Here is a 326,076-nt window from a genome sequence, read left to right as displayed (position 1 = left end):
CGAGGAGCGATAGTACTGGTTATTTGTCTTTTGTTAGCAGGGATTGCAACCCAAAAGCCGTGGTTCGTGTCTCCACGAACCTAATTTACTTCCCTTTCGGTCCTTGATTACATGTAACCGAGGTGAAGGAATATATTTTCTTTACTTTGTGGATTAAAAATCCACATTACGATAGGTCAGGATTACAAATCCAGACCAACGAGAACCTAATTTACTTTGCCTTCGGTCCTTGAAGACATGTAACAGATGCGAAGGAATATATTTTCTTTTACTTTGTGGATTAAAAATCCACATTACGATAGGTCAGGATTACAAATCCAGACCAACGCGATAAAACAAAAAAGCCATCTTCTTTTTACGAAAATGGCTTTACCGGGATGTTAATTGTATTCTACTTTTTGGTTACTTTAAATTCGGTTCTTCTGTTTTTAGCCCTTCCTTCGGGATTATCTTTTTTCTTGCGTTTAACGATGATTTCGTTTGGTGCAATCGGCATCGATTCTCCGTAACCTTTAGAGGTCATTCTGGCCGCAGCAATACCCTTGCTCTCTAAATAATCGGTACAAGATTTTGCCCTTCTGTTTGATAAGTCTAGATTGTATTCGTCTGTACCAATGTTATCGGTATGTGAACCCAACTCAATTTCCATTTCAGGGTTATCTTCCATAATCGGGATCAGGAAGTCTAACACTTTTTTAGAAGGTTCAGTTAATTCGGCGCTGTTAAATTCATAATAAACATTATCCAACGCCATCGGGATACCAATTTTAAAAGGACTTAAACAGTAATCTTTATAAATCAGCGTATCTGCTTTTGCCAGTTCTTCGTAAACATAATTTTTAGTAATGGCAAAATAGTTGTCTTTTGCGAAAAGCAATTTAATCGGTCTTTTCGAATCTACTTTGAACCTATAAATACCATCGGCGCCTGTTGTTACCTTTTTAGTTCCTTCGGCATTGCTTAGGCTTACATCTGCACCGGCTAACGGTAATTTGGTTTTACAATCGGTTAAAAGACCAGCAATTGAAAGGTATTCTTTTTTTACTTCGAAGATTTCTAAACAGCATGATGATTCGCGATCGGAACTAATGTATCCTTGCGTCCCTTTATCATCGGTTGCAGTGAAGTAAATATCATCTTTTGAAGAGTTGAAAGGATAACCCAGGTTTTTCGGGGCGGTCCAATCTACCAGGTCGCCTTCTGATTCAAAGAAATCCAAACCACCAAAGCCTGTTCTTCCATCGGTGCTGAACAATAATTTTTTGGTTAAAGTATTATAATAAGGTGCACGTTCGTCATCTTCAGTATTAATGGTTGGACCAAAGTTTACCGCCTGGCCCAATGAGCCATCCTCACGAATGGCACAGTACCAAAGATCGAATTTACCATAACCGCCACTTCTATCGGATGAGAAAAGAAGAAACTTACCATCGCTGGTAATAAAGGGCTGTGATGAATTAAAATCTTTACTGTTTACCTGTAAACCTACCGGTTGCGCGTCAGACCATTTATCGCCAGTTTTTTTCGAACTGTAAATGGCATATTTTTCTTTATCTCTCCAGGCAGTAAAATACAGTGTATTACCATCAGGTGTAAAAGCAGGAGCTGCAATTTCAGTACCTTTTCCGAAATTGATATCCAGTTTTTTAACAGGAATATCGGTTGAGTTTAAACCGTCTTTTGCTGAATAAAGGTTGTTGATAAATGGATTAGCTTTGGTTGATACCTGAACTTCGCCCCCGGCTTCTGTTTTAACCATATCTCTTTTGGTACCTACAGCAACCGGACGTGATGAAGTAAAATACAATACATTATTGATTTTTACGGCAGCATAGTTAGAACCTAAGCCATTTACATTAGTTGGCACCTTTTTTACCTGCACCATACGTGGGAAACGCATTTCTTCGATGGCAAATTTACAGGCTTCGATTTCTTTTTGCGCTTCTTTGGCTAAAGGATCGTCGCCATTTTTTTGAATAAACTGCTGGAAAGCATCAATAGCGGCATTAAATTTTTTATTGGCCCTTAAACTTTCGGCATAATAAAACAACGCTTTTCTAAAACGGGTATTGGTAAAAGTAATGGCTATGGCATAATATTTTTCGGCCTCGTTAAACTCCCTGTACAGTCTGCTAGATTCGGCAAGGTTATAAATCGACCCCTCATAATCTTCTATCACTTTATTTTCGGAAGCTGATTTTCTTTCCTGACCATAAGGTAAAATGGCCTGGCTACTATCGCCAGTAATTTTCAGGGCTTTTTTATAAAAAGTTGATGCAGCATAATAATCCTTATTTTCGAAATAAGTATCGGCAACCTTTTTATAATTTATCACATACTGAGCGTTAGCAAAACCGCCAAGTGCCACTAATAAAATGAGTAATATTTTTTTCATCGTTATAAATTATTAATCGTTCTGCTATCGTTTTTAATGGAATTAATGAACTTGCAAGCTTGGTTTGTTTTTCAAAAGGTGATGAATAATTATAAACGCGGGCAAAAGAAGTTTGGACCAATAATTCCGTTGCGGCCGATTAATGATACCGAAAGCTCTAAACCACCATTGCTGTTTGATGCACGGTTGAAAGTAGAGGTATTGACATCATAACTGAGTCCGAAAACCATATTTTTTAACTGTAAGCCAACAAAGGCAATTGCAGCATCTTTATTACGGTAGTTACCACCAAATAAAATATTTGCTGATGGGTTAACGTTAAGCTGTGCATAGGCACCTAGTGAAACTTCGTTTGTATTACCCTGATACATAAACAATGCATTGGGTACAATATCCAACAATTCTGAAGCCTTGATTCTTGCCCCGCCATGTGCGGTAAAACGAACCGGAATACGGGAATTTGAGCCAGAGAAACGATCCATAGGACGGGTTAAATGTGCTGCACTTGCACCTAAGAAAACGTTTACGCTTTTATTCGGATTACCGTCAAAAAACATGATACCTGCATTTACATCCGGAACCAGTGATGATTGCGAAGAAAGGGTTTCGCCACTCATCATGCCACCATCATAACCCGAAATCGGGTTAAACTGGTTACCAAACCTGGCCTGCGAGAAATCGAAACTGCGGTTAATCACTCCGGCCTGTAAGCCAAAACTCACCATTTGCAAACCTTCTGCGCCAAATCTTAAACGATAGGAACCGGATACCAGGGCCGACAGGTAGTTAAAATCTAACTCTCCTGCCCTTTGGTTTAAAATGGTGGCACCAAATGCAAAGTTCTTTTTCGGAGCGAGATCGAAAGATGCGCCGCCGGTTAAGAAAGAACTGTTAAGTGCGCTCCATTGTTGCTTAAAATTTACAGTAGCACGGTAATCGCCATCTATCACCCCCGTTAATGCCGGGTTAAGGTATAACGGGTTTGCATAGTATTGTGAAAAATGCGGATCAGTTTGTGCAAAGGATTTTGCTGTACACAGCAGTAATCCCAGCACCGCAACATATATTTTTAGAACCGATAGTATTTTCATGGTCTTTGATTTTATCTGTTTATTATTAATCCTCTTCTTATCTAATCAACGTTACTGTACCTTTTCTCAATGATGTTGTTCCATTACTGAATGTAATCTCAACCATGTACACATAAACTCCGATCGGTTGATTTACCCCTTTAAAGGTTCCATCCCATCCATTCGCTACGTTATCCGATTGGAATATCAATTGGCCCCATTGCGTGTATACACTCATTTTAGCGCTTGATATGGTATTGCCATAAATTAGGAATATATCGTTTTTACCGTCGTTATTTGGTGTAAATGCATTCGGTATGTAAACCTGATCTCCAAAAGGATTGGTTGCTTTACCTGTTGCTGAACCATTTGCACTGGTTTGGCAGTCGAGCTGACCTTTAGCCCTAACCGTAATGCTTACATTTTGATCTGGTTTTAAACCTGCAATTAAGTAAGTTGTTCCGGTTGGTCCGCTTGTTGGGTTAATCCATGTTAAACCGTTATCTAATGAAACTTCGTAAGCCGTAGCACCTGTAACCGCAGCCCATGCAAACGTTACACTGTTTGGTGTAGTGTTTTGTACCACTACCACAGGTTTATCTAATATCGGAAGTACAGTTACTGTAACAGCTGTTCTGCCTGGACTTGCACAACCGCCTACGGCTACTGCTTCTACGTAATAGATTGTTGTAGCGCTTATGTTTGGTGTGGTAAAGGTGATACCTTCTGCCAATACCGGACCATTAGAGCTTGCTGCATACCACCTGTATACTAAGCCTGTTACCGGGTTATTTACGGTTAATATGGTTGAGCTACCTGCGCAAAGTGTACCATTTGCAGCTGTTACCGAGGCTGGAGCAACTGGTACTGGTAAGGCAATTACATTTACTGGTGTTCTTGAAGTTGAAATACAACTTCCGTTTGCACCTTCTACAAAGTAGGTAGTATTTGCATTAACAGCCGGTGTTGTAAAGCTTACGCCTGTTCCGGCCAATGTTCCACCCACTGCTGCAGTGTACCAGTTATAAGTTACGCCTGTTTGAGGGTTTGTAGCCGTTAACACCGCAGGGCTTCCTGTACATACGCTCACTGATGACGAGGCTACAGTTGGTACGGTTGGCTTAGCATTTACGGTAACGGTTACTTTAACACGGCCTCCGTTGTTGTTACAACCACCTGTACCAATGGCTAAAACATAGTAATCAGTAGTGGCAGCCAGGGCTGTAACATTATAGGTTGCACCAGTGAACAATAAGTTGCCACCAACTGCTGCATTGTACCATTCGTATGTTACGCCAGGCTGTGCGTTGGTTACCGTTAAGGTCGCACCATCGCCCGCACAGATACCTCCGTTTGGAGCAGATACTATCGGGTTGTTTGGTAATGCATTAACGGTGATGGCTACTACCCTTGCTGTTGCGGCAGAACTTTCGCATTTATTATCGCCTTTTACGGTTACGTAATAAGTAGTATTTGCAGTTAGTACCGGAGTTGTAAATACCGGACCAGTAAATACTACTGTGTTTAAACTAGCATCGCTGTACCAGGTAAATATTGGGTTGGTTACGGTTGTGCTTGTTGCGGCCAGTGTTGCTGCAGCATTTGCACAAATTGATGTTGAACCGTTTACAGTAATATCTGTAGCAATGGCAACCGGGTTAACTTTAATGGTTACGGCTACTGCGTTTGTTGCCGTGTTTTCACATTTATTGGTTCCTTTAACCGTTACATAATATGTTTTTGTAGCAGTTAATACCGGTGTGGTAAATATAGGGCCGGTAAAGGCTACACTGGTTAATGAAGCATCGTTGTACCAGGTAAATACCGGGTTGGTTACAGTTGTTGAGCTGGCATTGATTACTGCTGTACCCGATCCACATACCAGTGCTGGTGTTGATAAGGTAATATCGGCAGCTGTTGCACCTGCATTTACATTTACGGTAACTACTTTCGCATTTGCAGCAGAACTTTCACATCTGTTATCACCTTTTACAGTCAGGTAATATTTAGTGGTTACAGTTAATGCCGGTGTGTTAAAAGTTGCACCTGTAAATACCGGCGTTGTTAAGGCGGCATCACTGTACCAGGTAAATACTGGGTTGGTTACAGTTGTAGTGCTGGCTACCAAACTGGCTGATGAGCCTGCGCAGATTGTTGCATCGGCAGCAGTAACATCAGTTGACGAAGCAACCGGGTTAACTACAATATTTACAGATTTAGCTGTGGCAGCGCTGTTTTCGCACTTGTTATCACCTTTTACCGTTACATAATAAGTGGTATTGGCTGTTAATGTTGGTGTGGTAAATACTGCACCTACAAAAGCCACATCGGTTAATGTTGCGTTGGTGTACCAGGTAAATACCGGGTTGGTTACGGTTGTGCTACTGGCCGTTAATACCGCTGCAGATCCGCCGCATACATTTGTTGATCCGTTTACTACAATATCACTGGCAATTGCTACCGGATTAACCTTAATGGTAACACTTGCTGCGTTTACAGCAGCGTTTTCACATTTGTTAGATCCTTTAACGGTTACGTAATAGGTTGTAGTGGTGGTTAATACCGGTGTGGTAAATATTGGGCCGGTAAAGGCTACACTGGTTAATGATGCATCGTTGTACCAGGTAAATACCGGATTGCTTACGGTTGTTGAGCTGGCATTGATTACTGCCGTACCCGATCCACATACCAATGCTGGTGCTGATAAGGTAATATCGGCAGCAACTGCAGCCTGATTTACATTAACCGTTACCACTTTAGCAGTGATGCCTGAGTTTTCACATTTGTTATCACCTTTAACGGTAACATAGTATTTGGTTGTTGCAGTTAATACCGGGGTAACGAATGATGTACCCACATAAGCTACCGAAGTTAAAGCGGCATCGTTGTACCAGGTAAATGTTGGGTTGGTTACAGTTGTAGTGCTAGCTACCAAAGTAGTACCCGATCCTGAGCAGATGGTAACATCAGCAGCAGTAATATCAGCAGCGGTAGCAACCGGGTTAACGGTGATGGTAATTACCCTTGCCGTACCAGGCGCATTTTCACATTTATTATCACCTTTTACCGTTACATAATAAGTAGTGGTGGTATTCAGTACCGGTGTGGTAAATGTTGCACCGATGAAACTTACATTGGTTAAAGCAGCATCACTGTACCAGGTAAATACCGGATTGGTCACAGTTGGCGATGTTGCAGTTAATACTGCCGACGAGCCTGCACAAGCAGTTGTGCCTCCGTTTACAATAATATCGGTAGTGGTAGCTAAAGGATTAACGGTTACAGTTACTGATTTAGCATCAGCCGCAGCATTTTCGCATTTGTTGGCACCTTTAACACTTACATAATAAGTAGTAGTGGCAGTTAAGCCGGTTACGGTAAAGGTTGGACCAGTAAACACTACGCTGGTTAATGAGGCATCGCTATACCAGGTAAATACTGGTTGAGTTACCGTTGTACTCGAAGCCATTAACATTACGGTGGAACCAGAACAGATGCGGGCATTGCTTACTGCAATATCTGCGGCTGTTGCAAAGTCTTTAACCGTTACTGTAATTACCTTGGCGTTTGCTGGTGTATTCTCACATTTATTATCACCTCTTACTGTTACATAATAAGTAGTAGTTGCATTAAGTACCGGCGTGTTAAAGCTGGCACCTACATAGGCTACTGTAGTTAAAGCCGCATCGCTGTACCAGGTAAATACCGGATTAATTACTGTTGTGGTAGAGGCAGATAATGCAGCAGCAGATCCTTTACAGATCGATGTAATGCCATTAATGGCAATATCAGCATCAGTAGCAGCAGGATTAACCGTAATGGTAATCGATTTTGCTGTAGCTGCTGTGTTTTCACATTTGTTATCGCCTTTAACCGTTACATAATAAGTGGTTGTAGCATTAAGTGCTGGCGTAACGAAGCTAGCCCCGGTAAATGCTACCGTAGTTAAGGCAGCATCGCTATACCAGGTAAATATAGGGTTGGTTACTGTTGTGCTGCTGGCGGTTAAGGTTACCGTAGAACCACCACAAATGGTGCTTGTTCCAGCCAGGTTAATATCAGTCGGACCAGCAACAGGATTTACCGTAATGGTAACCTCTTTTGCATTGCCTGGTGTATTGGCACATTTATTTGTTCCGCCAACAGTAACATAATATTTGGTTGTTGCGGTAATGGCCGGTGTAGTAAATACAGCACCCACAAAAGCAACTTGTGTTAGAGCGGCATCGCTGTACCAGGTAAATACCGGATTGTTTACCGTTGTACTCGCTGCAGTAAGTACTGCTGTACCAGAAGCACATAACGAAGTTGTTCCGGTTACAGTTAAATCGGTAGGTAATGCCGACGGGTTAACTGTGATTGAAATCTTGGTACGGGTTGAGCTTGAACAAGCTGCCCCACTCACAGCTTCTACATAATAATCGTAGGTTCCTGCTGCAAGGCTTGTAGGCGTATTAAAGCTACTGTTGTTGGTTACCAACATATTTCCGCCAACTGCTGCATCGTACCAGTTATAAGTAACACCTGCAACTGCCTGCACACTTAAAGTAGCAGATGTACCGATACAGGTGGTAGCCGGATTGGTAGTTGATGGAATAGGCGCTACTGCCGGAGGTAAAACTGTTACCACCACTTTAGTTCCTAAGGTTTCGCAACCATTTGCTGTTGCAGTTACCGAATAAGTATAAGTACCGGCAGCTAAAGTTGGATCTGTTGTGAAAGTTGCTCCATCTTTTCCGGCCTGATAAGTGTTGCCCAAGTACCATTTGTACACTACACCAGCCTGTGGATTCTGTACACTCAATGTTGCAGATGAACCTTGACAGGCACTCGCTGTAGCAGCAGTAACTGTTGGAGCTGTGATTACCCTTTGTGCATAATCTAAATTAACAGAAGTTAAGGCACCCAGTAAACCAGAGTTTAACCTCAATTCCACACCATCAAATTTGCTTGTTGGTACGAAAGTTAATATGGCTGATGTTCCGCCTGATAATAGTTTTAAACTGATTAATGGATTAGATATAGAAACCGCATCGTTATTGCTGGTGGTACCCTGGAACGTGGTTACCGTTAAGTTTGTTAATACGCCTACTGAAAGTAATGCTCCTGGAGTGGTAATTTTCACTCTTAAGGTGTCGCCTACATTTGATAAGCCTGTAAAACCAACCTGGTGATAAACAGATGCCCCCAGTAAGCCTACCGGAATAACCAGACTAGATCCTGTATTGATGTCGTTATCAACCGCAAATGTTGGGTTGTAAACGCCAGCCAGTAAAGCAACGCCAGTTACGCCACTTGCCACTGTTGTGGTAGCCGCACCGCAAGGTGTTACTACAGGGTTACCGTTAGGTACTACTGTAACCGTTACTGTTGCCCTGCTGGTTGCAGTACAACCACCCGGAACAGTTGCTTCTACATAATAAGTAGTAGTATTGCTTAATTGTGGTGTGATATAAGTTTCGCCTGTAAATACCGGAACTGTTCCATTTGCAGTAGTATACCAGTTAATGGTTGCACCTGCTGTACTTGATGTTGCTTTTAATACTGCAACAGAACCTTCGCTGATGGTGATTGATGGAGGGGTAATTACCGGAACATCAATGGTTCCTAAAACAATTTTACCTTCAGTTCTGGTTGATGAAGTACCACAGCTGTTTACAGCGGCTACAAAATAACTTCTGTCGGCAGTAATTAATGGTGTGGTAAAGTTATCACCGGTAAATAATACTACAGTTGAAGTTGCAGTATCGTACCAGTTATAAGTAGTACCTGCAACCGGATTTTTAACCTGGAAAGTAACTGATGTATTAGGGCAGGTATTTACTGATGCCGAAAGCAGATCAGGTGTTACCGGTGCCGGGTTTGTAGTTACGTTTACCAGTGTTTTGTAGCTCACACAACCAGTTGCAGAAACTGCTGCAACATAGAATTTAGTATCCCCTGTTAAAACAGGAGTGGTAAATATGATACCGTCTTTACCGCTTAAGTAAGTACCAGTAGCATCGTACCATCTGTAGGTTAAACCTGCTGATGGGTTACTCACCTGCAACTGAGCAGTTGAACCCACACAAGCCGTAACATTTGCCGACGTTACCGTTGGCGCAACCAGAATGCGTTGTGCGTAATTTAAGTTAATCGAAGTTAGCGCACCTAATACACCAGAGTTTAACCTTACTTCTACCCCATCAAATACGTTGGTAGGAACAAAAGTGATTAAGGCCTGGGTATTGCCGCTTAACAACTGAACATTTAATAAATTATTGTTTAACAATTGCGAATCGCCATTGCTGTTGGTTCCAACATAAGTGGTAATTGCGGTATTGCCTAATAATGAAAGTGACAATAATTTCCCTGGAGATGATACCAATACACGTACGGTATCGCCAACTTTAGAAAGTGATCCAAAACCCACTCTTTGATAAACCGATGCACCAAGTGCTCCAACAGGCATCACCAGTGAAGATGCGGTTTGGGTATCGTTATCGATTGCCAGTGCCGGGTTAAACACACCAGATAAAAGGGCTACGCCTGTAACGCCATTAACCTGGGTGGTTGCTGCATCACATGGAACCGGATTTGGAGATCCGTTACCATCAACAGTAATGGTTACCTGCACACGGCTTGCCGATGTACAACCATTGGTAGAAACCGATTCTACATAATAAGTTGTGGTAGCCAATAATGGAGGGGTAACATAAGTAGCGCCAACATAAACCGGTGTAGTTGCTGTATTAGAAGTATACCAGTTAAAAGTATTGGTTGGATCAGCAGAGGTTGCTGTTAAAATGGCTGTTTGACCGGCGCTCACAGTAGATGAACTTGCAGTTACTACAGGTAATACCGGACGAGGATTTACGGATACCGCAGCCGCAGCACGTGCAGCACTTGTACAGTTTCCTTGCGATGCTTCTACATAATAAGTAGTTGCAGCCGTTAATGCAGGAGTTTGGAATACCGCTCCTGTGAATACCAGGTTTCCTGCTATTGCAGCATCGTACCATTTATAAGTTACTGCCGCATCTGGGTTAGCAACCGATAAAGTTGCCGATGACCCTTCGCAAACATTGGCAATGGTTGCCAATACCGGAGTTGCTAACGCTGGTGTAACCGTTACCGTTACAGGTACCCTGGTTACATTTGCACAGGTTCCTTTGCTTACCTGTATATAATAAGTTGTTGTAGCCGTTAAAGCTGGTGTGGTAAACGTTTCACCCGTACCTAATTGTGTACCGCCAGTTGCGGCATCGTACCAGGCTAATGTTGTACCACCATTTGCTGTTGCAGTTAAAGTTGCAGTACTTCCGGCACAGATGGTTTGTGCACCCGCAGTTACCGTTGGGTTAGGATAAATTACCGTTGCACCATAAACATCTAAACTGGTTAAAGCAGTAACCAATGCCCCGAAGCTAACCTGTACCCTATCGTAAGCGCCACCTGCTAATATGGTTGCAGCAAAACGGTTACCTGATAACAACTGGAGATTTAATAATCCACCGCTTAATTGTACTGTTTTTATAACTGTAGTACCATTTAATACGGTAACAGTTACATTGTTTAATAAACCAACATCGGCCAAACCTGTTGGTAAGGCTAAATCTAAACGCAGGCTATCTGTAGCGGTTCCAACACTAGGGAAAATTAATTGTTGGTAACCCGATCCTCCTACACCTACTGCAAGTGATATTCTGGTAAAGTTAGAAGGATCAGCATCAGTAGAATTTCCTGCGCCGGTGATACCGCACAATAAACAAATTCCGTTTATACCAGAGTTTTGTGAGCTTGCTGCATTACATGCAGTACCACCACCATTTGTTAATACAGTTACAGTTACCGGAACGCGGTTTGCACTTTTACAACCATTGGCATTTGTGGTTTCTACATAATAAGTAGTCGTTACATTAAGTGCAGGAGTAGTAAATGAAGTACCCGAACCTACCTGTGTACCACCTGTAGCAGCATCGTACCATTGAATGGTATTACCAGCATCAGCTGTAGCCAGTAAAGTAGTAGACTGGCCAGCATTAATTACCTGGCTATTGGTGGTTACCGTTGCTGGTGTTGCCGGTGGGTTAACCGAAACATTAACGGCAGTTCTTGAGCTTACCGCCGTTCCAGATACTGCCTCTACATAATATACAGTTGGGGCAGTAACTGCAGGCGTTACAAAAACACCTGTGTTATTAGTGGCTAATGGTGTACTTCCTGTAGCTGCATACCAGTTATAGGTTACGCCTGCAAGAAGATTGCTTACGCTTAATGTAGCGGGGCTGCCAGCACAAACAGTAGCCGCAGCAACTACCGGAGCATTAACCGTAACAGCTAAGTTATAAGCGGTTGTTGCTTTATTTCCATTTGCATCTGTTGCAGTTAAAGAAATGGTAAAGGTTCCACCTAAAGTTGGTGTTCCGGTGATTTCTCTTGTTGCCGTATTAAAATTTAATCCAGGAGGCAGGCCTGTTGCTAAATAAGTATATGGAGCAGTTCCACCGGTTACTGCAGGTAAAGTTTGTGTTGGATAGCCTGTACCTACAATACCGTTTGGTAAAGTTGCACCTGGTAGCGATAATACACCAATTACCTTAAGTGCATAAGTGTTACTTGCTGTTCTGCCTTCACTATCTGTTGCGGTAACACCGATCGAATAATTTCCTGCCTGTGTTGGCGTACCCGAAACTTCTCTTGTTGCTGGGTTAAAAGTTAATCCTGCCGGAAGGTTGGTTGCCACATAAGTGTATGGGCCCACACCACCAGTTGCCGATGGCAAGGTTTGAGTAGCATATACCGTTCCTTCGGTTCCATCAGGCAAAGTTGCCGCTGGTAACAATAAAGGATTTACAATTGTAATGGTATAATTATTAGTTACTGTTTTTCCATCAGCATCGGTAACAGTTACCGGTACGGTGAAAGTTCCTGCTTGTGTTGGCGTTCCCGAAATTGTTCTTGTAGCCGGGTCGAAGGTTAATCCCGGAGGAAGACCAGTTGCGGCATAAGTATAAGGTGTTGATCCGCCTGTTGCAGAAGGAATGGTTTGAGGAGTATAAACTGTTCCGGTGGTTCCGTTAGCTAAAGTTGCTGGTGGTAAAACCAAAGGATCGGTTACTTTAAGTGTATAGTTAGCCGTAATGGTATTACCGTTCGCATCTGTTACCGTAACAGGTATAGTATAGGTTCCAATTTGTGTTGGTGTACCTGTAATTTCTCTTGTTGCAGGGTTAAAGGTTAATCCCGGAGGAACACCTGTAGCCGAATAAGTATAAGGACCAGTTCCGCCTGTGGCAGCAGGAATACCGTTTGTGGTATAAGCTGTACCAGTTACCCCATTAGGTAATGCTCCGGGAGCCAAAACCAATGCTGGTGTTACCGTTAATGTAATGGTTGCAGTTTTGCTACAGCCTTTGCTATCGGTTACTACCACATCAAATGTTGGGTTGCCCGTTGCAGTTGGTGTTCCGCTTACTAAACCACTTGTTGATAAAGTTAAACCAGCAGGCAAAGTGCTGCCCGCAGCCAAAGCATAAGTATAACCCGGTGTACCACCAGTAGCTACTGAGATTTGTTTGCTGTAAGGAGAAGCAATTGTGGCATTGGTTAATATCGAATTTGCAAATACAATTGCCGGATTAACGGTAATGGTTACCGGAACCCTTGTGGTATTAGAACAGGTCCCTTTGCTTACCTGAACATAATAAGTAGTGGTAGCGGTTAAAGCTGGAGTAGTAAAGTTTGCTCCTGTTCCTACCTGTGTTCCGCCAGTTGGTGCATCAAACCAGGCTAAGGTTGTACCGCCGTTTGCAGTTGCACTTAATGTTGCGGTACTGCCAGAGCACATAGATTGTGCGCCGGCTATAAAAGTTGGATTAGGATAAACCACTGTAGCGCCATAAATATCTAAGCTGGTTAAAGCCGAAACCAAAGCACCAAAGCTCACCTGCACCCTATCGTAAGCACCACCTGCTAAAACAGTTGCTGCAAAACGGTTGCCCGATAAAAGTTGAAGATTTAATAAACCGCCATTTAACTGTACAGTTCTTACAACTGTAGTGCCATTTAATATGGTAACGGTTACATTATTTAAAAGACCAACATCAGCTAAACCGGTTGGTAAAGATAAATCTAAACGAATACTATCAGTAGCTACGCCAACTGATGGAAAAATTAATTGTTGATAACCAGTTGCCGCAACACCCACAGCAAGAGAAATCCTGGTGAAGTTGTTCGCATCAGCATCGGTTGAGTTACCTGCACCATTTACAGCACATAATAAACAAATACCGTTAATACCAGTATTCTGACTGTTGGCTGCATTACAAGCAGTTGCACCACCACCGTTAATTACGGTTACTGTTACCGGAACACGGCTTGCACTTTTACAGCCGTTGGTACTGGTGGTTTCTATATAATAAGTTTTAGTTGCGGTTAAAGCTGGCGTAGTAAACGAAGTTCCAGAACCAACCTGCGTACCTGCCGTTGGCGCATCAAACCAGGCAATGGTATTGCCTGCATCAGCAGTTGCAGTTAAAGTAGTGGTTTGTCCGGAGTTGATTACCTGATTATTGGTGGTTACTGTAGCTAAAGTTGCCGGTGGATTTACCGAAACCGTAACCGAAGTCCTCGAGCTGATCGCTGTTCCAGAAACAGCTTCAACATAAAATACAGTTGCTGTTGTAACCGCTGGAGTTACAAAAGTACCGTTGTTACCAGTTACCAATGGTGTACTTCCGGTAGAAGCGTACCAGTTATAAGTAACACCGGCCTGAAGGTTGCTTACCGTTAAAGTAGCCGTGCTTCCGGTACATACCGTTGCAGAAGCCACAACCGGAGCATTTACTGTTACAGCCAATGCGTAAGTAGTAGTGGCTTTGTTATTATTTGCATCCGTAGCCGTTACAGAAATAGTATAGTTACCACCTTGTGTGGGTGTACCTGTAATTTCTCTTGTAGTTGGGTTAAACAATAATCCTGGAGGAAGACCGGTTGCCGCGTAAGTATACGGACTGGTTCCACCTGTTACCGCAGGTAAAGTTTGTGGTAAATAAGATGTACCAACAATTCCATTAGGCAATGTTCTGGTTGGTAAGGTTAACGTTCCATTTACCTTAACAGCATAGTTGTTATTTGCTGTTTTGCCATTAGCATCAGTTACAGTTACCCCAATGGTATAATTACCAGCCTGTGTTGGCGTACCGGTAATTTCTCTTGTTGCAGGATTAAATGATAACCCAGCCGGAACACCAGTAGCTACATAAGTGTATGGACCAACACCACCTGTTGCAGCTGGTAAGGTCTGTGTAGCATAAACCGTTCCTTCGGTTCCATCTGGCAAAGTTGCCGCTGGTAATACCAATGGATTGTTTACCGTAATGCTATAATTGGTGGTTACCGTTTTTCCATCAGCATCGGTTACCGTAACCGGCACGGTATAAGTTCCGGCAGTTGTTGGTGTACCTGTAATGGCTTTGGTAGCCGGATTAAAAGTTAAACCCGGAGGAAGACCAGTTGCCGAATAAGTATAAGGCGTGGTACCACCCGTTGCAGTTGGTAAAATCTGTGTGGTGTAAACTGTTCCTGTTGTACCATCAGCTAAAGTTGCGGCCGGTAACAATAAAGGATCAGTAATTTTTACCGTATAATTTGAGGTAATGGTATTACCATTTGCATCAACAACAGTAACCGGAATGGTATATATTCCAGGTTGGGTTGGCGTTCCGGTAATTTCTCTTGTAGTTGGATTAAAGGTTAGGCCCGGAGGAACACCTGTGGCGGTATAGGTATATGGTCCGCTGCCACCAGTGGCAGCCGGTATAGTTTGCGTAGGATAAACTGTTCCTGTTATACCATTTGGCAATGCGCCCGGTGTTAACACCAAAGCAGCAGTAACCGTTAAATTATAGGTTGCGGTTGCTTTACAGCCTTTCGTATCAGTTGCTACAACAGAAAAAGTATAAGCATTCGCAACTGTTGGTGTTCCTGTAATTGCACCCGCTGATGATAAAGTTAAGCCAGCTGGCAATGTACTGCCCGCAGCTAATGCATAAGTATAACCTGCTGTTCCACCTGTAGCTACATCCAGTTGTTTAGAATACGCAAAACCCGGCGTAGCATTGGTTAAGGTTGATCCGTTAAAAATAATTTGAGGGTTAACGGTAATAACCACCGGTACCCTTGTCGATTCGGTTGTACAACCTATCCTTCTGGCCGCAACATAGTAAGTTTTGTTCGCAGTTAATGCTGGTGTGGTAAATGCACCATTGTAAGCAACCGTTTGTAATGTAGTTCCTCCTTCTACAACATCATACCAGATTAATTGGTTGGCACTTGAAGTAGTTGCCGTTAAAGGTACTGCGGTATTATAACAGGTAGCAATGGCATTACTTGCCGGTGCTGTAAAAGTTGGCCTAGGTGCCGAACGGGTTGCACCATACACATTAAGTGTTTGGGTTAGGTTTAAGGTTAAAACTGATCCTAAAGTAACTTTAATCCTGTCGTATACCACATTTGCTCCCGGAGAAAACGGGATGGTTACCGGCTGACCACTGTTTAATAAGCCCAGTAAATCAAGGTTCAGGGTAGTTGGCACCGACCCGGTGTAAACCGGAGTGCCCCCGTTATAAGCAGTGATCGAAATATTTTGTAAAACGCCGGCAGTTAATAATGCTGCTGTAGTGCTAAACCTGAGGTTAATATCATCCCCAGGATTTGATGGGGTTGCAAAATAAAAATTTTGGCTAATGGATGAGCCCACGCCAAGTATACCTAAACTAAGGCTCGAAAAATTATTCGGATCAGCATCAATTGCCCTTTCACTATTGGTTACCCCCGAACTGCCCAGCTGTAAGGCATCGAGTGTTATTCCTGTTCCTTCATAACCTGTGCTAAATGCCTGGGCGCAAGGATCAGTGCCCGAAGTGTAAAAAGCATAATAAACCTTAGTATTATTGTTAACACCCAGCAGAAGGGCTCTTGTTACATCTTTAATATATACCCTATCATAAGCTTGCGTTGGCGTTATTGCTACATAAAAATAACCGTTTTCATCTTTTACTAAACGCAGGTTTTCTGATGAAAAAGCTGCAGTACTACTCCCGCTTAATACAGGAGTTGATGAAGCACCACTTCTGGCGCCAATCTCGAATGAATGGTTTCCAAGAATTACCGTACCCCCCACATTGGCCAGTAATCCACCTAAACTACCTCCTAATAGCCTGTTGAGGATATCTCCGTCAAAATCTATTCTGATGTACGATGTAACCCCCGCAGCAACCGGAGCAGGATATGATAATTCCAGCTCTCCATTAAATGACAATGCACCCAAAGCAATCCCGCCATACGAATTAACCGTGGCGAAGTTGTTGTTGTTTAACGTTGCATTCGTTGCATTGTCTACATGACTCTGGATTGTTACGTTGTTTGCAAAAACTTTTGTTTGCGCATACGATTTCGAGTAGAAGAGCGTTAATAGAATGATGATTGCAATACTGGCATTGCGGATTATCCCTATTCGGGACGAAAAAGTACGAGTTTTCATCATGTCAGGCGTTATTTAGAAGACTTACTATGTGGTAATGCTGCTGTAGGTAAATGTTTTTTCAGGGGCATTATATAATTATGACAAATCTATATCTAGAATAGCAACCTATCTTATCCATTGCTATTCATTTTTAAACTATCCCTTTCATTCATTTTATTCATACAGAGCATTCTTGCTGAATAGATTTCCTCAATTGTGAAATTATGATGACATTAGCGCTAGTCATCCCATCAGTCAATTCATGAACGCTAACGATCTCCTTATCGAACTCAGGAAGTTTGTCCTTATAAAATCTGGTTTGAGAAACATTGACCCAGCCCATTGTAAGATCATTTCCGAGTATGTATTTCAAGAAACCAAGAACTATGTAAGTGAAACTACCATAAAGCGCTTCTTCGGCTTCGCAAATACTTTACATAAATTTTCATTGTTTACCCTGAACAGCCTTTCGCAATATATTGGGTACAATGATTGGGATGCGTTCTGTAAAGACAAAGAAAACCAGACCACTTCTGTTCAGAGTATATGGCAGGATTTAAAACTAAAGGCACACGCCATTACCGAAGTATCGTTAATTGCTAAGAAAAACAATTCTGGCGTTCCATTTAACGCTACCGCAAACAGAAGTTTTTTTTACCCTGATTTTGATTACTTTTTAAAAAACAACTACCAGTTTACTACCGTAAGCGCACAGCCGGGCCAGGGCAAATCTATTTTGCTGGCACATATGGTGGAATATTTTTTCTTTTCAGAAAATGCCATTTATAAAAATGATATCGTTTTAATGGTAAACTCTACCAGCATTAATTCGATTGTGCAAAACGGGGCCACCTTAAAAGATTGGTTTTTAAAAGAATTTAAGTTCGGCAGCTTAAGCGAACTCATTGGCTTTTTTAAGAAAAATCCCGAAAAACGTGAAGGCCGCTTCATTATCATTGTTGATGGTATTGACGAATTGCTGGCCAGAAGCAACTATTTTAAAACATTTATAGATTTTTTATACAGCATAGAAGAAAATAATTTTGTTAAGCTTGTTTTCGGACTGCGCACCAATAGCTGGATTAATTTACAACCTGCCATTTATGGATCTGCATCTTTAACCAAGGCCTGGTACACCGGGCTGTTTTACGATGAAGATACCCTAAGTAATGTGCCTCCGCTAAATGCGGATGAAGTGCTCTATACCCTCAGCCATATTGAAAACAAAATCATCAACCGGTCTGACGTAAGTCCTCCCCTGCTGATCCAGTTTAAAACACCATTTTGGTTACAGGTTTATTTCAAGCTCAAAGATGAGAACCACCATCTTGAGCTGAGTAACCCCTTGTTATGTTACGAATTAATTAGCTATTTCTTAGAAAAACGTGTATTTCTTGCTAAAAAAAGCACCGAAAAAATATTCCTGCTCAAAAAAATAAGCGATTGTATTTCAGAAGGGAACAAAAAACTCAGGGTATCAAAAGAAAAGATACTAAGTTATATCAACTGTTATCCTGATGCTTACGAAGAACTTTTACATGCCGGGATTATCATTGAAGAAAAAAGGCTGAGTACCACTATCCCCACTGAAATTGTCCGCTTTTTGAGCGATGATATTTATACCTATTTCCTTTTTATCCAGATTACAGATAAATTTGAATATAAACCCGGAAAATCTTTTTTCGAGTTCATTTTAAACAGCTTTCCGGCGCAAAACTCACGCAGAGATCATATTTTAAACTGGGCCATCAGGTTTTGCATCAACAGAAATGAAATAGCGGCCTTAAAAAATATCTTTAAGCTCCCTTTTACCAACAGGGAAAAAAATACAGCCTTCGATTTTATCTGTTATGTAGCAAAATTCGAACTTGGAAAGCCAAATTCCAATTTTAACAAGTTAAGTATCGATGTCGATTTTGTAGATATCATGGCTTCTGGCCGAACCATGAGTACCTTGTACAAAGAAACGATCAAAACCATTTCGGAAAATGTACTTAATGAGGATATTCAGATTATGCTGCATGTAATAGAGTGTAATGTAAACCTGATTGATGTAGATAAGGTATCGCTGGCCAATACCATGCAGCTCCTGAAACGGAATTACAAAAGATTAAATGAACTTTTTCCCATTAACCCTTACGATTTAATCCTATATTTCTACAATAACCTCGTTAACAAACCCAATGAGAGTAAAACCCTTGAAGATAAAATCATTAAACTTTGCCAGGAAATAGATAGAAGCACCCCACGGAAAAATGAGGAAATTACCGCTGCAGAAATATTATGCTACCGCCTGGTATTAATTACCTTGTTTTCGCAAAAAAGCTATGCAGAATGCCACCGTTTTATCATGGCCATCCTAAGTAAATATCCAAATATTTTTTACATCAGGTACTCCGTTTTCTCTCCTTTCTTACTGCTGCATTTAGGTCAAACCTATATTAAGCTCAACTATTATAAAAAGGCACAGCGGATTATGCAGTTTGTAGATAAAATCATCAGCAGCGATTATACCTACCATACCAATTTTATTCTGGCTGGCTTCAGCATTTTTAAAGCGAACTTTTATAATGCCACCAATAATTATGAACAGGCACTGGTAGAGGCCAATGCCGGATTGGAGATTACAAAGCAAAGTGATTTTAAAATGTACGAAATTTCGCTTTTGCTCAGTAAAATCGACACTTTAAAACACACAGAAGAATCTGAAGAGGTATCGAACGTAATTAAAGAACTTCTTAATTTCTTAACGGTACATAAACTTTCAATGCCCGATTATTCGAACTTAAGCGGCAGTGAATTTGAACATACCTTTAAGATTTTAAAATCTTACCGCCGTCACCAAAACCTATAAAAGAAGTTTTGTTCTTCAAAAACTACAAGTTTCTCATTTTCTAATGTTAAACACTTTTTTGGTCTGGAGCGCAAAGCCTGTACAAAGCAATAAAATTCTTCCCGTTTTTCGCTTTTACGCTTCACTTCCCCGTGCCGCGTTGCTGCAGGGTAAACGCTTCAACCGGGGCTATGTGGCAAAACCAGCTTTTCATTTTTGAGGGTGCGAGGTGCACAAACCCTTGTTCATAAACCCCACAGCAGCGAAAATACTTTTTGTTGCAGCAACCCTGAATATGCTGTCATGCTGAGGGTACGAAGCATCTGTAAAATATTAAACAGATACTTCGTACCTCAGCATTACAGTTGCACAAAAAGATTGAAGCGAATGGCGGGGCTGCAAAATGCCAAGAACTGCTGCACCTTCATTTACTGATCATAAAAATATGATTATTAATAAGTTCCTCTTTGATTTCGGCTGGAAAGACACCCTATTTAATCAAATTATAAAGTTCATCCAGTTTTGGAGAAAGAACAATCTCAATTCTTCTGTTTTTACTTCTGCCATCGGCATTTGCATTGGTTCCCAAAGGCTGAAATTCGCCCTTACCGGTGGCCGTCATCCTTACACTTTCCACTTTCTCATTCTCGGTTAAATAACGCACTACCGATGTTGCCCTCAATACACTTAAATCCCAGTTATCTTTTATCTGTCCTAAATTATTTATCTTCTGGTTATCCGTATGCCCTTCAACCGCAATATTAATTTCGGGTTGTTGTTTCAATACATTGGCCAGTTGTGTTAAAGCCTGTTTACCTTTTTCATCGATAATAATACTTCCAGAAGGGAATAAAAGTTTATCAGTTAAAGAAACATACACTTTACCATTTTTAATTTCAACGGTTAAACCGCTTTTGGTAAAGCCCAATAAAGCCTGCTGTAATTTTTCTTTTAATGCATTGGTGGCTTCATCACGTTTACGAAGCACTTCTTCTACCTCTTTTAAACGTTTTTCACGGGCAGCTAAATCGCCGGATAATTTAGTGATTTCGGTTGAGGAGTTGTTTTTAAGTTTTTTGTAGTTCGCATCAACGGTATTGTAACTGTTTTGCAGGTCGCGCAACTCTTCAGCCATTAAAGTGGTATCCTTTTTCAGTTTCGACACCTCCTTTTCAAGGTTTTCAATTTTAATTAAACCTTCGTTAAAAGCGGTATAAAGCGAATCTTTGGTTCCGAGTAATGCTTTATATTTTTTAGGGGATAACACCACACAGGACGTTAATGAAGAGAAAAAAAGGAGAACGGCAAAGGCAAGAAAGGTATTTTTCATTTTTTTAGTTTCAAGGGTTTGGTATCAAGATTTGAGTATATAGTAGCAAGTATTTAGTATCAAGTATATAGTAGCAAGTATATAGTAGCAAGTATCAAGAGCTTTTACGTTTGACCGTTAATTGCTAACTGAAAACTGTTTATTGTTCTATTGCGTTTCGTAAAAATGCAACTAAAGGTTGTACTGTTTTAAAAGAACTTATCAACTTATTAACGAGGTTTGCTTTTAAAAATTCTTCATCACTGATTTTTGTAGTGGCCTCGAAGCTTTTCAGTTTTAAAAATTCGATGTTTGGATCGGCAGGGTCATAACCTTTGGGGGCATTTTTAAGGGCATTATCTACCCCTAGTTTAAAATTTTTCTTAAAATCCTTTTCATTGATAATTTCTTTAAAATCGCTAATGTTATAATCAATTTCCTGCCTGATGAGTTTTAAATGCTGTGCCTCCGGCATCCAGTAACCACCCGCCAGAAAACCTTTGCCTGGCTGGATGTGCAGGTAATACCCCGGTTCGTTGCCACCTTTACTTTTGGCCGAAAACCAGATACCAAAATTGTTTTTATAAGGATCTTTATTTTTGCTGAAACGCACATCGCGGTAAATGCGTAAAAGGCTCTTTTTAGGATCAGCCTCTGCCGAAAGTAAAGGATCTACTTTGGCCAGTTCGGGAATTAGTTTTGCAACAAGTGCCAGTACATCTGCTTTTGCCTCTTCGTAAACCTCTTTATTGGCGGCAAACCATTCGCGGTTATTGTTTTCGGCAACATCTTTTATAAAATTTAAGGTTTCTTTTTTAAGCATATCTTGAGGTTCGTTCGTTCACGGGTCATTTGTTTATTGGTAATTTCAAACTGCCAATTGTTAACGCTAAATTGGTTTACTGGTCATTGGTTAATCGTACCAGCAACCGCTCACTCCTAACGTTAAACTTATTAATGGTTTACAGGCAATTGGAGCTTTTCTAGGGGCAAATTTGCAAAACGCTTAGTGCCAAAGCAACCGTCTATTTATCGTAATACGGCTTGTATTTAATATTCGGCGATAAAACGTGAAGCAATATAATTCTCGAATACCGGTAATTAAAGGGATACAGGATAAAACAGCCTGCAAAAATAACGATGAGATAATGCCAGAAAGTAGCATCCGTTAATGGGCCAAAAAGTAAATAAGTAATGAAACTGGCAAAAAGCATCTCAATTACATTCATGGCATAACTTACGTACATGGCCGCATAAAAGTAACCTGGTTCTATTTCGATGCGCTGTGCGCAATGACCGCAGATTTCTTTAGTATGCTGAATATTCCAGCCGTACATGCTGCCGGTAAAAATAGATCCTCTACGGCAATGCGGGCATTTACAATGAACAATGGCATAAAGCTTTGAAGTTTGCCCCTCCATGCTCTTAATTTAAATTAAAAGGTTCTTTTTTCATGTTGAGGTGAATGTTCTTTTTACGGTATTTTTTATACCATACCACCCCCACAATTATGGCCATTAAATAAGGAACAGACAATAAGTACAAAACGCCTGTATTTAAACCCGCAGACACTGTATTGCCATTTTTAATGCCCTGCTCGGCATTTATGCTACACATTGCGCATTGTGCATTAACATTAGGGCTTACCGCAAAGGTAAATACCAGCAAAAACAGGATAAAAATTGCTTTCTTTTTCATGAGTTACAAATATACAGAATAAACGGATGAAGGGATTTAAAAATTATGTCATAAAAAAACCTCACTTTTTAGGGTGAGGTTTTTAAGCTTTTTATTTTTTACTGAGCAATTGCTTTCTTCTTTATGAATTACAAATATAAGCATAAACGCTTGGAGGGACTTAAAAATTATGCCACAAAAAACCCTTACTTTTTAGGGTAAGGGCATTGGAGCATCAATTATTTAATTAAGTTTTTAAATAAATTTTACATCAAACTCACTTTTACACCAAAGGTATTGAAAACAATAATTCCATCGGCATTTGGTGCTTCTTCATATAGAATTGTCGCCACATTAGCTTTTAAGTAAAAAAATCGCCGTAAACAAAATCAACATACGGAATAATTCCAGCTGGTAATGTTCCAGTGTAACTAAGAAGTTTATTTCTCCTCAGCAAGGAGCTTCCGGATATTGTTTATGGTCGACACTACCTGGAGGTAATGTTGCTTCTTTGCGTGTCTGTTCATCAAAGCATTTCTCATACACATCATTATCTCCATAAAATGAGCTATTGTGATCTGCAAATCTTATTGTACATCCGATGGTACCGCCAACATCAAAATTTGAGATAGTTAGACTGTTTGCTTTGGGGATTTCAACTTCTTTCTTTTTGATGATTAAGCTTTGTTGAAAATCTGATGCCTCTTTTTTACAAGATATGACACTTAAAGCCATTAAAGTTGAGAGTGTTAGTGTTTTAAAAATTTCATTTTTTGAGCTATAGAATATATAATGTAGTCAAAAATAAGAACTACCAAAAACCGGTAGTTCTTATAAGAGTGATTAATTGATTTATTTTATCTAGGTCTCCAGCTAATCCAAGCTTGTGCATCAGATTTACGTACCATATCGTAACGTGTTCCATCAGGAGAGGTAGAAATAAGGTACCAATCTTGAGAACTACCTGCTGTTGCTCCACCGTACAGAAGCGCTCTTGCAGCTGTCATTGAAACAGCCAATGGTGCAGTTCCTGTAAACGTTCCTGCGCTCGAAACCAGCGTAAACCGGGCAATACCACTAACAACAGTAACAGGTGTTACTGAAAAAGCATAAGGGGCAACTAATCCGGTCGTAAAAGCGATTAAACCATCATTGGCACCACCAAATACTGAAGCTCCCGCATACCATAAGTTAGTATAACCAGGAACACTTCTGAAATTACAAAAATCATCAACGCCATTGGCATGAAAAGCTTTATCAGAAACCCAGCAATCATTAAAGTTTAAAGCCTTTTGATTGTACCATTTTTGTGCGGCAGTTGCGTCGAATTTTAAAGGAGCTATAGCCTCATTTAATGAGAAGGCAGTACCATTTATTGTTCCAGCAAAAACCCTGTTTGTAGCATCAAAGCTTGTATCCTTAATTTGGCTTATAGTTGCTGTACCTATAGTAATTGGATTAAGAAATACCATTGTTGTTCCATCTACATAAAAAGCGCCAGTTACCACAACGGCTGCACCATTAACATAATAGGTAAAAATTAACTGTTTATTGGTTGGATCAACTTTAACTTCACATTCAACCCCACCAATGGTAGTTCTTTTAAAATAAGTTCTAAGTTGTGCTAATTTTGACAATACATCATTTGTACCTTTTGGAAATGCATCGTATTCTGCAGCTGTTTTAGCCTTTACCAAAAATAACTTACTTCCTAATCTATTTCCTATTAGCTTGATGGTATCACCTGAAGTTTTATCAAAATAAAATTCAAAATCAGATTTGTAACCATTACCTGCCTGGCCTCCTGCTACTGATGGATCCGGATCGGCTAACAAGTGGATGTAAGAATAGGTATCAAAAAGTAATGTTGGTGCCTGTTGTAATCTTAACCGATAACCACTCTCAGCACTTGTTGATGCTGCTGCTGTAGTGAAATCCGATATCATATTAACTCTGTCATTGGCACCAAATTTCATCGAGAACAAGTACACGCCTCCTCCTGATGGAAAAAGTAATGCTTTCCATCCATTGGTATTACCTGTTAAAGCATCCTTATAAGAGGTAAGCGCAGCTTCGGTTCTTTCTTCTGGCCTTTCTCCTGGCCCTGGATCTATGCCTTTCTTACAACTGTTAAATAGCGCAACAGAAAGCAGGGCATATAATATATATTTTTTCATGTTTATATTTTTAAGTATGAAAATTAATTCAGCGTTCCAATAATGAATGATGTTGGATCAGTTGATTTATAGAATGCACCAAAAGCACCTGGCAAACCTTTAGTTCCAGGAACGAAATTAGGGGCATAATCTATATTGAATTTATTATTAGCCACATAACCAGCAAGTCCGGCAAGTGATGTTTTAATAATGCCATAATTACTATAATTTGCTGAAGTTGGTTGCACACTATTTAATGTTAGTGTTGCTGTTCCATTTGCATCAAATGATATCGTATAGTCTGCATCGCCACTAAATGTATTTGTACCTTGTGTAAAAGTATATCTGATGGTAACCAGGTTATTGGCACCGAACAACATCGAATAGGTAGTTAAACCAAAACCCTGAGCAGTCATTGCTGTTTTAGCTGTATTCCAAAGTGCTAAAAACTCAGGAGATTGTGGGGTTTGTGTAGAAGGACTAGCTGTAAGAGTAGTATAAGTTTTACCAGTGCCTATTGCAGTATACAATGGTGGTGCGTTACGATCTGTAGCAGCAGTAACTTCAGCCTGAAGCGCATAGAAATCAATATTAAATGCTTTCTTGAAATAATCTACCACAAATGCTTCTTTTTTGCGAAGCTTTGTTTGAGAATCAGCTGTTAGCGCATTAACTGTTGCATCGTATTTTGCTTTACCATATTGTAACATAATAGAGGTCATTTCGGCAAAATCTTCTAATGGATTAGAACGTGAATATTGCGTAATGAAGCCTAAAGTCCTGGCTACAGCCTGACTTGGAATGTTCCAGTTTGCGGTATAATCTGCTTTGGTTACCAGATCGAAGTTTACGTCATAAGCCACTTTCTGATTCAAAATGTGTGTAAATTCATGTTCAATTACATGGATCATTTCTGAAGTAGCGGCCGTATTGCTTTTAGAGAAATTATTGATCACATACAAAACAATTTTCTTTCCTCCTTCGGCAGTACCCAAAGTAATGGTACCGTCACCATTATAAGATGGACTTCCTACCAGGTAAAACTGTTTAGGTGTATATATCTTCATAAAATTCGGACCACCTACTTTCTCGTAAGGCTTTATCCAGATATCCCTAACCGTTTCCATCGCCGGGATTACCTGGCTTTCTTTCGGAGGGGTTATATCTTTGTCTAAATCAGCTTCAAAAGGATCGAAGCGATATTTCACTTCAATGTTATAAGGATTAAGATAATTGGTAGTCAACCAGTTATCGATATCTGATTTTACGGTATTATTTCTGTCAATTGCATCTAAATTTGCATTAAGTGTTTTATCCTTATTGCAAGATGACACGGTCACAGATACAACCAGTGCCAACAAACTTATTTTAAATATCTTTTTCATATTTCTATATTTAATAATACTACCTAGGATTTTGGTCTATACCTGATAATTTAACCTCAGAAGGAAGTTGAAATAAACGGCGTGGATCAGTTGGTGCAAGTGTTACAAAAGTATCAGAATTGTCTACTGCCTTAATATTGTGTCTCACAGTTAAACCTAACCTTACAATATCCAACCAACGTAAACCTTCTTGTGCAAATTCTTGCTTTTTAAAATCCAAAACCGTTTTTACCAATCCTTCTTTAGGATCGTTCGTGTTATAGAAAGATGCAACTTTTGCTAATGTTACACCATTTGTTGTTGAGTTATAACTTTGTACCCTTGTGCTTACAAAGGTATTCAGATCGGCCAATGCTAAAGTATTCTGTCCTAAATTTGCATAGGCTTCTGCCCTGTTTAATAGAACCTCATCAGTAGTAAACTGGATCATCATGGTGTAAGGGAAACCGATTGTTGCATTAGGACTTGTACGGATAAACAATTCTAAATATTTATAGAATGTATAGTTAGGTACGCCATAATTTAATACTTTTTGAGAAGTAAAACTTGTTCCAGTAACATTTGGCTGATACGAGGCTGCGTTTAAGGTTAAACCCATTCCGTAGCGGTAAAATGCCTGATTACGTGCCCAGCTAGATGCTGCTTCAGTAATTAATAAATTTGAAGGTTCAGCAGCCTGGGTAAATGCAATACGGAACTCGTTTGCTGATGCAGCATAATAACGCGTATTCCATGGCCTGATGATCGTTGCAAAACTACCGCTCGGCCCTACCGCTGTAGCATAGGTTACCACTTTTGCATAGTCTCTTTTGAATAGATAGAATCGGGCAGCGAAAGCATTTGCAGCGGCCTGGTTAAAATGATATTTCGGAACTTTGTATGCATTATCTTTTAATAATGGCATACCTTCTAAAAGATCTTTCTCTATTGCGGCATAGGTTGAGGCCACTGTTCCACGGGTATACTGACCAAAAACTATTTTTTCTGGTACAGTAACATACGGAATGCCAGGAGAATCATTGGATGTTGTTGGATCATATGCTTTTGCGAAAAAGGTTACCAGCATAAAATGTGCATAGGCACGGGCAACCAATGCCTCACCCTTGTAGGCTAGATATGCTGTTTGATCTGGCATGCTATTTATGGCTTCAAGGGCTGCATTAGCAGCGGCTATAGCGGTATAACTCGCATTCCAAAAGTTGGTTGGCGTTCCGGTATCTCTACCGTTTACATCCCTCCACAAATAAGCATCCTGATTTTCAACTGCAATATCACCAACGTTAACACCTTTATCTTCAGAGTTATCGGAAGCAGCTTCTGCAAAAGTAACATAATCTGCCTGTGCATAAGCTGTAGCTAAAAGCTCACCAACCTTTTCAGGAGTGTTTAATTTGGTACGTTGATCGGGAGCAGTTTCTAAATATTTCTTACAACCACTAAAAGAAGTAATTGCAAGAATTAATAATACTGAACTATATATTTTTTTCATCATGTTATAAATTAAAATCCAACTTTTAGTGATAAAGTAAACTGACGTGGGATTGGCAAGGCCACACCACCTGTTCCAAAGAACTCTGGATCTTGCCCGTTTAGCGCTTTATCTGAGTAAATTAATACCACATTATTTGCAATAAGACTTAACGAAGCTGTTCTGAAACCAAACTTGCTGATCAATGCCGGTTTAACATTATAACTTAACGAAACTTGTTTCAACCTCACAAAGCCGCCATCTGCAACCCTCGCCGATGAGTAATTGTAATTGTTATAAGGATATCCATCCAGTTGTGCAACCTGTCTTTTATCAAGAATTGAAGGCACATTGGTAATTAACTCATCACCAGGCATTTCCCATCTATTAAGGAAAACTGAAGACATTGCGTCTAAATCATTGTAACTCGATTTGAAAACAGGATTTAACCTCACTTTATTACCCGCACTAAAAGTTACCAATGCACTGAAAGTAAAATCTTTGTATCTAAATGAGTTGTAAAAACCACCTGTTAAGGTTGGATCAATAGGGCCTTCGTATTTTAAGTATTTGGTTACATCGCTCTGCAAGTAAACATTTGTTCCAACCGTACCATCTTCTTTAATAAATTGAGGCACACCATTTGCATGGCTCAAACCTTGAAAATCGATAGAGAACAAACCTCTTTGCGGGTAACCCAATTGTGCACCACCATCAGAATTAACCAAATCAAATATTAAAGGTTGATTTTGTAAATTGGTAATTTTCGAAGTGTTGTGTCCAAAGTTTAACTGGGTATTCCATCCCCAATCTTCTTTTTTGAAGATTGTAGCACCAATTGTTGCTTCAATACCTCTCGATTTCATATCAGCATAGTTGGCAACTTTAACCGGTTCGCCACCAATACCTGATGTTCTGATTGCACCGATCAGATCGTAACTTCTTCTATCGTAAGCATCAACCGTTAAGGTTAAGCGATCGTTGAAAAAACCTAAATCCAGACCTAAGTTTAACTCGTTCATTTTTTCAAATGTCAACTGAGAATTTTCTAAGCCGGAAATAAACAAGGCTGTTTCTTTTTCAGATAAATATGGTCTGCGTGTACCTTGTGCTAAAAGAACTAAACTAGAGTTTGTAGCGGGACCTAAACTTGCAACCAAACCATAAGTTGCACGTAAAGTAGCACGGTTTAATACTTTTTTAATGCTTTCTTTCTGCATAAAGTTTTCAGTATCGATGTTCCATGCACCTGATACGTTCCAGGTAGGTAACCATCTTGCTGTACGTGATTCTCCTAAAAGGTTAGAACCATCATAACGGCCCGTAGCATTGATACTATATTTACCTTTATAAGAATAAGCTGCTCTTAACGAATAGTTTAAATAGCGCTCATAATTATATTTCATACTGTAATAGTTGAAGTTAGACTCCACATTCTGCTTTACAATATTAGGGTCAATAAAGGGCACACCACCCTGATCGTATTGATAGCCATAACCATCAAAAGTTTTATGCTGACGGTTAATGTACCTTAACTCCTGAGTAGCAAAAATATTTACCAGGTGATCTTCATTAAAGGTTTTATTATACTCTAATGAGTTACGGAAATAATAATTGGTAATATTATCATCAACAGTATTGTAAAAACCACCAAAAGGTAAAACTGAAACGGGTAAAGCATTCGGATTATCAGGGTTTCTGTAAAGGAAACGGTTATTGCTAAGAATGGTTGGATTTTGTTCTGCCACACCTGCACGATAAGCTTTTGCCTGATTTGAATTTTCAGTGATTTTATGTTCCTGATTTGTTTTAGCAAAACGGTAGGCACCATCAAATGAATATTGCAAATCTTTAATTATTTTATATTTAATACCAACCTGACCTTTAAAATCGATTTGGGTAAGGCCTAGTGTGTTATTTTTTAACTCATCGATAATATTGAACGGAGCATAATCTTTAGTAAAATATTCCAGATTGCCGTTTGCATCGTAAGGGGTTAAAACACGACTGGTATTGATCGCATAACTAAATGGGTTAATATCGAAATCCCTGTCATACGTTCCAAAAACCGGATTACTGTTTCTGCCCAATGTACCTGGCGCAACCTGATCGCGGACTGAACCCTGCGTTAATAATTCGAATGTTAATTTTTCACTTAACTTAAACGTTCCTCTTAAGTTACCGGTAAAACGCTTAACACCATCACCGATCGTCCAACCGTTATCATTTAAGAAACTTGTTGAAGCGTAAAATTTAGATTTATCTGTTCCTGATGTTACACTTAGAGAGTGCTCCTGTAGTAATGAGTTTTTAAACAAAACATCGAACCAATCTGTATTGGCATTGGCATAACGCTGCAAAAAAGCCTTTTGACTAGGAAAATCATTTCTTAAAGCATAGGTATTTGTCGCCGCATCGTAACTATACATCTGGTTGTACATTTTGGTAAATACACCACCATTTGCACTATTTGCAGTAACTCCCTGGTTTAACCAGCCTTTACTCTGCATTTCCAGATAAACATTCATCTGGTCGGCAGAATTTAAGATGTCGTAATTGCTGTAAGAAGGTTTTAAATAGCTAGAGAAGTTACCTGTGTACGAAACCAAAGGTTTTCCTTCTGTATTTCTACCTTTTTTGGTAGTTACAACAACCACACCATTCATTGCCCTTGCACCATATTGTGCAGTAGCAGCAGCATCTTTCAAAATATTAAAACTCTCAATATCATCAGCGTTTAATCCTGCTACTGACGAACCGATCAGTGTATTGGCATCACCAGATGAAAGTTGTTCGTTAGAAATATTTACAACATCCTCCAAAATTACACCATCAACAACCCAAAGCGGTTTATTATCACCCGAGATTGAAGTTGCACCACGTACACGGATTTTCGGAGCGGCTCCAAACGTTCCGGAAACGTTTTGCACGGAAACACCGGCTACCCTACCTTCAAGCATCCTGCTGATATCGGTAATACCATCACGTTTTACATCTGATGCTTTTAAAGCAGTTGCAGCACCTGTAAAAAGTTTTTTATTCAGATCCTGATAACCTGTTGAAATTACGTTCACCTCTTTAAGTTGAGCAGCATCTTCTTCTAAAGTTACATTGACTACAGCACGTGAACCAATTTCTACTTCAAGCGTTTTGTATCCAATATAACTAAAAACCAACGTTGCATTTTCTTTAACAGAAATCGCATAATCACCTGCAGCACTCGTTGATACAGCATTTGCAGCACCTTTTTCTCTTACACTTACGCCTGGTAATACGGCTCCGTTTTTATCCCTTACTTTTCCACTTACTTTTACGGCAACAAAATATCCGATTACTTTATCAATAATCGATTTTTCTTTAGGTATAATTAAAATGGTTTTGTCTTCAATGGTATAGCTTAAATCATTTCCTGAAATAATTTTTGCCATTACCTCTTCGATAGTAGCATTGCTAAAGTTGGCGTTAAAAGTAGTTGTACTTTTAATTTTGTTGGTAGATAATAGTACATCATAACCAGATTGCAGCCTGATTTCTCTGAACATTTTCTCTAATGTTACATTTTTTTCCTTTAATGTAACCAGCTGGCCAAATGAAGCTGCACTTACCTGCATTAAAGAGGCAAGTAATATGACCGTAACTAACTTCATAATTAATAGCAATTTAGGTATGTAGCGTCGATGCGTACATAAAATTCTAATATAAATTTTGTACATTTAATAGTCTGTTTTTGTGCGGAACGCAATTAAGTTTGGACGCCAAAAAGCGTTTCGCGATTATCCAAGAAATAAATTGATTTTTAATCGATTCCGGCATACGGAATAGCTAAACAGATATGAAAGGGGTGTTGCAAGCACTCCTTTTTTATTCATTCAGCATTGAATCGTCAGGAGTGTTGTCGAAGTTTATTCATGATTTTTGTTAGGTTAAGGGTTGATTAATTAGTTATTTTTAGAGATAAAGGTTAGTTACTCCTTCATCTGTTCTCGTTTATTCTTTGTAGACAATCAATTTATTGCCTTTAATATCAAATCTTACTTCTCCAGTTTGTTCAAACTTTCTAAGTACTTTCGATATTTTTTCAAAACGGCTTACCGTACCATAATACATTACATCTTTTGCATCCTGATCGGCATATTCTATTTCTACGTTATACCAACGGGCAACTTTACGTAGAATACTTTCCTGCCTTTCATTGTTAAACATGAAATAGCCGTTTTTCCACGCTATTGCCTCATCTACATCAACTCCTTTTACATCAATACCAGAAACTGATAAGATAGATTGCTCTCCGGGTTTTAATATTTCGCTCTGGTCGGTATTTTTCTGCGAAACACGTACACTACCTTCAAGCAGGGTTGTTTTTGTTACAATTTCGTCGTTATAGCTGTTAATATTAAAGTGCGTTCCCAGTACTTCTACTGATTGTTTATCGGTTTCAACAATAAACGGATGTGCTTTATCTTTAGCCACTTCAAAATAAGCCTCGCCATCAAGTTTTACCACACGTTGTTTAGCTGTACCTATGTTTAAGGAGTATTGGATAGAAGATGCCGCATTGAGCCAAACGGTTGATCCATCAGGCAGGCGGATTTGCCATTCGCCTCCGTTAGGAGTAGATATAGTATTTAACCGTGTATCCTCAATATTTTCTGATTCGGCAATGTTATACACCAGTTGACCATCAGCTGTTTTGGTGATTGAAAATCCGGCTTCCTTTGCAATATCACCGTTGGTGGCATCAGAAAGTGAAATCTTTTTGCCGTTTGCCAGGGTTAGAATAGCTTTGTTTTTACCAGGAGCAACATCAGTGGCAAAAACGTGCTCTTTCTTTTTATTTAAAGAAATGTAAGCCGTAAATGAGAACACTATAAATACAACTGCAGCTGCGGCCCATTTTATGGTATTCATCAAAATTTTACGGGGTGAGCGTGCAGGTTTATCTACATTAAGAATTTTATTTAGAACCGGATTCCATTTTACATCAACAATCTCAACAGCATATTCTTCCTCTGCGACAATCATTTTCACGATTTCGTCAGTAAGGATCGAATTGCTGTCCTCAGCCATAGCTAAGAGTTCTTCTCTTTCTGCCGGGCTTAATGTTTTAGCTGTAAATTGTTGTAATAGATAAAGTATACGTTCTTCCATATAAAGATTCTGATACTAAGAAGCCGCAAAAGAAATTTAGGACTATCGGGATTTTACTTTTTTTTATTTTATTTTAAAAAAGAAGCAAACAATAGGAAAAACAAATATAATTCCATGCTGATTTAAATGCAATCTTATCGATTTAAGCGATATTACAAGGGCATTTTTAACTGTATTTGGAGATATATTGAGTATTTCAGCGATTTCCGGGATGCTTTTACCATCACGCCTGCTTAGTTGATAAATGTTTTTGCGCTGTTCGGGCAACTTTTCTACTGCCACAGCTATAATCTTGGTAATTTCGTTTAAATTAATTTCTTCTGAAGTGCTATTGTGGCTATTTGGCTGCTTGTTGGTAAAAGCATCGATCACTTTATCTTCTTTAAGCTTTTTCCGGAGGTAACTCAAGCATTCATTAGACACATATTTATAAAGATATGCCTTCACATTCTCTACTTCTGCTAATTTATCCCGGTTAAGCCAAACCCTTAAAAAAGCATCCTGAATAATTTCTTCGGCAGCATCATCAGATTTGGTAAACTTTGTAGCGAAAATCTGGAGTACAGGAAGATACTTGAAGAACAAGACAGAAAAAGCCTGTTCATCTCCTTCAACAATTTTTTTCACAAGTATTTTTTCACCCTCAGAATCTTTAAAGCGCATATTGTAAAATAAATCCTTCCAACTCCCTAACCGAGTGTTTAAATTTGGTTTGTTTACATAGCGTAAATAAAAGAATAAGTAAAACGCAATGTTTATCTAGATTAGGGAGATTATATTTATAAATATACAATTTGATTTGATAGCTGCATGGAATAAAATAAAAAAACCTCGCTTTTTAAAGCGAGGTTTTTAAAAATACAAAACTGTTTTTAGGTCAAAAACATGGGCCTAAGGCGTTGTTGTTAATCTAGGAATCATTTTAAACGTATTGTTACTGTTTGCATAATAACCTAACGGATATTGGGTAGTTGCAGCAAAAAAAGTTAATTTGTTTACTTTAACACCTTCTATGGTATATTCTTTATAAAATTCGATACCTGTATCTGTTGTGATATAAGAAACGGTTAGGCTTGGTGTTGTGGCTAAAGTAAAACTGCGATTTGGCCTCGATGTTCCATTTACCGTTGCAAGCGTAGGCACCCCTTGTAGTGTTTTACCGTTAACTTCAATAGCAAAGCCTCTGTAAGTATTAAATTTTGTATTGGCCGTTTTGTAATTGGCAATAATCGTTGCAAGCTGATCGGATGCAACAGCTCTCATCTTCATTACATTGCCGTATTTTCTACCTTTCAACACCACAGAATCCTGGCTGGAGCTAAGCACTAAAAATTCAAATTCTCCTTTCATACCGCTATCTGAAGCACCAATACCTAAACTGGTACTGTTACCAGTGTAATATCCGGGTAACGAAAAATAATGAATAACGGAATTATAGGTATCAAACGTCAATATAGGACCAGAACCTGCATAAACCTTAAACGTGCTGCTTTGCGTGGTGGTAGCATAATCAGCCTGTAAAGTTACATCAACCGATGTGGTAAAATTAGGAAAGAGGTTAAATCCTCCATACTCTACATTTGCTCCAGGATAAAAGCTGAATATCCAGGTTTTTTTTCCATTTAAAGCACTGTATGCGTCGTTAATACTGGCATTTAACCTTGCCGCAGGACTATCTTCAAATATCCGGTCTTTCTTTTTATCACAACCTGTAAATAAAAGAATAGCTAATACCGTTATAAATAAATATTGTGTTTTCATAATTCTTCTAGTTAAGGTAAAGTTGTTTGATCGAATGTAGATAGGCCGGCAACTTTAGCCTGAATATTTGCACGTAATGCATCCATGTCGATACCAAATTCATTTTTCATGTAGGTTTTAACAACCTCCATTTTGGTATTAATAATGGCTATGCCTGCAGGCGTACTTCCTGCCGAATTTAAATATGCAGTATATTCACTTGCGGATAAAGTAACGTAAAATGAATACAGCTCAGCGAAATCTTCTGTTGATTCTTTTGAAGCATATGGAGAAATAAAACCAGCGGCAATTGCAGCACCATCTGTCACATAGGTTGTGTTCCATACATCGCCCACATAACCAACTCCCGAAATGGTGTTAAAACTTGTAGGGAATGGCTTAGTTTGATTTAAAATGTGCTGAAACTCATGATGAATAACATGAAAATAATACTTGTTTAAATAGCTGATGCTGGTTGAATTTCCAGCCAGGTTATTTAAATTATATAGGTTGATTTTTTTACCTCCCTCGGCAGTGCCCAGTACGATCGTACCGTTACTTTTAACAGATGAAGTACCTATATAAGTTAAAATTTTCGGAAAATAAGCTCTCATAAAAGCTTTACTCCCGGTAATATCATCATATGGCTTTAAACCGAAGTTTAACAACAATTTTGTCATCCTGACCGAACCATCGTAAGTTGCAGGAACTAAATTGTAAGTCAGATCGGATTCCCTGTCGACATATTTATAAATGATATCGATATTGTATGGAACCGTATAATTATTATAGATATAGCTATCCAAAGCATTTTTTGGAAGTGTTGAATCTACAAAAACACTTTCTTCGCTTAGTTTTTCTTTTTTGCATGAGGTATAAATCAGACTAATAAGAACTAAGCATATCAGGTTATATTTTATTTTCATATTATCTTGGATTAGGGGTTAAACCTGCTGCAATTACATCTTGTGGCAATTGAATCGCCCTTCTTGGGTCTCTAATAATCAAAGTATTTGTTGAAACACTATTTACCACCGCGCCTGTTGTACTTCTTCTGGTAATTTCAATACCGTATCTTTTCACATCAAACCACCTTAAACCTGTACTGTAAGTTTCTATCCTTCTCATATATAAAATGGCATGGAGCATATTTTCCTGTGTTCCGGCTTCAATTGCAAATTCGGGATTTAACTTTTTCTTAGGCGTAGGAGCTGTTGGCGTAAAATAGGCGAAAGAATTTGCCCAGTTATTAATGCTTGTTTCGGTTAAAGTTGGTAAGCTAGCAGTTGTGTAAGTAAAACTGCCCCAGTATTGCATATCAGCTAATGCAGCCGTATAGTTCTTTAACTGGATATTTGCTTCAGCACGGGTAAGCAAAGCTTCTTCGAACGTAAAAGGCGTAAATACTCCGTGAGCATAACCCGTACGGGCAACCGGATCGGTATATTCGAACTGGTAACTTAAGTGTGCAAAAAGTACCTTGTTATTGCTTGATGAATATGAAAATGCTTTAAGCCTGTAACCAGTGGTACTAAAAGTTCCGAACGGACCTTTTGATGCAATGGTTTCGTTATTGGAAATCGCCAAACCGGGTACAAACCTTGATAAGGTGCTATAACCACCAAAAAGAGTTCCCATGGTAGAAAAAGAAGGCGTAATTAAAAAATTGGCTTTAATTCCACTTCCGTTATACTCACGCGCCATATCAGAAAATGATGCGGCATAGGATGCAATTTTAGCATAATCTCTAACATAACTGGTTGGCGAATTGGCAAATGATGCAGAAGCATAAGTTACTGCTTTTGCCCACTGGCCCATATATAAATAAACTCTTGCAGCAAACGCATTGGCTGCCGATTTGTTAAAATGGAATTTTGCAGCATTTGCATTTGCATATGATGCATCATTAATTAATGGTAAACCAGCTTCTAAATCCTCCACAATATAATCATATACTTCTTTTACCGTGTTTCTGGTATATTTCGGGTTTAAAGTATTTTCTGACTTGGTCATATAAGTTATACCCAGATCTGTGGCAGAATTGGCAGGCGAGTAATGTTGAGCAAATACATTTACCAGGATAAAGTGTCCATAAGCTCTTGCTACCAAAGCCTCGCCTCTGGCCGCATTTAGTGAGCTTGGATTACCTAGCTCTTCGATGGCCGTAAGCGCCTGGTTTGCACTTGCAATTGAACTGTAACAAGCTCCCCAGATTCTTTCAATTCCATCATTACTGGTTTCAGTAATATCTTGCCATCCATACATTTGCTCAGTTAATCTTGAGCTCGTAAAGCTAGGCCCGTAATCATCAACATTATCTGACGCTAGTTCTGTAGTTACTACATAAGCGTTAGTAGGATAGGCTGAAACCAATAACCGTGATATTTTATCAGTAGTATTTAATTCGGCCCTGTTATCTGGCAATTCATCTAAATATTTCTTACACGAAGAAAAATTAAATAATATAACTGCACTAAGTGCGATATATATAAATCTCTTTTTCATATTAATAAATTTAAAGTCCTAATTTTAAGGTTAGCGTATATTGTTTTGCTAAAGGCAATGCTACACCACCTGAATTTACAAACTCGGGATCTTGCCCATTTAACTTCTTATCTGCATAAATTAGCCACAGGTTAGAAACGTTAAACCTCAAACTTGCTGAAGCCACTTTTACACGGGCCAAAAATGCCTTAGGTAGCTGATAAGTAAGTGAAATATCTTTTAATCTCACAAAATCTCCTTTAGCTACTGTAGCAGAAGAATAGTTATATGCATTATATGCATAGCCATATTGGCTATTGCTGCGGATAAATCTGGTATCTAAAATTACCGGGATGTTGGTTGCATGCTCTTCACCTGGAACAGTCCATGCATCATAAAATTCCCTTGTTGTAGCATCTAAATCTGAATAATCTGTTTTATATACCGGGTTTAAACGTACTACATTACCGAAAGAGTAAGTAATATATGGTGTTAAGCTAAATCCTTTATAAGTAAAAACATTACCAAAACCACCCAAATCAGTTGGGTCGGTTGGTCCTTCATATTTTAAGAAGTCAAGGTTTGTTCTGTTTTGGAAATATACGCCTGTTACGGTTGTAGTTTGATCTGCATTTGTAAATACAGGTAAACCATCAGCCTGCAAACCAACAAAAGGAATAGAAAATAATGACCTTACAGGATAGCCTTTAATAGCAAAACCATTACCGGTGATCAGATCGATAACCCGTTGTCTGTTCTCCAGATTGGTAACTTTGGTGGTTGCATGGGTATAGTTAAAAGTAGATGTCCACGAGAAATTTGGCGTTTTTATAACTGTACCAGAAAGTGCGATTTCTAAACCACCCGATTTCATATTGGCAACGTTACCATATTTACTGATCTGTCCACCTAAACCCTGTGTATTTATTGGGCCGATAAGGTCAAACTGTTTTCTTCTATAAAAGTTAACCTCACCATTTAACCTGTTTTTGAACAAGCCAAAGTTCATTCCTAAGTTTAATTCATACTGCTTTTCGTAAGTTAAAGCAGAGTTTTCTAAATCACTGATCTGTAAACCAGTTTCATTATCCGTTGTACTTGGTCTCCATGGGTTATAACTTTGTATTACGACTAATGAATTGGTTACATTCGATGGTCCGCGGTCTGCCATTAAACTGTAAGAAGTTCTAAAACTTAAAGTAGATATTGGTGTATTCAGATCTTTAAAGAAATTTTCTTCACTTGCATTCCATAAGCCCCCTACAGACCATGTAGGCATCCATCTTGCTGATGTACTCTTACCTAATCTGTTCGACCCTTCGTACCTGCCAGTTACTTCGATACTATATTTTTCATCATAAGCATAAGCTGCCTTTCCAAAAAAAGCAATTTCTTTCCCTCTGGTATTACCGACTGAATAGTATTGACTATTTTCTTCCTGACCTCTTTTAAAAACGCGATAATCAACAAATGGAATTTCACCTAAACCATACTGTAATCCCCAACCTCTATACCAGTTGTTGTTTCTTTGGATAGAATTTACTGAAGCGCTTGCTTCTACATCGAGTACGTGTTTTTCGGCAAATTTATTGTGATACTTGGCATTGGCACGCAAATCGTTTACCAGCGCTTTGTAATCCGTTCTGTTGTAAATACCCCCTGAAGGCAAAATTGATATTGGCACTGCATAAAGAACAGCTGGATCTTTATATAAATATGGGTTATTATCACGTATAACCGTTGTTCCCATTGATCGGTAAGCCATTGCCTGATTAGACTCATCTTTAACGTAATGCTGTTGTGAGGTTTGCTGATACCTTACGCTACCAAAAGCACTTAGCTCTACATTTTTAATTGCTTTCCAGTTTAACTGCCCCTGAAACTTAAGCTCGGCAACATTGATATCCATGTAGTTGTTTTCCAACTCTTTTAAGATATTAAATGGCGCATAGTTTCTGGTGTAGGTTTCGTTAGGATCAAGCGTCCGCGAACTATTTAAAGCATAGGCGAAAGGATTGATATCAAAGTCTCTTTTAACTAAAGCAGTTACCACGTTGGTAGATTGACCAAGTGTACCAGGCGCTTTTTGAATCCTGTAATTACCTGTTGTTAAAATGTTGATCTTAAGTTTATCAGATATGTTATAAGTTGCATTTAAATTGGCGGTATATCTTTTTACCTGCGATTGTTTAGACCAGCCTGGATCGGTAAGCGCACTTACCGAAGCGTAATACTGAGATTTATCCGTACCAGAAGTAATACTTAACGAATGGTTCTGCATAATATCAGTGCTGAACAATTGATCAAACCAGTTCGTATTTCTGTATTCTGCCTCCCTTAAATAAGCATTACGTGCTTCTTCGGTATTTAACAACTGACCCGAGTTTATCAACTGGTACATTTTACCATAAACCCCGCTCGAAGAAGCGTTTGAAACATCCGACAGGTTTAACGCCCCTCTTTGGAAGAGCTGTTGGTACACACCCATTTGCTCCTGTGAGTTCATGATGTTAAACGTGTTGTAAGAAGGAATTGCTCTTGAAGTAAGTTCAGCCACATAATTAAGTGAACTGTAGCCTGCACGTCCTCTTTTAGTGGTAATTACAATTACCCCGGCCTTAGCCCTCGCACCATAAATAGAGGTTGCTGAACCATCTTTTAACACCTGAAATGATTCAATATCGTTAGCATTTATTCCACCTACAGCAGAACTGATTAAGGTAAGTGCGTCGCCACTTGAAAGATCATCCGCAGAAACATCAGCCACATCTTCTAAAATAGCACCATCTACTACCCATAAAGGTTTCGAACTGCCATAAATAGAAGTTGCACCACGTACCCTGATTTTAGGGGCTGTTCCAAAGGTTCCGGTGGTATTTTGTACACTCACACCGGCTACCCTACCCTCAAGCATTCTACTTGGATCGGGCAAACCGCCAATTTCAGCATCTTTAACAGAGATCTTAGTGGTTGCACCCGTAAAGGTTTTTCTATCCACTGTACCCCCAATACCGGTAACAACAACATCTTTTAATTGTCCGGCATCATCCTCAATTAGTACATCTATCGTTGTTCTGCCGTTAACTGCAACTTCTACTGTTTTGTAGCCAACAGATGAAAAAACAAGTATTGCTCCGTCTTTTACCCTGATCTGATATTCGCCAGATGAATTCGTTGAAACAGCATTTGCTAAACCTTTTTCACGAACACTTACGCCAGGCATAGTAGAGTTATCTTTTTTATCCCTAACATGGCCTTTAACAGTTATCTCTTTCGCTTTAGATACCGATGGCTGAATTTTAAGAATAACCTGACTACCTACCCTGGTATAGCCAATGTTTTTTTGCTTTAATTGATCAAGTGATTCTTGTAATGAGCTTAGTTTAGATGGCACGTCTAAAATCATCATTTTACTAATTTCAGATGCATCGTACACAAAACTTAGCTTGTAAGCTTGCTCTATCTTTTTCAGATAGTTTTCTAATCTTTCGGGTTGCAATTTGGCTTGCTGAGCATCAGCTTTGGCCAAAACACTCCAAAAAATCGCACAGATAAGCGTGACCATTCGGCCCCAACTTAGCACAGCATTTCTTTTGTAGAAATTTCTCTCCATAGTTTGGTTGTTTGATATTAAGTTAATTGGTTTATTTTAAGGTGTTTTAAGGACTAGTTGGGGTCCCTCTTTTCGAATTTTTATATCATAGGTTTCTTGTAAAACCTTTAAAATGTCTTTTAAGCCTTCATTCTTAAAAGTTGCATTAAACTTCTTGTTGATGCGTTTACCTGGATCGAAGGTGATTTCTACACCGTAGCAACCCGAAAGCTGTTTACAAACTTCTTCCAATGGCGTATCTACAAATATTAACTCTTTTGTGATCCACGAATCTGAATTTTGAGATAGCCTTGCTACAAATTGTTTTTGGCTAATGTTATAAGATAACCCTTGCCCGGCAGATAGAATGGATGAAACGGCATCTTTATATGGCAAAAATAGTACACGGCCGGTTTTCACATCAAGATCGATTTTTGATTTTGAAAAGATCAGGTTAAAAGAGGTACCAAGAACGCTTACCCTCGACTCGCCCATATTTACACGAAATGCATGTTTTGGATCTTTCGAAATCAAGAAAAAAGCTCTTCCTTTATCTAAGCTAACATCCCTGGTTTTCTCCACGAATTTACTAGGGTATTTGATCACACTGTTCTCAGCTAAAATGATTTTAGACCCATCAACCAACGAAATTGTATCTGTTTGTCCAACACCGGTTTTAACCGTAACCAATTCAGCCCTTGTTTTAGTATTAAAAAAGATTAATCCGGCACCTGCTATAAAAATACCTGCAGCAACTCCACTCAACCATTTGGTAAGGCTTGATGAACGCGATGATACAGCTTTTAAAGAAAACTTGAAATTCTTTTCTGCATCTTTAACTTTAAGCAGATCAAGCCTGGATGATTTAGATGAAAGTTGCCAAATTCTCTCCACTTCTTTAAAATGAAGTTCATTTTCTGGAGACTCTGCTCTGTAAGAAGTTATTTCAGCATGAAGTGATTCATCCTGAGGATTGTTTAAATACCGAACAATTAAGTTCAGGTATTCGGGATAGTTACGCATTAGTTAGTTTGGTTTGTTAGTAGGTAGACAAATAAAAAACCAAAAACCCCTAGTGTTCCGTCAAAAAAATTAAAATAATTTAAAATAAAATTAAAATCAGCTTTAAAATGTTAATAAAGGAAGATATTTACCAAAAGTAAATAGCCCTTACCTTTCCTATTTAGATTTTCATCGTTCATAAACCGCTCTCTAAGAATTTTGAGTGCATTACCGATGTGATTTTCAACTGTTCTTTCAGAAATACCTAATTGAGATGCTATTTCTTTATATTTCAACTGCTCAAAGCGGCTTAACTTAAACACTTTTCTACATTGAACAGGTAATCGTTCTATTTCTGAATGGAGCAAAACAATCATTTCATTTTCATCGTCCAGATCCCTGACATATTCATCAGAAAATCCGGCTACTAATTTTAAATGATGTTGCTCTATATTTTTCTGACGGTTTACATAATTAATAGAGGCATTAATTACCGACTTGTACAGGTAAGACTTTATAGATTTTACTTCAGAAATATGATAGGGGTTTTCCCAAATTTTAAGAAAAATATCCTGTACAATTTCCTCTGTGACAAAAACATCTTTAACATATTTATCACTAGCCAACAGGAGTTTCTGAAAATATGAGCTATAAAATTGAGTAAAAACCGATGTTCGATTCTTTTCAATTATTTCAATCAAATGTTGCCCCGATTCTATATCTAAAACATCCATCAAAAAATCTGATTAAAGAGTTTTGACTTCAATATTACAAATTAATGGGCGGAAATGTGGGGTAAATAGAGATTTTTAACAAAAAAACAGTGACAGAATACCCTAATACTGGTAATAAGGCGAAATCATCAGGTAAACCACTACACCGGTTATGGCCACATAAAGCCATAATGGGAAGGTAATCCTCGCAATTTTTCTATGGCGATCGAAACGCTCAGCCAAAGCCCTTACATAAGTAACCAATACTAAAGGGATAATTGCAATTGAGAGTAATATGTGGGTTAAAAGAATAAAAAAGTACACATATCTTATTGTACCATCACCACCAAATTTGGTAGATGGGGTAGTCATGTGGTAAGCAATGTACAGCACCAAAAATAACACGGAGCAACCAATGGCTGTTTTCATTAAATTTTGGTGAAGGTTAACTTTTCCGTTTTTAATTGCCCAAACAGCCACTACCAACAATACCGCGGTTATGCCATTAATGGTAGCATATATTGGTGGCAAAAAAGGAAGGGTTGGTGTATTAATCCCAAGGTCTTTTAATTTAACCACAAATAAAAATGCTACTGCTACAGGAATAAAAATGGATAGGATAATGATCCATTTGCTATATTTTTTCTCAATCGGGCTATTTTCCATGAGTATTTTTATCTCTTTTATATTATTATTTTCTTGTATCCACTTCGAGCTCCCAACTAAACTACCGACCGTCCTTAACGTTTCTCAGGTACTCTGCAATAAGCACTTTTATCTCATCTTCCAGTTTAGCATTTGCTTCGGCATTATCTGCATCATAAATACCACGGATACGGTGAAGGTTATCGATAAGCAGGATTTTATTGCTAAAAATAAAACTTGGCTTCTCTTTGCTATCATCTTCGATTACATCGAGCAATAAACCTTGCTTAATGAGTGGATAGGTTTGAGTAGTATCTCCGGCAAGGAAATCCCATTTGCCTTCTTTTGCCTTAAAACCATCTGCAAATTCTTTTATTTTACTTTTATCTGCAGGATCTACAGATACACTTAAAAATTTAACCAATGGCTTTTGTTCGTAACCATCAGATAACTGTTTGATGTACTTATTGGTATGTTGGCCAGTAGCTTCAGCATAAAAAAGGTTAAGAACAACGATTTTGTTTTCTAATGATTTCCAGCTCACGGTATCGTTATGCTGATTAATTAACTTAAAATCAGGCACCAGGTGATAAATGGTATCAGGAATTTTCTTGCCTTTTACACTGTGGAATGTTGATGCAACAATCTTTTGGCCGAAAATCGGTAAACTCTTATACCGGTTTTTTGCGAAGTGGGGCAATAAGTAAAAAAATAAAAATCCCGGTATAGCTAAGATGCTTACCAGGATTAATACCTTTTTTATGGGGTTACTTTTCATTAATGATTCATCATGTGGAGGTTCAAGAAACCACCTTCTATTAACATTAATACAATAAAGTAACCAATGAAAATAAATGAAACTGTTAATGCAAGCTGTAATCCTAATTTCTCATATTTTAAGTGCATAAAGTAAGCAACAATATAAAAAGCCTTTACAAGGGTTAAAGCAATATAAATATAGTTACCTACGTGCTGGGGAATATGATGGCCAGGGATTGCCCAAAGTGCGATGATAAACTCAATTGCAGTAATTAAAGTTAAAATACCGGCTACTTTCCAGATTTTAGCTTTATCCAATCCTGCATGTTCGCCATGCTCGTGTCCTTCTGTTGTATGTGAGTGATCTGACATATTAAATATTTTATATAATTGAAATTAAACCAAATAGAAGAATGTAAATACAAACACCCATACTAAATCTACAAAGTGCCAGTATAAACCAACTTTTTCTACCATTAAATAATGTCCTCTTTTTTCAAAGGTTCCGTTAATCGTCATGATTAAAATAATCACATTAATCATTACACCACTAAATACGTGGAAACCGTGGAAACCTGTAATGGTAAAGAATAAGTTTGCAAATTGTTGTGCAGCAACTAAAGAAACTGGTCCATCAAATAAATGTTTTAATTCTTCGGCAGATGGAATTGTACCCCACCAGAAACCTTCATGGTGTAAATGGCTCCACTCTAATGCCTGACAGCCTAAGAACATAAATCCTAAAACAATTGTAGGAATTAACCATGCAATTACTTCTTTTTTAGAACGACGGTGTCCGGCCTCTACTGCCATAACCATCGTTACGGAGCTTAAGATCAGGATAAAAGTCATGATACCTACGAAAACCAACGGTGCACCAGTATCTTTAATACCCGGGATAGATTGGAAAACCAAATCGGGATCTGGCCATGTCAATTTAGAAAAACGCTGAGCGCCGTAGTAGATCAATAAAGATGAAAAGGTAAAAGCATCTGACAAAAGGAAAAACCACATCATGATTTTACCATATTCTACCGACCACGGAGAACGACCACCATTCCATGGTCCGGTTTTAACTTGATCTAATTGTGATACTGCATTCATTTGGAAATAGTATAATAGTTTGTTAACAAATTTAACGGTTCAAAAGTAAAAAAACATACAGATATATCCATAATATATCTATAAAATGCCAAAAAATAGAAGCAATTTCCATTCTGTACTGGCTTTTAGCGGCAGGAATATTTCTATAACTACCGGCTAATGCATTAATAATAAGGCCAACACCTGCAATAATGTGCAATAAGTGCATGCCTGATACCACATAAATGAAAGAAATGGCTGCATTATTACCTACTAGGGTTGCACCAGTTCTTACCATGCTTCCCCAGGCATTAAACTGCATTATGCCAAAGGCAATGGCTAATATTACGGTAACCCAAAGCAGGTTGCGTTGTAAACTGAAATTAAGTTTGCGTAGCGCCCTACCCGCTAAAAACAAAGTAATACTGCTTGCTATAATCACTAAGCTGGAGTAAATAAACGCATCAGGCAATACTAAACCATGCCCTTTACCTTTAGATGCGGCAAACACCAGGTAATAACTGGTAAAGCCTCCAAACATAATGGTAGATGATACTACAAATAGCCAAACAATAAACTTTCTGGGTTTTGGATCAAAAGTATCCTGGATTTTTTCCATTGTGATAACCATAAGTTATTTTGCTATAAAATTTAATAATAAGCCCAGCTGTACGGCCGGGATGTAAAAAAACGAACAGAACATCACTTTTTTTGCATCAGTCAGTTCTCTGTTCATTAAAAGTTTAAAAGCCAGCCAGCTAAATATCAATCCGGCTATTAAAGATAAACCTGCAATGTAATAACCGCCAAAACCGTAAATGGTTGGCAATAAACTTACCGGGATTAAAATTAATGTACTTAAAAAAGTAAGCAACGCAGATGTTTTATCTCTCTTTTTGGTTGGTAATAACCTGAAACCAGCTTTTTTATAATCATCATCCAACACCCAGGCGATAGCCCAAAAGTGAGGAAACTGCCATACAAACTGGATTAAAAATAAAATAACAGCAATATTATAATCAATTGATTGAAACATTTCTGCTTTTAAACTGCCAAAAGCAGCTAAATAACCAATAAGTGGTGGCAAAGCCCCGGGAATAGCACCTACAAAAACAGCAATCGGTGATTTTCTTTTCAAAGGTGTATAAGCAAATGCATATAACAAGATCGAAAATACAGATAACAAACCTGTTTCGAGGTTTAACTTACCCAATAACCAGGTCCCCAAAAATGCCATAAACACGCCTAAAATTAATCCCTGTCCGGTAGTCATTCTACCAGCGGGCATCGGGCGGTCTTTAGTTCTCGACATTAACTTATCAAGATCTTTCTCAATAATCTCATTAAAACAATTTGCAGCAGCTGTAACCAAAAATCCACCGGCAATTAAGATCAACCAGTTCCCCCAATTAATAGAATGGACAATGTCAGTTTCACCTAACGCTATCATTTTCTTTACCCAAGCAGGATCATTACTTCTCCCAACCTGCATTTTCTGCCCGATTAAAAAAGAGATCGATGCCGAAAACACTACCGTAAACGATAGCCTGAATTTGATGAGTTTAGAAAAATCTGAAAGATATTGTTTCAATTTCCTTAAATATTATTGTCTATAGGTACTTGTCCGGTAAACCAGCAGGTACAGATAAAACTGTAAACTAAATAACAGCGTGGAGAACAGAATATGTAATGCCTGCGCTGCAGGTGGAAAAGCAATATAAGCTAATGCAAAACCACTTAATAACTGAATCAGGAGCGTAATTAATATAAACCTTGCGGTTAACAATGGGGCCGCTTTACCACTAAAACGATCAATAACCATTTTATAAACTATGGCATTGGTTATCACCACTAAAATGGCCAGATCGCGGTGATAAGAAAATACCTCTCCTACTTTCGAAATCCACGTAGCTTTACTGCCGTAATTGAGCGATTTTGCAATTACATCTACCGCTTCTCTCACATCCGTACCTAAAACAATCTGGATAATGCTAATTACCAATGTAAAGAACAAAAACCCTTTTAGCCACAATATCCGGTACATAATTACCGAAGGTGCTTTATTGAGCTGTTTTGCGTAGTTATAGGTATAAATGGATATGGCCAAAATAACCAGTGCCAAAAGCATGTGTACCGTTACTACCCATTGAGCTAAATTGGTTGATACCACGATGGATCCTAACCAACCCTGATAACCTACAACTAAAAGATTTAGGATACTTAATACAATTATCCGTTTAGCCGTTTTACGATAGGTAAAAGAGTAAACAACCGTTAAAAACAAGAATATCCCTGCGGCTACACCAGCCAACCGGTTTAAGTATTCTGTCCATGTTTTTGCAGGATTAAATTCTTCTGGCATCGTAATGCTTTTATCATGCCTGATACTATCTGCGAGGGCTACTCTACCCATGCTTTCTAAATATTTGGCAAACTTTTCATTCTTTTTCAACCTTCCTGCTACGTACTTTTCTTTGTAATTGGCAGGAAGCTGAGATACATCGGTTGGTGGAATATAACGGTCGAAACATTTAGGCCAATCCGGACAGCCCATGCCCGATCCGGTACTGCGCACAATACCGCCGGCAAGTATAACCAATAGTGTAACTATGATGGTTATCAGATTAATGCTAATGAAACGTTGTTCTGATCTACTGACCATATATCTATTAAGATGAAAAGGGTATCCGGATAAGCAGAAACTTAATCAGATACCCCTTTTAAAATTTTATTTTAAGCTTAAACTAGCCTTTGTTTGCCTCAACAGGATTAGCCAATTCCCAATCTTGCTGAATTTTTTCTGCTTCTGCATTTCCTTCAAAATCGTGAGGCAAATTAGAGCTCATGGTTTGAGAGAAAGGAACAGTTTGAGGGATAAAGTCTGCATCATGTCCTGGCTTGCTATAATCGTAAGGCCATCTGTAAACCGTTGGGATTTCTCCTGGCCAGTTACCGTGTAAATGTTCAACCGGTGCAGTCCATTCTAATGTATTAGATTCCCAAGGGTTTTGAGGAGATACTTTTCCTTTAAAAATTGAATAGAAGAAGTTAAACAAGAACGCTACCTGAGCAAGTGCCGCCATAATAGCTGCCCATGTTACAAATACGTTAACCGTTAACCATTTCTTCATAAATTCGAATTCAGTAAATGCATAGTAACGACGAGGTACACCATCTAAACCTAAGAAGTGAAGCGGGAAGAATACCAGGTAAGCTGCAATGAAAGTTAACCAGAAGTGTAAATATCCCAGTTTAGCATTCATCATTCTACCGAACATTTTAGGGAACCAGTGATAAACACCTGCAAGCATACCGAAGATTGCTGCAGATCCCATTACCAGGTGGAAGTGGGCCACAACAAAATAAGTATCGTGTAAGTTAATATCTAACGATGCGTTACCTAAGAAGATACCGGTTAAACCACCTGAGATAAAGAATGAAACCAAACCGATAGCAAATAACATTGCCGGGGTAAAACGGATGTTACCACGCCATAATGTAGCTAAGTAGTTAAAGGTTTTTACTGCTGATGGTACTGCAATGATTAATGTTGTAATCATAAATACACCACCTAATAATGGGTTCATACCCGTTACAAACATGTGGTGACCCCAAACGATGAATGATAGTACGGTAATACCGATCAATGAATAAACCATCGCGTGGTAACCGAAGATCGGTTTACGTGAGTTTACAGAGATTACCTCAGATGAGATACCCAATGCTGGCATAATTACGATATATACCTCAGGGTGACCTAAGAACCAGAATAAGTGTTGCCATAAAATTGGAGAACCACCTTCGTTCGGTAAAATATCAGTACCCATTACGATATCTGATAAGTAGAAACTTGTTCCGAAACTACGATCGAATACCATTAATACCACACCTGCTACAAGAACAGGGAATGACAAGATACCTAAAATAGCAGTCAAAAAGAAAGCCCAGATGGTTAATGGCATTTTCCAAAGGTCCATACCTTTAGTACGCATGTTTAAAATTGTACTTACGTAATTAATACCACCCATTAAAGATGAAGCTACGAAAAGTACCATACTGATTAACCATAAAGTCATCCCCATACCTGAACCTGGCATAGCCTTGGCTACTACGGATAGCGGCGGATAAACCGTCCAACCACCGGATGCCGGTCCTGTTTGGATAAAGAATGATGACATCATGATCACACAGGCCATAAAGAAGAACCAGTATGAAAGCATGTTCAGGAATGGCGAAGCCATATCCCTGGCACCAATTTGAAGTGGGATTAATAAGTTACTAAAAGTACCACTTAAACCAGCGGTTAGTACAAAGAATACCATGATGGTACCGTGAATGGTAACCAGAGCAAGATAAAAATCGGGTTTGATACGGCCACCTTCTGCCCATTTACCTAAAAATGTTTCTAAGAATGGGAAGTTTTTATCTGGCCATGCCAATTGAATACGGAATAAAATTGATAAGCCCATTGCAATTACCGCCATAATAATACCGGTAATCAAAAATTGCTTAGCAATCATTTTATGATCCATACTAAAGATGTACTTTGAAATCAAAGTCTCTTTATGATGCCCATGATCAGCGTGATCGTGATTGTGTTCGTCGTGTAATGCTATTGTTGACATAATTCGTTCGCTCCTGCTTAATATTATTTATTTAAAGCCATTTGGTTAGTTTTAACAGCTACTGAATCTGTAGCTGTCGAATCTGCTGCTGCTTTTGCAGGCGCAGGTGCCACTGGCAAATTAAATTGTTTTCTTAAATCATCGTTTAAGTATGTTTTCTGCTCAGCTATCCAAGTTTTGTACTCAGCCTCAGAAACTACACGTACCACTTTTTGCATGTTGTAGTGACCAGATCCACAGATTTTAGCACAATAGAAAAGGTACTTAAAGTTAGGATCGTTGGTTTCCTGCTGCATTTCGGCAGTAGTTTTTGTAGGTGTAAACTCGAAGTAAACCCTCATACCCGGTACAGTGTTTAACTGTACCCTGAAATGCGGCATATAAAAACTGTGAATTACATCTTTACTTGTTAAGATCAGCTTTACTGGTTTTCCAACAGGAATTACCATTTCATCCGCCATCTCATCATCACGAGAATTAAGATCTTTAAAATCGATACCCAATGGGTTGGTAGCAGTAGTTAACTTGTAATTTTTATTACCTACAACACCATCAGCTCCAGGATAACGGATAGACCATTTAAACTGCTCTGAGGTAACCTCAATTTGCAAAGGTTTATTTTTAGGATCTTCAACTTTGAAGAAAATAGATCTCCAGGTTAAGAAACCCATCAATACCAATACGGTTAATACCAATGCAGGAACGATAGTCCAGATTTTTTCGATTGTATTGTTGTGTGGATAGTAGTAAGCTTTTCTTTTAGCTGAGTATTTGTAGATATAAGAAAATCCGAACAACAGGATGTGAGTAACCACAAATACAATTGTGGTGATGATTAATGTTAAATTAAACATTTCATCAATTTTCTTTCCGTGTTCTGATGCTGCATCCGGTAACAACATAGCGCCATGCACTGTGTATTCCCAATATACACCATATAAACCTATCACTAAAAACAGTGCAAATAAACTTGCATGGATCCTGTTCCAGTTGATGCCCACAGATTTGCCTTGTGCTTCGCGGCTTAATTCGTATACCCTTATTGCTTTACCAATAATTGCAATGAATAAGCATACGGCAAGGAAAACCAGAATATAAAATATTACCGATTTATAAACCTCGCCCATATCAACTTTCGGTGCCGCGGCAGCACCTGCTGCATCTTGCGCAAATACGCTAGTGTTTGCAAAAGCAGTAATCAATACTGCTAAAGCTGCGGTCGTTTTATTCGTTATAAACTTTCTTAAACTCATTTTCTTAAAAGTAGTACGCTGTACTGCTAATTATAATAATAATTAAATATTTGCTCTATCCTATCACCATTATAGCTGATGATGCAAACTTTCTTGTAATAATGGGTGATTTTTGGCAATTAAAGGCTTTTTGCTTAAGGCTGTTAAAACCGTAAAGGTAAACAATCCTACAAAACCTAATGCAGTACCAATTTCAATAATTCCAAAACCATTATGTCCATCTTCTACCGCACCTGGCATAATCATCTGGTAATAATCTACCCAGTGACCTAACAATACCACGATAGCAACAAATAATAATTTGGCATCTGTTCTTTTGTTGTCTCTATCCATTAACAATAATACCGGCGCTAAGAAGTTCATTGCCAGGTTTAAGAAAAACCAGAATTTGTAATATTCAAAGCGTTTGTAGAAGTATATGGTTTCTTCAGGCATGTTTGCATAGTAGATCAATAAGAATTGAGCAAACCATACGTAAGTCCAGAAGATAGAGAAACCAAAGATAAACTGACCTAAGTTGTGCAGGTGGCTATTGTTAACCCACTGCATGTAACCTGCTCTTCTTAACAAGATAATGATAATCGCGATAGTAGCTAAACTGCTTACCCACATGGCTGCGAAGTTATACCAACCAAACATGGTTGAGAACCAGTGTGCTTCTAACGACATGATGGTATCAAAAGCAAATACTGGCGTAGTAAAACCATAAATTACCAAAAAGATACAAGCGTTTTTAAAGCTTTTTCTGTATGAATTTAAACCACCTGCTAAATCTTCATTATAAGAATATTTAACAAACATGATCGAAAATATACTGTAGATACCTAAGAACAATACCTGACGACCTAAGAAAAACGGTACATTTAAAAATACTGATTTACCAGCAATTAATGAATCGTAGTTAGGGCTGTTCGGATCAGTTAATCCATCAGCATGCCAGTGGTGATATAGGTTGTGTGAGTACAAACCAGCCGCAACAACTACAAAAAGTATTGCAGCTGCTATAGGCAATGTTTTTGCCATAGCTTGTGGTACACGTAAAATTGAAGCAGACCAACCTGCTTGAGCTACATATTGAACAGCCAGGAAAAATGTACCCGACATACAAACGCATGCAAAGTAATATGCCATAAGCAACAGGTTAGCAAAAGTGCGCTCTTGATGGCCACTAAAAAAACCATAAGCGATAGCAGCAGCGCCCAAAAGGACACCAACTATGCTTAATGTTTTTACTTTTCCTGTAAACTCAAACTGTTCACTAAAATTAATATTGTGAGTTCCCATTTATATTCTGCTTTACTTATTGTTGTTTTTGTAATTCCTGAACATACATCACCACTTTCCAACGATCAATTGGCGTGATTTGTGAAGCATGCGAACCCATATTATTTACACCGTATGTAATGGTGTGATAGATTTTACCGGCAGTAAGTGCTTTCATATCTCCGCCTCTTGATGAACTTCCTGAGAAGTACGAAGGCACACCATTAAATTTCTCAATTTTAACCAGGTGTCCTTGTCCATCGCCTTTTTCTCCGTGGCAAGGGCTACAGAAAACTTTGAACAAATGTTGCCCCTGGGCTAAATTAATAGTATCAACTGGTAAAGGGTTAACCATGCTTACCCCTGCTGCTTCGTATCCTTCTTTTGTGTTAGGAAACTCATCATACTCGGTAAAACCTACCGGTTTAGTATGTGCAGGTGGCAACTGTGCAGTTTTACCATCTTTAAAATTCTTGTTTGGCTGATCTGGATTGTAAGCAATCGGATCATACATGTTTCTGGCATATTCTAAGCCAGTACTGCGTTTATCTTTACAAGCAGAAAAGGTAGCTGCAAAAGCGATAGCTAAAAACGCCGTGTAAACAAATTTATTCTTATTCATAGCTAATGTACTTCCTTTCATTATACTTTACTTCTAAAGCACCTGCATCTTTTAATAATCCATCAATTACAGTGTGCGCTGCGTTGTCTTTTGCATCAATTGCAATTACAAAGCGGTCATCAGTAGCCCTTAAATCCATCACACGTGGTGCTCTTCCCGGAAATAAGTGTGTAGATGCATAATAAGTTAACACCATACCGAAAGCACAGAACAATACTGTAAGTTCGAACATTATCGGAATAAAATCCGGTAATGCAAATGATGGTTTACCACCTATGTTTACTCTCCAATCGATTACTGCGCAGAAATAAATCAAAGCGAATGCACAGCAAGTACCGGTAATACCAAAGCAAAAAGCTGCGATATCGATTCTAGATCTTTTAATTCCTAATTTGGCTTCTATTCCGTGTATAGGCATTGGAGTATATACATCAAAAATGCTGATGTTATTTTCCTGAAGTTTTTCGATGCCATGCATCATTTCATCAGGATCGCCAAAGCTGCCTAAAATATATTTGATATCACTCATTGTTATATTTTTGCGTAATCTTCTTGTTTAACACTATCAAATTTTTCTAAAGACTCTATGTATTCAGCTACATATTCTTTATTCTCATGTCCTTCTTTAATCTGTTTCATTTTAGCTTGCTCACTTGCAGATTTTAATAATAATTTAACCTCTGCGATAGCGATTGATGGCAATACCCTTAAGAACAATAAGAATAAAGTAAAGAACAGACCGATTGAACCTACGAATACACTGATATCAACCCAGGTTGGATAAAACATTGCCCAACTTGAAGGAATATAATCGCGGTGTAATGAAGTAACAATAATTACGAAACGCTCAAACCACATACCGATGTTTACTACGATAGACAGGATCCAGGTAGCACGGATGCTTAAACGGATTTTTTTGAACCATAATAACTGTGGAGAGATTACGTTACAAGTCATCATCATCCAGTATGCCCACCAGTACGGACCGGTTGAACGGTTAACGAATGCATATGATTCGTATTCAGAACCTGAATACCAGGCGATAAAAAACTCTGTTAAATAAGCTACACCTACAATTGATCCGGTTAAGATGATGATCTTATTCATCGACTCGATGTGGAACATGGTGATGTAGTTTTCTAAACCCAATACTTTACGTGCAACCAAAAGTAAGGTTAATACCATCGCAAAGCCTGAGAAAATCGCACCTGCCACAAAGTATGGAGGGAAGATGGTAGTGTGCCATCCCGGGATTACCGATGTTGCAAAGTCCATTGATACAATGGTGTGTACCGAAAGTACAAGTGGTGTAGAGATACCTGCTAAGATTAACGACACCGCTTCGAAACGTTGCCAAGTTTTAACACTTCCACTCCATCCAAAAGAGAAGATAGAATAGATTTTTCTACGTGTACCCACTGCACGGTCGCGGATGGTAGCGATATCGGGTAATAAACCTGTGTACCAGAATAATAATGATACAGAGAAGTAAGTCGAGATCGCAAACATATCCCATACCAATGGTGAGTTAAAGTTTACCCAAATTGATCCGAACTGGTTTGGCAAAGGTAATACCCAATAAGCTAACCATGGACGGCCCATGTGTGATACTACGTAAGTTGCGGCACAGATTACGGCGAAAATCGTCATCGCCTCTGCCGAACGGTTAATGGAGTTACGCCAGTTCTGACGGAAGAGTAATAGTACTGCCGAAATTAATGTTCCGGCGTGACCAATACCTACCCACCATACGAAACCGGTGATATCCCAAGCCCAACCTACTGTTTTATTTAAACCCCAAGCTCCGATACCGTTCCAAAAGGTGTAACTTACTGCTACCACCCAAAGTAAAGCACCTAATGAAGCAAAGGTGAAACCAATCCACCAAGCCTTGTTTGGCTTGTTCTCTACCGGGCCCAAAATATCATCCGTAATTTTTGCATACGTGATGTTATCGCCGGTAATTAATGGTTCTCTAAGTATTGATTCGTTATGTCCTGACATAATTTGTATTTTCTTTATGCTAAAGCTTACGCTTGTACTTTTGTATCTGTATTTCTAATTTTAGTCATATATCCGATACCTGGTTTCACATTGATTTCTTCCAATACGTAGTAGATACGCTCAGAACGCAATGCTTTTGAAACTTCTGAATTAGGATCGTTTGAATCACCAAATATGATTGCATTTGCTGAACAAGCTTCTTGACAAGCCATTTTAATATCGCCATCTTTTAATGGACGTTTCTCCATTTTAGCCTGCAATTTGCCACCTTGTATACGTTGAATACACATTGAGCATTTCTCCATAACACCACGTGAACGTGTAGTTACATCAGGGTTTAAAACTAATTGGGTAAACTCGTTATTTAAATAGTTATCGAAACGAGAATCGTTCCAGTAATTGAACCAGTTGAAACGACGTACTTTGTACGGACAGTTGTTTGCACAGTAACGTGTACCTACGCAACGGTTGTAAGCCATGTGGTTTAAACCATCACTTGAGTGTACTGTAGCCAATACCGGACAAACTGTTTCGCAAGGTGCGTGATCACAGTGTTGGCATAACATTGGTTGGTGAACAACAGAAACATGATCCAAATCTTCTAACTTGGCAATTTCTTTTTCTTTGGTTACATCACCTGTTGGTGTTTCGTAGCTATAGTAACGGTCGATACGGATCCAGTGCATTTCACGACGACGGCGAACCTCATCACGGCCTACAACAGGAATGTTATTTTCTACGTTACAGGCAACAATACAAGAACCACAACCTGTACAAGCATTCAAATCGATTGCCATAACCCAGTTGTTACCTGGTTTTTCATATTGATCCCAAAGATCGTAATCTTTATGCTCGCCTTTTTCGTTACCTGCTCCAGGATTTTTTAAGAATGCCGCAAAAGTAGCTTCTTTAATCACTGCACGGCCTTCGAAAGAGTGGTGAGTTTGTGTTTGTGCAAGCTCATAGTAACCGCCTGTTGGGGTAATGGTTACGTTTGTAGCATATTGCATGGTTCCGTTTACGAAAGAAACAAAAGGGAAAGCATTTTTACCAACATCGTTACCTGCTTTACCAACTTTGGTACGGCCGTAACCTAATGCGATAGAGGCAGTTCCTTGTGCCTGTCCTGGTTGGATTAACACCGGAAGATCTACTGAATATCCGTTGCTGCCTTTAACAGACACAACATCAAACTCTTTAACTTTTAATTTCTCTGCAGTTTTAGGTGCAAGGGCAACAAAGTTATCCCAGGTTACTTTCGATACCGGATCAGGTAACTCCTGTAAGAATGCGTTATTGGCATTTTTACCATCACGCATTGGTACGTTTTCGTAAACCTGTAACTCTACCTGATCGCCACCTTTAAAAGCTTTGCTGCTATTGGCTATTGAAGTTGCAACAGCACCTAACGATAAGGTAAAGCTATATGCACCTGCAGGTTTTGCTGTAGTAGTAACTACACCTTTTTCTAAAACTTCATCCCACTTCAATCCAGCAGCTGGTAATACTTTAGCTTCCCAGTTACTGCGTACAAACTGATAGTAATCTTTAACCGGAGCATCGGCCCAGGTTAATAAACTCTCTTCTGCCTGACGGCTATTGAAAACAGGATTAATGGTTGGCTGTACGATAGAATAATATCCTTCGTAAGCATTGGCATCACCCCATGATTCTAAATAGTTATGGTTAATGGCAATGGCATCACAAAGCGTTGCTGTTTCATCAGCACGATCAGAGAATGAAATTTTCGCAGGTACTTTAGCCAATGCATCTGTAAATGCTTTTGCATTTGCAGCATCGTAAACAGGGTTACTGTTTAAGAATAAAACAGCACCAACTTCGCCACGGCTCATTTCGGCAACTAAACCATTAAATTCGGCATCGTTACCTGCATATAAGTGGCAGGCATTATCTAAATCGATAGTAGTACCATAACTTCCGATAGCGGCGTTAATGGCATTTACTAAGATTTGAGTAGAAACATCATTCGAACCGCAAACTACAAGGCCTTTACCTTTATTTTGCAATAATTCTTTTGCTGCCAGTTTAATTACTTTATCAGCAGTGGTGTTGTTACCCAACGTTCCGCCTGGTAAAGCAGCACCGGTAATGGCATTATATAAAGCAATTAACGAAGGACCTTCTTCTGATAATTTAACCGGAACACGGGTATCTGCATTGGTACCAGTTAAGCTCATTCCACTTTCGAACTGAATGTGGCGGCTCATTTTTTTATTTTCTAACGATTTGTAGTTACGGTTAGCAGTATATTGAGCAGTAAATTCTTCACCACTGATCCACGTACCCAAGAAATCGGCACTGAAACTTACAATTAAATCAGCCTTATCGAAGTTATATTTTGGTAAAACTGCTTTACCGAAACTATTTTGATTGGCCTGGATAATACCGGTGTAAGAAACAGCGTCGTACTGAACCAATTTAGCAGCAGGATATTTAGTCACAAACTGTGCAATTACTGCATTGGTTGACGGGCTATTTACTGTTGATGATACAATACGAATTTTCTTTCCGCCAGCCTGTGCTTTTGCCAACTCGCCTTTTACAAAGCTGTCGATTTTTGCCCAGGTAGTTTCTTCAACTTGTCCGCCTTTTACTGTTACAGGTGCTTTTAGTTTAGATACATCGTATAAATCTAATACAGAAGCCTGCGCTCTTGCATCGGTACCGCAGTTAAACTGACCCGCATTTGGATTTGGTTCAATTTTAATCGGGCGGCCTTCTCTGGTTTTAACCAAAATACTCTGGCCATTAAAGCTAGAAGTATAGAAGTTAGGAATACCCGGAGTTACTTCTTCAGGTTTTACCAGATAAGGAATTGATTTTTTTAACGGTGTACTTTGGCAGGCAGCTAAGGTAACGGCACCTAAACCAAAACCTAACGCCTTTAAAAAGTCGCGGCGTGGGGTAACGGTACTTAACCCTGCTTCATTTAAAACATCTTCTATTGGAAGTGGCTCGGCGAATTCGTTTTTGTTATTTTTAACAAAATCGGGTGTATTGTTATACTCCTCTAAGCCTTTCCAGTATTTTTTATTGCTTTCCATTTAAGCTATATTACTGTTTATCGAACGTTCTTACTAAACTCTAATCTATTAATAGTGGCATTTACCACACTCTAAACCACCCAATAATGCTGGTGTGATTTTCTCGCCTTTTTTAATTTTCTCGTGCGCTTCGATAACCTTAGCGTAGAAAGCATTGTTTTTCTGACCAGAAATATCTGTTTCTTTATGGCAGTTAATACACCATTTCATGGTTAACGGAGAATATTGATAAATTTCTTCCATGGTATTAACCGGACCGTGACAAGCGAAACACACAGGCTCGTTTGGCTGTAATCCTTTTGCTTTACGAATGGCATCTTCTGCAACAACTACGTGCTGAGAGTGGTTGAAGTAAGCAAAATCAGGTAGGTTGTGTACACGTACCCACTCCATTGGTTTTGATTTACTTTCGTCGTATTTCTGCGTTTCAGGATCGTAACCTAAAGCACTATAGATTTTTTTGATCTCCGGAGAAATCTCACCATCATATTTATCTCTTGCCTGAACAGCTTTGTGGCAGTTCATACAAACATTTAATGAAGGAATAGTGGCGTTTTTAGATTTAAATGCCCCGTTGTGGCAATACTGACAATCGATCTGATTGATACCAGCATGCAACTCGTGCGAGAATTTAATCGGCTGTACGGGTTGGTAACCGGTATGAACACCAGTATTCCACATGCCCATCCAACCCCAAGAACCTAAAGCAATGATTAAACACAAGATAAAGAACATCACAAATTTCTTGTTTTTGAACATCTTGCGCACACCAACTTTTAATGGCACTTCTTCTTCAATTTCGATACCTTGTTTCTGCAGGATCAAACGCTCTAACAATTTAGACGCACGACCTAAGATTACCAAAATAACAACAGCTAATACAACGATAGCAACGATACCCGCAATTGATAAACCTGAAGTGGTATCATCTTTTGGAGCAGCAGCTCCACCTTCTGCAGGAGTTGCTTTCGGCTCACCTTCTTTAATGTATGCTAAGATATCTTTTACTTTCGCCTCATCTAACTCAGGGAAGGTAGTCATTGCTACTTTACCGTTATCGTTAAATAATTTAACAGCAGCAGGGTCTCCGGCAGCAATCATTGCGGCGTTGTTTGGAATCCATTTTAACAGGAACGCTTCAGGGTGACGATCGCTTACTCCTTCTAATGCCGGACCAATTACTTTGTGATCTAACGCATGGCACGAAGAACATTTTGCTTTGAAAAGCGTTCTTCCTTCTTTAGCATCCTGCGCATTTACGGTAGAAACCGCTATTACGGAAATTGCTGAAAATACGAATAACGACTTCCAAACGCTTTTTAAAATCATCGAGATATCTCTCATAATGAACACTTTATACTTATTTAATTTACTTTTTGTTGTGAAATTGATGATTGAGCCCAGATAGCCCCATCAAACTTTGAACAAAAGTATAACTTATTAATAAATCCCATGACATAATAGTGACTGGAAATACAATTTATAATCATTCTAAACAAATGTCGTTTCAAGCCATTCAAGGCATAAAAATGCCCATTTTTGATATAAAATCTCAAATGGGCATACCAGAAACCAATTTGGTTTATTAAAATGTTACGTTTATTGTTTTAATATCCAGGCAAACATTAACGGTGCTACAATTGTAGCATCACTTTCTACGATAAATTTTGGTGTATTAATATCCAGTTTACCCCAGGTAATTTTTTCGTTCGGCACCGCACCCGAATATGAGCCATAAGAAGTGGTCGAATCCGAGATCTGGCAGAAGTAACTCCAGAACGGAATATTCTCCATTTCCATATCCTGATATAACATCGGTACTACGCAGATCGGGAAATCGCCGGCAATACCGCCACCAATCTGGAAGAAACCGATTCCTTTACCACCACTGTTTGCAATATACCAATCGGCTAACCAGCCCATATATTCAATGCCACCTTTTACAGTAGTTGCAGTAAGTTCTTTTTTCATTACATAAGAAGCGAAAATGTTACCCATAGTAGAATCTTCCCATCCCGGAACTACAATTGGCAAATTCTTTTCAGCCGCAGCAAGCATCCATGAATTTTTTGGATCAATTTCATAGTACTGCTCCAAATCGCCGCTTAAAAGCATTTTGTACATAAACTCATGCGGGAAATAACGTTCACCGGCAGCTTCAGCGTCCATCCATATTTTTTGGATGTGTTTTTGCAAACGGCGGAAAGCTTCTTCCTCTGGGATACAGGTATCGGTAACGCGGTTATAATGGTTTTCTAAAAGGTCCCACTCATCCTGCGGACTTAAATCGCGGTAATTAGGAACGCGTTTATAATGTGAGTGTGCAACCAGGTTCATAATATCTTCTTCCAGGTTGGCACCAGTACAAGAAATAATGGCCACTTTATCCTGGCGGATCATCTCTGCAAGCGAAATACCCAACTCTGCAGTACTCATTGCACCGGCAAGTGTGATCATCATTTTACCACCCTCATCTAAATGCGTTTCGTATCCTTTAGCCGCATCCATCATTGCCGCAGCATTAAAATGGAGGTAATTACGCTCCATAAACTGAGATATTGGTCCTCTTGTATTGCTCATTTCGTTTTGTATTGTTTGCCGCAAAAATAGGTATTTAGGCCGAAAGGTGAAAACATTAAAAGCGTTTAGCGCTTTGAGCATGGCGTTAATTTAGTCCAAAGTCGATTAAATCATAAAGTGAATTTCCCCTGTGATCGTCATCCTGAGCGGAGTCGAAGGATCTTTTATTTGAAAAGCAGTTGTAGTAACCCCTATTAATGTTAGTCCGGCTTTGCGGTATAAGTCCGCGGTTCGTGCCTCACCTGTGGGCTTCCCCTTCAATCCGGTTTAGGTGGCTTGTGTCTTACAATAATTAAAGTTTGTCCCGACCCATAGCTATAAAACACAATCAATATGGCTTCTTGCAACCCCAAATAGCACAGCTGGCCAGGCCACCTAAACCCGACCGTAGCGGGATGCTCCTAATTCTTTATTGGAGCAGAAGCGGGGGTGGGACTGTACAAACACAAATGATACTATACCTGCTTTCCAAAAACTCATACTGTTCGCAGTTATTTAATGGCTATTGAACAAATGAACCACCGAGTTTGGAGCCAGTTAACCAATTTAAACAATTAACCGATTTCACTCGGGATTGTCATCTTGAGCGGAGTCGAAGGATCTTTTATTTGAAAAGCAGTGGTAGTAGCTTTTATTAAAGATAGTCCTGCTTTGCGGTATAAGTCCGCGGTTCGTACCTCACCTGCGGGCTTTCCCCGTCAATCCGGTTTAGATGGCTTGTGTCTTACAATAATTAAAGTTTGTCCCTGCCCATAGCTATAAAACACAATCAATATGGCTTCTTGCAACCCCAAATAGCACAGCTGGCCAGGCCACCTAAACCCGACCGTAGCGGGATGCTCCTAATTCTTTATTGGAGCAGAAGCGGGGGCGGGACTGTATAAACCTAAATGCTGCTGTACCTGATTTCCAAAAACTTATACTGTGACAGTTTGCAATTGGCAGGCACTAATGAACGAATGACTCTTGAACTAATGAACATCCGAGTTGGGAGTTTGGCATCTAGAGCCAGTTAACCAATTTAAACAATTAACCAACTTTACATTTTGCAGTTGGCAGGCACCAATCAACGAATGACTAATGTACTAATGAACCATTGACCAATGAACTATAACTAAATTTCCTTTTCTTTGCGGTAATGAAAAAATATTGTCTAATTATTTTACTTGCGCTCATTTCAGGAAGTTCGTTTGCACAGATGAAATTGATCAGGAAGATGCTCTCCAACGAAAAAGATACTACCCGTAAAGCCAGCTTTTTACCGTTGCCTGCTTTTGGTTACAGTCAGGAAACCGGTTTTGAATTTGGTGTCGGTGCCATTTATTCATTTTACATCGACCGGAAAGATACGCTGAACCGCAGTTCTAATTTCGCATTGAATACCACTTACTCTACCAAAAAAACGGCTAATTTTATGCTTAAGGGCGATATGTGGACAAAAGGGAACAAATACCATTTTATTGGTGATATCCGTTTCAAGAACCAGCCATTTAATTTTTATGGTATCGGAAACAATGCTAAAAAGGCAGATGAAGATAAATTAGACCAAAGGGTGTTTAAAACACTTTTCGATGCCGAAATGAATACTTTGCCCAAAGCTTATACCGGTATTTCGCTTGGTTTTGAGAATTACCATTTTATCGACAAAGTAGCTGGAGGCATTTACAGCACTAATCCACTAATTTTAGATAAAGATGGTGGTTCAGTAGCCTGGATCGGCGCATCGCAAAGTTACGATACCCGGAACAGCAACAATTACCCTACAAAAGGTTTTTTTGGCCGCGCAACCTACCAATATGCCCCTGATTTTTTTGGCGGGGAAAGTTTTAATGGCTCACAGATTAAGCTAGACCTCCGAGGTTTTTTTAGTCTGGCACCAAAAGTGGTATTAGGGGTGCAGGGCATTTTTTACACCATCCAGAGTAACAGCACACCATTTTACCTTTTGCAACAATTGGGCAACGACCAGATGATGCGTGGTTATTACAGTGGCCGCTACCGCGATGAAAACCTGATGGCCGCACAGGCTGAACTCCGTTACCGTTTTATGAACCGTTTTGGCATCGTAGCTTTCGCAGGTACCGGTAAAGTATTTGCAAATGGCCAGTTTAACGGGGATGGGCTAAAACCAAACTTCGGTGTTGGCGGCCGCTACTTTTTCGACCCGGCCAAAGGTTTAAGTGTTCGATTAGATTATGGAATGGGCGAAAAACTGCCAAATGAAAAACGCCAGGCAGGATTTTACATCAGTTTGGCAGAAGCGTTTTAACGGACGGATGATGTAAGAGGGATGATGGGTTTGATGCACTCATTTTGTCATCCTGAGCGTAGTCGAAGGATCTTTTTTATGGAAAATGTAAAATGGGTGATGGAATGAAAAATCTACTCAACTGCGAGTGGTCGTCATTTCGTCCGCAGTGGAGAAATCTGCAGCACAAATCTCTCCATACCAACACATTTTATCCCATAGCTACCGGATCTAGATGACTTTTCTATTGGCTTTGTCATCCTGAGCCTGCCGAAGGATCCTTAACCACAGATATTAAAACGCCCAGTGTATTTATAAAATATAACACTACTCACTCAATAACAACTAAAGTTATACCCCTTATTGTGGCTTTATATCCAGATAGGTGCCCTTGACGTTCAGCATCGATTCTTCCATGCAACATTACAGTTCTATTGAACATATTTTTGAAACTTTCTTCTTTGCCAAAAAGATTAGTCTTATTTACAGAGGATATCAGAGGACATTTTAGTATGAAAGCATCAAATTCAACCCATAACGCATTTTCGGAATTGCTATAAAATCCTTTTCCATACAGCGCAGATTCTTCAAATCCCGATCGATATTTGCCCCTAAGCTCTACATATTTACCATCATAGTCACCTATATTGACCAAAAGATTATCCATTTCTACCTTTTGATATATTTTATCTTTCTCACATATACTACTGTAAATCTCAGGTTTTGATGAGCAAGACATTAATATCATTACCAAAACGTAAAATAAATTCTTACAACGATTCATATTGATAAACAGCTAAGGAAATACCAGTGGAAACACCAAAGAAACTTTCTTGTTATTTTCATGAAAATCTCAAGATAAATGGCCTAGATCAGAATTAGACAATGGACATTTTTCCCAAATATAATCCGGATGTTTATCCCGATCCACATCAAACCAATAATAAAGTTTAAAATCACTAACCTTGGCATTTACCTCCACTAATGCATTGATCATTTCCATATTAACAAGATCGGTAATTTGATAAATACGGCCATCGTCATTCTTCAACCACTTTTCGTAAAGATTTAAATATTTATTTTTCCATTCAGGGATATTTATTTCATTCGATAAGTATTGCAAAGCTAAGTGATCTGAGGCAACTTCTGTTTCTGTTGAAAGCTTCCAGATCAAACCTTCCCTTGCCCCTGTTACCATTACCTTAAAATACTCCATATAGTTTTAATCTTTTATCTCATGCTAAGTTTATAAAAAAACCATCACCTTTTATATAAAATTTTAGAAAGAGAAAATGTTTCATCAATCAACATTCCCACCAGATTTGCCATCCCGAGCAAAGTTGAAGGATCTTTAGCCACAGATCCGCCCAAATAATTTTATGCCACGGATGCACGGAATCAACCTCCGCTGCCGTCTTCCATCACCCATTTTCCATCTTCCATCCCTAATTATTCCTCCTCCGCTCCTCCTCATTCCCCAACTTTCGCTCCTGTTGTTTAATTTTTTCATTGCCAAAATTATACCGGAAGGTAATCCGCAATTGCCTGCTATCGTAGTAGTTATTGTATTGTTGCCTGATATTGTTTATCAAACTCCTGTAACGGTATTGGTTAGTTTTTAAAACATCGCTGGCAGTAATTGCTAATTGTATTTTTTTATTAAGCAACAAAGTTTTAATCCCCAAATCAAGATTATATTGACTTTTATTCTGGTTTAATCCATCAACCGAGGGGAATTGATACCAGAAACTGGCTTCCCCTAACATGGTTTTCGAAGGGTTAAAAACAAACCGGTTTAAAGTAGAAAAATAAGTGCCAAATCCTTTAAGATTACTTTGGGTTTGCGCAATGCTTGAATGGGATACGGTATAATAAACATCAGCCTGATTGATACTCTCCCACCATTTCAAAACATTTAGCGTAATGGCATTACTGAACTGATAATGGTATCCTGTAATAAAGTTAACCGGCTTAGCCGCCTGGATATTGGTATTTGCATCAATAAAATTAACATCATTAAAGCCGTTTGTGGTATGGCTAAAAGATAATGTAGTGGTGAAGAGATTATTTAAGTTATGCGAGATCTCGACATTATCGTGGTATGATGGCTGTAAAAATGGGTTTCCTTCGGTATAAGCATATTGGTTACTGTACCAGCGGAAAGGGTTTAATTTGCGGTAAGCGGGCCGGTTAATCCTTCGGCCATAATTTATTGAAAAAGTATTTTTATCATTTGCCCGGTAAACTACATATAGGGTTGGGAAAAGGCGGAAATATTCACTTTTGTTCTGCTCATTAACCGATGTTCCATCAATTTGCGTGTATTCGCCCCTTAATCCCAACTGGAAATCCCATTTTTTAATGGTTTTGTTAAAATTAACATACAAAGCCTGAGTATTTTCCTTGTAATTGAACAGGTTGCTCTGTCTTGGGTCTATTTCATAAGTATTAATGCGTGATTTATAAAACGCAAGATCGCTTTGGTTGGTGATAAAGCTCAGTTTTGTACCAACAGCTAATTTGAAGGTTTTATAGGGCAGATCTACATCAGCTTTTAAAGTATACAAGTTAATATTTTGTTTACTGGATGATAAGTATTCAGCGAAGGAACTTGGAATAACATTTCCATTCTGAAAATAGCTGGTGTTGTTAAAAAACCTGTTTTTATCATCGCCATACCTAAACCAATCGCCATTAATGGTAAGTTGCTTTCCAGTCGGATCTAAAGTTTGTTTTAGATAAATATTCGCAGAATAATAATGAGATTGGATTTTTGCATTTGCATCCGAATTTAATGTCGAATCCAAACCTTTGTTTTGATTATAAACTTTCGTTTTAATGTTTTCTTCTGAATGGAAATTCGTCAATCCACCGCTATATGACAGGCCCAACAAGGTATTTTCAGCAGCCTGATAATCAACCCCTATCTGCCCGCTGGGCACCGTCCTGAAGTTCCTATCCTTATTTACAATGTTCCAGGTTTGTGTGGGGTAGAAAACATCACTCTGTTCAAAAGGAACAAGAGATCCCTTCCTGATGTTGAAATTTGATGAAAGCGTAATTTTATTTTTCCGGTAACTTAAATTGCCACCTGCAGTTACGGTAAAATAAGTTGCTTTGGTTAAAGCTGCATTTACCGAACCTTTAAAACCTTCTGAAGTCACTTTTTTAAGTACGATGTTAATCAGTCCATTATTTCCCTGCGCATCATATTGGGCAGGTGGGTTTGTAATCACTTCAACTTTGGCAATATTTTCTGAAGAAATGGATTTTAAATAATTCGAAAGTTCATCTGCTGATAAAGGCACCACTTTATCATTAATCATCACATTAACACTCCCTTTGCCTACCAATGAAACCTGATCATTCAAAACGCGAACACCAGGTACTTTTGAAAGGAGTTCCAAGGCATCAGTACCCATTGCTGAAACGCTATTTTCTACATTAAAAACCGTACGATCGATCTTTTTTTCGATGAATGCTTTTTTAGCTCTTACCTGAACATCGGCGAGGTTATTTTGATCTCCTTGAAGCTGGATATTAATTACCGTATCTATTGTTAGTGTAAATGGTAGGTTTAGGGCTTTAAAGTTGAACGGAGAACAGTTAACTGAATATTTGCCCGCTTGTAATTTAAAATGGTAAGCCCCTAAACTATCGGTTTGGGTATAAAAAACTTTATTTTGAGGCCCGGAAATTTTAACCGTAATAAAAGATAAAACTTTAGACCTTTCACCGGTTACCTTACCCGAAAGATTAAACTGCGCTTTCGAAGATAAAACAGAAAAAAAAGGAATCAGGAAAAAAAGGAATCTAAACATTAGCGATTTAACTCGGATCCGTATAGTTTAGCCTTTTTTGTATTCAGATCAAAAGATAAGCTATCTGCCTTAACTTTATTATCACCCGATAACATTGTTGCATCGTTCACGAATACGGTATTACTCTTTTTATTGTAAACAATTTTAGATCCCGATAGCTTAAACTCATTATAGAACAACCTTGCATTTCCAAATAAAGAGATGATAGATCTATCTTTGCTCATTTTAACCGAATCTTTGGCAACATAATCTACTTTATCATTCAGCCTTGCTAAAAAATCCTTCTCGCGCTCCACATCACTCACATTAGCTTCAAATTTACCTTCAATATTTTCTGCACTGTAACTTCGCTTGGTCAGATCAAAAGTGAATAAAGTTGATTTTACTATAGCTTTCCCATCTAAACTTTTAAGGATGCCATTCTTGGCAATTATTTTATTATTACCCTGATCAAATTCTATATGCCCAGCCTCTAACCTATAATTTAGAAGTTCCATCACAGCATTTTCCATGTAAGAGATTTTATTTTTCACATCGCCATTTATTTTAGAGTATGAAATGACTTTTACCGTTCCGCTTTTAACAGTTTTTAAAGTATCTATCACTGCCTTTTCCTGATCTAGATCATACTTTACATCAAATTTTTTAGCTTTTAAAGCATATTTATTTTGGCGGGAATGTAGCTCCATCAATTGATTTGAAAAATATGTTTTTGAGGACACCAATTTCTCGCCAACAAATGTTACACTCACTTCATCGCCAATATTTATTTCTTTATTTATAAAGTTTTCATGGGAAACATCAAACTGGATGGTATAATTGTTATCGTTTAAAGTAATTCTTTTGATATATTTAGCATCTTTATCTATTGAAACTATTTTCGAGTAAGTAAATCTTAACCCATTTAGTCCATATAAAAACGGCAGCTTTTTTGCAGACCACTTATATAACATTTGATTATTAATGGTTGAGATTTCATTTACCATTAACCGCAGTTGATGATATGGTGCCGGACATGAAAATCCATTCACAATAATATTTAAACTATCTCCAATTTTTACCGATGAGAGTTTTCCTAAATTTGTATTGGCTTCAAACGAATAAACTTTTTTGCTATAGTTAAAATCAGCTAAAACACCAAGTTCAGAATTTCGGAAGCCAAGAAATTTAACCTTAATATGTTTCCCTAAAATTGCATCTCCTTTTCTAACATTTACAGCATATATATTCCTAAAAGCCTTTGCCACATTAATACTATCATCCAATAACGATCCACCCTTAAGCATCAAATTTGCTTTATCTCTTAACATAATCCTTTTGTTGGCATAAACCACCTGCACGGCAAATAACCAAAACAGGCCTAAAGCAACAGGCAATATCAATAAATACATTAATTTTTTCATGTTTTTAGATTTTGAGTGGAACAACATTTTAATACGGGCTTTCACAGGACTTTTAACAAAATTGTGGATCAGCGGCATGTCGCTTTTACTAATCGCCAGTTTTAACAAAAGGTTGGCATAGGCCTGGTTGCCAAAGTTGGTTGAGGTAATTTCATCAGCCTCATATTCGTGCACCTGCTCCAAAGCTTTATCGTACAGGTAAACAATAGGGTTAAACCATAAAATGGATTTAAAAAGCATCAGCATCATTTTATCGATGGAGTGGTATTGCCTGGCATGTACCTGCTCGTGTTTGAGCAGTACGATTAAATCGGCATCGCTTAAAGCCCTTTCATCAATAAAAACATAGTTAAAAAAAGAACAATTGGTAAAACCCTCATTTTTAGTAATCAGCTTTAATCCATCACTGTTTTTGGTGTACTTAACTGTATATTTTAACAACCTGAACAATCGCCACAGGCAGGCTAACAATAAAAATGAAGCTGTAACGCCATAAACACCATACATGAGCGTCATCCAGTCAATTTTAGTGCTTACCTCTGGCTGGTACTCAACCACAATGGGCTGCATAAACTTAACCGGCTGTTGAGCTGCTGGTTTTATTTCAGGCAAACCGGTCAGTATTTCTCCCTCTACTACCACAATTTCTCGTTTAACTTCAAACTGCAAAGCCGGAATAATAAAACTCAGCAATAGTGTAACCAACAGGTAAAAACGGTTGATTTTAAAGAAGGTTAGTTTTCTTAAAACCAGCAGGTAAAAGCCAAAAAAGAATACCGTACAGGCGGTAACCTTAAGCAGATAGGTTAATGCTTCCATAATTGCAATTAGTTAACAGCCGCGTTTTGAAAATTGTACAAAGCCATCTAAAATCAGGTTACTGATCCGTCGGATATTTTTTTCCTGATTAATGAAATCAAGTGTTTTCGCATCCGAAATATTTCCCATTTCAATTAAAATGGCTGGCACTTTCGATTCTCTCAACAAGAGAAGACTTGCATCTTTTAAGGAATCTTTTACGGCTAAGCCATTTTGCTGTTTCAGTTTGTTTAAAATACCGGCGCCCAGATCTTCCGCAACAACTATATTAGGATTGAGTTTCGAAACATAAACTTCTATACCATTAAAAGGTGCAACTGTATTTGCAAGCACTGCATTATGGTGAATGGAAATAAAAGCTGTGGCTTCCTGTTTAGGCAATCGATTTCGAAGGGTAATAAACTGATCGGAATTTCGGGTCAGGATTACCTTTATGCCTCTCTTAGCTGCCTCCTCTTTCAGGATAGTTACCGCCCTTAGGTTCAGGTCTTTTTCTTTTTGTCCATCAAGGGCAGCTACTGTTCCATCTTTTCCGCCATGGCCGGCATCAATAATCAATACGGGTTCTACTTCTTTAAAGGCTGAACTTGTATTAGGATTAACTTTTATACCGCTGTTTAAATAACTCATCGTATAAACGTTTGGCTTTTTAAGAACATCGGTCGAAGCTTGATTTACATTTTTCTCTACAATAACTTCTTCCCGGTTTACAAAAGCCATGCACGAGATCAATAAAACAGGGATTATGAGCACATACACCAGTTTTTGATGCTTTACATTTGGTTCTTTATACATCATCATAATCCTGTTTTTTAATGGAAGTTTACTAAAACTATTGATTGCAAAATTTTCAGCAGGCATGGCCAGGTTTAAAAGCAATGAGGCGTACGCTTTTTTATCAGCAAATTGAGCTGTTTCGCGATCGGCCAAAAACTCGTGGTTGTGGTTAATTGCGTTTCGCCAGAAATAAATGACGGGGTTGAACCAAAGTATTGCGGTAATGAGGTTGACCAGAAGTTTATCAACAGCATGAAGTTGTTTTACATGGACAGATTCGTGTTTAATTACCAGCTTTTTTTCATCAAATGGCAAGGAAGCATCCACAATAATCTGGTTAAAAAAAGAACAGTTTTTGATACCAGATTTCTTGTCGACCAAAATAACAGGCCCATCTTGCCCAATACCATGTTTACGCAACTGCATCCGGATACGGACCATCATTAGAAACATCCTAAAAACGAGTGCGGCTAAAATTAAACAGTAAGCATAAATAAGCAACTGATCCCATTTTAGGGTATTGTTAATAGCCTGCGCTCCCTCTACACCGTCCTGTTCTGCAAAACCATCATTGCTGTAAGTTATTTTTGCAGGAATTTGCTGATTGACTACTGCAACTTCGTGGCGGTTTTCGATAGTGATGGCGGGAATGGTAAAACTTACCATCAGCATCAATAATAAATAGGCCCGATTGAGGTTAAAAAACGTGAGTTTGGCAAGCAAAAGCTGGTAAACGGCAAAAAACAACAGCGTACAGGCCGAAACCTTTAACAAATACATTAAAATCATGACTTAGAATCTTGGTTAATGATTTTTTTAATTTCTTCTATATCTTTTTCGCTCAGTTTTTCTTCTTTTACCATGAAGGATAAAAGACTGCTTGGAGAGTTGTCAAAATAACCTGAGAATAGTTTTGAAAAAGTGGTTTTGGCGTATTCATCTTTACTAATGGCCGGAAAGTATTCGTATGTTTTGCCATAAGCTTTATAATTAACATAACCTTTCTTCTCCAAAAGCCTAACAATTGATGAAATGGTATTATACGGAGGTTTAGGTTCATCGTCCAGTTCATCGATAATATCTTTTACAAATGCCTTTTGCAGTTTCCATAAAACCTGCATAATGCGTTCTTCTGCTTTGGTTAATTCTTCCATACTCAAATCTATAACTTAATTTTCAGTTTTACAACTAAAAACAAAGTTACATTACTGAAAAATCAGTTTAAAATATTAAACAATTGACTATCAATATAATAAAATGATTATACCTTAATTTAAAGAGCCTTCGTTAAGCTATCAATGACAGATTTAAAAATCGTCCGTCATTCCCGCGCAGGCGGTAATCTTAATGCAATTGCAAACCCTACCAAGGCATTACGATTGCCAGTCGAGCTGGCAATGACGGTCTTGCGCAGCTTATCCTGTATCTAAAAAATATCGCTGTCACTAATATTGATTTTTATACCATAAATTATCCCTCAGGATGAGCTACAGATTTCTCTCCCGTACATTCGGGATTGCACTATGGCTGAAAGGACGACCTCTCTGGTTTTGGAAATGAATGTGCAGTAGTGCTTGGCAATTGAAGTCCTGCCATTCGCTTTATCCCGATTTTACATCGGGATGCTCGCTACTGTCAGGTTTATCATGAAAGGTCTGCTCCCAGCGAGGTACCAGGATCATTTGAGTGTTTGTTGTAACGCTTTGCATCACGCCTATCGAATAATATGTTTTAAAGATCCCTCAGTTCAGTATGACAAAAACACGCCTGAGTAGATCTCTCCGCTTCGTTGGACACTGGTCGAGATGACGAACGCTTATAAAATAGATCTAATTGCTTAAACCTGCTATGGCGTTGATGGTTAAGGCCACGATTACGGTATTAAAAACGAACGCAATTAGACTGTGTAAAAGGGAAAGTCTCCTGATTTTCCGATCCGAAATTTCTACATCAGAAACCTGAAAAGTCATGCCGAGCACAAAAGAGAAATAGGCAAAATCTATAAAATCGGGTTCATCATCACCTGGAAACTCCAAGCCTGAGCCTTTTTTATCTGTATTCCCATCCTGATCGTCGCCATAATAAAGATGTGCATAACGCATGCTAAAGGTAGTATGGACTAAAAACCAGGATAAAAACATACCTGCAATGGCCACAATCAAATCGAGTGGTTCGATATCTTTATTGATCAGCAACAAAACTACCGCAAGCAAACCAGCAAAGGTAGAAACCACCACAATGGCAAAAATCTCGCCGCGGGTTTCATCCTGCATCCTTGCTTTTAGATGGGTTTCGGCGGCAGAAGTATGAAAAAACATATACCAATGCAAACTGATCAGGATTAAACAAAATACATCCCAGCCAAACATGATATGCGCCAATACACTCATTTTGATAAAAAGTGAACCCAGGTAAACAGCAATCCCCGAAAATAGACTGATCAGCAAAATAAATAATGCCGATCTTTTTTGAATTCCCTCTAATTTCGGTTCAACTTTCATGTGTTTAAAACTTAAGTTTAAAATGTTCTTTTACCTGGCCTTTTTTAAAATAAACCAATCCAATCCAGAATAAATCTACCGTAACCGTAACCTCAGGGTGATTTTTAATTTCTTCCCAGGCTTCTTTCATTCCCTGGCTCCAATAAATATCGTCAAAAATAAGCAACGAATTTTCATTAACTTTTGGCAGGCACCATTTAAAATAATTCAGCGTAGCATCTTTCCGGTGGTTACCGTCGATATAAACGAAATCCAAGCTGGGCTGTTTGGCAATAATATCTGGTAAAATCAGGTCGAAATTGCCTACATGAAGTTCGATATTATCAAGATCTAAATCCCCGAAATTCTTTCTGGCTACTTCGGCAGTTTGCGGACAGCCTTCTATGGTAATAATTTCGGTTTCAGGATCAGTTTTTGCAAGATAGGCTGTGGTAATCCCTAAACAAGTGCCCAGTTCTATCGCACTTTTAGGGTTATTATTTTTTGCCAAACGGTAAATCAACTGGGCCAGTCGCGGACTTTTCAATGCATTTTTAGCAATCTGGCTTACCTTTTTTGTACGGTTTTTATTCAGGTGAGAACCTGCACCAAGGTCTGTAACGGTGATTATCGAATCGTCATTAAAAAGTTTTTTTCGTTGCTCTTCGATGTTTTTGTATTCAGATTTGTCTGTAAAATCGTAAATTACCTCATCAGCTAGCTTGTACACAAATGGCGAATGCGTTCCATGTCGGCTTTTTGCTGTTAAACGGTGTTTAAGGTAATCTGTAATAAATTGAAATAACATAATATTGCAAAAGTAATTAAACGCCGCAAACGTATGTATGTTTTATGGAAAATAACGCAGAGATAAGTGCTTTAGTAAAATTGTTGGATGATCCGGATGAGGAAGTGTTCCAGCATGTAGAGAAAAAACTGCTGGAATACGGCGGAGAGGTTGTTCATTTTTTAGAAAATGCCTGGGAACAATCATTTGATGGACTGTTGCAGGAACGTATTGAAAATATTGTTCACCAAATCCAGTTTAAAACCGTAAAAGAAGATTTAAACCTATGGTATTTAAGTGGTGCTTTTGATTTATTGCAGGGTGCATTAATTATTAACCGCTATCAATACCCCGATTTGGATGAACAGAAGGTAATTAACCAGATCGAAGAAATCAAACGCGATATCTGGCTTGGTTTGCAATACGAAATGAGTTCGGTAGAAAAAGTGAAACTGATTAACCATGTGCTTTATCAGCAATATGGCTTTGGAGGGAACACTAAAAACCATCACGATCCGCAAAATTCTTATTTAAACCAGGTACTGGAAAGTAAAAAGGGTAACCAGATTTCGCTGGCCATTATTTATTCTACGCTTGCCCAAAAGCTGGATCTCCCTGTATATGGCATTAACTTGCCGCAGCACTTTATTTTAGGTTATATAGACGATAGTAAACAGGAAGGAAATGAATACGGTGTGCTTTTTTACATCAACGCCTTTAACCGTGGCAATATTTTCGGCAAGCATGATGTAGACCAGTTTCTGCGCCAGCTCAATTTAGAATCCCTGCCTGAATATTACAGGCCATGCAGCAATACTGATATTATCCGCAGGGTAATCAGAAACCTGATTTCGGCGTATGAAAATGCCGGAGCTACTGATAAAGTGGCAGAATTAAACGAATTACAGGATATTATTGCCGAAAAACAGCCTTAAACGTACCCGATGCATAAAAGAAAGTTTATCTACCTTACCGTATTGTTTCGCATTACGGCTGTTATTTTGTTATTGCTTCCGGCTATCCGGTTAAAGGCTCAAAAAATAGTTAAACCTAGCGTAATCGCATATTACACCGGGCAAAATTCGGTGATCGATAGCTTTCCCATTGAAAAATTAAGCCATTTAATTTACAGTTTCGGGCACTTAAAGGGAGATAGTTTGAATATCAGATCGGCAAAAGATTCTGCTTTGATTACCAAAATGGTAGCTTTAAAAAAGCGAAACCCCGATTTAAAGGTAATGATTGCCTTGGGAGGCTGGAGTGGCTGTGCACCCTGTTCGGAAGTTTTCAGCAGGGCCAACGGAAGAAAAACTTTCGCTAAAACCACTAAAGAAATCCTTAACTTTTTCCAGGCCGACGGTATAGATATGGATTGGGAATATCCGGCAGTAATGGGCTATCCCGGACATCGGTATACAGAGGATGATAAACACAATTTCACCTTACTGATAAAAGAACTGCGAAAAAAACTGGGTAAAAAGGCCGAAATCAGCTTTGCGGCCGGTGGTACAAAAAATTGTATCGACTCTTGCTTTGAATGGGATAAAGTAATGCCTTTGGTAAACAGGGTTAATTTAATGAGTTACGATCTGGTTAGCGGTTATGCCGTTAAAAGTGGGCATCATTCGCCTTTATATGCTAATTCGGAACAAGATTTATCGGGTGATTACGGTGTAAAAGCTTTAATAAAGCTGGGTGTGCCTGCACAAAAAATAGCCTTGGGCGCTGCCTTTTATGCACGCATTTTTGCGAACACCACCGATGCCAACCAAGGCTTATATCAACCAACCAAATTCATTAGCGGGGTTTCTTTTAAAAATTTTAAAAAGCAGTTTTCAACCGATAATGGCTATAGCTATTATTGGGATGAAACTGCCCAGGCACCCTATTATTATAACCCGCAAACAAAATACCTTGCCACTTTTGACGATCCAAAATCCATTTCGTTAAAAACCAAATATGTAATTAACCAGAAACTAAACGGCATCATGTTCTGGGAACTGACGGATGATGCTTATACGGATGGATTGCTGGATGTAATTGACAAAACAATAAAAGGAATGTAAAACATTTCCTTTTACGCTATAAAAAAGAGCCTGATCAAACGTGTGGTCAGGCTCTTTTTTTATGTTTTAGACGATTATTTACAGGTATAACCTAATGTATATTTTGAGCTATAGGTTTGCGTTTCGACAGGTCCACCTGATGGATAAAATGTAGATATATCTAAAAAATTAAGTGATGTTGCATTGCCTTTTGCATCGTATTGCGAGGTAAAAGTGATCACGTCACCGCTAAACGGCTTACCATCCTGATCAACCGTATTTGATACACTTTTAATTAAAACATTTTTAGATTGTTTGCCGAAATATCCTCCCGGAAAATAATCAACATGATAGGAAAGCGGGTCGGAGATTTCGTAAGTATTTACCGCAAAATCATTAGAATAGGAATAAATAGTGGTTTCGGTATAATGCAGATCGCTACTAACAGATACCGCTTTTACCAGATTCCCATTTGCATAGGTTAAATTATCAGTAGTACTTAAATCGTTATTTAAATAATTCTTTACCTGAACCAGATAACCATCACTGTTATACGTATATTTTCGGGTATAATCATAAGAAACTCCTCCAACGGTAATTATACCATCACTTCCACTTGATACTGCCCTCCCATTTTCTAAAATGATTTCGGCCATATTACCAATTTCATCAACGGCGGTAATTTTATTGGCGGTATAAGTATATGTGTTGGTTTCGGCACCAGTAGTTGCTTTCGAAATCCTACCTTGCGCATCATAAGAAAAATTTATGGTATAACTATAACTGCCTAAAAGATCAAGGTCGGCTTTTAAACTCGTGAGTTTACAACCATTGCCTTTAGCAAGAAGCTGTTCGTTATAATTAATTTCTTTTTTACAACCGGCTATTGCTATGACGGCTACAAAAGCGACCATAACAAACTTAATTGTTTTTTGCATTGAGATGTTTGGTTAAGAGGTTAAAATATCAGCAAAGATATTAAAATTTCTCTTTTTTCAACCAGTCAGCCAGCAAGTTAAACCAATCTACATCTGATGTTTTATTAATTAAGCCAAAACCATGACCACCTTTTTCATAAAGATAGATGTCGGTATCTACGCCATGCTTTTTTAATGCTTCATGCATTAAAATACTGTTTTCGTAAGGTACGGTTTGATCATCCTTAGCGTGTACCAGAAAAGTTAGCGGTGTTTTTTTGGTTACATTTTTATTGGCCGAAAAATAATGTTTCAAACTATCAGGAGGGTTTGGCCCTAATAAATTTTTCATTGTACCGGTATGTACCGACTGTTCAAAGCTGATTACAGGATAAATTAGCGCTCCAAAATTTGGTTTTAAATCTATTTTTTCGGGATCAGTAATTTTCAGGTCGTTATAATGTGTGATCAGGGTTGAGGCGAAATGCCCCCCTGCAGAGAAACCCAAAATCCCGATTTTATTGGTTTTGACGTGATATTTTTTAGCGTTTTTTCTAATCAGGTAAATGGCTTGTTGTGCATCCTGTAAGGGGCCATAGGTTTTATCTACCATAATTGCATCGCTTGGTAAGCGGTATTTCAATACAAAAGCGGTAATACCAATGGCATTAAACCTTTTGGCAACATCGGTTCCTTCGTGACTAAAAGCCAGGCCACTATAACCTCCACCCGGACAAATGATTACAGCTGTTCCTGTAGCAATATTTTTTGGTGCTTCGAAAACCGTAAATGTAGGTACCGATACTTTGGTAACGCTTAATGTACCATTTGAGCGTACTTCGGTATTTTCTACATAATCTGCAGGTGTAGTTTTAGCGCCAGGAATTTCGCCTGAGTACAAGGGTACAATTTCCTGGGCATTCGAATAGTTAATTGCCATAAACAATAACAAGATAAGGATGGATGATTTTGCCATTTATTTTAGATTAAAATTCCATTAAATATGCTTTTAAAAAATCGTTAATATCTCCATTTAAAACCGCATCTGGGTTCGAAGTTTGATAATTGGTACGGTGATCTTTCACCCGCCTGTCATCAAGTACATAACTCCTGATTTGCGAACCCCATTCTATTTTCTTCTTTGATCCTTCTATCAATGCCGTTGCCTCGCTGCGTTTGCGTTCTTCAATTTCGAATAACTGCGATTTCAGTAACCGGATGGCATTCTCTTTATTCTGCAACTGCGATCTCGACTCCTGGTTTTTGATAATAATGCCCGATGGTTTGTGGTATAAACGAACAGCAGTTTCTACCTTGTTTACATTCTGCCCACCGGCACCACCGGCCCTAAAAGTTTCGAACTCTATATCTGCCGGATTAATATCAATCTCTATGGTATCATCAACCAATGGATATACATACACTGACGCAAAAGAAGTATGCCTGCGGGCGTTCGAATCGAATGGAGAAATCCGCACTAAACGGTGTACACCATTTTCTCCTTTAAGATAACCGTAAGAAAAATCACCGTCAAATTGAAGTGTTACCGATTTTATACCTGCAACCTCCCCTTCCTGGCTATCCTGTTCGGTAATTTTATAGCCGTTTTTCTCACCCCACATCATATACATGCGCATCAGCATATAGGCCCAATCGCAGCTTTCCGTTCCACCGGCACCAGCAGTAATCTGTAATACAGCCGAAAGCTGGTCCTCTTTGCTCCGCAGCATATTTTTAAGTTCCAGTTCTTCTACAGCGGTTTTACCGATTTCGAACTGGTCTTTCAATTCTGCTTCAGAGGCATCGCCAGATTGGAAAAACTCAAACATTACGGCAGTATCTTCAACTGCGTTATTGGTCTGGTTAAAGCCATCAGTCCATTTTTTCTTTGAACTAATTTCTGAAAGAATTTTTTCTGCTTTTTTTGGATCGTCCCAGAAATCGGGCGCCATTGTTAATTTTTCTTCTTCGCGAATGGCGTAAAGTAGCTCATCAACGTCAAAGATACCTCCTCAGCGACGTTACTCTGTCCCTTAAATCCTGAATTTGTTCTTTGGTCATGCAACAAATATATAAAATCGCTTTGAGCATAGCGCATAGCGGCAAGCGTTTTTACTTTAAAACTGACCAGTTGCAGCTGATCAATCGGTTTTATTAAAGAAGAAAACCGGTTTTGCTTTAAGCATCACGACAAATGAAACAATGACAAATGAACTAATGAACCGTTCTATTTTTTCATCGACATATAATCTAAGGTAAGATTAGAAAGCAATTTAACGCCCAATACAAAACCGCTTTCATCAAGATAAAAATCTGGTGTGTGGTGCGATGGCGCTTTTAATGGATCTTTTCCCTTCGGCATTCCACCTAAAAACACAAATAAACCGGGTACTTTTTCCTGAAAGAAAGAGAAATCTTCTGCTCCTGTAACTGGTGGTTTTAATTTCACATGATCGGTACCTGCTGTTAACTGCATGCTTGGCAGCATCTTTTCTGTTAAGGCCACATTATTAAAGGTAACGGGATAATGGTTACTATACGGAATTTTAACTTCGGCCGTAGCGCCACCAGCTTCAGCAGTTTTGGTTACAATGGTTTTAATGCGCTCGATAAACATGGCTTCGTCTTCTTTACTGAAATTACGCACGGTACCTAACATTTCTACCTTTTCAGGGATAATGTTTGAGCGTACCCCACCTTTAATAGCACCAATGGTAACTACACCAGGGTTTTCGGTCACATTTAAATTCCTACTTACTATGGATTGCAGGCTATTGATAATCTGTGCCGAAACCACAACCGGATCGATGCTGCTCCATGGGTAAGCGCCATGTGCCTGCCTGCCAGTAACCGTGATTTTCATATCGTTTACCGCAGCCATGGTTCCGCCCGGGCGGTAAGTTACCTCACCAACTTCGGTTTGGGAATTGATATGTAAACCGAAAATTACGTCAACTTTAGGATTCTCAAGCACTCCTTCTTTAATCATTAAAGCCGCACCGCCTTCATCTCCGGCCGGTACACCTTCTTCTGCGGGTTGGAATATAAATTTCACCGTTCCCTGGATATCCTTTTGCATGGAAGCCAATACCTCTGCAACGCCCATTAAAATGGCCACATGGCTATCGTGTCCGCAGGCATGCATTACGCCAACTTCCTGTCCATTGTACTGCGTTTTTACTTTTGAGGCAAATGGAACATCTACCCTTTCAGTAACAGGTAAGCCATCCATATCGGCACGTAACGCCACCACCGGACCAGGTTTACCGCCTTTTAAAATTCCTACTACGCCTGTTTTGGCTACACCTGTGGTTACTTTTATGCCTAACGATTGGAGGTGTTTTGCAATGATACCGGCTGTTCTTACTTCCGTATTACCCAGTTCGGGGTGTTCATGAAAATCGCGTCTCCAGGTGATTACTTTTTGTTCGATGGCATCGGCTTTTTTAGAAATCAATGGTCTTAAATCTGATTTTTGGGCAAAAGCATTTAATCCCAGCAGGGAAAAACCAATCAGGAATATTTTCTTCATAAAATAATGGTTTAGTTTAGGTGTTCTAAGCTAAACAATTTTAAGGAGAGATGGAATTAGCTTATAGCGAGCGAACTTTTAGGTCTTCGACTCCGCTCAGCCTGAGAAATATGTAAAACTAAATCAACTTAAATTTGTGCCTCTTTTCTGCACAATCTGCGGGAAACAAGATGCAGTTGTTCCCGCAGATTTAAAAGGATAAATAATGCTGATTTAAATAGATTTGGATTAAAGCTATCCATTACGGCTTAATCTGCATTTTATTTTTACGGGAAAGGTTTTACCCAAACATCCCTTTCAACTTATCCATAATACCGCCTTCATTGGTTTGTCCCGGCTGTTGTGCCTGTCCGCCACCATTAAACATGCCGATTACATCGCTTACATCAAACTTACCATCATTACCACCCAGGCTGCCCAAAACATCTTTAAGGTTAAAAGAGCTGTCGTTCGGATCGTTTGTTTTTTGAGTAAATTTTGCAATCAAGCCTGGAATAATACTCGCTGCTAAAGATTTGGCCGTGTTGGCATTAATACCCAGGCCACTTAATTTATCCATAAAACTTCCTGAGGCTTGCGCTGCAACCTGAGAGCCTTCTACCTGGTTTCCGTTAAAAACATCAGTTAAGGCGCCAATATTACCAGATGATAACTGATCTTTCAGGCTATCGAAAATAGATCCTGATGCAGCCTGAATAACTGCTTCATTGTGTTCGTTTGGAATTTCGGCATTGTTTACAACACTTTCCTGCACGTTTTCACGCACCATTTCATTTAAATTTTCTAACATAAGTGTAGAATTAAAAGATTAAAATAATTAATGAACTAACAGGGATGTTGTTTTAAAGGTAGTATGTTTAATCGACATTAAAAATTCTTAACGATTTTGAACATTAAAAAGACCGTTTTAAATTTTTGCTTTATTACTTTTACAAAAAAACAAAGATTATGTTACCTAAAGTAAATTTCACAGAAACTGAGGCCTACAAATATTTAGCCGATCATTTTATAGATATTAATCAAAAAAGCATTAAAGATCTTTTTGCTGAAGATGCAGATCGTTTCAATAAGTTTTCTGTTTTTTTTGAAGATATCTTATTAGATTACAGTAAAAACCGAATCAGTGACGAAACTTTGGCTTTGCTGATCCAGCTGGCACGCGAGTGTAAATTGGATGAGGCCATAAAATCGATGTACAATGGTGATAGGATCAACGAAACGGAAGACCGTTCGGTACTTCATATTGCATTACGTAATTTAAGTAATTCGCCAATTTTGGTTGATGGTAAAGATGTGATGCCCGAAGTTAATGCAGTGTTGGCTAAAATGGAAAAATTTAGCAACAGCATCATCAGCGGCGAATGGAAAGGTTATACCGGTAAAACTATTACAGACATTGTAAACATTGGTATCGGTGGTTCTGATTTAGGACCGGTTATGGTTACTGAAGCATTAAAACATTATAAAAATCATTTAAATATCCACTTTGTTTCTAACATTGATGGTACACACATTGCTGAAACTTTAGCGGATTTAAATGCCGAAACCACTTTGTTTTTAGTGGCTTCGAAAACCTTTACCACACAGGAAACCATGACGAATGCACACTCTGCACGTACCTGGTTTTTAGAAAAAGGCGGTAAAGAAGATGATATTGCCAAACACTTTGCAGCACTATCTACCAATGCAAAAGATGTTTCTGCCTTTGGCATCGATACCGAAAACATGTTCGAATTTTGGGATTGGGTAGGTGGCCGTTATTCATTATGGAGCGCCATTGGTTTATCCATCTCGTTAAGTATTGGTTTCGATAACTTTAAACAATTACTGGCCGGTGCACATGCAACCGATAACCACTTTAAAACCGCTGAGTTTGAAAGCAATTTACCTGTAATTTTAGGTTTGTTAGGCGTTTGGTACATCAACTTTTATAATGCAGAAACACAAGTTATTTTACCATACGATCAATACATGCACCGTTTTGCTGCCTATTTCCAACAAGGAGACATGGAAAGTAACGGTAAACATGTAGACAGGAACGGGAATGAAGTTGATTACGAAACCGGACCAATTATCTGGGGCGAGCCGGGCACAAATGGACAGCATGCCTTTTATCAGTTGATCCACCAGGGAACAAGAATTATTCCTGCAGATTTTATTGCGCCTGCACAAAGCTTAAATCCGTTGGGCGATCACCATCCAATTTTACTATCTAACTTCTTCGCGCAAACCGAAGCTTTAATGAATGGTAAAACCGAAGAGGAAGTTACCGCCGAATTAAAAAAAGAAGGTAAAACGGATGCAGAAATTAAAAAAATCGCACCATTTAAAGTATTTGAAGGTAACCGCCCTACAAACTCTATTTTATTAAAAAAAGTAACCCCTTATACTTTAGGCAGTTTAGTAGCCATGTACGAGCATAAAATATTTGTTCAGGGTGTAATCTGGAACATTTTCAGCTTCGACCAATGGGGTGTAGAACTGGGCAAACAACTGGCCAAAAAGATTCTTCCGGAATTGTCGGGAAGCGAGAAAGTTTCAAGTCATGACAGCTCAACAAATGGCTTAATCAACCAATATAAAGCCTGGAGATAACTATTTTGAGAATATTCTTTAAAAAAGCGGATTTTATATCCGCTTTTTTTGTTTAAATCCATATTTTAGGCCATCCTTATTTTTGTTTCACAATCGTGATTACACCAAATTAACTTATTAAAAGATTGATGGGTGGCCTACGCCTCCGTTTATTCTAACCATTAAAACAACTACTAATGAAAAAAAGATTTTTTTCTGCTTTGGCAATTTCGTGCCTGTGCTTAACTGCTTTTGCGCAGAAGGTGCAGTTTACAGAATTCGACCTCGACAATGGCCTGCACGTAATTTTACATCAGGATAAAACTGCTCCTGTGGTTGCCGTTTCGGTAATGTACCATGTTGGCTCAAAAGACGAAGAAACCCAACGTACCGGTTTCGCACACTTTTTTGAACATTTACTGTTCGAGGGCTCGGACAATATTAAACGTGGCGAATTTATGAAACTGGTAAGCAGTAATGGCGGCCAGAACAATGCCAATACCTCACAAGACCGCACTTTTTATTACGAAGTATTCCCTTCAAACCAATTAGAACTGGGCTTATGGCTGGAAAGCGAAAGGATGTTGCATCCGGTAATAAACGAAGTTGGGGTAAAAACCCAGAATGAAGTAGTAAAAGAAGAAAAACGTTTACGTATCGATAATGCACCTTACGGAAAATTTACTGAAAAAATCTTTTCGCATTTATTTGATGGCCACCCCTACCGCTGGCAGCCGATCGGTTCGATGGAACATTTAGATGCGGCAAAGCTAGGCGAGTTTATTGCTTTCTTTAAAAAGTATTATGTGCCTAACAATGCTGTTTTAACCATTGCCGGCGATTTAGACGTTGATAAAACCAAAGCCCTGGTAAAATCTTACTTTGCAGAAGTACCTAAAGGCGAACCAATTGTACGTAAGGAGTATAAATTACCCGAGATTACCAAAGAAATTATTGATACCGCTTATGATGCCAACATTCAGATACCGGCAATTTTTGCAGCTTACCGTGTACCTGGTATGAAAACCAGAGAAAGTAAGGTTTTAGGCATGATCAGTTCTATCCTATCGGAAGGTGGAAGCTCGAGATTAAGTACTAAAATGGTTGACCAGAAAAAAACGGCATTACAGGTTGCAGCTTTTAACTATTCATTAGAAGATTATGGTGCTTACATTACCCTTGCCTTACCCAATAAAAACACGCCACTTAACGATCTGTTAAAAGATATTGATGAAGAAGTTTTGCGTCTTCAAACCGATTTGATCAGTGAAGCCGACTATAAAAAATTGCAGAACAAGTTTGAAAACAATTATGTAAGCGCAAACAGTAAAATGCTTGGCGTTGCAGAAAACCTGGCTGATGGTTATACTTTCCACGATAAGGATACAAACGACATTAATAAGGAGTTAGAGGTAATCAGAACCATTACCCGCGAAGAGATCAGGGATGTTGCAAAAAAATACCTGAACAAAAACCAAAGAGTTGTATTGTATTACTTACCTAAAAAATAAGCTGACCGCTTTTTCATTTTAATTATTAAAAACATGAAGAAATTATTCATTATAGCTGCAGTTTCCTTATTGGCTCAAGGTATTTCAGCACAAACCATAGATCGTAGCCATAAACCAAAACCAGGTCCGGCGCCGGTTATTACCATAGGCGATCCCGTTATTTACAAATTGGCTAATGGCATTACCGTTTTGGTGGTAGAAAATCATAAACTGCCCAAAGTTTCGGCAAGTTATAGTATCGATGCAGGTCCGATTACCGAAGGTGCCAAAGCAGGCGTGGTAGGTTTATTGGGCGGTATGCTTAACGAAGGTACTACCACTAAAACAAAAGCTCAGTTTGATGAAGCTGTTGATCAGCTGGGTGCCGATGTAAATGCAGGTGCAAGTGGCGGTTCAGTATCAGCCTTAACCCGTTACTTTCCACAGGCATTTAATTTAATGGCCGAAAGTATCCGTAAACCGGCTTTTCCGGCAGAATCTTTTGAGAAACTAAAATCGCAAACCCTTACCGGTTTAAAATCGAGCGAAAAAAGTGCAAAAGCCATTTCGGCCCGTGTAGTAAATGCCCTGGCTTATGGCAAGAACCATCCGATGGGAGAATTTGAAACCGAAGCTTCCCTTAACGCCATTACTCTGGCCGATGTTAAAACTGCCTATCAAAAATATGTTACCCCATCAAGAGGTTATTTAACTTTTGTAGGTGATATTAAACCAGAAGCAGCAAAAGCTTTGGCTGAAAAAGCCTTTGGCGATTGGAAAGGAAGTGCTTTAACCTTACCAGTATTGACGAAAGTTGCCAATCCGGCTAAAACAGAGGTCGACGTTATCAATGTAAGCAATGCGGTTCAATCAGAAATTACCGTGGTTAACCTCATTGATCTGCCGATGAGCAGTCCTGATTATTTTCCAATTTTATTGGCTAACCAGATTTTAGGTGGCGGTTCTGAATCGAGGTTATTCAATAATTTACGCGAAAAACATGGTTTTACCTATGGCGCTTACTCTAGCACCGGTTCTGGCCGTTTCCAGTCTAAATTTTCGGCCAATGCGGCGGTAAGAAATGATAAAGTTGATAGCGCAGTGGTAGAATTTCTTAACGAAATTAATACCATCCGTACAGCAAAAGTTACGGCAGATGAACTACAGAATGCCAAAAACCTGTTTAACGGATCTTTTGCGCTAGGTTTAGAAAATCCTGCACGTACCGCAGCCTTTGCCAGTAATATCCTGATCAACGGTTTACCCAAACATTTTTACCGCACCTATTTACAAAAAGTAAATGCAGTAACCACTGACGATATTTTAAGAGTAGCCAAAAAATATTACAACCATGATAATACCCGTATCGTTATTGTAGGTAAAGGTGAAGCTTTTGTACCTGGCTTAGCTAAAGCCGGATTTAAAACACAGATTTTTGATAATTACGCCAATCCGGTAAAAAGAGAAAATTAATCTTAAATTAAATAAAGCTTTAGAGACTCTAAGGCTTTATTCATTTTTTTTATTAAAAGAAAAAGTATCTTAGCTATTTATAATTATCCCTATTAATCATCCCATATTTATTTAAAACCGTTAAATTGCCTACGTGAAATGGCAATAATTTGTTTATAATAATTAAAATGATGAAAAACAATGAAAACTTTAAAACTCTTAGTAGGGAGGAATTAAAACAAGTAAAAGGTGGAATCCATCTTACTTATGATCAGGTACAATTTCTTTATTGTATTTCAGAAGCCGCAAAAATTGAAAATGTTGATGCACGAGCAATTATGATGAGCATCTGCGCTCAGCCCCATTAATTAGATATTAAATTTATTTCAAGCCGTTCCGATGTAAAAATCGGAACGGCTTTTTTTTATGTTTTTTTCTTTCAGAGGCAACCTATCCTTAAAAGCTTACGTATCGACTAAGATTTTGACAAAAACATCATTCAAAAAATTAATGATTTGATAAAAAGCGTAATGATTTTTAAATAAACTAAACATAAATCTAAAAAACTTCAAACGTGACAGCAAAAAATCAGGTTTTAGCCATTTTATTTACCGCATTCCTCATCATGCTTTACATATCTGTAAAAGCAGCAGATAATTCGACTCAAAACTTAACCAAAGCAACCCATAAGCAAACAAATTAATCAAATACCTATCCAATTCATTAAAAATTACTTATGAACAAACAGATTTCCATTTTATTCTTAGCCACATTTGTCATTTTACTTTTTGCCTGCTCTAAAAGACAGGCAGAAGAATTAAAACCTGAGGCTCCAACTGGCCCAACAGGTCCGGCAGCTGTAACCACAGCCAATGTAACCTATACCAATTTTGCTGGCGCACTTTTCCAAACCAAATGTGCCAACTGCCATGGCCCAAATGGCGCACTCAAATCAATCTGGCTATTTAACGGTTTGGCTTCCATTAAAAATGATTCGCGAATAGCCAATAGTGTATTGGTTACTAAAACCATGCCTAAAGGTGGCACTTTAACAGTAAGCGAAAGAGAACTATTGCAAGCATGGTTTGATAAAGGCATGCCAGAATAACCCATCGAAATTAACGCCGGTTTTATTAAGAATTTAAATACTTACAGATGCAAAAATTATTTTTCACATTAACAGCCCTGTTTTTATGCACAGGCATAAAGGCGCAGATATGGGTAAGCAAAAGCGTTAATTCTTCGTTTTTTTCTACAACTCCTATAGAGGATATTGATGCACAGAGCAAAACTGGTGCATCGGCCATTAATACCAAAACCAACGATATTATTTTTAAGATCAACAATACTTCTTTTCAGTTTAAGAAAAAACTGATGCAGGAGCATTTTAATGAAAATTATATGGAGAGTGATAAATTTCCCACCTCTGATTTTAAAGGAAAAATTGTAGAACAGATCGATTTTTCGAAACCCGGCACCTACCCCATCACGGTTAAGGGAAACCTGCAGATCCATGGTATAACGAAAGAATATACGGCAAAAGGATCATTGGTAATTACCGCTGATGAGGCGAAAGCTACTTCTGCCTTTAATGTAAAACTGGCCGATCATGATATCAAAATTCCTACAATCGTTTTTAAACAGATTGCAGAAACCGTACAGGTAAAAATGACCGCTATTTATCAACCCAAAAAATAAAATTTCATGAAATATCATCTAAAATCTCTTTTCTACCTGTCTGTTATTTTATTGCCGTCCTTAGCTTTTGCACAGGATTCGCTCGAAAATGCATTGCAGATGCCCACTGAAAAGAAAAATGTTCAGGCTACTTTTAAGGCAACTAAACTGATTAATATCCAAACCAACGAAACCATTTACAAAAACGAAATGGATTTTAGGGTAGATCACCGTTTTGGGGATATTGCGGGTAATGCAGGTGGTACAAAAAACTTTTTCGGACTGGATCAATCAACAGATATCCGCATTGGTTTTGAATATGGAATCAGCGACAGGCTTTCGGTAGGTTTATCAAGGGCAAAAGGAGCTGGTGTAGTAACGCAACTGTACGAAGGAAACTTAAAATACCGCTTACTGGAACAAACTGCTGATGATAAAATACCAGTTGCGGTAACTGTATTCGGCAGTACTACGCTTTCGGCAGCAAAAGCCTCAACCGATCCGACGGCAGCAAATGCATTCGGCGAATTTCAGGACCGTTTAACTTATGTGGTGCAAGCGGTAATTGCCCGTAAATTTAACTCAAATTTCTCGATGCTGGTCATGCCATCATACGTACACCGTAATTTTACTGTTTTTGGCGATCAGAACGATATGCTTGCCCTATCAGTAGGCGGTCGTATCAAAATTACCAAACGCATGGCTTTTGTGGCCGATTATACCATTCCTTTCAGGGATAAAAATAAAGAAGCCTATCTGGAAAGCACCTTGGGAACGCAATATTATAAAACGCTTGGTGCCGGACTGGAATTTGAAACGGGGGGGCATATTTTTCACCTGAACTTTACCAACGCTACCGCGATACAGGAATCGCAGTTTATTACCGATACGAATACCTCATGGCTTAAAGGCCAGTATCGCTGGGGTTTTAGTATAGCGCGGAGATTTTCTTTTGATAAGAAAAAAGCAAAATAGATCAAATTCAACCAAAATAAACCAGCAAACAATTATGGAACGTAACGAATTTATCAAGTCTTTAGGTATGGGGGTAGCCCTTGTATGTACGGGAGCCTGTTTTTCGGCCTGTGGCAAAAAAGGTGATTCACCAGAGCCGGGCAAACCAAATGGTGGCGGCAGTGTACCATCGGGTACCACCGCAAGTGTAGATCTGGGTACACAGTTATTAACGGTAGGTTCATCTATTGTGGTAAGCAGTATTTTATTTATCCGTACGGCTGCCGGAAATACGACTACATCGTTTGCAGCTACACAAGCCATCTGCCCACACCAGGGTGGTGCGTTAAGTTTTATACAGGCCAGTAACTACATTCAATGTGGTTTGCATAGCTCGAGATATAACACTTCCGGAAGCATTTTAGCGCAACCGAATGACGGTGGTACCACTAGCGCACTAAAGGTTTATCCGCTTACGGTTTCAGGAAATACGCTGACCGCAACGGCTTAATTTTTGTTTTATTAAGGGTAAAGCAGTATCGTAATGGTACTGCTTTTTTGTTTTTTTGTTATTTGGTACTCCGCCGAACTATAGTTTATACTCAAGACTTCGGAAGTACCCCCAATACACAGGCGATTAGAGACTTCGGGAGTTATTTCACTAAATTGATTACATTTATATAACCAAATCATCCCGTGATCAATAAAGCGCTCTTCATATTTCTTTTATGCATTTCCCTGTTTAATAATGTACAGGGCCAATTGCCCGTAAAGTTAAATGAGTTTAGCACCAACGAAGGTTTACCCAGCAACCATGTTTACGATATTGTTGAAGATCATAAGGGCTTTTTATGGATCGCAACGGATAATGGTGTTTCGAGGTTTGATGGCAAATATTTCCAAAATTTTTCGGTAAAAAACGGATTGCCCTCTAATGATGTGTTACAAATACAATGCGATGATGACGGCACCATCTGGGCAAACAGTTATGTACAGCATCCGGCTTATTTTGACGACGTTAAAGGATGTTTTATCACTATTAAAAATCACAAATACCTCAATATTCTTTCCAAAACATTATTTGTACTCCAAAAATTAAAAGGTAGAGGGGTTAAATTTTATAACCGAAATGGATCTGTTACCTTTCAAAACAAAAAAATAACAGCTTATACCTATAAACCTGTTATAGAAAACAAATTATTGACAAAAAATAATGAGGTAAATTCTTTTTGTGTAAACAGCATCAATAAGCATATTTCTTATAACAAGACTTATCTTTTAATCAAAAATAAAATAATTGATAGTATCCTGATACGGTCGTTATTGCCCTTTAGCAGTAACTTTTTTAATTATACCGAATTTTTTCAATTTACCATAGGAAATAAGGTTTACAAGGTGTCTGATATCGGGTTACATCCACTTACCTTTAAATTAGATTCGCTTATTTTACCTGAAAAAACTTTTTGGTACAAACTCTCCGGCGATCACCTGATTATTACCAGCTCTAAAGGCAATGTTTATTTTTACGATAAAAACAGCCTTAAACTCAGTAACAAATTAACTGATAAGGCTAATGCAAACTGTGCCTATATAGATAAATTCAAAAACATATGGATTGGCACTTTAGATAAGGGCCTGGCCTATTACAGTACCAATGAAATCAAAAAGATAAGCACACCGGAAGATTACATCAAACCCAATTTTTTAAGCCTTTCCATAAACGACAAGAACGAATTATTTTCGGGGAATTATTACGGACAGGTTTTAAAAATCAAAAATGGCCGGAAGCAAAAGTTCGAAATCATTGGCAATAATTACCCGGCCTGGATAAGAAAGATTATTAATGTTAAAAACAAAACGGTACTGATCAGCGATATGGGCTACAGCATCAATTTTAGAAAAAGTAAAATTGCGCTCACCTATAAAAACATGTCGGCCTCGTTAAAAACAGCTATATTATTAAACGATAGTACCATTATACTGGGCACAATATCGGGATTGCTGGAATTAAACCTAAAAACCTTAAAAACACGCTCGTTAAACAGCGAATATAACCGGGCTTTAAGTTTAGTTAAAACTGACAACAATACGGTTTACAACCTGGGTTCGAAAGGATTGTACAAATACCGTCTCAATACCAATACTTCTCTATTTATTCCCCTAAACCTGCCTAATTTTAATGAGAAATTATCGGTTTTAGCCCTCGCCAGCGACAATACCTTGTGGGCTAGTTCGCCAAATGGCAGCCTGGTTATTATTAAGAACGACAAAGTGCTCTCAGTGATAAAAGATGAGGCAAATTTACCCGAAAACATTACCTGCATGCTGGCAAACGGGAATAAGATCTGGATTGGCAGTAAAAAAGGGATTTCCATTTTAACTTATCATATTAACCGCAATCAGATTCGTTATAAAATTTCGAACATCTCTAAAACCGACGGTTTATCTTCGAATACGGTGAATGACCTGATTACAAAAAACGATATGGTTTACGCGGCAACAGAAAATGGTATTTCGATTATTCCTGCAGCTTATCAAAATCCAAAATTCGAAATTTCACCCGAACTTACAGAGGTAAAGATCAATCAGCAACGTAAACCGATTGCTAAAAACTATAATTTAGAAAGTAATGAGAACAATATCACCTTGCAATTTGCGGGTATAGAACTCAGCGGGCATTTTAAAGCCATACAATATGCTGTTAACAATCAAAAAAACTGGAATAACCTGGATGGGAATATGCTTAACATACAGTTAAATAGTGGCAGTCATAACATATTTATCAGGGCAGTTGATGTAAATAACCAGATCAGCAAACAAACCCTGAAACTAAGTTTCTTTATCAAAACACCGTTTTACCGTGCATTATGGTTCTGGACAACCATTGCCATTATGATAACGGCTGCAACCTTTTGGTGGTTTAACCAAATGAGGTTACAGCGGCAGAAAACCATTTTTGAGCAAAAATTGGCTTTAGAGCTGCAGCGGAAGAAAATAACAGCCGATTTGCACGATGATATTGGAGCAACCTTAAGCAGTTTACAGTTAAATAGTGCAATAGCCAATCAGTTGATCAACAGCGATACGAAACAAGCAAAAAAAATCCTCCACAAAATTGAAGATCAATCCAAAAACCTGGCCGATAAAATTGGTGATATCATCTGGAGTATGAAACCGGGCAAAGATGAATTTATGACGATCGGTAGCCGCATAAAAAATTTCGCCAACGATATTTTGGGAGCTACAAACATCAATTATAAAATATTAGTTGATACAGGTATTAATAAAGCCATACAGGATATTACCACGCGTAAAAACCTGGTGCTGATTACCAAAGAAGCAGTGAACAACATTGCAAAATACAGCTGTGCCACTGAAGTGCTGATCAGTTTAAAAATGATAAACAAACAGATTCACCTTAAAATCGAGGATAATGGGAACGGCTTCAATATCTGTGAGGATAAAGGGAATGGCCTGGCCAATATGCGTAAAAGAACAGAAGAGCTTAATGGTAGTTTTACCATCCATTCGGAGTTAAAAAACGGAACATCTATTCTAATCAGTATTCCCCTTGTCCCTTAATTTAGGGGTAATCTATGTCAATTATCCTTTTAGCTTTGTAATATGGCCATCCGCATTTTTATTTACGACGACAGCAGCGATAGGAGAGACAGCCTAAAAGCCTTATTAAGCCTAAACGAAGACCTTAAATTTGTAGGCGAAGCACCTAATTGCAAAAGTGTAATACGCGATATCGAAAGTTTTTACCCTGATGTAGTGCTTATGGACATTAATATGCCTGAGGTGGATGGGCTGGAAGGATTAAAACTCATCAAGAATAATTTTCCACAGGTAAAGGTATTGATGCAAACGGCTTACGATGATAGTGAAAAGATATTTACGAGTATTAAAAATGGGGCGAGTGGCTATATATTAAAAAACGATAAGCCGCAGCGCATTTTACAGGCCATTGAAGAGGTATTTGAAGGTGGCGCAGCCATGAATCCGGCCATTGCACAAAAGGTATTAGACTACTTTAAACCCATTAAAAAAGAATCGCCATTGAGCCCGAAAGAAAATGAGGTTTTATCGCTGTTGGCAGAAGGTTTAAGCTACAAAATGGTTGCCGATAAACTTGGCGTAAGTTATACCACCATAAATACTCATACTAAACGTATTTACGAAAAGCTCCACATTTCATCATTGGGCGAAGCCATTGCCTATTTTTATAAAAACATTAAAGAATAACATTCCTTTAAATGGCTTTGCTTTCCCCTCCCTACATTTAGGGATTTATAAGTTCTCTTAAATCTCCAATTTCATAATGACTTAACGTAAATCATTATGAAAAAAACATTTACTATACTTTCATTCATTACCGGAATAACGCTCAATTTAATGGCGCAGATACCAGGTAATCCCATTGGCGGCATTATAGTTAAAGGAGGGAAGAACCCCGGTGGGAGTTCTATCATATCCCTGAGCGGTGGTATAACCAACCCGAGCTCGCCAACCAAACAACATGCAAAAATCAATAACGGATATGCATTTGGTGCAAGCATTTATGTTCCGTTGTTTGCCAAAGGCGGAAATGATAACCTTGCAGGTAAAACAGAACATTTTTTCTCTGTTGGGCCCAACGCCGGCGGCGAATATTTTGGCAGTAACAAGGATTATGATATTAGCGGTTTCACACCTTACAATATTACGGGGCAGAGCAGTAGCCCGAGCCTGGCTACCAAAGGATCTGGAAGTCCGAAAGTACAGGGCTTTAAGGCCGAACTGGGTGTGCAGTCTAATTTTTCTTTTGGGCGGGTTACCATTTCTCCTATTTTAAATGCGGCTTACCTCAACCTTAAACAACAGGCTTTTGCCATTACACAAAGTAATTCAGTTAACGGCCAAAACCGCGATTTTAACCTTTATACCCAAACAGAAACCAAAACCAGCGGCTTTGCCTTTGTTCCAAAATTGCGTTTGGCTTATTTCCCTGGTAAACTGGGCGTTTTTGTTGATGGAAATTACACCATTGGGCCAAGCCTGAAAAATGAAACCACAACTTTTACGCCACAGGGTGTCGCCGATGCAAAAGGCTTTTACAGCATTGATCAGATGTTAACAGGCAGTAATATCGCCACTGTAAAAAGCACAAAGTATAATAGCCTGGGTTTTAATTTCGGGTTAAACCTAGCATTAGGAAAAAGTATTAACGAGAAGGGAGTTAAAAGAACAACAACAGTCCCTCAAACCAAAAGCATTACCGAAAAGGCAATAAAAACCCCTGAAAATAGAAATGAAACAGTAAAGAACCCCAATAAAAACTGTAATGAATATACAGCTCCGGAGATTTTGATTCCATCTGATGCAGCGCATATTCAAATTGATAATGGACGCCTGGTGATCAGGTACAAAAAAAGCAACGCCCTTTTTTTGAATTATAAAATATTGGTATGGAGGGAAAATGAAGGGCGGAAAGAACTCATTCATGAAAAAATATACCCGAATAATTTTAATGGTACAATTGAAGGGCTAAAATTAGCCAAAGGAAAAACTGAAAATCTAACCATTCAGTTGCAGGCAATTGCCACAGAAAATACAGATTACCCAAATATAAAAGGCGATAAAGCAGCTTATCAGAAAGCAAATTGCACTACATTTCGAAATAATGGTTTTAGCAATACGATAAATATCAGCTCAAACAGTAATGCATGTTCTCCCGAATATAGCTTTAACATTACCAAGGCAGAATGCATTGAAAAGGGAAAAATTAAAGTAACAGGAAATTATACCATTACCTTACCAACGGCGACAACCGGAACACTAAATTTAAGCGCATTTACAGCTGAGGTTAATGGTAACCCCGTTGCAATATCTAATGCAACTTCTAACATAAACCCTATTCCTACTGGTAACATTCCATCTGGCATAGTACAAAATTTCAGCTTTGAAATAGATGGAGATGCGGTTTGTGATCAACAACTTAATATTTATTATACAGTAGGCTCTACCATACAATGTGGACCAGGAACGGCACCAATTTCCAATAACATTTTATGTGTAGCAAGTTATTTAAAACTCCCTTGCTGTATCTGCAATTATTGCGATAAGCCCGAAAACATGAGTATTAAAGATATTTCACATTCTGCAGGTGTTGCAGCTGGAAATAACCTGAATATACTGCAACAAATATCGGTTGGGCCAAAAAACATTAGTGCAATAACAGCAGAACTAGTATCGATAAAAGAATTTGAGGTAGATGAAGCATGTAAAGAATGTAGAAAAAAGGCTGATGGAACAATCAACGAAAATGAAGTGTATCATTTTATAAATTCAAATACGGCGCAATGGGCAACAGGATCTCCTATGCCGGCAAGCTCGGGCAATAGCAACAATTCCTTTCCTGCTAAAATACTGGAATGGCAAACCAATTCGAAAGGTACAATTGATTTTAACCTCACCCTCGCTTTACCTGGCACATCTTCTTTATCATGTTGTGAACGCCACGGGCAGATTTGCATCCGTTATTCTTTTACCGATATAGAATGCAAAACCTGCAATATTTTGGTTTGCTACACTTATTAACCTCTTGAACTTTAAAAAAATGAAAAATATTTTATATATCATTTGCTTTAGTCTATTAAGTATAGCTGCAGCAAAAGCACAGGTACCTGTTGCCAATATGAGCATCAACTGCCCGGCTACACCAAATGTTCCAGGTACGCAATTTATTGTTAACGCGAATTATAGTTACTCTAATGTTGCCATTGGCAATATCGTTGTTGTTGTAAAATACAATGATGCTGTTGTTCAATACAATGGCGGCAATAGTTCTATCGTGCCGGTAATATCCGGCCCTACTGGCGGGATAAAAACCTTAACTTACACTTTCCCTGTAAGCAATGTCAATAATTCTACAGGTGCCATCCCAATGTTTTTTCTATTCAGGTGCCCCAGTATTTGTTTTGGAACAGCTGTTTCGGCAAATTTTACAGGTGATATAAGCACTTCAACCTTATCCAATATTCCGGCAACACCCTGTACCATGACCAGCACCATCGCGAATAACTGGTCGGCTGTACATGGGTATCCATTATACGATTGTACCAATAACCGTGTAACCTTCAGGATAGATCTTTATGGAAGCACCTGCTTTCAAATCAATAACCCCAAATTATTAATCAACTCATCAATACCCGGGTCGGTACTTAGTTCTACATCCGGAACAGTTTCAGGAAATACGATTCAATTATCAACCCTTTATGCCGGCGTTTATTATCAGATTTATTACACCATTCAGCTTCCTTGCACCACTACTGCCCCAAGCATTTTAACCAGTACGGCCCAGCTTACCGGCGATAATTGTAATAATCCGGTTAGCAATATTGTTCCAATTGCGAATGCCGTATTTAATGTGCCAGCCAATTCAATTACCTCTGCCAGCATGAACCAATCCACCTCATCTACCCAAAACAGTGTGAGTGTTTGTAATTCGGGCGGTGCAACTCCTGTAAGCATCAATTTAACAACTGTTCTGCCTTTGGTAAAGATTAATACGATAACACTCACAGGCGGAGCTTCTGCTACCATGTCGCTTTACGATTGTGCTAACAATTTAATTACAACCACTTCTACTTTCCCCATCACTGCTCCGCCACTGCTGTCGAAAGTTGTTTACACGATAACCAATATACCAACAGGACAATGTGCTTATGTCAATTTTGTTTATGATAAAACAAATTCCTGCTCCGGTCCGCAAACAGCAGCCTGTACCGGGAAATTTAAAACCACCGGCGATTACGCCAGTTATGTTGCCAGTGGGGCCTGCAATTGTAGCACCACTCCTGCCCAGCTTTTTAGCACCGTTGAAACACAATACTGTATAAAACCCGAAATTCAATGCAACAACTCATCCAGGTATAATCAATCTACCGATACCTGTTATAAAAAGAATGATTTTATAAACATTTTCTATGATTTTCAAAACAACGGAACGGCCGACCTGCTAAATGGCACATTAACCTATAATATCCCGGCAAGTGTAACTTATGCCGGAAATTTAACCGTAAATGGTAATCCCACAACCGGGAGTGTTTCGGGTAATGTATTAACCATACCTTTGCCAACCATTCCTTTTACAGGAGCTCCTACACAACATGTTCAATTTCAGTTACAGGTAAACCCAACTGCAGTTTATGGTTCTTACAGTACGCTCATAGCCATTCAGGGTTCCAATTTACCAAGCCAGGCTGTTGGCAATAACTGGAACTGTCCATCAGTTTTTAACATCTGTATTAATCCAAATGCCGATATCGATAAATTGGTAAAAGGCAGTCAGGATGCCTCTTTCTCCACAAGTGGCAGTGGCATGGCAGGTACAACGGCAACCTATCAGATTACCGTAAATAACAAAGGAAATGCACCTATTACCGCCATAGAAGTTTTGGACAGAACGCCTCAAGCCGGTGATAAAATGATCACCACCTGTACGCCGAGGGGAAGTTTGTTTTCGATGAACCCGGTTGCAAACCCGTTAATCCCAATAAGTTTAAATCCATTATCAACATTTAGCTCTTCACCATCGGGAGGGAACAATTTACCTTCCAGCTGGACAGGAGTTTTAATTCCGGCACTCGCCTGTAATACCGCTGCTACATTTGCACCCGGTACAGGAAACACGATAAAGGTTAATTTGCCCAATCCTATCTTGCCTTTCTCGAGTTATACGTTCGAATTAAAGGTATTGGTTGACCCAAATGCAAAAGCCGGCGATATGGCCTGCAATTCGGTAGCGTTAAAATGTTATACCCAATACTCGGATGGATCTACGAGGCCAATGGACATTGTAGAATCGGGTTTAGCTTGTTTAACAGTGGCGCCACCACCATGCAATAACTGTGATGGTTTACTGGCCAGTTCTACACTTGTTGCCAATCCGGGAATAATATCTCCTGCCGGGAGCCCTTTCGTGATAAAAACAGGAACCATAACCATAACCACATTAAAACCGGTACAGGAAATACACGTAAGTTTAGCTGATTTAAAATATAGCTGGGATAAGGATGGTTGCATAAACTGTAAAGGACCAGCCATTACAAGAGGATGTTTATTCCCCATGTCTACTACCCAAAATATAGGTCCGGGCGGCGCAAATGGTTATTTAGTTTGGGATGATTTTACCGGTTTCTCTATCCCATCAGCAACAGCGATAACAGAATGCCCTGAAGAACTGGTATGGAAACTCGGTGTAATGCTGCAGCCAGGCACTTACACCATTCCTATCCAGCTAACTTTACCAAAACCTACAATCGAAGATTGCTGTACGTTGCATATCGATAAATTTGATGTTAAGGTTAGCCTTAAAGATGCCGATTGTAAGGTATGCGAATCTATCGTAAAACCAAGTACCGACGATTGTTGTACCGGGAGCAAATGGATAAACAAACAGATGAGCTGGGATTTATCAGCACATACTGGCGAAATGTCTAAATCTTCGCAAGCCAAACCAGATAAAAAACAGTTAGATGAAATTTTCGAACACAACAAACTGGTTCAATCAGGCATTATTGCAGATAACCCACTGCCCTGGTACCAGGTAACACCTGTTGAGTGCAACAGGGAATATACAATTATGCAGGGTACAACCAGAACTTTTTCTGGAAGTTATGCCTGCAATACATCATTAGAAAACTGCACCTCAAGTATTTTAATTAGCATAAAAACCCTGAGCGGTAATTTAATAACTGTTGTAAATCAACCAAGTGCAGTAACGAAAACATTTAACCTTCCAGGTGTTTACGAAGTTACCTATACGGCATTATGTGGCGGAAAAAAATGTAATGAGTGTAAATTCAGGCTTGTTGTAACCAAAAATTGTTGCCCTGCCATAAAAGTTGGCCCATCAACAATTACGACCAAGAATTTCAAAGGAACATCCTTACCTCCGCAAACAATGAGTTTCCTTCCGGTTCAAACTTATTCCAGTTTTGGCAATGTAATCGTTAATCCTAATTACAGCTGCCAGGAAGGCTGTATAGCAACTTACACCTGGACCAGGCAACATAAAAATGCAAGCGGACAATTTGTAAATGTACCAAATGGAGGTGGTTCTGGTGTTGCGCCCTTATCAATTCCAGTTCCATCAAGTGGTACAGATAGAATAGTTATCGCTGTAAAATGCGGCGACCAGGTTTGTAACAGCTCAATAGAAATCTTCAATTTAGAAAACGGATTAATACAAAGTACAGGACCAATAGTTAAACCAAAAAAATAGAAGATAAATATTTTAAGGGCAGGATGTGATCTTAAACACTCACATTTTGCCCTTTTACATCAAAGGCATCACGTAAGCCTATAGCCAACACATTAAAAGCATAAACCGTAAGCATAATGGCTAAACCAGGCAAAACAGCCAGGTAGGCAGCATCCATAATGATGTAACCATAATGCTCCTTAATCATACTTCCCCAGCTTGGCATGGGTGGTTGGGCACCAAAGCCCAAAAAGCTTAATCCGGTCTCCAGCAATATGGCCGAAGCAAAATTTGATGAAGCGACAACCAAAATAGGGCCGGCAATGTTTGGCAGTATATGTTTAATGATGGTACGGCTGGTGCTAAAACCCAAAGCCCTTGCAGCCTCTACAAATTCTACTTCCTTGAGTGCCATTACCTGTCCGCGCACTAACCTCGCTACATCAACCCAGGTTGATAAACCAACGGCAATAAATATTTGCCAAAAGCCTTTACCTAAAGCAAAAGAGATGGCTATAACCAGTAAAAGTGAAGGCAATGACCAAACTACGTTCATAAACCAACTGATGGCGGCATCTATCTTTCCTCCAAAGTAACCTGCAATGGCTCCTAAACTCACTCCGATAAATAAGGAAATGAGCACCGCCATTAAACCTACCGATAACGAAACGCGGATACCGAGAATCAAGCGGCTTAATAAATCGCGACCGTAAATATCCGTGCCTAAAACATAAGTTTGCTTGTAGATGTTATTTTTCTCGAAAAGTGCTTCCGTAGTGCCAATTTTTGAAGGCAGAAGGCAATTAGGGCATAAATCTTTTAACTCATACTTCGTTTCCTTCGCTTTTTCATCCTCCCCTATGTATTCCTGCACAAAAACAGCTTTACCATTTATTTTATACGAAGTAATCGGGATACTTTTAAAAGTTGGTGTTTGCCCGTTCAACATCCTTTTGAAAAAATTAACTTTTTCTACTTTGGGATTGCGACCTATGATTAAAAACGTAAATGTACTTCCGGGTTTCTTTTTGTTTAACTGGAGTGTTTGTACGTTTGCATTGGGAGAATGATCGGGCATAATTAAATAACCCAAAATACCCATCACCATCAAAAGTAAAATGAAGATCAATCCACCGAATGCCAGTTTGTTCCGCTTAAACTTTAACCATACTTTTTTTGATGGGCTATTATCCATTATCTAACCATTCTGCCTTTCCAATTGTATTTCCCACTGTTTCCGGCGATGCCGATATACACCATATAAATTACATGCAGCACATTTAAAACAGGGATTAAAATGAGTAAACTGCGCCTTTTGGCAAAGCCGGTTACATCCCATAAAAATAAGGTTTCTAAAATCATTTTAACCAACAACTGGTAAAATGTAAGGCTTAAAAAACCCGGAATAAACAATCCGGTAACAAAGTTTGACAATATGCTGAGATTGAAAATCCAGATGAGCACCCCCAGAACAATAATGGCTTTATTTTTATAACGGGTACTTTTCGAAGCCCAGCGTTTACGCTGTTGAATAAAAGCACCTACGGTTTCTTTCGCATGGGTATATACAATGGCATCCCTGTCTTTTAAGAAACCGATTTTATCAGGATATTTCGCCGCAATTTTATGCAGTAACAATTCATCATCGCCCGATGCCAGGTCGTCAATTCCCTGAAAACCGCCAACCTCATAAAAAGTGTTTTTTTCGTACGCTAAATTGGCCCCATTACAGGTTGATGGCTGCTTGTTTCCAATGGTTGATGCCCCCAAACCAATCAGGTATAGGAACTCCAGAGATTGTAAACGTTCAAAAAAACTTTTCTCCTGAAAATAAGCTACCGGCGAAGAAATCATTTTATAATTTTTCTCCTCATATAAATTTACAACAGTAGCCAGCCAATTTGGTCCCATTCTACAATCCGCATCAGTGGTGATAATCAAATCTCCAGAACAGGTTCCGATAGCGGTTTGTATCGCCTTTTTCTTATAAGAGTTTAATGCCCTATCCTCATTTAATTTAATCAGCTTTACGTTTCGATCTGCATAGCTTAACACAATTTCTGCTGTTTTATCAGTAGAGTGATCATCTATTATAATAATCTCCGTTAAAACCTTAGGGTATTGCTGTGCAATCAGGTCATCAAGCGTTTTATTGATATTCGCTTCCTCATCCCTTGCGGCAACTATAATAGAAACTCTGGTATGTGGATCTGATTTTTGAGGGGAAAAATAAATCAACCTATGCCATCCCCTGATAAAAAAAAGGACCAAAAAACCATAGATTAAGGTTAAAGCAACTGATAATAGACTAATTAGATTTAGAATTTCCAAAAAAATTGAGTTTAAAAACGAAATAAGTGCCTAAGATAGCAGGAATTATGATATTTATGAGCCAAATACTGGCAGTACATGCAATAACGGCCACATGTTGATCGGTTACATGTTTAAATAGCTCAACAGCCGTAACACTCCGAATGCCCACATCGAAAAGATCCAATGAAGGTAATGCCGATTGTACTAAAAAGAGTAAACAGGTCATCATCACAATATCTGCATAATGCAATCCGGGCACCAGCCATACAAACAGAATAAAATATTGCGAACTGAATACCAGGTAACGGGCAAAGCAGTAGGTAATGATTTTAAAAAGTTCTCTTTTTCTGTACCGCGCTAAAATGCTGTAAAATTTCTTGTATTTTCTGGTGAATTTAAAGGATAACAAAATCCCGTTCAGCCACCGGATATTAAAGTAAAAGATTAAAAAAAACAGGCAAAAAATTACCGCAAAAAATACCACGGCAATAAACAATACCCGATCAATCGGGATAAAGCGGTATACAAAAAAACAGGCCGCTATGGCTCCAAAAACATTGGTTAGCACCAACTGACCAATACTGCCCACGCTCATGGCTACTATACCTATTATTCTTCGTTTAGGCGAAAGAAAAAATACCCTGCCCCCGTACTCACCTAACCTGTTTGGGGTAAAAATAGCGAGTGTTAAACCACAGAAAACAGATTCGATGGCCCTGTAAAAACTGATGGGTTCGATGTGGCTCATCAGGTATTTCCATTTTCCGGCCTCTAAGAACCAATTTACCAGCATCAGTATCATCACGGTACCGATTACGGCAATGATTTCTGCCTGCGGGATGTCGTTTAAAAGCGTACTAAAATCGCGGAGGTTTTTATTGGCAATGAGTTTATGGTAAATAAACCAAAAAGCAAATATTACAATTGCAGCTTTAATTAAAAGTGATAATATTTTTTTGTGCCTGCCTGTCAAGTTTATCTTTTTAGTTTGCAAATATGCTTAATATTGCTGTAATGTTGAACGAAAAAAAGGAACGGGTAATTATGGGCATCGATCCCGGCACTGCGGTGATGGGTTATGGCGTAATTTTAGAGAAGGGAAATAAAACGGAACTGATTAGTTTAGGGGTGGTAAAAATGACCCATTTAGATGATCCTTTTCTTAAGCTTCAGCGGATATTCGAAAAAACGGTGGTACTGATCGATCAATATAAACCTGATGTACTGGCAATCGAAGCACCATTTTACGGTAAAAACATTCAGGTGTTATTAAAACTTGGCCGTGCACAGGGCATTGCTATTGCAGCTGCGCTCTCCAGAAATATCTCTGTAACCGAGTATTCTCCCCGTAAGATCAAACAATCCATTACAGGCAGCGGTAATGCTACTAAAGAGCAAGTGGCAGCCATGCTGCAACGTTTGTTAAACTTTAAAGAAACTCCGGAATTCTTAGATGCTACCGATGGTTTAGCCGTTGCAGTTTGCCACTCTTTCCAAAAAATTACTTCAGGAGGTAAATCTAAAACCTATTCGGGCTGGGAATCTTTTGTAAGCGATAATAAAACAAAGGTGAACGGTATAGCGGTTAAACCGAAGAAATAATTGAGGTCAACTAATATATTATCAATTTATCTCCAGTCTACTGAGGTTCCTACTTATCCTAACAGATGACTTTTTAATTTCGTCAATGTTGCTGTAAACTATTGAATCCTGACCTTTAATTACTTTTATCTTATTAAAAAGAACGGTTTCATCTTTATCACCCCAACCATCATCGATACTAAGAAACGAATACGGCAAAAGCGAATAACGTTGTACGAGGTTTACAGTATCGGTAGAAATTAATTCTTTGCGTAGCTTACTACCTGCGCCTGCATAACTATCTGTTAGAAAAACTTTAAAATCATGCTCCGACCACCACTCTTTATAATTCTCCTTATCAAAATATAACTCTACAATAAGATTTCGATCTGTTTTATTAGATATTTCAAACTCAGGTCGGCCAGGGTCGTAAACGCACGAGGATATCATCAAAATGAAGATTACAAGAATATAAAAGCATATTTTAATATCTTTTTTATGAGGAGACTTACCCAACGCAATAGTTGATGAGTCATTAACAATTGAATAAGGTTGCATTTAGTAATTAATCTATTCCATTTAAAATGGTTCGTGCGAACACGAACCATGGAGCGCGTTGGTGAGCCACCAAAATATTATTTAGCAGATAAAATCAAAAAAGGATGTCACCCTGAGCACGTCTAAGAACAGTCCCTTTTTGATCTATCGCAGGTAGAGGTCTTCGACTACGCTCAGACTGACAAACCAATAAATATCCTGCTATTGCCTTGCACGATCGATCATGTTTCTTGTGGCTTCTTCAGTAGCTAGCCTGTGCTTTCTGATAAAATGTTTTATCACAAAAAACACCACAATACCAACCAATACTAACATCCACAAATTGGAAACAGCAATAATGATTTCTTTAAAAATCGTCCAGCCGTTTACAATACCCAGCCACAACCTGTTTATAAATGGCGGACGGTAATCGTATAGGTTATCATTGCCAACAACCATCGTTTTAACCGTATTATCCTGATAAAAATTAAGCGTAATGGTGCTGAATTTTACACGGCTATCGATTTGCATATTTTCGATTCGTTTATCCACATAATCGTCTTTGATGTAAAGCGAAGATTCTACATTTGCACTTTTTTTAGAAGCTACTTTATTAATTTTTTCGATGGCATCAACCCGGTTCTGCGCTTTTAATTTATTGGCCAGATAAGCAATACTCTGATCGTCCATCTTCATCGATTGGTTATCGACAAAAACGGCCATTTTTGCGATGGTGTTTGTAAAATCGTCTAGTTTATCTGATGGTACCTTTGCCACCAGATAACCCTGGGTACGGTACGAAGTAATTTCTTTTAACGAATCCGTAGATTGTTTAACCTTATCAGTTTCCAGGATGGTACTTTCGATAGAGAACTCTGCAACTGTACCCCCTTCGGCTTTAATGGTTTTACTGAGCTGTTCTTTAGTGTTTTGAACATCTTTAACCCTAAACCGCATATCTGCAGTTTTGATGATTTTATCCGCTAAGGTACTGTCTGAGATTTCTTTTTTTAAGGCTTCCGCATCAACAGCATCAGCGCTTGCGTATTTTTTGTTTTCATTTTGGCAGCCAAAAATGGTTAAAACTATGGCTATAGCAATAATATTCCTTTTCATGATTGTGTGGTTCTAAATAAATAATCATTTTAAATATTTGCTTCAAATGGCCATCAGAAGTGCAGCGTTTTGGTTAGCTTATAACGCTGTATTTACCCTTAATACGGAAATTTTATTTAGGTAACCCAAAGTTGGTTTTTGGGCTATTAGGGATTAAACCTCACAGGTTTTCGAAATCTGCGAGCTTTGGAAAAAGCTTAAGCCGAAAACTGTAAATTGCCAGCTTCGAACTTATTTGGGCGTTACCTCAATCCCGATGAAAAATCGGGAAAAGGTCGGGCTTTGCAGGGCTGCGCTTCTGAACCCTTACAATCCCTAACGCAAAACCCATAGTTTTAATCAAAGCTCTTAGGTTTTAAAACCCTGTGAGGTTTGATTGGGTTCTTTTATCTCCCAGGAGCAACCGGCTTTGTTAAATAAACCTGATAGAACGGAAAGCCCGGAGCCCGATTTTTCATCGGGAGAGGACTTGAAGGGATAGCAGGGCTATTTTCTGCCATTAAAACAGAACCGCTCATTTTCAAAAAATTATTATAAACCTATCAGGTTTTAAAAACCTGATAGGTTTGGGCAGTAAACAAAAAAGCCGTCCCAATTCTCATCGTGACGGCTTTATATCTTAATAGCAAATTGCTTATGCGTCTAATATTTTGAAAACACCTTTAATAGCGATAATTGCACCGATAAATAAGATAATCCATGAAACTAACGACATTTGCCAAGAATCGTGAGCGAAACGCAAGTAAGTACCCACCATGCAAACCACTACACCAAAAATTATCATTTTATAAATTCCTGGCTGGTTAGCCGCTTTCATACTTTCTGTATTGTGCTTTAATTCGTTGTTCTCCATAACATTTATTTTTATGCTGCTGCAAAAGTAATACTTATTGCTGAATAATTATAAAACTTAATAACTTTTTAATCGTTCTAAACGCTGTTTCGCTTTATCCTGATCATTAAGCTTTTCACCCTTATACAAAGGCTTTTCCCAATCGCCATACATTGGGTTTGGTAACACGATATATTTTGTGCCAAACAACTGTTGGTTACTGTTTACCTGCTCAAAAGTATTCTTTTGTTCCCGATAGAAGATATTGCTAAAATCACTTAAATTATCACCACATAATAAAAGGATATCATGTGTTTCTGTTATTTTTTGCCGGCGTGGCTCTTTATCAGACGTTCCTTTTGAAACAATAAAATGCGCATCATCCGCGTAAGGGAAACCAAAATGTTGCAGGTTTTTTAATGTAGCTGCATAATCTTTTTCATCGCGGTTGCTTACATAAAAAGTTTCGATGTTTTTCGATGCCGCAAACTTTAAAAATGCCAGAGCACCAGGAACAGTATCAGCCTGGGCCAAACTTGTCCACGCGGTCCAATCTGCAGGGATATAGCTTGCTCCTTTTTTAATTTCGTGACCTTGAAAAGCAGCGTTATCTAAAACCGTTTCATCAATATCAACAATTACGCAGTTTGGCTTCTTGCTGGTATCCGCCCATAGCGCTTCTTTTAGCGATAAACGCGCAAAGTTATAGGCCTGGAAACATAAGGCCCTGTATTCGCCCGAAGTTTGCTGCCAAAGCACTGCATTGGTATAATCTCTTGCCGGATTTTGAGCCTTTACAAAAAATGGGGCAAGCAATAGGATAATTAAAATGTATTTTTTCATGATTTGATATTACGCCACAAAGATATTAAAAGCCGATAATTTACCTGAGGCTAAATATTCGAATGTAAAAAAAACAGGCAAAATACATTTACGTAATAGAACCTCTACAAATTTTCAAGGATAATTAGAATAAATTACACCAATTAAAACTTTAGTTATGAAAAATAACTATTTTTGGGCACACACAAATAAAATTATTGCACTATGAAATCTAAAAGCTTATTAGGGATAATTATTGCCCTATTTTTCCTTGCGGCCTGCAAGAAGAACGATCCTGTTACTGAACCACCCATCATTATCCCGCCAGTAGAAAAAGTTGATCCGTTAGAATTATTAAAAGATTCTGCTTCTTATACACTGGATGGACAAAAAATTATTTTAACAACAACTGCCAGTAGAGGCATATTAAATGGAAAGGCGAATAAAAAACTAGACTCTGTTGTTAAAAACGTGGAGTATATTTCTGATGATCAGAATACAGTTATGTTTGGCCGCTTTTATGCTTTAAGAAATGATAACAGAAACGGCATCACAATCACTTTTTTAAAGAAATACAATAAGAGCTTAACAAAACCCAACCCATCAGCCATACTATTTGAGCCAGTAGATAAACTCGATCTGTTTTCCATTGGTGAACGCAAATTTGCGATGGATTTTACCAGAAACAATTCTCAGAACGGTATTGCATTGGAGTTAGGTGGAAATGATTATGGATTACAAACATACGGTTACAGTAGCCTGGTTTATCACCCACTTCTTAATCCAGAATTGCAAAACCAGTCTAAATTTGAAATAATAAGCTTACAAAAGCTAAAATCAGGAAAATATCTACTTGAAGCTAAGTTTAATGCATCTGTATATCATGGAGATGGCACTAACATTAAAAAGATTGATAACGGTTATTTAAGGTTGAGAATAGATACAGATAATCCCTATTTTTAATTTGATAAAGCCCGCTCCTTAACCAGAGCGGGCTTTTTTTATGTTGAAAATTAAGTATTCAAAAAACTTCCCCTATCACTTTTTGATAGTAACAAAGTTTCCGCATCAGGGTAAGCCTGTGTAAAGGTAAGCGGGATTTTATTTTTACCCCTTTCGCTCCATTTAAACTCTACAGCCAGAAAATTGTCTTTTGTTTTTTCTATATAATCGATTTCCTGCTGTTGGGTGGTACGCCAGAAAAAACATTCGGCTTCTATCTGGTTCTGGTGCAAAAACTTCATACGCTCTGCAATCATATAGTTTTCGAACAGTGCGCCAACATCGTTTCTATTGGCCAAAGGACTAAAATTCCTCGTAATGGCATTTACAATACCCGTATCATAGAAATAAATCTTTTTATTCTTTTTGATCTCGTTACCTACATTACCGGAAAATGCAGGTAAGCTAAAAACCACGAAAGATTTTTCGAGCAAACTGATGTACTTATCAACGGTTTTCTGGTCGGCTTTTACCAACTGGGCCAGTTCCGAAAAGTTAACTTCGCTCCCAACCTGTAAAGCCAGGGCTTTCACAATTTTTTCGAACAGCAGCGGCTTTTTAACATCTTCTAAGGTAAAAAGATCCTTATACAGGTAACTATCGGCAAGCAATTTTAAATGTTCTTCTGCGTTTTGTGGGTCGTTGATAATTTCGGGATAAGATCCATAAATTAAACGCTGCTCCAGCGATCTTTCTTCAGTAATAAAATCCGTATCGTTAACCAATTCGGCATATGAAAAAGGCAAAAGCATCATTTCGTATTTCCGACCGGTTAAGGGCTCGTTTATTTTGCCGGATAACCCAAATGCTGATGAGCCAGTCGCAATTACCTGAATACCTTTAAATCGATCTACAATAATTTTAATCAGTAAACCCACATCATTGATGCGTTGGGCTTCATCAATAAAAAGTACCTCATAATCGCCAAGCAATTGCCCAATATGAGTGGCATTCGGTTTGGCTAAACTTTCTCTTACATCAGCATCATCTCCATTGAGGTATAATGTTTTCTTATTCACTTTTGCCAATAGCTGCTCTACAAAAGTGGTTTTACCGGTTTGCCTTGGTCCAAAGATGATAAAGGCATTCCCTTTAAAAAGCCTTGCAAAAGCATAATCCAACTGTTTCCGAACGATCATAACAAATATTAACTATACAAAAGTATAATAATTATGGATTACAATCCATAAAAAACATAATAATTATGGATTACGAAATTGCAAGGCCGTAAAAAAGCCCGTTTCAATTAAGAAACAGGCTTTATATTTTTTTGACTGAGGACTAAAGACTTCCGACTTTAGACTAAAAACTATCCGTTCAATGCTGCTGCACCACTTACAATCTCAGTTAACTCAGTTGTAATGGCTGCCTGACGTGCCTGGTTGTACGAGAGTTTTAAGGCTTTCAATAACTCACCTGCATTTTCAGTTGCTTTATCCATCGATGTCATACGTGCACCGTGCTCAGAAGCATGAGAATCTAACACTGCTTTGTATAACTGGATTTTAATTGATTTAGGAATTAACTGTTCTACAATTTCTTCCTGAGAAGGTTCTAAGATATAATCAACGTTAGTTGTTTTCTTATCCGTTTTCAGATCAGCTGCTGTTTCTTCTGCTTTAGGTAAAGGCAACAATTGCTCAGTGGTAATAAGCTGTACTGCCGCATTTTTAAAACGGTTGTAAACCACCTCTACTTTATCAAAGTCTCCTTTAATAAAGCCAGCCATAATGGCATCGGTAATTTTAGTTACGTTTTCGAAAGTTAAAGCAGCGTAAACTTCGTTATTATTACCAATTACGTTATAGTTACGTTTTTCGTAAAAATCCTGTGTTTTTTTACCGATAGAAATAATGCTCACGTTACCGTTTTTCAACTGTTCGCTATATTTCTCAGCAATTAAATTGTTGGCCGCTTTAATTACGTTCATGTTAAAAGCACCAGCCAAACCACGGTTTGAAGATACGGTAACAATTAAAACCTTATTGGGCTCACGCTCCTGAATAAAAGGTGATGATGACCCCTCTAAACTTGCAGATAGATTACCTAAAATTTCTTTCAGTTTAGTTGCGTAAGGACGTAAAGCGATAATGGCATTGGTAGCACGTTTCAACTTTGCTGCCGAAACCATTTTCATAGCTTTGGTAATCTGCTGCGTTGATTGTACCGATGCAATCCGGTTTCTTACTTCTTTTAAATTAGCCATATTTTAAGTATCGAGTATTAAGTATCAAGTATCAAGATTGGGTTGTTCACCTATCTTGATACTTGATACCCGCTACTTGTATCTAATTAATATTTACTTGAAATCTCTTTTGCTACAGTATCTAAAACACCGGTAATGGTATCATCAAATTTACCAGCTTTTAAGGCCGCTAAAGTTTCTGGATGACGCATTTCCAATTGAGTTAAATATTCAGTTTCGAATTCTTTTACTTTATCTACCGGTACGCTACGCATTAAATTTTTAGTACCTGCATAAACAATAGCTACCTGTTTTTCAACTGTAAAAGGTGTAAACTGAGCTTGTTTTAACATTTGTACGTTACGTGCACCTTTATCTAAAACCGATTTGGTTGCAGCATCTAAATCAGAACCGAATTTAGAGAAAGCCTCTAACTCGCGGTATTGAGCCTGATCTAACTTTAAAGTACCTGCTACTTTTTTCATCGATTTAATCTGTGCATTACCACCCACACGTGATACCGAGATACCTACGTTAATTGCCGGACGGATACCAGAGTTGAACAAGTTCGACTCTAAGAAGATCTGACCATCAGTAATCGAAATTACGTTGGTTGGGATATATGCAGAAACGTCACCTGCTTGTGTTTCGATAATTGGAAGTGCAGTTAATGATCCACCACCTTTAACGATATGTTTAATCGACTCAGGTAAATCGTTCATTGCTTTAGCGATATCATCGTTAGCGTTGATTTTTGCAGCTCTTTCTAACAAACGACTGTGTAAGTAGAAAACGTCACCTGGATAAGCTTCACGGCCCGGTGGACGACGAAGTAATAAAGATACCTCACGGTATGCAACTGCTTGTTTAGATAAATCATCATAAACAATTAAAGCTGGTCTACCTGTATCACGGAAAAACTCACCAATTGCAGCACCTGCAAAAGGAGCATAAAACTGCATTGGAGCAGGATCTGCAGCCGAAGCAGCAACAACAACTGTATATGGTAAAGCGCCATTTTCCTCTAGTGTACGTACAATGTTGGCTACAGTAGAATTTTTCTGACCGATAGCTACATAAATACAGAACACAGGCTGGCCTGCTTCATAAAATTCTTTTTGGTTGATAATGGTATCAATACAAACGGCAGTTTTACCAATCTGACGATCGCCAATAACCAACTCACGTTGACCACGACCGATTGGAATCATTGCATCGATTGCTTTAATACCAGTTTGTAAAGGCTCGTTTACCGGCTGACGGTAAATTACACCTGGTGCTTTACGCTCTAAAGGCATTTCATAGGTTTCGCCTAAGATCGGACCTTTACCATCTAAAGGCTCACCTAAAGTGTTCACTACGCGGCCAAGCATACCTTCACCAACTTTAATAGAGGCAATTTTTTTGGTACGTTTAATGGTATCACCTTCTTTGATCTCGTCTGAAGCACCCAAAAGTACCACACCAACGTTATCTTCTTCAAGGTTTAATACGATACCTTGCAGGCCGTTTGCAAATTCAACTAACTCTCCCGATTGAACTTTAGTTAAACCGTAAACACGGGCAATACCGTCGCCCACTTGCAACACGGTACCAACTTCTTCCAGTTCGGTTTCTGATTTGAAGCCCGCCAATTGCTGTCTGATAATTGCCGATACTTCGTCTGGTCTTACCTCTACCATAATTTTACTTTATATCTTTTTATAAATGTTTAGTGCTTAACGCATGGCGCTTGGCGTTTTCCGTGCCATACGCTTATCGCAATACTCTTTGTGTTTGGCGGTTTGCGTTTGGCGTTCTATTGCCAACACTTACGCTTCACTATATTTTTTTTGGCATTTTGCGAATTAACGCCAAACACCCTACGCAAAACGCTATCCGCTATTGCGCAAATTCTTTTTTAAGTTTACTTAAACCATTGGCAATACTTGCATCAAATTGCTTATCACCAACTTTTAATATAAAACCACCAATCAGTTTCTCATTAATTTTTTCGTTAACAATAACTTGGTTGGCGTGTAGTTCTCTTTTTACAATGGCAACAATCTGCTCTTTAGCTGCAGGGCTTAAGGCACTTGCAGTAGTTACATCAGCAGTAACAATACCTTTAATCAGGTTATATTGTTGTATAAACTGTTTTGCTGTGGCAAATAATATAGCCGAACGTCCTTTGCTTACTACGATCTTGAAAAAAGTAATGGTTAATTTACCTACTTTATCCGCGAAGATCCCGTTTAAAATACCAGTTTTCTTATCTAAAGGTACAATCGGGTTTTTTAATATTGCTTCTAATTCAGGGGTTTCATCAACCACTTTCTCAAACAAAACCATATCATTATAAGAATCTTCCAGCGCATTGTTTTCAACGGCTAAGTCTATTAATGATTTGGCATATCTGCCTGCAACTTTAATTTCTGACATATTTTTAGGGTTGGCGCTCAGCGTTTGGCGTTTGGCACGCTTACCGCTTTACGCAATACGCTTAGTTTAATTCAACGTCTTTTAACAAGTTAGCTACTAAAGCTTCCTGTTTGGTTTTATCATCTAACTGAGTACGTAAAACACGTTCTGCAATTTCTAACGATAAAGAAGAAACCTGATCTTTAACTTCTGCTAAAGCTGCTTTCTTTTGGTTTTCGATCTCGATTTTAGCTTTGTCAATCAATTTAGCACCTTCAACCTGAGCTTGTTTTTTAGCTTCGTTTAAGATACCATCTTTCAAGGTTTTAGCTTCCTTTAAAATCTCATCACGTTCAGCACGCGCCTGTTGCATCAAATCCTGATTCTGGCTGGTTAAACGGGCCATTTCCTGCTTCGCTAATTCAGCTTTATTAAGGGCCTCATCAATGCTTTGCTCACGTTCGTGAATAGCACCTAAAATAGGTTTCCATGCAAATTTTCTAAGTAAGATCAATAAGCAGATGAATGCTAACGAGGTCCAAAAAACCAATCCTATGCTTGGGGTTACTAATTCCATTTTTATCTAATTTTTAAAAACAATCTTCTTTAATAAGGCTGGGTAAATAACCAATCGTTAAATACCCAACCTAATTTTTTCAGTGATTATTAACCGTTTAAGCCTAATAATGCAACTACTACACCGAATAAAGCAGCACCCTCGATAAGGGCAGCAGCGATAATCATTGCAGTCTGAATTTTTGATGCAGCTTCTGGTTGACGAGCAATACCTTCCATTGCTTTACCACCTACTTGACCGATACCGATACCTGCACCGATTACTGCTAAACCGGCACCAATTGCCGCGATTGAACCTACCATAACTAATTTAATTTATATTAATTTGTAAAAAATAGTTTTCTGTTAATGATGCTCTTCTACTGCCATACCAATAAACAAGGCAGTAAGTAATGTAAAAATAAAGGCCTGTAAAAACGCTACCAGTAATTCTAACACATCCATAAACAATACGAATGCAACTGAAACCGGAGCAATAGCCAATGTTTCGAAAATAAATATTAAGGAAATTAAACTTAATACGATAATGTGACCAGCAGTAATGTTTGCAAACAAACGCACCATTAAAGCGAATGGCTTAGAGATGATACCGATTACCTCAACTACCACCATTAAAGGCCATAACCAAAATGGAACATCAGGTAAAAAGATGTGTTTCCAATAGTATTTGTTACCATTAATGTTCACAATAATCATGGTACCCAAAGCCATTACAAAAGTTAAAGCAATATTACCGGTTACGTTTGCCCCCCCTGGGAAAATTGGCACCAAACCTAATAAGTTGTTAAATAAGATGAAGAAAAACGTAGTCAATAAATATGGCATAAACTTCGCGTATTTATGACCGATGTTTGGTTTAGCAATATCATCTCTTACAAAAATAATGATCGGCTCAAAGAATGACTGTAAGCCTTTAGGTGCTTTACCAACACGTTTTTTATAACCTCTTGCCACAACAGCGAATACAATTACGATTACAAAAATAGCGACAAACATTGCTGCTATATTTTTAGTAATGGATAAATCAATTACGGTATCAGATGCATTTTCATCGATCTGGCCATCAGCACCAACTACTTTAATGTTTTTGTTAAACATATCTTTAGTCATGCTTTGTTTTAAACCTGTAACCAAACGGTATTTATTGTATTTACCTTGATAATCTTCTTCACCGTGATGAAAATGAGCTGAAGAAAATACTTCTAAACCATTAGCAGTATATAAAATTACAGGAAGAGGTAATGAAGTATGTCCCCAAAGATGCCACACATGCGAATCTGCAATGTGTTCCATGATTACCTTGGTAGGCTCGAATTTTTCTTCACCATGTTTAGCATCAGCTCCGTGCTCACCAGAAACTGCGTGAGCAGATTCGGTTATAACACTATCAACAGGTACAACAGCGCTATCAACTTGGGCGAAAGTATCAATTTTGATAGATAAAAACGCGATTAAAAGCGTAAAAACAATAGTTAGCCTTTTAACTTTAGACACAAAAACTCGGTTACAATCCATTTATTGGCAGTTTTTTACTTTAAATTTTGGTGGCGCAAGTTACGTAACAAACAGTAAATTTCAAAGGCTGTAAACAATAAATATAAAGAAAAAAAATTAAGCAGAAATACAAGCCCAATTCCCTTCGCTTTTATACTGTAAATCAGCACAAAACCCATACAAAAAATCATCTTCACTGCAATTGATCCCATAATAGCCATAATACCCACTTCAGGATCACGTTTTACACCGATATCAACAAGCATATAGGCCACATAAGTGATACCTGCCAAAAAGCCGAACATCACCCAAAAATTATTCACAAAAAGTTGTTTATCGGGAAATAATAAAGGTAAAACAGCAACAATGCCTATTAATAAGCCTACAAAAATGAAATAGATACTGGTAAATTTGGCTAGAGTCAATGGAATAATTTCTTAGCAGGTAAAAACTTTTGCAAAGATAAGGTTTTTAGTATCAAGTAACTAATGAAGATTGCTTAATTGTTACTGCTAGATTGTTAGGCGCTTTCGGCCAGCAATAAAACCATCAAACCATTTAATAATGCTTTATAAGGTAAGGAAATGGAACGGCCAGCAATATAGCCAATAAGCAATTTAACAATTCTAAAACTACCCTTTCGTAACTTGTCTAATAGCCTGATATAACGCAATTCCAACCCCTGCTAAAGCAAAAGCTGCTGTAATTAAATTGGTTTTGCTATTCCTGTGTTCATCAATCTTATAACCAATAAAAGTAAGCAGGCCAATGGTGGCGATCATCTGGAAACCAATAGCCGAATATTTAGCTGCTGCATTTACCTTTTTCTTTGTATCTTCTTCTTTTGGATTTTCCATTTTTTATGCAATAATTAAATTAACTTTGGGATAATTAAAATTTGTTGCCAGATAAAATATTTTTCTATATATATTGTTTACTGTATATCAACTTAAAGAGATTTAACATCATTGAAAAAAAACGCAAACAAAAACTTAAATCCCTTCATCCTACTTTTTAGCGCGCTCCTCATTTACGGCTGCGTTGCAAATAAAGATACCGCAATCGACCGCAGGTTTCAAAACTTAACGGCAAGGTATAACTATATCTATAACTCTAATGTTTTACTCACCGAGTACAACGAAAGTTTATTACAAAGTTATGCAGATAATTACGAAAAAACCCTGCCCGTTTACCTCGATCCGGAGCCGCAGATAAACCTGGTGCTTACACCAGGCGTTGCCAACAAACAGCTTGACGATGTAATTACCAAAGGACAAACCATCATCAACGATAAAAGTTTCAGTAACTATATCGATGATGCCTACATGCTTTTGGGCAAGGCAAATTATTTAAAAGGAAATTATTTTATTGCGTCAGAATATTTCGATTATACCGCAAAAACCTATAATAGCGAGTTAAAAACGTTCATTATGGCGATGAACTGGAAAGCCCGTAGCCAGATGCAACTGAATAACATGGTGCTGGCCGATAAAATCATCGATACAATGTTGCGTGCTTCTGATCAACTGAAAAAAGATCTGGCCGAGCCTTTGGCTACTGCTGCTCAAATGCGCATTTATCAGAAACGAAATAAAGAAGCCATTTTATTTTTAGCATCAGCCATTGCATTACCAGCCGAAAAACAACTGCGTATCCGCTGGCGCTTTATCCTGGCGCAGTTGCAGGAAAAAGAAAAAAACATTCAGGATGCTTATGCCAATTTCACCAAGGTTGAAAAAAGTAACGCACCATTCGAAATGTATTTCCACGCCAATTTAAACCGGATTAAACTGAAAGCGTTATTGAGCGGGGTAAAACTGAATAAGGAAGACCAGTTACTGGCTTTGTTAAGGGATGATAAAAACATCGATTATACCGATCAGATTTATTACCAGGTTGGAGAACTTTTTTCTTCGGAAGGAAATTTCGTAAAAGCCGAAGAGAATTATAAAAAATCAGTCGCAAAGAGTACACGGAACCAAACCCAAAAAGCACTGTCGTATTTAAGGATTGCCGATTTAAACTTTAAAGAGTTTAACAACTACATCAAAGCTAAACTGTATTACGATAGCACGGTAATGATTTTACCAAAAAACTTCCCTGATTACGACAACATTGTTAAAAAAGCTGATAACCTAAAATATTTAACAGACAGGTATACCATTATTGCCAAAGAAGATACAGCTCAGGCAATTGCTAAACTCCCTGCTGACCAACGTGAGGCAAAGGTGAAGGCTTATTTAACTCCAAAAGTAGAAGTGGTTAATACAGGAGCTGTAGTTAACAATCAGTTTTTAAACGATCCCGATTTTCCAAACCGTACCTTAAATTCTTCGAATAATACTGCCGGTAATACTTTTTATTTTAATAACAATGCCGCTATAAGTAATGGTTTTGGCGACTTTAAAAAACGCTGGGGCAACAGGCAGCTGGAAGATAACTGGCGCCAGAGTGTTCGGTCATCGGCACAGGAAACCAGAGAAGTTTTGGCAGGTGGAAACTTAGCCACCGGAATTACACCTGCTAACGGGGCAACCAATCAGGCTGCTACCGACCAGACTTCCTTGGAAAAACAGTTTTCAGATGCTTTGCCTACTACACCAGCGTTATTGGCCACATCTGATCAGAAAATCATCGATGCCTATTTCGAAATTGCCAGTTTTTACCAACAGGAATTAAATGATAAGCCTGAAGCCAATAAAATTTACCTGGAATTAATTAAAAGATATCCGGACAATAACCACCTGGTGGCCATTTATTACAGCTTGTATTTAAACTATAAAGGTGTAGACGAAGTAAAATCAGATCAGTACAAACAATTGGTGCTTACCAAATTCCCTGAATCTAATTTTGCGAAGAATATTTTAGATCCTTCTTATTCGGCCAAACAAACACAGATGGAAAACATTGCCATCAACAATTACAATGTGGCTTTTGATGCATACGCGAAAAAAGATTATCCTGGTGTGGTAAAACAGGCAGACGATAATATTTCTGCTTTCCCGAATAACGATTTTGCCCCTCAGTATGCTTATTTAAAAGCAATTGCGGTTGGGCGTACGGCCAAATTAGATGCTTTACTGACCGAATTTAACCTGATTACCACTCTTTATCCAAACGATAAAATTATTACCCCATTGGTTCGCGATCATTTAAAATACATTGAGGCTAATCTTGATGAATTTAAACAAAGACCTGTTGCCCTGATTGATTTTGATTCGAACGAACCACGTTTTGTAAGTCAGGCTACGCCAATTGCCGTACCAGCAAAACCTTTGGTAACAGAAAACCCGGTGGCAAAAACAACAGAAGCTGCTCCTGTAGCTAAACCTCCTGTTGAAGTTAAACCTGTTGATCCGACAAAACCTGCCAGTATTTTTAGTGCAGCAAAATCAGAAGAATATTATTATGTAATCGATGTGGCTGATGCAACTTTAACTTTAAGTTCATCGCGTTTTGGCATCGGTCAGTTTAACAGGGGAAATTACCCGGATAACGATTTGGAACATAAATTGGTAGAGTTAGATAACGATCAGCTGATTTACATTACCAGTTTTATCGATTTAGAAGATGTTAAAATCTACGAATCGAGCATTACAGGCCAGTTAAAGAACATTATGAAAGTTCCTGCCAATCTGTACAAAGGTTTTATCATCAGCAAAGAAAACTTTCAAAAACTTACAGACCGGTCGCGTATTAACGAATACCTGGAGTTTTTAAAAGACAATTACAAATAGAATAGAAGGTATTAAGACGTAAGTCTGAAAATTGATTCTATAAAAATTAATAAATTTGCATTCAAAATCGCTACTCTGGTGATTTTGGAAAATAACAACACAAAATGAATAAGTCCCTTTCTGCACAAGAAACAAAAAGATATAGTTTAATCATCTGGAAAATATTAATCGGGGGAATAGCCCTGTTTGCTATTTTCATTTCGATGATTGGTTTGGGCTTATTCGGGGCACTGCCTTCTTTCAGGGATATTGAACACCCGAAAAGCAACCAGGCATCAGAAATTATTGCTGAAGATGGTCGTCCGTTAGGTACCTATTTTGTTCAGAACAGGTCTAATGTTACCTATAAAGATATTTCTGAAAATGTAATCAACGGCTTAATTGCCACAGAAGATACCCGCTTTAAGGAACACTCTGGTATCGATTTTAAACGTACTTTCTCTATTATCGGGTATAATTTAATCGGCAAAAAACAAGGCGCAAGTACCATTACCCAGCAATTGGCCAAAAACCTTTTTCCACGAGAATCGAACCTGAATTTTTTCTCACTGGTGCTCACCAAGTTTAAAGAATGGATTGTTGCTGTTAAACTGGAGCGCAATTACACCAAGGAAGAAATTATCACCATGTATTTAAATACGGTTGATTTTGGCAACCAGGCTTATGGGATTAAATCAGCTGCAAGGGTATATTTCAATACTACCCCCGATAAACTGACTCTAACACAGGCTGCAACTTTGGTTGGGATGCAAAAAGGGATTACCATGTATTCGCCAACACGCCATCCGGAACGTTCGAGAGACCGTAGGAATACTGTAATGGCTTTAATGGTTAAATCTGAACTTTTAACGCAACAGCAATTTGACGAAGAAAAAGATAAACCTTTAAACCTGCATTTCAACGCGGCAACGGTTAATGATGGCATTGCACCATATTTCCGTTCGGTACTGAAGAATGATATCAAAACCATTTTCCAGGAGCAGTCGATTACAAAACCTGATGGCACACCTTACGACTTAGACCGTGATGGTTTGAAGATTTATACCACATTGAATTATGATATGCAGGTATATGCCGAAGAAGCACAAAAAGAATATATGAAAGTGCTGCAGGCGCAGTTTATCGCCAGCTGGAAAGGTAGAAACCCCTTTAAAGATAAAACTTTACAGATAGAACAGGGCATTAAAAGGTCTGACCGTTATAAATCGTTAAAACTCGAAGGTAAATCCGACGATGAGATAAAAGATGATTTCAATACCAAAACAGAAATGACCATTTTTACCTGGAAAGGTAATATTGATACGGTAATGAAACCAATTGATTCTGTACGTTATTACAAAATGCTGTTGCGTAATGCGATGATGACAATGGATCCAACCAACGGACATGTAAAGGCATGGGTTGGCGGAATTAATTACGAGCATTTTAAATATGATCAGGTAAAAATGGGAACCCGTCAGGTAGGTTCAACAGCTAAGCCATTTACTTATGCCGTTGCCATCGAAAATGGTTATTCTCCTTGTTACACTGTACCCAATGTACCTGTAACGATTGAAGGTTATGGCGACCCTTGGACGCCAAGAAACTCGGGCAAACCACTACCAGGCAGCATTACTTTACAAAAAGCCCTGGCTTACTCTCAAAACTTTGTTACGGCTTATTTAATGAAACAGGTTGGTCCTGTTGCCGTATCAACACTGGCTACCAAAATGGGTATTCCGAATGTACCGGCATTTCCATCGATCTGCTTAGGAACGTTTGATTCATCAGTTTTTAATATGGTGGGTGCTTATGGTGCTTTTGCCAATAAAGGCACTTATACCAAACCTATTTATTTGTTAAGGATTGAAGATAAAAACGGGGTGGTATTGTTTTCTCAAAAGGAAATACCAAAACCGATTATGAGTGAAGAAGTAGCTTATGTAATGACAAGGATGCTTAAAGGTGTGGTAACCAACGGAACCGGATCGAGACTGAATTATAAATATAAAGTTAACGCACCAATCGGGGCGAAAACAGGTACAACGCAAAATAACTCCGATGGTTGGTTTATGGCCATTACGCCGCAACTGGTAACCGGTATCTGGACGGGTTGTGAAGACAGGGCTTTCCACTTTATCAGTACGAGCCAGGGTGAAGGTGCCAATACCGCCCTTCCCATTTTTGCAGGTTTTATTAAAAGGGTTTATGCTAATCCGGCTTTAAAAATCAGTCATGCTGATTTCGAAGCACCAAAATCGGGGGTTTCCATCACATTTGATTGTAACCAGTACCAGCAACAGGAAGAAGGTACAAGTGAACTTGACGAGAAATTGGGTTTTTAATCATCAGCTTCTGCGTGAAGGATAGCAGTGGAAATCCTTTTGTTGCCAGTTGAGTGCAGCCGAAACCCAACAAAAGATTGTAACGGATAGCCTGACCCTTTGCGTAGCTTAGGGGCACGCCCAAATCATAAATACAGTAAATCGGATCATTTAATCAAAATTTTCCCTCTCGAATCCTATTTTTGTAAATAATGAGCAGTTTCGACCATAAAACAGCATTAACCGCAATTCCACATAAACCTGGCGTATACCAATATTGGGATGCCGACGGAAAGCTAATGTACATTGGTAAAGCGAAAGACCTGCGCAACCGTGTAGGATCATATTTTAATAGCGATAGAAACCAGTTTAATGGCAAAACGAGGGTATTGGTATCCAAGATCCGCAAAATTACCTTTACCATTGTTGATACAGAGATTGATGCCTGGCTGCTGGAAAACAGCCTGATTAAAAAACATCAGCCAAAATTCAACATCAACTTAAAAGACGATAAAACCTATCCATGGATTATCGTAAAAAATGAAAATTTTCCGCGCATTTACTGGACGCGTAAAGTAATAAAAGATGGTTCTACTTATTTCGGTCCATACGGATCAATAGGTATGATGCATACCATTTTGGATCTGATTAAAGAAACCTATCCTTTACGTACCTGTAGTTTGCCCTTAACGGAGAAAAATATAGATGAAGGCAAATTTAAAGTCTGCCTCGAATACCAGATCGGCAACTGTAAAGGTCCTTGCCAGAATTACCAGACGGAAACCGATTATGATAAAAATATCGGCGAAATCAAAGAAATCCTGAATGGTAAAATCGGGAATGTCATTCGCGATGTAAAAGGGATCATTAAATCGGCTTCTGAAGATTTAAATTTCGAACTGGCCCATCAATACTCCCGTAGATTGCAGGTTTTGGAGAAATACCAAAGCAAATCGACCGTAGTAAACAGTGCCATAACCAATGTTGATGTGGTGAGCATTGCCTCTGATGAACGTTATGCTTTTATAAATTACCTCAAAGTGATGAACGGAACGATTATCCAGACACAGACCATTGAGGTTAAAAAGCAGCTGGATGAGAGCGATGATGAGATTTTAACACTGGCGATGCTGGAGTTCAGAACAAAGTTTAACAGTACCTCAAAAGAAATTATTGTTCCTTTCGAGCCTTCATTAGAAGATGAAAGTTTAAAATTTACCGTTCCAAAACTGGGCGAAAAGAAAAAACTATTAGAACTTTCGCAAAAGAATGTGCTGTTCTTTAAAAAAGAAAAACTGAACCAATACGAAAAGTTAAACCCGGATTTACGCACCGACCGGATTTTAACTACGATGCAGAAAGACCTGCGTTTAACGCAACTCCCAAAACATATCGAATGTTTTGATAACTCTAACTTTCAGGGGAAATACCCGGTTTCGGCTATTGTGGTATTTAAAGATGCTAAACCCTCTAAAAAAGACTACCGTCATTTTAATGTGAAAACGGTTGAAGGTCCAAACGATTTTGCCACGATGGAAGAAGCTGTTTTCCGTCGTTACAGGCGAATGTTGGATGAAAACCAGACTTTGCCTCAGCTCATCATTATTGATGGTGGTAAAGGCCAGCTATCGTCGGCTATGAAGAGTTTAAAGTTATTGGGGATAGAAAACAGGGTTACGGTAATTGGTATTGCCAAACGCCTGGAAGAACTTTTCTACCCAGGTGATTCTTATCCTTTATACTTAGATAAAAAATCGGAAACGCTAAAAGTAATACAACAATTGCGAGATGAGGCCCACCGGTTTGGGATCACCTTTCACCGCAAAAAACGCGATCAGGGTACGCTTAAAACTGAACTCGAACAGATTGAGGGTATTGGTAAAACTACAGCCGATAAGTTGCTTACGCACTTCAAATCGGTTAAAAAGATTAAGGAAGCCACGGAAAAGGAACTCTCGGAAGTGTTGAACAAAAAACAGGTAGTAACATTGTTAGCGCATTTCAAAGAAGCATAAATTACAAATGTAAACAATAACAGACGTTCGGGTAAAATTGTTAACACTTTATTAATCTTGATTTGGCATAACTTAAATACTTTTTCTATAATTTAGGGCTGTTAATACTCGTAAAACCATCCCTATTTACATGAATAATAACATCCTGGCCTCCATTACCAAACTTTTATTGGGCGTATTGTATTTTACTGAATCAGAAAGCCCGTTTAAAGCGGCTGATTGGGGCAAAATAACTCCTGCTGAATTATTGCAGAAAATTGCAAGTCAGTATCAATCCACTCCTTCGCATTTAAAGCAGGTAGATGATGTCGTTTTTTTCGATCACCTTATTTCAAAAGTTGATGCAACTGATGCACCAATGGTCGAAAATGCCCGTAAAATAGCCGAAATTCACCACTTTATAAAACAAAACCTATCCAACATTACTGTAGTAAGAATGGAGGGTGCCAGCAGAATCCCAGTGCTCATTTCGGGTTATCTACCTGATGGTACATGCCTCGTTATCGAGACCTTCGCTGTAGAAACCTAAGAAATTATCCCATCCATTAAATAATCCCAAACCAAAACATGAAAGCATTAAAAAAATTAAGCTTACTGGCCGTTTTATGCCTTGGCCTGGCTGCCTGTAAAAAAGAAAATCAAACGCAACCTGAGGCAAGCCAGTTTGAACAAAAATTAAACACTAAAGCTGCTACCGCTACCGCTCAGGCAGTAGTTGCAGGTTTCCCTGAAACTTTCGAATCCGGAACCAAAACAAGTTATACTACCGCATCTGTTACTTTAAGCAGTGGAAGCTGGAGCCTTAATGATGCCTTAATCGGAAATCTTGCCGCAGATGCAAAAAACGGGAGTCAATCAGCACGTATCCGTAACACAGGAATACTGAGCATGAATTTTGATGTAAGCGGAGCTGATGTAGTCACCATTGCACATGCCAAATATGGTACCGATGCCAATAGTACCTGGCAGCTTTGGTACTCTACCAATGGCGGCTCAAGCTGGCAACAATCAGGTAGCACCATTTCCAGTAGTGCAACAACCTTAGCAACCGCTACTTTTAATACCTCAATTTCTGGAAATGTACGTTTTCAGATCCGTAAAATCAGTGGTGGTACTGCCCGTATTAATATCGATGATTTCAGTATTTCTACCGGAGGCGGTACTACCACGCCACCTACCACAACGCCAGGCGATAACAGCCATCTTTTATTAGGCAACCCAAGCAACGCCGTTGCAAGTACGTCTTTCCCGGAAAATTACCTGATGGAACGCACGTATTATACCAGTTCTTATAGCAAAAGCAGGGCAACGCCTAACTGGGTAAGCTGGCACATCGGATCGTCTGATTTAGGTTCTACACCTCGTCAGGATGATTTCAGGGCTGATAATACTTTGCCAGCTGGCTGGTACCAGGTATCAAGCAGCAGTTATTCAGGTTCAGGATTTGATCGTGGTCACAATTGCCCATCAGCAGACAGGACAGCTTCGGTTGCATTAAACTCTTCTACCTTTTTAATGAGTAACATGATGGCACAGGCACCAAACAATAACCAGGGACCATGGGCAGATCTGGAAAACTATACGCGTTCTTTGGTAACAGCAGGAAATGAAGTTTATGTCATCTGTGGTTCTTATGGATCAGGTGGTACAGGGAGCAACGGAGGCACCACATTTAGCATTGATAATGGCCGTGTTAACGTACCTTCTAATACTTGGAAAGTGATTGTGGTATTGCCAAATGGAAATAATGATTTAAGCAGGATAACATCTTCTACCAGGGTGATTACGGTAAACATGCCGAATACAAACGGATTAAACACCAATTGGAAAACATACCGTACAACTGTAAATTCAATAGAATCTGCAACGGGGTACGACCTTTTATCAAACGTATCAACATCAATCCAAAATGTATTAGAGGCTGCTACTGATAATCAGTAGTTAGGATTTAGTTTTAATGTTAAAGCGGTAATCCCTAGATTTGGGTTACCGCTTTTTTGTATTAGGTTATTAAAGATCCTTCGTTACATCAGGATGACAACTCCAATAAAAGTGTCGTCATCTCGATTCTGCATCGACAAACATTAAATCGGATCGTCATCCCCGTGCAAACGGGGATCTTAATACGATCGCTACTAACGTCCCGCATTAGGATTGCTTTCTCGTAAAATTGGACAGGCTTTACCCACGCCATAATGAATTCTGCTCCCCCCCTCGAACGCTTTAAGATTCCCAATCGGGTTGGGAATGACGAATCGCGGGATATGTAGGTAGCAAACACACAGCACGCAGTGAAGAATCCTTTACACTTCATTAAAAGACCCTTCGTAACCTCAGGATGACAGCTTTAACAAAGCACCGTCATCTCGACCGAAAGGCAGCGAAACGAAAAGATTTATCTCTAGATAGATTTCTCGACTTCGCTCGAAATGACGGTGAAGAGAAAGGAATTCTCCACAAACAAAAAAGCTCCGATTTTCATCGGAGCTTTTTAAAAGATTAATATTCCCAAAGACCTTGTTCGTAATCGAGAACTGATTTTTTGATCCGCTCTGATTCGTACAATCTTTCTTTAGGATTTGAAATAATATCCCTGATTTTGTTATCACCCGGATTAGATTCTTTAACAATATAACTGCTAAATAAACGGCGGATAAAGAAATCGTCAAAACTCAATGATGATGCATCATTATTGGTATTGATTAAACGCTTTTTGGTCAAAATTTCTCTTGCTTCAGGATAATATACCCAAAATACCGGTTGCCATTGTTTAGAGGTCTCATTATATTTTAATGGGGCAATCCCTATAATACGCGGTTCGAAAATAGAACGTTTGGTATCAAAAATCCAATCTTCTTTAATCCTGAATTTCAGGAATAAATCCGCATTAAAATCATTAACAACAGTGGTAACTGTTCCCGTTTTATTATTCGAAACCTCCGCTGTTCCTAGTGCCGATTTAGCTGCAGAATCTGCCGACATCGGGTTAAGGAAAGCATCATCTTCGTTTAGCGCACTATCAATTGGCGAATAAGCCGTTAATTCGTCTTTTTTAATTGCAGTAATCAATACATCCATCAATCTCGACTTTGGCGACCTTAATGGTGAGTTTACTGTATCACGTAAATCAATTTCTCTCCAGATTCGTTTTGCATAAAAAACATCCTCTTCCCTTACATCTGCTAAAGGAACCATTTCAGTACTGTCGATGTCCTTGCGGGCATAGAAACCATCTTTAGGTGGTACCTTTAGTTTCTTTTTAGCTGTTTTAACAGGAGCTTTTACCGTATCAACTGCTGGAGCAGCTACTACAGGTGCAGCTTTCTTCGGTGCTAACTTTGTACGCTTTTTTTGTGCAAAAGCAAACGTGGTTAACAAAACTAAAATAGCAATACTTAAAATCCTTTTCATCTTTTTTTTATTTTACACTAAACGCCAATGAAGGTAAAATTCTTTGACGGCCATCAGGACCTACAGAAACTATATCTTCAAAAAACACCCTTGTACCAGGTGTAATAGAGTTAATGGCACCTTTAACCGCACCTGCAAAACTTCCACCGCTACCAGCAATGGTAACTGCATCAGAACGAGGTTTGATAATGGTTAATTTATAACGTTGTATCTTAAATTTAACATCGAATGGAAAATCATCCAGATCTGCTTCAATTTCTGATTCACTTTTTAACTGTACCGAAGCCACATCACCTCCAGCGCGGCCACCAACCTTTGCTACCGGAGCTGGAATGGCTTTAACCCTGAATTTTTGTGAGCCTAAACTAACTGTTTTACCAGCGTTAGTTGCAGAAACATTAATTGATACTTCTGAACCCACCATGCTACCCGGAACATTTACGTTATAGTTTCCGTTACTGCCCGACATTGAACCTCCTGAAATAGAAGCATGAACGCTCTCTAACGGGAAACCTGCTGCCGATACTGTAAATGGATTGGCAATACCTGCATAAATTACATTCAACTTTGTTGAAGCAACTGATGCTGATGGCTTAGCAACCTGATAAGTTTGTGGCTGGGTTTTGTATTCTTTCACCTGCCCGTCAGTTTGGCGCACACGCACAGTACCCACCCAGGTAAACTGACCAACACTACCCGTACCACCACTGTATGTTCCTTTACCATCTTTAATGGATAGTTTGTTTCCGTTAACGGTAATATCAGGAGTTGATCTTGAATCGCTTGCTGTTAAAAATACTTCAGCAGTATATGGTTGTCCTTGAATCACGTAAGAAGTAGGTGCTACTGCAACTGCTGCAAACTGATCGAGGTTAACCTGTGCTTTATCCATATTTCCGAACAATTTTTTTACTACTTCTGCTTCAGCATTTTTAGTATCTGTTTGCAGTTTAGTTAAAATCGTCATAGCAGCCGTTAATGGTGTTCCCTCACCGAAGTAAGTTTCCTGCCAGTTGCCTTTTCTTTTTATAGCAGGATCTTTGGCTTCAAGAGAGAATGAAACATTCGCCCTATCGGCAGGATCTAATAAAGAGATTAATTTTTCGCGTGTTGCGTTAATCTTTGCCTTTAATTCATCTGCTTTCTTTTGATTAATCATGATATTTTGGGCAATATCCTGATTAGATCTGTTTACCAGGTCGCCAGTTTCCGGATCAATTCCGTCACCAGCCTGGGTAAATTCCTTTTTAATGCTTTCAATGTAATTATTTAAGTCATCAGCGGCCTTCTGTGCCTGTTTTGCCTTATCGTAAATTGGCTGTGCACGGGCTGGCTCTTCTTTCAACTTCGAATTTTCGAAGGCAGAAAATAACTGATTAATACTTGTATTTACATTGTTTTTAGAGGTATCCAAACTATCGTTGATATTTTTGAATGCATCTAAAATGGTATCTGATACGTTTAAGGCGAGCATAGCCAACAATACCAAATACATGATATTGATCATCCGCTGCCTTGTTGTTTCTTTTCCGCCTGCCATGTTTGATGTAGCTTTTCCTTTAAAAATTAAAAACTAAACAAATTATACACGTGGGCCATTCATAGCCGATAGCATATTGCCATAAATTGCATTAAGCGATGATAGGTTTTTAGCCAGTTTGTTCACCTCTTCTTTAAACTGTTTCGAATCTTCCATCGATTCGTTAAAGTTCTGCATGGTTAAAGACAAGTTTGAATAGAATTTATTCATCGATTTTAAATGTGCACTCGAATCCTGCAATTCTAATTCATAAACCGCGTTTAAAGCTGATAAATTTTTAGCTAAATTGTTCACCTGATCGTGGTAAGCCTGAGAATCTACATTGCTTTCGCCCATTGCTTTTAAATTAGCTGTTGCTTTTTCAAAAGATGCACTTAAGTTATCAAAACCAGCAGATGCCGTTTTAATTTTACCGGTAAATTCGTTAGTTGCGGTAGAAGCATCTGCAACATTAGAAATTGTTGCTACTTTATCACCAAATGTACGTAAACCTGTACCTAAACTTTCGATTAATTCAGGACCGATTTTAGCATCTGATAACATTTTGTCTAAAGCTGCTGTGTTAGAAGAAGCTGCTGCGGCTACTGGTCTTGCCGATGCTGTTGGCAATTCTCCTTTAAAATCTTCTTTTAATTCAGGGTAAACTCTTTCCCATGCTGGTTCTGGTTCTGGTGGGAAAAATCCGGTTAAGAAGAATAAAAATGCTTCCACTCCAAGACCAAGCCCGATCATGTAGTTACCTACAATTCCACCAATGTGTAGAATTTTAAATAACGCTCCGATAATTACAATACTTGCTCCCCATGAAATCGCTACGTGTAACCAGCCTGGTTGTTTCTTTGCTGCCATAAAATTTTGATGTTTTTCTTTAGTTTTTAGTTTGATTGGTTTAATGTCTTAAATCAGTACCTGGATAAGATGAAACGCATCTGAAACCAATGTATGATCTTTGTGTATCCTGGTATTCGTAAGTTGCTACCGCGTTCTGTAAAAAGTAACCGGTATCTTTCCATGAACCACCTTTTACAACCTTACGTTTTTTGTATTTGCTATCATTAGCACCTGCATCGTAAGTAAAGTTAGGGTTTAAATCATGTAACAATGGGCTGGCGCCTTTGTTGTATGCGGTTAATGTCCATTCAGAAACATTTCCTGCCATATTGTATAAACCATAATCGTTAGGAAAATAAGACCTTACGCCAACAGTATAAATACCACCATCGCTTGAATAATCACCGCGGCCTGGTTTAAAATTCGCCTGTAAACAGCCTTTCGTATTTCTGATGTAAGGACCACCCCATGGATATTTTGTCTTGGTATTACCACCACGTGCAGCATATTCAAATTCTGTTTCAGCTGGTAATCTGTAATCTGATCTCGATCCTACAGGTAATTTTCTAGCTGTAGCCACACCATCATATAACCTTGTTCTCCAGTGGGAGAATGCTTTAGCCTGCTCCCAGCTCACCCCAACAACAGGATAATCATCATAAGAAGGGTGATTATAATAACCACGAACCATCGGGTCGTTTTGTGAGTAAGAATAATCCGTTTTCCAAACCATGGTATCAGGGTAAATGGCAACGGTATAACGGTCGATATAATCCTGGCGTTTGCTGTTTGGATCTTTGTGGCCAATGGCCGCTTTCTCCATATTTAATTCCGCGTAAGAATATTCAAATTTACGAACATCAAGTTCTTTTTTGCCCGGAAGTGCATCAAGGCCAGAATAGTACATCCCATCTAACTGACTCACCTGAGCAGCGGCTGCCCCCCTACCCTTGTTCCGCCAGATATTTGCACCATTTGGACCCACTTTTTTCCAGTCAATATATTTCTCTCCACCAACAGCTGCCGCAGCATTACCCCTTGGCGTGATCATAAATTGCTGAGGATTACCCATCATGACAATAGCAATCGAATCGCGCACCCAATTGGTAAACTGACGGTATTCGGCGTTAGAAATCTCAGTCTGGTCCATGAAGAATGCACTGATGGTAGTCATTCTACCCGGCAAATTCTGAGAAAAAGTAATATCCTCATCAGCACCTCCAAGTACGGTATGCCCCGGTGGAACATATACCATTCCCAATGGAATTCGATCGTTTTTAAATTTTCGGTTATAAGCACCAACCAGCTCACCCTGACCACCGTGGCCACAGCTAGCTAGCATTACAGTTATACCTACAATAGCTAGAAGGTAAATTTTCTTCATATTTTTTTATGGTGTGCAAAGCACGCTTAGGAGCAATTTTATCAAAAATCACTGAAATTATCAACAAAAACAAATATTTTACGTTAAATCATTACTACAAAGCGATTAAAGTTAGTTTAATGATTTTTATAGCTTTTATTATTTGTAATAAAAAATGCGCAACTCTCTTTATAACAGCAAAGTTACGCATTTATTGTATTGACGTAAAATAAATTATTGAATGTATTATTTATTAGATATTTTGATATAATTTTCAATGGCCATTGTCATTGACGGCACACCCGGGGTTGGTGCTGCAATATCAACTATAAGATCCATATCGGCACATGCTTTACTGGTATTTACACCAAAAGCTGCAATGCGCGTATTGTTTTGCTTAAAATCAGGGAAATTTTTAAACAGAGATTGGATACTTGATGGACTAAAGAAAGCAATTACATCATAAAAAACTTCGGCCAGATCAGATAAATCGCTTACTACAGTTCTAAACAGAACTGCCGGAGTAAAATCATACCCGCTTTTTTCCAAAAATTTCATGGTATCTTCTGTAGCCACATCAGAGCAAGGATATAAAAATTTCTCACTGGCATGTTTTTTCAGCACTTCTGCCAAATCTGCTGCAGTTTGCTTTCCGAAGAAGATTTTACGCTTTCTGTACTGGATATACTTTTGAAGATACAAAGCGATTGTTTCAGAAAGACAGAAATATTTCAATTCTGCCGGCACATCATAACGCATTTCTTCACAAATTCTGAAAAAATGATCTGCTGCATTACGACTGGTAAAAATTACTGCCGTAAAATCGACCAGGTTAATTTTATCCTTTCTAAAGTCTCTTGCCGGCACCCCTTCTACATGAATAAAAGACCTGAAATCAACTTTTAAGTTGAGTTTTTTGGCCAAATCGTAATAAGGAGATTTTTCGGTTTCAGGTTTTGGTAAAGTAACCAAAATACTTTTTACTTTGCGGATTCTAGAGTCGTTCTTTTCTTGCATTTTCCTTTTTCCTGCTACAGCCCTATCGTTTTAATTAGTATGAGGATAGGACATATTTCGAGGGCGCAAAAGTACAAAATTAAATGCATTCTAGAAAACTTATTATTAGAAAGTATAGTTATACCCGCCCTCAATAACTGAAAAGCAAATATGATGCCTAACAACAAGAACGCCAATACGATATAAACAGCTCCATATTTAAGTGGCGATAAGGCAAAAGCCACAACCAGAGGAATAAATAACAATGATGCGTTGAAGTAGCTGAGGTATAATATGGAGATATATTCGCCAACCGGTTTTTGAACATTAAACAGGTAACCGAGAAAGCGAAGGAGGACTAATTTGAGTGCATAAAAAACAATAATGGTAATCGATATGCTAAAGAAAAATTTAAATCCATCTTTAGCCTGGTACATATCGTTCCACTGTGCCACCAGGAAAAAAAACATCCCGAAAACAAAGCCAAACTGCACAAATAACAATAAAAATGGCCACGAGCTAAAAAGATTGTCTTCTTTATTGATGTTATTTAATATCCTGTTGCTAAAAAACGATTGAACAATGGCAGAAAGCTGTTTGGAAAAAGCATTTTTTAAAACAGCAAAAATAACGAGCATACCAAAAATGAAACCCAGTAAACCAACATTTCCTTTGGGGATTTTTGTACCCAGTTGATAAGGATTTGCTTTTTTCTTTAAATGATGGTATTTCTTATGCCATGCCCATAAATCCAGCTTGGTAAAAAGATATTCCTTTTCAATCGTATCTAAAAGCGCACTCTTATTGATCAAACTATCCGGCAGCACCCAGGTATGATGAACCAGCGAATCGGTAGAAAATTTCTGCCGGGCCAATGTTGCCGAATCCGGACGATACCTCCGGTACCGGTATTGATTTACCACAACGCTATCTGTTTGAACAGGAACCTGCTGAGCTGCCACAAAATCTGCAGACCATAAAAATGCAAACAAAATGAAAATGAATTTCGGCATGCTGTAAATCAAAACTTAAGGATGCAAAAGTAGTCGAATAATCATTGTTTACCTAAATAAAATAAATGGATTGAAGAATATATTAATCTGATTATGACCTTGCAAACCAGAGAATTTCTTCATAATCGCCTTTGTCGGCCAATTTCAGTGCGTCAAGGTAGCTTTTCCTGTTGTCGCTTTCTTTTGAAAGGCTTGCAGCGCCCCATGTAAATACCGGCCTATCAAATAATTTTTCAATAATAATATCGGCCAGCAACCTGCTATGCCTGCCATTTCCATTAGAAAAACAATGGATGCTCACTATGCGATGCTTAAAGCGAATGGCTATCTCATCAGCAGAAAAAGTATTATTTGCAATCCAGAACCTAGCATCTTCTAATAAATTCTTTAATTCAATAGCTACTTGCCATCTATCAACCCCAATGTTTTTATTCGTATTCCTAAATTTTCCTGCCCATGCCCAAACATCTTTATACATGCGCTTATGTACGTCTTTAATAAAAGCTTCCGTAAATAGTTTTTCAGCTTTAAATTTTCTCCCTAATGTCCACAGTATTGCTTCTTCGATATTTTGCTGTTCAAATTCATCGAGTTCATCTCTTGTTGCAATAGAAGAAATGAGCAGATCTTCTTTTTCTTCTTCGTCTAAAGGAGTCTGCCCATCAATGTAAATTAAATCTAATCCCATAAAATTTTAGGCACTTCGTTTTTAATTTCCTTAGTTCTTTCTTTTATAGCCTTTTCAATCCTTTCTTTAGAATTTTCCTGATCTTCTAATTTCATGGTATTTGATGTACGAAGCACAATTCTTGTGGCAAGTTCATTTGCCTTTTTCTCGATCATGGCATCCAATGAACCATCTTTGGGCACAAAACCATAAACCAGTTCCATATCTAAAACCCTCCCCAATTCACGAAGGGATTTTATGGTAATCGAGCCATCAACTTCCCTTTTTTCGATATCCAAAACCCCCTGTCTACTAATCGAAAGTTTATTGGCCAATTGTTGCATAGACATGCCAAGTGTGTTACGGATTGCTTTAATCCACCCACTCGCCGGAATTGCAATATGGCTTAATACGGCAAAACTTAAAAGTTTCCCGTTTAACTGTTGTAACATTAAAGATTTCTTCCCCATAATAATATAAAGATAAAGCTATTACTTGACAAAAACAACATAAAAGTAAAGCTATTACTTGACAAAAACAACTTAAAAGTAAAGCTATTACTTTACTTTTATAAAAAATGTCTAAATAATATAAACCAATTGCCAAACATTTATGACAGTAAAGAAAATTTAACTTCAGTATCTTTGCAAAATGTCCGGTATTTATATCCATATTCCTTTCTGTAAAAAGGCCTGTCACTATTGCGATTTCCATTTTAGCACGTCCTTAAAATATGCTGAAGAAATGGTTGATGCCATTTGTAAAGAAATCAAAATGAAAAAAGACCGCATTACAGGGCAGGTTGGAAGCGTTTATTTTGGTGGCGGAACCCCTTCAATTTTATCGCAGGCAGCTTTACAAAAAATTTTCGATACCATTACCCATACTTTTTCAGTTGATGCAAATGCAGAAATCACCATCGAAACCAATCCTGATGATTTAACTGCTCAAAAATTAAAAGAACTTAAACAACTGCCGGTTAACCGCTTTAGTGTGGGCATCCAGTCTTTTTATGATGAAGACCTCATCTGGATGAATAGGGCACATCAGGCCAGGGAAGCTGAAGACTGTATCAGGAGAAGTCAGGATGCCGGTTTTGAAAACCTAACACTTGATTTGATTTATGAGTATCCTTTACTCACCGATCAAAAATGGCTAAATAATATCCAAAAGGCGGTTGAACTCGAAGTTCCTCATATTTCGGCCTATGCTTTAACCGTTGAGCCGAGAACAGCTTTGGCTCATGCCATTAAAAACAAAAAGCAAAGTCCGGTAAGCGATAACCAAAGTGCTGCTCAATTTGTAATTTTAATGGAAAAACTGGTTGAAGCAGGTTTTGAGCATTATGAAATTTCGAATTTTGCCAAACCCAATCATTATGCAGTGCACAATACCAATTATTGGAAAGGCATAAATTATATTGGCATTGGCCCATCGGCACATGGCTTTGATGGACAGAACCGGTATATGAATCCAGCAAATAATGCGCTATACATGGAGACTTTAGGGCACAACAAACTCCCTGAGTTGGTTGAAGAATTGAGTTTGAACGATCGGTTTAACGAATATGTAATGACTTCGCTCAGAACCATGTGGGGAACGAACCTGCAAAAAATAAATACAGATTTCGGGAAAGAATTTTTAGAAGAAACCAAATACAACCTTAAAAATTTTGAGGATAAAGATTGGCTGGTTATTGATGGAGATAAAATCAGGTTAAGCCAAAATGGAAAATTATTTGCCGATCATATTGCTTCAGAATTGTTTATTGTAGCAGATGAATGAATGAGTGAGTTTTGAATGAGAGAATGCTTTTTAGCACAAGTCTATCATTCTGTCAATCAATCATTCCTTCATTCAATAATTATATATTTATGTCAAAAATTGTGTGGATTACAGGCGCTTCTTCAGGTATTGGCGAGGCCCTGGTATACGAGTATTTTAAAGCAGGTGATAAACTGATCATTTCAGGCAGAAACCGTGATGAACTGTTCCGCGTAAAAGGAAATTGCCAAAATTCGTTTAATGTACATGTTTTACCATTCGATTTAAGCGAAACCGAAACACTGGAAAATAAAGCCGCTGATGCCATCCGTATTTTCGGAAAAATAGATTTACTGATCAATAGCGGTGGCGTGAGTCAGCGGAGTTTAGCCCTCGAAACCAACCTGCAAACAGAACAGCAGATTATGGACACTAATTTTTGGGGAACAGTAGTATTGAGCAAAGCAGTTTTACCATTGATGATAGCCAATGGCGGCGGACAGATTGCCATAATCAGCAGTTTGGTTGGTAAATTCGGTACTAAATTCCGCTCAACTTATGCAGCCTCAAAACATGCATTACATGGTTATTTTGATTCCCTCCGATCAGAAGTTTATGATAAAAACATCGATATTACAATTATCTGCCCGGGCTTTATTAAAACAAATGTAACCTATAACGCCCTCACTGCAGATGGAAAACCGTTAAACATCATGGGCGATGCGCATGCAGATGCAATGACACCGGCCGAATGCGCCAAACAGATCGTACAAGCCATCCGCAATAAAAAAGAAGAGGTTTACATCGGTGGTAAAGAAACAAAAGCGGTATTATTGAAACGTTTTTTTCCTAAGATTTTTTCTAAAAAAGTGCGGACTTCAAAGGTGAACTAGGGAGGCGTTTTGCGGTTGGTGGTAAGTGAGACTAGCTAGATTTCTAAAGGATACGACTTAAGGAAGAACTCAACTTACCTAAACACGATCTGCCCGATTTAAATAGAACGGAGATAATGTACTCTAGCCTAGCTCATTGGAAAGATGTGATCTATGTAATAATCTCTTTGTAGCGCGTTGAAAAAATAGCATCAATGGTAGAGGCTAGATTTTGTAAAATACATTGGAGGTTTAATAACAGTGCGTAGAATCGTCATTGCCAGCTCGACTGGCAATCGGAATGCCTTAACAGAGATTGCAGGTTGCATTAAGATTCCCTGCGCGAGAATGACGACCAATTTTTTAAATCTGTAAATGGTAAAGTAGTCGAAGAACAGCCAGAAGATTTAGCAAAATTCTGACTACCCTAACCTAAAAACTACTACAGCATCTTTCCTAAACTAAAAAACACAAAATTAAATAACTCATAACCAGATAATTAAATAATATTTTTTATTTCTAAAAACCAAGTATCTGTAAGCCGTCGTAAATGGAATCAAATAACAGAAACTTAAAAATTAGAAATAATGAAAAATTTAATCCTATCAGTTTTTGCCGTAATTACAATGGCATTTACAACACAAGTTTACGCTCAAAAAAATCCAATGGTTGGTGGCGCAGCGATGTATGCAACTAAAGACATTGTAGATAATGCAGTAAATTCAAAAGACCACACCACACTGGTTGCCGCAGTAAAAGCAGCAGGTTTAGTAGAAACGTTAAAAGGCGCTGGTCCTTTCACAGTTTTCGCTCCAACAAACGCAGCGTTTGACAAACTTCCTGCCGGAACGGTTGACAATTTGGTTAAACCAGAAAATAAAGCAACCCTTACTAAAATTTTAACTTACCATGTTGTTGCAGGTAAAATGGATAGCAAAGCAATTGCAAAAGCAATTAAAGCAGGCGGTGGTAAAGCTGAGTTAACAACAGTAGAAGGTGGTAAACTTTGGGCCTGGATGGAAGGTAAAAAATTAGTTTTAAAAGACGAAAAAGGTGGAATGAGCACTGTAACAATTGCAGATGTTAATCAGAAAAATGGTGTGATCCATGTGGTTGATACCGTTTTAATGCCTAAATAATATATCGTATATCCTTATGATCAACCTAAACGTTCTGGCTTTCGCTGGGACGTTTTTGTTTTTTAAACACCACCCATCTGACTTTTTTTGATGAATTGTCAGTTTTTTTTCAAGTTTTTTCATTTCTGATACTTCCTGTTTTTTAACTATTTAATTTTGCTGCATTAATAGTTTATTAACATGAAATTCAATTTATCTCCGATAGATGTAGTTGAAGACATATCTAAATCAGATTTCGAGCTGAACTACCTTAAACCCCGCAAACCTTTGGTAATAAAAAACATGGCCAAACAGTGGCCGGCTTATCAAAAGTGGACAATTGACTATATGAAGGATGTTGTTGGCGATAAAACTGTTCCGCTTTACGACAGCTCGAAAGCTGATCCTTCTAAACCCATAAATGCTGCGGCTGCCGAGATGAAATTTGGCAATTATATTGATCTGATTAAGGAAACACCAACGGATTTGCGAATCTTTTTATTCGATCCGATAAAATTCGCACCTCATTTATTGGAAGATTATATTGCTCCGAAAGATTTAATGGGCGGCTTTTTAGACAGTTATCCGAATATGTTTTTTGGCGGCAAGGGTTCGGTTACCTTTTTACACTACGATATTGACCTGGCACACATTTTCCATACCCATTTTAACGGGCGCAAACATGTAATCCTTTTCGATTATAAATGGAAAGAACGTTTGTACCAGATTCCTTACGCCACTTATGCATTGGAAGATTATGATGTAGAGAATCCCGATTTTGATAAATTCCCAGCCTTAAGAGGCGTGCGGGGAGTGGAAGCCTATTTGGAACATGGCGATACCTTATTTATGCCCACCGGTTACTGGCACTGGATGAAATACCTCGATGGATCTTTCTCCATTAGTTTAAGGGCATGGGATAAAAGCTGGGCGGTAAAAGCAAAAAGCTTGTATAACTTAACTTTACAGCGTAAATTTGACGACTTTATGAAAGCAAACTACCGTGAAAAATATATGCACTGGAAAGAAAAACTCGCTATAAAAAGGGCAGGTAAAGCATTAGAAAAAAATTTGCCGAAATAAGCGAAAAGAATAAAGCGAAAGATTAAACAGGATGATGAGATTTGGAATCCAATCTCAAAACTCCAAACACCAAACTCAAATATGCATCCTAACATTATAAAAATACAAGAAAGCATCACGCCACTTAGGCAGCAGATTATTAACCATAAAGTTTACTCTGCAATTAGTGAATTAGAAGATCTTCGGGTTTTTATGGAACACCATATTTTCGCGGTTTGGGATTTTATGTCGTTGCTTAAAGCTTTGCAGATTAACCTTACCTGTACCAGCTTGCCATGGTTCCCTGTTGGCGACCCGGTTACGAGGCAGTTAATTAACGAAATTGTTGCTGGTGAAGAATCGGATGTGGATGCTGGTGGCGCCATTAAAAGCCATTTCGAACTCTATTTAGATGCTATGGACCAATGTGGTGCAAATACTAAGCCCATTAATGATTTCCTTAATGCTTTAAAAAATGGTAAAAGTTTTAACGAAGCTTTTGAAATTGCTCATGTACCTAACGCAGCTAAAGATTTTGTAAATGCGACTTTTGAAACCATTAACAGTGGCAAAACACATTTACAGGCAGCCAGTTTTACCTTTGGCAGAGAGGATTTGATCCCGAATATGTTTTACAGCATGGTAAACGATTTAAACAGTACACAAGCGGATCAGGTATCGATCTTTAAATATTATTTAGAACGCCATATTGAAGTGGATGGCGATCACCATAGCCATTTGGCGCTCTCGATGACAGAGAAACTCTGCGAAAAAGAGGAAGGATTTTGGATTGAAGCAGAACAAACCACCAAAGTGGCTTTACAGAAACGTATCGACTTGTGGGATGCTGCTTACGCCGAAATTGTTAAAAATAAAGTTGAAGCGTAATTACTAAATTGTTAAGTATTTGCTAATTTAGATTACGTGATTTTAGTCACATTTACCTGTTAACTTCAATTTTGTAAAATAAAATTTACACATTTGTTGTTCGGCACAAATAACCGATTTAAGCGCATGAGTTTCATTTTAAAACCTGTTGATATTGTTGAAAATATCACTCCTGAAGATTTTAAGAAAAATTATTTGAAAACTAAACGTCCGTTAGTAATCAGGGGCCTTACCAAAGATTGGCCTGCGAGAGAAAAATGGACGACTGAATATTTAAAAGAAATTGGCGGTGAATTAGAAGTTCCCCTTTACGATAACTCTAAAGCAGATCCATCAAAGCCGATTAATGCAGCTGCGGCGCACATGAAATTTGGCGATTACCTTGACCTGATCAAACGTGAGCCAACTGAACTGAGGATTTTCTTTTTTAACCTGTTTAAAAAAGTGCCAAGTTTAATCAATGATGTAAAAATCCCTAAAGATTTAATGGGTGGTTTTATCGAAAGCATGCCTGCTATGTTTTTTGGCGGCTCTAACTCGGTAACCTTTTTACATTATGACATCGATTTGCCACATATTTTCCATACCCATTTTGGCGGCAGAAAGCATATCGTACTTTTCGATAACAAATGGAAAGACAGGTTATATTGTTTACCAAATGCAACTTATGCTTTGGAAGATTATGATGTTGCCAACCCTGACTTTGAAAAATTCCCTGCGCTAAACGGTGTAGAAGGTTACGAAGTTTTCTTAGAGCATGGCGATACTTTATTTATGCCAACTGGCATGTGGCACTGGATGAAATACCTGGATGGCTCGTTCTCATTAAGCTTAAGGGCATGGGATCAATCGATTACCCGTAAAGTGGCCAGTGTTTGGAGTTTATTTACCCATGGCGCGATTGATAGTTTGATTAAAATGACTTTTAAAGAAAAATATGCGAACTGGAGAGAGAAAAAAGCAGTTAAAATTGCTGAAAAGGCTTTAGCCAAAGGCAGACCATAAAAATTATTGAAAATTAAAATACAACGGGGCATCGGTAACGATAGCCCCGTTTTTTGTTATAATTGCAAATAAAGTTTAGTTCACATCAAAAAATGAGATTATAAATGGATACCAACATACTTACCGAAAAACAAAAAATGCTAGCCGGCAAAGCCTATCAGGCTGGAGGTGAAGAACTATCAAAAGAAAGGTTAAAAGCCCGGGAAATTGTTTTCGAATTTAATAACCTCGCTCCAAAATTCATTAAACAACGTAAAGAATTGTTAAAAAGGCTTTTTGGAAAAACGGAAAGGATGTTTTATGTAGAACCACCTTTTAGATGCGATTATGGTTACAACATCGAAATCGGTGATAACTTTTATGCAAACTTTAACCTGGTTATTTTAGACTGTGCAAAGGTGAGTATTGGAAATAGTGTTTTTATAGCCCCAAACGTAGCCATTTACACCGCAGGCCATCCCATCCATGCACATTTAAGAGATCAGGAATACGAGTGGGCACAGGAAGTTACCATTGGCAATAGCGTGTGGATCGGAGGAAACGTAGTGATCAACCCAGGCGTAAAAATTGGATCGAATGTCGTTATCGGATCAGGAAGTATCGTAACCAGGGATATTCCGGATAACGTTTTTGCAGCAGGAAACCCGTGTAGGGTAATCCGCCAGTTAACCGACGCAGATAAAGATTATTATTATAAGGATTTTAAATTGGGGGAGTAATTTTTCATAAAATTCGTCATTGCGAGGAGAAACGATGAAGCAATCTTACAAGCTTACAAATCAATTTATCGTTTTAAGATTGCTTCCTCGGCTGAAGGAGCCTCATCGCAATGACGACTCCTGAATGTTCCTCATTTCTGAATTAACTGCTATGATCAGCAATCACCTTCCACTCTCCTTTTATTTTTTTAATCAAAAGTGTAAAATAGCCCTTAAGTTCGTCTTTTTCGCGCTTTACATTCCAACTGCCCAGCACAAAAGCGAGATCTGGCTTTAAAAAATCTACTTTTTTTATTCCAAAAACTAAAAAACCCATTGCTGATTTGTCCGGATATCCTTTTTTGTAATTATCCAGTGTTTTCTGCCAACCGTAGGTTGGTCCACTTTTTCCTACAAAAAGTAAACTATCTGATTTGATATAACCTTGCATATAAGCTTCAATATCACCTTTATTCCAATCACTACGCTGTTTTTCGAGCAGATTGAGTATCGCTTGTTTATCTTTTGCATTTTGGGCATAAACACTAAAAGAAACAAAAAACAGAACGATAAAGAGTATTTTTTTCATGATGATTACAATTTTGGTAAAAATTAAAGATATGAAACAAATTATTTCGTTCAACCGGTAAAAATTGTTTATTTACATTTTTATTAATCTACCATGCAAAATAAAGTAATTACAATTGGTGAAATACTTTGGGATGTTTTCCTGGAGGGAAAGAAAGCCGGCGGCTCGAGTATGAACGTTGCGCTTAATTTACATAAACAAAGTATAGAGAGCAATTTTATCAGCGCCGTCGGCGATGATGAAAATGGGAAAGAGTTATTGAACTTTTTAGCCAACAATCATTTTGCTACGGATTTGATTCAGGTTAATACCGAATTACCGACAAGTACAGTTGTGGTGCAGCTCGATGAAAACCACCAGGCTACCTACACCATTAAACAGCCTGTAGCATGGGATGACATTAAAATAACGCAAGAAAATATAACGGCAATAAAACAAGCAGATGCATTGGTATATTGCAGCTTAACCTGCCGCGCACCGCAATCTAAAAAAACGATCCTCGAACTTTTAGATCATGCGAAAACCAAAATATTCGACATTAACCTCCGCGCTCCTTTTTACGAAAAAGCATTAATTGGCGAGCTTTTGACAAAAGCCGATATCTTAAAAATAAACGAGGACGAAATTATTTGGGTAAAGGAATCGTTTGGTTTAACGGGCAATACTGATGAACAACTATTAAAACAACTTTCCAGCCAGTTTAATATCGAAATGATCTGCCTAACACTTGGCGATAAGGGTGCCTGTGTTTTAAAAGATGGAAAATTGTTTAAACATGCGGGTTACAAAGTTCAGGTAGCAGATACCGTTGGCGCCGGCGATGCCTTTTTAGCCACATTTATTGCTTGTTACCTGCAAGGCTACCCCATGGAAACAATTTTAGATAATGCCTGTAAAGTTGGTGCTTTTGTGGCTTCGCAGTCTGGTGCAAATCCAGAGTATAATAAAAAGATTTATCATATGGCGTTGGGCTAGCTTTATTTTTCAGCCACGGAAACACAGATTGACACGGAATTTTTTATTTTTAGAGACCTTATTTTTTAAACCGGTGGGTTTGCGTTAGGGATGGTAAGGGTTCAGTGCCAATATTTTATTGGTACCGGAGCGCAGCTCAGCCCTGAGCCCGACCCCTTTCCCGATTTTTCATCGGGATTGGAGAACGCCCAGATCAATTGACAGTTTTCAGTTGGCAATTTGCAGTTCAATCCGCTTTGGTCTTTCAGCTTTTACTTTTCTGCTTGCTCCTCCAAATATGACACCGCGCTTAAATTAATGCAAAGCGAAACTTTTATCTTCGATAAATCGTTAATACAAGCACATGAGAGGTTTTCGTTTTTCTGATTACAAGCCGGGCGATGCGCCAAAGGGTGGGTTCGATGAGTTGCTGAAATTATTTAGCGAATTGCTAAATTATACAGCAGGAGATGCGGCAGAGGCTTTAAGCTGGCTGAACGAACTCGACAAACAATATAAACTAACCAATAATGATTATGGTATCGGTAATTTTATCGATGACCTGAAAGACAAAGGTTATCTTACTGAAGACAATCAATCTGGAGAATTTAAAATTACTGCGAAAACGGAGCAGACCATCCGGAAATCTGCACTGGATGAAATTTTCGGGAAACTGAAAAAATCTGGTCGGGGCAACCATAACAGCAATCAATCGGGCATTGGTGAAGAAAAAAATGCAGACAGGCGAGAATATAGCTTCGGCGATAGCCTGGATCAGATTGACATGACTGCTTCGATCCAAAATGCCCAGATTAACCATGGCATTGGTGATTTTACCCTTACCGATCGCGATTTGGAGGTAGAAGAAAAGGATTTTAAAACCTTAACTTCTACGGTGTTGATGATCGACATTTCGCACTCGATGATTTTATATGGTGAAGATCGCATTACGCCAGCAAAAAAAGTGGCGATGGCTTTGGCAGAGTTGATTAAAACGAAATATCCTAAAGATACTTTGGATATTGTTGTTTTTGGAAACGATGCCTGGCCGATCAGTGTGAAAGACCTACCCTATTTACAGGTTGGCCCTTACCATACCAATACCTACGCGGGTTTAGAACTCGCGGCAGATTTGCTCCGTAGAAGGAAAACGCATAATAAGCAGATTTTTATGATTACGGATGGAAAGCCTACCTGCCTAAAAGAAAATGGCAAATATTATAAAAACAGTATGGGTTTGGATAGAAAGGTAATTAACAAAACCTTAAACATGGCAGCACAATGTAAGCGGTTAAAAATTCCGATTACCACCTTTATGATTGCGAAAGATCCATATCTACAGCAATTCGTTCGTCAGTTTACCGAAATTAATGGCGGAAGAGCATTTTATAGCTCGTTAAACGGTTTGGGCGAATACATTTTTGAAGATTATATTAAAAATAGACGTAAGACAGTTAAATAAGGTAGAAGGTAAAAAGGTGAAAGGTTTAAGGTAAACCTAAAGCCCAAAAAAAACCTATCTAACAAGTCTCGAAAAAAATTTAAACAAGGGAAGAATTAGCGATTGAAGTTGCATGCAGCAACCTTAAACCCTAAACCTTATACCTTAAACCCATTTTAAAAAGATGCAAAACACCACATTAGGCGAATTAAAAACCACAGGATATAAATCGAGATCTGTAAAAGAAGAGCTCAGGGAAAATCTGATTAAAGTTCTCCGCGATAAAAAAACCGAATTTGAGGGCATTATCGGCTATGATGAAACGGTAATTCCAGAATTACAGACTGCAATTTTATCACGCCATAACATTTTACTTTTAGGTTTACGCGGGCAGGCAAAAACACGTATTGCCCGGTTGATGGTAAATTTATTGGATGAATATGTGCCTTATGTTGCCGGCAGTGAAATTTTCGATGATCCGTTAAACCCAATTTCGTGGTACGCTAAAAATGAAATTGCCACCAAAGGAGATGATACCGAAATTGCCTGGTTACACCGCAGCGAAAGGTACACTGAAAAACTGGCTACCCCTGATGTTACCGTTGCCGATTTAATTGGCGATGTTGACCCGATTAAAGCCGCCACCTTAAAGTTAACCTATAATGATGAACGTGTAATCCACTTTGGGTTAATTCCACGTGCACACCGCAGTATATTCGTAATTAACGAGCTTCCCGATTTACAGGCACGAATCCAGGTGGCTTTGTTTAACATGCTGCAGGAAAAAGATATCCAGATCCGCGGTTTTAAATTGCGTTTACCCTTGGATATTCAGTTTGTTTTTACGGCAAACCCCGAAGATTACACCAACCGTGGTAGCATTGTTACACCATTGAAAGATAGGATCGAAAGTCAGATTTTGACCCACTATCCTAAAACCATTGAAATTTCACGCAAAATCACTTTCCAGGAGGCAAAACTTACTGCAGAACAAAAAGCCAGTATTGAAGCTGATGGTTTGCTAAAAGATCTGATTGAGCAGATTGCTTTTGAAGCCCGTAAAAGTGAATATATTGACCAAAAATCGGGTGTTTCGGCCAGGTTAACCATCTCTGCATATGAAAATTTAATCAGCACTGCCGAAAGAAGGATGCTGATTGCGGGCGAGAAAAATACATTTGTGCGTTTATCGGATCTTGCCGGGATTATTCCTGCTATAACGGGTAAAATAGAACTCGTTTACGAAGGTGAACTGGAAGGACCAGCACATGTTGCCACTACGCTGATCGGTAAAGCCGTTAAAACTTTATTTGCACGTTATTTTCCTGATCCTGAAAAAGCCAAAAAAAGTAAAACGGCCAATCCTTATACTGAAGTAACCGAATGGTTTACCGAAGGCAATAATGTTGATGTAACAGATACTTTAACCAACTCGCAATATAAAAAAGCACTAATGCTGGTACCAGGTTTATATGATCTGGTTAAGAAATTCCACCCAAAACTGAGCGAAAACCAAACCTTGCTTCTAATGGAATTTGTATTACATGGTTTAGCGGAATACTCACAATTGAGCAAAAACTTTTTAAATGGTGGCTTTGGCTTTTCTGATATGTTTGGCAGCTTATTTAATGCCGAATTTGACGAGGAAGAAGATGAAGACGATTTCAGATAATTATTAATTATACAATTTTACTAGCTTTGACTACATTTTATCTACAGGATAGCATGTAGTCAAAGCTTTTTAATTTCAACCATCCTTCTAAAAATGGGAAGATTACCTTTTATTATTGCCGCCTGCATTTTTATTATTGCATTTGATATTTACTGCTATAAAGCCATTGTTTCTGTTTTTAAAAAATGGAAACCGGGTACAAAAAAAGCATTCGGCATCGCTTATTGGACTTATAGCGCATTACTAATTATCGGCGTTTTTTGTGGCATTTACCTCAATCTTTTTCTTACACTAAGGGCTATTATTTTAGTGGCTTTCTTTTTAACAGTAGCTTGTAAACTGGCCATGTTACCGTTTTTGGTGCTGGATGATTTACGCAGGCTGTTTATCAAAATCTTTAGAAAAAATAAAAAGACTGAAGTTCCGACAACACAAGATACGGTAACTGCAGCAGAACCTATTTCACGTTCGGAGTTTTTGGTTAAAGCCGGGTTGGTTGCCGCAGCCGTTCCGCTAACATCGTTAAGCTGGGGCATTATTTCTGGCGCCTACGATTACCAGGTACGAAGGGTAAATTTAATCCTCCCGAACCTTCCAAAAGCTTTTGACGGCATTAAGATGGGACAGATTTCGGACATCCACTCGGGCAGTTTTTACAATAAAACAGCTGTAAAAGGTGGTGTAGAAATGTTGTTAGGCGAAAAGCCGGATTTTATCTTTTTCACTGGCGATTTAGTAAATAACCTCACCAACGAAGTAAGAGATTATCAGGATATATTTTCGAAAGTAAAAGCGCCTCTGGGTGTTTATTCATCTCTTGGAAACCATGATTATGGCGATTATTATTTTGGAAAAGAATCTTCTCCTGCCAAAGTAAAAAACCTGAAAGATATGGTTGATGTACATAAAGTAATGGGTTACGACCTATTGATGAACGAAAACCGCAGGTTAAAAGTTGATGGAGAGGAAATCGGGATATTAGGGATTGAAAACTGGGGAATGGGCCGTTTTCCGAAATATGGAAAAATGGAACTGGCTGTTCAAAACACAGATGATTTACCGGTAAAACTTTTGTTGAGTCACGATCCTTCTCACTGGCGTGGTGAGGTTTTACAGAAATATCCGCAAATAGATGCTATGTTTAGCGGACATACGCACGGAATGCAATTTGGTGTACGCTTAAAAGAATACCAATGGAGCCCTGTGCAATACATTTACAAGGAATGGGCTGGTTTGTACCAGGAGCAAAAACAACAACTTTACGTCAATGTTGGCTATGGCTTTTTAGGCTATCCGGGCAGGGTTGGGATTTTACCGGAGATTACGATTTTTACCTTAAAGAGAGCTTAGTAAATAAAACACGTCATTTCGACTGAAGTGCAACGAAATGGAGAAATCTATCAAAGAGATTTAAATAAATCACCATAGATTTCTCCACTACGGTCGAAATGACGACTATTATCTTATCCCGCATTAAAGCGATAACCAACTCCCCTAACGGTTTGTAACAACTGGGGGTTATCAGGATTCAATTCTATTTTTTTACGCAAACGAACAATGTGCATATCAAGTGTACGGGTGTTTACATCGGAATTATAACCCCAAACCACCAACATCAATTCATCTCGGTTAATTACTTTACCCGGGTTGCGCAGGAAATAAAGCAGGATACGGTTTTCCAATATGGTTAACTCGATTTTCTTTCCATCCCGGAATAGCGTGTGGATGTTCGGATGGTGCTCCATATTCCCAAAACGGTGAATCTCGGCCGAATCTTTATTCACGATGAATTTAACTTTGCTCTCTAACATAGCCACCAAAACATCCATATTAAATGGCTTGGTAATATAATCAGATGCACCAAAGTTATAGGCGTCGATTTTATCTACATCCTGTGCTTTCGCGGTCATCATAATCACCAGATTTTCGAAACCCTGTTTACGCACATTTTCACAAACTTCGGCGCCCTGTTTACCTGGCATCATCCAATCCAATAAAACAATATCGGGCTGATCGGCCAAAATCATTCTCTCACCCGCTTCACCATCATTTGCTTCAAGCACGGTATAACCCTCAGCTTTTAAACGGTGGGCAACAAGAAAGCGAAGATTTTCATCATCTTCTACGATTAATATTTTTACTTCTTTAGACATTTATGTGTGTTTTAATTCAGTTGTAAGGTTGAAAGGTTTTAAAGTTTTAAGGCTCAACCTTTCAACATTTAACATTTCTACTTTTTGAAATTTAACTATTATATGGCAGTACAATTTTAAACTCTGTACCACTTCCTACTTTACTTTTTACGGTAATTTCTCCTTCCATAAAGTTAACCAGTTCTTTGCAGAATGCCAAACCAAGTCCAACACTACCCATTTGGTTATACTCATTCTGTATCCGGAAAAACTTCTTAAATATATTGTTTAATTCTGATGATGCGATACCAATACCTTTATCGGCAAAACGAAACACCAGCACCCCTTTAATCAGTTTTGCACTGATATGCAGTTTTTTCTGATCGGGTTTTGAATATTTGTACGCATTTTCTGCCAGGTTATCGAACAAACTCCCCAATAACACCGGATCGGTAATAAAGGTTTTAAAACCAGTTACTTCATAAGTAATTTTAAAATCAGGGTGTTTTAAAGTGTGCGATTCGATGGTACTTTCAACAAAATCAACAATATTTACCTCTTCCTGGTTCAGCTTAATTGCTTTATTTTCGATTTGTGTAAAAGCCAGTAGTTTGTTCATTAAACCATTTAACTTATCGGCTTCTTCATCTAATATTTTTCCATAAAGCTGTTGTTCTTTCGGACTAAGTGAAGTGGCACTTTTAATGTTATTTCCGGCTATTTTAATTACACTTACAGGTGTTTTAAACTCATGTGTAAGGTTATTTACAAAATCGTACTGGAGTTTAAACATTTTACTATTGATGTTCAGGTTACGGTAAATTAAAAAAGCAACCAGCAATAAAACGCCGTACACCAGTAAGAGTACCAATGCAATTGGCATAAAATAAATAAAAATCTCCTTTTTGATATAGGATTTAGAAGAGATGAAATAGAGTTTAAAATCAGAAAAGGCACCCGGAAGTGCTATTTCTGTAGTAATATTCTCATCAGAAGTATCTATCGGATCGTAAGTAAGGGGTTCAATCCTGATGGTTTGGTACAGTAAGGGGCGCGTATTAACGATCTTTATTTTATTGGCATCGAGCTTAAAAACCAGGATATCCTGGGGGTAAACCGGGGCAGGATTAAGTTTACGCCTGATCATGTCCTTGTAAGTCCTTAAATCTTCACGGCGGGGTATATTAAGGTAGGTAATTTTATTTTCGTTCGAGTTAACGATAGAAAAATTGGTAAACAATTCTTCTTGTGTAGGTACCGATGCGGTGTCCAGATCTTCCACAAAAGTAGCCAGTTTGATCGCTATGGCATTAAAATCGCTCCCTACATTAAAAGACCGGGTATCGTCTTCTGAATATAGTTTTATCGAATCGGGCTTTACCCCTTTACCAAACTGGTAAATGGATTTCGGACCGATGCCCAGGTGGTTTGCGTTGATCCCATCCTTAACCGGAACATTTTTCACTTCCGTATCGTAAAAAGTAACCTTAGAAATAAAAGGATACTTTAACATCACGGTATCTACAAACTTAGCTGCGGTAGAGGAATCCAAAAAGCCGTTGTAATAAGAAATCTCAGGCATTTTGTTCTGAAAAAAATCGTTATAAGGCTTAATACTCTGTTCCAGCACATTTACCTTTTCGGAAACAAAATCATTCTCTATCGATTTTTTACTGTAGTTAAACGCAAGGAAAAGCGAGAGGATAAAAAGGATTGAAATGAGTACAATGAAGGTTACACCAAGGGAGGAATTTTTGCGGTAACTGCTTTTTTTATCTAAGGCCATACCTATTTCCTACCTAAATTATCTTGCAAAAACTCTTCCAATGCTTTATATAAGGCTGTTCTACTTTGCTGGCGTACTACCGGATTTGGCCCTTCTTCCTTTTCGATATAGGTAACCTGAACATTTCGTTTTTTAAGCTCTTTAATAAACTGCACACCTTCAGCCACATTAACACTAGGATCTTTAGGGTTCTGAGCAATAAAAATAGGCGCCTTAAAACGGTCTGCATGGAATACAGGCGAGGCAAAACGCATATAATCGGTTTCAGTTATGGGATTGCCTAAAATTTCGTAATACATCTGCAATTTTGCCTTTAAAAACGGCGGAAAGGTTTTCAGGTAACTAAACAGGTTAATTACACCAGAATTAGATCCACCACATTTATAAAGATCGGGATTTTTGTACAAACAATTTAAAGCAATATAACCGCCAAAACCGTTACCATAAATGGCAATTTTTTTGGGATTGGCAATTTTTTTCTCAATTAACCATTTTACACCATCATTCACATCTTCCTGTATTTTATCGCTCCACTGTTTAAAACCTGCAGCATAAAAGGATTTCCCATAACCTGTAGAACCCCGGTAATTTACCTGTAAAACAGCATAACCCCGGTTGGCCAAAAATTGCACTTCTGCATTGTAACCCCAACTGTTTCTCGATTTTGGCCCATTATGCGGCAACACCACTACAGGTAAATTAATAGCCTTTTTATTTTTAGGAAGGGTTAAATACCCGTTAATGGTCAAACTATCGCGACTTTTAAAACTGATCGGTTTCATGGCATTCATGTCTTCCGGTTTAATGGAAGGACTCACATCAGTCAGTTTTTTAAGCCTGTTGTCAATTGTCGTATATAAATAATAAGACCCAGGATTTTTATCGGTAAAAGTCCGTATCACAAATACTTTATCCGTTTTGTCCTTATCCATAATTACCCACTCCGTACCTGGCAAAAGTTTATCTATCCTGGAGTAAGCCACTTTCGTACTGTCATCAAGATAATATTTTTCTCTTTTCCAGGTTTCGCAAGTAGCAAAAAGCATTTTTTTTCTAAAACGCGAATAGGTTGCATCAACAACATTTAAGGTATCGTTTGCAAAAAGAACCTGTTTTTCTTTCCCGCTTTTCAAATCGAGTGCCACCAGCGCATTTTTATCGCGGTTAACGCTTGAAATGGCATAAAGTACATTGGGCTGGTCTTCCGAAAAAGCAATAGGCTGTAAAGTAGTTTCAAAATTATTGGTGATTACCGGTGCAAAAGCCTGGTTTTCGCTTTCACGATACATTAAGGTTTCATTTACCCCATCGCTGGCCACAGCAATTTTAAGTACGCCCTTGCTGTCAGTCATCCATTTGGTAATATTACCCGGATTTTTTGCCGCGATTTCCATTTTTCCATCGCGTACGTTTAAACGATACACATCAAAAACGGTCGAATCACGTTTATTAGAAGCTACAATAATGTATTTATCATCAATCAGCTGGTCTTCTATCACCCTCAGCCTGTTTTTCTCATTTGAACTTAACTGTACCTGCTTGCTTCCATCTTTATTGATGACAAAAATGTCAGATCTTCGTTCTTTAGATCCATCCTCGGTATAATAAATCAGTTCATTATTACTCGTCCAGAAATGAAAACTAATATTTTTTCCATCTAAATGGGTAAGCTGCACGCTGTTTCCAGTGGCCAGGTCTTCAACAAAAAGATCGAGTTTTTTATCCTGAAGTTTTAAGTACGACAGGCTTTTGCCATCTGGCGAAATACGGTAATAGGCTTTATCCTGCGTTTTAAAAAAATCGTCCACAGCAATAGTATCGCTGTTTGAACCTTTACAAGCCCACACCAACACCACCAATAACAATAGAAAAAATCTCTTCAGCATAAATAAATCCTTCACCGGATGACAAAAATAAATAACATAACAACTTTAAGCGATTTACACCAACAATGTTACTTATGCAAATAATAATAAGTTGTGGTTCAATTTAGTATTTATAAAATTTACACAAAATAAAATACAGGTAACATTTAAAATACGTTTTATATCCTGAAGTGCTTTAGCTAAAGATGTATTAAAATGTTACATTTAAAACTTATAATTTAGGGTTTATGAACCGCTTGCTTTTCATCATATTCTTATTGTTAACACTTGGGGCGGATGCGCAGATTTTTCGCCCTAACCAGCAGGTTGCTCCTGACGAAAGCTCTTTGGCCATTCAATACTACCAGGATGGAGATTACGAAAAGGCGGTTGTGTTGCTCGAAAAACTTTACGCTATCCCTAATAATGAAGCCTATTTCGATCTTTATTTTAATGCATTAATAAAACTGAAACATTACGATGTAGCGGAAAAAATAGTAAAAAGGGAAATTAAAAAAAGTCCGCAAAGTGAAATTTACCCCATAGCATTAGGTAAACTTTACCAGGAAAAAGGCGATACACAGGCGGCAAATAAGATTTTTAATGAAATAATTGCCAGGTTGCCAAAAGAAGAATTTAAAATCAGGAATTTAGCCAATAGCTTTTACCGGTTTGAAAATTATGATTATGCAGTTCAAACCTTTAAGCAAGGGCGAAAACTGTTGGGTAACGATCAGGCATTTGCTTTTGAGTTGCTCAATATTTACCGTTATAAAAAGGATAAACCCATGCTGATGCAGGAATACCTGGATGCCTTGGCCACCATGCCGCAACTTTTGCCACAGGCCGAAGCGGTGCTTTCTTCTATTTTTGAAGATAAAAATGACTATCAGACTTTTCAGGCAGCTATTTTAAAGAAGATTCAGAAAGAACCTGATGCCGAAATTTATATTCAGCTACTTACCTGGAATTACATTCAGCAACAGGAATTTGACATGGCCCTGCGCCAGCTAATTGCTTTTGATAAACGCACCAAAGCCGATGGTGGCACTTTATTTAATGCCATTTACACTTTTGCAGATAATGGTGCCTACGAAACAGCCATTAAAGCTTACGATTACCTGTTAACCAAGGGAAAAGATAACCAGTATTACCTGCCATCGAAAATCGAGATGCTTAATACCAAATATAATCTGCGTACCAACGGAAAATATACGGTTGCCGATCTTGATCTGCTGGCAAAAGACTACGAGGCGTTATTAGCAGAAAATGGCAAAAACAGGAACACCCTTTTCGCGATTAAAAAACTGGCCAACCTGGAAGCTTATTACTTAAATCAGCCAGGCAAGGCAGAAAAAGAACTGGAAGAAGCGATTAAGATGCCGGGCATTAACGAGTTAGAACTAGGTCAGCTGAAACTGGATTTAGGCGATATTTACATTTTAACCAACCAGCCATGGGAAGCATTTTTGGTTTACGAACAGGTGAGCAAGCAGTTTGAAGGACAATCTGTGGGTAACGAAGCTCGTTTCCGCAGTGCCAAACTTTCTTTTTATCAGGGTAATTTTGAATACAGCAATGGGCAATGTTTGGTTTTAAAAGCAGCCACCTCACAACTGATTGCCAACGATGCTTTAAACCTGAGTTTGCTGATTAGTGATAACATCCAGACGCCCGCCGATAGCAATGCCTTAAAAATGTATGCGGATGCGGAAATGCTTTTATTTAGAAACTTGCCCGAAAAGGCCGTAAAAAAAATGGACAGCATTTCGATTGCCTATCCACAGAATAGCCTGGCAGATGCGATTATGATGAGCAAAGCCCGGATTTTCATTAAAGCGAACGATTTTCAAAAAGCAGCTGATATCCTGAAAAAAGTAACCGAAGAATTTAAGGATGGAATCTGGACGGACGATGCCCTTTTTACTTTAGGTGATCTTTATGAAAAGAAACTGAACGACATTGCGCAAGCAAAAATCTACTTCCAGAAACTGATTACGGATTATCCTGGCAGTATGTTCAGCGCCAAGGCCAGAAAAAGGTTCAGGAATTTAAGGGGAGACGGGGTTTAGTTGGTTCAATGGTTAATTAGTCATTAGTTCATTGGGATGATTAAGCGGCTAATTGTTTAAATTGGTTAACTGATCCAGTTCCAAATTTAGTATTTTCATCATTTCGACGGAAATGTAACGGAATGGAAAGATCTGTATAGATAACTCCTTTCAACTTTACTTAGCAAGTTTACAAATCTGCTAGTTTAACTTGTCCTAAACATATTTAAAGAATTGATATGCAAATGAAAGTATCAATCCTAAAATACCTATGATCAAAATCCTTTCGCCATGCGCCCGATCTGCCGGAGCGTAACTAAATATACGTTCTCCGTTGGGCAATGTTCTTTTATGCGTGCATAAATAAGCTCCGATGATGGTGGCTATTAATCCGCCAAAAACGGCCAAAATATAGCCTGCTATAATCAGCACCTTTGGACTTTCTTCTGGTTCAGCTAAGACCTCTAATCTTTTTTCTTTGAGTATTTGAATCTGATTAACGTTTACCTCTACACCTCGTTCTTTTAATATTTTCTTTGCCAGTAAAAAATCCAAACTGCTCCATTCATCCTGTTTTTCAATAATTTCTTTCAATTCTTCACTACTGAAATCAAAAATGTAATAACCGGGATCGATATCTGCCAAATCTTGCTCCGCCAGCTGCTGCAACAGCATGTTGGCCCGTTCAAAATCTGCAGGTTTTAACTTTATTCTGAAATCTTTGTTGATTTCATTATTGGCAAACGAAACATCAAAATTTTCAGAAACATCCTCCAATCCACACTCAATCCCATTTTCCCTGAATGTTTCGGCCAGTGCTAAAGCTGCCGCTCGATCATTAAATCTTTGGAAGGTTACAAAATCAGCGGTCATAATTATCCGGATAAAGCGTTAGGATGAAGATACTAATTAAAATTTTCCCAATCCCAAACCACTACATTCCATTCTACATTGCTACTATCCGTGTAGGTATAAATCACTTCAAAACCGATACGCTTGTGTGCATTCATAGATCGTAAGTTAATACTGGCAATTTCAGTGATTGCCAAATCATATTTACCTTTGAAGTAATCTTTATAGGCATTGTAGCACTGATCAAATAAACCTTTGCCCCGATAATCGTGCCCAACGCAAACCTGCCCAACCACAATATAATCATAATCAGAAACGGGTTTTCCCTGATATAGAATATGATCAAAGCTTTCGTACATTTCAACAAGCCTTGGAATATCATTTTTTGATTGTTCGGTCATTCCCAGCACATAAGCTGCAACGATATCTCCGTCTTTTGCAATAATATTAGGCTCATATCGATGCATCTTTTCCAGATCATCGAGCGAATGCGAAACGGTTACAAAGCCTTGTTCTTTAATTTCTTGGGGTGTTAAATCCTGTTTAAGGTTTTGTTTTTGAAGATCAAGAATCCCCTCAAGTTCTTTTATTGTAGATGATGTGGTGATGGTAATCATTTTTATATTGTAGATAACTTATAATTCCAATGCAATAATAGTTAAGGTTAACAATAAAATGAAACAAATGCTGGCTAAAATCAGTATTCTGGCACCATGCTGCCTGTCCATTAAAGAATAAGAAAACACTTTTTCACCGGTAACCAGTGTTTTCCGTTTTTTCATTAAATCCCATCCAATCACAAGGCCTAAAACACCGCCAAAAATTGCAGTAAGGTAGCCCGTGTAAATATAATTGCGTATTGAGTTATCTATTTTTTGAGAGGCGTTATTTCGTATCATGCTAAAAACAATAGGATTTGGCGAAATTAACCGTTTTACACTACTTTAAAGAATAAAATCGATTAACGGTGATTTTTTAACGATGATATATTATTTACCTTTGTAATATGTTTTTATATAATGTTACGCTCATCCTCGAAGATGCAGCAGCTGAAGAATGGTTACAGTGGATGCAGGATGTTCATATCCCTCAAGTAATGGCAACAGGTATGTTTGTTTCTAACCGTTTATTAAAGGTTATAGATTCGCCAAACGAAGGGGTAACTTATTGTGCACAATATGTAGCAGAAACAATCGATCTATACAATAGATACCAGGAAGAATTTGCACCAGCACTACAGGCAGAATTAAACGAAAGGTATAAAAATCGTTTTGTAGCCTATAGAAGTTTGATGGAGTTCGTACCTCCAGCCTCCTAAAGGCGGCTTAAATTCACGAAAAGCCCAAAGTCCCCTTCAGGAGATTTAGGGGTTAAGCTTCTCATTATTCTTATGCCGGTCGGCATCACGGATGCTCTTTTTCTCCAGGTTCTTTTCTAAAGCTTCGGTTAGGTCTATACCGGTTTGATTGGCCAGGCAGATCAGCACAAACATTACATCAGCCATTTCATCGGCAAGGTTTACCTCTTCGTCGCTCTTTTTAAACGATTGTTCGCCATACTTACGGGCCATAATCCGCGCTACTTCGCCCACTTCTTCCATTAAAATGGCAGTATTGGTTAATTCGTTAAAATAGCGGATGCCTGTGGTATTAATCCACCTGTCTACTGTTTCCTGTGCTTCTTTAATGGTCATTTTTTCCTTCTTCTATTTCTGATTTTATGATGCTGCTCACTTCGGTTTTGGCATCTTCGAGCAAAAACACACCTGCTCCTTTTTCCCTTGCATAAGGTGTTTTTATTTCTCCAATTTTGGTAATCCTGCTAAAATACGGCTGCTCCCGCTTACGTTGCGGATCTTCATCGTGCCATCCGGTGATCATAATTAAATCTTTTATTGGTTTATCCATTTTAAACCAATACAGGTAATCGGCATTGTACGATACGGCATTTATATTTTTGTATTTCGAATAATAATTGATCGCACCAGCCTGACCGTAATTATCGGCACGGATCAGCAGCGTTGATTTATCTTTAACCTTTCCGTAAGCAGAATCAACAAGTCCGGCCAACTCTTTCCACCCCCGCATATCGGCATAATCTTGTGGCAATGCATGATTTTCGCCATCTTCCCAACGCAATGCCCCTACCCGTTCAAATCGCTTATGATGGGCAACAATTTCATCAGGGTTATAAACCGGCATTAAAAGTGGCAGCAGGTAAATAAATGAGCCAATATTAAAAACAAACAACAATCCCAGTAGTATATGTTTCTTTGCTAAAACCCGGCTTAAATAAACCGCTCCAAAAGCAAGTAAAACCGGGTACAAACCTAAGGCATAATAATCTTTGGCTTTAAAATAACTAAATACAATCAGGGTAATCAGGTAAGTAAGGATAATCCAGCTGTGTTTGCGAAAATCTTTATAAAAAATCAAACTCCCTATTCCTGCCAGGAGGATAAAAATTGAGCTGATAAAAAAGAGAAACTGTCCGATAAAAAAATCGATGCGCTTTACATGTACCAATTGTGTGGCCTGCAAAATTTTCATGTGGGTAAGCACTGGAAAATGATGGTTAATTTGCCAGATTACATTGGGCGAAATGATTAAAAGAGCCAGCAAAACAGCGAGATAAAGGTGTTTATTGGCGAATACCTTTCGATTTGAGGTAATGATAATGGCTGGCAGTAAACCGATCACCAGAAAAAGGATATTATACTTATTTAAAAAACCCAAAGCCACAAAAATGGCAAAAGCATAAAGGTATCTGGCTTCATTTTTATCGAAATATTTTAACAGATAATAGAATATGGCTGTCCACGCTAAAACATCGAAAGAATTGGGTTGGTAAAGCGTATTTAGCCGAAGCAACGAAGAACATAAACAGGCCACTGCAACCAAACATTTGGCCACCAGGTTTCCTTTTAAAAAGTCGACAATTTTCCAACAGTAAAAAATAGTAACCGCTCCCATTAAGGCAGGAACCAGTTTTACCATAAAAACTCTATTGCCAAAAGCTTTAATTAACCATGAAAACAATGAAGTTAAAGGCGGAACAGAGGTAAAACCCGCAGCCAAATGGTTGGCCTGATCTAAATGCAGAAATTCATCGCGTTGCAATTCGTAGACCGAATTCACCAATACAAAAGATAAAATTAATTTTAAAATTAGAAAAAGTACAAGTAAACTACACTCCGTTAACCGATTCGGATTTTTATCCTTCATATTAGCTTAAGTTCAAAATTTTTCGAAATAGGTTAATTGTAATTTTTGATAGCTCAACTTATCATTTGTTACGTTGTAACAAATTAATTATTCCTTATTTTTGGTATCAATCAGTATCGTAACCGGCCCATCGTTTAGTAGTGTAATTTTCATATCAGCGCCAAAAATTCCTGTTTTCACTTTTTTACCCAACAAAGCCGATAACTTTTCGATCATTTTTTCATAAAGAGGAATGGCCACATCTGGTCGTGCTGCCCTTGTAAAACCAGGCCGGTTTCCTTTTTTGGTAGAAGCAAATAAGGTAAACTGGCTGATCAGTAAAATATCTCCGCCTACATCGGCGAGTGCTTTGTTCATCATCCCGTTCTCGTCACCAAAAACCCTCATCCCGATAATTTTCTGTGCCAGCCAATTCAGATCTTCTAAAGTATCGGCATCTTCAATACCCAATAACACCAAAAATCCATTTTCTATTGCCCCTGTTATTTCGCCATCCACCGTGCAACCTGCCTGTGTAACTCTTTGTAAAACTGCCCGCATTTTATACTACTTTTGCTCAATAAAATTGATATGCGCAAGATAAGTATTTTAGTGATTTCTGTATTTCTCTTCTTTGGCTGTAAGCAAAAATCAATCGTGCAGCCCACTTTTTATTATTGGAAAACAGATTACCAGAATAAAAAGGCAGAAACCACTTATCTCGATCAGTTTAAATCCAAATCATTGTATGTAAGGATTATGGATGTAGATTTTAATCCCGATCTGCAATTGCCTGTGCCTGTTTCGCCGATTAAATTTTCGGATCCCATCCCTAAACAGACTGATATTATTCCTGTTGTGTTTATTGTGAATGAGGTGTTGAATAAGATCGATACCATGCAAACAGCCGTGATGGCCGATCGAATCGCCAAATTTGTGAAAGCAAAGGTAAAACAATCTGGAAAGCAGGATTATCACGAACTTCAGATTGACTGTGATTGGACTAAAGGAACCAGAAACAAATATTTTAAATTTCTCGAACAATTAAAGGCCAATCCACTTTTAAAGGACAAAACCATTTCGGTAACCTTACGTCTGCATCAGGTTAAAAATATTGTTTCAAATGGTGTTCCACCAGTAGAAAAAGCAATTTTGATGTGTTACAATATGGGCAATCTGCGTAAATATGGAGATCAAAACTCCATATTGGATCAACGCGAAATGAACCTTTACCTAAAAGATTATCTGGAGCAATATCCATTGCCGCTTGATGTGGCCCTGCCGGTTTTTGAGTGGGCGGTGGTATTTAGAAATGGCCAGTATGCCGGCATCTCTAAACGGATTAGTAAGTCTCAAATCAATGATCAAAAACTTTTTAAACAAAGGGGAAATTCTATTTTATACGATCTTTTGATTGATTATCCAGCTGCAGGACTGAAGCAGGGCGATGTGGTAAGGTGGGAACAAATTTCTCCTGAAGATTTACTTGCTACCTCTAAATTTTTATCCCGATATTTAGCACCCAGAGACCGGAATCTCGTTTTCTACCATTTAGACACCGACCTATTAAAACATTTTACCCATGAAGACCTTCAAAAAGTTATCGCTAATTTTTAGTGTATTCCTGATTACTTTTTTCGGCGAAATTGCCGTAAATCTAGCCTGTGGCGGCGAGATCGATCCTTACGACTATTATATTTCCTACTTCCACAACAATATCGAAGGAGACGAATATTCGCCCTTTGCCTACAACCAGATGGTTTACCTGAACAGCGAAACTGATGTAGAAAGCGAACCCGATATCAACAGCCGCGAATGGGCAAAATTCCTCAATGTAAAAAAAGAGGATGTACTAAAAGTAATGTACAAAACCGATAGTGCTACCGATGTAAAACTGGATAATTTTGATGGCAATGTTTCACAATTACCTGATAGTTTGCAAAAAAACAGCTTTATACAGGCCCTGGGCAAACGCAAAGAATCACTAAAATACTATCAGTTTGCGAAAAGCTGTGAACCTTTGGCCAATGTAGATTTTAGTCTTTGGGACCCTAAACCACGCGATACGACCGCTATGGAATCAAAAGCAAAAGAAGGTTTAAAATTAACGGAGAACGAAAAAGATGATTTTCTTAAGCTGCGTTATGCTTACCAGGCTGAGCGGATGTTTCATTTTGCTGGCTACCATGCAGAGAGTAAATCAACTTACGAGAAGTACATTAAAACCAGCAAGGTAAACAGTGCAGCTAAAGGTTGGGCACTGGCGTTATATGCCGGATCGACCCGCAGGTTAGGAAATCCTGAAGAATCTGCCTTTTTATTTTCAAAGGTTTTTGCAAGCAATCCTGAACGCAGGGTGCAGGCTTATAAAAACTATTATTACAATAGTGCGCCTGTTAACGGAGCACTAAAATATGCCAAAACGAATAACGAGAAAGCCAATATTTGGGCGATTAACGGGTTTGGAGGTAATGATTCGGGTATAGAAAGTTTAAATAAAGTTTATCAGTATGAGCCAAAAAGCCAACTTAACGGCACATTACTGGTACGCGAAGTGAATAAATTGGAGCAAAGTTTAATTGAGGCAAACGAAATTTCCAAAGTTGGTTATAATTATTATTTCTCGGATAACAATAGTTCTAAATATAAAGACAGTTTAAAAGTCATCAATCTAAAACAGCTGAACGAAATCAGGAATTTTGCGGTAAAACTGGCTACTGAAAAGAAATATCCACAGCCAGAATTAGGAACTTTAACCGCTGCCTATTTATCATGGATGGAAAATAAAGATTTCCTCGCTACTAATTATCTTGCCATTTTAAAGCCTGATAAATTACCAGAAAGATTACGCGATCAATACCGCATTACCGATTTATTGATCAAAGCCAAAAACATTAAAAAAGGCAATCCTTTTAACGAAAATGATTTACTGCCTACATTAAAATGGCTGGATGAAAAACGTTTTGCCGAAAACAAAAGCCAGCCAAACGAACAATATTACGATAATGACCAGGCAGACAAACGTTTCAGCAGAACAACAAGAAATTTTTATCAGCAGATATTGGCACCAGCCTATTTAAATATGGGCGATACGGCTAAAGCAGCTTTGGCGATGGTTAAAGGTGATCTGACATACAAAACCCTGAAAGAAAATTCACTTTTCCAGAATATGAGCTACCAGAGTATTGCTTTTTGGCAGAAAAATTTAAGCCCGAAAAGTATGCAGGGTTTAGCCGTTTATAAAACAAAAGCAGCAGGGAACGATGTTACGGGTTTATTGGCTTCGGCTTTAAATCAACTCAAAAACGACGATTTTTATGAGCTTTATGGTACAACCTATTTACGCACACACCAGTACGATAAAGCAGTTCAGATGTTTGCAAAAGTTTCTCCAGGCTATAAATATTTCAACCCCCAAAACTGGTATGAAGATGAAGCCAATTCAAAACTATATGCCAATCCTTTTATCGAAACCATTAATGATTACCCTAAAAAGTATGTAACAGCCAAAGCATCTATTACCAAAAAAACTTTTGCAGCAGAAATGCTCCGTTTGCAGAAATTAACAGTTAGCGATAAAAAAAATGCAGCACTTTATTATTATAAAATGGCCAATGCCGTGTATCAAACCGGTTATTTTGGCAACAGCTGGTTTCTGATTAGTTATGATTGGTCATCTTACGACAATACCAACCCGGCAAAATATGTTTACGATGGGGATTACAAAAAAGCACAGACTGCAAAAGCCTGGTATTTAAAAGCGAGGGCCTTAAGTACCAATGTCGATTTTAAGGCAAAATGTACTTTTATGCTGGCTAAATGTTTGCAGAAGCAGATCATTATGAATGCCAATCCATTATCATTTTATTATTATGATAAAAAAGATGTGAAATGGAGAAATTTTATCAAGGCCAATTATAATAACCCTTATCTTAAAGAATTGAGGTTTAGCTACGCCAAAACACCTTTTTATGCTGTTGCATCAGGAGAGTGTAGTTACCTGGGAGATTTTATCAGACCAAAAACGCAATAGACCGCTCTTCGACTACGCTACCATTGACAGGCTCCAGTAAAGCGGTTGTCATTGCGAGGTACGAAGCAATCCTAAAGCGCAAGCTACTAGCGATCGTTGTAAGATTGCTTCGTCGGCTGAAAAAGCCTTCTCGCAATGACGATACTTTGAGTCGACTTGCCCCATTATCTCCTGTCATTCATATTGATTTTTATAAAATAAATTACCCCCTCAGGTTGACACCAAAAGAAATGCCTTTGAATACACTTCAAAGGCTTTTCTTTTATCTTAACTTGTCTGGCAATTTTCCCTAAACCCTAAACTAAGGCTACCACCTAATTAACGCACTGGCCCAGGTAAAACCCGATCCAAATGCGGCAAGGCAAACTAAATCTCCATCTTTAATTTTACCTGCTTCCCAGGCTTCGCATAAAGCAATCGGAACAGAAGCAGCTGTGGTATTGCCATATTTTTGGATGTTATTAAAAACCTGATCATCCCTCAAACCCAGCAATTGCTGTACGTACTGACTGATGCGCAGATTTGCCTGATGTGGCACCAACATATCAATATCTTTTTCTGTGAGGTTATTTGCGGCCAAAGCTTCTTTAATTACCTCAGGGAATTTCACCACCGCTTTTTTGAATACCGATGGACCATCCATATAAGGTAAAGCAGCACCACTTTCCAAAATCTCCTGCGTCATAAACAGTCCGCCCAATTCCTGTTCAGGGTAGGCCGGTTTATCCTTGAGCCATTTATTGGCATGAGAACCTGGATAATACATGGCTAATATTTCGGCATCGGCGCCATCGCTATGTAAATGTGTGCTTAAAATTCCTTTTCCGGGTTTATCTGTCGGTTGTAACACCACTGCACCGGCACCATCACCAAAAATTACCGATACATTGCGGCTTCGGGTTTCAAAATCCATTGCAAAAGAGTGTTTTTCGCTACCCACCACCAATACGTTGTTATACATGCCCGTTTTTACAAACTGATCAGCTACAGAAAGTGCATAAACAAATCCCGAACACTGATTCCGTATATCCAACGCGCCGATTTCGCCCATGCCCATTTCTCGTTGCAACAATACCCCACAACCTGGAAAATAATAATCTGGACTTAAGGTAGCGAAAACGATAAAATCGACATCTTTAGCAGTAATCCCTGCCCTTTCAATCGCAATTTTGGCTGCCTCAATACCCATTGTAGTAGTGGTTTCTTCATTACGATCGGCAAAACGACGTTCTTTAATCCCCGTACGCTCCTGGATCCAGGCATCGTTGGTATCCATAAAACGGCTCAAATCATCGTTGGTGTATACATTTTTCGGAACGTAATAACCTATTCCTGCAATTTTAGACTGGTGCATGCTCGTATATTATTTGGTTAACAAAGTTAGTTAATTTAAAAAGATATGAGAGGTGTGATTTGAGACTCGAGATTTCATCGCAACGTCCTAAAATCTAATATCTCAGATCTAATATCTCAAATCTTCTAAATTATTGTTTATTTTTGCACCATGTCTACAGAAACCAAAGAAGAGACCTTTACGCTCGAAGAAATTTTAACTTCAATAAAAACTGTACATCGCCTTATTTTGTGGAATGATGATATCAATACTTTCGATCATGTAATTTATTGCATGATGAAATACCTGGATTATAACGAATCGCAGGCTGAAAAAATTGCATGGAAAGTACATAACGACGGAAAATGCCCTGTTTTAGAAGGATCTTTTACCGAAATGGAAGTTTACCGTAAAATTTTACAGCAAGAAGGTTTAACTGTTTCTGTTGATTAAGAAATTATTTTGCTCGAGAATTATACTCGCAATATCGTTATTTCGAGCGAAGTGCAACGCAGTCGGGAAATCTATCTAAACAGATCTCTCCATTTCGCTTCGCTACAGTCGGGATGACGATTGTTCTATATAATTAACTCCTCAATCCTTTCAAAAGCTCATTTAACCCAGCCTGTGTGGTCTGCGTTTTATCTTTCGCATACCAGCCATGAAGTTTTTCTGCTAAAATTGACATTTCAGTGCTTTCTTTTCTCCACTCCTTTAAAAGATCCTGTAAAATTTGTGGTCTCGGTCCCCAGGTACCTAAAACCTGGTCTGCTGATTCATTTAATACAATTAAAACCGGAATAGCCCTTCCGCCATTAGTTAAATGCGAATCAATTAAGGGAAGATTTTTATCACGTAAAACAAATTTCAAATCTATTTTACCCAATGATGCCGTAGCAATTTTATTGAACACCGGAACAATTTGTGCGGCATCGCCACACCAACCTTCGGTAATTACTAAAAACTTATAATTTTCTTTAAGATGATCAATGGTAGAAATCAACTCCTCATTTAAGCTAACCGTCTTATCTACACGGCTCATCCTTTGCACGTTCATTTTAGTATAGTGCAAATCGTAAGTTACATCACCAGTAGCCTTTCCTTCTAACAGAAGTTGATCAACCAATGCACGATAGGTTTGGTAATCCATTCCCTGTTCGCTAAAAATTTCGCTATAATTAACCATGATGTTTAAAATTATGCTGCAAAGAAAAGGAGAAATTAGATGAAAATGATCATGATTTTGCAAGAATCGCCTCGCGGATGATTGCACAGATTTTGGGATTACGCAGCTATTTTTTCAACACTGTCATGCTGAGTCACAAAGCATCTGCATCCAATGAAACAGATTCTTCATTACATTACCAATGACAACAAGAATATGGGCTTAACCAACCATTAACTTACTCACATGCTGTGTTAAAGCCACAAAATCGGCAACTGTTAACTGCTCGGCACGTTTTTCGAAATAGATATGATCGTCCATTTTATCCTTTGGCATTACCGCAGAAACAGCATTACGCAAAGTTTTTCTCCGCTGATTAAAACCGGCCTTCACTACACGCCAGAATAATTTTTCATCGCAATCTAAAGTCTCTACTTCGTTTCTGGTTAAACGGATTACTGCCGAATGCACTTTTGGTGGTGGATTAAACGTTCCCGGTTTAACAGTAAACAAGTATTCAATTTTATAATAAGCCTGAAGAAATACGCTTAAAATACCATATTCCTTACTTCCGGCAGGCGAAGCACAACGTTGGGCAACTTCTTTCTGGAACATGCCCACCATTTCTACAACTTTATTCCGGTTATCTAAAATCTTAAACAAGATCTGAGAAGATATATTGTAAGGAAAATTGCCAATAATGGCGAACTGATCAGGAAAAATAGCGTCAAAATCGAGTTTTAAAAAATCTCCGTTAATCAGGCGGTCGCCAAGCTGAGGATATTTCTCATTCAAAAAATGGAAAGATTCGGTATCGATATCGATTAGATAAGTTTCTAAATCTGTCCGCTGCAACAAAAAATCAGACAGGATGCCCATCCCCGGACCAACCTCTAAAACCTGATGGTATTTATCGGTACTCACCAAGGCCTCAACAATGCGGTTGGCAATGCCTTTGTCAGTTAAAAAATGCTGACCTAAATGTTTTTTTGCTTTTACTAAACTCATCTTTACGTTTATTTTGCCACTGAGGCACAGAAAAAATACTATTGAAAGATAGGATAACCCTATTTCTTTTCCGTGTAAACCGTGTTTCCGTGGCTACTCTATTTGATACAAAATAACTAATTTTTATCCGGTAAGCACCTGTTTAAACGAAAATCAGTAATTTGCGCTAAAATTTTCCAGTAATTATGAGCGATAAACTTAAAATTGGCATCAGTATAGGCGACGTAAACGGCATAGGTTTAGAGGTAATCATTAAAACATTATCCAATCCTGCTATTTTAAATTATTGCACGCCGGTTGTTTATGGCCATACCAAGGTTTCATCTTTTCATAGAAAGGCAAATAACCTGGGCGATTTCAGTTTTAATGTGATTAATCATGCCAATCAGGCGCAGCCAAAAAAAGCTAACATGATTAATTGCTGGGAAGAAGATGTAAAAATCGAGTTGGGGCAGGTTACTGCAACAGGTGGCAAGTATGCACTTTTATCATTAGAGCGCGCCACTGCCGACCTGGTAAATGGCGATATTGATGCACTGGTTACCGCTCCAATTAACAAACACAACATCCAATCTGATACTTTTGCTTTTCCAGGCCATACCGAATATCTACAGGAAAAAAGCGGAAGCAAAGATGTGCTGATGTTCCTGATTAGCGAAAATTTACGTGTAGGGGTAGTTACCGGCCATATTCCGGTAAAAGATGTTCCTGCAGCGATTACAAAAGATAAAATCATCAGTAAATTAAAGCTGATTAACGAAAGTCTGAAAAAAGATTTCTGGATCGAAAAACCAAAAATTGCTGTTTTAGGCCTAAATCCACACGCCAGCGACAATGGTTTATTGGGCACCGAAGAAGCTGAAATTATTACACCAGCCATTCAGGAAGCCTACGATAAAGGCATTGTTTGTTTCGGTCCGTACCCTGCTGATGGCTTTTTCGGTAACGGCAGCTACAAACAGTTTGATGCAGTTTTGGCCATGTATCACGATCAGGGGTTAATTCCTTTTAAAACACTGGCTTTCCACAATGGCGTAAACTATACGGCTGGTTTAAACTTTGTACGCACCTCTCCCGATCATGGGACTGGTTACGATATTGCAGGTAAAGACCTTGCAGATTCTACTTCTTTTACTGAGGCTTTATTTTCGGCCATCCACATTGTGAAAAACCGTAGAGAGCAGGAAGAAATGCTGGGCAATCAGTTACGTACAGGCGGTAAAGTTGTAGAAACACAGTTTGATATTAAAGATGATGCTTCTTAAGGTAGAAGGCTGAGGGTAGAGAGGTGTAAGGTTTTTAAAGCAAAAAGACGAAAGACCAAAGCAAGTAAACGTTGGGTTATAGCAAACTAAACCCCTGACTTCGGACATCCGACCCCTGACTTTTCTGGTGCTCAATATTTTTTAAACTTCTGTCATGCTGAGGCACGAAGCATCTGTTTTATAGGTTGCAGATGCTTCGTACCTCAGCATGACAGCATATTCAAAGTTGCTGCAAACAAAAAAGTATTTCCACTACTATCAGGTTTATTTTAGTTAAAATTGTGCATCAAATTCAAAATGAGCAGCACTAAAAAAACCAATTATATTCTCCCTACAATTGTTGTTGCACAGTTTCTCTGTACATCGTTGTGGTTTGCTGGCAATGCGGTATTACCAGATATTGTTAAAAGTTTCCCAACTGAAACAAATCTATTGGCCAATCTCACCAGTATGGTGCAGTTCGGCTTTATTAGCGGAACATTGGTATTCGCCTTTTTTGCCATTTCAGATATTTTTTCACCCTCAAAAGTGTTCTTTATCTGTGGAATTGCTGCAGCATTGTTTAATCTGGGCGTATGCCTCGAATTATCTGATGTACATTTATTATTGCTTTTCCGTTTTTTAACCGGTTTTATGCTGGCCGGAATTTACCCGGTCGGGATGAAAATTGCTTCCGATTATTATAAAGATGGATTGGGCAAATCATTAGGCTTTTTAGTTGGCGCTTTGGTTTTTGGCACCGCATTTCCCCATTTATTAAAAACATTTACAGCAAACTTCCCCTGGCAATATGTAATTTTTGCTACTTCGTCATTATCGGTAACCGGTGCACTAGCAATTTTATTTTTGGTACCTAATGGCCCGTTTAGAACAGCCGGACAGAAATTCAACGTCCGTTCCTGCTTTGATGGCTTTAAAAATCCAGGCTTCCGGTCAGCAGCTTTCGGTTATTTCGGCCACATGTGGGAACTCTATACTTTCTGGGCTTTTTTACCTGGTATGTTGTTATTTTTTAACAGCAAACATCCTTTTTCTAACTTAAACATCCCCTTATTTTCATTTTTGGTTATTGCATCAGGTGGAGTATCCTGTATGATTGGCGGTTTGCTCTCACAAAAATTTGGTGCAAAAAGAATAGCAACCATCGCACTGGCAATTTCTGGCTTATGCTGCCTGCTCTCACCTATTTTTCTTTATAATGGTTCAGTTTATCCTTTTTTGATCTTTTTATTTTGCTGGGGTTTATCTGGAACTGCAGATTCGCCATTATTTTCTTCATTAATTGCTAAAAATGCACCTGAAAGTTTAAGGGGAACATCATTAACATTGGTAAATTGCATCGGTTTTGCCATCACCATTATCAGTATTCAGGCAGTCAACCTTTTATCAAAACAGCTTAATGTTCAATATCTTTATATGGTACTGGCCATTGGCCCGGTATTGGGATTATGGGCTTTGCTGTGGAAAAAATCACATTAGGCCCGATTTCCTAAATCTCTTATATTGCAGAAAATTGAGCCAAAAACCTAATTATGGGACTTGACATTCACCTCATCACAGATAACTCGGAGGAATTATTCTCCCTTCAAAACCTTAACAATCATTCTGATTATTTTAATCAACATAGCCTAAGCAGAACTTTCTGCAACCTCATGTCGAGGAAAAATGTTATTAATGCAGAAACCGAACTCGACCAGATAAGCCAGCTCACCAATACCAACATTTCGGTTTTATACGATATGGAAGATTATTGGGATGAGGAATATACAGACTACAGGTTATTTGCTGCCGAAACAGAAAAAGAGAAACAAACGGTTTTTGAACAAATGGCCACAAGTAAAGAAAAACTTGAAGGAAACATAGGTATTGTACTCGAAACAATAGAAACCCTGATTAAAAAGCTTTCTCATTTTGGAAACCTGAACGGTAAGTTAAATAGCCATGGCCGCGATACCTTGGGTTACGATTACTATTTTACCGACTTTGACATTGATAAAGGCGAAGGCTATATCGGCAATAATTTTGGGCAGGACCTTCGAAATTTCAGGAAATTTTTAGAATATGCGAAAGCCAACGGTGCAAGTACCGTATGGTTTAATTATGGATAAACAAAATTGAATATGGAAAATAAACTATCACCCATTATCAAACCAGCCGAATTAACCTGGTTAAACCAAGACGATGAAATCGTAATGATCGATGCAAGTGCTGGTTCAAAAACCAGATACGACGAACAACATTTGGCGGGTGCCCTTTTTGCTGATGTGAATGACGATTTGGCGCATATTGAAGACTTCGCAATTGGCGGCCGTCATCCTTTACCTACAGCAGAACAATTTGCCTTGGTATTGCAAAAACTCGGAATCACCAGGCACAGCCATGTGATTGTGTACGATGATAAAAACGGCGGTAACGCAGCTGCGAGGCTCTGGTGGATGCTAAAAGCCATTGGTCATGAAAAAGTACAGGTTATTGACGGGGGCTTCCAGGCGGCTGTAAAAGCAGGTTTCCCAACCACCGATAAAGTGGAGGTTCCAAAATCCGTTGAAAAATACGAAACCACTGCCTGGAACTTACCGTTATCCGATATCAACGAAGTAGAAAAAGTAGCTAAAACCGATGATTATATCGTAATCGATGTGCGTGATGCCAACCGTTTTGCGGGCCTCACCGAACCTATCGATTTAATTGCAGGGCACATCCCTGGTGCGGCAAATATTCCCTATACCGAAAATTTAGATGCTACAGGTGCTTTCCTGGCTCCCGAAATATTGAAAGAAAAATATGCTGAAGCTTTGGCTCATGTTAAACCCGAGAATGTAATTGTACATTGTGGCTCGGGCATTACGGCCTGCCATACCCTTTTAGCTATGGATTATGCAGGTTTACCAATACCCAAACTTTATGTAGGCTCATGGAGCGAATGGAGCAGAAATAACAAGGAGATGGTGCTGGCCGATTAACTTTCTTACAGACCTTGCAGGTTTTTAAAATCTGCAAGGTCTTACAGTATTTCGATTAACATTCTGAAAACCTGTTTGATTAACGCCAACAATTTTTAAAAAACATTTTTAATCTAATTTTTTTATCCCTACATTTGCAGGCTAAAATTTTACAGTACTTTGAACCCACTAAAACAATTTTCATTACCGTTTACCGGATTAAAATTGGGATCTCATCAGTTTGATTATGAGCTAGATGATGCCTTTTTTAATGCGTTTGAGTACTCGTTAATTAAAAGTGGAAATTTAAAGGTAGACCTGGAACTTGAGAAACAAGAGACTATGTTGCTTTTAAAATTCAAAGTTATTGGTACAGTTAATTTAGATTGCGATAAATGTTTATCTGAGTTTTCTTTACCTGTAAACCTTTATGAAAGGCAAATTGTAAAGTTTGCTGAAGATGAGTTAGAAAGCGATGATGAAGAAATTATCTCGCTAAGCCGTAAAGATACCGAAATTGATATATCGGGCCCTTTATACGAAATGATTAACGTAGCGGTACCTTATATCAAAAACTGCGAGCAGGCAGGTAAAGATTGCGATCAGGAAATGATTGATCGCTTAAATCAGTTATCTATCCAAAAGCAGGCAGAAGAAAATGAACAAACAAGCGACCCACGTTGGGAAGCCCTTAATAAGTTAAAAAAATAATTAGATTATACAGCAATGGCACATCCAAAACGGAAGATCTCGAAACAGAGAAAAAATAAAAGAAGAACGCACTATAAAGCTGTTACTCCTTCTTTAGCAACATGCTCGGCAACAGGTGCTATCCACGTACCTCACCGTGCTTATAACGTTGATGGTAACTTATACTACAACGGTAAACTGGTTATCGAAAATACTCAGATAGGGTAATTTTCTTAAAAAATTGTTTGTGTTTTCAGCGGCTTTAGTCATACCTTAGTCCACTGAAAAATTCAGGATTACACCTGACTTAACACAAACAGATTTTTTCTATGAAAATAGGCCTCGACATAATGGGCGGAGACTATGCTCCCAAAGCAATTGTTTTGGGAGCAATAGCTGCTCATCAATCGCTTAACGCTGGAGAGCATTTAGTTCTTATTGGCGATACCGAACAGATTAAACCCATCCTCGCAGAAGAAGGTTTTAATCCAGATCATTTTGAATACGTTCATACTGATGAAGTAATTGGTATGGGCGAACATCCCACCAAAGCAATCGTTCAGAAACCGAATTCGAGCATAGCAGTTGGTTTTAACCTTTTAAAAGAAGGTAAACTCGACTCTTTTGCAAGTGCAGGTAATTCTGGAGCCATGTTGGTTGGCGCTGTTTTTAGCGTTAAAACCATTCCGGGCATTATCCGCCCATGTTTATGTACAATTCTTCCAAAAATTAAAGGCGGCACAGGCTTACTTTTAGATGTAGGTGCAAATGCCGACTGTAAACCTGATATTTTACTACAATTTGGCGTTTTAGGCAGTTTATATGCAGAAAATCTTTTGCAGATCAACGATCCTAAAGTAGCCTTAATGAACATTGGTGAAGAAGATGAGAAAGGAAACATGCTTAGCATGGCCACTTTCCCATTAATGAAAGATACCAATTTATTCAATTTTGTTGGTAATGTTGAAGGAAGGGATTTGTTTAATGATAAAGCGGATGTAATTGTTTGCGATGGCTTTACCGGAAACGTAATGCTTAAATTAGCAGAATCGTTTTATGTGCTTACCATCAAAAAAGGACTTAAAGATGAGTTCTTCGATCGTTTTAATTACGAACAGTACGGTGGAAGTCCGGTTTTAGGCGTTAACGCTCCAGTTGTTATCGGACATGGAATTTCCAGTCCCTTAGCTGTTAAAAATATGGTTCTACAATCCAGGGAAATGATTACCACCGGATTGGTAGAAAAAATTAGAATGGCATTTAAATAATTTATTAAAATTCTTAAAATGAGTAAAATTCACGCTGCTATTACAGCAGTAAATGGTTATGTTCCCGACTATGTGCTTACAAACGCAGAGTTAGAAACCATGGTTGATACTTCGGATGAATGGATTACCAGCAGAACGGGAATAAAAGAACGTAGAATTTTAAAAGGAGAAGGTTTAGGTACTTCCGATATGGCGGTTCATGCCGTAAATGGTTTACTTAAAAAGAGAGGTATTGATGCAAGTGAAATTGAACTGATTATCTTTTGCACCACTACTCCTGATTTTACTTTCCCTGCTACAGCAAACGTTTTAGCAGATAAAATCGGCGCTAAAAATGCCTGGGGTTACGATTTGCAGGCCGCTTGTTCTGGCTTTATTTTCGGACTTGCTACAGGGGCATCATTTATCGAATCAGGAAGGCATAAAAAAGTTTTGGTAGTTGGAGGTGATAAAATGTCGTCAATCATTAACTACGAAGACCGTACAACCTGTATCATTTTTGGTGATGGATGTGGCTGTGCTTTATTAGAGCCAAACGAAGAGGGTTTTGGCATTCAGGATTCTATCTTAAGAACAGATGGCGCCGGAAGAGATTTTCTGGGCATGAAAGCCGGTGGTTCTGTTAAACCTGCTACACACGAAAGCATTGATGCAAGAGAGCATTTTGCGCACCAGGAAGGGCCAACGGTATTCAAATTCGCCGTAACCAATATGGCTGATGTTGCTGCCGAAATTATGGAACGCAACAGCCTAACCGCTGATGATGTTGCATGGTTAGTACCTCACCAGGCCAATAAACGCATTATCGATGCTACTGCAAACCGCATGGGCGTTACCACCGATAAAGTAATGATTAATATCGAACGTTACGGAAATACAACCAACGGAACCATTCCATTATGTTTATGGGAGTGGGAAGGCAGGCTGAAAAAAGGCGATAACATCGTTTTAGCTGCATTCGGTGGTGGTTTTACCTGGGGTTCGATTTACCTTAAATGGGCTTACGATACCAAGTAATTGAGTTTGGAGTTTGGAGTTAATCGGCTGCCTGATAAAGTATCAAGCCATTAACTATCAACTATTAAACCATCAACCTTAAATGGTTGCAAAGAAAAATAAAACAAAAAAAGTATAACTTAGTTAATTCAATAAACACTATTTTTTACATAACTAGCCTAAAAAATGGATATCAAACAAATACAGGAACTGATTAAATTTGTTTCTCGTTCTGGAGTAAATGAAGTTGCTATTGAGCAAGAAAACTTCAAAATCACGATCAAAACAAACCAAGCACCAACAGTTGTGCATGCTACCGTACCACAAGCTCCGCTTGTACAGGCTGCTGCACCAGTTGCTACAGCTCCTACTGCTCCGGTTGCAGCAACACCTGCTGTACCTGCAGCAGAAGACACTTCAAAATACCTAACCGTTAAATCACCAATGATTGGTACTTTCTACCGCTCAGCCAGTCCGGATAAACCAATGTTTGTAAACGTTGGCGACGAGATTAGTGCAGGTAAAGTAGTTTGTATTATTGAGGCAATGAAACTTTTCAACGAAATCGAAAGCGAAATTTCTGGCCGTATCGTTAAAATCCTGGTTGATAATGCATCACCGGTAGAATACGACCAACCGTTATTTTTAGTAGAACCTATTTAGAAGCTTATTTCACAGATTCTTACGCCTCGGCCTCTGTTTTCACGAACCGAAAGACCGTAAAATTGTGATGATCTTCAGTATTGTATTTAACAAACTGAAAAAATATAAATGGTTCGTGGCGACACGAACCATGGCATTTAATTTAAAATTTGATTTATCGGTTATATTACGTTCAATGAGCAGTGTAATCGTATCATCGGTATAATCATCAATTAAAAAATTATGTTTAAAAAAATACTAATTGCCAACAGGGGAGAAATCGCTTTGCGTATTATCCGTACCTGTAAGGAAATGGGCATCAAAACGGTTGCTGTTTACTCTACCGCAGATCGCGAGAGTTTACACGTACGTTTTGCTGATGAGGCTGTTTGTATTGGCCCCCCACCTAGTAAAGATTCTTATTTAAATATCCCGAATATTATTTCGGCAGCAGAATTAACCAATGCCGACGCCATACACCCAGGTTATGGTTTCTTGTCGGAAAATGCAAAATTTTCTAACATCTGCCGCGAATATAACATCAAATTTATTGGTGCTACTCCTGAGCAGATTAACGGCATGGGCGATAAAGCTTCTGCAAAAGAAACCATGAAAATTGCAGGTGTACCAACTATCCCAGGATCAGAAGGTTTACTTAATAGCGTTAAAGAAGGTATTGCAATTGCGAATGAAATGGGTTACCCGGTTATCCTAAAAGCAACTGCCGGCGGTGGTGGCCGCGGGATGCGTGTGGTTTGGAAAGATGAAGATTTCGAAAATGCATGGGACAGCGCCCGTCAGGAATCTGGCGCAGCATTCGGTAACGATGGTTTATATTTAGAAAAATATATCGAAGATCCACGCCACATCGAAATCCAGATTATCGGAGATCAATTTGGTAAAGCCTGCCATTTATCAGAGCGCGATTGCTCTATTCAACGCCGTCACCAGAAACTGGTAGAAGAATCTCCTTCTCCATTTATGACTGATGAACTCCGCGTAAGAATGGGTGAAGCCGCCATTAAAGGTGCAATGGCCGTAAATTATGAAGGTGCAGGAACAATCGAATTTTTGGTTGATAAACACCGTAACTTCTACTTTATGGAAATGAATACCCGTATTCAGGTAGAACATCCGGTTACCGAAGAGGTGATCAACTTCGATTTAATTAAAGAACAGATTAAAGTAGCTGCAGGAATCCCGATTTCGGGTAAAAATTATACGCCAGAAATGCATGCCATCGAGTGTCGTATCAATGCAGAAGATCCGGCAAATAACTTCCGTCCATCACCAGGAAGAATTACCAATTTCCACTCTCCGGGTGGACACGGTGTTCGGGTGGATACACACGTTTATGCAGGATATTCAATTCCTTCTAACTACGATTCAATGATCGCTAAACTGATCTGCGTAGCGCAAACCCGCGAAGAGGCCATTTGCACCATGGAGCGTGCATTGAGCGAATTCGTAATCGAAGGGATTAAAACAACTATCCCTTTCCATTTACAATTGATGAAAGATCCTAACTTCAGGGCAGGAAATTTCACCACGAAATTTATGGAAACGTTCGAATTTATTGAATAATATAAATTACTATAAATTTTTAAATCCCATTTTGGTAAAACAGAATGGGATTTTTCTTTATTAAAAATTTTAAATTTATTTCAGTAAATTTGAATTATGGAAACATTAATTGTACATCCGGAAAATAAGGCCCAATTAAACGCAGTAAAGCAGGTATTAAAAGCCATGAAGATTTCTTTTGAAAAAAAGGAGAAGCCTTATAACCCAGAATTTGTAGAAAAAATTTTACAAGGGGATAAGGACTTCATAGAAGGGAACTTCACAAAAGTTGATTTAGATAACTTATGGAAATAGTTTTTCTTCCAAAAGCTAACGACGATTTAGATTTTTGGAAGAAATCAGGAAATAGTATTGTACAAAAGAAAATTCATAGTCTTCTAGTTGCTATAAATAATTCTCCATTTGAAGGCATTGGAAAACCAGAGCCGCTAAAATACAATCTAGCAGGTAAGTGGTCTAGGAGAATAAATTCAGAACATAGAATTATTTACGCAGTCTCAGAAACTGAACAAATTATTAAAATCTATTAGTTAAGAGGACATTACAATTAACTTTAAGTTTGAATTTGTCAATATATTAAACCATTTCTCAGAATAATATAAACTATTTCTATATTTAACACGTAAATACCATTCTATTCAAATAGAATGGTATTTTTGTTTTCAACATGAGCGACACTAAAAAAAATCTACTTACAAAAGCTATCGGGCAAAAGAGCACCACATTAGAGGCAGAAATGTCTTTTTTCGATCACCTGGATGTTCTCCGTAAACATTTAATCAGAGCCGTAATTGCCGTTGCCGTATTTACGGGTATCGCTTTTTACTTCAATGAAGAGATCCTGGATAAAATAATCTTTGGTCCGAAAAAGCCAGACTTCTGGACCTACCGTATGATGTGTAAACTGGTAGAACATTTTCCATCACTGGGTAAAGACATGTGTATCACCAAAATCAACGGTGAAATTATCAATACTGAAATGGCCGGACAGTTTAACCTACAGTTAAACGTTTGTGTAATGTGTGGTATTGTAGTTGGCTTTCCTTATCTTCTTTGGGAAATCTGGCGTTTTGTTAAGCCTGCATTACATGAAAAGGAACGTAAATCGGCTAGTGGGTTTGTATTTTTCGCTTCGGTCCTTTTTATTATTGGTATCCTTTTCGGGTACTTTGTTGTATGTCCGTTATCGGTTAACTTTTTAACAGGTTATACTGTAAGTGCTGAAATTAAAAATACTTTTACGGTTGATTCATACCTTTCATCAGTTGCTACCCTAACTTTAGGCACAGGTATTATTTTCGAGCTTCCGGTAATCATTTTTATCCTGTCAAAACTGGGATTAATGACACCAAAGTTGATGAGATCAAGCAGAAGGTACGCAGCTGTTATTATCCTGATTATTGCTGCGATCGTTACACCAACACCTGATATTATGACGATGTTGATCGTTGCTACGCCATTATTCTTGCTTTATGAGCTGAGTATTTTTGTTTCGGCCTACATTGAAAAGAAGAAGAAAAAAGCAGAAGCGGCTTTCTATGCTAACTAACAAAAACATTACGAACGGATTTCATAATTCTCTATAAATTTGACAATGTCTGATACAAAAATTAAAATTGCTATTGGAGCGGATCACGCCGGGTTTGAATACAAAGAAATACTAAAAGATTTTTTACAGGATTATGAAGTAAAAGATTTTGGCACCTATTCAGAAAGTTCTGTTGATTATCCAGACTTTGCCCATCCGGTTGCCGCAGCGGTAGAAAATGGAGAATTTACCTATGGCATTTTACTTTGCGGATCGGCAAACGGCGTAGCCATCACCGCCAACAAACACCAGCACATTAGGGCTGGTTTATGCTGGGAGAATGAGGTTGCTTCTTTGGTACGCAAGCATAATAATGCAAATGTTTTATGTATCCCCGCACGATTTGTTTCAGAAGAATTGGCTAAACAAATTACGACAACTTTTTTAACTACTGAATTTGAGGGCGGCCGTCATCAAAACAGGGTTGAAAAAATTTCGTGCTAACAAAAAACTCAACTAACTATTATCATAATGAACAAAAAATTTTTAACCCTTGGTTTGGCATCCATCGTATCAGCGAGTTGCTTTAGCCAAATCAAACCGCTTAAGCCTAATTCTGATGCAATAAAATTCAGTAAGGCCATTAATCCTGAAAATGCTTACAAACATCTTTCGGTTTTAGCATCTGATGAATATGAAGGCCGCGAAACAGGTACAAAAGGTGCCTGGATGGCTGCCGATTATATCCGCGATTACTTCAAATCATTAGGTTTAAAAGCGCCTGTAAATGGCAGCTATTTCCAAAAAATAGATCTGGTTAACGTTACCCTAAAAGAAAGCCAGTTAACCGTAAACGGTCAGCCTAAAGAATACCAAAAAGATTACCTGGTATCACCAAGCTTAGTAAGCGATAAAGGTTTTACTTTCTCTACAAACGAAATTGTATTTATTGGTTATGGCATAAAAAGAGATAGCTACAACGATTTTGCAGGTACCGATATCAAAGGGAAAGTGGTCATGATGTTCAATGGTGGCGATCCAACCTTAAAACCAGGTACAAGGATTGATAGAGCAGCTTACCGTGCAACTTTAGAGGCAAGGGCAAAATATTTTGCAGAAAACAATGTTAAAGCCATTATCCTGATCGATCCTGCTGTTGATAGAATAACTGAAAACACCAAACAAACGCTAAAAAAAGGGCGTGTAATGGTTAAAACCAACGCTGCTATCGAAGCTCAAAAGCAAAACGAAACCCCGCGTATTTCTATATCGGTAGCTTTGGCAAATGAATTATTCAAAGCATCAAATATAACGGTTGCAGATCTTCAGAAAAAAATAACAGACAGTCAGGCTCCTGCTTCACAGGTGTTAAATACGCCTTTTTCGGCAAGTGCAGCAAAAACAGAAACTGCAGTTAGGTGCGAAAATGTTTTGGGTTATTTAGAAGGTTCTGATCCTGTTCTTAAAAAAGAGGTATTGATCTTAACTGGTCACTACGACCATATTGGTTTGGAAACCGATCCGAATGCAAAAGATAAAGTAAACAATGGTGCCGATGATGATGGATCGGGTACTACAGGCGTTTTATTGATGGCTAAAGCATTTACAGATGCTAAGAAAGCTGGAAAAGGTTCTAAACGCAGTATCCTTTTTATGACTGTTGTTGGTGAAGAAAAAGGCTTATGGGGTTCTGAGTGGTACTCTGAACATCCTGTTTTTCCGGTTGAAAACACCATTGCTGATTTAAATACAGATATGATTGGCCGTACAGGCGAAGAATATTTAGGTAAACCAGATTCGGCAAACTACATCTATTCGGTAGGATCGAACATGTTAAGCAGCGATTTGGGTAAATTAAGTGAGCAGGTTAATGCCACTTATACTAAAATGAAACTGGATTATAAATACGACGATCCAAAAGATCCTGAGCAAATTTATTACCGTTCAGACCATTATAACTTCGCTAAATTAGGCATTCCTATCATTTTCTATTATGATGGAATGTTGCAACAGGATTACCACAAACCTGGCGACGAAGTAAGCAAAATCAACTTCCCGCTCTTGTCAAAAAGGGCAAAACTAACCTACTTTACCGCATGGGAGCTGGCCAACAGACCTAAACGCCCTGCAGTAGATATGGATGGAAAAGGAAATCCAAAGAAATAATCATTCAAAATATAGAGTCCCGGTTTTACATCGGGACTTTTTTATGCTTAACCATTTATACTTCACATTTCAAGATTAAAATGTTATTTTTGATTAAATCGAGTTATGGATCAGTTGCATATTTTAGAAAAAATTAAAATGATCCTTGTTGCCTATCAGCAAGAGGTAGAAGATTTTATTGATTTTATTTTACAAAAGAAAGTAGATAAAAAGGATAAAGAAAAAACCAATAGGAAACTTGGTTTACTTAAAGGGAAGATGAAAATGACTGGTGATTTTAATGCACCATTGGATGATTTCAAAGATTACATGTAGTGAAAAAATATTTGCTTGATACCCATGTTTTACTTTGGATGCAAGATGATAATGTTGCATTATCTAAACCCGCAAGAAAAATCTTAGAAGATTCAACTACTCAACTCTACCTAAGCATAGTTAGCTTATGAGAGATTACGATAAAACAATCTCTAGGCAAATTGCAATTAGAATATTCACTGGACGAATTAATAGATTCATGTAATGCCAGTAATATCAATATCCTTCCAATTGATTTTGGAACATTAAAAATACTTAAGACCCTCCCTTTTATTCACCGTGATCCATTTGATAGAATTATTGTCGCTACAAGTTTAGAGTTAGGTTTAGATCTAATTTCAAGTGATGAGGTTGCAAAAAAATACATAACTGCCGTAGTCTGGTAGAATCGATTTTAAATGTTAACTGTTTCTTTCTGTAACTTTTCTAAAAATAAACTCAATACGGTTTCCTATCTTTGAATTTATAACGAAGTACTTGAAAACTAAAATCAGTTAATACTCGTTACCCTATTACAAAATAACTATTGATGAATATTGCTGAGGAATTTTTAGAGAAATCTGACGAGAAAGCTTTCGATTTACCACATCGTAAAACCATTAATTATAATATTGGGAAATACAATGTTGCTGTTGAACGCGGTTTATCAAAATTCGAAAATTTAGAGGCATCCAAAAAAAAGGCACACGTGATTAAATGGCGTGTGATGGAAAACCTCGATAAATTCTTACCAGAATTCGAATCTAATTTTCAGCGCCGTGGCGGCAAAGTGATCTGGGCGAATGATGCTGAGGAAGCCCAACAGGAAATCCTTAATATCATCAAAAGGAATAACGGAAAAACGGTTATCAAATCAAAATCGATGACCACCGAAGAAATCCACCTGAACGATTTCCTGGAAAAAAACAATATCGAATCGTTGGAAAGTGATTTAGGCGAATACATTGTTCAATTGCTTGGTCAGGCACCATATCATATTGTTACCCCAGCCATGCACTTAAGTGCTACCGATATTGCACAGTTATTTCATGATAAATTTGGCACTCCTATAGATGCCACTCCCCCTCAACTCGTACAAAAAGCAAGAGAATTACTTCGAGATAAATACCTAACGGCTGACATAGGCATCAGTGGTGGAAATTTTTTAATTGCCGATACGGGAAGCATTGCCCTCACCGAAAACGAAGGGAATGCACGCTTAAGCACCACTTTCCCTAAAATCCATATCGCTATTGTCGGTATCGAGAAAGTAATTCCTTCTATGGCCGATCTGGATCTGTTCTGGCCTTTACTGGCTTCACACGGAACCGGGCAAAATTTAACCGTTTACAATACCATTTTAAGCGGTCCACGCCAGCCTAATGAAACGGATGGCCCGGAAGAAATGTATGTAATCCTGCTGGATAATGGCCGTACCAATTTGCTGGCACAAAAAGACCAGAGACAGGCTTTATATTGTATCCGTTGTGGTGCATGTTTAAATGCCTGCCCTGTTTATAAAAATATTGGCGGCCATACTTATAACACCACCTATAGCGGTCCTATAGGATCGGTAATTACCCCACATTTTAAAGGCATGGAAGAGTTTAAACACTTAAGTTATGCTTCCAGTCTTTGCGGCAAATGCTCAGAGGTGTGCCCGGTTAAAATTGATATCCATAAAATGTTACTGCTTAACCGCAGAGATGCCGCTGCAGGACATGAAAACGGCAAAAAAGAGGACATCGGCTGGAACATGTTCAACAAAATGATACAAAAACGAAAATGGATGGATTTCTTTGGTGGAAAGTTTAAAAACTTTATGCTCAAAAGCTTCTTCAAAAAGAGCTGGGGCAAATACCGCGAGATGCCAAAAGTTGCCGATAAATCTTTTGCAAAACAGTGGGAGGAGTTGAAAAAGAGTAAGGAGTCTTAAATAGATTTCAAGCTGAAATCTAATTTTAATCAACCTTTATTTTTGTATATTTGAGTATGGTACGAACAATAATAACACCCGATAAAGAAAATATCTCTATAGATGTTCCTAAGGCTTATATTGGGAAACAAATTGAGGTTTTGGTTTATGCTGTCGACGAACTTAAAGAGATGGAGAAACCTAAAAAAAAACATTCTGACTTCCGCGGTTCACTAAACCTTACCGACCAACAATATGAAGAATTCCAGCAATATATTATAGATAGCAGGAACGAATGGGAACGGGACATTTAGCTGATACAAACTCAGTAATTGAGTATCTTGAGAATAAACTACCTGAAAAAGCACTTCTGTTTATGGATAATCTTGAAATGCATTTATCTGTTATTTCAAGGATGGAACTTTTAGGCTGGTCCAAGATGACAGAACGGCAACTCCATGAATTAAATGGCTTTATTTCAGCTTCGCATGTTTATAATTTATCAGAACAGATTATTCAAAACACCATCAAAATAAGAAAATCGCATAAAATCAAACTTCCTGATGCTATAATTGCAGCAACAGCAATCACTAATAACCTTACCTTAATCACAAGAAATACTTCAGATTTTAAAAAAATTGTTAATCTTGAAATCCTAAATCCATGGGATATTTCTTAAAGTCTTAATCAAAAGCTCAATATGCATTTCAATCGAAGAGATAAAGGCGACCAATTCTTACTGAATTTATATAAAAGATTGCTTTACCCCCGGATGGTTGAAGACAAAATGCTAAAACTTTTACGGCAGGGCCGGATTGGTAAATGGTTTTCAGGCGTTGGTCAGGAAGCCATTGCAGTGGGCAGCACCTTAGCCATGCAAAGCGATGAATACATTTTGCCGATGCACCGCAATTTGGGTGTTTTTACCTCACGCGATATTCCATTAAAAAAATTAATGGCTCAATGGCAGGGTAAAATAACCGGTTTTACCAAGGGCCGCGACCGCTCCTTCCATTTTGGCACACAAGATTATAAAATTATTGGGATGATTTCCCACCTTGGCCCACAAATGGCCTTGGCTGATGGTATAGCATTGGCTGATGTTCTGGCCAATAAGCCGCATGCTACCTTGGTTTATACCGGCGAAGGGGCCACCAGCGAAGGCGATTTCCACGAAGCTGTAAATGTTGCCGCCGTTTGGAATCTCCCTGTTATTTTTCTGATCGAAAATAACGGATATGGGCTTTCTACCCCAAAATCAGAACAGTTCAGGTGCAAAAACCTGGTTGATAAAGCCATTGGTTATGGTATAGAAGGCATCCAGATCGACGGAAATAATATCTTAGAAGTTTATGATACCATCAACCAGCTGGCCATGGAAATCAGAAAAGATCCCAGACCGGTATTGGTAGAATGCCTTACTTTCAGGATGCGGGGCCATGAGGAAGCATCAGGGACTAAATATGTTCCGCAGGAATTATTTGATGAATGGGAAAAGAAAGACCCCTTAAGTAACTATGAAACCTATTTAATTGAGCAGGGTATTTTAACTTCCGATACCGTTATCGATATCAAAATCCAGATCAAAAGAGATATTGAGTTAGAAGTTGAGGAAGCTTTTAATGAGCCTGAACCAGTGGCAAATGTTACACAGGAAGAAACGGATATGTATTATCCATATCAGCAAGAAGTTATTCAACCCAATCAATCTTCAACGGAAAAAAGATACCTGGATGCGATAACCGATGGGTTGGACCTGGCCATGCAGAAATATCCTAATCTGGTTTTAATGGGGCAGGACATTGCTGACTATGGTGGCGCCTTTAAAATTACTGATGGCTTTACCGCAAAATATGGCAAAGGCAGGGTTCGCAACACCCCTATTTGCGAATCGGCCATTGTAGGTGCAGGTTTGGGTCTATCCATAAACGGTTATAAAGCTGTGGTAGAAATGCAATTTGCAGATTTTGTAACTGTTGGATTTAACCAAATTGTGAATAACCTGGCCAAAACGCACTACCGTTGGGGCGAAAAGGCCGACGTGGTGGTACGCATGCCTACAGGTGCCGGAACAGGTGCAGGTCCATTCCACTCACAAAGTAACGAAGCGTGGTTTACCAAAACACCAGGTTTAAAAATCGTTTATCCTGCTTTTCCTGAAGATGCAAAAGGTTTGCTATTGGCAGCTATTGAAGATCCAAATCCCGTACTTTATTTTGAACATAAATACCTGTACAGAAGTTTAACCGCTCCTGTTCCGGACGGTTATTACACTACGGAGATTGGCAAAGCCGTTACGCTTGCAGAAGGAAGTGCTTTTGCAATCATTACTTATGGCTTAGGTGTGCATTGGGCTTTGGATTACCAGAAACAACATCCCGAAAGTGGGGCTACAATAATCGATCTGCGCACACTTCAACCCTGGGATAAAGAAACTGTTAGTGAAGTGGTTAAAGCAACCGGAAGGGTTTTAATTTTGCACGAAGATACCTTAACCAATGGTTTTGGTGCCGAAATCTCAGCATGGATCGGAGAACATTGTTTTCAGTATCTGGATGCTCCGGTAATGCGTTGCGCCAGTTTAGATACCGCTATACCAATGAGCAAAGTATTAGAAGAAGATTTTTTAGCTAAAGCAAGATTAGCAGAAACGATTGATAAATTATTGAAATATTAAATAGTTTTGCCACGGAGACACAGAAATCACGGAGAACATTAATTATTAATTCCGTGCCAATCCGTGTTTCCGTAGCTAATTTATATAAACAGCATGAGCAATTTTAAAGTCGAAGGAAATATCATCGACATCACAAAACGAAATATTTTCTTTGGCGAAGTAGCGGTAGAGGAAGGCAGGATAAAATCAGTCACCAAAATTGCCGATCAGCAAGATGGTGCTCATTTTATTTCTCCGGGTTTTATCGATAGTCATGTACATATAGAAAGCAGCATGCTCATTCCGAGTGAATTTGCACGTCTGGCAGTTGTACATGGCACTGTTTCTACCATTAGCGATCCACATGAGATTGCCAATGTTTGTGGCATGGAAGGGGTAGAATTCATGATCGAAAACGGCAATACGGTTCCTTTTAAATTCAACTTTGGTGCGCCGAGCTGTGTGCCTGCTACCATTTTCGAAACCGCCGGTGCCGAATTGAATCATGATGATGTAAAAGCACTTTTAGAACGGCCTGAGATAAAATATTTGAGCGAAATGATGAATTTCCCCGGGGTACTTTATAAAGATGAAGAGGTTTTAAAAAAAATTGCTGCTGCGCACGAGTTGGGCAAACCTGTTGATGGCCATGCACCCGGATTACGTGGTGATGCTGTTCAACAATATATCGATGCGGGAATTTCTACCGATCACGAATGTTTTACTGCGGAAGAGGCGCTGGATAAATTACAACGCGGCATGAAAATCCTGATCCGTGAAGGAAGCGCAGCAAAAAATTTCGACGCACTCATCGATCTGCTAAATGATTGGCCTGAAATGATGATGTTCTGCAGTGACGATAAACATCCCGATAGTTTGGTCGAAAACCATATTAACCAGCTTTGTGCAAGGGCGGTAGAAAAGGGAATCAATATTTTCAATATCCTGCAGGCAGCCTGTATCAATCCTATCCTCCATTATAAATTGGATGTTGGCTCATTACAGATAAACGATAATGCAGATTTCATTGTAATCGAAGATCTAAAAAATTTCAAGGTTAAACAAACCTATATTGACGGATTATTGCTTGCCGAAAATGGCAAAACCGTGGGCGATTGGGTAAAACATGTGGAAGATCAGGAATCAGTAAACCATTTCAACTGCAGTTTAAAAAAGGAAGAAGATTTTATTTATCCATTCACCGGACAGGAAGAAATCCCGGTTATTGAAGCCTTAGATGGACAACTGATCACGAACAGGTTATCAGCTAAACCAAAGGTTTTAAACAATAACATCATCAGCGATCTGGAAAATGATGTATTAAAAATGGTGGTGATAAACCGTTATCATGATGCACCTGTGGCAATATCCTTCGTAAAAAACTTTGGCTTAAAACAGGGCGCTATTGCATCAAGTGTTGCACACGATAGTCATAATATTATTGCGGTTGGTGCCGACGATAAAAGCATCTGCGAAGCCGTAAATTTAGTGATCAAGGAAACCGGAGGTGTAGTGGCCCTGGGAAATGGGAAAGAAGAAGTTTTGGCCTTGCCGGTTGCCGGCTTAATGAGCAATCATAATGGTTACGAGGTTGCAGCAAGTTATACCTCAATTGATCAGTTTGCAAAAGATCTGGGCTCAACCTTACTTGCCCCTTTCATGACGCTTTCTTTTATGGCATTATTGGTAATTCCGCATTTAAAGCTAAGCGATAAAGGTTTATTTGACGGAGATGAGTTTAAGTTTGTTTAAATCGCGCCTATAATAGACTTAAATAAAAAGGCTCGTCATTGCGAGGAGGAACGACGAAGCAATCTTAAAGCGCATGCTGGTAGCGATCGTTGTAAGATTGCTTCGTCGGCTGAAAAAGCCTTCTCGCAATGACGACTTCTGGCATTTTATCTGTGGGTTGAGGCTCCCCTGTTATTCATATTGACTTTTATGCAATAAATTATTCCTCGAAATGACGACTTTTCGTTATTCCTCTACAAAGACCTCCGCCAAAGGATTGAACAGGTATAAACGCTTATCATCCAGACACACACAACGGTACCGCTTCCTAATCCGTTCGCCTTTGGTAAAACGCCGGCCATCTTTAATTTTAAAGGTGCTGTTAATCGGCAGTTGTTCCAGGTGCAGGGTTTCTGTTTTATTGCTATCGTATTTTTTTAAGGCCCGCGATAAATGCAGGTCAGAACAGCTGGATGCCGCCGGATTGGACATATAATGATCAATTGCTATATGAATATCAGCAGGAAAAATATTCAATTCAAAAAAAGGAACCATCATCCGCTGAAAATTCTTCTTCCACTCTGAGCCATGTGGTTTTACCTTATTCTTAAAATCGTTCCAGGTAAGGAGGTGCGCAAACTCGTGTACGGTAGTAACCAGAAAAGCGTAATGGTTGAGGTTAAAATTTACCGAAATGCGGTGGCCTTTGCCTTGATAAGGATGGCGGTAATCGCCCAGTTTTGTAGAACGGGTTTTGGCAATTTTAAATTCACACTGAAAATAATCTATCCATTTTGCAATTAGCGGCGCCGCTGGTTCGGGCATGTACTGCGCTAAAACTTTAACCTTTTCCACGAATGCTAAGATAACAATTTGCTAAATCATTTCAACCATATGAGACATATAAGAACATTTAAGATCGCAGATACTATATTAATGTAAGAATCTGAACAGGTCATTTACATATGTTTTTTGTCCACTCTCATAAATATTCAAACAGTTGAAATTGATTATCAAGCCCATTGGCACCTCTAAAAGCTTCATATAAGTTAAAATTTGTGCCTCATGAATAGGTAATACTTTCTCAACCGCTTTTAGTTCCACAACTATACAATTTTCAACAAACAAATCACACCATAATTCTGTCTCAACTAAAGTTTCTTTATAGTAAACTGGCACTAACATCTCAGATTTGTAATTTATTCCACGAAGAGTCATTTCATGTTTCAAACATTTATGATAAACACTTTCCAACAAACCTGGCCCAAGCGCTTTATGAACTTCAATTGCTGCTCCATTAATTTTATAAATTAACGTTTTTAGATATTCTTTATTCGCCATGTCTTATATGGTTATCATAAATCTATTCTTCCGATGGAAACAACGATGCCAAAACCAATTTAATCTCACCAAAAGAATAATCCTTCCCTAAAAATTCCCTTATAGTAGCCATTGATTTTGTTTTCTGGCTTTCTACCGCATCTGCAATATTTCTGATTTTGTTGGCTTTTACCAGTTTGGTCACATCCAGTTGTTGTGTAGAAACATAATATGCTAAATGCCCTTCAATCGTTCCTGCAGAAAAACCCCGTTCTTTTGCAATTTCATCTATGGTTTTGCCCTGCTCATAAAGCTCGAAGCTTACCAGTTTGGTATCTATTTTGGGTTCTTTTTTCTTTTTCTCGGATGCTGATTTTACCTTAAGTGTTTCTCCTTTTAACTGAATTGCCTGCTGGAGTTGTTTACTCCGTTCAACTGTATTTAATAAGGCATCGGTATCTGCTTTGCTAAATTCTTTACCCTCAATCAACGCCTTTAACAGTGCTTTGCTTTTGTGCATTTTTTTCAGTTGTTCATACACCAGAATTTCGAGTTCGAGTAGTTCGGTAACATAAGTTTTAATCTGCTTTTCTTCTTTAATCACTTCAATTTGCGCCAGAAAACGGTCGGAAATTTCTTTAACCAGCGGATTAAAATATTTTAAAGCCGCCTCTACCCTTTTCGATACGTTAAATAAAGTATGCTCAGTTTGCTGTGCAAACAGATTTTTCAATTGATTAACAAACGTATCGGCAGTAGCCGTTATTTTCTGAAAATCCGTGTAAACAGTATCTGTCCAATCTTCATGCCTTTGTTTGGCAGATTTTTCACTTTTATCAAATGTCTGGCGGTGTTCTTTTAAATAATACCTAATCAGGTTCAGATCAAAAGCTGCAAGCAGGTAACTGCGAATAAAAGCATAACTCTCTAAACTGATCTGCTTGTTTAATACCTCTGATGGCTGTTTCGTTTTTGAAAAATAATGTACGTTCTGATCTTGTTGCAAACCACTTTCGCGCAGATGAGAAGTTAAAACAAGCCCTTTTAAGGAACGTAACCGGGATAAAGCCACATAAGCCTGACCAGGCGCAAAAGCATCGCCAACATCAATAATAGCTTTATCAAAGGTTAAACCCTGACTTTTATGTACCGTAATGGCCCAGGCCAGTTTAATGGGATATTGGATAAAAGAACCAGCAACATTTTCTTTAATCTCATTAGTTGCTTCGTCTAATTTATATTTTACATTTTCCCAGGTATAGGGAGAAATCTGGATCACTACCTTATCTTCTGGCAATTCAATTTCAACTACATCTTTTTCAATATGATGCACCACGCCGATTTTACCATTGTAATATCGTTTTTCTGAAGTCATGTCATTTTTAATGAACATTACCTGTGCCCCCACTTTTAATTCGAGGCTCTTATCATTCGGATAGGCATATTCGTTAAAATCACCCTGAACCTTTGCCTCAAAAAAGTAAGATTTATTTTTCAACTGGGCTAACCTTTCGCGGTTAATACTATCCGCTTTATTGTTATGGGTGGTTAAAGTGATGTAATTTTCATCTGCCGAAGGTTTAAAATCCTGCTTAAAATGTTGCCTTAACAAGGCGGTATCTTCGGCGGTGATTTTATTATTCCGCAGGTTATTCAGTAAATCAATAAAAACAGCATCATCCTGGCGGTAAATTTTATCCAGTTCGATGTAAACCGGTGGATTATCCTGCAGGGCAAGCGCATCAAAAAAATAAATACTCTTGTAAAACTTGGCCATAATGCGCCACTCATCATTTTTTACTACGGGGGGTAGCTGGTGCAAATCGCCGATAAACAATAACTGAACCCCACCGAATGGAAGGTTTCTGTTTCTTCGTACATAACGCAGGGCAAAATCGATGGCATCGAGCATATCGGCCCGTAACATACTCACCTCATCAATAACCAATAACTCCAGTTCCTGCAACATGCGGCGTTTATTGCCCTGCATGTTTAAGTGTTTTACTAAAGTTTTGGGCGTATTAAAATTGAAATTGATGTTTTCGTTGATTAAAGTCCCGGCAGCATCAGGAAAAAAAGCACCAAAGGGCATCTGGAAAAGCGAATGAATGGTTACCCCAGCTGCATTAATGGCAGCAATACCTGTTGGAGCTACAATTAAAGCTTTTTTATGCGTAAGCTGAATGAGTTTCCGTAAAAAAGTTGTTTTACCTGTTCCGGCTTTTCCGGTTAAGAAAACGTGTTTTGAGGTGTAATTAACGAATTTAGCCGCAATTTCTGCAGGCATAGAAGTTTCTTCTAGAGTGGGCATCGGCAGTAAAATTTTAGTTAGCAATAAACGGAGGGACAAATAAAGCTAAACATTTTAGCACAAAATTAAACAATGATTGATGAGAAATTTTAATTTTTGATCGATAATTTTATTTAAGACGAGTGGTTGAGCCAATTTTTATTAGATTTCTGATTAAGATCATTATTATTTGCAGCGAATTAATGCCTCGAAGGGAATTAGTGCACAAGCAACCTAAACCTGACAGAAACGGCAGCTCCCGATTTTTCTATCGGGACTACAGTGTATGGCAGGGCTGCAATAACAAAAGAACCATTGCCACTGCTTTTCAAAAACAATAAACACGCAACCCATTTTCAATTAAACAATTAACCTATTCAAACTTTAACCAAAATCCTTATCTTTGCGGCCTGATGAAACAACAATATTCAAATCTTATCGCTGTTAAATTCCTTTAACAAGGTTTCATCTCTTTTTACACCCAAAATTTTATTATGCTTAACCCTGAAATAGAAAAACGTAAAACCTTTGCCATTATTAGTCACCCCGATGCGGGCAAAACCACGCTGACAGAAAAATTTCTGCTTTTTGGTGGTGCTATAAACACTGCTGGTGCGGTAAAAAGGAACAAAGCCAATCAAAGTAATACCTCCGATTTTATGGAGATTGAGAAGCAGCGTGGTATCTCGGTGGCAACTTCGGTAATGGGTTTCGAATACAGCGGCAAGCGCATCAACATCCTGGATACACCGGGTCACAAGGATTTCGCAGAAGATACTTACCGTACTTTATCGGCCGTGGATAGTGTTATTTTGGTAGTCGATTGTGTAAAAGGTGTAGAGGAACAAACTGAAAAACTGATGTCGGTTTGCCGTATGCGTAACACCCCTGTAATTATCTTCATCAACAAAATGGACCGTGAAGGTAAAGAGGCTTACGATTTATTGGATGAGATTGAAGAGAAACTGAATATTAGTCTTTGTCCGCTTTCCTGGCCAATTGGTCAGGGTCATACCTTTAAAGGTGTTTACAGTATCTATAATAAACATTTAAATTTATTCAATTCGGATAAAACCAAAGTAACCGATTCGGTTGTGGCGGCCAATGATTTAAATGATCCATCTTTATTAAATTACCTCAAAGAAAACGAAATCAATGCCTTAAAAGACGACGTTGAACTGGTTAATGGCATCTATGGTAACATTGATAAGGATTTATATACTGAAGGTTTGGTTGCACCCGTATTTTTTGGGAGTGCGATTAACAACTTCGGAATCAAGGAGCTTTTAGATACGTTTATCGATATCGCTCCAAGCCCTCGTCACCGCGAAGCCGAAGAACGTGACGTACTGGTGGAAGAGAAAAATTTTAGCGGATTTGTATTCAAGATCCACGCCAATTTAGATCCGAAACACCGCGACAGGATTGCCTTTTTACGTATTTGCTCTGGTAAATTTGAACGCAATAAATTCTATTACCACACCCGTCAGGATAAAAAATTAAAGTTCTCCAATCCGATGGATTTCATGGCGAATGAAAAAAGCATTGTAGAAGAAGCATGGCCAGGTGATGTGGTAGGCTTATACGATAGTGGTAACTTTAAAATTGGCGATACCTTAACCGAAGGTGAAAAATTGCAGTTTAAAGGAATCCCGAGTTTCTCTCCTTCTATTTTTAAAGAGGTAGAAAATATGGACCCAATGCGTACCAAACAGCTGGAAAAAGGCATTGAGCAGTTAACGGATGAAGGTGTGGCACAGTTATTTGTGATGCAGCCCGGAAACAGAAAAGTAATCGGTGCAGTTGGTGAGCTTCAGTTCGAGGTAATTAATTTCAGGTTAGAGCACGAATATGGCGCAAAATGCCGTTTCCGTACCTTGAGTTATACCCGATCGAGCTGGGTAACTTCTACCGATAAAAAGAAACTGGATGAATTTGTAAAACGTAAGCAGCAGCATATCGGTTTTGATAAAGAAGCCAATCCTGTTTATTTGGCCGATAGTGAATACATGATTAATTTAACCAAACAGGATTATCCAGATATCGAATTTCATAAAACAAGCGAGTTTAAAAGTTAAGCCCTAAAGAGGCCTTTGTAAATGAGATTTAAACCTCTCAGATCTAAAAGATCTGAGAGGTTTTTTTATATCCTTCATCATAAATTAAAACTAAAAAAATAGTTTTTGGCATAAAAGTTGTAACTATGCAGATAGTCAAACACACTATCTATACACCCTGATGAAAAACATTCTAAACCATGCGCTGGTTATTTTCCCGCTATTATTTACAGTTTCTTGTAAAAAAGATGAGGCTATTGTTCTCCCAACCGAAAAACCTACTGATAAGCCTACTGAAAATGATAAAACAACTTCGGTAACCTGGAATTTCGACTCCTTTATTGTTGATGATCAGAAAGTAAATCAAATCTTTCCTGGAGCAATTTTCAATATCAAACAAAATGGCAATGATCTTGAATTGATTTCCCTGAAAAATGAATATACCCCATTGCCCATTACAGCATCAACTTCTATCGTTGGTACCACAAACAAAGCCTTTAACGATATACCTTCTACCGATAAGATTTCTACTTATACCAAAAACTTAACAGTCAAAAACACTGTTGAACAACAGGCCTATTCAGAAGATGAATTTAAGGATTACAATGTTGTAAAATACTTCCTTTCAAACAATGATGATGTAAAATCAATTTTTGAAAAAAGCGGAACCACAACATCAACACGGATCTCCAAAAAACACGCTTTATATTTTTTCAACAATAATGGAAAATTTTCGCTTGACATGAATCTTCCACGTAAAACAGAATTATTATCTGTGGCTGATGCAACGAAAATGAATGCAACAAATAACGCCTATTACATCAACAGTGTTGTATATGGCAATAACTCTTTAATTTTAGCAGAAGCTGACGCGGATTTTGCAACATTGAAAGTTGCTCTAAAAACGGTGCTTTTAAAACAAGAGTTAACGTTAGCACAAATACAGACTTTAAACACCGCCAAGGTTACTTTTTATGCCAGGAGCGGAAACGAAAAATCGTTTATTAAAATGGCTAACAATTTAAACGAGATTAAAGCTGTCGCACAAGAGTTTGAAACATTTAATAACGCAGTTATTGCCTACCCTATATCGTACTCCATGCGCTCAGTAAAAGATTTTACCCTGTTTCATCATCAAATAACAGTTAATATTATTAAATAACTGATAATGGCCAAACTTATGAACCCAGGATGTTAATTTCAATATTATCTTTTGTTTCATATTGTTCGTAAGTTTGAGCCAACCTCTTTTTAATTTTCGAGATCAGCAATCTTGGAGAAAGCACTTTAACACATTCTCCAAAACCTAAAATCTCGCGTTCCAGTTCATAATTCAATACCACATCGATCCTAAAAGTTGTTGTTTTTTCGTTCTTACTTAATGCCACCTGCGATTGATGCATCGGTTTGGTCACAACATAAGGCGCATGTTCGTTTGTAAATTCGAGAATCACTTTTTGAGCACGATCTTTCTCATTTTTGGTTACACCGATTAGATCTTCGTAATACCGGTCGAAATCTACCCCTTGATAACTTACAAACTCTTCATTAGGTAGTTCCTGAAATTCGATAATCCGATCTAAAGCTAAATTTAAAATCCCAGGTCGTTTTTTTGCCTTGCAGATTAAAAACCAACGGTTTCTGTATTCTTTTAATAAATATGGATAATAAATTCCCTGCTGAGATTGTTGTGCCTTGAAAGATTTATATTCGATTAATAGCGATCGTTTATTTAACACCGCCTGGTATAAAGGTGGGATACACTCCAAACCTTTAACCAGTTTATTACTTTCCAGCTGGATATTATTACCACTCTGCTTGGTCGATTTATAGAGGTTATTTTCCAAACGGGCAATCATATCGCTCATTTCGTCGAAATAATTAAAGGCATTAAACTGTTTCAGTACGCCAACAATTTCTTTCATTTTATCTACATCGGCATTATTGATCGGTGCCTTGGTAATACTAAAGCCTGGATCCTCATAAGCATAAAAACGTTTGTCTTTTACCACAATCGGTGCATTATAACCCAATTTATCACTCCGCATCAGTTGAATATCAGCCTGAATAGTACGTTTGCTTACACCTGTAGTAATTCCCTCCAATTCGTAAAGCGTTGCAGATACCTTTTCGATAAGATCTTCTAAAGTCCATTTACGGAAACGGTTTTTCAAACAATCATCGATGGTTTTATACCTGATGAGCGCTAATTTATTTACAGCCATTTTAAAGGTGGTTTTAGGTTTTTGCCAAAAATCTGGTGATTTCGCTGACCTAAATATAAGGATTGTTTTATATCTACGCAGTCTAACTGCGCACTTGAGTAAATAAAGAAACAATAAGCAGATAAAATAAATTTTATTAACCTGATTATCAAATATTTAAACAATAAGCAATAAAATATTTTTCACTACGCAAATCAGTCGCGCAGTGGTGGTAGCATCTTTGTAATGTCGCCAGTCGATAAAGTTCTTTGAAAAATATTAAGACTAACAATCTGATTTACAAAGACAGTTTACTGTCTTAAATAATACGTGCGCTCAGCTAAGCTGTTCTGGTTTTTCTGGTTCAGTAAGAAGCCCCTGTTCCCGGTAGGTGGAACAGGGTAACGTTAATGCAGATCAGATTAATATAAAGAAATTCCGATGAATAATCGGGATGGCAATACTAAATAAAACTTATCCAATGTTGTGGGTTTCGGAATAGCCCCAAAGTATTCGGGCACATTGCGTAGAATATACTGATAACGATTATGATAGATTGTCTAAACACGTTGTGTGTCGTGGGTTCGAATCCCACTTCCGAGCAATCGGAATAATTCAGGGGTAGAATAACAACCACCAAAATGCAGGTTCGAATCCTGCTTCCAACTCAAAACTGGAATCGCATAAGGGTAATGCAATGGATTAGGGTTCCATCTAGAAAGAAGGGCAACTTTTCAAACCGCCCACAAAAACCAGCGTTGCGCAACTGCATTTGGCTTAAAGATTTTTCGGAATCCAAAAGCAAATCTGTGTTTGCTCAGCAAGAATCAGTGCAGCAGGAAAAGATTTAAAAATCAAATGGGTTATCGAAAAGGTAAAATACTCCAAGGATTATAAAACCGGTAAGAAAATCCCATCTCATTTTTAAACAAAGCCTGATAAACTTTTACTTCCGCAGAAAACAGGTAAATGTTCTTACGCAACGCTTTTAAAAGATTAAATAACAATATAAATAAATCTTAACATCAAAAAAACATGAAAAGAGTAACGATTAACAGCAATTATGTTGGATTGGTGTTTAAAAAAGGAAAATTAAAAAACGTTTTAACTGCAGGAAATTACTGGTTAGGCTTCGGCGAAAGCATCACTTTGTACGATATGGCAAAAGAGTACTATTACACGGTTGCCGAATTGGACATCTTGCTTGAAAATACAGATTTTTCAGACCTGATTCACTTGGTAAGTGTTGCCGATAATGAATTGGCTTTAGTTTATCAAAACAAAAACTTCAAATCCATTTTAACCGCCGGCAGACATGCCATCTGGAAAGGTTTGTCTACATATAACTTTGTTAAAGTTGATATCAGTAATATCAATATTGACGAAACAATTGATAAAAACTTATTGGAGAAAGCGCCATTATTGAATTACATCAGGGCTTATAAAGTAGAATCGTTCGAAAAAGCCTTGCTATTTATCGATGGTAAATTTGAAAACGTATTGGACGCAGGAAACTATGTTTACTGGAAAAACAGCACTACTATTCAAGTTTTAAAAACCGATATGAGACAATTGAATATGGAGATTATCGGACAGGAGATCTTAACTAAAGATAAAGCGCAATTGAGGGTAAACTTCAGCATCCAGTACAAAGTTGATGACATCATCAAAGCATTATTGGAGAACAAAGAATTTGAAAAGCAATTGTACATCACCATGCAATTGGCATTAAGAGAAAGTATTGGCTTAATGACTTTTGACGAATTGATGGAAAGTAAAGAAAAAGTTGCTGAAATGGTAATGGCCATCACCCTGGATAAGGTTGAAAACCTGGGCGTAAAATTAACGAACTGTGGTGTTAAAGACATCGTTTTACCTGGTGATGTTAAGGAAATTATGAACCAGGTTTTAGTTGCCGAAAAACGAGCACAGGCCAATATCATTACCCGAAGAGAAGAAACAGCCTCGACCAGAAGTTTGCTGAACACCGCAAAATTGATGGAAGATAACAGCATGTTATATAAGTTGAAAGAGATGGAATACTTAGAGAAAATCGCGGAGAAAATCAACAACATCAGCTTATCGGGCAGCGGACAAATTGTTGATCAATTGAAACAGATCTTCGTAAAATAAATTAAATTTATAAACTCCCCGGTTACGTGCATGTTGCCAGCCGGGGATTAATAAAAAATAAAATGAAAACCACCATCATAAATAAACTTGCAGAAATAGAAAAAGCAAATGATATCAAAATATTATTTGCCTGCGAATCAGGAAGCCGTGGATGGGAATTTCCGTCACCGGATAGCGATTTCGATGTGCGTTTTATCTATGTGCGTCCACTTAATTATTACCTTTCCGTTTCGGAGAAAGACGATCATTTGGGTTTTCCAATCAATGACGAGTTAGATATATACGGTTGGGATATAAAAAAGGTACTTAAATTAATTCGTAAATCGAATACTACTCCTTTCGAATGGCTACAATCGCCTATTGTTTATAGAGAACAGGCTCATTTCAGGGATGAATTATGGACATTATGCCAATCTTATTTCTACAGGAAAACGAATGCGAACCATTACCTGGGAATAGCACATGGTGCATTGGAAACCGTAACAAATGGCAACGAAATCAAAATCAAAAAGCTTTTTTATGTACTTCGTTCGTTACTTTCAGCAAAATGGTGCTTAGAAAAAAATACAATCGCACCAATGACCATCGGTCCGCTTTTAACCCTAATGCCAATGCAGCTTCAAACATTGGTAAAGGATTTAATCACATTAAAATTAAGTTCTGCCGAAGGTTTTATAATCAATATAAACACAGAATTGCGTGGATACATTGATAAAGAATTTAAAAGCTGTACTGAAGAGGCTAAAAATCTGCAAAAAGAAAGTTTCGGTACAGAAATGCTCGATGCCTTTTTTAGAAATACAATAAACCGTTATGACGATTAAAGATTTAAAGGATCAGAACCTGCTCTTATTTGAATGTTTAAGTGGTAGCAAGGCTTACGGGCTGGATACGCCGCAATCAGACACTGATATTAAAGGGATATATTATATGCCAAAAAAAATGTTTTTTGGACTGAAGTATATTCCACAAATCAGCAATGAAAGTAACGATGAAGTATATTATGAAATTGGCCGTTTTGTTGAATTACTGATCAAGAATAACCCCAACATTGTAGAAATTTTAGCAACACCTGAGGATTCTATCCTGTACAAGCATCCCATAATGAATAAGCTAAATATCGACATGATTTTGTCGAAACTATGCAAAGATACTTTTGGTGGATATGCCTTAACCCAGATCAGAAAAGCAAAAGGTTTAAATAAGAAAATTTTAAACCCAATGCCAAAGAGAAGGAAAACGATACTTGATTTTTGTTTCATTACGGTTAATTATTCATCGGTAAAAGCTAAAAGCTGGCTCACAAAAAATGGCATTTCGCAGGTAGATTGTGGATTGGCAAAAATCCCGAACACTAAAAATCTCTATGCATTATTTTATGATAAAGAAAAGAAATTTAACCTTAAAGGGATCGCCAATAAAGAAAATGCTAACGAAGTTTCCCTATCTGCTATACCTGCCGGGGAAAAAGAAATTGCCTATTTGTTTTTCAATCAGGATAGTTACTCATCCTACTGCAAAGAGCATAACGAATACTGGGAATGGGTAGAAAAAAGAAATGAAGTACGATATACGGTAAACAAAAGCCATGGTAAAGATCATGATGCAAAAAACATGATGCACACCATTAGGCTTTTGCAAGTGGCACTTGAAATTGTACGAGATGGAAAACTTAATGTAAAACGACAGAACAGAGATGAGCTGTTAGCTATAAAAGAAGGTGAATTTGAATACGATGAAATATTAAAAATGGCAGAAGAACTGATGATACAAATAGAAAAAGAAACGGTAAAAAGCAAGCTTCAGGAAAAACCTGATGCAGCGCTAATTGAATCTTTACTTGTAGAAATGAGAGCAGAACTTTATGCCGACAAAAAATAAAACAATGAACAACAACATAACAGGTAATAACCTGATCGAAATAGGTTATTCCGAAGGAAAAATAGTAGGCCTGGCTTTAGATATCTTGAAAGAAAATTTCACAGATATCGAAGAAAAAGAATTATTAGCCTTATTTAAAAAAGTAATAGAATATCCGGAAAGTTTTTTGGATGACGAAGTACTGAGCGTGCTGGCAACTACTCTGATTGAGAAAGCCAAGCCAAAACAAGATGAAACCATTGAATTGATTAACAATGCGAAAGAATATTCCATTTTTGGTGCTGATTATATTGAAGAAGGGGCCAGAAACCAAATGGATATTGCCATGAAATTACCGGTTTCGGTAGCTGGGGCATTAATGCCTGATGCGCACCAAGGTTATGGCTTGCCAATTGGAGGTGTTTTGGCTACCCGAAATGCCATTATTCCTTATGGGGTAGGTGTTGATATCGGTTGCCGAATGGCCTTGAGTATTTTCGATATTCCTGAAAAACATTATTTCGGAAAAGATGCAATGTATAAACGCGAGTTAATTGCTTTTACCAAATTTGGCGCAGGTCAAAACTTTAAAGGTAATGAAAGAGCCGATCACGAAGTTTTAGAAGACGAAGCCTTTAACTCCACGCCCTTTCTTAAAAACTTACATGGAAAGGCGTGGGCACAATTGGGTACTTCGGGTGGCGGTAACCACTTTGTAGAATGGGGAATTATCGATTTTGCTGAACGCGATGAGATTTTGAGTATCGATAAAGGACGTTATGTGGCCTTGTTAACACATTCCGGTTCGCGTGGCTTTGGAGCTACTGTAGCAGATTATTATACCAAACTGGCCAAAGAGATTTGTAAACTCCCTAAAGAGGCGGCAAATCTTGCTTATTTAGACTTAAATTCTGAGGAAGGACAAGCATATTGGATCGCGATGAATTTAGCCGGCGATTACGCTTCGGCTTGCCATGAAGTGATTCATAAAAGGTTAACCAAAGCCATTGGCGCTAAAGTTTTGGCCAAAGTAGAAAATCACCATAATTTTGCCTGGAAAGAAATGTTCGAAGGTGAAGAAGTAATCGTGCACCGAAAAGGCGCCACACCAGCGGGTAAAGGTGTAATGGGTATTATCCCGGGAAGTATGACGGCTCCAGGGTTTTTAGTGAGGGGTAAAGGTGAGGCAAGTGCCATCAATTCAGCATCGCATGGTGCAGGTAGACAAATGAGCCGTTCGAAAGCTTTTCAATCGATTACTAAATCGGATATGAAAGCCATTTTAAAAGACCATAATGTAACTTTAATTGGTGCAGGTTTAGATGAAGCGCCAATGGCCTATAAAGACATTAACAAAGTAATGGCCGCACAAACAGAACTGGTTGACGTAGTGGCTAAATTTGAACCAAAAATGGTGAGAATGGCTGATGATGGAAGCAGGGAGGATTAGTTTGAAGTCTTGAGTCAGAAATAGAATCCTATAGAAAAATCGTCATCTCGACTGAAGCGCAGCGAAATGGAGAGATCTATAATAGATTTCTCGACTGCGCTGCACTCCGCTCGAAATGACGATCAAATCCAGAAAAAACCCTCTTCAAAATTAATTGAAGAGGGTTTCTTATATATTTATAATTTTATTTCAGTTTACTCAATGCTGTTTTAATCCTTGGCAACATATCTTTAATATCCTGCAAAGTACAAGCCCCAACCGAAGCCCTGAACCAAGGCATGCTATCTTCGTTTCCGAAAGCAGAGAAAGGTACCAGCGCAGCCCCAGCTTCTTTAATCAGGTAGAAATTTACATCTGCACTGTCTTTTAAAACCTGACCATCTTCAGTCGTTTTTCCGATATAGTCGATTTTAATGGTTAAATAAATGGCCCCCATTGGCTCTACGGCATCAACATTAAAACCTTCTGCTTTTAATTCGTTAAAACCATTGTAAAGCGCATTCAAACTATCCTGGATTTGACCTTTAAAGCTGGTTAAGAAAGTATCAACCTGTGTTTTATCGTTAAAATAATTAGACATGGCAACTTGCTCGGCTTTTGGTGCCCAGGCACCCATGTGGCCAACCAAAGCTTTCATCCTGTTGATAATATCTTCAGGCCCGAAACCCCAGCCTACACGCACGCCTGTTGCAGCTAAACATTTAGAACTACCATCAACAAAAACGGTAAATGGTCTCATCTCAGGTCTTAGAGAAACCGGATTTACGTGTTCTTTACCAAAAGTTAAAAGCGAATAAATCTGATCGTACATCATGTACAATGGTTTTTCATCTGCACCACGAGAAGCATTTTCTTCTAAAACGGCATCACAGATTTCAGCCAGTGAATCGGCATCGAACATCGTTCCGGTTGGATTTAATGGCGAACATAAGGCCAATAAAGTTGCCCCTTTTAAATGAGGCTTCAATTGTGCAGCTGTTGGCATAAAATTATGCGCAGCATCTGTTTCTACAGCAATGGTTTTAGCTGAGGTTAAGTGAGAATAGTGGTTATTGTTCCATGATGGAGCAGGGAAAACCACAGTATCACCCGGATCGATCAAAGCCAGGTAAGTAGCATAAATCAACGGACGTGAGCCACCAGAAACCAAAATACTATTGGTGTTGTATTCTAACCCGAACCTATCTTTCAATAATTCTGAAACGGTTTCGCGCAATGGCAAAACACCATCTGCAGGCGGGTAATTGGTTTGATTGGCATTGTACGCATCCACAATCCCTGCTTTTAATTCAGTTGGGATCGGGTAAATATTTGCATCAAAATCACCTATGGTTAAGTTGGCGATTGAAGCACCTTTGCGCTTCATTTCGTTAACCTCGTTACCGATTTTTATAATTTCTGAGCCAATTAATGAACTGGCCAATACTGAAACTTTCATATTATGCTATTAAATCTTCTATTGCTTTATTCACTTTTCCGAAGCCAAACTGCGACAGCACATTTTGCATTGCTTCACTAATCTGTTCATTGCAAAGGTTGCCAATGCTTCCTTCGTGTGTATGATGTATCTGGCCAGATGGGGCAAAAGTACCATTTTCTATCTGTTCGCCAACAATTTTATAAGCCTCTCTAAACGGAACACCTTGTAAAGCCAGATCGTTTACTACTTCAACGCTAAACAGGTAATCATATTTTTTATCCTTCAAAATATCATCCTTAATGGTGATGTTCTGGAACATAAAAGTGGCAATTTCCAAACATTCGTTTAAAGAAGTGATTGCCGGGAATAGATTCTCTTTTAACAATTGTAAATCGCGGTGATAACCTGATGGCAAATTGGTAATCATCATGGCAATTTCGTTCGGCAAAGCCTGGATTTTATTACAACGTGAACGGATCAATTCGAAAACATCCGGATTTTTCTTATGCGGCATAATGCTCGAACCGGTGGTAAGCTCTGGCGGAAAACTGATAAAACCAAAATTCTGGTTAATGAATAAACAAATATCCATTGCCATTTTGGCCAAAGTTGCCGCCACAGCGCTCATGGCCTGAGCCAAAATCCTTTCGGTTTTACCACGGCCCATCTGGGCATAAACCACATTATAGTTTAAACTTTCAAAGCCCAATAATTCGGTTGTTAAAGTCCGGTTTAAAGGAAATGATGAACCATAACCCGCAGCAGAACCCAGTGGATTTTTATTGGTAATTTTCCATGCGGCAAGCATCAGTTCCATATCATCGGCAAGGCTTTCGGCATAAGCACCAAACCATAAACCAAATGATGATGGCATGGCAATTTGCAAATGTGTATAACCTGGAACCAATTTATCTTTATGCGTATTGCTTAATTCAATTAACTGGTTAAACAGGGTCGAAGTTTGGTGAACCATATCCTCGATACAGGCCCTAAAAAATAGTTTTAAATCGACTAAAACCTGGTCGTTACGCGACCTACCGCTATGTATTTTTTTACCAGCCTCGCCAATGCGCTGGGTAAGTAACCACTCTACCTGCGAGTGTACATCCTCTACGGTATCTTCGATAATGAAATCCCCGGCTTCAATTTCAGTATAAATATTTTTAAGTTCCTGCTGAACCGTTTTTAATTCGTCAGCGGTTAGCAGGTTAATGGTTTCTAGCATATGGGTATGTGCCAGAGAGCCCAAAACATCAAATTTTGCCATTTGGAGATCCAGTTCGCGGTCTTTACCTACCGTAAAACTTTCTACAAACTGATTAACATCTATATTTTTTTGCCAGATTTTCATTATAGTCTTTATTTTTTAACGGCAATGAAGCTTGCTACGCAGGTTTCATATTTTATCTTCGTCATTGCGAGGCACGAAGCAATCCTCTTTTTATCAACTTTAATATGTCATTTGCGAATTTCCTCTGCATTGAGATTGCTTTGTGCCTCGCAATGACGGAATTATTGTATAACAGGTTTCAACATATTTACATATCCTTCAACACCTTCGGCTACTTCACGAACGTACAAAAACTCATCAGCCATGTGCGAGCGGCCAGAAAAACCTGGTCCACATTTTACAGACGGAATATCCAACAAAGCCTGATCTGAGGTTGTTGGCGAGCCATAAGTAGTTTTTCCCAATGCCACACCGGCCTGAACTACAGGGTGGTTTTTATCGATTGATGAAGGTTTTAAACGGATAGAACGCGGGGTCACATCGCAATCAACATTTGCGCGGATAATTTCCAGAACCTCTTCGTTGGTGTAGGCATCAGTTACGCGTACATCAACCGTAAATGTACAATTTGCAGGGACAACGTTGTGCTGAGAACCTGCATTGATAATGGTTACCGTCATTTTTAACGGGCCAAAAACATCTGATACTTTAGGAAACTGATAATTTCTGAACCATTCGATATCTTTTAAAGCTTTGTAAATGGCATTTTCTCCTTCTTCTCGGGCGGCATGACCAGCTTTGCCGTGAGATACACAATCCAATACCAACAAACCACGTTCGGCAATGGCCAAATTCATTTCTGTAGGTTCGCCTACAATTCCGAATTCTAGTTCGCCTAAATCAGGCAGAACGAGTTCTAAGCCATTATTACCCGAAATTTCTTCTTCAGCAGTTGCAGCCAGGCAGATATTATATTTTAAGTTTTCCTGCTCGTAATAATACAAGAATGTACCAATTAGCGAAACCAAGCAACCACCGGCATCATTACTGCCTAAACCAAATAATTTGTCGCCTTCAATTGCGGCATCGTAAGGATCGCGGGTATAACCAGAATTTGGCTTCACCGTATCATGATGCGAGTTTAAAAGCAATGTAGGTTTATTTGCATCAAAATGTTTGTTGTAAGCCCAAATGTTGTTCATTTTACGCTGGGTCTTAATCCCTCTCTCTTCCAAAAACTGCGCAATTAAATTCGCCGTCCGGTCTTCTTCTTTACTGAAAGACTGGATACGGATTAACTGTCGCAATAAATCCAGACTTTCTTTTTGTATATTTTCTAGTAACATAGTATCAAGTAGTTGATAACGAGTATCAAGTAGTTAGTATCAAGTAGCAAGATAAGTTTTATCTCTAACCTGTTACCTTTAATTTTCGGTTAGGCACATCATCCATCTTACCTTAACCATTTTGTATCCATTTAACCTTCTTTAGTATACAGATTCCCAGCTTTTAAGGCCGAAAGTTTAATCCCTTTTATCAATGATGAGCTAAAACCGTTGTGCTCCATTTCGTTTAAACCGGCAATGGTACAACCTTTCGGCGAAGTTACCTTATCTATTTCTGATTCCGGGTGTGTACCATGTATTAAAAGTAAATCGGCTGCTCCTTTTGCCGTCTGTACTGCCATTTTTAAAGCTTCATCAGCATGAAAACCAATTTCTACGCCACCCTGCGATGCGGCCCTGATTGCCCTTAAGAAAAACGCAATACCACAAGCACAAAGCGCTGTTGCAGAAGTCATTAAATCTTCATTTATTTTCACTACAGAACCAACCGTTTCGAACATTTTGGTCACATCGGCAATATTTTCGGCAGAAGCATTATCACTGGCCATACAAGTCATCGATTGTCCGATGGCAATTGCCGTATTTGGCATTACGCGGATAACTTCAACATCATCACCCAATTTTTCTCTAACCGCAGCACAGCTTACACCAGAAATTACCGAAATAACCAAATGTTTAGCTGGAACAATCGATGTTTGAATTTCATCCAAAACGGTATTTAATTGCTGGGGTAAAACCGCCAAAATCACCACATCAGCCTCAACTACAGCTTGTTTATTATTATTACTGACCTTAAAACCTGCCTCGGCATACGCTTTTAAATGATCGGTATTTCTACGGGTAAGGGTAATGTCGGCAGCTTGGGCAAAGTCGGCTTTCACCAAACCTTTTGCTAAAGATAAACCGATATTTCCGCTACCGATTATGGCTATTTTTTTCATGATTACTATTTTTCCTGCGGGTTGATTACACAGATGATTTAATTACACATATTTTTATTGAAAAGCAATTTCAGTAATCCTATTGATGTTCAGTCCTGCTATCCGTTACAAGTCCCGATGAAAAATCGGGCGCTTTTCACTACGATCAGGTTTAGCTTGCAAAAGCAGTAGTTGATCGGTCTATTTTCCAAACCAGTGCAAAATTCTTTGTGTGCTTCGTGTCTTGATGGTTAAATTGTTTGTACGATGAGTTGATGCAACTTGCTATACCCTCCGCCTTCAACCTTTCTACCCTCCTCCTTTACTTCAGCATTTTGGTTCCGAAAGTTCCTTCTGCAAGTTCATTCAGTTCATCAGCTTTGCCAATATATACTGCTGAAACGCCTTTTTTAATGGCTTCGAAAGCATTGTGGAGTTTAGGGATCATTCCACCCTGTACCGTTCCATCTGCTTTTAAACCTTCAAATTCACCTGCTTTAATTTCTTTTACAACAGATGCGTCATCGTTTACATCTTTTAATACGCCTTTTTTCTCAAAGCAATATACCAAACGTGTTTCATATAAAGATGACATGGCCACAGCAACTGAAGAAGCAATGGTATCGGCGTTGGTATTTAAAAGTTGCGAATTTCCATCGTGTGTAATGGCGCATAGTACCGGAACCAGGCCAGCTTTCAATAAACTATCTAAAGTAGCTGATGATACCGAGTTTTCATCCAGATCGCCAACAAAGCCGTAATCAATTACCGCTCCAGCCATCGGACCAGCCTCCGGGCCATATGTTTTGGTACTTACCGGTCGCTTTTTTGCTTTGATCACATTTCCGTCTGCACCACTTAAACCAATGGCGTTACTACCTTTGGCCTGTAATTGGGCAACCATATTTTTATTGATTAGTCCGGCATAAACCATGGTAACAATCCGCAGTGTTTCGATATCGGTTATGCGCCGGCCTTCAACCAATTTCGCCTCAATACCTAACGATTCGCCTAATTCGGTTGCAATTTTACCGCCACCGTGTACCAGAATTTTATCTCCGGGCAATGCTGTAAAATCCAATAAAAACTGATGCAGGTTTTCGGAATTATCGATTACGTTTCCACCGATTTTTATGATAGTGAGTTGTTTCATATTGCTAGCATGTCCGTCATTGCGAGGCACGAAGCAATCTTACAACTATGGGTGGGCATTTTCTACCGCATTAAGATTGCTTCGTGCCTCGCAATGACGAGTTTATTTTTTTATTTCAATTCTTCCAGTATCGCTTTAATCACCGCTTGTGCAGCCCATAAACGGTTTCCGGCTTCATGGATTACCAATGAGTTTGGTCCGTCCAAAATTTCCGATGATAATTCTAAATCACGGCGTACCGGCAAACAGTGCATCACTTTAGCATCATTGGTAAACTTCAATTTTTCATTATTCATCATCCATCCATCTGGATAAGTCAATACCTTTCCGTACTCTTTGTAACTGCTCCAGTTTTTCACATACACATAATCCGCGCCGGCCAAAGCTTCTTCTAAATGATATTGAATATCGGCATTTGGCGTAAAATCTTCCGAAAGTTCATAACCCTCGGGCTGAGCAATCGTAAAATCGATCATTCCTTCGGCCTGTGCTTTACACATCCACTCTGCAAAAGAATTGGGTACCGCTTGCGGCAATGCCTTTACATGGGGTGCCCAGGCTAAAACCACTTTTGGTTTGCGCCCGTCGGGTTTCTTTGTCCAGGTTTCGTGGATGGTAATGATATCGGCAAAACTTTGCAATGGATGGCGTGTCGCACTTTCTAAACTCACCACAGGAACAGCACAGTATTTTACAAATTTATTGAAGAAATCTTCGCTGTAATCCTCTTCACGGTTATTCAGTTTCGGAAAAGAACGTAGGCCTAAAATATCGCAATACTGGCCCATTACGGCAGCTGCTTCACGGATATGTTCAACCGTTGAGCCGTTCATCACCACGCCATCCTGCGTTTCTAAAGCCCAGCCTTCTTTATCCATATTCATCACCATTACATTCATACCTAAATTTAAGGCCGCTTTTTGCGTACTTAACCGGGTACGTAAACTCGGATTCATAAAAACCAAACCTAAGGTTTTGTTCTTGCCTAAATCCTGGTGTGCATAAGGATTTGCTTTTAACGCAAGTGCATCATTTACAAATTGTTTGATGCTTGGAACATCGTGTACGGAAGTGAAAAGTTTCATACTTAAGGTATAAGGTTTGAGGTGTAGGGTTTAAGGTTTTTTCCCTCCACTTGCTCTTAAAAATTTCAAAAAAGAAATTAGCATTGCCCTAACTTCATTAATTGCTTGGTTAACTTCTAAATATTCTTTTTCGCTTATGTATTCCAATTCTGAGGCACATAAGCAACAATAATCTATTTCATTGGTTGAGCCTAACGCAGTATCTAAAAAATGGGCGAAGTCCTTATCAGTAAATCTCCCACATCCTTCAACAATATTTAAAGGAATAGATAATGCTGCTCTGGTGAGTTGAGACGTTAATTCAAACCTTTCTTCTTTTGGAAATTTAACAGCAATATCCTTCTTAATAAGCATATTTAATTCATGTGCCTTTTTCCAAACATCAAGCTTTTTATAGTCTCTCATCACCCTAAACCTTATGCCCTACACCTTTTACCGCTTTTTCAAAAGCAGCTAAAAACTCATCAGCGTGTGCTTTTGTTAAATTTAAGGCTGGCAACAAACGGATTACGTTAGGTTTAGCCTCACCGGTAAAAATATGGTGTGTAAACAATAACTCTTTTTTAACATGAGCCAGTTCTGCTGGTAATTCGATGCCGATCATTAATCCACGACCACGAACTTCTACCACCTGCTCAATTTTTTTCAGTTCTTCAATCAGGTAGTTACCCACCTCTTCGGCGTTTTTCATCAGGTTGTCTTTTTCCATCACCTCTAAAACTGCTAAAGCAGCAGCGCAGGCCAAATGGTTACCGCCAAAAGTGGTTCCCAACTCGCCATGCCAAGGTTTAAATTTAGGTGCAATGGAAATTCCTGCTACCGGGAATCCGTTCCCCATTCCTTTTGCCATGGTATACACATCGGCTTCAACACCAGCATAATCGTGCGAGTAAAACGAACCTGTACGTCCGTAGCCACACTGTACGCTATCAGCGATATAAACTGCATTATATTCATCACAAAGTGAACGGATTTTTTGCAGAAAACTTTTAGAAGCCTCTTTAATACCACCAACACCCTGAATACCTTCGATAATTACGGCTGAAATATCATTGCCCTGCGCTTTAAAAGTTTCTTCTAAAGCAACTTCATTATTAAAAGGCAAAAAGATTACATTTTCGGTCTGGTTAACCGGTGCCACAATTTTGGGATTATCGGTTACAGCTACTGCTAATGAGGTACGTCCGTGGAAAGCACCGGTAAAGGCTATTACTTTCTTTCTTCCATTATAAAATGAAGCCAGTTTTAAAGCATTTTCGTTTGCTTCGGCTCCAGAATTACATAAAAACAGTTGAAAATCTTTTTTACCGGATACCTCGCCCAATTTTTCAGCCAACTGAACCTGTAAAGGAATTTTAACCGAGTTAGAGTAAAACCCAACTTTATTTAGCTGGTTGGTTAAGCGGTTTACATAATGCGGATGGGTATGACCAATAGAAATTACGGCATGACCACCATATAAATCTAAATATTGTTGATCGTTAGCATCCCAAACATTGCTGCCTGCTGCTTTGGTAATTTCTATATCGTTAAGTGGGTAAACGTCGAATAGTTGCATATTTTTGTGGTATAAGGTTTGAGGTGTAAGGTTTAAGGTTTTCCCCGTCCACTTCTCAAAAATTTAAAAAAAGAAATTAGCATCGCTCTAACTTCGTTAAGTTATTGGTTCACTTTTAAATAATCATCTTCACATATATACTTTAATTCAGAAGCACATAAGCAACAATAATCTATCTCGTTGGCAGAACCTAAAGCATTATCAAGAAAATGTGCAAAATCTTTATCTGTAAATCTTCCACATCCTTCAACAATATTCAAAGGAATGGATAAGGAAGCCCGGGTAAGTTGCGAGGTTAACTCAAATCGTTCTTCTTTTGGAAATTGAGTAGCAATGTTCTTTTTGATGAACATATTCAACTCATGTGCCTTTTTCCAAACGTCAAGTTTTTTGTAATCTCTCATGTTTTACCTTACGCCTTAAACCTTACGCCCTTTACCTTAATTAGAAATTTGCTGCCTTTAACCTAAGCCCCGCTGTTTCTTCCAAGCCAAACATTAAGTTCATGTTCTGAACCGCTTGTCCACTGGCGCCTTTTAGCAGGTTATCGATAATGCTGATGATAAATAATTTACCGCCATGTTTTTCTATATGAACCAGCGCTTTATTGGTATTTACCACCTGTTTTAAATCGATGTTTTTCTGACTAACATGTGTAAAAGGATGTGCACTATAATATTCTTCGTAAAGGTTTTGCGCCTCTTCCAAAGTTAAATCACTTTCCAGGTACATTGCTGCTAAAATACCCCGGGTAAATGCACCGCGCTGTGGAATAAAATTTAAAATTTCAGAAAGAGAGGGTTGTAATTGCAACAAACTCTCACTAATCTCATTCAGATGCTGGTGCTCAAAGGCCTTATAAATAGAAAGGTTATTATTTCTCCAGCTGAAGTGCGAAGTGGTTGATAAACTCTGTCCAGCACCGGTTGAACCGGTAGTTGCATTGATGTGAACTTCTTTTTTGATCAAACCTTTTGCTGCCAGGGGTAATAAACCCAGTTGAATGCAGGTTGCAAAACAACCCGGGTTGGCAATGTTTTTAGCCGTTTTAATCTTATCGCGGTTCAATTCGGGCAATCCGTAAACAAATTCTCGTTTTTCGAATGTCGATTTTTCATGCAGCCTGAAATCCTGAGATAAATCGATGATTTTAATATTTTCGTTGACCGGATTGGCGGCTAAAAACTTTTTGGCATCGCCATGACCGATACATAGAAAAAGTACATCAATATCCTGTGGAATATCGCTTACAAATTTTAAATCGGTATCGCCAATCAAATCAGTATGTACATCAGAAATCAGGTTTCCGGCGTTACTGGTACTATTTACAAAAGCAATTTCAACATTTGGGTGGTTAACGAGGATACGTAACATTTCGCCTCCTGTGTAACCTGCCCCACCGATTATTCCTGCTTTAATTTTATTCATCTCTATGAGTTTAGTGCTATTTTATAAAGAAAAAATTCTTCGTCAGTTCCCTGCTTTACAAAACCGATACTTTCGTACAAATGCTGCGCAGTAAAATTGTCGATAGCGGTTTCTAATTGTACAAATGTAGATCCATTGGTTTTAGCAAAATCCATGGCGGTTTTTATCAATTTTTCGCCTATGCCCTGCTTGCGGTAATCTTCAGCAACATATAAATCGTTCAGAATCCAGTTTTTACTTAGCCTTACTGAAGAATATTTAGGGTATAACTGTGTAAAACCTACGGGTTGCTGACTATCATCATCAATGGCCGCAAAAATGACAGATTCGTTGTGCTGTAAACGTTCATTGATAAAAGCACTGGCCATCCCGATATCCGAAAACTGGTTATAAAATATACGATACTGGTTAAACAGGCCAACCGCCAGGTGGGCTTCTGTTAATCTTATTTGTTTAATCGTTATATTATTCACAATCGGTTCTATCGTTCTGGGTTGATGGATAGGAGAAAAGTATAAACTCTAAATCCCCAATGCCATTGTTCATAATTTTATGTTTATCACCAGCTTTAATCTGTAAACCTTTGCTGGCATCAACTGTAAATGTTTCACCTTCAATTAAAAATGTGGCCTGACCTTTCAGTATAAAGAAAAATTGTTCTGCATAAGCATGAAAATGTAATTTCTCAGCAGTTTGGGCAGGCATTAATTCTTGTTTAATCGCTGCATCAGGCTTGCCTACAAAATTCCATCCATCACAGTTATCGCCCCATTTATAATGGCTTAAACAATTATCTTTTGAAAGGATTTCGCTCATTTTAAGTATCAAGTATTTAGTATCGAGTATCGAGAGAGGACAAAAACTTCCATTTCACCTCTTCCATCATACATTTTACATAAAACTAGGCTTCCTCACCATTCACCTTGTGCCAGATCATTACCTGGTTACCGAATATTTTAGAGAAACCTTTAACATCTTCTCCGCTCCAGGCATTGTTCATTTCGCCGTAGCTACCAAATTTATTGCTCATTAAATCGTGGTTTGATTCAATTCCGATAATCTGGAAACGGTATGGCAACAATTCTACAAATACTTTACCGCTCACAAATTTTTGGGTATCGGCTAAAAATGCTTCGATATTCCGCATAATCGGATCGTGGAACTGACCTTCGTGCAACCAGTTACCATAGAAAGATGATAATTGTTCTTTCCAGCTGAGCTGCCATTTGGTTAAGGTATGTTTTTCTAAAGTATGGTGTGCTTTAATGATGATAATTGGAGCAGCAGCTTCGAAACCTACACGGCCTTTAATGCCAATGATGGTATCGCCAACATGGATATCTCTACCAATACCATAAGGTTGTGCAATGGCCTGTAATTTCTGGATTGCCCTTACCGGATCTAGTTTTTCGCCATCAATGGCAACCAACTCTCCTTTTTCGAAAGTTAATGCTATTTTACGTGCTGCTGTTTCAGTAACTTGTGTTGGCCATGCACTTTCAGGCAAGGTTTCGTGAGAAGTTAAAGTCTCTTTTCCACCTACCGAAGTTCCCCATAAGCCCTTATTGATGGAATATCTTGCTTTTTCGGCGCTATATTCAACACCATGCTGTGCCAAATATTCTATCTCTGCTTCGCGTGATAATTTTAAATCCCTGATGGGGGTGATGATCTCTACTCCCGGGATCAGGATGTTAAAAATCATATCGAAACGCACCTGATCGTTACCTGCACCGGTACTACCATGCGCTACATAATCAGCACCGATTTTTTTAACATAATTGGCAATAGCCGTTGCCTGACTAACGCGTTCTGCACTAACCGATAATGGATAGGTTGCATTTTTTAATACGTTACCAAAAACCAGGTATTTAATACAACCTTCGTAATAACTTTTCGTTTCATCTACCACAGCATGCGATTTTACGCCCAAAGCATAAGCTCTTTTCTCAATTTCCTGCAACTCTTCGTCAGAGAAACCACCGGTATTTACAATTACCGAGTGAACTTCCAATCCGCGATCCTGTGCCAGGTAAATACAACAAAATGAGGTATCTAAGCCTCCGCTAAATGCTAAAACAACTTTTTTCATGCTATTTAAATAAAAGGGTAAATAAAAATAAAAGGGCTTTTAAGCCAGATTTTGGCTTTGGTTTAACAACTAAACGCTGTTTAATGCGCATAAAACGCTCGTATAGTTTGGGTTTTTTCTGCAATTCTTCGGCAAACTTCTTCGCTGCATCGTGTTTTTGCGTAGCCGGATCGTATAACATGGCAGTGCACATGCAGTTTTTACGTTCCTTCATTTTCAAAATTTCGAAGTTTACACAGCTTTGGCAGCCTTTCCAGAATTCTTCATCCTGGGTAAGTTCTGAGTAGGTAACCGGTTCGTAGCCGAGATCAGAATTGATTTTCATAACGGCCAAACCAGTGGTTAAACCAAAAATCTTGGCTTTTGGATACAATGTTCTCGAAAGTTCGAAAACCTTTTCCTTAATGGCGTGTGCCAAACCTGCTTTCCTAAATTTGGGAGAAACAATTAAGCCTGAATTGGCCACAAACTGTCCATGGCTCCAGGTTTCGATATAGCAGAAACCAGCCCATGTGCCATCCTTATGAAAAGCAATTACCGCTTTACCTTCGATCATCTTGCCTGCAACATATTCTGGCGAACGTTTGGCTATACCAGTACCACGTGCTTTAGCAGATTCGGCCATCTCGGTTACAATTTCTTCTGCAAATACACGATGTTCAGGAAGTGCAACCTGCACTATAAATTCGTTAATATCCATTCGTTTTCTAACGAAAAATTATAAGTATTCTTGTTAATTGGGTTTTTAGAGAGGATCAATTCCTCGTTACGTTTAGTTTGAGTACTAAATACGTGGAGTGAAATTTTGCCGGCTTGTGGGGTAATAAAACACGGGTTGGAAATGATTAATAAACAAACCTTTCCCTAACACCAATTGTGCAGTGGAAACAGAAAGTTTATGTAAAAATTGTTTAATCATTTCTTGCGTATTAAAACGGCTTTAACTCTATTGAGGTGCAAAGGTTTAAATAAAAATCGAGTTACACAATAATATCTCGTTTTTTTTATGTTAAGCTTTCATTTTTTTAAACTAATCTGACTTAACTGTACATTAGGGCAGACTTTATTACTTTCATAAATTTTCACTCTTTTATCAATTTTCGATCATTATCTTTAGCTGTGTTAATATTGTTAAAATAAAACGCCAAATTTTAACATCTGCTTAACAACATTTAACATCCTAAATATTGTTTTAAATACAATATTTGCATAATTGTAGCGAATGCTACAGGGCAATCGTTTTATCATTGTTTCTTAAATATTAATCAAATTTTAAAAATATGAAGAGTTCTACTCCATTTTATTTCAAAGCACTTACTTTACTTGTTCTGATTGCTTTTACAACCTTTACTTCCTGCAAAAAAACAGAAACTGTAGATCCTACCATAGCTTATATCCGGGTGGTTAATACTTCTCCGTCTTTAGCTACTTATAATGCTTACTTTAATAGTACCAGGGTTAACTCAGCGGCTTTACCTTTTGGTGGTTCTGCTTCTTATACTTCTTATACTGCCGGATCTTACAGTTTAAAATTTACCACGGCAAGCGGTACAGAGAGTTTATTAACCAAAACAGTTGCAATAAGTGCCAGTACCTATTATTCTACCTACCTGATTAATAAACCTGCTGCATTGGATATTTACACCATTGCAGATGATCTTTCGGTTCCGGCAACAGATAAAGCGTATATCCGTTTCATTAACTTATCGCCGGATGCAGCTGCATTTGATCTGGCAAAAACCAGCGCAACTACCTCTTTATTTACCGGTAAAACTTTTAAAAATGCTAGCGGTTTTATCACGGTAGATGCAGGAACTTACTCACTTGATGCAAAAGAAACTTTATCAGGCAACGTTAAAGCAACAACAGGCAGCACTACTTTCACCGCTGGTTTTCACTATGATGTGATATTAGGTGGTTTGGTGACACCTGCAAACGATACTGAACGTGCTTTAAGCTTACAAGTTACAACCATTAAATAAAAAAACACCTGATTAATAACCGCGAATGTAATCAATAAAATTTCAGCGGAAATACAGATTTTTCATCGATAAATAAAAAAATCGCCCCAATGGAGGCGATTTTTTTATTTACATCAGAATTTTAACATTTTATTATTTAGAATAATTCAAAATAATTTGGATAATAACAATTTCTCCCGTTATTTTGCAGCTCTTTAGAATTAATCCAAATAAAATTTATCATGTTTAAAATCAAACTTCTCAGTATAACATTTCTTTTAACTTTCCTCAGCTTACTCTCCTTTGCCCAACAGTTTTCGACCATTAGTGGCAACGTTACTACATCAGATGGGAAACCAGCGGCTTATATCTCAGTAGGCTTAAAAGGAAAAGGCTTAGGAAACGTAACCAACGATAAAGGTTTTTTTGAAATCCAGCGTGTTAAACCTGGTTCCTATATTTTAAGGGTTTCGGCTGTTGGTGTACAATCAGTAGAAAAACCAGTGGTGATTACAGCAGGCGAAAACAAAACGGTTGATTTTGTGATTAATCAAAATTCAAATCAGCTTAGCGAAGTAAATATTAACCATGGTGTAAATAAGTATATCGCTAAAAAGAGCGAATACGTTTCGAAAATGCCTCTGAATAATTTAGAAAATCCGCAGGTTTATAGCACCATTACTAAAGAAACAATGGCCGATCAACTGGTATTTTCGGTTGATGATGCAACTCGAAATGCAACAGGCATACAAAAAATGTGGGAATCGACTTCACGTGGTGGAGATGGAGGTGCATACTATGCATCAAGGGGATTTATTGTACAGGCAAAACTTAGAAATGGTATCGTGGGTAACATTACAGGCCGTAATGAAGCTGCCAACCTGGAAAGTGTAGAATTTATCAAAGGCCCTTCTGCAACCTTATTTGGCAGTACCTTAACCTCTTATGGAGGTTTAATTAACCGCATTACCAAAAAACCTTTTGAAGGAACCGGAGGTGCGGTAAGCTTTTCAACCGGAACTTATGATTTTAACAGGGTAAGTACCGATTTCAACTTCCCGGTTGATAAAGACAATCATATTTATGCCCGTGTTAATGCTTCTTACAACTATAAAGGCTCTTTTCAGGAAAATGTATTTGACAAAGGCTTTTTTGTTGCGCCAAGCATATCTTACAAAGTGAATGATAAGCTGGATTTCGTTTTTGATGCAGAAATTGCCAATGGTAAAAACACATTAAAACCTTTTGTTTTCTTCTATTTCCCGATAAAAGACCTTGGTTTTAATAGAGCAGACCAATCGGGAATACCTTACGACAAATCGTTTACAGGTGATGCGATGAAGCAGAAATATAACAGTACAAATTTCTTTGGTCAGGCTAATTATAAATTTAACGACAACTGGTCATCGCATACCAGCTTTTCATCAAGCTATAGCTTTTCTAATGGTCGCGGCACTTATTTGTTCCTGGTTCCTAACAACTATCCTCCACTGGGAAATCCTACCGCTGCACCTGGTGCTGATTTAATATCAAGAGCAGATCAATCAACAGACAACAGCAAAGTATTCACCTACGAAGTACAACAAAATTTTAACGGCGCTTTTAACCTTGGATCTATTAAAAACAGGATGGTTTTAGGATTGGATTATTTACGCCAGAATTCTGATCAATTGTTTTATTCTATCGATACTTTTGATTTAACCAATAAAAATGGAACGGGTGCTAACTACAACGACTTCACCGAAACAAATTTAGCCGCATTTTATGCAAAAAATCCGTATTTCAAATACCTGTCGAGGTATAAATCAAATACTTATAGCGCCTATGCTTCTGATGTAATTAATTTGACTGACAGATTAATTGCCCTTGCTGCTTTAAGGATAGATCGTTTCGATTACAAAGGAAGTACTGACCGTTCAGGATCTGCACCGGTTGGAGCTTATAAACAAACCGCTTTTTCTCCAAAATTCGGGCTGGTATTTCAAGCAATTAAAGATCAACTGTCATTATTTACCAACTACCAAAATGGTTTTAACAATATTTATGGTATAGATTATAAAGGTGATACTTTTAAACCAGAACAGGCTAACCAGATAGAGGGTGGTATTAAAGGTAATCTGTTTGATGGTAAATTAACCGGATCGGTATCTTACTACTACATTAAAGTTAAAGATATTGTGAGGGGTTATAACCAAGACCCATCGAACCCAAATGCACAGATCCAGGATGGTAACAAAATCAGTAAGGGTATTGAAGCAGAAATTGTTGCCAACCCTGTTAACGGTTTAAACATTATTGCAGGTTTTGCTTATAATGATAATTATTTGCAAAATGCATCTCCGGATGTAGAAGGAAGAAGAGATGCTTATTCAGCTGCGCCTTATTCGGCAAATTTATGGATCAGCTATAAATTCGTTGAAGGTTCATTAAAAGGTTTTGGCTTAGGTGCCGGTGGTAATTATGCCAGTGATAACAGGATTGTGAATAACCTGATTATTACACCAACATCTACCACTGAAAATGTGTTTATACTTCCTGCTTATAAAATTTTCAATGCATCGGTATTCTACGATCACCCAAGATTCAGGATCGGAGCAAAAGTAGACAACTTTACCAACCAAAAATACTGGACAGGTTACAGCACCATGAATCCTCAGGATTTGAGAACTGTTACCGGAAGTGTAACTTATAAATTTTAATAAATCAGCCGGCAGCAATTGGGTCAGATCGTTTGCTGCCGGTTTTAAAAACCGAAAACATGAAAACTAAAATCTCTTTATTAGTATTTTTTCTTGCCTTTAGCATTTCCAATGTATTTGCTCATGCTTTATGGATAGAAACCTCAGCCACTGGAAAAAAGGGGCAGCCTCAGGAAGTAAAAGTTTTCTTTGGTGAATACGAAAGCAGCGAGCCTGATACGGCAGCTAAATGGTTCAGCAATTTAAAAGACTTTAAATTGGTTTTAACTGCGCCAAATGGTACTACAAAAACTTTAACTGCTTCGCCGGATGTACTTTTTTATAAAGCCAGTTTTACGCCAGATCAGGATGGAACTTATAAACTTTCTATTGTACATGAGGTAGCTGCGGTTTACGAAAAAGCGAAAATCGAGTATTATGCCTTTGCCGATGTTGCTGTGGGTACGTTAAAAATTAATACCGCTTTCCCTGCAGATGCTGCTTTAACCATCAGACCGGATAAACATGCTTTAAAAGTTGGCGAAACGGCTGTTCACGAAGTTATTTACAACAAAACACCGTTTGCAAAACAAAAATTAACCCTTGTTGGTCCAGATAAAAAAGGGCGACCAACAGAAACCGATGAACAGGGTAAATTTACTTTTAAACCAGCTACAGCCGGAAATTACTTTCTTGAAGCTTTTACAGAAGATAAAACCCCGGGGAAATTAAACGGAAAAGACTACGATAAAATCTGGCATTTGGTAACTTACACTACAGAAGTTAAATAAACAGGTTACCTCAATAATTTTTAACCAATTGACGGCTAAAACCGTTAATTGGTTCTTTTATTAAATAAAGCTTAATGGCGCTAACAAAACCTATTCAGAAAAAAACAAAGAAATCGAGGATAAGAAAAATCAGCGATTGGCTGCACCTGTGGTTGGGTATAACATCGGGTTTGGTGGTTTTTCATTTAGGTGTAACAGGTTGCATTTTCGCTTTCCAGAAAGAAATTACTGAATTTATTCATAGAAAAGAGTTTTTTGTTGAAGTACCGGCAAATAAGCAGACTATTCCTTTAAGTGTATTAAAAGCAACTGCAGAAAAAGCGTTAGGCGGAAAGAAAAAAATCTCTTTCCTTTCGAGTTATGCCCAAGCCGGCAGGGCCTGGGAATTTGGCACTTATAAACCTGGCGACCCGAAAGCATTCTGGTATTTCGATTCGATTGATTATTACGACGTCGTACTTATTAACCCATACACCGGCAAAGTTACTTTGGTTACCGATTACAAATACGAGTTCTTCGGAATCATTAAAATGCTGCATTGGAGTTTTCTTATCAACCACCCCATCGGGCAGCAGATTATCGGCTGGAGTACCATCATTTTTGTTTTCCTTTTAATTTCCGGAATGGTAATGTGGTGGCCTAAAAACCTCAAAAAATCAAACCTCGACAAGAGTTTCAAAATCAAGTGGAAAGCTAAATTTAAACGGATTAATTACGATATGCACAATGTTTTGGGCTTTTATGTGATGATTATTTGCCTGATGCTGGCTTTAACCGGATTGGTTTGGGCCTTTCAATGGTTCCAGGCAACGGTTTATGTAGTGGCATCGGGCAGTACCACGCCTCCAAAAGAAGTAACCGCCCAATCAGATTCAACCAAAACGATAAAAGCAATTCCTTTTGATGTGGCCTTCGAAACCGCAAAAAAGACTTTTAAAAACGCAGATCGCATCGGCATGTCGCCGGCTGAGGGTGGTTCAGCAACCATTTATGCAACGGGTTATAAAGGAGAAGAAACTTTTTGGAATTTCGATGTTTTGCTGTTCGATCAGTACACGGGTAAATTGCTGGCCCGTAAAAACCAAAGCGATAAAAATGCTGGTGAAGCACTCATTGGCATGAATTACGATATCCACGTTGGTGCCATTTTGGGGCTACCAGGAAAAATTATGGCATTTTTTGCAAGCCTTATTGCAGCAAGCCTGCCCATAACCGGATTTATTATCTGGTGGGGCAAAAAGAAAAAGAAGAAAAATCCCGCAGTTGCGGAAAACTAAACACACCCTAATTAATCATAAAAATGAAGTTTTTAAACCTGATTTTAGTGTTAACCGGTTTGATCGCCCTTAATGCTAATGCACAAAAAGTAGATTCACCAGAAGAAAAATTAGAAAAAGACAGAAAAGCCATTAAATCTTTAGCTGGTTTTTACGAAGTGAATTTTAACTACGGAGAAGTAACCGCTCCTGATCCAAATTACAAATTCAGCAAACCTTACGAAAGCCATGGCAACGAATGGGCCGAAATTATTGTTGACGAACCTAAAAGAATCGTGATTCAGCACATGCTGGCCATTAACGATACAACGGTAATTAAACACTGGCGCCAGGACTGGACTTATGAGGATACCGACATTATGCTTTATACTGAAGGTAATGCATGGAAAAAAGGCAATTTAACCCCTGCTGATGTTAAAGGCAAATGGACGCAAAAAGTTTATCAGGTAGATGATAGTCCACGTTACCAGGGTTACGGAACCTGGAGCCATGTTGGCGGTCATGATGCATGGCAGAGCGAAACTGATTCTCCACTGCCAAGAAGAGAATCTACTGTGCGTAAAGATTACAACGTATTAAACCGTGGCAGCAGAATTACGATTACCAAAGATGGTTGGATGTTTGAGCAGGATAATAAAAAAATTGTACGCTCGGCTAACGGCGATAAATTATTAGCAGTTGAAAAAGGTTATGAGGAATTTACCAAAATAGACCCTAAAACTTTTGTTAATGCGCAAAAATGGTGGGCCAGTCAAAAATCTTACTGGGCAGATGTACGTGGAGTTTGGGCAGATGTTATAGGATCTCAAAATACTTTTAAGGTACAAACCATGGCGAATGGTAAATTGCTTTACGAAACACTTTTTAGTTTAGGAGATCAGTCTATTAAAGAAAAATGGACTGCAGCACAGAACAAAGAGAAAATTAAAACTGCTTTACAGCCATATTTGGTAAAGTAAAAAAAAGCTCACTGATATTAAAAGGTTGATGATTAATGGCAATGCTGTTAACATCAACCTTTTTTTATGGCGGCAATGTTGGTCGGGATTTGCAATCCCGACTTATTGAACTGTGGATTTGTAATCCACTAAAAGGAAAAATCCCGACCAACAGTAACTTTATTTTTCTAAATTCAGGCATGAAAAAACTTTGGGCTATTATTTTTTTGTTTTTGGCTATCAACACTTTTGCGCAGGATTCTACCTATACCCGTAATGTGGTAAATACCCTTACATCAAAAGCTTTTTGGGGCAGAGGTTACACCAAAGATGGTATGAAAAAAGCTGCCGGTTATATTGCTGATGCTTATCAGAAAATTGGCTTGTTGCCCATGGGAACAAATTACAAACAGGATTTTAGCTTTCCGGTGAATACTTTCCCCGGGAAAATGATGGTAGCCATTAACGGGCAGAAACTTATTCCGGGAAAAGATTTTATTGTAAACAATGAAAGCCCCGGTATTAAACAAAAAGCAATTTTAACACAGATAGATAGCCTTAACTATCAGGCAAACCCTTCATTAAATGTTTTATTAAAGGATAAACTCACCTGGTCTGTAGCGACCGAAGTTGGAGAAAAAACAATCATTCAGGTTAACAAAAAATATTTTACGGCCATGCCAAAAGAAATTAACGTTGATATCGAAAACAAATTCATCTCTGATTTCGAAGCGGCCAATGTCTGTGGTTTTGTCAAAGGAACCAAATTTCCCGATTCATTGTTAATCATTACTGCACACTACGATCATTTGGGCGGAATGGGTGCCGATACCTATTTCCCTGGGGCGAATGATAATGCCGCAGGTGTGGCTACTTTATTAAGTCTGGCGAAATATTATGCGGCCAATCCGCAGCCCTATTCTATCGGTTTTATCTGCTTTGCCGGCGAAGAAGCCGGTTTGCTAGGGTCGAGGTATTTTGTAGAAAATCCGCTGGTTTCATTAAGCAAAATTAAGTTCCTCCTTAACCTCGATCTGGTTGGAACAGGCGAAACCGGAATGACGGTGGTAAATGCTTCTGTTTACTCAAAAGCATTTGCACAACTCAATGCCATTAATAATGAGCACCACTATATTTCGAAAATCAACTCGAGGGGAAAAGCTGCTAACAGCGACCACTATTTCTTTACCGAAAAAGGCGTTCCAGCGTTTTTTATTTATACCCAGGGCGGTCCTTCGGCTTATCATGATGTATTCGACAAACCTGAAACCCTACCGCTAACCAAATACAATAGTCTCTTTAAATTAATCATTGGCTTTAACCAAAAGCTGATGGAGTAATCCATCTTCAGGATAAAAGCCTCAAAACGTTATGCCAACACTTAGGTTTACCCCTTCAACCGTTAATCGCCATTTTTTCCCATTGGGATAATATAATCAGCCTTTGGGATAATTAAATATAGCAGGCAGTTGTGTATGCTCATCTTTGAATCAACAAAAACGAAACAACGATGAAAACCATACAAAAAATTAGCCTTGCATTCTTATTATTAATCGCGGTAGCGCTTAAATTGAATGCCCAAAACCAGATCGAAATTGTAATTGTCGGTTCGGGTCATGATAATAGTAAATCAACACAAAATTTCCAGTCCATAATCGATAAACTGAAAAATTTTAAACCGGATATGGTTTTTGGGGAATATTTGCCTGAAAGCGATTACGCCAGACTCGAAGAAAGCAATTGGGCAGTAAAAGTGTTTAAAAAAGGTCATGCTTATATTGAAGCGCTAAATCCAACAACTCCAAAAAATATAGTTGCTCAGATTAAAAAAGAGCAGAAAGCACTTTCATCTTTTGCTTATTACCATAAAACCCGAATGGATTTAGCGGTTAACTACGCAAAAAACCGGGATAGGGGCAATGCGGAATATCAGATTTTTATACTCGAAAATTATATGAAAGAGAAATTTGGCAAAGAGGAACAGGCGCAGTATGCAAAAATGTTCGGCAATATAGATTCTTTAAAAAAAGTAGGCTTATACCGATCAGGAAGCGAATACAGCAAAATTTATTTCCCGCTTATTTATCAATTGGGCCAGGATCAGATTTACAAAATGGATTGCCAAACCTATGATAAACCATGGAGCGAAGCCTGGGCTAAAACAGATTCGTTGTATAAAATCATGATTAATAAAGCCAAAGCAGATAGTACCTCGGCCGAAGCAGCTACCCTTAAAGCCATAGAAAGCTATTGGAGCTATAGCGAAGAAGAATCGAAGGTTTTTAATGCTGATCAGTACGCCGGTATGAATACCGTAAAATATGGTGTATTGGATGAAGCCTGGAATTTTTATGGTGGCAGTCACTTTTATGGTTACGCGGGCTTCCCTACTGAACAAGTAAAGGCCATGATTGCCCAATGGACTTTAAGAAACGAGGGAATGTGCAAAAACATCATTGATCAGGCGAAAGCAAAAAATGCGAAAAGAATTGTGGTAGGTGTTGGCGCATCGCACCGCAAATGGATGGAAGAAATTTTGGCTAAAAATCCGGAAGTAAAAATTATTAATTATAACGACTTACATTAAATTAATTATACGCTCAATTGGCCTCCTTGCAATGCAATGGGGCTTTTTTGGTTTTAAGCTCATCATCCAGTGATCTGTGTCTCCACAAACGACCGCGAAAAATACTCCACTAATGGTCTGTGAGGATAAAGACCACAGATTTGAATGAAATGTTCTTTTATTGAAAAATCTCTGCAAGCAACTCATACGATCTCACCCGATCATCAAAATGCTCCGTAATGGTTACAGCCATCAGCTCATCTACATCATAATCTGCGGCTAATTGAGTAAGGCGTTCTTTAATTACAGCGGGTGTACCGTAAATCATTCGCTGCTTATTGGCGTTAATTCTCTCCTGTTCTGCAGCATTGTAACTTACATCTTTAATATCTTCCCAACCAACAGCGGGTAATCCCTTACCTTTCTCCAGTTGTAAAAAACGGTAACTCATTAAAGCTTCCTGCTGTTTTACTTTTTCTTCATCTTCTGAACAGAAAACATGAAGCGCAACATTTTCAACCGGTCTGGCCAGATCAACTGAAGGCTTAAAATGCTCCCGGTAATATTGAACGGCCTGTGCACCACCAACTGGATTAATGAAATGTGCAAAAGAAAACCCCATTCCAAAATGCGCCGAAAATAAAGCGCTTTGCCCGCTGCTGCTCAATAACCATTGCTGTGGAACGGTTTCCGAAATGGGAATAGCTTTTATTTTTGCCTGGATGCCTCCGTCAGAAGTATCATGCAGGTAATGTTGTAGTTCGCGTAACTGTTCTACAAAATCCTGTTCGCTCCAGTTATTTGATGGATTGAGCATCGAAGCTGTAATGCGATCGGTGCCGGGTGCCCGGCCCATTCCCAGATCGATCCGATTCGGGTGCATCACCTCCAGTAACCGAAAGCTCTCAGCCACTTTTAACGAACTGTGGTTGGGCAACATAATGCCGCCTGAGCCTATCCTTAAGGTTTTAGTATGATTGGCCAGATGAGCAATTAAAATTTCTGGAGTAGAACCAGCCAAACTGGTGGTATTGTGGTGTTCGGAAACCCAAAAACGGTGGTAACCTAATCTTTCAGCTGCCTGTGCAAGTATAGTGGTTTCTTCAATGGCCTTGCGGGCATTAACCCCTTTACGCACCGGCGATTGATCTAAAACACTGAGTTTAATTTTTGTATTGCTCATATTCTTATCTAACAAATTTATGAGCTTGTTGATTTAAATCGTGGTTATGAAAAGCTTTATGACTTTTAAATTATTGCGATAAAGTCAATTTTACCAAATACTGATCTTCCCCATCATCAAAAATCAGTTCAGTGCCCCAACCTGTTTCTTCAGCTGTACGCTTAATAGTTTCCCCGTCTATATAAATCCAGTTGAACCAATTGCCCTTTTCTCCTTTGTATTCGTATTGGTAAAATACTTCGCCGTAATAATGGTTCTCGGGCTTTGGCAGATCTTCATATAAATAAGCGATATCCGAAGAATCGAAAATCACCTGTCCGTTGGGATTAATGAGGTCTTTTAATTTAATTAGGAAATCCTTAAATCCCGGTAAAGTTCCCGTTAAGCCAATACCGTTCATGAGCATGATAATGGTATCGAATTTTTCCTGATAGGTAAAAACATCGTGTACAAATGCTTTTTTTACACCACGGTCTTTCATAATATTTACCGCAGCTTCCGAGATATCAATGGCAGTAACATCAATGTTAAAAGCTTGCAAAAGTAAGGCATGACTACCTACACCGGCACCAATATCCAATACTTTTCCACTGCACATATGCAATGCCTGAAGTTCCAATACTGGCATATCTTCATCATCACGGAAGAAAAATTCTAAAGGCATTTCTTCTGGTTCTCCATAAGAATTATGCAGCCAAAGCGTGTCTGCCTCACCCGTTCTGTAAATATCTGTTAGCGCTTTACCAAAAACATCCATACGTACAAAGATAAGGAAAATTGAAGGGAAGATGGAAAAGTGCAATGTATGATGCAAAGGCAACGATAGCTAGTTAGCCGGGATTTGCAATTCCGCCTGTAGAATTAAGGTTTTATTCGGAGCTTCGTCATTGCCAGCTTGATTGGGGATCGTAATGCCTTGGTAAGGTTTATAAGTTGCATTAAGATTCCCGCCTGCGCGGGAATGATGGCCAATTTTCTAAATCTGTCAATGATAGAGCTTAGCATTTTTTAAATACATTGGAGCTTTAATGACAGTGGGTAGAATCGTCATTGCCAGCCCGACTGGCAATCGTAATGCTTTGCTAGTGCTTGCAGGTTGCATTAAGATTCCCGCCTGCGCCTATCGTGTAGACACAATTAATTATAAAGATTCTTTTCCCGCTCTATGCCGCGGCGGCAAGGTACTTTGGGGCGCCAAAGTACCCAAAGCGCTTTGTCAATCCGGCAATGTGGCTTCTCACCATCCCACGCTCATCAAAAAAACATCGGCACTTTGTTTTGCTCGTTTCTGCTCAATGAAAGTTTGAATGATATTTTTACAAAACCACTGCGTTTCAGGTTTGGTAGTGCAAGTTGTCCTATTGTGCAACTGTTTTTTTGATCCTTCCGCCACTTGGGATTGACGGAGTTCTTCGGTTAGGGCCGTGTTATTTCAAAGCAAGCTAGCATAACGCCACAAAAATTTAAAAAAGATGTATCCACACGATAGGCCTGCGCGGGAATGATGGCCAATTTTTTACGAAACATCTGCAACAGATGAAACAGATGTTTCGTACCTCAGCGTGACAAATTAATCTATTTCAAACATCTGGTGATATTCAGGTATCGCGACATGTTTAAACCCATTATCTTTCAGTCTTGTGGCGAAATGTTGTTGTACTTCATATTCACCATGTACCAAAAACAACTGTTTCACTTTTGCCGGATCCTGACAAGATAAAAAGTGTAATAAATCTTCATAATCGCCATGCGCACTCATCGATTTTATCGACTGTACTTCGGCTTTTACCTCGTATTCATCGCGGAAAATTTCCACTACTTTTTGTCCGGCGATTAACCTGCCACCCAGAGAATTTGGCTCGCAATAACCCACCATTAAAATCGTGTTTTTCTCGCTGCTAATATTATTACGGATATGGTGTTTTACACGACCTGCCTCAGCCATTCCCGATGCCGAAATAATCACGCATGGTCTTGGGTCTGCATTTAAAGCTTTTGATTCTTCTACACTTTCAACAAAACGTAATCCCTTAAAACCAAACACATCATGATCGATTTTTAAAGTTTCTTTAACGCCGTTATTATACACTTCGGGGTGATTTCTAAGAATTTCGGTTGCTTTTGAAGATAGCGGACTATCTACGTAATAAGGTACATCGGGTAATTTACCTTTCAACTCCAATCCATTTAAAGCATAAAGCAACTCTTGCGTACGGCCAACAGCAAAAGCCGGAATAATGACCTTCCCTTTTTTTATTTTGCAGGTATTGTTAATGATCTCCAAAAGCATATTTTCGATCGGATCGAGGTCTTTATGCAGTGAATCGCCATAAGTAGACTCCATTAAAATATAATCAGCCTGCTCAAATTGTTGCGGACTTTTTAACAGCAAATCTCCATAGCGGCCAACATCTCCCGAAAAAGTAATTCTTGTTGGCTTGCCGTCCTCTGTAATCGTAAGGTGAACGGCAGCGCTTCCCAAAATATGACCCGCATCGGTAAATTTCAAACGGATCCCCGGCTCAATTTCAAAATCTTCCTCATATTCCACAATCTTCATCTGACCAACGGTTTTGGTTACGTCTTCTTCTGTATAAAGTGGTTCTTCCATTTCTTCACCATGGCGGAGGTGGCGATTGGCATATTCAGCATCCTGTGTCTGTATTTTTGCAGAATCCATCATTAAAATCCGCGCAAGGTCCATCGTGGCTGATGTACAAAAAATCTTTCCTTCAAAACCTTCTGCAACCAGTTTGGGCAATAAGCCGCAATGATCAATATGTGCGTGTGATAAAACGAGATAAGTTACTTTTTTGGCATCGAAACCAAAATAGTCGTTTAATTTATCAGTTACGCGGCCCATCCCCTGGAATAAGCCACAATCTAATAATATCTGGGTACCGTTTTTTAAGGTAATCAGGTGTTTGCTACCTGTAACTGTACGGGCGGCACCATGAAAAGCAATGTTCATTGAGATGGTGGTTAGAAAATATATAGAATAAAAATGCCGGATATTTCCGGCACTTCCAATTCTTTAAGCATTTATTTCTGCTACTTTGTCTTTAACCTTATCTGCAACGCTTGTGGCTTTCTCGGCCAGGCCTGCTAATTTATCTTTTGATGCATCTAAAAGATCAGCAAAAAAATCTGATACTTTACCTTTTAAATCGTTGGTAGAATCTGATGATAATGCCAATGCGATGGTTGCTCCTAATGCTGCTCCGGCTAATACGCCTACTATAATTTTTGTCTCTTTTTTCATGATCTTAGTGATTTACTTAATAAACATATTTAATCCACAGGTGTTTTACTTTTTTCCATCTTACAAAAACCAATCCACAATGAAGCATATCTTTTTTATAGACTTAGATAATACCATTTATTTTACAAAGCCGAACGAAGAACAGTTAATGGGAGCACTTTACCGCTTTTTAGGAAGCCTGGATTTAGGAATCAGCGATGAAAATTTTCAGCTTGCCAAACAGGATATGTTAAGGACACCTTTTATAAAAGTGGCAAAAAAATATGGTTTTAAAGAAGAAGTTATGCCCGAAATACTTTCTTATCTGGAAAATCGCGAAGTGAGCAACCCCTTAAAACCAAGCGACGATTACCATTATATTAAAAGCCTAAAGGGACGGAAATTTATTGTAACAGCAGGTTTTCAAAAACAACAGCTTTCGAAAGTTAAAATGCTGGGCATTGCTGATGATTTTGAGGAGGTAAGCGTTGTAGATGTTTCCGTTAACAACAAGAAAGATGTTTTTATATCATTAATTGATCAACACAACCTTAATATGGAAGATATTTTAATTATTGGTGATGATGCAGAATCAGAAATTAAATACGGGCTGGAACTAGGCATCTGCACTTTTTTACTCGATCCAGAAAACCTGCACCCTAGCGCCGAAAGCACTTTTAGGGGAAATGATTTGAGTAATTTGCATGAGGCAGCAGGACAATCTTAGTTAACTCTTTTAGCCTTTTAATTTATTGTATAAAAATCAATATAAATGACAGGAATTTTAAGGAATCAATGGGCTACGAGGAATTGTCATCCGATAGCTATAGAATGCGAGAAGGCTTTTTCAGCCAACGAAGCAATCTTACAACAATCGCTGTTAACATGTACTTTACGATTCCCGCCTGCGCCTATTGTGTGGACACATCTTTTAGGCACTATATAAGGCACTATGCTAGCTTGCTTTGAAATAACACAGCGCTTACCGAAGCACGCCTGTCAATCCCCAGGGCCACGAAAATCAAAAAAACAGGCTTACAGCAGTACAAATGGCACTATCAAACCTAAAACGCAGTGGTTTTGTGTTCATGTTTGCAAAAACTTTTCACCCAGCCCTAACAAACAAAACAATTGCCACTGTTTTTTTGATGTGTATGGGGATTGTGTAAAAGGCCCCTTGCTGGATTGACAAAGCATTTTTGCATACTTTTGATGCCTTGCGGCATAGGAGCAAATAAAACTAATCTAATATTTGTGTCCACACGATAGGGCATAGAGCGGGAATGACGATCGCACTTAAAACTTAACTGTTAAAAGGCGACTTAGGTGGTCAACAAAAATGAGATGGTTAAAGCATGTAAAATCAGTTACTTTTACGAACTTTGCTTTTCTGCTACATCAATATGGATTATTTAAGTTATAAGCTCAAATTAATTTATTCCCGTTATCTCATCATTGCGCTAGGCTCAATTATAGGTTTTTCATTATTTGATATATGTTTCTTTCAAACACAGATCATACCAATTGAAGAGTCTTTTTATGAGTTTCTAATCCCCATGCTCCTACCTATACCCTCATTGATTTTTTGGTTGAGGCCGCGGCTGAAACTTTTAAGGCTGGAAAGGAAAAATGGAAAAAATTTATTTGAATTTTACCTCATCATAGCATGGTTTGCCTTAATATGTCCTTCTATTTTTGCTCAAAAGTATGTAACCAATGCAGTAGGTCAACTTACCAGATTAAAAACAATTGATAGTATAGACCAAAAGTACCTCACCAAATTTTATAAAGTAGAGAAGCTGTATCTTGATAAGGCACATAGTGCTGTACAGATAGAGGCAAAAGCGAGTGGCAAACACAACGAAAAATTAAACTTTACAGTTTACGCGGCCATTCCAATCTACAACGCACCAACACTAACAGGCGAATCTTCATCAAATAAGGTCACTCCAAATTATTTAAGGCCCAAAGCCTGGCTCGGCTGGCTAATGACAAGGCAAATAAACAATAAACTATCAAAGGAAACAAAAGATGATATGTACAGGACGTTTCTTAAGGATTCTTACCTGAGTTTTGTACGAGAAAAGATTTATGGTTTTGATTATCTACAGAAAAAAGGCAACAGTCAGGATTATAAAAATTTCAAAAAGGGTATTGACCGTGTTTTCCCCAATTCAACCAGCAACCCTATATTATTAATGCCAAAATATACTCCGTATGAAAAAAGAGGTAGCCATCAATTATTCCTAATACTTCTATCATTTTTTATAGGCTCAACAATATGGTTAATCATGTTAATCCCTCCGAAATTTAAAAAAGAGAAACTCCTAATGCCAGTAAGCGCTATTTAAATAAAAGGCATAAAAAAGTCCCGATTTTCATCGGGACTTTTCAATCTATCCTCTGCCACCTCTTGATGGTCTTCCGCTTTCACCACCACCTCTTTGTTGTGGCGGTGCTTCTGATCTTCTTTGTTCTTGTCTTTGTTGCTGCTGCTGTTGTTGTTGCTGAGCTCTCTGTTGCTGAGCTTGCGCATCACGCTGAGCCCTTTCCTGCTGTTGTGCCTGAGCTTGTTGAGCACGTTGTTGTTGCGCCTGCTCATTACGCTGTTGTTGAGCCTGAGCATCACGCTGGGCCCTTTCCTGCTGTTGTGCCTGAGCTTGTTGAGCACGTTGTTGTTGCGCCTGCTCATTACGCTGTTGCTGAGCCTGAGCATCACGCTGGGCCCTTTCCTGTTGCTGGCCTTGTGCTTGTTGTGCACGTTGTTGTTGCGCCTGCTCATTACGCTGTTGCTGAGCCTGAGCATCACGCTGGGTCCTTTCCTGTTGCTGGCCTTGTGCTTGTTGTGCACGTTGTTGTTGCGCCTGCTCATTACGCTGTTGCTGAGCCTGAGCATCACGCTGGGCCCTTTCCTGTTGCTGGCCTTGTGCTTGTTGTGCACGTTGTTGCTGCATTTGCTCGTTACGTTGTGCCCTTTGTTGCTCCATTTGAGCTGTACGTTGTTGATCATCCTGACCACGTTGTGGCGCCTGAATATCACGTTGTGTACGCTGTTGATCCTGGCTCATACGGTCTTGCTGACCGCGTTGTCTCAGTTGTTCCAAACGTTGCTGATCCTGGGTACGGTTTGCATTCTCCTGCCCGTTTCTGTTATCAATGCCATTGGTACCACCACGGCTAACACGTCCGTTTGCATCCCTGTTATAAGCCTCACCCCTGTTATTTGGCTGATTGTTATTATTATCCCTGCCTGCACTACCATTATTTCTATCAGGCTGTGTAGAAGTACGGTTATCTCTTGATCCGAAACGGTTATCGTTATTGTTGGGCGTACCACTTCTTTGATCACGATTGGTATATCCTTCATTCCTACCACCTCTGCTAATGCCTGCGTTACCTTGCTCAAATCTTTTTGGCGCAGCACTACGGTTATCTACATTACGTTCAGGTCTTGGTCTATAAATAGAAACCTCTCTACCACCAACCCTGCTTGCACCAGGTCTAGAACCTTGTGAATACCTGTAAACAGTTACATCTCTATTGGTTGCACGTCTGATATCTTCAATCCTTGGACCACCATAATAATTTCTTCTGTTATACACATAAGTATTATTGATAATGGTGGTGTTGCGGATATATACATTGTTACGTCCGTAATCATACCTTGGGAAAGTGTTAATATAAATATTACGCTGTGGAATAAAGTTCCAGCAAAATTCCGGTACTACATAACGACGGCCAAAGCTTAAATTAATACTAATACCTGGCGCCATTGGTGCCCATCCGTAATAACCGTCACCACTTCTCCAGTCTACCCATGCCGGTCCCCAATTGGTATCAGGTAACCAGATCCATTGCCTGTAACTGTTAATTACCCAACGGCCGTAGTGGAAAGGTGCCCAGCCCCAATCGTAGTTGGAAACCCAGGTATTACCATATTCGGTCATGGCCCAACGTCCGTTTGTATAATATGGCCGAAAATCGCTTTGCTCTACATCAGGGCGCCAAACATAACCATATTGCGGATCCTGTATCCAGGTACCATAAGGAGAAAGTTCATCGTAAAAAGTCTGTAAAGAGACGTTACCAGTGTTGTAACCATCATCCTGGTAATCGCTTTGGTAGTCTTGTGCCCTGACAAGGGTTGTGGTTCCGGCAAGGAGCGCAAACAGCCCCAGCACAATTGCCGTAGATTTCAGTGTTTTCATTTGTGTGTTTTATTTTAATAACCTAATGTGTGTGTATCAATTAGAGAACCAAAAATATGGAAGGTTTAATATGCAAGCATAGTTTTTACATTTTCCTTCAAATATTGCCTTGAAAGGCATATTTAACTAATATTTAACGTTTTAAGTACATTTTAATTGTGCAGAAAATAAGTCAGTTAGAAATAAAATTTGCTACACCTTTGCTTATAAAAGAGATTATATTGCAGACAACACAAAGTTTAGAACTTAAATTCTATTTATTGTGAGTATTTTTGCGGCATGCAAAAAGGCACTTTATACCTTATTCCCGTACCATTGGCTGAAGAGGTAGCACACAAAACGTTTACCCCTTACCTGGTTGATACCATTAACCAGATTGATACCTACATTGTAGAAAACAGTAAAACAGCCCGTCGGTTTTTAAAAGAGGCTGGATTAAAAACTGCTCAGAAAGATTTGATTGTACATGATTATGGCAAACATAACCGTACCGATTTAGGTCAGTTTTTTGTTGAACTTGCTGCGGGAAAAGATGTTGGTTTAATGAGCGAAGCCGGTTGCCCGGGCATTGCAGATCCGGGTGCTGATATTGTGGCCGAGGCACATAAACGCGGCATTAAAGTAGTGCCTCTGGTGGGGCCAAGTTCGATATTATTGGCTTTAATGGCATCAGGGTTTAACGGGCAGAGTTTTGCTTTTTGGGGATATTTGCCCATTGATAAGGAGCAACGTACCAAAAGGATTAAAGATCTTGATTTATCGGCCAGCCGTTATAAACAGACACAGATTTTTATCGAGACCCCTTTCCGTAATAACCAGCTTTTCGAAGAGGTTTTAAAAAGTTGTAAACCCAATACCCAGGTTTGCGTAGCAAGCAACCTTACCGCCGAAAATGAATTTATAAAAACTCAAAGCGTTTATAACTGGCGCAAAGAAGAAATAGACCTGCATAAACAACCTACTATATTTTTGTTGTATTAGTTGGCTCATTAGTTTACTGGTTAATAGTTCATTGATAAATGGATGATAGTTTATGGCTCCTAGTCAAATCGTCATCCGATAGCTATCGGATGAGAGAAGGCTTTTTCAGCCGACAAAGCAATCTTATTACAAAGCGTTACAGCAAGCGAATTAAGATTGCTTTGTTTTTCTATTATCGGAACGACGATTAATCGAATTAGACCTAACTAAAAAAAATCAAAACATATCCAAAGCCCGTTGGTTGTTACTATAGCGCTCCGCAATATTATTCACTAAATTTTACAGTTATGAAAAATACGGGCACACCAAAAAACAATCCTACGGTTCAGGGCAGTTCAATTGCAGATCGGGCAAATCATGATGTTAAAACGGATAAAAAAATCCAGGGCATTACCAATGGCGGCGGCCAACGGTCTGATCAAACTTCGAATAAGGACAATCAGCGAAAGTATGATAATAAGAAATAACAAAAAAGGAGATAATCTTACAGGTTTATCTCCTTTTTTTTAATCATAATGGCTACTCCGACGACCTTCCGGGATAATTGCCTGAGATAGCAATTATATATATTGCACCTGCAACCGATGGAAGTTTAGGCAAAGCAAAATTCGAAATTCCATCTCCGCCATAAGTTGTCTGCAGTATAGAAAACAACATCGTATTTTTACCAATGGATAGCAGTGAGCCATCACATTTCGCAAATCCTGCCGGTGCATAGTCACCAGCAAAAAGGGTTATTGCCCCCAACATAAAATTCATAGTGTGTTTATTTAGTTATTCAATACTACTAAAAAAAACAAAATGATTTTTATTTCGCCATTACATTATAGAAATTATAATCCGTCATAGGCGCTCCGGTTATCCCCAGCTGATGACAAATGGTAATAATCTGACCACGGTGATAGGTACTATGGTTAAAAACATGCAGTACATATTCAAAATTCTGAAAGTCGGAAGTAAACCAAGGACTTTGGATCTCTGTTTTTTCGTTAAACCTATCTTCACCTATTGCGGTAATGTAAACTGCTAAATTTTCTGATTGTTTCAATAGGGAATCAAAAATATCAGTTAAACTTCCATGTTCTCTAAATTCAAATTCTGTTTTGGTCAGGATGGAATACCAATATTCCTGCGTTTGTAAGATATGGGAGAGGGTTAATTTTACACTTTTAAAACTTGATAATACTTCTTGCTCCAATAATTGTTCAGGATGTTTTTTTAACCAATTTATCAAGGTTAAATTTGCCCAGAAATTATAGTTTGCATAATTTTTCATTAAATAAACAAGAGATGTTTCTTCTATTGTTTCTGCGAATAATTGTTCCTGTACCATGTCTTTTTGTTTTAGTTAAACAAAGAAAATACAGCGTAGTGACAACCCTATGGCAGTGTAAAAATTTGTCTGAAAATATTTTTTTATCTGCTTTAGGTCAGGTTTGTTTACCGTAAAAAACTACAACAACTCCAGTTTAACTAAACCGCCGTCCTTTAAAACAGATACTTTGTGTAAATTTTTAAATACAAACATATTTTTAAACAATTACAACACGTACTAATTAAGTTTTCGTGTAAAATTCCATAAACCGCAAAAATTCATGTAACACGTTCTGTTACATTTGTTTCATCAGCTATAAGGATTAACTAACCTAAACCTCATGAAAAAAAATCTAAAAAGAATCGCCATCGTTGCGATGGTTGCAGTTTCATTCGCAGCCTGTAAAAAAACCCAGGAATCAGCAACAACCGAACCACAGGAAACTGTAAAAAATGCCGACAAGGTTTTACAGTACATTAAAGACCTTGGTTTCCCTGAATCAAGCATTGTTGATAATGGCACCATGTTTATTGTGGAAGAAGACATTACTTTCCCCAAAAACATGGAAATACCAGTAAATAAAGCGTTTGGCACAGAACAATATTATACTGGCAGTATAGTAAACAGCACTAATAAACTAAATATCCGGGTTTTTGTAGATCCATCTATGACCTCTATGGGGAGTGAAATTAATAATGCTATCGCACAATGGAATGCGGTACCGAATTCTACACTTCGCTTTAATATCGTAACTACTGCTCCCTACGATATATTAATTAAAAATGAAGCATTACAGAGTCCAAATGGTGTAGTGTGTGGTGCTGGCGAATTTCCTGCAAATGGAAAAGCCGGTGCCGTAATTAGAATCAATAGAGATGCAATAGCAGGCAATTCGTTTGCGCAACGTGCGAGAACGATATGTCATGAGCTTGGTCATAATATATCATTCAGGCATACCAACTGGTCTGCCATAGGCGAATCGAATGCCACAAATGTTCCTGGTGTAACCGGAACAGATTCCCGATCACTTATGAATGGCGGTCAATGCAATTCGGGTGCAACCGTATTGTCGCAAAAAGATAAAGATGCTACAGCAGTATTATATTAACCCATAATAATCAATTAACCTAAACCAAATCCTTAACCAGCTGAAGAAAGCTCGGGTGCCAATACGGTACCTGAGCTTATTCTTTAGCTAAAGTGATGATGTCTTTTCCTTCTAAAATTCGCCTTTCATCGTTATGGCTTAAGGTATTGATCATGGCCTGCCCCAGCTCAGCCATGGTACAAAATCCGCTGGGGTAAATGGCCCTGCCTATCGGAAATAACCAGTTGATGTATTTATAGAATTGATGTGCATATTTCTGTCCTGTTAAAGGTTTTATAAAACCCGGACGGAAGTTAAAAACCTGTTCGAAAGGTAATTTCATCAAATCATTTTCGGTTTTCCCTTTCACCTGCGCCCATTTTAAACGGCCATTCTCATTGGTTCCGCCACCAGAAACATAACAAAAAGTCATGTCGGTATTCAGTTTACTTAACGTTTCTGCAACATGCATGGTTAACGTATAAGTCATTTTATAATAGGTTTCCTGATCAACACCTACAGAAGTGATGCCCAGGCAAAAGAAACAAGCATTATACCCTGTTAACTGACTTTCTATCTTAGAAAAATCGAAAAAATCGGAGTGGATAACCTCTTTTAGCTTCGGGTGAGTATAACCACTAGTTTTGCGGTTAATAACTAAAACGCTCTTAATTTCGGGACTATTCAGGCATTGCATTAATACACCTTCGCCAACCATGCCTGTAGTACCAGTAATGATAACATTATTTTGATCTCTGGTTTTTCCCACAAAAATTATTGTTTACAAATTAAACTGCTAAAAGAAAGCATTGTTTAGTACAATATACAAAAAGAGCAACCGGTTAAAGTTGCTCTTTTAAAATTTATCTTGCTGTAGGGGCTTTCATCTGGTAATCTTTTGGTGGTTCGGCACCTAAAAGATTCTGAACAAAGTAATCCCAGCGGCGGCGCATCATATAAGGTGAATAAGCACCATAACCATGGGCACTGTTTGGAAAAATAACCAGATCGAAAGATTTATTCGCTTTCTCTAACGCTTCTACTACCAATAGGGTATTGTAGGGAGGAACATTATCATCCATCAGGCCGTGGACTAACATCAGTTTACCTTTTAGGTTTTTGGCATAGTTCTGATTGGCCTGAGCTTCATAATCAGCATTTTCTACCAAACCATTGTAGCGTTCGCCCCAATCGTCCTCATAATTTCTATTATCATGGTTTCCTGATTCTGAAATACCTACTTTAAAGAAATCGGGGTAGCGGAACATGGCCGCAGCAGTAGCAAAGCCTCCACCTGAGTGCCCCCAGATCCCTACTTTTGTAGTATCAATAGGATATTTTGCCGAAAGCTGTCTGATGGCTGCAATCTGATCGGGCAAAGTATTCTCCGCCATGTTGCCGTAGCTCATATCATGAAAACTTTTAGAACGATCAGGGTTACTGGTTCCTTCTATAACTACTACAATAAAACCCAATTCAGCCAGGGCCTGGTTATCGCCGCGTGAAGCTGCAAATGCCCAGCTGCCTACGCTCCCACCCTGCGGACCTGGATAAATATAATCGATAACAGGATATTTCTGGCTGGCATCCATTTTTGTTGGCGTGAAAACCAAACCGTAAATATCGGTTTTACCATCTTTGGCTTTTAGCGAAACCGGAGTTGGTGCTTTCCAACCTGTAGCGGTTAAACGAGAAACATCGGTTTTTTCTAAAGTATTGATCAATTTTCCGTCAATGCTTCTTAATACAGTAACTGCGGGTACATCTGGCTGTGAATAACTATCTACAAAATAGTTGAAAGAAGGAGAGAATACGACCTGATGATTACCAGCTTCAGGGGTTAAAAGGGTTAAATTTTTCCCGTCGAAACCAATTTTATAAAGATAGCTGAAATAAGGATTACCTTTTTCGCGGCCATTGGCAAAGAAATAAAGTGTACGTGTTTTTTCGTCTACTTTAACCAAACGCGAAACTACAAAATCGCCTTTGGTGATCTGATTTTTAACTTTTCCATTGGTTGCATCGTATAAATATAAATGTCCCCAGTTATCCCTTTCCGAGTACCAGATAATTTCTTTCGATGCCGGAAGATAACGCCAGTTAATCGCACCTTGACCAGATTCAAACTGTGTTTTTACGGTTTCTTCGAAAACTTCCCTTACGGCACCTGTTGTGGCATTTGCAATACGGAATTTTTCGTTTTTATGATCGCGTGAGGTAGAAAGAAAAGCGACTTCAGAACCATCGGCTTTCCAGTCAATATCATCAAAAGTACCACTGCTCGAAATATCATCACTCAAAGTTGCACGGTGTGGATCGGCAGGAATATTAAGCGAAATTACTTTTGGATTATCTACATCGATAACCACCCTTCTGATGGTAGCGATCTGTTTATCGCCCGGCAAAGGGTATTTCCAGGCTTTTAATACCGGTGCGCCCACATTAGTGGTTACCAAATACATCTCTTTTGAGTTCCTTTGATCTTGCTGAAAGGTTGCTATTTTTTTCGAATCGGGAGACCAGCGTAAAATTGGGGCATCACTATGTTTCCAGCCTGCGTTATCAGTGGCATAACCATAATCTTTAACGCCATCAGTAGTAAGCTGCGTTAATTTTCCGGAGGCCACATCTTTAACGAAAAGGTTATAATCTTTAATTAAAATGGCTTTTTTCCCGTCGGGAGATGAAACCTCGTTACGGCCACCCATACGTCGGGCAGGCATTTCGCCACCACTTTTATAATCAGTAGTAGGCGTTTTGGTTTTCTTTGCAGGATCTACCAGGAAAGTTTGTTCGGTACCATTGGTTTTAGTGCTGTACCAAAATTTATCGCCTTCCAGCCAGTTTGGCTGTACATTGGCATGGTCGATATACTTTGCGGTGTTGTAGCTCATAAAACTCTCCGCTCTTTCGTAATCGCTCACGGTTAAAGCTTTTTGTTGAGCATTTGCTGTAATGGCCAAAGTACAAGCCGTTACGGTAAGCCAATATTTATTCATCATGTTAGTTAATCTTGCGATAAAAATAATACTGTTTTGGCAAATGATTGGTATTAATCGTGATACAAATTTGAGCAAATAGCCCGGAGAGAAGAGCAAAGGCTACGCAGCACTTCCATTTTACATTTCCCATATCACATCTTCCATTTTTTTCTATCTTTACCTCACACAACAGATATGAACAGAAAGAGCTGTCTTCCTCCACCAAAACCTTAATAAATAACATGGGTACGCTATAAACAAACTATCGGTTTTGCTACCGGCATTTGGGCGTTAACCTGAAACATTTTATTTATTAATTTTTAATTCTTGCCCTTTTCAGGACGAGACAGATCATTCTTTATGAAAAAATCATATTTGGTATTACACTTTGCGGTAATACTTGCAGGCTTTACCGGTATATTTGGTAAGCTCATATCCCTCAATGAAGGTCTTTTAGTTTGGTACCGGGTATTCTTTTCGGCTATTATTTTATTACTCCTTTTGAAACTGTTTAAGATTTCCACGAATATTAAGCTAAAAGAAAAGTTTGATATTGCTAAAATCGGGATGTTAATTACCGTGCACTGGGTGTTTTTTTATGCCAGCATTAAATATTCGAATATTTCGGTAGGTGTGGTGTGTTATTGCTTAACCAGCTTTTTCACTGCGGTTTTTGCACCATTGATTAACAGACAAAAGTTTAACCTATCCGAAATTTTATTGAGCCTGCTTACTTTGTTCGGCATTGCATTGATATTCCATTTCGATTCGTCTTATCAGCTAGGCATTGGTTTAGGGGTAATATCATCAGCATTTGCGGCCCTTTATACCATTTACAATGAAAGACTGGTTAAGGTTTACGATAGCAGGCTGATTAATTATTATCAGATGTTAGGCGGAACAATCGGGTTAGGGATTCTGCTTCCTGTTTATCTTCATTTTTTTCCGGTTGAAACCATTATCCCGGGTTTAAAAGATACCGCTTACCTGATTTTACTGGCCTCTTTTTGCACCGTTGGCCTTTATGTTCTCTTTGCAGAATCTTTAAAACGGATTTCTGCTTTTACGGTAAATCTAAGTTTCAACCTCGAACCTGTATATTCCATTATACTGGCTTTTATATTTTTTAGTGAGGGTAAAGAGTTGAATATCTCTTTTTATATCGGTTTAGCATTTGTAATGACATCGGTTATTTTACAAACCGTAATTTCCTTTAAAAAATAATTAAGGTTTTTAAACAAAAAAGCGCTAAAAAGCGCTTTTTTGTTTAAGGAATCATGATCACAGACCTTATAATATTTCTACATATCCATCAGTTCCATTTATCCTGATTTGCTGTCCATCTTTAATAAGTTTGGTTGCATTTTCTACACCAACCACTGCCGGCAAGCCATATTCGCGTGCAATAACAGCGCCATGGGTCATCAAACCGCCAACTTCGGTAACCAAACCTTTTATTGATACGAATAACGGCGTCCAGCTGGGATCGGTAAAGGTGGTTACCAATATATCGCCATCTTCCAGATCTGCTTCTTCAATGTTTAAAATTACCCTTGCCCTGCCTGTTATCACACCAGAAGAAACAGCTAAACCCGCAATAGCCCTGGCTGGAAGATTTTCGTGTTTATAACTGCCCGAAATAATTTCGCCATCTGATGTGATTAAACGTGGCGGATTTAGTTTTTGGTATAAGTTATATTCTTCTTTTCGCCTTGCGACAAGATTTTTATCGAATTTACCGGTATTTATTACTTCCCGTAGCTCTTCAAAGGTGAGGTAGTAGCTATCTTCCTTTTCATGAATAATATTGGCTTGAATGAGTTTTTCAACTTCTTTTAGTAAGGCCTCTTTGTAAATAAAAAAGCGGCTTACAATCCCATATTTAGGATATTCGCGATAACCTGTAAAATTGCGGAGCAGGCTGATCATTTCTTTTGTTTCACGGATTTTTTGCCCGCCATCAGGTAAAGTTACAAGTTGATCCAATAATTCTTTTTCCTTTTTTAAAGCCTCTTCTTTTCCCTGGTTAAATTTTTGTTTGCCGGCATTAAGCTCAAAGTTTTTGATGTTGCTGAGAATGACCGGAATTAATATGGACGGGTTTTCACTCCAGCGGGTATTTGTAATGTCAATTTCTCCGGCACATCGCATCCCATATTTGTTAAGATAGTTATAAATGGCGCTTTGGGCTTCAGCGCCACCATCAAAATGAGGCAGTTCGCCTAAAAACCGATCATCTTTAGCTTGTTTTAAATAATTAATCATTTCAGGATAAGGCCTGATCACGTCTGCAACACTTAATAGCTCCAGCCCCATTTCAGCGGTAATGTTATTGGGGGCAGATTGAGAAAGTGTATCTGCAGGATTTTTTTCGCCCAACCATTTATTCATGTTTTCATTGATCCACATGGAAGCATTCATGGCAGCAATGATCACGCCCATGTGTTTCGAATCAAATACCATCTTCTTTGATTGCTCAATATCATCCTGGATAAAATCAAAAAGGTCAGTTCCTGTTTTCGTCTGGATGTTTTCCTTTAGTTTTTCTACCGATATCTCGTTCTGTTTAATCAGATCCGCAATGATAGAAGGGTCGTTTCCTACCTGCGCTAAAATATCAGCAGCAGATAAACCTTTGGTGCTTTTAACAATTACCGGCCCTTTTCCAGCATCAGGAAACAAGGGTATAAAATCTTTCCGTTTTGTAATGGTAACCAATGCATCTTTTATAAGCGGATCATGTTGCTGCATGGCTTCCAATAAACTTTCCCTGCCGCCAAGTGTAGTCAGGCTATCTGTAACATCAACAAACAATCTTCCTCCTGCTTTAAACATTGGCCTGGCAGCTCTTAATTGCCACAAAGATAATCCCAGTGGTTTCATGGGGTCAGTCATCATTTGCTGGTGACCAACAGAAATGTAGACATGATTTCCCTTATCTCCCGTCTCAGGCACAGGATATAATGTAGTAATTGGCCTGCTCTGAACAATATAAATTAAGCCATTTGCTAAACACCATTCGATATCCTGAGGACTACCGAAATGTGCCTCAATCTTTCTGCCGACCTGCTCCAGTTGCAAAATCTGCTCATCGGTAAGTGTTTGTTTACCCTGTTGTTCTGCTGAAAGTTCCTGAGCCTCAGTACCACCACCTTTTATGGCATGAATGGCTAATTTTTTGGCAACTATTTTTCTACTGGTAATGCTACCGTTATTAACCTGATAATTATCAGTATTTACCAGGCCCGAAACCATGGCCTCACCCAAGCCAAAGCTGGCATCGATGGATAAAACTTTCCGGTTACCCGTAACAGGATCGGCGGTAAACATAATGCCTGCTGTTTCGGCAAAAACCATTTTCTGCACCACTACTGAAAGATGGATGTTATGGTGATCGAAATGATGCTGAATACGGTAAATGATGGCCCGATCGGTAAATAAAGATGCCCAGCACTTGCTGAGGTGCAACAAAATGCCCTGTATACCAACAATATTCAGAAAAGTATCTTGTTGACCGGCAAACGAGGCCGTGGGTAAATCTTCGGCTGTAGCACTAGATCGTACTGCAAATGAATCATCTTTATTGAAATTAGCAAGATAACTTTCGATCTCCCCGGCTATATCATCCGGAATGTAGATGTTTTCGATAAGTGTCCGGATTTTCGCACTGGTTTTACCCATCGCACGCAGATCTTCCGCTTTAAACTGACTCAATTCATCCAATAAACCACTAAGTTCTTTGTTGCTTACTGTGATTTTTTTATACGCTTCAGTAGTGATGCAAAAACCGTGAGGCACAGTTATACCTTCAATTTTAGATAGTTCGCCTAAGTTAGCTCCCTTACCTCCGACTGTTAAAAAATCAGACCTGTCGATTTGCTGAAAACCAATTACGTACTTCATCATATGTTTCTCTTTTTTATCTGGTAGAAATTTCATCCCTCCTGATCACAGCAAGAAATACACGTTGTGTATCAACACCCTAAACAATAAGTTTCAGAAAGAAGAAAGGCCAAAAGTATAAGGTAAAAAATACGAAAACAACGTTTTTAAACTATATTTTTCCAGTCGCAATAATGATAGAAGTATTGGCGTTATCCTTACAACAAAGAGACAATAATTAAGCTGAAATTATCCCTAATTTTACCTTAAAAAGTGCTTTAGTCTGAAAAAATCACCCTCGGTTCAAAGAAATATCCGTCATTTATACTACAAGCAAACTCAATTCGGCTACGTCAGAAATTGTGATCTGCTGCAAATTTGTATTGTTAATTTAAAACAATCGAAATGCAAAAGACAATTTTTATTACAGGTGCTTCTACAGGTTTAGGAAAAGCTGCCGCCAAATTATTTCAAAGCAGGGGATGGAAAGTTATTGCCACCATGCGGAACCCTGAAAAGGAAACAGAATTAAACACTTTAAGCGATGTTACCATATTACCTTTGGATGTAACCAACCTGTCTCAAATCCAATCTACCGTAAAGGAAGCGATTGCACAAGGCATTGATGTGGTGTTCAATAATGCTGGCTACGGCTTAATCGGTCCTTTAGAAGCCCTTAGTGATGATCAGATTGTGAAACAACTTAACACCAACTTATTGGGCGTAATCCGTGTTACACAGGCATTTATTCCATATTTCAGGGCGAAAAAAGACGGGCTATTTATTTCGACCACTTCTATCGGCGGATTAATTGCTTTCCCCTTAGGTTCAACTTACCATGCTACCAAATGGGCATTGGAAGGATGGAGCGAAAGCATGGCTTTTGAGTTGAACACTTTTGGTGTAAACATTAAAACCGTATCTCCAGGCGGGATTGCGACAGATTTCTCAGGTCGTTCATTAGAATTGGCAAGTAATGAGGACTACGATGCAATGGTACAATCGATGATGGCAGGATTTGGCTCAATGATGGAAACTGCTTCTACTGCCGAGCAAATTGCTGAGGTAGTATACGAGGCTGCTACAGATGGCAAAACCAGGCTTCGTTATGTAGCAGGCGAAGATGCAAAAGCCTTATATGCACAGCGATTGGCTCAGGGCGATGAAGCATTCAGGACAGAATTTGCAAGGGTATTTTTAGGTAAATAATCTTTAAAGGGCAATGCAGGCCAAATGATTTGTATTGCCCTAATATTTGTATTTTTATATTATGGAAAAGAAAGCCCCTTTGCGCATTTCATCAATATCCGAACTGCATCACCTGCTAAAAGTGCCCAAACCCGTACATCCGCTGATCAGTTTAGTAGATAATTCGCAGATTGCCACCAATACGGAAATGTTAGACCGTCCGTTTTTTCTCAATTTCTATAAAATCTCCTATAAATACTCTACAACTGGCCGGATGGGTTATGGACAGGGCTATTATGATTTTAACGAGGGTGGCATGATGTTTACCTCGCCCAATCAGTTAATTTCGGCAGATAATGAGGCAAAATATTATGGAGCAACACTTTTGTTCCACCCCGATCTGATCCGGAATTATCCGCTCGGCACAGCCATCAGGAAATATGGATTTTTCTCATATGAAACCAACGAAGCCTTATTTCTATCTGAAAAAGAAAGGCAAATAATTTTAGGATTATTCGACAATATTAACAATGAGCTTAATACTTCTATCGATGAAATCAGCCAGGATGTACTCGTTTCTTATATCGAAGTGCTGCTTAACTATAGCAACCGTTTTTATAAACGCCAGTTTATTACCCGAAAAGTGGTTAATAACGATGTATTAACTAAAACAGAACAACTATTGGAAACCTATTTTGCCGATGAAAAATCGTTGGTTAAGGGATTGCCAACTGTAGAATATCTTGCGGCAGAGGCCAATCTTTCCCCACGTTATTTAAGCGATATGCTCAGGGCTTTAACCGGGCAGAATACACAGCAGCTTATTCATGAAAAACTGATCGAAAAGGCGAAAGAAAAATTATCGGCTACTGATTTATCCGTAAGTGAAATTGCCTATCAATTGGGTTTTGAACACCCGCAATCGTTTAGCAAATTTTTTAAAACGAAAACAAATTTATCGCCAGGGGAGTTCAGGCACACTTTTAATTAGAAAATGAGGCAGATCAAAAGCGGAGAGGGCGGGATTCGAACCCGCGGTACCTTGCAGTACACACGCTTTCCAAGCGTGCTCGATCGACCACTCTGACACCTCTCCGATTGGCTTGCGAATATAAATAATTTAATTAAAAACCATAAGGCTGTTTGGGCTTATATTTCTCTTCATCAGGGATAATAAAATCTTTAAAACGATTAAAAGCATCGCCGTTATCAATCAACTTCTCACTTATCGGCACAAAAGCTAAACGGTAAATGTAAACGGTAAGATTCTCTTTATAAAACCTGCTCACAGAAGCCGTAGTTAAACTATCCTTCGGAGCTTCTATATCTGTTTGTTTTACAATAAGTTTAATTCTAGTACCGTTTTTGCTCCAAAAATAATTATCAGAAATATTGCTCAATTCACTGTTTTTATATTTTCCAAAATCTTTGGAAATATCTTCAATAAAATGATCTGTTTCGATTGGATTAAGGTTTTGTGCCAAACACCGGATGGCCACTATTTTTTCTTTTGCATTTTCGAACAGGTCGAAAGTATTAAAATTTACCTTACCCCATTTAGCCAGTGTTTTGGTTCTATAATTATTTTCTGATGGGTTATGACTGTAATAGCCTCTACAAAGCAGCGAATCATAATCATTATGCTGCATCCTGAAGGCATGATCATCTATCGTATAAGGTAAACCTGTTTTATCTTTGGGGTTTGGCGGATAAAAGGTTTTTGGATTGATTTCGAAAGCAAATTTTTGGAGATCATAAGTTTTATCGCCAATTCTGGCAGGTTGTTTGCCGCAACTACAAAACAAAAGAGAAACCAGCGTTAAAAAAATTAAATTTTTCCTCATACGTAAAGCTAACAAAATGCCCATAAAACAAAAATGCTCCCGATAAAAACCGGAAGCATCTTGTAAATATGATATTAGAAATTAATCTATAACCGTAATTTTTAACATATTAGTTTTTCCTTTTGCTTCGATTGGAATAGCAGCGGTATTGATTACAATATCACCTTGTTTAACCAATTTTTTGCTTTTTAAGAACTCATTAACTTCAATAATGGTGTTATCGGTACTTTCCCATTTATCGTAGTAGAAACCTCTAACGCCCCAAAGTAAACTTACTGCATTTAATAAAGCCCTGTTACTGGTAAAAATAAAGGTTAAAGCTTCTGGTCTGTGGCTCGAAATTTCGAAAGCAGTATAACCACTCAAAGTCATCGATACAATACCAACCGCATTGGTTTGTTTCGCTAAAAAACAAGCTGAATCGCAGATGGCATCACTTAAGAAAGAAGGTGATTTTGGTTTTAAAAACTTATCAGGATTGAAAGGATAATTGTTCTCTTCAATGTTCTGGATAATTTTTTGCATCGTTTCAATTACGATCAATGGAAATTCTCCAACTGAAGTTTCGCCGCTTAACATTACTGCATCAGCACCATCCAAAACAGAGTTTGCCACATCATTCACCTCAGCACGTGTTGGGCGAGGAGTAGTAATCATGCTTTCTAACATCTGAGTTGCAACAATTACAGGTTTAGATGCTGCCCTGCATTTAGCAACAATCATTTTCTGTAACAATGGCACTTCTTCCATCGGACATTCAACACCTAAATCACCACGGGCAACCATAATACCATCAGAAACAGCGATAATTTCATCGATGTTAGCAATAGCCTCCGGTTTTTCTATTTTAGCAATTACACGGGCAGTTTTACCACGCTCTGCAATAATCTTTTTAAGTTCGATAATGTCATCAGCCTTACGCACGAAAGATAAACCGATCCATTCTACATCATTTTCCAATACAAACTCCAGGTTTTCACGATCTTCAGGAGTTAATGAAGGGATAGAAACTTTAGTATTCGGAAGGTTTACACCTTTTCTAGAGGTTAAAATACCACCGTGAACGATTTCGCAAACTACCTCATCCTTTAGGTTGGTAGAAATTACTTTCATTTGCAGTTTTCCATCATCCAAAAGGATAATTTCGCCAGCCTGTACATCCTGAGGGAAACTTTGGTAAGTGATATAAATCCGCTCTTCGTTACCAACACATTCGGTAGTGGTAATTACGGTAGTTTTACCATTAATCAGGTTAATCCCGCCTTCTTTTACCAAACCGATACGAATTTTAGGACCTTGTAAATCGGCAAGGATACCTACATTATAGTCGTATTTTTTATTTAAATCGCGGATGGTATCCAAAACCGCCTGGTGATCTGCCTGCGATCCGTGCGAAAAGTTTAACCGGCAAACATCCAGGCCAGCGTTAAACATACTATATAATACTTCTGGTTTTGCTGATGCAGGCCCAAGCGTGGCAACAATTTTAGTTCTCGAATGAAAAGGTTTCATTTAATTAATTGATTTTAGCAATGCAGTTTTAGAAAACACTAATTATTATCTAAAATAATCAAACTGCATTAAATTTTATATATTTTGTTCTTTTGTTCTTTGTTTGTAACCGTCAAATATAGTGTATTTAATACACCAAGTATATAATTTTTATATTACCAAATTCTCCCTGTTCTTCAACTTAGTTGGATCTATCTTTGCAGCAACCTGTATATCAGGCAGTTTATTCAAACCACTAATCAGATAATCAAGATCTTCCTTATCTATAAATTCTTTAATTATAATAAAAAAATCTACTTTATTCATCTCCGGAATTAGAAAACCATCGCTGCTTTTGTTACAGATTAGGTAGTATTCTACCTCACCTTGCTCTACAAAAAAGTAATATTTGGAGAAACTCCATGCTGGTTCATCAATATTAAAAAATATTTCATGGTCTTCTATTTTCTCAAATTGTGTGTTTAACCGGGTATTAATTTTGTGGCAAAGCACATAGTCTTTTAGGGGTGCTGTGATCGCAATTAGTATAAAATCAAGGTCTAAGGTAAGTTTTAGGTAAGTCTTATTCAAAGCGAAATAAATTATTTACAGAACGAAATTAAAAAACTAATTCTATATTCGCTGTGTTATTGAGATACCAAAATTACGTATCGAAATAAAAACATTTGAAAATTGTAAGAATTTATTTTTCTTTGCACAGAATTATTTAACCATTAAATTATAAAATTATGTCTGATATTGCTTCAAGAGTTAAGGCTATTATCGTAGAAAAACTAGGTGTTGACGAAAGCGAAGTTACGCCAGAGGCTTCATTCACCAACGATTTAGGTGCAGATTCTTTAGATACCGTAGAGTTGATTATGGAATTTGAAAAAGAATTCAATGTAGCTATTCCTGATGATCAGGCTGAAACCATCGGTACAGTTGGTCAAGCGATTGCTTATTTGGAAAAAAACGTTAAATAGAATTACGCTTTTTCAGTATAAATGGAATTAAAAAGAGTAGTAGTAACAGGGTTGGGTGCGCTCACTCCTATAGGCAATAATGTTCCTGATTTTTGGGAAGGATTGACTAACGGGGTGAGTGGCGCTGCTCCTATTAAGGGTTTTAACACTGAAAAGTTTAAAACCAAATTCGCTTGCGAGGTAAAAAACTTTAATCCAGAAGACTTTTTGGATAAGAAGGAAGCCCGTAAATTAGATCCGTTTGTACAATATGCTCTTGTATCAACAGAGGAAGCGGTGAAGGATGGTGGTTTTGATTTTGAAAAATTAGATACCAACCGGATCGGCGTAATCTGGGGTGCGGGCATAGGTGGATTAAAAACTTTCCTGGATGAAATTTCAAATTTCGCCAAGGGAGATGGTACGCCAAGGTACAATCCATTTTTTATTCCTAAAATGATCGTTGATATTGCTCCAGGGCATATTTCGATCAAATACGGCTTACGTGGGCCAAATTTTGCAACTGTTTCGGCATGTGCTTCTTCTACCAACGCCATGATTGATGCCTTTAACTATATCCGTTTGGGTATGGCCGATGTAATCATCAGCGGAGGTTCTGAAGCGATCATTAACGAAGCAGGAATGGGTGGTTTTAACGCCATGCATGCATTATCAACACGTAACGATGATCCGGCAACTGCTTCGCGTCCTTTTGATAAAGACCGTGATGGATTTGTTGCTGGTGAAGGTGCAGGAACCATTATCTTAGAAGAACTTGAACATGCAAAAGCAAGGGGTGCAAAAATTTATGCAGAACTTGTTGGCGGTGGAATGAGTGCCGATGCTAATCACATCACCGCACCACATCCTGAAGGTTTGGGCGCCAGAATGGTAATGACCAATGCACTAAAAGATGCTGGTTTAACAACTGCTGATATAGATTATATCAATGTTCATGGTACTTCTACCCCACTGGGTGATATTAGTGAAACCAAAGCCATTGGTACATTATTTGGCGAAGATGCTTACAGGTTAAACATCAGTTCTACCAAATCAATGACTGGCCACCTTTTGGGTGCCGCCGGAGCTATTGAAGCTATTGCAGCCATTCTTTCTGTTAAAAATGACATTGTTCCTCCAACAATCAATCACTTTACAGATGATCCTGCATTTGACCCGAAATTGAATTTTACTTTTAATAAAGCGCAAAAACGCACCGTTAGGGCTGCTTTAAGTAATACATTCGGTTTTGGAGGCCATAACGCTTCTGTGATTTTCAAGAAATACGAAGATTAATTTAAAACAGCGTTGCTATATAATTTTGTATGCTAATTAAAAATAGATAACTTAGTTCAATATGCTAATTAGCCGTTAATTGTGTTATTTATTTAATGCCGATATTAAAATTATATAAACTCTATCTCTCTCCCGAAAAGGAGTTTGTTAAAAAGCTGAAAAATATTTTAGGCTTTGTTCCAGGCAATGTTACGCTTTATAAAATGGCGTTCAGGCATCGTTCTGTGGCCAAAGTTTTAAAGAATGGAAGCCGGAGCAGTAACGAACGTTTAGAATTTCTTGGAGATGCGGTATTAGGCTCGGTAATCGCCGAGCTTCTTTTCAAGCATTATCCTTACAAGGAAGAAGGTTTCCTTACTGAAATGCGTTCGAAAATTGTAAACCGGGCTAATTTAAACCAATTGGCCAAGAAAATAGGTTTTGATAAGCTCATTCAGTTCGATCAGCGTTCGGTGAGCATACAAACCAAGCATAATTCGATGCTCGGTGATGCTTTCGAAGCGATTATTGGAGCCATTTACATGGACAAGGGCTACAACTTTACCAAAGAGTTTTTGTTGCGCAGAATTGTAAAACCTCATATTGATATCCACACCCTGGAGCTTACCGAAACAAATTTTAAAAGCAAACTGATCGAATGGTGCCAACGCCACGGTAAAGATGTAATGTTCGAACTGATACAGAATGGTGAAGGCGAAAGTGCCAAGCTATTTACCATCAGTGCCATTGTGGAGGGTGAACAATATGGTACCGGAAGGGATTATAACAAAAAAAATGCAGAGAAATTAGCAGCCGAAAAAGCTTGCGAAGCATTGAGTATTTAGAAAGTTTATTGGCAGATCTAATCAGGGTATTTATAAAACAATATTTTCATTAAATAATTATCGGGTTCAGGTTAACAACTTAGCCTTCGGACCTCGGACTTTCCAACTCCAAACTCCAAACTCCAAACTCCAAACTCCAAACACCAAACTATTTACCTTTTCCCAGCGTATCGGTAAACTTCTTTGATGATTCTTTAATGTATTTTATGTAATCGTAGCTGTTCCAATACTGGGCTTTATCAAATTCAGGGCGACAGTTGAGCATATACCGCTCTAAAGTATCGCCCCTCAGTTCGGTATTGTTTTTTATGATGCTTTGGTTAAAATATACATCAATCTGCGATTGTTTAATTTCATTATCAGCGTACCTGCCAAATCTTCGGGCATTTTTCGGATCTGTACCAATTAAATTATATAAAGCATTTAACGGACTAAATATGGCACCCAAAACGGTAGTTTTACCGCCATTGTATACACCCTTATTTTTAAATTCGCGCTTAATATCATCAAGATCTTGTTTTTTTGTATTTCCTACAATAGTAACATCCGCCAAAGTTGTGCTTCCCCTAACCAGGTAAATTACAAGATCCTTTTCGCTGTTTACCACCACACGCTGATCGATCAGATCGCGCTTGATGACTAAAAGTGTATCGCCAATTTTAGCTTTGAGCTGGAACATCCCAATATCGTTACTACCTACACCAATGCCGGTACGCAGGTTGGTAATTTCAGATAATGCAATCCTGATATTTGAACCTTTTTCGATGACAACACCCCTGATAATAAATTCCTGAGCTTTCGAGATAAAGCCGACTGAGGTAAGAACAAGAAGTATGATGGCAAATTTAAAATTTTTCATTGTGTAGCTAATTTGTGTGCTTCAAGGTGTCGGTATATTGTTTAGCCGACTCTTTGATGTATTTCACAGCATCGTAATTGCTCCAATTAATGGTCATGCTGCGGGTTGGGTAATAATCGAGCAAAAATTTATCGAGGTCTTTCCCGGTTAATGTGGTATGGTTTGAAACGAGGCTTTTATTGAAGAATTTATCCACTTCAATCAAACTTAATTCCTTTTTATAATAACGGTTAAAGTTACGTGCTCTGGCTGGTGTTTTCCCAAATAATTCGTAGAAAAACGTTAAAGGGCTTCCACCAAAAGGACTTAGCAAAACCAATGGTGGTTTACCTTCAAAAAACGAGCCATTCCTTTTAAAATCTCTCTTTATGCCTTCCATCTCCTGCTTTTTGGTCTGGCCTTTAACCGTTACTTCTTCAAGCATGGTACTTCCCCTTTGTAAATATACCACCAGGTCATCATCAGTATTTACCACCAATTTCTGATCGGTTAAGTTTTTCTTTGTAACCAGCAAAGTATCACCTACCCGTACTTTTAACTGAAACATACCAATATCATTACTGGTAGCGCCCATTTTAATGCGCAAATTGGTAATTTCAGCTAAAGCGATTCTCACATTCGATCCCTTTTCTATTACTACGCCTTTCAGCACAAAATCCTGCGCCTTCATTGTTAAGCCCTGCATCAGGATGGTGAGTAGAAGGATTATTTTCAAATGCTTCATCATGGTGTGCCCAATTATTAATTGAAATGTGCTTTTTGCAATAAAAATAAATTCCCGGAGCTTTAGTTAGCTAACAGATAATCGGTTTTGTTGTTTGTTTTTGCTTTAATTGTTACATCACAATAGCATTTGGGATGTTTAAGATCAAGAGCATTAAATATTTATCTATCAGTTATTTTTTGTAAAATTAACATTTGTTAACCTTGCAAACTGTTAAAGAAACGTTAATCCCTATGAAAAAACTGTTTGGCGGATTCTATTTATTTTATTCGACAGTTGTTTTTTTCTTGCTCATGCTTTTGGTTTGCCCTTTCATTATTATCAGTATGGGCATTTTTAAGGAGAAAACAGGCAGGAAAATATCCTTCTATTTTTTAAAATGCTGGGCATGGGGTTTTAGTTTGTTAACCTGCTTGTGGTTTTCGGCAAATGGAGCAAAGATTGATACTTCCAGATCATATATTTATGTGGGTAACCATAGCTCTTTTTTAGATGCCTTGGCCATTGTAATTTGTATTCCACAAGCTTTCAGCCCGCTGGGGAAGATCGAAATGTTAAAAATCCCGGTGTTTGGTTGGATTTACAAACGTTTAGTTGTCATGATTGATCGAAGCAGCAGAGAAAGCCGCGACCATTCTGTGGCCGAACTCCGAAAGGACTTATCCGATGGACAATCGATTTTAATTTTCCCGGAAGGAACGATGAATAAATCCGATCAGCTTTTAAATCCATTTTATGATGGGGCATTCCGTTTGTCCATAGAAACACAAACGCCAATTTTACCTATTGCGATATTGAACAGCAGAGCACATTTGCCACGTACAGATCCACTTTTGTTAAACCCTGGATTGATTAAAACTGTATTCGGCGAAGCCATAGAAGTAAAAGGATTAGTAGCAGAAGATTTGGAAGAACTGAAAGCAGAAACTTTTAAAGTTATTTTAGGAATGTTGGAAAAGTAGCCCTCATTTATTATCAGGAAATGAGGGTTCCGGCACTTTTGGCTAAACCTATCCTGCTGTCCGTTTTATCCCGATGAAAAATCGGGATAAAACGGACAGCAGGTTTAAACACTTTGGTCTGCACTTTGTAGGGAACAGGCCTTGCCAAAAGCCACTCCACTTTGTACATAAACCCGGTTGAAACGGGCATCCCGATTTTTCATCGGGATAAAGTGTAAAACGGGGCTACAGTTCCCGAAGAATTAAGAACATTCGTTTTCAAAATGTCAAGAACACTATTCTCATCTTTTCAATTTTAGGCCCCTGTACAATATTATTTCTCCTTTCCGCTTAAAACCCTATCTTTGCACATGATAAAATCCATGACAGGATACGGCTTAGCAACAGCCGATTATGCAAATGCAAAGTATAGTGTCGAAATCAAATCGCTCAACAGTAAATTCCTGGAGCTGAATTTAAAATACCCTAAAGCTTTTTCTGATAAAGAACTGATTTTGCGCAACATCTGCAGCAAAGATATCGAACGCGGAAAGGTAAGTTTAAGCATCAATGTAGAGCGCACCAATGGTGAAGTTACTGGTGCTACCATTAATACTGCCCTGTTAACCCACTATTACAAGCAGCTTATTGCCGTTAATAACGAATTAGGTGCAGAGAGCAGCAACTTATTGCAAACAGCTTTAACTTTTCCTGATGTAATTAGCTACAAGGAAGAAAGTGTAACTGAAGACGAGTGGAATCACCTTTATCAGATTTTTACTTCGGCACTGGCCAATTTCAATCAATTCAGGGAAGATGAAGGTGCTGTTTTAAAGGCCGATTTAGAATTGAGGATCAGAAATATCCTTTCGTATTTTAAATCCGTTGAGGAACTGGAGCCTAAAAGGATTTCGGCTATCCGTGATAAATTTACCCAGTTTTTGGATGATGCAGTGGGCAAGGTAAATATTGATCAGAATCGTTTTGAGCAGGAATTAATCTATTATATTGATAAAATAGACATCACTGAAGAAAAAACACGTTTAAAAAGCCATTGCGATTATTTCTTGCAAACGTTAGCAAGTAAAGAAGCAAATGGTAAAAAAATGGGCTTCATTTCTCAGGAAATTGGACGGGAAATTAATACCATGGGCGCAAAGGCAAACGATGCACAAATGCAACAGTTTGTTGTTGGTATGAAAGAAGAATTAGAAAAGATAAAAGAACAGTTATTAAACGTATTATAAGGAGAAAGACTAAAGACTAAAGCATCAAGCAGCTTCAGTCTTTCAGCTTTTTGCTTTCAGCTTACAAAATGAAACAAGGCAAATTAATCATATTTTCAGCACCATCAGGAGCAGGAAAAACCACTATAGTACATCATTTATTAACGAAGTTTCCTGAACTGAGCTTTTCTATTTCTGCCACAACACGCGAGTCGAGAGGTACCGAACAACACGAAAACGATTACTATTTTATCAGCAAAGAAGAGTTTTTACACAAAGTTGCCCACCAGGAATTTGTAGAGTTTGAAGAGGTTTATAATGGAACCTTTTACGGTACTTTACGTTCAGAAATTGAGCGCATCTGGAATGATGGAAAACATGTGATTTTCGATATTGATGTAGAAGGCGGGATCCGTTTAAAAAGGAAATACGAAGAAGATGCACTAGCCATTTTTGTTCAGCCACCATCATTAGAAGTATTAAAAGAACGTTTAAGTGGCCGCGGAACTGATAGCAATGAAAAATTACAGGAACGTTTTATCAAAGCTGAAAAAGAACTGCTTTATGCAGATAAATTTGATGTGATTTTAAAAAACTACGATCTGGCTACAGCCTGTGCGGAAGCAGAGCAGCTGGTAGGGGATTTCTTAAAGAAATAAATCCGTCATTGCGAACCGCAGCAATGGGAATAGAGCACAAGGGTGAGGCAATCTTTTTCGCAAAATAGATTGCTTCGGCTCCCTTAATCCAGCCTCGCAATGACGATCAATAATACTGAAAACCGTAAACATGAAAACTGGTCTTTTCTTCGGTTCATATAACCCGATCCATACCGGACATTTAATTATTGCCAATTATATGGCTAACCATACCAAACTTGATGAAGTTTGGCTGGTGGTTTCGCCGCACAATCCTTTAAAAGATAAAAGCGGTTTAACCAATATGTACGATCGTTTGGAAATGGCTAAGTTAGCTACAGAAAATGCAGAACACATTCGTGTGAGCGACATTGAGTTTGCATTACCCCAACCCTCTTATACCATCGATACGCTTACCCATCTCCATGAGAAATATCCTGAAAAGGAATTTGTGCTTATCATGGGGGCAGATAACCTGGTATCATTTAAAAAATGGAAAAATTATGAGGTGCTTTTAAAAAACTATCAGATTTATGTTTACCCTCGTCCAGGGGCAGATGTAAGTGAGTGGAAAAACCATCCTGCAATTACTTTCACCAGTACCCCTTTAATGGAAATTTCTTCCACTTTTATCCGTAAGGCCATAAAGGAAAAAAAGAATGTACAGTTTTTCTTGCCAGATAAAGTTGTCGATTTTATTGAAGGAAAAGGCATGTACAGGTAAATTAAATCAAAAGGCTCACAACATATTGTATTAAATCGATTACTTGGATTGGTTTTTGTTTTATTAGGCTTTAGATGATTAATTTAGCAGCTGATACAACAAAACACGTGAGAAGAAATTTATTTATACTAATTGCCCTCTGTGGCACTGCATTTTCTGTAAGTGCGCAACAAAAAACCTATTTAGAATTATTGGCCAATCAACCTAAATGGGTGGATTCGGTTTTTAACAAACTTAACCGCAGAGAGCGTATTGCACAATTATTTTTTGTGCGGGCGCATACCAATCTTGGTAAAAAATATACCGATTCGGTTGGTGAAGTCATAAAAAAAGAGCAATTAGGTGGGGTAATCTTTTTTCAAGGTGGCCCCGGCAGGCAGGTTTTAGCGACCAATGCCTATCAAAAATTAAGTCGGGTACCATTAATCGTGGCAAACGATGGGGAATGGGGTTTAGGCATGCGCCTGGATAGCACCGTTTCTTACCCTTACCAAATGACTTTGGGTGCCATCCAGAACAAAGAGTTATTGTATAAAATGGGCTTGGAAGTAGCTAAAGATTATAAACGGATGGGTATGCAAATGAATTTAGCTCCTGATGCCGACATTAATAATAATCCAAAAAATCCCGTAATCAATTACCGCTCTTTTGGAGAAAATAAATATAATGTAGCAACAAAAGTAGCCGCCTATATGAAAGGTATGCAAGATGGCGGTTTATTAACGACCTTGAAACACTTCCCTGGTCATGGCGATACTGATGTAGATTCTCATTACGATTTACCGCAGCTTACCTTCTCAGCAACACGATTAGATACTTTAGAAATGTATCCTTTTAAGGAACTGATCAAACAAGGTGCATCAGGCGTAATGATTGCCCACATGAATATTCCTTCGTTAGATGCTACGCCAAACCTGCCGTCTACCTTATCTAAGCCGATTGTTACGGGTATTTTGAAACAGAAATTAGGTTTTAAAGGCTTAATTATTTCTGATGCTATGGATATGAAAGGTGTAGTAAAATACTTCAAGGATGGCGAAGCAGATTTAATGGGCATTATTGCCGGAAATGATATTATAGAGTTATCTGAAAACAGCGACAGAGCCATTAAACTGGTTCGTAAAGCGGTAAGGCAGGATCGGGTAAGCATGGCGGAAATTGACCAAAGTGTGCGTAAAATACTAACAGCAAAATACTGGGCAGGTTTAGCTAAACGTGATACCATTGTAACGCAAGGCGTTGTTGCAGGGGTAAACCGCAACGCAAGCAATGCTTTGGTACAGGAACTGGCCAATGCATCGGTAACGTTGGTAAAAGGCAAGGATTACATCAAACGCCTGATCCCGATCAGAAGAACAGCCATTATCAGCATCGGCGTACCTTCGGTTACCACTTTCCAAAAAGAGATTTCGAAAGGCTATTATAACTCCGTTTATTATGTATTGGATAAAGACGCGAGCGCTACGCAGATTTCGAACATTGCACGTGAGATTGGTGCATTTGATCAGGTTATTGTAGGCATTCATGATAGCAGATCACGACCAGCAAATAACATTCCGCTAAATGCCGGCGTAAAAAACTTTATTAAGGAATTATCGGCTAAAAATGCTGTTTTTGCCTTGTTTGCTAATCCTTATAACCTGGCTGGCTTATCGGGCTTGGAAAACAGTAAAGGTTTGGTTGTGGCCTATCAGAAAGAAGATTTCATGCAGATTTCTGCAGCTGCCGTGATCAATAACAGATTGATACCAACAGGTAAATTACCGGTGAGTGTGGCACCGTTTTATAAATTTGGAGAAGGATTATAAGGCCACTTAGGCGCAGATTTACACGGAATATACTTTTCTTTGGTCTTTCTCCTTTAGTCTTTCAGCTTTTTCTTAAAACAATTCTGCCTTCAAAACGATTATCTAATGATAAAACCCCAAAGTTATGATAGATCCAGAAGATGACAATTATTCAAACGATCCGAACGATGCTTTGCGCAGAGAAGACGACGTAGAAAATATCAACGAAATTAGTGGCGATGATACCAATATTGAGCACGATAAAGACTTACTGGAACAAGCCGATGAGGCATCGAGGGCATCATACGAGTTAAATCTAGATGATGAAGACCAAGATGAGCTTGATGACTAAAAAGAAAGCCGTTCCGATTTTTATATCCGAACGGCTTTTTTATTTTTTTAGCGATCAGGGTTTCACCTTAAACCATACACCTTTTGCCCCAAACCTTATTATTTAGCCTTCGCTTTATAAGTTTCAGGATTTACCGCTGTGGTGGTCCACCCTTTTAAAAATGAAGTGATTTTCTTTACATCATGTCCAACTTTCTTTTTACCATTTGCTGCTATTTCTTCGGTTTCCAGATAAGAAGAATTTTCGATGTGTAGTACTTTTCCTTTACCATCTAAAATTAAAAATACCGGAAAACCAAAACGTTGAGGATATCCTAAGCTGGCCAAAACACTTTCGTTTTTATTTTCCGGGCTATAATTCACCAAAACGGTTTCAAAATTATCATTGATATATTGTTTCAGCGTAGCGGTGCTGTCGACTAAATTGTGAAACGCAATACACCAGGTACACCAATTTCCTCCAACCTGCAATAAAACATGTTTATTTTCTTTAGCTGCCTTTGCCACTGCTGCGGTAATTTCTGCTTTGGCATCTGCCTGCGGATTATAGATATGAACGCCTTCTTTTTTCGCCTGACTAAAAGCCGCAGTCGACATTAATACAGCGGTTAATAAAATGAATAATCTTTTCATGATTTTTAGAATAATAATAAAACAAATGTAATAAAGTCTAGTAATGTTATAGATTATTAGCAAATTCTTTACAGTGGGGAAACAGTCCATAGTCCATAGTCCATAGAGTGGAATCATTTCAGGAAAGAAGGTTTAATTCAAATTGCTTTTTTACATTCACGCCATCCATTTTCCCTCTTCCATTTTTACTTATCTTTGCCTGGCAATGGATTTCCTAGACATACATACTCATAAAGCTGCTACCCAACCGGGTATAATCAGCGTTCAAAGTCTAACGTTAACCAGCGATATTTTTTTAGCCATGCCTAAAACAAAGCCAATTTCGGTGGGGTTACACCCCTGGTTTGCTAAAATTGATCAATTAGAATTGCAGATGAAATATTTAACTGTTGTGTCCAATCAAACAAACGTTAAACTAATCGGCGAGTGTGGTTTAGATAGGTTAAGAGGAGAAAATCTGGAAAATCAGCTGCTTATTTTAGAAAAACAGATCGAATTGGCAGAAAAAATCAATAAACCACTGATTTTACATTGTGTTAAATGTTTTGCAGAATTAATTGCGATTAAAGACCGGTTAAAAGTTAAAGTCCCCATGGTTATTCATGGTTTCAATAAAAATGAAGCGCTTGGCCAACAGTTATTAGATAAAGGTTTTTTACTTTCTTTTGGAATTGCTGCTTTAAAAGAAAATTCTGGTGCAGCTAAACTCATCAAAAGTACCGAACGCTTTTTCTTAGAGACCGATGATGCGGATGTTTCAATTGAAGAAATTTACCAAACCGCAGCCATTTTAAAAAAATGTACAGTGGATGAGCTTAAAGCTCGTATTTTTGCCGACTGGAACAACCTAAAAAATTAACCATTGAGACAAAGGAATCACAGGAGAAAATATTTCCGTGTTAATCCATGTCTCCGTGGAAAAATATAGTAGAAAAAAATTGATATGTCTGATGTTAGCTGGCTTTCGCGCTCTGCCCTCCTTGTTGGGAATGATGGAATAGATAAACTCCAATCGAAACATGTTTTGGTAATCGGTTTGGGCGGCGTCGGGTCTTTTGCGGCCGAATTTATTTGTCGATCTGGCGTTGGCGAAATGACCATTGTTGATGGTGATGTGGTTGATCCAACCAACCGGAACAGGCAATTGCCCGCTTTGGCTACCAATCATGGAGTGAGTAAAGCAGCAATTATGCAAGAACGTTTACTCGCCATCAACCCCGAATTAAAACTCCATGTGGTAAACACCTTTCTTACACCTGAAATGTGCAGGGAAATTCTAGAAACGGGTTTCGATTACATTATGGACTGCATTGATAGTGTAATGCCAAAAATTACCTTATTGGGTACTGCTTTAGAAAAAAATATTCCAATTGTAAGTTCAATGGGTGCCGGTGGCAAAATGGATCCTACCAGACTAAGAATTACGTTTCTCCCTGATACCTATCAATGTGTTTTCGCCAGTTATGTGCGCAAAAGATTGAATAAACTCGCCAATGCAGCAAAAATAAAAGCGGTTTTCTCCACAGAAGAAATGGATAAAAACTCCATGATCATGACGGATGGAAGTAATTTCAAGCGGTCTGCCTATGGTACAGTTTCTTATTTGCCTGCAGCATTTGGAGGAGCATGTGCATCAGTGGTAATCCGCGATTTGCTTGGCCTTCCTATCGAAATGGCCGAACGCCCAGCCAGAATCAGCCATAAAACACTCAATAAAAAAAAGAAGAAAAAACCATAAACGGATTGAATGTTGATATCATGATTTCGGGAAAATTTTAAATTGTTGTAAGTTTAAATTTCCGAGAAATATCACATTATGCCCCAACCCCTCAAAATTCTTCAAGCCTCTGCAGGTTCAGGTAAAACGTTCAGTTTAACTGCACATTACCTTACATTGCTTTTTAGTGGCGACAACAAATACCGCGAAATTTTAGCGGTAACCTTTACCAATAAGGCCACTGAAGAAATGAAAACCAGGATTCTGGAGGTATTGTTAGGTCTTGCCAAAGGTAATCCGTCAAAAAAAATCGAAGATTATCGGAAACTCATTTTACAAGCTTATCCGATATTAAGTCCACAGGAATTACAATTTAAAGCGGATAAAATTTACCGAAAAATTCTGCACGATTATAGTCGCTTTTCGGTAAGTACCATTGATGGTTTTGTGCAAAAAGTAATCCGCGGTTTTGCTTTCGAACTGGGCCTCAACGCCGATTATAATTTAGAAATGAATTATGATAAGGTGAAAGATGATCTGGTAAACAAACTCGACGAAGCTTTAGATCACAACAAACAGCTTTTACAGTGGATCATCGATCTGGCCATCGAGCGCATCAGCGACAATAAAAGCTGGAATTACAAATTCGAACTTTATAACTTAATAGGTGAAATATTCTCTGAACGCTTCCAGATTTTCGAAGATGCCGTAAGCACTTTAGGTTTAGAAAACATCGACGAATTATTTAAAAAATACATCAGTGTTACCAAGGCAGAAATCAAAAATTTCGAAGAGGAACTGGTTTCGCTGGCAACCGAAGCAAATGAAGCCTTAAATGTAATCGGTGTAGAAACCGAACAACTCAAAGGTAAATCACGCAGTCCCCTGGCTAAAATTATTTTAGTTGCCAGAGGCGATTTTTCCAAGATTGAACCGATTTTCCATCTAATCGACGAACCGGATGAGTGGTTTCAAAAAAATGCTAATTTCCCTGAAGCTTATGATACGGTAAACCCGATATTACAAAAGTTAAAAACACATTATTTAACCCATTTACCAAATTATAGCCTGGCCATTGCCTTTAACAAAAACCTCTATTATTTAAGGTTGATGCAGGAAATTGCGGTATTGTTAAAAGAATACAGAGCCGAAAATGATAACCTGTTGATTAGTGATGCACAAAAACTGATTTCAGGTATTACCGAAGATGCCGGCGATAATCCTTCTTTCATTTGGGAAAAAGTAGGCAACCGTTACCGCAATTTCTTGTTCGACGAGTTTCAGGACACTTCTACCAGTCAATGGGGGAGTTTCAAATCACTATTGACTAACGCAATGGCCACACCAAGTCAGGATCTGATCGATCACCTGATTGTTGGCGATACCAAACAATCCATTTACCGCTGGCGCAACGGCGACTGGAACATTTTGCATAAACATGCTAAGTTAGACGTTGGTGCAGAAAATGTATTGGAAGAGAGTTTGGAAGAAAACTACCGGAGTGCCGAAAACATCATCACATTTAATAATTTCCTTTACAAAGCCATTCCGCTTACCCTCCAGAACGAGTTAAATGAAAATCTGGCTACTAAACCCGAAAGTATTTCCAAATGGTGGCAGGAACAGCATTACCAACAGATTATAACCGATATTTATGGTGGATCGACCCAAAATTTTGCCACTAATACGCTAAAAGGCGGAACCATCAAAATTAAAAAGTTTGGTAAAGATCATGCACCGAATGAAGCGCGTTTTACCGAAACCGTTTTTAGGGATATTGTCCTTGATGATATTGTTGAAGAAATAAACCGCCTCAAAAACGAGCAGCAATATGCGCTAAAAGATATTGCCATTCTGGTACGTTCTAACAGCGAAGCCTTACTGACTGTTAAAAAATTAATGGAGCACAAATTGCCCGTTTTATCCGGCGATGCTTTATTGATCTCCAACAATTCGGCTATACAGCTCATCATTAACACTTTAAAAGTGCTGATCGGACTGGAAACCCAAACGGCATTATACAAAGCGAATTGTATTGCACTGTACCATTCTTTGCACGAAAAAAATATTGATGCCAATTATTACCTTAACCTCACCAATAAGCCATTAAGCACACTTACAATGGTTTTACCGCTTGCTTTATGCGAAAACTGGCAAAGCTGGCTTCAACTTCCGCTGGCTGAACTGGTAGAAATTTTAATTGAAAGCTACGGTTTAAAAAACCTGACGGCCAACTTACCTTATTTATTGGCTTTTAGAGATTTGACCGCATCTGCCGGAAAACTGGGTGAAAAAGGCATCATTTCATTTTTGACCTGGTGGGAAGAAGACGGTATTAAAAAATCATTGCCATCGCCCGAAGGTGCCGATGCCATACAGATTATTACCATCCATAAATCAAAAGGTCTGGCATTTAGGGCTGTTTTTGTGCCATTTTGCAATTGGGAAATCAAAGGCAAGCCAAATGGTACTTTCTGGGTTTCTTCAGAAGAAACGGTGTATAAAGAATTAAAAGGAATTCCGTTAAAGTATAATGAAGCACTGGCCGATTCGGCAATCGCGAAAGCATATTATGAAGAATTACTTTATAATAATATGGATGCCTTAAACATGCTTTACGTAGCGACTACGCGTTCTAAAGATTACCTATATATTGCTACAATGGCAAAAAAGGAATTGAAATTATCCAATATGGGCGATGTAATTAATTTCACTTTCGACGAGCAGTTTGATGAAAACGGTGTGTACGAAATTATTGATGATGTAAGGGTTGAAACTAAAGCAGAAGAATCGAACTTTATTAACCTTAAAAGTTATCCAACCACCACCAGGTTATCCGAACTATATGTTCCATCAGCAGAAAAGCACTTAAAACATCTGGTCAACATTGAAAAATCGGGTAGAAAAGGCTCTCTACTACACGATATTTTAGCCAGTGCCAGCACAGAAAAAGAGGTTGAGGATTACACTATAAATTTGGTGTTGCAGGGCATTATCAAAGAAGAAGAAAAGCAAAAACTGATCGGTTCAGCATTGGAAGTATTAAACCATCCTGAGCTTAAAGAGATTTTAGATAAGGCAAGCGAAAGCATTGTAGAAAAAAACATTATTGATGCCAATGGGAAACTGCATCGCCCCGATCGGGTTTTGATTAATACCAACGAGGTGATTATCCTCGATTATAAATTTACTTTAGAAGAAAGCGACAAACATATCGAACAGGTAAACAATTACAGACTTTTACTTAGCGAGATGGGCTATCAGAATATCAAAACCTATCTTTTCTACGCAGTAAAAGGCAAATTGAAATTAGTATAATATGCAGATGAAACCATTTTTACAGGAAGTTGCCGAAGATTTAGTTATCCGGTTTGGAAATCAGCTGGAAAACTGCGCCATTGTTTTTAACAATAAACGTCCATCAGCTTATTTACAAAAACACTTTGCCGATATTATTGGCAAACCATTTTTCAGCCCCTCGTTTTTTACCATACAAGAATTTTTCGCAAGTTCTACCAGTTATAAAATAGCGGATTTTTACCTTCAATTTTTCACATTACACCGTATTTATAATCAACTACTTGCGGAAGAAAAATTGGATAATATCTCCAGTCATAAGTTTTTCCCTTTGGCCAAAATCATCTTAAGCGATTTTAATCAAATTGATGCCGATTTAGTAGATGCAGAGAAATTATACCGCGATCTGGAAGATATCTCAGTCATCAATAAAGATTTCGATTATTTAAGTCCTGAGCAGTACGAATTTCTTTCTCAGTTCTGGACTTCCTACTCTGAAGGCAAACATAAAAAACAGCAGGAGCTTTTTATTAAAATGTGGCGCAGGATGCCCAAACTTTACCATAAATTCCATGCAACGCTTAAAGAACAGGGATATTTAACCAATGGCTCGGTTTACCGCCACCTGGCCGATGACATTACCAATCACCAGGAATTTATTTCGAATTTTGATAAGGGGAAAATCATTTTCGTCGGGTTTAATGCGTTGAGCAGTGCCGAAGCTAAAATATTCACGCAACTACAGGAAGCCAGTAAAGCATTGTTTTATTTTGATGCCGACACCTATTATTTGGATGATGTTTCGCAGGAAGCAGGTTTGTTTTTGCGTAAAAACATCAATCAGCTGGAATTGAAAAATGAATTTGCCAACCAGGAAAGTTTGATGAAATCTGCCCCGCACCAGGTAAATGTTTTTAAGGTTCAGGGACAATCCGCTCAGGCCAAAATCCTGAATAATATTTTAGAAGAAGATTATGCGGCTGCAGAAACCGTTGGTAAAACAGTGGTGGTTCTCGCAGATGAAAGCCTCCTGATCCCAACTTTGCAAACCATTCCAACCATGCTTAACGGGAAAGAAATCGACCTGAACGTAACCATGGGTTTTGCTCTTTCAACCTCGAGCATTTTTGGCCTGGTTGATTTGTGGTTAACCAGTCAGCTGGAGATTTTACAACGCGATAAAGTAAGTTATAAAAATGTTGAGGCCTTTTTAACCCATCCTTTAACAGGTCTCACCCAAAAAATGCGGGATAAAATTTTAACGGCATTGCTGGAAGAAAATCAGGTAGAAATCGATCATAAACGCTTATTGCGCCAAAGCGGGTTGTTTGAAACATTTTACAAAAAAATCGACGATCCGCAGCATGTGGTTAGTAACTTACTCGATGTACTGGATTATGTGTTAACACGCTTATCGAATGCGAAAACACTCAAAAAAATAGATGCAGAACTTTTTGTAAAAACCATTCAGGAATTAAACAGGCTGCACGATACTTTTAGCAACCACATTGGTAAAGAAGAAATTCCTTTTGTAATTTATCTTGTTCAAAAATCATTGCAGGCCATTGCTGTTCCACTTTCGGGTGATCCCCTCAACGGTATCCAGGTAATGGGATTACTCGAAACCCGGAATTTAAATTTCGACAAAGTGGTCATTTTAGGTTTTAATGAAGGTATAATTCCGAAATCATCCATCGGCAATAGTTTTATTCCCGATTCTATCCGCCGTGTTTATGGTCTTCCGGTACTCGAAAATCTCGACGCCATTTCATCCTATATGGTGTACCGTCTATTACAGCGGGCAAACAATATCAATTTTGTCTATAATAGCTTAACCGACGAATCTACCTCGGGCGAAGCCAGCAGGATCCTGAAACAGCTTGAATATGAAAGCGGCTTCGATTTTGCCTATAATGAGCTTAATCTTGAAGTAAAAACCGAACCTTTTAAAGAGGTGAAGATCGAGAAAACCAATAATGCGTTTATCCAGGAAACCCTTCAAAAATATCTCGATAAAAAGAAAGTGCTTTCGCCCTCGGCACTTACCCAATACATCTCCAACCCAATCGATTTCTTTTTCAATTATATTGCAGGCATCAAAGAACCTAAAGAAATCAGTGCAGTGGTAGAAGCCAACGAAATAGGTTCGATTTTGCACAAAGTGATGGAATATTTTTATGAGGATTTAAGGTCGGGAGAAATTACTGCAGAGCGGATTAAAGAAAAACGAAAACAGATTCCTACTTTAATACAGAAAGGTTTTAATACCGTGATGTTCAAAAATCCTAATGCCGTAATGGAATACAAGGGTATGCAAAAGGTAATTTTATCTATCGTTGATGCTTATGTAAACATCATTTTAAACCAGGACGAAGCCCAAACGCCATTTAATATCATTAGCCTTGAACAAAAAGTTGAGGCCGAAATCAGTTTCCCGTTAAAAGAAAAAGAAGCCAGCGTGAAGATATTTGGTTTTATCGACCGTGTTGATGTAAAAGATGGCGTAACCAAAATTATCGATTACAAAACCGGAAGTGATAAATTAACCTTTAAAGATATTCCAGAACTGTTCAATTCAGACGGCAAGCACATCAACAAAGCCCTAATCCAAACCTTATTATACACCTACGCTTACGAGCAATTTTCAGGAAAAAGTTTTGTAGAACCTAATTTATATGTAGTAAAAACCATGAGCGTAGATGGTGTTTGGTTTAAATCAGGAAGACAAAATTTATCTGGTGCATACCTGGAAGAAATCAAACCTGAGTTCCTGGTCGAATTAAGAAAAAAGCTGACCGAGCTATTTGAAGCACCTTACTTTGTTGCCAGTGCTGTTGAGGATAATTACAAATATTCTATTTATAAAACTTTGTTTGGAAAATAGATTTAACCACAAAGCCCCCAAGCGCTTAGTAAAAACCACCGAGCACACCGAGGAAAAGACACAGAGCACACCGAGCCTGATTAAAAAAATATAAACTTTGTGCCCTCTGTGTAAATCTCTTTGTTCTCTGTGGTAAAATAAAACTTTGCATCCTTTGCGAAAAACTTTGCGCGCTTTGCAGTTAATCTCCTAAATTTAAAAATGCTAACCTTAAATTTCACAAATTTTCCCGAGCTGGAAACTGAACGCTTAATCCTCCGCGAACACGATCTTGCAGATGCCGAAACCCTTTTTACCATGCGCACCAACGAAACGGTAATGAAATATATCGACAGAGAAAGGCCTAAAGATATTTTTGAGATCAAAGATTTTATTTCACGTTTCAGAAATGGTTATGAAAATGGCGATAACCTGGCCTGGATAATTGCCTTAAAAGAAAAACCAGACCAGATGATTGGTTCTGTAGGATATTGGCGTACCGATTTTGCCAACCACCGAGCCGAGATCGGCTACATGTTACATCCCGATTACTGGCGACAGGGAATTATCTCCGAAGCCTTAAAACGATCTATAGATTTTGGTTTTAATGAAGTGAATCTGCATACCATCAGTGCAAACATCAATGTTGGAAATAATGCTTCGCGGCAGGTGCTGCTTAAACATGGCTTTGTAAAAGAGGCACATTTTAAACAGGATTATTATTTTAGGGGTCAGTTTCTGGACAGTGAAATTTATGGCTTATTGAACCCAAGTCATTAAACCAAGCTAAACATTTTTTATATTTGAGTATGTACCGTTTAGATAGAACAGCATTTCGTGCACAAATTGCAAAAGAAGCTAGTAAAGCTGATCAGATTTATTATAAAAATATATCGTGGCAAGAACGCTTAAAGATTGCAAATTATTTAAATAGTGTAGCCTTTAACTATCCCGAAAATGATCTTCCAATCATGATTAACTTTATATTTTCAACACGAAGCAGACAATAAACCCTCGTTTTTTTTGATTAGCAATTTTAATACTTGATACTAAAATCTTGATACTTTTATATGCTTAAAACCGCAACACCAATTCTCGCCTCATTAAATGCTGATGAAACCATCAAATTCTACACCGAAAAACTGGGTTTCACTTTCCATAACAACTGGGATGGCTATGTTATTTTTAGTAAAGATGACATCAGTATCCACTTATGGCCAACTGATGATGAAAGTATCCCTAAAAATACCGGCTGTTACATCTACGTTACTGCAGTTGATGAGCTTTATGAGGAATATACCCAACAGGGCGTTGTACACCCTAACGGGAAAATAAAAAATATGCCATGGGGCATGCGCCAATTCTCTATTTTAGACAATAGTGGCAATATTATTCATTTTGGAGAAGATATTTCGAAAAAAGCATAAGCTTTAGTACAAAAAGCTTAACAAAAACACAATTACCCAATAATATTTCTTCATTAACGGAATTAGCAAAAAACAGGGCTTAAAAATCATTAAAAAATAGCGTAAAACACTTATAATTATTACAAAACATAGGCATTTTAGCCTTTGGTTTCAAACCGATTAATAATTATATTTGCCACCGTTATTAAAATTTACAATGAGAGAAATCCAATTTAGAGAAGCACTACGCGAAGCCATGCAAGAAGAAATGCGTAAAGATGACCGCGTTTTTTTATTAGGTGAAGAAGTAGCAGAATATAACGGAGCGTACAAAGTAAGTCAGGGTATGCTTGACGAGTTTGGTGCGAAACGCATTATCGATACCCCGATTGCCGAATTAGGTTTCGCAGGTATAGCAACTGGTGCTGCAACAGCAGGCCTTATTCCAATTGTGGAATTTATGACCTTCAACTTCTCATTAGTAGCAATCGACCAGATCATCAACGGTGCTGCTAAAATTTTATCAATGAGCGGTGGTCAGTTCTCATGCCCTATGGTTTTCCGTGGCCCAACAGGTAACGCAGGCCAGTTAGGTGCACAACACTCTCAAAACTTCGAAAACTGGTTTGCAAATACTCCAGGTTTAAAAGTAGTTGTTCCTTCAACTCCTTATGATGCAAAAGGCTTATTAAAACAAGCTATCATCGATCCAGATCCGGTTATTTTCATGGAATCTGAGGTAATGTACGGTGATAAAGGCGATGTTCCTGCAGAAGAATATTATATCGAATTTGGCAAAGCTAACGTAACTAAACAAGGTACCGATGTTACCATCGTAACTTTTGGTAAAATGTTAACACGTGTTGTTAACCCTGCTGTAGAAGAATTAACTAAAGAGGGAATCAATGTTGAAGTGATCGATTTACGTACTGTACGTCCTATCGATTATGATACTATTATCGCGTCCGTTAAGAAAACAAATCGTTTAGTAGTTGTAGAAGAGGCTTGGCCTTTGGCATCTCTTTCCGGAGAGATTGCTTTCATGGTACAAAAACATGCATTCGATTATTTAGACGCACCGGTTTTACGTATTACTTGTGCCGATGTACCACTTCCATATTCACCAACTTTAATCGCAGCCAGCTTACCAAATGCTGAACGTGTGGTTAAAGCGGTTAAAGAAGTAATGTACGTTAAAAAATAAATTTGTCAGTCTGAGCGTAGCCGAAGACCAAAAACATATAAATCCCCCAAAGAAATTTGGGGTTTTTTTTTATTTCCCCTTTTCCGTGTCCTCTGTGTTTCCGTGGCAAATATTCCTAAATTTATGTTCAGTAATCCTTCGGTTTCATCAGCCCCGCCATTCATTGCAATCTTTTTGGATAAGCTTGTCATGCTGAGGCTCGAAGCATCTACCACTTATGAAACAGATGCTTCGAGCCTCAGCATGACAGCATATTCAAGGTTGCTGCAACCAAAAAGTATTTCCATTTCTGTCTGGTTTAGTTAACCCCTGTCTGTATAAGAAACACAATTCAGTTTCCTGCTCAGAGCCAAAAAACCACACTAAATTTTTATATTCGTCGTAAAATAAATTCCTTATATGCCCGACAATTACATAGCCGACCAAACATTCGAAAAAACCGATTTTACCTTACGCCCACTCCCAAAAGCAGCATATGAAAATTGTAAATTCATCAACTGCAATTTTTCCAGTTCAGATTTAAGTGGCGTTAAATTTTTAGACTGTGCATTTATTTCCTGCAATTTAAGTTTGGCCAGTTTAACTAAAACGTCGCTAATTGATGTAGAATTTCAGGATTGCAAAATGCTTGGATTGAGGTTCGAGAACTGTAACGATTTCGGTTTGGCATTCAGTTTTACCAACTGCAAACTGGATCATTCTTCTTTTTATAAATTAAAGCTGAAGAAAACGGCTTTTAAAACCTCGCAATTACATGAAGTCGATTTTTCAGAAAGCGATTTAAGCAATGCTACTTTCGATAACTGCGATCTACTGAGTGCCACTTTCGACAGGACTATTCTCGAAAAAGCAGATTTCAGAACAGCTTACAATTATTCCATAGATCCGGATAACAACAGGATCAAAAAGGCAAGGTTTTCTAAATCCGGATTGGCAGGGCTATTACACAAATACGATATCCAGATCAGTGAATAGTTTTTTGAGAAATTTTGTAAATTTAACTTACAAAACCATCAGTTATGGAGCAGTCCAAACCAGAAAACATCGACGAATATATCGCCAATTTCCCAATAGAAACGCAAAAGCTATTACAACAAGTCCGCGAAACCATCCATAAAACGGTACCAACAGCAAAAGAAGTCATCAGTTATGGTATGCCGGCCTTTAAACAAAACACCGTACTGGTTTACTTTGCCGGTTATGCCAAACACATTGGCTTTTACCCAACCAGCTCGGGCATTGAAACCTTTAAAAATGAATTTACCGATTATAAATGGAGCAAAGGTGCTGTTCAGTTTCCTTTGGATAAGCCACTGCCTTTAGATTTGATTACCAGGATCACAAAGTTTAAAACGGAAAGAGATTTAGAGAAAGTGAAGAAAGTGATGTGACACTATTTTTCTCAAAAACTTACTCACAAATTTCAGTGGAAAACTTCATTTTAAAAATCTTTAAATCCCATAAATCCTCATTAGCTTTGCTTCCTTTAATTTTACCCTTTAGGATATGTTAAGCCACCATAAATTAATTGCAGCCGAATTAAAAGTTGCAGAAAAACAAGTAACCGCAACCGTAAACCTATTGGATGAAGGTGCAACAGTACCATTTATTTCCCGTTACCGTAAAGAGGTAACCGGCAGTTTAGATGAAGTTGAGGTAGCGGCAATCCGCGATAGGGTTTTGCAATTGCGCGACCTGGATAAACGCCGCGAAGCGATTTTAAAATCGATGACCGAACTCGGCAAGCTAACGCCTGAACTCGAAAAACAAATTAACGAAGCAGAAACCATTTCGCTTTTAGAAGATATTTACCTGCCTTATAAACCGAAACGTAAAACACGCGCTTCGGTTGCAAAAGAAAAAGGTTTAGAACCTTTAGCCCTGCAGATTTTTGATCAAACCAGTTTTGATCTGAATACAGAAGCAGACAAATTTATCGATACCGAAAAAGGTGTAAATTCTCTTGATGATGCTTTGGCAGGTGCCAGGGATATCATTGCTGAAATGATTTCTGAAAATGCAGAAGCCCGCACCAAAATGCGTACTTATTTTCAGGAAAAAGCTGCTTTTAAATCTGAAGTAATCAAAGGAAAAGAAGAAGAAGGGATCAAATACAAAGATTACTTTGAATGGAACGAACCGGTTAAAACAGCCGCATCGCACCGTGTTTTAGCTATGCGCCGTGGAGAAAAAGAACTGATTTTAAGGTTAGATGCACTGCCACCGGCGGAAGATGCCCTCGCTATTTTAGAAAATCAGTTTATTTTAGGTAATAACGCTGCTTCAAAACAAGTTCAGCAGGCTTTAGAAGATGGTTACAAACGTTTATTAGAGCCAGCAATGGAAACGGAACTCCGTGTTTTTACCAAACAAAAAGCTGATGAAGAAGCCATCCGCGTTTTTGCCGAAAATGCACGCCAGTTGTTATTGGCGGCGCCAATGGGCCAAAAAAATGTACTGGCCATCGACCCTGGTTTCCGTACCGGTTGTAAAGTTGTTTGCTTAGATAAACAGGGCCAATTATTAGAAAACACAGCTATTTACCCGCATACCGGACAAGGCAATGTAAAAAATGCCGAATTCACCATTCAACAGCTTTGCGAAAAATATGAAGTTGAAGCCATTGCCATTGGTAATGGAACTGCAGGAAGGGAAACCGAAGCTTTTGTACGTGCATTAAATTTACCTCACATCACCATTGTAATGGTTAACGAAAGTGGTGCATCGATTTATTCCGCATCAGAGGTGGCGAGGGAAGAATTCCCAACACAGGATATTACCGTTCGTGGTGCCGTTTCAATCGGTCGCCGTTTAATGGATCCATTGGCCGAATTAGTTAAAATTGATCCAAAATCTATTGGTGTTGGTCAGTACCAGCACGATGTGGATCAGAATAAATTACAGGCAAGTTTAGATGATACGGTTATCAGCGCTGTAAATGCTGTTGGTGTTGAGCTAAATACCGCTTCTAAACAAATTTTGGCCTATGTATCAGGTTTAGGGCCAACTTTGGCGCAAAACATTGTTGATTACAGAAATACCCATGGTGCGTTTAAAAATCGCGAAAGTTTGAAAAAAGTGCCACGTTTAGGCGATAAAGCTTACGAACAGGCTGCAGGTTTCTTACGCATCCGCAATGCCGAAAATGCTTTGGATACCAGTGGCGTTCACCCTGAGCGTTACGCGGTGGTAGATAAAATGGCTAAAGACCTTGGAACCACCGTTTCTGCCCTGATGAAAGATACACAACTGCAAAAACAAATCAAGCCGCAACAATATGTAACCGACGAAATCGGTTTACCAACCCTTAATGATATTTTAAAAGAACTGGCAAAACCTGGCCGCGATCCACGTGAACAGTTTGAAGCTTTTAGCTTTACCGATGGTGTAAATGAAATTGCTGATTTAAGAACCGGAATGAAACTACCAGGTATTGTAACCAATATTACCAATTTCGGTGCCTTTGTTGATATAGGTGTTCATCAAGATGGATTGGTGCATACCAGCCAATTGGCTAACCGTTTTATTGCTAACCCAAATGATGTCGTAAAAGTGCATCAAAAGGTAGAAGTTACCGTGATGGAAATTGATGTGGCACGTAAAAGAATTTCGCTATCAATGAAAACTGAGGTTAGTCCGAAGCCCGAAGTCCGTACCCGGGAGCCCAGGGAGCAAAAACCAAAGCAAGACTATAAACCGAACAACAACAAACAAAACTTTAAACCACGCAATGAGCCAAAAGACGCTGATGGCGATCTACAAGAAAAATTAGCCAAGCTGAAAGGCATGTTTAAGTAAACAAAAAGACCGTCATTTCGACTGAAGTGCAACGAAATGGAGAAATCTATTAAGCATGTACTTTTAGATTTCTCCACTACGCTCGAAATGACGACTTTTTCCTTCCCCGGCCTTTGTCCTCACAAAATGGAAAAACCCGCTTTATCACTACAGTTTTTCCATATCCCTAAACTCCAATCTTTTCTTTGGCAAACTTTCGGGATAATTGGTTTGGATAAAAGCAATCATCGCTTCCCTAACGTAACACCTTAAATCGAAAGCCCTGGAGGAGTTGGAGGCACTCATTAAAAAACGCACTTCAATTGCACCATCTCTTGTGCTATCCGTAACCTGCACAACATTTACCCTTTTATCCCAAAGCAGATTTGCATTCAAAAGTCTTGTTAATTCCTGCCGCATTGGTTCAATAGGAATAGTATAATCGAGGTATAAAAAAACAGTCCCTAATAAGTCGGCCGAAACTCTTGTCCAGTTTTGAAAAGGTTTTTCGATAAAATACGTAATCGGCAAAATTAAACGTCGCTGATCCCAGATATTTACCACCACATAGGTTAAAGTTATTTCTTCAACCTTTCCCCACTCGCCTTCTACAATCAAAACATCGTCAATCCTGATGGGTTGTGTAAAAGCAATCTGAAAACCTGCCAATAAATTTCCCAGTGATTTTTGTGCGGCAAAACCAATAATAATTCCACCTATACCAACCCCTGTGAGCAAGCCTGCACCTATTTTGCGCATACTCTCAAAACTCAACAAAATAATGGCTGCTGTAATTAAAATGATGAGCGAGACAATAAATTTTCTCACAAATTGAAGTTGTGTACGGATTTTACGCTCTTTGAGGTTATTTTCTTTATTCAGATCGTATTTCAGATAGAAATAATCTTCCAAAACATTAATTAAACGGACTAATATTAAAGCAAAAGTAATGGTTAAGGCAATTTCTAATGATTTTGTAATTGGTAACCTGAATGCAGCAGGCATCTCCATCAGCGTTAGCGAGAAATTTAACAATAATAGCGGGATAAAAACAGCAACAGGTCTTCTTAAATGTTTAATGGTCGATTTTATAACAATAAAATCCCACCAACGCGAAAGCAGGATAAAAGTTTTGTGGATCATGAATTTGATTAAAATCCCTAACAAAATTGCTATTAAACCGATAATCAGGTTCTTAAAAAACAAAGGAATTGGATAACCGAAAAGCTGGTCGATATATTGCATACAAGAAATCTGCTGGTTAATAAATACGGCGCTAAGCCAATAGATATTCTTATAACAGCTACATTTTTGGATTGTTTGCCAATCGAAAAACCCTTAGCAGTAAATAAATTATTTACATTAGCTTTTTATAGATCTTCAAAAAGGAAAAGATGGATTTTTTTGATGCCCATAGTATATTTTTCACGGTTCTTGGCTATAAAATGAGTTATTTGGAATTTTCTGCGGTAATTACCGGGATTGTTTCGGTAATTCTTTCGGCAAAAGCCAGTGTTTGGAGTTGGCCCGCCGGCATTGTGAATGTCTTTTTATCCGCCTTTTTGTATTATCAAAATCAGCTTTACCCCGATATGTTTTTGATGGTTTTCTTTTTTGTAACCAACATTATGGGCTGGTGGCGGTGGAAAAATCCAAAACCCGGTGAAGAAGATAAAAATAAAGAACTCAAAATAAGCTTTATGCCTTTAAGGCAGTTTTTAATGCTATTGGTTATGGGCATTATAGGAACCTTATTAATGGGTACATTGGCCAGTCAGCTACACAACTGGTTCCCACTACTTTTCAATTTACCTAGTGCTTATCCTTTTGTTGATTCATTTATTTTTGTAATGAGTGTAATCACCACTTTTTTAATGATTCAGAAAAGGGTAGAATGCTGGATTATCTGGTTAATTATTGATGTTGTGGCCACCTACTTATACTTTTTGAAAGGCATTAAGTTTATGGGTGTAGAATACCTGGTTTTTACCGTTATTGCTGCTTTTGCCTTATGGCACTGGATCAAAGAATACAAGGACTATTCTAAAACTGCATGAAAAGAGGTTTAGTAATCGGCAAGTTTATGCCGATCCATAAAGGACATATCGCCTTGATCAATTTTGCGGCAACACATTGCGATGAGCTGATTGTATCCATGAGTTTTACGCCTGAAGATAAAATTGACCCTGTTTTGCGTTTTAAATGGATCAGGGAGATTTTTAAAGATCAACCCGGCATTAAACCAGCAATTATTACCGATGATTTTGATGATGAAAATCTGCCTTTAAACGAACGGACAAATATCTGGGCGATTAAAATGCGGGAAGTTTATCCAAAAATCGATATACTATTCAGTTCCGAATTTTATGGGGCACCTTTCGCCCTTAATCTACAGGCTGAACATATCCTGTTTGATGAACCCAGAAAATCCACGCCCGTTTCTGCTACACTGATCAGAAACCACCCATTTAAATATTGGAAATTTATACCAGCAGAGGTAAGGCCATATTTTGTAAAGAGAATTTGCTTCTACGGTCCGGAAAGTACAGGAAAATCGACCATGGCCGAAAAAATGGCCTTACATTATCATACCGTTTTTGTTCCAGAAGTTGCACGCGAATTAATTACCAATAATGATATTACTGTTGATGATATTATTAAAATCGGGAAAGCGCAAACAGCAAGGGTAAAAGAAAAAACCGAGGCCGCCAATAAAATCGTTTTTTGTGATACCGATTTAATTACCACAAAAATATACTCACAATACTATTTAAACGAAGTTCCGAATATCCTTAATCATCTGGAAAAAGAAATCAGGTACGATTTGTATTTCCTGCTGGATATTGATGTAGAATGGGTGGCCGATCACCTCCGCGATTTTGGAGACAGGCGCTTAGAAATGTTTAATCTCTTTAAGTCCGAACTCGAAAAGCGGAATATCGATTACATTCTGATTAGTGGGAATTATGAAGAACGCGAGGAAAAGATTAAAAAAATGATAAATTCAATGTTAGTATAAATAAGCTCCTTTTTTTGTATCTTGGAGTTTAAATCCAAAATGATATGACAGCGAAACAAGTGCTTTCTATCATCCCTGACAATATTGTAGTTAATAAAATTTATGAGCTAAGAGGCCTTAAAGTAATGCTCGATAGCGACCTGGCCGAGCTTTATGGTGTGGAAACGAAACGCCTTAATGAGCAGGTTGGGAGAAACCCTGATCGGTTTCCTGAAGATTTCATGTTTCAACTCACAGATGAAGAGTGGTTAAACTTGAAGTCGCAAAATGCGACTTCAAGTTGGGGCGGAAGAAGAAAACTACCTTTTGTTTTTACGGAACACGGCATATTAATGCTTTCGAGTGTATTAAATAGCAAACAAGCCATTCAGGTAAATATCCAGATCGTTAGGATTTTCTCCCGTATCCGTCAATTTATTATGGATAGTGGCGAACTTAAACTAGAAATCGAGGAAATTAAACAAAAAGTAAGCAATCAGGATAAAAACATCGAACTGGTTTTTACCTATCTGGACAAATTAATTGATCAAAAAATCGGTCCAAGAAAAAGGATTGGCTTTATGCCTGATGATTTGTGACTATTTACAATCATAGATAAAATTGTACGTTGATTTTTCAGACAAATAAGGCGCAGTTAATTCTATAGAACTTATTCTTTTTTCCCCATCTTTTTTATAGCTTAAAGAATAAGCTTCTCGCCCTATATATCCATTTGGACTACGCCGCGTAGATATCGCTGATGTTAACAGATTCTTGCTTGTTTCACCAAAAACACCAGGAATAACGTAATGTTCTCCTGAGTAAGTCCCAATATAATATAATGGATCGGTATATTCTAGCAAAACCGCCGCGCCTTGCCCCTCATCATAAACAAAATCAATTGTTGTTTCATCACCATATATCTCTTTGAAAGTAACCTTTATTAAATTCCCTTTGGCGTAGAACAGATTAAAAGTTGTTCTGAAACCCGATGATCTATCAACTTCAACTATTTCTGAAATAAATCCATCGGTATTATACAGATATTCAAATTTGTTTCCATACTCGCCAAAAGTTGCTGATACAACCCGCTTTTTTGAATCCAGATTATAGGTATAGTCACCGTAGTATCTGGTTTTCAAGGTAACTTTATTTACCGCATAAATAACTGTAAAACTTTTAAATGAGCTATCGGAAGTCGAAATTATACTTTTTATCGTATTATCTTCATTATAGCTTATCGCGGCACTATTCATTCCATCATAGCCCACGACTTTTCTTTGTATTGAAACTATTTTACAACTCTTGTCATCACTTTTTACATCATCTTCCGAGATGCTTTTATTACAGGAGAATAATAATGTACCTAAACAAAGTAAAGTATAAAAAGTATATTTCATCTATAAACAGTTAAGAGATTAATTTTCGTCTAAAATATCATTTTTTCATCAAAAAGATTCAATATGCACAGATGGCACTGATTTTCATTATTACAAAACTTTAAGTAAAAAACTGCCAGTTCAGCTTTCCAAAGCCACAACCAAAATACTTTATGATATAAATTTGAGAACTATCGGATCAACATAACGATTTTATCAAACTATATTATCCCAAACTTTTTTCAATCAACTATTTGATAATAAAAGTTTTCTATCTATCTTTGCAGTCCCAAATTTAATGGGAATAATAAATTGTTTAATAAATTAAATACAAGCAAGTGAATACGTTAAGTTACAAAACTGTCTCGGCCAATGCGAAAACTGTTAACAAACAGTGGATTGTTGTTGATGCGCAAGGCGAGATTTTGGGGCGCTTGTCATCGAAGATCGCTATGATCATCCGTGGTAAAAACAAGCCTGAGTACACCCCACACGTAGATTGCGGCGATAACGTAATTGTTATCAATGCAGACAAGGTTAAATTGACAGGAAACAAATTCAGCGAAAAGCAATATGTTTCTTATACTGGTTATCCAGGTGGTCAACGTTTTATTTCTCCTAAGGAGTTAATGGCGAAACACCCTCAACGTGTAATCGAGAAAGCGGTACGTGGTATGTTACCGAAAACTAAATTGGGTAAAAAACTTTACACCAATCTTTTTGTGTATGCAGGTGAAACTCACCCTCATGCAGCTCAATCTCCAAAAACCATTAAACTTTAAGAAATGTCAGTTACTAACACTTCAGGAAGAAGAAAAACAGCTGTTGCACGTATCTACTTAAAAGATGGTGCTGGCGCAATTACCGTTAACGGTAAAGATCACAAAGTATATTTCCCAACTTTACCTTTGCAATATATCGTAAACCAAAGTTTAGAGGTTTCTGAACTTACTGGCCGCTATGATATTACGGTAAACGTACAAGGTGGCGGAGTAAAAGGACAAGCAGAAGCTGTTCGTTTGGCTATTGCTAAAGCGATTGTTGAACTAGATGCGGAGAAAAAACCTGCTTTACGTGCTAAAGGTTTAATGACACGTGATAACCGTATGGTTGAGCGTAAAAAACCAGGACGTGCTAAAGCCCGTAAGAAATTCCAATTCAGTAAACGTTAATCACAGGAGGCAAACACAATGGCAAGAACAACTTATCAAGACTTATTGGATGCAGGTGTACACTTTGGTCACCTTACCCGTAAATGGAATCCAAAAATGGCTCCTTACATTTTCATGGAGCGTAATGGAATTCACATTATAGATTTAAATAAAACTTTAACTAAAACTGAAGAAGCTGCGGCTGCGATTAAACAAATCGTAAAATCAGGACGTAAAGTATTATTCGTTTCTACAAAGAAACAAGCAAAAGGAATCGTAGCTGAACAAGCTAAAAAAGTAAACATGCCTTTCGTAACTGAACGTTGGTTAGGTGGTATGTTAACTAACTTTGCTACTGTTCGCAAGTCAATCAAAAAGATGTCTAACATCGATAAAATGACTAAAGACGGTACTTATGCGATCTTATCTAAAAAAGAGCGTTTAATGATTCAGCGTGAGCGTATTAAATTAGAATCACTTTTAGGTGGTATTGCTGATTTAAACCGTTTACCTGCAGCTTTATTCTTAATTGATGTTAAGAAAGAGCACATCGCAGTAACTGAAGCGTTAAAATTGAACATCCCAACTTTTGCGATGGTTGATACCAACTCTGATCCTTCTAACATCGATTTCCCTATCCCGGCGAATGATGATGCTACAAAATCTATCTCTTTAATTACTGATGTAATTATCAAAGCGATTGAAGAAGGTTTAGATGAACGTAAACGCGAAAAAGATGATGAGGCTGAAAAAGAAGCAGTAGCGGCTAAAGCAGCAGCTGATGCTCCAGAAGCAAAAGAGCCAAGACGTAAAAAAGCTGCTGAGGCAGAAGTTGAAGCGTCAGCATCAGAAGAAACTAAAACAGAAGAATAGTAATATTTTTTAATTGCAGGTTACTGGTTTCAGGTTTTAAGTTGGCTTAACATGAGTTTAACTTGGCGCTTGTAACTTGTAACCTGTAATTGTTATAACAAGATTGTAAACTTTAAAAAAGGAAATAAAATGTCTACAGTACAAATTACTGCCGCAGATGTAAATAAACTACGCCAACAAACTGGTGCTGGTATGATGGATTGCAAAAAAGCTTTAGTTGAAGCTAACGGCGATTTCGAAGCAGCTGTTGATTTATTGCGCAAAAAAGGTCAAAAAGTATCTGCCGCTCGTTCTGGTAATGCTACTTCTGAAGGCCTGGTATCAATCGCTGTTTCAGCTGATGGAACAAACGGTAAATTAGTTGCTTTAGCTTGCGAAACTGAGCCAGTTTCTAAAGTTGAAGATTTCCGTAACCTGGCTCAAGCAGTTTTAGCTGCAGCAGTTGCCAACAATCCTGCTACAACTGAAGAATTATCAGCGATTACTTTGGAAGATGGACGTACAGTTGCTGAAACCATAACTGAACTAACTGGTAAAATCGGAGAGAAAATCGTTATTCAAGAGTATGCAAATATATCTGGTGAAAAAATCGTTTCTTATATCCATTCTAATGGTAAAATGGGCGTTTTAGTGGTATTTGAAGGTGCTAATGGCGTAGATATTACTGAAGCTGGTAAAGATGTTGCAATGCAAATTGCTGCAATGAGTCCAATTGCTGTTGATAAAGACGGTGTTGATCCTGCTACTATTGAGCGTGAAATCGAGATTGCTAAAGACGTTATCCGTCAAGAAGGCAAACCAGAAGAAATGGTTGAAAAAATTGCTGCTGGTAAATTGAACAAATTCTACAAAGACAGCACTTTATTAAACCAGGAGTTTGTTAAAGATAGCTCAGTAGATGTTCGTAAATTCTTAGATAACACTTCTAAAGGTTTAACAGTATCTGCTTTCAAACGTGTACAATTAGGTGCATAAGCGCTAAAAAACATATTTAAAAAAAGCTCCAAGAAATTGGGGCTTTTTTTTTGCATCAAAATTAGTCTTCGCCATCCTAAGGTATTTTAGAGTCTAATAAGGAGAATATTTTATAATTTAACTTAGGCCACCAATAAGCGTTCCATCTACTGGAATTAGTTTTATGGCAGGTCAATTTTCATTTCCATAATTAAAGCTTGGTTAAAACCTTAAAATCATTAATAAACAATAAGTACATTTGATCTAAGATGAGATTACCAAAGACAATTATTAGAATGATTAATGTTATACAAACTACAATCTTACTACTGGTTTTATTTCTTTGTAGGAGCTAAACTTTTTCTAACATGCAGATAGCCATCAATTTTGAGCAGACTTATCCTCCAACTTTCATTGCAGAAGATTTAACTGAAATGAAATTTAATGCTCTACAAAGTGATGGAAATGTTCAACAGATATTTGTAAAGATTTCCAAACACCCAGACCCTCTACTGCCAGATGTATATAATTTAGGCTTCGGTCCACCAATAATAATGGTAGTTTTAAGGACGATGTTAATTTGCATCATTCAGACATAAACAAAGTATTTTCAACATTACTATTTTTAGCTCTTGCCTTTCTTGATTCTAATAATCATCTTACAATTGGTATTGATGGATCAAATGACTTAAGGGCTAGGCTTTATCACCGCATGTTTAAGCACAACCGAGTATATCTTGATGATTATTTCCTGGCAATTGGTGTTGACTGGTATGTAAGAATATTCCGTAGTGGCCAGTATGAAGCACATGAGGACGGTAATCCTTACTCGAAACCTCGTCCGGAACTATTTGACTATGAGAGAGAAAACCGTGACCTTTATAGATAATATATGTTCAAACTAAAATAGGCTTTATATTCGTTTATCAATTTTTTATTATATTTGTACTATGAATCAGCATATTCAAAATAAAATTCAAGATCTGAAAAAGGCTGCAAAAGTATCACATACCACTGCAACACCGGTTTCTAGAGCAGTCCTCAACGAGGACAGTCTTGGTAAGGTCATCAGAACAAAAGTTGATGCTGAACATTTCATGTCCGAACTGAATGCAATATATAAGCGTTCTAAATAATGTCCCTTTCTTAAATTCGATCCTAATACTAATGGATCATTTTACGTCATAGCTATCTACTTCCTCATAGCAGTATAAGCCCCTACTTCCTTTCCCGAATCATCAAGCATACTCACCGTTACCTTACTTTTATCTGCCTTTATCTTCGTGATCGTTCTTGTGCCAGTTTTAGGTCCGCCACCAATAATTAAAGGGTAATGATTTAAGTTTTTATCAGGCTGGTGCACCATGTACTTATGAGTATGGCCGCTTAACACCAAATCAACTTTCCCTTGATTTAATAAAGGTTCAAATAGTTCTGTACAGTGTTTTGGTCCATGCGCATCGCCAGAGAAACGTGGTGGGATGTGCATCATTACAATCCTGAATGCTGCTTTTTTAAATTCTTTCGAGTTTATTTCCGATTTAAGCCACTGTGCCTGCTGAATACGATAATCATCAAAATTTACAATACCAGCATAAACCGGATGGGCATCTTCTTTGTCCTCTCCGGTATCTAAAATTACAAAACGCACGGGCCCCAAAGAAAAAGCGGCATAACCAACATGCATGTAATACTGCGGAAATTCGCGTGCAAATTTACCGCGGGTTTCGTGGTTGCCCCTTACATAAATAAATGGTGTATTTTTGGCAAAATTATCGACGCAGGGTTTAAGCATATGTTCAATAATCTGTTTTTCATCCGTTTGGTAATCGAAGATGTCGCCATTAAAAAAGATAAAATCCTGCTTCTTATCAGGAACCAATCCCAACAAATGAGGAATAGATTCAGGTCGGTCGTGCGTGTCGTTCAACATTAAAAACGAAACTTCATCCTTCCTTTCAGCTGTATTAACAAATGTCTCAACAGCACTACTCAGGGTTTCACCATACGTTAATTTATAAGGCTGAAAATCTTTGATCTCTTTTGAAACAATTTTATAATAATATTTTACTCCGGGTTTTAGGTTATAAAGTGTTACGGCATTGAGCTTACTATTGGCCTGCATCAGTCCCAATTCTGCTTTCCCATAAGCCTTTTGATTTAACTGATCGGCTTGTTCGCCATATTCTACCCAACCCGCAGCATTTTTATTCGTTAACCAAAGAATGGTCATTGCATGATTAAAATTCGTCTGAAGATAAGGCCCCACTGCAATTTTAAATCCCTCTTCACCAGCAGGTAAATCTGCAATTGCCATTGATGGCGCCACTAGTGTAGCGGCACTCAGTGTTAGTCCGGCCTTTAAAAAACTTCTTCTATTGGGCTGATTTTCATTCATTTGGTTATTTTATCTTATTGTCCAAATATATAGCCACAATATTTAACTTTGGCTGTGTAAGATTAAATTTACTCAAACGTTTGATATGCCTAAAGTAATTTCCAACACCTCCTATTTTCAGGGCAACGATTTAAAAAAAAACCTGGACATCGCAATCGATGGTGCCCTTATTTCAAATATTAAAGAAAGTAATGATAAAGAAAACAGCGAATCATTCGTTGTGCCAGGTTTTATAGATTTACAAATTTATGGCGCAGGTGACCGGTTATTTTCTGCCGATCCAAGTATCGAATCTTTGACTATAATGGAAGATGATTTGCTAAAAAAAGGAACTACAGGCTTTTTGGCCTGTATGGCCACAAATTCTCCTGAGGTTTTTAACGAGTGTATTAAAGTAGCTAAAGAACACCGTTCATCAGCAAAAAACTGCCTGGGATTACATTTAGAAGGGCCATTTTTAAACCCACAACGTTTAGGTGCACATGTGCCTGCTTTTGTACGTAAAGCTTTATTAGATGAAATTAAAAAGCTAATCGATTTTGGTGATGGCGTGATCAAAATGATGACCATTGCGCCCGAACTTCAGGATGATGAGGTAATCGAATATCTGTTAGATAACGGTGTGGTCGTTTCATTAGGCCATAGCAATGCAACTTTCGAAGAAGCCACAAAAGCATATAACAACGGCATCCAAACCACCACACACCTGTTTAATGCCATGAGCCCGATCCACCATCGCGAACCTGGTATACCAACCGCCGTTTTCAGTCACCATAAGGCGATGGCCAGCATTATCGTTGATGGACAACATCTCGATTTCGAAGTGGTTAAATTTGCGCATAAACTATTAAAAGAACGCTTATTCCTGATTACTGATGCGGTTACGGCCTGCTCTACCGGTCCATATCAGCACATCCAAAAAGGGAATAAATATGTAATGCCTGATGGTACGCTTTCAGGTTCATCGCTTACCATGTTAGAAGCCGTTAAAAACTGTGTATCATATTGTAACATCAGTTTAAATGATGCGGTTAAAATGGCAACAATTTATCCTGCCAAATTAATCGGGATCGAAAACCTCACCGCAAACATAGCAACCGGCGAGCAGGCAAATTTAGTGGTGCTTGATGACGAATTAAATTTAAAAGAGGTCATTTTTAAAGGTGAAACAGTATAATTTTTACAGGATGTTAAAAAAAGTACTCCCGGCGATTATTTTCTTTTCCATTTATGCCGCTAATCTGTGGGCACAGGATACAAATAAGTCCTTTACCATTATCCCACTTGGCGTTAAGGGTGGCGACGATGAAAGCAATTTATCGTCCTACATGATTGCTCCAAAAGGAAGCGAGAAATATGTATGTCTCGATGCCGGCACCATAAATGCAGGCATCCAAAAGGCAATCGACCTGAAATCGCTGAAAGGGATCAGCGAAGAAATTCAGCGTAAGCAGATCAAGGGGTATTTGATTTCTCATGCACATTTAGATCACGTAGCAGGTTTAATTATCAATTCTCCGGCAGATGCCGCAAAAAACATATACGGTTTACCCTCCGTGCTCAATATTTTAAGGGATAAATATTTTACCTGGGATGCCTGGGCAAATTTTGCCAACGAAGGCGAAAAACCACAGCTAAAAAAGTATACTTATTTCCCTTTACTAGAGAGCAATACCTATCCGCTTGATGGAACAGACATGAAGGTAAAGGCTTTTGAGCTGAGCCATGGCAATCCTTACAAAAGCACTGCTTTCCTGATCAGCCATAACGATAGTTATATACTTTATTTGGGAGATACCGGAGCGGATGAAATCGAAAAATCAGATAAACTCGCCAAGCTTTGGCAAGATATTGCTCCATTAATAAGCGCAGGCGAATTAAAAGCTATTTTTTTAGAGGTCTCTTTTCCGAACGAACAGCCCGACAAGCAATTGTTCGGGCACTTAACGCCAAAACTTTTCTATAACGAAATGTCTAAACTGGAGGCTTTAACAAATGAAAAAGCATTTAAAAAAGTTTCTTTCATTATTACCCATACGAAGCCTCCTCATGAAACAGCAAAAAAAGTAAAACAACAATTGGTTTCAGCGAATGTAAAAGGGTTAAAATTAATTTTCCCGGAGCAAGGTAAGCGCTTAACGATTAATTAGCATTGATTTAGTATATTTCGACTACTAAAAGTGTTGTGATCTGAATATTTATATTTAAAAAATTTACCCTTTTGCTTTAAACCACTATTTCTATTTAAATATTTACATCAATTATTAAAAAGCATAGCCAGGTATTAAAAAAATGTTAATATTTTTGAGGTCATGAAATACAAGCGCATCCTACTAAAGCTTAGCGGAGAATCGCTAATGGGCGATAAACAATACGGTATCGATAATGATCGTGTTAAGCAATATGCAGAAGATATTAAAGCAGTACACGATAAAGGATTAGAAATCGCTATCGTAATTGGCGGAGGAAATATTTTTAGGGGCCTAAGCGCCGAAAAAAGTGGGATGGACAGGGCTCAGGCTGATTATATGGGCATGTTGGCAACTGTTATCAACTCTATGGCTTTGCAAGATGCCTTAGAAAAGGTTGGTATTAAAACCCGTTTGCTTACCGCCATTAAAATGGAGCAGATTTGCGAACCATTTATCCGTAGAAGAGCTGTTCGTCACCTTGAAAAAGGCCGCGTAGTTATTTTTGGTGCGGGTACCGGGAATCCATATTTCACCACCGATTCTGCAGCTGCTTTGCGTGCAATTGAAATTAAAGCCGATGTTGTTTTAAAAGGAACACGTGTTGACGGAATTTATACAGCTGATCCTGAAAAAGATCCGTTAGCTACCAAATACGGAGAAATTTCTTTCAGAGAAGTGTATGATAAAGGCCTTAATGTAATGGATATGACGGCTTTTACCCTTTGCGAAGAAAACCAACTTCCGATTATTGTGTTTGATATGAATAAACATGGTAATTTCATGAAAATTGCCAATGGCGATCCTATTGGAACATTGGTAAAGTAAGGATTTAAAAAAAATATTATTTTTGTAGAAATACACACGATTATGAACGACCTCATACAATTACAATTAATGGATGCGCAATCTGCAATGGATAAAGCGATCGATCATTGTGAAGCTGAATTAACTAAAATAAGAGCTGGTAAAGCATCAGCTGGAATGTTGGATGGTATATTTGTTGATTATTATGGTGCTTCAACAGCATTATCGCAAGTATCAAGCATCAATACACCTGATGCAAGAACAATTGTGATCCAACCCTGGGAAAAATCACTTTTAACGGTAATCGAAAAAGCTATCCAGGTAGCCAACATTGGGATCAATCCTCAAAATGATGGGATTGTGATCCGTTTGGTGGTACCTCCTTTAACAGAAGAACGCAGAAAAGACCTGGTTAAAAAAGTGAAGGAAGAAGCCGAAAGAGGCCGCGTTACTGTGCGTAACATTCGTAAAGATGCCAACACCAAAATCCAAAAATTAAAAGGCGAAAGCGTTTCTGACGATGAGATTAAAACCGGAGAGGGCGAAGTGCAAAAATTAACTGATGCCTATATCATTAAAGTTGATAAACACGCAGAAGCTAAAGAAAAAGATGTAATGACAGTTTAATCTGCATTAAAAATCATTATAGAGGGAATGGATCTGAATCTATTCCCTTTTTTTATGTTATTTTTTTGAGCTCGACGCCCTTACATTCAATATAGTAGGAAGCGATACCTGGGTATTTTCGATGTTTCTGCCAGCTTTTTTAAGCTTGTTCAGCAGAATCTTCATGACATTCTCTGCAATAGCCTCAAGTGGCTGTGCAATGGCTGTAACAGGCGGATCGCAGAACTCCAGGATCTCAAAATCATCAAAAGATACTACAGCCAGATCTTTATGAATGTGAATACCTTCTTTTCTAAAAGTCCTTAAACCATCTAAACAAATATAGTTGGCCGCAAAAATTACCGCATCAAGCTGTTTTTCTTTTTTAAAGAATTTTGCCATTTCTTTGATTGATTCAGCAGAATTGACGTAGCTGATTTTTTTTACAATAGCTTTAAGTTTATGTTTTTCAACAGCCGTTTCATAACCGGTTAAACGATCAACCATTTGTTGCTGAGCGGTATCTATCGTAACAAAACCTATGTTTTTATAACCATTGTTAATCAGGTGTTCGGTGGCATCGAAAGTGCTGTTTTTGTTATCAATAATAACATAGTCAGTTTTTACATCCTGCACATAACGGTCGAACAAAACAACAGGAGCATCTGTTTGAATCAGTTTTTTAACCTCTTCTTCCAAACCCTCGGGTAATGCCATAATATAACCATCCACATGCCTGTCTTTAAAAATCTGCAACAACTCTATGGCCTTCTCAGTATCGTTACGGGTACTGCTAAAAAGAATTTTGTAACCTAAACTAGATGCAACCTCATCAATGCGGCGCGCTATGCCCGCAAAAAAAGGTTCGGAAATATCATCAACCAGGAAACCAATAATTTTTGTTTTGCCTGTTCTTAAGCTGGTGGCAAGCGCATTGGGCTGATAGTTTAATTCAGCAACAAGGTCTAAAACTTTTTTGGTAAGCGATTCGCTGATGTTTTTCTCTCGCGCTTTTCCATTAATTACGAACGATACGGTTGTAATGGAAATATTTAATTGTTTGGCGATATCTTTTATGGATACGCGTTTTTTCATTACTGGCATTACAAAGGTTAGAATAAATTGAACCGGTAATATAGGCATATATCTACAAAAATGTAAAAGCCTTAAAAAGAAAAAGAGCAACCTATCCAGGATTGCTCAATTAACTAACTTATTATTCATAAAAAATGCTGTTGGGGAAGGAGTCGAACCTTCAAGGGGTAGTTAGCTACAGTTCAAAAAATTAATTTGTGGTCAACCCAATAAACTGCGTTTGTCCCATTATTCCCCACCACCGAGACAAGGAGGCGTGTCTGCCAATTTCACCACCCAACATTATAATCATTAGTCCAAAGTCTGCAGTCATAAGTCTATTAAAGACTATGGACTCTTGACTTAGGACTAAGTCGCTGTAGGGGAAGGAATCGAACCTTCAAAGAGTGGTTAGTACCGTGAGGTATATTCCCATTATTCTCCGCCACCGAGACAAGGAGGTGTGTCTGCCTGTTTCACCACCCTACATTTTTGTTAAACAATTTTGAAAGAACGTTTCCTTTTTGTTAATTGCTTGATACAAATGTAAAGGAACATCCAATACCTTGCAAATATTTTAAACATTTAATTTTATTTTTATAATATTGATAAATATTTGTAAATTCGCTTATCATAATTCAAAAATATGCTTAAAAAAGACAATTCCAATTTAGAAATTGACAACCTCGACATCGATATATTAAAGCAATTGATGCAGGATGCAACTAAACCCTATACAGAAATCGCTAAAGATCTGATTGTTTCGGGCGGAACGATACACGTTAGGATGAAGAAATTACAGGAAATGGGCATTATAAAAGGCTCTCACTTAATTATCGATCCACAGAAGGCCGGTTACGATATTTGTGCCTTTTTGGGTATCTATCTCGAAAAAGGAATCCAGTACAAAGATGCGGTTGCACAGCTGAGCAAAATTAAAGAGGTGGTAGAACTCCATTACACCACGGGTGCTTACAGCATGTTTGCCAAAATTATCTGCAGGGATACCAATCATTTACGCCATGTTTTAAATGAAGAAATCCAGGCCGTGAACGGTATCCAGCGGACAGAGACTTTAATCTCGTTAGAAGAGAGTATTAAGCGGCAGATTGAATTGGGATAAAACGAGGGACTAATGCGGAGTTAAGCAGAAAGACCAAAGCGGAAAGACTAAAGTCAAGTGTATTTAAAATGCCCGTACTTAAATGAACTTATATACCTCAAATGGTAAAAAAATTAGCGGTTTTATTTGAAAATGACCGTTCAGCAGGATTTCGGGAACAGCAGTCCCGTTATCCGCTAATTCCGATGAAACCTGTGAAACAAGCAAGCATACCAAAAAACAATAATAACAATGCTTAAATCGGAACCGCTGCTACCGGGTTTAGAAACAAAGGTTCGTGTATTAATAACAATTTCACCATAAACAACTGTACAGATTAGCACCCTAACCATTAATAGTAGCATAATATTGGCCGCCCAGACCCGATTGGAGTGAGCATCCCGATTTTTCATCGGGATAAAAGGCAAAGCGGGGTGGAAGCTAAAATAGGATTACAGGTACTGCTCTCCAGAACCTAATGACCTACCATTCGACTCCGCTCAGGGTGACAAATAGGAAAAGGTAGTTTCTTTATTAGTATCTATTTCAATAACTGATAAGCAACTAACGCCGCAATATAAGCCATAGCCGTCATGTAAGCCAATTGGATTACCGGCCATTTCCAGCCTTTGGTTTCGCGGTAAACAATGGCTACCGTGCTCATACATTGCATGGCAAAAGCATAAAAAAGCATCAGCGAAATACCGGTAGCAAAAGTATAAACAGGCAAGCCGGTACGGCTGTTTTTAGAGGCCGACATACGCTCCCTGATCGTGCTGGTATCTTCATCGCCACCATCAACACTGTAAATGGTAGCCATGGTACCCACAAAGGCTTCACGGGCAGCAAAAGAGGTAATTAAACCGATCCCGATTTTCCAATCGTAACCCAGCGGACGGATGGCAGGCTCAATGGCATGACCAAGAATCCCGACGTAAGAGTTTTCCAATTTCTCAGTAGCTACCAAAGTTTTAATGTGATCGGTATTTTTAGTGGTATCAGCCAGTGCGGTTTCGTATTTTTTATCGATGTTTTCAAAACGGTTTCCCGGTCCGAATGAGGCCATTACCCAAAGAATAATAGAAATGGCAATAATTACTTTACCGGCTTCAAAAACAAAGGTTTTCGATTTTTCGTACATGGTATAAAACACATTTTTCCATCTTGGCATACGGTAAACCGGCAATTCCATGATAAAGTATGATCTTTCTTTGGTTTTGATAATGAATTTCATCACCCAGGCAACCAGTACCGCAGCAACAATCCCCACAAGGTACATCACCATTAAGGCTAAACCCTGCATATTAAAAACACCTAAAACTGTTTTTGAAGGAATAATCAAAGATATAATCAAAATATAAACCGGAAGTCTTGCTGAACAGCTTACTAGCGGGGTTACCATAATAGTAATCATCCTGTCTTTCCAGTTTTCAATGTTCCTGGCGGCCATAATAGAAGGAACAGCACAGGCTAAACCACCGATCATCGGCACTACCGATTTTCCGTTAAGGCCCACTTTGCTCATCACTTTATCCATCATAAAGGTAACGCGGGCCATGTAACCGGTATCTTCGAGAATGGATATAAAGGCAAAAAGAATGGCAATTTGTGGAATAAATACGAAAATACCACCCAAACCTGCAATTACACCATCCAAAACAAGATCGGTTAGCATACCAGCAGGCAGGTATTCGTGCCCAGTGCTGGTGATTAAACCAAATCCGCTCTCAATTAAGTCCATTGGATAGGATGACCAGGCAAAAATGGCATTAAAAATAACAAAGAGGATCAACAAGAATATGGCAAATCCCCATACCTTATGGGTCAGGATTCCATCTAATTTATCACTGAAAGAAAATTTATTCTCCGTTCCGTTGTCAACGACTACATCAGATAATATGGTACTGAGGTGTTTGTATCTGGCAATGGTTTCGGCAGCCTGAATTTTTGAAGATTCGAAATGATGCGATTGCTCTATTTTCTCAATTTCTTCCTGCTCTTGTTCGGTAAAAAAGGTTAAATGTTCATGCTGGTGCAAAACCTGCAGGGCATAATAATCGTTATCCGAATTCAGTTTCGATTTGATGGCATTAATGGCTTCAGGCGCCAAGAAATTTACATCAACATCCTGAAACTGGGTAGCAATTTTATTGGTATTGGCAATGGCCTGTTTTAATTTATCGATACCGATGTTGTTCCTTGCTGAGATGGAAACCACCTGGATGCCAAGTTTTTCTGCAAGTTTATCCAGATCAATTTCAATCCCTTGTTTTGCAGAAAGATCGATCATGTTTAAAGCCAAAATCATTGGAATGCCCAAATCTGCCACCTGAGAATATAAAAGCATATTCCGTTTTAGGTTGGAGGCATCGGCAATAAGCACGATAACATCAGGATGGCTGCTGTTATTTTTATCAGCAAGCACCTGAAAAACAATACTTTCGTCGCTACTTTTTGGATATAAGCTATAGGTTCCCGGCAAATCGATGATCTCGGCTTCTTTACCTCCGGCAAATTTTGTAAAACCTGTTTTCTTATCGACAGTGATACCTGGAAAATTACCGATTTTCTGATTTAACCCTGTTAAACGGTTAAATAAAGTAGATTTACCTGTATTGGGATTACCAACTAACGCAACTTTAATATCCAAACCCAGCTTATTTATTGTATGATAATAACATCTGCTTCGCTTTTACGCAAACAAAGCTGATAACCAGCAACACGAATCGCCATCGGGTCGCCCAGTGGAGCAAAACGCTCAACTTCTACCACCTCGCCCGGCAAACAGCCCATCTCCATTAACTTTACAGACATATCTAAATCTGTAAAAGCTACAATTGTTCCTTTTTCTCCAACTTTTAGGTGCGACAGCTTCATGTGCTAAATTTGGCGCAAGTTAGCCTTTCTTTAGATTTATTCCAAATAACAAGGTATTATGAAAGCTATAAATGATACAGGTTTACCTTCAAATGATTTAGTTCCGCTGTCTGCCCCCACCAAAGCCACCACCGCCGTTACCACCACGGTTTCGACCGCCTTCTTCGCCGCCTCTAATGCGGTTTTTACCACCCATTCGGTTTAGGGAATAGGTAAAGGAAAACATGAAATAGCGCTGCAATACATTGTAGCTCAAATCCTGTATAGTATTGTTGTTGGCTGTACGGCTAACCCCCTGGTTTTCGTTCAGTAAATCGTTTACAGCGGCTTTAAAAGTTCCCCGGTTTTTGAAAAACTGTTTACTGATATAGGAGTTCACTAAAGTAAAGTGTGTATCAAAGCCTTCTCCCCTGCCGGTATTTTGGTTGTAATCGGCATCAATAGCCCAACGGATATTGCCGGGAAACAGGTAACTCACACTGATATTGGGACTGAAAGTATAAAAACGGGTATTGGAATTTGGCTGTACAGAATAAGTTGCCCGGTTAATGGAGCCATTTACACCTGCAGTTAAATCGAGTTTATCTAAATTAGACACCAAACGGTAACCGTTGGTGATAGACCAGCTATTGGTGATGTTTTTCAGGGAATTGGTAAAGTTTACATCCCGATCGTAATTACCACTCACATTGATATGGAAGTTTAATTTGTTTTCGGCCATAATCGGCAAGCTTAATGAAGATGAAACCGATCCTGAATAAACGCCATTTACGTTCACCGGAGTAACTGCAAGCTTTCCCTGATCAGGTCCACTCTCAATCAAACGGCTGCTGTTTGCAATCCGGTTAGTGGTTTGGGTAAAGTTTAAATTCACAAATAATGATCGGTTTTTTCCTACGGTAAAGGTATTATAAGCTACGCGGAGGGTATTGTTGAATTCGGGCTTCAGATCCGGGTTTCCAACCGGAATACTTTGTGTATTGGTATTATTCCGGATGGGTTGCAACTGCTGGATGGTAGGCTGGTTGGTGCTTCCCCTGTAATTAAACACCAAACGTTTGCTATTGCTAAAATTATACCTGAACATGGCCGAAGGGGTATAATTGAATACATTTTGTTTGAGCACAAATCCACCACTAATGTTGTTGTTGGTTCTATCTGTATTTTGAACAGCCATCCCTACATTCCAATTGTACTTTTTAGCCATCTTGTTAAAACTGAAACCTGCAGAATTGGTTAAAATGGTATTTTCGTAAGCATTGCTAAAGGTTGTGTCCAATAAATCGTATTTCAGGGTAAGTGGATTAAAATTGTAGGTAAAACGATCGGATGTATTGTGGTTATAGCCATTCTGATAATTAAACTCCAGGCTTAAGGTTTTATCCAGAGGCTCGGTGTATACCAACCGTGTATTCTGACTGATCGACTCACTTTCCTGGTCGTTAAACTGATCGGTTATTTTTTTTGTTTCTATCCCGTTTTCTTTACGTGTTTCAGGGTTGGTATTGTAATTATCCGCGTCGTTATTGTTAATGTTGGTATTGAAGTTTAAAGATAACGTTCTGCCCCTTCGCATAAATTTTTTACGTAATAAAATATTATTGCTGATAGCGGGCGCAGTATTGTGATTTTTTAACGATTGCTTCCCGGTAATCATATATTTATTAAAATCACGGGTATAGTCGCTATTGTTTAAACTCTCGTTATCGGTATAACTTAAATTGGGTTGTAATTTTAATGAGGTTAAGGAATCAATCTTAGTATCTACCATAAAGTTTAAGCGGTGATTTAACCGATTGGAATTATTGACCTGATTGTTATTAAAAACCGTGGTTTCGTTACCCAATAAATTTTGCCTTACACTATTCGATAAAATAAGGTTATCAGATTTATTAACAAAATAACTCAGGCTAACTTCAGTTTGATCGGCGTATTCATCCGAAAAATTAAACCCTCCGGCTTTGGTATCGGTAATTCCACCACGGCCTCCATTACTGCCTCCGTTTCCGCCTCCCAGGCCGCCGCCAAAATTCTGCTTGTTTACGTTATTAAACTGTGCAATTACGCTCAGTCGTTTATCCTGGTTAAAATGGTTGATGTTCGCATTCACATCGTAACGATCGTTTGAACCATAACCTCCGGTGCTGTTCCCGAAATAACCGTTTTTCTTATCTTTTCGGGTGGTAATGTTGATGATCTTGGTGCGCGAGCCATCATCAATACCGGTAAATTGTGCCTGATCGGAAAGTTCGTCGATAATCTGGATTTTATCGATCATATCTGCCGGAAGGTTTTTGGTAGCCAGTAAAGGATCATTACCGAAAAACTCTTTACCATCAACTTTTACTTTCGTAATGGTTTCGCCCTGTGCTTTTACGGTTCCTGCTTTATCAACTTCTACGCCGGGCAGTTTTTTTAATAAATCTTCTACCACAGCATTTTCTACTACCTTAAAAGAACTGGCGTTAAATTCAAGTGTATCTTTTTTCACCACAATCGGCGGAATTTCAGCCTTAATATCAACCGTTTGAAGATCTATCGCCCCACCTTCTAAAACAATATCACCCAAAGCTACATCCGTTTTATCGGCGGTAATGGTAAAATCTCTTGTGGTGTTTTTTAAACCTAAAAATGCAGCGTATAATTTATAATTACCGGGTTTTAGGTTTTTGAAAACAAATTTTCCATCTTCGGTTGTACTCACTGCACCAACCATGCTCGAATCGCTAAGGTTTTTAACGGCAATTGAGGCATAATCGATCGGTTTTTTATCTTTCGACTGGATTACCCTTCCACTCACTGAGCCAGTTTTTTGAGCGTAAACATAAAATGATGATAAAATAAGAAAAAGCGTAAAAATTTGTTTCATTCGGTTAGTTTGATTGGTTGAGATAAAGACTACCGACAGTGATAAAGGTTTATTTTTGAGAAGGTAACATTTGAAATACATAGAGATGAATCATCTCTTGGCCCCCTGGATAGTGGAGATACCAGCCGATAACATAGTGCCAGAACTATTAGATGGCAACACCTCACACCACAAAAAAAGTCCTGATTAAAAACCAGGACTTTATGTTATCGTATTAATTGGTGGTTAATAAGCCACTGACAAGGGTATTAATAGGTCCTTCTACAAGCTTAGGATGACAAATCTATTTTGATTACAGCAAAAGATTACATCCTTTGGCGACCGCCGCCACCTCCGCCACCGTTACCTCGTTGACCAGGCATCTGCATATCGCCACTCATATTCCGACCACCAATGCGGGTTAAAGAATAAGTAAACGACAACATGTAATAACGTTTTAATACATTGGATGTTAAATCGACAATTGAAGTACCTGTGGCGGTTCTACTTACGCCAGTGTTCTGGTTAAGTGCATCATTTACAGAAAACTTGAAAGTTCCCCTGTTTTTAAAAAACTGACGGCTGATGTAAGGATTAAGAATGGTATATTCCTGATTAAATTGATCGCCGCCTCCAAAGTTTCTGAAATAATCGATATCGATTGCTAACCTGATATTGGCTGGCAATACATAACTCACATCAAAACTTGGGTTAATGGTGTAATACTGCGTATTAGATGCTGGCCTGGCAGAAAACGTAGAATTGGTATAGCTACCAGTTATACCTCCTGTTAAATCGAATTTTTCAACATTGGTAACCAGTTTATATCCGTTTGAAATGGTATAACTATTGGTTACATTTTTTACCAGATCGGCATTTCCTTGTTCTGCAATAAAATTCACATTTCTGTTATATGATCCGTTTCCAGAAATATTCAGCGTTAACTTACGCTCTGCCATTAAAGGCAGAGACCATGTTGCGTTGGCATTACCGGCATAAACACCATCAACGTTAATATAACTTACTTGCTGAACACCTCCTGACAAAGGAACAACAGTATTCCCAATGGCATTAAATGTTTGGGTAAGGTTTAAGCCTGCAAAGAAAAACCGGCCATTTTCGATATTAAAGTTATTAAAGTTGATCCTCAACTGGTTATTGAAAGAAGGTTTTAAGGCCGGATTACCCACATAACGCGTTTGAGAGTTGGTATTATCCGGAATCGGCTGGATCTGATCAATACTCGGTTGCGAGGTAGAACCGCGGTAGTTGATGAACAAACGTTTACGGTTGCTAAAGTTATACCTGAACTGTGCCGAAGGGGTAATATTGATAAAATTCTGCGTACGCTTTAAACCAGTGGTTAAATTGGTATTTATCCTGTTGGTTTGTTGTGCCGCTACACCAATATTCCAGTTGTATTTTTTCTCGGTAGTAGTTAAGCTAACACCTGCCGCGTTGGTTAAGGTACGGTTGTTATAAATATTTGAAAAAGTATTATCTACCAGATCGTATTGCAGGGTTAAGGGATTGTAATTAAACACATCTCTATGCGAATCGCTATTCGAATAACTGTTCTGATAATTAAGCTCCACACTCAAAGTTTTGTTTAATGGCTCGGTATACACCGCCCTTGTGGTATTACTTATCGAATGGCTATTGGTATTATTCAATTGATTGGTAATGGTATCTCTTGTTGCTATACCTTCCGTAATTTTGTCGTTCCTATAGTTTAGGTTTGTACCATCATTATCGTTTATGCTGGTATTCACATTCAATGATAGCGTTCGGCCTCTTCGTTTAAAGCTTTTTCGAATCAATAAATTATTGCTAACGGTAGGTGTAGCAGAAGTTGTGGTGTTACTTTGCGAACCAACGGTTGAGCCATCGCTAAGCGTTCTGGTATAACTATTCAAATTATTTCCATCGGTTTCGGTATAGGCCAAGTTCGGCTGTATTTTAATCGATAAAGATGGATTTATCTTGGTATCAACCATGAAATTGAAACGGTGGTTAATCCTGTCAGAAGTATTATTTATAGCTTCAGCAATGTTATTGGTAGCCCCGGCAAGATTTTGGGTGTTGGAGTTCTGGATAATGTCGGAAGTTGCTTTATTAAAGAAATAACTGGCCTGAAACTGTGTACCATCTTTATAGGTATCGGCAAAGTTTAATCCTGCAGCATTCGTATTGGTGATACCACCACCGCCACCACCTGAGCTACTTCCGCCGCCGCCTCCACCACGACCACCGCCGCCACCAAAACCATTACCTACACCGCCGCCCTGGCCAAAGTTCTGTTTGTTTACGTTATTAAACTGGCCGATAAAACTGATCTGTCTGTCGTCATCAAATTTATTTACGTTCAAACTGGCATCATAACGATCGTTAGAACCATAACCTGCTGTACTGTTGCCGAAATAACCATGTTTCATTCCATTTTTGGTGGTGATGTTCAGGATCTTATTTCTTGTTCCATCATCAATACCAGTAAACTGAGCCTGCTCAGAAAGCTCGTCAATTACCTGGATTTTATCGACCATATCAGCAGGAAGGTTTTTGGTAGCCAATAAAGGATCGTTGCCAAAAAACTCTTTCCCATCTACTTTTACTTTCGTAATGGTTTCACCCTGGGCCTTAACGCTACCATCTTTTGCAACTTCCACGCCTGGTATTTTTTTCAAAAGGTCTTCTACCACAGCGTTTTCACGTACTTTGATCGATTTGGCATCAAATTCCAAAGTATCTTTCTTCACTACAATCGGAATAGTTGCTGTAACGTTAACGGTATTTAAATCAACACCATCATCGCTCATGGCAATATCTCCAGCATTTACAGCAGCTTTAGCTACCTCAATATCTTTAGTTGCAGTTTTTAAACCTAAAAAGGCAGCGTAAATTCTATATTTACCCGGGGCTATCGCTTTAAAGCTAAAACTTCCATCAGGATTGGTTTGCCCAGAAGCGACAACGCTCGAATCTTTCAAGCTCTTAACTGCTACGGTAGCAAAATCAACTGGTTTTTTATCTTTAGCATTAATTACTTTACCACTTATAGAACCAGTGTTTTGAGCCTGAGCGATATAACCACAAAATAGGAGCACCACAAATATTGCCCTCTGAACGTTTCTTTTCATCAAAAAAAATTAGATATTATAATATAAAACTAAGCTATCAGACTATAGAAAAGCCTAAAGGTTTGTTAAGGTGTGTTAAAAGCTTGGTAACATTTTAAATACAGCCCATTGGCAAGGTTGCCGGATTAGAAAAGTAAGGTAAAAAAGGGGAATTATTTCCGTTGTGAAGGATAACTTTTATAGTACACTTTTGGGCAGTGACAATCCTTTTTAAAGATACTACACCCACTTAAACTGATGGCCACCACTACACAGATGATGCTAAATTTTGCTTTCATAGGAGTTATTTTGTTTTTCAATAGTGGTTTCGTTGAAGTTTAATTTATGAAGTAAAACATAACTAAAAACAGCCATGCATGCACCCAACATATCACAACCAAAATCCCACCACTCTGCCGAGCGATAGGTAAAAACTTTCCATTGTAGTAACTCTATTCCACCACCAATTATTGCATTGATGAGCAAAATTTTAAAAATGGTTAAAGTTCTGAAAGCGTAAGTGTGCTGATATTTTATTTTGCCAAAGAAAAGCAAGATTGATAACACAAAGAAAAAACCCATATGGGTCATCTTATCAAAACCTTCGAAGAAAAAGCCACTTTTTCCAACGGAATCGGAAATGTGCATATTACAAAACACTAAAACAATGATGGTCCAAAGAACGGCCCATTTTTGATGTTTTAGTGTTTTGTACAAAATATTAGGATTAAGCTCCTACCAATTCCTGGTAAGCTTCTGCTGTTAACAAACCTTCAATCTCAGCTAAATCAGCTAAAGATACTTTTACCATCCAGCCTTGTCCGTAAGGATCAGAGTTAACCAATTCCGGATTATCGTTTAAATCGGCGTTAACTTCTAATACTGTTCCGGTAACCGGCATGTATAAATCAGATACAGTTTTAACGGCTTCTACGGTACCAAAAACTTCTTCTTTTGCCACTTCGCTCCCTACAGTGTTGATATCAACATAAACAATATCGCCTAATTCGCGCTGAGCGAAATCGGTAACACCGATAAAAGCTTCGTTACCTTCAACTCTAACCCACTCGTGGTCTTTAGTGTATTTTAATTCTGATGGAAAATTCATTGTTTTGTAAGTATTTGAATATAAGTTGTTTATTTTATTATTTCATTAGGCTAGCAAAGGTAAAAGTAAAGCACTAAAAAAAATTTCTACGTTTACGCACCAAAAATACAATTTAGTTTGGCTAATCGCAATGGTTAGAAAATTAACTTTAGGGATATAACCTTGAATGTTTAATCAATTTAACTGGTTTATTAAATGTGAAATTATTCAAGCCTGTGTCTTTTCTAAAGGTACTAATAACGAGTAATAGGGAGTATTTAAGTAGCGTTTCATTACAATCAATTAAATTACTTAATTCGTCAAAATGAAAATTTGCAATCAGTCTATCCATTAATTCAACGTAAACCTTAAACTAAAACCGAAATTGCTGAATGAAGTATTAAAAGTTTGCGAGGTATAAGGTTTTGTAATGTTCGAATCGTAAAACAATTTGATGTTAAATTTCTGGTTTAACACGTAATCTACACTTGGCCTAAGGCTAATATTTTTAGCGCCTGATGAAACTTCTGCCTCGGTAATATCCGCACGGTAAATCACGGTTTTATTATCGCGGATAGCCACATCGAGTTTAAAGTCCATGTTGTTATCCATTTTCAGGCTTTTAAACCAACCAAAAGGGAAGCGGAATTTATTGGTGCGGTAGCCCAAACCTAATACCATATTATTTTCTGACAGCTGCGCCAACTGGCTATTTGATAAACTCAAACCTAATAACCTCGAACGGTTTAGTTCGAAAGAAGCGGTCAGGTTATTTTTAAACCTGGTATCTACCCCTACTAATGGTGCAAAATACTCTGAAACGGTTACCTGGGCAAACTGATATTCTGGCAGGAAGTTATTGTTCACATCCCTGCTGCTCGAAGCGCCGTTAGTTTCCTGATAGCGTAATAATGAATTAAAGCCATTGATGTTATACGCAGAACGGTAACCATGCCTGATATCTACAGATGAAAATTTATCGGCAATAAATGGAATACTGGTTAAGCCACTATAGGTTAAATTCCAGTTTGGAAGTGGTATTTTAGGAAAAGCATTCATTTTTGATTTGCCTGCATCCTTACCAGAATAAGCAGCCATAAAAGCAGAAATAATTACATCCTGACTTTCTTTACTATATCCATCAGCATAACCTCCATTAAGACCAGATGAATTAGGATTTTGAGCGCCTAATCTCCTCGAAATAATGATCCGGTTGGACATAAACTGGTTAAACAGGCTTGAAACCGTGCTCGAGTTATTCTCTTTAAAAGCAGTACCGATAGCAATATACGAAATGCTATAATCGCCAGTGGTAATGGCACTTAAATTCTCAAAAGAGGATACGCTTGCCACATACCTGAAATTGGTAGAGAAATTCCGTGTTTGGGCCTTATTGGCCTTTAAGGTAATCCGAAGATCTTTAAATGGCTCTATTTGTCCGGTAAGCTGAAAATCTTCTCTTAAGGTATTTACATACAATTGATTCTGCAGGGTATCGGTAGTTAACCAGCCATTGTTGAGTGCCATTTCGCGAATATCGCGCTGACTACCAAAAGCAAAACCTAAACCTGGCGCCCCCGTTGCATTATCGATACCAAAATATTTGGTAGTTGGCAGGTAACCCGGCAAGAAAATACCCTTCGTTTGTACATAACTGGCATTAACGTTTTTTAAACTCGTTAATATATTGATGAAAAATTTCTTCGCCCCGCTGCTGCTCTGGTCGTTACCCGTATTGCGGATAAAGCCAAATTTATTGTATAAAGTAGTTAAGTTCAGCGTAGGGTTTACCTGAATGGTCCTGCTGTTCTGCACCGTATTACCTAAGTTAATATTTGGATCACGCAGGGTAGAAAGCGGCTCGGTTTGCCAGTTAAAATTGGTACCATAACGGGTTTTAACAGTAACCCAGTTTAAACCCGGAATTTTATCAATCGGCAAATTATAGGTTACATTTAAATTGTGGTTATAATCTGTAGTACGACCTAAACGTTTTAAATTCTGCCAAACGGTATCTCGTTTTAAGCCTTCAATTCTTCCATCAGGTTCGTCGATAATTGAATAGTTTGTAGCGTTAAAGTCTAACTGTAAAGAACGGGTTAGGTTCCATGCAATACCATAAACCCTGCTCATGGTAAAGTTTTTGTTAAAGGTAGTACCATAACCGTTTCGGTAAAGCCCGATGGTATTGTTCGGATCGTTGTTTCTTAATGTATTTTCTGAATATAAACGGTCTACATCGATCCTAAAATTAATGGCACTTGGGAAAATACTAAAGTTAAAATCCCTTAATAAAGCCAGCATATTCGATTTAATGATCTTCTCGAAAGGCGCTATGGTTTTGGCTTCTTTAGAATAACTGTACTGTAATGATGCCCTGTAAGTATTCTGAATACTGCTTTGGTTAATAAAATCACGATGGTTATACTGCGTATAAGCATAACTTGCCGCAAAATTTTCAATATCCCAAAGGTGAACCGGTTTACTGGTATTTACGCGATCTTTCCTTACGTTGGTAAAGTTAATCCCCCTCCTGACAGTATAATCCTGTGCAAAATTTAAGATCGAATCTTTTTGTGCTTTGGTTGACTGGTTTAAAGCATTTTTCAATTCAATATCCGGAGTTCGCGGATTGTACTGTGGTGTAGAAACCTGTTTTGAATAACTCACAAACATTGGGATTTTTACTCCTGATTTTTGTGGCAGGAATTTACCTAATTCCATAGCCGAAGAAACATCCAACAATACATTATCAGCACGGTTTCTTTCGCTCACCTTTGAATCGATAGAACCAAAACCCACGGTAGATTTACTTCCTGAAATATTTACGTCGGCAAAATCTGCCAGTTTTAAATTCAACCTTCCAGTTGCAGCCCAGCCACCTCTCTCATCAAATTCGGTTAACCTTAATTCGTTAAACCAAACCAATGCACTTTTATCCTGTCCATCATCACGGATACCATCATCGTTTGCCGCACGTAATGGGTTTTTAATCCCCACCATGTAAACCCTCACCTTACTCATATCAGGTTGGCCTTTTACCACAATGGTTCTAGCTCCATCGGTATAGGTAAAAGGAATATTGGTTGGCCAAGGTTGGCCATTTGCCATTTTAGCCACGTTACGGGCCAGTTTAGCATTTTGGAAAAGGGTTAAATCAATATCCATTCTATTGGCTTCAGGCCAAATGGCATCAGGATCGCTGGTTCCGGGATTGGTAACCTTTAATGGCATTACATATTCGTAATAGTTATCCTGGTTATCGGTTCCGATCCTTAAGAAAGCCGAAACATCGTTATCATTTAAAAGCTGATTGTTAACGGCCTCTGCGTGCACAAACATTTCTAAATGTTTGTAAGACCTAAAATCACTATATGCGGTTTTAAACGCTGCCCTGCCATAACCATCTCTTAACGATTTCACGGTAACAGATAACGATTGCTCATTTAACCTGGTATCGCCACGGTAATTGCTGTAATCACGCTCACGTAAAATGCCTGGAGGTGTAACATAAGGAATTGGAGAACGTTTCCCGTTTTCTTCAATATTTACAGTTGATACTTCAATGGTAGAATTATCGGGAGTTAAAGCCGGTAAAGACGGATCAACAATTACCTGAGCGGCAACGTTAGAGGCATTATACTCCCTCCATTCGCCACGGATCAGTTGTAATTTTGCAAAACGCAATACAGCAGTATCAGCGAAATTGGTCATGAACATCCTGAAAAAACGGATTGATTTAAAATCCTGAATGCCACCAATTTTGTCTTGATATTGTCCGATTGGAATTCTGAACTGGTACCAGGTAACGGCCTGTGTATTTCCATTGGCCAGTTTTACCTGTGAAGTTACCTTATCGGTAATGAAATTCTGACCAACATTTAAATCACCCGGGCGGATAGAAACTTTATATTGAAAGTATTCATCACTTTGGGTCATGTTATTATCGCGGTTAATATCTTCACCATCCGGCAACGAAGTAGAAGCTGAATTCTCCAATCCAAGCTCTGCCTGCGATTGTTGCGAAGTTTTAGAGTTTCCCTCTGTTCCGTTATATTTTTCGTAACGTTTAAGGATACCGGCATTGATCTGATCTAAAGCTGGCCCTCTGAAATAAGTATAATTATCTGATGATGGATCGGCATCAATTGCTGCTGCCGCAGTGGCATTCAGCTGCCCTTTAATTTGCGTAATTGCTGCATTAAATTTTATTTTTTCATCTGCATCTGATAATCCGTCTAAACCTACATCCTGTGCCCGGCGCGAATCGGGATTGTTATCGAAGGCCTGTACAACAGGTTGCAATCTTGGTACACGGCCCCAAACAGTTTCCTCGTATTTACTTGGATCGTTTGTAGCCGGCAAACCGTTTTCGAGTGATTTTCTTCCATCCTTAAGGATATCCTCAGAGATATTTCCTAAGTTGAAATACATATCACCACCAGTAGAATTTGGTTTATAGATAAAAGGATCCATTACCCAAAGTTCAATAAAACCAACATTTAAAGCTTCAAAATCGTTGGTTTCGATTTTCCGCTGAAAACCACCCCAATTATTTTTAGGCTGCAATAATGATCCATCAGGTTTAAAATCGGTAGTACGGAAATTGTATGGCCCCCTAACGGTTGGGTAATACGCTACATCAAGTGTGGTAATATTTAAAGCCTGTCCGGTTGCCGTTTCTTTAAAAGGAAAAACCTCCTGCTCAATTACTTCCCTTACATAGTGGTTAGAAAGTTCATTTCGGTTGTTTCTGATATTGGCTGGCGTGGTAGAAGCTGCAGAGTTATAAAAAGTAGGGTCGATATTATAAAAGGCAATTCTTGCACGGTTATATCCGTAGGATAAATCGTTGGAACGGTTCGATTCGTTGAAAAGCTGTGGCGTGCCAGACAGTTGCCATGCAATGGCACTTTTTAAATCAATTACCGATCTTGATGCCTCGAAATCATCCAGATAACTTACGCCGTTTTTACTTCCCGCAAAATTGAGCGCCCTTGGGTGACCAGGAATTAATTGTGCAAACTCGCCGTAAAAAGTTACACTTGATGGTGCTTTGGTTGAAATGAACGGAAGTTTATCAACCAGTTTGGTTAAAAATCTTGATGGTGAGCTATAATTAATATCTGCACCCCAGATGGTGTTCGAAATGGGTTCTTCACCAAGGTTTACCTTTTGGGTTAATGGTTTTTCGGTGAGGTTCATGATGGTACCTCCCAGGTTTAGTTTATTGTTTACCCGATAATCTAAACGGGTACCAAAAAGTGATCTTTGCTGCAGGCCAAAGAGTTCATTGTTTTCTGTGGTAATCCGAATTGGCTGACCAGAGATTAAAAGTGCCTGGTTAATAATACTTACACGACCACCCTGATAATCAACCGTAAAATCTACTCCTTCGGTTAATGGCATTGTTCCGGCAAAAACCTTTACCGATCCTTCGGGAACGTTGATGGCGTTTAAGCTAAATTCAGAAGAAATATCAGATTGGTAATTTACCTTAATTACGTACCTGTTCTGATTCTGGAATAATTGCTTGGCAATGGTTTGTGTTGAATCGTAAAGTGCAGTAAAAGCGTATTTATTGATCAGGTTCTGCTCGCTTGGTAAAAACCTTGCGGCTAAATCTTTACCAAACGGCTCAATTACCGGAAAAATAATTCTTCCATTTGCAGGGTCGATGGTGATGTAACCTGAATTGGTATTGGTTACCAACGAAGTTTGCCCGTTACTACCTGTACCAAACAAACTTGCCTGATTGGCATTACTGGCAGTAGAATAAGAACCAAAAGCGTTATTTGCCGCCACAAAATCGAAAACACCATCAGGTCTACGTTCGTTTTGTTGATTTAAACGGTCAAATTCAGTTAAGGCAATCCATTGTTTGTTTGCGGTGTTTTGTCCTTCGGTCATCACCGGATTATCTACACCGGTTTCGTTATCGATGCGGTAAATATCCAGTTTAAAATTCTGACTGCTGATCTGATACCCCCCGATAGAATAGATGTTTTTCATCATCAAATCCCAGGTAGGAAGTTTGATTTTAGTGGTTTCGTTTTTTAATAATTTAGTATAAAGTACCTTCGGGTTCGTAGCGTCAAAAGGAATATCGGTAGAAAACTCACCCACCTGATACTCTACACCGTTATAAGTATAGCGGTAAGCTACAGTCAAAACCTCATCGGCATTTAAAGGATTGTTTAATGATAAATAACCCAATTGCGGTTGAAAAGTAAACTCGCGTTCGGTTAATTTCCTTGCATAAGTTAATTTGGCAAAGTTATCGGTAGCACCATTCGCCTGGAAGAATGAAATAATGGCATTGGAGTTTGTTTGTCTTGCCGCCCCGCCCTGATAGCTATTTAGTTGCGCAATTAAATTGTTCGATTGTTGAGGAAAACCAGTTGCGGTAGTTCCTGCTGGCAAACCAGAAGTACCACCTGTAATTAAAGTATTGGTAAAAGGAGCATTTTCACCTAAATCCAATAAACCCAATACATCGCGTGAATCGGTCGTATTACCGGCTTTGTTGGTAATCCAAACCTCAATTTTGGTAATCTGGATCGGAGAGGTGATAATTGGTGCGTTAGCCAGGTTTTTATTGTAATTGTTCCTGAAATATTGCGATAAGAAATAATGCTTATTGGCCTCATAACTATCGATACTTACCGTTGTGGTGTTTTGCTGGGCCCCATTGGTAATTTTAATTTCTCTCGACTGCGATTTTTGCTGGGTATAAACACTGGTTACATTTAAGCGGCCAAATTTTAATTGTGTTTTAATACCGAAAAGTGCTTGTGTTCCGGTAATTAACGAGGTATTTAAAGGTAAACTTACGTTACCCGCCTCAATTTTCTGAATAATATCATCTGCTCCGCCGGTATAATCCAGCTTAATCTGGTTTTCGAAATCGAATTGTGCCTCTGTATTGTAGTTGCTTTTGATTTTTAATTTTGTTCCGATATTTCCAACAAGGTCCATCTGGATCCTTTGATTAAAATCGAAATTGGTCTGCACCCTTTGTCTTTCGTTAAAAAGTGGGTTTTCATTTTTATTTATCCGGCCTAAAAAAGTAAGTTCGGCTTCTCCACGCGGTTGGATATCGATGGTGGTTCCGCCAAATAATTTTTCGAAGGCTTTACTGTTTACCTGGATTTGAGGAATAATGCCTGTACTGCGGTAATCGCTTACCTCGGCATTTGAAATACTGCGCCAATTGCCACGTTTTATTTCGCTGTTTACCAGCCGTTCATACTCACCGATGGTTAAATACTGGGTATTTAAAACGAACCGATCGCCAATAATTTCTTTAACCACATAACGTTTGTTTTTGGCATCGTATTCTACAACGCGCTTCAGGTTATTTGGTGCCGGATAAAAAGGATTAACGGCCGGACTAAGCCCCAGACGCTCTTTTTCCTTAAGTCCGAAGTTATTTTTTGGCGTAATGGTATCCGCTTTGCTTGGAACAACTTGGGAAAAAGCGTTTTGAGAAGCAATTAAGAAAAGTGGGATGAGAAACAGAAATGTAGATATTCTCTTCAAAGGCAGTTTGTCTATAAGGTTTTTAAAGCTTGTTTAATTAGTTGCTCTACCGAAAGTGTTCCCTCTGTCACTTTTAATATCTGGTCTATAGTTTTTTCGGCGGTTTGTTTGGCAAATCCTAGCATTACCAATGCAGATAACGCTTCATCTTTAACAGTATTGTGCTGAGGCATAGAAATTAATGAATCCGCCCCTTCTTTTTTCAGTTTATCCTGCAACTCTAAAACCAGGCGTTGTGCCGTTTTCGCACCAATACCTTTAATTCTCTGAATAAGAGGTAAATCTGCTTTAACAATTGCGGTCTGGATTTCTACAGGTGTGATAGATGATAACATCATTCTGCCTGTATTCGGTCCAATTCCTGATACTGATATTAAATGTAAAAATAAACGGCGTTCGCCCTCATCAGCGAAGCCGTATAATGTGTGTGCATCTTCTTTTACATGCAGCCAGGTGTAGAGTTTACACCTTTCTGCATCGCCCAAAGCGCTGTATGTATTTAAAGAAATGTTAATATGATAGCCTATGCCTCCGGCTTCAACCACAACGTAAGCTGGGTTTTTGAATGTCAATTTACCATCAATATAGGCGTACATGCAATTCTACTTTTTAGTTGTTTTTCCAAATATACCTTTTCGTTTCGATGTTTCAATTTCTTCTTTTGCCTGCACATCTACAACAGCAATGGTAACCATATTTACAATTTCGCGTACCGAACTGCCTAATTGAACAATATGAACAGGTTTATTCAGTCCTAAAAGGATTGGTCCAACCGCTTCTGCGCCACCAAGCTCTTGTAACAATTTGTATGCAATGTTTCCTGACTCAAGATTTGGGAACACCAGGGTATTTGCCGGAGCATCAGCTAATGTACTAAAAGGAAAGTTATCTTTTAGCAACTCATTATTAATTGCAAAATTTCCCTGCATCTCACCATCTACCACAATTTCCGGGTGGTTTTTATGCAATAGTTTAACCGTTTCCCTTACTTTATTTGGGGTTATACCATCGTTTGAGCCAAAGTTTGAATAAGATAAAAGCGCAATACGTGGTTTAATGTTAAATTGTTTTACCGATTTATCGATCAATAAGGTAATATCTACCAGTTCTTCTGCGGTTGGATCTACATTTACCGTAGTATCGCCAAAGAAAACCGGACCTTTTTTGGTCATCATCATATACATGCCTGCCACCCGTTTAACGCCTGGTTTTACACCGATTACCTGTAGAGCTGGTTTAATAGTAGCCGCATAGTTTTTAGTTAAGCCCGAAATCATTGCATCAGCCTCACCAAACTCCACCATCGAAGCACCGTAATAGTTACGGTCTCTCAATAGTTTGGTTGCATCCCGCATAGAAGAAACTCCTTTACGCTGGCGTTTATTGAAAAGTGCTTCGGCATATTGTTTGGTTTTATCCGGATTCTGCATCTGATCAATAATCTCAACACCTTCCAGTTCTAAAGCGTGTTCATCAATAATGGCTTGTATTTTTTCTCTGTTGCCCAAAAGGATTGGAATCGCGATATTCTCATCTTTTACGATCTGTGCAGCTTTTAAGATTTTATAGTTATCAGCCTCTGCGAATACCACTCTTTTAGGCGCCATTTTGGCTTTAGTGGTTACGGCCCTCATAATGGCATCATCCAAACCTAAACGTTTTCTTAATTCTTCGTTGTAGGCATCCCAATCGGTAATGATTTTCCGGGCGACGCCGCTTTCTATGGCAGCTTTGGCCACAGCAGTAGAAACCTCGGTAATTAACCTGAAATCAACTGGTTTTGGAATAATATAATCTTTACCAAATTTAAGGTTACGGGCATTATAGGCTAAGTTAACAGCTTCAGGAACTGATTTTTTAGCCAGCTCTGCAATGGCTTTTACCGCAGCAATTTTCATGGCTTCGTTAATGCTGGTTGCCCTAACATCCAATGCTCCACGGAAAATGTAAGGGAAACCCAACACATTGTTCACCTGGTTAGGATAATCGGAACGGCCGGTAGCCATGATGAGATCTTTACGGGTTTTAATGGCCAGCTCGTAAGCAATTTCGGGATCTGGATTGGCCATGGCAAAAACAATAGGGTTTTTGGCCATACCCGTTAACATTTCAGGAGAAATTACATTTGCAGCCGAAAGTCCGATGAAAACATCAGCACCTTTCATGGCTTCTCCAATATTGGCAATATCTTTTCTGGTGGTCGCAAAACTCATCCGGATATCATCCAGATCAGTACGGTGAATATCAATTAAACCATTGATATCGAACATCACCAAATTCTCTTTTTTAACCCCTAAACTCAGGTACATTTTAGAGCAGGAAACAGCCGCAGCGCCCGCACCACTTACCACCACCTGAATTTTATCTATTTTCTTTTTCTGGATTTCGCAGGCATTTAATAATGCCGCACCAGAAATAATGGCTGTTCCGTGCTGGTCATCGTGCATTACAGGGATATTCATCTCCTGTTTTAACCGCCGCTCAATTTCGAAACACTCCGGTGCTTTGATATCTTCGAGGTTGATCCCCCCGAAAGTTGGCTCCAGGGCTTTAACGATTTTCACAAAATCATCAACATTTTCGGTATCCAGCTCTAAATCGAATACATCGATATCTGAAAATATTTTAAATAAAAGGCCTTTACCTTCCATTACCGGCTTACCAGCCTCTGGACCAATATTGCCCAGGCCTAAAACAGCCGTTCCATTACTGATAACAGCTACTAAATTACCTTTTGCGGTATATTTATAAACATCTTCTTTATTGTTTGCTATTTTTAAACATGGCTCTGCAACTCCCGGAGAGTATGCCAGGGTTAAATCCCTTTGCGATGTTGTAGGTTTGGTAGGTACTACCTGTATCTTTCCCGGACGGCCTTGCGAGTGGTAATCCAACGCATCTTGCTTTCTATTCGTATTACTCATTAAGTAACTTATTAGTGACGGTGCAAAGGTACAATTCTTTTTATGAGGCTTAAAATAAAATACCCTTCAAAAAAGTTAAATAAGACATAAGGGCTTAATCTGTAAAATGCTGATACTTTACCGATAACCGGAACAGTTAGGAGAATTGAAATAGTATTGAAATGCGAATCCTATTCCGCAAGAAAGCATTGTTGTTATGCGTACACCGTCATCTCGACTGAAGTGCAACGAATGGAGAGATCTGTGAATAATCTTTCATAGATCACTCCACTACGGTCGAGATTACGACCGATGGAGTGATGCAGCAAGGCAAGAATTATATTCTACCCCTTGCTAATCTTCAAAACCATACCCACTTGCAAGCCTGCTTTTGATAAACGGTTATCCCTGCGGATGCTTTGAACGGTAGCACCGTTAAACTTTTCTGCAATTTCGGATAAGGTATCGCCGGTTTTAACTTTATAACTCAAAAATGATGATGGTGCTTTTAGCGGAGTACGGTTTTTAGCATAAATTTTCAGCTTTTGTCCTGGTACAATGGCTTTGCTTTTCAGTCCATTCCAAACCCGAAGATCCTGCACTTCAACACCATATTTATCGGCAACGGCAGTAAGATTCTGTCCTGCAGTAACTTTATGGTAAACTACAGCAGATGTAGCTACTGTTTTTGTTTTATTCTTTCTTAAATCCCTAACATCATCGGTACTGGCTGCAACAACCTTCATACTTACGTCTACTTCCTGGTTGTTTAACACATCGTAAATACCCGCATAATCCACATCCCTTAATTTAGGCATTACAATACGCTTGGGTTCATCATCGGTACCGTTTACAATCTTTTTCTTATACGATGGGTTTAAAGCCATCATGGCTTCTTCTTCAATATTCAGCACTTTGGCTAAAGTGGATAAAGAAACAAAACGGGTGGTTTGAACGGTATCTGTTTTGAGGAACATGTTCGAAGCTTGTGCCGTAATCTGGTGTTTGCCTGAATAATTCATCACATAAACAGCCGCGATAAAAGCCGGCACATAATTTCTGGTTTCTTTAGGCAAAAATTGTCTGATGACCCAAAAATCTCTCGAGCCTGCTTTGTCAATCGCCCGGTTTACATTGCCTTTGCCACAGTTATAAGCTGCAATGGCCAGAAGCCAATCGCCAAGTTCTTCAAAGGCATCTCTGAAATAAGCTGCAGCAGCGTAACTGGCCTGGATCGGATCTTTACGTTCATCAACGAAATTATCCATCTTAAGGCCATAGGCTTTACCTGTGCCAAACATAAACTGCCAAATGCCTGTTGCACCCACACGCGAAATAGCATGCGGATTCATCTGAGATTCTACGATAGTTAAATATTTTATTTCCTGTGGAATGTTATAATCTTTTAGTGCCTTATCAAAAATCGGGAAATAATAGCTTGATAGGCCGATCATTTTGCCAAACATATCCTTACGTTTGGCGTAGATATCGATATACTGTTGAACGTATTCGTTGTAAGGAAGCGGAACGGTTTTAGCGATAGAATCGAGCCTGAGTTTGTAGATAAAGTTCTGTCCCATGGTTAAAGGGTTTTCAGAAACTACTGGTACAGCTACGGTATCGGTGTTGATAAAGATGTTGTTGTGTACCTTTGGGAGACTATCGAGTTTAAGGGTTTGTTGCGCGGAAGCGGAAGAAATGTATCCTAAGCAAGCACAAATTGAAGCAAAAAGTAATTTTTTAATCATGGGCTATTTGGTTCAAATTTTCATTAAGCCTGGTTTATGTCCTCACAAACCTTTATGCAGATTCCTTTTTCTTTCCCATATAAGGAACTAGCGTAAGAACCTGCTAATCTCCTAAACGATGCCTAGGAAACAACTAATGAAATATCATTGCCATACTTAACTATAATGCTTTTTTGCATCAAAATCGCTTCGTACTTCACAATGACGATAAAACTATGATAAAAATGCCTGAGAAAAAGCCAGAAGCTTATCTTCCTCAAAATGTTTGGCTGTAAATTGAATACTTAACGGCAAATTGGCTTTGTTATTGCCCAAAGGCAAAGCAATAGCCGGATTTCCGCTTAAAGATGGAAGCACCGTAAAAATATCGGCCATGTACATCACCAGTGCATCCTGCACGTTATCGCCGATTTTAAAGGCTGCTGTTGGTGCTACAGGAGATAAGATTAAATCATAATCCTGAAATAAAGCATCCATTTTTTCCCTGATGAGGCGGCGCACCTGCTGTGCTTTTTGATAATAAGCATCGTAATATCCGGCACTTAAAACAAAGGTACCTAAAAGGATCCGGCGTTTTACTTCCTCCCCAAAACCTTCGGCACGGGATAATTTATACAATTCGTTTAACGATTTCGCTTCGGTATTGCGGTGGCCGTAATGCACACCATCGTAACGCGAAAGGTTTGAAGAGGCTTCGGCAGTCGTTAAAATATAATAAGCAGGAACCAGGTAATCTAAAAGATCAAAAGACACATATTCCACAGTATGTCCATCTGCTTTTAATTTCTCAATGGAAGCTAAAATAGCCAACTTAATTTCGGGATCAAGGGCTTCGCTTTCGATTGTTTCGCTTAAAACTGCTATTTTCTGCTTTGTATGCTCATTTAAATGAGCGGGATAATCCGGAACGGATAAAGGTGAAACGGTCGAATCGTGCTCATCAGCACCAGCCAGAATCTGCAAAAGCAGGGCTGCATCTTCTACTGATGAAGTAATTGGGCCAACCTGATCAAATGAAGAGGCATAAGCAATCACGCCATACCTCGAAATACGGCCATAAGTAGGTTTTAAACCAATCTGACCGCAAAAAGCTGCAGGTTGCCTCACTGAACCACCGGTATCGGTACCCAGCGCAGCCAGGCACATATCGGCCTGAACAGCCACAGCCGAACCGCCAGAAGATCCACCGGGAACAAGATCGGGATTTGCTGCATTTTTAACAGCACCATAAAAAGAAGTTTCGTTAGAGCCGCCCATCGCAAACTCATCACAATTTAAACGGCCGATAATGATGGCATCTTCCTGTAATAAACGTTCAACAACGGTTGATGAATATGGGGAAACAAAGCCTTCGAGCATTTTTGAAGATGCGGTAACGATATGATCTTTGTAACAGATATTATCTTTAATGCCAATCACCATGCCTGCAAGTTTACCTGCAGTACCTTCTTCTATTTTTTGCTGTATCGCTTTTGCCTGAACTTCGGCCGAATAAAAAAACACCTCGTTAAATGCATTGAGGTGTTCTTTATCTTTAATCTGCTTAAAATAATAAGCCAGTAAATCGGGTAAAGTTAATTGCTTTTGCGAAATGAGTGCCTGAATCTCTTTTAGAGCGCTGTATTTCTTCAAAACTAAAAATTAATGCAATTAAACGGTTTTATCGCGGTTAGATGGATCTACCTGATCACCATCAACACCATCTTTTCCATCTTTAAATTCTTTAACACCTTTACCTAAACCTCTCATTAGTTCAGGGATTTTTTTACCACCAAATAATAACAAAACCACTACCGCGATAATGATAATTTCTGGTGTTCCAAGCATTGCTGCTATTGTTGTATTTAACATAACTTTTTTGTTTAAACTTTATGATTGTCTGCTACAATTTTTTCGTCAGTAGGCTTGGCCAGATCAATACCTGGTACGCTTGCCTCAACCTTTTCATCAACAGTTGTTTCTTCTGTTGGGTGGTGGCGTTGACTATGGTTTACCGCTGTTTCTTCTGCTTCTTCTTTATCTAAATCCATAGCATTGATGTTTCTATGAATTTCACGCTTAACACCATCAGATGCGTCTTTAAACTCTCTGATCCCTTTTCCAAGTCCTCTTGCCAGCTCAGGAAGTTTTTTACCACCGAACAACAATAAAACTACCACTAAAATGAGTATGATCTCCGATCCACCCATGTTTAAAAACTCTAATAACGTGCCTTGATACATCACTAATATAATTTATACAAATATAAACATTTTAAAAAAATTCTACTTACTAATCCAGGCTTCAGGATTTAAAGCGGCCTGGCCCCTTCTGATCTGGAATTTCAGGATAGCGTCGTCTCCTGTATTGGCTACCACACCTATTGCCTGCTTTGTATCTACATCATTCCCTACACTCACACTTACCGACCTTAAGTTCTGGTAAACGGTAAAATATTCGCCATGGTTAATTAACACCACTGTTCTGCCCATAAATACCTGTACAGCGGCTACCTTACCTGCAAACACCGCCCTAACGGTTGCCCCATCACTAGTCGTAATATCTACTCCATCGTTGGTATAACTTGCCTGGTCTACCTTATGCAAACCAAATCTTTCGGTTATGGTTCCTGTAGCAACCGGCCAAGGTAATCTTCCGCGGTTATTTTCAAATCCTGCCGATAACCTGGCGGCTTCTGGTGTTGCGGTTAACAACTCCCCGGTCGATTTTGCTTTAGCTGCAGGTGCAGTTGGCGCAGTAGGTGCAGGTTTATTTTCTGCTTTGGCTTTAGCCGCAGCTATTCTCGCTTCTTCTGCTGCTTTTCTTCTGGCTTCTTCCGCCGCTTTCCTTCTGGCCTCTTCAATAGCCCGCTGAATGGCTGCACTAATGGCTCTGTCTATCTGTGCCTGCTGTTTTTTACGGGTATTGATATCCTGTTTAAACTGCTTTTCGTCTTTACTCAGTTTATTTAATACAACAGACTGCTCACTTTTATCTTTACCTAAACGCTCACGTTCTCTTTCCTGCTCTTTCAACAGGTCGCTTTTTTCTCTAAGTGTTTTATCCAGCACTTTGATCTTGCCATTAAGATCCTGTTGTGTATTTTCAATATAACCAGCCTGTTTCTTTCTGTACTGGCTAAACTGTTGTAAATATTTTATTCTTTTATAAGCCTGGTTAAAATCTTTCGAGGCAAAAATAAACATCATTTTATCGTACGAGTTCCTGTTTCGCTGTGCAAAACGGATCATGCCTGCATACTCTTTTTTAAGATCGCCTAACTGACCCTGCAATGTATGTACGGTATTTGTGTTCTGAGAGATTTGGTTATCCAGATTTTTAATTTCAGAGTTGATTGTTCCGATTTTATCCTGGCGCAACCGGATCTGGGCATTTATGGTATTAATCTGCTGTAAGGTAAGTTTTTTACCACTTGCAGTTTTATTCAAATTCTTTTGAAGCTGTTCAATTTCACGTTGTATAGCTTCTTTTTTCCTTCTGAGCTGACTTTCAGTTTGTGCAACAGCCGAAAGGGTTAACACGCTTAAAAAAAGGATAAATAGCAGTTTTTGTAACTTCATTAAGCCAAAAGTATAAAAATTTTACAGTAAAAAATATTAAAATCGAGATACTAAAGTCATAATCACTTATTACAGAACCGTCTTCACCCAATCTTCATATATAGCAAAGTTTGCCAAAGGTACGCTACTGTAGTAGTAGTTAACCCTGGCAAACCATTTATAGATAATAATTAATGTAATTTTTAAGCTTAGTTTACCACCTTAAACCTCTTTGGTACACTAAACGGAAAATCGACAGGAACATTGCCATCAATTTTCACAAACTGTAAATCAATGTTTATCTTTTTCGCTTTAGAAAGCGTTTTAATCTGTAATGCACTAGGGAATAAAGATTCATTTAATTTTTGATAATCGGTATAGGTAACTTTTAAGGCCTGACCGTTTTTACTATCATTTAAATTAGTTTCGGCAACTTTAAAAAGGGTATTAAAAAGCAATTTATAATCCAGTTCAGCTTTACTTCCCGAAACTACCCAAACGCCATTTTCCTGTTTCACATCCGATTGCTGGGTTAAAAATTCGCCCATGGCATTACCCGTTAAAATGGCCTGTAAAGTGTTAAAATTAACCTGCTTATTGGTGAAATTATAAATATAGTTAAAAGGCTTTTTCAGGTATTCGCTTTTTGCCCTGTTCATAATTTTAATACTGTCTGGCGTAATTAATGCTCTTGCCGGCTCATATGCGCCACCTAAAGCGGTAATACTAACCCAAATGGTTTCCTTGTCTTTCATTCTGAAATTCATGGTTACATCATTCACATCGCCGGCAATATCCAGGGTTGCCTTAGCTTTTAAGGAGAGGGTATTAAATTTAAGTTGTTTGCTATTTAATAACGTTAGGGCTTCCGATTTGGAATTATCCGTTTTAGTTTCTGTTTTGGTGGGCGGAGCCACCACAATTTCTTTTTTAGGCTTACAGGCCGAAACAAAAACCACTGCTCCTAACAGGAGTACGCTATTTAAAATATTTTTTTTCATTGATCTTTTTAATTAATACTGCTGATTCGTTTCCGGCTTCTTTTGCTTTTTGCCATTGGATTACTGCTTCATCTTTTTCACCCTTCATAAAAAGTATATCGCCATAGCGCTCCAGATAAACACCGTTTTTATTGCTATTGTTTTGCAAAGCTTTTTCTATCCACGTTTTTGCCAGATCATATTTTTGCTGTTTAAACAAAATGAAGGCATATGTATCGGTAATGGACGGATTATTAGGCATTGCATTGGCTGCCGTTTCAGCATATTTTGCGGCTTTCACTAAATCATCATTTCTTAACGCTAAATAATAAGCATAATTATTCATGATGAGGAAATTATCCGGCTCCAAAGAAATGGCTTTTTCGAATGCGGTTTTAGCTGCCGAAAAATTATTCTGGTTGATGTAGATATCACCTTGCAGGGCATAAATCTGCGCCTGCAGGCTTTTGTTCTCCACATCGAGTTGTAGCGAGGTTTTTAAATTGCTTTGTGCAGGCTCATATTTACCGGTTTTGTATTGTGCGTAGGCCATATAATAATACAAACTGGCTTGGTTTGGATAAATGGTAAGCGCTTCATCTCCAACTTTTATCGCGTCTTGGTAATGCCCAAGTAATGTTTGAATATTGATAACCTGCTCCCAAACCGCATACACCTGTTCGTTAAGTTTTAGAGCGGCCTGGTATTGGGCCAAAGCTTCCTTTAGGTTATTTTGCTGATAAAGCACATCGCCATAAAGCGCCAAAGCCTTCGCATCCGTTGGATTTTTTTCGGCAACCAACTTACTCAGTTCGGTTACATTTTTGGCAACCACAGGTTGACTCAGTTTTGGGAAAAGTGCCGCAATGATTTTAACTTTTTCGGTCAAGGGCATTTCGGCACTCTCGAAAGCCAGTTTTAAAGCAGCGAAAGCGGCATCATCATTTTTCTGTCTGCGGTGAATATCTGCCAGGGCAAGATTCACTTCAAAATTATTAGGTTCTAACTGCTGCGCTTTAACCAGCACTTTTAGTGCTTCCGGATCATTTCCTTTTTGTAAAAGCAAACCTGCAGCATAAAGGTAATTTTTTACATCAGCCTGGTTACCCTCCAGCAATTTAACAATATCGCTTTCGGTTGCACTTCCGTTTGCCTGGAAACGTTTTCTGGCATTTGTAAGGTCTCTTGAATCGCCGAATTTAACCTGAATTTCATCATAAGTCTTTTTTGCAGCATCAAGCTGGTTGCCTAAAAACTGTGCATTGGCCTTATCAAAATAATAGGCATCATTTTCGGGATCGAGACGGATCAACTGATTAAATACCTCGATCAGTTCGGGCATTTTATTGTTGCGTTTATATACTTCGCCAAGCAAGCGCCAGTACCATAAATTTTCAGCATTTAATTTAATGGCCTGTTTTATATTCTGCTCGGCTTCGGTAAGTTTATCCAAACGGAGATTGGCGTTGGCCAGTTCAAAATAGGCCGCATGGTTATTCGGATCTAAACCAACAATTTTATTAAAATTGGTTGAGGCCACAACATAGTTTTCAGACATTTTCTCACGCAGACCGGCAAAAAACAATTGTTTTACCATATTGCTATCGCGGTTGGTCGCCGGTGCAACTACGCTTTGACCATAAGCCTGAAAACCTATTAAAGTAGCCCCGATAAGAAAATGTATTTTATACTTCATATCATTTTATCCATCCAAAAATTAACGCCAAAGTTACTTCCCAGTATGGCCGTAACCACCGTCACCACGCGCTGTTTCTCCCAGTGCCGTAACCGGTTGCCAGCTCACGGTTTCGTGTTTGGCTACAACCATTTGTGCAATCCTATCGCCGTTAACGATTTTAAAAGCTGTATCTGATAAATTTACCAATAAAACTTTTATTTCCCCACGGTAATCGGCATCAATTGTACCCGGAGAATTTACAATACTAATGCCATGTTTATAAGCGAGTCCGCTTCTTGGCCTGATCTGCGCCTCGTAACCAACAGGCAGTTCGATAAACAAACCCGTGGCCACCAATAGCCGTTGCAAAGGTTTCAATATAATTTCTTCCGTTATTGCCGCCCGGAGATCCATACCAGCTGCATGGGCAGTTTCGTACTGAGGTAGCGGATGTTCGGAGGTATTGATGATTTTTATTTCCATTTTATAGTTGAATGTTTAGGTTGATGGATCATGGTTTGATAGCTCATGGTTGATGGCTATTGACCATAAACTATGAGCCCATATTTTTAACCCTTTTTTAGCATTTTCATTACATTATTCTTCTCAAAATAGAATATTCCGAAGAGAAATAGCGCTAAAATGCCGTTTCCGATATAAATATTCCGTTTAAATACCCAAAAAGATAAGTATACCATCACGATTGATACCACTATATATATACTCATGGCTTTAAGTTTATAGGGTATGGGGTAATGTTTTTGGCCCAATAAATAAGAAATGACCATAATGATGAAATACGCAAACATTGATACCCAGGCCGAGCCCATGTAACTAAATTTAGGAATAAGCAAGATATTCATAATGATGGTAAAAACGGCTCCTACCAAGGAAATATATAAGCCATACCGCGTTTGATCTGATAACCTGTACCATACCGATAAATTCATATAAATACCCAGGCAAACATAACCGAACAACAAAAATGGAACTGCATTTAAGCCCACCCAATACCTCGAATTGATAAAGTATTTGATGATTTCGATATTGGCCGTTAAGCCTACAAAAAGGATGGATAAGGCGAGTACAAAGTAATATAATATGTTTGCATAGGTTTGTTTTGCATTGGCATTTTTAGCATGACTAAAGAAAAATGGTTCTGCGCCTAACCTGAAAGCGGTATTAAAAATACTAATGAAAATGGCCAGTTTACAAACGGCTCCGTAAATACCCACATCATGATTGGCAATGCTTTCTGGCAAATATTTTCCCAATAAAATTTTATCCAGATTTTCGTTAATGATAAACGACAAATTGGCTACCAAAACCGGCCAGCTATAGCCCAGCATATTATTGAACAAACTTTTATTAAACTTAAACTGAATTTCTAAAAACTGTGGGATAAGCATGAGCAAGGTAACCACACTCGCAATTAAATTGGCTACAAACACATAACCTACCCAACGGCCTTTATACCAGGAAGTGAACCATCCGCTAAGGATATCATGTTTGATCAGGAATGGGATAACATAAATAAATGCCAAATTTAAAGCCACAAAAGTACCAATGTTCAGAAACTTGATTAAGCTATATTTAAATGGTTTTCCATCGGCCCTTAATTTGGCAAATGGAATTACACTGATGGCATCAACAAATAAAATCCACGCGAAATAATGTACGTAAGATTTTTGAGCAGCCAATTCTGCCATACTTCCATCTAAGGTATACCTGGCCAAATAATCAGAAAAAATTAATGCAGTGATTAAAAACAGGGTAGATATAAAAGCAATTACCAAAAAGCTGTTGTTGTATACTTCCTGCTTTTTATCTTCATGTTTATTTAAATACCTGAAAAAAGTGGTTTCCATCCCAAAAGCCAGTATGGGATTGATGATGGATACGTAACTGAACATTTTGGTAAAAACTCCATAAACACCGGGAGCAAAAACCCCCGTGTAAACAGGCGTTAATATAAAATTGAACAACCGCGAAAAAATGGTACTGATACCATAAATCATGGTTTGCCCAAGAAACTTTTTATATACAGACATCTAATATGAGATTTGAGTATTGCGTATTGAGATAAGCGCCGTTAACGGAACAATATAGCAATCAAACAATTCAGCAATTTATTTTCTTAAGATTTCAAAATTACGATAGTTTTTTACTTCGCCATCGCTTACCGAAACATTTTCTACCCGAGAGCGATCGGGGCCTTCGTTGCACCAGTTTACAAATTCTTCCAGAAAAATGTCTTCTCCTTCTGCTTCGATGTAAACCGATCCGTCTTTTTCGTTTCTTACAAAACCATTTACCATCATTTGGTTGGCAATAATTTTTGTGGTTTCTCTAAAACCGACGCCCTGCACTTTACCGGTAATGATTATATTAAGATGCTTCATTTATTATTGTAAGGTTGAAATGTTTTAATGTTGTAAAGTTAACAAAGCAATTGTGTTTAAAAATTCAATTCATTATGCAAACTGTTAAATTTTTGCAGTTCTGATCTAAATTCAAGCCAAATTTCTTCAAGAATGGTTTTAGCAGGTTTAATTTCCCTAAGCATCGCAGAAACCTGACCGATTTCGAGTTCTCCGTTTTCCATATCGCCCTCAAACATCCCCATTTTTGCCCTTGCACGGCCTAATAGTTCCATTAAGCGGCTTCTATCGGCCCCTTCCGCCTCAGCTATAGAAACGGCATCGGCAAATTCGTTTTTTAATAACCTTACCGGAACCAGCTTTTTCATGGCCAGTTTGGTATCACCTTCAACGGCAGAAATAATTTTATTTTTAAAGGCCGGATGGGCTGATGATTCTTCGGCAACGGCAAAAGCCGAACCAATTTGAACAGCATCTGCCCCTAATGCAAAGGCGGCCAACATCGCTTTTCCGCTTCCTATCCCGCCGGCAGCAATTACTGGAATCTGCACAGCTTCTTTAATCACCGGGATCAAACACATCGTAGTGGTTTCCTCTCTCCCATTGTGCCCACCTGCTTCAAAACCTTCGGCAACAATGGCATCTACTCCAGCTTCCTGCGCTTTTAATGCAAATTTTGTATTCGCAATCACATGGACAACGGTAATTCCTTTTTCTTTTAGTGTACTGGTCCAGGTGGCTGGGTTACCCGCAGAAGAAAATACAATCTTTACCCCTTCCCTTATCACCACATCGATAATTTCCTCAATATTGGGGTAAAGCAAGGGTACATTAACCGCGAAAGGTTTATCGGTAGCCAGCTTACATTTTTGAATGTGTGTTCTTAAAACTTCGGGGTACATAGAACCCGCACCGATAATACCCAAACCGCCTGCGTTAGAAACCGCTGAAGCCAATTTCCAGCCGCTGCACCAAACCATACCGGCCTGGATAATTGGGTATTTAATATTGAAAAGTTTGCAGATCGGGTTCATATTTAAAGTATTTCAGGGTTGGCAATATTTGTAGGCTTTCCGTTAATGTAATTGATAATGTTTTCGAAGGCTTTACTAAAATACAGTTCGTAACTATTCTTTTCTACATAACCGAGGTGCGGTGTACAAACTACATTCGGCATATTGAGCAGTTCGAAACTGGTATTGTAAACAGGCTCGCTTTCATAAACATCTAAACCGGCAAACCCAGGTCTGCCAGCTTTTAAGGCTTTAACAAGGCTTCCTTTTTCAATAAGTTCTGCACGTGAAGTATTGATCAGCACCGATGATGTTTTCATTAAACTTAAATCTTCCTGCTTTACGATTCCCGTTGTTTCATTATTCAAACGGAGATGAAGCGAAACCACATCTGCAGTTTTAAAAAAATGCATTTTACTTTCTGCAGCCTCAAAGCCATCATTTACGGCGTTTAATCTCGATTGTTCACTGCCCCATACCAAAACCTTTGCACCAAAAGCTTTTGCATAACCGGCAATTAGTTTACCGATTTTTCCGTAACCCCAAATCCCGATGATTTTTCCGCTCACACTTTCTCCCAAATTTATCTGCCAATCCCCTTTTTTCATTCCTGCTATAGCACTAGGAATTTGTCTTAAAACATTCATCAACAAAATCCAGGTTAATTCGGCAGGGGCAATTGGGGAGCCAATACCTTCGGCTACGGCCACTTTATATTTAGTACAGGCATTTAAATCTAAATGATTGGATATTTTCCCGGTTTGGCTAATCAATTTTAAAGTGGGCAATCTAGAAAGTAAATCACCCGTAATGACAGTTCTTTCCCTGATTAAAACCAATGCTTCCACATCTTTTATTTTTTCGGCCAAAGCATTAGGGTCTTTCTCGGTTTTGTTAAGAATAACAACTTCCTGCTGCTGTAATAAATCAAAACATGCAAGTCTTCTAACTGCATCCTGATAATCATCCAATATGGCTATTTTCATCTTTTTTAGCATTAGATCAGTTTTCTAACCTGATCACTTTCTATTATAAAATCAGCAGATAACTGGATGAGGTTCAATCCTGGTTTTTTACCCGCTTCTATTGTTCCAAGTTGTTGATCGACAGCTAAAAATTCGGCCCCGTTTATGGTTGCCCAACTCAACAGTTTTTCAAAATCTACCTGTTTGTGTTGCTGCAAGGTGATCATTTCCGACAGGATATTAAGCTGATGGTTACTCGCCAAACTATCGGTACCCAAGGTAATTTTCACTTTTTCATTTATTAATAAACCAACATCGGGTAAAGCATTTTCAATGTATAAATTGGCCTGCGGACAAAGGCACCAGTATAAATTCGGATTTTGAGCTTTTGCAAATGTAATATCGGCTTTGCTTGAAACCGTATTGTGTACTAATAAAGTCTTTTGTTCTTTAATATAAGGTAACCACGATTGTAATGATGTTTTATTTGTAGGTTCGAAAAAGGAAATATCCAGCCCCAAAAATTTGTACAGCTCTAAAAATCCTCCTGTTTTATTTTCGAAAAAAGCATTTTCATTGTTCGTTTCCTGATTATGCACACTAATAAGGGCATTATCTTTTGCTGCTTCTTCCCTTATGCGTTCAAACAGTTCAGGAGATACCGAATAAGGGGCGTGGGGAACAATAGAAGCAGGCAGAGGCTCAAAATCCTGCTTAATTTCTTTAACGTAATCCATTATAGCAGCTGCGCGTTCGGGATTAAACCCCATTGCTTCTATAAAAGTGTGGTAATGGATATTACTGTTTTCTTTTATCTCTTTGGAAAAAACCTGGTTTGAAATATCACCAACCGCCACAATGCCGTTTTCGAACATCTTTTGGTCGGCATCGTACATGGCCGCTTTAATCTGCTCCGCATCTCCTTGCCTGCTTTTAATAATGCTTTGCACAAATTCTACAAGCCCAGTTTGCTCGGGAATTTGCCCCAGCATATGCGAAAGCTCCAAATGGCAATGAGCATTGATAAAACCCGGAACAATAGCGCCTTTATTTTTTATAATATCCTGCCCAAGGTTGGCAATCTCTTCTTCGGTTAAGATTCCAACAATTTCACCATCCGGACGCACAGCCACCGCCCCATTTTTAACCGGAGCCGAGGCAACAGGAAAAATCCAGTCGGCTGAAAAGTATTTTAGCATGTTGCAAATTAGCGGAATAAGAGGAGGTAAAAAAATATTTTTCCAGGCCTGGCTTATTTTTGAAAATAAAATGATTTTTAATTTTTCCTGAGAAATTGGAAACAAGGGGAAAGAAAAGAGCCTCCTATCGGAATCGAACCAATGACCTACTGATTACAAGTCAGTTGCTCTACCAGCTGAGCTAAGGAGGCTTTTAATCGGGCTGCAATGATAGAAAAAAATCTTCTTTTTTCAAAAATTGAAATTTATTTTTTTTGTACTGCCTGATATTTTTATCCGATCCCGTGATTAATACTTATTCAAATTTTTAACGCTGAGCTTCCCGAAAAATCGGAACAAATAATCGAAATACTTAATGGGTAACTTAAAATAGGTCCTCCGACAGGTTCAAGGATGACAATTTATATTTATTAGATAAACTGTTGCAATTATGGTAAAATCTTTACCCTTCAGATGGGAACATCTAACGGCACACTGCATTATGGCATTTATTCAACCAGAAATATCTGCAAAACTTGTAGTCATTCACCACAAGTTGTGGAGAAATTCCACAATATTAAAATCTTGGCATAACAACAAAGCACTGTAAATCAATATCTTAAATAAAAATACGCGTTTGGCATCATTATGAAACATTAGCAAGTATTGTTACACAAATTAATTTTAAAATATATACCATGAAAAAATTCGTTTTAGCAGCTACAGTATTAGCATTCGCAGGATTCTCAGCAGTACAGGCAAGTGAAGTAAAAGATTTTAAAACTACTGCAATTGTTGCAGTTCAAGATAGCGCAGTGAAAACTCCAGTTAAATTGGAAGAATTACCTGAGCCAGTAACAACCGCATTAAAATCTGACGCTTATAAAGGCTGGACCGCTACTGAAGCCTGGTCGGTTAAAGAAGGTACCAAAGAGTATTATTTAATTAACATCAAAAAAGAAGCGGAAACCGGTTCGGTAAAAATCGATAAAGACGGTAAACCAGTTCAATAATATCAATAGCCTTAGCGCTTCATAATTAACAAGTATTTAACAGTAACGAAAGTTACCAATCATATTTTAAAACACAATATCATGAAAAAGATCATTTTAGCCGCTACATTAGCATTCGCAGGATTCACAGCAGTACAAGCAAGTGAAGTAAATACAATCAAAAACGCTGCAATTGTTGCAGTTCAGGATAGTGCAGTAAAAACTCCGGTAAAATTAGAAGAGCTTCCTGCTCCAGTAACCACCGCATTAAAATCTGATGCATATAAAGGTTGGACCGCTACTGAAGCCTGGTCGGTTAAAGAAGGTACTAAAGAGTATTATTTAATCAACGTTAAAAAAGAAGCAGAAACTGGTTCAGTTAAAATTGATAAAGACGGTAAACCAGTTCAATAATCTCAAATAAATACGCTATAAAGGCATAATTAACATATTAGCGCGGCCCTTAGGGCTGCGCATAACTAAAAAATAAACAAAATGAAAAAATTAATTTTATCAGCTGCGTTCTTAGCTTTTGCAGGATTCTCAGCAGTACAGGCAAGTGAAGTAAATACAATTAAAAACGCTGCAATTGTTGCAGTTCAGGATAGCGCAGTAAAAACTCCGGTTAAATTAGAAGAATTACCGGCCCCAGTAACCACCGCATTAAAATCTGATGCTTATAAAGGTTGGACTGCTACTGAAGCATGGTCTGTTAAAGAAGGAACAAAGGAATACTACTTAATCAATGTTAAAAAAGAAGCAGAAACTGGTTCGGTTAAAATTGATAAAGACGGTAAGCCCGTACAATAAAAACCCAAATATTACATCTACCTATTACAAAGAAAGCCGGATTATGTCCGGCTTTTCTTATTTTTGTTAAATGGCGAGAATCCTGATTTTAGAAGACGATACCACATTTGCTCAATTGCTTGAAGGTTTTTTAACAAAAAACGGTCATGAAGTTACCCTTGTGACCCATGTAAAGCAATCTTTTAAACAAGTTGAAAATAGCGAATATGATTTATTGTTGATTGATTACCGCCTTCCTGACGGTACAGGCTTTGAAGTGCTTACCCATATCCGCGATCTGGGCCTTTCTATCCCGGTAATCATCATGACGAGTTTTAATGATGTGCGCACAGCGGTAAAATCAATTCAGTTAGGTGCTTTTGATTATATCACCAAACCAGTTAATCCCGACGAATTATTAATGGTAATTAAAAATTCTTTAGCTAAAAAGGATTTAAAAAGCGTCGAAACTAAAGAAACAAACAGCGATTTTATTAAAGGCAAAAGTGCTATTGCCGATAAATTATACGGTCATATTAACCTGGTTGCACCTACTGATATGTCGGTAATTATACAGGGCGAAAGCGGAACGGGAAAAGAATTTGCAGCCAGAACACTACACCAGCAAAGTAAACGTGCAGATAAACCTTTTGTTGCGATAGATTGTGGTGCTTTATCGAAAGATTTAGCTGCGAGTGAATTATTCGGACATGTTAAGGGTGCTTTCACAGGTGCATTGAATGATAAAAAAGGCCAGTTTGAAGCCGCCAATGGAGGAACATTGTTTCTGGATGAAGTTGGGAACCTGAGTTATGAGGTACAAATTAAACTACTCCGTGCTTTACAGGAAAGGGTAATTCAGCCTTTGGGCAGTACCAAGCAAATTCCAGTTAATGTAAGGATTGTTACGGCTACCAACGATGATTTGGCCAATAGCATGCAACAGGGCGAATTTAGGGAAGATCTGTATCACCGTTTAAATGAATTTAAAATCCAGCTTCCACCATTACGCGATCGGGGTGGAGATTTAGAATTGTTTATCAACCACTTTATACAATTATCCAACCGCGATTTAGAGCGAAACGTGAAGAGTGTATCTGCAGAAGCGAAATCATTATTACTGAGTTACGATTGGCCGGGTAATTTGCGCGAACTGAGCAATGTAATTAAACGTATGGTTTTATTAAGCCCTGGCGATGTTGCCCAGATCGAAGCCCTGCCTGATGAAATGATGATTTCGGTTCAACACCAATCAGCACCGGGTAATTCATCGGATCTGAAAGCGGTAAATGAACAAAACGAAAAAACATTAATTACGGAAACTTTGATTAAAGTTAGACACAACAAATCAAAAGCCGCTAAAATTTTAAATATCGACCGTAAAACGCTTTATGCTAAAATGGAACGTTACGGGATCGAATAACTATTCGGCACTGGCGTAATCCATTTGCTCAATAAAAGCAATTAGGCCATCTAATTTTTTAATCTGTACCAACACTTCTGCTTTTGCATGATCAGTTAAACCCTTTTCGGCAATTTCTATTTCTAAGGTACGGAAAGCATTGGCTAAAGTTTTAGAACCCATTTGCGCTGTACGACCTGCTAAGCGGTGAACCAATAACCTGCTTTTATCCTGATCATTATCGTTGATATGTTCCTTAAGCGATGCAGCATCATCAATGGAATCCTGTTTAAAACGGTTCAGGATTTTTTCAAGCATTTGCTGATCGCCAAAGGTCATTTTTTCGATCGATGAAAAATCAAATTCTGGCTGTTCTGATAAAATCTCAGTTTTATCAAAAATAGAAAGAATATCAACCGCCCTGAACGGTTTCATAATCAAACCATCAAAACCTTCACTTAAAACCATTTCGCGTTCTTCGGGTAAAACCTGTGCGGTAATGGCATAGAATTTAATGTTGTGCGGCAGTTTCTTTTTTAACAAATGACAAAGTTCGAAACCGGTCATTTCGGGCATGCGCATATCAACCAGAACGTATTTTAAGTCGGGTTCGGGTTCGGTATGTAAAATATCGGAAACCTGGGTAAAACTCCTGAAAGGGATTTTATTTTTTTGGAAAATCATTCCGCATAGGTCAAGAATCAGCTTATCATCATCAATTACCCATACAGAACCAGGATTAACAATGGCGTAATGTTCTAAATCCAAAGCATCATTTACACGTTCAGTTGTATTTTCATATTTCATATAAATATTAAAAGTGGTACCAATGCCAGGCTTACTTTTAACATAAATACGCCCGCCCTGCGTTTCGATCAGCGATTTAACAATTGGCAAGCCCAAACCTGTACCTGTTTGATTAATGATATATTTTTCAGGAGATTCTATCTGCTCAAATTCATTAAATATTTTTGGGATATCTTTTTCATCAAAACCAATTCCCGTATCTTTTATGGTGAAATGAAAATGTAAATCTTCACCTTGTTTTTTATAGGAAACGGACAGGCTGATTTCACCTTTTAAGGTAAATTTTACCGCATTGCCCAACAAATTGAATAAAATCTGCTTTAACCTGAAAGCATCGCCCTTTACAAACTCCAGGTTAGCCAGATCAAATGCTGCATTTAACTGGAGCGACTTCTGTTCTGCCAATGGCCGCATCACCGAAACCACTTCATCCAAAGCTTTTTTAATATTAAATACCTGGTTATTGAAACTAAACTCGCCCGAAATAATCCGGTTATAATCCAATACTTCATTCACGATCTGAAGTAAATGGATTGAAGACTGATAAATGGCATCAACATCTTTTTTATTGGGCACATCTTGCTGGGTAATCAATTCGGCATAACCTAATATAGATTGTAACGGTGTTCTGATCTCGTGACTCATGTTTGATAGAAAACGCTGCTTCGCTTTGCCATGATACTCAGCCTCATCTTTTGCCAGCTCTAAAGCCTTTCTGTATTTATTACTTTTAGTAATATCTGCCATAATCAGGTAGAGCAAAATTACCGTCAGTAAAAAGAAGATAATGATAATGGTGGTGATCTGCGTAATGCCATCGTTAACCACTTCTTTGGCCTGAATCCCATTTAAATCAACCTGGGCCACGGCTTCGCCTTCTACCTCGCGTAAAATCTGCAGCATTTTAGCTGTTAAAGCATTACTTGCAGTTGATAAATCTGCCTCACGTTTTAAAAATTTCTGGCTTTTCTGACGTTGTTCCAGTTCGATGTTTTTTAGCGAACCCGTCATGCTTTTCATAATACTATCTTCAGCCTTTGCATTTAAAGTATCGCGTTTAACTTTAAATTCTTCGTTTATAATTTTGTAAACATCAGATTTTTTCTTGCCAAAGAGTTTACTTAAAAAACCCCGCGATTTTTGCTCTTCTTCGGGTGCAACTGTAGTGGTTGAAGTGGTGGTTTCAGTAGTTAATACCGCACTATCGGTTTGCCTTGCCCTTATAGCCACCAGTTCGTTTAGTTTCTGCACTTCATCAGAAAATGACTTTGTATTTACCAGCGTTTCTCTAACTTTAAGGTAGTTGACAAACTGTTTATCGCGGTCTGAAAGTAGATCTTTAATCGATTTTATCCTGGCCAGCTGTGCAGAATCGCCCCGGTATAATTTACGGAGGGTGTCCAGACTTGATCTTAACTTACGCGATTCTTTTAGAAAACTATAAGTACCTTGTTTATTAAAAGCTTCGTCGCGCTGGAGCTGGTCCAATCTGGCAATTTTATGCGAAAGATCGTTAACAATCCTTAAACGATCATTTGGTGCCGAAATCTCTTCTACGGTATTCAGCATCCTGGTAAAAGCAAATTTACTGATACCCCATGCCAATATCAGCGCAAAACAGGCGAACAGAAAACCTATAATTACCTTACTTTTTATTGCCCGGAAGAAACGCTTTTGAATAACGGCCGCCATTTAATTCAGATTATTACCTTAAACCATTATCATAACGGTTTATCGTTTAGAATTGATATCTATTTATCTTTTACAAATAACGTACCACAAGAAAATTGGTTAAAAAGCTTTAATTTTATCAACGCCTAAAAAAAACCAAACATGAACCGTATCGACCGCCTTTTCGGAATTTTGACCCTACTCCAATCCAAAAAATACATTACAGCAGAAAAGATTGCTGAAAGGTTTAATATGAGCATACGTACGGTTTATCGTGATGTTAAAGCGCTTTGCGAACAGGGTATCCCCGTAAGTTTTGAGCAACACAAAGGCTATTATCTGGTTCAGGGCTATTTTTTACCCCCGGTTTCTTTTAATATGGAAGAAGCCAATGCATTATTGCTGGTAGAAAGCCTGGTAAATGGTTTTGCGGATAACTCTATCCGTGCTCATTATTCTGCTGCACTGACCAAGGTAAAAGCAGTGTTAAAAACAGGTCAGAAAGAAAAACTGGAAACTCTAAACCAGCATATCAAATTGCAAATTCCGGAAAGAATGAGTTTCAACTTTGGATATTTGTCCCTTATTCAACACGCTATTGCCGAAAAACACCTCATTGAAATCGATTATAAAAATAATAAAGGGGAGGCCAGCAAAAGAGAAGTTGAACCCATTGGCTTAATTTTTTATGCTTTTAGCTGGCATTTAATTGCCTGGTGCCACTACCGTAATGAATATCGCGATTTTAACCTGATCAGGATTGTTTGTTTAAAAAACCTGGGCATTCCTTTCAGAAAAACAGAACACATGCCTTTAAGTGATTATATGCATTTGCTACCGGTAAACTACTAGAATTCTATAATTCCTGCATCTTTCAAACGTTGTATCACATCTTCAGTATTTACAGATGAATGTTCACTTTTAAGGTAAATTTCAATAAAATAAATTGTTTTAACCTTAAAGCTCATCTAAAAAATCTTGGCATCGCGAAGTTCTACTTTTCCTTCCAGGTGAAGTTATTTGCTCAAAAGAAGCGATTATACATTGATTGTTCAGCCATATTTAGTTCTTTTTGTTTTAATATTAGATGCAACTTTGTATTCGACCCCAAGGCATCAAGCACAGCTTTTACTACTTTTTCAGATTTCTTGTTTTCAATACTTACCATTAATGCATTCATTATCAAAACAATACATTCATTTTTTTTAATAAAACATCTCTTAATTAAATATTTTTTTTACACTGCCATAGGGTTGTCAGCGGCCTGTATTTTCTTTGTGTAAACAAACATCAAAAATCATGAGCATCGCTGATTTATTACTTATGGAATTACACACCGCAGAAAAAACAAAACAAAAAAATATGGATATCATTAAATTATTATTGAAAGAGTTTGAAGCCGAATTTAATACCACAAAAAAATTCCTGGCGCTGGTACCGGCAGATAAATTTGACTGGGCACCGCACGAAAAAAGCATGAAAATGAAATCGCTTACCGTTCACATTGCCGACCTTCCCCGCTGGGTTTCATTGGCTTTAACTACAGATGGACTGGATTTTGAAACAGCACCTTACACAGAGGCTCCTGTTGAAAGCGCAGATGACCTGGTTAAAATTTTGGAAGAAAATTACGTAGAAGGAAAAGCTGATTTAGAAAAAGCTACTGAAGATAATTTAAGCGGACGTTGGGTATTAAGTATGGGCAAACAGGTGTTGGCAGATTATTCCAAATATGAAACCATCCGCCATTCCCTTAGCCAAACTACCCATCACCGTGCACAATTAGGCGTTTATTTGAGGTTATTGAATATTCCAATCCCCGGAAGTTATGGCCCAAGTGCCGATGATCAGAATTTTTAGTTCTTAATGATATTTAAATGGACCGTTGAAACCTGGTGCGTTTCGATGGTTCATTTGAAATGACAGCCCGATTACCCGTTACGCTTTATAATCCATCTGTTCTTTGTTACTTTTAACAATGAAAAAGATAGTCGCAATTTCGGGCAGTACAAAAGCTTTATCAACCAACGCACTTTATATTACGGCCGCCGGCCAGCTTTTAGGAAAAGATTTCGAAATAACCAACTTTCCTTCCATCTCAGACCTCCCTCATTTTAATCCTGATTTAGATCTGGAGAACCCACCAAAGCTTATTAATGAACTTCGATCTGCTATCCAACAAGCAAATGGAATCATTATTTCTACACCAGAGTATGCCATGGGTTTACCGGGTTCATTAAAAAACCTGCTCGATTGGACGGTAAGTTCAGCATCATTTTCAGGGAAACCTGTTTTAGCACTAGTCGCTTCAACCCAAGGCGAAAAAGCTTACCAATCCATCATTGATGTTTTAACAGTACTCGAAGCTAAGGCATTTTCCCAGCTTATCTCATTTGCAAAAGCTAAGATCAGTACTGTTGCTATAATTACTGACAATGAAACTTTAACTAAGCTTAAAAGTACCATCCAATCATTTGTTGCCACTATGAACAATGAATAACACAATTATTTCCGTAAAATTGCAGCATGAACAATAACTCTGCAACCCGTTTAAATAAATTTATCAGCGAAAGTGGATTATGTTCACGCCGTGAAGCAGATCGTTATATCGAAAAGGGTACTGTTTTTATCAATGGAAAAAGGGCAAAGGTAGGCGATCAGGTTTTTGCAGGTGATAAAGTGATGGTTAATGGCCATAATATCGAACCAAGAGAAGAGAGTAACTTCATTCTGCTAGCCTTTAACAAACCTGTCGGAATTACCAGCACTACAGAGGGAAGCGTACGTGATAATATTGTGGATTATGTAAACCACAGCGAAAGGATATTTCCGATTGGCCGATTGGATAAAGATTCATCAGGCTTAATTTTCCTGACCAATAACGGCGATATCGTAAATAAAATTTTAAGGGCAGGGAATAAACACGAAAAAGAGTACCTGGTTACCGTTAATAAACCCATCACCGAAGATTTTATTTTCGAGATGAGTAACGGTGTACCAATCTTAGGTGTAAATACACGTAAATGTAAGGTACGCCAGGTGAGTACCTTTGTTTTCAATATTATCTTAATTCAAGGCTTAAACAGGCAGATCCGCAGAATGTGCGAACATTTTGGTTATGAGGTAGCCAAACTCGAGCGTACGCGGATTATGAATATCAGTCTTAAAGGTATTCCAACCGGAGAGTTTAGGGAACTTACCGAAGAAGAAATGAAAAGCATCACCAAAAGTGTAGAAAATTCATCTTCAGAGGCTAAATCCAAACCAAAACCTACAGCTAAGAAAAAACCAAACGCCTGGGAAGAAATTCCTGAGCTTCGGGAAGAACAACCTAAAAAGGCTTTCAAACCAAAACCATTAGGTCAAAAATCTTCAGGCAAAAAACCAGGAGCTCATTCAGGCTCAAAACCCGGTGCTAAAAGTAATAGTGGTAACAGAAATTCCAGACCGGCAAAAGGGAAGTCTGCAGGCAAGCCAAATACAAGAGGCAGAGGAAGATAAGCTAACAAATTGTAAAATTTGGCACTATCTACATACCTTATACCCTCCACCTTTTAACCTTCTACCTTTTTTAAGTACCTTTGCAACAAATGGTAGCAGCAAAAAAAACCGATATTCGTGCATTAGATCTTCCCCAATTGCAACAACACCTTGTAGCAATGCAACAGCCTGCATTTAGGGCCAAGCAGATTTACCAGTGGCTTTGGGAAAAATCGGCTACGGATTTCGAGCAAATGAGTAATTTATCTAAAGATCTTCGTAAGGCTTTGGATGAATCCTTTACCATTAATGCTGTGCAGGTTAACAACTCTCAGTTCAGTAACGATCATACCATTAAAAATACTTTCAGGTTAGCCGACGGCAATATTGTTGAAGGAGTTTTAATCCCTTTGGAAGACCGTATGACGGCTTGCGTGAGTTCTCAGGTAGGCTGCAGTTTAACCTGTAAATTTTGTGCAACCGGTTACATGGATCGTAAGCGTAATTTAAACGCCGATGAGATTTATGATCAGGTGGTATTGATCGACAAACAGGCTAAGCAAAACTATGATAATCCCCTTACCAATATCGTGTATATGGGCATGGGTGAACCGCTGTTAAATTATGCAAACGTATTAAAGTCTATCGAACGTATAACTGCTCCTGATGGTCTAAACATGAGCTATAAGCGCATTACTGTATCTACTGCAGGAATTGCCAAGATGATTAAAAAATTGGGTGATGATGGTGCTAAATTCAATCTTGCGCTTTCACTGCATGCCGCTGACGATAAAAAACGTAATGAAATTATGCCCATTAATGAGGCTAATTCTCTAAAAGCGTTGGCAGATGCCCTTAAATATTATTTTGCTAAAACTAAAAATCCGGTAACTTACGAATACATTGTTTTTAATCATTTTAATGATGAGATTTCGGATGCCATGGATTTAGCTAAATTCTGCAAACATATTCCTTGCAAAGTGAACCTGATCGAATATAACCCAATTTCTTTTGCTGATTTCACCAATGCAGAAGGCGATAAGATTGATGCTTTTTCGAATTATTTGAAAAGTCAGGGAATTAATACCAATATCCGCCGTAGCCGTGGTAAAGATATTGATGCAGCTTGTGGTCAATTGGCCGTCAAAGAAGAAGCAAACGCTTAAACCATTCATTACAATATTCTTAATGCAACCTCTTCATTTTTTTGGAGCGCAGTTTTCTGTGTATAATGGGCCAGGTTCCTATCCTGGGATGGAAGTATAATGCAAAAGAATGATGGAACTGTGTTCTGCAGAAATAAGTAGTTAGTCTTTACAATTGAGTTTTTAAAAGTATTGCATTTTTCTTGGAGCGCAGTTTCTGTACTTATAGGTTGGCTCCTGTCCTGCTGTATGCTTAATTCTTTTGGAACTTATAACACCATAAAACAAATTAGCTTTTATCAAAAGGGATAGCGCTTCCATCAGGGCTAATTAACCCGGGATGGAATTATAATGGAAGATGTAAAACGGATGATGGAAGTGCTTCTACGCAAATCAGTGCCATCTGGTGGAGAAAACCAATGTACGCCCTTAATAAATTTAATCAATGTTATCCTGTGCTTTTAATGGTTCTGAGAAAAATAGAACGGTTATAAACGAAGAAAACCCT

Annotated in this window: 275 protein-coding genes and 3 tRNA genes; 127 read left to right on the top strand and 151 right to left on the bottom strand. The window is 38.4% G+C overall.

Going from position 1 to position 326,076, the window contains the following annotated elements:
• Positions 1 to 391 precede the first annotated feature (391 nt).
• From R2R28_RS11780 to R2R28_RS11770, 3 genes are all read right to left on the bottom strand, one after another.
• Positions 392 to 2,395 (bottom strand): OmpA family protein, encoded by a 2,004-nt coding sequence (locus R2R28_RS11780; RefSeq protein ID WP_316825882.1) that lies wholly within the window; start codon positions 2,393 to 2,395, stop codon positions 392 to 394.
• Between the two features lie 89 nt (positions 2,396 to 2,484).
• Entirely contained in the window at positions 2,485 to 3,486 is a 1,002-nt protein-coding gene (locus R2R28_RS11775; protein ID WP_316825881.1) for a PorP/SprF family type IX secretion system membrane protein, read from the bottom strand.
• Between the two features lie 37 nt (positions 3,487 to 3,523).
• Positions 3,524 to 16,993, bottom strand: coding sequence for a putative Ig domain-containing protein (locus R2R28_RS11770; protein WP_316825880.1), 13,470 nt, complete (start codon positions 16,991 to 16,993; stop codon positions 3,524 to 3,526).
• A gap of 298 nt (positions 16,994 to 17,291) precedes the next feature.
• Here R2R28_RS11770 and R2R28_RS11765 point away from each other — a divergent pair, with 298 nt between their 5' ends.
• Positions 17,292 to 19,826, top strand: coding sequence for a hypothetical protein (locus tag R2R28_RS11765; protein WP_316825879.1), 2,535 nt, complete (start codon positions 17,292 to 17,294; stop codon positions 19,824 to 19,826).
• A 469-nt stretch (positions 19,827 to 20,295) separates the two neighbouring features.
• Here R2R28_RS11765 and R2R28_RS11760 read toward each other — a convergent pair whose 3' ends face one another.
• From R2R28_RS11760 to R2R28_RS11600, 33 genes are all read right to left on the bottom strand, one after another.
• Positions 20,296 to 21,135, bottom strand: coding sequence for a flagellar motor protein MotB (locus R2R28_RS11760; RefSeq protein ID WP_316825878.1), 840 nt, complete (start codon positions 21,133 to 21,135; stop codon positions 20,296 to 20,298).
• A gap of 139 nt (positions 21,136 to 21,274) precedes the next feature.
• Positions 21,275 to 21,937 carry a DUF2461 domain-containing protein gene (locus R2R28_RS11755; protein ID WP_316825877.1) on the bottom strand — a complete coding sequence of 221 codons (663 nt, stop codon included), beginning with the start codon at positions 21,935 to 21,937 and terminating at the stop codon, positions 21,275 to 21,277.
• 202 nt (positions 21,938 to 22,139) lie between these two features.
• A complete protein-coding gene (locus R2R28_RS11750) occupies positions 22,140 to 22,535 on the bottom strand; it encodes a DUF983 domain-containing protein (protein WP_316825876.1) in 396 nt (131 codons plus the stop codon).
• Between the two features lie 4 nt (positions 22,536 to 22,539).
• Positions 22,540 to 22,812, bottom strand: a complete 273-nt coding sequence (locus R2R28_RS11745) for a hypothetical protein (RefSeq protein WP_316825875.1) — start codon at positions 22,810 to 22,812, stop codon at positions 22,540 to 22,542.
• A 429-nt stretch (positions 22,813 to 23,241) separates the two neighbouring features.
• Entirely contained in the window at positions 23,242 to 23,526 is a 285-nt protein-coding gene (locus tag R2R28_RS11740) for a hypothetical protein (protein WP_316825874.1), read from the bottom strand.
• A 122-nt stretch (positions 23,527 to 23,648) separates the two neighbouring features.
• Positions 23,649 to 24,968 carry a DUF4302 domain-containing protein gene (locus R2R28_RS11735; RefSeq protein ID WP_316825873.1) on the bottom strand — a complete coding sequence of 440 codons (1,320 nt, stop codon included), beginning with the start codon at positions 24,966 to 24,968 and terminating at the stop codon, positions 23,649 to 23,651.
• 23 nt (positions 24,969 to 24,991) lie between these two features.
• The gene (locus R2R28_RS11730) at positions 24,992 to 26,332 is read right to left on the bottom strand and encodes a putative zinc-binding metallopeptidase (RefSeq protein WP_316825872.1); all 1,341 of its coding nucleotides are present in this window, start codon (positions 26,330 to 26,332) and stop codon (positions 24,992 to 24,994) included.
• Between the two features lie 19 nt (positions 26,333 to 26,351).
• Complete coding sequence (locus R2R28_RS11725; RefSeq protein WP_316825871.1) at positions 26,352 to 27,824, bottom strand: RagB/SusD family nutrient uptake outer membrane protein; 1,473 nt, start codon at positions 27,822 to 27,824, stop codon at positions 26,352 to 26,354.
• An 8-nt stretch (positions 27,825 to 27,832) separates the two neighbouring features.
• On the bottom strand, positions 27,833 to 31,447 hold the full coding sequence (locus tag R2R28_RS11720) for a SusC/RagA family TonB-linked outer membrane protein (protein WP_316825870.1): 3,615 nt from the start codon (positions 31,445 to 31,447) through the stop codon (positions 27,833 to 27,835).
• A gap of 340 nt (positions 31,448 to 31,787) precedes the next feature.
• Entirely contained in the window at positions 31,788 to 32,948 is a 1,161-nt protein-coding gene (locus R2R28_RS11715; RefSeq protein ID WP_316825869.1) for a FecR family protein, read from the bottom strand.
• Between the two features lie 63 nt (positions 32,949 to 33,011).
• Entirely contained in the window at positions 33,012 to 33,575 is a 564-nt protein-coding gene (locus tag R2R28_RS11710) for an RNA polymerase sigma-70 factor (RefSeq protein ID WP_316825868.1), read from the bottom strand.
• Between the two features lie 264 nt (positions 33,576 to 33,839).
• Positions 33,840 to 34,709: a DUF4302 domain-containing protein gene (locus R2R28_RS11705; RefSeq protein ID WP_316825867.1), complete on the bottom strand. Its 870-nt coding sequence runs from the start codon at positions 34,707 to 34,709 to the stop codon at positions 33,840 to 33,842.
• An 11-nt stretch (positions 34,710 to 34,720) separates the two neighbouring features.
• Positions 34,721 to 35,614 carry a putative zinc-binding metallopeptidase gene (locus R2R28_RS11700; RefSeq protein ID WP_025144067.1) on the bottom strand — a complete coding sequence of 298 codons (894 nt, stop codon included), beginning with the start codon at positions 35,612 to 35,614 and terminating at the stop codon, positions 34,721 to 34,723.
• Between the two features lies 1 nt (position 35,615).
• Complete coding sequence (locus R2R28_RS11695) at positions 35,616 to 37,193, bottom strand: RagB/SusD family nutrient uptake outer membrane protein (RefSeq protein ID WP_316825866.1); 1,578 nt, start codon at positions 37,191 to 37,193, stop codon at positions 35,616 to 35,618.
• 10 nt (positions 37,194 to 37,203) lie between these two features.
• Positions 37,204 to 40,785, bottom strand: a complete 3,582-nt coding sequence (locus R2R28_RS11690; protein WP_316825865.1) for a SusC/RagA family TonB-linked outer membrane protein — start codon at positions 40,783 to 40,785, stop codon at positions 37,204 to 37,206.
• 36 nt (positions 40,786 to 40,821) lie between these two features.
• Positions 40,822 to 41,787, bottom strand: coding sequence for a FecR family protein (locus R2R28_RS11685; RefSeq protein ID WP_316825864.1), 966 nt, complete (start codon positions 41,785 to 41,787; stop codon positions 40,822 to 40,824).
• Positions 41,788 to 41,897: 110 nt separating this feature from the next.
• Complete coding sequence (locus R2R28_RS11680) at positions 41,898 to 42,500, bottom strand: RNA polymerase sigma-70 factor (RefSeq protein WP_316825863.1); 603 nt, start codon at positions 42,498 to 42,500, stop codon at positions 41,898 to 41,900.
• Positions 42,501 to 42,602: 102 nt separating this feature from the next.
• Positions 42,603 to 43,145: a DUF420 domain-containing protein gene (locus R2R28_RS11675; protein ID WP_316825862.1), complete on the bottom strand. Its 543-nt coding sequence runs from the start codon at positions 43,143 to 43,145 to the stop codon at positions 42,603 to 42,605.
• A gap of 61 nt (positions 43,146 to 43,206) precedes the next feature.
• Positions 43,207 to 43,902, bottom strand: a complete 696-nt coding sequence (locus tag R2R28_RS11670; RefSeq protein WP_316825861.1) for an SCO family protein — start codon at positions 43,900 to 43,902, stop codon at positions 43,207 to 43,209.
• On the bottom strand, positions 43,902 to 44,255 hold the full coding sequence (locus R2R28_RS11665; protein WP_316825860.1) for a cytochrome C oxidase subunit IV family protein: 354 nt from the start codon (positions 44,253 to 44,255) through the stop codon (positions 43,902 to 43,904). Before R2R28_RS11665 ends, R2R28_RS11670 begins: the two co-directional genes overlap by 1 nt.
• Positions 44,256 to 44,279: 24 nt before the next feature.
• Complete coding sequence (locus R2R28_RS11660) at positions 44,280 to 44,987, bottom strand: cytochrome c oxidase subunit 3 (protein WP_187591833.1); 708 nt, start codon at positions 44,985 to 44,987, stop codon at positions 44,280 to 44,282.
• A gap of 31 nt (positions 44,988 to 45,018) precedes the next feature.
• Positions 45,019 to 45,585 (bottom strand): cytochrome c oxidase subunit 3, encoded by a 567-nt coding sequence (locus R2R28_RS11655; protein ID WP_316825859.1) that lies wholly within the window; start codon positions 45,583 to 45,585, stop codon positions 45,019 to 45,021.
• A 15-nt stretch (positions 45,586 to 45,600) separates the two neighbouring features.
• Positions 45,601 to 46,557, bottom strand: a complete 957-nt coding sequence (gene cyoE / locus R2R28_RS11650; RefSeq protein ID WP_316825858.1) for a heme o synthase — start codon at positions 46,555 to 46,557, stop codon at positions 45,601 to 45,603.
• A 12-nt stretch (positions 46,558 to 46,569) separates the two neighbouring features.
• Positions 46,570 to 47,628 (bottom strand): COX15/CtaA family protein, encoded by a 1,059-nt coding sequence (locus R2R28_RS11645; protein WP_316825857.1) that lies wholly within the window; start codon positions 47,626 to 47,628, stop codon positions 46,570 to 46,572.
• A gap of 82 nt (positions 47,629 to 47,710) precedes the next feature.
• The gene (locus R2R28_RS11640; protein ID WP_316825856.1) at positions 47,711 to 49,591 is read right to left on the bottom strand and encodes a cbb3-type cytochrome c oxidase subunit I; all 1,881 of its coding nucleotides are present in this window, start codon (positions 49,589 to 49,591) and stop codon (positions 47,711 to 47,713) included.
• 23 nt (positions 49,592 to 49,614) lie between these two features.
• On the bottom strand, positions 49,615 to 50,844 hold the full coding sequence (locus R2R28_RS11635; protein WP_316825855.1) for a cytochrome c oxidase subunit II: 1,230 nt from the start codon (positions 50,842 to 50,844) through the stop codon (positions 49,615 to 49,617).
• Between the two features lie 69 nt (positions 50,845 to 50,913).
• On the bottom strand, positions 50,914 to 52,128 hold the full coding sequence (locus tag R2R28_RS11630) for a quinol:cytochrome C oxidoreductase (protein ID WP_316825854.1): 1,215 nt from the start codon (positions 52,126 to 52,128) through the stop codon (positions 50,914 to 50,916).
• A 16-nt stretch (positions 52,129 to 52,144) separates the two neighbouring features.
• Positions 52,145 to 52,750, bottom strand: coding sequence for a cytochrome c (locus R2R28_RS11625; RefSeq protein WP_316825853.1), 606 nt, complete (start codon positions 52,748 to 52,750; stop codon positions 52,145 to 52,147).
• A complete protein-coding gene (locus R2R28_RS11620) occupies positions 52,722 to 53,258 on the bottom strand; it encodes a DUF3341 domain-containing protein (protein WP_187591840.1) in 537 nt (178 codons plus the stop codon). Before R2R28_RS11620 ends, R2R28_RS11625 begins: the two co-directional genes overlap by 29 nt.
• A gap of 2 nt (positions 53,259 to 53,260) precedes the next feature.
• The gene (nrfD, locus tag R2R28_RS11615) at positions 53,261 to 54,733 is read right to left on the bottom strand and encodes an NrfD/PsrC family molybdoenzyme membrane anchor subunit (RefSeq protein ID WP_316825851.1); all 1,473 of its coding nucleotides are present in this window, start codon (positions 54,731 to 54,733) and stop codon (positions 53,261 to 53,263) included.
• A gap of 26 nt (positions 54,734 to 54,759) precedes the next feature.
• A complete protein-coding gene (locus tag R2R28_RS11610) occupies positions 54,760 to 57,798 on the bottom strand; it encodes a TAT-variant-translocated molybdopterin oxidoreductase (protein ID WP_316825850.1) in 3,039 nt (1,012 codons plus the stop codon).
• A gap of 48 nt (positions 57,799 to 57,846) precedes the next feature.
• Entirely contained in the window at positions 57,847 to 59,142 is a 1,296-nt protein-coding gene (locus R2R28_RS11605) for a c-type cytochrome (protein ID WP_316825849.1), read from the bottom strand.
• Between the two features lie 255 nt (positions 59,143 to 59,397).
• Entirely contained in the window at positions 59,398 to 60,378 is a 981-nt protein-coding gene (locus R2R28_RS11600) for a deoxyhypusine synthase family protein (protein ID WP_055903284.1), read from the bottom strand.
• 1,138 nt (positions 60,379 to 61,516) lie between these two features.
• Between R2R28_RS11600 and R2R28_RS11595 the strand changes: the two genes are divergently transcribed.
• Entirely contained in the window at positions 61,517 to 62,647 is a 1,131-nt protein-coding gene (locus R2R28_RS11595) for a BamA/TamA family outer membrane protein (protein ID WP_316825848.1), read from the top strand.
• Positions 62,648 to 62,957: 310 nt separating this feature from the next.
• Here R2R28_RS11595 and R2R28_RS11590 read toward each other — a convergent pair whose 3' ends face one another.
• The 8 genes from R2R28_RS11590 to R2R28_RS11555 all read right to left on the bottom strand — a co-directional run bounded on the left by R2R28_RS11590 (position 62,958) and on the right by R2R28_RS11555 (position 72,734).
• Positions 62,958 to 63,293, bottom strand: coding sequence for a hypothetical protein (locus R2R28_RS11590; protein ID WP_316825847.1), 336 nt, complete (start codon positions 63,291 to 63,293; stop codon positions 62,958 to 62,960).
• A gap of 186 nt (positions 63,294 to 63,479) precedes the next feature.
• Positions 63,480 to 63,842 (bottom strand): hypothetical protein, encoded by a 363-nt coding sequence (locus R2R28_RS11585; protein ID WP_316825846.1) that lies wholly within the window; start codon positions 63,840 to 63,842, stop codon positions 63,480 to 63,482.
• Positions 63,843 to 64,071: 229 nt separating this feature from the next.
• Positions 64,072 to 66,447, bottom strand: a complete 2,376-nt coding sequence (locus R2R28_RS11580) for an outer membrane beta-barrel family protein (protein ID WP_316825845.1) — start codon at positions 66,445 to 66,447, stop codon at positions 64,072 to 64,074.
• Positions 66,447 to 68,669 (bottom strand): M56 family metallopeptidase, encoded by a 2,223-nt coding sequence (locus tag R2R28_RS11575; protein ID WP_316825844.1) that lies wholly within the window; start codon positions 68,667 to 68,669, stop codon positions 66,447 to 66,449. The genes R2R28_RS11580 and R2R28_RS11575 overlap by 1 nt, the downstream gene beginning before the upstream one ends.
• Before the next feature lie 12 nt (positions 68,670 to 68,681).
• Complete coding sequence (locus R2R28_RS11570; protein ID WP_316825843.1) at positions 68,682 to 70,235, bottom strand: M56/M15 family metallopeptidase; 1,554 nt, start codon at positions 70,233 to 70,235, stop codon at positions 68,682 to 68,684.
• The gene (locus R2R28_RS11565) at positions 70,232 to 70,600 is read right to left on the bottom strand and encodes a BlaI/MecI/CopY family transcriptional regulator (RefSeq protein ID WP_316825842.1); all 369 of its coding nucleotides are present in this window, start codon (positions 70,598 to 70,600) and stop codon (positions 70,232 to 70,234) included. Before R2R28_RS11565 ends, R2R28_RS11570 begins: the two co-directional genes overlap by 4 nt.
• A gap of 675 nt (positions 70,601 to 71,275) precedes the next feature.
• Complete coding sequence (locus R2R28_RS11560; protein ID WP_316825841.1) at positions 71,276 to 71,947, bottom strand: DUF1345 domain-containing protein; 672 nt, start codon at positions 71,945 to 71,947, stop codon at positions 71,276 to 71,278.
• Between the two features lie 4 nt (positions 71,948 to 71,951).
• Entirely contained in the window at positions 71,952 to 72,734 is a 783-nt protein-coding gene (locus R2R28_RS11555) for a class I SAM-dependent methyltransferase (protein WP_316825840.1), read from the bottom strand.
• 44 nt (positions 72,735 to 72,778) lie between these two features.
• Between R2R28_RS11555 and R2R28_RS11550 the strand changes: the two genes are divergently transcribed.
• The gene (locus R2R28_RS11550) at positions 72,779 to 73,648 is read left to right on the top strand and encodes a transglutaminase-like domain-containing protein (RefSeq protein ID WP_316825839.1); all 870 of its coding nucleotides are present in this window, start codon (positions 72,779 to 72,781) and stop codon (positions 73,646 to 73,648) included.
• Positions 73,649 to 73,657: 9 nt separating this feature from the next.
• On the top strand, positions 73,658 to 74,779 hold the full coding sequence (locus tag R2R28_RS11545; RefSeq protein ID WP_316825838.1) for a glycoside hydrolase family 18 protein: 1,122 nt from the start codon (positions 73,658 to 73,660) through the stop codon (positions 74,777 to 74,779).
• Between the two features lie 74 nt (positions 74,780 to 74,853).
• Here the strand turns inward: R2R28_RS11545 and R2R28_RS11540 are convergent, their stop codons facing one another.
• The 5 genes from R2R28_RS11540 to R2R28_RS11520 form a co-directional block, all read right to left on the bottom strand.
• Positions 74,854 to 75,696 carry a DUF4595 domain-containing protein gene (locus R2R28_RS11540; RefSeq protein WP_316825837.1) on the bottom strand — a complete coding sequence of 281 codons (843 nt, stop codon included), beginning with the start codon at positions 75,694 to 75,696 and terminating at the stop codon, positions 74,854 to 74,856.
• A gap of 40 nt (positions 75,697 to 75,736) precedes the next feature.
• Positions 75,737 to 76,651: an alpha/beta hydrolase gene (locus R2R28_RS11535; protein ID WP_316825836.1), complete on the bottom strand. Its 915-nt coding sequence runs from the start codon at positions 76,649 to 76,651 to the stop codon at positions 75,737 to 75,739.
• A 10-nt stretch (positions 76,652 to 76,661) separates the two neighbouring features.
• Positions 76,662 to 77,736, bottom strand: a protein-coding gene (gene prfB, locus R2R28_RS11530) for a peptide chain release factor 2 (protein ID WP_316825833.1) whose coding sequence is annotated in 2 segments (ribosomal slippage) — positions 76,662 to 77,675 and positions 77,677 to 77,736 — 1,074 coding nt in all. Because the reading frame shifts where the segments join, the coding sequence is not laid out codon by codon here.
• A 166-nt stretch (positions 77,737 to 77,902) separates the two neighbouring features.
• Entirely contained in the window at positions 77,903 to 79,207 is a 1,305-nt protein-coding gene (locus R2R28_RS11525; protein WP_316825832.1) for an amidohydrolase, read from the bottom strand.
• A 280-nt stretch (positions 79,208 to 79,487) separates the two neighbouring features.
• Complete coding sequence (locus R2R28_RS11520; protein ID WP_316825831.1) at positions 79,488 to 79,997, bottom strand: hypothetical protein; 510 nt, start codon at positions 79,995 to 79,997, stop codon at positions 79,488 to 79,490.
• A gap of 158 nt (positions 79,998 to 80,155) precedes the next feature.
• Between R2R28_RS11520 and pgi the strand changes: the two genes are divergently transcribed.
• The 12 genes from pgi to R2R28_RS11460 all read left to right on the top strand — a co-directional run bounded on the left by pgi (position 80,156) and on the right by R2R28_RS11460 (position 97,624).
• Positions 80,156 to 81,802 carry a glucose-6-phosphate isomerase gene (pgi, locus tag R2R28_RS11515; protein WP_316825830.1) on the top strand — a complete coding sequence of 549 codons (1,647 nt, stop codon included), beginning with the start codon at positions 80,156 to 80,158 and terminating at the stop codon, positions 81,800 to 81,802.
• A gap of 176 nt (positions 81,803 to 81,978) precedes the next feature.
• The gene (locus R2R28_RS11510; RefSeq protein WP_316825829.1) at positions 81,979 to 83,292 is read left to right on the top strand and encodes a pitrilysin family protein; all 1,314 of its coding nucleotides are present in this window, start codon (positions 81,979 to 81,981) and stop codon (positions 83,290 to 83,292) included.
• A 33-nt stretch (positions 83,293 to 83,325) separates the two neighbouring features.
• Complete coding sequence (locus R2R28_RS11505; protein ID WP_316825828.1) at positions 83,326 to 84,744, top strand: pitrilysin family protein; 1,419 nt, start codon at positions 83,326 to 83,328, stop codon at positions 84,742 to 84,744.
• A gap of 167 nt (positions 84,745 to 84,911) precedes the next feature.
• A complete protein-coding gene (locus R2R28_RS11500) occupies positions 84,912 to 85,091 on the top strand; it encodes a bacteriocin-like protein (protein WP_316825827.1) in 180 nt (59 codons plus the stop codon).
• A 368-nt stretch (positions 85,092 to 85,459) separates the two neighbouring features.
• A complete protein-coding gene (locus R2R28_RS11495; protein WP_316825826.1) occupies positions 85,460 to 85,831 on the top strand; it encodes a hypothetical protein in 372 nt (123 codons plus the stop codon).
• 47 nt (positions 85,832 to 85,878) lie between these two features.
• On the top strand, positions 85,879 to 86,421 hold the full coding sequence (locus R2R28_RS11490; protein WP_316825825.1) for a YceI family protein: 543 nt from the start codon (positions 85,879 to 85,881) through the stop codon (positions 86,419 to 86,421).
• A 6-nt stretch (positions 86,422 to 86,427) separates the two neighbouring features.
• Positions 86,428 to 87,375 carry a DUF5777 family beta-barrel protein gene (locus tag R2R28_RS11485; RefSeq protein WP_316825824.1) on the top strand — a complete coding sequence of 316 codons (948 nt, stop codon included), beginning with the start codon at positions 86,428 to 86,430 and terminating at the stop codon, positions 87,373 to 87,375.
• Positions 87,376 to 87,409: 34 nt separating this feature from the next.
• Positions 87,410 to 87,865: a Rieske (2Fe-2S) protein gene (locus tag R2R28_RS11480; protein ID WP_316825822.1), complete on the top strand. Its 456-nt coding sequence runs from the start codon at positions 87,410 to 87,412 to the stop codon at positions 87,863 to 87,865.
• Between the two features lie 185 nt (positions 87,866 to 88,050).
• Entirely contained in the window at positions 88,051 to 90,936 is a 2,886-nt protein-coding gene (locus R2R28_RS11475) for a two-component regulator propeller domain-containing protein (protein WP_316825821.1), read from the top strand.
• Positions 90,937 to 90,978: 42 nt separating this feature from the next.
• Positions 90,979 to 91,602: a response regulator transcription factor gene (locus R2R28_RS11470; protein WP_316825820.1), complete on the top strand. Its 624-nt coding sequence runs from the start codon at positions 90,979 to 90,981 to the stop codon at positions 91,600 to 91,602.
• Positions 91,603 to 91,698: 96 nt separating this feature from the next.
• Positions 91,699 to 93,936 (top strand): hypothetical protein, encoded by a 2,238-nt coding sequence (locus R2R28_RS11465; protein ID WP_316825819.1) that lies wholly within the window; start codon positions 91,699 to 91,701, stop codon positions 93,934 to 93,936.
• Positions 93,937 to 93,955: 19 nt separating this feature from the next.
• A complete protein-coding gene (locus tag R2R28_RS11460) occupies positions 93,956 to 97,624 on the top strand; it encodes a hypothetical protein (RefSeq protein WP_316825818.1) in 3,669 nt (1,222 codons plus the stop codon).
• A 31-nt stretch (positions 97,625 to 97,655) separates the two neighbouring features.
• Here the strand turns inward: R2R28_RS11460 and R2R28_RS11455 are convergent, their stop codons facing one another.
• Genes R2R28_RS11455 through R2R28_RS11445 form a run of 3 tightly spaced genes read right to left on the bottom strand, consistent with a single transcriptional unit; the run spans position 97,656 to position 100,889 of the window.
• Entirely contained in the window at positions 97,656 to 98,798 is a 1,143-nt protein-coding gene (locus tag R2R28_RS11455; RefSeq protein WP_316825817.1) for an ABC transporter permease, read from the bottom strand.
• A complete protein-coding gene (locus R2R28_RS11450) occupies positions 98,798 to 99,934 on the bottom strand; it encodes a glycosyltransferase family 2 protein (RefSeq protein ID WP_316825816.1) in 1,137 nt (378 codons plus the stop codon). The genes R2R28_RS11455 and R2R28_RS11450 overlap by 1 nt, the downstream gene beginning before the upstream one ends.
• Complete coding sequence (locus R2R28_RS11445; protein ID WP_316825815.1) at positions 99,912 to 100,889, bottom strand: lysylphosphatidylglycerol synthase domain-containing protein; 978 nt, start codon at positions 100,887 to 100,889, stop codon at positions 99,912 to 99,914. The genes R2R28_RS11450 and R2R28_RS11445 overlap by 23 nt, the downstream gene beginning before the upstream one ends.
• 41 nt (positions 100,890 to 100,930) lie before the next feature.
• Between R2R28_RS11445 and ruvC the strand changes: the two genes are divergently transcribed.
• Positions 100,931 to 101,518, top strand: a complete 588-nt coding sequence (gene ruvC / locus R2R28_RS11440; RefSeq protein ID WP_316825814.1) for a crossover junction endodeoxyribonuclease RuvC — start codon at positions 100,931 to 100,933, stop codon at positions 101,516 to 101,518.
• Positions 101,519 to 101,539: 21 nt separating this feature from the next.
• Here ruvC and R2R28_RS11435 read toward each other — a convergent pair whose 3' ends face one another.
• The 4 genes from R2R28_RS11435 to R2R28_RS11420 form a co-directional block, all read right to left on the bottom strand.
• Positions 101,540 to 101,947, bottom strand: coding sequence for a hypothetical protein (locus R2R28_RS11435; protein ID WP_316825813.1), 408 nt, complete (start codon positions 101,945 to 101,947; stop codon positions 101,540 to 101,542).
• Between the two features lie 309 nt (positions 101,948 to 102,256).
• Positions 102,257 to 103,150 (bottom strand): DUF4349 domain-containing protein, encoded by an 894-nt coding sequence (locus tag R2R28_RS11430; protein ID WP_316825812.1) that lies wholly within the window; start codon positions 103,148 to 103,150, stop codon positions 102,257 to 102,259.
• A gap of 634 nt (positions 103,151 to 103,784) precedes the next feature.
• On the bottom strand, positions 103,785 to 104,003 hold the full coding sequence (locus tag R2R28_RS11425) for a hypothetical protein (protein ID WP_316825811.1): 219 nt from the start codon (positions 104,001 to 104,003) through the stop codon (positions 103,785 to 103,787).
• Between the two features lie 57 nt (positions 104,004 to 104,060).
• On the bottom strand, positions 104,061 to 104,825 hold the full coding sequence (locus R2R28_RS11420) for a 5'-nucleotidase, lipoprotein e(P4) family (RefSeq protein ID WP_316825810.1): 765 nt from the start codon (positions 104,823 to 104,825) through the stop codon (positions 104,061 to 104,063).
• A gap of 204 nt (positions 104,826 to 105,029) precedes the next feature.
• Here R2R28_RS11420 and R2R28_RS11415 point away from each other — a divergent pair, with 204 nt between their 5' ends.
• Entirely contained in the window at positions 105,030 to 105,767 is a 738-nt protein-coding gene (locus R2R28_RS11415) for a hypothetical protein (RefSeq protein ID WP_316825807.1), read from the top strand.
• Positions 105,768 to 105,817: 50 nt separating this feature from the next.
• Here R2R28_RS11415 and R2R28_RS11410 read toward each other — a convergent pair whose 3' ends face one another.
• The 9 genes from R2R28_RS11410 to R2R28_RS11370 all read right to left on the bottom strand — a co-directional run bounded on the left by R2R28_RS11410 (position 105,818) and on the right by R2R28_RS11370 (position 113,318).
• Positions 105,818 to 106,945, bottom strand: a complete 1,128-nt coding sequence (locus tag R2R28_RS11410; RefSeq protein ID WP_316825806.1) for an ATP-binding protein — start codon at positions 106,943 to 106,945, stop codon at positions 105,818 to 105,820.
• 170 nt (positions 106,946 to 107,115) lie between these two features.
• Positions 107,116 to 108,012 (bottom strand): ATP synthase F1 subunit gamma, encoded by an 897-nt coding sequence (gene atpG / locus R2R28_RS11405; protein ID WP_316825805.1) that lies wholly within the window; start codon positions 108,010 to 108,012, stop codon positions 107,116 to 107,118.
• Positions 108,013 to 108,098: 86 nt separating this feature from the next.
• On the bottom strand, positions 108,099 to 109,673 hold the full coding sequence (gene atpA / locus R2R28_RS11400; RefSeq protein WP_121284031.1) for a F0F1 ATP synthase subunit alpha: 1,575 nt from the start codon (positions 109,671 to 109,673) through the stop codon (positions 108,099 to 108,101).
• A 199-nt stretch (positions 109,674 to 109,872) separates the two neighbouring features.
• Positions 109,873 to 110,412, bottom strand: coding sequence for an ATP synthase F1 subunit delta (atpH, locus tag R2R28_RS11395; protein WP_316825803.1), 540 nt, complete (start codon positions 110,410 to 110,412; stop codon positions 109,873 to 109,875).
• A 61-nt stretch (positions 110,413 to 110,473) separates the two neighbouring features.
• Entirely contained in the window at positions 110,474 to 110,968 is a 495-nt protein-coding gene (locus R2R28_RS11390; protein WP_316825802.1) for a F0F1 ATP synthase subunit B, read from the bottom strand.
• Positions 110,969 to 111,057: 89 nt separating this feature from the next.
• The gene (gene atpE, locus R2R28_RS11385) at positions 111,058 to 111,270 is read right to left on the bottom strand and encodes an ATP synthase F0 subunit C (RefSeq protein WP_025144011.1); all 213 of its coding nucleotides are present in this window, start codon (positions 111,268 to 111,270) and stop codon (positions 111,058 to 111,060) included.
• A gap of 42 nt (positions 111,271 to 111,312) precedes the next feature.
• Positions 111,313 to 112,482: a F0F1 ATP synthase subunit A gene (gene atpB / locus R2R28_RS11380; protein ID WP_316825801.1), complete on the bottom strand. Its 1,170-nt coding sequence runs from the start codon at positions 112,480 to 112,482 to the stop codon at positions 111,313 to 111,315.
• A 14-nt stretch (positions 112,483 to 112,496) separates the two neighbouring features.
• Entirely contained in the window at positions 112,497 to 112,886 is a 390-nt protein-coding gene (locus R2R28_RS11375) for a hypothetical protein (RefSeq protein WP_316825800.1), read from the bottom strand.
• 207 nt (positions 112,887 to 113,093) lie between these two features.
• A complete protein-coding gene (locus R2R28_RS11370; RefSeq protein WP_316825799.1) occupies positions 113,094 to 113,318 on the bottom strand; it encodes an AtpZ/AtpI family protein in 225 nt (74 codons plus the stop codon).
• A gap of 111 nt (positions 113,319 to 113,429) precedes the next feature.
• Between R2R28_RS11370 and R2R28_RS11365 the strand changes: the two genes are divergently transcribed.
• From R2R28_RS11365 to R2R28_RS11345, 5 genes are all read left to right on the top strand, one after another.
• Entirely contained in the window at positions 113,430 to 116,198 is a 2,769-nt protein-coding gene (locus tag R2R28_RS11365; RefSeq protein WP_316825798.1) for a gliding motility protein, read from the top strand.
• Between the two features lie 104 nt (positions 116,199 to 116,302).
• On the top strand, positions 116,303 to 118,522 hold the full coding sequence (locus R2R28_RS11360) for a transglycosylase domain-containing protein (RefSeq protein WP_316825797.1): 2,220 nt from the start codon (positions 116,303 to 116,305) through the stop codon (positions 118,520 to 118,522).
• A gap of 191 nt (positions 118,523 to 118,713) precedes the next feature.
• Positions 118,714 to 120,516 (top strand): excinuclease ABC subunit UvrC, encoded by a 1,803-nt coding sequence (gene uvrC, locus R2R28_RS11355; RefSeq protein ID WP_316825796.1) that lies wholly within the window; start codon positions 118,714 to 118,716, stop codon positions 120,514 to 120,516.
• Between the two features lie 130 nt (positions 120,517 to 120,646).
• Positions 120,647 to 121,045 carry a nuclease A inhibitor family protein gene (locus tag R2R28_RS11350; RefSeq protein ID WP_316825795.1) on the top strand — a complete coding sequence of 133 codons (399 nt, stop codon included), beginning with the start codon at positions 120,647 to 120,649 and terminating at the stop codon, positions 121,043 to 121,045.
• Between the two features lie 38 nt (positions 121,046 to 121,083).
• Positions 121,084 to 122,457: a DNA/RNA non-specific endonuclease gene (locus R2R28_RS11345; protein ID WP_316825793.1), complete on the top strand. Its 1,374-nt coding sequence runs from the start codon at positions 121,084 to 121,086 to the stop codon at positions 122,455 to 122,457.
• A gap of 558 nt (positions 122,458 to 123,015) precedes the next feature.
• On the opposite strand, the gene gldN is transcribed toward R2R28_RS11345, so the two are convergent.
• From gldN to R2R28_RS11305, 8 genes are all read right to left on the bottom strand, one after another.
• Positions 123,016 to 123,927 carry a gliding motility protein GldN gene (gldN, locus tag R2R28_RS11340; protein ID WP_316825792.1) on the bottom strand — a complete coding sequence of 304 codons (912 nt, stop codon included), beginning with the start codon at positions 123,925 to 123,927 and terminating at the stop codon, positions 123,016 to 123,018.
• A gap of 7 nt (positions 123,928 to 123,934) precedes the next feature.
• Positions 123,935 to 125,467: a gliding motility protein GldM gene (gene gldM / locus R2R28_RS11335; protein ID WP_316825791.1), complete on the bottom strand. Its 1,533-nt coding sequence runs from the start codon at positions 125,465 to 125,467 to the stop codon at positions 123,935 to 123,937.
• A 42-nt stretch (positions 125,468 to 125,509) separates the two neighbouring features.
• On the bottom strand, positions 125,510 to 126,316 hold the full coding sequence (gene gldL, locus R2R28_RS11330; RefSeq protein ID WP_316825789.1) for a gliding motility protein GldL: 807 nt from the start codon (positions 126,314 to 126,316) through the stop codon (positions 125,510 to 125,512).
• A 40-nt stretch (positions 126,317 to 126,356) separates the two neighbouring features.
• A complete protein-coding gene (locus tag R2R28_RS11325) occupies positions 126,357 to 127,682 on the bottom strand; it encodes an SUMF1/EgtB/PvdO family nonheme iron enzyme (protein ID WP_316825788.1) in 1,326 nt (441 codons plus the stop codon).
• A gap of 225 nt (positions 127,683 to 127,907) precedes the next feature.
• The gene (locus R2R28_RS11320) at positions 127,908 to 128,678 is read right to left on the bottom strand and encodes a uroporphyrinogen-III synthase (protein ID WP_316825786.1); all 771 of its coding nucleotides are present in this window, start codon (positions 128,676 to 128,678) and stop codon (positions 127,908 to 127,910) included.
• Between the two features lie 14 nt (positions 128,679 to 128,692).
• Positions 128,693 to 129,670, bottom strand: coding sequence for a DUF4271 domain-containing protein (locus R2R28_RS11315; protein WP_316825785.1), 978 nt, complete (start codon positions 129,668 to 129,670; stop codon positions 128,693 to 128,695).
• Between the two features lie 91 nt (positions 129,671 to 129,761).
• Positions 129,762 to 130,358, bottom strand: coding sequence for a mobile mystery protein B (locus tag R2R28_RS11310; RefSeq protein WP_316825784.1), 597 nt, complete (start codon positions 130,356 to 130,358; stop codon positions 129,762 to 129,764).
• Positions 130,349 to 130,807: a mobile mystery protein A gene (locus R2R28_RS11305; RefSeq protein WP_316825783.1), complete on the bottom strand. Its 459-nt coding sequence runs from the start codon at positions 130,805 to 130,807 to the stop codon at positions 130,349 to 130,351. Before R2R28_RS11305 ends, R2R28_RS11310 begins: the two co-directional genes overlap by 10 nt.
• 181 nt (positions 130,808 to 130,988) lie before the next feature.
• On the opposite strand from R2R28_RS11305, the gene hemW reads away from it, so the two are divergent.
• The 7 genes from hemW (at position 130,989) to R2R28_RS11270 (ending at position 137,765) form a co-directional block, all read left to right on the top strand.
• Positions 130,989 to 132,122 (top strand): radical SAM family heme chaperone HemW, encoded by a 1,134-nt coding sequence (gene hemW / locus R2R28_RS11300; RefSeq protein ID WP_316825782.1) that lies wholly within the window; start codon positions 130,989 to 130,991, stop codon positions 132,120 to 132,122.
• An 89-nt stretch (positions 132,123 to 132,211) separates the two neighbouring features.
• The gene (locus R2R28_RS11295; RefSeq protein WP_316825780.1) at positions 132,212 to 132,994 is read left to right on the top strand and encodes an SDR family oxidoreductase; all 783 of its coding nucleotides are present in this window, start codon (positions 132,212 to 132,214) and stop codon (positions 132,992 to 132,994) included.
• Between the two features lie 566 nt (positions 132,995 to 133,560).
• Positions 133,561 to 134,112, top strand: coding sequence for a fasciclin domain-containing protein (locus tag R2R28_RS11290; RefSeq protein ID WP_138818693.1), 552 nt, complete (start codon positions 133,561 to 133,563; stop codon positions 134,110 to 134,112).
• A gap of 180 nt (positions 134,113 to 134,292) precedes the next feature.
• On the top strand, positions 134,293 to 135,174 hold the full coding sequence (locus R2R28_RS11285; protein WP_316825779.1) for a cupin-like domain-containing protein: 882 nt from the start codon (positions 134,293 to 134,295) through the stop codon (positions 135,172 to 135,174).
• An 81-nt stretch (positions 135,175 to 135,255) separates the two neighbouring features.
• The gene (locus tag R2R28_RS11280) at positions 135,256 to 136,041 is read left to right on the top strand and encodes a DUF3050 domain-containing protein (protein WP_316825778.1); all 786 of its coding nucleotides are present in this window, start codon (positions 135,256 to 135,258) and stop codon (positions 136,039 to 136,041) included.
• A 126-nt stretch (positions 136,042 to 136,167) separates the two neighbouring features.
• Entirely contained in the window at positions 136,168 to 137,046 is an 879-nt protein-coding gene (locus R2R28_RS11275; protein ID WP_316825776.1) for a cupin-like domain-containing protein, read from the top strand.
• 104 nt (positions 137,047 to 137,150) lie between these two features.
• A complete protein-coding gene (locus R2R28_RS11270; protein ID WP_316825775.1) occupies positions 137,151 to 137,765 on the top strand; it encodes a sugar O-acetyltransferase in 615 nt (204 codons plus the stop codon).
• A gap of 142 nt (positions 137,766 to 137,907) precedes the next feature.
• Here R2R28_RS11270 and R2R28_RS11265 read toward each other — a convergent pair whose 3' ends face one another.
• Entirely contained in the window at positions 137,908 to 138,333 is a 426-nt protein-coding gene (locus tag R2R28_RS11265) for a nuclear transport factor 2 family protein (RefSeq protein WP_316825774.1), read from the bottom strand.
• Between the two features lie 93 nt (positions 138,334 to 138,426).
• On the opposite strand from R2R28_RS11265, the gene R2R28_RS11260 reads away from it, so the two are divergent.
• The 4 genes from R2R28_RS11260 (at position 138,427) to R2R28_RS11245 (ending at position 143,750) form a co-directional block, all read left to right on the top strand.
• Positions 138,427 to 139,308 (top strand): carbohydrate kinase, encoded by an 882-nt coding sequence (locus R2R28_RS11260; protein ID WP_316825773.1) that lies wholly within the window; start codon positions 138,427 to 138,429, stop codon positions 139,306 to 139,308.
• Positions 139,309 to 139,651: 343 nt separating this feature from the next.
• On the top strand, positions 139,652 to 140,749 hold the full coding sequence (locus tag R2R28_RS11255) for a vWA domain-containing protein (protein WP_121284053.1): 1,098 nt from the start codon (positions 139,652 to 139,654) through the stop codon (positions 140,747 to 140,749).
• A gap of 163 nt (positions 140,750 to 140,912) precedes the next feature.
• Complete coding sequence (locus R2R28_RS11250; protein ID WP_316825772.1) at positions 140,913 to 142,400, top strand: sigma 54-interacting transcriptional regulator; 1,488 nt, start codon at positions 140,913 to 140,915, stop codon at positions 142,398 to 142,400.
• A 93-nt stretch (positions 142,401 to 142,493) separates the two neighbouring features.
• Positions 142,494 to 143,750, top strand: a complete 1,257-nt coding sequence (locus R2R28_RS11245) for a metallophosphoesterase (protein WP_316825771.1) — start codon at positions 142,494 to 142,496, stop codon at positions 143,748 to 143,750.
• Positions 143,751 to 143,863: 113 nt separating this feature from the next.
• Here the strand turns inward: R2R28_RS11245 and R2R28_RS11240 are convergent, their stop codons facing one another.
• From R2R28_RS11240 to R2R28_RS11230, 3 genes are all read right to left on the bottom strand, one after another.
• Entirely contained in the window at positions 143,864 to 144,553 is a 690-nt protein-coding gene (locus R2R28_RS11240; protein WP_025143982.1) for a response regulator transcription factor, read from the bottom strand.
• 91 nt (positions 144,554 to 144,644) lie between these two features.
• Complete coding sequence (locus R2R28_RS11235; RefSeq protein WP_316825770.1) at positions 144,645 to 146,318, bottom strand: HAMP domain-containing sensor histidine kinase; 1,674 nt, start codon at positions 146,316 to 146,318, stop codon at positions 144,645 to 144,647.
• A gap of 2 nt (positions 146,319 to 146,320) precedes the next feature.
• Positions 146,321 to 148,204, bottom strand: coding sequence for a S9 family peptidase (locus tag R2R28_RS11230; protein ID WP_316825769.1), 1,884 nt, complete (start codon positions 148,202 to 148,204; stop codon positions 146,321 to 146,323).
• A gap of 227 nt (positions 148,205 to 148,431) precedes the next feature.
• Between R2R28_RS11230 and R2R28_RS11225 the strand changes: the two genes are divergently transcribed.
• The gene (locus R2R28_RS11225) at positions 148,432 to 150,255 is read left to right on the top strand and encodes a tetratricopeptide repeat protein (protein ID WP_316825768.1); all 1,824 of its coding nucleotides are present in this window, start codon (positions 148,432 to 148,434) and stop codon (positions 150,253 to 150,255) included.
• A gap of 195 nt (positions 150,256 to 150,450) precedes the next feature.
• Here the strand turns inward: R2R28_RS11225 and R2R28_RS11220 are convergent, their stop codons facing one another.
• From R2R28_RS11220 to R2R28_RS11210, 3 genes are read right to left on the bottom strand one after another with little or no spacing between them, the layout of a single operon-like run.
• Positions 150,451 to 151,107 carry a hypothetical protein gene (locus R2R28_RS11220; RefSeq protein WP_316825767.1) on the bottom strand — a complete coding sequence of 219 codons (657 nt, stop codon included), beginning with the start codon at positions 151,105 to 151,107 and terminating at the stop codon, positions 150,451 to 150,453.
• Positions 151,108 to 151,139: 32 nt separating this feature from the next.
• A complete protein-coding gene (locus R2R28_RS11215) occupies positions 151,140 to 151,703 on the bottom strand; it encodes a GNAT family N-acetyltransferase (protein WP_316825766.1) in 564 nt (187 codons plus the stop codon).
• A gap of 18 nt (positions 151,704 to 151,721) precedes the next feature.
• On the bottom strand, positions 151,722 to 151,985 hold the full coding sequence (locus R2R28_RS11210; RefSeq protein WP_316825765.1) for a hypothetical protein: 264 nt from the start codon (positions 151,983 to 151,985) through the stop codon (positions 151,722 to 151,724).
• A 107-nt stretch (positions 151,986 to 152,092) separates the two neighbouring features.
• On the opposite strand from R2R28_RS11210, the gene R2R28_RS11205 reads away from it, so the two are divergent.
• Positions 152,093 to 152,404 (top strand): DUF4286 family protein, encoded by a 312-nt coding sequence (locus R2R28_RS11205; protein WP_316825764.1) that lies wholly within the window; start codon positions 152,093 to 152,095, stop codon positions 152,402 to 152,404.
• 45 nt (positions 152,405 to 152,449) lie between these two features.
• Here the strand turns inward: R2R28_RS11205 and R2R28_RS11200 are convergent, their stop codons facing one another.
• The 3 genes from R2R28_RS11200 to dtd all read right to left on the bottom strand — a co-directional run bounded on the left by R2R28_RS11200 (position 152,450) and on the right by dtd (position 154,850).
• Positions 152,450 to 152,779 carry a nucleotide pyrophosphohydrolase gene (locus R2R28_RS11200; protein WP_316825763.1) on the bottom strand — a complete coding sequence of 110 codons (330 nt, stop codon included), beginning with the start codon at positions 152,777 to 152,779 and terminating at the stop codon, positions 152,450 to 152,452.
• On the bottom strand, positions 152,769 to 154,310 hold the full coding sequence (locus R2R28_RS11195; RefSeq protein WP_316825762.1) for a glycosyltransferase family 39 protein: 1,542 nt from the start codon (positions 154,308 to 154,310) through the stop codon (positions 152,769 to 152,771). The genes R2R28_RS11200 and R2R28_RS11195 overlap by 11 nt, the downstream gene beginning before the upstream one ends.
• Before the next feature lie 87 nt (positions 154,311 to 154,397).
• Complete coding sequence (gene dtd, locus R2R28_RS11190) at positions 154,398 to 154,850, bottom strand: D-aminoacyl-tRNA deacylase (RefSeq protein ID WP_316825761.1); 453 nt, start codon at positions 154,848 to 154,850, stop codon at positions 154,398 to 154,400.
• 30 nt (positions 154,851 to 154,880) lie between these two features.
• Here dtd and R2R28_RS11185 point away from each other — a divergent pair, with 30 nt between their 5' ends.
• Both R2R28_RS11185 and R2R28_RS11180 read left to right on the top strand, forming a co-directional pair.
• Positions 154,881 to 155,906, top strand: a complete 1,026-nt coding sequence (locus R2R28_RS11185) for a hypothetical protein (RefSeq protein ID WP_316825760.1) — start codon at positions 154,881 to 154,883, stop codon at positions 155,904 to 155,906.
• Positions 155,872 to 158,322 carry a hypothetical protein gene (locus R2R28_RS11180; RefSeq protein ID WP_316825759.1) on the top strand — a complete coding sequence of 817 codons (2,451 nt, stop codon included), beginning with the start codon at positions 155,872 to 155,874 and terminating at the stop codon, positions 158,320 to 158,322. The genes R2R28_RS11185 and R2R28_RS11180 overlap by 35 nt, the downstream gene beginning before the upstream one ends.
• Before the next feature lie 307 nt (positions 158,323 to 158,629).
• Here R2R28_RS11180 and R2R28_RS11175 read toward each other — a convergent pair whose 3' ends face one another.
• Positions 158,630 to 159,676 carry a beta-ketoacyl-ACP synthase III gene (locus R2R28_RS11175; RefSeq protein ID WP_316825758.1) on the bottom strand — a complete coding sequence of 349 codons (1,047 nt, stop codon included), beginning with the start codon at positions 159,674 to 159,676 and terminating at the stop codon, positions 158,630 to 158,632.
• A gap of 150 nt (positions 159,677 to 159,826) precedes the next feature.
• Here R2R28_RS11175 and R2R28_RS11170 point away from each other — a divergent pair, with 150 nt between their 5' ends.
• The gene (locus tag R2R28_RS11170; RefSeq protein ID WP_316825757.1) at positions 159,827 to 160,108 is read left to right on the top strand and encodes an ATP-dependent Clp protease adaptor ClpS; all 282 of its coding nucleotides are present in this window, start codon (positions 159,827 to 159,829) and stop codon (positions 160,106 to 160,108) included.
• Between the two features lie 133 nt (positions 160,109 to 160,241).
• Here R2R28_RS11170 and R2R28_RS11165 read toward each other — a convergent pair whose 3' ends face one another.
• Together R2R28_RS11165 and rsmA are read right to left on the bottom strand one after the other, a co-directional pair.
• Positions 160,242 to 160,841, bottom strand: coding sequence for a thioredoxin family protein (locus R2R28_RS11165; protein WP_316825756.1), 600 nt, complete (start codon positions 160,839 to 160,841; stop codon positions 160,242 to 160,244).
• 201 nt (positions 160,842 to 161,042) lie between these two features.
• The gene (rsmA, locus tag R2R28_RS11160) at positions 161,043 to 161,828 is read right to left on the bottom strand and encodes a 16S rRNA (adenine(1518)-N(6)/adenine(1519)-N(6))-dimethyltransferase RsmA (RefSeq protein WP_316825755.1); all 786 of its coding nucleotides are present in this window, start codon (positions 161,826 to 161,828) and stop codon (positions 161,043 to 161,045) included.
• Positions 161,829 to 162,013: 185 nt separating this feature from the next.
• Between rsmA and pdxA the strand changes: the two genes are divergently transcribed.
• The 22 genes from pdxA to ade all read left to right on the top strand — a co-directional run bounded on the left by pdxA (position 162,014) and on the right by ade (position 181,526).
• Complete coding sequence (pdxA, locus tag R2R28_RS11155; RefSeq protein ID WP_316825754.1) at positions 162,014 to 163,093, top strand: 4-hydroxythreonine-4-phosphate dehydrogenase PdxA; 1,080 nt, start codon at positions 162,014 to 162,016, stop codon at positions 163,091 to 163,093.
• Positions 163,094 to 163,390: 297 nt separating this feature from the next.
• Positions 163,391 to 164,572: an MFS transporter gene (locus R2R28_RS11150; RefSeq protein ID WP_316825753.1), complete on the top strand. Its 1,182-nt coding sequence runs from the start codon at positions 163,391 to 163,393 to the stop codon at positions 164,570 to 164,572.
• Positions 164,573 to 164,625: 53 nt separating this feature from the next.
• A complete protein-coding gene (locus R2R28_RS11145; protein ID WP_316825752.1) occupies positions 164,626 to 165,201 on the top strand; it encodes a hypothetical protein in 576 nt (191 codons plus the stop codon).
• 12 nt (positions 165,202 to 165,213) lie between these two features.
• On the top strand, positions 165,214 to 166,056 hold the full coding sequence (locus R2R28_RS11140) for a sulfurtransferase (protein WP_316825751.1): 843 nt from the start codon (positions 165,214 to 165,216) through the stop codon (positions 166,054 to 166,056).
• 159 nt (positions 166,057 to 166,215) lie between these two features.
• Entirely contained in the window at positions 166,216 to 166,746 is a 531-nt protein-coding gene (locus tag R2R28_RS11135) for a DUF177 domain-containing protein (protein WP_316825750.1), read from the top strand.
• A 15-nt stretch (positions 166,747 to 166,761) separates the two neighbouring features.
• Positions 166,762 to 166,953 (top strand): 50S ribosomal protein L32, encoded by a 192-nt coding sequence (gene rpmF / locus R2R28_RS11130; protein WP_025143959.1) that lies wholly within the window; start codon positions 166,762 to 166,764, stop codon positions 166,951 to 166,953.
• A 101-nt stretch (positions 166,954 to 167,054) separates the two neighbouring features.
• Positions 167,055 to 167,993, top strand: a complete 939-nt coding sequence (plsX, locus tag R2R28_RS11125) for a phosphate acyltransferase PlsX (RefSeq protein WP_316825749.1) — start codon at positions 167,055 to 167,057, stop codon at positions 167,991 to 167,993.
• Between the two features lie 18 nt (positions 167,994 to 168,011).
• Positions 168,012 to 169,010: a beta-ketoacyl-ACP synthase III gene (locus R2R28_RS11120; RefSeq protein ID WP_316825748.1), complete on the top strand. Its 999-nt coding sequence runs from the start codon at positions 168,012 to 168,014 to the stop codon at positions 169,008 to 169,010.
• A gap of 165 nt (positions 169,011 to 169,175) precedes the next feature.
• Positions 169,176 to 169,652: an acetyl-CoA carboxylase biotin carboxyl carrier protein gene (gene accB / locus R2R28_RS11115; RefSeq protein ID WP_316825747.1), complete on the top strand. Its 477-nt coding sequence runs from the start codon at positions 169,176 to 169,178 to the stop codon at positions 169,650 to 169,652.
• A gap of 222 nt (positions 169,653 to 169,874) precedes the next feature.
• Positions 169,875 to 171,215, top strand: coding sequence for an acetyl-CoA carboxylase biotin carboxylase subunit (accC, locus tag R2R28_RS11110; RefSeq protein WP_316825746.1), 1,341 nt, complete (start codon positions 169,875 to 169,877; stop codon positions 171,213 to 171,215).
• Positions 171,216 to 171,311: 96 nt separating this feature from the next.
• Complete coding sequence (locus R2R28_RS11105; protein ID WP_316825745.1) at positions 171,312 to 171,509, top strand: DUF2683 family protein; 198 nt, start codon at positions 171,312 to 171,314, stop codon at positions 171,507 to 171,509.
• Positions 171,500 to 171,745, top strand: a complete 246-nt coding sequence (locus R2R28_RS11100) for a Txe/YoeB family addiction module toxin (protein ID WP_316825744.1) — start codon at positions 171,500 to 171,502, stop codon at positions 171,743 to 171,745. The genes R2R28_RS11105 and R2R28_RS11100 overlap by 10 nt, the downstream gene beginning before the upstream one ends.
• 137 nt (positions 171,746 to 171,882) lie before the next feature.
• Complete coding sequence (tatC, locus tag R2R28_RS11095) at positions 171,883 to 172,764, top strand: twin-arginine translocase subunit TatC (RefSeq protein ID WP_316825743.1); 882 nt, start codon at positions 171,883 to 171,885, stop codon at positions 172,762 to 172,764.
• 45 nt (positions 172,765 to 172,809) lie between these two features.
• On the top strand, positions 172,810 to 173,247 hold the full coding sequence (gene rpiB, locus R2R28_RS11090) for a ribose 5-phosphate isomerase B (protein WP_316825742.1): 438 nt from the start codon (positions 172,810 to 172,812) through the stop codon (positions 173,245 to 173,247).
• 27 nt (positions 173,248 to 173,274) lie between these two features.
• A complete protein-coding gene (locus tag R2R28_RS11085) occupies positions 173,275 to 174,909 on the top strand; it encodes a M28 family peptidase (RefSeq protein ID WP_316825741.1) in 1,635 nt (544 codons plus the stop codon).
• 105 nt (positions 174,910 to 175,014) lie between these two features.
• The gene (locus R2R28_RS11080; RefSeq protein ID WP_316825740.1) at positions 175,015 to 175,224 is read left to right on the top strand and encodes a DUF2281 domain-containing protein; all 210 of its coding nucleotides are present in this window, start codon (positions 175,015 to 175,017) and stop codon (positions 175,222 to 175,224) included.
• A 161-nt stretch (positions 175,225 to 175,385) separates the two neighbouring features.
• Complete coding sequence (locus R2R28_RS11075) at positions 175,386 to 175,610, top strand: PIN domain-containing protein (RefSeq protein ID WP_316825739.1); 225 nt, start codon at positions 175,386 to 175,388, stop codon at positions 175,608 to 175,610.
• A gap of 143 nt (positions 175,611 to 175,753) precedes the next feature.
• Positions 175,754 to 177,139, top strand: coding sequence for a LutB/LldF family L-lactate oxidation iron-sulfur protein (locus R2R28_RS11070; protein ID WP_410479169.1), 1,386 nt, complete (start codon positions 175,754 to 175,756; stop codon positions 177,137 to 177,139).
• Between the two features lie 56 nt (positions 177,140 to 177,195).
• Positions 177,196 to 177,432, top strand: a complete 237-nt coding sequence (locus R2R28_RS11065) for a hypothetical protein (protein ID WP_316825737.1) — start codon at positions 177,196 to 177,198, stop codon at positions 177,430 to 177,432.
• Positions 177,414 to 177,797 carry a type II toxin-antitoxin system VapC family toxin gene (locus R2R28_RS11060; RefSeq protein ID WP_316825736.1) on the top strand — a complete coding sequence of 128 codons (384 nt, stop codon included), beginning with the start codon at positions 177,414 to 177,416 and terminating at the stop codon, positions 177,795 to 177,797. The genes R2R28_RS11065 and R2R28_RS11060 overlap by 19 nt, the downstream gene beginning before the upstream one ends.
• 21 nt (positions 177,798 to 177,818) lie before the next feature.
• Positions 177,819 to 179,795, top strand: a complete 1,977-nt coding sequence (locus R2R28_RS11055) for a dehydrogenase E1 component subunit alpha/beta (protein ID WP_316825735.1) — start codon at positions 177,819 to 177,821, stop codon at positions 179,793 to 179,795.
• 93 nt (positions 179,796 to 179,888) lie between these two features.
• Positions 179,889 to 181,526, top strand: coding sequence for an adenine deaminase (ade, locus tag R2R28_RS11050; RefSeq protein WP_316825734.1), 1,638 nt, complete (start codon positions 179,889 to 179,891; stop codon positions 181,524 to 181,526).
• 225 nt (positions 181,527 to 181,751) lie between these two features.
• Here ade and R2R28_RS11045 read toward each other — a convergent pair whose 3' ends face one another.
• The 3 genes from R2R28_RS11045 to R2R28_RS11035 all read right to left on the bottom strand — a co-directional run bounded on the left by R2R28_RS11045 (position 181,752) and on the right by R2R28_RS11035 (position 185,136).
• The gene (locus R2R28_RS11045; protein WP_316825733.1) at positions 181,752 to 182,360 is read right to left on the bottom strand and encodes a SprT-like domain-containing protein; all 609 of its coding nucleotides are present in this window, start codon (positions 182,358 to 182,360) and stop codon (positions 181,752 to 181,754) included.
• Between the two features lie 78 nt (positions 182,361 to 182,438).
• A complete protein-coding gene (locus tag R2R28_RS11040; RefSeq protein ID WP_316825732.1) occupies positions 182,439 to 182,846 on the bottom strand; it encodes a GxxExxY protein in 408 nt (135 codons plus the stop codon).
• Between the two features lie 22 nt (positions 182,847 to 182,868).
• Positions 182,869 to 185,136 carry a helix-turn-helix domain-containing protein gene (locus R2R28_RS11035; RefSeq protein ID WP_316825731.1) on the bottom strand — a complete coding sequence of 756 codons (2,268 nt, stop codon included), beginning with the start codon at positions 185,134 to 185,136 and terminating at the stop codon, positions 182,869 to 182,871.
• Positions 185,137 to 185,609: 473 nt separating this feature from the next.
• Between R2R28_RS11035 and R2R28_RS11030 the strand changes: the two genes are divergently transcribed.
• Entirely contained in the window at positions 185,610 to 187,193 is a 1,584-nt protein-coding gene (locus R2R28_RS11030; RefSeq protein WP_316825730.1) for a peptide chain release factor 3, read from the top strand.
• Between the two features lie 160 nt (positions 187,194 to 187,353).
• On the top strand, positions 187,354 to 188,334 hold the full coding sequence (locus R2R28_RS11025) for a thiol-activated cytolysin family protein (RefSeq protein WP_316825729.1): 981 nt from the start codon (positions 187,354 to 187,356) through the stop codon (positions 188,332 to 188,334).
• A gap of 16 nt (positions 188,335 to 188,350) precedes the next feature.
• Here R2R28_RS11025 and R2R28_RS11020 read toward each other — a convergent pair whose 3' ends face one another.
• Entirely contained in the window at positions 188,351 to 189,397 is a 1,047-nt protein-coding gene (locus R2R28_RS11020; RefSeq protein ID WP_316825728.1) for a WYL domain-containing protein, read from the bottom strand.
• Positions 189,398 to 190,411: 1,014 nt separating this feature from the next.
• On the opposite strand from R2R28_RS11020, the gene R2R28_RS11015 reads away from it, so the two are divergent.
• The 4 genes from R2R28_RS11015 to R2R28_RS11000 all read left to right on the top strand — a co-directional run bounded on the left by R2R28_RS11015 (position 190,412) and on the right by R2R28_RS11000 (position 194,819).
• Complete coding sequence (locus tag R2R28_RS11015; RefSeq protein WP_316825727.1) at positions 190,412 to 191,509, top strand: slipin family protein; 1,098 nt, start codon at positions 190,412 to 190,414, stop codon at positions 191,507 to 191,509.
• Between the two features lie 62 nt (positions 191,510 to 191,571).
• Positions 191,572 to 192,333, top strand: coding sequence for a nucleotidyltransferase domain-containing protein (locus R2R28_RS11010; RefSeq protein ID WP_316825726.1), 762 nt, complete (start codon positions 191,572 to 191,574; stop codon positions 192,331 to 192,333).
• Positions 192,323 to 193,390: a DNA polymerase beta superfamily protein gene (locus tag R2R28_RS11005; protein WP_316825725.1), complete on the top strand. Its 1,068-nt coding sequence runs from the start codon at positions 192,323 to 192,325 to the stop codon at positions 193,388 to 193,390. The genes R2R28_RS11010 and R2R28_RS11005 overlap by 11 nt, the downstream gene beginning before the upstream one ends.
• A gap of 4 nt (positions 193,391 to 193,394) precedes the next feature.
• Complete coding sequence (locus R2R28_RS11000; RefSeq protein WP_316825724.1) at positions 193,395 to 194,819, top strand: RtcB family protein; 1,425 nt, start codon at positions 193,395 to 193,397, stop codon at positions 194,817 to 194,819.
• A 184-nt stretch (positions 194,820 to 195,003) separates the two neighbouring features.
• Here the strand turns inward: R2R28_RS11000 and R2R28_RS10995 are convergent, their stop codons facing one another.
• The 14 genes from R2R28_RS10995 to R2R28_RS10930 form a co-directional block, all read right to left on the bottom strand.
• A complete protein-coding gene (locus R2R28_RS10995) occupies positions 195,004 to 196,257 on the bottom strand; it encodes a pyridoxal phosphate-dependent aminotransferase (RefSeq protein WP_316825723.1) in 1,254 nt (417 codons plus the stop codon).
• Between the two features lies 1 nt (position 196,258).
• Positions 196,259 to 197,590 carry an argininosuccinate lyase gene (gene argH, locus R2R28_RS10990; RefSeq protein WP_316825722.1) on the bottom strand — a complete coding sequence of 444 codons (1,332 nt, stop codon included), beginning with the start codon at positions 197,588 to 197,590 and terminating at the stop codon, positions 196,259 to 196,261.
• Positions 197,591 to 197,751: 161 nt separating this feature from the next.
• Complete coding sequence (locus R2R28_RS10985; RefSeq protein WP_316825721.1) at positions 197,752 to 198,816, bottom strand: M20 family metallo-hydrolase; 1,065 nt, start codon at positions 198,814 to 198,816, stop codon at positions 197,752 to 197,754.
• 131 nt (positions 198,817 to 198,947) lie between these two features.
• Positions 198,948 to 199,757: a pyrroline-5-carboxylate reductase gene (proC, locus tag R2R28_RS10980; RefSeq protein ID WP_316825720.1), complete on the bottom strand. Its 810-nt coding sequence runs from the start codon at positions 199,755 to 199,757 to the stop codon at positions 198,948 to 198,950.
• A 301-nt stretch (positions 199,758 to 200,058) separates the two neighbouring features.
• Entirely contained in the window at positions 200,059 to 200,889 is an 831-nt protein-coding gene (argB, locus tag R2R28_RS10975) for an acetylglutamate kinase (protein ID WP_316825719.1), read from the bottom strand.
• A 110-nt stretch (positions 200,890 to 200,999) separates the two neighbouring features.
• Positions 201,000 to 201,974, bottom strand: coding sequence for an acetylornithine carbamoyltransferase (locus R2R28_RS10970; protein ID WP_316825718.1), 975 nt, complete (start codon positions 201,972 to 201,974; stop codon positions 201,000 to 201,002).
• Positions 201,975 to 202,004: 30 nt separating this feature from the next.
• Positions 202,005 to 202,379: a four helix bundle protein gene (locus R2R28_RS10965; protein WP_316825717.1), complete on the bottom strand. Its 375-nt coding sequence runs from the start codon at positions 202,377 to 202,379 to the stop codon at positions 202,005 to 202,007.
• 4 nt (positions 202,380 to 202,383) lie between these two features.
• The gene (locus R2R28_RS10960; RefSeq protein ID WP_316825716.1) at positions 202,384 to 203,532 is read right to left on the bottom strand and encodes an aspartate aminotransferase family protein; all 1,149 of its coding nucleotides are present in this window, start codon (positions 203,530 to 203,532) and stop codon (positions 202,384 to 202,386) included.
• Between the two features lie 101 nt (positions 203,533 to 203,633).
• The gene (locus tag R2R28_RS10955; RefSeq protein WP_316825715.1) at positions 203,634 to 203,936 is read right to left on the bottom strand and encodes a four helix bundle protein; all 303 of its coding nucleotides are present in this window, start codon (positions 203,934 to 203,936) and stop codon (positions 203,634 to 203,636) included.
• Between the two features lie 40 nt (positions 203,937 to 203,976).
• Complete coding sequence (argC, locus tag R2R28_RS10950) at positions 203,977 to 204,960, bottom strand: N-acetyl-gamma-glutamyl-phosphate reductase (protein ID WP_316825714.1); 984 nt, start codon at positions 204,958 to 204,960, stop codon at positions 203,977 to 203,979.
• A 2-nt stretch (positions 204,961 to 204,962) separates the two neighbouring features.
• Complete coding sequence (locus R2R28_RS10945) at positions 204,963 to 205,433, bottom strand: GNAT family N-acetyltransferase (protein WP_316825713.1); 471 nt, start codon at positions 205,431 to 205,433, stop codon at positions 204,963 to 204,965.
• Positions 205,426 to 205,776, bottom strand: coding sequence for a cupin domain-containing protein (locus R2R28_RS10940; RefSeq protein WP_316825712.1), 351 nt, complete (start codon positions 205,774 to 205,776; stop codon positions 205,426 to 205,428). The genes R2R28_RS10945 and R2R28_RS10940 overlap by 8 nt, the downstream gene beginning before the upstream one ends.
• An 85-nt stretch (positions 205,777 to 205,861) precedes the next feature.
• On the bottom strand, positions 205,862 to 207,052 hold the full coding sequence (gene argG / locus R2R28_RS10935) for an argininosuccinate synthase (RefSeq protein WP_316825711.1): 1,191 nt from the start codon (positions 207,050 to 207,052) through the stop codon (positions 205,862 to 205,864).
• Position 207,053: 1 nt separating this feature from the next.
• Positions 207,054 to 207,752: a GNAT family N-acetyltransferase gene (locus R2R28_RS10930; RefSeq protein ID WP_316825710.1), complete on the bottom strand. Its 699-nt coding sequence runs from the start codon at positions 207,750 to 207,752 to the stop codon at positions 207,054 to 207,056.
• 580 nt (positions 207,753 to 208,332) lie between these two features.
• Here R2R28_RS10930 and R2R28_RS10925 point away from each other — a divergent pair.
• From R2R28_RS10925 to R2R28_RS10895, 7 genes are all read left to right on the top strand, one after another.
• Positions 208,333 to 209,034, top strand: a complete 702-nt coding sequence (locus R2R28_RS10925) for a DUF4397 domain-containing protein (protein ID WP_316825709.1) — start codon at positions 208,333 to 208,335, stop codon at positions 209,032 to 209,034.
• Between the two features lie 221 nt (positions 209,035 to 209,255).
• Positions 209,256 to 211,712 carry a TonB-dependent receptor gene (locus tag R2R28_RS10920; RefSeq protein ID WP_316825708.1) on the top strand — a complete coding sequence of 819 codons (2,457 nt, stop codon included), beginning with the start codon at positions 209,256 to 209,258 and terminating at the stop codon, positions 211,710 to 211,712.
• Positions 211,713 to 211,771: 59 nt separating this feature from the next.
• Complete coding sequence (locus R2R28_RS10915) at positions 211,772 to 212,482, top strand: DUF4198 domain-containing protein (protein WP_316825707.1); 711 nt, start codon at positions 211,772 to 211,774, stop codon at positions 212,480 to 212,482.
• Positions 212,483 to 212,556: 74 nt separating this feature from the next.
• Positions 212,557 to 213,759, top strand: a complete 1,203-nt coding sequence (locus R2R28_RS10910) for a PepSY-associated TM helix domain-containing protein (RefSeq protein WP_316825706.1) — start codon at positions 212,557 to 212,559, stop codon at positions 213,757 to 213,759.
• Between the two features lie 23 nt (positions 213,760 to 213,782).
• Complete coding sequence (locus R2R28_RS10905; RefSeq protein WP_316825705.1) at positions 213,783 to 214,718, top strand: DUF6607 family protein; 936 nt, start codon at positions 213,783 to 213,785, stop codon at positions 214,716 to 214,718.
• A 179-nt stretch (positions 214,719 to 214,897) separates the two neighbouring features.
• Positions 214,898 to 216,037: a M28 family metallopeptidase gene (locus R2R28_RS10900; protein ID WP_316825704.1), complete on the top strand. Its 1,140-nt coding sequence runs from the start codon at positions 214,898 to 214,900 to the stop codon at positions 216,035 to 216,037.
• Between the two features lie 170 nt (positions 216,038 to 216,207).
• The gene (locus R2R28_RS10895) at positions 216,208 to 217,284 is read left to right on the top strand and encodes a DUF5694 domain-containing protein (protein WP_316825703.1); all 1,077 of its coding nucleotides are present in this window, start codon (positions 216,208 to 216,210) and stop codon (positions 217,282 to 217,284) included.
• Between the two features lie 157 nt (positions 217,285 to 217,441).
• Here R2R28_RS10895 and R2R28_RS10890 read toward each other — a convergent pair whose 3' ends face one another.
• The 4 genes from R2R28_RS10890 to R2R28_RS10875 form a co-directional block, all read right to left on the bottom strand.
• Positions 217,442 to 218,446, bottom strand: a complete 1,005-nt coding sequence (locus R2R28_RS10890; RefSeq protein ID WP_316825702.1) for an LLM class flavin-dependent oxidoreductase — start codon at positions 218,444 to 218,446, stop codon at positions 217,442 to 217,444.
• A 70-nt stretch (positions 218,447 to 218,516) separates the two neighbouring features.
• Positions 218,517 to 219,203, bottom strand: coding sequence for a class I SAM-dependent methyltransferase (locus R2R28_RS10885; RefSeq protein ID WP_316825701.1), 687 nt, complete (start codon positions 219,201 to 219,203; stop codon positions 218,517 to 218,519).
• An 813-nt stretch (positions 219,204 to 220,016) separates the two neighbouring features.
• On the bottom strand, positions 220,017 to 221,417 hold the full coding sequence (locus R2R28_RS10880) for an MBL fold metallo-hydrolase (RefSeq protein WP_316825700.1): 1,401 nt from the start codon (positions 221,415 to 221,417) through the stop codon (positions 220,017 to 220,019).
• A gap of 63 nt (positions 221,418 to 221,480) precedes the next feature.
• Positions 221,481 to 221,708: a YtxH domain-containing protein gene (locus tag R2R28_RS10875; protein WP_316825699.1), complete on the bottom strand. Its 228-nt coding sequence runs from the start codon at positions 221,706 to 221,708 to the stop codon at positions 221,481 to 221,483.
• A gap of 79 nt (positions 221,709 to 221,787) precedes the next feature.
• On the opposite strand from R2R28_RS10875, the gene R2R28_RS10870 reads away from it, so the two are divergent.
• Both R2R28_RS10870 and R2R28_RS10865 read left to right on the top strand, forming a co-directional pair.
• The gene (locus R2R28_RS10870) at positions 221,788 to 222,414 is read left to right on the top strand and encodes an HAD family hydrolase (protein WP_316825698.1); all 627 of its coding nucleotides are present in this window, start codon (positions 221,788 to 221,790) and stop codon (positions 222,412 to 222,414) included.
• 676 nt (positions 222,415 to 223,090) lie between these two features.
• Positions 223,091 to 224,038 (top strand): hypothetical protein, encoded by a 948-nt coding sequence (locus R2R28_RS10865; protein ID WP_316825697.1) that lies wholly within the window; start codon positions 223,091 to 223,093, stop codon positions 224,036 to 224,038.
• 45 nt (positions 224,039 to 224,083) lie between these two features.
• Here the strand turns inward: R2R28_RS10865 and R2R28_RS10860 are convergent, their stop codons facing one another.
• Positions 224,084 to 225,895: a DUF6600 domain-containing protein gene (locus R2R28_RS10860; RefSeq protein ID WP_316825696.1), complete on the bottom strand. Its 1,812-nt coding sequence runs from the start codon at positions 225,893 to 225,895 to the stop codon at positions 224,084 to 224,086.
• Between the two features lie 279 nt (positions 225,896 to 226,174).
• Between R2R28_RS10860 and R2R28_RS10855 the strand changes: the two genes are divergently transcribed.
• Both R2R28_RS10855 and R2R28_RS10850 read left to right on the top strand, forming a co-directional pair.
• Positions 226,175 to 226,876, top strand: a complete 702-nt coding sequence (locus R2R28_RS10855; RefSeq protein ID WP_316825695.1) for an SAM-dependent methyltransferase — start codon at positions 226,175 to 226,177, stop codon at positions 226,874 to 226,876.
• Between the two features lie 287 nt (positions 226,877 to 227,163).
• A complete protein-coding gene (locus R2R28_RS10850; protein WP_090765130.1) occupies positions 227,164 to 227,343 on the top strand; it encodes a hypothetical protein in 180 nt (59 codons plus the stop codon).
• A 52-nt stretch (positions 227,344 to 227,395) separates the two neighbouring features.
• Here the strand turns inward: R2R28_RS10850 and R2R28_RS10845 are convergent, their stop codons facing one another.
• Positions 227,396 to 227,635, bottom strand: a complete 240-nt coding sequence (locus R2R28_RS10845) for a phage tail protein (protein WP_316825694.1) — start codon at positions 227,633 to 227,635, stop codon at positions 227,396 to 227,398.
• A 49-nt stretch (positions 227,636 to 227,684) separates the two neighbouring features.
• Positions 227,685 to 228,209, bottom strand: a complete 525-nt coding sequence (locus tag R2R28_RS10840) for a DinB family protein (protein WP_316825693.1) — start codon at positions 228,207 to 228,209, stop codon at positions 227,685 to 227,687.
• 322 nt (positions 228,210 to 228,531) lie between these two features.
• Between R2R28_RS10840 and R2R28_RS10835 the strand changes: the two genes are divergently transcribed.
• The gene (locus R2R28_RS10835) at positions 228,532 to 229,299 is read left to right on the top strand and encodes a M57 family metalloprotease (protein WP_316825692.1); all 768 of its coding nucleotides are present in this window, start codon (positions 228,532 to 228,534) and stop codon (positions 229,297 to 229,299) included.
• Positions 229,300 to 229,375: 76 nt separating this feature from the next.
• Here R2R28_RS10835 and R2R28_RS10830 read toward each other — a convergent pair whose 3' ends face one another.
• Complete coding sequence (locus R2R28_RS10830) at positions 229,376 to 230,047, bottom strand: NAD-dependent epimerase/dehydratase family protein (protein WP_316825691.1); 672 nt, start codon at positions 230,045 to 230,047, stop codon at positions 229,376 to 229,378.
• A gap of 94 nt (positions 230,048 to 230,141) precedes the next feature.
• Positions 230,142 to 232,280 carry a S9 family peptidase gene (locus tag R2R28_RS10825; RefSeq protein ID WP_316825690.1) on the bottom strand — a complete coding sequence of 713 codons (2,139 nt, stop codon included), beginning with the start codon at positions 232,278 to 232,280 and terminating at the stop codon, positions 230,142 to 230,144.
• Positions 232,281 to 232,619: 339 nt separating this feature from the next.
• Here R2R28_RS10825 and R2R28_RS10820 point away from each other — a divergent pair, with 339 nt between their 5' ends.
• Positions 232,620 to 233,483: a DMT family transporter gene (locus R2R28_RS10820; protein ID WP_316825689.1), complete on the top strand. Its 864-nt coding sequence runs from the start codon at positions 232,620 to 232,622 to the stop codon at positions 233,481 to 233,483.
• Between the two features lie 66 nt (positions 233,484 to 233,549).
• On the opposite strand, the gene ppsA is transcribed toward R2R28_RS10820, so the two are convergent.
• The gene (gene ppsA, locus R2R28_RS10815; protein ID WP_316825688.1) at positions 233,550 to 236,165 is read right to left on the bottom strand and encodes a phosphoenolpyruvate synthase; all 2,616 of its coding nucleotides are present in this window, start codon (positions 236,163 to 236,165) and stop codon (positions 233,550 to 233,552) included.
• 381 nt (positions 236,166 to 236,546) lie between these two features.
• Here ppsA and R2R28_RS10810 point away from each other — a divergent pair, with 381 nt between their 5' ends.
• Positions 236,547 to 237,350 (top strand): SDR family oxidoreductase, encoded by an 804-nt coding sequence (locus R2R28_RS10810; RefSeq protein ID WP_316825687.1) that lies wholly within the window; start codon positions 236,547 to 236,549, stop codon positions 237,348 to 237,350.
• Positions 237,351 to 237,411: 61 nt separating this feature from the next.
• On the top strand, positions 237,412 to 238,320 hold the full coding sequence (locus R2R28_RS10805; protein WP_316825686.1) for a helix-turn-helix transcriptional regulator: 909 nt from the start codon (positions 237,412 to 237,414) through the stop codon (positions 238,318 to 238,320).
• Between the two features lie 20 nt (positions 238,321 to 238,340).
• Here the strand turns inward: R2R28_RS10805 and R2R28_RS10800 are convergent.
• From R2R28_RS10800 to R2R28_RS10785, 4 genes are all read right to left on the bottom strand, one after another.
• A tRNA-Ser gene (locus R2R28_RS10800) sits at positions 238,341 to 238,425 on the bottom strand.
• A gap of 28 nt (positions 238,426 to 238,453) precedes the next feature.
• Positions 238,454 to 239,173 (bottom strand): hypothetical protein, encoded by a 720-nt coding sequence (locus R2R28_RS10795; RefSeq protein WP_316825685.1) that lies wholly within the window; start codon positions 239,171 to 239,173, stop codon positions 238,454 to 238,456.
• 81 nt (positions 239,174 to 239,254) lie between these two features.
• Positions 239,255 to 240,685 (bottom strand): pyruvate kinase, encoded by a 1,431-nt coding sequence (gene pyk / locus R2R28_RS10790; protein WP_316825684.1) that lies wholly within the window; start codon positions 240,683 to 240,685, stop codon positions 239,255 to 239,257.
• Between the two features lie 150 nt (positions 240,686 to 240,835).
• On the bottom strand, positions 240,836 to 241,255 hold the full coding sequence (locus R2R28_RS10785) for an IPExxxVDY family protein (RefSeq protein ID WP_316825683.1): 420 nt from the start codon (positions 241,253 to 241,255) through the stop codon (positions 240,836 to 240,838).
• 158 nt (positions 241,256 to 241,413) lie between these two features.
• Between R2R28_RS10785 and R2R28_RS10780 the strand changes: the two genes are divergently transcribed.
• The 3 genes from R2R28_RS10780 (at position 241,414) to rnc (ending at position 243,749) form a co-directional block, all read left to right on the top strand.
• Positions 241,414 to 241,650, top strand: a complete 237-nt coding sequence (locus R2R28_RS10780) for an acyl carrier protein (RefSeq protein WP_008508386.1) — start codon at positions 241,414 to 241,416, stop codon at positions 241,648 to 241,650.
• Between the two features lie 21 nt (positions 241,651 to 241,671).
• On the top strand, positions 241,672 to 242,925 hold the full coding sequence (gene fabF / locus R2R28_RS10775; protein ID WP_025145352.1) for a beta-ketoacyl-ACP synthase II: 1,254 nt from the start codon (positions 241,672 to 241,674) through the stop codon (positions 242,923 to 242,925).
• Positions 242,926 to 243,020: 95 nt separating this feature from the next.
• Positions 243,021 to 243,749, top strand: a complete 729-nt coding sequence (gene rnc / locus R2R28_RS10770) for a ribonuclease III (protein WP_316825682.1) — start codon at positions 243,021 to 243,023, stop codon at positions 243,747 to 243,749.
• Between the two features lie 148 nt (positions 243,750 to 243,897).
• Here rnc and R2R28_RS10765 read toward each other — a convergent pair whose 3' ends face one another.
• Together R2R28_RS10765 and R2R28_RS10760 are read right to left on the bottom strand one after the other, a co-directional pair.
• Complete coding sequence (locus R2R28_RS10765) at positions 243,898 to 244,608, bottom strand: hypothetical protein (protein ID WP_316825681.1); 711 nt, start codon at positions 244,606 to 244,608, stop codon at positions 243,898 to 243,900.
• 7 nt (positions 244,609 to 244,615) lie between these two features.
• Positions 244,616 to 245,335, bottom strand: a complete 720-nt coding sequence (locus R2R28_RS10760; protein WP_316825680.1) for a hypothetical protein — start codon at positions 245,333 to 245,335, stop codon at positions 244,616 to 244,618.
• Between the two features lie 230 nt (positions 245,336 to 245,565).
• Here R2R28_RS10760 and R2R28_RS10755 point away from each other — a divergent pair, with 230 nt between their 5' ends.
• Positions 245,566 to 246,294 carry a lysophospholipid acyltransferase family protein gene (locus R2R28_RS10755; protein ID WP_316825679.1) on the top strand — a complete coding sequence of 243 codons (729 nt, stop codon included), beginning with the start codon at positions 245,566 to 245,568 and terminating at the stop codon, positions 246,292 to 246,294.
• 13 nt (positions 246,295 to 246,307) lie between these two features.
• Here the strand turns inward: R2R28_RS10755 and R2R28_RS10750 are convergent, their stop codons facing one another.
• Complete coding sequence (locus R2R28_RS10750; RefSeq protein WP_316825678.1) at positions 246,308 to 246,484, bottom strand: hypothetical protein; 177 nt, start codon at positions 246,482 to 246,484, stop codon at positions 246,308 to 246,310.
• 172 nt (positions 246,485 to 246,656) lie between these two features.
• Between R2R28_RS10750 and R2R28_RS10745 the strand changes: the two genes are divergently transcribed.
• The 5 genes from R2R28_RS10745 to R2R28_RS10725 all read left to right on the top strand — a co-directional run bounded on the left by R2R28_RS10745 (position 246,657) and on the right by R2R28_RS10725 (position 251,000).
• Entirely contained in the window at positions 246,657 to 247,520 is an 864-nt protein-coding gene (locus R2R28_RS10745) for a YicC/YloC family endoribonuclease (protein WP_316825884.1), read from the top strand.
• Positions 247,521 to 247,588: 68 nt separating this feature from the next.
• The gene (gene gmk, locus R2R28_RS10740; RefSeq protein WP_316825677.1) at positions 247,589 to 248,158 is read left to right on the top strand and encodes a guanylate kinase; all 570 of its coding nucleotides are present in this window, start codon (positions 247,589 to 247,591) and stop codon (positions 248,156 to 248,158) included.
• A gap of 130 nt (positions 248,159 to 248,288) precedes the next feature.
• On the top strand, positions 248,289 to 248,861 hold the full coding sequence (nadD, locus tag R2R28_RS10735) for a nicotinate (nicotinamide) nucleotide adenylyltransferase (protein ID WP_316825676.1): 573 nt from the start codon (positions 248,289 to 248,291) through the stop codon (positions 248,859 to 248,861).
• 74 nt (positions 248,862 to 248,935) lie between these two features.
• The gene (locus R2R28_RS10730; RefSeq protein WP_316825675.1) at positions 248,936 to 250,669 is read left to right on the top strand and encodes a glycoside hydrolase family 3 protein; all 1,734 of its coding nucleotides are present in this window, start codon (positions 248,936 to 248,938) and stop codon (positions 250,667 to 250,669) included.
• A 124-nt stretch (positions 250,670 to 250,793) separates the two neighbouring features.
• Complete coding sequence (locus R2R28_RS10725; protein WP_316825674.1) at positions 250,794 to 251,000, top strand: hypothetical protein; 207 nt, start codon at positions 250,794 to 250,796, stop codon at positions 250,998 to 251,000.
• 98 nt (positions 251,001 to 251,098) lie between these two features.
• On the opposite strand, the gene R2R28_RS10720 is transcribed toward R2R28_RS10725, so the two are convergent.
• Positions 251,099 to 251,632 (bottom strand): thioredoxin family protein, encoded by a 534-nt coding sequence (locus R2R28_RS10720; RefSeq protein ID WP_316825673.1) that lies wholly within the window; start codon positions 251,630 to 251,632, stop codon positions 251,099 to 251,101.
• A 205-nt stretch (positions 251,633 to 251,837) separates the two neighbouring features.
• Between R2R28_RS10720 and R2R28_RS10715 the strand changes: the two genes are divergently transcribed.
• The 11 genes from R2R28_RS10715 to R2R28_RS10665 all read left to right on the top strand — a co-directional run bounded on the left by R2R28_RS10715 (position 251,838) and on the right by R2R28_RS10665 (position 265,917).
• Positions 251,838 to 252,491, top strand: coding sequence for a TatD family hydrolase (locus tag R2R28_RS10715; RefSeq protein ID WP_316825672.1), 654 nt, complete (start codon positions 251,838 to 251,840; stop codon positions 252,489 to 252,491).
• 84 nt (positions 252,492 to 252,575) lie between these two features.
• Entirely contained in the window at positions 252,576 to 253,370 is a 795-nt protein-coding gene (locus R2R28_RS10710; RefSeq protein WP_316825671.1) for a tRNA threonylcarbamoyladenosine dehydratase, read from the top strand.
• Positions 253,371 to 253,448: 78 nt separating this feature from the next.
• Positions 253,449 to 256,667 (top strand): UvrD-helicase domain-containing protein, encoded by a 3,219-nt coding sequence (locus R2R28_RS10705; RefSeq protein ID WP_316825670.1) that lies wholly within the window; start codon positions 253,449 to 253,451, stop codon positions 256,665 to 256,667.
• Positions 256,668 to 256,674: 7 nt separating this feature from the next.
• Positions 256,675 to 259,530 carry a PD-(D/E)XK nuclease family protein gene (locus R2R28_RS10700; protein ID WP_316825669.1) on the top strand — a complete coding sequence of 952 codons (2,856 nt, stop codon included), beginning with the start codon at positions 256,675 to 256,677 and terminating at the stop codon, positions 259,528 to 259,530.
• A gap of 201 nt (positions 259,531 to 259,731) precedes the next feature.
• Positions 259,732 to 260,289: a GNAT family N-acetyltransferase gene (locus tag R2R28_RS10695; protein WP_316825668.1), complete on the top strand. Its 558-nt coding sequence runs from the start codon at positions 259,732 to 259,734 to the stop codon at positions 260,287 to 260,289.
• A 29-nt stretch (positions 260,290 to 260,318) separates the two neighbouring features.
• Positions 260,319 to 260,519, top strand: a complete 201-nt coding sequence (locus R2R28_RS10690) for a hypothetical protein (RefSeq protein WP_316825667.1) — start codon at positions 260,319 to 260,321, stop codon at positions 260,517 to 260,519.
• A gap of 60 nt (positions 260,520 to 260,579) precedes the next feature.
• Entirely contained in the window at positions 260,580 to 260,936 is a 357-nt protein-coding gene (locus R2R28_RS10685) for a VOC family protein (protein ID WP_316825666.1), read from the top strand.
• Positions 260,937 to 261,132: 196 nt separating this feature from the next.
• Positions 261,133 to 262,119: a pyruvate dehydrogenase complex E1 component subunit beta gene (locus R2R28_RS10680; RefSeq protein WP_316825665.1), complete on the top strand. Its 987-nt coding sequence runs from the start codon at positions 261,133 to 261,135 to the stop codon at positions 262,117 to 262,119.
• Between the two features lie 399 nt (positions 262,120 to 262,518).
• The gene (locus R2R28_RS10675) at positions 262,519 to 263,094 is read left to right on the top strand and encodes a pentapeptide repeat-containing protein (RefSeq protein WP_316825664.1); all 576 of its coding nucleotides are present in this window, start codon (positions 262,519 to 262,521) and stop codon (positions 263,092 to 263,094) included.
• 44 nt (positions 263,095 to 263,138) lie between these two features.
• Entirely contained in the window at positions 263,139 to 263,510 is a 372-nt protein-coding gene (locus R2R28_RS10670) for an iron chaperone (protein WP_316825663.1), read from the top strand.
• A gap of 115 nt (positions 263,511 to 263,625) precedes the next feature.
• The gene (locus R2R28_RS10665; RefSeq protein ID WP_316825662.1) at positions 263,626 to 265,917 is read left to right on the top strand and encodes a Tex family protein; all 2,292 of its coding nucleotides are present in this window, start codon (positions 263,626 to 263,628) and stop codon (positions 265,915 to 265,917) included.
• 147 nt (positions 265,918 to 266,064) lie between these two features.
• Here the strand turns inward: R2R28_RS10665 and R2R28_RS10660 are convergent, their stop codons facing one another.
• Positions 266,065 to 267,141, bottom strand: a complete 1,077-nt coding sequence (locus R2R28_RS10660) for a mechanosensitive ion channel family protein (protein ID WP_316825661.1) — start codon at positions 267,139 to 267,141, stop codon at positions 266,065 to 266,067.
• A 149-nt stretch (positions 267,142 to 267,290) separates the two neighbouring features.
• Between R2R28_RS10660 and pnuC the strand changes: the two genes are divergently transcribed.
• From pnuC to R2R28_RS10645, 3 genes are read left to right on the top strand one after another with little or no spacing between them, the layout of a single operon-like run.
• Positions 267,291 to 267,953 (top strand): nicotinamide riboside transporter PnuC, encoded by a 663-nt coding sequence (gene pnuC, locus R2R28_RS10655; RefSeq protein WP_316825660.1) that lies wholly within the window; start codon positions 267,291 to 267,293, stop codon positions 267,951 to 267,953.
• Positions 267,950 to 268,915 (top strand): AAA family ATPase, encoded by a 966-nt coding sequence (locus R2R28_RS10650; protein ID WP_316825659.1) that lies wholly within the window; start codon positions 267,950 to 267,952, stop codon positions 268,913 to 268,915. Before pnuC ends, R2R28_RS10650 begins: the two co-directional genes overlap by 4 nt.
• A gap of 44 nt (positions 268,916 to 268,959) precedes the next feature.
• The gene (locus R2R28_RS10645) at positions 268,960 to 269,493 is read left to right on the top strand and encodes an ORF6N domain-containing protein (protein ID WP_316825658.1); all 534 of its coding nucleotides are present in this window, start codon (positions 268,960 to 268,962) and stop codon (positions 269,491 to 269,493) included.
• Here R2R28_RS10645 and R2R28_RS10640 read toward each other — a convergent pair whose 3' ends face one another.
• Positions 269,494 to 270,294 carry a hypothetical protein gene (locus R2R28_RS10640; RefSeq protein ID WP_316825657.1) on the bottom strand — a complete coding sequence of 267 codons (801 nt, stop codon included), beginning with the start codon at positions 270,292 to 270,294 and terminating at the stop codon, positions 269,494 to 269,496.
• Between the two features lie 317 nt (positions 270,295 to 270,611).
• Here R2R28_RS10640 and rplM point away from each other — a divergent pair, with 317 nt between their 5' ends.
• From rplM to R2R28_RS10610, 7 genes are all read left to right on the top strand, one after another.
• On the top strand, positions 270,612 to 271,055 hold the full coding sequence (rplM, locus tag R2R28_RS10635) for a 50S ribosomal protein L13 (protein WP_010602007.1): 444 nt from the start codon (positions 270,612 to 270,614) through the stop codon (positions 271,053 to 271,055).
• Between the two features lie 3 nt (positions 271,056 to 271,058).
• On the top strand, positions 271,059 to 271,445 hold the full coding sequence (gene rpsI / locus R2R28_RS10630; RefSeq protein ID WP_025145383.1) for a 30S ribosomal protein S9: 387 nt from the start codon (positions 271,059 to 271,061) through the stop codon (positions 271,443 to 271,445).
• A gap of 18 nt (positions 271,446 to 271,463) precedes the next feature.
• Positions 271,464 to 272,297 carry a 30S ribosomal protein S2 gene (gene rpsB, locus R2R28_RS10625; protein WP_025145384.1) on the top strand — a complete coding sequence of 278 codons (834 nt, stop codon included), beginning with the start codon at positions 271,464 to 271,466 and terminating at the stop codon, positions 272,295 to 272,297.
• 129 nt (positions 272,298 to 272,426) lie between these two features.
• The gene (gene tsf, locus R2R28_RS10620; protein WP_316825656.1) at positions 272,427 to 273,272 is read left to right on the top strand and encodes a translation elongation factor Ts; all 846 of its coding nucleotides are present in this window, start codon (positions 272,427 to 272,429) and stop codon (positions 273,270 to 273,272) included.
• A 347-nt stretch (positions 273,273 to 273,619) separates the two neighbouring features.
• The gene (locus tag R2R28_RS10615; RefSeq protein WP_316825655.1) at positions 273,620 to 273,850 is read left to right on the top strand and encodes a hypothetical protein; all 231 of its coding nucleotides are present in this window, start codon (positions 273,620 to 273,622) and stop codon (positions 273,848 to 273,850) included.
• The gene (locus tag R2R28_RS29160; protein ID WP_410479167.1) at positions 273,832 to 274,140 is read left to right on the top strand and encodes a DUF6934 family protein; all 309 of its coding nucleotides are present in this window, start codon (positions 273,832 to 273,834) and stop codon (positions 274,138 to 274,140) included. Before R2R28_RS10615 ends, R2R28_RS29160 begins: the two co-directional genes overlap by 19 nt.
• A 61-nt stretch (positions 274,141 to 274,201) precedes the next feature.
• Positions 274,202 to 274,387 carry a hypothetical protein gene (locus tag R2R28_RS10610; protein WP_316825654.1) on the top strand — a complete coding sequence of 62 codons (186 nt, stop codon included), beginning with the start codon at positions 274,202 to 274,204 and terminating at the stop codon, positions 274,385 to 274,387.
• Between the two features lie 56 nt (positions 274,388 to 274,443).
• Here R2R28_RS10610 and R2R28_RS10605 read toward each other — a convergent pair whose 3' ends face one another.
• The gene (locus R2R28_RS10605) at positions 274,444 to 275,649 is read right to left on the bottom strand and encodes a metallophosphoesterase (RefSeq protein WP_316825653.1); all 1,206 of its coding nucleotides are present in this window, start codon (positions 275,647 to 275,649) and stop codon (positions 274,444 to 274,446) included.
• Positions 275,650 to 275,734: 85 nt separating this feature from the next.
• Here R2R28_RS10605 and nagA point away from each other — a divergent pair, with 85 nt between their 5' ends.
• The 4 genes from nagA (at position 275,735) to frr (ending at position 279,272) form a co-directional block, all read left to right on the top strand.
• Positions 275,735 to 276,826, top strand: coding sequence for an N-acetylglucosamine-6-phosphate deacetylase (gene nagA / locus R2R28_RS10600; protein ID WP_316825652.1), 1,092 nt, complete (start codon positions 275,735 to 275,737; stop codon positions 276,824 to 276,826).
• Positions 276,827 to 276,836: 10 nt separating this feature from the next.
• On the top strand, positions 276,837 to 277,799 hold the full coding sequence (locus R2R28_RS10595; protein WP_316825651.1) for a 3',5'-cyclic-nucleotide phosphodiesterase: 963 nt from the start codon (positions 276,837 to 276,839) through the stop codon (positions 277,797 to 277,799).
• Positions 277,800 to 277,961: 162 nt separating this feature from the next.
• Positions 277,962 to 278,666 carry a UMP kinase gene (gene pyrH, locus R2R28_RS10590; RefSeq protein WP_316825650.1) on the top strand — a complete coding sequence of 235 codons (705 nt, stop codon included), beginning with the start codon at positions 277,962 to 277,964 and terminating at the stop codon, positions 278,664 to 278,666.
• A gap of 42 nt (positions 278,667 to 278,708) precedes the next feature.
• On the top strand, positions 278,709 to 279,272 hold the full coding sequence (frr, locus tag R2R28_RS10585) for a ribosome recycling factor (protein ID WP_316825649.1): 564 nt from the start codon (positions 278,709 to 278,711) through the stop codon (positions 279,270 to 279,272).
• Between the two features lie 57 nt (positions 279,273 to 279,329).
• On the opposite strand, the gene R2R28_RS10580 is transcribed toward frr, so the two are convergent.
• On the bottom strand, positions 279,330 to 280,346 hold the full coding sequence (locus R2R28_RS10580; protein ID WP_316825648.1) for a LacI family DNA-binding transcriptional regulator: 1,017 nt from the start codon (positions 280,344 to 280,346) through the stop codon (positions 279,330 to 279,332).
• A 137-nt stretch (positions 280,347 to 280,483) separates the two neighbouring features.
• Positions 280,484 to 280,628: transfer RNA gene (locus R2R28_RS10575), tRNA-Asp, on the bottom strand.
• 343 nt (positions 280,629 to 280,971) lie between these two features.
• Between R2R28_RS10575 and R2R28_RS10570 the strand changes: the two genes are divergently transcribed.
• On the top strand, positions 280,972 to 281,448 hold the full coding sequence (locus R2R28_RS10570; RefSeq protein WP_025145395.1) for an Lrp/AsnC ligand binding domain-containing protein: 477 nt from the start codon (positions 280,972 to 280,974) through the stop codon (positions 281,446 to 281,448).
• Between the two features lie 101 nt (positions 281,449 to 281,549).
• The gene (locus tag R2R28_RS10565) at positions 281,550 to 281,687 is read left to right on the top strand and encodes a hypothetical protein (RefSeq protein ID WP_316825647.1); all 138 of its coding nucleotides are present in this window, start codon (positions 281,550 to 281,552) and stop codon (positions 281,685 to 281,687) included.
• Between the two features lie 281 nt (positions 281,688 to 281,968).
• Here R2R28_RS10565 and feoB read toward each other — a convergent pair whose 3' ends face one another.
• The 23 genes from feoB to R2R28_RS10450 form a co-directional block, all read right to left on the bottom strand.
• Positions 281,969 to 284,083 (bottom strand): ferrous iron transport protein B, encoded by a 2,115-nt coding sequence (gene feoB, locus R2R28_RS10560; protein WP_316825883.1) that lies wholly within the window; start codon positions 284,081 to 284,083, stop codon positions 281,969 to 281,971.
• A gap of 5 nt (positions 284,084 to 284,088) precedes the next feature.
• Positions 284,089 to 284,304: a ferrous iron transport protein A gene (locus tag R2R28_RS10555; RefSeq protein ID WP_055913318.1), complete on the bottom strand. Its 216-nt coding sequence runs from the start codon at positions 284,302 to 284,304 to the stop codon at positions 284,089 to 284,091.
• 97 nt (positions 284,305 to 284,401) lie between these two features.
• Positions 284,402 to 287,173, bottom strand: a complete 2,772-nt coding sequence (locus R2R28_RS10550; protein WP_316825646.1) for an outer membrane beta-barrel family protein — start codon at positions 287,171 to 287,173, stop codon at positions 284,402 to 284,404.
• Between the two features lie 305 nt (positions 287,174 to 287,478).
• Complete coding sequence (locus R2R28_RS10545; RefSeq protein ID WP_316825645.1) at positions 287,479 to 290,289, bottom strand: outer membrane beta-barrel protein; 2,811 nt, start codon at positions 290,287 to 290,289, stop codon at positions 287,479 to 287,481.
• Between the two features lie 261 nt (positions 290,290 to 290,550).
• On the bottom strand, positions 290,551 to 290,916 hold the full coding sequence (locus R2R28_RS10540) for a VanZ family protein (RefSeq protein ID WP_316825644.1): 366 nt from the start codon (positions 290,914 to 290,916) through the stop codon (positions 290,551 to 290,553).
• A gap of 79 nt (positions 290,917 to 290,995) precedes the next feature.
• A complete protein-coding gene (gcvH, locus tag R2R28_RS10535) occupies positions 290,996 to 291,376 on the bottom strand; it encodes a glycine cleavage system protein GcvH (protein ID WP_316825643.1) in 381 nt (126 codons plus the stop codon).
• Positions 291,377 to 291,706: 330 nt separating this feature from the next.
• Positions 291,707 to 298,897 carry a cell surface protein SprA gene (sprA, locus tag R2R28_RS10530; protein WP_316825642.1) on the bottom strand — a complete coding sequence of 2,397 codons (7,191 nt, stop codon included), beginning with the start codon at positions 298,895 to 298,897 and terminating at the stop codon, positions 291,707 to 291,709.
• Positions 298,898 to 298,908: 11 nt separating this feature from the next.
• Entirely contained in the window at positions 298,909 to 299,493 is a 585-nt protein-coding gene (gene ruvA, locus R2R28_RS10525; protein ID WP_316825641.1) for a Holliday junction branch migration protein RuvA, read from the bottom strand.
• Between the two features lie 6 nt (positions 299,494 to 299,499).
• Complete coding sequence (locus R2R28_RS10520; RefSeq protein ID WP_316825640.1) at positions 299,500 to 301,821, bottom strand: NADP-dependent malic enzyme; 2,322 nt, start codon at positions 301,819 to 301,821, stop codon at positions 299,500 to 299,502.
• Between the two features lie 323 nt (positions 301,822 to 302,144).
• On the bottom strand, positions 302,145 to 303,548 hold the full coding sequence (locus R2R28_RS10515; protein ID WP_316825639.1) for a lytic transglycosylase domain-containing protein: 1,404 nt from the start codon (positions 303,546 to 303,548) through the stop codon (positions 302,145 to 302,147).
• 213 nt (positions 303,549 to 303,761) lie between these two features.
• Positions 303,762 to 305,180, bottom strand: a complete 1,419-nt coding sequence (gene gatA, locus R2R28_RS10510; protein ID WP_316825638.1) for an Asp-tRNA(Asn)/Glu-tRNA(Gln) amidotransferase subunit GatA — start codon at positions 305,178 to 305,180, stop codon at positions 303,762 to 303,764.
• Positions 305,181 to 305,198: 18 nt separating this feature from the next.
• The gene (locus R2R28_RS10505; RefSeq protein WP_029986031.1) at positions 305,199 to 305,399 is read right to left on the bottom strand and encodes a twin-arginine translocase TatA/TatE family subunit; all 201 of its coding nucleotides are present in this window, start codon (positions 305,397 to 305,399) and stop codon (positions 305,199 to 305,201) included.
• Positions 305,400 to 305,410: 11 nt separating this feature from the next.
• Entirely contained in the window at positions 305,411 to 305,770 is a 360-nt protein-coding gene (locus R2R28_RS10500) for a twin-arginine translocase TatA/TatE family subunit (RefSeq protein ID WP_316825637.1), read from the bottom strand.
• Positions 305,771 to 305,812: 42 nt separating this feature from the next.
• Positions 305,813 to 307,108, bottom strand: a complete 1,296-nt coding sequence (locus R2R28_RS10495; RefSeq protein WP_316825636.1) for a murein hydrolase activator EnvC family protein — start codon at positions 307,106 to 307,108, stop codon at positions 305,813 to 305,815.
• Positions 307,109 to 307,296: 188 nt separating this feature from the next.
• Entirely contained in the window at positions 307,297 to 308,088 is a 792-nt protein-coding gene (locus R2R28_RS10490; RefSeq protein ID WP_316825635.1) for a DUF4292 domain-containing protein, read from the bottom strand.
• Positions 308,066 to 309,763, bottom strand: coding sequence for a tetratricopeptide repeat protein (locus R2R28_RS10485; protein WP_316825634.1), 1,698 nt, complete (start codon positions 309,761 to 309,763; stop codon positions 308,066 to 308,068). Before R2R28_RS10485 ends, R2R28_RS10490 begins: the two co-directional genes overlap by 23 nt.
• A gap of 33 nt (positions 309,764 to 309,796) precedes the next feature.
• A complete protein-coding gene (gene dut / locus R2R28_RS10480) occupies positions 309,797 to 310,228 on the bottom strand; it encodes a dUTP diphosphatase (protein WP_316825633.1) in 432 nt (143 codons plus the stop codon).
• Positions 310,229 to 310,314: 86 nt separating this feature from the next.
• Positions 310,315 to 311,796 (bottom strand): lipopolysaccharide biosynthesis protein, encoded by a 1,482-nt coding sequence (locus R2R28_RS10475; protein ID WP_316825632.1) that lies wholly within the window; start codon positions 311,794 to 311,796, stop codon positions 310,315 to 310,317.
• 78 nt (positions 311,797 to 311,874) lie between these two features.
• Entirely contained in the window at positions 311,875 to 312,147 is a 273-nt protein-coding gene (locus R2R28_RS10470; protein WP_316825631.1) for an acylphosphatase, read from the bottom strand.
• A 56-nt stretch (positions 312,148 to 312,203) separates the two neighbouring features.
• Entirely contained in the window at positions 312,204 to 313,160 is a 957-nt protein-coding gene (locus tag R2R28_RS10465) for an NAD(P)H-dependent flavin oxidoreductase (protein WP_316825630.1), read from the bottom strand.
• Positions 313,161 to 313,162: 2 nt separating this feature from the next.
• Positions 313,163 to 314,125 carry a D-2-hydroxyacid dehydrogenase family protein gene (locus R2R28_RS10460; protein WP_316825629.1) on the bottom strand — a complete coding sequence of 321 codons (963 nt, stop codon included), beginning with the start codon at positions 314,123 to 314,125 and terminating at the stop codon, positions 313,163 to 313,165.
• An 11-nt stretch (positions 314,126 to 314,136) separates the two neighbouring features.
• A complete protein-coding gene (locus R2R28_RS10455; RefSeq protein WP_316825628.1) occupies positions 314,137 to 315,303 on the bottom strand; it encodes an amidohydrolase family protein in 1,167 nt (388 codons plus the stop codon).
• A gap of 118 nt (positions 315,304 to 315,421) precedes the next feature.
• A tRNA-Thr gene (locus tag R2R28_RS10450) sits at positions 315,422 to 315,494 on the bottom strand.
• A gap of 486 nt (positions 315,495 to 315,980) precedes the next feature.
• On the opposite strand from R2R28_RS10450, the gene R2R28_RS10445 reads away from it, so the two are divergent.
• The 4 genes from R2R28_RS10445 to R2R28_RS10430 all read left to right on the top strand — a co-directional run bounded on the left by R2R28_RS10445 (position 315,981) and on the right by R2R28_RS10430 (position 318,486).
• Positions 315,981 to 316,295 carry a hypothetical protein gene (locus R2R28_RS10445; RefSeq protein ID WP_316825627.1) on the top strand — a complete coding sequence of 105 codons (315 nt, stop codon included), beginning with the start codon at positions 315,981 to 315,983 and terminating at the stop codon, positions 316,293 to 316,295.
• Between the two features lie 81 nt (positions 316,296 to 316,376).
• Positions 316,377 to 316,688, top strand: a complete 312-nt coding sequence (locus R2R28_RS10440) for a hypothetical protein (RefSeq protein WP_025145419.1) — start codon at positions 316,377 to 316,379, stop codon at positions 316,686 to 316,688.
• A gap of 81 nt (positions 316,689 to 316,769) precedes the next feature.
• Positions 316,770 to 317,084, top strand: a complete 315-nt coding sequence (locus R2R28_RS10435) for a hypothetical protein (RefSeq protein ID WP_057931901.1) — start codon at positions 316,770 to 316,772, stop codon at positions 317,082 to 317,084.
• A gap of 70 nt (positions 317,085 to 317,154) precedes the next feature.
• Positions 317,155 to 318,486, top strand: a complete 1,332-nt coding sequence (locus R2R28_RS10430) for a sigma-54 dependent transcriptional regulator (protein WP_316825626.1) — start codon at positions 317,155 to 317,157, stop codon at positions 318,484 to 318,486.
• Here the strand turns inward: R2R28_RS10430 and R2R28_RS10425 are convergent, their stop codons facing one another.
• The gene (locus tag R2R28_RS10425) at positions 318,487 to 320,964 is read right to left on the bottom strand and encodes an ATP-binding protein (RefSeq protein ID WP_316825625.1); all 2,478 of its coding nucleotides are present in this window, start codon (positions 320,962 to 320,964) and stop codon (positions 318,487 to 318,489) included.
• Between the two features lie 141 nt (positions 320,965 to 321,105).
• Here R2R28_RS10425 and R2R28_RS10420 point away from each other — a divergent pair, with 141 nt between their 5' ends.
• From R2R28_RS10420 to rlmN, 5 genes are all read left to right on the top strand, one after another.
• Entirely contained in the window at positions 321,106 to 321,795 is a 690-nt protein-coding gene (locus tag R2R28_RS10420; protein ID WP_316825624.1) for a YafY family protein, read from the top strand.
• Between the two features lie 510 nt (positions 321,796 to 322,305).
• The gene (locus tag R2R28_RS10415; protein ID WP_316825623.1) at positions 322,306 to 322,803 is read left to right on the top strand and encodes a DinB family protein; all 498 of its coding nucleotides are present in this window, start codon (positions 322,306 to 322,308) and stop codon (positions 322,801 to 322,803) included.
• Between the two features lie 118 nt (positions 322,804 to 322,921).
• A complete protein-coding gene (locus R2R28_RS10410) occupies positions 322,922 to 323,443 on the top strand; it encodes an NADPH-dependent FMN reductase (protein WP_316825622.1) in 522 nt (173 codons plus the stop codon).
• 26 nt (positions 323,444 to 323,469) lie between these two features.
• Positions 323,470 to 324,444: a 23S rRNA pseudouridine(2604) synthase RluF gene (rluF, locus tag R2R28_RS10405; protein ID WP_316825621.1), complete on the top strand. Its 975-nt coding sequence runs from the start codon at positions 323,470 to 323,472 to the stop codon at positions 324,442 to 324,444.
• 89 nt (positions 324,445 to 324,533) lie between these two features.
• Positions 324,534 to 325,589, top strand: a complete 1,056-nt coding sequence (gene rlmN, locus R2R28_RS10400; RefSeq protein WP_316825620.1) for a 23S rRNA (adenine(2503)-C(2))-methyltransferase RlmN — start codon at positions 324,534 to 324,536, stop codon at positions 325,587 to 325,589.
• The last annotated feature ends 487 nt before the right edge of the window (positions 325,590 to 326,076 follow it).

The sequence above is a fragment of the Pedobacter miscanthi genome, assembly GCF_032678605.1.
Lineage (GTDB): Bacteria > Bacteroidota > Bacteroidia > Sphingobacteriales > Sphingobacteriaceae > Pedobacter > Pedobacter miscanthi_A.
This window is presented reverse-complemented; position numbering and strand designations above follow the sequence as displayed.

Coding starts and splice junctions, on each gene's coding strand:
- R2R28_RS11220 (WP_316825767.1), bottom strand. CDS start 151,107: ATGACCGCTGATTTTGTAACCTTCCAAAGATTTAATGATCGAGCGGCA.
- R2R28_RS10580 (WP_316825648.1), bottom strand. CDS start 280,346: ATGAAAAAACGCGTATCCATAAAAGATATCGCCAAACAATTAAATATT.
- R2R28_RS10550 (WP_316825646.1), bottom strand. CDS start 287,173: ATGAAACAAATTTTTACGCTTTTTCTTATTTTATCATCATTTTATGTT.
- R2R28_RS11535 (WP_316825836.1), bottom strand. CDS start 76,651: ATGGCAAAATCATCCATCCTTATCTTGTTATTGTTTATGGCAATTAAC.
- R2R28_RS11245 (WP_316825771.1), top strand. CDS start 142,494: ATGGGAAGATTACCTTTTATTATTGCCGCCTGCATTTTTATTATTGCA.
- R2R28_RS11705 (WP_316825867.1), bottom strand. CDS start 34,709: ATGAAAACACAATATTTATTTATAACGGTATTAGCTATTCTTTTATTT.
- R2R28_RS10500 (WP_316825637.1), bottom strand. CDS start 305,770: ATGTATCAAGGCACGTTATTAGAGTTTTTAAACATGGGTGGATCGGAG.
- R2R28_RS10995 (WP_316825723.1), bottom strand. CDS start 196,257: ATGAAAGTTTCAGTATTGGCCAGTTCATTAATTGGCTCAGAAATTATA.
- R2R28_RS11520 (WP_316825831.1), bottom strand. CDS start 79,997: ATGTTAGAAAATTTAAATGAAATGGTGCGTGAAAACGTGCAGGAAAGT.
- R2R28_RS10435 (WP_057931901.1), top strand. CDS start 316,770: ATGAAAAAATTAATTTTATCAGCTGCGTTCTTAGCTTTTGCAGGATTC.
- R2R28_RS10460 (WP_316825629.1), bottom strand. CDS start 314,125: ATGAAAATAGCCATATTGGATGATTATCAGGATGCAGTTAGAAGACTT.
- R2R28_RS11170 (WP_316825757.1), top strand. CDS start 159,827: ATGTCTACAGAAACCAAAGAAGAGACCTTTACGCTCGAAGAAATTTTA.
- atpG (WP_316825805.1), bottom strand. CDS start 108,012: ATGGCTAATTTAAAAGAAGTAAGAAACCGGATTGCATCGGTACAATCA.
- R2R28_RS11565 (WP_316825842.1), bottom strand. CDS start 70,600: ATGGAAGAATTAACCAAAGCAGAAGAACGCATTATGCAGGTTTTATGG.
- R2R28_RS11005 (WP_316825725.1), top strand. CDS start 192,323: ATGACGATTAAAGATTTAAAGGATCAGAACCTGCTCTTATTTGAATGT.
- R2R28_RS10885 (WP_316825701.1), bottom strand. CDS start 219,203: ATGGATGTTTTTGGTAAAGCGCTAACAGATATTTACAGAACGGGTGAG.
- R2R28_RS10555 (WP_055913318.1), bottom strand. CDS start 284,304: ATGAAGCTGTCGCACCTAAAAGTTGGAGAAAAAGGAACAATTGTAGCT.
- R2R28_RS11055 (WP_316825735.1), top strand. CDS start 177,819: ATGCATTTCAATCGAAGAGATAAAGGCGACCAATTCTTACTGAATTTA.
- R2R28_RS10915 (WP_316825707.1), top strand. CDS start 211,772: ATGAAAACTAAAATCTCTTTATTAGTATTTTTTCTTGCCTTTAGCATT.
- rpsB (WP_025145384.1), top strand. CDS start 271,464: ATGGCAAGAACAACTTATCAAGACTTATTGGATGCAGGTGTACACTTT.
- atpH (WP_316825803.1), bottom strand. CDS start 110,412: ATGTCAGAAATTAAAGTTGCAGGCAGATATGCCAAATCATTAATAGAC.
- R2R28_RS10605 (WP_316825653.1), bottom strand. CDS start 275,649: ATGAATGAAAATCAGCCCAATAGAAGAAGTTTTTTAAAGGCCGGACTA.
- R2R28_RS11370 (WP_316825799.1), bottom strand. CDS start 113,318: ATGGAAAATCCAAAAGAAGAAGATACAAAGAAAAAGGTAAATGCAGCA.
- R2R28_RS10505 (WP_029986031.1), bottom strand. CDS start 305,399: ATGTTAAATACAACAATAGCAGCAATGCTTGGAACACCAGAAATTATC.
- R2R28_RS10900 (WP_316825704.1), top strand. CDS start 214,898: ATGAAAAAACTTTGGGCTATTATTTTTTTGTTTTTGGCTATCAACACT.
- R2R28_RS11550 (WP_316825839.1), top strand. CDS start 72,779: ATGGAAAATAACGCAGAGATAAGTGCTTTAGTAAAATTGTTGGATGAT.
- R2R28_RS10865 (WP_316825697.1), top strand. CDS start 223,091: ATGGATTATTTAAGTTATAAGCTCAAATTAATTTATTCCCGTTATCTC.
- R2R28_RS11345 (WP_316825793.1), top strand. CDS start 121,084: ATGAAAGCATTAAAAAAATTAAGCTTACTGGCCGTTTTATGCCTTGGC.
- R2R28_RS10540 (WP_316825644.1), bottom strand. CDS start 290,916: ATGCACATTTCCGATTCCGTTGGAAAAAGTGGCTTTTTCTTCGAAGGT.
- R2R28_RS10645 (WP_316825658.1), top strand. CDS start 268,960: ATGACAGCGAAACAAGTGCTTTCTATCATCCCTGACAATATTGTAGTT.
- R2R28_RS11780 (WP_316825882.1), bottom strand. CDS start 2,395: ATGAAAAAAATATTACTCATTTTATTAGTGGCACTTGGCGGTTTTGCT.
- R2R28_RS11195 (WP_316825762.1), bottom strand. CDS start 154,310: ATGAAGGATAAAAATCCGAATCGGTTAACGGAGTGTAGTTTACTTGTA.
- atpB (WP_316825801.1), bottom strand. CDS start 112,482: ATGGATTGTAACCGAGTTTTTGTGTCTAAAGTTAAAAGGCTAACTATT.
- R2R28_RS11140 (WP_316825751.1), top strand. CDS start 165,214: ATGGAAAATAAACTATCACCCATTATCAAACCAGCCGAATTAACCTGG.
- R2R28_RS11775 (WP_316825881.1), bottom strand. CDS start 3,486: ATGAAAATACTATCGGTTCTAAAAATATATGTTGCGGTGCTGGGATTA.
- R2R28_RS11070 (WP_410479169.1), top strand. CDS start 175,754: ATGAATATTGCTGAGGAATTTTTAGAGAAATCTGACGAGAAAGCTTTC.
- R2R28_RS10410 (WP_316825622.1), top strand. CDS start 322,922: ATGAAAAAGATAGTCGCAATTTCGGGCAGTACAAAAGCTTTATCAACC.
- R2R28_RS10925 (WP_316825709.1), top strand. CDS start 208,333: ATGAAGAGTTCTACTCCATTTTATTTCAAAGCACTTACTTTACTTGTT.
- R2R28_RS11690 (WP_316825865.1), bottom strand. CDS start 40,785: ATGGAGAGAAATTTCTACAAAAGAAATGCTGTGCTAAGTTGGGGCCGA.
- R2R28_RS10820 (WP_316825689.1), top strand. CDS start 232,620: ATGAAAAAATCATATTTGGTATTACACTTTGCGGTAATACTTGCAGGC.
- pgi (WP_316825830.1), top strand. CDS start 80,156: ATGTTACCTAAAGTAAATTTCACAGAAACTGAGGCCTACAAATATTTA.
- R2R28_RS11230 (WP_316825769.1), bottom strand. CDS start 148,204: ATGCTGAAGAGATTTTTTCTATTGTTATTGGTGGTGTTGGTGTGGGCT.
- R2R28_RS11740 (WP_316825874.1), bottom strand. CDS start 23,526: ATGGCTTTAAGTGTCATATCTTGTAAAAAAGAGGCATCAGATTTTCAA.
- R2R28_RS10810 (WP_316825687.1), top strand. CDS start 236,547: ATGCAAAAGACAATTTTTATTACAGGTGCTTCTACAGGTTTAGGAAAA.
- R2R28_RS10870 (WP_316825698.1), top strand. CDS start 221,788: ATGAAGCATATCTTTTTTATAGACTTAGATAATACCATTTATTTTACA.
- R2R28_RS11470 (WP_316825820.1), top strand. CDS start 90,979: ATGGCCATCCGCATTTTTATTTACGACGACAGCAGCGATAGGAGAGAC.
- R2R28_RS10960 (WP_316825716.1), bottom strand. CDS start 203,532: ATGCAACTATTCGACGTTTACCCACTTAACGATATAGAAATTACCAAA.
- R2R28_RS10765 (WP_316825681.1), bottom strand. CDS start 244,608: ATGAAAAATTTTAAATTTGCCATCATACTTCTTGTTCTTACCTCAGTC.
- tsf (WP_316825656.1), top strand. CDS start 272,427: ATGTCTACAGTACAAATTACTGCCGCAGATGTAAATAAACTACGCCAA.
- accB (WP_316825747.1), top strand. CDS start 169,176: ATGGATATCAAACAAATACAGGAACTGATTAAATTTGTTTCTCGTTCT.
- R2R28_RS10475 (WP_316825632.1), bottom strand. CDS start 311,796: ATGTCTGTATATAAAAAGTTTCTTGGGCAAACCATGATTTATGGTATC.
- R2R28_RS10860 (WP_316825696.1), bottom strand. CDS start 225,895: ATGAAAACACTGAAATCTACGGCAATTGTGCTGGGGCTGTTTGCGCTC.
- R2R28_RS11165 (WP_316825756.1), bottom strand. CDS start 160,841: ATGGTTAATTATAGCGAAATTTTTAGCGAACAGGGAATGGATTACCAA.
- R2R28_RS10940 (WP_316825712.1), bottom strand. CDS start 205,776: ATGAGCGAAATCCTTTCAAAAGATAATTGTTTAAGCCATTATAAATGG.
- gcvH (WP_316825643.1), bottom strand. CDS start 291,376: ATGAATTTTCCATCAGAATTAAAATACACTAAAGACCACGAGTGGGTT.
- R2R28_RS11240 (WP_025143982.1), bottom strand. CDS start 144,553: ATGTCTAAAGAAGTAAAAATATTAATCGTAGAAGATGATGAAAATCTT.
- R2R28_RS11700 (WP_025144067.1), bottom strand. CDS start 35,614: ATGAAAATAAAATATAACCTGATATGCTTAGTTCTTATTAGTCTGATT.
- R2R28_RS10685 (WP_316825666.1), top strand. CDS start 260,580: ATGCTTAAAACCGCAACACCAATTCTCGCCTCATTAAATGCTGATGAA.
- R2R28_RS11510 (WP_316825829.1), top strand. CDS start 81,979: ATGAAAAAAAGATTTTTTTCTGCTTTGGCAATTTCGTGCCTGTGCTTA.
- R2R28_RS11425 (WP_316825811.1), bottom strand. CDS start 104,003: ATGGAGAACAACGAATTAAAGCACAATACAGAAAGTATGAAAGCGGCT.
- R2R28_RS10595 (WP_316825651.1), top strand. CDS start 276,837: ATGTTAAAAAAAGTACTCCCGGCGATTATTTTCTTTTCCATTTATGCC.
- pyk (WP_316825684.1), bottom strand. CDS start 240,685: ATGAAACCTTTTCATTCGAGAACTAAAATTGTTGCCACGCTTGGGCCT.
- R2R28_RS11670 (WP_316825861.1), bottom strand. CDS start 43,902: ATGAAAAGTAACCCCATAAAAAAGGTATTAATCCTGGTAAGCATCTTA.
- R2R28_RS11715 (WP_316825869.1), bottom strand. CDS start 32,948: ATGGAAGAACGTATACTTTATCTATTACAACAATTTACAGCTAAAACA.
- R2R28_RS11210 (WP_316825765.1), bottom strand. CDS start 151,985: ATGATACGAAATAACGCCTCTCAAAAAATAGATAACTCAATACGCAAT.
- tatC (WP_316825743.1), top strand. CDS start 171,883: ATGAGCGACACTAAAAAAAATCTACTTACAAAAGCTATCGGGCAAAAG.
- R2R28_RS11320 (WP_316825786.1), bottom strand. CDS start 128,678: ATGCAAGAAAAGAACGACTCTAGAATCCGCAAAGTAAAAAGTATTTTG.
- R2R28_RS10650 (WP_316825659.1), top strand. CDS start 267,950: ATGAAAAGAGGTTTAGTAATCGGCAAGTTTATGCCGATCCATAAAGGA.
- proC (WP_316825720.1), bottom strand. CDS start 199,757: ATGAAAAAAATAGCCATAATCGGTAGCGGAAATATCGGTTTATCTTTA.
- R2R28_RS11145 (WP_316825752.1), top strand. CDS start 164,626: ATGGGACTTGACATTCACCTCATCACAGATAACTCGGAGGAATTATTC.
- R2R28_RS11410 (WP_316825806.1), bottom strand. CDS start 106,945: ATGATCGTTCGGAAACAGTTGGATTATGCTTTTGCAAGGCTTTTTAAA.
- R2R28_RS10895 (WP_316825703.1), top strand. CDS start 216,208: ATGAAAACCATACAAAAAATTAGCCTTGCATTCTTATTATTAATCGCG.
- R2R28_RS11725 (WP_316825871.1), bottom strand. CDS start 27,824: ATGATGAAAAAAATATATAGTTCAGTATTATTAATTCTTGCAATTACT.
- R2R28_RS11575 (WP_316825844.1), bottom strand. CDS start 68,669: ATGGAAGCATTAACCTATCTGCTTAAGGTTACCGCCTGTACGGTATTC.
- pdxA (WP_316825754.1), top strand. CDS start 162,014: ATGAGCGATAAACTTAAAATTGGCATCAGTATAGGCGACGTAAACGGC.
- rnc (WP_316825682.1), top strand. CDS start 243,021: ATGCCGATATTAAAATTATATAAACTCTATCTCTCTCCCGAAAAGGAG.
- R2R28_RS11235 (WP_316825770.1), bottom strand. CDS start 146,318: ATGGCCTTAGATAAAAAAAGCAGTTACCGCAAAAATTCCTCCCTTGGT.
- nadD (WP_316825676.1), top strand. CDS start 248,289: ATGAAAACTGGTCTTTTCTTCGGTTCATATAACCCGATCCATACCGGA.
- R2R28_RS10910 (WP_316825706.1), top strand. CDS start 212,557: ATGGCGCTAACAAAACCTATTCAGAAAAAAACAAAGAAATCGAGGATA.
- R2R28_RS11030 (WP_316825730.1), top strand. CDS start 185,610: ATGCTTAACCCTGAAATAGAAAAACGTAAAACCTTTGCCATTATTAGT.
- argB (WP_316825719.1), bottom strand. CDS start 200,889: ATGAAACAACTCACTATCATAAAAATCGGTGGAAACGTAATCGATAAT.
- R2R28_RS10440 (WP_025145419.1), top strand. CDS start 316,377: ATGAAAAAGATCATTTTAGCCGCTACATTAGCATTCGCAGGATTCACA.
- R2R28_RS10795 (WP_316825685.1), bottom strand. CDS start 239,173: ATGAGGAAAAATTTAATTTTTTTAACGCTGGTTTCTCTTTTGTTTTGT.
- pnuC (WP_316825660.1), top strand. CDS start 267,291: ATGGATTTTTTTGATGCCCATAGTATATTTTTCACGGTTCTTGGCTAT.
- R2R28_RS10710 (WP_316825671.1), top strand. CDS start 252,576: ATGTCTGATGTTAGCTGGCTTTCGCGCTCTGCCCTCCTTGTTGGGAAT.
- R2R28_RS11255 (WP_121284053.1), top strand. CDS start 139,652: ATGAGAGGTTTTCGTTTTTCTGATTACAAGCCGGGCGATGCGCCAAAG.
- ruvC (WP_316825814.1), top strand. CDS start 100,931: ATGTTGAACGAAAAAAAGGAACGGGTAATTATGGGCATCGATCCCGGC.
- fabF (WP_025145352.1), top strand. CDS start 241,672: ATGGAATTAAAAAGAGTAGTAGTAACAGGGTTGGGTGCGCTCACTCCT.
- R2R28_RS10690 (WP_316825667.1), top strand. CDS start 260,319: ATGTACCGTTTAGATAGAACAGCATTTCGTGCACAAATTGCAAAAGAA.
- R2R28_RS11660 (WP_187591833.1), bottom strand. CDS start 44,987: ATGAATGCAGTATCACAATTAGATCAAGTTAAAACCGGACCATGGAAT.
- R2R28_RS11360 (WP_316825797.1), top strand. CDS start 116,303: ATGAATAAGTCCCTTTCTGCACAAGAAACAAAAAGATATAGTTTAATC.
- R2R28_RS11085 (WP_316825741.1), top strand. CDS start 173,275: ATGAACAAAAAATTTTTAACCCTTGGTTTGGCATCCATCGTATCAGCG.
- rpmF (WP_025143959.1), top strand. CDS start 166,762: ATGGCACATCCAAAACGGAAGATCTCGAAACAGAGAAAAAATAAAAGA.
- argG (WP_316825711.1), bottom strand. CDS start 207,052: ATGAAAAAAGTTGTTTTAGCATTTAGCGGAGGCTTAGATACCTCATTT.
- R2R28_RS11755 (WP_316825877.1), bottom strand. CDS start 21,937: ATGCTTAAAAAAGAAACCTTAAATTTTATAAAAGATGTTGCCGAAAAC.
- R2R28_RS10985 (WP_316825721.1), bottom strand. CDS start 198,816: ATGTTACTAGAAAATATACAAAAAGAAAGTCTGGATTTATTGCGACAG.
- R2R28_RS11020 (WP_316825728.1), bottom strand. CDS start 189,397: ATGGCTGTAAATAAATTAGCGCTCATCAGGTATAAAACCATCGATGAT.
- R2R28_RS11685 (WP_316825864.1), bottom strand. CDS start 41,787: ATGCGTAACTATCCCGAATACCTGAACTTAATTGTTCGGTATTTAAAC.
- R2R28_RS10415 (WP_316825623.1), top strand. CDS start 322,306: ATGGATATCATTAAATTATTATTGAAAGAGTTTGAAGCCGAATTTAAT.
- R2R28_RS10660 (WP_316825661.1), bottom strand. CDS start 267,141: ATGCAATATATCGACCAGCTTTTCGGTTATCCAATTCCTTTGTTTTTT.
- R2R28_RS10445 (WP_316825627.1), top strand. CDS start 315,981: ATGAAAAAATTCGTTTTAGCAGCTACAGTATTAGCATTCGCAGGATTC.
- gldL (WP_316825789.1), bottom strand. CDS start 126,316: ATGGCAGCAAAGAAACAACCAGGCTGGTTACACGTAGCGATTTCATGG.
- R2R28_RS10855 (WP_316825695.1), top strand. CDS start 226,175: ATGCAAAAAGGCACTTTATACCTTATTCCCGTACCATTGGCTGAAGAG.
- R2R28_RS10490 (WP_316825635.1), bottom strand. CDS start 308,088: ATGAAAAAAAATATTTTAAATAGCGTACTCCTGTTAGGAGCAGTGGTT.
- R2R28_RS10640 (WP_316825657.1), bottom strand. CDS start 270,294: ATGAAATATACTTTTTATACTTTACTTTGTTTAGGTACATTATTATTC.
- R2R28_RS10665 (WP_316825662.1), top strand. CDS start 263,626: ATGTTAAGCCACCATAAATTAATTGCAGCCGAATTAAAAGTTGCAGAA.
- R2R28_RS11545 (WP_316825838.1), top strand. CDS start 73,658: ATGCATAAAAGAAAGTTTATCTACCTTACCGTATTGTTTCGCATTACG.
- R2R28_RS11600 (WP_055903284.1), bottom strand. CDS start 60,378: ATGAGCAATACAAGAGGACCAATATCTCAGTTTATGGAGCGTAATTAC.
- R2R28_RS10695 (WP_316825668.1), top strand. CDS start 259,732: ATGCTAACCTTAAATTTCACAAATTTTCCCGAGCTGGAAACTGAACGC.
- R2R28_RS10430 (WP_316825626.1), top strand. CDS start 317,155: ATGGCGAGAATCCTGATTTTAGAAGACGATACCACATTTGCTCAATTG.
- R2R28_RS11590 (WP_316825847.1), bottom strand. CDS start 63,293: ATGGATAATCTTTTGGTCAATATAGGTGACTATGATGGTAAATATGTA.
- uvrC (WP_316825796.1), top strand. CDS start 118,714: ATGAGCAGTTTCGACCATAAAACAGCATTAACCGCAATTCCACATAAA.
- R2R28_RS10965 (WP_316825717.1), bottom strand. CDS start 202,379: ATGAGAGACTATAAAAAGCTTGATGTTTGGAAAAAGGCACATGAATTA.
- R2R28_RS10920 (WP_316825708.1), top strand. CDS start 209,256: ATGTTTAAAATCAAACTTCTCAGTATAACATTTCTTTTAACTTTCCTC.
- R2R28_RS11625 (WP_316825853.1), bottom strand. CDS start 52,750: ATGAAAGGAAGTACATTAGCTATGAATAAGAATAAATTTGTTTACACG.
- R2R28_RS11175 (WP_316825758.1), bottom strand. CDS start 159,676: ATGCACCAGTCTAAAATTGCAGGAATAGGTTATTACGTTCCGAAAAAT.
- R2R28_RS10610 (WP_316825654.1), top strand. CDS start 274,202: ATGAATCAGCATATTCAAAATAAAATTCAAGATCTGAAAAAGGCTGCA.
- R2R28_RS11310 (WP_316825784.1), bottom strand. CDS start 130,358: ATGGGATTAGATTTAATTTACATTGATGGGCAGACTCCTTTAGACGAA.
- R2R28_RS11150 (WP_316825753.1), top strand. CDS start 163,391: ATGAGCAGCACTAAAAAAACCAATTATATTCTCCCTACAATTGTTGTT.
- R2R28_RS10720 (WP_316825673.1), bottom strand. CDS start 251,632: ATGAAAAGATTATTCATTTTATTAACCGCTGTATTAATGTCGACTGCG.
- R2R28_RS11460 (WP_316825818.1), top strand. CDS start 93,956: ATGAAAAATATTTTATATATCATTTGCTTTAGTCTATTAAGTATAGCT.
- R2R28_RS11420 (WP_316825810.1), bottom strand. CDS start 104,825: ATGAAAAAATACATTTTAATTATCCTATTGCTTGCCCCATTTTTTGTA.
- R2R28_RS10670 (WP_316825663.1), top strand. CDS start 263,139: ATGGAGCAGTCCAAACCAGAAAACATCGACGAATATATCGCCAATTTC.
- R2R28_RS11280 (WP_316825778.1), top strand. CDS start 135,256: ATGCATCCTAACATTATAAAAATACAAGAAAGCATCACGCCACTTAGG.
- R2R28_RS10970 (WP_316825718.1), bottom strand. CDS start 201,974: ATGAAACTTTTCACTTCCGTACACGATGTTCCAAGCATCAAACAATTT.
- R2R28_RS10835 (WP_316825692.1), top strand. CDS start 228,532: ATGAAAAAAAATCTAAAAAGAATCGCCATCGTTGCGATGGTTGCAGTT.
- R2R28_RS11645 (WP_316825857.1), bottom strand. CDS start 47,628: ATGGTCAGTAGATCAGAACAACGTTTCATTAGCATTAATCTGATAACC.
- R2R28_RS11455 (WP_316825817.1), bottom strand. CDS start 98,798: ATGGATAATAGCCCATCAAAAAAAGTATGGTTAAAGTTTAAGCGGAAC.
- R2R28_RS10705 (WP_316825670.1), top strand. CDS start 253,449: ATGCCCCAACCCCTCAAAATTCTTCAAGCCTCTGCAGGTTCAGGTAAA.
- R2R28_RS11015 (WP_316825727.1), top strand. CDS start 190,412: ATGAAAAGAGTAACGATTAACAGCAATTATGTTGGATTGGTGTTTAAA.
- R2R28_RS11760 (WP_316825878.1), bottom strand. CDS start 21,135: ATGAAAAATACCTTTCTTGCCTTTGCCGTTCTCCTTTTTTTCTCTTCA.
- rpsI (WP_025145383.1), top strand. CDS start 271,059: ATGTCAGTTACTAACACTTCAGGAAGAAGAAAAACAGCTGTTGCACGT.
- R2R28_RS11555 (WP_316825840.1), bottom strand. CDS start 72,734: ATGTTATTTCAATTTATTACAGATTACCTTAAACACCGTTTAACAGCA.
- R2R28_RS11270 (WP_316825775.1), top strand. CDS start 137,151: ATGGATACCAACATACTTACCGAAAAACAAAAAATGCTAGCCGGCAAA.
- R2R28_RS11640 (WP_316825856.1), bottom strand. CDS start 49,591: ATGTCAACAATAGCATTACACGACGAACACAATCACGATCACGCTGAT.
- R2R28_RS11695 (WP_316825866.1), bottom strand. CDS start 37,193: ATGAAAAAGAGATTTATATATATCGCACTTAGTGCAGTTATATTATTT.
- R2R28_RS11390 (WP_316825802.1), bottom strand. CDS start 110,968: ATGGAATTAGTAACCCCAAGCATAGGATTGGTTTTTTGGACCTCGTTA.
- gmk (WP_316825677.1), top strand. CDS start 247,589: ATGAAACAAGGCAAATTAATCATATTTTCAGCACCATCAGGAGCAGGA.
- nrfD (WP_316825851.1), bottom strand. CDS start 54,733: ATGTCAGGACATAACGAATCAATACTTAGAGAACCATTAATTACCGGC.
- argC (WP_316825714.1), bottom strand. CDS start 204,960: ATGAATAAAATTAAAGCAGGAATAATCGGTGGGGCAGGTTACACAGGA.
- R2R28_RS11605 (WP_316825849.1), bottom strand. CDS start 59,142: ATGAGAGATATCTCGATGATTTTAAAAAGCGTTTGGAAGTCGTTATTC.
- R2R28_RS10875 (WP_316825699.1), bottom strand. CDS start 221,708: ATGAAAAAAGAGACAAAAATTATAGTAGGCGTATTAGCCGGAGCAGCA.
- rpiB (WP_316825742.1), top strand. CDS start 172,810: ATGTCTGATACAAAAATTAAAATTGCTATTGGAGCGGATCACGCCGGG.
- rsmA (WP_316825755.1), bottom strand. CDS start 161,828: ATGAGTTTAGTAAAAGCAAAAAAACATTTAGGTCAGCATTTTTTAACT.
- R2R28_RS11225 (WP_316825768.1), top strand. CDS start 148,432: ATGAACCGCTTGCTTTTCATCATATTCTTATTGTTAACACTTGGGGCG.
- R2R28_RS11315 (WP_316825785.1), bottom strand. CDS start 129,670: ATGCCGAAATTCATTTTCATTTTGTTTGCATTTTTATGGTCTGCAGAT.
- R2R28_RS11505 (WP_316825828.1), top strand. CDS start 83,326: ATGAAGAAATTATTCATTATAGCTGCAGTTTCCTTATTGGCTCAAGGT.
- R2R28_RS11720 (WP_316825870.1), bottom strand. CDS start 31,447: ATGAAGTTAGTTACGGTCATATTACTTGCCTCTTTAATGCAGGTAAGT.
- R2R28_RS11560 (WP_316825841.1), bottom strand. CDS start 71,947: ATGAAAGTTGAACCGAAATTAGAGGGAATTCAAAAAAGATCGGCATTA.
- R2R28_RS11105 (WP_316825745.1), top strand. CDS start 171,312: ATGGAAACATTAATTGTACATCCGGAAAATAAGGCCCAATTAAACGCA.
- R2R28_RS11120 (WP_316825748.1), top strand. CDS start 168,012: ATGAGTAAAATTCACGCTGCTATTACAGCAGTAAATGGTTATGTTCCC.
- R2R28_RS11480 (WP_316825822.1), top strand. CDS start 87,410: ATGGAACGTAACGAATTTATCAAGTCTTTAGGTATGGGGGTAGCCCTT.
- ppsA (WP_316825688.1), bottom strand. CDS start 236,165: ATGATGAAGTACGTAATTGGTTTTCAGCAAATCGACAGGTCTGATTTT.
- R2R28_RS10495 (WP_316825636.1), bottom strand. CDS start 307,108: ATGAAGTTACAAAAACTGCTATTTATCCTTTTTTTAAGCGTGTTAACC.
- R2R28_RS11305 (WP_316825783.1), bottom strand. CDS start 130,807: ATGGGGAAGAAATCTTTAATGTTACAACAGTTAAACGGGAAACTTTTA.
- R2R28_RS11290 (WP_138818693.1), top strand. CDS start 133,561: ATGAAAAATTTAATCCTATCAGTTTTTGCCGTAATTACAATGGCATTT.
- R2R28_RS11750 (WP_316825876.1), bottom strand. CDS start 22,535: ATGGAGGGGCAAACTTCAAAGCTTTATGCCATTGTTCATTGTAAATGC.
- R2R28_RS11060 (WP_316825736.1), top strand. CDS start 177,414: ATGGGAACGGGACATTTAGCTGATACAAACTCAGTAATTGAGTATCTT.
- R2R28_RS10570 (WP_025145395.1), top strand. CDS start 280,972: ATGCTTAAAAAAGACAATTCCAATTTAGAAATTGACAACCTCGACATC.
- R2R28_RS10750 (WP_316825678.1), bottom strand. CDS start 246,484: ATGCCCGTTTCAACCGGGTTTATGTACAAAGTGGAGTGGCTTTTGGCA.
- R2R28_RS10880 (WP_316825700.1), bottom strand. CDS start 221,417: ATGAACATTGCTTTTCATGGTGCCGCCCGTACAGTTACAGGTAGCAAA.
- R2R28_RS10545 (WP_316825645.1), bottom strand. CDS start 290,289: ATGAAAAGAAACGTTCAGAGGGCAATATTTGTGGTGCTCCTATTTTGT.
- R2R28_RS11325 (WP_316825788.1), bottom strand. CDS start 127,682: ATGAAGAAAATTTACCTTCTAGCTATTGTAGGTATAACTGTAATGCTA.
- R2R28_RS10515 (WP_316825639.1), bottom strand. CDS start 303,548: ATGATTAAAAAATTACTTTTTGCTTCAATTTGTGCTTGCTTAGGATAC.
- R2R28_RS10825 (WP_316825690.1), bottom strand. CDS start 232,280: ATGATGAATAAATATTGGCTTACCGTAACGGCTTGTACTTTGGCCATT.
- R2R28_RS11215 (WP_316825766.1), bottom strand. CDS start 151,703: ATGATTACCATCACCACATCATCTACAATAAAAGAACTTGAGGGGATT.
- R2R28_RS11065 (WP_316825737.1), top strand. CDS start 177,196: ATGGTACGAACAATAATAACACCCGATAAAGAAAATATCTCTATAGAT.
- R2R28_RS11585 (WP_316825846.1), bottom strand. CDS start 63,842: ATGGAGTATTTTAAGGTAATGGTAACAGGGGCAAGGGAAGGTTTGATC.
- pyrH (WP_316825650.1), top strand. CDS start 277,962: ATGAAATACAAGCGCATCCTACTAAAGCTTAGCGGAGAATCGCTAATG.
- R2R28_RS11580 (WP_316825845.1), bottom strand. CDS start 66,447: ATGTTTAGATTCCTTTTTTTCCTGATTCCTTTTTTTTCTGTTTTATCT.
- R2R28_RS11260 (WP_316825773.1), top strand. CDS start 138,427: ATGCAAAATAAAGTAATTACAATTGGTGAAATACTTTGGGATGTTTTC.
- R2R28_RS10760 (WP_316825680.1), bottom strand. CDS start 245,335: ATGATGAAGCATTTGAAAATAATCCTTCTACTCACCATCCTGATGCAG.
- R2R28_RS10755 (WP_316825679.1), top strand. CDS start 245,566: ATGAAAAAACTGTTTGGCGGATTCTATTTATTTTATTCGACAGTTGTT.
- R2R28_RS10745 (WP_316825884.1), top strand. CDS start 246,657: ATGACAGGATACGGCTTAGCAACAGCCGATTATGCAAATGCAAAGTAT.
- ade (WP_316825734.1), top strand. CDS start 179,889: ATGAGCAATTTTAAAGTCGAAGGAAATATCATCGACATCACAAAACGA.
- rluF (WP_316825621.1), top strand. CDS start 323,470: ATGAACAATAACTCTGCAACCCGTTTAAATAAATTTATCAGCGAAAGT.
- R2R28_RS10615 (WP_316825655.1), top strand. CDS start 273,620: ATGCAGATAGCCATCAATTTTGAGCAGACTTATCCTCCAACTTTCATT.
- R2R28_RS10485 (WP_316825634.1), bottom strand. CDS start 309,763: ATGAAGTATAAAATACATTTTCTTATCGGGGCTACTTTAATAGGTTTT.
- R2R28_RS10850 (WP_090765130.1), top strand. CDS start 227,164: ATGAAAAATACGGGCACACCAAAAAACAATCCTACGGTTCAGGGCAGT.
- R2R28_RS11595 (WP_316825848.1), top strand. CDS start 61,517: ATGAAAAAATATTGTCTAATTATTTTACTTGCGCTCATTTCAGGAAGT.
- R2R28_RS10845 (WP_316825694.1), bottom strand. CDS start 227,635: ATGAATTTTATGTTGGGGGCAATAACCCTTTTTGCTGGTGACTATGCA.
- R2R28_RS10470 (WP_316825631.1), bottom strand. CDS start 312,147: ATGAAGCATCTTAATATAATCATTACCGGTAAAGTGCAGGGCGTCGGT.
- R2R28_RS11040 (WP_316825732.1), bottom strand. CDS start 182,846: ATGGCGAATAAAGAATATCTAAAAACGTTAATTTATAAAATTAATGGA.
- R2R28_RS10725 (WP_316825674.1), top strand. CDS start 250,794: ATGATAGATCCAGAAGATGACAATTATTCAAACGATCCGAACGATGCT.
- R2R28_RS10930 (WP_316825710.1), bottom strand. CDS start 207,752: ATGGATATTAACGAATTTATAGTGCAGGTTGCACTTCCTGAACATCGT.
- R2R28_RS11525 (WP_316825832.1), bottom strand. CDS start 79,207: ATGAAGAAAATATTCCTGATTGGTTTTTCCCTGCTGGGATTAAATGCT.
- R2R28_RS11200 (WP_316825763.1), bottom strand. CDS start 152,779: ATGACCATTAAAGAAGCACAGGAAACAGTAGACAGGTGGATTAATACC.
- R2R28_RS11770 (WP_316825880.1), bottom strand. CDS start 16,993: ATGATGAAAACTCGTACTTTTTCGTCCCGAATAGGGATAATCCGCAAT.
- R2R28_RS10520 (WP_316825640.1), bottom strand. CDS start 301,821: ATGAGTAATACGAATAGAAAGCAAGATGCGTTGGATTACCACTCGCAA.
- R2R28_RS11745 (WP_316825875.1), bottom strand. CDS start 22,812: ATGAAAAAGAAAGCAATTTTTATCCTGTTTTTGCTGGTATTTACCTTT.
- R2R28_RS11250 (WP_316825772.1), top strand. CDS start 140,913: ATGCAAAACACCACATTAGGCGAATTAAAAACCACAGGATATAAATCG.
- R2R28_RS10675 (WP_316825664.1), top strand. CDS start 262,519: ATGCCCGACAATTACATAGCCGACCAAACATTCGAAAAAACCGATTTT.
- R2R28_RS10730 (WP_316825675.1), top strand. CDS start 248,936: ATGATTAATTTAGCAGCTGATACAACAAAACACGTGAGAAGAAATTTA.
- R2R28_RS11010 (WP_316825726.1), top strand. CDS start 191,572: ATGAAAACCACCATCATAAATAAACTTGCAGAAATAGAAAAAGCAAAT.
- R2R28_RS10905 (WP_316825705.1), top strand. CDS start 213,783: ATGAAGTTTTTAAACCTGATTTTAGTGTTAACCGGTTTGATCGCCCTT.
- R2R28_RS11080 (WP_316825740.1), top strand. CDS start 175,015: ATGGATCAGTTGCATATTTTAGAAAAAATTAAAATGATCCTTGTTGCC.
- R2R28_RS11430 (WP_316825812.1), bottom strand. CDS start 103,150: ATGAAAAGGAATATTATTGCTATAGCCATAGTTTTAACCATTTTTGGC.
- hemW (WP_316825782.1), top strand. CDS start 130,989: ATGTCCGGTATTTATATCCATATTCCTTTCTGTAAAAAGGCCTGTCAC.
- gldN (WP_316825792.1), bottom strand. CDS start 123,927: ATGAAAAGGATTTTAAGTATTGCTATTTTAGTTTTGTTAACCACGTTT.
- R2R28_RS11275 (WP_316825776.1), top strand. CDS start 136,168: ATGAGTTTCATTTTAAAACCTGTTGATATTGTTGAAAATATCACTCCT.
- dut (WP_316825633.1), bottom strand. CDS start 310,228: ATGGAAATAAAAATCATCAATACCTCCGAACATCCGCTACCTCAGTAC.
- R2R28_RS11415 (WP_316825807.1), top strand. CDS start 105,030: ATGAAATCTAAAAGCTTATTAGGGATAATTATTGCCCTATTTTTCCTT.
- R2R28_RS11735 (WP_316825873.1), bottom strand. CDS start 24,968: ATGAAAAAATATATATTATATGCCCTGCTTTCTGTTGCGCTATTTAAC.
- R2R28_RS11490 (WP_316825825.1), top strand. CDS start 85,879: ATGCAAAAATTATTTTTCACATTAACAGCCCTGTTTTTATGCACAGGC.
- plsX (WP_316825749.1), top strand. CDS start 167,055: ATGAAAATAGGCCTCGACATAATGGGCGGAGACTATGCTCCCAAAGCA.
- R2R28_RS11185 (WP_316825760.1), top strand. CDS start 154,881: ATGCGCAAGATAAGTATTTTAGTGATTTCTGTATTTCTCTTCTTTGGC.
- R2R28_RS10420 (WP_316825624.1), top strand. CDS start 321,106: ATGAACCGTATCGACCGCCTTTTCGGAATTTTGACCCTACTCCAATCC.
- R2R28_RS11000 (WP_316825724.1), top strand. CDS start 193,395: ATGAACAACAACATAACAGGTAATAACCTGATCGAAATAGGTTATTCC.
- R2R28_RS11295 (WP_316825780.1), top strand. CDS start 132,212: ATGTCAAAAATTGTGTGGATTACAGGCGCTTCTTCAGGTATTGGCGAG.
- R2R28_RS11435 (WP_316825813.1), bottom strand. CDS start 101,947: ATGATATCCTCGTGCGTTTACGACCCTGGCCGACCTGAGTTTGAAATA.
- R2R28_RS10955 (WP_316825715.1), bottom strand. CDS start 203,936: ATGAGAGATTACAAAAAACTTGACGTTTGGAAAAAGGCACATGAGTTG.
- R2R28_RS11285 (WP_316825779.1), top strand. CDS start 134,293: ATGAAATTCAATTTATCTCCGATAGATGTAGTTGAAGACATATCTAAA.
- R2R28_RS11620 (WP_187591840.1), bottom strand. CDS start 53,258: ATGAGTGATATCAAATATATTTTAGGCAGCTTTGGCGATCCTGATGAA.
- ruvA (WP_316825641.1), bottom strand. CDS start 299,493: ATGTACGCCTATATTGATGGTAAATTGACATTCAAAAACCCAGCTTAC.
- R2R28_RS10565 (WP_316825647.1), top strand. CDS start 281,550: ATGGTAAAAAAATTAGCGGTTTTATTTGAAAATGACCGTTCAGCAGGA.
- R2R28_RS11635 (WP_316825855.1), bottom strand. CDS start 50,844: ATGAGTTTAAGAAAGTTTATAACGAATAAAACGACCGCAGCTTTAGCA.
- dtd (WP_316825761.1), bottom strand. CDS start 154,850: ATGCGGGCAGTTTTACAAAGAGTTACACAGGCAGGTTGCACGGTGGAT.
- R2R28_RS10890 (WP_316825702.1), bottom strand. CDS start 218,446: ATGAGCAATACAAAAATTAAACTCAGTGTTTTAGATCAATCGCCGGTG.
- R2R28_RS11655 (WP_316825859.1), bottom strand. CDS start 45,585: ATGGAAAAAATCCAGGATACTTTTGATCCAAAACCCAGAAAGTTTATT.
- R2R28_RS11465 (WP_316825819.1), top strand. CDS start 91,699: ATGAAAAAAACATTTACTATACTTTCATTCATTACCGGAATAACGCTC.
- R2R28_RS10700 (WP_316825669.1), top strand. CDS start 256,675: ATGAAACCATTTTTACAGGAAGTTGCCGAAGATTTAGTTATCCGGTTT.
- R2R28_RS11025 (WP_316825729.1), top strand. CDS start 187,354: ATGAAAAACATTCTAAACCATGCGCTGGTTATTTTCCCGCTATTATTT.
- R2R28_RS11730 (WP_316825872.1), bottom strand. CDS start 26,332: ATGAAAAAGATATTTAAAATAAGTTTGTTGGCACTGGTTGTATCTGTG.
- R2R28_RS11265 (WP_316825774.1), bottom strand. CDS start 138,333: ATGAAAAAAATACTCTTTATCGTTCTGTTTTTTGTTTCTTTTAGTGTT.
- R2R28_RS11680 (WP_316825863.1), bottom strand. CDS start 42,500: ATGGATGTTTTAGATATAGAATCGGGGCAACATTTGATTGAAATAATT.
- R2R28_RS11350 (WP_316825795.1), top strand. CDS start 120,647: ATGAATAATAACATCCTGGCCTCCATTACCAAACTTTTATTGGGCGTA.
- R2R28_RS10805 (WP_316825686.1), top strand. CDS start 237,412: ATGGAAAAGAAAGCCCCTTTGCGCATTTCATCAATATCCGAACTGCAT.
- accC (WP_316825746.1), top strand. CDS start 169,875: ATGTTTAAAAAAATACTAATTGCCAACAGGGGAGAAATCGCTTTGCGT.
- R2R28_RS11630 (WP_316825854.1), bottom strand. CDS start 52,128: ATGGGAACTCACAATATTAATTTTAGTGAACAGTTTGAGTTTACAGGA.
- R2R28_RS10680 (WP_316825665.1), top strand. CDS start 261,133: ATGAGAGAAATCCAATTTAGAGAAGCACTACGCGAAGCCATGCAAGAA.
- R2R28_RS11035 (WP_316825731.1), bottom strand. CDS start 185,136: ATGCCCACTCTAGAAGAAACTTCTATGCCTGCAGAAATTGCGGCTAAA.
- R2R28_RS11205 (WP_316825764.1), top strand. CDS start 152,093: ATGTTTTTATATAATGTTACGCTCATCCTCGAAGATGCAGCAGCTGAA.
- R2R28_RS11570 (WP_316825843.1), bottom strand. CDS start 70,235: ATGATTTTAATGTATTTGTTAAAGGTTTCGGCCTGTACGCTGTTGTTT.
- nagA (WP_316825652.1), top strand. CDS start 275,735: ATGCCTAAAGTAATTTCCAACACCTCCTATTTTCAGGGCAACGATTTA.
- R2R28_RS10425 (WP_316825625.1), bottom strand. CDS start 320,964: ATGGCGGCCGTTATTCAAAAGCGTTTCTTCCGGGCAATAAAAAGTAAG.
- R2R28_RS11540 (WP_316825837.1), bottom strand. CDS start 75,696: ATGCAAAAAACAATTAAGTTTGTTATGGTCGCTTTTGTAGCCGTCATA.
- R2R28_RS10455 (WP_316825628.1), bottom strand. CDS start 315,303: ATGCTAAAATACTTTTCAGCCGACTGGATTTTTCCTGTTGCCTCGGCT.
- atpE (WP_025144011.1), bottom strand. CDS start 111,270: ATGGTAGGTTCAATCGCGGCAATTGGTGCCGGTTTAGCAGTAATCGGT.
- frr (WP_316825649.1), top strand. CDS start 278,709: ATGAACGACCTCATACAATTACAATTAATGGATGCGCAATCTGCAATG.
- R2R28_RS11500 (WP_316825827.1), top strand. CDS start 84,912: ATGATGAAAAACAATGAAAACTTTAAAACTCTTAGTAGGGAGGAATTA.
- rlmN (WP_316825620.1), top strand. CDS start 324,534: ATGGTAGCAGCAAAAAAAACCGATATTCGTGCATTAGATCTTCCCCAA.
- R2R28_RS10840 (WP_316825693.1), bottom strand. CDS start 228,209: ATGGTACAGGAACAATTATTCGCAGAAACAATAGAAGAAACATCTCTT.
- R2R28_RS11100 (WP_316825744.1), top strand. CDS start 171,500: ATGGAAATAGTTTTTCTTCCAAAAGCTAACGACGATTTAGATTTTTGG.
- R2R28_RS11495 (WP_316825826.1), top strand. CDS start 85,460: ATGAACAAACAGATTTCCATTTTATTCTTAGCCACATTTGTCATTTTA.
- atpA (WP_121284031.1), bottom strand. CDS start 109,673: ATGGTAGAGGTAAGACCAGACGAAGTATCGGCAATTATCAGACAGCAA.
- R2R28_RS11485 (WP_316825824.1), top strand. CDS start 86,428: ATGAAATATCATCTAAAATCTCTTTTCTACCTGTCTGTTATTTTATTG.
- R2R28_RS10715 (WP_316825672.1), top strand. CDS start 251,838: ATGGATTTCCTAGACATACATACTCATAAAGCTGCTACCCAACCGGGT.
- R2R28_RS11675 (WP_316825862.1), bottom strand. CDS start 43,145: ATGGAAAATAGCCCGATTGAGAAAAAATATAGCAAATGGATCATTATC.
- argH (WP_316825722.1), bottom strand. CDS start 197,590: ATGAAAATCTGGCAAAAAAATATAGATGTTAATCAGTTTGTAGAAAGT.
- gldM (WP_316825791.1), bottom strand. CDS start 125,467: ATGGCAGGCGGAAAAGAAACAACAAGGCAGCGGATGATCAATATCATG.
- R2R28_RS11180 (WP_316825759.1), top strand. CDS start 155,872: ATGAAGACCTTCAAAAAGTTATCGCTAATTTTTAGTGTATTCCTGATT.
- R2R28_RS10465 (WP_316825630.1), bottom strand. CDS start 313,160: ATGAACCCGATCTGCAAACTTTTCAATATTAAATACCCAATTATCCAG.
- R2R28_RS11665 (WP_316825860.1), bottom strand. CDS start 44,255: ATGTCAGATCACTCACATACAACAGAAGGACACGAGCATGGCGAACAT.
- R2R28_RS11610 (WP_316825850.1), bottom strand. CDS start 57,798: ATGGAAAGCAATAAAAAATACTGGAAAGGCTTAGAGGAGTATAACAAT.
- R2R28_RS10780 (WP_008508386.1), top strand. CDS start 241,414: ATGTCTGATATTGCTTCAAGAGTTAAGGCTATTATCGTAGAAAAACTA.